The 422,775-nt window shown below is 44.2% G+C and carries 386 protein-coding genes, 3 tRNA genes, 2 rRNA genes, 1 other RNA gene, 21 pseudogenes and 1 riboswitch (2 of these 414 running past the window's edge); of the genes and pseudogenes, 30 read left to right on the top strand and 383 right to left on the bottom strand.

The window, feature by feature from the left end; translation table 11 throughout:
• From VZF35_RS20165 to VZF35_RS20155, 3 genes are all read right to left on the bottom strand, one after another.
• A 23S ribosomal RNA gene (locus tag VZF35_RS20165) occupies positions 1-244 on the bottom strand; it reaches 2,668 nt to the left of the window's first position.
• A gap of 425 nt (positions 245-669) precedes the next feature.
• A 16S ribosomal RNA gene (locus VZF35_RS20160) occupies positions 670-2,235 on the bottom strand.
• Together the 16S and 23S rRNA genes form the textbook arrangement of a ribosomal RNA operon.
• 553 nt (positions 2,236-2,788) lie before the next feature.
• Positions 2,789-4,453 (bottom strand): ribonuclease J, encoded by a 1,665-nt coding sequence (locus VZF35_RS20155; protein ID WP_407307859.1) that lies wholly within the window; start codon positions 4,451-4,453, stop codon positions 2,789-2,791.
• Positions 4,454-4,893: 440 nt separating this feature from the next.
• On the opposite strand from VZF35_RS20155, the gene VZF35_RS20150 reads away from it, so the two are divergent.
• Both VZF35_RS20150 and VZF35_RS20145 read left to right on the top strand, forming a co-directional pair.
• Positions 4,894-5,031, top strand: a complete 138-nt coding sequence (locus VZF35_RS20150; RefSeq protein WP_407307857.1) for a DUF1540 domain-containing protein — start codon at positions 4,894-4,896, stop codon at positions 5,029-5,031.
• 163 nt (positions 5,032-5,194) lie between these two features.
• The gene (locus VZF35_RS20145) at positions 5,195-5,707 is read left to right on the top strand and encodes a DUF6125 family protein (protein WP_407307854.1); all 513 of its coding nucleotides are present in this window, start codon (positions 5,195-5,197) and stop codon (positions 5,705-5,707) included.
• Between the two features lie 138 nt (positions 5,708-5,845).
• On the opposite strand, the gene dapA is transcribed toward VZF35_RS20145, so the two are convergent.
• From dapA to VZF35_RS19910, 47 genes and pseudogenes are all read right to left on the bottom strand, one after another.
• Positions 5,846-6,802, bottom strand: a complete 957-nt coding sequence (gene dapA / locus VZF35_RS20140; protein ID WP_407307852.1) for a 4-hydroxy-tetrahydrodipicolinate synthase — start codon at positions 6,800-6,802, stop codon at positions 5,846-5,848.
• 43 nt (positions 6,803-6,845) lie between these two features.
• Positions 6,846-8,072 carry an aspartate kinase gene (dapG, locus tag VZF35_RS20135; RefSeq protein ID WP_407314748.1) on the bottom strand — a complete coding sequence of 409 codons (1,227 nt, stop codon included), beginning with the start codon at positions 8,070-8,072 and terminating at the stop codon, positions 6,846-6,848.
• A gap of 214 nt (positions 8,073-8,286) precedes the next feature.
• Positions 8,287-9,279, bottom strand: coding sequence for an aspartate-semialdehyde dehydrogenase (locus tag VZF35_RS20130; RefSeq protein ID WP_407307850.1), 993 nt, complete (start codon positions 9,277-9,279; stop codon positions 8,287-8,289).
• An 89-nt stretch (positions 9,280-9,368) separates the two neighbouring features.
• Positions 9,369-9,956 (bottom strand): dipicolinate synthase subunit B, encoded by a 588-nt coding sequence (locus tag VZF35_RS20125; protein ID WP_407307848.1) that lies wholly within the window; start codon positions 9,954-9,956, stop codon positions 9,369-9,371.
• 18 nt (positions 9,957-9,974) lie between these two features.
• Positions 9,975-10,886 carry a dipicolinate synthase subunit DpsA gene (dpsA, locus tag VZF35_RS20120; protein ID WP_407307846.1) on the bottom strand — a complete coding sequence of 304 codons (912 nt, stop codon included), beginning with the start codon at positions 10,884-10,886 and terminating at the stop codon, positions 9,975-9,977.
• A gap of 85 nt (positions 10,887-10,971) precedes the next feature.
• Positions 10,972-11,775 carry a 4-hydroxy-tetrahydrodipicolinate reductase gene (gene dapB / locus VZF35_RS20115; protein WP_407307844.1) on the bottom strand — a complete coding sequence of 268 codons (804 nt, stop codon included), beginning with the start codon at positions 11,773-11,775 and terminating at the stop codon, positions 10,972-10,974.
• A gap of 110 nt (positions 11,776-11,885) precedes the next feature.
• Positions 11,886-12,155 (bottom strand): YlmC/YmxH family sporulation protein, encoded by a 270-nt coding sequence (locus VZF35_RS20110; RefSeq protein WP_407307842.1) that lies wholly within the window; start codon positions 12,153-12,155, stop codon positions 11,886-11,888.
• A gap of 4 nt (positions 12,156-12,159) precedes the next feature.
• The gene (locus VZF35_RS20105; protein WP_407307840.1) at positions 12,160-12,471 is read right to left on the bottom strand and encodes a hypothetical protein; all 312 of its coding nucleotides are present in this window, start codon (positions 12,469-12,471) and stop codon (positions 12,160-12,162) included.
• A 329-nt stretch (positions 12,472-12,800) separates the two neighbouring features.
• A complete protein-coding gene (gene dut, locus VZF35_RS20100) occupies positions 12,801-13,250 on the bottom strand; it encodes a dUTP diphosphatase (RefSeq protein WP_407307838.1) in 450 nt (149 codons plus the stop codon).
• A gap of 44 nt (positions 13,251-13,294) precedes the next feature.
• Positions 13,295-14,566 carry a M16 family metallopeptidase gene (locus tag VZF35_RS20095; RefSeq protein ID WP_407307836.1) on the bottom strand — a complete coding sequence of 424 codons (1,272 nt, stop codon included), beginning with the start codon at positions 14,564-14,566 and terminating at the stop codon, positions 13,295-13,297.
• 13 nt (positions 14,567-14,579) lie between these two features.
• Positions 14,580-15,812, bottom strand: coding sequence for a D-alanyl-D-alanine carboxypeptidase family protein (locus VZF35_RS20090; protein ID WP_407307834.1), 1,233 nt, complete (start codon positions 15,810-15,812; stop codon positions 14,580-14,582).
• 21 nt (positions 15,813-15,833) lie between these two features.
• Entirely contained in the window at positions 15,834-16,592 is a 759-nt protein-coding gene (locus VZF35_RS20085) for a polysaccharide deacetylase family protein (protein ID WP_407307832.1), read from the bottom strand.
• A gap of 89 nt (positions 16,593-16,681) precedes the next feature.
• Positions 16,682-18,814, bottom strand: coding sequence for a polyribonucleotide nucleotidyltransferase (locus VZF35_RS20080; protein ID WP_407307830.1), 2,133 nt, complete (start codon positions 18,812-18,814; stop codon positions 16,682-16,684).
• A gap of 308 nt (positions 18,815-19,122) precedes the next feature.
• Positions 19,123-19,389 (bottom strand): 30S ribosomal protein S15, encoded by a 267-nt coding sequence (rpsO, locus tag VZF35_RS20075; RefSeq protein ID WP_407307828.1) that lies wholly within the window; start codon positions 19,387-19,389, stop codon positions 19,123-19,125.
• Positions 19,390-19,525: 136 nt separating this feature from the next.
• Positions 19,526-20,452, bottom strand: a complete 927-nt coding sequence (locus VZF35_RS20070; protein WP_407307826.1) for a bifunctional riboflavin kinase/FAD synthetase — start codon at positions 20,450-20,452, stop codon at positions 19,526-19,528.
• Positions 20,453-20,469: 17 nt separating this feature from the next.
• Positions 20,470-21,354: a tRNA pseudouridine(55) synthase TruB gene (truB, locus tag VZF35_RS20065; protein WP_407307824.1), complete on the bottom strand. Its 885-nt coding sequence runs from the start codon at positions 21,352-21,354 to the stop codon at positions 20,470-20,472.
• Positions 21,338-22,318, bottom strand: coding sequence for a DHH family phosphoesterase (locus VZF35_RS20060; RefSeq protein ID WP_407307822.1), 981 nt, complete (start codon positions 22,316-22,318; stop codon positions 21,338-21,340). Before VZF35_RS20060 ends, truB begins: the two co-directional genes overlap by 17 nt.
• Positions 22,311-22,685 (bottom strand): 30S ribosome-binding factor RbfA, encoded by a 375-nt coding sequence (gene rbfA / locus VZF35_RS20055; protein ID WP_407307820.1) that lies wholly within the window; start codon positions 22,683-22,685, stop codon positions 22,311-22,313. Before rbfA ends, VZF35_RS20060 begins: the two co-directional genes overlap by 8 nt.
• A 21-nt stretch (positions 22,686-22,706) precedes the next feature.
• Positions 22,707-25,670 (bottom strand): translation initiation factor IF-2, encoded by a 2,964-nt coding sequence (gene infB, locus VZF35_RS20050; RefSeq protein ID WP_407307818.1) that lies wholly within the window; start codon positions 25,668-25,670, stop codon positions 22,707-22,709.
• A 43-nt stretch (positions 25,671-25,713) separates the two neighbouring features.
• The gene (locus VZF35_RS20045) at positions 25,714-26,010 is read right to left on the bottom strand and encodes a L7Ae/L30e/S12e/Gadd45 family ribosomal protein (protein ID WP_407307816.1); all 297 of its coding nucleotides are present in this window, start codon (positions 26,008-26,010) and stop codon (positions 25,714-25,716) included.
• A complete protein-coding gene (gene rnpM / locus VZF35_RS20040; protein WP_407307814.1) occupies positions 26,007-26,270 on the bottom strand; it encodes an RNase P modulator RnpM in 264 nt (87 codons plus the stop codon). Before rnpM ends, VZF35_RS20045 begins: the two co-directional genes overlap by 4 nt.
• A gap of 4 nt (positions 26,271-26,274) precedes the next feature.
• Positions 26,275-27,633 (bottom strand): transcription termination factor NusA, encoded by a 1,359-nt coding sequence (gene nusA / locus VZF35_RS20035; protein WP_407307811.1) that lies wholly within the window; start codon positions 27,631-27,633, stop codon positions 26,275-26,277.
• A gap of 39 nt (positions 27,634-27,672) precedes the next feature.
• Positions 27,673-28,131, bottom strand: a complete 459-nt coding sequence (rimP, locus tag VZF35_RS20030) for a ribosome maturation factor RimP (RefSeq protein ID WP_407307809.1) — start codon at positions 28,129-28,131, stop codon at positions 27,673-27,675.
• Positions 28,132-28,506: 375 nt separating this feature from the next.
• Complete coding sequence (locus VZF35_RS20025; RefSeq protein ID WP_407307807.1) at positions 28,507-29,442, bottom strand: GNAT family N-acetyltransferase; 936 nt, start codon at positions 29,440-29,442, stop codon at positions 28,507-28,509.
• 340 nt (positions 29,443-29,782) lie between these two features.
• Positions 29,783-31,507, bottom strand: a complete 1,725-nt coding sequence (locus VZF35_RS20020) for a proline--tRNA ligase (RefSeq protein ID WP_407307804.1) — start codon at positions 31,505-31,507, stop codon at positions 29,783-29,785.
• Positions 31,508-31,547: 40 nt separating this feature from the next.
• Positions 31,548-32,630: a flavodoxin-dependent (E)-4-hydroxy-3-methylbut-2-enyl-diphosphate synthase gene (gene ispG / locus VZF35_RS20015; RefSeq protein ID WP_407307801.1), complete on the bottom strand. Its 1,083-nt coding sequence runs from the start codon at positions 32,628-32,630 to the stop codon at positions 31,548-31,550.
• 23 nt (positions 32,631-32,653) lie between these two features.
• Positions 32,654-33,724 carry an RIP metalloprotease RseP gene (gene rseP / locus VZF35_RS20010; RefSeq protein WP_407307799.1) on the bottom strand — a complete coding sequence of 357 codons (1,071 nt, stop codon included), beginning with the start codon at positions 33,722-33,724 and terminating at the stop codon, positions 32,654-32,656.
• A gap of 149 nt (positions 33,725-33,873) precedes the next feature.
• Positions 33,874-35,013 (bottom strand): 1-deoxy-D-xylulose-5-phosphate reductoisomerase, encoded by a 1,140-nt coding sequence (locus tag VZF35_RS20005; protein WP_407314746.1) that lies wholly within the window; start codon positions 35,011-35,013, stop codon positions 33,874-33,876.
• A gap of 59 nt (positions 35,014-35,072) precedes the next feature.
• Positions 35,073-36,176: a sporulation integral membrane protein YtvI gene (gene ytvI, locus VZF35_RS20000; RefSeq protein WP_407307797.1), complete on the bottom strand. Its 1,104-nt coding sequence runs from the start codon at positions 36,174-36,176 to the stop codon at positions 35,073-35,075.
• Between the two features lie 11 nt (positions 36,177-36,187).
• Entirely contained in the window at positions 36,188-36,970 is a 783-nt protein-coding gene (locus tag VZF35_RS19995; protein WP_407307795.1) for a phosphatidate cytidylyltransferase, read from the bottom strand.
• A 9-nt stretch (positions 36,971-36,979) separates the two neighbouring features.
• Complete coding sequence (locus VZF35_RS19990; protein ID WP_407307793.1) at positions 36,980-37,744, bottom strand: isoprenyl transferase; 765 nt, start codon at positions 37,742-37,744, stop codon at positions 36,980-36,982.
• 84 nt (positions 37,745-37,828) lie between these two features.
• On the bottom strand, positions 37,829-38,041 hold the full coding sequence (locus VZF35_RS19985; RefSeq protein ID WP_407307790.1) for a hypothetical protein: 213 nt from the start codon (positions 38,039-38,041) through the stop codon (positions 37,829-37,831).
• Positions 38,038-38,595: a ribosome recycling factor gene (gene frr / locus VZF35_RS19980; protein WP_407307788.1), complete on the bottom strand. Its 558-nt coding sequence runs from the start codon at positions 38,593-38,595 to the stop codon at positions 38,038-38,040. The genes VZF35_RS19985 and frr overlap by 4 nt, the downstream gene beginning before the upstream one ends.
• Positions 38,595-39,317: a UMP kinase gene (pyrH, locus tag VZF35_RS19975; protein WP_407307786.1), complete on the bottom strand. Its 723-nt coding sequence runs from the start codon at positions 39,315-39,317 to the stop codon at positions 38,595-38,597. The genes frr and pyrH overlap by 1 nt, the downstream gene beginning before the upstream one ends.
• 93 nt (positions 39,318-39,410) lie before the next feature.
• Positions 39,411-40,064 (bottom strand): translation elongation factor Ts, encoded by a 654-nt coding sequence (gene tsf, locus VZF35_RS19970; RefSeq protein WP_407307783.1) that lies wholly within the window; start codon positions 40,062-40,064, stop codon positions 39,411-39,413.
• A 131-nt stretch (positions 40,065-40,195) separates the two neighbouring features.
• Positions 40,196-40,921 (bottom strand): 30S ribosomal protein S2, encoded by a 726-nt coding sequence (gene rpsB, locus VZF35_RS19965; protein WP_407307781.1) that lies wholly within the window; start codon positions 40,919-40,921, stop codon positions 40,196-40,198.
• A 212-nt stretch (positions 40,922-41,133) separates the two neighbouring features.
• Positions 41,134-41,592, bottom strand: coding sequence for a hypothetical protein (locus tag VZF35_RS19960; protein ID WP_407307779.1), 459 nt, complete (start codon positions 41,590-41,592; stop codon positions 41,134-41,136).
• 37 nt (positions 41,593-41,629) lie between these two features.
• Complete coding sequence (gene codY / locus VZF35_RS19955; protein WP_407307777.1) at positions 41,630-42,421, bottom strand: GTP-sensing pleiotropic transcriptional regulator CodY; 792 nt, start codon at positions 42,419-42,421, stop codon at positions 41,630-41,632.
• 41 nt (positions 42,422-42,462) lie between these two features.
• Positions 42,463-43,845, bottom strand: coding sequence for an ATP-dependent protease ATPase subunit HslU (gene hslU / locus VZF35_RS19950; protein ID WP_407307775.1), 1,383 nt, complete (start codon positions 43,843-43,845; stop codon positions 42,463-42,465).
• Positions 43,846-43,856: 11 nt separating this feature from the next.
• A pseudogene (gene hslV / locus VZF35_RS19945) lies at positions 43,857-44,386 on the bottom strand (ATP-dependent protease subunit HslV).
• A 95-nt stretch (positions 44,387-44,481) separates the two neighbouring features.
• Positions 44,482-45,387, bottom strand: a complete 906-nt coding sequence (gene xerA, locus VZF35_RS19940; protein WP_407307773.1) for a site-specific tyrosine recombinase/integron integrase — start codon at positions 45,385-45,387, stop codon at positions 44,482-44,484.
• 5 nt (positions 45,388-45,392) lie between these two features.
• Positions 45,393-46,709 carry a methylenetetrahydrofolate--tRNA-(uracil(54)-C(5))-methyltransferase (FADH(2)-oxidizing) TrmFO gene (trmFO, locus tag VZF35_RS19935; RefSeq protein WP_407307771.1) on the bottom strand — a complete coding sequence of 439 codons (1,317 nt, stop codon included), beginning with the start codon at positions 46,707-46,709 and terminating at the stop codon, positions 45,393-45,395.
• A gap of 32 nt (positions 46,710-46,741) precedes the next feature.
• Positions 46,742-48,838, bottom strand: a complete 2,097-nt coding sequence (gene topA, locus VZF35_RS19930; RefSeq protein ID WP_407307769.1) for a type I DNA topoisomerase — start codon at positions 48,836-48,838, stop codon at positions 46,742-46,744.
• Between the two features lie 257 nt (positions 48,839-49,095).
• Positions 49,096-50,210: pseudogene (dprA, locus tag VZF35_RS19925) on the bottom strand (DNA-processing protein DprA).
• Positions 50,211-50,480: 270 nt separating this feature from the next.
• A complete protein-coding gene (locus VZF35_RS19920) occupies positions 50,481-51,386 on the bottom strand; it encodes a Ku protein (protein ID WP_407307767.1) in 906 nt (301 codons plus the stop codon).
• A 162-nt stretch (positions 51,387-51,548) separates the two neighbouring features.
• Complete coding sequence (locus VZF35_RS19915) at positions 51,549-52,154, bottom strand: DUF3786 domain-containing protein (protein WP_407307765.1); 606 nt, start codon at positions 52,152-52,154, stop codon at positions 51,549-51,551.
• A gap of 50 nt (positions 52,155-52,204) precedes the next feature.
• Positions 52,205-53,035, bottom strand: coding sequence for a TIM barrel protein (locus VZF35_RS19910; RefSeq protein WP_407307762.1), 831 nt, complete (start codon positions 53,033-53,035; stop codon positions 52,205-52,207).
• 233 nt (positions 53,036-53,268) lie between these two features.
• On the opposite strand from VZF35_RS19910, the gene VZF35_RS19905 reads away from it, so the two are divergent.
• Positions 53,269-53,460, top strand: coding sequence for a protein sspF (locus VZF35_RS19905; protein ID WP_407307760.1), 192 nt, complete (start codon positions 53,269-53,271; stop codon positions 53,458-53,460).
• 270 nt (positions 53,461-53,730) lie between these two features.
• On the opposite strand, the gene VZF35_RS19900 is transcribed toward VZF35_RS19905, so the two are convergent.
• The 8 genes from VZF35_RS19900 to VZF35_RS19865 form a co-directional block, all read right to left on the bottom strand.
• Positions 53,731-55,197, bottom strand: a complete 1,467-nt coding sequence (locus tag VZF35_RS19900; RefSeq protein ID WP_407307758.1) for a hypothetical protein — start codon at positions 55,195-55,197, stop codon at positions 53,731-53,733.
• Entirely contained in the window at positions 55,190-56,584 is a 1,395-nt protein-coding gene (locus VZF35_RS19895) for an ATP-binding protein (RefSeq protein ID WP_407307756.1), read from the bottom strand. Before VZF35_RS19895 ends, VZF35_RS19900 begins: the two co-directional genes overlap by 8 nt.
• A 1-nt stretch (position 56,585) precedes the next feature.
• Positions 56,586-57,284 (bottom strand): winged helix-turn-helix domain-containing protein, encoded by a 699-nt coding sequence (locus VZF35_RS19890; protein ID WP_407307754.1) that lies wholly within the window; start codon positions 57,282-57,284, stop codon positions 56,586-56,588.
• A 391-nt stretch (positions 57,285-57,675) separates the two neighbouring features.
• Positions 57,676-59,442, bottom strand: coding sequence for an adenine deaminase (gene ade, locus VZF35_RS19885; protein WP_407307752.1), 1,767 nt, complete (start codon positions 59,440-59,442; stop codon positions 57,676-57,678).
• Positions 59,443-59,452: 10 nt separating this feature from the next.
• On the bottom strand, positions 59,453-60,385 hold the full coding sequence (locus VZF35_RS19880) for an ABC transporter permease (protein ID WP_407307750.1): 933 nt from the start codon (positions 60,383-60,385) through the stop codon (positions 59,453-59,455).
• Between the two features lie 4 nt (positions 60,386-60,389).
• Positions 60,390-61,463, bottom strand: coding sequence for an ABC transporter permease (locus tag VZF35_RS19875; protein ID WP_407307748.1), 1,074 nt, complete (start codon positions 61,461-61,463; stop codon positions 60,390-60,392).
• Complete coding sequence (locus VZF35_RS19870; RefSeq protein ID WP_407307746.1) at positions 61,453-62,973, bottom strand: ABC transporter ATP-binding protein; 1,521 nt, start codon at positions 62,971-62,973, stop codon at positions 61,453-61,455. The genes VZF35_RS19875 and VZF35_RS19870 overlap by 11 nt, the downstream gene beginning before the upstream one ends.
• Before the next feature lie 82 nt (positions 62,974-63,055).
• Positions 63,056-64,195, bottom strand: coding sequence for a BMP family ABC transporter substrate-binding protein (locus VZF35_RS19865; protein WP_407307744.1), 1,140 nt, complete (start codon positions 64,193-64,195; stop codon positions 63,056-63,058).
• Between the two features lie 674 nt (positions 64,196-64,869).
• On the opposite strand from VZF35_RS19865, the gene mch reads away from it, so the two are divergent.
• From mch to VZF35_RS19840, 5 genes are all read left to right on the top strand, one after another.
• Positions 64,870-65,838 carry a methenyltetrahydromethanopterin cyclohydrolase gene (gene mch, locus VZF35_RS19860; RefSeq protein WP_407307742.1) on the top strand — a complete coding sequence of 323 codons (969 nt, stop codon included), beginning with the start codon at positions 64,870-64,872 and terminating at the stop codon, positions 65,836-65,838.
• Between the two features lie 28 nt (positions 65,839-65,866).
• Positions 65,867-66,778 carry a ribonuclease Z gene (locus VZF35_RS19855; RefSeq protein ID WP_407307739.1) on the top strand — a complete coding sequence of 304 codons (912 nt, stop codon included), beginning with the start codon at positions 65,867-65,869 and terminating at the stop codon, positions 66,776-66,778.
• 348 nt (positions 66,779-67,126) lie between these two features.
• Positions 67,127-68,233, top strand: coding sequence for a DUF362 domain-containing protein (locus VZF35_RS19850; RefSeq protein WP_407307737.1), 1,107 nt, complete (start codon positions 67,127-67,129; stop codon positions 68,231-68,233).
• Positions 68,234-68,251: 18 nt separating this feature from the next.
• On the top strand, positions 68,252-68,638 hold the full coding sequence (locus VZF35_RS19845) for a MerR family transcriptional regulator (RefSeq protein ID WP_407307735.1): 387 nt from the start codon (positions 68,252-68,254) through the stop codon (positions 68,636-68,638).
• Positions 68,639-68,970: 332 nt separating this feature from the next.
• Positions 68,971-70,572 (top strand): methyl-accepting chemotaxis protein, encoded by a 1,602-nt coding sequence (locus VZF35_RS19840; RefSeq protein ID WP_407307733.1) that lies wholly within the window; start codon positions 68,971-68,973, stop codon positions 70,570-70,572.
• Positions 70,573-70,724: 152 nt separating this feature from the next.
• Here VZF35_RS19840 and VZF35_RS19835 read toward each other — a convergent pair whose 3' ends face one another.
• Together VZF35_RS19835 and VZF35_RS19830 are read right to left on the bottom strand one after the other, a co-directional pair.
• Positions 70,725-71,900, bottom strand: a complete 1,176-nt coding sequence (locus VZF35_RS19835; RefSeq protein WP_407307731.1) for a class I SAM-dependent methyltransferase — start codon at positions 71,898-71,900, stop codon at positions 70,725-70,727.
• 66 nt (positions 71,901-71,966) lie between these two features.
• Positions 71,967-72,422, bottom strand: a complete 456-nt coding sequence (locus VZF35_RS19830; protein ID WP_407307729.1) for a CBS domain-containing protein — start codon at positions 72,420-72,422, stop codon at positions 71,967-71,969.
• A gap of 174 nt (positions 72,423-72,596) precedes the next feature.
• Here VZF35_RS19830 and VZF35_RS19825 point away from each other — a divergent pair, with 174 nt between their 5' ends.
• Complete coding sequence (locus VZF35_RS19825; protein WP_407307727.1) at positions 72,597-73,031, top strand: MarR family winged helix-turn-helix transcriptional regulator; 435 nt, start codon at positions 72,597-72,599, stop codon at positions 73,029-73,031.
• 204 nt (positions 73,032-73,235) lie between these two features.
• Here the strand turns inward: VZF35_RS19825 and VZF35_RS19820 are convergent, their stop codons facing one another.
• The 7 genes and pseudogenes from VZF35_RS19820 to VZF35_RS19790 all read right to left on the bottom strand — a co-directional run bounded on the left by VZF35_RS19820 (position 73,236) and on the right by VZF35_RS19790 (position 82,563).
• Entirely contained in the window at positions 73,236-74,069 is an 834-nt protein-coding gene (locus VZF35_RS19820) for a hypothetical protein (RefSeq protein ID WP_407307725.1), read from the bottom strand.
• A gap of 12 nt (positions 74,070-74,081) precedes the next feature.
• On the bottom strand, positions 74,082-75,350 hold the full coding sequence (locus VZF35_RS19815; protein WP_407307723.1) for a multiheme c-type cytochrome: 1,269 nt from the start codon (positions 75,348-75,350) through the stop codon (positions 74,082-74,084).
• Positions 75,351-75,629: 279 nt separating this feature from the next.
• Positions 75,630-76,439, bottom strand: a complete 810-nt coding sequence (locus VZF35_RS19810; protein ID WP_407307721.1) for a CoA-transferase subunit beta — start codon at positions 76,437-76,439, stop codon at positions 75,630-75,632.
• Entirely contained in the window at positions 76,439-77,413 is a 975-nt protein-coding gene (locus VZF35_RS19805; protein ID WP_407307719.1) for a CoA transferase subunit A, read from the bottom strand. Before VZF35_RS19805 ends, VZF35_RS19810 begins: the two co-directional genes overlap by 1 nt.
• Positions 77,414-77,478: 65 nt before the next feature.
• On the bottom strand, positions 77,479-78,627 hold the full coding sequence (locus tag VZF35_RS19800) for an acyl-CoA dehydrogenase family protein (RefSeq protein ID WP_407307717.1): 1,149 nt from the start codon (positions 78,625-78,627) through the stop codon (positions 77,479-77,481).
• 50 nt (positions 78,628-78,677) lie between these two features.
• Positions 78,678-80,035, bottom strand: a pseudogene (locus tag VZF35_RS19795) (thiolase family protein).
• A gap of 437 nt (positions 80,036-80,472) precedes the next feature.
• Positions 80,473-82,563, bottom strand: a complete 2,091-nt coding sequence (locus VZF35_RS19790) for a sigma 54-interacting transcriptional regulator (RefSeq protein WP_407307714.1) — start codon at positions 82,561-82,563, stop codon at positions 80,473-80,475.
• A 1,033-nt stretch (positions 82,564-83,596) separates the two neighbouring features.
• Here VZF35_RS19790 and VZF35_RS19785 point away from each other — a divergent pair.
• Positions 83,597-84,070, top strand: coding sequence for a NapC/NirT family cytochrome c (locus VZF35_RS19785; RefSeq protein ID WP_407307712.1), 474 nt, complete (start codon positions 83,597-83,599; stop codon positions 84,068-84,070).
• A gap of 147 nt (positions 84,071-84,217) precedes the next feature.
• Here VZF35_RS19785 and VZF35_RS19780 read toward each other — a convergent pair whose 3' ends face one another.
• Together VZF35_RS19780 and VZF35_RS19775 are read right to left on the bottom strand one after the other, a co-directional pair.
• Positions 84,218-86,215 (bottom strand): methyl-accepting chemotaxis protein, encoded by a 1,998-nt coding sequence (locus VZF35_RS19780; RefSeq protein WP_407307711.1) that lies wholly within the window; start codon positions 86,213-86,215, stop codon positions 84,218-84,220.
• Between the two features lie 70 nt (positions 86,216-86,285).
• Positions 86,286-87,380, bottom strand: a complete 1,095-nt coding sequence (locus VZF35_RS19775; protein ID WP_407314744.1) for an HD-GYP domain-containing protein — start codon at positions 87,378-87,380, stop codon at positions 86,286-86,288.
• A gap of 410 nt (positions 87,381-87,790) precedes the next feature.
• On the opposite strand from VZF35_RS19775, the gene VZF35_RS19770 reads away from it, so the two are divergent.
• A complete protein-coding gene (locus tag VZF35_RS19770; protein WP_407307709.1) occupies positions 87,791-88,039 on the top strand; it encodes a hypothetical protein in 249 nt (82 codons plus the stop codon).
• Positions 88,040-88,130: 91 nt separating this feature from the next.
• Here VZF35_RS19770 and VZF35_RS19765 read toward each other — a convergent pair whose 3' ends face one another.
• Both VZF35_RS19765 and VZF35_RS19760 read right to left on the bottom strand, forming a co-directional pair.
• Positions 88,131-88,268, bottom strand: coding sequence for a hypothetical protein (locus tag VZF35_RS19765; RefSeq protein WP_407307707.1), 138 nt, complete (start codon positions 88,266-88,268; stop codon positions 88,131-88,133).
• A 954-nt stretch (positions 88,269-89,222) separates the two neighbouring features.
• Complete coding sequence (locus tag VZF35_RS19760; RefSeq protein WP_407307705.1) at positions 89,223-89,465, bottom strand: hypothetical protein; 243 nt, start codon at positions 89,463-89,465, stop codon at positions 89,223-89,225.
• Positions 89,466-89,785: 320 nt separating this feature from the next.
• Between VZF35_RS19760 and VZF35_RS19755 the strand changes: the two are divergent.
• Positions 89,786-90,494 (top strand): annotated as a pseudogene (locus VZF35_RS19755) (NlpC/P60 family protein).
• A gap of 252 nt (positions 90,495-90,746) precedes the next feature.
• Here VZF35_RS19755 and VZF35_RS19750 read toward each other — a convergent pair.
• Complete coding sequence (locus VZF35_RS19750) at positions 90,747-91,187, bottom strand: MFS transporter (protein ID WP_407307703.1); 441 nt, start codon at positions 91,185-91,187, stop codon at positions 90,747-90,749.
• A 179-nt stretch (positions 91,188-91,366) separates the two neighbouring features.
• Between VZF35_RS19750 and VZF35_RS19745 the strand changes: the two genes are divergently transcribed.
• Positions 91,367-92,560, top strand: a complete 1,194-nt coding sequence (locus VZF35_RS19745) for an NlpC/P60 family protein (protein WP_407307701.1) — start codon at positions 91,367-91,369, stop codon at positions 92,558-92,560.
• 20 nt (positions 92,561-92,580) lie between these two features.
• Here VZF35_RS19745 and VZF35_RS19740 read toward each other — a convergent pair whose 3' ends face one another.
• The 11 genes and pseudogenes from VZF35_RS19740 to VZF35_RS19690 form a co-directional block, all read right to left on the bottom strand.
• A complete protein-coding gene (locus VZF35_RS19740; RefSeq protein ID WP_407307699.1) occupies positions 92,581-95,334 on the bottom strand; it encodes a PAS domain S-box protein in 2,754 nt (917 codons plus the stop codon).
• A 609-nt stretch (positions 95,335-95,943) separates the two neighbouring features.
• Positions 95,944-96,395 (bottom strand): annotated as a pseudogene (def, locus tag VZF35_RS19735) (peptide deformylase).
• Positions 96,396-96,632, bottom strand: a complete 237-nt coding sequence (locus VZF35_RS19730) for a helix-turn-helix transcriptional regulator (RefSeq protein WP_407307696.1) — start codon at positions 96,630-96,632, stop codon at positions 96,396-96,398.
• A 231-nt stretch (positions 96,633-96,863) separates the two neighbouring features.
• Complete coding sequence (locus VZF35_RS19725) at positions 96,864-99,824, bottom strand: EAL domain-containing protein (protein ID WP_407307694.1); 2,961 nt, start codon at positions 99,822-99,824, stop codon at positions 96,864-96,866.
• Between the two features lie 184 nt (positions 99,825-100,008).
• Positions 100,009-101,514 carry a methyl-accepting chemotaxis protein gene (locus VZF35_RS19720; protein WP_407307692.1) on the bottom strand — a complete coding sequence of 502 codons (1,506 nt, stop codon included), beginning with the start codon at positions 101,512-101,514 and terminating at the stop codon, positions 100,009-100,011.
• 203 nt (positions 101,515-101,717) lie between these two features.
• Positions 101,718-102,026, bottom strand: coding sequence for a ferritin family protein (locus tag VZF35_RS19715; RefSeq protein WP_407307690.1), 309 nt, complete (start codon positions 102,024-102,026; stop codon positions 101,718-101,720).
• A gap of 249 nt (positions 102,027-102,275) precedes the next feature.
• Positions 102,276-104,009, bottom strand: a complete 1,734-nt coding sequence (locus VZF35_RS19710; protein WP_407307688.1) for a cell wall-binding repeat-containing protein — start codon at positions 104,007-104,009, stop codon at positions 102,276-102,278.
• A gap of 557 nt (positions 104,010-104,566) precedes the next feature.
• Entirely contained in the window at positions 104,567-104,944 is a 378-nt protein-coding gene (locus VZF35_RS19705; protein WP_407307686.1) for a TSUP family transporter, read from the bottom strand.
• A gap of 86 nt (positions 104,945-105,030) precedes the next feature.
• The gene (locus tag VZF35_RS19700) at positions 105,031-105,603 is read right to left on the bottom strand and encodes a GNAT family N-acetyltransferase (RefSeq protein ID WP_407307684.1); all 573 of its coding nucleotides are present in this window, start codon (positions 105,601-105,603) and stop codon (positions 105,031-105,033) included.
• Positions 105,604-105,824: 221 nt separating this feature from the next.
• A pseudogene (locus tag VZF35_RS19695) lies at positions 105,825-107,257 on the bottom strand (amino acid permease).
• Positions 107,258-107,648: 391 nt separating this feature from the next.
• Positions 107,649-107,873 (bottom strand): hypothetical protein, encoded by a 225-nt coding sequence (locus VZF35_RS19690; RefSeq protein WP_407307681.1) that lies wholly within the window; start codon positions 107,871-107,873, stop codon positions 107,649-107,651.
• Between the two features lie 553 nt (positions 107,874-108,426).
• Here VZF35_RS19690 and VZF35_RS19685 point away from each other — a divergent pair.
• Positions 108,427-109,308 carry a hypothetical protein gene (locus VZF35_RS19685; protein WP_407307678.1) on the top strand — a complete coding sequence of 294 codons (882 nt, stop codon included), beginning with the start codon at positions 108,427-108,429 and terminating at the stop codon, positions 109,306-109,308.
• 298 nt (positions 109,309-109,606) lie between these two features.
• Here the strand turns inward: VZF35_RS19685 and VZF35_RS19680 are convergent, their stop codons facing one another.
• The 48 genes and pseudogenes from VZF35_RS19680 to VZF35_RS19445 form a co-directional block, all read right to left on the bottom strand.
• Positions 109,607-111,211, bottom strand: a complete 1,605-nt coding sequence (locus VZF35_RS19680; protein ID WP_407307550.1) for an IS1182 family transposase — start codon at positions 111,209-111,211, stop codon at positions 109,607-109,609.
• Positions 111,212-111,412: 201 nt separating this feature from the next.
• Positions 111,413-112,981 (bottom strand): YifB family Mg chelatase-like AAA ATPase, encoded by a 1,569-nt coding sequence (locus tag VZF35_RS19675; RefSeq protein WP_407307676.1) that lies wholly within the window; start codon positions 112,979-112,981, stop codon positions 111,413-111,415.
• Positions 112,982-113,174: 193 nt separating this feature from the next.
• Entirely contained in the window at positions 113,175-115,013 is a 1,839-nt protein-coding gene (locus VZF35_RS19670; RefSeq protein ID WP_407307674.1) for an ATP-binding protein, read from the bottom strand.
• Positions 115,013-115,702, bottom strand: a complete 690-nt coding sequence (locus VZF35_RS19665; RefSeq protein ID WP_407307672.1) for a response regulator transcription factor — start codon at positions 115,700-115,702, stop codon at positions 115,013-115,015. The genes VZF35_RS19670 and VZF35_RS19665 overlap by 1 nt, the downstream gene beginning before the upstream one ends.
• A 104-nt stretch (positions 115,703-115,806) precedes the next feature.
• Positions 115,807-116,166, bottom strand: a complete 360-nt coding sequence (locus tag VZF35_RS19660) for a YraN family protein (RefSeq protein ID WP_407314742.1) — start codon at positions 116,164-116,166, stop codon at positions 115,807-115,809.
• 222 nt (positions 116,167-116,388) lie between these two features.
• Positions 116,389-117,834: an NADH-quinone oxidoreductase subunit N gene (locus VZF35_RS19655; RefSeq protein ID WP_407307670.1), complete on the bottom strand. Its 1,446-nt coding sequence runs from the start codon at positions 117,832-117,834 to the stop codon at positions 116,389-116,391.
• Positions 117,834-119,375, bottom strand: a complete 1,542-nt coding sequence (locus VZF35_RS19650; protein ID WP_407307668.1) for a NuoM family protein — start codon at positions 119,373-119,375, stop codon at positions 117,834-117,836. Before VZF35_RS19650 ends, VZF35_RS19655 begins: the two co-directional genes overlap by 1 nt.
• Positions 119,375-121,318: an NADH-quinone oxidoreductase subunit L gene (gene nuoL, locus VZF35_RS19645; protein WP_407307666.1), complete on the bottom strand. Its 1,944-nt coding sequence runs from the start codon at positions 121,316-121,318 to the stop codon at positions 119,375-119,377. Before nuoL ends, VZF35_RS19650 begins: the two co-directional genes overlap by 1 nt.
• Positions 121,319-121,339: 21 nt before the next feature.
• A complete protein-coding gene (nuoK, locus tag VZF35_RS19640) occupies positions 121,340-121,675 on the bottom strand; it encodes an NADH-quinone oxidoreductase subunit NuoK (RefSeq protein ID WP_407307664.1) in 336 nt (111 codons plus the stop codon).
• A complete protein-coding gene (locus VZF35_RS19635) occupies positions 121,672-122,175 on the bottom strand; it encodes an NADH-quinone oxidoreductase subunit J (RefSeq protein WP_407307662.1) in 504 nt (167 codons plus the stop codon). The genes nuoK and VZF35_RS19635 overlap by 4 nt, the downstream gene beginning before the upstream one ends.
• A gap of 2 nt (positions 122,176-122,177) precedes the next feature.
• Positions 122,178-122,579 (bottom strand): NuoI/complex I 23 kDa subunit family protein, encoded by a 402-nt coding sequence (locus VZF35_RS19630; protein WP_407307660.1) that lies wholly within the window; start codon positions 122,577-122,579, stop codon positions 122,178-122,180.
• Between the two features lie 4 nt (positions 122,580-122,583).
• Positions 122,584-123,630 (bottom strand): NADH-quinone oxidoreductase subunit NuoH, encoded by a 1,047-nt coding sequence (gene nuoH, locus VZF35_RS19625; RefSeq protein ID WP_407307658.1) that lies wholly within the window; start codon positions 123,628-123,630, stop codon positions 122,584-122,586.
• Positions 123,631-123,654: 24 nt separating this feature from the next.
• On the bottom strand, positions 123,655-124,758 hold the full coding sequence (locus VZF35_RS19620; RefSeq protein ID WP_407307655.1) for an NADH-quinone oxidoreductase subunit D: 1,104 nt from the start codon (positions 124,756-124,758) through the stop codon (positions 123,655-123,657).
• Between the two features lie 11 nt (positions 124,759-124,769).
• Positions 124,770-125,261: an NADH-quinone oxidoreductase subunit C gene (locus VZF35_RS19615; protein ID WP_407307653.1), complete on the bottom strand. Its 492-nt coding sequence runs from the start codon at positions 125,259-125,261 to the stop codon at positions 124,770-124,772.
• Positions 125,251-125,772 (bottom strand): NADH-quinone oxidoreductase subunit B, encoded by a 522-nt coding sequence (locus VZF35_RS19610; protein ID WP_407307651.1) that lies wholly within the window; start codon positions 125,770-125,772, stop codon positions 125,251-125,253. The genes VZF35_RS19615 and VZF35_RS19610 overlap by 11 nt, the downstream gene beginning before the upstream one ends.
• The gene (locus tag VZF35_RS19605) at positions 125,763-126,122 is read right to left on the bottom strand and encodes an NADH-quinone oxidoreductase subunit A (protein ID WP_407307649.1); all 360 of its coding nucleotides are present in this window, start codon (positions 126,120-126,122) and stop codon (positions 125,763-125,765) included. The genes VZF35_RS19610 and VZF35_RS19605 overlap by 10 nt, the downstream gene beginning before the upstream one ends.
• A 113-nt stretch (positions 126,123-126,235) precedes the next feature.
• Positions 126,236-127,000 (bottom strand): ribonuclease HII, encoded by a 765-nt coding sequence (locus VZF35_RS19600; protein WP_407314740.1) that lies wholly within the window; start codon positions 126,998-127,000, stop codon positions 126,236-126,238.
• A gap of 103 nt (positions 127,001-127,103) precedes the next feature.
• A complete protein-coding gene (ylqF, locus tag VZF35_RS19595) occupies positions 127,104-127,934 on the bottom strand; it encodes a ribosome biogenesis GTPase YlqF (RefSeq protein WP_407307646.1) in 831 nt (276 codons plus the stop codon).
• A 42-nt stretch (positions 127,935-127,976) separates the two neighbouring features.
• Positions 127,977-128,489: a signal peptidase I gene (lepB, locus tag VZF35_RS19590; protein WP_407307644.1), complete on the bottom strand. Its 513-nt coding sequence runs from the start codon at positions 128,487-128,489 to the stop codon at positions 127,977-127,979.
• Between the two features lie 163 nt (positions 128,490-128,652).
• Complete coding sequence (gene rplS / locus VZF35_RS19585; RefSeq protein ID WP_407307642.1) at positions 128,653-129,000, bottom strand: 50S ribosomal protein L19; 348 nt, start codon at positions 128,998-129,000, stop codon at positions 128,653-128,655.
• Between the two features lie 149 nt (positions 129,001-129,149).
• Positions 129,150-129,707, bottom strand: coding sequence for an RNA methyltransferase (locus VZF35_RS19580; RefSeq protein ID WP_407307640.1), 558 nt, complete (start codon positions 129,705-129,707; stop codon positions 129,150-129,152).
• Positions 129,708-129,756: 49 nt separating this feature from the next.
• On the bottom strand, positions 129,757-130,563 hold the full coding sequence (gene trmD / locus VZF35_RS19575) for a tRNA (guanosine(37)-N1)-methyltransferase TrmD (RefSeq protein WP_407314738.1): 807 nt from the start codon (positions 130,561-130,563) through the stop codon (positions 129,757-129,759).
• A 9-nt stretch (positions 130,564-130,572) separates the two neighbouring features.
• A complete protein-coding gene (gene rimM / locus VZF35_RS19570; RefSeq protein ID WP_407307637.1) occupies positions 130,573-131,073 on the bottom strand; it encodes a ribosome maturation factor RimM in 501 nt (166 codons plus the stop codon).
• Positions 131,074-131,134: 61 nt separating this feature from the next.
• Positions 131,135-131,365, bottom strand: coding sequence for a KH domain-containing protein (locus VZF35_RS19565; RefSeq protein WP_014828509.1), 231 nt, complete (start codon positions 131,363-131,365; stop codon positions 131,135-131,137).
• Between the two features lie 25 nt (positions 131,366-131,390).
• Positions 131,391-131,657, bottom strand: a complete 267-nt coding sequence (rpsP, locus tag VZF35_RS19560; RefSeq protein ID WP_407307635.1) for a 30S ribosomal protein S16 — start codon at positions 131,655-131,657, stop codon at positions 131,391-131,393.
• 350 nt (positions 131,658-132,007) lie between these two features.
• Positions 132,008-133,366, bottom strand: coding sequence for a signal recognition particle protein (ffh, locus tag VZF35_RS19555; RefSeq protein WP_407307633.1), 1,359 nt, complete (start codon positions 133,364-133,366; stop codon positions 132,008-132,010).
• A gap of 57 nt (positions 133,367-133,423) precedes the next feature.
• The gene (locus VZF35_RS19550; protein WP_407307631.1) at positions 133,424-133,780 is read right to left on the bottom strand and encodes a putative DNA-binding protein; all 357 of its coding nucleotides are present in this window, start codon (positions 133,778-133,780) and stop codon (positions 133,424-133,426) included.
• 84 nt (positions 133,781-133,864) lie between these two features.
• Positions 133,865-135,163 carry an amidohydrolase gene (locus VZF35_RS19545; RefSeq protein ID WP_407307628.1) on the bottom strand — a complete coding sequence of 433 codons (1,299 nt, stop codon included), beginning with the start codon at positions 135,161-135,163 and terminating at the stop codon, positions 133,865-133,867.
• A gap of 33 nt (positions 135,164-135,196) precedes the next feature.
• Positions 135,197-136,234 (bottom strand): S-methyl-5-thioribose-1-phosphate isomerase, encoded by a 1,038-nt coding sequence (gene mtnA / locus VZF35_RS19540; protein WP_407314735.1) that lies wholly within the window; start codon positions 136,232-136,234, stop codon positions 135,197-135,199.
• 15 nt (positions 136,235-136,249) lie between these two features.
• Positions 136,250-137,032, bottom strand: coding sequence for an S-methyl-5'-thioadenosine phosphorylase (gene mtnP / locus VZF35_RS19535; RefSeq protein ID WP_407314733.1), 783 nt, complete (start codon positions 137,030-137,032; stop codon positions 136,250-136,252).
• A pseudogene (gene ftsY, locus VZF35_RS19530) lies at positions 136,998-137,962 on the bottom strand (signal recognition particle-docking protein FtsY). The gene mtnP and the pseudogene ftsY overlap by 35 nt, the downstream one beginning before the upstream one ends.
• 1,423 nt (positions 137,963-139,385) lie before the next feature.
• On the bottom strand, positions 139,386-142,973 hold the full coding sequence (gene smc, locus VZF35_RS19525; RefSeq protein ID WP_407307626.1) for a chromosome segregation protein SMC: 3,588 nt from the start codon (positions 142,971-142,973) through the stop codon (positions 139,386-139,388).
• Positions 142,963-143,751: a ribonuclease III gene (gene rnc, locus VZF35_RS19520; protein ID WP_407307623.1), complete on the bottom strand. Its 789-nt coding sequence runs from the start codon at positions 143,749-143,751 to the stop codon at positions 142,963-142,965. Before rnc ends, smc begins: the two co-directional genes overlap by 11 nt.
• A gap of 25 nt (positions 143,752-143,776) precedes the next feature.
• Positions 143,777-145,014 (bottom strand): annotated as a pseudogene (fabF, locus tag VZF35_RS19515) (beta-ketoacyl-ACP synthase II).
• A 12-nt stretch (positions 145,015-145,026) separates the two neighbouring features.
• Positions 145,027-145,971: an NAD(P)H-dependent flavin oxidoreductase gene (locus tag VZF35_RS19510; RefSeq protein ID WP_407307621.1), complete on the bottom strand. Its 945-nt coding sequence runs from the start codon at positions 145,969-145,971 to the stop codon at positions 145,027-145,029.
• A 140-nt stretch (positions 145,972-146,111) separates the two neighbouring features.
• Positions 146,112-146,339, bottom strand: coding sequence for an acyl carrier protein (gene acpP / locus VZF35_RS19505; protein ID WP_014828523.1), 228 nt, complete (start codon positions 146,337-146,339; stop codon positions 146,112-146,114).
• Positions 146,340-146,377: 38 nt separating this feature from the next.
• Positions 146,378-147,121, bottom strand: coding sequence for a 3-oxoacyl-[acyl-carrier-protein] reductase (fabG, locus tag VZF35_RS19500; RefSeq protein ID WP_407307618.1), 744 nt, complete (start codon positions 147,119-147,121; stop codon positions 146,378-146,380).
• Position 147,122: 1 nt separating this feature from the next.
• Positions 147,123-148,058 carry an ACP S-malonyltransferase gene (gene fabD / locus VZF35_RS19495; RefSeq protein WP_407307616.1) on the bottom strand — a complete coding sequence of 312 codons (936 nt, stop codon included), beginning with the start codon at positions 148,056-148,058 and terminating at the stop codon, positions 147,123-147,125.
• A gap of 7 nt (positions 148,059-148,065) precedes the next feature.
• Positions 148,066-149,017 (bottom strand): annotated as a pseudogene (fabK, locus tag VZF35_RS19490) (enoyl-[acyl-carrier-protein] reductase FabK).
• Complete coding sequence (locus tag VZF35_RS19485) at positions 149,013-150,017, bottom strand: beta-ketoacyl-ACP synthase III (RefSeq protein WP_407307614.1); 1,005 nt, start codon at positions 150,015-150,017, stop codon at positions 149,013-149,015. The pseudogene fabK and the gene VZF35_RS19485 overlap by 5 nt, the downstream one beginning before the upstream one ends.
• A 42-nt stretch (positions 150,018-150,059) precedes the next feature.
• On the bottom strand, positions 150,060-151,043 hold the full coding sequence (plsX, locus tag VZF35_RS19480; protein WP_407307612.1) for a phosphate acyltransferase PlsX: 984 nt from the start codon (positions 151,041-151,043) through the stop codon (positions 150,060-150,062).
• Positions 151,044-151,628, bottom strand: a complete 585-nt coding sequence (gene fapR, locus VZF35_RS19475; protein ID WP_407307610.1) for a transcription factor FapR — start codon at positions 151,626-151,628, stop codon at positions 151,044-151,046. It abuts the gene before it with no gap.
• A 469-nt stretch (positions 151,629-152,097) separates the two neighbouring features.
• The gene (gene ltrA / locus VZF35_RS19470) at positions 152,098-153,507 is read right to left on the bottom strand and encodes a group II intron reverse transcriptase/maturase (RefSeq protein WP_407305724.1); all 1,410 of its coding nucleotides are present in this window, start codon (positions 153,505-153,507) and stop codon (positions 152,098-152,100) included.
• 179 nt (positions 153,508-153,686) lie between these two features.
• The gene (locus VZF35_RS19465; protein WP_407305726.1) at positions 153,687-153,818 is read right to left on the bottom strand and encodes a hypothetical protein; all 132 of its coding nucleotides are present in this window, start codon (positions 153,816-153,818) and stop codon (positions 153,687-153,689) included.
• 139 nt (positions 153,819-153,957) lie between these two features.
• Complete coding sequence (gene rpmF, locus VZF35_RS19460) at positions 153,958-154,137, bottom strand: 50S ribosomal protein L32 (protein ID WP_407307608.1); 180 nt, start codon at positions 154,135-154,137, stop codon at positions 153,958-153,960.
• Positions 154,138-154,169: 32 nt separating this feature from the next.
• A complete protein-coding gene (locus VZF35_RS19455) occupies positions 154,170-154,679 on the bottom strand; it encodes a YceD family protein (RefSeq protein ID WP_407307606.1) in 510 nt (169 codons plus the stop codon).
• Positions 154,680-154,755: 76 nt separating this feature from the next.
• Entirely contained in the window at positions 154,756-155,952 is a 1,197-nt protein-coding gene (locus tag VZF35_RS19450) for an acetate/propionate family kinase (RefSeq protein WP_407307604.1), read from the bottom strand.
• 156 nt (positions 155,953-156,108) lie between these two features.
• Entirely contained in the window at positions 156,109-156,891 is a 783-nt protein-coding gene (locus tag VZF35_RS19445) for a patatin-like phospholipase family protein (protein ID WP_407307602.1), read from the bottom strand.
• A gap of 85 nt (positions 156,892-156,976) precedes the next feature.
• On the opposite strand from VZF35_RS19445, the gene ylbJ reads away from it, so the two are divergent.
• On the top strand, positions 156,977-158,128 hold the full coding sequence (gene ylbJ / locus VZF35_RS19440) for a sporulation integral membrane protein YlbJ (protein WP_407307600.1): 1,152 nt from the start codon (positions 156,977-156,979) through the stop codon (positions 158,126-158,128).
• A 46-nt stretch (positions 158,129-158,174) separates the two neighbouring features.
• Here ylbJ and VZF35_RS19435 read toward each other — a convergent pair whose 3' ends face one another.
• Together VZF35_RS19435 and rsmD are read right to left on the bottom strand one after the other, a co-directional pair.
• Positions 158,175-158,675, bottom strand: a complete 501-nt coding sequence (locus VZF35_RS19435) for an ATPase (RefSeq protein ID WP_407307598.1) — start codon at positions 158,673-158,675, stop codon at positions 158,175-158,177.
• A 17-nt stretch (positions 158,676-158,692) separates the two neighbouring features.
• Positions 158,693-159,244: a 16S rRNA (guanine(966)-N(2))-methyltransferase RsmD gene (gene rsmD / locus VZF35_RS19430; protein WP_407307596.1), complete on the bottom strand. Its 552-nt coding sequence runs from the start codon at positions 159,242-159,244 to the stop codon at positions 158,693-158,695.
• Positions 159,245-159,559: 315 nt separating this feature from the next.
• On the opposite strand from rsmD, the gene gpr reads away from it, so the two are divergent.
• Positions 159,560-160,546: a GPR endopeptidase gene (gpr, locus tag VZF35_RS19425; protein WP_407307594.1), complete on the top strand. Its 987-nt coding sequence runs from the start codon at positions 159,560-159,562 to the stop codon at positions 160,544-160,546.
• Positions 160,547-160,677: 131 nt separating this feature from the next.
• Here gpr and VZF35_RS19420 read toward each other — a convergent pair whose 3' ends face one another.
• The 6 genes from VZF35_RS19420 to VZF35_RS19395 form a co-directional block, all read right to left on the bottom strand.
• Positions 160,678-160,803, bottom strand: a complete 126-nt coding sequence (locus VZF35_RS19420) for a small, acid-soluble spore protein, alpha/beta type (protein ID WP_407307592.1) — start codon at positions 160,801-160,803, stop codon at positions 160,678-160,680.
• A gap of 144 nt (positions 160,804-160,947) precedes the next feature.
• Entirely contained in the window at positions 160,948-163,371 is a 2,424-nt protein-coding gene (gene recG / locus VZF35_RS19415; RefSeq protein WP_407307590.1) for an ATP-dependent DNA helicase RecG, read from the bottom strand.
• Entirely contained in the window at positions 163,368-164,231 is an 864-nt protein-coding gene (gene sdaAA, locus VZF35_RS19410; RefSeq protein WP_407307588.1) for an L-serine ammonia-lyase, iron-sulfur-dependent, subunit alpha, read from the bottom strand. The genes recG and sdaAA overlap by 4 nt, the downstream gene beginning before the upstream one ends.
• Positions 164,232-164,243: 12 nt before the next feature.
• The gene (sdaAB, locus tag VZF35_RS19405) at positions 164,244-164,912 is read right to left on the bottom strand and encodes an L-serine ammonia-lyase, iron-sulfur-dependent subunit beta (RefSeq protein ID WP_407307586.1); all 669 of its coding nucleotides are present in this window, start codon (positions 164,910-164,912) and stop codon (positions 164,244-164,246) included.
• 224 nt (positions 164,913-165,136) lie between these two features.
• The gene (locus tag VZF35_RS19400) at positions 165,137-166,786 is read right to left on the bottom strand and encodes a DAK2 domain-containing protein (RefSeq protein WP_407314731.1); all 1,650 of its coding nucleotides are present in this window, start codon (positions 166,784-166,786) and stop codon (positions 165,137-165,139) included.
• 79 nt (positions 166,787-166,865) lie between these two features.
• On the bottom strand, positions 166,866-167,222 hold the full coding sequence (locus tag VZF35_RS19395) for an Asp23/Gls24 family envelope stress response protein (protein WP_407307584.1): 357 nt from the start codon (positions 167,220-167,222) through the stop codon (positions 166,866-166,868).
• 215 nt (positions 167,223-167,437) lie between these two features.
• Here VZF35_RS19395 and rpmB point away from each other — a divergent pair, with 215 nt between their 5' ends.
• Positions 167,438-167,629 carry a 50S ribosomal protein L28 gene (gene rpmB, locus VZF35_RS19390; protein ID WP_407307582.1) on the top strand — a complete coding sequence of 64 codons (192 nt, stop codon included), beginning with the start codon at positions 167,438-167,440 and terminating at the stop codon, positions 167,627-167,629.
• A gap of 47 nt (positions 167,630-167,676) precedes the next feature.
• Here rpmB and hslO read toward each other — a convergent pair whose 3' ends face one another.
• From hslO to priA, 17 genes and pseudogenes are all read right to left on the bottom strand, one after another.
• Complete coding sequence (gene hslO, locus VZF35_RS19385; RefSeq protein ID WP_407307580.1) at positions 167,677-168,558, bottom strand: Hsp33 family molecular chaperone HslO; 882 nt, start codon at positions 168,556-168,558, stop codon at positions 167,677-167,679.
• Positions 168,559-168,638: 80 nt separating this feature from the next.
• Positions 168,639-168,836, bottom strand: a complete 198-nt coding sequence (locus VZF35_RS19380) for a hypothetical protein (protein ID WP_407307578.1) — start codon at positions 168,834-168,836, stop codon at positions 168,639-168,641.
• A complete protein-coding gene (locus VZF35_RS19375) occupies positions 168,778-169,347 on the bottom strand; it encodes a thiamine diphosphokinase (RefSeq protein WP_407307576.1) in 570 nt (189 codons plus the stop codon). Before VZF35_RS19375 ends, VZF35_RS19380 begins: the two co-directional genes overlap by 59 nt.
• A 1-nt stretch (position 169,348) precedes the next feature.
• A complete protein-coding gene (rpe, locus tag VZF35_RS19370) occupies positions 169,349-170,017 on the bottom strand; it encodes a ribulose-phosphate 3-epimerase (RefSeq protein WP_407307574.1) in 669 nt (222 codons plus the stop codon).
• 1 nt (position 170,018) lies between these two features.
• Positions 170,019-170,912 (bottom strand): ribosome small subunit-dependent GTPase A, encoded by an 894-nt coding sequence (rsgA, locus tag VZF35_RS19365; RefSeq protein ID WP_407307572.1) that lies wholly within the window; start codon positions 170,910-170,912, stop codon positions 170,019-170,021.
• A 42-nt stretch (positions 170,913-170,954) separates the two neighbouring features.
• Positions 170,955-172,727, bottom strand: coding sequence for a Stk1 family PASTA domain-containing Ser/Thr kinase (gene pknB / locus VZF35_RS19360; RefSeq protein WP_407307570.1), 1,773 nt, complete (start codon positions 172,725-172,727; stop codon positions 170,955-170,957).
• 9 nt (positions 172,728-172,736) lie between these two features.
• Positions 172,737-174,139: pseudogene (locus tag VZF35_RS19355) on the bottom strand (peptidoglycan D,D-transpeptidase FtsI family protein).
• Positions 174,139-175,422, bottom strand: coding sequence for an FtsW/RodA/SpoVE family cell cycle protein (locus VZF35_RS19350; protein WP_407307568.1), 1,284 nt, complete (start codon positions 175,420-175,422; stop codon positions 174,139-174,141). The pseudogene VZF35_RS19355 and the gene VZF35_RS19350 overlap by 1 nt, the downstream one beginning before the upstream one ends.
• A gap of 4 nt (positions 175,423-175,426) precedes the next feature.
• Positions 175,427-176,146: a Stp1/IreP family PP2C-type Ser/Thr phosphatase gene (locus VZF35_RS19345; RefSeq protein WP_407307566.1), complete on the bottom strand. Its 720-nt coding sequence runs from the start codon at positions 176,144-176,146 to the stop codon at positions 175,427-175,429.
• Positions 176,127-176,576: an FHA domain-containing protein gene (locus tag VZF35_RS19340; RefSeq protein ID WP_407307564.1), complete on the bottom strand. Its 450-nt coding sequence runs from the start codon at positions 176,574-176,576 to the stop codon at positions 176,127-176,129. The genes VZF35_RS19345 and VZF35_RS19340 overlap by 20 nt, the downstream gene beginning before the upstream one ends.
• 50 nt (positions 176,577-176,626) lie before the next feature.
• A pseudogene (locus tag VZF35_RS19335) lies at positions 176,627-177,426 on the bottom strand (FhaA domain-containing protein).
• Positions 177,404-178,495 carry a 23S rRNA (adenine(2503)-C(2))-methyltransferase RlmN gene (gene rlmN / locus VZF35_RS19330; RefSeq protein WP_407314729.1) on the bottom strand — a complete coding sequence of 364 codons (1,092 nt, stop codon included), beginning with the start codon at positions 178,493-178,495 and terminating at the stop codon, positions 177,404-177,406. The pseudogene VZF35_RS19335 and the gene rlmN overlap by 23 nt, the downstream one beginning before the upstream one ends.
• An 88-nt stretch (positions 178,496-178,583) precedes the next feature.
• A pseudogene (gene rsmB, locus VZF35_RS19325) lies at positions 178,584-179,941 on the bottom strand (16S rRNA (cytosine(967)-C(5))-methyltransferase RsmB).
• Positions 179,934-180,620, bottom strand: a complete 687-nt coding sequence (locus VZF35_RS19320; protein ID WP_407307562.1) for a zinc metallopeptidase — start codon at positions 180,618-180,620, stop codon at positions 179,934-179,936. Before VZF35_RS19320 ends, rsmB begins: the two are co-directional and overlap by 8 nt.
• A 74-nt stretch (positions 180,621-180,694) precedes the next feature.
• Positions 180,695-181,651: a methionyl-tRNA formyltransferase gene (gene fmt, locus VZF35_RS19315; protein ID WP_407307560.1), complete on the bottom strand. Its 957-nt coding sequence runs from the start codon at positions 181,649-181,651 to the stop codon at positions 180,695-180,697.
• 58 nt (positions 181,652-181,709) lie between these two features.
• Positions 181,710-182,162, bottom strand: a complete 453-nt coding sequence (gene def, locus VZF35_RS19310; protein WP_407307558.1) for a peptide deformylase — start codon at positions 182,160-182,162, stop codon at positions 181,710-181,712.
• Positions 182,163-182,236: 74 nt separating this feature from the next.
• Positions 182,237-184,492, bottom strand: a complete 2,256-nt coding sequence (priA, locus tag VZF35_RS19305; protein WP_407307556.1) for a primosomal protein N' — start codon at positions 184,490-184,492, stop codon at positions 182,237-182,239.
• Between the two features lie 361 nt (positions 184,493-184,853).
• Here priA and VZF35_RS19300 point away from each other — a divergent pair, with 361 nt between their 5' ends.
• Complete coding sequence (locus VZF35_RS19300; protein ID WP_407307554.1) at positions 184,854-186,077, top strand: solute carrier family 23 protein; 1,224 nt, start codon at positions 184,854-184,856, stop codon at positions 186,075-186,077.
• A gap of 249 nt (positions 186,078-186,326) precedes the next feature.
• On the opposite strand, the gene VZF35_RS19295 is transcribed toward VZF35_RS19300, so the two are convergent.
• On the bottom strand, positions 186,327-188,273 hold the full coding sequence (locus VZF35_RS19295; RefSeq protein WP_407307552.1) for a cell wall-binding repeat-containing protein: 1,947 nt from the start codon (positions 188,271-188,273) through the stop codon (positions 186,327-186,329).
• A 225-nt stretch (positions 188,274-188,498) separates the two neighbouring features.
• Between VZF35_RS19295 and VZF35_RS19290 the strand changes: the two genes are divergently transcribed.
• Together VZF35_RS19290 and VZF35_RS19285 are read left to right on the top strand one after the other, a co-directional pair.
• Positions 188,499-190,103, top strand: coding sequence for an IS1182 family transposase (locus VZF35_RS19290; RefSeq protein WP_407307550.1), 1,605 nt, complete (start codon positions 188,499-188,501; stop codon positions 190,101-190,103).
• A gap of 181 nt (positions 190,104-190,284) precedes the next feature.
• Positions 190,285-190,391, top strand: a pseudogene (locus VZF35_RS19285) (NimC/NimA family protein); the annotation flags it as partial.
• A gap of 256 nt (positions 190,392-190,647) precedes the next feature.
• Here the strand turns inward: VZF35_RS19285 and VZF35_RS19280 are convergent.
• The 11 genes from VZF35_RS19280 to VZF35_RS19230 form a co-directional block, all read right to left on the bottom strand.
• Positions 190,648-191,049 (bottom strand): ACT domain-containing protein, encoded by a 402-nt coding sequence (locus tag VZF35_RS19280; protein ID WP_407307548.1) that lies wholly within the window; start codon positions 191,047-191,049, stop codon positions 190,648-190,650.
• A 12-nt stretch (positions 191,050-191,061) separates the two neighbouring features.
• On the bottom strand, positions 191,062-192,309 hold the full coding sequence (locus VZF35_RS19275; RefSeq protein WP_407314727.1) for a phenylacetate--CoA ligase family protein: 1,248 nt from the start codon (positions 192,307-192,309) through the stop codon (positions 191,062-191,064).
• A 336-nt stretch (positions 192,310-192,645) separates the two neighbouring features.
• The gene (metK, locus tag VZF35_RS19270; RefSeq protein WP_407307546.1) at positions 192,646-193,836 is read right to left on the bottom strand and encodes a methionine adenosyltransferase; all 1,191 of its coding nucleotides are present in this window, start codon (positions 193,834-193,836) and stop codon (positions 192,646-192,648) included.
• A gap of 7 nt (positions 193,837-193,843) precedes the next feature.
• On the bottom strand, positions 193,844-195,052 hold the full coding sequence (gene coaBC, locus VZF35_RS19265) for a bifunctional phosphopantothenoylcysteine decarboxylase/phosphopantothenate--cysteine ligase CoaBC (RefSeq protein ID WP_407307544.1): 1,209 nt from the start codon (positions 195,050-195,052) through the stop codon (positions 193,844-193,846).
• Positions 195,046-195,258, bottom strand: a complete 213-nt coding sequence (gene rpoZ, locus VZF35_RS19260) for a DNA-directed RNA polymerase subunit omega (RefSeq protein WP_407307542.1) — start codon at positions 195,256-195,258, stop codon at positions 195,046-195,048. Before rpoZ ends, coaBC begins: the two co-directional genes overlap by 7 nt.
• Positions 195,259-195,864 (bottom strand): guanylate kinase, encoded by a 606-nt coding sequence (gene gmk / locus VZF35_RS19255; protein ID WP_407307540.1) that lies wholly within the window; start codon positions 195,862-195,864, stop codon positions 195,259-195,261.
• 9 nt (positions 195,865-195,873) lie between these two features.
• Positions 195,874-196,149 (bottom strand): extracellular matrix/biofilm regulator RemA, encoded by a 276-nt coding sequence (remA, locus tag VZF35_RS19250; protein WP_014828567.1) that lies wholly within the window; start codon positions 196,147-196,149, stop codon positions 195,874-195,876.
• Between the two features lie 13 nt (positions 196,150-196,162).
• Positions 196,163-197,041: a YicC/YloC family endoribonuclease gene (locus VZF35_RS19245; protein ID WP_407307537.1), complete on the bottom strand. Its 879-nt coding sequence runs from the start codon at positions 197,039-197,041 to the stop codon at positions 196,163-196,165.
• A gap of 1,434 nt (positions 197,042-198,475) precedes the next feature.
• The gene (locus tag VZF35_RS19240) at positions 198,476-199,648 is read right to left on the bottom strand and encodes an LL-diaminopimelate aminotransferase (protein ID WP_407307535.1); all 1,173 of its coding nucleotides are present in this window, start codon (positions 199,646-199,648) and stop codon (positions 198,476-198,478) included.
• A gap of 50 nt (positions 199,649-199,698) precedes the next feature.
• Positions 199,699-200,541, bottom strand: a complete 843-nt coding sequence (dapF, locus tag VZF35_RS19235) for a diaminopimelate epimerase (RefSeq protein ID WP_407307533.1) — start codon at positions 200,539-200,541, stop codon at positions 199,699-199,701.
• A 251-nt stretch (positions 200,542-200,792) separates the two neighbouring features.
• Positions 200,793-203,531 carry a calcium-transporting P-type ATPase, PMR1-type gene (locus tag VZF35_RS19230; RefSeq protein WP_407307531.1) on the bottom strand — a complete coding sequence of 913 codons (2,739 nt, stop codon included), beginning with the start codon at positions 203,529-203,531 and terminating at the stop codon, positions 200,793-200,795.
• A gap of 151 nt (positions 203,532-203,682) precedes the next feature.
• Here VZF35_RS19230 and VZF35_RS19225 point away from each other — a divergent pair, with 151 nt between their 5' ends.
• Positions 203,683-205,518, top strand: a complete 1,836-nt coding sequence (locus VZF35_RS19225) for an NFACT family protein (protein ID WP_407307529.1) — start codon at positions 203,683-203,685, stop codon at positions 205,516-205,518.
• Positions 205,519-205,606: 88 nt separating this feature from the next.
• Here VZF35_RS19225 and VZF35_RS19220 read toward each other — a convergent pair.
• The 3 genes and pseudogenes from VZF35_RS19220 to VZF35_RS19210 all read right to left on the bottom strand — a co-directional run bounded on the left by VZF35_RS19220 (position 205,607) and on the right by VZF35_RS19210 (position 208,154).
• Positions 205,607-206,183, bottom strand: a pseudogene (locus VZF35_RS19220) (class I SAM-dependent methyltransferase).
• Position 206,184: 1 nt separating this feature from the next.
• Entirely contained in the window at positions 206,185-207,399 is a 1,215-nt protein-coding gene (locus VZF35_RS19215; RefSeq protein WP_407307527.1) for an MFS transporter, read from the bottom strand.
• Between the two features lie 71 nt (positions 207,400-207,470).
• The gene (locus VZF35_RS19210; RefSeq protein WP_407307525.1) at positions 207,471-208,154 is read right to left on the bottom strand and encodes a DUF2225 domain-containing protein; all 684 of its coding nucleotides are present in this window, start codon (positions 208,152-208,154) and stop codon (positions 207,471-207,473) included.
• 448 nt (positions 208,155-208,602) lie between these two features.
• On the opposite strand from VZF35_RS19210, the gene VZF35_RS19205 reads away from it, so the two are divergent.
• On the top strand, positions 208,603-210,549 hold the full coding sequence (locus VZF35_RS19205; protein ID WP_407314725.1) for a penicillin-binding protein: 1,947 nt from the start codon (positions 208,603-208,605) through the stop codon (positions 210,547-210,549).
• Positions 210,550-210,616: 67 nt separating this feature from the next.
• Here the strand turns inward: VZF35_RS19205 and VZF35_RS19200 are convergent, their stop codons facing one another.
• From VZF35_RS19200 to VZF35_RS19130, 15 genes are all read right to left on the bottom strand, one after another.
• On the bottom strand, positions 210,617-211,066 hold the full coding sequence (locus tag VZF35_RS19200) for a peptidoglycan recognition family protein (RefSeq protein ID WP_407307523.1): 450 nt from the start codon (positions 211,064-211,066) through the stop codon (positions 210,617-210,619).
• Positions 211,067-211,334: 268 nt separating this feature from the next.
• Entirely contained in the window at positions 211,335-212,822 is a 1,488-nt protein-coding gene (locus VZF35_RS19195) for an alkaline phosphatase family protein (protein WP_407307521.1), read from the bottom strand.
• 110 nt (positions 212,823-212,932) lie between these two features.
• On the bottom strand, positions 212,933-213,775 hold the full coding sequence (locus tag VZF35_RS19190; protein ID WP_407307519.1) for a YihY/virulence factor BrkB family protein: 843 nt from the start codon (positions 213,773-213,775) through the stop codon (positions 212,933-212,935).
• Positions 213,776-213,879: 104 nt separating this feature from the next.
• A complete protein-coding gene (pyrE, locus tag VZF35_RS19185) occupies positions 213,880-214,488 on the bottom strand; it encodes an orotate phosphoribosyltransferase (protein WP_407307517.1) in 609 nt (202 codons plus the stop codon).
• Positions 214,489-214,504: 16 nt separating this feature from the next.
• Entirely contained in the window at positions 214,505-215,188 is a 684-nt protein-coding gene (pyrF, locus tag VZF35_RS19180) for an orotidine-5'-phosphate decarboxylase (protein ID WP_407314723.1), read from the bottom strand.
• Between the two features lie 102 nt (positions 215,189-215,290).
• Positions 215,291-216,211: a dihydroorotate dehydrogenase gene (locus tag VZF35_RS19175; protein ID WP_407307515.1), complete on the bottom strand. Its 921-nt coding sequence runs from the start codon at positions 216,209-216,211 to the stop codon at positions 215,291-215,293.
• Complete coding sequence (locus VZF35_RS19170; protein ID WP_407314721.1) at positions 216,198-217,049, bottom strand: dihydroorotate dehydrogenase electron transfer subunit; 852 nt, start codon at positions 217,047-217,049, stop codon at positions 216,198-216,200. The genes VZF35_RS19175 and VZF35_RS19170 overlap by 14 nt, the downstream gene beginning before the upstream one ends.
• A gap of 145 nt (positions 217,050-217,194) precedes the next feature.
• Positions 217,195-220,368, bottom strand: a complete 3,174-nt coding sequence (gene carB / locus VZF35_RS19165) for a carbamoyl-phosphate synthase large subunit (protein WP_407307513.1) — start codon at positions 220,366-220,368, stop codon at positions 217,195-217,197.
• Positions 220,368-221,513 carry a glutamine-hydrolyzing carbamoyl-phosphate synthase small subunit gene (carA, locus tag VZF35_RS19160; protein WP_407307511.1) on the bottom strand — a complete coding sequence of 382 codons (1,146 nt, stop codon included), beginning with the start codon at positions 221,511-221,513 and terminating at the stop codon, positions 220,368-220,370. Before carA ends, carB begins: the two co-directional genes overlap by 1 nt.
• A gap of 55 nt (positions 221,514-221,568) precedes the next feature.
• A complete protein-coding gene (locus tag VZF35_RS19155; protein WP_407307509.1) occupies positions 221,569-222,903 on the bottom strand; it encodes a dihydroorotase in 1,335 nt (444 codons plus the stop codon).
• Positions 222,890-223,825 carry an aspartate carbamoyltransferase catalytic subunit gene (locus tag VZF35_RS19150; protein WP_407307507.1) on the bottom strand — a complete coding sequence of 312 codons (936 nt, stop codon included), beginning with the start codon at positions 223,823-223,825 and terminating at the stop codon, positions 222,890-222,892. The genes VZF35_RS19155 and VZF35_RS19150 overlap by 14 nt, the downstream gene beginning before the upstream one ends.
• Positions 223,826-224,182: 357 nt before the next feature.
• Positions 224,183-224,737 (bottom strand): bifunctional pyr operon transcriptional regulator/uracil phosphoribosyltransferase PyrR, encoded by a 555-nt coding sequence (pyrR, locus tag VZF35_RS19145; protein ID WP_407307505.1) that lies wholly within the window; start codon positions 224,735-224,737, stop codon positions 224,183-224,185.
• A gap of 367 nt (positions 224,738-225,104) precedes the next feature.
• On the bottom strand, positions 225,105-226,037 hold the full coding sequence (locus tag VZF35_RS19140) for an RluA family pseudouridine synthase (RefSeq protein ID WP_407314719.1): 933 nt from the start codon (positions 226,035-226,037) through the stop codon (positions 225,105-225,107).
• A 93-nt stretch (positions 226,038-226,130) separates the two neighbouring features.
• The gene (lspA, locus tag VZF35_RS19135) at positions 226,131-226,616 is read right to left on the bottom strand and encodes a signal peptidase II (RefSeq protein WP_407314717.1); all 486 of its coding nucleotides are present in this window, start codon (positions 226,614-226,616) and stop codon (positions 226,131-226,133) included.
• A gap of 72 nt (positions 226,617-226,688) precedes the next feature.
• Positions 226,689-227,363, bottom strand: coding sequence for a TraR/DksA C4-type zinc finger protein (locus VZF35_RS19130; RefSeq protein WP_407307504.1), 675 nt, complete (start codon positions 227,361-227,363; stop codon positions 226,689-226,691).
• Positions 227,364-228,047: 684 nt separating this feature from the next.
• On the opposite strand from VZF35_RS19130, the gene panB reads away from it, so the two are divergent.
• Positions 228,048-228,884, top strand: a complete 837-nt coding sequence (panB, locus tag VZF35_RS19125) for a 3-methyl-2-oxobutanoate hydroxymethyltransferase (protein WP_407307502.1) — start codon at positions 228,048-228,050, stop codon at positions 228,882-228,884.
• A 237-nt stretch (positions 228,885-229,121) separates the two neighbouring features.
• Here the strand turns inward: panB and VZF35_RS19120 are convergent, their stop codons facing one another.
• From VZF35_RS19120 to VZF35_RS18815, 62 genes and pseudogenes are all read right to left on the bottom strand, one after another.
• Positions 229,122-229,370: a DUF5808 domain-containing protein gene (locus tag VZF35_RS19120; RefSeq protein WP_407307500.1), complete on the bottom strand. Its 249-nt coding sequence runs from the start codon at positions 229,368-229,370 to the stop codon at positions 229,122-229,124.
• Between the two features lie 242 nt (positions 229,371-229,612).
• Positions 229,613-229,924, bottom strand: a complete 312-nt coding sequence (locus tag VZF35_RS19115; protein WP_407307498.1) for a hypothetical protein — start codon at positions 229,922-229,924, stop codon at positions 229,613-229,615.
• Between the two features lie 21 nt (positions 229,925-229,945).
• Positions 229,946-230,524 (bottom strand): phosphate propanoyltransferase, encoded by a 579-nt coding sequence (pduL, locus tag VZF35_RS19110; RefSeq protein WP_407307496.1) that lies wholly within the window; start codon positions 230,522-230,524, stop codon positions 229,946-229,948.
• A 199-nt stretch (positions 230,525-230,723) separates the two neighbouring features.
• Positions 230,724-231,536, bottom strand: coding sequence for a biotin/lipoate A/B protein ligase family protein (locus tag VZF35_RS19105; protein WP_407307494.1), 813 nt, complete (start codon positions 231,534-231,536; stop codon positions 230,724-230,726).
• Between the two features lie 12 nt (positions 231,537-231,548).
• Complete coding sequence (locus VZF35_RS19100) at positions 231,549-232,514, bottom strand: radical SAM protein (protein WP_407307492.1); 966 nt, start codon at positions 232,512-232,514, stop codon at positions 231,549-231,551.
• Positions 232,511-233,392: a radical SAM protein gene (locus tag VZF35_RS19095; RefSeq protein ID WP_407307490.1), complete on the bottom strand. Its 882-nt coding sequence runs from the start codon at positions 233,390-233,392 to the stop codon at positions 232,511-232,513. Before VZF35_RS19095 ends, VZF35_RS19100 begins: the two co-directional genes overlap by 4 nt.
• Positions 233,393-233,481: 89 nt before the next feature.
• Entirely contained in the window at positions 233,482-234,942 is a 1,461-nt protein-coding gene (gene gcvPB, locus VZF35_RS19090; RefSeq protein WP_407307488.1) for an aminomethyl-transferring glycine dehydrogenase subunit GcvPB, read from the bottom strand.
• A complete protein-coding gene (gene gcvPA / locus VZF35_RS19085; protein ID WP_407307486.1) occupies positions 234,939-236,279 on the bottom strand; it encodes an aminomethyl-transferring glycine dehydrogenase subunit GcvPA in 1,341 nt (446 codons plus the stop codon). Before gcvPA ends, gcvPB begins: the two co-directional genes overlap by 4 nt.
• Before the next feature lies 1 nt (position 236,280).
• Entirely contained in the window at positions 236,281-236,667 is a 387-nt protein-coding gene (gcvH, locus tag VZF35_RS19080) for a glycine cleavage system protein GcvH (RefSeq protein ID WP_407307484.1), read from the bottom strand.
• Between the two features lie 62 nt (positions 236,668-236,729).
• Positions 236,730-237,824: a glycine cleavage system aminomethyltransferase GcvT gene (gcvT, locus tag VZF35_RS19075; protein ID WP_407307482.1), complete on the bottom strand. Its 1,095-nt coding sequence runs from the start codon at positions 237,822-237,824 to the stop codon at positions 236,730-236,732.
• Positions 237,825-238,112: 288 nt separating this feature from the next.
• Positions 238,113-238,219, bottom strand: a riboswitch (glycine riboswitch).
• A gap of 142 nt (positions 238,220-238,361) precedes the next feature.
• Positions 238,362-241,136 carry an isoleucine--tRNA ligase gene (gene ileS, locus VZF35_RS19070; protein WP_407307480.1) on the bottom strand — a complete coding sequence of 925 codons (2,775 nt, stop codon included), beginning with the start codon at positions 241,134-241,136 and terminating at the stop codon, positions 238,362-238,364.
• A 314-nt stretch (positions 241,137-241,450) separates the two neighbouring features.
• A complete protein-coding gene (locus VZF35_RS19065) occupies positions 241,451-241,924 on the bottom strand; it encodes a hypothetical protein (RefSeq protein ID WP_407307478.1) in 474 nt (157 codons plus the stop codon).
• Between the two features lie 88 nt (positions 241,925-242,012).
• Positions 242,013-242,474 (bottom strand): DivIVA domain-containing protein, encoded by a 462-nt coding sequence (locus tag VZF35_RS19060; protein WP_407307476.1) that lies wholly within the window; start codon positions 242,472-242,474, stop codon positions 242,013-242,015.
• A gap of 12 nt (positions 242,475-242,486) precedes the next feature.
• Positions 242,487-243,284, bottom strand: a complete 798-nt coding sequence (locus VZF35_RS19055; protein WP_407307474.1) for an RNA-binding protein — start codon at positions 243,282-243,284, stop codon at positions 242,487-242,489.
• Positions 243,285-243,548, bottom strand: coding sequence for a YggT family protein (locus tag VZF35_RS19050; protein WP_407307472.1), 264 nt, complete (start codon positions 243,546-243,548; stop codon positions 243,285-243,287).
• Between the two features lie 13 nt (positions 243,549-243,561).
• Positions 243,562-243,999 (bottom strand): cell division protein SepF, encoded by a 438-nt coding sequence (locus VZF35_RS19045; protein ID WP_407307470.1) that lies wholly within the window; start codon positions 243,997-243,999, stop codon positions 243,562-243,564.
• A 32-nt stretch (positions 244,000-244,031) separates the two neighbouring features.
• A complete protein-coding gene (locus VZF35_RS19040) occupies positions 244,032-244,739 on the bottom strand; it encodes a YggS family pyridoxal phosphate-dependent enzyme (protein ID WP_407314715.1) in 708 nt (235 codons plus the stop codon).
• 77 nt (positions 244,740-244,816) lie between these two features.
• Positions 244,817-245,761: an HlyD family efflux transporter periplasmic adaptor subunit gene (locus VZF35_RS19035; protein ID WP_407307468.1), complete on the bottom strand. Its 945-nt coding sequence runs from the start codon at positions 245,759-245,761 to the stop codon at positions 244,817-244,819.
• 69 nt (positions 245,762-245,830) lie between these two features.
• Positions 245,831-247,201, bottom strand: a complete 1,371-nt coding sequence (locus VZF35_RS19030) for an ATP-binding protein (protein ID WP_407307466.1) — start codon at positions 247,199-247,201, stop codon at positions 245,831-245,833.
• A 4-nt stretch (positions 247,202-247,205) separates the two neighbouring features.
• Complete coding sequence (locus tag VZF35_RS19025; protein ID WP_407307464.1) at positions 247,206-247,892, bottom strand: response regulator; 687 nt, start codon at positions 247,890-247,892, stop codon at positions 247,206-247,208.
• A gap of 117 nt (positions 247,893-248,009) precedes the next feature.
• Positions 248,010-248,825, bottom strand: a complete 816-nt coding sequence (gene pgeF, locus VZF35_RS19020) for a peptidoglycan editing factor PgeF (protein ID WP_407307462.1) — start codon at positions 248,823-248,825, stop codon at positions 248,010-248,012.
• A 150-nt stretch (positions 248,826-248,975) separates the two neighbouring features.
• Complete coding sequence (locus tag VZF35_RS19015) at positions 248,976-249,254, bottom strand: YlmC/YmxH family sporulation protein (protein WP_407307460.1); 279 nt, start codon at positions 249,252-249,254, stop codon at positions 248,976-248,978.
• 245 nt (positions 249,255-249,499) lie between these two features.
• On the bottom strand, positions 249,500-250,273 hold the full coding sequence (gene sigG, locus VZF35_RS19010; protein WP_407307458.1) for an RNA polymerase sporulation sigma factor SigG: 774 nt from the start codon (positions 250,271-250,273) through the stop codon (positions 249,500-249,502).
• A gap of 57 nt (positions 250,274-250,330) precedes the next feature.
• Complete coding sequence (gene sigE / locus VZF35_RS19005; protein ID WP_407307456.1) at positions 250,331-251,056, bottom strand: RNA polymerase sporulation sigma factor SigE; 726 nt, start codon at positions 251,054-251,056, stop codon at positions 250,331-250,333.
• Entirely contained in the window at positions 251,057-251,974 is a 918-nt protein-coding gene (locus VZF35_RS19000) for a sigma-E processing peptidase SpoIIGA (RefSeq protein WP_407307454.1), read from the bottom strand.
• A 203-nt stretch (positions 251,975-252,177) separates the two neighbouring features.
• Positions 252,178-253,557, bottom strand: a complete 1,380-nt coding sequence (locus VZF35_RS18995; RefSeq protein WP_407307452.1) for a methyl-accepting chemotaxis protein — start codon at positions 253,555-253,557, stop codon at positions 252,178-252,180.
• Positions 253,558-253,973: 416 nt separating this feature from the next.
• Positions 253,974-255,035, bottom strand: coding sequence for a cell division protein FtsZ (gene ftsZ / locus VZF35_RS18990; protein WP_407307450.1), 1,062 nt, complete (start codon positions 255,033-255,035; stop codon positions 253,974-253,976).
• A gap of 236 nt (positions 255,036-255,271) precedes the next feature.
• Positions 255,272-255,601 carry a small basic family protein gene (locus tag VZF35_RS18985; protein ID WP_047810778.1) on the bottom strand — a complete coding sequence of 110 codons (330 nt, stop codon included), beginning with the start codon at positions 255,599-255,601 and terminating at the stop codon, positions 255,272-255,274.
• Between the two features lie 20 nt (positions 255,602-255,621).
• Positions 255,622-256,347: a cell division protein FtsQ/DivIB gene (locus VZF35_RS18980; RefSeq protein WP_407307448.1), complete on the bottom strand. Its 726-nt coding sequence runs from the start codon at positions 256,345-256,347 to the stop codon at positions 255,622-255,624.
• 115 nt (positions 256,348-256,462) lie between these two features.
• Positions 256,463-257,728, bottom strand: a complete 1,266-nt coding sequence (murA, locus tag VZF35_RS18975) for a UDP-N-acetylglucosamine 1-carboxyvinyltransferase (protein ID WP_407307446.1) — start codon at positions 257,726-257,728, stop codon at positions 256,463-256,465.
• Between the two features lie 43 nt (positions 257,729-257,771).
• Positions 257,772-258,653: a UDP-N-acetylmuramate dehydrogenase gene (gene murB, locus VZF35_RS18970; RefSeq protein WP_407307445.1), complete on the bottom strand. Its 882-nt coding sequence runs from the start codon at positions 258,651-258,653 to the stop codon at positions 257,772-257,774.
• A complete protein-coding gene (locus VZF35_RS18965) occupies positions 258,568-259,413 on the bottom strand; it encodes a hypothetical protein (RefSeq protein ID WP_407307444.1) in 846 nt (281 codons plus the stop codon). The genes murB and VZF35_RS18965 overlap by 86 nt, the downstream gene beginning before the upstream one ends.
• Before the next feature lie 133 nt (positions 259,414-259,546).
• A complete protein-coding gene (gene murG, locus VZF35_RS18960) occupies positions 259,547-260,656 on the bottom strand; it encodes an undecaprenyldiphospho-muramoylpentapeptide beta-N-acetylglucosaminyltransferase (RefSeq protein ID WP_407307442.1) in 1,110 nt (369 codons plus the stop codon).
• 16 nt (positions 260,657-260,672) lie between these two features.
• A complete protein-coding gene (spoVE, locus tag VZF35_RS18955) occupies positions 260,673-261,767 on the bottom strand; it encodes a stage V sporulation protein E (protein WP_407307440.1) in 1,095 nt (364 codons plus the stop codon).
• A gap of 14 nt (positions 261,768-261,781) precedes the next feature.
• Complete coding sequence (murD, locus tag VZF35_RS18950; protein ID WP_407307438.1) at positions 261,782-263,152, bottom strand: UDP-N-acetylmuramoyl-L-alanine--D-glutamate ligase; 1,371 nt, start codon at positions 263,150-263,152, stop codon at positions 261,782-261,784.
• Positions 263,153-263,213: 61 nt separating this feature from the next.
• A complete protein-coding gene (locus VZF35_RS18945; protein ID WP_407307436.1) occupies positions 263,214-263,561 on the bottom strand; it encodes a PAS domain-containing protein in 348 nt (115 codons plus the stop codon).
• A gap of 27 nt (positions 263,562-263,588) precedes the next feature.
• The gene (mraY, locus tag VZF35_RS18940) at positions 263,589-264,590 is read right to left on the bottom strand and encodes a phospho-N-acetylmuramoyl-pentapeptide-transferase (RefSeq protein WP_407307434.1); all 1,002 of its coding nucleotides are present in this window, start codon (positions 264,588-264,590) and stop codon (positions 263,589-263,591) included.
• A 3-nt stretch (positions 264,591-264,593) separates the two neighbouring features.
• Complete coding sequence (locus tag VZF35_RS18935) at positions 264,594-266,027, bottom strand: UDP-N-acetylmuramoyl-tripeptide--D-alanyl-D-alanine ligase (protein WP_407307432.1); 1,434 nt, start codon at positions 266,025-266,027, stop codon at positions 264,594-264,596.
• Positions 266,020-267,494: pseudogene (locus VZF35_RS18930) on the bottom strand (UDP-N-acetylmuramoyl-L-alanyl-D-glutamate--2,6-diaminopimelate ligase). The gene VZF35_RS18935 and the pseudogene VZF35_RS18930 overlap by 8 nt, the downstream one beginning before the upstream one ends.
• Before the next feature lie 98 nt (positions 267,495-267,592).
• On the bottom strand, positions 267,593-269,647 hold the full coding sequence (locus VZF35_RS18925) for a penicillin-binding transpeptidase domain-containing protein (protein ID WP_407307430.1): 2,055 nt from the start codon (positions 269,645-269,647) through the stop codon (positions 267,593-267,595).
• A 6-nt stretch (positions 269,648-269,653) separates the two neighbouring features.
• Positions 269,654-270,208, bottom strand: a complete 555-nt coding sequence (locus tag VZF35_RS18920) for a septum formation initiator (protein ID WP_407314713.1) — start codon at positions 270,206-270,208, stop codon at positions 269,654-269,656.
• Positions 270,209-270,244: 36 nt separating this feature from the next.
• Complete coding sequence (rsmH, locus tag VZF35_RS18915) at positions 270,245-271,177, bottom strand: 16S rRNA (cytosine(1402)-N(4))-methyltransferase RsmH (protein WP_407307428.1); 933 nt, start codon at positions 271,175-271,177, stop codon at positions 270,245-270,247.
• Positions 271,178-271,193: 16 nt separating this feature from the next.
• The gene (gene mraZ, locus VZF35_RS18910) at positions 271,194-271,625 is read right to left on the bottom strand and encodes a division/cell wall cluster transcriptional repressor MraZ (protein ID WP_308897796.1); all 432 of its coding nucleotides are present in this window, start codon (positions 271,623-271,625) and stop codon (positions 271,194-271,196) included.
• Positions 271,626-271,890: 265 nt separating this feature from the next.
• A complete protein-coding gene (gene lpdA / locus VZF35_RS18905; RefSeq protein WP_407307425.1) occupies positions 271,891-273,273 on the bottom strand; it encodes a dihydrolipoyl dehydrogenase in 1,383 nt (460 codons plus the stop codon).
• Positions 273,274-273,487: 214 nt separating this feature from the next.
• Positions 273,488-273,988, bottom strand: coding sequence for a LysM peptidoglycan-binding domain-containing protein (locus VZF35_RS18900; protein ID WP_407307424.1), 501 nt, complete (start codon positions 273,986-273,988; stop codon positions 273,488-273,490).
• Positions 273,989-274,325: 337 nt separating this feature from the next.
• A complete protein-coding gene (locus tag VZF35_RS18895) occupies positions 274,326-274,520 on the bottom strand; it encodes a DUF1858 domain-containing protein (protein WP_407307422.1) in 195 nt (64 codons plus the stop codon).
• A 78-nt stretch (positions 274,521-274,598) separates the two neighbouring features.
• Positions 274,599-275,669, bottom strand: coding sequence for a methionine synthase (locus tag VZF35_RS18890; RefSeq protein ID WP_407307420.1), 1,071 nt, complete (start codon positions 275,667-275,669; stop codon positions 274,599-274,601).
• A gap of 82 nt (positions 275,670-275,751) precedes the next feature.
• Entirely contained in the window at positions 275,752-277,881 is a 2,130-nt protein-coding gene (locus VZF35_RS18885) for a glycosyl hydrolase (RefSeq protein WP_407307418.1), read from the bottom strand.
• Between the two features lie 191 nt (positions 277,882-278,072).
• Positions 278,073-278,498, bottom strand: coding sequence for a Fur family transcriptional regulator (locus VZF35_RS18880; protein WP_407307416.1), 426 nt, complete (start codon positions 278,496-278,498; stop codon positions 278,073-278,075).
• Between the two features lie 283 nt (positions 278,499-278,781).
• Positions 278,782-278,952, bottom strand: coding sequence for a DUF362 domain-containing protein (locus VZF35_RS18875; RefSeq protein ID WP_407307414.1), 171 nt, complete (start codon positions 278,950-278,952; stop codon positions 278,782-278,784).
• 352 nt (positions 278,953-279,304) lie between these two features.
• On the bottom strand, positions 279,305-279,604 hold the full coding sequence (locus tag VZF35_RS18870; RefSeq protein WP_407307412.1) for a VWA domain-containing protein: 300 nt from the start codon (positions 279,602-279,604) through the stop codon (positions 279,305-279,307).
• The gene (locus VZF35_RS18865; RefSeq protein ID WP_407307410.1) at positions 279,571-280,629 is read right to left on the bottom strand and encodes a VWA domain-containing protein; all 1,059 of its coding nucleotides are present in this window, start codon (positions 280,627-280,629) and stop codon (positions 279,571-279,573) included. Before VZF35_RS18865 ends, VZF35_RS18870 begins: the two co-directional genes overlap by 34 nt.
• 4 nt (positions 280,630-280,633) lie before the next feature.
• Positions 280,634-281,542 carry an AAA family ATPase gene (locus VZF35_RS18860; protein WP_407314711.1) on the bottom strand — a complete coding sequence of 303 codons (909 nt, stop codon included), beginning with the start codon at positions 281,540-281,542 and terminating at the stop codon, positions 280,634-280,636.
• Positions 281,543-281,590: 48 nt separating this feature from the next.
• Positions 281,591-282,757, bottom strand: a complete 1,167-nt coding sequence (bshA, locus tag VZF35_RS18855) for an N-acetyl-alpha-D-glucosaminyl L-malate synthase BshA (RefSeq protein WP_407307408.1) — start codon at positions 282,755-282,757, stop codon at positions 281,591-281,593.
• A 58-nt stretch (positions 282,758-282,815) separates the two neighbouring features.
• Complete coding sequence (locus VZF35_RS18850; RefSeq protein ID WP_407307406.1) at positions 282,816-283,175, bottom strand: YlbF family regulator; 360 nt, start codon at positions 283,173-283,175, stop codon at positions 282,816-282,818.
• An 87-nt stretch (positions 283,176-283,262) separates the two neighbouring features.
• Positions 283,263-283,490 carry a hypothetical protein gene (locus VZF35_RS18845; RefSeq protein WP_407307404.1) on the bottom strand — a complete coding sequence of 76 codons (228 nt, stop codon included), beginning with the start codon at positions 283,488-283,490 and terminating at the stop codon, positions 283,263-283,265.
• 58 nt (positions 283,491-283,548) lie between these two features.
• Positions 283,549-283,956 (bottom strand): hypothetical protein, encoded by a 408-nt coding sequence (locus VZF35_RS18840; protein ID WP_407307402.1) that lies wholly within the window; start codon positions 283,954-283,956, stop codon positions 283,549-283,551.
• 78 nt (positions 283,957-284,034) lie between these two features.
• A complete protein-coding gene (locus VZF35_RS18835) occupies positions 284,035-284,526 on the bottom strand; it encodes a hypothetical protein (RefSeq protein ID WP_407307400.1) in 492 nt (163 codons plus the stop codon).
• A gap of 12 nt (positions 284,527-284,538) precedes the next feature.
• Positions 284,539-285,300 carry a histidinol-phosphatase gene (locus VZF35_RS18830; protein ID WP_407307398.1) on the bottom strand — a complete coding sequence of 254 codons (762 nt, stop codon included), beginning with the start codon at positions 285,298-285,300 and terminating at the stop codon, positions 284,539-284,541.
• A gap of 22 nt (positions 285,301-285,322) precedes the next feature.
• Positions 285,323-286,639, bottom strand: a complete 1,317-nt coding sequence (locus VZF35_RS18825; protein WP_407307397.1) for a metallopeptidase TldD-related protein — start codon at positions 286,637-286,639, stop codon at positions 285,323-285,325.
• Positions 286,636-288,129, bottom strand: a complete 1,494-nt coding sequence (locus tag VZF35_RS18820) for a TldD/PmbA family protein (RefSeq protein WP_407307395.1) — start codon at positions 288,127-288,129, stop codon at positions 286,636-286,638. The genes VZF35_RS18825 and VZF35_RS18820 overlap by 4 nt, the downstream gene beginning before the upstream one ends.
• A 215-nt stretch (positions 288,130-288,344) precedes the next feature.
• Entirely contained in the window at positions 288,345-288,857 is a 513-nt protein-coding gene (locus tag VZF35_RS18815) for a GNAT family N-acetyltransferase (protein WP_407307393.1), read from the bottom strand.
• A 238-nt stretch (positions 288,858-289,095) separates the two neighbouring features.
• On the opposite strand from VZF35_RS18815, the gene VZF35_RS18810 reads away from it, so the two are divergent.
• Entirely contained in the window at positions 289,096-290,010 is a 915-nt protein-coding gene (locus VZF35_RS18810) for a Na/Pi cotransporter family protein (protein ID WP_407307391.1), read from the top strand.
• Positions 290,011-290,015: 5 nt separating this feature from the next.
• Here VZF35_RS18810 and mobB read toward each other — a convergent pair whose 3' ends face one another.
• The 66 genes and pseudogenes from mobB to flgM all read right to left on the bottom strand — a co-directional run bounded on the left by mobB (position 290,016) and on the right by flgM (position 349,335).
• Positions 290,016-290,543 carry a molybdopterin-guanine dinucleotide biosynthesis protein B gene (gene mobB, locus VZF35_RS18805; protein ID WP_407307389.1) on the bottom strand — a complete coding sequence of 176 codons (528 nt, stop codon included), beginning with the start codon at positions 290,541-290,543 and terminating at the stop codon, positions 290,016-290,018.
• 2 nt (positions 290,544-290,545) lie between these two features.
• On the bottom strand, positions 290,546-291,760 hold the full coding sequence (glp, locus tag VZF35_RS18800) for a gephyrin-like molybdotransferase Glp (protein WP_407307387.1): 1,215 nt from the start codon (positions 291,758-291,760) through the stop codon (positions 290,546-290,548).
• A gap of 157 nt (positions 291,761-291,917) precedes the next feature.
• Positions 291,918-293,699: a DUF342 domain-containing protein gene (locus tag VZF35_RS18795; protein WP_407307385.1), complete on the bottom strand. Its 1,782-nt coding sequence runs from the start codon at positions 293,697-293,699 to the stop codon at positions 291,918-291,920.
• 130 nt (positions 293,700-293,829) lie between these two features.
• The gene (locus tag VZF35_RS18790; protein WP_407307384.1) at positions 293,830-294,867 is read right to left on the bottom strand and encodes an LCP family protein; all 1,038 of its coding nucleotides are present in this window, start codon (positions 294,865-294,867) and stop codon (positions 293,830-293,832) included.
• 339 nt (positions 294,868-295,206) lie between these two features.
• A complete protein-coding gene (bshC, locus tag VZF35_RS18785; RefSeq protein ID WP_407307383.1) occupies positions 295,207-296,784 on the bottom strand; it encodes a bacillithiol biosynthesis cysteine-adding enzyme BshC in 1,578 nt (525 codons plus the stop codon).
• Between the two features lie 39 nt (positions 296,785-296,823).
• On the bottom strand, positions 296,824-297,900 hold the full coding sequence (gene selD / locus VZF35_RS18780; RefSeq protein ID WP_407307382.1) for a selenide, water dikinase SelD: 1,077 nt from the start codon (positions 297,898-297,900) through the stop codon (positions 296,824-296,826).
• A gap of 101 nt (positions 297,901-298,001) precedes the next feature.
• Entirely contained in the window at positions 298,002-299,414 is a 1,413-nt protein-coding gene (selA, locus tag VZF35_RS18775) for an L-seryl-tRNA(Sec) selenium transferase (protein WP_407307380.1), read from the bottom strand.
• A 143-nt stretch (positions 299,415-299,557) separates the two neighbouring features.
• Positions 299,558-299,767 (bottom strand): hypothetical protein, encoded by a 210-nt coding sequence (locus tag VZF35_RS18770; RefSeq protein ID WP_407307378.1) that lies wholly within the window; start codon positions 299,765-299,767, stop codon positions 299,558-299,560.
• A 72-nt stretch (positions 299,768-299,839) separates the two neighbouring features.
• The gene (locus VZF35_RS18765) at positions 299,840-300,430 is read right to left on the bottom strand and encodes an adaptor protein MecA (RefSeq protein WP_407307376.1); all 591 of its coding nucleotides are present in this window, start codon (positions 300,428-300,430) and stop codon (positions 299,840-299,842) included.
• A 166-nt stretch (positions 300,431-300,596) separates the two neighbouring features.
• Positions 300,597-301,043, bottom strand: coding sequence for a hypothetical protein (locus VZF35_RS18760; RefSeq protein WP_407307374.1), 447 nt, complete (start codon positions 301,041-301,043; stop codon positions 300,597-300,599).
• A gap of 47 nt (positions 301,044-301,090) precedes the next feature.
• Entirely contained in the window at positions 301,091-301,201 is a 111-nt protein-coding gene (locus VZF35_RS18755; RefSeq protein WP_407307372.1) for an RCKP-type rubredoxin-like domain-containing protein, read from the bottom strand.
• 473 nt (positions 301,202-301,674) lie between these two features.
• Positions 301,675-302,658, bottom strand: a complete 984-nt coding sequence (locus tag VZF35_RS18750) for an Ig-like domain-containing protein (protein ID WP_407307370.1) — start codon at positions 302,656-302,658, stop codon at positions 301,675-301,677.
• Between the two features lie 31 nt (positions 302,659-302,689).
• On the bottom strand, positions 302,690-303,355 hold the full coding sequence (locus tag VZF35_RS18745; RefSeq protein WP_407307368.1) for a lytic transglycosylase domain-containing protein: 666 nt from the start codon (positions 303,353-303,355) through the stop codon (positions 302,690-302,692).
• 48 nt (positions 303,356-303,403) lie between these two features.
• A complete protein-coding gene (locus tag VZF35_RS18740; RefSeq protein WP_407307366.1) occupies positions 303,404-303,850 on the bottom strand; it encodes a chemotaxis protein CheW in 447 nt (148 codons plus the stop codon).
• 8 nt (positions 303,851-303,858) lie between these two features.
• Complete coding sequence (locus VZF35_RS18735) at positions 303,859-304,602, bottom strand: flagellar hook-basal body protein (protein WP_407307364.1); 744 nt, start codon at positions 304,600-304,602, stop codon at positions 303,859-303,861.
• Positions 304,603-304,645: 43 nt separating this feature from the next.
• Positions 304,646-305,062 carry a flagellar basal body rod protein FlgB gene (flgB, locus tag VZF35_RS18730; protein WP_407307362.1) on the bottom strand — a complete coding sequence of 139 codons (417 nt, stop codon included), beginning with the start codon at positions 305,060-305,062 and terminating at the stop codon, positions 304,646-304,648.
• 5 nt (positions 305,063-305,067) lie between these two features.
• Positions 305,068-305,856, bottom strand: a complete 789-nt coding sequence (locus VZF35_RS18725) for a flagellar hook-basal body protein (protein ID WP_407307360.1) — start codon at positions 305,854-305,856, stop codon at positions 305,068-305,070.
• A gap of 48 nt (positions 305,857-305,904) precedes the next feature.
• Complete coding sequence (locus VZF35_RS18720) at positions 305,905-306,813, bottom strand: flagellar hook-basal body complex protein (RefSeq protein WP_407307358.1); 909 nt, start codon at positions 306,811-306,813, stop codon at positions 305,905-305,907.
• A gap of 48 nt (positions 306,814-306,861) precedes the next feature.
• Positions 306,862-307,380, bottom strand: coding sequence for a flagellar hook capping FlgD N-terminal domain-containing protein (locus VZF35_RS18715; RefSeq protein WP_407307356.1), 519 nt, complete (start codon positions 307,378-307,380; stop codon positions 306,862-306,864).
• An 8-nt stretch (positions 307,381-307,388) separates the two neighbouring features.
• On the bottom strand, positions 307,389-309,116 hold the full coding sequence (locus VZF35_RS18710; RefSeq protein ID WP_407307354.1) for a flagellar hook-length control protein FliK: 1,728 nt from the start codon (positions 309,114-309,116) through the stop codon (positions 307,389-307,391).
• Between the two features lie 76 nt (positions 309,117-309,192).
• A pseudogene (locus VZF35_RS18705) lies at positions 309,193-309,947 on the bottom strand (FliA/WhiG family RNA polymerase sigma factor).
• A 133-nt stretch (positions 309,948-310,080) separates the two neighbouring features.
• Entirely contained in the window at positions 310,081-310,470 is a 390-nt protein-coding gene (locus VZF35_RS18700; RefSeq protein ID WP_407307352.1) for a hypothetical protein, read from the bottom strand.
• Positions 310,470-310,952 carry a chemotaxis protein CheD gene (locus VZF35_RS18695; protein WP_407307350.1) on the bottom strand — a complete coding sequence of 161 codons (483 nt, stop codon included), beginning with the start codon at positions 310,950-310,952 and terminating at the stop codon, positions 310,470-310,472. The genes VZF35_RS18700 and VZF35_RS18695 overlap by 1 nt, the downstream gene beginning before the upstream one ends.
• Complete coding sequence (locus tag VZF35_RS18690; protein ID WP_407307348.1) at positions 310,949-311,545, bottom strand: chemotaxis protein CheC; 597 nt, start codon at positions 311,543-311,545, stop codon at positions 310,949-310,951. Before VZF35_RS18690 ends, VZF35_RS18695 begins: the two co-directional genes overlap by 4 nt.
• Positions 311,546-311,548: 3 nt before the next feature.
• Positions 311,549-312,193 (bottom strand): flagellar brake protein, encoded by a 645-nt coding sequence (locus VZF35_RS18685; RefSeq protein ID WP_407307346.1) that lies wholly within the window; start codon positions 312,191-312,193, stop codon positions 311,549-311,551.
• Between the two features lie 97 nt (positions 312,194-312,290).
• On the bottom strand, positions 312,291-313,145 hold the full coding sequence (locus tag VZF35_RS18680) for a MinD/ParA family protein (RefSeq protein WP_407307344.1): 855 nt from the start codon (positions 313,143-313,145) through the stop codon (positions 312,291-312,293).
• On the bottom strand, positions 313,138-314,292 hold the full coding sequence (gene flhF / locus VZF35_RS18675; protein ID WP_407307342.1) for a flagellar biosynthesis protein FlhF: 1,155 nt from the start codon (positions 314,290-314,292) through the stop codon (positions 313,138-313,140). Before flhF ends, VZF35_RS18680 begins: the two co-directional genes overlap by 8 nt.
• Positions 314,282-316,351, bottom strand: a complete 2,070-nt coding sequence (gene flhA, locus VZF35_RS18670) for a flagellar biosynthesis protein FlhA (RefSeq protein ID WP_407307340.1) — start codon at positions 316,349-316,351, stop codon at positions 314,282-314,284. The genes flhF and flhA overlap by 11 nt, the downstream gene beginning before the upstream one ends.
• An 86-nt stretch (positions 316,352-316,437) precedes the next feature.
• Positions 316,438-317,487 carry a flagellar biosynthesis protein FlhB gene (gene flhB, locus VZF35_RS18665; RefSeq protein ID WP_407307338.1) on the bottom strand — a complete coding sequence of 350 codons (1,050 nt, stop codon included), beginning with the start codon at positions 317,485-317,487 and terminating at the stop codon, positions 316,438-316,440.
• Positions 317,484-318,263, bottom strand: coding sequence for a flagellar biosynthetic protein FliR (gene fliR / locus VZF35_RS18660; protein ID WP_407307336.1), 780 nt, complete (start codon positions 318,261-318,263; stop codon positions 317,484-317,486). Before fliR ends, flhB begins: the two co-directional genes overlap by 4 nt.
• Positions 318,264-318,344: 81 nt before the next feature.
• On the bottom strand, positions 318,345-318,617 hold the full coding sequence (gene fliQ / locus VZF35_RS18655) for a flagellar biosynthesis protein FliQ (RefSeq protein ID WP_407307334.1): 273 nt from the start codon (positions 318,615-318,617) through the stop codon (positions 318,345-318,347).
• A gap of 51 nt (positions 318,618-318,668) precedes the next feature.
• Positions 318,669-319,222: pseudogene (gene fliP / locus VZF35_RS18650) on the bottom strand (flagellar type III secretion system pore protein FliP).
• Positions 319,223-319,434: 212 nt separating this feature from the next.
• The gene (locus tag VZF35_RS18645; RefSeq protein ID WP_407307332.1) at positions 319,435-319,905 is read right to left on the bottom strand and encodes a flagellar biosynthetic protein FliO; all 471 of its coding nucleotides are present in this window, start codon (positions 319,903-319,905) and stop codon (positions 319,435-319,437) included.
• Position 319,906: 1 nt separating this feature from the next.
• A complete protein-coding gene (locus tag VZF35_RS18640) occupies positions 319,907-320,254 on the bottom strand; it encodes a response regulator (RefSeq protein WP_407314710.1) in 348 nt (115 codons plus the stop codon).
• 28 nt (positions 320,255-320,282) lie between these two features.
• The gene (fliY, locus tag VZF35_RS18635; protein ID WP_407307330.1) at positions 320,283-321,524 is read right to left on the bottom strand and encodes a flagellar motor switch phosphatase FliY; all 1,242 of its coding nucleotides are present in this window, start codon (positions 321,522-321,524) and stop codon (positions 320,283-320,285) included.
• Entirely contained in the window at positions 321,517-322,512 is a 996-nt protein-coding gene (gene fliM / locus VZF35_RS18630) for a flagellar motor switch protein FliM (RefSeq protein ID WP_407307328.1), read from the bottom strand. Before fliM ends, fliY begins: the two co-directional genes overlap by 8 nt.
• Before the next feature lie 50 nt (positions 322,513-322,562).
• Entirely contained in the window at positions 322,563-322,994 is a 432-nt protein-coding gene (fliL, locus tag VZF35_RS18625) for a flagellar basal body-associated protein FliL (protein ID WP_407307326.1), read from the bottom strand.
• 5 nt (positions 322,995-322,999) lie between these two features.
• A complete protein-coding gene (locus VZF35_RS18620; protein ID WP_407307324.1) occupies positions 323,000-323,203 on the bottom strand; it encodes a flagellar FlbD family protein in 204 nt (67 codons plus the stop codon).
• Between the two features lie 12 nt (positions 323,204-323,215).
• On the bottom strand, positions 323,216-323,662 hold the full coding sequence (locus VZF35_RS18615; RefSeq protein ID WP_407307322.1) for a flagellar export protein FliJ: 447 nt from the start codon (positions 323,660-323,662) through the stop codon (positions 323,216-323,218).
• Between the two features lie 58 nt (positions 323,663-323,720).
• Positions 323,721-325,031 carry a flagellar protein export ATPase FliI gene (gene fliI, locus VZF35_RS18610; protein ID WP_407307320.1) on the bottom strand — a complete coding sequence of 437 codons (1,311 nt, stop codon included), beginning with the start codon at positions 325,029-325,031 and terminating at the stop codon, positions 323,721-323,723.
• Positions 324,988-325,830 carry a FliH/SctL family protein gene (locus tag VZF35_RS18605; protein WP_407307318.1) on the bottom strand — a complete coding sequence of 281 codons (843 nt, stop codon included), beginning with the start codon at positions 325,828-325,830 and terminating at the stop codon, positions 324,988-324,990. Before VZF35_RS18605 ends, fliI begins: the two co-directional genes overlap by 44 nt.
• Positions 325,814-326,818, bottom strand: a complete 1,005-nt coding sequence (gene fliG, locus VZF35_RS18600) for a flagellar motor switch protein FliG (protein WP_407307316.1) — start codon at positions 326,816-326,818, stop codon at positions 325,814-325,816. The genes VZF35_RS18605 and fliG overlap by 17 nt, the downstream gene beginning before the upstream one ends.
• Complete coding sequence (fliF, locus tag VZF35_RS18595) at positions 326,819-328,420, bottom strand: flagellar basal-body MS-ring/collar protein FliF (protein ID WP_407307314.1); 1,602 nt, start codon at positions 328,418-328,420, stop codon at positions 326,819-326,821.
• A 131-nt stretch (positions 328,421-328,551) separates the two neighbouring features.
• Complete coding sequence (fliE, locus tag VZF35_RS18590) at positions 328,552-328,890, bottom strand: flagellar hook-basal body complex protein FliE (protein WP_407307312.1); 339 nt, start codon at positions 328,888-328,890, stop codon at positions 328,552-328,554.
• Between the two features lie 7 nt (positions 328,891-328,897).
• On the bottom strand, positions 328,898-329,386 hold the full coding sequence (gene flgC, locus VZF35_RS18585) for a flagellar basal body rod protein FlgC (protein WP_407307310.1): 489 nt from the start codon (positions 329,384-329,386) through the stop codon (positions 328,898-328,900).
• The gene (locus VZF35_RS18580) at positions 329,383-330,630 is read right to left on the bottom strand and encodes a chemotaxis response regulator protein-glutamate methylesterase (protein ID WP_407307308.1); all 1,248 of its coding nucleotides are present in this window, start codon (positions 330,628-330,630) and stop codon (positions 329,383-329,385) included. The genes flgC and VZF35_RS18580 overlap by 4 nt, the downstream gene beginning before the upstream one ends.
• Positions 330,631-330,633: 3 nt before the next feature.
• The gene (locus VZF35_RS18575) at positions 330,634-331,059 is read right to left on the bottom strand and encodes a chemotaxis protein CheW (RefSeq protein WP_407307306.1); all 426 of its coding nucleotides are present in this window, start codon (positions 331,057-331,059) and stop codon (positions 330,634-330,636) included.
• Positions 331,060-331,185: 126 nt separating this feature from the next.
• The gene (locus VZF35_RS18570) at positions 331,186-333,417 is read right to left on the bottom strand and encodes a chemotaxis protein CheW (protein ID WP_407307304.1); all 2,232 of its coding nucleotides are present in this window, start codon (positions 333,415-333,417) and stop codon (positions 331,186-331,188) included.
• A 358-nt stretch (positions 333,418-333,775) separates the two neighbouring features.
• A complete protein-coding gene (locus VZF35_RS18565; RefSeq protein ID WP_407307302.1) occupies positions 333,776-334,111 on the bottom strand; it encodes a hypothetical protein in 336 nt (111 codons plus the stop codon).
• A complete protein-coding gene (gene fliS / locus VZF35_RS18560) occupies positions 334,111-334,500 on the bottom strand; it encodes a flagellar export chaperone FliS (RefSeq protein WP_407307300.1) in 390 nt (129 codons plus the stop codon). The genes VZF35_RS18565 and fliS overlap by 1 nt, the downstream gene beginning before the upstream one ends.
• A gap of 23 nt (positions 334,501-334,523) precedes the next feature.
• Positions 334,524-335,405, bottom strand: a complete 882-nt coding sequence (fliD, locus tag VZF35_RS18555; protein ID WP_407307298.1) for a flagellar filament capping protein FliD — start codon at positions 335,403-335,405, stop codon at positions 334,524-334,526.
• Positions 335,396-336,178, bottom strand: a complete 783-nt coding sequence (locus VZF35_RS18550; RefSeq protein ID WP_407307296.1) for a flagellar cap protein FliD N-terminal domain-containing protein — start codon at positions 336,176-336,178, stop codon at positions 335,396-335,398. Before VZF35_RS18550 ends, fliD begins: the two co-directional genes overlap by 10 nt.
• Positions 336,179-336,207: 29 nt before the next feature.
• Positions 336,208-336,663, bottom strand: a complete 456-nt coding sequence (locus tag VZF35_RS18545; protein WP_407307294.1) for a flagellar protein FlaG — start codon at positions 336,661-336,663, stop codon at positions 336,208-336,210.
• Positions 336,664-336,763: 100 nt separating this feature from the next.
• On the bottom strand, positions 336,764-337,813 hold the full coding sequence (locus tag VZF35_RS18540) for a glycosyltransferase (protein ID WP_407307292.1): 1,050 nt from the start codon (positions 337,811-337,813) through the stop codon (positions 336,764-336,766).
• Positions 337,814-338,005: 192 nt separating this feature from the next.
• A complete protein-coding gene (locus tag VZF35_RS18535) occupies positions 338,006-338,203 on the bottom strand; it encodes a YjfB family protein (protein ID WP_407307290.1) in 198 nt (65 codons plus the stop codon).
• A gap of 211 nt (positions 338,204-338,414) precedes the next feature.
• Positions 338,415-339,917, bottom strand: a complete 1,503-nt coding sequence (locus VZF35_RS18530; RefSeq protein WP_407307288.1) for a D-alanyl-lipoteichoic acid biosynthesis protein DltD — start codon at positions 339,915-339,917, stop codon at positions 338,415-338,417.
• A 317-nt stretch (positions 339,918-340,234) separates the two neighbouring features.
• Positions 340,235-342,355, bottom strand: coding sequence for a tetratricopeptide repeat protein (locus VZF35_RS18525; RefSeq protein ID WP_407307286.1), 2,121 nt, complete (start codon positions 342,353-342,355; stop codon positions 340,235-340,237).
• An 87-nt stretch (positions 342,356-342,442) separates the two neighbouring features.
• Positions 342,443-344,068, bottom strand: a complete 1,626-nt coding sequence (locus tag VZF35_RS18520) for a flagellin (protein ID WP_407314708.1) — start codon at positions 344,066-344,068, stop codon at positions 342,443-342,445.
• Positions 344,069-344,334: 266 nt separating this feature from the next.
• Positions 344,335-344,568, bottom strand: coding sequence for a carbon storage regulator CsrA (gene csrA / locus VZF35_RS18515; RefSeq protein ID WP_407307284.1), 234 nt, complete (start codon positions 344,566-344,568; stop codon positions 344,335-344,337).
• Between the two features lies 1 nt (position 344,569).
• Positions 344,570-345,025: a flagellar assembly protein FliW gene (gene fliW / locus VZF35_RS18510; protein WP_407307282.1), complete on the bottom strand. Its 456-nt coding sequence runs from the start codon at positions 345,023-345,025 to the stop codon at positions 344,570-344,572.
• 39 nt (positions 345,026-345,064) lie between these two features.
• On the bottom strand, positions 345,065-345,616 hold the full coding sequence (locus tag VZF35_RS18505) for a DUF6470 family protein (RefSeq protein WP_407307280.1): 552 nt from the start codon (positions 345,614-345,616) through the stop codon (positions 345,065-345,067).
• 21 nt (positions 345,617-345,637) lie between these two features.
• Positions 345,638-346,006, bottom strand: a complete 369-nt coding sequence (locus tag VZF35_RS18500) for a flagellar protein FlaG (protein WP_407307278.1) — start codon at positions 346,004-346,006, stop codon at positions 345,638-345,640.
• A gap of 50 nt (positions 346,007-346,056) precedes the next feature.
• Positions 346,057-346,956, bottom strand: coding sequence for a flagellar hook-associated protein FlgL (flgL, locus tag VZF35_RS18495; protein ID WP_407307276.1), 900 nt, complete (start codon positions 346,954-346,956; stop codon positions 346,057-346,059).
• Positions 346,957-346,968: 12 nt separating this feature from the next.
• A complete protein-coding gene (flgK, locus tag VZF35_RS18490) occupies positions 346,969-348,549 on the bottom strand; it encodes a flagellar hook-associated protein FlgK (protein WP_407307274.1) in 1,581 nt (526 codons plus the stop codon).
• A 3-nt stretch (positions 348,550-348,552) separates the two neighbouring features.
• Complete coding sequence (locus VZF35_RS18485; protein WP_407307272.1) at positions 348,553-349,035, bottom strand: flagellar protein FlgN; 483 nt, start codon at positions 349,033-349,035, stop codon at positions 348,553-348,555.
• A 27-nt stretch (positions 349,036-349,062) separates the two neighbouring features.
• Entirely contained in the window at positions 349,063-349,335 is a 273-nt protein-coding gene (flgM, locus tag VZF35_RS18480) for a flagellar biosynthesis anti-sigma factor FlgM (RefSeq protein WP_407307270.1), read from the bottom strand.
• A 415-nt stretch (positions 349,336-349,750) separates the two neighbouring features.
• Between flgM and VZF35_RS18475 the strand changes: the two genes are divergently transcribed.
• Positions 349,751-350,554, top strand: a complete 804-nt coding sequence (locus VZF35_RS18475; protein WP_407314706.1) for a flagellar motor protein — start codon at positions 349,751-349,753, stop codon at positions 350,552-350,554.
• Entirely contained in the window at positions 350,551-351,429 is an 879-nt protein-coding gene (locus tag VZF35_RS18470; RefSeq protein WP_407307268.1) for a flagellar motor protein MotB, read from the top strand. Before VZF35_RS18475 ends, VZF35_RS18470 begins: the two co-directional genes overlap by 4 nt.
• On the opposite strand, the gene VZF35_RS18465 is transcribed toward VZF35_RS18470, so the two are convergent.
• The gene (locus VZF35_RS18465) at positions 351,426-352,460 is read right to left on the bottom strand and encodes a M20/M25/M40 family metallo-hydrolase (RefSeq protein ID WP_407307266.1); all 1,035 of its coding nucleotides are present in this window, start codon (positions 352,458-352,460) and stop codon (positions 351,426-351,428) included. The two genes, VZF35_RS18470 and VZF35_RS18465, sit on opposite strands and share 4 nt — an antisense overlap.
• A gap of 30 nt (positions 352,461-352,490) precedes the next feature.
• Between VZF35_RS18465 and VZF35_RS18460 the strand changes: the two genes are divergently transcribed.
• Both VZF35_RS18460 and VZF35_RS18455 read left to right on the top strand, forming a co-directional pair.
• A complete protein-coding gene (locus tag VZF35_RS18460) occupies positions 352,491-352,928 on the top strand; it encodes a YaaR family protein (protein WP_407307264.1) in 438 nt (145 codons plus the stop codon).
• A 94-nt stretch (positions 352,929-353,022) separates the two neighbouring features.
• Positions 353,023-353,811, top strand: coding sequence for a CheR family methyltransferase (locus VZF35_RS18455; RefSeq protein WP_407307262.1), 789 nt, complete (start codon positions 353,023-353,025; stop codon positions 353,809-353,811).
• Positions 353,812-353,930: 119 nt separating this feature from the next.
• Here the strand turns inward: VZF35_RS18455 and VZF35_RS18450 are convergent, their stop codons facing one another.
• From VZF35_RS18450 to dnaG, 12 genes are all read right to left on the bottom strand, one after another.
• Complete coding sequence (locus VZF35_RS18450; protein ID WP_407307260.1) at positions 353,931-354,119, bottom strand: hypothetical protein; 189 nt, start codon at positions 354,117-354,119, stop codon at positions 353,931-353,933.
• A 134-nt stretch (positions 354,120-354,253) separates the two neighbouring features.
• Positions 354,254-354,637: an EamA family transporter gene (locus tag VZF35_RS18445; protein ID WP_407307258.1), complete on the bottom strand. Its 384-nt coding sequence runs from the start codon at positions 354,635-354,637 to the stop codon at positions 354,254-354,256.
• 202 nt (positions 354,638-354,839) lie between these two features.
• Positions 354,840-355,418: a Uma2 family endonuclease gene (locus VZF35_RS18440; protein WP_407307256.1), complete on the bottom strand. Its 579-nt coding sequence runs from the start codon at positions 355,416-355,418 to the stop codon at positions 354,840-354,842.
• Between the two features lie 250 nt (positions 355,419-355,668).
• Positions 355,669-356,101: RNase P RNA component class A (gene rnpB / locus VZF35_RS18435), an RNA gene on the bottom strand.
• A 23-nt stretch (positions 356,102-356,124) separates the two neighbouring features.
• On the bottom strand, positions 356,125-356,286 hold the full coding sequence (locus VZF35_RS18430) for a hypothetical protein (protein ID WP_407307254.1): 162 nt from the start codon (positions 356,284-356,286) through the stop codon (positions 356,125-356,127).
• Positions 356,287-356,524: 238 nt separating this feature from the next.
• Complete coding sequence (locus VZF35_RS18425; RefSeq protein WP_407307252.1) at positions 356,525-357,394, bottom strand: Nif3-like dinuclear metal center hexameric protein; 870 nt, start codon at positions 357,392-357,394, stop codon at positions 356,525-356,527.
• Positions 357,385-358,179 carry a tRNA (adenine(22)-N(1))-methyltransferase gene (locus tag VZF35_RS18420; RefSeq protein ID WP_407307250.1) on the bottom strand — a complete coding sequence of 265 codons (795 nt, stop codon included), beginning with the start codon at positions 358,177-358,179 and terminating at the stop codon, positions 357,385-357,387. The genes VZF35_RS18425 and VZF35_RS18420 overlap by 10 nt, the downstream gene beginning before the upstream one ends.
• A 128-nt stretch (positions 358,180-358,307) precedes the next feature.
• Positions 358,308-358,382 (bottom strand) — tRNA-Val (locus VZF35_RS18415).
• 110 nt (positions 358,383-358,492) lie between these two features.
• A tRNA-Ile gene (locus VZF35_RS18410) sits at positions 358,493-358,567 on the bottom strand.
• A gap of 18 nt (positions 358,568-358,585) precedes the next feature.
• Positions 358,586-358,660 (bottom strand) — tRNA-Asn (locus VZF35_RS18405).
• Between the two features lie 110 nt (positions 358,661-358,770).
• On the bottom strand, positions 358,771-359,961 hold the full coding sequence (gene rpoD / locus VZF35_RS18400; protein WP_407307248.1) for an RNA polymerase sigma factor RpoD: 1,191 nt from the start codon (positions 359,959-359,961) through the stop codon (positions 358,771-358,773).
• Entirely contained in the window at positions 359,951-361,804 is a 1,854-nt protein-coding gene (dnaG, locus tag VZF35_RS18395) for a DNA primase (protein ID WP_407307246.1), read from the bottom strand. Before dnaG ends, rpoD begins: the two co-directional genes overlap by 11 nt.
• A 391-nt stretch (positions 361,805-362,195) precedes the next feature.
• Here dnaG and VZF35_RS18390 point away from each other — a divergent pair, with 391 nt between their 5' ends.
• A complete protein-coding gene (locus VZF35_RS18390) occupies positions 362,196-362,798 on the top strand; it encodes a GerMN domain-containing protein (protein ID WP_407307244.1) in 603 nt (200 codons plus the stop codon).
• A gap of 298 nt (positions 362,799-363,096) precedes the next feature.
• Here VZF35_RS18390 and VZF35_RS18385 read toward each other — a convergent pair whose 3' ends face one another.
• The 49 genes and pseudogenes from VZF35_RS18385 to VZF35_RS18145 all read right to left on the bottom strand — a co-directional run bounded on the left by VZF35_RS18385 (position 363,097) and on the right by VZF35_RS18145 (position 412,422).
• Positions 363,097-364,119 carry a deoxyguanosinetriphosphate triphosphohydrolase gene (locus VZF35_RS18385; protein WP_407307242.1) on the bottom strand — a complete coding sequence of 341 codons (1,023 nt, stop codon included), beginning with the start codon at positions 364,117-364,119 and terminating at the stop codon, positions 363,097-363,099.
• A 137-nt stretch (positions 364,120-364,256) separates the two neighbouring features.
• Positions 364,257-364,445, bottom strand: a complete 189-nt coding sequence (locus tag VZF35_RS18380) for a hypothetical protein (RefSeq protein ID WP_407307240.1) — start codon at positions 364,443-364,445, stop codon at positions 364,257-364,259.
• Positions 364,442-364,924, bottom strand: coding sequence for a CcdC family protein (locus VZF35_RS18375; protein ID WP_407307238.1), 483 nt, complete (start codon positions 364,922-364,924; stop codon positions 364,442-364,444). Before VZF35_RS18375 ends, VZF35_RS18380 begins: the two co-directional genes overlap by 4 nt.
• Before the next feature lie 1,086 nt (positions 364,925-366,010).
• Positions 366,011-368,658: pseudogene (gene ppdK / locus VZF35_RS18370) on the bottom strand (pyruvate, phosphate dikinase).
• Entirely contained in the window at positions 368,651-369,472 is an 822-nt protein-coding gene (locus VZF35_RS18365) for a pyruvate, water dikinase regulatory protein (RefSeq protein WP_407314704.1), read from the bottom strand. Before VZF35_RS18365 ends, ppdK begins: the two are co-directional and overlap by 8 nt.
• A 172-nt stretch (positions 369,473-369,644) precedes the next feature.
• The gene (locus VZF35_RS18360) at positions 369,645-370,286 is read right to left on the bottom strand and encodes a helix-turn-helix transcriptional regulator (RefSeq protein ID WP_407307236.1); all 642 of its coding nucleotides are present in this window, start codon (positions 370,284-370,286) and stop codon (positions 369,645-369,647) included.
• A gap of 238 nt (positions 370,287-370,524) precedes the next feature.
• A complete protein-coding gene (glyS, locus tag VZF35_RS18355; protein WP_407307234.1) occupies positions 370,525-372,600 on the bottom strand; it encodes a glycine--tRNA ligase subunit beta in 2,076 nt (691 codons plus the stop codon).
• Between the two features lies 1 nt (position 372,601).
• On the bottom strand, positions 372,602-373,492 hold the full coding sequence (gene glyQ, locus VZF35_RS18350) for a glycine--tRNA ligase subunit alpha (RefSeq protein ID WP_407307232.1): 891 nt from the start codon (positions 373,490-373,492) through the stop codon (positions 372,602-372,604).
• Between the two features lie 354 nt (positions 373,493-373,846).
• Entirely contained in the window at positions 373,847-374,299 is a 453-nt protein-coding gene (locus tag VZF35_RS18345; protein WP_407307230.1) for a DUF4342 domain-containing protein, read from the bottom strand.
• Positions 374,292-375,086: a DNA repair protein RecO gene (gene recO, locus VZF35_RS18340; protein WP_407307228.1), complete on the bottom strand. Its 795-nt coding sequence runs from the start codon at positions 375,084-375,086 to the stop codon at positions 374,292-374,294. Before recO ends, VZF35_RS18345 begins: the two co-directional genes overlap by 8 nt.
• Positions 375,087-375,195: 109 nt before the next feature.
• A complete protein-coding gene (gene deoC / locus VZF35_RS18335; RefSeq protein WP_407307226.1) occupies positions 375,196-375,840 on the bottom strand; it encodes a deoxyribose-phosphate aldolase in 645 nt (214 codons plus the stop codon).
• A gap of 1 nt (position 375,841) precedes the next feature.
• On the bottom strand, positions 375,842-376,756 hold the full coding sequence (gene era, locus VZF35_RS18330; RefSeq protein WP_407307224.1) for a GTPase Era: 915 nt from the start codon (positions 376,754-376,756) through the stop codon (positions 375,842-375,844).
• 1,539 nt (positions 376,757-378,295) lie between these two features.
• Positions 378,296-378,478, bottom strand: a complete 183-nt coding sequence (locus VZF35_RS18325; RefSeq protein WP_407307222.1) for a hypothetical protein — start codon at positions 378,476-378,478, stop codon at positions 378,296-378,298.
• Positions 378,479-378,482: 4 nt separating this feature from the next.
• Complete coding sequence (locus tag VZF35_RS18320) at positions 378,483-378,929, bottom strand: cytidine deaminase (RefSeq protein ID WP_407307220.1); 447 nt, start codon at positions 378,927-378,929, stop codon at positions 378,483-378,485.
• A gap of 76 nt (positions 378,930-379,005) precedes the next feature.
• A complete protein-coding gene (locus VZF35_RS18315) occupies positions 379,006-379,437 on the bottom strand; it encodes a diacylglycerol kinase family protein (protein ID WP_407307218.1) in 432 nt (143 codons plus the stop codon).
• Between the two features lie 40 nt (positions 379,438-379,477).
• Complete coding sequence (ybeY, locus tag VZF35_RS18310; protein ID WP_407314702.1) at positions 379,478-379,903, bottom strand: rRNA maturation RNase YbeY; 426 nt, start codon at positions 379,901-379,903, stop codon at positions 379,478-379,480.
• 115 nt (positions 379,904-380,018) lie between these two features.
• Positions 380,019-382,319, bottom strand: a complete 2,301-nt coding sequence (locus VZF35_RS18305; protein ID WP_407307216.1) for an HD family phosphohydrolase — start codon at positions 382,317-382,319, stop codon at positions 380,019-380,021.
• 52 nt (positions 382,320-382,371) lie between these two features.
• A complete protein-coding gene (locus VZF35_RS18300) occupies positions 382,372-383,592 on the bottom strand; it encodes a sporulation protein YqfD (RefSeq protein ID WP_407307214.1) in 1,221 nt (406 codons plus the stop codon).
• Positions 383,585-383,872: a sporulation protein YqfC gene (gene yqfC, locus VZF35_RS18295; RefSeq protein ID WP_407307212.1), complete on the bottom strand. Its 288-nt coding sequence runs from the start codon at positions 383,870-383,872 to the stop codon at positions 383,585-383,587. The genes VZF35_RS18300 and yqfC overlap by 8 nt, the downstream gene beginning before the upstream one ends.
• Before the next feature lie 134 nt (positions 383,873-384,006).
• Positions 384,007-384,459, bottom strand: coding sequence for a GatB/YqeY domain-containing protein (locus tag VZF35_RS18290; protein WP_407307210.1), 453 nt, complete (start codon positions 384,457-384,459; stop codon positions 384,007-384,009).
• A gap of 13 nt (positions 384,460-384,472) precedes the next feature.
• Positions 384,473-384,649 (bottom strand): 30S ribosomal protein S21, encoded by a 177-nt coding sequence (gene rpsU / locus VZF35_RS18285; protein ID WP_407307208.1) that lies wholly within the window; start codon positions 384,647-384,649, stop codon positions 384,473-384,475.
• A 117-nt stretch (positions 384,650-384,766) separates the two neighbouring features.
• On the bottom strand, positions 384,767-385,117 hold the full coding sequence (locus VZF35_RS18280) for a histidine triad nucleotide-binding protein (RefSeq protein WP_407307206.1): 351 nt from the start codon (positions 385,115-385,117) through the stop codon (positions 384,767-384,769).
• Between the two features lie 92 nt (positions 385,118-385,209).
• Entirely contained in the window at positions 385,210-386,574 is a 1,365-nt protein-coding gene (gene mtaB / locus VZF35_RS18275; protein ID WP_407307204.1) for a tRNA (N(6)-L-threonylcarbamoyladenosine(37)-C(2))-methylthiotransferase MtaB, read from the bottom strand.
• Positions 386,575-386,754: 180 nt separating this feature from the next.
• Positions 386,755-386,916 (bottom strand): hypothetical protein, encoded by a 162-nt coding sequence (locus tag VZF35_RS18270; RefSeq protein ID WP_407307202.1) that lies wholly within the window; start codon positions 386,914-386,916, stop codon positions 386,755-386,757.
• 57 nt (positions 386,917-386,973) lie between these two features.
• On the bottom strand, positions 386,974-387,711 hold the full coding sequence (locus tag VZF35_RS18265) for a 16S rRNA (uracil(1498)-N(3))-methyltransferase (RefSeq protein WP_407307200.1): 738 nt from the start codon (positions 387,709-387,711) through the stop codon (positions 386,974-386,976).
• Positions 387,698-388,639, bottom strand: coding sequence for a 50S ribosomal protein L11 methyltransferase (gene prmA, locus VZF35_RS18260; protein ID WP_407307198.1), 942 nt, complete (start codon positions 388,637-388,639; stop codon positions 387,698-387,700). Before prmA ends, VZF35_RS18265 begins: the two co-directional genes overlap by 14 nt.
• Positions 388,640-388,705: 66 nt before the next feature.
• Positions 388,706-389,818 carry a molecular chaperone DnaJ gene (gene dnaJ, locus VZF35_RS18255; RefSeq protein ID WP_407307196.1) on the bottom strand — a complete coding sequence of 371 codons (1,113 nt, stop codon included), beginning with the start codon at positions 389,816-389,818 and terminating at the stop codon, positions 388,706-388,708.
• Positions 389,819-390,181: 363 nt separating this feature from the next.
• Complete coding sequence (gene dnaK, locus VZF35_RS18250; RefSeq protein ID WP_407307194.1) at positions 390,182-392,020, bottom strand: molecular chaperone DnaK; 1,839 nt, start codon at positions 392,018-392,020, stop codon at positions 390,182-390,184.
• Between the two features lie 22 nt (positions 392,021-392,042).
• Complete coding sequence (gene grpE, locus VZF35_RS18245) at positions 392,043-392,645, bottom strand: nucleotide exchange factor GrpE (protein ID WP_407307192.1); 603 nt, start codon at positions 392,643-392,645, stop codon at positions 392,043-392,045.
• A gap of 61 nt (positions 392,646-392,706) precedes the next feature.
• On the bottom strand, positions 392,707-393,747 hold the full coding sequence (gene hrcA / locus VZF35_RS18240; RefSeq protein ID WP_407307190.1) for a heat-inducible transcriptional repressor HrcA: 1,041 nt from the start codon (positions 393,745-393,747) through the stop codon (positions 392,707-392,709).
• 229 nt (positions 393,748-393,976) lie between these two features.
• Complete coding sequence (locus VZF35_RS18235; RefSeq protein ID WP_407307188.1) at positions 393,977-394,192, bottom strand: hypothetical protein; 216 nt, start codon at positions 394,190-394,192, stop codon at positions 393,977-393,979.
• A 107-nt stretch (positions 394,193-394,299) separates the two neighbouring features.
• Positions 394,300-395,498 (bottom strand): annotated as a pseudogene (gene hemW / locus VZF35_RS18230) (radical SAM family heme chaperone HemW).
• Positions 395,499-395,633: 135 nt separating this feature from the next.
• Entirely contained in the window at positions 395,634-397,439 is a 1,806-nt protein-coding gene (gene lepA / locus VZF35_RS18225; protein WP_407307186.1) for a translation elongation factor 4, read from the bottom strand.
• Positions 397,440-397,571: 132 nt separating this feature from the next.
• Positions 397,572-397,982 (bottom strand): GNAT family N-acetyltransferase, encoded by a 411-nt coding sequence (locus VZF35_RS18220; protein ID WP_407314700.1) that lies wholly within the window; start codon positions 397,980-397,982, stop codon positions 397,572-397,574.
• Between the two features lie 141 nt (positions 397,983-398,123).
• Positions 398,124-399,242 carry a citramalate synthase gene (locus VZF35_RS18215; protein WP_407307184.1) on the bottom strand — a complete coding sequence of 373 codons (1,119 nt, stop codon included), beginning with the start codon at positions 399,240-399,242 and terminating at the stop codon, positions 398,124-398,126.
• 21 nt (positions 399,243-399,263) lie between these two features.
• Positions 399,264-400,100, bottom strand: coding sequence for a radical SAM protein (locus tag VZF35_RS18210; RefSeq protein ID WP_407307182.1), 837 nt, complete (start codon positions 400,098-400,100; stop codon positions 399,264-399,266).
• Positions 400,101-400,135: 35 nt separating this feature from the next.
• Positions 400,136-400,405, bottom strand: a complete 270-nt coding sequence (locus tag VZF35_RS18205; RefSeq protein WP_407307180.1) for a 4Fe-4S dicluster domain-containing protein — start codon at positions 400,403-400,405, stop codon at positions 400,136-400,138.
• Positions 400,406-400,438: 33 nt separating this feature from the next.
• Positions 400,439-400,819, bottom strand: coding sequence for a NifB/NifX family molybdenum-iron cluster-binding protein (locus tag VZF35_RS18200; RefSeq protein WP_407307178.1), 381 nt, complete (start codon positions 400,817-400,819; stop codon positions 400,439-400,441).
• 11 nt (positions 400,820-400,830) lie between these two features.
• Entirely contained in the window at positions 400,831-402,156 is a 1,326-nt protein-coding gene (gene nifN / locus VZF35_RS18195) for a nitrogenase iron-molybdenum cofactor biosynthesis protein NifN (protein ID WP_407307176.1), read from the bottom strand.
• Between the two features lie 4 nt (positions 402,157-402,160).
• Positions 402,161-403,515: pseudogene (gene nifE / locus VZF35_RS18190) on the bottom strand (nitrogenase iron-molybdenum cofactor biosynthesis protein NifE).
• Between the two features lie 30 nt (positions 403,516-403,545).
• The gene (gene nifK / locus VZF35_RS18185) at positions 403,546-404,973 is read right to left on the bottom strand and encodes a nitrogenase molybdenum-iron protein subunit beta (RefSeq protein ID WP_407307174.1); all 1,428 of its coding nucleotides are present in this window, start codon (positions 404,971-404,973) and stop codon (positions 403,546-403,548) included.
• Positions 404,974-404,987: 14 nt separating this feature from the next.
• The gene (gene nifD / locus VZF35_RS18180) at positions 404,988-406,424 is read right to left on the bottom strand and encodes a nitrogenase molybdenum-iron protein alpha chain (RefSeq protein ID WP_407307172.1); all 1,437 of its coding nucleotides are present in this window, start codon (positions 406,422-406,424) and stop codon (positions 404,988-404,990) included.
• 36 nt (positions 406,425-406,460) lie between these two features.
• Positions 406,461-407,287, bottom strand: a pseudogene (gene nifH / locus VZF35_RS18175) (nitrogenase iron protein).
• 193 nt (positions 407,288-407,480) lie between these two features.
• Positions 407,481-407,864, bottom strand: coding sequence for a P-II family nitrogen regulator (locus tag VZF35_RS18170; RefSeq protein WP_407307170.1), 384 nt, complete (start codon positions 407,862-407,864; stop codon positions 407,481-407,483).
• A 3-nt stretch (positions 407,865-407,867) separates the two neighbouring features.
• Positions 407,868-408,185 (bottom strand): P-II family nitrogen regulator, encoded by a 318-nt coding sequence (locus VZF35_RS18165; protein WP_407307168.1) that lies wholly within the window; start codon positions 408,183-408,185, stop codon positions 407,868-407,870.
• Positions 408,186-408,530: 345 nt separating this feature from the next.
• Positions 408,531-408,959 carry a HutP family protein gene (locus VZF35_RS18160; protein ID WP_407314698.1) on the bottom strand — a complete coding sequence of 143 codons (429 nt, stop codon included), beginning with the start codon at positions 408,957-408,959 and terminating at the stop codon, positions 408,531-408,533.
• Positions 408,960-409,197: 238 nt separating this feature from the next.
• Complete coding sequence (gene murJ, locus VZF35_RS18155; protein ID WP_407307166.1) at positions 409,198-410,766, bottom strand: murein biosynthesis integral membrane protein MurJ; 1,569 nt, start codon at positions 410,764-410,766, stop codon at positions 409,198-409,200.
• A 133-nt stretch (positions 410,767-410,899) separates the two neighbouring features.
• On the bottom strand, positions 410,900-411,988 hold the full coding sequence (spoIIP, locus tag VZF35_RS18150) for a stage II sporulation protein P (protein WP_407307164.1): 1,089 nt from the start codon (positions 411,986-411,988) through the stop codon (positions 410,900-410,902).
• 104 nt (positions 411,989-412,092) lie between these two features.
• The gene (locus tag VZF35_RS18145; protein WP_407307162.1) at positions 412,093-412,422 is read right to left on the bottom strand and encodes a phage holin family protein; all 330 of its coding nucleotides are present in this window, start codon (positions 412,420-412,422) and stop codon (positions 412,093-412,095) included.
• Between the two features lie 186 nt (positions 412,423-412,608).
• On the opposite strand from VZF35_RS18145, the gene rpsT reads away from it, so the two are divergent.
• The gene (rpsT, locus tag VZF35_RS18140; RefSeq protein ID WP_407307160.1) at positions 412,609-412,881 is read left to right on the top strand and encodes a 30S ribosomal protein S20; all 273 of its coding nucleotides are present in this window, start codon (positions 412,609-412,611) and stop codon (positions 412,879-412,881) included.
• 65 nt (positions 412,882-412,946) lie between these two features.
• Here rpsT and holA read toward each other — a convergent pair whose 3' ends face one another.
• The 7 genes from holA to yqeK all read right to left on the bottom strand — a co-directional run.
• The gene (holA, locus tag VZF35_RS18135; protein ID WP_407307158.1) at positions 412,947-413,951 is read right to left on the bottom strand and encodes a DNA polymerase III subunit delta; all 1,005 of its coding nucleotides are present in this window, start codon (positions 413,949-413,951) and stop codon (positions 412,947-412,949) included.
• Between the two features lie 201 nt (positions 413,952-414,152).
• A complete protein-coding gene (locus VZF35_RS18130; protein WP_407307156.1) occupies positions 414,153-416,684 on the bottom strand; it encodes a ComEC/Rec2 family competence protein in 2,532 nt (843 codons plus the stop codon).
• Complete coding sequence (locus tag VZF35_RS18125) at positions 416,681-417,337, bottom strand: helix-hairpin-helix domain-containing protein (protein ID WP_407307154.1); 657 nt, start codon at positions 417,335-417,337, stop codon at positions 416,681-416,683. Before VZF35_RS18125 ends, VZF35_RS18130 begins: the two co-directional genes overlap by 4 nt.
• Positions 417,338-417,746: 409 nt before the next feature.
• Positions 417,747-419,072 (bottom strand): PhoH family protein, encoded by a 1,326-nt coding sequence (locus tag VZF35_RS18120; protein ID WP_407307152.1) that lies wholly within the window; start codon positions 419,070-419,072, stop codon positions 417,747-417,749.
• Positions 419,073-419,508: 436 nt separating this feature from the next.
• Entirely contained in the window at positions 419,509-422,013 is a 2,505-nt protein-coding gene (gene leuS, locus VZF35_RS18115) for a leucine--tRNA ligase (protein ID WP_407307150.1), read from the bottom strand.
• A gap of 283 nt (positions 422,014-422,296) precedes the next feature.
• Positions 422,297-422,653 (bottom strand): ribosome silencing factor, encoded by a 357-nt coding sequence (gene rsfS / locus VZF35_RS18110; RefSeq protein WP_407307148.1) that lies wholly within the window; start codon positions 422,651-422,653, stop codon positions 422,297-422,299.
• Positions 422,643-422,775 carry the 3' portion of a bis(5'-nucleosyl)-tetraphosphatase (symmetrical) YqeK gene (gene yqeK / locus VZF35_RS18105; protein WP_407307147.1) on the bottom strand. Its footprint extends 449 nt past the window's final position, so the window shows 133 of its 582 coding nt (coding positions 450-582); the start codon falls outside the window, past its right edge; its stop codon occupies positions 422,643-422,645. The genes rsfS and yqeK overlap by 11 nt, the downstream gene beginning before the upstream one ends.

Below are 422,775 nucleotides of genomic sequence, written 5' to 3'. Positions count from 1 at the left end.
ACTCAGGGAATCGATGATTCTTTCTCTTCCTCCGGGTACTTAGATGTTTCAGTTCCCCGGGTTGTCTTCTTTAACCTATGGATTCAGTTAAAGATAACCGGACATAACTCCAGTTGGGTTGCCCCATTCGGGGATCCACGGATCAAAGCCTGCTTACGACTCCCCGTGGCATTTCGCTGTTAACCGCGCCCTTCTTCGACTCTTAGCGCCTAGGCATCCACCGTACGCCCTTAATAGCTTGACCTATGTCTTCGCTATCTCTAGGGTTTTCTCAATCCCTGTTCTCTTTCTCAAAAAAACCTGGCTTGAGGTGATGTTTCCTTTGACTTACTAGATTTTCTTCTCTATGCAGTTTTCAAAGAACAGTGGAAATTATCAAAACTATAAGGATTGGCTCAAGCATGTCTGCCCTTCCTCAATCCTGTGAGTGAGGTCCCTATTGATTTAAATCGATTGAATACTTAAATCCCTTTAAATCGCCTGGTCTCTCAAAACTAAACAACAGCTCTCTCCAATGAGTTGCCGATCCCTCGGCGGAGTCTCTTAGACTCCTGAGTCTTGCGACTCGTTTTGATCTCGTATCAACCTTGATCTTGCAACCTTGCTTGCTACGAGCATCGACCACTAGGATGTTCGTTTAAAGCCTAAGCTCTAAACCGTGCTCCTTAGAAAGGAGGTGATCCAGCCGCACCTTCCGATACGGCTACCTTGTTACGACTTCACCCCAATCATCGGCCCCACCTTCGACGGCTAGCTCCCTTGCGGGTTACCTCACCGGCTTCGGGTGTTGCAGACTTTCGTGGTGTGACGGGCGGTGTGTACAAGGCCCGGGAACGTATTCACCGCAGTATGCTGACCTGCGATTACTAGCGATTCCGACTTCATGCAGGCGAGTTGCAGCCTGCAATCCGAACTGAGACCAGCTTTCTCGGATTGGCTCCACTTCACAGCTTCGCTTCCGTCTGTACTGGCCATTGTAGCACGTGTGTAGCCCAGGACATAAGGGGCATGATGATTTGACGTCATCCCCACCTTCCTCCGGTTTATCACCGGCAGTCTATCTAGAGTGCTCAACCTTACTTGTTAGCAACTAAATACAGGGGTTGCGCTCGTTGCGGGACTTAACCCAACATCTCACGACACGAGCTGACGACAACCATGCACCACCTGTCTCTCTGCTCCCCGAAGGGCACTCCCTTGTTTCCAAGAGATTCAGAGGATGTCAAGCCCTGGTAAGGTTCTTCGCGTTGCGTCGAATTAAACCACATGCTCCACCGCTTGTGCGGGCCCCCGTCAATTCCTTTGAGTTTCAACCTTGCGGCCGTACTCCCCAGGCGGAGTGCTTATTGTGTTAACTCCGGCACAGAAGGGGTCGATACCCTCTACACCTAGCACTCATCGTTTACGGCGTGGACTACCAGGGTATCTAATCCTGTTTGCTCCCCACGCTTTCGCGCCTCAGCGTCAGTTACAGTCCAGAAAGTCGCCTTCGCCACTGGTGTTCCTCCACATATCTACGCATTTCACCGCTACACGTGGAATTCCACTTTCCTCTCCTGTCCTCAAGATACCCAGTTTCCGATGCACTCTCAGGGTTGAGCCCTGATCTTTCACACCGGACTTAAATACCCGCCTACGCGCCCTTTACGCCCAATAATTCCGGACAACGCTCGCCCCCTACGTATTACCGCGGCTGCTGGCACGTAGTTAGCCGGGGCTTCCTCCTTAGGTACCGTCATGTCCCCTCAATATTTTCAAGAAGACCGTTCTTCCCTAAAGACAGTACTTTACAATCCGAAGACCTTCATCATACACGCGGCGTTGCTCCGTCAGACTTTCGTCCATTGCGGAAGATTCCCCACTGCTGCCTCCCGTAGGAGTCTGGGCCGTGTCTCAGTCCCAGTGTGGCCGTTCACCCTCTCAGGCCGGCTACTGATCGTCGCCTTGGTAGGCCTTTACCCCACCAACTAGCTAATCAGACGCGGGTCCATCCATCATCGATAGCATCTTCAGAGGCCATCTTTCCTTACGCTTTGATGCCAAAGCTTAAGCGTATCCGGTATTAGCCCTCGTTTCCAAGGGTTGTCCCGGTTTGTTGGGTAGGTTACCCACGCGTTACTCACCCGTCCGCCACTAAAAATTCTCTAAGCAAGCTTATTGAATTCTCCGTTCGACTTGCATGTGTTAGGCACGCCGCCAGCGTTCGTCCTGAGCCAGGATCAAACTCTCCAAAAAAGTTATCTCTACTTCTTTGTTTGAAGTTGATATCTTGCTCTTGATTTCTTTGTGAAACTCTTGCGAGTTCCTCTCATTGGCTGTCCTTGTTGTTTAGTTTTCAAAGACCATGGATGGTCTGGGTGTCACCGGAGCCACGGATGGCGGGAGGTGACCAAAGACCACGGTTCTTGACCTTTAAGGTCACAAAATTTATTTTAACATCCTCGCTCAATATTGTCAATTATTATTTTAACCACTTAATTGTCAATTTTTAAGAGACTTTGAGGAGCTTTGTCGCCTTTTGTGGCGCTCAGTAATAGTACCATTTCTTTGTAAGTTATGTCAACACTTTTTATGAAATTTTTCCAAACTAATTTCAATCACTTATTCTAATTCATTTCTTTTTTTCATGACAAAGATAGCGCCAAATAAGAACCCATAGAAAACCATTGCAAAAATCCCGTTATTTGGGTATTTCGAGTCTTGGCATCCTATGAGTTCTATAAACAGTTAGATCGCCCCAGTAAGGCTATCAATGATATCGATATTGTTTACTTCTAAGCCGTCTACATTATTCAACTTCTTGAATAATTGGCAGAATCATAGGGCGGCGACGAGTTTTTTCATAGAATTGTTTACTTAGAGCGTCTCTTATCTGACTCTTAAGAACAGCCCATTCTGTGATCCGATTTTCACGACACCGTGCCATTGTCTGTTTTACTTTCAATTTAGCCTCATCCAACATCGACTCGGACTCTCGGACATAAACAAAGCCGCGGGTTACTACATCCGGTCCAGAAACAATCGCTCCAGTTGAACGACTGATGGTCATGACTACGATCAAGATGCCATCTTGAGAGAGCTGCTTCCGATCTCTTAAAACAATGTTACCTACATCCCCGATACCTAATCCATCAATTAAAATCTTTCCTGCCGTTATCTTGCCACCTATTGCGGCTCCATGGCGAGTGAACTCAACAATTCCACCGTTTTCTGAAACAAAGATATCCTCACGTGGTATTCCCAGTTGTTCAGCTAATTGAGCATGTTTAATTAACATCCGATATTCGCCGTGAACCGGCATGAAATATTTAGGTCGTACCATATTTAGCATTAACTTTTGCTCTTCTTGACTAGCATGACCCGAAACATGCATTCCTTCTGCTGATTCATAGATAACATTCGCCCCTAGTTTAAATAACTGGTCAACTGTTTTAGCTACAGACTTTTCATTGCCAGGAATAGGGCTGGCCGAGATAATTACTGTGTCCCCTGGTTGAATAGCAACGTGACGGTGGTCGTGATTGGCCATTCTAGTGAGCGCAGACATCGGTTCCCCTTGGCTTCCCGTTGTTAGGATACAAGCTTGATTCCCCGGTAAACCGATAATTTCATCGATATCTACTAACACACCATCAGGAATATCCAGATACCCAAGCTCAGCCGAAATGCCAACGATATTAAGCATACTTCTTCCCACAACCGCTACTTTACGGTTGGTCTTAACAGCGGAAGTTATTGCCTGCTGCAGACGGTAAACATTAGAGGCGAAACTTGCTAAGATCACTCGCTCCTTTGCATTACGAAATGCTTCATCAATCATCTCTCCAACATTTCTTTCAGAAGGTGTGAACCCGGCTCTTTCCACGTTTGTGCTGTCTGAAAGCAGGCACAAGACGCCTTTATCTCCCAGCTCAGAAAATTTGTGAATGTCAAGGATCTCTCCAGATACGGGTGTATGATCCAGCTTAAAATCTCCAGTATGAACAATAGTCCCTAATGGCGTATGAATAGCAAGTCCAACAGAGTCAGGAATACTATGGTTAACCCTAATAAACTCGATTCGAAATACTCCTAGCTTAATAATATCACGTGGCTGAACAACTGTAGCTTTGATATTATTTAAATTACTCTCTTTCATTTTGGATTGGATAATTCCTAACGTTAAACGCGTTCCGAAAATTGGCACATCAATATCCCTCAAAAGATATGGTAATGCTCCAATATGATCTTCATGACCGTGCGTTAAGAGTATCCCGAGAAGCATGTCCTTGTTTTCGATTAAATAGGAATAATCCGGTATAACGATGTCAATCCCAAGCATTTCTTCTTCGGGGAACGCTAAGCCCGCATCGACAAGAACCATCTGGTTATCATAGCGAATCACGGTCATGTTTTTCCCGATTTCCCCGAGCCCGCCCAAGGGAATAATTTGTAGTTTATGCTCTTTCGGCAATAAAATCTACCTCCTGTATTATTTTATCTCTTGCATTGTGCCTTAAAAGCTAAGGAGATCCCCGTGGTTTCTTTTGACGCCAAAATAAAGACAACAAAAAAAGCGAAATACTCTAAACGAACACAATGACGTCCAGCATTCGTCAGTATTTCGAAGCATCTATGAAACTAGCCGCACAACAAATATAATTCATTATAGCGTGCAAAACGCTGACTGGCAAGTTTCTTCATTCCTTTCACGACAATAGCAAGTTTAAATAACAACTGTTGCTCTTTGATAACACTTTTTAATTCTCAACAAACACTGTACTGTGCATCATGGTAAAGTATTGCCGCCTGCCCAATGGCTCACTTTATAAAAATTTAAATTTGGAATAAAGCGCCCCAATCTGGAGAATATATTTGTAGATTGTCATTGTTTAGAAAGGTGGGTTAAATTTTATGACGAATGTAGTTTGCTCCGCTACTCAATGTAACCATAATGAAGATGGTCATTGTCAGTTAGAGACATTAAGTGTCACCTCTAGCCTTATGGATCGTGAAGCAGAGTGTGCCTTTTATGAGCCAAGCGAAAAATAAAAACCTTATTAATAATTATATTTTCAATGATTTAAATTTATTTAGTCATTGCTCCTCGGAGTAATGACTTTATTTTTTTATAGCAGGAAATAAGAGTATAAAAATAGAATACTCCACAAAAATCAAAATATTCTTTAAATATGAGAATTTAGGAGGGCTAGTTATGTTAAACTCAAAAGACGACCTGACCCGTGAACAGGCTCTGGATCTACTGGAAGATTTCGCAAAACGATGGTTAGCTCATGACGGTCTTTGGTTCCAAGCTATTGAAAAAGTCCGAGGACTTGAGGAAGCAGTCGAACATGACATTGCAGCTTGGCGAAAGTTCACTGTTATCGAAGCCAAACGAATTATGTCTTTTCTCAATCTGCCGACAAACGGAGGACTAGAAGCTCTGGAACGAGCACTTAAATTTCGCCTCTACGCGTTTCTGAATTTGCAGGAGAGCTTCAGACCCGATGATCACACTTTAATATTCAAAATGAAAGATTGCCGTGTCCAATCTGCACGAAAACGCAAAAACCTCCCCGACCATCCCTGTAAACCCGTCGGAGAGGTAGAGTATTCTTTATTCGCCTCTACAATCGATTCCCGAATTAAAACAACTTGCCTAGCCTGTCCGCCCGACCCACATCCTGAGGAATTCTACTGTGGTTGGAAATTTACTCTTGATTGAAAAGGAACGTTAGTCTTAAGAAAAATTAGAGATCAACCTTCAGGTTATTTCTAAATAAAAAACAAATAACTCCGTGCCACCATGCAATGAATGGAACGGGGTTATTTGTCATTTTTTCCGTTGAAAAGGCTTTGGAGGTCAAACTATTGAAGCAACAGGTTTAGCGGAGGCGGCCTTAAGCTCGTGGGAAATCTGAGAGTTACTATATTCTTTAGGTTCTGCCCGCCTGACACTTTCCATGAGGTCCTGCAAAAATTTTATTTCCTCAGGCGTCGCCTCTACTAAGGGAAGACGTACTCCCCCAACCTTATGACCGAACATATTCAAAAGAGCTTTGATAGGGACGGGGTTAGCTGTGATAAAAATACCTTTAAACACTGGAAATAGTTCAAGATGCCATTCTGTCGCTTTAGCGATGTCTCCGGCAAACCATGCATCTACCATTTCTTTCATTTCGTCCCCAATCACATGGGCAGCTACGCTCACAATTCCGCTGCAACCTAAGGCCAACATCGGCAAGGTCATGGAATCGTCTCCACTATAGACCGCAAAGCTTGAAGGCAGCATCCTTTTAAGTTCGCTTACTTGATCTAGAGAACCAGCTGCCTCTTTTAAGGCAACTATATTCGGTAACTCTGATAACCTTTTGACGGTTACAGGCATAAGGTTCGCTGAAGTTCTCCCAGGCACATTGTACAACATTAAAGGCAAAGACGTTGCTTCAGCAATTACCTTAAAGTGCTGGTACATTCCCTCTTGAGAAGGCTTATTATAATAAGGCACTACAGCCATTAGGCCATCTACACCGGTTATAACAGCTTTGCGGGCCAGAGAAATACTCGACTTCGTAGAATTTGAGCCAATCCCAGCGATCACTGTTCCTTTGGTCCCTACAGCCTCTTTCACGATTTTAAAAAGTTCGACTTTTTCGTTCTCGGTAACAGTAGGAGATTCTCCAGTGGTTCCACAAACAACAATTCCATCAGAACCATGGTTGATTAAATACTCAGCCAAGCGTTTAGCTTCTTGATAATCTACCTCCAACGCCTCATTCAAAGGAGTCACCATGGCCGTGAGTATTCTTCCAAAAGACATCTTACTCATCCTTTCCTCGTCACACAAATTCCTCTTCGTTCTTTCAAACACCCAGCTGAAACTTCTGGTGTAGAGCCTGTACCGCAGCGACCATGTCTTCCTTATGAACTAATACCCAAATAGTAGTATGTGAATCAGCTGATTGCAAGATTGTCACACCAGCATCGGAAAGTGCTTCAACCATATCCGCCATTACACCAGGTACCCCTGCAATTCCAGCTCCGACAATCGATACTTTTGCACAGCTCCGAATAACGCCTGGCTCAAAGCCCATATTTTGAAGGATTTTAACAGCTTTAGATGCAACTTCATCAGATACCGTAAAAACCACCGCTTCAGGTTGAACACTGATAAAGTCGACACTAATATCTGCCAAAGCCATTGCTTTGAAGATACGTTTGTCCGTAAGATGTAGATCTGGCGTATCGTCGGTTAATACTCTTAGTTGAGTTACGCTGGGGGTATGGGCAATTCCCGTAATAATGCGGTCATTAGTAATATCCGTTCCAACCCCTCGATCAGGGTGCATGTTTGTAACCAACGTCCCTGGTGCGTCAGAGAAAGTAGATTTTATTCTTAGGGGGATATTGCGCTGCATAGCAATCTCCACTGCTCTAGGGTGAATCACTTTAGCTCCCTGGTACGCTAATTGACAAATTTCATTATAAGTAACTGTGTCAATGATCCGAGCATCTTCAACGATTCGAGGATCAGCTGTCATTATTCCATCGACATCAGTATAAATATCTATAGTTTCTGCTTCGAGCGCAACACCAAGTGCCGAAGCAGTGGTATCGCTTCCTCCACGTCCGAGAGTCGTAATCTGACCATCTTCGGTTATACCCTGGAAACCTGTAACAACAACCACTTTTCCGTTTTCTAGTTGTTCTAAAATAGCTCCTGGCTCCACCCGAACAATCCGCGCATCCCCAAAATCGTTATTTGTGATAATTCCGGCATGAGCTCCTGTAAAAAGGACTGCCTCAAATCCCAAACTGTTCAAGGTGCTGACCAAAACAGTCCCTGAAATCACTTCACCACAGCTCATCAATAAATCTAGTTCCCGTTTCGGCAGGTCCGGATATATTCCTTTAACCATACTCAAGAACGTATCTGTTGCATAGGGATCTCCTGATCGACCAATTGCCGAGACAACGACCACTGGAGAGTATCCTCCATGAACAGCTTCCGAAACTTTAGAAACCACCTGAGCCCTGCGTTCGGGCGTCGCTACAGAGGTTCCTCCGAACTTCTGAACCAATATCCGCAACCTTATCCCCTCTTTCGAGGTTCGATATTCGATATTCGATGTTCGAACCTTACCCTTTACTTCCAGTCTCTTTCTTAATATCGAGGTTCTAGTATTTTTCAATATCATTTAGTATGTCTTGAGCACCGCTCCTGTAAGTTCCATACTTTAACAAAAGCAAAAGCTTCTTTTATCCTCAATAAATCTTAGTTTAATCCATACGCTACAACTCAATTTATTTCAAGAGAAGTTCCGCAATTTGCACAGCGTTAGTTGCTGCACCTTTACGTATTTGATCACCGACCACCCACATATTAATTCCTTGAGCAATGGAAAAATCCTTACGCAGGCGTCCAACGTAAACCTCATCGGTGTCAGCACTGAACCAAGGCATTGGATAGCGATCATTACTAGGATCGTCATCAACGATAACACCCGCAGCTTTACTTAAGGCATTCTTAATTTCAGAGACACTAACTGGTCTCTCGGTCTCAACATTGATAGATTCTGAATGGCTGCGGAAGACCGGCACGCGAACGGTCGTTGCTGTAATTGCCATATTCGGGGCATGGAAAATCTTCTGAGTCTCTTTAACCATCTTCCACTCTTCTTTGGTATAGTCACCTTCTTGAAATACGTCAATTCGAGGAATAAGATTAAAAGCAATTTGGTACGGAAAAACTGCAGGGGTTATATCATCACCTTTAGACCACGCTTTAACCTCGGCTTCCAGTTCTTCGATCCCCTCGCGTCCAGCCCCAGACACAGCCTGGTAAGTAGATACAACGACTCGCCGAATTCCAGCCAAATCAAAAATTGGTTTGAGGGCAACCGCCATAATGATTGTTGAACAGTTTGGGTTCGCAATAATCCCCTTATGTCCTTTGACATCTTCGGGATTCACTTCCGGAACGATTAAAGGCACTTCAGGATCAAGCCTAAAAGCGCTGCTGTTGTCAATAACTACAGCTCCGCTTTCCACAGCAGAACGAGCATATTCTGTACTCGCAGAACCGCCCGCGAAAAGGGCTATGTCGATGCCCTTAAAGCTTTCATGAGTTGTCTCCTGGACTTCTAATTCACGCCCTTGCCAAGTAATTCGTTTTCCTGCGGAACGTTTGGTAGCCAGCAACCTTAGTTCCTCAACAGGAAAATTACGTTCGGCAAGGATTTTTAGAAATTCTTGCCCGACTGCACCCGTGGCACCAACAATTGCTACATTTGACATTCAACTATTCCTCCTTAGTAAGTATGGGGTTCATCAGGGTGGCGCCTTGCTTTTTGGGCAAGGCACCTAATTCCAAATTTAAAGGTTAGTTATCGATAATCCCAAAGTACAGGTTGGATTTGTTTTCCTTCACAAGCCATTAGAATTGTTTCTGGTACTTTATCCATATGGGCAACTAAAGAATTTGCTTTCGTCACAGGATTATCTTGACCAAATGGCACTAGATAAATATTTTTTGTGATGAGCAGTGTACCAATGTTGCGTGCATTCATTCCTAATCCGTCATTTGTTGAAATTGCTAAAACCACTGGACTTTGATTCCGAAGATGGGATTTTGCGGCCATAAGCGCTGGAGAATCTGTAATACCGTTGGCCAACTTGGCTAGGGTATTTCCCGTACATGGCGCAATGACTATACAATCAAACATCTTCTTAGGGCCTATCGGCTCCGCACCAGGTATTGTGTGAATCGGTTCCTTTTGCGTGATTTCTTGGAATTGACGCTTCCAGTCTTCAGCTTTTCCAAAACGAGTGTCCATGGTATCCACGGAATATGAGATAATCGGTGTCACACTTGCACCCTCATCCACTAAACACTTCATAACCTTTACCACTTCGTGTAACATACAGTGTGATCCTGTAAGAGCAAATCCAATTTTTAACCCGTCAAACTGCATCCCTTCGCACCTCCACGTTTAAGACTGAACGTTGGCAATCATGGTGGTCAAGTGACGAAGAATAAGTTGCGGATAAATTTGAGCAAGAATTCTGCCAGCCGATTTAGGAGCTACTATACCAGGGAGACCCGGAGCGAGGATAGCTTTGATGCCCAGTAATTGGGCAAACTCAAAATCTGTTCCTCCCGGGATTGAAGCTAAATCTACGATGACTGTATCCCTTGCCACCTTTTCCAGCATCACTCGATCTAAAATGAGATGAGGAACTGTGTTAAAGATGATTTCTGCACGCCCAATCTCCTCTTCCAGATCTGAAAAATGTACGGCTCTAAGTCCCATTTCAACAGCACGAGCTAAATCTTGAGGCTTACGGGCAACTCCTGTCACATGAGCTCCAATTCCATGCAACATTCTCGCTACCGACCAGCCGGTTCGTCCTAAACCCAGAACGAAACTCTCACTTCCGTGGATAGTGATACTAGTGGCTTCCATAGCCATTTGAATAGCTCCTTCTGCTGAAGGGATAGAATTTAGGATAGCAAGTTCATCCAGGTATATCGTTTCCACCAATTGGATCCCCATTTTTTCTGTAGCTGACTTCAATGCCGGACGCGCAAAACCGATAATTAGAGGAACGCGTGTTGGAATTGCTTGAAGTACCTCTTTGTTCAGCACAATGGGAGAACCCGAGTATTTGGCTTTAACTACCCCACGTTCATCAGTGCCGAACATCGGAAAAAGCAACACGTCTACTTGCCCAACTGCATCGTGAAGCGATGGTACAAGTGTCAATCCCGAAATGGGTGAAGCTTTTTCGAATCCGACCCCGACTATGTAGGCCCCCTGTTTTTGAAGTTCGGGAATTAAATAAAGTTCCCGTTCATCCCCCCCGATCACGGCCACGCGAATTCCTTTCAGACCCGCACTCATCTTTATGCCCCCTTTGAGACAGTGTCCCATTGACTACTATCCATTATATGAGGGAATAAGAGCAGCGGTTACGAGTAATGATTACCTAATCGAGGAAATTCTCCAATCCAACCACAAGGTCTGTTAGGCCAACGGCTTTGCGTATCGCCAGCATAACTCCCGGCATATAGGTTTCTCTTGTATAAGCATCATGCCGAATCGTTAAAGCTTGTCCTAATCCGCCAAATAAAACTTCTTGATGGGCAATTAATCCCGGTAAACGTACAGAATGGATGTGAATCCCCCCAATATCTGCGCCACGAGCTCCAGGGAATTTCTCATATTCATTAGGATGTCCTTGGACCATAGGAGGGCGAACTTCGGAGATTAATTCGGCAGTTTTTAAGGCAGTTCCAGAAGGAGCATCAAGTTTTTGATCATGATGCAATTCAAGGATATCTACATTAGGGAAATATTTAGCAGCCTCCCGAGCAAATCTCATCATTAAAATAGCCCCAAGTGAGAAATTCGGAGCGATAAATGCCCCTACCCGCTCTTTTACAGCCAGAGCTCGAATCTCTTCAAGTTCGGTTTCATCCAATCCAGTCGTACCGACCACAGGAACTACTCCCGCGACAATCGCCGTTTTAGCATTCTTTAATAAAGATTGAGGATTTGTGAAATCCACTAAAACATCTGCCCTTAATGTCTGCAAATTCTCAACTTCAATAGGACCTGAAATATCTACACCCACTCGCGGAAGGCCTACGACAAATCCAACGTCCATCCCCTGATGTCGTGTATCTGAAGCTCCAACTAGAATAAAATCGTCTTCTTTTAAGAGCGATCGTATCACTTCCTGTCCCATTTTTCCACTTGCCCCAGCCACGAAAACTCGGATTTTCTTCAAAGGAAACCCCTCCTGCGATAATAAGGCAAAACCCCGTTGCCAAACGCAATGCGGGGTTAAAGCTTTTCCCTTCATTTTATTGGGTATCCCGTTCTCTGTCAAATTGAATATTATCGATTTTTCTCGGACTTCTCGTGTAAATCGATAATAATTACCTCCGAACCCACTTTTTTAATAGTCTGCCAAGGAATTACCAATAGGTCCCGATCTCGATCTCCTTTCGAGCCCCAAAACCCCGAAAAACCTCCTCGAGAAGCAAGGATAATCGATTCAACCGCTCCATTTAAGGAAATATCAAGATCCGCATCTCCCACTAAGCCCAATTTTGCCCCATCGTGCAAATTGATAATTTCTTTCCCAGCCAGATCACTTAACAGCATTCATTCACCTCCCCGACTTTCGTAATTTGAACCAAACCTTTAAAGCAAAAGGCTGTAAAATAGCTAATAATAATGAAAGAACGGCCAAAGGCTCAACGAAAAAAACCGAATCAGTCCACCAATTCTCCGGGATCTTCAAAAATGAGAATAATAGTTCAAGCGAGAGATAAATTCCCCCTGCGGTACCTACTAATTGACTTAAAGCAGTTGCCAGCTGATTTGATGGCGGATGTGATCGCCACATCAGCATGAACTTTCGCTCACGTACTGAAATTGCAGCGCCTATAACTAAAAGCACGACTCCAAGAGCTTGCATGTTCATCCCTCCTCATGGGGATTGTATGACTAGGCGACGTCCTCTAGAACATCTAGAAGAAAGATTGTTTCATCAATATAAAGGAAATAAAGAAACTTGGCTGACGCCCAAGACACGTCTTCGCAGTTGTTCGCCTTAGCGCTGGCGGCTGCCTAGTTAACCTTTATGCGTAGGCTATGGATGGCCAACTGTCCCAAAAGCCAAGGATGGCGAGAAGGGACCTGTGGAAAGTATTTAACGAAGTTATGGTTTCTGACAGTACAAAAAAGGGGCAGTTACTCTGTTTTCGGAGAATGAAAACAAAGTAACTGTCCCCTTTTTTATCATTTTTAAATTCCGGTAGAACCAAATCCGCCTGCTCCACGAAGCGTTTCCCCTAGTTCTGCAACTTCTTCCAGTAGCGCCCGAAATATTGGCATAAAAACCATTTGGGCAATACGATCTCCAGGGTTTATAGTAACCGGCAGCGATCCGAGGTTTTGAATCAATACTTGGATTTCTCCTCGATAATCAGAATCGATCACACCTACACCATTGGTTAACCCAATGCCGGAACGGCTCGCCAGACCGCTTCTTGCAAAAACTAACCCTACAAGATGTTGACTCGGAAGTTCAATGGCTATGCCCGTCGGAATCTTGAGATAGTCTCCAGGATTCAAGACGAGCTTTTCTTGAATACAAGCACATAAATCTAGGCCGGCAGATGCTGAGGTTGCGTAGGCAGGAAGAGTCGCATGAGACGAAAGCTTTTTAATTTTTACACTGATCGAATCAGTCATCGAAACCCCAACCTAATTTAATAATTAACTGAAATGAGCTCATCTTAATCATCCCAACCCGTCTTCTTCAATAAATCTGCTAACACTACTTCATGACCCGATGGACCTAACGTCATGATACTAATCTTATCTTTCTGCCAAAGGCGGCCAATTACCCGTATAACATCTTCTAAAGTCACCTTTTCAAGTTTTTCTACAACTTCTTCAGGGGAAAGTACCCGGTTATACGTCAATTCCGTCTTTCCTAACCGACTCATTCGACTGCTCACCGATTCCAGTCCAAGATATAACCCACCTTTGATTTGAGCTTTTGTTCTCTCCAGCTCATCTGTAGTGATACCTTCAGTCTGAATACTCTTGATTTCTTTTAAAATGCATTCTATAACTTCTTCGGTATTATTCGGACTTGTTCCTGCATAAACCGCAAACAATCCAGTATCCACATACGTGGAATGATAGGAATAAACAGAGTAAGCCAGTCCACGCTGTTCCCTAATTTCCTGAAATAGGCGAGAACTCAACCCTCCGCCTAAAACATTATTAAAAATATGCATAGCATGAATATCCTCATCATCCTGGCCTAAACCAGGAACACCGATGAGAATATGCATTTGTTCTGTCTCCTTCTTTTGGTAACGCTCTACCTGATAACCAACGGGTGTTTCTTCTAAAATCCGTCGGCCTCCTCTTCTAAACGTCCCAAATTGGGACGAAAGTTTCGCTACGATATCCTCATGTTTCACTTTACCCGCTACAGAAATCACGACATTGTCTGGAGCATAATGTTCTGAAAGAAACGTCATAATCTTTTCGCGATTTAAGGATCGGATGCTTTCCTCTGTACCCAAAATTGGTTTGCCTAGGGGATGATCATTCCAGACAAGTTCGGAAAAAATGTCATGAATCAGTTCATCGGGCGAATCCTCATACATCTTGATTTCTTCAATAACAACATTTTTCTCTTTTTCGATTTCTTTGTCATCAAAAAGCGAACAGAAAAACATGTCGCTTAGGACGTCAATTGCCAAATCCAGGTCTTCATCAAGAATTTTAGCATAGTAGCAGGTATATTCCTTGGTCGTAAAAGCATTAAGCTGTCCTCCGACCGCTTCAAGAGATTCCGCCAGGGCACGGGCGTTTCTATGTTCTGTTCCTTTAAAAAACATGTGCTCCATAAAGTGTGAGATTCCTTCATATCCTTCCCGTTCATCCCGGGATCCAGCTCCCACCCAGATTCCAATTGCCGCCGATCGCACATGCTCAATTTCTTCAGTAATAATCCTAACTCCATTAGGTAACACCATTTTCTGATACAACTAATTCACTCCTTTATTTCCCAAAAGGAAAGAAACTTATCAACGAACGATTCTTTACCACGTCACGTTCACTTAACAGGGGAACACTGTCTAGCTTTTGTTCTCCTAACCAAACTTCCCATCGACCCAACCTCTCTCCTGCTTTTATAGGGAGATCTCCAGTCTTTTCCCATACAATACGGGTTTGGAGTTTCAAATGTTCAGCTTTAGGAATGCTAATTTCTACAGGAGCTTCAATATAAGCAGAGATATGATCTTTAGACCCAGGAAATTCCGCAATGGTCTGTCCGGCATTTCCCAAGTGAACGGTTTCGGTATTTTCAAAGCCCCATTCCAATAATTTCTTAGCGTCTCCAAAACGATCTGGAGCATTTAGTACGACGACTAAAAGTTGACGTCCTTGTTTAGTAGCAGATGCAACAAGACATTTCCCTGCAGCAGTCGTCGTCCCAGTTTTAACACCGTCTGCGTAGGGATAATTCCATAGCAATTTGTTGGTGTTTCGTAAATCCATCAGTGAATCGGGCTCCAGGAAATGAATTTCAGTTTCTTTCTGCCGAGTAATCGAGGCAAATTGAGGGATGGATAATCCATGACGGGCCATAAGCGCGAGATCATAGGCCGTGGAATAATGATCTTTAAGAGGCAACCCATTGGTATTTCCGAAATGAGTGTTTTGGGCACCTAAGGCTAGAGCTTTACTATTCATTAATTGTACAAATTGTTCTTCGCTTCCGGCGATGTGTTCGGCAATCGCTACGCAGGCGTCATTTCCAGATTTAACTAAAGCTCCTGTGATTAGTTCATAAAGATTAATTTTCTCTCCCGGGTCAAGATGCAGAGTTGCTTCCCCAACATTGGCCGCTTTCTGGCTGACTGTAACTACTTCATCCGAGCTGCCGAGTTCTAAACCTAAAATCGCGGTCATTATTTTAGTGGTACTGGCAGGAGGGCGGCGTTTGTCCGCCTGCTTTCCAAAAAGAACATCCCCCGTCTCCACATCCATCAGTACAGCAGCATCTGCGCTAATTCTGTCTGGTCCTTGCTTTATATTTGTCAATTTAGGGTTTTTTTCGGTCTTAGCAGGTTTTACGGGACGCTTTGTTCGAGTGTTTTTAGCTGTTTGAACCGATTGAACTGTTTGACTTGATTTAGAAGCATATACAGGTTTTACTCCGCAAGAAGCGGAACATACGATACAAAGAAAGACGCAGCACCAAGCACGCGTCCACTTTTTACTGATCATCAAACCACCTCAACTTTACGTTTATCGTGAGGTAGTATCTCCGATCTGATCAAATGTTATTAGTGCATCGAGGGTTTGAAAGGCAAATCCCTCTCGTGTCAGTTGATTAAGAATAACTGGTAACGCTTTAACCGTATTTAGTTTAGGATGCATCAAGACAATTGCGCCATTTTTCTTCGGCTTGATGCCAAATCTCATAGCAGGGTTTATAATTCGTTGAGCGATAATCTCAGGAGTACTTTCAGCACGCCAGTCCACCGTATCGAGAGTCCATAAAATTGTTTGATAACCTAAGAGGCCCGCAGCTTTTAAACCGGAAGCCCCTTTTTCACCATAAGGCGGAGCGTAGAAGTGCGTTTTCCGTCCAATAATTCCCTGGATAATACTTTCAGTCTTTTTGATCTCCTCTTGATTGGCACCTACGGATAAATGATCTGGATGGGGATGGGAATAGCCATGATTTTCAATCTCATGACCTCGACTAGCTATTTGTTTCAACAGTTCCGGGTTTTTCTTGGCCCATCGGCCCGTGACAAAAAAAGTTGCCCGCGCCTGACCTTTATCCAAGGCATCTAGAATTGCCGGAATGTATTCTTCTCCCCAATCCACATTAATGGTCAGCGCCATAACTTTTTGATCCGTATTAATCTGTTCCATGGGTTTGGAAACCGTAGAACTTGAACGTACCATCCAGTGCTGAAATAAAAGACCAACAAGTAATAGAAAGAAAATCCCGCCTAACGAGAGTATTCGTCGCGAGATTTTTAAGTTAATGAACATTCGCTTCCCCCTTCCTAACCTTATGCTCAGAGGGGAACTCACAGACTGGTCATTCTAAAATAATTATTAAGTATTTTGGGCCTAACCCATTATTTTTTCCGTGGGCTTGCCATAGCTTCCTTTCGAGAAAGATTTAAACGCCCCTGCTTGTCAATAGCCGTAGCTTTAACCATAATTTCATCTCCAACTTTGACAACATCCTCAACCTTTTCTACTCGTTCCTGAGAAAGTTGAGAAATATGCACCAGTCCTTCTTTTCCACTAAGACCTAGAACTCCTGGAATGACCTCCACAAAGGCTCCGAAATCCATAACCCTGGTTACTTTTCCTTGATAGATTTTACCGATCTCGACCTCTTGAGTTAAAGCCTGAATAATTTTCAAGGCCTGATCTCCGCCTTCTCCATCCATTGAAGAAATAAAGACGCGGCCATCATCTTCGATATCAATTTTAACTCCTGTTTCGTCGATGATCTTTTTAATCGTTTTTCCGCCTGGTCCTATAACATCACGGATTTTATCCGGATGAATCGCTGCCGTAATAATTCTTGGCGCATAAACTGAAAGCTGAGGACGAGGTTTATCAAGAACAGCTAACATCTTCTCTAAGATGAAGAGCCGGCCGGCTTTGGCTTGAGTTAACCCTTGGGATAATACCTCACGTGAAACTCCTTTGATCTTGATATCCATTTGCAAAGCTGTGACTCCTTTGCTGGTACCGGCAACTTTGAAATCCATATCTCCAAAATGATCCTCTAATCCCTGAATATCCGTGAGAATTGCAAAATGGTCCCCTTCTTTAATTAAACCCATGGCGATCCCGGCAACCGGTGCGGTAATTGGAACACCTGCGTCCATAAGAGATAGGGTACTGCCACAAACAGATGCCATAGAACTTGATCCATTGGATTCTAACACTTCTGACACTAGGCGTATCGTGTAAGGAAACTCATTTTCGTCCGGCAGCACTGGAACAAGAGCTCTTTCAGCAAGTGCACCATGTCCGATTTCCCTTCGGCCTGGTCCGCGCATAGGGCGAGTCTCTCCTACGCTATACGGCGGGAAATTATAATGGTGTATGTACCGTTTGGAACGCTCTAGTCCCAACCCATCCAAAATCTGTTCATCACCTGCAGCGCCGAGCGTAGCTACCGTCAGTACTTGTGTCTGTCCCCGTGTAAAAAGACCTGAGCCATGGGTACGCGGCAAAATTCCCACTTCAACGCTGATCGGTCGCACTTCATTAATGGCTCGGCCATCTGGGCGAATATGTTCATCTGTAATCAATCTTCGGACGATCAAATGGACGGTATCCTCTAAAATCGTCTTGACAGCTTTCATATCTTCCGGAAACTCTTCTTCAAAGTATTTTAACGCGTCATCGGTGACTTCATCGATAGCCTTTTCTCGTGCTTTTTTCTCCTCGACACGAACTGCGGCATCTAATTTACTATAGGCATAAGTTCTAACAGCTTCGACGATCGTGTCGGGGATTTTATCAAATTGAACTTCGATTTTGTCTTTTGCCAATTCAAGAGACAAAGCTTCTTCTCGGTAGTCAGCGATAAACTTGGCGATCTTTTTGATTTCGGCGTGCCCAAACATAATAGCTTCTAACATTAATGGCTCAGGCACCTCTTGAGCACTCGCTTCCACCATCATGACAGCTTCTTCTGTCCCTGCCACAGTCAGCAACATCTGACTCTTAGCACTTTGATCAATCGTAGGATTAATAATAAACTCTTCTTCTACAAGTCCTACCGTAACAGCAGCAACAGGCCCCTCAAAAGGAATATTTGAGACCGCTAGAGCGGCTGATGCAGCATTAATGGCCGTGATATCTGTTGCACAGTCTTGATCAACAGACATGACCGTTGCTACCACTTGGACATCATTCCGAAATCCTTCAGGAAACAATGGTCGTATGGGACGATCTATTAGACGAGCTGACAGTGTAGCCTTTTCGCTGGCTCTGCCTTCACGTTTAATAAATCCACCTGGGATTTTGCCGGCTGCATACATACGTTCTTCAAACTCAACCGTTAATGGAAAAAAATCAATGCCTTCCCTAGGTGCTGCACTGCAAGTAGCAAACGCCGATACCACCGTATCTCCATAACGAAGAAAAATCGCTCCACCTGCTTGTTTACCAATTTTCCCAGTTTGGAAAGTCATAGTTCTCCCACCAACTGAGAGTGACTTCTCAAATACTTCCTGTTTCACAATGGAACCTCCTTAAAACTTTCAATCCTTCTTTTTCAACTTGTTTCCTCTTCGACATATTATTATTATTTCCTGCAAATTGCAAAAAAAACTCTCCTGAAGGCGAATATCCTTGATTATTCGTAATTACGATAAAAATCTACTCAAATTAGCTTAAAAAACTTAGCTGGTCACTGATGTCCAAGTGTCCTCGCAGCCAAAGATGACGAGAGGGACCTTCCAGAAAGTGTTCAACTGTAAGTTATACTTCCTTATTAGTGTAAAAAAGAAGTGGATCTGTTGATCCACTTCCACTGTGATTATATCTATTATTTTCTCAGGCCGAGTGCTGAAACAATATTACGATAACGATCAAAGTTAACGTTCTTAAGATAGTTTAATAATGCACGTCTGGAGCCAACCATTTTTAATAGTCCACGACGGGAATGGTGATCTTTTTTATGGGTTTTAAAATGTTCTGTCAGATAGGTAATACGTTCTGTTAGAAGAGCAATCTGCACTTCGGGCGACCCAGTATCACCTTCGTGTTGTGCATACTTAAGAATAATCTCTTGTTTTCTCTCAGGTGTCATCATGTTAGTTTTCCTCCAAAATTAGTATTCCCAACTGCCCAGCTCAACGTTGGAGCTTCGTATCAGCCGAGTCAGCGGGTCCCAGTAGGTTCTAAAATAGTATACATGGTATTAATGTTTTTGTAAAGTTTCCACAGATTTATCTCAGCCGAGTCTTAAGAAGAGTCTCAGCTCTTACTTTATCCGTTTTCAATTGCAGCAAAAGTTCATTAACATCGTTGAATTTACGTTCATCCCGCAAACGCTCTTCCATATGAATTGTTAACTCACGGCCATACAAATCGCCTGTAAACTCAAAAAAATGAACTTCAATACTCGTACCGTACATATCGTGAAATGTCGGTTTCATGCCAATGTTCATCATTCCCAAAACGCACGTATTGTCGATATTAGACCAAACTGCATAGACGCCACGTTTTGGAATGAGTACATCCTCCTGAGGGAGAATATTCGCTGTCGGATAGCCCAACAGCCGTCCTCGTTCTTCCCCATGAACCACAGGTCCGCTTAAACTTGGCGACCGACCAAGTAAAGAGCTTGCCAAAGGAATATCTCCCTGCAGCAGGGCTTTGCGAATACTGCTTGAGGAAATAACTCGCCCTCCGATCATTTGGGCCTGAAGAACGCTGACTCCAAATCCGTGGTGTTTTCCTAAAGACTGAATAAGTTCAGGGTTTCCCTTGCCATGAGCACCAAACGAATAGTTAAAGCCCACAACAACACGGACTACTCCTAGGGGAATAAGAATCTTCTCAACAAACTCTTCTGGAGACGTATTAGCCATCTCGCGTGTAAAGGGGATAAGAAAGACAGTATCCACCCCAATCTCCTCAAAATAACTCAATCGCTCTTGAGTCGTCGAAAGCAGCTCTATACCTCTTTCAGGATACAATAATTTTAACGGGTGTGGTTCAAAGATCAGAACACTTAGACCTACCCCTAAACGTTCGGCTTGTTTCAATCCATGCTCAAGCAAGCGGCGATGTCCAAGGTGTACTCCATCAAAATTTCCTAATGCCAACACGCAAGGTTCTTTATTGGTTGGCAAACTCGTTTTAACTTGCACGGATTTGACCTCCTAAATCATCCAATAACCTTATGCGGATAGAGAGAATCCTCCCGCCAAACCCCAATTCCGATTAACTCTTCGCCTTCAATTACCTGCACGTATGAGGTGAGAGCTTGAGCTGACGTTTTGACAAGTTCTCTCTTAGTAGATAACCCATGTCGAAAAGCTTGTGCCCGGGCGGCAGATAAATAGACCTTAGGAAGATCAATTCCAGCCGTTAACGGCAAAAGAAAGGGAAATGTTGACTTTAGGACCGCTTCCTCCATCTCTTCGAGTGTCCAACTTTCCTGAATCACAAACGGACCAGAACGAACACGCAGCAAATAAGACATAAAAGCTCCGCATCCTAAGGCCTGCCCAAGATCATGGCTCAATGTTCGGATATAAGTTCCTTTAGAACATTCAATATATAAAAGTGCCCTTGGAAACTCTTCCTCATACCAATTTTTTAGTTCAATCTTGTATATGGATATTTCACGTGACGTGCGCTCGATGGCAATTCCTTGCCGAGCATATTCGTATAAGTGTTTGCCATCTTTGCGAACCGCCGAGAACATCGGAGGTATCTGGGACACTCTGCCTTCAAACTTCATTAAGACTCGCTCTACATCTGCTTTACATAGGTTCGGGCGTTTAATTTGGATCGTTTCGCCAAAAGAATCCTGAGTATCCGTCATAATCCCAAAGGTCACTTCAGCAAGATAAGCCTTTCCCTGTTCAGTAATATATTCCGCCAGGCGAGTCCCTTTTCCTACACAAAGAGGCAGTACTCCTACGACTCCGGGATCCAGCGTCCCGGTATGACCAATCTTTTTCGTCTTTAGAGTTTTACGCATCCAAACAACAACATCCGAAGAGGTCATTCCCGGTGGTTTAAGGACGTTAATGATTCCGTCCAATCTCTAACCCCTCCTCAATGGCTCTGATGACACGTTGTTTAGCCTCTGCCAAGGAAACTTTTAGGGTACATCCTGCAGCACGCTTATGCCCTCCGCCACCAAACTGAACAGCAATCTCGTTGACATTCAGCCATAGGTTCGAACGAAGACCGCCCTTTATTTCTCGCGGTCCCACTTCTTTGAGCAGAACAGCCACCTCAACCCCTTCGATGCTCCGAGCGTGATTGACCAATCCTTCACTCAGTTCCTGCCCTGCACCACTTTTTTGAAAGTCTTCTGTCGTTAAGGTCATAATTGCTAACTGCCCCCCGGCACGAAGTTCCAAAGTGTTCAAAGCCGCTTGCAGCAACTTTATCTGAGCAAGAGGTTTTCGATCAAAGATATTATGATGGATAAACGCTAAATCGAGTCCCACCTCAATAAGTTCTGCTGTCAGGCGATGCGTGTTTGCCGTTGTGCTGCCGTATTGAAAACATCCCGAATCTGTCACAATAGCAGTATAGAGATTCGTAGCTATTTCACGATTAATCGTAACCCCCAGCTGTTTTATGAGGCTCAGAGCAACTTCAGCACAAGCACTCGCTTGATCATCAACCCAATTAAAGTGACCAAACAGTTGATTAGAAATATGATGATCTATATTTACAACAGTACTATCCATCAAATAATCTGGCGCTAATGATACCCGCTGCAAGTCCGTACAATCAACAAACACTAACGTTTGGGGTTTGGGATCTGGCAGAGATTGTTTAATTCGATCCGAACCCGGCAGAAAAGCCAATGCTGCAGGTACAAAGTCGGGATTAAAAAACGTCACCGTTTTTCCCATTAATTCCAAAGCCTGTCCAATTGCCAACATAGATCCTAAGCAATCGCCATCCGGTGAGACATGGGAGAAAAGCGCCACCGATGGCGCTTTTCTCAGGACTTCTATGATTTCTTCCGTCAACAAACGTTCATTCATGTGATTCATCCTTGTCTAAGTCATCTGAAACACCAACGTCACGCAACAACTTAGCAATATGTGCACCATGTTGGATCGAAGGATCGTTGACAAAAACAATGGCCGGTGCGTGTCTTAAACGTACGCGTTTTCCGATTTCGCTCCTGATAAAACCTGCAGCTCTATTAAGGGTGTCCAGAGACGCTTTTGCTTCCTCCTCGCTGCCCATGACACTAACATAAACTTTGGCATGGGCTAAATCATTAGCCACATCGACACTGGTCACGGTCACAAAGCCAATGCGAGGATCTTTGAGTTCTACCAAAATTAACTGAGAAATTTCTTCTTTAAGCGTTTCAGCCAAACGGTTAGGACGATGTTTTGACATAGGTATCCCTCCTGGGATTAACTATAATGTTCGTTTTACCTCTTCTAAGGCAAACGCTTCGATAATATCTCCTTCTTTGAGATCATTGTATTTCTCAATGCCAATTCCGCATTCGAAACCTTCAAGTACCTCTTTTACGTCATCTTTGAAGCGTCGCAGAGATTCCATTTCACCTTCATGATTCACGATGCCATCCCTTATAATGCGTACCTTCGCGGAGCGTGGAATTTTGCCTTCTGTAACCATACATCCTGCGACAGTTCCAGCCTTAGGCACTTTAAAGACTTGGCGGACCTCAGCTTTTCCGAGAACGACTTCCTTGAACGTCGGATCCAAGAGGCCAGTCATGGCCGCTTTAACATCTTCAATGGCATCATAGATAACTCGGTAAAACCGTAAGTCGACGCCTTCAAGGTCAGCAGTTGCCTTCATATTCGAATCCGCACGGACATTAAAGCCAATAATGATAGCGTTTGAGGCAGAAGCTAACATAATGTCATTTTCATTGATCGCACCGACACCACCATGAATCGGATTTACGCGAACCTCATCCGTGGAGAGCCGCAATAAGGATTGACGAAGTGCTTCTACTGATCCTTGGACATCTGCCTTAATGATAATATTCAGCTCTTTAATTTCGCCCTCTTTGATCTTGTCAAAAAGATCCTCCAAACTAACCTTACCAACGGTACGCTTTGATTCTTCCACTTTGCGCACTGCAGTTCGCGCTGAGGTGATTTGGCGGGCTAATTTTTCATCTGAAACTACTGAGAATGGCTCTCCTGCTTCAGGGACTTCTGAAAGGCCCTGAATTTCAACAGGCATAGCTGGACCAGCCTTTTTAACACGCCGTCCCTTGTCATCCACCATAGCTCGAATCCGGCCAAAAGCGCAGCCAGCTACAGCAACGTCTCCAACATTGAGTGTTCCTTTGGAAACAAGCACTGTTGCAATAGGTCCTTTTCCTTTATCCAACTCCGCTTCGATGACCGTTCCTGCAGCCGGACGATTAGGATTCGCTTTGAGATCGCGAACCTCAGCCACAAGTAATATCATCTCCAAAAGTTGTTCTATATTTACTTTTGATTTTGCAGACACGGGAACGGCGATGGTATCTCCGCCCCACTCTTCAACGACTAACCCATACTCTGTCAATTCTTGTTTGACTTTTTCGGGGGTAGCATTTTCCTTGTCAATTTTATTGATAGCTACGATAATAGGGACTTCGGCAGCTTTAGCATGATTAATCGCCTCAACGGTTTGAGGCATAATCCCATCATCAGCTGCCACCACAAGTACGGCTATATCTGTGACTTGAGCTCCCCGTGCACGCATGGCAGTAAAGGCCTCGTGTCCAGGTGTATCTAAAAAGGTTATCTTTTGGCCTTTAATTTCCACCTGATAAGCCCCAATATGCTGAGTAATCCCCCCAGCTTCAGAACTAGTAACATTCGTTGTCCGAATAGCATCCAGTAATGAGGTTTTCCCATGGTCAACATGCCCCATCACTGTCACGACAGGCGGACGGAAAGAGAGATCTTTCGGATCATCTTCAATCTCTTCAATGACCGCCAGAGACTTTTCAGCTTTGACCTCAACCGTAACTCCCATTTCATTGGCTAAAATGGTTGCTGTTTCTGAATCAAGCTCCTGATTGATAGTAGCCATAACTCCCAGGTTCATGAGATGCTTTATCAGTTCTCCGGCTTTACGGCTCATTTTAGCCGCTAGATCTTGGACGGAAATTGATTCCTGAATGACAATGTGTTTGGGCGTTGTATCTTTAACTTCTTTTTTAGGCTGCTTTTGGAAACGTTTATGCGGTGAACGAATTGCATTCTCCCGTTCCTTTTCCAGTTCGCGTTTTCGTTCATAAGCCTTATCTTGAGCCTTCTTGCTAGCGGGAGCTTGTCGTTTCACTTGCTCGGCGATCACTGGCGTTGTCGGAGCACTCGCACCGGCTCGCGGCGCCATACCAGAACGGGGACCTTGTGACTGCCCTTGGAAGCCAGATCGGGGAGTCTGGTTCTGTCCTTGATAACCAGGACGTGGACCTTGGGATTGCCCTTGGTAACCGGGACGCGGGCCTTGCGACTGCCCTTGATAGCCCGGACGTGGACCTTGCGGCTGACCTTGATAACCAGGGCGTGGGCCTTGAGATTGCCCTTGATAGCCGGGACGCGGGCCTTGTGACTGCCCTTGATAACCCGGACGTGGACCTTGCGACTGCCCTTGATAGCCCGGACGTGGGCCTTGCGGCTGCCCTTGATAGCCCGGACGCGGACCTTGTGACTGCCCTTGATAACCTGGTCGTGGACCTTGCGGCTGCCCTTGATAACCTGGTCGTGGACCTTGCGGCTGCCCTTGATAGCCCGGACGCGGGCCTTGTGACTGCCCTTGATAACCTGGTCGTGGACCTTGTGACTGCCCTTGATAACCTGGTCGTGGACCTTGCGACTGCCCTTGATAGCCCGGACGCGGGCCTTGTGACTGCCCTTGACTGGGGTATCCTGGACGTTGGCCTTGAAGGCCTGGGCGTGATCCTTGAGATTGTCCTTGAGTATTAGGGCGCGGTCCTTGTGGTTGGCCTTGAGAGGCTGGTCTCGGAGTTTGAGATTGTCCCTGCACACCTGAGCGTGGACCTTGTGGCTGACCTTGAGAAACTGGGCGTGGAGCTGGGGTCCGTCCTCCTGTACCTAAACGAGAGCCCTGGGGGCGTCCTTCTATTTCTTGACGAGGTTCTGAAGTCCGTCCTTCTTGAACTACTCCAGAGGTATTTGGCTTTATTTCTTCAGAATTTTTACGTTCAGTATGATCCAAATTTATCTCCTTTCCTTTCAGTTGATCCCTCAAACGATCTGCATCTTTTAGATCGACGGTACTCAAATGATTTTTAACATCTGTTCCCATAGCTAAGAGTCTTGTAATCACTTCTTTGCTGCTAAAGTTTAATTCCTTTGCCAATTCATGAACACGAATACTCATTTAACCACCCCCACATATTCGGCTCCCCATTACGCTCCAAGCATCAGCTCCTTGCTAGTAAAATAGCTTTTGCGAACCCTTGATCTAATATAAGAACTGCTGAACGCGGCGAAAGTCCTATACAATGTCCTATCTCTTGCTTAGTTCCAGTGATAACCACTGGCAGTTTTAAATCGTTCGCCCAAAGATCGTACTTCTTTTGCGCTCCAGGCGCGTCTTCGGCCAAGATGAGTAAATAACCCATTCTTTTTTTTAACAGTGCTTCAACTTGAGCATCCCCAGAGGCAACTTTGCCTGCTCGACGTGCGATTCCGATTAAAGAATGAATTTTTGAATTCACGGAGAAATCTTCCCTTCTAAATCTGCAAACACCTTAGGATCAACATCCACTTCAAACGCTTTCCTGAATCGGCGCTCTTTGACAGCTGTTTGAAAACAAGCTGGGTCAGAGCAGATGTATGCCCCGCGTCCATTCCTCTTACCGGTTGGATCGAGTTCAACAGTTCCCTCTGGGGTTCTTACGATTCTCAGAAGCTCTTTCTTAGGTTTCATTTGTTGACACCCCAAACACATCCGCATGGGAACTTTCCGTGTTTTCATATCTTCACCCTTTCCCTTTCTTTTTCTTCTCCTTTAGGTTTACTTTTTCGTTCACGTCATCGCTGGCCGCCCAATCTAGAACATCATTCATTTCTTCATCAGGCAGTTGCTCCATAGTTTCATCATCATACTCGTTTAAATCAGAAAATTTACTATCGTCATCTGTATAATCATCTAATGTCTGTCCATCCTCAACATATTCTTGTTCATCATACTCTTGATAATTATCAGTATTGGCAAGTTCATCATATTCCAAATACTCTTCATATTCATCGAAGTCCTCATAATTTTCATATCTTTCTTCAGTGCCTTCCGGGACTAGATTTAAAGCCACTGCTTGAGATTCGCTTTTAATATCGATCTTCCATCCCGTGAGTTTAGCGGCCAAGCGAGCATTTTGTCCTTCTTTGCCGATTGCCAGAGATAATTGATAGTCGGGAACGACAACAACTGCAATCTTCTCGCTGGTTTTCGGATAAACTCCCACTACTTTGGCGGGTGAAAGGGCGTTGGCCACGAATTCATGAGGATCGGTCGAAAAGTTTACAATATCAATTTTTTCCCCTTTTAACTCCGTGACGATGGTTTGAACCCTTGCTCCTTTCGGTCCGACACAAGCACCTACAGGATCTACGTTAGAATCGCGAGAAAAGACCGCAATCTTGGAACGGGCGCCTGCCTCCCGTGAAACTCCTTTAATTTCCACGACCCCATCGTGAATTTCAGGCACTTCAAGTTCGAAGAGGCGTTTAATCAAGCCCGGGTGGGTCCGAGACAACATAATTTGAGGTCCCTTGGTGGTTTTTTTAACTTCTACAACATATGTTTTTATCCGCTCAAAGGATTGGTATACCTCACCAGGAATTTGTTCTTGAGCAGGGAGTACTGCCTCAACCTTACCCAAGTCGACAATGACATTCTTCTGTTCGTATCGTTGAACAACTCCCGTGACGATATCCCCTTCGCGATTGACGTACTCATCGTAAATCATCCCTCGTTCGGCTTCTCTTATACGTTGTACGACAACTTGCTTAGCTGTTTGTGCGGCAATTCTCCCAAAGTCCCGAGGTGTTACTTCATATTCGACAATATCCTCAAGTTGATAGTTTGGATTAAGCTTCAGCGCATCTTCCAAACTAACTTGAGTTCGAGCATCTTCTACGTTCTCGACAATTGTTTTCCGAGCAAATACTTTGAACTCTCCAGTCAATCGATCAATAAGAACTCGAACGTTTTGTAACGATCCAAAGTTCTTCTTGTAGGCAGAAATAAGTGCTGCCTCAATTGCTTCGAACAAAATTTCCGCGGAGATTCCTCGTCCTTTTTCCAATTCGTGAAGAGCCTCGATGAAGTCCATATTCATTTTTCCATGTTCCTCCTTATTCTATTGTCCCAACAACCTCTAAAATTCTAATGCAAGGTGTGTTTTCTTCGCCAAGGCACGCGGAATTGAAACCCGATTATCTTCATGGTCTAAGACAATCTCATTATTTACTAAACCTACGAGTTTTCCAGTAAATTCATTATATCCTTGAAACAGGGTCGTTGTATGCACCGTAACCAACTTCCCTTGAAAACGGATGAAATCCTCGTCCTTCTTAAGGGGGCGTTCTAAACCTGGAGAAGATACCTCCAACATATAAGCCTGTGGAATAGGGTTTTTCTCGTCGAGCATGTCACTCACGGCATGACTCACCTCAGCACAATCATCCATATCCACACCCCCTTCTTTATCAATAAAGAGGCGTAGATACCAATGTGCACCTTCCTTTATGTACTCGACATCCACTAATTCAAGCCCTTTTTCTTTGACGTAAGGCTCGACCTGTGAACTAATTTGTTGTTCTAATCCATTACTCATGACATTCGCCCCTTTTTTATTCAAGAAGTAAAAAAACTTGGCTGGCACCAGAAAGCACTGTCTTCGCACTTGTTAGCCTTAGCGCTGGCGGCTGCCTAGTTACACTTATGCGCCGGTCATGGATGCCCAAGTGTCCCTGAAGCCAAGGATGGCGAGAAGGGAGCTGTTGAAAGTATTCAATGAAGTTATACTTTCTGACAGTATAAAAAATGTTCTCCGTATATTCTAACGAAGATGTTCGCGAGTTATACTTAGCTATGGTTTGAACAAACGAAGGAGCGGGCTAGTACCCACTCCTTTCCAGCAATCACTACAAATTTCCTTATATTAATATAGCATATCCCCAGAACATCTGCAACCGTAGAACTTTTGAAATTATAGCAAATTCAGCTCATACGTCTGCTCAACCAAATCTTTTCCCCAAGTCTGATTTTTATGCTCTGCCACTTTTCTGAAACCTTTTTTCATGTACATTTTAATTGCAGTTCTCTGATCTTCTGTAGTCTCCAGAAATACATTGTGGTATCCCTTTTCCCCGCAGTATTGAATGGCTTCATTCAGCAGCCTATTGCCAAAACTCATTCCTCTGAATTTTGGATGCAGGATGAACCATCTCAATTGAGCCTTTTTGTCCGCATGTCCGACGATGGCGATAGCACCAACGATTTTCCCATTTACTTCTGCAAACCAAAATCGATCCTTTTGTGAATCATAGTTTTGAAAAAAGTCATAGAACGTTTTACAGACATATCCTTCAAACACGTGATTATAACTGCATTCTTCAGCATATATCCAGCCATGCAGATGAATTAGATAGCCAACGTCTCCTGGTCTCAGCTCTGTACGAATGTTAAACTTATCTCCTGAAGCAATAGATTCCCCTGACAGAGCATTTTCGATCCTTTGCATACCCTCTAGAAGCTCATTTTGATTGTCCCCCTGCAATTGAACGATCATCTGATAAATTTGTTGATCCGATGATTCTTCTAATTTGGTAAGGATTTCTCTGCCTTGATCCGTTAAATACAAATGATACAATCGGCCATCCTCCGTGGACTTTATCCTGTAAGTGAGCCCTTGTTTTTCAAAATTTTTTATAATCCTGCTTAGATAGCCAGGGTCAATCTTTAGCTCCTCAATTAGCTTTTTGGAGGTACAATCATCTATTTGTCCAATTTCGTACAGGACACGAGCTTCTGACAGAGAAAAATCGCTGTTCAGCATATGTTTATCTAAAAGTCCTAGCATATTCGTGTAAAATCGGTTGAATCTGCGAATGCCGCGGACCAGAGGAATATGGTTAGTATTCATAGGATGCCTCCATTATTTATCATAATTTGCTTAATTATAATTAAAAACACTTGACAAAATCAAGTGTTTTTAATTGATTCTGTCAAGTATTTTTCCCTAAGACATCGCCTTAATCTTTTCCTCTGCCCAGGGATGCTTGAGTAAAAAGATCACTTAGAAATTGTTTGAGCGCTAAGAGATATAGCCTGTAATGCACTCGAAGAGGATTCCTCAAAATTATATAATGTAAAAAATGGAGGTCTATTCCCTTGTTTGGAAAAGACCTCCACGCGATTTAGCTCTATTTTCGTCGGATCGAGCTGGAAAAGTCCCCTACGATCTGCCGGAAGTTGGTCCGGAGTTAGAATGATAAAGCTTTCTCTATGATCTCTTTAACCTGCCCAGCGATCTCTTCTACAAAGACTAACTGTGTTTCTCCGCCTTTGCGCACTTTTAGCTCAACTTGTCCATTAGCGAGAGTCTTACTCCCAATGGTAATACGCAAAGGGTACCCAACCAAGTCAGCGTCCTTAAATTTCACACCGGCGCGTTCATCCCTGTCGTCCAAAATCACTTCAACTCCCAGGTTTTGAAGTTCCTGATAGAGTCTTTCCGTAGTTTCAACAACTTGGGCATCTTTGGTACTGACCGGAATAAGAATGCAATGATAAGGTGCAATCGGAATAGGCCAGATAATTCCCATCTCATCATAGTTTTGTTCAATTGCCGCTGCGATCGTTCGACTTACACCAACTCCGTAACAACCCATGACGCAGGGCTTTTCCACTCCGTTTTCGTCTGAAAAGGTGGCCCCAAGAGCTTTACTGTACTTTGTACCCAATTTGAAGACTTGACCCACTTCGATGCCCCGGGCTTCCTTGAGGGGAGTGCCGCAATTAGAACATGCTTCCCCTGGAACGATCATCCTTAGATCATAAACATGGTCAATCCGAAACTCTTTTTTCGGCACAATTCCGACAACGTGATAATGCTCTTTGTTAGCACCACACACGGCATTTTCCATTAAGGCAACTTCTTGATCGGCAATGACCATCAACGTTTCAGACACCTCAACAGGACCAACGGAACCCGGTCCACACCCTAACAATTGCTGAATCACCTCAGGAGAAGCAAGCTGCAAAGAAATAAAACCACCTAAGGCATTGTTTAGCTTGATCTCGTTTAACTCCCTGTCTCCTCGAAGGAGCACTAAGAAGATCTTATCATCCCCTTGATAAAGCAATGACTTCACAAAATGAGTCTTTGGCACTTTCAGAAAGTCTGAAGCCTCTTCAATCGTCTTCACATTGGGCGTATGAACCAACTGACGCTGATGTTCGCCACCCAAACTCTCGATAGCTTGAGGCTGGCATTCTGCTTTTTCTGCATTAGCCGCATAGTGACAATTCGGGCAATAAACGACTGAATTTTCGCCTGAATCGGCCAAAACCATAAATTCATGAGTACCACCAGTACCGCCGATGGCTCCCGCATCTGCTTCAACAGGACGATATGTTAAACCGCAACGAGAGAAAATCCGGCAATAGGCATCATACATTTTCCGGTAACTAATATCAAGACCTGCTTCATCTCGGTCGAAGGAATATAAATCTTTCATGACGAATTCCCTTCCGCGCATCAAACCAAAGCGCGGTCGCCGTTCATCACGATATTTATTCGTAATATGATAGAGGAGAAGCGGAAGTTGCTTATACGACCGAACTTCACTCCGTACGAGGTCAGTAATAATTTCTTCATGAGTTGGTCCTAAACAAAATTCTCTCTGATGCCGATCTTTTAAGCGAAACATCTCGTCGCCATAGACATCCCAGCGCCCACTTTCTTGCCATAATTCCGCGGGTTGCATGATTGGCATAAGAACCTCTTGACCGCCTTTATCATCCATCTCGTGACGAACAATCGTTTCAATTTTCTTTAAAACTCTCAATCCTAACGGTAAATAGGTATATATTCCCGCAGCAGTCTTTCGAATCAAGCCTGCTCGAAGCATTAGCTGGTGACTAATTATTTCAGCTTCAGCAGGAACCTCACGTAATGTTGGATTTAATAGTTGACTAACGCGCATTGTGCCCATTCCTTTCCTCTATGTAACAAGAAGTTAATCGTTATTGTTTCTTGTGTGCTAAAACGTATTTCTCGATTTCTTGGAGTAACGCCGGCAACAACTCTTCTTCACTTAAATTGGCGACAATTTCCCCTTTACGAAATAAAAGCCCCATTCCTTTGCCACCCGCAATACCAAAATCAGCTTCACGGGCTTCACCAGGGCCGTTGACGGCACACCCCATAACCGCAACTTTCAAGGGTTTGTCCAAAGGAGGGAGCCGTGAAAGGCGTTCATCCACCTTTTCAGCCAAGGCAGCCAAATCAACCTGAGTGCGCCCACAGGTCGGGCAACTAATTAGGTCGACACTTCGCTGTCTTAAGCCAAGAACACGCAGTATTTCTAAGGCAATGGGGATCTCATGGACGGGGTCACCTGTCAAGGATACCCGAATCGTATCTCCAATTCCTTCAGAAAGTAAAGCTCCAATTCCGATCGCCGATCGGACAACGCCTGAGCGAACCGTTCCCGCTTCAGTGACGCCTAAATGCAATGGATAATCAAAACACTCAGACATTTGGCGATAGGCCTGAAGCATCAAAGGAACAGAAGACGCCTTCAAAGAAACCTTAATTTTATCATAACCTTCGTCTTCCAACAATCGAATATGCCCAAGAGCGCTTTCAACCATTCCGACAGCCGTTGGGCCGCCATATTTATCTAAGAACTCTTTTTCCAAAGATCCTGCATTTACACCGATACGAATGGGGATCTGTTGTTCTTTTACAGCCTTCACAACCTCTTGAACTTTCCAGCGAGCCCCGATGTTTCCCGGGTTTAGACGCAAACCATGAATTCCTTGTTCTACGGCACGAAGTGCAAGGCGATAATCAAAATGAATATCAGCAATTACTGGGAGTGGGCTGGCAATCGCAATCGTTTTTAAGGCATTAGCCGCATCCATATCAAGGACTGCCAGACGCACAACCTCGCATCCGGCTGATGCCAAATTGTTGATCTGGGCCACTGTCTGTTCAACATTGCGAGTATCCGTATTCGTCATTGATTGTACGACGACAGGAGCTCCTCCGCCTATCACCACTGACCCCACTTGAACTGGCTTTGTTTTCTTTCTTTGTAACATCCTAACCTCCAGCGCTCTGCGTCTCAGCCAGCCTTAACAAAAAGGCGGAGGACATCTTTGTATGTAACGGCAATCATTAAGGCCATGAGCAAAACAAAACCCACTAAATGAATCATATTTTCCTTTTCCGGGTTTAATGGTTTTCCCCGTAATCCTTCGATTAACAAGAAAATTAGTCTGCTTCCGTCCAATGCCGGTATAGGGAATAAGTTTATAAGTCCTAACTGGATACTTAAAACCCCTGTTAAACCGAGCAGATTTGACAATCCTTCGTGAGCACCCTCACTGATTGTCTGGGCTATCATCACAGGGCCACCTACTTCGGCTGGTATTTTACCAGTTATCATCTGAATTAACGTCACTACGATGAATTTAGTAAAGTCCAAGGTTCGTTCGAGGCCGAACTGAGCGGACTGAAGTATCGAGGCATGCATATAAATGACTTCCGGGGCAATTCCTATCATCCCATATCCTGTTTGAGCATCTTTCTCTGTTTTTACAGGGATAACATGATGCTGCTTTCCATTGGCCCTTTCTACTGTAAGATTGAGCTGTTGGTTCGGCATGGCGTGAATGACTTCCGTCAGACGATTCCAATCCGGTGTCTGCTCTTGGTTCACTGCAATGATCTTATCCCCAGGCTGTATCCCTGCTGCTGCGGCAGGTTTTCCGCTGACAAGGGAACCGATTAAGTTACTGTTACTCTGTGAAGGCACTCCCAGATAAGCAAAAACACCAATAAATAAGATGATCGCTAAAACAAAATTCATCAATGGACCTGCAGCAATGGCTGCCATACGCTGCCATACAGGCTTGTTCATAAAGCTCTGTTTGTCATCTATGGGAGCAATGATCGTACGGCCATTTTCATCAACCTCTGCATCCATGCCATGGAGTTTGACAAACCCTCCTAAGGGGATGATCCGCCAGGCATAAAGAGTTTCCTTTCCTTGATAACCAAGGATTTTAGGTCCAAAACCAAAGCTAAACTCTATGACCCTAACCCCAATCCATTTGGCGATCATATAATGCCCTAGTTCATGAATCATAACCATACTTCCAAAAACGAAAATGATGGCGAGTACTGTAACCACATTTAACCCTCCTTCTAGTAGAAGTCCGAGGTTCGAGGTTCTAAGTACGAACCTGCTATTCAAACTGTCAAATATTGAACACTTGCTTGAAAATCGTTATTCACAGCCCTAATTTATATATCGAACCACAAACTTTCATGCTCCAATAGTTAAATGAGTTCCAAAGCGCGGTGTCGTGCCCAAGTGTCCGCATCGAGTATGCTTCCCAAATCCAGATGATCTAAAACATCATGTTCTGCACAAACCTCTGCTACAATTTCATGAATCTTTAAGTACGTTACTTTCTTTTGCAGAAATGCAGCAACCACAACTTCATTAGCAGCATTCATAACTGCAGGAAGCGTTCCGCCTCGTCGTCCCACTTGATAGGCTAAAGCCAATGCTGGAAATCCTTCAAAGTCAGGCTCATAAAATGTTAACGTTTTTCCCCGAAGATCAAGCCGTTCAAAGGGGTTTTTCCAGCGAGTAGGATAACTTAAGGCATATTGAATAGGTAAGCGCATATCCGTTTTCCCTAATTGAGCGAGGACCGAGCCATCACGATATTGCACCATCGAATGAACCACACTTTGGGGATGGATGAGAACTTCAATATTAGCATAATCCATTGCAAATAAATGATGAGCCTCTATGACTTCAAGGCCTTTGTTCATCATGGTCGCTGAATCGATCGTGATTTTAGCCCCCATGCTCCAGTTAGGATGACGCAATGCCTTTTCTAGGGTCACATTTGCTAACTCTTCTTTAGTCCAACCAAAAAAAGGGCCTCCAGAGGCAGTTAAGATGATGGTTTCAATAGTTTTAGGGTCTTCTTCAAGGCATTGAAAAATTGCCGAATGTTCGCTATCGACTGGTATAATAGGAGAATTCATAGTTCGAGCCTTTGCCATGACAAGTTCGCCGCCAGCGACCAGCGTTTCTTTGTTAGCTAACGCTATAGCTTTACCGGCGTCCAAGGCAGCAAGAGTCGGTTCTAAACCGATCCGTCCGGAAAGAGCCGTTACCACAGTATCAACATTTTGAGCAACAACAGCAGCGATCATCCCATCCATACCTTGCTCTACCTTAATCGGCAAATCAGTTAACCGCCCTCGAAGTTCTCGAGCTGCGCCTTCATCCATCATAACTACAGACTCTGGGCGTATCATCCTCGCCTGTTCTTCCATTAGCTTAACATTTTTGTCAGCCACTAAAGCATGTATTTTGAGGCGTCCTTCAGAATGCTGAACTACGTCTAACGTCTGACATCCAATTGACCCTGTTGATCCTAAAAGTGTTAGCGTTTTCAACTCAAACATCATCTTCTTCCTCTTATTACCTGTAGCCCGCAGAATACTTAAGATTACCTTTAATCTCTATGACCAAAAATCCCCACTTTTCGTAAAGCTTCGTAACTAATAACAATTCCTGGGCCTACTAAAATACCAACAACCCCTAACAATTCAAGCCCAACATACATGGATATCAGAGTGGGCAGAGGGTGCAGGCCCATCCCTTGAGACATGATCTTCGGCTCCAGAAATTGCCGAATCACTAAAGTAATGACCCACATGATAATTACCTGAAAAGCAGCTCCGAAAGAACCAAAAATCAGCAGCCCAATAATCCAGGGGCCAAATAAAATTCCTGTTCCCACAATGGGGACTGCATCCAGTATACCGGCCAAAACCCCCAGGGTTACTGCATAGCGATTTCCAATAATCAACAGTCCTATAATTGTCGTAAATGCCGTTACTGACATTAAAATAGCTAGGGCCCGTATATAACCAACAACGGCTGCCCCTAAGTCTTGACTGACAGCTTGAGCGCTGACATGCCAGCGGCGCGGAAACAAATTAGCGATAAAGCGCTTGACATTGGGATAACTTGAACTCATCATCAAAGTTGCCACAAGTGAAACAATCATAACAATAAAAACACGGGGCAAGGCGGTAAGAAAACCAAGCAGGAATAAGCTTCCAGATTTTGCCCAGTCTTGAAGCATTCTTGCCAAACTTTCTGTTGAAGAGGTCAAAGTACTTTGAATTTGTGGATTGACTGTAACATATTTTTCGACAGTATCAATTTGTCGCGTCACAAGATCCACGAAATATCCATAATTCGGGAGAGTAACGGCTAATTCAGACAACTCCGTATATAAACGAGCGACAATTAAGAAAACGAAAAGGCTTATTAGGGCAATCGCCAGGAGCAGTGTTAAAACAGACGCGTAAGAACGTCGTATTCGGATCGTTCTCATCAGTCTAACAACAACTGGTTCAAGCAAGAAGGCAAGAATAAGGGCTATCACGAAGGGTAAAAATGCGCTGAAGGCTCTCCCTAAAACATCTCCAAACACAGGCAAGAACACTTGAAAAAAATATGTAAAGATTTTCAAGAAGACAAGTATGCTCGTTGCTACTGCAAGTCTATTAATACTGGCCCATAAAGGATGTCTTTGGTCAATGCTCAAAAGATTTCACCTCATGATAACAAAATTACACCGTAATATACCAAAGGGAGGGCAAAAAGAAGGCTATCGAAACGATCTAAGATCCCCCCGTGTCCCGGGATAAGGTTTCCTGAATCTTTTATCCCTGCGGTCCGCTTTAGGGCTGATTCAAACAAATCACCTATTTGGGCACTAACGCCAATAATGATCCCTAACATAATATACGTAATTAACGATGTATCATGCACTAAGCGCCAAAACAATACAGCAACAATAATGCTTAAAAGTAATCCACCAAGTGAACCTTCCACAGTTTTCTTCGGACTAACCTGAGGGGCTAACAAATGGCGGCCAAATTGTCTCCCAGTAAGATATGCGCCCGTATCCGTGGCCCATACCAAAAAAAATGTCAGAAAGGTCCACTCAACCCCATGAGAAAGCTGACGGAGTAAGTATAAATGTGTTAGCAATACAACCGGATACAACACTGCCAATAAATTAAAACTTGCTTCAGCCAAGGGTGTTTTCGGGTAGGTCAAAGCAAGACGTCCAAGGGCTATAAGTAACCAGAATACAATCGCCGGAGTAATCCATTTGGGGCCGTAAATAAACACAATGATTAGCCAAACAACTGTTGCCACGGTTGTCAGCTTGTTCCAAACATTTAAGCCCATATGTTCGCCGATTTGCAAAAATTCACGCAACGCTAATAAGGCCAAAACAGCCGCTAAGAAAGCAGTATAGGGTCCACCCAAATACGTTAGACCCAAAAGTAGAGGAGCACCAACCAAAGCACTAATGGTTCTTTTAAACATCTCAATTCCTCAATTTGTATGTATTCCCCCAAATCGGCGGTCCCTATTCTGGTACACTTTAATCGCATCTAGCAAAGACTTCTGTCCAAAATCCGGCCAATACTCCTCAACAACGATGATTTCTGTATAAGCTAGCTGCCACAGTAAAAAATTGCTTAATCTCATTTCTCCAGAAGTCCTAATTAACAAATCCGGGTCGGGAAGTCCTCCCGTAAAAAGAAGATCACTAAAACATTTCTCATTGATCTCCTCGACTTGATGTTTACCGTCTAAGACATCTTTACTTATTTTCTTAACGGCATCGATGATCTCAGATCGTCCGCCATAATTTAAGGCGAGATTTAAAACTAATCCTGAATTATTCTTGGTTCGCTCTACAGCTCGTTCCAATTCGCGTTGGGCTTCCACAGGAAGATCTTTAAGGATTCCAATGGCTCGCACAACTACTTTATTTTGATGCAGCTCATCAAGTTCTTTTCTGAGATACTCGGTCAGCAACTTCATGAGTACACCCACTTCATCTTTGGGTCTGCTCCAATTTTCTGTAGAAAAGGCATAAACTGTCAGGACCTGAATTCCCAAATTTGAACAGGTCTTAACTATTTTCCGCAAAGCTTCAACGCCCGCGCGATGCCCCATAGACCGAGGGAGTGCTCTCTTCTGGGCCCATCGCCCATTCCCATCCATAATAATAGCAATATGCCGAGGGAGGCGGTCCACAGCAACCTGGTCTTGTAAATCATCTTTAGTTTGCTTCCAAGGTTTGAACCACATTATTCCACCCCATAGTAATATTTACGACAATAGCCTGCCGGGTTAACTAGAATCACATAGAGAGGTTAAAGACCCCCTTGACAATTAGGGGGTCGATGCTGACACACGTGAGAACTTTTCATGAGCAATAACAACGTCCACACGATCATCAAAGTCTCGGAGACGGACAACTCGATAGTCACCCCACGTTTCCATTCTACCACGTGGGTGAGTAATTTGAAAAGTATACGGTTTATTTAACGCTTCAAGATCCTTTTTTACTTCATCCCATCGCAATCCATACCAAGCAAGTGTCATACTTCGGTGATTTCGCTTTCCTTAACTTCCATCACATGTTCGATTTCCTTGATAATTTTATCCGTAATCTTCTGAACCTCATCTTGGGCCCGCTTAACCTCATCTTCCGATGCTTCATGATCTTTCTCTAATTTTTTTAATTTATCATTGACATCTCGACGCACGTTCCGAACAGCTACCCGGGCATCTTCAGCTTCTTTTTTAACTTTCTTGACCAATTCTGCTCTTCGTTGAGCAGTCAGTTGAGGGATCATCAGGCGAATGACTGTTCCATCGCTCGAGGGATTTAGTCCAAGATCAGATTTTAAAATGGCTTTTTCAATCGTCGGTAAAATTGTTCTGTCCCAAGGCTGAATGACCAGCATTCTTGGTTCTGGAGCCGAGACATTCGCCAACTGGTTAATAGGAGTAGGAGCACCATAGTATTCCACCATGACCTTGTCCAAGACGTTGGGATTTGCTCGGCCTGCACGTATGCTCGAATATTCTTTACGCAAGGCATCGACTCCCTTGTGCATTCGCTCTTCCGCGTCTTTAATCACCTCAGAGATCATTAACTATCCCTCCCAACATATGTTCCAATAGGTTCACCCATTACTACTCGACGAATATTACCTTCTTTAGTCAAATCGAAAACGATGACCGGAATATTATTATCCATACAAAGTGAGGTCGCCGTGGAATCCATAACGCCTAACCCTTTGCTGAGAACATCGAGATAACTTAGCTGATCGAATCTTTTGGCTTGATGGTTCTTAACAGGGTCGGAATCGTAAACTCCATCTACCTTTTTAGCCATTAAGATGACTTGAGCTTCAATCTCTGCTGCCCGCAGTGCGGCGGTTGTGTCGGTAGAGAAATAGGGATTTCCCGTACCCGCAGCAAAAATAACAATACGACCTTTCTCCATATGACGAATCGCTCGGCGGCGAATATAGGGTTCTGCGACTTGCCGCATTTCAATAGCCGACAGTACACGAGTGTCGGATCCTGCCTTCTCCAAAGCATCCTGCAAAGCGAGGGCATTCATAACTGTCGCCAGCATTCCCATGTAATCTGCTGTGGCACGATCCATTCCTTGAGCACTTCCTGCAATTCCGCGCCACAAATTTCCGCCGCCCACGACCAAGCAAACTTCTACTCCCATATCCCGTATTTCCGCTACTTGCTTAGCAACACTAACCAGCATATTATGTTCAAGGCCAAACCCCTGATTTCCTGCTAAAGCTTCTCCGCTGATTTTAAGAACGACTCGATCATATCGTGGTTTTTCCATGGATAACCTCCAACAATCCTATTTCAATACCTTAAAAGACTTACATTCGAAAAAGAGAACACCGGGGTGTTCTCTCGATAGATTTTCTAATAGTTATCGGCTTATTTCTTTCATAACTTCTGAAGCAAAATCATCTTGTCGTTTCTCAATGCCAGCACCTAACTCATAGCGTGTAAAACGACGAATAACAATGCGTTCTCCGATTTTAGCTGTTTTATCAAGAACCAAATCACGAATGCTCTTATCTGGATCTTTAACAAAAGCCTGATCCATTAAACATACTTCTTTATAAAATTTTTCAATTCGACCTTCAACCATTTTCTCAATAATCTTTTCTGGCTTTCCTTCGTTAAGAGCTTGAGCCTTTAGAATATCTCGTTCATGCTGCAGTACATCTGCCGGCACATCTTCTTTGTTGAGATATTGGGGGTTGGCAGCCGCAATATGCATGGCAACATCACGAACCAACAACTTGAATTCTTCTCCACGCGCCACAAAGTCAGTTTCACAGTTAACTTCAAGCAGTACTCCAATACGTCCCCCACCGTGAATGTAGGACTCGACGGTTCCTTCTGCTGCGATTCGTCCTTCCTTCTTGGCTGCAGCAGCTAATCCTTTCTCACGCAAAAAGTCACTTGCTTTAGCCATGTCACCATTGCATTCTGTTAAAGCTTTTTTACAATCCATCATTCCTGCGCCAGTTCGCTCCCGTAACTCTTTTACCAGCGCTGCAGTTATTTCTGCCATAGTCAACCCTCCGAATTCGATGTACAATGTTCAAACACTGTACCCAATATTTTTAATTAGAAGAACTTTGTGTTTACACAAAGTTCGAGGCGCGGTATTCGAACTTCGCGCCTCGAACTTCGAATTCAAATTTAACCTTCTGCTACTTCTCCAGCTTCTTCAACTTCATCTGCATTTCCTTGTTGTCCTTCGATGATAGCATCTGCCATTTTTGCAGTCAGCAACTTGACGGCACGGATAGCATCATCATTCGCTGGAATCACAACATCAATCTCGTCAGGGTCACAGTTTGTATCGACGATAGCGACAATTGGAATATTCAAACGGCGCGCTTCTGCCACCGCAATTCGCTCTTTACGAGGGTCTACAATAAATAGTGCATCCGGCAGTTTCTTCATATTCTTGATACCACCCAAGAAACGTTCCAGTTTCTCCATCTCATGGCGAAGTGCCGAAACTTCTTTCTTCGTGAGTACCTCAAAAACTCCTTCAGCCTCCATCCTTTCCAGAACACGCAAACGGTCTACCCGTTTTTGAATTGTTTGGAAGTTTGTCAGCATCCCTCCGAGCCATCGCTCATTGACAAAGTACATGCCACAACGTTCAGCTTCATCTTTGACAGATTCTTGGGCCTGCTTCTTAGTACCGACGAACAGCATAGTGCCCCCTTCGGTGGCAAGATTGCGAACAAAGTTATAAGCCTCATCTACTTTTTTCACAGTTTTTTGCAGGTCAATAATGTAGATCCCGTTACGCTCTGTGAAAATATAACGGGCCATTTTAGGATTCCAACGACGAGTTTGGTGTCCGAAATGAACACCTGCTTCCAACAATTGTTTCATAGAGATTACTGCCATTTTACCATACCCACTTTCTTTTGTTTTTTTCCTCCGCAGGTTCATCTTTGAATGTGCCTTACCCTAGTAAGGAACCAACGTTCAAATCCCGCTGCGTGTGTTATTAAATCACACTGGGAATAGATTAGCACAATATCAGTCTTTATGCAACGAATAACGTCTAAATTCCAGGATCTATTCCTGATTTCAGGCCTATGCCTTTGGCCAAGAAATCATTCGTTTAAACCTGAATAATTCTGCAGATTGGATCGTAAACTGTGTTGACGTATAAAATTCTCTAAATCACTCATAAGTTCTGGAAAGGGGAAATAAAATTCACTCATGTAATAGTAGATATCTCCTGTGCGAATTTGCGCAATTTCTTGCCCTTTCCCGTCAAAGTAAAAAGCTACTCGGCGTATGTCTTTCGGTTTCAGAACGTGCTCACCCAACAAAGAGCGAAAGATAATTTGTTGATCTTTGAATAAGACACGCTTGCTCTTCCCGATAACCCATAGTGCCAAGATGCCGAGCATAGAAACAATATAAATCCCAGCAAGTACTCTGAGTTCTATACTCGGCAGCTTAGTGAATAGATGGATGCACCCCAAAACAAACGGATATAGAATTAGAAAGAAGAGGCCAGGGATGACAAGCGGTCTCAGTTGGTAAATATATTCATGTTCATCCATGAAACTACCTCCAATCCGACGGCCTATTTTGGGCAGCCTATTTTGTATGTTTAATATGTTTATCTAACTCATCCAGTAAATAATCGTTTAGAACTCGAATATACGTTCCTTTCATACCAAGGGACTTCGATTCAATAACCCCAGCCGATTCAAATTTGCGCAGGGCATTGACAATAACCGAACGTGTAATTCCTACACGATCCGCGATTTTGCTGGCTACCAGCAACCCTTCTCCGCCACCTAATTCAGCAAAGATGTGTTCCACAGCTTCAAGCTCAGAGTATGACAAGGTCCCAACGGCAATTTGTACCGCTGCCTTTTTACGAGCTTCTTCTTCTGCGCGTTCCGCTTTCACCCTTAAAATTTCCATCCCGACAACTGTGGCACCGTATTCAGCAAGTACAAGATCCTCTTCTTTAAATTCTTCATCGTATTTTGCCAAAACGAGTGTCCCGACCCGTTCGCCCCCGCCTAAAATCGGTACGACTGTGGTCAGTTTATTGTTAAAATGGCAGGAAGTATTACAATCGAAGACACAACCGTTAGCAACTTGGGTCGTGTTTGTCTTTGTCTCACTAATCTTCATAAGACCTTCATTGTAACTTTCAGGGAAACGTTCGGAGTGCATGACAATATCGTCCATTGTTCCGCAGACGAAGTGATGCATAAAGCTATAACCTAAGATTTTTCCTCGTCGCCCCACAATATAACAATTGGCAATAATAGCCTGGCGGAGTACTTTAGCCATCTCTTCAAAATCGACCGGATTCCCAGCAGCGCGCTGAATCAACTTATTAATCGCTCTAGTTTTTTCTAATAATGTTTCCATAAGTTTCGGTACCCTCCTTTAACCTTCTTCATGTTGTACATTTACAAAATATAACGTGCCAAATCTTGATTTTGAATTACATTACCCAAACGATGCTGAACATATTCTCGATTAATGGTCACGGTATAGTCTTCGGGGAGTTCTGACGCTTCAAAGGACAATTCCTCCAATACTTTTTCGATAATCGTATGAAGGCGCCGAGCGCCAATATTTTCAGTGGTAGAATTCACTTTGTAGGCCACTTCAGCTAATTCTTCAATAGCATTCTCTGTAAAATCCACCTTTATCCCTTCTGTCCCCAACAAGGCGCTGTACTGCTTAATTAACGACGATTGGGGTTCAGTTAGAATGCGTTTGAAATCTGCAACGCTTAGAGACTCCAATTCTACCCGAATCGGAAATCTTCCCTGCAATTCCGGAATAAGATCGGAAGGCTTGCTGAGATGAAAGGCTCCTGCAGCTATGAAGAGAATGTGATCTGTTTTAACAGGGCCATATTTTGTAACGACAGTCGACCCTTCAACAATAGGGAGAATATCACGCTGCACTCCTCCCCGCGATACGTCAGGACCGCTCGCCCCTTCCCGTCCGGCGATCTTGTCTATCTCATCGAGGAATACAATACCCTCATGCTCTGTTCTGCGAATAGCCTCTTGAACTGCTTCATCATGATCAATCAGGTTTTGTGTTTCTTCGTGAATTACGATCTTGCGTGCTTCTCGGACACTTACTTTCCTCTTCTTATGCCGTTTAGGGAGCATTCCCGAAACCATATCCTGAATATTAAGGCCCATTTCCATCATATTGTTGCCTAACATATCCGTAAGTGAGGCTGACTCTTCAACAGCAATCTCGATCACTTTCTCTTCGAGTTCCCCGCGCCGTAAGCGGTCGGCAACCAGTGAACGCTCTTTCTCAATCTCAGGAGTCACATCAACTTCCTTTTCAGACTCCGAAGACTGTCCGAACAACATTTGAAAGGGATTTGCTGAGGATTTTTCGGAATGTTTTACAGGAACTAAAAGCTCAATTAAGCGCCTCTCAGCATTGATCGCTGCCTGAGCTTGAACGGTATCGGCACGCTCAGCCTTGACCATGCGCAAGGCGATTTCGACTAAGTCTCGGATAATGGCCTCCACGTCCCGGCCTACATACCCGACTTCAGTGAACTTTGTTGCTTCGATCTTAATGAAAGGCGCGCGAACAAGCTTAGCTAACCGCCGAGCAATCTCTGTTTTACCTACACCTGTAGGTCCAATCATTAAGATGTTTTTAGGGATAATATCTTCTTGGAGTTGTTCAGGCAAACAAGAACGTCGATAACGGTTGCGTAAAGCAACAGCAACGGCGCGCTTACCTGCATCCTGTCCCACAATATATGAGTCTAACTCACGGACAATTTCACGAGGAGTCAAGCTTTCCATAGTATCACCTCCTATATCTCTTCAACATTAATTTGATCATTGGTGTAAACACAAATCCCGGCAGCTACAAGCATCGCTTCTCGTACAATTTCAACGGGTGATAGATTTGTATGCTTAACTAAGGCACGAGCGGCAGCTAAAGCATAGTTTCCCCGGACCCAATGGCGGCAACACCGTCGTCAGGCTCAATCACTTCACCTGATCCTGAAACAATCAAGAGATTTTGGGCATCTGCAACCAGAAGCAGCGCTTCAAGATTCCTGAGCATCTTATCAGTTCGCCATTCCTTGGCCAGTTCAACAGCAGCACGTTGCAAATTCCCATGATATTCTTCGAGTTTTTGTTCGAATTTATCAAAAAGTGTAAATGCATCCGCTACAGATCCCGCGAATCCAGTAATTACCTTACCATGAAACAAGCGGCGTACTTTCCGGGCTTTATGTTTCATCACAGTGGCCTGCCCAAAGGTCACTTGTCCATCCCCCGCAATGGCTACGTGTTCCCCTCTCTTCACTGCGACTATCGTCGTTGCATGAAACAATGATAACCCCTCCTTAATGCAGTTTACTAGGGCATTTTCTGCGTGTCAAGCTCAATTGTAGACAATTTATAACTTTTTGTGAAAATTCACTATCCTCAGGGGTTTGCTGCCCTTTTCGCTCTGGGATGCGCCTTCCCGTAAACATTTTTTAAACGTTCCCGAGTTAAGTGAGTGTAAATTTGGGTTGACGACAATTTCTGATGTCCTAGCAGCTCTTGAACACTTCTTAAGTCTGCTCCCCCATCTAATAGATGGGTGGCAAAAGAATGCCGAAGCATGTGTGGATTGACATGCTGTTCCAGAGAGACTCTCGTCACTAGTTTATCCAAAATGCGTCGAACTGATCGATCAGACAAACGAGTTCCTTGATAATTTAATAACAGAGCTTCATTGGCATCGACACGCATCTTGAGGTAGCCTTCAATAGCTCGACGAGCATAATTTGTAATAGGTACTACCCTTTCTTTGCTTCCTTTTCCCAGAACTCTGAGTAATCCACTGTCTAAATCCAGACTCTCTCGGTTTAAGCTGACCAGTTCGCTGACTCTTAGACCTGAGCCGTAAAGAAGTTCCAGGATCACTTGATCTCGAGAACCTAAGAGTTGGGTACAATCCGAGGCCCTCAGCAACCCCTCGACTTGGTCCAGATAGAGAAAATGCGGAAGTTTTCTCCCCACTTTCGGACTAGCAATTCTCTGGATTGGATTGAGAAGGAGGATTTCCTTGCGACATAAGAACTTAAATAAGGACCTAAGTGCAGCAAGCTTACGGGCCATACTTTTGCGCGATAATCCATGGTCCGTCAATATCCCTAGAAAACTTCGAACAATATAAACGTCAATTTGATCGACTTCAAGAGTTTCGGGTTCTTGACCGAGCTCCTGAGCCGCAAAACGAAAAAATTGCCCCAGGTCGGTTTGATAAGCCGCAACGGTATGTTCTGAGCGGTTTTGGGAATATTGATAACCCGCGAATAAACTTAAGGCCTCATCGGCTAGCACTCTGCTTACCTCCCTAAATTCTCTTGTGAACAGAATTCAGTCAAAACCTCTAAGGAACGTTGGGAAATCTTAGCGTTCTTTTCCCGCTTATCTCGTATTCTCTCATTCAACGGCGGCAAAAGGCCAAAGTTAATATTCATCGGCTGAAAACTCTGACTGGGTGAGCCCTCCAAATGCCGGGCTAATCCCCCTAACGTTGTCTCAGTTGGGAACACGAGTGGTTCCATCTGATGAAGGCTCCGCCAAGCGTTAAGGCCCGCTAGAAGACCACTTGCTGCCGATTCTACATACCCTTCCACTCCTGTCATTTGTCCTGCGAAGAAAAGTGATGGTTTTCGGGCAAAACTAAAATCCGCCTTAAGGACTTTAGGAGCATTCAAAAAGGTATTGCGATGCATCACTCCAAAACGGGCAAACTCCGCTCGTTCCAAGCCAGGGATTAAAGAAAACACTCGTTTCTGTTCACCCCATTTTAAATGAGTTTGAAAGCCGACGAGATTAAAAAGGGTTCCTGATTGATTCTCTTTACGAAGTTGAACGACCGCAAAAGGCTTTTTCCCTGTTCGAGGATCCTGTAAGCCCACGGGTTTGAGCGGCCCAAAGGTTAAGGTCTGGATTCCTCGTTTAGCCATCACTTCAATAGGTAGGCATCCCTCAAAAACATCGCCTTGTTCAAAGCCCTGAATTTCAGCTGTTTCAGCATTTGTCAATGCTTGATAAAAAACCTCATACTCTTCCTTGGACAACGGACAGTTCAAATAATCCGCTTCACCCTTATCATACCTCGATGCCCAAAAGGCTTTATCTAAATCGATAGATTCATAGGTTACGATAGGTGCCGCCGCATCATAAAAAGAAAGGGCTTCCTCGCCGGTTATCCGTAAAATATCCTTGGCTAAATCCTCCGAGGTTAATGGTCCGCTGGCTACTATCGTGATTCCATCTTCCGGTAAGAAATGTACCTCTTCTCTATGGATCGTAACATTGGGATGTTCCTCCAACCGTCGCGTGATCTCACCGGAAAATAAGTTACGGTCTACAGCCAAGGCTCCTCCGGCAGGCACCATTGTATGATCCGCCGCCCTCATAATTAAGGAATCTAAGCGCCGCATTTCTTCTTTTAATAAGCCTACGGCATTCTCCAACCCCGCTGCTCGCAGAGAATTGCTGCAAACTAATTCCGCGAACCATTCCGTATGATGGGCAGGGGTGAATTTAGTGGGCCTCATCTCATATAAATCGACGTTCACACCGCGTTTGGCCAGTTGCCAAGCAGCTTCTGCACCTGCAAGACCCGCACCGATAACGGTAACATTCTGCATATATAGTCTCTCCTATTCCGTTAGAAGATAGTTTACCCCAAATCTTCTTCAATTACCTTTGTAAATCGGCACTCTGGGTTTGTACATACATGTTTTTTCTGACGCTTGGAGGATTTTATGACCATCATCTGCTGGCATTCAGGGCAAGGCTCCGGAGCCGGCATTTCCCAAGACACAAAATCACACTCTGGATAGGCACTGCATCCAAAAAATTTGCGGCCCTTCTTAGAGCGGCGAATCACAAGAGGGTTGGCACATTTAGGACAATTAGAACCCACTTGCTCTAAGAGTGGTTTAGTGTTTCTACACTCAGGAAAACCAGGGCAAGCCAAGAATTTACCATAACGCCCCATCTTAATGACCATATTCTGCCCACAATTCTCGCATAGTTCTTCCGAAACCTGATCCTCAATCTTAACTTTGCCGATTCTCTCCTCGGCAAGGGCCAGCGTCTCGGAGAAAGGAAGATAATACTCTTTAATGACAGATTTCCAAGGAACATTGCCTTCCTCGACAAGATCGAGCTTTCCTTCTAAATTCGCCGTAAACTCTAGATTTACAATATCGGGGAAATGTTCTTTAAGCAAGGAAATCACAATGTCCCCTAATTCTGTGGGGATTAATTGCTTCTCTTCTTTTACAACATAACCCCGGGTTTGAATGGTTTCTATAGTTGGAGCGTAGGTGCTGGGCCTTCCAATGCCCTCCTCTTCTAATTTTCGTACCAGAGAAGCCTCAGTATATCGTGGTGGAGGCTCCGTAAAGTGCTGCTTCTCCTGCATTTTAATCAACTGTAACATTTCCCCTTGAGATACTGAAAGTGTCAGTGAGCTTTGCTCATCATCAAGAGGTTCTCCCTCGTCTTTGCCCTCCTCATAAACTGCCAGAAATCCGGCAAAACGGATGGTCGAGGTATTCGCCCGAAATAAAGCATCCCCCACGCCAATGTCAACAGTCAAGGTATCCATAATAGCGACGCTCATTTGACTGGCAATAAAACGTTCCCAAATCAAGCGATATAAACGCAATTGATCACGGGTTAAAATTCCTTTCAATAAATCTGGAGTACGCAAAGCCACAGTAGGACGGATCGCCTCATGAGCTTCTTGTGACCGGCCTTTATTGGCAAACTGACGGGGTTCTGGGGGATAATAGTCATTGCCATAATGCGCTGCAATCCATTCCTTTGCCTCTGCTTGGGCGACATCGGCTACTTTTACTGAATCAGTACGCATATAGGTAATTAGACCAACAGTACCTTCTTTCCCTAAATCAAGTCCCTCATAGAGTTGCTGAGCTAACATCATCGTGCGCTTCGGTGAAAACCCTAATTTACGATGAGCTTCTTGCTGCAAACTGCTGGTTGTGAATGGAGGTGCAGGCTGTTTTTTCTTCTCTCTGGAACGAACATCTGTAACTTGAAAATCTTTCCCCTGAATATCGTTTAAGACCATTTCCATTTCTGCTTTCGAGGAAATGGATACCTTTTGCCCTGTTTTTTTCAGTAGTTTGGCTTCAAATCTGCCGCCTTGAGACTCAAGGTTAGCCGTTAAGCTCCAGTATTCTTCTGATACGAAAGACCGAATCTGCTCTTCACGATCATCAATAAGTCTTACCGCCACGGATTGAACTCTGCCGGCACTCAAACCCTTCTTGATTTTTCTCCAGAGCAACGGACTTAACTGGTAGCCAACTAATCTATCTAAAACTCGACGGGCTTGCTGGGCATCTACGCGATTCATATCAAGTTCACGCGGATGCTTAATTGCCGCCTGAATCGCAGATTTGGTAATCTCATGGAATTCAATTCGATTTTGGTCGCCCTGATCTAGCCCCAGAAGATAGGAAAGATGCCAAGCAATCGCTTCTCCTTCACGGTCGGGGTCAGAAGCCAAGAAGACTTTATCTGCTCCTTTTGCCGCCGTACGCAAATCTTTAATCAAATCTCCTCGTCCCCGGATAGCAATATATTTAGGTTCAAAGTCATGCTCCAGATCCACTCCCAACTGGCTTTTAGGTAAATCGCGCAAATGCCCCATGGAAGCTTTTACGGTGTAACGATTTCCTAAAAATTTGCTGATCGATTTAGCCTTGGCCGGAGATTCTACAATTACAAGCGTTTTCGACATAATTTCACCTCAAAACAAACTTAAAAAATCCTATTCAGATCTCTGTGACCGTTTCGAATTACTAATACTTTGATTATTTCAATTTCTCTTATTCTTTCCATCCGCTTGATTATCGCCGCCAAAACTTTTATATTGTATCTTTGACAGATGAACCCCTCGATAATCAGCGGAACTTATCTCCAAATTGGATTCTTCTAAGCATATCGTTTAATGCGGGTAAAACTAATGCCTATCTTAACGCCTTTTTCCTCGTATGTCTAGCACTCTCTTGCCAATATGTAATGTTGTCCTGGCAATTGTTTGATTTTTCCCCCTAATTGCAATTCCAATAAAGCTAGTGACAAGGCAGCTACGGACAAGGTCGAGTGCACAGCAAGTTGATCAATATGAAGAGGAACATCGCTTAATTGTTGAAGAACTAACGTATGATCATTGTTCTCGAGAAGTTGGGTTCGGGGCGACGGTTGATTGTCAGAAAATAGCCTGTACTTTTGCTTAGAACCAAGCGGTAATTCATTCCAGATGTCTTCAAACCCAGCAGCAATTTTGGCGCCTTGCCGCAACAAGCCGTGGGGACCCCGACTTTGTGGACTAAAGATCGGCCCAGGGACTGCAAAAACTTCCCGCCCTTGCTCTAAGGCAAAGTCTACGGTTATCATTGCTCCACTTTTTTCCGCAGCTTCAACAACGACAACTCCTTGCGAACACCCACTGATCAAACGATTACGCGCCGGAAAGTTCGCAGCCAGAGGCGGAGTGCCTGGGGGAACTCACTAATGACTGCACCTTTTTCAATAATTTGTTCAGCCAGGCGACTATTCTCCCGAGGATAAATCTGATCAAGACCGCATCCCAAAAAGGCCCAGGTAACTCCTCCGCCCTCAAGGGCTCCTTGATGGGCTGCCGTATCAATTCCCCGGGCTAGTCCGCTGGCGACAACCATTCCTTGTAATGCTGCCTCTCGGGCTAACATACGTGCCGAAGCTTTACCATAAGAGGTTGCTTGTCTTGATCCAACAATTGCCAAAACCTCAATACTACCTTTAAGGCTGCCACGATAATAAAGTAGAGGAGGAGCATCTGCCAACTCAATTAACAGAGGGGGATAATTGGGTTCACGGGGAGTGATCAACTTGATTCCCTGATCTTGAAGATCCGCTCCTATCTTATAAGGGTCGATCGTTTTTCTGCTCCTTAGAACTTCACTAATCCATTTTCCCTGAGGCCTTATTGGAGAATAAGCGCTTTGGGCAGCTTCCCAGGCTTGAACTGCACTTCCAAAGAAAGCAATGAGTTGCCGCAAATGCTGACTTCCTACTCCTTTTATCGTATGGAATGCCGCCCGAAACAGTTTCTCCTTGTCATGTTCCATGCCAAGCCCCCCCTTTGCCCACCTTTTCGGGACTTAAGAACATATCTCCTGCATAAAATTATGTTGAATTTAATTGTTTCAGGTAAAATAATGCAGGATTGGCGAGAAATTGTTATTATTATTCATAATTACGCTAAGCTCTCCGACTTTTTTAGTCGATCTTGAAACGAACGCAAATGAAAATCATTAGGATCTACTCCTTGTACAACTTCGTCCCAAAGCAGAGGTGTGGAGATATGGCCCATTTGTGTATTTAAGAGGTACTGTTGGTTATGCTCCCTTCGCGCGTCGGGAGGCTCGTTTCCTTGGAGTTAACGTAGATTTAGGCTTGTCTTCTTGAAGTTGATCGGAATCGGCCTCACTCTCATTCTCATTAAGGTCAAACGTTGATTTCTTAGGTTCTATTTTCCCTTTTTCCTGTTCGGTTATCGCAATACTAGCCCGCAGAGCTTCCATCAAATCAACCACTTGACCGCCTTTTGCAGGAGCTTCCACTTTAAAGCTTTCCCCTGCCACTTTGCTTTCAATCATCTCCGCCATTTGTTCATGTAGCTCATCGCGGTATTTTTCCGGTTCAAAGGGATGCGCCAAATTATCAATTAATTGGCGAGCCATAGTCAATTCAGTTTCCGTTGGCACAATTCGATCCCAGACTAAATCCATATGGCGTATTTCCTTTGGGTAATGCATAGTTTCCAGAACTAGTCCATCCTCAAAGACTCTCAGACACGCTAAATGCTGTTTAGAACGCATCGTGATACGAGCTAAGGCTACCTTTCCGCTTTCCTCCATAGCTTTACTCAGCAGGCGATAGGCCTTTTGGGCAGCCTCTTCAGGGGAGAGATAATACGATTTTTCATAATATATGGGATCAATCTCGTTTAAATTAATAAAATCCAGAATATCAATCGAGCGGCTCATGGGTTGTTCCAGAGAAGCAAGGTCCTCGTCCTCAAGAATTACATAGCGATCCTTTTCGTATTCATATCCTTTCACTAAATCAGCCATATCCACTTCTTGATCACAATGAGGGCATTTTTTAATCGATCGAATCCGCTGTTGACATTCTTTATGCAGATAATTAAATTTAAACTCTTGTGACTCCGTTGCCGCGTGCATTTTCACTGGAACATTTACTAAGCCGAAACTAATGGAACCTTTCCATAATGTATGCATTTTAAACACCTCCTCGACTTAGTGTGAACCGCAAAGGATGGATTAATGCAATCATAATCTTAGAGAACTGAGTATTAAAATAAAAAAACTCTGCTCATTGTATGAACAAAGTTAGATAGTGTTTTTGCTATTTGCAAATAATCATTCGACAAGACACTTTCCTTATAAATCTGAACTGCCAACGCGTTTAAGCGCCCCGACAACGACACTCGCTAAGACAGCATAGTCCTCAGTGGGTAAAATCGAAGAAGCTGAAGAGTCAAACAAGATGTTTCCAGAAGCCGGGAACTCATCATCAGCTCTCCATAATATCAATGTTACCGGAACACGAGGGAAAATCCTAACAGTAACCCCCACATCTCCGAGTCCATTCGACAGTCCCCCCAGACGAGCAGCTGCTTCGAGTAGCCTATTTAAGTCTGAGCCAAAACTCCGCACGAGTGGATCAATCGCCCGATGGGTAAACGGCTGAATGTAGATGCTTCCTCCAGGTAGTTCTTTAAAAGAAATTAGTTGTCCCGTTTCAGCAGTTTCTGTAAGATTTATTAAGTAATGAAGAATTAATATCTGAGTAAAAACGGGCAATTCATCCTTTGATGTTGCTGACCGGAAATTTCCGCCAGGATAATCTACGTAGTAATGTCCACCTAAAAAATTAATAAAAATTGTATTACCCTCAATAGGAAACCCTGAGCAACGAGCCACATCTTCTAAAGAACAGGCTCGAAATTTTTCCAAAGCCACCTGATGCGCCGCAGCATAATTCACCAAACTCTTTCCCCTCTTCCTTACCCCCAAACAGGGGCTCTGATTTCCGTTCAGCCCACCGATTGATAGGTCTGTTGTAAAAGTAAGGCGTCCTCCTCTAAGTTAGGACTTTCACAAATCGCTAACCCTTCTACCCCGAAAGAATGACAAGCTTTCATAAGCTCTTCAAATTTTAGGTCAGATTCTTTAAGAACAAGATGTCGTTTCTCGCCCTTTGCACCATATTCAATGCCCGAAATATGGAAATGCACATTTTTCACCCAACGGTCTCCCAGTCTGTTGGCCGTTACGAAAAGAATTTGGCAAAACTCATCATAAGAATTAAACCGACCATTTGTCCGGGCATGAAGATGACTAAAATCAATGCAAGGCAATACTCCTGGGACTTCCTGAGCAATTCGAATGGTTTGCTCCAAATCTCCAAATTGAGTCCCTTTTCCCGTCGTTTCTGGGCGGAGTATTACATCATTTCCTTCCGCATCGAGAATCTCACGGGTAATCGTAAGTTCCCTAACAACTCTGGCTAAGACTACATCTGAAGAATCCTCATGATTGAAGGCCGGATGAAAAATAACACTCCGGACACCGAGTAGTTTAGAAATGCGCGCAGTATGAATAATTCGATCACGACTTGCAGCAATCTTTTCCGGTTCACGAGAATTGAGATTAATATAATAAGGGCCATGACAGCTTAAAGCTATCCCTTCCTCCTTAGCCACAGCGCCAACTTTTCTTGCTTTCTCTTCTCCCATCCTCACTCCTTGTACAAATTCTAGCTCCATGGCATCGAGCTTTAGCTCATGAATTCGGCGAACTCCGCCTTCACTGGATCGATCGGCTGAAGATAAGGGGACACCAGCCGTTCCAAATAATAATGGCAAAACATTCACTCCAGTTGTTATTTTTTCTCACATTATATCTTTTTTCTACTTAAAAGCCAACGTTCTGTTCAATCAGGACGGTTCAAAAAACTTACTCGAAAATATCTTTTTCCCGATTTTCCCAGAACATTAAAGTTTTAGTTACATAGCTTTTTTTAAAAAACATATACTAAGATTACTTTCATCAAAACAGAATTGTTGAAAGAAACTACCACTCGAAGGGAGGATTCCACATGTCAAGACGACGTAATCGAAATAGCATCATGTCTTATGAACTTAAAGAACAGATCGCTCAAGAATTAGGTTTTGCTGGGACCCTTCATCAGGAAGGTTTTGGAGGGGTTTCTTCAAGAGACTGTGGAAATATGGTGAAGATGGCTATTGAATTAGCTGAACGTAATTTGCCCAAAAATAATATGACTTAATAATCTTTTTCCTTCTTATAATAAGATTAGATATCATATGTCAGCCCCCTATCATTCAACATGATATGTGGGTTGTTTTTTTTATTCCTGAACCCCATTTTTGTTGATTGTCTCCTTTTTATGGGCTGCGGTAATATAGCATAGCCCATACCCTAATATTGAAAATAAAGAAGCTGTTACAAAAAAGTTAAAGCTCATCGGAACACCCTCCCTCTGATTTAATTGTTGAACTATCATTGTCCCATTAATAAGTCATCCTGAAAATGACAATCACGATTTACTGCCGGACATAACTTTGGCACCATAAGCGAGGAACGCTTTCTCCCAGTTATCGACATAAGACCCAGTAGCCCATTCCGCCATAATAGCAGTCTCTCCATCCTTCATTTCAAGTTTAAGCAAAGGCTCGCTATCTAATTGATCAGTACTAATACCATAAACATACAGTCTCGTTTTCGTAATAACCAGAGCGATATCCCGATTCGGTGAAGTAAAAGCATCCAGTGCATCCGGTACTCTGTCAATAATGTTTTGCCAGTTAAGACATAAGGTGTCATAATAAATCAGTTTAGTGGGTGGAATCAAATTGACGTTATAATCCATATAGTTGGCGGTACCTTCGTTTAAATAATTAATTCTTCCCTGAAGATACCAATGCCCATTCTTACGAGTGATTCCAAAATTCTCCTCAAAATTATCTTCATCAATCGGTGTAAATCCTTCATTGCTTAATGCCCGGCGTGCTAAGACCCTAGATTTGTTATAGGCACTAAAACCACTGTCCTCTAACAGGTCCGAGGCCTTGATTCCCGCCTGTGCCGAGATTTTATCTACCGGCAAGACCTGTAGTTGATTAATACCATTGATATCGTTTTCAATAGCTACATAATCATTCCCTACATAATCGATGATTCTCTTATGAGTCCCTGTTTGAGCTTTTAGTTGATTTTCCTCCAAGCCTCTCGATTGAAGTTTTGAAATCTTAGTAGTTACATCGTGAGCAGATAATTCATCATCTTCTTCCGCTCCGCTCAGCAGATTGTGTACCTGTAGCTCCCAAAATCCACTGCTGCGCGGAAAAAAAATATTATTGCATATTAAAACCTGGTGAAGTTGTTTGTTGTCCGCTGCCAACCATAACGTCTGATACGCAACCTTATCTTTTTCCCGCACTTTCAACCCTAACAAGACGCCGGACGTTCCTGCCCTGCCTTGGTTCTTGATATCCAAAACATTAGGGTTTATATCATCTGAAAAATGGTCCGCCTGTTCAGAAACTTTTTGAAGGAGCAGCACATCATTTTGGACAAAAGCTATAATCTTTGAATCGTTGATTTTCATGAATTCTCCCAGGAAGTTTTCTGCTGAAGATACAGTGATAACATCAACGTCTTGATTCGTTGGCACTAAGGTACTTGAGAGCGAAAGGTATTTGGTCAACAAATAATCCGTCGAATTTACTTTTTTAATTTTATATGTTGGACTGTTCCATATATAATCACCAAGGAGGGCAGCTTCCGAGGTAAATTGAGCTGCATCACCGACCCATTGTTGATTTCCCTCTCCGGAATGTCCGCTGGAATGCAGGTCCTGAATCACCGTCCATTTTCCTTCCAAAGGACAAACATTATTAGCTGGCGGAATAATCTTACCAGCTGTCGTCCATGAAAGATTGGCGCAGCCCCCGAGCAAAAGGATTGAAAGTGAGACTAGCATAAGTTTACATAGTTTAGCCATCGAAACTCTCCCCTGTAGGCAGGGTAATAACAACGTTTGTCCCTTGATTAAGTACGCTATTAATCTCCAGCTTACCACCCATTAAGTTTACAATCTCCTCGCAAATGGATAGTCCGATCCCATTTTTTGAATGTGAGCTTTTCCCCTTATAGAATTTTTCTTTGACCATCGGCAGTTCATCGGCTCTTATTCCACATCCGCTATCTGAAATTGTGACAATAAATTCTTCTTTTTCAGTCTCGATACTAATAGCAATCCAGCCGCCGGCAGGCGTAAAATTAAAGGCATTGTCCAAAACATTGATAAACAGCTGCTTAAGCCGGTTGGGATCTGCATTAAAATAAGGAAAAGCATCCGGGTACCTAACGGTGAAATTAATATTCTCCCTTACCGCCCGCGGAGTTAACTGTTTGTGAATATAGTTAATAAGATTCGCTAAATTAATTTCTTCATTCTGAAGGATGATTCTTCCAGAGATAAATTTGGAAAAATCCAGAAGTTCTTCAACCATATGAGTTAAGCGCTCACTCTCTTTGGCGATGATACTAAGGCCGTCTTTAAGCATATCTTTCTGTTGAAATTTTTCGTTTTGTAAAGTAATCGCCCAACCCATTATCGATGTAAGCGGAGTGCGCAGCTCATGTGACACTGATGAAATAAAATCGTTTTTTAACTGGTCTTTTTTCACGATTTCATCGGCCATATAATTTAAGGTGTCCGAAAGCTTTCCGATCTCGTCTTCATGGGTTTTCTTGCTTCTCGATTGGAAATTCCCCGCAGCCATCTCTTCGGCTGTTTTCGTAACTTCTTTTAAAGGTACGATAATCGTATTAGCCAGAAAGACACTTATAAGCCCGACGACTAAAATTACCAGCAAACCAATTGAGATAAAGATATACGCCGTATTTTGAATATCCTGATCAACAAACTTCAAAGAAGTAATGAAGCGTAAAGCCCCTACAATATCATTATTAGATTTTAAAGGATAAGCAACCGCCATGACTTTTTGGTCTTTTAAAATGCCAACCCATTTCCCCATTTTGCCGTTCAAAGCATCCTTGACGTCATTAATGGCTGGATCTTCCATTGGAATCACGCCAAGTGAGTCCATCACAATGTTGCCTTCCTTATCAACGATCTCTACTTCAGCGTTACTTTGATTCCAAAAAGCATCAACATTATAGAGGACGTTTTCCTGCAGGGAGGTGTTCGAGAAATACCGAGCGTACAAATCGGCAGATATCCTAATCTGGTTGGTGAGGCTGCCTTCTAAACTCCCATAGTAATTTTGTTGAACGATATAGATAAGCAATACTTCAAGGATCGTGACGGTGATAATGATCACGATCATAAAATTGACTGTCAGTCTTCCTCTAATCCCTTTCATCTTATGGCTCCTGCTGCCATCGGTATCCTGAACCCCAAACAGTTTTGATATATTTGGGTTGAGATGGGTTATCTTCAATTTTTTCACGCAAGCGCCTAATATGCACGTCCAACGTTTTTGTATCTCCAAAATAATCTTCCCCCCAGACAGCATTTAACATCTCGTTTCGTTTAAGTGCCCTCTCTGGGTTCTCCATAAATACTTTCAACAAAGCAAATTCGGTGGGTGTTAACTCAATCTCAAAGTCGGCTTTAAAAAATTTATTGGAGGTAATATCTAAACTCAGTTCTCTGCAGTTAAGTACTCGTTTTGTTTCCTTGGGTACAACTCTACGCCGAAGCACTGCCTTAATTCGAGCAATTAATTCAAAAGGATTAAATGGCTTAACCATATAATCGTCTGCGCCAAGCTCTAGGCCTAAAATTTTATCGGTGTCCTGACCCCTTGCAGTTAACATAATCACCAATGTTTCCGGCACGGATTCACGCACTTTTTGGCAAACTTCCAAGCCACTAATACCAGGCAACATAAGATCGAGCACAACAACCTCTGGAACAAATGCTTTTAGCATAGAGAGGGCTTCCTCTCCGGTCGCGGCTTCTCCTACCTGATATCCAGCTGCATTTAGATTAAGAGTTATAAAGCGCCTGATCGATTCCTCATCTTCAACGACCAGAATTTTTGGCTTTTTCCCGTTCATTGGATCACTCCATTTATTCGACATTTCAAGACCTACACATATGTCTGCTCTTTTATTGTAATCCATCTGGGCATCTTAACGGTAATTTTCTCAGCGTCCTTAATTGTGCAAAACTTCCTTTTTTTGTCGCATTCTCTCGATATTTTGAAAACCTAAATTATGATACATTTACAATACACTTTTTAGATCGCTGATTTATTACAAAATTCTTAAAAATAATTACAAAATGATTAAAACGCAAAGAAAACTAGGCTGATGCCCGCGACTTGGTGCAGGCGGCTGCCTTAGTTGCCCTTATGCTTCAGAAAGCATACAACAAAGTTATACTTTCTGATTAGTACAAAAAGACTGAGGCAAAGCCTCAGTCTTTCTATTGCTTTTTTTGATGGGATCAGCATAGTTCTACATCAATTAATTTGTGATTCAGTACATCTATTAGCCCTAAGTCAGTCAGTCCCAATTTAGGCACTGTTGGTAAGGAAATAAAACAAAGGCTCATAAACGGGGATGGCAAGCGGCATCCTAGCTGTTGGGCTGCCGCATTGATCTCTTCAAGCTCTTTCAGGACAACTCCGGCTGGTTTCTCGCTCATCAAGCCACCGATAGGCAGTTCCATTTTAGCGAGGACTTGTCCTTCATTAACGACCACCATACCGCCCTGCAGCTCGTAAATCGCCTTTGCTGCCAAAGCCAAATCCTCATCATGAATGCCGACACACACGATATTATGATGATCATGAGACATGGACGTGGCTAAGGCGCCCTTTTTCAGCTGGAATCCCTTAACGAAACCGATTCCAACTCCTCCGGTCTTGCCATAACGCTCAACAATAGCCAGTTTTAAAACATCTTTTTCCAGGTTGCTAACTATTTTTCCGTTAGCTACGGCAAGTTCTTCTTGATCCCATTCATTGATAATTTGGTCATCATAAATGCGAATCACATTAACCCTTGTTGTCGGCCCCTGACCTTTGGCAGGAACAGCAAAGGAAGGGGCAGATATAGGCACTTTTAGTTTAACAGTCTCTTTTATCCATTTAGGATAGTTGCCGCGTCTGCTTTCCGCCACGAGATGACCTTTTTCAGCAACAACCTTCCCTTCATAAATAACCTTGACCGGCTTGATATTGGCTAAGTCTTTAACAAGCAAGATATCGGCCATTCTGCCAGGGGAGATACTCCCTATCTCGTCCTCCAAACGAAAATGCCTCGCTGAATTCAAGGTTGCCATTTGAATAGCTTGCATTGGCGGCATTCCCAGTGAAATTGCCTTATTGACGTTAAAATTAATATGACCTTCATCGCGAATATCAATAACATGCTTGTCATCTGTACAGAATATCAAATGTTCGTTGCTTAAGCCATGTTTAAGAACCCCAGCAATCAGCTCTTCAACATTACGTTCTGTGCTACCTTCCCGAAGCATCACTGTCATTCCTAGCTGCACTCTCTCTAAGAGCTGCTCATAAGAAACGCACTCATGGTCATCGGACATTCCCGCACTGGCATAGACGTTAAGCTCTTGTCCAACACGGCCAATAGCATGGCCATTAACAATTTTGCGGCGCTGCAAAGCTGAAGCAATTTTTTTAAGATATTCCTCTTTAATAAAGAGAACTTTGGATGGATCTAGTTCACCTAGACTAATGCTTTCCGGCCAATTCAGAATTTCTTCTACTTCAGCAAGCCCTAGGATACCACCCGTAGTCTCCAGACCTGGAGCCGTAGGGACTCTGGAAGATACTTGAATAAATGTTCGATAAGGGAGACCGGCGATGGAATTAAGCAGTACTTTTACACCGTCAATTCCCGCCACATTAGCGATTTCCATGAGATCAGCCATAATTGTCGTCGTACCGTGCGGTACGAGGACATCTGCCAAGGCCTCCGGGGAGAGCAGAGTGGTTTCAAAGTGCATATGCCCGTCAATCAAACCAGGAACAGCATACATTCCGCCACAATCAAGAGTTTCTCCAGCACTTAATGTTGCTTTCGGATCAATGGAAACAATTCGTCTCCCTTTAATATAAATATTGGTAGGATATACCTGGGACGAATAAACGTTCACCAGATTTACATTCTCCAGTTTTAGGTCACAATCGATCAAACTTAACCCAGCTTCAAGCACAGTCTTGATTTCTTCATAAGTTCGCAACACTCCACACCCCTTATCGTTCTTCACGTGAATAAGGGATTCCAAGTGCAGCAGGTGTCCCGGAACGCCTGTTTTTTGTTTCCCGAGTCGTGAGAACCAAAACTATAAATGTAAAAATATAAGGCAGCATCTGTAAAAAATAAGACGGAATCATAACTCCAAGAGCCTGGAGATGAAGCCCTAGCGAGGCAATAACGCCGAAGAGCCAGGCGCCCAACAGGGCACGGCCGGGATCCCAGACCGCGAAAATAACCAAGGCAACGGCAATCCAACCACGGCCTGCCGACATATTCTCCACCCAAGAAGGAGAATAAGCCAGTGATAAATAGGCGCCGCCGGCACCGGCAAGCATACCCCCTACAATAACAGCCGCATAGCGGATGAAGAAGATGTTGTGCCCTAATGCATCTACCGCCGAAGGATTTTCCCCCGCCGCTCTGAGAAGAAGGCCAACTTTAGTTTTATAAAAGACAAACCACAGTATGATAACAAGAATCACACTCAGGTAAACCATAAGATCCTGATCAAAAAGGATTTTGCCGATAACTGGAATTTCGGAAAGTATTGGGACAGCAACCGCCTTAAATGTGGACGTGGGCGGAATTCCAACCAAAGTACGCCCTAGATAAGCAGAAAGTCCAGTGCCAAAAATGGTCAGGGCAAGACCACTGGCCACTTGATTGGCTCGAAAAACAATCGCGATCACCGCATGAATTAGTGCCATAAGTCCGCCCGCACCCAAAGCTACTAACAAACCAAGCCATTTGTTTTGGGTAAAGGTCCCTACATAAAAAGCGCTTACAGCTCCTACGAGCATCATGCCTTCAACACCCAGATTTAAAATGCCTGAGCGTTCAGCGATGACTTCGCCAAGAGAAGCATATAAAATCGGAGTGCCTGCAACAACTCCAGCTGCCAGGATGGCGATTAGATAGTCTAAATTCATACCGTCATGCCTTCTTTCTTACCAAACGGTAATTATTAAAGATTTCGCCTGCCAGCACAAAAAATAAAATCGAGCCTTGGAACATCGAGACCATACTCGAAGGAAAACCTGAGGTCTGCAAACTGAAACCGCCTACCAGCAGCCCGCCCATCAAAAAGGATACGAGAAGGATACTCAAGGGATTCAGTCGAGCAAGCAGAGCAATAAGAATAGCGGTATAACCATAGCCGGGAGATATTGTCTGTTGTAAGCGGTGAAGCACTCCTGAAACTTCGGCCATTCCGGCTATGCCTGATAGGGCCCCACTTAAAAACATTACCATTAATACATTTTTAATATAATTCATGCCGGCATAATCGGCTGCTTTACGACTGGAACCACTGACGCGTATCTCATATCCCCATTTAGAATATTTGAGAATAAAAAACAGCACAATGGCAATGATCAGCATCAAAAAAAGTGCGTAACTGATGCGCGTGTTCCCAAAAACAGGGATCGTCGCACTCTGAGAAAACTCTTTGGTGAGAGGAAAATTGTTTCCTTTAGGATCCTTCCAAGGGCCGTAAACAAGGTAAGCAATCCAAAAATAGGCCACATAATTGAGCAAGAGAGAACTGATAGTTTCATTAACATTCCAAAATGCCTTTGGCAGAGCCGGAATCAACCCCCAGAGCCCACCACAGATAAAACCGGCGAGCAACATGAGCGGAAGCATTATTAGTTTTGGCAGATCCGAAAAAAATAAAGCAAAATAGGTTGCACCGAAAGCACCCATATAGAATTGACCTTCTGCTCCTATATTCCATAATTGCATGCGGAAAGCCAAAGAAACCCCGAGCGAGCAAAGTGCTAGTGGAATCATTTCTACGATCGTTTCGCTGAAGCCATAGATTGAGCCTACGGAGGATTGAAGAATCTCACTGTAAAGCTGCAATGGATCTTTTCCGGTGATCAACACAAAAAGACCTGCAAAGATAAGCCCCAGCACAATCGAGGTCACGGAGATAACAACCTTCTTGACTGCAGAGCTTGAATTTGTTTTCTTAATCTCCCAGCTTCCCAACAGTTTACGATTCATGAAGATCTACCTTTCTTTTGCCGGCCATCATCAGACCGATTTCTTCACGTGATGTTTCATTCGGTTTGACAACACCCATGATTTCTCCTCCGTGCATCACCAAGATACGATCTGTCATGGAAAGAATGTCTTCCAAGTCTTCCGAAATAAGGAGCACCGCCTTGCCCTTTTCGCTCTCTCCTATGAGCAATCGTTTTACATAATCCGTCGCGCCGATATCAAGGCCACGCATCGGATAAACAGCGATGATCAATCGTGGGTCGGAATCAATTTCACGCGCAAGTAATAACTTTTGAATGTTACCACCCGACATCATTTTAACTGGATTTGACGTGCTCGCCAGCCGAACATCAAATTTTCGAATCAGCTGTTCAGAGTCGCTTTTAACCTTATCCCAAGAGATAAAGGCACCAGGATACTTTCGATAGTTTTTAAGGGCTACATTTTCATAAGCGTTAAGGTCTGTTACTAGTCCTGTCGTCATACGATCCTCAGGCACATAGCTGATTCCAAGATCGATTCGCTTTTTACGTCCGGATTTTGTGCAATCCTTCCCACAGAAAGAAATGCTTCCTTGTTTAATTGAGCGCATACCTGCTACCGTTTCGGCAAGTTCCTTTTGTCCGTTGCCGTCAACACCGGCAACACCGAGTATTTCTCCTTCATATATATCGATTGAAATATTCTTCAATTTTAATAAACCATTGTCTCCCAAAGCTGATACATCAGCCAAGGTCATGATCTTATCCATTTTCGAAGTAATTTTCTTTTCCGTCTTGGCAGAGATATCTCTGCCAACCATCATTTTGGCTAGCTCTTTTTCATCCGTAGCTTTCGTCTGAACGGTTCCGATAGATTTACCATCTCGAAGAACGGTAATGCAATCCGTATTTTCTAAAACTTCATTCATTTTGTGAGAAATAATAACAATGGATTTACCGCTTTTAGCCATCTTTTGAAGTGTCGAATAGAGAGACCTGGCTTCCTGCGGCGTCAATACAGCGGTCGGCTCATCAAGGATCAGAAACTTGGCACCTAAGAGCAGTAATTTGATGATTTCCACCCTTTGTTGCTCACCAACCGAAAGCTGCCAAATTTTCGCCTTCGGATTAATAGTAAGTCCGAAGGCTTCAGATTGCTTAATGATCTGTTGTTCAATCTCTTTTAAGTTATAGATTTGTTTCAGGCTTTTTATACTGAGCATAACGTTTTCCGCTACTGTAAATGGCTTAACAAGTTTGAAATGCTGATGCACCATACCAATGCCATTGTTGACAGCATCTTTGGGCGATGAAAATTCAACCTTTTTCCCTTCAATATAGACCTCGCCCCCGTCAGGCCGATAAAGACCTGTAAGCACGCTCATTAACGTGCTTTTCCCCGCTCCATTCTCACCAAGCAGAGCATGAATTTCTCCTGGGTTTACGCTAAAAGAAACTTGATCATTGGCCAAGATTCCTGGGAATTCTTTTGTAATTTTGCGCATTTCCACCATGGGTGTATTCCCCATTGATCTCACCCTTTCAATATTACCGCAAACCGGCGAGAATCTCGCCGGTTTGCGGATAACATCATTCTTCTGTTATAGTTGGTTAAGATTTGGGAATTGTTCCCACAACACCTTTGACAAACCAATTGATGGAAAGAAGCATTTCATCAGTAGCCTTATCACCGTCTTTAATCTTCATGCTACCGCTTTGATCATAAACCGGTCCTGAGAAGGGATCAACTTTACCATCGATAATATCTTGTCTCTTTGCAGTAACGGTAGCTTGGAAGTCTTTATCAACTTTAGAACTGAAAGGCGTTATATCGATGACGCCGCCATCTTTAATTCCACCAAAATATTGTGTTGGTTTCCATGTTTTGTTCATAACGTCCTTAACAACTTGAACAAAGTACGGACCCCAATTGGATACATCACCGACGAGGATAGAATTAGGTGCGAATTTGGACATATCTGAGTCGTGTCCAACAGCAAGTACACCCCTGTCTTGGGCTGTCTGAGCGAAGGTCGGAGAGTCAACATGCATCGCGAGTACGTCTGCACCTGCGTCAATCAGACTATTGGCAGCAGTTTTTTCCGTCCCAGGATCGTTCCAAGAATTAGTCCAAACAACCTTAACCTGAACTTTAGGGTTAACCGACTGAGCGCCAAGAGTAAAGGCATCAATATTGCGAATAACTTCAGGCGTACCGAAGGGGGCAAGAAATCCGAGAACATTGCTCTTGGTGTATTTGCCTGCCACCATACCGGTGAGATATCGAGCTTGATAATCACGGTTAAAATATGTGCCCAAATTGTCTGTGGTTTTGTAGCCACTGCAATGTTCAAAGACTACATTGGGGAATTTTTTGGATACATTCACCATGTAATCCATGTAACCATAGCTGGTTCCAATAACAATATTATAGCCCTTTTGAGCAAGATCTGTGAAAACACGTTCACAGTCTGCAGTCTCAGGAACGTTTTCAACATAGGTTGTTTCAACGTTCTTCATATTCGTTTCCAAGTATTTTCTGCCCTGATCTTGAGCGTAGGTATAACCGAAGTCGCCGACTGGTCCAACATAGACAAAAGCGACTTTAATTTTCTGAGCAGTAGACTGGCTGCTTCCTTGGGAATCCGAACTAGCTGCCGGCTTATTGGCTTGGGAGCATCCGCTGAGCAATAATGTCATAATCATGACGAAGATCAGCATCTGAATGCTTATTTTCTTTGTTATTTTCATGCTCTTTCCTCCACCTATTTTTTAGAATAACTCTGCTTGAAAAAAGAAAAAAATCTCTTAATCATCCCTTCTTCCTGACTTGGCAGTCTAAAATTCACAAAAACTTATGCTGCATTGCCGTTTTTGTTTCCCAATCTTGGAAATGAGTCCCGGTAGAAATCACAGTATTGTGGAAATCTCTGATCGCAACTAACCTTGGTACTTTTAAATCGCCTAATCTCGGATCAATATCTTAAAATGCCAATGCCAATGGCAATGCAACCAAAATATGTTCAACTACATCTATTTTATTTATTATGTTAAACACAAAGTCATTCGTAAAATACAATAACATCAAACGTACTAAACTTCCGGCATAAAGTTAAAAAATATGTAATTTATTGACGAAATTTCCTTCTTCTTCCGCATATAAACCAAAAAGAAGTTATATATCCCGATTTGACCGAGAATTATAGCTTCTTTGCTATCTAATCTATTACATCAAGATTAGCTACGAACTAAATTATAATAGTTTTTGGCCGATAGTTCAAGTAGTCAAAGCCTAGGGAGGGCTTAATATCTTCAAGAGTCATAAGTCACCGGTGGTAGAGCTTTAAGGAATTTTATGATTGACATTGGGAATACTTAAGAGGTTTTCTGAAGAAAATCTGCTTTCATTATTGAAAGGTAACGTTATGCAATTACATTTAAACCAACTGCCTGAGCTTAGTCCCAACTGCCAAGCCTTCCCTTTCGTCGAGCAGCTCCTTACTAAAAAAGTACAACTTGGAATTAACGTCATCGAGCAACATGGTATAACAATTCTTGATTGCGGTGTAGAGGTATCGGGTGGCTGGGAAGCAGGGATTTTGTATGCGTCTGTATGCCTAGGAGGTCTAGCTAAGGTTAAACTACATTGGTCCAGCTTCAAGGATTTTTGCTGGCCTTCTGTTGAAGTAATAACGGACCACCCTGTTAGAGCTTGCCTTGCATCTCAGTACGCAGGCTGGCCCATTAAAAATGGTAAGGAGTTAGCCATGGGGTCTGGTCCGGGTCGTTCTATAGTCCATGCAGGTGAAATGTTTGAGAGATTAGGCTACAAAGATAATTCCGATACTGCAATCATTTGTTTGGAAAGTGAGACTCTGCCAACAGACGATGCTTTGAAACACATTCTCAACCTCTGCCAATGCGATCCAAAAAGTCTCTACATATTAGTAGCCCCCACTGCATCTTTGGTCGGCTCCGTTCAGGTAAGCGCAAGAGCATTAGAAACCGGCCTGTCTAAGCTGATGTTATTGGGCTATGATTTAGGAAAGATCATCTCTGGGTGGAGTATTTGTCCTCTTGCTCCGGTAGCAGGTGATACTCTTCGGGCTTTAGGCAGGACGAATGATGCGATCCTCTATGGTTCAACTGTATATTACCACCTCCGAGACGATGATAAGAACTTGAAATTACTAGTAAAGCAGGTTCCTTCGTCTTTTTCACGAGATTACGGACAACCTTTCGAAAAGATATACCAATCTTGCGGAGATTTCTATGATCTTGACCCATTAACTTTTAGTCCTGCGGAAGTATGGCTAAATAATTTAAACAGCGGCAATACTTTTCATGCTGGAACTATAAATATTGATATTTTGCGTCAGTCATTTGAAACGTAATTAATGGTTGTTCTGGTGAGGAGATATTATGCTTGATGTATGTTTGCTGGGAACAGGGGGTATGATGCCATTGCCGGGCAGGTGGCTGACATCCCTTCTTGTAAGGCATAATGGAAGAATGATCTTAATTGAAAGTGGTGAAGGAACTCAAATCCAGCTGAAAATGGCTCAATGGGGATTCAGAGCGATTGATGCTATCCTATTCACACATTATCATGCAGATCACATCGCCGGCTTGCCCGGACTGCTGCTTACGATTGGCAACTCAGGAAAGGAAGAGCCCTTAACCTTAATGGGACCTCCTGGTCTAAAAAGAATCGTTGAGGGATTAACTGTTATCGCACCTGCATTACCCTATGAGTTGAGCTTGCTTGAACTATCAGATACCGAACCCACGGAAACTTGTTTAAGTAATCTGAATATCAAAAGCTTACCGGTTGATCATACCCTTCCTTGCCTATCCTATAGCATCGAACTCAAAAGGCTAGGAAGATTTAACGTTGAGCAAGCGATGAACCTTAGAATTCCTATGAACTATTGGAATAGCCTCCAGCATGGCCTTGCAATAACACTAGAAGAAAAGACTATCAGCCCAGAAATGGTTCTTGGTGAACTAAGGAAAGGAATTAAAATTAGCTATTGTACAGATACAAGGCCAACTGAGGACTTAGTGAGATTTATTCAAAACTCAGATCTCTTCATTTGTGAAGGAATGTATGGCGATGAAGATGACTATGGTAAAGCTGTCAAAAACAAGCATATGATGTTTTCTGAAGCTGGATCACTTGCCAAACGAGGACATGTAACGGAGCTTTGGCTCACGCATTACAGTCCTTCTGTAAGAGATCCGGAAGAATATATCGAGATAGTGAGAACAACCTTTGGAAATTCTAGTGCGGGAAAAGATTTATGCACTAAGTCATTTAAATTCCAAGATTAAACAATAAAGTTAATACGCCGCTCTACTGCATTTCGCCCATAAATTTGTCAAGGGTTGAGGTTAAACCCTTGGATAATATAGAGCGGTTTTTTTGTTTTTGGTCTTTATTTTTTTTAGCATCTAAGGCTAAAATTTTTAATTAATAAATTTTAGTAGTTGCAAAAAAAATCGCTTGACTTAGAGTATACTCTAAGGTTTATGCTATCATAAGAACTGTACGTAATTTAACCTTAAAGGCATCAGGGTGAAGTTTTATTGTTTCATCACCTGCCTTTCTTTTTGGCTTTCAGAAGTAATGAGTACACAGAGCATTGATACTAACTTTTAATATTTGGAGGTTGTTAAGTTATGGAAAAATCGAAGGTGTATTTCACCGACTTGCACGTAACAGTGAAAGAAAATTTGCAGCAAAAATTGAACCGTTTAATCAAAACGGCAGGGATTGGTCAAATCGATTTTGATAAAAAATATGTAGCTATAAAAGTTCATTTTGGAGAACCAGGTAATTTAGCCTATCTACGCCCTAATTTCGCCAAAACAGTGGTGGATATTGTGAAAGGCCTGGGCGGGAACCCGTTTTTAACGGATTGCAATACCTTATATGTTGGTGGCAGAAAGAATGCGCTTGATCATCTGGATTCTGCTTATCTCAATGGTTTTTCACCCTTCTCTACAGGTTGTCATGTGCTGATCGGCGATGGATTAAAAGGTACCGATGAAATTTTAGTTCCTGTTGAAGGCGGCGAATATGTCAAAGAGGCAAAAATTGGCCATGCTATTATGGATGCCGATGTGTTAATTTCCCTGAATCATTTCAAAGGACATGAGCTAACCGGTTTCGGAGGCGCTCTTAAAAATATAGGTATGGGCTGTGGATCCCGAGCCGGAAAGATGGAAATGCACAGCAATGGGAAGCCCCATGTTTCTCATGAACAATGTGTTGGCTGCGCCATGTGTACTAAAATCTGCGCCCATGGTGCTATTACCGTTATGGAGCGCAAGGCATCCATTGATCACAGTAAATGTGTCGGTTGTGGACGCTGTATTGGTATCTGCCCTACAAGCGCGATTATGGCCGCTTGGGATGAGTCTAATGACATTTTGAACAAAAAAATGGCGGAATACACTTGGGCCGTACTGCATGAACGTCCCCATTTTCACGTCAGTTTAGTCATTGATGTTTCTCCTTTCTGCGACTGCCATGCTGAGAACGATATACCGATTGTTCCAAATGTAGGTATGTTTGCCTCTTTTGACCCGATAGCACTCGATGTTGCTTGCGCTGATGCTGTAAACCGTCAGCCTGTTATGGCGGGCAGTCTTCTTGAAAAAAGCCTCCGCAACCATCACGACCATTTTACAGATATCGGCCCAAATACCGACTGGAGAGTAGGAATGGACCACGCGGTAAAACTAGGTCTGGGTAATAAAGACTATGAATTGATTACTATCTAAAATAGAGGAGATTTACCTATGGGGTATACAATTAGCCAAGTCGCTGAAAAATTTGATCTTACTGCACATACCATACGGTATTATGACAAAGAAGGACTGCTCCCGTTTGTAGATCGAAGCAAAGCGGGAAACAGGGAATTTTCAGACAACGACCTTGACTGGCTGAAGCTCATCTGTTGTTTGAAAAACACCGGAATGCCCCTTAAACAAATCAAGCAATATATTGAATGGTGTTTGCTTGGGGATGATACCCTGGAAATTCGCAGACAGATGTTTATAGACCATCGCAAAGAAGTACTCAAACAAATGGATGACTTGAGAGAAAATCTTAAAACCATTGATTATAAGCTGGAATTTTATGATACGGTTTGCAAGGTCAAACCTGACAATAAGCAATGCATTTGAGGGAACACAAACAAATAATTTATTAAAGATGGGCAAAGGAAAAGCTTCTTTACGGTCAATGAAATGTCATGGCCGTAGGGAAGCTTTTTGAAATTCCTTAATTTCTGCGCCTTTAATCCATAGTGAGTATTTAAAGATGAATGTTCCTTCTAGTCCTAAAGTACTATTTTAATTGAAATTCGACAGTATTCGAGTGATTTATATTGTATAAATCACTAGTAAGTGCTAGACTTCAAATGAATACAATTAAGTTTTTTGTTCTAAATGTGAATTATATGCTTTATTTCTATTTCACATAAAGGTGGTAATGAATCATAGCTAGAAATGCAAACGTGAGTATCCTTCAGAAAAAACGTGGTTTAGAAATCATTGAGCGTATTGCCAAAGAGTTAGAGAGCATTTTAGATCAGTATGAAGATTGGGAAGGTGCCCTCGAACCACTAAAAGAAGCGATTGACCGGAACCTCGGTGATAATGAATTTTTATTACTTTGTGATTTAAACGGGTTAGCTCTCGTTCATTCGAATCGTTTAAGAGAAGGTCTTTATTTTAATAATGAGACAGAACTAAAAGGCGCTCAATGTACCCAACCCATTACCCAGATTTATCATCGTAATACGGGAGAAGTATTACTTGACGCTGCCTGCCCAATTTTCGTCAAAGGCAACCATGTCTACGGTGTACGTCTAGGTATTCCTCTTCATAAAGGCCAACTCACAAAACAAGTGTACTTAGGGATGCTTCCTCTATTTTTGCTCGGTGGAACCTGGGTAATTTTAAGTTCTTTTTCATTGATGTCCATTTGCACTACTATCATCGTTTTAGGGATGCAAGCTCTCTATAGTTACTGGCTGAAGAATAAATTAGCAACTGCTTTACAGGAAGCATTCAAGGTTACTAAAGCGATTGCTAAGGGGAATTTGAAAACTAGGGCTAAAGCCCATTCGGAAGATGAATTGGGAAACTTATCGTATGAGGTAAACAAGGTCTCCATTGGAATGACATCCATTATCACGGATCTGGCCTCTATTTCTGAGAAAGCTCAAGATATGAGTCAAACTCAAGCTACTCATGCCCGCACATTAATTGAAAATCAGGAAACCTTTGCCGCTACCTTAGAAGAGTTTAGTGCAGGTGCTACGGAACAAATTCAAGGCATGGAGAAAGCCCAAATCCAAGTGGATGAGATCCAATCCGCTTCTCAGAGTATCTTAGCAAGTACTCATGAGGTTCTTTCTCTAGCAACCTCTGCTAAAGCTACAAGCCAAGACGGAACTCTAGCTGTCAATGAAGCGATTCGTGAGATGGAAGTCATTTATCAAGTCACTGAGCAAGCAAATCATTCGATTTTAAATTTAGCCGAGCAAGCACAAAAGATAGGGGACATCATTTCAGTCATTAATGGAATCTCAGCTCAGACTAATTTATTAGCCCTCAATGCCGCGATTGAAGCAGCCAGAGCTGGGGAACATGGCAGAGGGTTTTCTGTAGTAGCTGAAGAAGTACGAAAACTTGCAGACAGCTCAGCTCATTCCTCCCATCAAATAATGCAGCTTATTTCCAATGTACAAGAAATGGTTGCTGCAACTGTAGAAAATATCAGTCAAGGAATGGGTGTGGTAAACCAGGGCAAAACAGTGATGGAACAAGCCGGAAAAGCAATCACCACTCTTGACGAAGTCATTAACGCGACGTCGTCAAAAGTGGAAGAGAATCTTCAAAATGCCAACCAATTGTTAAATCAGAGTCAACTTTTAGCCGAAGCTCAAAGGATAGCAACGACTATAGCAAGTCAATTTGCAGAAGGAGCAACTCAATCAGCCACCGCAGCAGAACAACAAATGACCTCAACTCAAGAAATCGTTGCCATCTCTTCGGATTTAGCTAAAACTTCTGTGCACTTACACCAAGTCATTCAACGCTTTGAATGGTAAAATAGTCTATCGTATATTCAGACAAGGACTGACATCGCTTAGGTGTCAGTTTTTTAGTTCATACGATTATAAATTAGGGTCTAGTTGTCCATTAACTCCATTAATTGGTCTTCAGCTAATATTTATGTCCAGTATAGGTGATAAAGTTATGCTTATAAATCCATATACGTCCGGGTTAGAGGCAAAGTATTATTGACACCTTTGGTAAATAAGAACTGATGAAGGTCGATATTCCCAGAATGAAAGGAAGCTGCACATGAGTTAAGATAAAGACGCCACATCCGGATGAAAGTTTCATCTTTCATCTTCCTGATTAACGGAAGGGCTTCTTCAAAATTCCGAGCCCAGTGTTCCAGCGTTCGAGTGTAGTGTTCACGCAAACTCTCTAAATCAAGGAAGTAGAATCCGTTAGTGGCTATTAGGGTGGCCAATTCTTGTACAGCCGGAATATAGCCGCCCGGGAAAATGTATTTGTTTATCCAGCTATTTGTCCCGGCTTCTTCGTATCCCGTTATACAATGTAAGAGCGATATACCGCCTTCATTCAGAAGGGATTTTACCGTTGAGAAATAACCATCAAGGTTTTCTTTTCCTACATGTTCAATCATCCCTACGCTCACCACTCGGTCAAACGTCTTGCCCTTTAATTCACGATAGTCTGCAAGCTGAACTTCTACCAAATCTTCTAATTCCTCATCTTTAATTCTTTCCATAGCTCTGGCATATTGTTCCGAACTTAGTGTGACGCCTAGAACTTTGACCTGAAAAGTTTTGGCTGCAGTAATGATAAGCTCTCCCCATCCACACCCGATATCGAGCAAAGTTTGTCCGGGTTGTAAATTCAGTTTGCGCAAAATATAGGCAACTTTATTTTTTTGAGCCTGAAATAAGCTATCTTCGGGAGTCTTAAAATAACCGCAGGAATAGGTCATAGTCTCATCTAACCACAATTTATAAAAATCGTTTCCTATATCATAATGAAATTGTACATCTTCTTTGCTTTTACGAAGGCTGTTTGAAAATACTTTATATAGTTTGTCCAACACAGTTTTTTGATGAAGGAAGCTTGATTGATTCTTATAAAGAGATTCGATGACTTGTTTAATGCTTCCCTCGATATCGATTTTCTTGAACATATATCCCTCACCGAAGGCCAGAGAAGGATCACTAATTATCTCAGATTTAGCAATAGGCTCGTTGAAATCAATCCTGAACTGTGGCGTTCCTTCTCCATACCTAATAACTTCCCCATCCCAGTACTTAACTTCACAGGGATCGGCAAACAAGCTTTTCATAAGGTTCCTGTAAAAAGTTTTATCAATATCCATTTCACACCTCCATACCGTTTCTTAAAGGTTGATGATCAATCATTGTCAGTTACAATCCACAGAAATTTACAGGATTGTTTTAAAAGAATAACGAATGACATCTCCACGGCTAATAATTCCAACCAATGTTCCGTCACGCACTACGGGTACTTTCTTAATGTTCTTTTTTCCCAAGATGGCAGCGATATTTTCTATGTCTTCATCCCAAGCAACGCTGATAACCTTTTTAATAGCGATATCCATAATATTTAAATCCAATAATCGTCGTGCCCTCTCCGCAAACCCCTCGTCATCCCCTTTTATCGCAGTGATAAAGAAAAAAGAATCAAAGACAAAATCATCATGTTTTCCTATATATCGCATAATGTCCCCATCGCTAACATAAGCGACAATTTCGTTTTTTTCATTTACTACAGGCAGGCCGCTAATACGATACTCTAAAAATTTTTCGACTACAGAGCGAACTGTATCGCTCTTTTTAACTTTATATACACGGTTAATCATAATTTCATAAGCCTGCATCAACATCCTCCTTTACTTTGTAACAAATTGTATCACGAAAGTATCTAGTTGTATTCTACAAGTACTTGTTGGTCTTGTCAAATTAACAAGAGTTTATGACATTGTGGCATTTCCAAAACAATCCGCTTTCTGTTAAAATAGGCCTTGGTATGGATAAAAAGCGAGGTAATGTACATGCAACATTCTTTGGATACTATTGAACTTGAATTGGCGATCCTTATTCGACGTGTCTCCTTAATCACAACCTGCTGTAAGTTCGGTAATCTGGATCGATCAGCATATCTCTTAATGCATCAAATAATTTCCCATGGATCTGCAGGAGTTAAAACACTGGCGAATGAATCCCATTTAGATATTTCCACGATAAGCAGGCAAGCAGCAACCCTGGAGCAAAAGGGGTATGTAAACAGGATTCCTGATCCGTTGGATGGAAGAGCATGCTCCTTTCAAATAACGGATTTGGGATTAAAAGAATATAACGCTCATAGACAAGCACGATTAGCAAAAATAGCCGATAATCTTGAAAATTGGTCTGAAGAAGAATGTACGATGTTTGGACAATTACTGCAAAAATACAATCTTTCGATCATTAATAAACGATATGGCTAGCCTAAGATGATGGCGATAATTGTAAACCGGAAATAAAGTTAAGAAAAACGCCAAAACAAATGACTGATATGCTCCCCTTAAAGCACCCTTAAAGCAGACAGATTTTTATTATTTAATCTGTCTGCTTTAAGGGTGCTTTAAGGGGAGCATAGCATATCAAGTTTGTCCTGACGCTTTTTTATTATCTTTCCACGTAAAATGTATTTAAGCAGAGTGAATTGATTCTAGATGATCATTTTCAGATAATCGTTGAGATTCTGGCAGTATGCTTATTCCGCCTAAGAGCGCAAGATTGCAGAAAAGGAGAGGACCCATGATAGGATTTCGGTAAAGAAACCTAGCCCAAACAATCGTCTGAGTTCCTGTAAGATTTCCTAATACATGAAATCCAAATCCTAACATACCTACAATCATATTCAGACCAAGAATAGAAATGAAACTATAGTTTTCTAGATGGGTAGCTTGACTATTGGCCATATAAAAACAGGACAAAGCAGCCAAAGTTCCTGAAAGGATAGGAATAAGTGTATAGATCGGCTTAAAGCCGAGGCGAGCATGGTCGAAATAAGCAGCTAAAACTGCACCTAAAAATGCTAGGCCGACTAGGATAAGCAATTTGGATCGTCGTGAAGATCCACGGTAATGTTCGCTGGCTAAAGCGTAACAAGAAATCCCAGCAAAGGCGATGGGTGCAGCTACGGGAGAACCGGTAATTAGGAGGTTATAATAACTTTCCCGGCTCGAAGTGGCATTTCCGGTCAGATGAAAGAACGTACCCATGACCCCGACAATGACTCCTATCCACATGACAGCTTGAAATACGCGTTTTATAACAGCATTCCTTGAAAAAATAAGCTGGCCAAGAATGGCTAAAACTGCCAGGGGACTGAAAATCAAGGGGATAAGTTCCCAACGGAAAAAACTATTTTGTGAGTGGGCAATCAAGACATCGATACCCGTCAGAAGAAAGTTCAAACCCATCATGCCCAGCAAAAGCGGAGACTTATAAGTAGCTAGTCGATATAGTCGCTCAATCATCTCGGACTCCTCCTAATGCTTCGCTTTCGTCAGCGCTTCGGCCTGAGTTTGTAGTTCCACAAGAGCTTTCTCCTGCTCATAAATACCATTCCAATTCACGTAATCCGCTCCGCCCATGACTGCCCCGAAACGCGCTCTGCGGCCTTCGTGATGCCAGAGTTCAAAGTACAGAAAGTCAATTGGAGTCCCAAAAGGCTTAGTCCCCAGCAACCCTGTATTGCGCAGATCTTGGACGATTGATTTTCCTTTCGCGACGTTTTGGTTCGTCAGAGCAATGTTTTTCTCCGCCTTGCTCGTCACATCATCAATAAACGATTGGACATGGCAATTTAGGCAGACCTTATTCATCGTTTGCTGATGAGCGTCTCCATTGACTCGCACTGAAGCAATCTCAGGTGTCAAGGTCCATTTAAGGCGTTGACCCACATCATGGGTTCCTTGAACACTGCCAAAAGCTGACATATGACAAGTTGCACACGTCGGGACTGGGAAATCTTTAACCGTCAAGGTTCCCGGAGGACCATCCATATTGAACTTCGACTGGTTCGCTTGATAATACGCTCCATGCGCAGACTCGTTATAAATCTCTGCTTGAGGGTGGTCCGGCCCTAAGTGACATTGGGCACATGTTTCCGGTTTACGCGCTTGCGCTACATCAAATGTATGACGCAGGTGACATTTTGTGCAATCCCCAAAACTTCCATCACTGTTCTTTTGACCAATAGCATGACAGACTTCGCAGGATTGTGCACTGGCATCTTGACCAATGAGGTTAAAGACAGGGTTGGGATTACCAGAATTGAGGGGATTTCCATTAGTATCAAGCAAATGATACTTAGCTAGTTCCGCAGATGTGAAATTTTTTGCTCCTTGGACTGCATACCATGATTTTGCAGAATGATTGCTGTCCTCAAACTGCTGAACTTCTTCTGCATGGCACTGGGCACAATTGTTAGGAGTTGGTTTGGCGATAAGGGCCACGTTATAATGTTCTTTAGTCAGGTTTTCTTGACCTTTTGCCGGTTTGTGACAGTCAAGACACTGCACTCCCCGACCAGAATGTTTGCTGTCATGATATTGCTGAATAATCCCCGGGTTTTCTTTTTGGTGGCACTCAACACAAGCCTTGTTTTCTCCTGTAGTCACAGCACTCAAGGTTGGCAAGCTCGTACTTAGTCCCTGGGGCCCAATGATAAACCGATAAACCATAAATAATAAGGCACACACTAGGATTGTCCCGATCCCCAACAGAGCGCTCATGCGCCGAGTTGTCTGTTGCATCTAAGGGAACCTCCTTTTCTAATATTTTGTTCCTAGTTCTTGTCAAGTTGCCCTCAGCTATGTACGATACTAAGAACATTCTTAATTCGATATAATATCATAACCTTCTATTTTGTTATGTGATTTCAATCACTTTATCTCTAAGTGACTCAGTATTATAGCAGCCCAGAAAATGTCGTGATTTGCGTTAAAAAAGGGCCGAATGCACTTAGCATCCGGTCCTTTGCCTGATTTATGCTGTCACATACCTATACCTACTTGGTTCTTACCACAACTACTCTATTTCATAATAATTCCTTCAGGATCAATGATTTTGTAGAGCAGATCTAACTCTTCATAGGTAGGAGTAAGAGTTTCTCCTTTACACCGAGAGATATTAAGATCGAAACTGCAGTTTTCACGGCAATCCTCAGCAGTAAAACCAGGATGAAACGTATCAAGATACATTTCCCCGTTTTCATCAAAACGATAAACGCCCATGTCAGAAATAACGGCAGCGGGTCCGCCATTGAACGCAGGGCCATAGACTTCCTTTTTGGGAACCCATTCTTTATCCGGCCAATGAGGAATCTTCCATCCAGGTGAAGTGATATAGCTGACTCTTTCTACAAAACGACGTTTTTGGCCCAGCTGGGGCATAATCAATACACTTCTCTTAGCTAAGGAATGAATATCGGTATTCCCACCACTGCCGGTAAGCCTTTTACCAGTGGGTCCGCCCATAAAGGTGCAGTTAACGTTCCCATAGAGATCTACTTCAGCTCCGCCTAGATAAGCCAGGTCGACTTTACCGGACTGTAGTTGTCCAAACACATCGGTCAGACCATCAGCAACCGCCGCCTGATAGCTGCAGCGAGCATCTGCAACCGAGGTCGGCAAGTCTATGGGTCTGCCGTCAATAGAACCCGATTCGTAAATACAGACAGCTGTTGGGGCTTGAGTATGCTGAGCCACCATGATAGCCAACATAGGTAAGCCAGTACCCGCAAAAACTATTTCCCCATCCTGAACTTCTCGAGCAGCTGCACATGCCAAAAGGTCAATGGGTTTAAATTCACCCGGTTTAGAATATCCTTTTTTGCCCTCCATTATCTTGACCCCCTTTTCAGAGTCGATGAATAGCCCAGCGAAGGGTTGGCTTTCAGAGCTTCCAAACGGTTAAAGCCTAACTTGTTAAGATATTCTTGGAAGTCTTTAACCCCGAAGATCCATTCATCAGCCCACTTATCAAACCCTTCCTGGGTACGTGTGGATTTAAAGAAGTTGGCAATAAAATCTCCGTCAGGTTCATGTACCCCATACAAACCGGTTGGGTGAGCACCCCAGGGTAATTCAACAATATAATCCACCAGGTAACCGGGTAACATATTGCGGGTCGGTTCTCTCCGCAAGTATTCTTCCGGAACGACCTGTTCTGCGATAATAATATTCTTTCCAGAAGACTTAATAGCTTCTTGATCGCTGAATTTCAAGCCATCGACTCTTACGGTCCCCTCAGTACCCACCATTTGGACATGAGTGATACACCAGTCCGGATTAGCGGCTGGGATCAGAATAATCTCAGAATCTGTGAACGGCTCTCGATAGGTAATGTATTTATGTTTACCAATATGTCGGTTAGATCCATCTCTTAGCCCGGCTTTCCCAAGGTTATCATTCTCAGGGTTCAGAATGTCGCTTCCCATTGCCGAATAAGTGGGCAAAAAAGGTAGGCCTTTGGAGCCGGCGGTCAATCTGTTTAAGGCATGAATATGGGCCCAGTCTTCATACAGAATTTCACCGTTTTCAATTTTACGGGCCAGGTTACTGCCGAACTTTCCATAGAGTTCGTGTCCACACCAGCTCGATTCCCAAATTCCAACGCAACCAGCTCCCACAAGCATGTCATCGTGGGTACCACCATTAACTTCAACCAGATGAAGATTTCGTTTTTTCTGACGAATCAATTCGTAAATAGCGGCCATGGGACGACGCCAAACAGTAAAACCTCCGAATGTTAACATATCCCCATCATGGATCTGTCCGACCGCTTCAGAGAGACTAACAATTTTAGGCCTTGCCATTATGCAACCCCCTTCAAAATATCTTATTTTGAGCTGGATTTTACCCAGTTCGTGGTTCATTTGAACTAAAAACGACCGATGACTTCGCGACCGATAATCATGCGCTGAATCTGATTTGACCCTTCATAAATTTGGGTAATCTTTGCATCTCTCATCATACGTTCAACAGGGAATTCCGAACAGTAACCATATCCGCCCATTAACTGAACGCAGTTAGTGGTGACCTCCATAGCAGTGTCAGTGGCAAAGAACTTAGCCATTGATGCCTCTTTGTTATGCGGTATATGATTGTCTTTGAGCCATGCAGCCTTGTAAATCAGCATCTGAGCAGCCTCTATTTTAGTAGCCATTTCTGCAATCATGAATTGAACTCCTTGATTGGCTGCCAGAGGTTTATCAAATTGTTTTCTTTCCTTAATGTAATTGATCGTATATTCCAAGGCTCCCTCAGCAATCCCCAAACCCTGAGCGCCAATCGTGATACGACCACCGGCTAACAGACCCATAGCGACCGCAAAACCATTGTTGATTTCCCCTAAGACATTTTCTTTAGGAACTTTCACATTTTCAAAGTAAAGTTCACATGTTGGGTCGGCATGCATACCCATTTTCTCAACCGGTTTACTGATAGTAAACCCAGGGGTGTCTTTTTCTATGATTAGGCAGGTAATCCCTTTACCTTTAGGTTGACTTGGGTCCGTCTTCACAAAGGTGCAATAAGTCGTAGCATGTCCACCATTGGTTATGAAAATTTTGCTGCCGTTGACTAGGAAATGATCCCCTTTATCTTCAGCCCTACATTTTAAAGCTGCGGCGTCTGATCCGGCGTTAGGCTCAGTCAGTGCATAGGCACCAATAATCTCACCGATGGCCAGCCTCTTCAGATATTTTTCTTTTAATCTCTGACTACCATAAAGGTAAATACTCATACAGCCCAGACCAGTGTGTACACTGGTAACAACCGCAGTCGAGGCGCAGGCCTTAGCTAACTCTTCAACGATAATAGCAAAGTCCAGATAAGTTCCACCGCCTCCGCCCCATTCTTCTGGAATAGGAAAACCCGTTAAACCCAGTTCTCTCATCTTTCTCCAATTTTCCACAGGAAACTCATGGCTTTTGTCAAGTTTTTCCGCTATAGGTGCAACTTGACTTTTGGCAAATTTCCTCACCATGTCTCTGACCATAAGAGTTTCATCACTTAGTTGGAATTCCATATTACTCCACTCCAATCCGTTTACTATTTATATCAGATTGTCTTCAAAACCTAGTCAGCGTCGACTCGAATAAGCATAGCATCGCCCTGAGCATGACCAGCACAGATTCCACAAACTCCATATCCACCGCCACGACGTTTCAATTCGTAAGCCAAAGTCATCACGATTCTTGCTCCCGTTGCACCGATGGGGTGACCATAAGCAATTGCTCCTCCGTTAACATTGACCTTTTCAAACATTTGCTCTTTAGTCATCCCTAGAATACTTCGGGCACTGACAAGGGCGACCGCTGCGAAGGCTTCGTTAATTTCAATGAGTTTAACATCATCGAGTGTCATATTGTTTTGATCCAATACCTTCTTAATGGAAAGGCCGGGAACTGTAGCAATATCTTTCGTGGGTTGAGATACTTCGGCATAATCTATAATCGTGAACAGTGGTTTTAAGCCCAGTTCATCAGCTTTAGCGCGACTCATGAGCAAACAGACATCTCCGCCATCGTTAGTACCTGGTGCGTTTCCCGCAGTCACACTGCCAAGCTTTCCAGTGACAGCACTTGTGTGATTAAACACCGGGCCAAGTTTGGCCAAACCTTCTAGGGTAGAATTTGCTCGAGGTCCTTCATCCTTTTCCATAATTTCTTTACCCTTTTTAATAGCAATTGGGAAAAGTTCACCGTCAAGTTTTCCGGCTGCCACAGCAGCTGAGGCCGCCAACTGAGAATGTAGTGCCCATTCATCCTGCTCTTCGCGGCTATAACCAAATTCATCGGCCACTTCAGAACCGTGAATGGCCATATGACGGTCGTAGATAGAATCCCAGAGTCCATCTTTTACCATCAGGTCTTCACAGTCCGCATTCAGGAAACCCATCTTTTTCCCCGTCTCATATCGGGAAGTGCAAAAGGAATGTTGCTCATACTCTCCTGTCCACCGGCAATAACAATTTCCGCTCTTCCAAGGGCAATCATTTGTACCCCCAAATCAATGGTTTTAACCCCAGAGGAGCAAACTTTGTTAACCGTGATGGAAGGTACATGTTCAGGAAGTCCTGCCAGTAGAGTAGCCTGACGACTTGGAACTTGACCGCTGCCTGCTTGAACCACATGGCCCATAATGACATAATCAATATCGCTGGGAGCGACTTTACCTTCGGTTCGGCGTATAACTTCTTTAATAGCTAAAGCTCCCAATTGAGCGGCATCAAACTCCACTAAAGCACCAAGTGATTTACCATAAGGAGTTCTGCATGCTTCCACACATACTACTTCACGGTGTTTAGCATAGACATTACTGATTTTCCTGCCCATGGTCGAATAGTCGGGCTTTCTTTCCCCATAAGCGCTTATTTTAGCATTCTTGTAATAACTTTTTCTTGTAATTTCAAGTGTTTGAACTATCTTAGACATATTATTTCCTCCTCAAGTGGTATTCACGATACCAGCGTTTTAAAGCGATAATATCTCCCCCACTTTCAGTTTCTAGAAGACGAAACCAATTTATAGTGCTGGAAATTAAATTGAACGAAGTCTACTCCTTCATCCTCCTTCCTATGTCCAAATGTATTCCTCATAGTTATTTATTCTGAATCCTAGAAATTATTAAGCAATTAACATGCCAATAAGGAGTTTACAACAAAATCAATAATGTTAAGGGAAGCTTAACGGTCCTTGACATACTAGTTTGATTATTCTTACCAATAGATCGGTAACCAAACCAGATGTTCAATATCACAGAAACAAACCTTAATATAAAAAAACGTCCCGAAATCAGACACATTCGTTCATAGTGTGTCCGATTCCAGGACGTTTTTGGGGATCAAATCATTAACATGAGAAAACTAAACTCAATCTTTCAAATCATATTTATTTAGTTTTTCATAAAGTCTTGATCTACTAAGGTTGAGAAGTTTTGCGGCTTTTGTTTTGTTGCCCCCGGTTTTTTCAAGAGCCACCACAATCATGTTCCGTTCTATTCGACCAATTTTGTCTTGGTGACGAATCGTTCCGGTCACTATCTGGCTTCTAGAAGAGTTGTTGCTAAGTATTTGATTCGGCAAGTGAGTTAATTGGATCAAACCACTTCGTGTATAGTTTACAGCCCTCTCGATAACATTCTCCAATTCGCGTATATTTCCTGGCCAAGAGTAGTTAAGCAAAATCCTCATGACGTTATCGGCAATGCCCATGACATTGGCGTTAAGAATATGGTTAAACTTTGTTATAAAAAAATGAGTTAAAGGTTCTATATCCTCAGCACGTTCCCGCAAGGGCGGCAAATGTAAATTAATGACATTTAGGCGATAATAGAGATCAGCTCTGAACTCTCCTTCAGAAATAGCTTTATTAAGGTTTTTATTAGTAGCCGCTAAAATACGAACATTTATCTTAATGCTTTTTGTACCCCCTAATCGTTCGAATTCACGATCTTGCAACACCCTTAATAACTTAGACTGCAAAGCTAGGGGCATGTCTCCGATTTCATCCAAAAAGAGCGTTCCGCCATCGGCCATTTCTATCCGACCCGGTTTACCGGCCTTGGCCGCACCAGTAAACGCGCCTCCGACGTAACCAAACATTTCTGCTTCCATCAAGTTTTCCGGAATGGCGGCACAGTTTACTTTAATAAATGGTCCTTTACATCTGTCACTACAGAGGTGAACAGCATGGGCCACTCCTTCTTTTCCTGTGCCGCTTTCTCCGGTGATTAGCACGGTAGAACTGCTTAAAGCAACAATTGTTATCTCTTCTTTTAGCTTCTTCATTTCAGTACTTTCAGCAACGATACTTTTCAACACATCTTGAGCAGTCTTGCTTTTCTGTAGTTCCTCCTGAAAAAACGTCACTTTATTTTCTAGAAATCGTAATTTTTCAGCCAGCTCCCGGACTTCAGCAAGTTGGGGAAATACTGCTTTTCCAACTGCGCCAACAACATCTCCTTCTCTTATGATGGGCAATCGCGAGACAATTAAGGGCTTGCCCTGTATTGTCAGGACATCGCTCGTTTCTGAAACACCAGTACTAGCCACTATGTGTAACCTGCTCGTCTCCATAACGTCAGTAATATGTTTCCCAATAACTTCTTCGGGACGCAGCGTTAAAAAGTCCGCCATAGCTTGGTTGACCAGAGTGGTCTTCCCTCTTTCATCCACCGCAATGATCCCGTCATGGATAATATTGAGAACTGTATCGAAAGTCTTGTTTAAGGCTTTAACGGTTTCCAATTCTTTAGCGGCTTGCTCTAAATCCGTAAGGTCTTGAAAAATGACAATTCCTCCGGCGATATTCCCTTCGATGATCAAGGGAGTAATATTTACAACCATAGTAATGTGTCTATGTCTGTACTTTAACCCTATTTTAACTTCGCCGTGAATTAATGCTGAGTTTAGGTCCAAATTTGGCAACAGCTCTTTGAAGGGCTGGCCAAGCGAAGTATTAGCTTTTAGGCCAAGTATGCGGCTTGCTCCTATATTAACGTGAGTTACCCGTCCTTGACCATCTACGGCAATTACGCCATTGTGCATAGAATCTAAAATAGCTTTCAACTGCACGTTCAGTAATTCGGAATGCCTAAATAAGGTCATAACCATATTCGCTTTGCATAAAAGACCGAGAACTTTCCCCTCCTTATTTACAACGGGAACTGAGCCGACCGAGCTAACTTTCACAAAATCGGCTAACTGATCGTCTGAGACATCATCGGAAATACTGATCACTTCTTTTATTAGGTAAGGGTCAATGATGTCTTTATTGGTTGCACCGTCTAAAATTGCCCGATAAAGGCTGCTTCTACTAAATACACTCAATAGTCCGCCATTCCTATCTAAGACCGGGATAATGGCAATCTTTAGATCCATGAAAATGTTTACAGCCTTGGCAAGCGTATCTCCAAGATTTAAATATGAAATTCGGGTATTGGTACCTTCTTGAAGAAGCATACTTATTCCCACCTTTAATTTGATTGATTGTGACCACTAATTTTTGATAAGTAATTGATAAGTAATTATAGTTTCAGGAATTTAATTTATATTCAACATTACAGAGATAAATGATGTTTATCTTATTTTCTTACTATTCTGCGTTATTTGTATATTTCCTGCTTAAGCAGCTGTTCCAGTTAAATGTTACACAATATACTAAATTTACATATCATTCCATTTTAGTTCTCGAATTCTTGATCTATTTTGCAATATACTCATCTCAGAATGTTACTAAATTCAATTGAACAAATTGCCTACTAACATGAACAAACACCAGTTGTTATGAACTAGTTCATAATTAACTGGTGTTTTATACTTAAATTATCACATTACTTAAAAAAAGAGACGATTCGTGTATCCGTCATAACCCGCACCAGCGTATCCTGCTGTGCCGGGATTACCTTGGTCAACCACGACGTTGCTTGTTACTGGTTGATAGATATGCTGAGGAACATTGACAATATGTTGGACGATTTACATTAACAACAGGGTGAATAACAGGTACTACCCGTGGAGTGTAATAATCACGTACACAATATTGTGGTGGACAAACGATTGGGCATCCGCATCCATACATTAGAAAATCACCTTCCTATTTTTTGCCATTAAGAAACAATAATCGATTAGAAGATAACGGCCAATGCAATAGTAATATTGCATTTAGCGGCGTTAGACTCCGCCTAAAGGAGAGAGACGGCAGGATGTCCCAATTAATCTACTGTAATCCATCCGTATAATCTCACGTCCCCCTTTATTAAGGGATACTTCAATATATGCTCGAGAAAGAATGCTTGAACCTTTTTCCAATTGTTTATTCATATTTCTAGCAGGACCTATTTAAATACCTTAAGAAGGTTAGAAAGTGGTATGAACAACAAAATGTTCCAGTTTTAATAAAATCGTTTTAGTAAATATTACTTGGGTAAGACCTGATGTTTATTCAAGATCTATTGATCCGAGTTATTTAATTTATTATAAGGAAGTAATGATAATGAAACTTTATCAGAAGGGTCTAATCACTTTCGGACTAATCTTTATAGTTTTATATAGTTCTTTTCGGTTCGCCTATGCCTGGTTTACAGACCCATCAGGGTGCAATAAGTGCCATGAGGCAGAGCCATATGCCGCTGCCTGGAAAAATTCAGCGCATAAAACTATTGATTGCCGGGATTGTCATGAAACAAGGGGCCCGTTTCATAGGCTTGATACAACAATACGTGGTTTACGAGATGTAGGTATTCATATCAAAGGAGATTATACTTTTCTCCTAAAATCTGTGTACTATGACTCTAATTGCATTAATTGTCATTTAGGTGTTTTTAAGCCTGAAACTAAAGCGCCCCTTATGCCTAATAACCATGCCAAAAAAATTATAAACGGTGAAGGGTGTAATGACTGTCACAGAGATACTGGTCATAAAAATGGTCTTGGCGTTGATGCAGAATTTGAAGCTTTATCTTCATAAATAATTAACAGTGCATATCATTTTCATCTTTTTCACACTTTTTATTATGGTCATGATCTTTAGTATGATGGACCACTTAAACTTTGCCATTTTGGAACAAAGCTAATAAGATTGGAATGCCTATTAAAGATATCAGCTTTTATAATGTCATACTTTGAACTTTAAAACCATCTTGATAAGATTATCAGAGCTTTTCTTGGATAAACCCGCCTGCTTCATTACCTCATTCGATTTTTCTACCATCATCATGCTTTTCTGAGCAATGTTCGTTGTGCCTTCAGCGCCTTCAGTTGAAGCAGAAGCAATTTCTTCAATTACTCTCGTTATCTCTTGTATGGAAGCAGTAAGTTCCTCTGCAGTTGCACTGAAATCAGTCACGAGGTGATCTACAAACTCAGCATCCTCATTATATTGTTCACTGGTATTCACCATGGAGTCGTAATCGTTAAGAACTTGTCCATCTATAAACTCTAAAACAATCGAAGAACTCTCGGCAAGATTTTTCACGGATGTAACCACTAGCTTTGTTACTTCTTGTATCTCTTTGATAGTATTTCTAGAGTTTTCAGCTAATTTCCTTATTTCATCAGCTACCACCGCAAAGCCTCTTCCTGCTTCTCCAGCCCTTGCCGCCTCAATAGCTGCGTTTAATGCCAAAAGATTAGTTTGTGAAACAATTTGCAATATCGTATTTGAAAGCACATCGATCTTCTCTACTGCTTTCGATTCTTCGATTGCCTTGATCGTTCTATCCTGAGCAGTTAGGTAGATAGTTCTTGCACTGCTTTTAGAGGAAACAGCCTTTTGCTTAAGTATACTTGCTCTTTTGCTTATTTCTCCTGCAGATGCAGCACCCTGCTGGGCTTCTAAGGCGATTGAAGTAACGGCCCTCTCAATTTCTGTTGCCGTTGCACTCATTTCTTCACTTGATGCAGCAGTTTCTTCCATCCCTGCTGAGAGTTGCTCTGTGGTTGTCGACACCTCTTCAATTTGTTGGGTTAACACTACGATAGCTTGTCCAGTGGCTTCTACCGATTTTTCCACATTTCGAGATTCGTTGATAACTCCAATGACAACTTCTTTAACTGCTTGTTGCATCGTCTCAATAGCCTTGGCAAGTACCCCTATTTCATCGTTCCTCACTATAAGTTCTTTAGGGGAGCTTTGAGTGAAATCCCCTGTTGAAATGAACTTCAGATGTTTAGATGCCAACATAATGGGATTAGAAATTAACCTGGATACAAAATATCCTGCTCCTAAGCTTAATAATAAAATGATTGCTGATAAAATAAGAACTGACTTACCCATGGTTTGTATTCCAGACATAACTTCATCCTTAGGAGCAGCCACTGCCAACGACCAATTTGTTCCTTCCACAGGTGCATATCCAAGATATTTAACTACCCCATTATACTCATACTCACCCACGCCAGTCTTTCCTTCAGTCATCTGTTTTTCCAGGGAAACTAACGGCTCGAGCTTGGAATCGTTCTTAACATTTTCAAAATCATTATCCCTATTAATGACAAGTTCCTGATTACTATGAGCGATCTTCGTACCCTTCTCATCGATCATAAACGCTTTGCCTGACATGCCATAGGTGATATCATTTGTAATTTTGCTTAAATCATCGCCATTCTTCAGCGCTGCCAGAACTCCAACGATTGCACCTCGATAGTTTATTGGTACTGCATAGACAATAACTAAAGATCCGTCATCTTTGCTAATTAGCGGTTCCGATATCGCTCTATTACCTGTAAGGGCCTTTTGAAAATAGTCCCTATCTTTAACATTAATTTCATTTCCTGTAGTCATTCTTGCCGTCCCATCGAGTCCGGCGATCAACATAGAAGAATACCCATTTCGTTTGGCTTCATCTTGGAGAATTATAGTTTTGTCCTCCCAAGAGTTGTTACTATCTTTTATCCGATCTTGATTCGCAATAGTTTCAAGAGTCTCTAATAAAGCGTTCATCCTTTCGGACACGATTTTAGCGCCTTGACCTGCTACTTGTGGAAGTGTCTGATTAGTTTGTGATGTCATAGCCTTGGCTGCAGTTATATAAGACGCTAAGCCCAAGGCGCAACACGCAAAAAACAAAAGAATTCCTATATATACAATCATTTTTATCTTTATGCTTTTCATAACGTACTCCTACCTAAACTAATAAAATAATAGCGAGATCATTTAAATCTTAGCCTAATTTATTCTTGGCCTAACAAGCCTCTTCTTTAAATTCTACACGCTCAATGAACCGGGTTAAATTTTGCAGTAAATCTAGATAGACTTCCTCATTGTAAAATCTACCATCGCTATCAAATAATAAACGGATTAAAGGGCGCGTTGGAAATTGCCTAGTTACAGCAACGACCACCCCTATTTCTCCCGTATTCAGAGTAACCATTGAATTTTCAGGATATAAAATGAGTGATTCCCTAAAGGCCTGAACAACGCGTGGATTAAAGTCCCTTCCTGACCAAGCAAGAATCATTTCTAAAGCTTGATATGGCGGCATCCCTTGTCGATATGGCCTGTCAGCAGTTAAAGCCTCGTAGACATCAGTAACTGCTACAATTTGAGCAGCAAGATGAATGTTGTTTCCTGCTAATCCATGAGGATAACCCTTGATATTCCAACGTTCATGATGTTCTTTGACCGACGCAATAACACTAGGTAATAAACGAATATTATTTAGCATCTCCACTCCTAATTGAGGGTGCTGTTTAATAATGTTGTACTCTTCATTGGTCAAATTATCTGGTTTGTTTAGAATTTCCTTCGGGATCCGTAATTTTCCCAAATCATGCAACAACGCTCCCAGGGTCAAATCTTTTAGTTTCCGATCTTTATATCCAAGATTCATACCCGTCACTGCTGTTAGTAATGCGACATTAATGCTATGTACAAACGTTCCATGATCATAGTGTTTGAACTTGCCAAGATCAAATTCCGTAAATTCAAAATGAATGGTTTGAGATTTAAGTTCTTTTAAAATAGTCTCCACCAACAAAACAGTTTTTTCTAGATGCTCTGGCTGGATCAATCTGGCATCATGGTAAATACTCCATAAGGAGCCCACCAATTTTGTGTAAACATCCTTTGGGAAAGTCTTTCTTTCTTTAGACATACGACTTGTATCCTTTTGGTGATTCCAGATAAAAACCTCACGTTTCTCCAGAAGTTCCCTTATGGCTGCAGTCATCGGTTGCCCTTTACTCAATAATAAGACTCCAAATCTATCAAAAAGATCTGCGCTAGCTGTCATAGTCAGCGTTGTGTTTAATTGGACCTGTTCCAAGAACCATTTCATAGACAACCCAACCCCCTCCTTCTTGGTTCAAAGTTTAATTCAAAAAGCATCTTTCCTTTCCTAAATATTTTTGAAGATTGAGGCTAGAAATCAAGAGTAAATCAGTCAATTATTATTAATCTAATTTTATAATTAATACAATTATAAATCAATAATTATATTTCTCCTTTTTTCGACATATAGTGCTATTTTATTTACTATTAATTTTAATCGGTTCTTTGTACAAATTGCATGCAAGCGAAAAGTCTGGAGATTTCCAGACTTTTTGTATTACTAAACTATGTCTTGGCGTTATTTTATTCACTGTTTATAATTTCCTGGACTATTCAGGAATTAATAAAGTTAGTCCACAATCTTATAATTCTATGCATATGATAGACAAGATAATAATCCTTTAGAGGTGGGGTAATATGTTAGACATTGGCATGCTCATAGTGCTCGTTTATAGTATCATTGAAACGCTCGAAAAATTCGGAATAAACCGGAAATTTGCACATCTACTCGCAATTCCTCTTGGATTAATTTGCAGTTTTATATTTTTGCAAGGTTCCTTGAGGGAACTCATTATTCAAGGATTACTGATAGGGCTTGGCTCTATTGGAACATGTAATACATCTTGCGATATTGTTGATTGGATAAAGACCAAGAAAATAAAATAACAGAATACAAATACGACTCGCTGGGCCGATCTTGTATTTCCTTATTATAAAAATTTCAGAAGCGAATACTCAACTTCTTGAGTATTCGCTTCTAGTATCTTGTTTTTGACATTATCACAGGTTTTAATTTTAACGTTGATTCATGCTCATCCTCTCCTCCAACATGTAAAGACTCCAACCCAACATCAGCCAAAATGGAGTCGATGATACTTTTTTCCTGACCTGTCATAGTTCTTTATGCCTCCTTCTTTGTATCTATTCTTATTGTGTAACATCTCTCGGTTTGAAGATTATAACATTACTATATGGATTCCATTCGTGAAAGATGTTAGGTCAACGTAAATTTTATAAAATAATGTAAAACGATGGGGACAATTTGTTATAAGCTGTCCTGCCTCTAAAAAAACATTTCAACTTTAACATTAAGTCGGATCGTAAAACCTCGCCGGCATACCAAGAAAAATCTCGGCATACATGCCGAGATTTTTAACAACTATGTATCAAAAAACTATAAAATTATTGACTAACGTTCACCTATCTCTGTACCTTACTTACTCGATTTAATAAGGTTCTAATTTAGAATTTATCAAGATATTTATAACGGGCATAGGGAATTCGATATGAACATATACACCTATGAAGGTACGTTTGCGTTAGCTCATGAGGAGGAGTGATTAATGCCTAATCATTGGGGACACCAGTCAGGATTTAGAATGCCGCCGTTACTTATTGTCGTAGTTATTGTAGGCATTATTGGCTTTATACTTTTTCCTAATATGTTTACAAATTTTTACTCTCATGCAAATTCAGCTTCGAGTTTAGCAAATTCAGATAACATTAACCTACCTAATACCTCTGATCCAAATACCACAAATTCATCCGGAGATTCTAACCAAATTCTGCCTAACGTTGATAACAGCTTGACTATAGGTAACGGAAATAATGAAATATCCTCTGGATACTGGATCCTTTTTGTCAATAATAGTACAATTCAACAATTACCCATTAATGCTCAAGATTATGCTTTCGTCCAAGGTTTAGTCAATAGCGATAGAAACGGAACTCCAGCAAACCAAATATTCTTAATTGAGAATGGTCAAATTCAGAAATACCTTATCAGTAATGAAGTAAATTCGGTTATTTCGAACTTGGCGGCGATTTATAAAAGGACCTCAGCAACGAGTCAAACACCTACGCCTACATCTCCTAACACCACAGCTCCTGATAGTACCACTCCTAATTCTACTACTCCTAATTCTACTACTCCTAATTCCACTACTCCTAATTCCACTACTCCTAATTCTACTACTCCTAATTCCACTACTCCTAATTCCACTACTCCTAATTCTACTACTCCTAATTCCACTACTCCTAATTCCAGTACTCCTAATTCCACTACTTCTAATTCCACTACTTCTAATTCCACTACTTCTAATTCTACTACTCCTGCAAGCCCTTAAGCTCTTAACTTATAAACCTAATAGCTCTTAGAATTCTGGCACCCCGAATTACCGACAGTACTAAACGAAAATGATAGAGCTAGTGAACATCCCTCTGAATTGAATTGGAAATTATTGTTAATAAATCTTACTTACAATAATTTTGTGGTAATTTCTTGAAGATCAACCAACAACCTATACTATGACAATAAGTTTTCAGATGTTAAGATTGATGCATGTCTTGTCCAGTTTTATGATAAAACTGAATTCTGAGAAAGTGAAAAACTTTATTAGAAAGGAAAACAAGATGCGAAAAACCATAATTTTGAAAAAGTGGACCGAACTAAAAATACTTTTCTTTGGTACATTAGCTCTCTCAGGCATCATTGCTTTCGCTCCATTAGCTCAGGCTGCACCTACAATGAAGTCGGGCTCCAGCGGCGATGATGTCGTGACGTTACAAAGGGAGTTAGTCAATTTAGGATACTCTTTTGGCCCGATTGACGGAATCTATGGGTCTAAAACAATAGCGGCGGTGGAAGCTTTTCAACAAAATGATCATCTCCAAGTTGACGGAATTGCTGGTCCTTTGACCCAAAGGGCTTTAGAGAAAGGTCAAACTCTTTTGCCAACGAGCACTAACTCCAGTAAGATCAGCGGGATAATGTCTAAAGCTAACAGTCTAATAGGATCACCATATCTTTGGGGCGGACAACCCCGTCTGGTTTCGACTGTTCTGGTTTTACCCAATACGTTTTTGCATCCCAAGGGATTACACTTCCCCGCACCAGCCAAGATCAAGCTAAATCAGGCACTGCGGTGTCCTACAATAACCTGAAGCCGGGTGATTTAGTTTTTTCTCAATCGCCGGAAACGGTACCATCGACCATGTAGGTATTTACCTCGGTAACTCGCAGTTTATCAGTGCCACAACCAGCAAAGGGGTCGCGATTTATTCCTTATCATCTTCCTACTGGTTAAATGCCTACATTAGTGCTCAACGAGTCCTTAATTAAGAACTTGCAGACCAAAGAGTACGATTTTTTTGTGATAAAAGGCAGGCTGCCTATGTCTGAGGGATTTCCTGAAATTGCCTTTAAATTCTAAATAGAAAGAGAGTGAAATCTGCAGAAATATCGCAGATTTCACTCTCTTTCTATTTAGATACAGGAGTTTATTTCAGATAACAAACAGCCACCTCTCGTATGAAATATTTTATTTGGGAAATTTTTATTTTTAAAAGCCTTTGGATATCAAATCCTGACCAGTCAAACTAGTGCAGCGGTTCTATTCTTTTTCCTCGCATATAGGACGCTACTGCAGCAATGATCGATAATATTGCAGAAATGTAGAAAGCAATTCTCAGTCTGGCCATAACAGCGGGAGCAATTAATTCCGGAAAGAATACCTTGCCAAGAATCAGTTGCTGGCTGGCTGTCGGCAACTGATGAAGAACAGTGGCGGGTAACTACAGTATTCATGATAGCGGTCGTATTTGGAGCAGCGAACATTCCCATTCCAACACCCGCAATCAGCAAAATGACTACAAATGGCACATAACTAAAGTCCGCCGGTAAAAGGGTTAATAGCACAAAGGCCAAGGTCGACAACAGCATTCCTACTGTCGCAAATCCGCGGGCGCCGTAACGGTCTGACAAAGAACCACTTATGGGACCCATGACAAAAAAACCTATCATCATTGGAAGCATATAGATTCCTGCCCATAAAGGAGTTTACGTCAACGTTAGCTTTATTGCAAAAAATTTACCCGTTATCTATTTCGTCTTCTGAGCCAGATGGTTAAAACTCAGACTCTGTTATATTTTGCAAATTTGACAGGAATACACTCTTTTTTGTCGAAGAAAGATGTGAAAGGAGTGTGGACAACTTGAATTTACAACGAATTATTATACCCATTCTTGTGATGTCTTTAATTTTACTATCCACAGATTCTGTACATGCCGCGAATCTTCAGGATAATCTCCATAGCTATCAAGATCAAATGAGTACTCTAAAACAACAGGCATCCGTACAAAACCAACAGAAAGCTTTGGCAGTTCAACAAGCTCAATCCTTTCAAACCTCAATAAATCTTTTGCAAAAAGCTGTTGAACAAGACAATAATTTAATCCAGCAACACCAAGAAACACTTTCAGAAATTAAAACTCAAGAAGAAACATTGACTATTAAACGACAACAGGACATTCAAACATTGGGAAACTATTTGTGCGCCCAATATGAGGAAGGCGGGACATCCTATTTAGACCAGATCAGTTGGATCCTTGGTGCCAAAACCTTCGATGACTTATTAACCCGTATGACCTATATGGGAACACTAGTTAATGCTTACAAAAAATTAGAGGATAAAATCAATGCCGATTATAAGGAACTCCAAAGTAACCAACAGTCAGAGCAGGCAGCGACCACGCAATTAACCCAAACAGTTCAATCCAAGCAACAAATGGAGGGCAGTCTTAATTTGGCATTAGGAAAAAAGGAAAACTTAATTTCTACTTTGACTAAAACCGAGCAGCAGATACTAGTAAAACAAAATCAAGTACAAAATGATATTGAGGAAACAAAACGTCTTATTGCGGCGCAAGAGAGAGAAGCGGAGTTGGCATCTCAGGAAAAGTCAAAACAAGACCAGGCGGCACAGGAGAGAGCAGATCAGACTTCTGGCAAACTTACGGCGCCTGTCAAACTGAATGGAACGATCGGACAGCTTTTGACGTTTGCTGAGAGCTTTCTCGGGTCACCCTATGTTTGGGGAGGAACAACACCAAATCCTGGGTTTGATTGCTCTGGGTTAGTACAATATGTTTACGCACACTTTGGTGTTAAACTTAATAGGGTAACATGGGATCAATATCAAGAAGGACAACCTGTTTCCGAAGATAAGTTACAACCAGGGGATTTAGTTTTTTTCTCAACCTATGCATCCGGTGCCTCTCATGTAGGTATTTATGTTGGAAATAGGATCATGATTGATGATTCAGATTATGGTGTGGCCTATGACAATATCGACCATCCATATTGGGCGGCACGATATTTAGGAGCGCGAAGGGTCATCGCCCAATAGCCGATAGATTAAAAATATTGTTAGATAATTTCATTCCTTGAAAGCGAAAGCACACGTTGCAAGGACTGTCCTAATTCTTCTAACAAATAGGGTTTGCGTAAACATCCGCAAAAACCGTAGTCAGCGTACTTCGACATCACCAGGTCATCTGAATAACCACTTGCCACAATCGCTCGAGCATTCACATCAATTGTAAGTAATTCTCTGATAGCGTCCTTACCTCCTAAACCACCTGGTACTGTTAAGTCCATAATTACGGCAATGTAAGGCGTTCCTAAAACAAGAGCATTTTGGTACAGGAACAGCATCTCTTTCCCATCCTGAGCAAAATCACTCCTAAAGCCAAGATGCGCGAGCATAGCCCCAGTGATCTCTCTGACATTTGCTTCATCATCCATCACTAGAATTTTTTCTCCGCTCCCAAATTTAACGTCTTCTTGACTAGTTGATTGGGAGAGACTGGGCGTGCCTGAGTCCACAGCCTGTAAACATATGTTAAAAATTGCACCATTACCAAGGCTCGACTGGACAGTTAAAGTACCATTATGCTTAGCGATGATTGAATAAGCCGTAGTGAGCCCAAGTCCACTGCCTGTATCTTTTGTCGTGAAGTAGGGATCAAAAATCTTCGCTAATATTTCTGTTGGTATCCCTGGACCATTATCAAGAAATGTAAGTCTGACCCATCTTTTTGGGGGCTGAGAATCCGTATCTAAGTAGTTTTCGGCTTTTACGGTAAGAGTACCGCCGCTGAGCATAGCCTCTTTAGCATTAATTACAATGTTATTGATAACTTGATTAAGTTGACTTCCATCCGCTTCGACAAACCAAAGATCGGGAGGAATAGAAAGTTCGCAATTTACGTTTGCTCCACTTAGGGCAAAATGGGTTCCTGCCGCGACTAATTTTCCTAGGTTAAGTACTTGTTTTTGCGGCGCACCCCCTTTCGCAAACGTTAGTAACTGGCTTGTTAAACTCTTAGCGTTCAAAGCAGCTTGTTCTATATCGATTAACATATTGGATATCTTATCATCTGCAAGCTTGAAATGTTTAATTAGAGAGATGTTGCCAACTATGATCGTCAAAATGTTATTAAAGTCGTGGGCTATACCTCCAGCCAGCAATCCTAAAGATTCTAATTTACTCTGACGAATTGCCTGCTCAGCTTGCTTTTTCCGTTCAGTTATGTCTCGTAATACAACTTGAATAACTCTTTGCCCACGGTAGGTCATAGGTACTAAGGTACCTTCTACATCAATAAGTTCACCACGGTCATTCATAATAATTTGTTCCAAAAGCTCGCCGATGGCGCCTTGCTCTATAGCCAGCTTTATTCGTCGGCGCGCTGTCGGCAGAAAGTCTGGGTGAATTAGCGCCTCCACAGGGTATCTCACGATATCCTTATGCCCAAATAGTTTATGGGCAGCAGAATTGGCAAAAATCACCTCATAACCATTATGTACTAAAATAGCGTCAGGTAAATGCTGAACCAGGAGCCGGTAATCTTCTTCGCTGCGCTGAAGGTCTTCGATGGCTCTTTTCTGTTCGGTGATATCTTGTCCGATCCCTATAAAACCTTCAAATTCGCCGTGGGCATCATAGTAAGGGACTCCGGAATTCTGCAGCCAAATATACTGCCCGTCAAAGCGGCGAGCTTGAAATTGCTGTTGACAATAACAACGTGTTTGAAAGGCGGATTTAAACGCTGATAAGACTATTGCTCTTTGATCTGGTCGAACGTAATAAGTCCAATTTATGATATCAAGAGAATGTTCGTCTAATCCGAGGAATCTACGCAAATTGCTGTTAAAATAGTTTACGTTGCCCTGGGCATCAGTTCGCCAAATAAAGCACGGGAAATCATTAAGGATTTGCAGATAAAAGTCATGAGCTTCAGCAATTCTATTAGCTTCGGTCACGTCATTTAATATCACGACAAATCCATTAAATTTCCCGCTAATATCACATAAATGATTTAAACTAACTACGAAAGTCCGTATCCCATAGATCGTTACTAAGTCCTTAATTAGAGTGCTGTTGTTTTCTTTCAGGTTATCTAGTTCATCAACCAGCCAAAGTAGCGTTGTATTTTGGATAGGGGTACCATAATATTGAGTGCCCGGTGAGGGACTGTCTGCAAATAAGGCAGCAGCAGCCAAGTTGAGGTTATCTATTTCTTTATTGGGACCTAGCAAGAGAACAGGGACTGGGATACTTTCGAAAACCGTTAGGTATTTATTTTTCCCATTTGCGAGGAGTCGGTTGCTTTCTTTTAGATTATTAATGAAAGATGGCTCGTCTTCGGTAAGCCACCGACTAGTTATAGCCATCTCAATCCTGTCGAAGGAACAATTCATCAGCCTGCAATATGTAAACCGATTTGGTAATTCAAAGCTAGCCGTAATTAGGTCAAGGTAAGTATACCGACAATATTTGAGCAGCCCAATAAACATCGTTAATGTTACACCATGCTGACGGTAACGCTCTGCTTCGGTTAAGGCGAACTCGATCAATTTGTCAATCGGAATTGAAGCTGACGATGATCCATCAGCCTCCTGATCGACATCAAATTCAAAGTCATTAACTGACACATCACCCATTAAACAAGAGATTATCGAATCAGATAGCCCCGCGATAGTCAGCCGCCAAGCTTCTATTAACGTGGAGGTATATTTGGTATAACCGCGTTTCTTAAGATAAACTGCCAGTTGCTGCACCAACCAACCCTCACTCGTCTGGATCTTTACGATTAACTCTTGCATGATTACTAACATACCCCCTGTAACCGACACCATTTTTACATATTGTATAGATTACTTTCTATGTAGAGAACAAATTTCCTCCCTAGGTTAATAAATTACGACAAAATATTAATCATTCCCCAGATTGGAAAATACTTTTTCAATTTCTTTTAAGAATAATGTCTCATTAATAGGCTTAATAATAAAACCTTTTGCTCCAATCTCATACTTTCTTTGATGTAAGCTTCTTGCCCCATTGCTGAACACATCAATACGTTGGCATCGGGATTAAAATGAAGAATCTCTTTTAATGATTCCAAACCGTTGACCCTTCACTTGATATTAAGGATCAAATAAAAAACACGGTGCTTAATCTTCTATTTAATACAATAATGGTTAAGCATGAGTAACCACACACACATTAACATCGTAAATTCTTTCTGCCACTGATACAATTAGAAATCATGTAGTTTGATAGAACATGAGCACTGCAAAACCTTGCAGTGCTCATGTTTAATTTGGTCGGTTTCATAATTAGTTTTAAATACATCTAAAGTTTTTACGTAGAACATGGTAAACAAACCATAATATTGCAGAAGGTGTTCAAGATGGAGCTGTATTAAGTTAATCAGAGGCAGTTTACTATCTCTTAATATATTCCGTAACAAAATCAGTAAAAAGAATACCCTCTAAATGATCTATTTCATGACAGAAACATTTTGCTAAATCTCCCTTACCTGTCAACGTAATTTCTTCCCCTTTTTCATTTAATGCCTCAACGATGACCTTTGAAGGTCTATTTATCATTCCCAAGACATTGGGAATGCTCAACATCCCTCCGTCACTTGTTGAGTTCCTTCCTGCCCAATTATCTTAGGATTGACCAATTTCATTAGCCCTTGCCCCATATCAATAACAACTAATCGCTTCAATATACCTATTTGCGGGGCTGCTAACCCTGCACCATGGGCTTCATACATCGTATCGGCCATATCATTTAAGGTTTGTCTTATTTTGTCATCAATTACTTCAACTATCTTACTTTTTTTCCTTAACAGTTCATCATCAAATAACAAGATCTGTCGCAGCGCCATTTAAACTACACCTCTGCTTTTCTGTGCTCTTGATTTCCTTTCACTTTCTTCAAAAAGAAAAACCTCCTCGATCCAACAATGGAATATTTTACATATATCATAAGCAAGCCAAATAGATGGTTCAAATTTTTCAGTTTCGATAGCATTAATTGCCTGTCTTGATACACCTACAAGCTCACCTAATTGTTCCTGAGTTAATCCAAAAGACTCTCGTAATTCTCTTAAACGGTTTTTCATGATCCATCTCTCCTGTAATGTTAACCTTACATTATATATATCACTATTTTCTTATCGCTGTCAAGTCAACCTTACATTCGATATAAATTATCTTCTCATTTAAATATTGCAGCAAAAATAAAAGACGGTACTTTTTGCCGTCTTTCATAATATCCTTTGATTCATATCCCTTTATTAACATGTATTATACGTCTAAATTTCCATTTGATGATGACCCACTTGGATCTGATTTTAGATTGTAAAATGTTTTTCCAGCCATTTGGATATATCCTTGGCTGGCATAGGCTGGCTGTAATAGTATCCTTGTATCTCCTCGCAACCCCTTTTTCGGAGAAAATCGAGTTGCTGCTCAGTCTCAACTCCTTCTGCAAGCGTCCGCAAGTTCAGGCTTTTTGCCAAGCTAATAATTGCTTCAATAATGACCTCGTCGCCCATATTCGTTCCAATATTTCGTACGAAGGATTGATCTATTTTCAATTTGTTCACGCGGAACCGTTTTAAATAGGAAAGTGACGAATAGCCTGTACCAAAATCATCAATCGCTATGCGAATTCCATAGTCATGAAGCGAGTCTAACATGGCTACTGCACTCTCTGGTTCCTTCATCGCTACACTCTCAGTCAATTCCAATTCAAGATATTTTGCAGGTAGGCCTGCTTTATTCAAGAGTTGAATCACTAACTGAGGCAGGTTCTTTTGACGAAATTGAACCGCTGAAAGATTTACTGCCATATTTCTGATGGGCAATCCTTGCATCATCCACACTTTCATCTGATTGACGGATGTTTGCAGTACCCATTCGCCAATCGGTAAAATCAGTCCGCTTTCCTCAGCCAGAGGAATAAATTCAAGGGGTGAGACCATACCAAACTTTGGATGTTGCCAACGCAACAACGCCTCTACGCCAATGAACTTTTCTCCCTGCGGAGCAATCTGAGGCTGATAGTACAACTGTAATTCTTGACGTTCTAGGGCTCTGCGGAGAGCGTTTTCCAATTCTAATTGCCGGACAGAATGTTCCTTCATGTCAGGCATAAAAAATCGGTATGAGTTGCGACCCCCTTGCTTAGTAAAATACATAGCAATATCAGCACATTTATAAAGCGTATCGAGATCTTGCCCATCTTTAGGGTAAACGGCAATTCCTATTGAGGGAGTGATTGTCAATTCATGTCCTTCGATATTAAATGGTTTTGTGTATTCATTTAACAATTTTTCAGCGATGTTCGCCGCACCTTCGCTGGCGGTATCTCTTACTAAGATAATGAACTCATCTCCGCCTAAACGAAAAACGGTATCCTGTACACGTAAGGAGCTTTTCAACCGTTCTGCCACGCGAGCCAACAATTTGTCACCCACTCTATGACCGAGTGTATCGTTAACATTTTTAAAATGATCAAGGTCAAGAAAAATAAGAGTTAATGGCTCATTGTTATCACGGGCATGGTTGATGGTTTCATTAGCACTTTCCATGAGCAAGGTGCGATTGGGCAAACCGGTTAAGTCGTCAAAATAGGCTAATCGTTGAATTTGTTCTTCGGCTACTTTCTGTTCAGTTATATCACGTATAGTCTCTATGGCCGCGATAATTTCTCCTTTGGAATCGCGAAAAACGGAGGCATTTGCCCATAGAATCGCTTTACCTGCCGGAAGATAAGGAGCAAAAGATTCTCCGACAAGAATACCCCTATGCCTCCAACTAATTGATTTATAATGTTTAACTCCCTTCGCATCGAAATCTCGTGCTAAATCAATTAAAACAGGCATTCTTCTGTTGTAAAAAGGAAGGGCATATTCATAATTTCCTTTACCTATCATATCCTGAGCTTTAACGCCAGTCATGACCTCAATGGCTTTATTCCACGCTAAAACAACGCCATTACAATCTATAACAAAGGTTGCATCCGGCAAAAAATCAATGACACCTCTCTGAAGTTGTTGAGCTTCCAACTTTGCTTCTTCGGCTTTCTTCTGTTCAGTTATATCCCGCACGGTTGCCTGGATCACCTGCTCTCCGAGGATTTCCATCATGTTCATGAGAACTGTTGCCGGAAATTCTCGCTTATCTAGTCGCATATGTGTCCATTCAAAGAGGTGAGATACCTGATGCGAAGCAATATTAATCATTTCTTTTATCTTAGCTTCAGAGCGTTGCCCATCAAGCTGATACTCTGGAGACACTTGACAAAGCGAAAGTTTGATAAATTCTTCTTGATTGGCAACTCCAAATAACTTGATGGCTGCCGGATTTCCAGAAGAAAAAAATCCTGTAAGCGGGTTAATTGTCATCATGGCGTCCTGTGAACGTTCAAAAAGCGAGCGGAACTTATTCTCTGCTTCTCTTACGGCATCTTGCGCTGATTTCCGTTCTGTAATGTCACCAAAAATGCCAATATAGTTAGTGACCTCTCCACATACATCGACAATGCGACTAACAGAAAGCCACTCAGCATAGACGCTGCCGTCTTTACGACGGTTCCAGATCTCTCCGCGCCAATGGCCGTTTGTAGTTATCTCTTTCCACATTTGGTCGTAGAAATCTTTATCATGACGCCCAGATGAAAGAATCCTCGGATTCTGCCCTATGACCTCATCTTCGCGATAACCTGTTAGCTGAGAAAATGAGTGATTCACTGAGATGATAGCAGCGTCTGCATCAGTAATCGTGATTCCCTCGCGACTATGTTCGAAAACTTTGGCATAAAGCCGAAGTTGGGCTTCTGTTTTGGCTCGATCTGCTGCCAAGTGATTCAAGTTATGCATATGTTGTTCGATTGCTTTTTGTTTAGTAATATCAAAAAAGCTAATCACTGCACCAAGCAGGTCGTCGCCCTGCTTAATTGGAGTCACGGTCAATTTTACAGGAAAGCTCTCACCGCTTTTCCGAATAAATGTTTCCTCTGTCTCTCTGAATACTCCATCTTCTACTGTTTTGAAGATAGGACACTCGGAGTTGGGATAGGCAGATCCGTCAGGTCGATGACAATGAAATAGCTGATGTTGGTCTCTTCCTAACACTTCATTCTTTTCAAATCCCAACATCGACAACGCTGCAGCATTGATGAAAACACAATGCCTCTTCTCATCAATGCTATATACACCAATAGCCAAATTTTTTAGAACCAAAGACCCATACTCAGCCTGAATTTCAGCATTCAATGTTTCTCTTAACTCGCCTTGAGTTGTTTTCATAACGGATCTCCTTCACTCGACGTCTTCTGAATCTGATTGCGGCCAGAAAAGACAAAAACCGCTAATCGCCTTATGCTAATAACTCTATCCATCGTCTTTCTTGTCATAACGGTACAGATCTCTACTTCTGACAGCGAAGGAAATTCTTTCCGACAATTTCGGCAGGCGTTCTAAGCCCTCATTGTCAACATTTCATACATTCCGAACAACTTTCAGGATTCTGCCCACCAAATAAACGAATTCCCTGTTTGTCTAATTCCTCGACTTTATCTGCGATGGAATCCAAATACCCGTAAATCTTATGCGAAAGGGTTTCAGCTTGCTGATAAAATTTGTTGGCGGAAGGTTGTTGTTTCTCTTTCACGACTTGAATCACTTGCTCGCCCAGTCGATGGAACTCATCATGAACGTCAGCAATCTCCTTCCATTCCTCAGCAATCGACGGATGTGTCACATCCATCGAATAATATAAATGACCAAAGGCGCACTTTGCTGAATTAGTTTGCAAGGGATAAATCGTCATTTCATCAACAATTCGTTTTAAATTATCCAGCCATACAGCATGTGCAGTTTTGGCTTTGACGATGTTTTCCAAAAACTCTTGATTAGTGATAGCATTTATACTTCCATGCAGACAATGCATCTGATTTCTGACAATTCCCGAGAGCTGATCGTCAATTTGAGCAATCTGTTTAGCGTATTCGGCGCTGCTAATAGCATCTTGATGAATTATTTGGGTCATACGAGTTAAATTTTCAGCTTCCCGACTGGAAACATCCATTGCCTGATTTATTTCATGTGTCGAAATTCCGATTCCTTCCATGGCTTGATTAATTAAATGTACATCATCAATCGTAGTTTGAAGCATATCTACATTTTGCTCCATGGTACTTGTAATCACTTCAATTTTGTGACTCATTTTTTTGGTGAGAGATATCGTATTATCCATACTTTGTTTGCCTTCCTGGGCAGCTTTTTGGATACTTCCCACAAAAGTCTTCATACCATCCAAGCTCTTCTTGGTATTGTCGGCCAGTTTTCGGATCTCTTCGGCAACCACAGCAAATCCTCTTCCATTTTCGCCCGCTCTGGCCGCTTCAATCGATGCATTTAAGGCCAGCAAATTTGTTTGATCTGCTATTTCTCCCACACCGTGAACAATTTCACTAATTTTATTAGCCATTTCTACTAATTGCTCCACTTTTTGACTCATGATTCCGGCATCAACCATGACATCTTCTTTTAACTGGTTAACTTCTTTAAGTTCAAGAAGGCTGTTTTGATTGCCTTTCACCAAGTTAGCTGAAGCTTCAGAGAGCTGAGACAATGTTTCCGAAGTGTTTTGGACCGTAGTATTTACTTCATTCATTCCGGCATTGGTTTCTTCTACAACCGCTAAATTCGACTCACTCAGAACCGCCATTTCTTTAGCAAAATCAATCAATTTATTCGAGATATGGGCCATATTAACATCAAAGCCGCTCAAAAGTGCCGTAATTGTCAATAATTCTTTCGTAGATGAGGACATTTGTTTTTCATTGGCAAAAAGCCTTTGAAAGTAGTTTAAAAATAAAATATGAATTGGGTACTCAATCTTTGGAGCCTCCGCCTCACAGCCTTGCATCGTTTTTTCCACATAGTTCAGAATATGTTCAGATTCATAACAAGGTTTTTTCGAAAAAAACTCCATAGGAACGTCTCCTTTTTTTATCACATTCTTTTTTTGCTTCCCATTCTCTTTTCGCTGCAACATTTCACGACAGGATAACTCCTCACTAAGAATTAAATAGTATAAACATAGAGGAACATCCTCTTCAAGCTTAAGAAATGAGAAAAGGCAGACGCGCTGCCCTAATTTTTAGGTTTAATCTCAATCAACAATAGATTCTATCCTTATTTATTTTTTAACGCTTCAATCTCTTCTTCCACTTCTTGAGAACCTTCCAAATAAAATTTTTCTTCATCCGGAGCCAGCTCTTTTAAAAGTCTTAAAAATTCACCTGCGTGAACCCGTTCTTCGTCAGCTATATCTTTTAATACTTCTATAGCCAATTTGTTATCGGTTGATTCAGCTAATTGCATATACATTTGAATTGCTTCATATTCTGCAGAAACCATAAATCTAATAGCTCTAATCAATTCCGGTTCCGTCAATCTGCGTTCTTTAGCAAGCCCAGAAAACGGGTTTCCAAAGTCTGGCATACTATTCTCCTCCTACTTGATTTTATTTATAAGAAACATACAGCGCCTCACGTTATATCCAAGCTCGTTCCTGACAATAACCAAAAATCTTCTGTTCCTTATGCCAGTCTTTTTTAATGCATTCTACATATTCTCTTTATTTCCTTCTTGGATAGCAAAATAATCCACAAAACATCTATATCCTGACATTAAATCAACGATTTTCATCTTACAGAGTAATCCCCCAACACTTCTGATACTTAAAATTAATTAATTCTTGGTTTTTCTATAAAGCTGAAAAGTTAAGGTATTTCCTTCAATAAAACTTCGGATTAGGAGATAAGCATCTGAACTATTTCTAAATTTAAAATCGAGAGTAGGAAAAGCTACTGTCGCATCCTGTCCAGAAGGAACATATTCTACGGGGAGAGAATGTGGATGCCTTTCAAGAACTTCTAAATGAGCAAGAACTACGGCATTATAGAGAGTAGAAGAGACCTGACAGATTCCGCCTCCGAGACCTGGGGTAAAGACGTTCCCTTCGATGATCAGAGCCTCTTTATAACCGGCTTCAGCAGTTCGTTCCCCGACACTCTCATTAAAGGAGAAGCGTTCTCCTGGAGTTAATAATTTTCCGTTGAGAGCTTTTACAGCAAGGCGAATGTTCTCTGTTCGATTGACCAGGGTTGCATCAAAGTGAGTTGAGTATTGAGCGATCGGTATTGGTTCCTTGACCGTTAAATTAAGCTTAATCATTTTGTTATATCCGTCCACCGTTCCATTATAAACACTTAAGCCTATGCTACTGGTATCAGCAACCTTGGGATTCCATTGAACAGGCATATCGATCGTTTCACTATTGTAAAGCTTGGCCTGAACCGTTGAGGGTAAAGAATAAGTTTCATTTTGAGTTACTGCAGCAGTAATATCAGCTATTGAATAAATGCTGGTCTCTTTTGCTATTCCTAAAATTAAGTCGCTTGAATTTTTTATTAGTTGATCCGATACAACTCCACCTCCCCCAAAAGCAACTAAATTGGGATATAAATTATTTGCATCTAGTTTCCCAAAGTAGCTGGCTGTAGATTTTGGCAATGTTGTTTCAAAGGGATCTATCAATATAATGGGATCTCCATTTTCGGCTGCCACAACACTACCTGCCAAAGCATCTGCAAAACCGTAGCCCGTTGCTAGATAGACCTTTGATGGATTCGGGGCAAATGTTTCAGCAATAGTAACATTCGTATCGAATCTGGATTGTCCTGCCAAACGTTCAACACTGGCCTGGGGTAACAATCCGCTTATCTCGGATTTTACATTGTCCGAGATTACTCCTGATCCTCCAGCTATATATATTTTCGAAGGCTTTCTTTCCTGTAAAAAGTCTTTCATTTCTTGTGGGAGTGCAGCGTGGGGAGATAGCAGAATGGGCCAGCCTTTATTAGCGGCAAAACTTGAAATACTTAAGGCATCGGGGTATTGTTCCCCTGAGGAGATCACTACAGTGGATACAGTTCTATCATTCAGTGAGTTAGCTAGCATATAAGAGGTATCATACCTATCCCGACCAGCAATTCTAACAATATTTTCAAATCCCAGGTCTTTAAGCTTAGCATCGAATTCCTTGCCTATTATTCCTAATCCGCCAATTATATAAACCGTTCCTGTTGGCTCCAAATGTTGAATAATATAATCAAAGGCATCCTTAGAACCGCCAACAGAGGAATCAACTAATAGGATAGGGGCTCCTTTCTCATGGGCTAGGACACTTGCCGATAAAGCATCTGCAAAATCGTTTCCTGTTGAAAGGATTACACTTTTAACATTTCCATAAGTCTCAGAGATTGCCTTGGCTGTCTCATATTTCGTTTGTCCGGAAAGCCTATTGGTACCAATAATATGGGCTAGATCACTCGCTGAACTTAAATCATTGGCAGCGGCAAAAGATGGTGTTCCCCAAAAAATGCAGCTACATAGAATTAATGTGAATATTCTTTTGCTCATTAGATACTACACTCCTTCAATTTGGCATCTTGATAATTATCTCATGCAGAAGAAGTAAAGTATGTCGAAAGAGTTATCTATTAATCCATTTTTTCATAAGTAATGTGTCTCTTTAAAGCGAATATTATAACCATTATCTGGGAATTAGATTCTGCTTAGAAAAAATTTAAATACACTTTAATAACTTTAATAAGCACTCGAATATAGTTTTATCGTCTGCTTCTTAGGGATGGTAACTTATTTCTCCTGCATTCAAATCTTGATAAATTCTTGATACGATTATGATTAAATATCAAAAACTTTCTTGTATTCTAATAGCAGAGGATTTCCAATGACTATAGATAGAAATAACTTATAGAAAACAACTTACATGAAAAAGACTAAAAGCCGTCCTTGCTGTGGGGCGGCTTTTGGCTAATTTTTGAAGGTATTTGCGGAGGACCTAGGGAATAGAATTATTTCGGCAGTTTGATTTACCTCCTATTTCAGCTCTCGTCAGAAAGATGGGAGCTCTTTTAAAATACCATTCAAGCCAATGGATATTCTGGGAATTTGGCTCAGATAAAAAGCCTTACTGCAGCAACGGCAGTAATAGCTATTACAACATAGCGGAAAAACCTTTCGTTGAGCCTCTTTATAATTACTACTCCCAGCAAAGCGCCTAAGACTATAGCTGGTATCATCACACAGGCAACACTAATGCTTTTTGCGGAAATATTTTGCCATATAAAAATTTGAAGGGGAACTTTAGTTAAATTTATGATAAAAAAAGACCAAGCTGTGGACCCATAACAATGAGCATTGGCAAAATAATGCCTGTTGATTCCTTTCCTCCAAATACATTGGCTAGGATAGGAATGACGAGCAATGTAAATCCACTTACTGCTGTTTTTGAGAATCCTATTAAGAAAGCTCCAATAATAACCCAGATCCATGAATTACCGTCAAATTAAACATGTGTAAGATTTCCAAACTCCGTCCCAACTCCATCAAGATAATAGTTATTCCACATTTGATTACTTTAAATTTTGTTCCATTCATCTCGTATAATCGCGTACATAATGCAGTCATCAAATTCATCATTGTGAATTAAATATTGCTTTAAAGTCCCCTCACATTTCATTCCGGCTTTTCTTAATACTTTTCCTGATGAACCATTTTTACTTCTGTGAAAGGCCTGAACTCTATTTAAACAAAGATTTTTAAACCCATACTCAATAACAGCTTTTAGTGCCTCAGGAGCGTAGCCATTTCTTTGGTACGATTGTCCGATGCAATATTCTACATCGGCCCTATGATTTTTACTGTCCACAAGATAAAAGGCAATTTGACCGATGTTCTCATTTGTTTCTTTGAGGATTATCGCCCATCTATAAAACTCCTTATTATTGTACAAGCATATCCATTTTTCGAGTTTCTGACGTGTATCACTGATCGTATTACAAGTTTCTTCACCATAGTTATTTTGAACTTCCGGATCACTTATCCAGTTGTGAAATGTACTTTGGGTATCTGTAATTTCAAACCTGCGGAGAATTAATCTTTGCGTATTAATACTCTGAGTACCCATCTGGTTTATTGGTACGTCAACCAATAAATATCACCTTCCAGTATTCCTTCACCTCGGTAAGGTGAGGTGAAAATGAACTCCAAAACATTAACTTAGAACCCTTTTTTCTAGATTCTACATTTTTCTTCATTTTCCTGTAAATAAGAATGTCAGTAGAAACAATCCAATAATGTAGAAACAAAAATATATCCAAGTACCTTATCAGCACTTGGATATACAATCTTGATTTGTAGTTAAACTAAATGTTAACTATTTCTATCCCTCTTACTAATTTCCTTCATTAGTTCCTCAGAGAATTCCGTCGAGAATCTTGATTGAGTTCTCTTCAGGACTAAGCCTCTAGCCAACGGAACGTTTCTTGTTGAATTCAAACGAAGCCTCAATCCCACATAAATAAGGGAATAAAGCACAACCATGATGATCCCAGTTACGAGCCCTGCAGTTTGTCCGGGAATGAAAGGCATACTGCCAAAGACAACAATCATGCTTATTAAAGTAATCCAAGTGGTATATGGATAGCCCGGCATTTGGCATTTTCCCTCTGGAGGACATCCCTTCTTTTTGCGGAAGCGGATGTGGCTGGCCATGATAACAGCATAAGTAAAAAGTAGGGCAAAACCACCCGAAGTGATCAAAACCAGGTAGACTCTGGGAAACAAATGACCAAAGCCTAACCCTAAGAGCATAGCAAGACCAGAGAATACTATTCCTCGATGAGGAACATCTTTTTTATCTTTTAGCCATTTTGGCGCATATCCTTCATCTGTTAGCGCTCTAATCATTCGGCCTAGGCCGAAAACTGCTGCTAACATCGCTGAAAGACTTGCAGAGATTAATACCAGATTAATAGCTGTACTCGCCCATCGAATTCCCTGTCGATTAAGAGAGATAACCATAGGGCTTATATTTTCACTTAGATCAGCCGTAGGAATTAGCGGCAAAAGAACCGTTGCATAAAGAATATATAGCCCAACAAGTGATAAGACCGTATAAGCAATGGCCTTAGGGATTGTTTCTCTGGACCTTTCTACGTCTGATGCGGCTAAGCCAATAATCTCAAAGCCGGCATAAGCAAAGATGACAATCAGCATACTTCCCGCGATTCCTTTTATCCCTCCAGGCATCAAAGGCTCGCCAAGTAATTCTCCTGCTCCAATAGGGGGGGCCCGGAAAGACGCCAAAAATAAGTAACATGGCCAAAATTATAAAGAAAACGATCGCAAATATTTTGACAGAAGAAAGGACGCTCTCCAACTTGCTTAGACGATTGGCGCCCAGAAGATTAAGTATTGTAACTAATACAATGATAACAATGCCTAATCCTGCAATGGATATATTGGGAAACCATTCCTCACTAGGATCGGTATTGCAGTCGCTTCACTTGACATTGAGAAAATTGTGCCTGTCCAATATTACCACCCTACCACAAATCCGGCTCCCTCTCCCAATTCTTCAGCCGCAAAAGTGCTGAATGAACCCCCGTAGGGATTTGCTACCGTCATTTCGGACAAAGCGAAGAGGATGAAATAAACTAACACTCCCGCTAAAATAAAGGAAACTACAATAGAAGGTCCTGCGGCATTGATAGCAACTGATGTCCTAAAAAAAACGAACCTCCGATAACACTTCCTAAGGCCATCATAGTAAGATGCCCTGCTGAAAGACCTTTATGTTTCATAACTTTCTCTCTCCTAAATATAAGTTCCAAAAAGAAATCTAAGGATTCTAAAATTTATTAATGACCCTCATTTCTTCTGTATTAAACTGACGGATTGATTATAATCGAAAAACCTTTGTTATTACGGATAAGGCTAATCTAAAGAAAACGGGTCAAAGTGTATTTGTTCCCGGGATTCAGCTTATCATTCCCTAAACTCTGCATAAATTAAGGTCTGTCATTAAGTACTTTTTTATCTAGGAACATAGGGAGATTGCTCCAGACGACCATTTTATGGATACCCCTTTGTATGTACTTGCATATGTTTTACTTTGTGCATCTGGAAACATTGAATTTAACTGTTTGCCTCTGTAATAAAAAAAGTACAGTTATTTTCTAAATGAAACTGTACTTAAAATTTCATATTCATCTTTAATATCTCCCAAACACGTTCCTGGTGATACAGCAGTTCCGGAGATGCCATGCCTTTTGGACAAACATATCCTTTGCTTGTTGGGCTTTTAGGATCTCCTGTGATTCGAACGACTTTGTCACCCTCCATGTGCACGAGAACCCGACACACCCCATGGCACATACGACAAGAAGATCGTACAATCCGCACATCTGAGAACTTCATAACAACCTCCTGCTAACAAAACCGTTTCTACGAGCTCACTTAACGCTCAAAACAGGATATAAAGCTAACCCTTCTCGATGGCTATAAAAAGAGTGCTTATGCGCACCGAGCCTCCCCAGAAGACAGGCTTACTTTGAAAGTGCATGTTCAAAGCTTATCGTAGTTATATATATTATAACTTTAGTCTGCTTATTGCGATAGGCAAAAAGATTGGTACAGAGTCCTAATGATCTATGTCTGTTTTTGAGATTCTGCTGAAGCATCTTGCTGACCAGATCGTCATTTTCAGCATATTTTCAGTTAACATTTAGTGAATTTTAAGCTGGCGCTCAGTTCTATTTAAGTTCGCTCCCCTAGAATTAGATTGTGTTCAGGAGAATTTTATGAAAGGAGTTTTAAAATTTATGTGAATAGATAATTTGATTTGCTCAGGAGCTTCACAACTCAGCGAATACATAAACGGGCTCCTTCATTCTGATTATCCATTGTTAAAATCATCATTGATTGTTTTATCTGAGAAAAATTCTATGAATTTTAAATGGAGGTTTTTAATATGAAGAAAACAAAACCTATTATGTTGTTCGGCGCAGTATCACTTATAACTCTTCTAACTGCATCATCTGCTTTTGCAATGACTCCAATCAAGGAAAATTCAACCCATTCTCAAGTCCACCAAACTATCGGAAGAAAGGATTCTGGTAGATTTACAAGTGTCCTTGATAGTTTAGTAACTTCAGGCACTCTCTCTCAAGATCAGGAGGGTGCTATTCAAAGCGCCCTTGACAATGCCAAACCCACCCTAAGTGGCCCTAGTAATTTCAGCTTCACTTCTATCCTCGACAGTTTGGTTTCCGCAAGTACGATCACTCAGGCCCAAGAAGATGCTATTCAAAATGCTCTCCGACCCGGTGGTCCACAAAATGGAAATAGCGACGGATCTACGAGTCCCTTAGACAATTTGGCAACTCCGGGTCAGAAAGCTGAGATTGGCAGTCATGGCACTGACAACTTCACTTCCGCCCTTGACAGTTTGGTCTCTGACGGTACGATTACTCAACCCCAAGTAGAGGCTGTGCAAAATGCTCTCAAGCCCAGTGACCCCCCAAATGGAAAAAATGATGGTTTTGCTAGTCCCTTAGATAGTTTAGTAACTTCAGGCACTCTTTCACAAGATCAAGAAGATGCCATTGAAGAGGCTCTCTCTGCAGCCATACATCCGGAATCAGGTAACAGCGGCTTAATAACCCTTCTTGATAGCCTAGTAACTGCAGGTACTATTACTCAAGCACAAGAAGATGATATACAAAGTACTCTCTCAACAGCTATGCAGTCAGGAGCAGATAACAGTAGTTTGGAAACCGTACTAGACAGCCTGGTATCCTCCGGTACAATAACACAGACCCAGGAAGAAGCTATTCAACATTCCTTAGACTAAATTTATCGGCTCGCACAATTTAACCCTCCGTTTCAAGTGAACCGGAGGGCTTCTTGCTACATGTAACTCTAATTGGTGTTCAGCGTCTTTTTTGTCAAATTTGGCATTTCAGGATGGAGCTATCATAGAAGGGAGTGTCGCAAAACTACTATTTTGAAGTAGCAAGCGATGCTCCCCATTTCTTTTTACTGTGGAAAATATTAAGTGGTTTGATTGCAATGCTCAATCTCTATTTTCTACTTAAATTTGTGTATAGCAAAATAAGCCTTCTAGATGAGACTGTTTTTTCGACCCCTTTTTAAGCCGTTTTTAATGGATGAAGGGGTTTACCAATTCGTTCATTCTGTATTTTAGCGTGAAGTTTATTCACGTTATACCCAAAACACAGCAGCATAAATTCAGTTTTTACACTGTTTTTACCTCGTGTCAAAAAGCGATTAAAGTTATAGTCATTTTTGAGTACCCCAAAGGCTCCTTCGACCTGTATGGATCGATTTACTCTGAGTAGTCTCCCTTTTTCGGTGGTAATGTTTCCGTACGATACCTGGCGTTTGGCCACAAACGTTTTAGATACTTGCATTCTTCGATTGCCTTTAGCTTTTGTACATTGACTTTTACAAGGACAATCACGGCAGTCTTCACATTCATAGATCGTGATTTCAGATCGGTAGCCCGTTGCCGATGTTCGATGGGTAATTCCCACTAGTTTGAGTTGTTTTCCGTTATGACAGGTGTATTCATCCATTTCTGCATTGTAAACCATGTTTTCTCGCTTGCTGATATCCTTTTTGAAGCGTTTCTTTTTCCATTGTTCATAGGTTTGCGGCTTTATGTAGCAGGTCTGCTTTTTCCCTTCGAGATAAAGATAATTCTCCTCACTCTCATAACCAGAGTCTGCAGTAACATTTTCATAATGGGCCTGTAGTTTAGATTCCAGCGTGTTTAAGAAAGGGATGAGTGTGGCTATGTCGTTACGATCCTGGAAAATCCCAACCCCTGTTACATATTCACTTTCCACGCCAATCTGAACATTGTAAGCCGGCTTTAACTGAGCGTTGCGCATATGGTCATCTTTCATATGCATGAAGGTCGCATCAGGATCGGTTTTGGAGTAGCTATTTCTTCCTTCGAAGAATTGGTGATGTCTGTTGTACTTTTCTTGACGGGTATAGAATTCCTTCAGGTCTTCTGTAAACTTTTGTAGCTTTGATTTCCGTTTTCCAATACCATGGACAAATTCAATCTGCTCTTGCTGACGTTTTTCTTCTAGGTAGGAGAGGGCCGCCTTAAGGTCCTTAAGTAACGTTTCTTTGGTTGCCTTGAAGTCCTTTAGATAGGTCAAATTGATCTCCTCAAGACAGGATTGAATTTTCAAGAACATTTTGGTCTCATTCTTAGTAACGACTTTCTTCCAGACAAACGTATAACGGTTAGCATTGGCTTCAATTTTTGTTCCATCGACAAAAAGGTTCTTAAACTCTACTTCCCCAAGCTTGTGTAAATACGTCACCATTTGGAAAAAGAGGTCTTCTATGGATTCCTTTAAATAGTTCTTCCGAAATCGAGCAAGGGTGCTGTGGTCTGGTGCCTTGCATCCTTCCAACAACCACATGAAGTTAATGTCTCTTTTACAAGCAACTTCAATCTTGCGGCTTGAGTAAATGTTGTTCATATAGGCATAGGCTACTACTTTGAACAGGATTTTGGGTTCGACTACAGGTTTTCTTCCAGTGGAAGAGTAGGCCTGATACAACGCTTCGTAATTCAATCCCTCCAAAATGTGGCTTAGCAGTCGAACTGAGTCATCCTCCGGTATTAACACATCAAAATTAAATGGTAGAACTAATTGATAGTGTCCACTTAATTCAGTATAATTTTTAGAGTGTAATTTGGTTGTTAGCATAACTCAAATTATACGACAACTGCGGGTTCTTTGGGACCTGCAGTTTTGTTTCTAGTAGGAAAAAGGGGCGTTGCTTACGAACTATTTTAGTTCGTTTTGCAACGCCCCCTGTATTTTCCATTTCGATAAAAATTCAATGATCGCCCCTCAATCCGCTCTGCTTCTTCGGCGGCGCCAGTTGCGGCAGGTGCTTGACGCACGTTACATATCTAAACGTTTATCCAAAACTCGAAACTGTATCGCCTCCGCTAAATGCTCAGGAAGGATATCTGGGAACCCTCCGAGATCCGCCACCGTTCGAGCAACTCTTAAGATTCGATCATGCGCACGGGCGCTTAGGTGTTGGCTGTCAAAGATCCTTTGTAAGAGAGCTTCTCCATTTGGAGTTAACCTGCCGAATTCTTTAGTTTCTTTAGCCGTCATCTCAGCATTGGTTTTTGCAGGCCCTAGCCGATCCCATTGTCTTTGACGGGCTGCCATCACTCGTTCTCTTACGGTACTGGACGACTCACTTTCCTTACTAATATTCTTTAACTCCGAGTAATTCAACCTTGGCACCTCGATATGCATGTCAAAGCGATCTAGCAAGGGGCCGGAAATCCTTCCGCGATAATTTTGAATTTGCATAGGTGTACAACGACACATTCTTCCCTGATCGCTGAGGAAACCACAGGGACACGGATTCATACTAGAAATAACGCTGACATGAGCGGGGTAGGTAATGCTGCCCGATTGGCGAGTTATCGTCAATTCCCGGTCTTCCAAGGGTTGCCGGAGACATTCCAAGACTTCACGTGAAAACTCAGGAAGTTCATCCAAAAATAAGACACCATAATTTGCTAAACTTAATTCTCCCGGACGCAAGTCACGCCCACCTCCGATCATCCCCACCTTGGTGATGGTATGGTGTGGGCTGCGAAAAGGACGATGTTGAATCAATCTGCCATTGCAGGCGAGCAACCCGCAGCTACTGTAAAGCTGAGTAACTTCAATGCTCTCGGTCTCGCTTAGTTGAGGGAGTATTCCTGAGTAAGCTTTGGCGAGCAGTGTCTTACCTGATCCCGGTGGTCCTACTAAGATGACGTTATGTCCCCCTGCGGCGGCAATCTCTAAAGCCCGTTTTACATGCTGCTGTCCCTGAATATCTGTCCAGTCGACTTGTCGTTCATTAGATAATTCTTCGACATGAGCAATTTGAGATAGTATTTCATCTTCGAAGTTATAGTTCTCCTCTAATGCTTGAACGACTCGCCTTAACGTTGAGGTGCTATGTGTTTCTAACCCGCCTACAAGACGGGCTTCAGAGAGATTTTCCTGGGGAACTATCAGACATAACTTCTTGACTTTCTTCTCTTCTTCGGATTCGAGTTGTTGATTATTCCGATGGAGAGTCATGGCCATCGTTAGAATACCGGGTACAGGCCGCAGAGATCCTTCTAATGATAGTTCGCCCGAGAAGACATAATGATCAAGGCCGGAGCAAAGGCATTGTTCCGTCGCTGCAAGAATTCCCAGAGCAATCGGCAGATCAAGCCCTGATCCCTGTTTGCGCAAATCTGCGGGAGCCAAATTAACAGTTACCCTCTGCAAAGGAAACTGATAGCCAGAGTTTCGTATCGCTGAGCGAACTCGATCTCTGGCCTCTTTTACAGCTATATTGGCAAGCCCAACGATGTCAAAACTCGGCAGGCCATTAGAAACATCAACTTCTACTCTAATTAAGTGAGCCCGTAATCCGAGAACAGTCATACCATAAACTGAAGCGAACATCAATCGTCCTCCTAAGAAAGAAAACTCGGTAAAGCATTTAACAGTATCTGAAGCGTCCTCAATAAATTGAGGAATCTTTCGATCTGGCTCAAAGAATTCTCGTTACCTCAAAGTTTTAGTTGTTAAGCAATGAGGTATAGAGAAAATGTTCGCCCAAATTTACTATATTCCTTCCTTGATAATCTAAATATTGTTATTTTTCTACAGCTACATTATTAGGTTCTTTCGGCAACACAATCCAGAAGGTTGTCCCTTTCCCCATATCACTTTCCACTTTAATGCATCCTCCATGAGCCTCCACGATTTGACGAACAATCGCCAAACCGAGCCCCATCCCCCCATCTTTACGTGAGCGTGCTTTATTGACTCTAAAGAAGCGGTCGAAGATATAGGGTAAGGCTTCACGCGGAATCCCCTCTCCTTCATCCCGAATAGCAAATCGAACCTGATTTTCTTCTGTCTCCAATAAGACTCGAACCGATTTGCCGCGCGGGGTATGGCGCATCGCATTATCTAGAAGATTAATGAAAACCTGTAATAGACGGTCTGGATCTGCAATGATTTCCCCATATCCCTTAGCGACCTCTAACGTTAAACCTAAATCATGCGCTCTCCCCTGGAAACGTTGGGAAACCTCGCTTAAAAAGCTCTCCAAGTCTAATTTGACAGGTTGTAGGCTCTGACCCCGTTCCAGCCAATTAATGTCTTGTAGATCTGTTACCAGTCGAGCCAAACGTTTGGCCTCATCCAAAACCAGTTCAATATATTCTCCACGTTGATCCTGAGGGACAACATCGTCCTGAATTGCTTCCAGGTACCCTTGTATGAGATGCAAAGGTGTTCTTAATTCATGAGTGACACTGGCTAAAAATTCACGGCGTGACTTTTCTGCCCGTAAAGACGCCGTTATATCCCTAAGCACGGCAACATGCCCTCGAAATCCCTCTGTCTCAGCCATTGGGGCCATCACTACCTGTAATACCTGAATACCCAGTGTAAATGTTGTGTAATTTTCACTGAGGTCCAAGCTTTGACTCATGTTCCGCAGGAAACTTTCGATCTGGTTCTTACGCTCCAAAAGTTCAACGTCATGTTCTTGCCATAATGCTTTAGCGGTATCATTAGCGTAGAGTATACAACCATCGGCACCAAGCATGACCACTGCGTCACTAATACTTTCAACAATTCCCTGAAGTAAATTCTTTTCCTGGGAAAGCCATTCCATATGGTTTTTCAAGCTTTCACCCATAGAATTGAGGACATCAGCTAAATCACCAATTTCATCTCGACTAGTTACTCCTTGAATAGGGAGAAAATCTCCTTTGGCCATTCTCGTGGCACTCCTCTGCATCAATGCAAGAGGTCTTGTGACCTGTCGAGCAAAAATAAGGCTAACTACAGTAGCTAAAAACACGGCGACTAAGGAGGCATAAAAAATTAAGCGCCGAAACGTTGCGATGCTTTCTTGAATTGGTATAGGAGAACTTCCTAATAGAACAACGGCTTGAACAGGTTTTGATCCAACAGGAGTTGCCGCGAGGAGCATTGTCTGACCGCTCCCATTTACAGGCAAAGCTTTAATCGAAATGGTATTGCCCGCAAGTACCTGTGAGAGGTTATCATCCGTAAAAAAGTCTGAAGGGCGAAGCGTTCGCGACCACCCTCCGAGCACTCCGCCACTGATTCCTCCGAGCGGCCCACTAATGCCAATACCTTGAGCTTTTGTCGAAGTTGAGCCTGCGATAACTAAGATATTCCCTTGGGGGTCTAGTAAAACTAACTGCGTCCCAGAGGTTAACTTAAAGTTTTCCAACAAGCTAAGCCGCTCGCTCCAACTGGGGACCATGGCCAATTGCGCCGAAATTTCAGATGCTTCGGTTCGCAATGAATCAAGCTTCTGATGCAAATAAAAATCTCCGAAAAGCCATGTTATTGTGAGGCCTAAGCCTCCCAATACTCCAAGGATCAGAAGCGTCATTGCCAACCATAGTTTTATAGAAATCGTCCACGAACGCCGTTTTCTTTTATCCATCAGGTCACCATATCCGGATCAAATTTGTAACCCACACCCCATACCGTAATCAACATTTTCTTAATGCTCGGGTGTGCTAATTTTTCGCGCAGTTTCTTCACATGAGTGTCAACAGTTCGAGCATCTCCGTAAAAATCATATCCCCAAACGGTTTCCATCAGTTGTTCACGCGAGAAAACCCTCCCTCGGTTTTTAGCTAAAAAATAAAGCAAATCAAACTCTAACGGTGTCAAGTTAATCACGTCATCGCCAATGGTGACCCTATGACGTTCTTTATCAATGCTGAGTAAACCTGCCGTTAATTCTGAGGTTACTGGATGAAGTTGTCCACTTGAACGACGCAGTAAGGCCTTAACTCGAGCAACTAATTCTTTCGTACTAAATGGTTTAACTAAATAATCATCCGCACCTAATTCTAAACCTAAGACACGGTCGAACTCTTCTCCTCGTGCCGTCAACATAATAATTGGAATCGCTGAACTTTCACGAATTTCTCGGCATACCCGCCATCCATCGATCTCAGGCATCATTAGATCTACAATTAATAAAGAAAATTGTCCCGCTTTGAACTTAGCTAAAGCAACGCTGCCATCCTCAGCTTCTTCGACAGCATACCCTTCCCGTTCAAGATATAATCTGACCAGACTTCGGATTCTTTCTTCATCATCAACAATTAAAATTGGATCCACTTCGTTACTCTCCTTTGATAGCCTTTATCCAAGACATTTCTTGGATATTCGCTTCTAGTCTACCACGTAATCATGGTTATTTTGTGATAAATAAATGAAGAATATTATAACGCCGCTTTAATCCACAATATCTCCGGATGCTTCTCCAACCAGCGAATGGCCATCACATCAAATCTCAAATTTGGCCAGGCGGTATACCCGCGTTGCATCACGTAATAGGCCGCAATCGCTTTGAGGCGTTGTGCCTTATGATATGTTATGCTCTCTTCCCCCCACCCCCTAAAAGAAGATCGACGGGTTCTGACTTCCATAAACACTAAGGTTTCATGATCTTGAGCAATGATATCCATTTCACCCTTTGGACAGCGGTAATTTTGGGCTAGGATTTTTAATCCCGCTTCTATCACTGAGCGTGATGCTAGTTCTTCCCCGGATTTCCCCAGCTGATTTTTATTATCACCGATGTTTGCTCACCCCTTCTCTAAGGTTCTACCTTTAAATTCTTCAACTTAACTAAGATATCCTTTTAATATCTACGCTTACTTTTTCAGAAGATCCTTGATAAAGGAAGTCGAAATCTACTTCCTGATTTGCGCAGCAAATAAAAGGAGGCTCTCAGTAAATCTGAGAGCCTCTCATAACCGTACAATTATCTAATTATAGTTAGTCACTCTAATAATGATCCTTTATTGAACTAGGCTTTGTGCAGCCGCAATGGCCATTTGAGCAAGAGGAGTCGGGTATATCCCAATCGCCACGGTGATGATGAGAGAAAATAGCATCGTGAACTTGAGGGCTCCCTGAACCGGAATGTCGGGCAGTCCCTCTCCCTCGCCGAGAAACATCACTTTGACGACTGAGAGATAATAATACACAGACACCATACTCATGACAAAACCGATGTAAGCAATGGCTGTATAGCCTTGACCCATCACTGCGGAGAAGAGATAAAATTTCCCTACAAAACCCGCGAGAGGAGGAATCCCTGCTAAGGACAATAACGATGCAGTCATTACTACCGCTGCCAAGGGGGAGCGTCGAATCAATCCGGCGAAGTCCTTAATCTCGTCACTCCCTTGTTTCTCCGACACATGAGTTGCTACCGCAAAGGCTCCCATGTTAGCAAAGACATAAATCATGGCATAAAAGAGAACCCCTTTAACGCCCGCGAGAGACTCGGCAATGATGCCCACCATGAGATAGCCTGCTTGAGCAATACTCGAATAGGCAAGCAGTCGTTTGATATTCGTTTGCGGAATGGCCACTAAATTACCTAAAATCATTGTAAGGCAAGCCAGGACAACTAACAGGGTTTGCCCTGTTGGTGAAAAGGCTTGACTGTTCATCGTTAAGAGATAGACTCTGATCAGAGCAGCGAAGGCAGCCGCTTTAGAGGCGATCGCCAAAAATGCGGTGACCGGGGTTGGTGCCCCTTCATAGATATCTGGTGCCCAGAGATGAAATGGTACGAGAGAGATCTTAAAGCCTAACCCAGCTAAAATAAATACGGTTGCCAGGAACGAGGTTGGTGTAAGTGTAGCGCCCAGGCCACTGGCAACCTCCGAAAGCTGTGTCGATCCTGTCAGCCCGTAGATAAGGCTGATCCCATAGAGTAAAATGGCAGACGATGTTGCCCCCAGTACAAGATACTTGATCCCTGCTTCTGAGGATCGCGCGTCTTCGGACAAGTAGGCAACGAGGATGTAAAAGGAGATGGTCATCAATTCTAAACCGACATACATCGCGATCAATTCGCCGGCACCAGCCATCAGCATCATACCAAGTGTCGCTGTCAAAATTAAGGAGTAAAATTCACCGCGGTATTTCGGCAATTTCTGCACATACCCGCCTGAAGAGAGTACAACCAGAAGAGCGGCCGACAAGAAGAGAATTTTAAAATAGACAGCAAATTGATCGTGCCAGTACAGGCCGTTCAAAAACGAGGTTTTTGGATGATAGAAAAAATCATAGAGCGTATAGCCGAGGACACCGATCAAGGAGAATGCGGTGAGAGGCATCATGCCTTTGCGCGCGCTTGGCGGAATCAGTAGTCCAATGGCCAAGAGAATCAAGGCCAATGCGGCAAGCGCAACTTCGGGTGTGAGTACTGCAGCGATATTAAACTCTACCATTAGAACAGCCCCCCCATCTTCGCCTGACTCACCGTCTCAAGAACCTTCGCAAGGCCTGAGGAGGTAACACCAGAGTTTACTAGGCCAAATAAAATGTTCGGGAAGATCCCGGCGGCAAAAATAACCAAACCCAGGACGACCAAGGGAACTAATTCCGGACCCCGAATGTCCTTCAGATGATCCCATTCTGAGCGACGCGGTCCGAACATAACATTGGCAATCACCCTCAGGGTGTAAACCGCTGTAAAGATAATCCCCGCGATACCAAGAATCGCTTGTACCGGGAGAACTTTGATGGTACCCATGAAAATGGTAAATTCGGAGATAAAGTTGACCGTACTTGGCAGGCCCAGAGAAGCCATACCTGCAATAATAAAGCCAATGGCCAAACGCGGCATTTGATGGGCTAAGCCTCCTAAATCCGGGATGTTTCGGGTATGAGTTTTTTCGTAGATAAACCCAATCATCGAGAAGAATAAGGCGGACATGACCCCATGGGCGAACATCATAGCCACTGCACCATCGATAGCCGTCGGGTTCAAGGCAGCAATCGCAATGAGTACATAGCCCATATGGCTTACTGAAGAATATCCAATGACATACTTGAGATCTTTTTGTGCCAAGGCGATAAAGGCAGCATAGAGAACGTTGGCTATGGCCAAAGCTGCTATCACGGGGGCCCAGTACTTAGCACCGATGGGCAGAACGAAAACGCCGAGACGGATTAACCCGTATCCTCCGATTTTCTTTAAGACTCCGGCGTGAATCATACTAACAGCAGTCGGAGCTCCTGCGTAACCGTCTGGTGACCATGAGTGAAACGGAAACATCGATATTAGTGAACCAAAGCCAAAGAGCATTAAACCAAAGGCAATCTTTTGGAAAGGTGCACTATACAAATTCTGTCTTGCGGCTAACTGATCAAACATAAAGGTAGGGTTACCCTGTTTACCTGCCGCCAAATAAAGAGCCACCATTCCGACGAGAAGAAACGCCGATCCGATCAGAAGGTAAATGGTCAGCTTCATCCCGGCGTATTCCTTGGTGACTCGCTTGGTACTTCCCCAGATAATCACCATGATGTAGATCGGAATGACGACAATTTCATAGAAGAGGAAGAATATGAACAGATCACGGGCGATAAACGTTCCCATAACCCCAGTAATAAGGATAAGCAGCAAAATAAAGAATTCTTTGGCGCGCTTTTCCATATTCCAGGAAGCGTAAATTGACGAGAAGCCAATGAGGTTCGTGAGCAGAAGCATCGGCAAACTTATTCCATCGACTCCAAAGGCCAGATTAACTCCGAGATCAGGAACCCAAGGAATCGTCAGCGTGAACTGCATTCCGCCTGTCGTGCGATCATAGGCAAAGAAAACATAGAGCGAAAACGCCATGGCGACAAATGTCCCCAGAGCCGCTACAATTTTTATCGTTTTTGTTTCTTCTTTGGGTAAGAAGACAATAATGAACATCGCCAATAACGGCGCTAGTAAGATTAAAGGGAGTAAATAGGAGCCCCCTGTTGGCAGTGCTGACATTATTTCACACCTCCCAGCATCGCTAAGGGGTTAAGGGACGAAAGCTGACCTTCCCCAAAGGCGAAGACCATGAAAATGACCACAACTGCGATAAAGAAGACCATGGCATAGGTTTGAAGCTGCCCTGTACTCGTTCTGCGCAGTGCTTTTGCACTCCCACGTGTCAATAAAGCAATTCCATTGATGATCCCGTCCACGATATAAATGTCGAACCAATAGAGCACTTTAGCTAATCCATCCATGATATGATGAATCACCCAAAGATAAAGCTCATCAATATAGTATTTGTTATTAAGGATTCTGTAGACGACCGGAAAACGGGCGACAATACTCTCGGCTGCAATCGCTTTTTTAATGTAGATATAATAGGCTAAACCTATCCCTAATAACCCGGCGATGACCGAAATTCCAGCCAAACCCCAATTCATACCTTCTCTCTCAAATTCCCCAAAGTGAATAAAGAAGGCAAAGTTTTGCTCTGGTAAGGATACCAGGCCTCCTAAAACACTAAAGAAAGCAAGAATAATTAGGGGTATTGTCATGCTCCAGGGAGATTCATGCGGATGATTTTCGGGTTTTTCCGGTCCGCAAAAAGCGACAAAGAACAGCCGACTCATATAAAACGCGGTTAGGAAGGCCGTAAATAATCCGATGGCATAAATAATCGGATGACCATTTTGCAGGGCACCAGCCAAGATTTCGTCTTTAGACCAAAATCCTGCAAAAGGCGGAACGCCTGAAATCGCTAAAACGCCGATAAAGAACGTTGTACCTGTTATCGGCATCTTCTTCCACAGGCCACCCATGTCCCAGATGTTCTGCTTTTCATGCATTGCATGGATCACGGAACCTGCACCTAAGAACATCAAGGCTTTAAAGAAAGCATGGGTCATAAGGTGGAACATCGATCCCGAATAAGCGCCTACTCCAAGAGCAAAGATCATATAACCTAACTGGCTTAAAGTTGAATAGGCCAGAATCCGCTTAATGTCATCTTGGGCAATGGCAATCGAGGCCGCAAAGATCGCTGTAAAGGCACCAATACCTGCGACAAACTGGAGCGCTGCAGGGGAGGCTGCAAAGAGAAAATACATTTTAGCAACAAGATAAACCCCAGCAACTACCATGGTTGCTGCGTGGATTAGGGCGCTGACAGGTGTCGGACCTTCCATGGCATCGGGTAACCAAACATGGAAAGGGAACTGACCGGATTTGCCCATCGGTCCCATAAAGATCAAGAATGCCATGACGGTAATATACCCCGCAGTGCCAACGACTGCAATGTTTTGCAGATTAGTGCTTAAGGCTGCGGAAAGGGCTGTAAAATCAAGCGTACCAAATTTGTTATACAAGAATAATATTCCGAGTAATAAGCCGAAATCTCCGACGCGTGTCGTGATGAACGCTTTTTTGGCGGCCTCGCGTGCTGATACTTTGAAATACCAAAATCCAATCAGCAAATAAGAACAAAGGCCAACGAGTTCCCAAAAAATGAAGAGCTGCAGCAAGTTAGTCGCCAAAACCATTCCCAGCATAGAGGATGCAAATAACGACTGATAGGCATAGTAGCGTGACCAACCTTTATCACCATGCATATAGCCTAAGGAATAAATTTGCACCATAGAGGCAACCAAAGTAACCACAAACAACATCATACCACTTAAGGGATCTACAACCGTTCCAAAATCGATCTTTAATCCCCCAATATTTAGCCAATTCGCGCTAACGATCGCTGGATGTTCCACTAGTTCAGCTCCGGACTGAATAATGCCTAAGCCTATAGCGATTGCCAAGCCCAACGCGGTTAGAATCGCCAGGATCGACACCGTGGAAGACAGTCCTTTGGATCGTTTCGTGACAAAGGCGATGAGTAGAAACGATAGGAAGGGCAAAGCAGGAATTAACCATGCCCATCGAAAGAGATCATGCATTTCCTTGAACACCTACCTTCTCCATAGTCTCTCTTACCACTTCAACCAATTAAATTCATCCACATTTGTGGAACGACGGTTGCGATAAATTGTAATCACGAGTGCTAGTCCGACAGCGATTTCAGCAGCTGCCACGACAATGACAAAAAGTGCCGCTACGTGTCCCGTAAGAATATAGTGGATATCTACTTTTTGATTCCAGATAAACCGATTAAAGGCTACAAAGTTAATGTTAACCGCATTCAGCATTAACTCTATAGACATCAGTATGGCGATGATGTTTCTCTTTGAAAACACACCATAGAGACCCAGGCAAAAAAGCATCGCTCCCACCAGCAGATAAGTAGAAAGCCCTACACTTAAATTCATCTGCTTTCCTTCACTCCCTTCGCTAAGATCACAGCTCCGGCTAGAGCTACTGTCAGCAAGACTGCTGCTGCTTCAAAGGGAATCATAAATTGAGTAAGTAACAGTAACGACATATCCTCAGCAGAGCCGCCACTTGTCCAAGCTGTGGGTAAAATACGCCAGTCCGCATTGGTCAGGACGACCAAGGCGATAACCACGAACACTAAGACTGAAACAATCGCGCCCCGTCCCCACTTACGATTATCCGGATTACTATCACAGACCTCGCCACGCAAGGTCAGCATCACGGCAAAAACGACCATGATCGAGACTGCACCCGTGTAGACTAACAACTGAACGGCAGCAAGGAAATCTGCATTCATGAGAATGTAGAGCACGGCGACTCCGGAAAAGGAAAGTGCCAAATAAAATGCACTATGCACGATGTTCTTAGAAGTGACTACTCCCCAAGCTGCGGCAATCGCCATAATTGCGAAGATAAAGAAAACGATAGTGCCCACGCTTACCCCTCCTTTCCTTTCCGCTCAGCCCGTGCGATCATATCCCATTTCATGTCATTAGGTTCAAATACCGCATTTTCGTAATCTTGTGTAACGGTCAAAGCTTTAGTTGGGCAGGCCTCTGTGCACATGCCGCAGAACAGACAGCGACCAAGGTCCATCTGATAGGTTTTCAGGACCTTTTTGTTGTTTTCATCCTTTTCGCTGGTTAATTTTATAACCCCGTTCGGACAAGCCATGGCACACATATTACAGGAAATACATTTTTCCCGTTGCAATGCCATAGAACTTCGGACCTTAAGAGGAAGCTCGGGTTTTTGCTCAGGATAAAACTCTGTGATATTGGGACCGACCATGCGTTTGAACGTGATGCCTAACCCTTGAAACAGACCTTTACCAAACACTGCGTCACCCTCCCATCACGAGCCGGTAAATATAAATTCCCAGACCCGTTAAGAAAATGTTCAAAATCGAAAGCGGCAATAATACCTTCCACGCTAAATGCATCAGGTGATCAACCCGAATTCTCGGGAATGTCCAACGCACCCACATCATGAAGAAGATGATAATCCCAACTTTCGTCCAAAACCAAACATAACCTGGCAAGAAACCTGGGCCTTGCCAACCACCCAAAAATACCGTTGCAGCTAGAGCTGACACAGCCGTCATGTTCCCATATTCACCCAGGAAGAACAAGCCCCAGCGAAGCCCGGTATACTCCGTAAACGGTCCGGCAACGACCTCTTGGTCTGCCTCTACTAAGTCAAAAGGAGCACGATTGACCTCAGCAATTCCAGCAATAATGTAAATAACAAAGGCCAATGGTTGAAGAACAATAAACGGCACCGTATGTTGAGCTTCAACTATGACACCTAGATTAAAGGACTGAGTGATCATGATCACTCCTAAGAGTGAGAATAATAACGGAATTTCGTAACTGATCATTTGAGCGACTGCGCGCATGCCACCTAATAACGAGTACTTATTATTGGACCCCCACCCAGCCATTAAAAAAGCGAGGGTTGAAATGGCAGAAACCGCCAGGAAATAGAATATACCCAAATCGAGATCAATGGGCGCCAAGCCATTTCCATAAGGGATCACCGCCAAGGTCATCATTGGCAACGAGAAAACAATCATCGGTGCAACTTTAAAAAGGAACTTGTCAGCACCAGCGGGAGTAACATCTTCTTTTCCCATTAATTTCAAAGCATCTGCAATTGTCTGAAACCATCCGCGCGGACCGAGACGATTGGGCCCTGTCCTTTGTGAAGTCCAGCCTGCAATTTTACGTTCAAGTAAAATTAGAATTAGAGCGGCTAGGACAACAATTACAACCACGATGATAAAATCGATGACATCCATGGTTAAATCAGCCCAAACTGAGTGGGGATCCGCAAAAAGACTACGGATGAAAGCCGCAATAATCAAAAACAGATTATTTAAAGTCTGCATCTTATTCTCCCCTCATTGGATTTTCTACTTGTCCACTTCACCCAGTACTGCATCCAAGGTTGCAAAGATGGCGACAACGTCTTGGATCTTCCACCCTTTAGCTACAATGGGAAGCATTTGTAGGTTAACAAATGTACCTGGACGAATACGAACTCGTGACGGTTTCGTCGATCCATCACTGACGATGTAGAATCCCAATTCTCCTTTTGGGTTCTCCACGCGGTGATAAACTTCGCCAACCGGAGGCTTAATAACTTTAGGCACCTTCGCCATGATCGGCCCTTGCGGGATATCACGTACAGCTTGCTTAATGATCTTGATACTTTCCTTGATCTCATCGAGCCGTATTAAGGTTCGATCATAGCTGTCGCAACCCGTTCGAACAGGGATGTCAAAGTCAAAGCGATCATAGATACTGTACGGTTCTGCTCGGCGCAAATCATATTGAACCCCGGACGCCCGTAAAACCGGACCTGTGATCGAGAGATTTTCCGCCAGCTCCTTCGACAAGATTCCGACGTTTTTCAAACGGCCTTGGGCTATTTCATTTCCAAAAAAGATCCCGTAGTATTCCTCTAACATTTCAGGAGTATCGTCGAGAAATGATTGTAAAGCAGGCCAGAATTCAGCCGGAGGCTCAGAACTCATTCCGCCGATACGCATAATGTTCACCGTCAATCGGCTTCCCGCTGTCATCTCATACATGTCGAGGATACGTTCACGGTCTCGGAAAGCGTAAGACCAAGCAGACCATCCTGCCATATCCAAGGCAGTACTGGCAATCATGACCTGATGACTGGCAATCCGAGCAAGTTCGCCAAAGATTATTCGGAGATACTCTGCTCTTTCAGGAACTTCAACGCCCATCAGCTTCTCAACAGTTTGAACATATCCCCAGTTATTATGCGGAGAGGCTAAATAATCTAACCGATCCGTATAGGGAATAAATTGAGAGTAGGTTCGGCTTTCTGCTAGTTTTTCAATTCCACGATGTAAATATCCAATTTTCGGATCAATGTTTGTGATCGTTTCTCCCTCTAAATGAACCACCATCCGGAATAAGCCGTGCATACTCGGGTGCTGGGGGCCCATGTTCAGGATAAGTTCTTCAGTTTGTTCAATACTCATGGTTTTTCCCCCTATTCCCCTTCTTGGCGCTGACGGACAAGATTGCGAATCTCAACAGGTTCGGTCACATAGTCCTTACGCAATGGATAGCCTTCAAAGTCATCCCACATGTAAATTCGCTTAAGGTTGGGATGCCCTTTAAATTGAATGCCAAACATGTCATAAGCTTCGCGCTCTAAAAAGTCCGCCCCTTGCCAGATTCGTGTTACAGAATCAATCACCGGGTTTTCCCGGTCAACGATAGCCTTTACGCGCAGGCGCTGCGGACCGTTCAAGCTTGTCAGCTGGTAAACAACCTCCAAGTGATCCACAAGGTCTAACCCACATAGATCGTGGAGAAAATCACATGGAACATCGGAGAAGTTTTTAGCTGCAGTGAGAGTTTCTAAAATATAGGGGGTTTGAACTTTAAGAATAAGTGCTCCTAAACTCTCTTCTACCTCTCCGTTAACCCTGTCAGCAAGCTCTTCCAATCGTTGTTTTAATATTTCTTTATTTTCCATGTCGCATTAACCTCACCTTAGCGGGATTTGAAACTTTATATTGAAGTTGCAAAAGCCCATAGATCAAGGATTCCGGCCGTGGAGGACAACCCGGGATGTATACGTCTACGGGAACGATTTTATCGACACCCGCCAACATTGAATAAGAATCTACGAAAGGTCCTCCGGCATTGGCACAGCTCCCCATAGCGATCACCCATTTTGGCTCAGGCATTTGGTCATAGATGCGGCGCAAAAGCGGAGCCATCTTGCGAGTACAAGTTCCCGCCACAATCATAACATCCGCTTGGCGTGGTGATGCCCGGAACACCTCATACCCAAAGCGAGAAATATCATAGCGCGGTCCACCTGTCGCCATCATCTCAATAGCACAGCAAGCCAATCCAAGCGTAACCGGCCAAAATGAATGTCCGCGTGCCCAGTTAAGAAGCTTATCGATATTGGTTACTAAAATGTTCTTTTCCAGCAGCGTTTCATCTTCGCGCAGCCGTTTTTCTAAAGTTACATCCACTCTAAAGCACCTTCTTTCCAAGCATACCAGAAACCAACCAAAAGAATGACGATAAAGATGAACATTTCCACGAAAGCAAATGTTCCCAGCTTTTGGAATGTGAGCGCCCAAGGATATAAGAAGACAGTTTCAACATCAAAGGCAGTAAACACAAGAGCATACATAAAATAATTACTCTTAAATCCGAGCCAGGTCCGTCCAATCGTTTCGTTCCCACACTCATAGGTTGTCAATTTTTCCTTATGTGGCTTATTGGGAGCTAACAGCTTGGGCATGAGCATCATAATGATGGATACGGCGATGGCCCCAACCAGAAACACTCCTACGGCAGCAAAATTGTTGGCTGACATCTTCCTAACCTCCTTCCTGAAAAAATCATGTTATTTATAAGCCGATTTATTGTCTGCCTGCAGGCAGTTCGATAAATCCAGCGTAAAGCGGCGTCATAGACCTCGGCCAATTATTAAAGAGCGGACGACCCTTGTTTTACCGGGGCAAAACTCCTTCGATGAAGAGGACATGGCCCTAAACGCCGCAAAACTTTCATATGTTCACTTGTACCATACCCTTTATTTTTAGAAAAGGTATATTCGGGATAAAGCGTATCGAGCTCAACCATTAATCGATCACGAGTTACCTTTGCTAAGATCGAAGCGGCAGCAATCGAGGCACTTAACCGATCTCCTCCCACAAGGGGAAGCTGTGGTAAATTCACTGCTGGCAAAGTGAGCGCATCAATCAATAAGTAATGGGGACGGACTGTCAAACCCTCGACAGCTCGTTTCATCGCTAATTTCGTTGCCTGTAATATATTCAGAGCATCGATCTCAGCAGGTTCAGCACTTCCAATGGCACAATCTATTGCTTGAGTCTGGATTTGAGAAAATAATTTTTCCCGTTTACTTTCTGTTAACATTTTTGAATCATTAAGACCCGGCAAATTAAATTGTGTCGGCAGGATACAAGCCGCAGCAACGACAGGTCCGGCAAGGGGCCCTCGACCTGCTTCATCAATACCCGCCAACAGCAAATAACCTTTTTGCCATAATTTTTTTTCCTCTAAGAGCAATTCCTGAACGCGAGCATCTTCCAGTGTTTGAGCTTGTTGTTCTTTAATCAGACGCACGGCAAGCCGACGAACTCCTTGACGTGGATCATTCTGGCACGCGACAAGCATTCGTGGAGAAGGGTCCTTATATAAGGCAATTTCAACTTCCCGCACATTCATCTGAGATAACGGTTCCACCCTATTCTCCTCTTTCTCAGTTCGACATCAAAAGTCTATTTCCTTTATTAAGAGCGTCTGAATTCTTTCCAGATCTTGGAGCTTCTTAACCAATATTACAATCCATCGTTATCGGCCCAAGCTGCCCCATTCTGAGTTCACGCAAAAATATCTGTGCCGCTTTTAAAGTATCTATCCGACCGCCATGAATCAAACAACCTCGTTTGCGGCCCAAAGTTTCTAACGTAACATTCTCTTCAGAGTTCTGATAACGGCTTAAAGACTTTGGTGAATTCGTTTTAAGCCAATCAATGATCCAAATTGCTAAGTCTTCTGGATCAAAGACTTCATCTTTAATAGCTCCCAACGCGGCGAGCTTGCGCCCGACTTCCTGGTCTTCAAACTTAGGCCACAACATTCCCGGTGTATCTAAAAGTTCGACCCGTTCATGAATTCGTACCCATTGGTTTCCTCGGGTCACACCAGGTTTATTGCCAACTTTGGCTTGGGAGCCTCCAGTCAGTTGATTAATTAACGAAGATTTACCGATATTGGGAATCCCAACAATCATTACTTTGATCATCTGAGGGCGGATTCCTTTTTCAGCAAGCTTTGCTTGCTTCGACTGCACCATTGATTCCAAGGCCGGTACAATTTGTTTGACTCCAACTCCCGTGGCAGCACTCAGTGCATAAGCCGGGTTCAAGGTTCTCAGTTTTTCCAGCCATTTTGCTGTCCAGACAGGATCCGCTAAATCAGCCTTATTTAACAAGACAAGCCTTGGTTTGCTGCCAAGCATTTGATGCAACATCGGATTACGGCTGCTAACCGGTATTCTGGCATCGGCAAGCTCTATAACAACATCAACCCATTTTAGCTGATCTGTCAGAAGACGTCTGGCTTTGGCCATATGGCCGGGAAACCACTGTATACTCATCAAAATCCATCCTTCTAGCTCGAACCCAAGACCAAATCCACATTAAAAAAACTTTATTCGTTGGAAAGGGTAATAAACCAACCATGCTTTTCCCAAAAGATATGTTTTAGGAAGAAGTCCCCATTCTCGTGAATCTTCACTTTCACGGCGATTATCCCCTAAAACAAACACCTTGTCCGTAGGAACAACTTCCGGACCATAAGGAGGATAAGCTCCGGGTTTAACATATGGCTCTTGAATAACTTTTCCATTGACAAACACTTGATTATCACGCAGCTCGACTTTCTCGCCTTCGACAGCAATCACTCGTTTTACAAAGGTGCGCTTTGTGTCTTTCGGAAAAGCAAAGACAATGATATCGCCGCGAGTAGGAGCCCAAAGCCGATACGCCAACCGATTCACAAGAATACGATCTCCAGGAGCTATACCTGGTTCCATGGATGGCGATGGTATTAAGTAAGGTTGTAATACTCCCCAACGTAAAATTCCGCCGCATAGTAAAATAACGGCAAAAAAAACAATAACCCATTTTTTCTTTGACTTTAATCGTTCCATTGTATAGCTCCCCTCTTGAACTACTCTTAGTATGAACAAGATTCTTCGGAGCATACGTCAAAAATTAATAATTTACGGTATAACTAATTTAAATCTGATAACTCAAAATATTAATATTGGTTGGTAAAAAAAAGAGCCAGATCGCTCCAGCCCATTTTTAACCTTAGATCGAACGACGATCGCGGATCCGCGCCGCCTTTCCTGAAAGAGAACGCAAGTAATAGAGCTTGGCTCGACGCACGACACCCCGGCGAACCACCTCAATCTTATCTAAACGAGGGGAATGCAAGGGAAATGTACGTTCTACCCCTACGCCTGCAAAGACACGTCGAACTGTAAAGGTCTCTCTGATGCCGCCACCTTTCATGGCGATAACAAGGCCTTCAAACATTTGAATACGTTCACGAGTACCCTCGACAATACGCACGTGTACACGTACTGTATCACCAGGACGGAAGTGAGGAAGATCTTTTTTCATTTGCTCTTCTTCAATCATACGAATATAATCCATTATTAAATTACCCCCCTTCCTTGCCTAGATGTTCATACACTGTTTTTCAGCGAGCGGACCATCCCTTATAGGACCAATTTATATTATCATAACCTGGATAGTTATGCAACTTCCATTATAAATTGTAATTATTCGGTCACTTTCTCTATTTAGTGTCCCCTTAAACGATCTAAAATAATTGCTACCGCTGAACGAACGGAGAGATGATTATACTCCGTCGGGCCATAAATAGGTTCTAAAATTTGATCCATAGTTTTCATATCTTCTTTCAGTAATCCCCAGCCCGTACCAAATAACAGCAGAATTGGAGTATCTGAAGTTTCTATGTCTTTCCGAAGCTGTGTATAGGAAACCGTATTGGCATATTTCCGGGCATCAGTAGCCACTTTCAAGGGAGCAATCCCTTGCTCAGCTTTGATCTCAGAATATACTTCCAACAAATTTTCCGCAATTTTCACTCTAGAAAAGGCTTCCTGACGATCCGGATTATATTCCGCTCCGTATCCTTCCTGCCAAAAACCCATAATTCGCTTCGCTAATTGGCGCTGAGCTTCAGCAGGATGTACCACATAGTAACGTTTTATTCCATAAGTTGTTGAACTGCGAGCGATATCATGCAAGTCTAAATTCGTGATTGACGTTGCGACCGTTTCCATATTTTTATTGTAAACTGGTGCATGGATTAAAGCCAGGTATATATCCGCCACGACGATTCCTCCTGATCTCCCTATGTAGTCTATATGTAGTCTAATTGAATTAAGTTTTTCGGGAACTCCTCCGACGACGTTTTGGCGGAGGGCAGAGATGTTCCCATTTTGGGCGCCAGGCAGCAATTTCAGGATGCTCAAGGATAAGTTCTTCTAATATAGGGTAATCATCAGAGTCAAAACGAACCTCTTCGAACAAATCGGGGCGCCGCAAAAAGGTGCGTCGTATGGATTCCTTTCTCCGCCATCGCTTAATCATGGCGTGATGGCCGGAAAGCAGGACTTCAGGAACCTGTTTCCCCTCAAAATCTGCTGGGCGTGTATATTGAGGATACTCCAATAGTATCGCACTATGAGATTCCTCTTCAGTGGAGGCCTCTTCTCCAAGCACGCCGGGGACTAAGCGGGCCACGGCATCCATCATAACCATTGCTGCCAGTTCTCCGCCGGTTAGAACATAATCTCCCAGTGAAACCTCTTCATCAGCCAACTCGCGAATCCGTTCATCAAAACCTTCATAATGCCCACAGAGAAATACTAATTCGTCAAACTCTGACCATCGTTTAGCTGTCTCTTGGCGAAAGACCTGACCTTGAGGAGACATAAGGATTGTCCTCCTTCGACCATTCGCTGGAGGTAAATTCCGCATAGCCGCATAGATTGGTTCCGGCTTGAGCACCATGCCAGCTCCGCCGCCGTAAGGAACATCATCCACATTTTTATGCTTGCTAAGGGCATAATCCCTAAAATCCACGAAGTCGAACTTCAGAAGCCCTGCTTCCTGAGCGCGTTTAAGAATACTTTCGCGGACAGGAGCAAACATCTCAGGAAATAACGTTAATACGGTCATTTTCATAGGCATCAGCTAATCCTCCAACAATCCTGCAGGAAGCAGGACATCCATGCGCTGAGCCTTGACATCTACCTGTTTCACAACACTTTTCAGAGCCGGAATACATAGCTCCCCTTTACTTCCCTTGACAACATAAACATCGTTGGCACCTGTTTCTAATACCTGAGTCAAAATGCCCAGGAAGGTATCCCCTTCATAGACCTTCATCCCTTCAAGTTCGAAATAATACCAGCCTTCTTCAAGAGGCGGAACTTCTGAGCGATCAATCCTAACTTCCCAGCCACGAAACTTTTCTGCTTGTTCAACACTCTCAATTCCCTCAAGAGAGAGTAAGACCTGATCCCTCTGAACCCGGGCAGAGACAACTTTAAAGCATTGATCTATCTTGCCCTTACGCAGGGCAACCTCGCGAAGCTTGGAAAACCGCTCCGGGTCAGTGGTAATCGGGTAGACTTTCAGCTCTCCACCAACCCCGTGAGGACGCAAAACTTCTCCAATCAGCACTTCATTCATTCTCTTTGCCCCTTTCAACAGAAATTAAAATGTTAAGAAGGGCACTAAGCCCTTCTTATCATCATTGATCAATGTCCATATGAACTCGGCGACCATCTTTGACGGCAGCAGCTTTTACCAGCGTACGAATAGCATTGGCGATCTTCCCTTGTTTCCCGATCACCTTACCCATGTCTTCAGGAGCGACAGTTAGCTGCAAATGCACGGTCTTGTCTGTCTCAGACTGGGCAACAAGAACCTGGTCAGAATGATCGACCAACGCTTTCGCGAGGATTTCAACAAGTTCCTTCACAGGAACCACCCCCCACACACTACTCTTAGTTCTTGGACTCGTGGAATTTCGTCAGGATACCTGCTTGACTCAACAAAGACTTAGCAGTGTTTGAAGGCTGTGCTCCTGTTGAAAGCCATTTTAAAGCCTTATCCTCGTCGATGTTTAAAACAACTGGGCTTTTCGTCGGATCGTAATAACCGATTTGTTCAATAAATCGTCCATCACGAGGCGCTTTAGCCTCAGCAATTACCATACGATAGAAAGGATTCTTTTTTGCACCGATACGGCACAAACGAATTTTCGTAGCCATCTTTTCACCTCCTTTACAGAATACCCAAATTTACGGAATAACAGACCCTCAGATTTGGACCTACTTCTTCAAAGCTGGACGGCGCACATGAAATGTGCCGTCCACCCGATCACCGTCTCTCGCTCCCGTCGTTCCCCGTCCCAAGCTCAGGACGCAGTATGACGCAAGCGCGACGTCTTTACGTAAGCAGATTAGCAAACTCCGTGAAAGCGACCCCAGACACGGGGCGGTGAACACGGATGTTCACCGCCGCCATTGCGCCAAGGACGGCGCATATGGCGGGCACCCCGCTCCCCAAAAAAAGAGCTTGAACGGTTAGTTTGCTCTGCGTCGTATGACTGAGCGCTGTGTCATACAAGTCCTCCCCTGAAGCCCGCTTTCTTACCCTTCTTGCCTTTTTTGCCCATCCCGAGCATTCCCATCCCGCCAGAGCTGAACTGCTTCATCATTTTTTGCATTTGTTCAAATTGCTTCAGAAGCCGCCCAACTTCCTGAACGCTCGTTCCGCTCCCTTTTGCGATTCGTTTTTTCCGTGAATCCTTAATAACAGCAGGTTTTCGGCGCTCCTCAAGGGTCATGGACTGAATAATCGCTTCGATATGAGCTGTATCTTTCTCATCAATTTTTACATCTTTTAGTTGCTTCCCAACTCCGGGAATCATCTCCAAGAGAGAGGACAACGGACCCATTTTCTTCATTTGCTGCATCTGATCAAGAAAATCATCAAGAGTGAATTCCTGCTTGCGCAGTTTCATTTCCATCTCTTTTGTTTTTTGCTGATCAAAGGACTCTTGAGCTCTCTCGATCAGGGTAAGGACATCCCCCATCCCCAGAATTCGAGAGGCCATACGATCAGGATGGAAAGGTTCCAAGGCATCCATTTTCTCGCCGGTCCCAGCGAACTTGATAGTGCATCCGGTCACTGCCTTAATCGATAAAGCCGCCCCGCCTCGAGTGTCCCCGTCAAGCTTTGTTAGAATGACTCCATCAAGACCGAGTTCCTTGTGAAACGACTCAGCTACGTTCACCGCGTCCTGACCTGTCATAGCATCCACTACCAAGAGAATCTCGTGGGGTTTAACAGTGGTTTTAATATCCTTCAGTTCATCCATCAATTCTTCATTGATATGCAATCGACCGGCAGTATCTATAATAACAACATCTTGTCCATTTTGATAAGCATGTTTTATACTGGCAACAGCAATATCAGCCGGTCGATCCTGTCCCATAGAAAATACGGGCACTTTGATCTGTTCGCCTAAAACCTCCAATTGCTTGATTGCCGCAGGACGATAAATATCACAAGCTACCATTAGGGGATGTTTTCCTTGCTTTTTCAGCATGTTAGCGAGCTTCGCCGCATGGGTCGTCTTTCCTGCTCCTTGCAGCCCCAATAACAAAATAACAGTGGGTGGTTTTGAGGCGACTAGAATTTTCCCAGTTGCTCCACCCATGAGCTCGATCATTTCCTCATGAACAATTTTAATAACTTGTTGCGCAGGAGAAAGAGATTCCAAAACATCTTGTCCAATGCAACGTTCTTTAACTTTAGCAACAAAGTCTTTAACAACTTTGAAGTTAACATCCGCCTCGAGCAGCGCAACACGCACTTCTCTCATCGCTTCGTTGACATCGGTTTCCTTTAATATACCTTTACCCTTGAGTCTCTTAAATGTTTCTTGGAGTTTGTCACTCAAACCTTGAAACATAGTCTTGGACACCTCCTGTGCCGTCGCCTCGTAGACTTCAGTTCTAGCAACTTATTTTCAAATGTCAAATACATCTTCAATCATGATACCTATTTTACAATGACGCTCCCAAGCTGTCCGGCTAGAAAAATCTTGTTCAGTTAAACTCTGCATCAAGGTTTTTACTTCGGCAAGCTTCTCACGTTCTGTCCAGAATCTTTGAACAAGTCCCAGTTTAAGCTCATATTCTTTAAGTATTCTCTCTGTACGCTTGAGTAAATCGTGAATAGCTTGTCGACTGATATGTTCCAGTTCAGCGATTTCAGCAAGCGAAAGGTCCTGTTGATAGTGTAGATCCCAAACGTTTCGTTGCTTTTCAGTAAGCAGAGGACCGTAGAAATCTGCGAAAAGAGCCATGGTGGCCAGTTTCTCCATATCAATCCCCCTGTAAAGCATTTTTACTTTACAACCGAATATTAGACTAAAACTCTCAGTTTGTCAAGAACCTAGATTATCTATTCAATTCAATTCAGCTGCAATTCGCTTAGCTCGCGTCTCTGCTTCCTGACATACTCTGTGCACATCTAATGTTAGAATTTTTCGTTCTTCCATAAGTATTCTGCCATCCACCATCATCGTTCGTACGTCTCCGGCATGAGCGACATAAGCTAAATGGGCAGGTATAGAAAACCGCGGATAAAAATGGGGTTGATCCAGATCCACTGTGATCAGATCGGCCTTAAAACCGGGAGCCAACATCCCCACATCTTCAAAACCTAAAGTTTGTGCACCGTTGACGGTGGCCATCTCCAACACTTGATAAGCAGGAAGTGCCGTAGAATCAACCTGAAGTTTTTGTTGAAATGCTGCCGAGCGCATCTCGCCAAAAAGATCAAGATTATTATTGCTTGATGCCCCATCTGTTCCCAACCCTACAACGATTCCGCGATGACGCAGTTCGATGATAGGAGCTGTTCCACTGTTCAACTTCATATTGCTTTCAGGATTATGGGCAACACAAACATGTCTGCGAGCCAGAATTTCCATATCATTCGGAGTTAGGTGGACACAGTGAGCTGCTACCACATGTCCTCCAAATAGCCCTAATTCGTCCAACCACTCCACCGGAGTTTTGCCATATTGCTCCTTGAGCATGGCAATCTCATCAAGGGTTTCGGCTACATGAATATGGATCCCCACACCTAATCGGTCTGCTTCAGCTTTAACACGTCTAAGGTACTCACCGGAACAAGTATAAGGAGCATGAGGGCCAAACATGACCTTCAGCCTCCCTCCCCCGGCTCCATGATACTGCTGAACTAAATCGATGCATTCCTGCAAGGCACGTTCACCGTTTGGCGCATTGCCGATAAGCCCCCGGGAAAGCACCGCTCGTGTACCCGCCTGAAGAACCGCTTCAGCGACCTGATCCATGGAAGCATACATATCAAGCATTGTTGTGGTACCAGAATGAATCATCTCGCAAAGCGCGAGGGCTGTACCCCAATAGATATCCTGCTCGGTCATTTTATCTTCAAAAGGCCACACTTTATCATGCAGCCACGGCATGAGAGGAAGATCGTCGGCATAACTTCTAAGCAGCGTCATAGCCGCATGAGTATGAGTATTAATTAAGCCTGGCATCACAACATCGTTAGGTAAGTTGAGTATTCGGTCAGGTACAAAGTTTCCAGGAGCTGAACCCTCCTCTCCTACCGATAGGATACGATCCTCTTCAATACAAATTTCTCCTCGGGAATAAAAGACATCAGGTCCCGTCATAGGCAATACCATAGCCTTAATTAATATCTTTGACAATTCTCTATCACTCCTTACATCTCACCAAGTAACCTACGAACGAACCATTAATTTAAGGAGGTTGACAGAATACGGTGCAGTGACAATCCCTTTCTCGGTGATGATTCCCGCAATATATTTCGCCGGGGTAACATCAAACGCAGGATTATAGACATTAACTTCTTCTGGTGCCATGGGAACCCCGAAACACTCCCTCATTTCTTTAGCAGGTCGTTCTTCAATCGGAATTTCTTGACCCGTTGGTACTTTTAAGTCAATCGTTGACGTTGGGGCTGCTACATAAAATGGAACCTCATGGGCTTGGGCCAAGACAGCCAAGGAGTAAGTCCCGATTTTATTGGCAGTATCACCATTCGCGGCGATGCGGTCCGCTCCGACAATCACCAGGTCAACCTTTCCCTGCTGCATTAAGGAACCTGCCATATTATCGGCAATCAGCGTTACTGGTATCTTGTCATTCATTAGTTCTAAGGCCGTAAGTCTTGCCCCTTGCAATAAAGGCCTAGTTTCATCGGCATAGACATGAATTGCTTTGCCTGATGCGTGGGCCATACGAATCACGCTTAAGGCCGTCCCATACTCCACAGTAGCTAAGGCTCCTGCATTGCAATGGGTTAGAATATTACCTTTTTCCGGCACAATCTCATTTCCCAGTTCTCCGATCAGACGATTCATGCGTCGATCGTCCTCTGCAATACGGTCCGCCTCTTCGATTAAAGCTTTACATACCACGTCCAAGTCCTCAATTTCCCAGCACTCACGCAAACGATCTTCCATACGGCGCAATGCCCAGAACAAATTAACCGCTGTAGGACGTGTCTGTGCTAACCGAGCCTGCACCATATCCATGAAGCTCGCCAAGCCTTCTCTGTTGCCCTTGTATTCAAGTGCTCCGAGCACATATCCGTAAGCCGCTGCTGCCCCTATAGCAGGTGCCCCGCGAACTTCCATGTTTTCAATGGCCTCCGCCACTTCCTCGTAAGACATAGCATCTCGGTAGGCCGTTTCTCTAGGTAGCTTGGTCTGATCTAATATTCTCAAGACGTTTCCCAGCCATTCGATTGATTTCATCATCCCACCGCCTTTCTAAAACTTACCAACTTCCTGATTTGCTGAAGGACACCAACAACTCTGACTTGGGTCTAAAACCTCGAAAGTTGCCTGAAGAAGTCGCGTAACTTTTAAACTTAAATTTTTTAAGCTCTCCGTCACTTCAGCATGGCTTAACAAATGAGCAGCAATTCCAGCTGCCTCATTCGTTACCATACCAATAGAAGCATAACACATCCCAAGCTCCCGAGCCAAAACCACTTCCGGTACACTCGTCATACCGACAAGATCTGCCCCAAGTTTTTGAAACATTCGTATCTCTGCAGGCGTCTCAAACCTAGGCCCTTCTGTACAAACATAACACGCTCCATCCTTAACCACAATCCCAATTTTTTGGGATACATCTAAAATAACCTTTCGTACAGAGGCACAATAAGGTTCAGTCATATCTACATGGAGGACTCCCCGGTCCCCGCCTTCATAAAAGGTCTGAGGACGACTTTTAGTAAAATCCAGAAACTGCTCCAAGAGGACCAGTTCACCTAAATGGTAATTCGGGGAAAGAGAGCCGACCGCAGCCGTCGCCAACACCTTTCGAACTCCTAAGGCGTGCAGCGCCCAAATATTCGCTCTGTAATTTACCAAATGCGGGGGAGTGGCATGGTCACGACCATGCCGACTTAAAAAAACAATTTCACGGCCTGAGAGTTTCCCAACCATCGGCTCAACTTCTCCAAATGGAGTCTCCACCGTAAGCACACGTTGTTCGGTTAAACTAAAGTTTTCAACACCTGTACCGCCAATTAACGCGAACTGAATCAGACTTCTCCCCCTCGGACCCGCCAAAAAGTGCCTCAGCAAAATCTTTAGGAACAAATGGACGCAAATCTTCCATACCTTCACCGATCCCGATCCATTTCACAGGAATCCGTGTCTCTCCCTGAATTCCTAAGACAACGCCCCCTTTAGCTGTTCCATCCAGCTTCGTTAAGACGATCCCTGTAACCCCAGCGACCTCCTGAAACAACTTTGCCTGCTGCAAAGCATTCTGGCCTGTCGTTGCATCTAAGACAAGCAGCACTTCGTGGGGTGCTCCGGGATCTCTCGTTCAATCACGCGTTTAACCTTACGCAATTCCTCCATAAGATTAACTTTATTATGGAGACGGCCTGCAGTATCCACAAGTACAACATCAACATTGCGGGACTTTGCCGCTTGAACTGCATCGTAAGCCACAGCTGCCGGATCAGCACCTTCTCGCTGTTTAATCACTTCAACACCTGATCGTTCTCCCCAAATCTCCAGTTGGTCAATCGCTGCTGCCCGAAATGTATCCCCCGCAGCTAAGATCACACGCTTACCATCGTCTCGAAAACGATGAGCAAGTTTACCAATGGTAGTCGTCTTGCCAACCCCATTAACCCCCACTACCAGGATAATGCTTGGACCCCGTTCCGCGAACAAAATCGCCTCTTCTTCCCCTAATAATTCAGCAATTAACTCCTGCAGAACTTTGGTCAACTCTTGCGGGTCAGAAATCTTGCGCTGTTTAACCTCTTGACGCAAACGCTCAACCAATTCCATGGATGTACTAACTCCAACGTCAGAACGAATTAAAACCTCTTCCAGTTCTTCAAATAAATCGTCATCAATTTTTTTGTAACCAGTAAAGATCTGCTCAACTTTTTCAACAAAGTTTTGACGTGTTTTTGTCAGGCCTGCTTTAAGCTGGGCGAAAAATCCTGCCATACTTTTTTCTATCCTCCCGTAAACGATGTTCGACTCGAAATTCGTGGTTAGAATCCAAGACTAGAATATCACACAACGACCACATGTGTTGCACATTTTTTAAGTAAAACCCAAAGGCAGTATGACACATAAGTTACTTCTTTATGTAAGTAGAACAGCAAACTCTGATAATAACTGGGCCCTTTAGACGCAGAAAGACATTCTTTTAACCATTTCAGATAAAGGACTGTCTCTTCTGCTGAGCTGTCTGCACCTTTTTAAAGGCAAACGACAAACATTTTTATGCCTATACTCAATAATCTTTCCGAATCCAGTCGCCACCTTCCGCTATCTGACCTCAGTCCGCGGCACAATGTGACATTAGTGCGAGATTTTTATATATGTAACAGTTTAGCAAAGCTCTAGGAAAAGCAAGTGACTCTATCCTCAGAAGATCAAATTCATTAATTCATACCTCAAAGAATCCCTTTACATCTCACTCCCGCAGAGCAGACGTCGCACATTTATGTGCCGTCACTTAATCCATCTCCAACTGTCACCCTCCATTCCCCGGCCCAAGCCCGGAACGCAGCATAACACGAGCGCGACGTCTATACGTAAACAGATTAGCAAACTCTGTGAAAGTAGCTGGCCTAATCGGGAAGAAAGCACTTCCTTAATTCATATCTCAAAGAATCCCCCTTACATCGTACTCCTCCAGAGTAGACGACGCACATTTATGTGCCGTCACCCAAACCTCTGTCTCCAACCGTCACTCCCCGTTTCCCCGACCCAAGCTCGGGACGCAGCATGACACGAGCGCGACGTCTATACGTAAGCAGATTAGCAAACTCCGTAAAAGTAGCTCGCCCAATCCAGGAGAAAGTACTTCCTTAATTTGTATTTCAAAGAATCCCTCCTGCATCGCACCCCTCCAGAGCAGACGATGCACATTTATGTGCCGTCACCCAAACCTGTCTCCAATCGTCACCCCACGTTCCCCGACCCAAGCTCGGGACGCAGCATGACACGAGCGCGACGTCTATACGTAAGCAGATTAGCAAACTCCGTAAAAGTAGCTCGCCCAATCCAGGAGAAAGTACTTCCTTAATTTGTATTTCAAAGAATCCCTCCTGCATCGCACCCCTCCAGAGCAGACGATGCACATTTATGTGCCGTCACCCAAACCTGTCTCCAATCGTCACCCCACGTTCCCCGACCCAAGCTCGGGACGCAGCATGACACGAGCGCGACGTCTATACGTAAGCAGATTAGCAAACTCCGTGAAAGCGACTCCAGACACGGGGCGGTGCACAAGGATGTGCACCGCCGCCATTGCGCCAAGGACGGCGCATATGGCGGGAACCCCGCACCCCAGAGAAAGAGCTTGAACGGCTAGTTTGCTCTGCGACGTATGACTGAGCGCTGTGTCATGCAAGTCCCCTCATGCAAGTCCCTCTTCCCGCTCATTCAATCTCACCGAAAGCAACTTAGAAACCCCGCTCTCTTCCATCGTAATCCCATACAAGATATCCGCAGATTCCATGGTTCCTTTACGGTGTGAGATGACCACAAACTGGGTTGAACCTGATAAGCGGTGCAAATATTGTGCAAATCTCTGCACATTGGCATCATCCAAAGAAGCTTCGATCTCATCTAAAATGCAAAAGGGACTCGGTTTAATTCGTAAAAGAGCAAACAAGAGGGCGATTGCCGTCAGAGCCCGTTCTCCTCCTGAGAGAAGGGAAAGGAGCTGAGGTTTTTTACCAGGCGGCTGGGCGACAATTTCTACTCCAGTCTCCAGCAATTGATCTGGATCTACTAAAGAAAGCTCAGCATTACCGCCATTGAAAAGCTCTTTGAAGACCTCCTGAAAAGCCGCATTCACAGCATTAAAGCTTTCCAGAAATCGCTCGCTCATAGTTTTGTCCAGTTCGTCAATTAATTGGCGCAGCGTCTGATCTGCCTCAACTAGATCCCTCTGCTGAGCCAACATAAATTCTTGTCTCTCACGTAATTTAGGATATTCTTCAATAGCCGCTTGATTTATAGGGCCAAAGGCTTCGATCTGGCGTTTTAACTCTTGAACTCTTTTCCCTAGTACGGACCTATCCTCTTGGGTAAGATAAGTTACGGCCTCTTCCCATTTAAGCGCAAACTCCTCATCAAGACGGGTTAATCCTGTTTGAGATTCAGTTTCCCAGCGGACAATCCGCAAGTCATTGGCATGAAGACGTTGCTCAAAGGCATGCACCTTCTGACTTTGGGTATGGATCTCCTGCTCTAACCCCTGAACTTTAGCTGAGAGATCTTCCCGCTCCTGTCTGCGTTTCATTAGAGAGTATTGCAATGACTCCTGGGTCTTAGAATGGTTCTCTAAACTCTGGTTCAATTCTATTTGCTCATCATTAACAACCTGTCGATTATTTTGAAACGTCATTCGGCTTTGTTTTTTCTGTTTGAGACTTGCCTCATAATCTCGGCGAATCTCTGAGTCCTGTGCTATTTGTTCCAAACATTGGGTTAGTTCTTGTTCCCACTTGGCCAAGCTTACTTTTTCTTTCGTCAATTGCTCTCTGCACAGCTCAGCTTCTTCTGCTGTCGTTTTAGCCTCTTGTTCACGCCGATTAAATTCTTCGCGCAACTCGCGAGATGTCCTTTCCGCAGCTTCAAATTGTTCCATGCTGTTCTTTAAGCCAAGAGTAATTTCATCTATTTCCACCACGGTACCTTGTTTTCGTTGTTCCAAGCCTCGCAAATCATTTTCGATACGTCGCATCTGGTTTAACAAGTTGTCATAGGCTGCTTTAAGCACAACCAAACGGTTTTTTTCCTCACGCTGCTTATGACGCATTGTTTCGAGGTCCTCTTGAAGGTCGTGTTCCAGTTTCTCAAACTCCAAGGATTCTTGTTCTTTTTCCTTGAAATCAGTTTCTAGTTGAACAAGCTCGGAGCGTAATGTTTCAATTTCACGCGCCCTTGCCAGTAAATTCCCGCCTTTGCGTTGAATACTCCCTCCACTCAAGGAACCCCCGGGATGAACTTGATCCCCCTCTACGGTGACAATACGCAATCTGTACCCTGCTGAGCGTGCAATCCGCGTCGCGGCCTCCATATCTGTGACAACCACAATCCGGCCCAAAAGGAATTCCATAGCAGATTGGTACTTCGGATCATATTCCACCAAATCGACAGCGTTTCCAAGAAATCCAGGATCGTTCTCTACCGCTTTAGCAATGGTCATCCTGTTCCCTTGAATCACATCCAGGGGAAGAAAGGTAACTCTGCCGAACTGATGGGCTTTTAAATACGAAATCGCAGCTTTGGCCGAATGTTCATTTTCGGCTACGACATTTTGTAATCCAGCTCCTAAAGCAGTTTCTATGGCAATTTCATAGTTTTCAGGTACGGAAATAAGGTCAGCTACTGTTCCACAGAGCCCTAATCCCTCACGAATTCCTTTTTTCTTCGCAAGCATCACCTCGCGAACCCCACGCTGATATCCCTCTAAAGAGTCTTCTAAGGTCTGCAGCGCCTGCAGCCGAGCACGAGTTTGATCCATTCGTCTTCTCTGTTTCTGTAATTCCAGAGATTTTTCCTGACGGACTCCTTTAAGCTTGTCCAGTTCCGACCGGAGCCCGTTTTCCTCACGCAGGGAAACTTGCGCTTGTTCCTGCAACCGGACACAATCCTGTTCTTGCACTTCCTGGGCTTCTCTCATCATTTGAAGCTCGTGTTGTTTTTTTTCTTGCTCATGCTGAATTTGGAGTAACTGTTGTTCTGATGAGGCTAAAGAATGACGCATCCCCGTGAGATCATTCGAACAATTCGCCTGTACCGTCATAGCTTGAAATAGATCTGCCTTTAAACGCTCAATATCCTCAGTCAATTTATTATCTCTTGCGTCCGACAATTTCAATTCTTGCTCTGCAACCTTCTGGCGAGATTCTTCCACGGTTAACGTTAAAATTGCTTGTTTTGCCGACAAGGTTTTCAGCCTTTGCTCCACTTGATTAAGCTTTTCTTCACCCTCATGAATCTCTTGGGAGAGACGCTCAATTTGTTCATTGAAGTGCTTAGAGCGTTCCATACGAAGGCTTTGTTCATGTTTTATGGCATTGCAGGCCTGTTCAGCCTGAAAAGCTTCTCCCTGTTTGGACTGAATTTCTTCCTCTGACATTTTTAGTTCGATTTTAAGTTTTTGATCCTGACTTTCTATTTGGCTTAAAATCGTTTGGGCCTCAATAAGGCCCAATTGCGCGGTTTCAGATTCTTGTGTTACCATTGCCAACTTCTGCTTGACATCCGAAATATCTAAAACGATGGTTTGGATCTCAAGGGATCTTTGCTCAGCTATAAGAGCAAGACTTTGTTCGGCCACTTGGGCTTGGGCAGCCAGAGGAATCAGTTGTCCCTCAATCTCTTGGATGATATCTTCAAGACGTTGGAGATTCGTGATCGTAGCATCAAGACGCTTTAAGGCTTCGCGCTTCCTGTAACGGAATTTCGTAATCCCAGCCGTCTCTTCAATCAACGAGCGACGTTCTTCAGACTTAAGATTTAAGATTTCCTCAACCCGCCCCTGCCCAATGATCGAAAATCCTTCCTTGCCGGCGCCGGTATCCATAAATAATTCCTGAATATCTCTCAGGCGGCAAGAAGCTTTGTTAATTAAATATTGGCCTTCTCCATCGCGATAAACTCGCCGAGTTATCGTTACTTCTCGGAAATCCAAAGGAAAGATACCCGTTTCATTGTCAAAAATCAAAGAAACTTCAGCCATGCCAACCGGGCGGCGCTGAGTACTTCCTGCAAAAATCACGTCTTCCATTTTCGAACCCCGGAGACTTTTAGCGCTCTGTTCTCCCAAGACCCAACGCACAGCATCTGCGACATTACTTTTTCCGCTCCCGTTGGGTCCCACAATGACGCTTAAGCCATGGCCTAATTCCAATTTGACGCGATCCGCAAACGATTTAAATCCTTGAATGTGAATTCCCTTCAAGAACACGGGAAAATTCTCAGGACTCATCGTTCTCTCTCCCCCAGTTCTCCAAGACCTGCTGGGCGGCATGTTGCTCAGCTTCTTTTTTGGTACGGCCTATTCCTTTGCCCATAAGATTCCCCTGGAGAAAAACACCTGCCGTGAAGGATTTGTTATGATCCGGACCTTCTTCGACTAAAATTTGATAACCCACTTCGATTTCCTGACGCTGAGCTTTCTCTTGCAGCATTGTCTTATAATCACCGTAATTTCCTTGCGCAACCTCTTCAATGGATGATTTCAACATTTCCAGAATAACCCGCCGCGCCTCTTGGAATCCATACTGTAGATAAATCGCGCCGATAACGGCCTCCCAAGCATCTGCTAAAATTGAAGGTCTTTCGCGTCCTCCAGAAACCTGTTCTCCTTTTCCTAACAGGAGTTCCTGCCCCAAACTAATGTCATGGGCCTTATGGGCCAATGTTGTTTCATTCACAACAGCGGCCCTCATCTTGGTGAGCTCTCCTTCCGGTCGATCTGGGTAATTAAGATAAAGATACTCTGCAATTACAAAATCCAAGATCGCATCACCTAAGAACTCCAGCCGCTGGTTATTTTCTCGGCCAAACTGAGGGTTCTCAAAGACATACGAAGGGTGAGTCAAGGCAGTAATAAAGAGCCGATTGGGAGGGGTATCCAATCCCAATCGTTTCGCTAAGTTCAGTCCTAATTCTTTTTTACTAGGAGAAAGCCCATATTTTTTTCGTCCCGATTTTCCCTCTGACTTCATAGAGTTATACGTCGAGTTATGGTTCTTTTGCACCATTTATATAGATCTCCTTACCTCTTCATTAGGCAAATTTCTTTAAAACAATGGTAGCGTTGTGCCCCCCGAACCCCAATGAATTGGACAATGACGCCTTCACCTCTTGTTGGCGCGAATTATTGGCGACATAATCCAAATCACACTCTGGGTCCGGCTCTCCATAGTTTGTTGTGGGCGGTATAGCACCATGATTAATCGCCATGGCACAAATGATCGCTTCAATGGCCCCGGCAGCCCCCATTAAATGCCCCGTCATTGACTTTGTCGAACTTATCGCCAGTTTTGAAGCTGCACTTCCAAAGACTGATTTTATGGCCTCTGTTTCAGCCGAATCATTGGGGCCGGTTCCTGTACCATGCGCATTAATATAATCGATCTCATCAGCACTTAATCCGGCATCATCGATTGCCTTTTGCATCGCACGAGCTGCGCCGGTACCACCCGGAACCGGGGAAGTTATATGATAGGCATCCGATGTACTGCCATAACCTGCCAGTTCAGCATACACCCTCGCGCCACGAGCCTCAGCGTGCTCTAAGGACTCCAAAACTAAAACACCCGCGCCTTCGCCCATGACAAAACCGCTGCGTCGCTTATCAAAGGGTCTGCAGGCTTGCTCTGGATTTTCCTTTTCCGTTGACATAGCTTTCATCGAGCAAAAACCGGCAAAGGCTAAGGCCGTGATTGGAGCCTCAGTCCCTCCACATAAGACAACATCAGCCTCTCCGCGCTGAATAAGCCGCAGCGCTTCTCCAATGGCATTTGTTGCTGAGGCACAGGCCGTTACTATGGTCATGCTTGGACCTTGCAGCCCAAACTCAATGGACAAATGACCTGCAGCCATATTGCCAATCAACATGGGAACAAAAAACGGACTGACTCGACCGCTTCCTTTACTCATGAGAATCTCTTTCTGTTCTTCAAAAGTAATAACTCCCCCAATTCCGCATCCCATCACGGCTCCCGCTCGCTCTTTATTCACTTTTTCAAAATCAAGCCTCGAATCTTGGACTGCCAGTTTAGCAGCCGCGATAGCAAATTGGGCAAAACGATCCATATGCCGGCTCTCTTTTTTTCAATCCATTCTGTAGGCTCGAAGTTCTTCACCTCTGCTGCCACTTTTGTGGATAAGTTTGACGTATCAAAACGAGTTAATAAGCCGATTCCTGATTTACCAAGCATTAAATTATTCCAAAATTCTTCAAGACGATTACCCACGGGAGAGATAACACCCATTCCCGTAATAACTGCGCGGTGTTTCATAACTCTTCCTCCTTAAGCCTGCTCTATACCTTCTTTGATATCTTTAAAAATGTCGTGTACTGATCGAACTTCGTTAATTTTATGAATCATAGCACCGGAAAAGATTAACCCCTCTTGTATATCGCCCTCTTGAGCCTTAACTAAGCGATTCATAATACAAAAATTCCCCTCGCAGTGTTTGAGGCAGAGATTGCATACCTTCGGCCTTAGATTCACATTAGCCTCAAGCGCTTGAGTAAAGGGACTTCTGATTCCTCTTCCCGGCAAACCCACTGGACTATGAATAATGACAATATCCTCTTCTTTGGCCTTTAGCATTTCCGCTTTCCATTTTTGGCCGGCACCGCTCTCCTCACTGAGCGCGAAACGGGTTCCCATTTGCACGCCATCTGCGCCGAGTTTCAGCATTTCCGCCACTCCTTGTCCATCAGTAACCCCTCCAGCGCCTATCACTGGAATCGTTACGGCAGAAATAACTTCAGGAAGGATTTCATGAATAGAGCGATCCGTTCCAAGATGGCCGCCAGCTTCTGTCCCTTCCACAATCACGGCAGCCGCCCCAAGTTTTTCGGATAATTTAGCTAATTTGGCGGTGGAGACAATCGGAACCACTGGAATACCCTTTTCCTTTCCCCAAGAAAACATATCCCTTGAGAATCCCGCTCCTGAAACTAAAAGATCAATCTTTTCTTCAAAAGCAGCATGTACCAACTGAGCAAATTCTCGAACTGCAAACATGATGTTGACTCCAATAATTCCCTTGGTTCGTCTTCGAGCTTCACGGATTTCTTCAATTAATTCTTCTACAGACAAGCCACTTCCGGCAATCAGGCCAATTCCGCCCTCTTCCGCCACTGCTGCCGCAAGTGGAGCCATAGATATTCGAATAGCCATCCCTCCCTGAATAATCGGAAATTTGGCTACTAAATCGGCAATACGAAGTTCGGGTATTTTCACAATGTTTCCTCCTGTCAAGATTATACCCCTCTACCTAGCATAAGCATCATCTATTTAAACTCTCTCCAAGTTAAGTCAAACCTTGGAAAAAGTGATTCTTTAATAGAAAGTCCCGCAACTGTGTACGGGACCTTTTGAGATTATTTGTTTTCTTTGATGTAATTTACTGCATCCCCGACTGTCCGGATTTTTTCTGCTTCTTCATCCGGAATATCCATATCGAATGCCTCTTCTAGAGCCATAATCAATTCAACGATATCCAAAGAATCCGCATTCAGCTCTTCAAAGGAGGTCTCCTGGGTAACAGTTGCTTCGTCTACTCCAAGCTGTTCTACGACGATGGCTTTCACTTGCTCGAAAACTCCCATGGTGCTTCTTCACCTCCTCTCACAGATTAACTCACGACTTACATTTCCATACCACCATCAACACATAGGGTTTGCCCTGTTATGTAAGCTGATTCTGGAGATACTAAGAATCGGACAACTTTGGCGACATCCTCCGGTTTGCCTAATCGACCCAAAGGAATCCTTTGGGAAATCTCATTTTGCACCCCTTCAGCTAATGTTTCCGTCATATCCGTACAAATATACCCCGGAGCAACCACATTAACACGAATTCCTCGAGAAGCCAACTCTTTGGCCGTCGATTTAGAGAATCCAATAATTCCGGCTTTAGCTGCCGCATAATTGGCCTGGCCTGCGTTACCAGATAAACCCACGACAGAAGAAATATTGACAATAACCCCTGACCGTTGTTTGAGCATTCCTTTGCTGACCGCTTTGGTGCAGAGAAAAACTCCTTTGAGGTTAGTTGACAACACTGCATCCCAATCCGCTTCTTTCATGCGGAGCAGTAAACCATCTCTTGTTATCCCGGCATTATTGACAAGAATATCAATTTTTCCAAAATGCTCAAGAGCAGTCTGAACTAAACGGTCTACCTCAGCCGCTTGGCTGACATCTGCCTGAACCGCTATGCTTTCTCCTCCTGCATCGCGGATTAAGGATACTGTTTCTTCCGCTTTTTCAGAACGGCCAGCATAATTAACAACGACTTTTACACCCGCAGCGGCTAATTCCAGAGCGATGGCGCGTCCGATTCCTCGCCCCCCACCCGTAACAATAGCCACGCTTTCATTCAGCACCATTTTAACGACTCTCCTTCAAATATGCAAGTGACTTTTCTAAGCTCTCCTTATCCTCGACACGGAGAAGATTCACACCCGGAGCAATTTTCTTCACCAACCCTGTCAAAACCTTACCCGGACCACACTCTATGAACGTGTCAACACCCAAATCTACGAGATGGCGAATAGATTGTTCCCAGCGAACAGGTCCACTAACTTGCTCTACCAAAGATTGCACGATTCGCTCGGAAGATACAACCTCACGGGCATCAACATTGGCAATAATCGGACAGCGAGGAGATTTCCACTGAACGTTCATCAATACCTGAAAAAGTTCTTCCCCCGCCTTCTTCATGAGAGTGGAATGAAACGGACCGCTAACAACGAGCGGCACGGCTCGTTTGGCCCCCAACTCCTTAGCCGCCTCTATCGCTGAAGTCACTGCCGAAATTTCACCTGAAATAACTACTTGACCAGGACAATTGAAATTTGCCGGAGCAACTATGCCGAGTTTCGATGCTTGCTGACAGGCTTCCTCCACCTTTTCTGCAGAAAGCCCCAGAATTGCTGCCATACCGCCTCCAGTCGGGACCGCCTTCTGCATGAGTTCTCCCCGCCGCCTTACAACACGAAGTGCCTCAGCTAGGCTTAAACTACCGGCAGCGACATGGGCAGAATACTCTCCAAGACTATGTCCCGCTACATAGTCAGGCTTAACACCAGCTTCCTGAACCTGCAGCCAAGCCGCGACACTGACAAGCAATATCGCCGGCTGAGTATTCGCCGTCTGTTGAAGTTCTTCTTCAGGTCCATTCTGGAGGAGTTCTAAAAACGGATTTCCCAGAACCTCCCGGGCCAGCTCAAACGCTTCTTTGCCGCTGGGCGTCAGAAATAAATCTTTTCCCATTCCCACATACTGAGAACCCTGTCCAGGGAATATCAGAGCCATTTTACTCACCTTAGGCTCACCTCTTCCCGAATAACGCTGCGAGACGGGTGTATTCCTTTTCTGCTGACTGCATGATATCTTGAACAATCAAAGCTGCAGGTTCAATCTTTTTAACCGCCCCCGCAATTTGACCAGCCATAATTGAGCCATTCTCCAAATCTCCGTCGACCATTGCTAAACGCAGTCTTCCTTGACCAAGTTTTTCCAGATCAGCAGCAGCCATGCCGTCTTTTCTCATATTGCTCAAATTCACGCATAAAATGATTATCGAGGCAGCGAACTGGGTGTCCTGTTGATCGTCCTGTTATGACTGTGGAACGATCTTTCGCTTTAATAATCTTGTCCTTGACTAGAGGGGAAATTGTGCATTCCTCGGCACACATAAAGCGTGTCCCCATTTGTACCCCTTCCGCTCCAAGGGCTAAAGCGGCGACGAGTCCCCGGCCGTCCACGATTCCGCCAGCAGCAATCACTGGAATTTCCACGACATCAACGACTTGAGGGATTAGAGGGAATGTACTTATTTCCCCAACATGTCCCCCGGACTCCATTCCTTCGGCAATGAGCGCATCTACGCCGACCTTCTCGAGACGTTTAGCCAAGGCGACGGAAGCAACCACAGGGATTACTTTCGTGCCAATTTCTTTAAGAGTAGGCACATATTTTCCGGGATTTCCCGCACCAGTCGTAATAACCGGAACCCGCTCATCGAGAATCACCTGCATTACTTCATCGACAAATGGTGACATGAGCATGACATTAACGCCATAAGGCTTATCCGTAATTGCTTTTACTTTGCGAATTTCCTGACGCAACCAATCTGCCGGGGCTTGTCCCGAACCAATAATTCCTAATCCTCCAGCTTCTGAAACTGCAGCCGCTAATTCTCCGGTGGCGACCCAGGCCATTCCACCTTGGAAGATCGGGTATTCGATCCCGAGTAATTCACAAACTCTCGTTTTTTTAATCATGCATTTTTCCCACTTTCGTCCATTTCAAGACACAGGCTCCCCATGTCAATCCTGCCCCAAAACCAACCATAACCATGATATCCCCTTCACGCAGGCGTCCTGCTCTGATCGCTTCGTCTAAAGCTACAGGAATAGAAGCAGCCGACATATTTCCATATCTGTCCAAGTTAACAACTACCTTATCTGGAGAAATCCCCAAGCGTTTAACCGACGCTTCTACAATTCGAATGTTCGCTTGATGAGGAATCAGCAAGTCAACCTTCTCTTTGGATAATCCAGCCTTTTCTAAGACATTTACGGACACGTCGCCCATGATTTTAACGGCAAATTTATAGACTTCTTTACCTTCCATTTGAATGGTGTGCAGATTCTTCTCGACAGTATCCTGACTTGCCGGGTATCTCGATCCTCCTGCCGGTTGAGTTAACAGCTTTCCACCTGAACCGTCAGAACCCAATTCAAAACTCAGGAAACCGTATCCTTCCTCCACAGGCTGCAAAACCGCCGCTCCCGCTCCATCACCGAAAAGAATACAGGTTGAGCGATCCTCCCAGTTAATGATTTTACTTAACGTTTCCCCGCCAATCACGAGGACTGTTTTGTACATGCCGGCCGCAATAAACTGATTTGCGGTTGCCACTCCATAGATAAAGCCTGTACAACCTGCCTGCAAATCAAAAGCAGCAGCATTTTTAGCGCCCAAACGATCCGCTACTATGCAGGACGTTGAAGGAAACGCATGATCTCCCGTGACTGTTGCAACAATCACAAGATCAACCTCTTCCGGCCCGACCTTGGCGTCCTCCAAAGCCTTTAACGCTGCCTGATAACACAATTCCGACACCGGCATATCTGCAGGGGCCATATGCCGTTCCTTGATTCCTGTCCGTGTGATGATCCACTCATCATTCGTGTCCACGAGTTTCTCCAGATCCGCATTGGTTAAAACTTTATCCGGCACATACGAACCAGTCCCTACAATTCCAACATTCCTCATAGCCTCATATCCCCTCTGTCCCTTATTTATTCAAAGTTTTGTTCACTTTGGCAAATTTCCCTGAATTTGCTCAATCAAACGAATTTGCACACATTCCCGGGCTACTCGAATCGCGTTAAAGATCGCTTTATTTTTCGAACTCCCATGACAAATAATACTAATTCCGTCAACCCCCAGCAAAGGTGCGCCACCATATTCGGCATAATCCATCATTTGGGCAATTTCTTTTAAGCCTGGTTTTACGGCTAGAGCCCCGAGCTTTCGAATCGCAGTTGAGGTGATTTTTTCCTTAATTTGGTCAAACAATACCCCGGCCAGTCCTTCTGCCGTTTTGAGCAAAACATTACCTACAAACCCTTCACAAACAACGACATCAGCGCGGCCATAAGGTACATCCCGACCTTCAACATTGCCCAAGAAATTTAGAGGGGCCTTTTTCAATAGGTCATAAGCTTTTTGGGTTAAGTCGTTCCCTTTTCCTTCTTCACTGCCAATATTTAATAGGCCCACCTTTGGATTAGGGATTCCTAAGATTTTTTCTGCATAAACGCTTCCCATCAGTCCGTACTGGCAAAGCTGTTCAGGTGAGGCGTCCAGATTAGCTCCCACATCAAGAATTAGTTTTCCACCCTCTGCCGTTGGCAGGACTGTCGCGATCGCGGGCCGCTCTATTCCTTTTATTCGTCCTAAGCCTAAGAGCGCCGCTGCCATTTGCGCCCCAGTGCTCCCGGCACTTACAACAGCATCCGCTTCTCCCCGCTTAACTAAACGAGTCGCCACCACAATCGACGAATCCTTCTTTTTTCGCACAGCATTGGCAGGATGTTCATCCATTTCAATGACTTCAGAAGCCTCAACCAACGACAGATTTGGGGGCAAGGAATTAGGCAAGAAAGGCTGAATCCGCGCCTTTTGTCCAACGAGCTTAAGCTGGACCTCAGAACTCGCTTCTGCAGCCCTCAGGGCCCCTTTAACGACCTCCTCTGGGGCATAGTCCCCACCCATGGCATCCACAGCAATTCTCATCTACTCCATCTCCGTTTCCCATACATCCTCTCGGTCCTTGGCAAACAGGACCCAACTTCCTCGAAGGACAACTTCAGTATTAACCATTAATACGACATTGACCCAATATTTATCTCCTTTTCGTTTTGCGACTCTGCCTTCGGCAACAACAAGCTCACCTAACTGAACAGGCCGGATAAACTTAAGCTCTACGCTCCCGGTCAAGGCCATTGGAGCATCCACTAAAGCAATTGCCAAGGAATTGGCTTGAGCGAATAAATAATGCCCCCGTGCTACCCGGGCCTTTGTCAAGACCATGCTTTCTTCGACGACCATCGTCGAACAGGCACTTTCCCCAATCACAAGCTCCTGAAGTTCTCCGATCACTTCTTGATCATCTAAGGATTTTAACGTGGAATACGCCTCTTGCGCAAATGCTCTCGTTCGTTCCCTAACTTCGGGAATTCCCAGCACACCGCGATCCAAGCGTATGGTCGAAACACTTACCTTAAACCGCTTGGCAAGCTCTTCATCCGTAAAAAATGGATGCCTCGTTAATTCTTCTCCCAGAATCCTGCGACGCTCGTCTTTATCATATCGAACCATCTATATCACCATATCTACCTCGAATTTATTGTCACCCGGCTGAAATCAGTGGAAGTTCGACTATAGATCCTCGAACATCACACAACGAATTGTGACCTGGTCACAATTATAAACCATCTCTCGCTCCATTACAAGAAATTACCCTGTCGAAATAAGTAGCTTATCCTACAAAGGCCCGGCACCATTATCCGCAAAACCTTTGAAACACGGCTTACTCGCTGATTTAGGACTTCGACACTCAACCCCTTCCTGTCTGATCACAAGCTTCGTTTGATAGCTCTTTATATTGACTTCACACTTGCCAGCCCGCAAGAGATTCCTTAGTTGCACAGGTCTGCGCCGGCAATGGATGGCCGAATGTCCTGCGGCAAAGAGGGAATCGGGTAGGAGGCTGATCATTAATTGATCAGCCGACCTCCCACAGCACCGTACGTACCGTTCGGTATACGGCGCTTCCAAAGTTTATACATTATTTCGCAGAATAACATTCACTAAAACTAAGGTATCCGATTCGTCTGAAACGCTCATTGGATAGAGCTTTTGTCAGAATAGGGCTATGGGCAACGCGCCAATAGCCTTTTCTTGTGTTTGCCCACATCCATGCTTGTTCCTTGGTAATGCCCGCTTTCTTCAGGTTCTCAAACCTTGTTCGGGTTTTCTTCCATCGCTTCCAAGTTGCCATTCGTATGCGACTTCTCGTCCATTCATCCAGGTCCTTGAGTAGGTTCTTTGCATCGGCAGGTTTGAAGTAATTCGTCCAGCCTCGTACTACTTGATTGAGTTTAGTTCTGCGCTCTTCGATTCCCATCCCATTGCTACGCCCAGTAACTCCTCGGATTTTATCCTTAAGCTTCTGGATGCTTTTTGGGTGGATTCTCAGGCGCCCTTCTCCCCTGTAAATGTAAAAGCTATATCCCAAAAACTTGACATAGTTTACATGAGCGACCTTCGTTTTCTCCCTATTTACCTTCAGAAATAGTTTCCCTTCGATATAAGGGAGAATGTGATCAAGTGTTCGTTTTGCCGCCTTTTTACTTTTGCAGAAGATCATCATATCGTCTGCATAACGTACAAAGTGGTGTTTCCGCTTTCCCAGTTCGTGGTCACATTCGTTAAGCATTATGTTGCCAAGTAATGGGCTCAGGGGGCCTCCTTGTGGTACACCTTCTGGACTTTCTTCAAACATTCCATTGGTCATAACTCCTGCTTTCAGGAATTTGTGAATCAGCGATACGACCCGGCCATCTCTTATCGTCTCCGACAAAATTTGGATAAGCTTACTTTGGTTTACCGTATCGAAATATTGGGCCAAATCCATATCAACTACATATTTGTAACCTACTGTTATATAGGTTTGGCATCTTCTTAATGCCCCATGGGCACTACGATTCGGTCGAAATCCAAAACTATTGTCTGAAAACTGTTTCTCAAAGATGGGACTTAGAACTTGAGTTATCGCTTGTTGAATTAACCTGTCTAAGACGGTGGGTATTCCTAGTTTTCTGGTCTTTCCGTTCTCTTTGGGTATTTCTACCCTCCGTACGGGTTTTGGACGGTATTTACCATCCCGGAGAGATTGCAATAGTTCATCCTTGTGTTCTTTCAAGAAGGGTAGAAGTTCATCTACCTGCATACCATCAATTCCACCTGCGCCCTTGTTTCTTTTAACCTGCCTATAGGCCTGGTTTAGATTTTCAGTGCTAAGGATTTGCTCAAGCAACCCATTCGTCTGCTCATTTGTGTTGGTGTTGTCGGTTTCAGTCATCTTAGGTAGCTCGCACACTTCTGCATACTCTTTCTGTTCCGCAGATACCCTTTGCAGATAGTCTTCAATTCGAAGTTGTCTGTGTTTTAAATTACCACTTTCAGTAACTTTCATTGACCCACACCTCCTTTGGTTCAGCCCTTCCGTCGGTGTCTAGATCACCTCTGTACTATGGCTTCTGCTGACTCCTCACGATAAATCTTGTTTCAACCGGGTTTCTTACTCTGTTTCCACCCGTCCGTGAGGCCTCCCACGGTAAGACGATTCACTTTCATTCCATGTACCCGCAACATTTACGCTGGCGTGTCTGTGTAGCTTTTGGGCTTTAACTTGTCGTGCAGTCTTACCCCACGTTTTGCGCCTGATGCTGTTCGTGTTCCTCGGGTCAGAATTTTGCCGCCGGCTTCCTTCAGATTCCACCTCACGATGGACACCCTTGCCTTAAGCTAATGGTTGGTCGCTACATACCCCCATATCGGACTTTCACCGTCTAGTTAATCGTCATGCGTGGCGCACACAAAAAAACAAAGAATTCTAAATAGAATTCTTTGTTCTCTGCTAAATCTAGGCTTCCTTAGAAATAACAACTTTGGAATTATAATATCCACAGTTCGGGCACACATAGTGAGGCATTTTTGGTTTATGGCATTGGGGGCATTCAATGTGGTTTGGTGCAGTGATTTTCCACATAGCCCGACGTTTACGTACTCTTGATTTTGATTGGCGATGTTGCGGAACACCCATAATTACACCCCCTTTAGGTTCTCGAAAATTGATTAGTCATGCGAATGCCATTTGGCCAAGGCAGCAAATCGAAGATCAACAACATCCTCTTTACACGAACACGACGTAAGATTTAGATTTGCGCCACAGGTCAGGCATAGCCCCTGACACTCATCTGAACAAATAAACTTCATCGGCAAAGCTAACACAATTTGCTCAAAAATGCGTTGGCTGATATCAACGTCATCCTTCTCTAAAAGAAGTGCAGATTCTAGTAATTCTTCCGTTGCCTGCGATGGAAAAACCCATTCATCTTGGTAGGGGAGATCAAGAGGATAGTTGAACGGCTCCAAACACCGCCCACACATTACGTTCAGTTCCGTCTCAATAGTTCCACTAACCATCACTGCTTTATTTGTGTTGGTTACCTGAAGTTGCACGTGTACAGGCGCTGAAAATGAGAGTGCTTCTGTTCCTAAGTCAAACGGGGAAAAATCCTCCACTAAATCAAAACGGACACTTTCACCAGATCTATAACGAACCTGGGCGACATTCACTTTCACCTTAAACCACCCCAATACACATACATCATTATAGTTGGCACATTTTTCTTTGTCAAGGAAAACTCTTTACAGACAATTACTTTGCTGTCAGTTCACGTGCCTCTAAGGCAATCATAAGCTCTTCGTTCGTAGGAATAACCAGAACCCGGCAGCGGGCATTGGTTTTAGAGACGTCGACTTCTTCGCCACGGACCTTATTTTTCTCTAAGTCGAGCTCAATTCCGAAATAATCCATGTTAGCGCAAATTGAAGCCCGAGTGCTTGCGGAATTTTCTCCTACCCCGGCTGTAAAGATAATCGCATCGACCCCGCCCAAGACAGCAGCGTAGGCTCCAATATATTCTTTGACGTCATGGGCAAAAATATCCAAAGCTAACTTAGCACGGAAATTTCCTTGTCCAGCTGCAACTTCTATGTCTCTAAAGTCACTGCTCACTCCGGATACTCCTAAGGCACCACACTTAGTATTTAAAAAATCATTCATTTGATCTACAGTAAAGTTCTCTTTACACATGATATAGGTAACAATGGCTGGGTCCAGAGCACCCGAACGAGTTCCCATCAGCAGTCCATCTAACGGGGTGAAACCCATAGAGGTTTCAACAGACTTCCCGCCCTTAATAGCGGCTATCGACGCGCCATTACCTAAGTGACAACTAATCAATTTCAAATCTTTGAGAGGTTTCTTTAAAAGAATAGCAGCCCTCTGGCTAACATACTTATGAGATGTGCCGTGGAAACCATATTTCCGAATACCATATTTTTGATAAAATTCATAAGGCAATCCATAAATATAACTATCCGACTTCATCGATTGATGAAAGGCAGTATCAAAGACTGCTACTTGAGGAACTTCAGGCATTAGTTTCTGGCACGCTTTAATACCTGCGATATTCGGCGGATTATGCAAAGGAGCTAATTCTATACATTCCTTCAGAGCTTCCATTACAGCATCATCAATAACCACCGAATTGGCAAACTTCTCTCCTCCATGGACGACTCTATGACCAACAGCATAGATTTCACTTAAATCTTTAAGAGCACCATATTCTGGTGATATTAAAGATTTAAGGACAAGTTCAATTGCCACTGTATGATTCGGAATGCTCGTTTTTATAATTTCCTTTTTTCCTGAACCCGTACTATGCGTAAGGACTGACCCTTGAAGGCCGATTCGTTCAACAAGCCCTTTCGCTATTGGGTTTTTCGTATTCATATCAATGGCCTGATACTTTAGAGATGAGCTCCCACAGTTTATTACCAGAATTTTCATTTCTTATCCCCTTTGTGTTTTTCCAGTCTCCTTGATTCTCTTTTTCAGATACTCTTAGTCTTCCCGGAAACTTGTATTTTTTCACAAATTTATGATTCCATATCTTTCCACCCAACTAAAAATTCGCTTTTTACTAAGTGAGTGTAGCACAGTTTTTTAGGAGATTTCAACCCCTATCTCCATTATTCTTCTAATTTCAGAAGATTTGGCTAAAGCCTCACTACGACCTAACTGAATCGCTTCTTCTGCTCGATCAAACTGAAAGCTTCCAATATGTCCAATATCTGGTTGAATCAATAAGTCGGAATCCGAGCAATGAACTCGAAATACCTCATCTTCGAGGATCTCCACCGATTGGAGTAATATATCCATGGCACTGGTCAATTTAGAAGCAAATCCTCTTCTTACATCAACCGCCAGAATCTTTTCCGCTCCCATGCCGCGGGCTATATGTACTGGCAAACGGCTCTTCACAGCCCCGTCAACAAGAAGCCGCCCTTGGTAACGATACGGTTTGAAGAAACCCGGGATGGAGATGCTTGCCCGAACTGCTTGAGCAACACTCCCTTCCTTTAAGACAACCAGTTCTCCGGTTTCAATGTCCGTGGCAACAACCGCTAAAGGTATTTTCAGATCTGCAAATTCCATATCCCTGGTTAACAAACGAAGAACCTCTAGTATTTTATCCCCTTTGACCAGCCCTTCTTTCGATACTGTTGGATCTAGAAGCTTTTTAGGAAAGCCGGGATAGGTTAAAAGCCGCTCGATTCGATGAAGATCTAACCCAGCGCACCACAAAGAGCCGAATATCGCGCCTGCGCTACATCCGACGACCATATCAATATCCAATTTAAGGTCTTCAAGGACTTGTAAAAATCCCAAATGCGCAAACCCTCGTGCTCCGCCGGCCCCTAATACCAGCCCTCTTTTAGGACTCATTGACATTTCCTCCTCAATCAGACTTCTAGAGCCTGGCATTCTTCCATATAAATTATGAAAGAAGGTAAAGGAAGGTGATCTTATCATGTCCATCGTAATCCGTGTACTAAGTTTAAGTCTCCTTGCCTTCGGCATGTTTCTCTTTCCTCAAGAAGTGTTGAGTTCAGCCAGCGCAAGCTTAAGTTTATGGTGGCGTTTTGTGCTTCCTGCGTTGCTTCCTTTTTTTATTCTCTCAGAACTCCTGATGGCTTCAGGGTTTGTCAATTTTCTTGGTGTATTTCTGGAATCATTTATGCGGCCTGTTTTTCGTCTTCCAGGTCAAGCAGCCTTTGTCGTCGCCATGGGGTACACCTCAGGATTCCCAATGGGAGCAGTGCTGACCGCACGCCTGCGCAAATCAGGCCAGATAACCCGAATCGAAGGGGAACGGCTTCTAGCTTTTACGAATAACCCCAGCCCAGGTTTTATGTTTGGAGCAGTTGCTTCCGGTATGTTAGGAAAACCGACCCTCGGCATCATTCTCGCCGGCTCGGTTTATCTGGCTAATCTCCTGGTGGGATTTCTCTTTCGTTTTTACCATATCACCGCATCCCCTGCTCAACCGATCAAGTTACCTTCCTTTAAGCGCGCCTGGCAAGAACTAAAAACTGCCCAACTCCAAGACAAACGAGCGATCGGACAAATTTTAAGTGATTCAATCAAGCAAAGCTTCACCACGGTTATAATGGTCGGTGGTTTTATGGCCTTTTTCTCCGTGATCCTGCGACTTTTAAATATTTGGCACCTTACGTTACTTTTAGCAACTCTGAGCCACTTTCTCATAAGATTCATTCCAATAACGATTCAACAAGCGTTTTTCAATGGTCTTCTGGAAATGACCATAGGCTGCCAACAGACGATCCAATCTGTGCCGATTCTCAGCCAACAGATCGCACTGCTTGCCTTACTGATGGGATGGAGTGGCCTATCCGTATTTGCCCAAGTCGTCGGATTTATTAGTGGCACAGATTTACGGGTGGCTCCTTTTGTCTTGGCGAGAACACTCCATGGAATTTTTGCTTTAGGCTTAAGTCAACTCTTTTTAATCTTTGCTAAAATCCCCACAACGACTCTTCCCCTCCAACCTCCAAACCTGTCTGCTCAAGTTCTGAACACTTGGCATCTCAGTTTTCTCATCTTTATTGGGTTCTCCGCTGTCCTGTTCTCCCTTGCCTTAGGTCAACGCCTCCATCGATAAAAAAAATAATGGTGTCTTATAGAAAAGAGAGAAGGATGAGCATCGTTTACTCATCCTTCTCTTTTTCATAGTTGACTGCCTGTTCTCGGTCTTCTTTCGCCAAACTCTTTAACTCTTCACGGTTCTTACGCAATGATTGAAGGGTTTCATACAAACTCTGTTCCACATGTTGAAGCATGTCATCGGCGTACTGGATTGCCCCAACCTTAACATTATTGGCAAATGATTGGGCTTGTCGGACAATATCTTCTCCATAGGTCTGAGCCTGTTTTACGACTTCATTTTCTACAGCCATCTTATCCACATAAGCCTTTCCCCGTTCCATGAGCTTTTGAGCCTCGACTTGTGCTTCATCTAAGATACGTTGACGCTCTTTCAAAACCCACTTGGCATTTGTCAGCTCCTCTGGCAATGCGGCACGTACGCGATCAAGTATTTCAAAAATAACAGCATCATCGACAAGAACTTTTCCGGTCATCGGAATTTTCGGTCCATGATCGACAATCTCTTCCACCTCATTGAGCAAACTCAAGATATCGTTCTCCACGTAAATCCTCCCCCTCGTCATACATCCATTCTCTGTAAATACCATACTTTTGTATCTCCATAGAGACTTGTTTTACGAATTTCAAAAGAAAACATCTCAGCACTGAGCTGATCATCTTTTGCTGTTTCAGCAACAATAACGCCGTTGGGTGCTAAGTACGGACGTTCGCTTAGGATCGATAAAGACTTTGCAACTAATTCTTGATGATAAGGGGGATCTAAGAAAATAAGGTTAAAGACTCCGTCACGGTAACTGTCTAAAAACTTAAAGGCATCCATCAATACTATTTTGGCTTTATACCCTAATCCGAGATGCTCAATATTTTCACGAACCACTTTAAATGCACTGTGGCCTTTCTCCACCAGTACAGCTTCACTAGCTCCGCGGGAAAGGGCCTCAAAAGCTAAATTGCCGGTTCCTGAAAACAAATCTAAAACACGAGCGTCTTTAACTCTATCTCCTAAGACATTAAACATTGCACCCTTGACTTTATCCGAGGTTGGACGTGTCTGTGTACCTTCAACAGCTTTCAGAATTCGTCCGCGCATCTCACCAGCTATGATTCGCATAAACCCTCCGTGTCCATTATAGCAGAGCTTATCAAGCTTTTCAGCCACAATTATTAGATTATTAACTATGTTTTATGTTAAGTATAACACACAAGACAAAAACTCTTTCTTAATTCCCGTATATGATTTTCGTTTTTGCCAATACTATGTTTGGTATTTGATGATTTTACACTATGATCATTGAATACCCTTCCCCCATCCAGCTCTTCCTTTCGTTTTTCCTCTCTGTTCACTGGGAGCTCTCAAAGCCCCAGTGACTTTTTTCAATGTTGCCGATTACATAGGTATGAATGCCAACTAAAGGAGCCAAAGAAAATGAAAAAATCTCAACTTTATCGCCAACTTAACGTTCAGCTTGATTTAGCAGTTGAAGCCCATCAGCTCCTTCGCGGGGAGAGTGGAGAAGAAATCCCCGGCGTGATCATGGATGAGCAAAATCTTGAACATGCTAAAGTAACCATCATCACTGTGGAAACCGACGAAGGAGTCGAAGCTATCGGTAAACCAAAAGGACAATATATCACCATAGATGCTCCGGAAATCAGAAATAATGATTATACGGTTCATGATAGTATTACTCAAATCTTGGCAGATCGCTTAATTGAACTTATGGAGTTAAAGGAAGATGCCAGTATTCTGATTATTGGTTTAGGAAACTGGAATGCCACTCCAGATGCTCTAGGCCCACAAGTGATCAGCAAGACTCTGGTAACCCGTCACCTTTTCCAACTTTCTCCCGAAAATTTACAAGGTAAAATGCGCAAAGTCAGTGCCATTTCACCCGGAGTACTTGGCACAACAGGCATTGAAACGGCTGAAATCATTCGTGGGATTGTGGATCACGTCAAACCTGATTTAGTGATTGCTATCGATGCCTTGGCCGCAGGCTCTTTAGAACGCATTGGCACAAGTATTCAGCTTGCAGATACCGGCATTCATCCAGGTTCCGGAGTTGGAAACCCAAGAGCTGGAATCAATGAAGAAACCGTCGGCTGCAAAGTTATTGCCATTGGCCTCCCGACAGTACTCAATGCCGCCGTCATTGCTCACGATGCCGTTGAAGGCATCTTTAAAGAATTCGTAACCAGCCCTTCCTTGTATAAACTTTATAAAGGCATTAAGCCTGAAACCTTCAGCAATATAATCGATGAAGTTCTCTCTCCTTTCCAAGGGAACCTCATGGTTACGCCCAAAGAAATTGATACTCTAATTCAAACTTCTGCCAAAATTATTGCAGGAGCGTTGGCCATTAGCCTTCATCCGGGAATTGACCGCGAGGACTATGAGAGATATTTGCAATAAACCGATGATCATAGCTGCAAAACCTTGAGGAGCTTCAACGTTAATGAAGTGAGCTTAAGACGGTTGAAGCAAAATACATTAAGAAAAGGGTCAGGTTAGAAAATTAAACCTGACCCTTTTCTATAGAATTATTATTGTGGCGTATTGGGAAAGCTCTTGTGTTTGCGATTTGCAATCCCAATTTCTTGAGCAACCTCATACTTAAATTTCTCTAATTCCGGTGTGAGTTGGACCATAGGTTTTGTTGACTTAGCCAAAGCTTACACCTCCATAGATTTATTCAGTAAGGCAGCAGACCTGCATCGCTGCTGCTTCGCCTCAACTCTTTACGTTTCTTTCTGATTCTATTATTCGTTCGAACAAGGGAATTCATACTCGGCAATTCTTGGCAAAGAAATTAATTAATGTACACCAATCCTTTCTGGTGGAAACAAGCGCTGAACTTCTTGAAAGAGCAATCTGTATTTTTTTTGATCCTTTAAGGCTTTCTGGACTATCTGATAAGCCTTTTCCACCAGCTGACCATCTCGGGAAAGATCCGCGAGGTGCAACTGCCCAAGTCCATGCTGCCGAGTCCCTAAAAGTTCGCCCGTTCCGCGCAGCCGCATGTCTTCTTCAGCGATTTTAAAACCATCTTCTGTCTGGCAAAGAATATCTAGCCGGCGACTATGAGTTTGTCCTGACAATAAAAAACAATAGGATTGTTCACTGCCCCGTCCAACTCGCCCTCTCAACTGATGTAATTGAGCTAAGCCAAATCGTTCCGCAGATTCAATCACCATAACAGTTGCATTGGGAATATTGACCCCAACTTCAACCACCGTTGTAGCGACCAGGATATCGATGTTTCTGGCCTGAAACTCAGACATTATCTCTTCCTTCTCCGAACCTTTCATCTTGCCATGCAACAAAGCCACCCGACATTTGGGATAGCGCTTTCCAAGTTCAGTCGCCCGTTGAGTCGCTGAAATGAGATCAAGGGTTTCTGATTCTTCAACAAGCGGGCATACAACATAAATTTGCCTGCCCAATTCGACTTGTTCTTCAAGAAATTTCTCTAATTTCGAGCGGCTGCGTTCCGTTAATTTTCGAGTAATGATCGGTTTTCTACCTACAGGCATCTCGTCAAGGACGGAAAGTTGTAAATCCCCATAGAGTGTTAACGCCAATGTCCTGGGTATAGGAGTAGCCGTGAGTACCAAGACATGAGGACTCTGCCCTTTGCCCTGAAGCATCGATCTCTGGCGAACTCCGAAGCGATGCTGCTCATCGGTAATGGCTAGCCCCAAGTCCTTGAACACTACGGTATCTTGAATTAAGGCATGGGTTCCCACAACAACCTGAGCCCTGCCATCCTCGATCTTGGCCAGAATCCCTTCCCTCTCCCCTTTACTCTGGCTGCCTAATAAGCAAACAACCGTGATCCCTAAAGGAGTGAACACTTTCTCAAGTGCTTGGAGATGTTGTACCGCCAAAATCTCAGTTGGAGCCATCATAGCCCCTTGATACCCTGAACCAACTGCCTTTAAAAGGGCTGCCATAGCCACCGCTGTTTTACCTGAACCAACATCCCCTTGAACTAAGCGAGCCATTCCTTGAGGCTTAGCCATATCATCAAATATTTCCTGGATCACCCGCTGTTGGGCTTTTGTCAGCTGGAATGGCAGATTCTTGTAAAAGCTTTGAATCTGTTCCTCCCCGCCCAAAAGCGACGGGCTGCCAAGACGTACTAAACCCTGGCGCAAGCTGGCAAACGCCAATTGCAAAAGAAAAACCTCTTCCCAAACCAAGCGATCTCTTGCTCTAGCTAAACTTGCATAGTCACTCGGGGCATGAATCTCTCGATGAGCTTTGGGCCGAGCCATCCAGTCGTTCAGTTCCTCCTCCGGAATTATCTCAGGAAAGTTTAGCTCAACCTCAGGCAACACATTCTGGATGATACTGCGAATGGCTTTTGAAGATAAGCGAGCGGTTTCAGAATACACAGGCAAAATTGTCGGTGAACTGGAAGGTAGAGCAGAAGAAACGTCTGTACCACGTGTTCGGTCCATCACAATATCTGTCACTAAAAGTTCCGGCACCTGCTGCTGCCAGCGAACTTTTCCCGTTACAACGACTTGAGAACCAACGGGGTACTGCTTAAGAATAAACGTTTGGTTAAACCAAGTCGCATGAATTAAACGTCCTTGTTGCTCTATGCTCAACTTAACTACTTTAAGTTTGCCTTTAATCACTTGCCCCGCTACGACTTTCCCTGCTAAGGTAGCTGTTTCTCCGTCCTTTATCTCCGAAATCAGCCTCTTGCGGCGATCTTCATACCTGCGGGGATAGTAAAGAAACAGGTCGATGAGAGTATGAATTCCTAGTTTTTCAAATTGTTTTGCTCTTTCCGGGCCTACCCCTTTGAGGTACTGCAAAGGCTTAGATCCCTCGCCAGATTTGTTCGAGGAATTCGTTTCCTTCTTAGAATTTCCTTGATTATGTACTAGTATCTTAGCATCAGTGCTGGTTTCCCTGAAGACAGGCTTTTCATCACATTGGTTATAGCGGTTTTGTGCTTCCAACAACATTTCATGCATAAAACGCCGTAATTCAGAAAAAGCATCACGACGGCGAATAGGACTCCAAGTCGGATAATTTTGGGATAATGTTCGTAACAGTTCCATATCATATCCAGGGAACAATTGTTCGAGTCTCGGCAAAATCCCCTGTAAAAAAACACTAAATCCTCCTAGAACCCCCGTGTTCATAAAGCCTTGTTTTTCTTCTGCCAAAAGGGCTCTCTGCAAATTGTTTAATACGAGTTGTATCTGATTCAAGTTCATAGAAAATCAGTCCGTATCTTTCGTCCCGTTGGAGTTACCGCCAGACCTCCTTGGGCAGTTTCTTTTAAAGAACAAGACATTTGGCGACCAATATCAGCCATTGCATCGATAACTTCATCAATGGGAATCGCACTTTTCACCCCCGCAAGAGCCATCTCGGCCGCCGTTAAGGCAATCATCGCTCCTGTTGCATTGCGTTTGACACAAGGGACTTCTACCAGCCCGGCAACAGGATCACATACTAAACCCAGCATGGATTTCAAGGCAATCGCAGCCCCATGTGCCGTCTGTCTTGGTGATCCCCCTGCTAATTCCACTGCCGCAGCCGCAGCCATAGCCGCTGCCGATCCGATCTCCGCCTGACATCCACCTTCGGCACCTGAAACATTCGCTCGCTCCGTAATAATAATTCCTAATCCCGCCGCAGTGAAAAGGGCGCCTAACAGTTCCTTTTCGTCAGGATGAAGGACCTCTTCAACGGTCAGAAGAACGGCAGGCAGAACCCCACAAGAGCCAGCCGTGGGGGCCGCGACAATTTTCCCCATGGAGGCATTGACCTCAGCCACGGCTAGAGCCTTGGCCATAGCACCGCTCATTCGTTCCCCGATCAAGGTTACTCCAGTTCTTCGGCGTTCTTCCACTTTTGCGGCATCCCCCCCAACTAAACCAGATGCCGAACGCCGCTTACCACTCAATCCGGCGTTTACAGACTCCCTCATCACCTTGAGATTTTTCGCCATACGTTCCAGAAGAGCCAGCTCAGTTTGTTCTAATTCGTCGATTTGATTTTGAAGAACAACATTGTAGATTTTCAGTCCTTTAGCCTCAGCCTCAACAACCCAATCTTCATAAGCACGCATCTTGATACCCTCCTATTCCAGTGGTTCAATCACCAAAGCTTGCTTAATGCTCGGAAGTCTCCGTGTCAAACCGAGAACAGCTTCATCAATCTTTTGATCCGTCTCCAATACCATAAGTGCCTGTGCCCCCTTTTTCTCCCTAGAAACTCGCATTCGAGCTATATTTATCTGAGCAGTGGCTAAGAGCAAGGTCACTTGGGCTACAACTCCGGGTAAGTCCTGATGTAGAATGACTAGAGTTGGATAATCCCCCCGAATTTCCACCTTGAAATTATTGATTTGTCGGACCAAGATGGTTCCTCCCCCAACGGACGAACCCACCACTTGAATCGTTCCTTCTCGGCCAGATAAATTAAACTTTACTGTGTTGGGATGGACATCCCCAAGGTCAGCTGTTTCAAATCGAACCTTGAAACCACGTTCCTTGGCTATTTCTATCGCCTCAGGAATCCGTTCATCATCTGGAGCCATACCTAAAAGACCAGCGATCAGTGCTAAATTAGTTCCATGTCCCTTTCCTGTTTGAGCAAACGAGCCATGGAGAGTTATAATTCCTTCAAGAGGCTCCTCTCCTAAAATTTTCCTGGCCATCGCACCTAAGCGAACGGCACCGGCCGTGTGGGAACTTGATGGTCCCACCATAATCGGTCCAAGAAGATCAAAGACATTACTTTTACTCACTATTCCATCTCCCCAATACAACTCAACTCTTCATAAATTAAAAATGCAGCTGTTATGATCCGATAAAGAAAACTTGGCTGGCGTCCGAAGACACTGTCATCGCACTTGTTAGCCTCTGGCGAAGGCGGCTGCCTAGTTGCTCTTATGCTTAGAAAGTATATAACGCAAGTTTATACTTTCTGGTTAGTATAAAGAAAAAACCTCCGGAAATTCCGGAGGTTAACCTATTCCACACCAAAGATATAATAGTAGAGTGGTTGTTTACCGGGGTGGGCCTCAACTTCCACATTTGAATTTTCTTCTTGCAGCCAAGTTTTAAGCCGTTCAACCTCTTGAAGTTCTGTCTCTTCTCCATAGAATATAGTAACCAAATCATGGTCTTTCCAATCCATTTTTTCCAAGGTCGCTTTAGCGACTTCCAGGAGAGTTTGACCTGTTTCGACAATCGTATCCTCTACTAATCCTAAAATATCTCCAGCAGCAATGGCTAAATCTCCAAATTGGGAATCCCTGACCGCATACGTCACTTCTCCAGAACGAACCTTCCCTAAAGAGCGTTCCATATTCAGAAGGTTATCACCGGCTTCTCCCTCAGGGTTTAAATTCAGAAGCGCTGAAATTCCTTGAGGTATGGATTTACTTGGAATTACGTGAACGTTCTGATCGGACACCACATCTTTAACTTGACGTGCTGCCAAAATAATATTCCCATTGTTAGGAAGTATAAATACCTGCCGTGCCGGGACTTTACGGACTGCACTCGCTAGATCTTCTGTGCTGGGATTCATGGTTTGTCCGCCGAAGACGACTTCATCAACACCTAAACTAAGAAAAACATCTGCAATTCCTTGGCCCATGGCAACTGCAACCACACCATATTCTTTAATGGGTTGGTCTATTTCGGGAGTTTTCTCGGCGTTAAGTGCCTCCATAGATTCAGCGGATTTCGACTTCAGAGCATGAGCCATAGCCTCATTTTGTTCTAACATGTTGTGAATTTGAACTTCGTGCAGTGAACCCCACTGAATTGCATAATCTAAAATTTTACCGGGGTTTTTTACATGCACATGGATTTTTACCACCTCAGATGTCCCGACCACCAGCAAACAATCTCCACGGTTATATAAATCCTGGCGTATTTGCTCTACATGCAGATCAGTTCCCTTAACCAGAAATTCCGTGCAGTACGGGAATTCCAAATTCTCAACCTGGATAAAGTCCTGTTTTGATTCTTTGGATTCAGAAGATTCTGGAATGACCCTTTGTTCCTGATGGAATCCTTCTACCCTAATGGTTTCTCCGGTCAAAACCCCAATCCATCCTCCAAAGATGATCAGAAATCCCTGCCCACCTGCATCCACCACGCCAGCTTGTCTTAAAGCCGGCAACATCTCAGGAGTTTTGGCGAGACATTCTAGTCCCTTTTTGTGAGCCTCTTGCAGGGTTTCTAAAAGGGATCCGCCCGCCTTCGCTTTATTTAATGCTGCTCGCGCCGTTTCTCGAGAAACCGTAAGGATCGTTCCTTCAACAGGTCTCATAACCGCTTTATAAGCAGTATCTACTCCTGCTTGTAAGGCTTGCGCCAGTTGAAAAGGATTTGCAGAAACAAGTCCTTCCAGTCCCTTGGAGATCCCTCTCAAGAGCTGGGAAAGAATAACGCCGGAATTTCCACGCGCACCCATTAAGGAACCCATTGAAGCAGCGGTAGCGACATCACTAATCGAAGTTCCGATTACCTTATCTGCGTCTTTTGCAGCGGATTGAATTGTCAGGAACATGTTCGTTCCCGTATCTCCGTCAGGTACCGGAAAAACATTCAAGGCATCGACTTCCTGCTTCTTAAGTTCTAGGGCCTGTGCACCCGCCACCATCATTTGTTTCCATTCTTGCGCGCTCAGAACACTCTTTGTATTCGAAACTGGTCTCAAAACAGTATCCCCCTACTCTTTTGCACTACTCTAAAACGCGAACACCTTGTACGTTCACATTCACATGGGACACGTTTAATCCCGTAAGTTTCTCCGTAGTATAACGTACGCGTTCCATAACATTAGCAGCGACTTCGGAAATTCTAACGCCATACCCTACAACAATATGAAGGTCAATCACAACTTCATTGTCTTTTATGGATACTACGACTCCTCTGGCCAAATTCTCACGGCCCAGCAAGTCTACAAATCCATCGGAAATTTTGCGCGAAGCCATACCTACTAAACCATAACATTCGACTGCCGTGGCACCAGCAATTGTAGAGATTACTTCTTCCGAAATCTCGATTTTACCTAAGCTATTTATTATTTCCTTTCCCATAAAGGACCCTCCTCTATCAGCTTAGTCCACATAGATCACATTTTACCAAGTAAATGCAAAATGTTCAAAGAAAAGTTTAGATATTTAGTAAAAAATCAGGAAAAGAGTTTAAGATCCTAGTATTCGGTAAAATTCAGTGGGAAAACCTTGCCAATCTCTCAGACTTTTGATAAAATATATAAGTGTCATTTCGGCTGCAAAGGAGGATTTAGAGCATGGCCAATGTTTGTGCAGTATGCGGCAAAGGGGTTGTCACCGGATTTCAAGTCAGCCACTCTCATATAAGGACAAAACGCACTTGGAAACCTAACCTGCAGAGCGTTCATGCTATTGTGAACGGTACTCCTGCCCGGATTAAAGTTTGCACCAGATGCTTACGTTCCGGCAAAGTCCAACGCGCTAGCTAATGAATCAAAAGCCCGACAAATTGTCGGGCTTTTTTCATTTCCCCACACTAGTTTCCTACGCTCTCCCTTAGAGCTTCTAAATCCTCTTTATCGAAGAGATATCGTTCATTACAGAAATGACAAATCATTTCTGCAGTTCCATCTGTGAGTAGGCTTTCAATTTCCTGTTTGCCCAGAGAGATTAAAGAATCGCTCAATTTAGCTTTAGAACATGTACATGAAAAACCAACAGAACGACGCTCCAATACTTGATAAGAGAGCCTTCCCACTAAATTGGCAATTAATTCGTCCATACCTTGACTTTCAGCCACTAATTCACTAATCCCAACCTTTAACTGTCCAAGCAGCCCTTCTAGAACTTGAATATCCTCTTCAGTGGCTCCTGGCAACGGCTGGAGCAAAAATCCGCCGGCTCCGGCCACATGATAATCTTTTTCTACGAGCACCCCAAGCAGCATAGCCGAAGGAATCTGTTCCGACGTCAACAAATAATGAACAAGATCTTCGGCTATTTCCCCACTCACCAGAGGGACCATGCCCGTATAAACTTCACCATTCTGTAAACTCCGGCTAACAGCCAACTCGCCCGTTCCCACAGCAGCTGCTACATCGAGTTTCCCTGAAGGCTTTAACGGCAAATCCACCCACGGTTCCCGGGTGTACCCCCGGACTTCTCCAAGAGCATTGCCTACGCTCACAACCCCTTGCAGAGGACCATCCCCCAGCAGGCGCAGCGTAATGCTCTCATCCCCTTTCAGTGAGCTCGCTAAAATAAGCGTACCCGTCATCAAACGACCTAAAGCCGCAGCAGCAACTGGCGACAACCCATGACGTTTCCGTGCCTCTTCCACCGTATCCGTTGTCCTTACTGCAACCCAGCGTGCCTTCCCTTCAAGCATCGTACCAATCCAAAGTTCATCATGTTGCATTCGTCTTCGTCCTTTATCCGAAATATTATATTATTTAATTCCCTAAAACGCCCACGGCCCCTCGTTGAGAACGCAGCGTTTCAGCCCTGTTCCCTATGTTCCCCGCTCCAGAACCCATCTCTCCCATTCTTACCCCCATCGACCCTTCTTCCTTTTAGCAAAACTAGTAAAACCCACCCTTCATGCACCTCGATCCCAACATTCTCTCCGAGACAAACATTACTCACCCCACGAGGAATGTCCTGACGCAAAACACCATGATTTAAAGGATAGTACAAACCTTTTGTACTGACAACAGCCCTCTCGGAAAGCGCAATCAAAGATAGTTCCTGTCCCTGAAATGTCCGGATCTCCCTCATTCCCTTGAAAAACCCACATCTCATGCCAGGGATCAACTAAGCGAAGACGATATCCTTGGTGAGCATAGGCTAACATAAGCGATAGGTTGCCCATAAAATGATCAATTCGTTTACCAGTCCCACCGTAGAGCCAAATATCACGCTCACCTACGAGTGAAGCCTTTTTTTTTGCCTCTAAGAGCGCCAACTCCAGATCCGTCTCATCTTTTTCGCGAGGGTATCGTTCAATTAGGCATCCAGACTGTTCGCATTGAGCCAAATACTCCGGTAAAATCGAATCCAAGTCCCCGATAAGCCGAGCTGGCATAAACCCCAAGCTTATGGCATGATTCGCGCCGCCGTCGGCGCAGATCAAATAATCGACCTCTTCCAGGACATGTTTTCCCCATTCTGAATCCCAGGCACCATTCGCTAATACTGCTATGATCATTTTATTCGCTCCGAGTTGCGCTCGCCGCCTGACGGAGCTTTTCAACGGCAAGCTTCGGATCCGTTTGGTCAAACACAGCAGACCCAGCAACCAATATATTCGCTCCCGCCCAAACAACTCGCGCTGCTGTTTCCAGATTAATTCCCCCATCCACCTCAATCTGGCAAGAAGATTGCTTTTGCTCGATGTGGTGATGAAGAACCTGAATTTTAGGAAGAACATTCGTAATAAATTTTTGTCCCCCAAAGCCAGGATTAACGGTCATTAACAAAACCATATCCAGATCTTCCAAGATATATTTAAGTCCGTCTAATTGCGTTGCCGGATTAAGAGCAATCCCCGCCGTGAGACCGAGTTCTTTAATTTGCTGAACCACACGATGAACATGACGTGACGCTTCCAGGTGAAACGTAATATGATCTGCGCCAGCGGCAGCAAAATCAGCAATAAAGTGTTCCGGCTCTTCAACCATCAAGTGAACATCAAAACGCATTTTCGAGTGCGGCCTGAGTGCTTTAACCAGCGCAGGCCCGAAGGTAAGATTCGGGACAAAATGCCCGTCCATAACATCAATATGTAAAACTTCGGCGCCGGCTTCCTCAACCAGGCGCACCTGTTCCCCTAACTGAGAGAAATCGGCAGATAAAATCGAAGGAGCAAGTTGAATCATCTTAATATCTCCTTTCAGCAGCTATTACTTCTTGCAAAAATATTTGATAATGTTCATAACGAGTGCTGGAGATCTCCCCATGTTCTCGAGCAGCTTTAATGGCGCAATTGGGTTCTTTATCATGCAAACAAGTGTTAAAGCGGCATTCCCGACGTCGCTCTGCAAATTCGGGAAAGTAGCCTGCCAAATCCTGTCGCTTCATCTTTGGGAGATAGAGGGAGGAAAAGCCTGGCGTATCTGCTACTAGCCCTCCTGCACAGACCATTAACTCGACATGGCGCGTCGTATGGCGACCTCGCTGAGACTTCTGACTTATCTCACCTGTTTTTAATTGTTTGCCCTGAGATAAGGCGTTAAAGAGACTTGACTTACCCGAGCCGGACGGACCAGCTAGGACACTAATCTTCTCTGTTAAATGGTTTCTGAGTTCCTGTATGCCTTCTTCAGTTTTATTGGATACCTCAAACACAGTGTATCCTATTTGTCGGTAAACATCCGCGATAAAATACTGTCCGCTGGAGTCGGCATCCGAAGCTTCTGAAAGGTATTTGTCCAATTTGGTGAAAACCAGGATAGGTTTTATCTCCGAGTCTGCAACCTGAATTAATAAACGATCTAAAAGATTCAAGTCGGGTTTGGGAGAAGTCATGGCAAAGACAAGCAGTGCCTGATCAACATTGGCAACTGGAGGCCGGCTTAAAGAATTAAGTCTCGGTTCCACACCCTCAATCCTGGCCTTTTGGTCACCTTCAGGTAAGATTCGGACCCGATCCCCCGGCAAAAAATCCTGATCTTTGATGCGAAAACGACCGCGCAGAGAACATTCCCATACTCGGTCTTCCGCATAGACATAATAGAACCCACCGTATCCTTTTAGTAAAACTCCTTCGATCATTCTAGTTTCCTCACTAATCACTTTCAGCGATGGTCATAAAGCTTAGTGTTTGCCATGACCTTTATTGCCTCTGGGTACTATGCCCAAAATTTGAGCAAGAACAGCGGCATTTTTATCAATTTCTTGAGCAACAGATCCTCCAGGACCGCGCGAAACAATCATCGTTACCTGGCTTCCTTGCTGAACCATTTCTCCGGGATTGGGAGTGGTGCTGATGACAATATCCGCAGGAATTGTCATAGAATCCTGAGTTTCTACCAAAGGAACCAAATTATTTTGTTCAAGGATAGCCTTGGCATCTGAGGAAGATTTATTAATCACGTTAGGCATGTTAATCGTCACCACAGAGGGACCATCACTTATCGTCAAATGAATTTGCCCACTTTTACCCCAAGTCGCATCCGGCATAGGGTCTTGCGCCATAACATTGCCTTTAGGAACAGTCGCACTGGGTTTAGTATCAACAGTTATTTTACCCGTGAAACCAGCGTTTTGAATCATGTTTGTAGCATCGGCTTGGGTCATTGTCCCAGCAGTCGTCACATCCGGGAACTTCCCGGTTTCGGGCCCCTGGCTTATTGTAATTTGAATTTCTCTGTTAGCTTTAACTATCGAGCCTGCCACAGGGTCCTGCTCAATAATGAGATCTTTCTCCACCTTATCACTGAAGGCTTTCTTGACATCCGGGCTGAGTTTTAATCCCGCCGATTTAATATAGTCGCCTGCTATCGGCACTGTCTTGCCAACAATATCCGGAACTTTTGTCGTGCCGCCCAGGAAGTAACTCTTAAACCCGATTACGACAAGCAAAAGAAGTACTAAGGCGACCCCTCCCGATATCCATAGCCAACGTTTTTTCTTTTTCGTCTTCACGGGGCCAGAGTCTTTTTCCAGTTCCTGGTCACGCGCAACGATAGGAGCCAAGACTTTGCTCATACCCTGATGCGTCTGAGTTGCTTCCAAGTCATCCGCTGGGAATACCTCCGGACGATTAATCGGACGACCGGCAAGGATATGGTTCAAATCTTCCAAAAGATCTTTAGCTGAAGAATACCGTTGTTCCGGTGACTTAGCGATGGCCCTCATAATTACTCGCTCAAATTCCTTCTCGACACGAGGATTAATCTTGCTGGGCAGCGTTGGCTGTTCCTGAAGGTGTTTAAGGGCAATAGCAATCGGGGTTTCACCGTCATAGGGCACTCTACCCGTTATTAATTCATAGAGAATAATTCCTAAGGAATAAATGTCCGATTGCTCGTTACTTTGCAGCCCTTTAGCTTGTTCGGGCGACAAGTAGTGAACAGAGCCAATAATATCCCCTGTGTGGGTTACAGTCGCCGAGGAAACCGCTCGGGCAATGCCAAAATCCGTAACTTTGGCCCGTCCATCCCCAGTGACTAAAATATTATGAGGTTTTATATCCCTATGAATAATATGGTGCTCGTGGGCGTTTTGAATAGCTCCAGTAATTTGTCGGGCAAGATTAATCGTTTGATCTGTGGACAAGGGAGCATACTCTCGGATAATTTCTTTGAGATTTCGTCCCTCCACATATTCCATGACGATATATTCGGTATCCCCTTCCTTACCGACGTCATAAACAGAGACAATATTGGGATGGGACAAACTTGCAACGGCTTGAGCTTCCCTTCGAAAACGGCGAATAAAGTCTTCATCCGTGGCAAACTGCTCCCGAAGCACCTTGATCGTTACGACACGGTTCAGCAGTTGATCTTTAGCTTTATAAACAATTGCCATTCCGCCAGCACCAATTCGCTCTAAAACCTCATATCGTCCTCCGAAGATTTTACTCACTATATGCACCTACTTTCTGGCTAATGCTTCTTGCATAATTTGTCGCGCAATGGGCGCAGCCGCCCCTCCTCCGGTTCCACCATGTTCTACGAAAACAGCCACAGCAATTCGGGGGGCCTCAGCCGGCGCAAACGCAATGTACCAGGCATGGGTGGGCTGATCCCCTCCCGGTTCTGCCGAACCCGTCTTCGCTGCTACCTGAACATCCGGCAATGCCCCGGGAGAAGCTGTTCCATCAGTTACAGCCGTTACCATCGCACTGGTAATCTTATCTGCTTCTTCTTTAGAAAGTGCAGTTAACCAGGGCTGAGGTTGCTGTTCAAATTGGACAGCTTGAGAAGGATCAAGAACTCTCTCCACAAGGTGTGGAGCCATGATAACCCCATGATTGGCAATGCCTGCCGTAATCATAGCCATTTGAAATGGTGTCACTAAAACCTCTCCCTGCCCAAAAGCACTTGCAGCCAGGAGATTGGTTGACAGAGACTCTGGCACTTTAGTGGAATTCGTTATTTGACTCAAAGGAACATTAAGTTCGAAAGGAATTTTTTGTCCAAAACCGAAGCCTTTGGCAGCAGACAGAAAACTCTTGTCCCCTGCCTGAACTCCAAAGGTCGCAAAGTAAGTGTTACAAGAGTCGGCTAAGGCCATGTTATAGTTAACCCAGCCATGAGCCTTATCATCTTGTTCTGGAATAACTTGGCCGTTAATCACAGTAGACCCTTTACAATCGTAAAGATCTGTAGTATTTATTCCGCTCCTAAATAATGCAGCAGACGTTACTACCTTCATAATTGAACCTGGCGGAAAAAGAGAAAAGGCACGGTTTTCCAGAGGCCTCTCCTGCTTCTGATTGATGATGTCTTTCCAATGACTCTCTAAGTTTGTCGGATCAAACCCCGGTTGGCTCACTAAAGCAAGCACTTCGCCAGTTTGGGGGTCTAGAGCAATAGCTGCCCCCATTTTCCCTTTTAGCGCGTTATAGGCAACACTCTGCAAATGTGAATCCAGCGTGAGTACGACATCATCCCCTTGGCGGGGAAGGAAAAAAGCTGTTGGACCGTTTGGGTAGCCGTCTCGTTTTTAATACCCATAAGCCAATTGGCCAGACTCCCTTCGAGACCTGAGGCGCCAAGCTGAACGGACGAATAACCAAGGGTGGGCTCGTACATTTCACCCTTTGGATAGACACGAACTTTTTTTCCTTTGATCGTCTGAGTTTGTGCTATTATTTCGCCGTTGCGATCAAAAATTCCTCCACGTGTCACTCTGCTTTCCATGAGAATTAGGCGGCGATTAGCAGGGTTTTCCAGTAAGGTGTCCGCTTGGACAACTTGCCAATAAACAAGTCCTAAACTCAAAACAAAGAAACTAAAGGCTATACCAAGTGCTACACGACGTACCCCTCGCATTATGTTGCATACTCCCTTCCTCTAACCTTACTGCGCTGGGATCCCACTGCGGTGGCATTGGAAATATTCAGCAATACCCCAAGAAGGATAAAATGAACAAGTAAGGAACTTCCGCCATAGCTCACCCAGGGCAGTGGTATCCCGGTCAAGGGTAGTAATTTTGTGACACCGGCAAGAATAATTAAGGTCTCTGTTCCGAGAAGAATTCCAATTCCTGCCGCCAAAATCTGTCCAAAGCGGTCTTTGGCCCGTAAACTAATTGAGAAAGCCCTCATAACCACGATCAGAAAAAGAACCAGAACAGCCATGGCCCCGGCAAAACCAAGTTCTTCAGCAATTACGGAAAAGATAAAGTCTGTACTCGCTGCCGGAACCGTCGCAGCCCCTATCCCGTTTCCTAATCCTGTCCCCAAAATCTTTCCCCCGCTGATGGCAAACAGAGATTGGGCAATCTGATATCCCATACCCGTTGGATCTTGCCAAGGGTTCAACCACACCAAGACCCTAACGCGTACGTGCCTGAAGAGCATATACCCGGCGCCTCCGACCAAAAGAAAAATCGGTGCCGAAATTCCCAAGTATAGGGCACGTTCTGTTACAACGTATATCATAAAAACAAAGAGCGCATAAAAAACTAAGGCAGTTCCAAGGCTTTTCTGAGCGCCTAACAGGCCGAGAGAAAAACCGGCCATGACTAGAAAAGGACCTAAGGTTCGCCAATCCGGCAGAGAGAATTTCCCCCATTGAACCGTTCCAACCCGCAATAATTCTTCATTTTGTTCTAAATACGTTGCCATAAATAAGAGTAGTGCGAGTTTCACAAACTCCTCAGGCTCAACCCCAATGCCGGCGATTCTCAGCCAGCTTGTTGCGCCACCCGCCGCGAATCCAAAGATGAGAGTCACCAACAGCAAGGCCACGGCCAGCAATCCCCAGAGGTAACGAAACCTGCCTAACTGTCGATAATCGCGCATAATCCATAATACGGAATAGAAAATTAAGTGTCCGATATTAGCCCACCAAAACTGACGCAACGCGGATTCGGGGCTAATTCGCACTAAAAAAACAAGCCCTAAAGCCATAATAGCTTGAACGACCGGAAGGACATAGGGGTCCCCTTGGTAATTAAGAACCTCTTCCAGCAAGCTTCCTAAAAGGACAATGGCCGTAAACATTATGGTCTGCCAAAGGAGTTGATTTCTTTCTCCTCCCCATTTCAGCAGACTAAATCCCAGCCACATCATTCCAATAATTATAAAGCGCGAAACGAAACGATGAATCATTGGCTTACTCCATAATACAGCACAAGGCTGTGAAATTATCCGGCGCACCTCGCTCTAAGATAAGCTGCCGTAATCTCTCTAAACGTTCTTCCCAAGTGCCCGGTTCCCTAAATTCTTCAAACAATTCCTGATCACTGATCACATTTGAGAACCCATCCGTACATAACAAGAAAACATCCTCCGGCTGAAGGTTAATTCTCTGACAATCCACTTCAATTTCCTGATCCGCCCCTACTGCGCGCATTAAGACGTGGCGTTGAGGATGTTTCTCAGCTTCTTCCAAAGAAATTTGACCTAACCGCACAAGCTCACCGACGAGAGAATGATCTTTCGTTAAGGCTGTTAATTCTTCCTTGCGCCACAGGTAAGCCCGACTGTCTCCAGCATGGGCAATAATAGCCAAAGCGCCTCTTATAAGCAACACTGTAAGCGTCGTACCCATTCCCGCATTTTCAGGCTCTGTCGTCGAGGATTCGTAAACTACCCGATTTGCCTGGGCAAAGGATTCAACGAGCCAACTTTCCAAATCATGATCTGTTTGAGCTTTCAGCTCGGGAGCGAGCTTTTCCAATTCATGCAGAGCCGTCGAAGAAGCAACTTCTCCTGCCCGATGCCCCCCCATTCCATCGGCTACGGCGAAAATCCCGTAATCGAGTAATACTAAAAAGGAATCCTCATTATTTTTGCGAATACATCCTTTTTCACTAAAGCTTAGCACTCTCATTTTGCCACCTCGAGTATTGGAATGTGATACTTCCAATTTTCACATAATCTCCAGCAATCAGTTGAACCGGAGAATGAATTTGCTCGCCGTTTACCCATGTACCATTCGTGCTTCCAAGATCTTCAACAAAGGTTTGTCCTTTTTGGCAGCGAAAAACGGCATGATCGATTGAAGCAAAATGATCTGGTAAAACAATATCATTATGCTTTCCACGCCCTAAGTGCAGTCCTTTTCCATCCACCTTGAAGATTCGCCCTCTAGGAAGAGTCTCAGTACCCGTTAAAACTTCTAACCGTCCAAATTCTTGATTCGAACGTTGAAACATTCCTTTAAGTTGAAGGTCTGCTAAAAGAGCTGTAAAAATTCTAAAAATAAAAAGATAGATTAAGGCGACAAAAACCAGTCGTCCGATCACTGTAATAACTTGCATACAACCCTCCAAATCCACTTATCAGAGAGTACATCTGACAGCTCCAAACATCACGGCAGAGGAGTTTTTTGAATGACAAGAACACTTTGACCGACTTGAATTCGATCTCCTGGAGCTACTGTCTGATGCGTAATCCTTTGGCCATTTACAAAAGAGCCATTTGTACTCCCCAGATCATCGAGCCACCATCCGTTTTCCCCCGAGGCAATCTTTAAGTGCCTTCTTGAAACCTCGGGATCATGGAGAACAAGATCACATTGCCCGTGTCGCCCAATAAAAACCTCAGAATCGGGTAATTTAAACGACTGACCTAGATCCGGCCCTTCTATAATTTCGAGAAAGTAATCTGAAATCCTTCTTAAGCTGTCCTCGACCTTTAAGTTTGTCTTGACACTTTCTCTGAAAATCGTGGTGCTTTCACGCCAATTCGATTCATTCAGGGAGTCATTTCCTTTATCCTCTCCATCTCCCCAATCTACATCGATCGAATCGTCAAAATCGACTTCCACAACCATTTCCCGAGGATTCACAGTATCATCCGAATGTAACTCGATGGCTGGTTTGGATAAGAAGGTGTATCCCTCACGTTGGGCTTCGGCGTACAAATACTTTGACAGTTCAATGAGGAATACCTCGCCAAAACTAGCTAAGGGGCCCCAATCGCTGGAATGAAGATAAACTCGATAAATATTCGGCACATATACTTGAGAAATACTAATCTGCTTATTTCTAAGCATAGCTTTCGCCAACTCTTTGGCTAGTTCGACCGGTTGAAGCCTAGCCCCCCCTTTTTGAAAGCGCTTGTAAAAAGAAATTCAGCCATTCCTTCAAATCGAGTCAATAGGTTCATTGTTTCCCACCCTCCACTGTCGTCGAAGTTGACCGCAGGCTGCATCTATGTCAGTGCCCTTCTCTTCACGCCAAGAAACGGAAATCCCTCCAACTTCTAAAACATGAGCAAATTTCTTTAACTTTTCTAAATCAGGGCGTTCTAAGCCTGTCCCTGCCACTGGATTTACTGGAATCAAATTGACATGTCCCAATTGACCTTTTAATAATCGGACGAAAGCCTCTGCTTGCGTCTGATTGGCATTGTCCGCGGTCAAAGCCACCTCAAAAGTAATTCGTCGGTGTGTGATCCTTGAGTATTCGCGGCATGATTCCATAAGCTGAGCCAAAGGATACTTACGATTCATAGGGACTAACTGGCTTCTTGTAGTATCATCCGCTGCATGAAGTGAAACTGCTAAACCTACCTGAGGATTATCCTTGGCCAGTTGGAGGATTCGAGGAACAACACCGCTCGTCGAGACTGTCATCCGCCGCATACCGATATTTAATCCCCGTTCATGATTCATAAGCATAATCGCTTGAAGTACTTGTTCATAATTCAGCAAAGGCTCACCCATACCCATAAAGACAACGTTCGTCACTTGAAACTCCGGATCCTCCTGACGGACAAAATACGTAATATCCAATACTTGACCCAGAATCTCCCCCATCGTCAGGTTTCTGCGAAACCCCTCCATTCCGGTAGCACAAAACGCGCACCCCACCGCACAACCAACCTGAGTAGAAACACAAACAGTATGTCTATCCCTGGACTGCTCCCGCACATAATCCATCAGAACACATTCAATCATTTCCCCGTCATGAAGACGAAATAAATATTTACGCGTTCCATCAGCCGAGCGCTGTTCTTTGATTCGTTCCAGCGGATGAAGCTGCAAGTGGGCGGATAATACCGAGCGGTCTTCTTTCCCAATGTTGCTTATTTCACTCCAGGAACGCACTGCTTTTTGCTGAACCCATTGAAACAACTGCGCAGCCCGAAAACGCTTTAGCCCTAACTCTTGACAGACTTGTATCAAGGCTTCTTCATTGCAACCTCGTAAATCGTACGTTTCCATACTAATTATTATTCACCCAATTCATTCCAGTTAAACTTCCCGATAAAGAAAACTTATTAAGCGCCCATGGCCAGCGCTGCTCTTAGTGGGTTTCTGCTTACTCACTGGTACGGCGGAATTTCGCCAGAAAGAACCCATCTGTGCCATGGCGATGAGGCAGAAGCTGAAGCATCCCTTCGGTCGCCTGTTGAAGGTCTCTGGCCTCCTCAAGTTCAAAGGGCAAGTCATCCACTAAGTTCACCGGTTCAAATTCCGGATGTGTCGAGCGAAACTTCTTAACGAGTTCAAAGTTCTCTTCCGGTTCGATAGTACAGGTCGAATAGATTAAATCTCCACCCACTTCGACACAAGAGGCGGCCCGCTCCAAAATCGCAGCCTGAAGCAAGGGCAAATCCTGTAAATCTTGTTCTGCCTTTTGCCAACGAAGATCTGCTCTTCTTCGAAGCACTCCTAAACCAGAACAAGGTGCATCCACTAAAACGCGTTGTTGAGAATAAAGCTTTATCCCCGGTAGCTCTCTCGCATCACCTAATTCGGTTTCAATACAGGTTATACCTAATCGCAAGGCTAATTGATCAACCAGCTCCAGCTTGTGGGCATGAACGTCGAACGCAAGAATAACTCCTTCATCCCGCATTATCTGGGCCAAATGAGTCGTCTTACCACCCGGTGCGCTGCAAGCATCCAGAACGCACTGGCCTGGTTTGGGCGCCACAACATGGGCCACTAATTGCGAGCTTTCGTCCTGCACCGTAAAAAAGCCCGCTTTAAAACTCTCTAACCGCTCTATAGCGCCAAAATTTTGGATTCTTAGACTTTCAGGTGCCCTTGTTCCAAACTCAACGCTGACACCTTCTCGGAAAAGTTCTTCTGCTAAATCCTCGCGCGAGATTTTGAGGGTGTTCACTCGAATCCAAGTCTGTGAAGGTTCGTTATTTGCCTGGCATAAAGCTTCAGTTTCGTCCTTTCCCCAACGTTTTAACCAACGCTGAATCATCCATTCAGGGTGGGAATAACGTATGGAAAGATAACGAACCGTTTCCCGCTTGGAATCAGGCCAGGGAATTTCCCAGCCCTTCGTCATCACCTTGCGCAGGACAACGTTAACTAACCCTGTGAATTTAGGAAAGGGTTTAGACATCTCCACACTTTCATTAACGGCTACAGCCGAAGGAACCCTATCGACATAAAGCAGCTGAAAGGCTCCAATCCTTAAAATCGCCCGAACTTCATGGGGAGGGCCGACATCGGCTTGCTCAGATGAAGGCGCAGCGCATAATCCAAGGTTAGCTTATGTTTTAACACGCCATTAACTAATAACGTCGCAAATTGGCGTTCTCGAGGATCTGACAATCTTGCAATTGTTTTCTGTAATAAGAGATTAGCATAGGCCCCTTCCACCTCAACCCTGGTCAAGATATGGACAGCCATCTCTCGTGCATTTTCTCTAGTCATCCCTTCTACCCTGGGCAATCAAGACAAACCGTGCTAACTGGAGCACTGCTGCTAAGGCTGCTGCAACATAGGTTAAAGCAGCCGCGTTTAACACCGAACGGGCACCACGCACTTCCTCGTTCCCCAGCAATCCGCCCTCCTTCAAAAGAACTAACGCTCTGTGACTGGCGTTATACTCGACAGGCAAAGTAATTAATTGGAACAACACCGCTAAAGCAAATGCCAAAATGCCCAGTTGCAGGAGCCAGCCAAAACTGGGCATAAACAATCCGATTAGAATCAACAATGGGCCTGCCCCACTGCCAAAGTTAGCGACCGGAACAAAAGAAGACCTGAGCTGCAAGGGAAAATATCCTGAGGAATGCTGCAGAGCATGACCGGTTTCATGGGCCGCAACCGCTACCGAAGCCAGAGAATTTCCATGATAGACATCGCTGCTCAGGCTGATGACGTGCGAGCGCGGATCATAGTGATCTGAGAGATTCCCTTGGATTGCTTCCACTCGCACATCATATAGACCATTGCTGTTTAAGATTGCTCTGGCAGCCTGAGCTCCGGTAAGGCCTGACTGGGCGCGAACTCTCGAATAATATTTATAGGCAGAGGAAATTTTAAATTGTGCATATAGGGATAATAGAATAGCCGGGATTAAAAGAACCATGGTGGGATCCCAAAACATGAAAATAAACCTCCTTTTCCAAATCCCAAGTTATGGTTTCTAAAGGAAATGCTCCGCAACTTTGCGAAGCTGCTTTAGCTGAATTGTTCACCAACCTGGCCATGCCTGCCATTAAAGAAATCTCGTGCTGACATAGGTCGTTTCCCTGCAGGTTGAACTTCCAAAATCCAAAGGATTCCATCGACCGTTTGGACAAGTAATCCATCCCCCGATACTCCGAGAATTTGCCCTGAATCAAGGGTCTCATGAACAGATTTTTCTATTTCCGGAGTCTTTTCCGGAGAAAATACTGCGCTGCGCCAAACTTTAAGATTTTCTCCTCGAAATACCGTAAAGGCACCTGGCCAAGGATTCAATCCCCGAATCTGATGGTGTAACTCAACAGCTCGGCACGTCCAATTAAGGCGTTCATGTTCACGTTTCAAAAGTGGAGCATAGTTGGATTCCCCGGTTTGCGGCGTAGGTTTTAGTGTCCCTTTTTCCAGCTCACGCAAGGTCTCAATTAATATGTCCCCTCCCAGAACCGCTAATTTATCATGAACCTCTCCCATCGTCTCTTCTTCAGAAACTATGATATCTCGTTTTAGCAGGATATCCCCTGTATCAAGTCCTTCATCCATCTGCATTGTCGTCACCCCGGTGCGCTCTTCCCCATTGATGAGAGCCCAATGAATCGGTGCCGCTCCACGATAGGACGGGAGTAAGGACGCATGGACGTTGATGCACCCTTTCGGCGACAGGTCTAAGATTTCCTTAGAGAGAAGCTGCCCATAGGCAACTACAATAATGCAATCGGGGGATAACTCTCGCAGGCGTTGAATTTCCTCAGCAGTTTTCAGCCTGACAGGCTGAAAAATTGGCAGGCTCAGCTCTTCAGCTGCAGATTTAACAGGGCTCGATTTTAACTTTTTCCCACGTCCTGCCGGTCGGTCTGGCTGAGTAAAAACCCCAACAACTTCATGCCCATGATTTACCAAAGCCCGCAGAGAGGGTACCGCGAAATCAGGCGTACCCATAAAAACTATACGCATACCCATTCTCCTTCTTTCAGAGGTTCGAGACCCGAAGCGCGAGGTCTGAAGCCTCGTATTACTTTCGATACGTCTTCTTGGCAACGTCGACAAACAGGATTCCTTCCAGATGATCAATTTCATGTTGCAAGGCTCTCGCCATTAAACGATCCGCCTGAATATCGAGCATTTTGCCTTCACGATTCAATCCCTGGACATGAACTTTCGCCGCGCGCTCAACATCCCCCGTCATATTTGGAATGCTGAGACAGCCTTCCTCAGCAACGGCCTCACCCTCTTTTTCCAGGATTACCGGATTAACAAGTTCAAGCAGAACATCTCCCACTTTAACGACAATCACCCTCTTAGAGACCCCGATCTGCGGTGCCGCCAAACCCACACCATCCGCTGCTATCATTGTATCCACCATGTTATCCAAAAGCTTAATGATTGAGGGATTTATCTCTTTAACTTCTTTAGCTTTTTCTCGTAAAATATCTGCACCAATTTCCACAATCTGATAGACTGACATGTTAATACCCCTTTCTCTTAATAAATCATTCTCTATTCCTGTTTGTATTCTCCAGTACTAGAAAACTATGATGATTAATTGGCAAGCGGATCTACTTCAATATTTAATATAATACCACTGCTTGCTGAACTTTTAAAAAAATCCCGAAGTCCTTGATGCAAAAACTCTCGCAATTCATCGAGGCGCATCCCTCTGACCGATACTTGCCATCTCCAATGGTTTTTAAGCCTCGATAAAACAGCTTGCGCCGGCCCTAGGATATCTAAGTCAGTATTTCCAAATTTAGGATTTTGCATTCTTTCTCGTAAGCAAGCTCCTAACCAATTTGCCCCCATAATAACTCGTTCTTCATTTTCGTGAAGAAGCAGAACACGAATAATATGAGTAAACGGAGGATATCTGCGAACCTTGCGATAACGAATCTCTTCCCAAAAGAACCCCTCAAAATCATGGCGAGCGGCCTTCTCAATGGCACCGTCTCCCGGAGAATAGGTCTGGATCACCACTTCTCCTGCTTTCTCGCTTCGTCCTGCTCTGCCCGCTACCTGTGTTAGCAGTTGAAATGTTCGCTCCTTGGCCCTAAAATCCGGCATGTTAAGCATTTGATCGGCAGCAATGACCCCCACTAACGTAACGTTGGGGAAATCCAGCCCTTTCGCCATCATTTGTGTACCAACTAGAATAGACGCTTTTTGCTGGCGAAAACTCTCTAAAATGGTTCTATGGGCGTCACTGTTTCGCGTTGTATCAAAATCCAAACGTAAAATTGAGGTCTCAGGCAACAATCCCTGGAGTTCCTCCTCAACCCTTTGCGTTCCTTGCCCGAAAAAGCGAATATACCGGCTCCCACATTTTGGGCAAGTCAACGGCGGCTGCTCTTTATGATCGCAATAATGACAACGCATCGACTGCCCTTGACTATGATACGTTAAGGCCACATCACAGTTAGGACAACTTACAACATAACCACACTCTCGACACACAACAAAGGTGGAATATCCTCGGCGGTTTAAGAAGAGCATCGCTTGCTCTCCCAGTTCTAAGCGCTCACGAAGCTTTTGCTGCAAGAGGTTTGAAAACATGCTCCGGTTGCCCTCCATCAGTTCCTTTCTCATATCTACTACTTCGACAGGAGGAAGCAAGCTTTTTCCAACGCGCTGAGTCATCCTTAATAAATGAATTTTCCCTGATTTTGCCGCGGCATAGGCTTCTAAGGAAGGTGTTGCACTTCCCAGCAAAACGACCCCTCTCGACTGCTCCAGCCTTTTACGGGCTACCTCTCGGGCATGGTATTTAGGATTCTCGTCTTGTTTGAAGGCACCATCATGTTCCTCATCCAAGATAATTAGCCGCAAATTCGCCAGAGGGGCAAAGACCGCCGAGCGCGCACCTATTACAATCCGTTTGTTTCCTCTCAGAATTTCAATCCAGGCCTGCATTTTTTCCTGAACTCGTAAACCAGAATGTAATATTATCACATTCTCCCCGAATTGAGTTTCAAAATAACGGGCAACCTGTGTGGTTAAAGAAATTTCCGGTACTAAAAGAATCGCATCTCCGCCCTGAGAAAGCACATGGGCAATAAGTTCCCGATAAACATCTGTTTTACCGCTTCCAGTCACTCCATGCAATAAAATAGTTTTAGGCGAACCCTCGGCCAAGGCTGTCGTGACGTTTTTCACGGCAGCGACCTGCTCACTAGATAATTCATATGTCCTTTCCTTGGCCTCTTGAGATCTGCTGGGACTAGATTCTTGCTTCCGTCCAGCTCCAGCAGAAATAAAACGAGTTTCCTGGCTCACCCAACCTTTCTGGATTAAAAGTTCGAGTGTCCCTTCCGAAATGTTCGCTCGTTTTAAAAGAACATTTCGGGAAATCTCCTTATTCCGAGTACGGGAAAGGACCTCAACGGCTCGAAAAGCGTCTTCATTGAGCCAACGAAACGTCTGCACATCCGGATCTTCTAAGGAAACGAGAAGAATCACCCATTCTTGCATCTTTCCTTTAAGGAGCGGCCAAACAGTATGTAAGCTTTGAGCTACCGAACAAAGTGTCGTTTTGGCCAACCATTGCGCTAGTTCAATAAGATCAGGCGGTATAAGACTATTTTCATCCATAATCCCCAAGACCGGTTTGAGAGTAATATTCTCCAGTTCCTGAGGAAGATCTGAGGTTAAAGCAACGACAAGCCCCTGAACCTTGCGATTCTGGAGATTAACCATAACCCGCATTCCAATTTTTAACTCAAAGTGTTCTGGAACGAGATAGTGATAACTTTGATCTAAGCGTCGATTAGCTACATCTACCAAGATTTCTGCATAACGGAACATGACGACTCCTCATCCTCAAAAATTCATGGAAACTTTTAAATCTTACTGAGGTTTTAACCAGCAGCTGACATAGAAAAAGCAATACTTTTCTTATTTTATCATATTACTAGCTTCTTATATAATTAAAGATTTCACCCAAATTATCCCAAACACAAGCGTAAACAAAACTCTGCCCAAATTATAAAACTCTTGTCAAACTGGAGCAACTTATGATATGCTTTTCTTAACAAACAAAACCTACCTTTAAATTAGTCCCGTGAGACTAAGAAGGGAACGGCGGACCATGAACTAGACATGGACACCTCTTTCTTGCTTGCGGGCGGGGAAGAGGTTTTTTGATGCAAAAGAGGAGGATGACAACATGAATGAAGTTCAAATTAACGAAAGATTACCACTAACAAGAGCTATACCTCTGGGCGTGCAGCATTTATTTGCAATGACAGGAAGTACAATTCTCGTACCTTTCTTGACCGGCTTATCCCCAGCAACAGCCTTGTTCTGTTCAGGTATTGGGACAATAGTGTTCTTGCTTCTAACACGCAGTAAAGTTCCTGCTTATCTCGGTTCATCTTTCGCCTTTATCGCCAGTTTAACGGCATTTGTCAAAGATCAGCATAATCTAGCTTCAGCAATGACAGGAGTTTTATCGGTAGGTATAGCCTATCTTCTCATTTACTTTATACTTCGTCTATTCGGCACTAAGTGGATCAACAAAATAATTCCTCCTGTTGTCGCAGGAAGTGTTGTAGCAATTATCGGATTAAGTTTAACACCAGTAGCAATATCAATGGCAGGTGCAAATTGGATTGTAGCAATCTTTACATTAGCAGTAGCAATTTTAGTCAGTGTTTATGCTAAAGGGTTTCCTAAAGTCATACCAGTTCTTATAGCGATTGTGGCTGGATATATCCTTGCTGGGTTTATGGGATTAGTTGATACAGCCAAGATTATTGCATCTTTTAAAACTCCATTTGTTTTGCCTTTCAGCAGTTTTGGCACAATCAACTTTAATGTAACCGCTATACTAACGTTCGCTCCATTAGCTCTCATCACACTGATTGAAGATTTAGGTCATATGATGATTCTGGGAAACATTACTCATACTGATATAATTCAAGACCCAGGTTTTGATAGAGTTGTTTTAGGGAATGGTTTAGCAACAGGTATCGCCAGTTTATTTGGCGGAGTTCCACTAACAACGTATGCAGAAAATATCGGTGTATTAGCCATTACGAAGGTATATAGCTCATTCAATCTATGGATTGCAGCTATTAGTGCCATTATTCTAAGTACTTTCAACCCCTTGCAAGCATTGATTATGTCCATTCCAACCCCAGTTATGGGTGGCGTAGTCATCCTGTTATTCGGAATGATTGGTGCAGCCGGACTCCGCACGTTGATCGAAGCTAAAGTCGATTTTTCACAAAACAAAAACCTTATTATCGCAGCGGTGATCTTCGCTGTAGGTATCGGGTTAACTAATCATGGTATCATGTTCGCAACTCTAGCAGGAATTTTCTTAAATCTTGTTCTCAAGGATGAAGCTAAAGAGTCCTTGGATACCGCTAAAGAGGCCGCAAAATAGGTGTGTCAATTTAACTTAAGGGGTTCCATTTTAGAGTTGAAAGACTCAAAATGGAACCCCTTAAAGTTTAACTGAGCCAATTTAATAAAAGGTGGCTCAAAGTACGATAAAAATAGCCCGGCAAGGGATCATACCCTTGCTGGGCTATTCAATCGATGTCCTAACTTTCGCCTTTATGGATGCTGTGTTTTTTCTTATCTCTTCAATATAGGCTTTCGCTGGGTATAATCTCTTTCCTCAATCATTAGACTACTCAATCTTACCGAACATCGGTACTAGCATTAACGTTGCGGTCGTTGTAATCCCGCTATTCGGGTCGATACCATTTATTGTAATTTCGGCAAGCGATGCAGGATCAAGGTTCGAGCGAAATCTCACTTCGAGTAAACCATTTCGCCCTGTAATTGTACCCACATCTGTTGTGAATGTTAGATTATCGGCAAGAGATGAGTTTGTAATATCATTGCCGTATTGATCATTCACAATATATGTTGCATAACCTATCTTATCATTTCCATCAGTATCAGCTAAAGCCAGTTTCGTTGAGGTTATCGTGATTTTGTTGATCTTTTGATCTGAGTATTGACTGGGGCTTGGAATATCAGGCACGGGATTATAAATGGGGTAGGTGTAACTTGAAGAGCCTGTGCTTGAAGCAGAATCAAGACTCACAGTTATGCCGTTTGTTAAGTCAACTAGTGTAATGATAATGGGTTTATTGATATCTGATGAAGAGTTATAGGTTATCGTACCTATACCTTTGATTGGATCTAAGGAAACTGATGATCTTATGGAAGCAACTGCAGATAACTGAGACGCTGGAATTGTTGCAGTAATGTCCTTACCCATCTCATTAAGGATTTGGTATCTGAAAGTAGTAGTGTTTGCACCAGCTTTGATAAAACTGCTTAAATTCATAGTCATATGTTTCCCATTTGGGTTATTCACGGTAACCAGACAATTGGCAGCGTAACTTTCATCGAATGTTTTTGCTGTAATAACTGCTGTACCCTCACTTAGCCCTACAACAGTTCCAAGGTTTACTGTTGCCACTGCCGGATTACTTGACACCCAAGTCACGTTAGTATCGTTTCCGTCTGCAGAACCTTCCGGCATATCAAGTGTAGCTCTTAAAGTTTCAGTTTTTCCTACGCTTAGGGCTAGGCTGCTTTTATTTAGTTTTACGCCTTGGGGTGAAGAGGTATCCCCATTAGCAACATTGGACGGATTTAAATTATTAATCACAGGATCAGAAATGATCCCTGTTCCACCAAATACATAGATATGGCTTGCATTTGTAAATCTTTGCTGATAATAATCTCTCGTATTGGCCGGAGAATCATTATTAATAAGGATAATAGGTTCTGATATTTTAGCACTATAAGCGGCACCTGTTAAAGCATCAGCAAAGCCTTCACCCGTTGCTATACAGATGCTGTCTGAATTGAAATCAGTATTAAATAATTGGTTTACCGCAATATTTCTTGCATATTTATCAGACCCTAAGATCCGTTCTGGATTTGGGAACTGTTGGGCCACTTGATCGCTAATAATATCCGAATACCCTATGACATAGGTTTTACTCACATTAAGTGTTGAAATGTAATTTTTAACGGAATCGGGTACAGAATCATTAGGTACTAGAATAATTGGAATTTGCTTAACAGAAGCAATGGGTGCAATTAGTAACGCATCGGGATAGTCCTCGCCTGTAACAACAAACAATGTGGAAGGACTCGAAGTAACTTGTTGGGCAACCTGAATCGCAGTCGCGTAACGATCACTTCCGTAAATCCGTGTTGTCTCAAGTCCCATTGTTTGAAGTTCAGACTCAACAGATTGAGATATTACACCTGTTCCGCCAATAATAAAAACATTTTTCACTTGCAAATCTAATAAGGTTTGTTTTGTAGTAATTGGTAAACTGCTAGTATTTGTTAATAAGATGGGGGCATTATATTTCTTGGCTAATGGGGCAGCGGATAGCGCATCGGGATAGTCTTCACCGAAGGCCAATATTGCATAATCAGATTGAGACCAGCCCGACTTAGCGATCTGGGACGCTGTTTCGTAACGATCTATACCTGCTAATCGAGTAATTATCGGCGATGTAGTTGCTAATGTTAATACAGGAAAAACTAAAATGATAAGAGTTAAGATTAAACATAGCGTTAAGCTCTTTTTCTTTAGAGACATAATAAAATTTCACTTCTTTCATATTTTTTCTGAAAATAAGTCTATCACATCATTGCGTATTAATTTGTCATAAAATGTAACCTTTTTATTAAACTCCCTACTCCCATATTAATTAAAGGGGGCGTTGCAAAACGAACTAAAATAGTTCGTAAGCAACGCCCCTTTTCCTACTAGAAACAAAACTGCAGGTCCCAAAGAACCCGCAGTTGTCGTATAATTTGAGTTATGCTAACAACCAAATTACACTCTAAAAATTATACTGAATTAAGTGGACACTATCAATTAGTTCTACCATTTAATTTTGATGTGTTAATACCGGAGGATGACTCAGTTCGACTGCTAAGCCACATTTTGGAGGGATTGAATTACGAAGCGTTGTATCAGGCCTACTCTTCCACTGGAAGAAAACCTGTAGTCGAACCCAAAATCCTGTTCAAAGTAGTAGCCTATGCCTATATGAACAACATTTACTCAAGCCGCAAGATTGAAGTTGCTTGTAAAAGAGACATTAACTTCATGTGGTTGTTGGAAGGATGCAAGGCACCAGACCACAGCACCCTTGCTCGATTTCGGAAGAACTATTTAAAGGAATCCATAGAAGACCTCTTTTTCCAAATGGTGACGTATTTACACAAGCTTGGGGAAGTAGAGTTTAAGAACCTTTTTGTCGATGGAACAAAAATTGAAGCCAATGCTAACCGTTATACGTTTGTCTGGAAGAAAGTCGTTACTAAGAATGAGACCAAAATGTTCTTGAAAATTCAATCCTGTCTTGAGGAGATCAATTTGACCTATCTAAAGGACTTCAAGGCAACCAAAGAAACGTTACTTAAGGACCTTAAGGCGGCCCTCTCCTACCTAGAAGAAAAACGTCAGCAAGAGCAGATTGAATTTGTCCATGGTATTGGAAAACGGAAATCAAAGCTACAAAAGTTTACAGAAGACCTGAAGGAATTCTATACCCGTCAAGAAAAGTACAACAGACATCACCAATTCTTCGAAGGAAGAAATAGCTACTCCAAAACCGATCCTGATGCGACCTTCATGCATATGAAAGATGACCATATGCGCAACGCTCAGTTAAAGCCGGCTTACAATGTTCAGATTGGCGTGGAAAGTGAATATGTAACAGGGGTTGGGATTTTCCAGGATCGTAACGACATAGCCACACTCATCCCTTTCTTAAACACGCTGGAATCTAAACTACAGGCCCATTATGAAAATGTTACTGCAGACTCTGGTTATGAGAGTGAGGAGAATTATCTTTATCTCGAAGGGAAAAAGCAGACCTGCTACATAAAGCCGCAAACCTATGAACAATGGAAAAAGAAACGCTTCAAAAAGGATATCAGCAAGCGAGAAAACATGGTTTACAATGCAGAAATGGATGAATACACCTGTCATAACGGAAAACAACTCAAACTAGTGGGAATTACCCATCGAACATCGGCAACGGGCTACCGATCTGAAATCACGATCTATGAATGTGAAGACTGCCGTGATTGTCCTTGTAAAAGTCAATGTACAAAAGCTAAAGGCAATCGAAGAATGCAAGTATCTAAAACGTTTGTGGCCAAACGCCAGGTATCGTACGGAAACATTACCACCGAAAAAGGGAGACTACTCAGAGTAAATCGATCCATACAGGTCGAAGGAGCCTTTGGGGTACTCAAGAATGACTATAACTTTAATCGCTTTTTGACACGAGGTAAAAACAGTGTAAAAACTGAATTTATGCTGCTGTGTTTTGGGTATAACGTGAATAAACTTCACGCTAAAATACAGAATGAACGAATTGGTAAACCCCTTCATCCATTAAAAACGGCTTAAAAAGGGGTCGAAAAAACAGTCTCATCTAGAAGGCTTATTTTGCTATACACAAATTTAAGTAGAAAATAGAGATTGAGCATTGCAATCAAACCACTTAATATTTTCCACAGTAAAAAGAAATGGGGAGCATCGCTTGCTACTTCAAAATAGTAGTTTTGCGACACTCCCTTTAGTGGACATAAAATCTATGTATAACATTGAGATGGAATTTTTGCAGTGTTATACTTTACCAAGGGAACAGCTACTATCTCTTCTTTTACTGCTGAACCCGAAACATTCTCATTATAATATACAAATCAATACGGCCTAAACCGTGTATTGGTTTATAAAAAAGCTATTACAATCTTTACGAGATTGTAATAGCTTTTTATTCTCAATAAACATAGTCTTAACTTCACATTGGTAATATAAAAGCACAAGAATCGCTTTAAACCTCGCGTACTCAAAGGGCAAAAATCAGCCTAGGCATCCGCCTAGTTACATACCGTATACTGTGAAGAATATTTAAAGCAAGCTTATCGGCCAGAACAAATTAAATCCAATCTCACAGCAGCGGAAGGTTGAGCTTTTTCAGCGCATTTTCCATAGTCTCCTGATCCCGGACTCGTACAACAACTTGGGCCTGTTCATTTTCCTTTTCCACAAAAGCATACATGTATTCCACGACAACGTCATGTTGAACAAGTTGATTAAGCACCTCTGCAAGCCCGCCCGTACGGTCGGGAACCTTAAGTGCCCATACTTGGGTAAGAGAGACCACCACTTTGCGTTCGCGCAATTTTTCCGTGGTATGTTCAGGTTCATCCACGATAATTCGCAGGACTCCATAATCTTTGGTGTCCGCTAAGGATAGGGCCCGCAAATTTACCTTAAGTTCCGCGAGAAGACTGATGACCTCAGCTAACCGACCTTTAGAATTCTCCAGAAAAATAGATAATTGTAACATAATTTGCCCTCCCTATTTGCGTTTATCGATAACCCGGACCGCTTTTCCCTCGCTCCGGGGAATACTTTTAGGTTCTACCAAACGGAGACGAATTGAAATTCCCAAAATCTCTTCAATTCTCTGCTGCAAGCGTTCTTGCCGTCCCTCTAATTCACGGACTTCATCAAAAAAGCTGGTTTCGTTGACTTCTACTTGAACTTCTAACTGATCTAAATTTCCCGCACGAGATACGACCAGTAAATAATGGGGTTCAAACCCATCTGTAGAGAGAATCGCCTCTTCCACTTGACTGGGAAAAACATTAACTCCCCGAATAATCAACATATCGTCCACACGAGCTGAAACTCGTTCCATCTTCCAGCCTGTCTGCCCGCAAGAACACCGACCATAATGCAGTGTCGTCAAATCTTTCGTTCGGTAGCGCAAGACCGGAAACCCTTCTTTTTCCATGCTGGTAATGACAAGTTCACCTTGAACACCTTCAGCGACAGGATTTCCTTCACTATCTAATACTTCCGGGTAAAAATGTTCGTCAATATGCAAACCAGCATGAGCGGAACATTCCATAGCTACACCTGGACCCATCGTTTCACTGAGACCATAGATATCATAGGCCTTAATGCCCAGCCGGGCTTCAATCTGTTCTCTCATACCCTCGGTCCACGGCTCAGCACCAAAAACTCCAATTTTAAGCTTCAACTCATCACGGGAAATCCCTGATTCTTCGAGGCTTTCTGCTAAATATAAGGCATAAGAAGGGGTACAAGCCAATACGGTCGTTCCAAAGTCTCGCATCAACATGAGTTGACGAGCCGTATTTCCACCTGAAATGGGTACAACAACTGCGCCGAGCTCTTCACAACCGTAATGCAGCCCCATTCCCCCTGTAAATAACCCATATCCATAGGCGATTTGCACAACATCCTTTTGGGTAACACCCACTCTCCGAAGTTCATTGGCAACAATTTTAGACCAAAGTTTAATATCGTTTCGGGTATACCCCACCACAGTCGGTTTGCCTGTAGTCCCTGAAGAGGCATGAAGCCGAACGATATTCTCCATAGGTTCCGCAAAAAGTCCAAACGGATAATTTTTGCGCAAGTCTTCTTTGGTTGTCAACGGGAGCCGTTGAAAATCATGGAGAGAACGAATGTCTTCAGCTTGATGAATACCTAATTCTCGAAACTGCTCTCGATAATAAGGAATCGGCAACACCCGCTCTACCGTTCTACGCAAACCTTCCAGCCATTGTTTTTCCATCACTACCATCCCTCTTTACCTCTAATTTCTTATAGGGCTGCTAAAATATACTGCTAGTACTGTTTCCGAATTTCTTTTGTACTATAATACAGTTTGAATAATAATACCTAATTCTTTTACTTCCTGTCAAGAAACTTTAACTTCCGACTGACTTCAACAAGGCAAATTTAACCCATTATCTCCGCAACAATAGGAACTCTAATCCTGTTAAGGAAAAATATGAATCCTTTCATTCATAGAAGCAAAAATGCTGAACCCAAATCGCCAAACGCAGCGCAGAAGGTCAAAGGGGCTGTACATTAAAAGATGTACAGCCCCTCTTCAACATTTAACAATTTAAAAGCCTGCAAGCTTTTTTAACGCTTCAGCCTTATCAGTTCTTTCCCAAGGAAGGTCAAGGTCAGTTCTGCCAAAGTGCCCATAAGCCGCTGTCTGCCGATAGATTGGACGACGAAGATCTAAATTCTTAATAATCCCCGCCGGACGGAGGTCAAAGGTCTGCATCACTAATTCAACGATTTTATCATCCGGCAGCTTCCCTGTACCAAAGGTCTCAATCGAAACGGAGACAGGACGGGCAACGCCGATGGCATAGGCAATCTGGATCTCACAGCGATCAGCAAAACCAGCAGCGACAACGTTTTTGGCTACATATCGAGCTGCATAAGCAGCAGAACGGTCAACCTTTGTGGGATCTTTACCTGAGAAGGCACCACCGCCATGGCGAGCCATTCCGCCATAGGTATCGACGATAATTTTTCGTCCTGTTAGACCACAATCCCCCTGAGGGCCGCCAATCACAAATCGGCCGGTAGGATTAATGAAGTATTTTGTCTCTTCATTTAACAATTCTTTCGGGACTGTTGGGTAGACGACATATTGCAGCAAATCCCTGCGGATTTGATCCTGGGTAACATCCGGGTGATGTTGCGTAGAAATAACAATAGTATCGACTCGAATCGGCTTGTTGCCCTCGTATTCCACGGTCACTTGAGTCTTGCCGTCTGGCCGTAAATAACTCAAAAGTTCTGATTTCCGCACCTCGGTCAAACGACGGGCCAAGCGATGAGCCAAATCAACGGGCAGCGGCATATAACTTTCAGTCTCATTTGTCGCATAACCAAACATCATGCCTTGGTCACCGGCGCCTATGGCTTCAATATCGCGATCCGACATTTCCCCAGTTTTTGATTCCAGAGCCTGATCGACACCTAGGGCAATATCCGCCGATTGTTCTCCGATCGAGGTTAACACGGCACAGGTATCTGCATCAAAACCATATTTAGCTCGTGTATAGCCCACTTCCCGAACCGTTTCCCGAACGACATGCGGAATATCGACATAACAAGTTGTTGTGATCTCACCGCTGACGAGCACTAGGCCAGTTGTTACCATCGTTTCACAAGCAACACGAGCGTTGGGATCTTGAGCAAAAATTGCATCGAGAATAGCATCCGATATTTGGTCGCAAATCTTATCGGGATGCCCTTCGGTTACAGACTCTGAGGTAAATAACTTTTTCGCCATTAACAAATCACTCCTTTGTTTCTACCCCGAGGAGGTGAGCAATCTCAGTAACGAGATGCCGAGCAACCTCAAGCTTGCTCATCTGGGGAAAATCTATTTTTCTTCCATCAGGAAAAAGAAAACTTACAATATTTGTAGGGCTGCCAAATCCAGCTCCCTGCTGTGTAACGTCATTAGCTACTAGGAGATTAACATTCTTGCGAAGCATTTTTTCTTGAGCGTTTGCTAAAAGATTTTCCGTTTCAGCAGCAAAGCCAATCAGAACCTGAGACGTTTTTTTTCGTCCAAGTTCAGCTAAAATGTCCGGATTAGGAACTAACTCTATCGTACGGTTTGACCCGTCTTTTTTAATCTTCTGTTCCGCTTGTACAGCCGGACGATAATCTGCAACTGCAGCAGCTTTAACAACAACATCCATTTCTGAGAAACGTGACAGGACTTCATCGCACATTTCCAGGGCAGTATGCACAGATACACGAGTCACTCCCTCAGGAGTTGGTAAATCTGTAGGCGCGCTGACTAAAACAGTCTCAGCTCCAGCTTCTTGCAAAGCCTGAGCGACGGCATAGCCCATTCGTCCAGAGCTTCGATTTCCAAGAAAGCGAACAGGATCTAAAGGTTCTTGGGTTCCGCCCGCAGTCACAAGGGCCTTTTTTCCTTTTAACTGACTTGATCCAACGAAAAAACGAACGAGCGTCTGTAAGATCTCTTCAGGCTGGCTCATGCGCCCATCCCCTTCAGAACCACACGCTTGAAAACCGGAATCAGGTCCAATCAAATGTATCCCGCGCTCCTGCAGGAGTTTAAGATTCCTTTGGGTGGCGGGATGATGATACATCGCATGATTCATAGCTGGTGCCACAAAGATCGGCGCACGCGTCGCTAAAAGAACGGTTGAAAGAAAGTCATCTGCCAGCCCCATAGCCATTTTTGCCAAAAGGTTCGCCGTTGCCGGGGCAACAACCACAACATCAGCCTTCTCTGCTAAAGCAATATGTTCAACGTTCCATAATTTTGGTTCCTCGAACATGTCTACATACACTGGGTTCGCCGACAAACTCCTTAAGGTGAGCGGAGCAATAAACTCTGTCGCAGATTTTGTCATCACGACGTGAACTTCAGTATGCATCTTCCTTAAACGGCTCACGAGGTCAGCAGCTTTATAAGCAGCAATTCCGCCGGAGACTCCAACTAGGATCTTTTTACCTGTTAACATGGTGAAATCTCGTCGGGAATGCATTCATAAGCATTTTTAGATTGAGAAATCTCTTCGAGGGATATACTGACGGACTTGACGCCTTTAGCCAGGTCCTCATGCTTCCCTTCTTCCATAATGGCACGCGCTCGTTTGGCGACCACAATAACCAAGGTGTATTTGCTGTCAACTTTACCCATTAGCTTATCTAGTGACGGTTGTTTCATTTAGGATTCCCCCTTAAAAACGAACGGTTTTCGTTTAACCCGGCATTTTTCAGCGATAAGAATACTCTTTAATTTATCGACAGCCACAGGAACTTCATCATTCACGACAACGTAATCGTATTCACTCACATACTCTAATTCCTGAATGGCGGTAGCAAGTCGCTTTTGAATGACCTCCTCAGTCTCAGTTCCTCGTTTATGTATGCGTTCCGAGAGAGCATCCAGTGAAGGTGGAACGATAAACGTAAAGACTCCCTGGGGAAAACGCTTTTTGACTTGCAAGGCACCTTGAATTTCAATCTCCAAAATGACATCCTGGCCGTCCTTGATGGCTTGTTCCACGGCAAATCTCGGTGTTCCATAGTAATTATCACAAAACACAGCCCACTCCAAAAGTTCATCCCCAGCAATCATAGTTTCAACGTCTTCTCGCGAACGAAAATAATAATGAACTCCATCCACTTCACCAGGACGAGGCAGGCGTGTCGTCATCGAAACAGAATACTTTAAATTAGGAATTTGACGAAGCAATTCTTGACAAAGGGTTCCTTTACCCGCCCCGGAAGGACCCGAAAGGACAATTAATAACCCATGACTCTTTTCCACGCTACACCCCTAATCTGCCGGATCTTCTACATGATTGCTGGATTCTTTGGTGGAAAGTCGATGGGCCACAGTCTCAGGCTGAACTGCAGACAGGATCACATGATGGCTGTCGCAGATAATGACTGCACGTGTACGCCGGCCATAAGTGGCATCAATCAGCATGCCCGCATCTCGCGCCTCTTGAATAATACGCTTGATTGGGGCGGATTCCGGACTCACAATCGAGATAATTCGATTGGCAGATACAATATTGCCAAAGCCAATGTTAATGAGCTTAATGTCCAAAATGAATCCTCCATTACTCTAAATTTTGAATTTGTTCGCGCACTTTTTCCAATTCGCTTTTGACGCTCACAACCTGTTTACCGATACTCAAATCATTAGCTTTCGACCCGATCGTATTAATTTCCCGGTTCATCTCTTGAACCAAAAAATCCAGTTTGCGGCCCACGGAGTTGTTGCTGCGCAAACCCTCTCGGCTCTGAGCCAGATGGCTGTCAAAGCGAACTAGTTCCTCTGTGATTGATGCGCGATCCGCAAAATAAGCTACTTCATTCGCTAATCGAACAGGATCAAGTTCAACTCCGCCCAAAAGCGTTTGAATCCGTTCCTGCAGACGTTCCTGATAGTCTTTTACAACATGCGGTGCGCGCTCAGAAATAACGCGCAAATGTTCAGCCAATAGATCTAATCTTCGTAGGAGATCGATCGTTAACTTTTCTCCTTCAATTCGGCGCATTTGTCCAAAACCATCAGCCGCTTTCAAAAGAGCCTCAGCACACACATTCCACAAAGTATCCAATTCGATTTCTGGTTCCTGAACAGAAATCACCTCAGGCAAGGCCACTAAACGGTAAATATCCGTATCATACGCCGTATGAAGAGCTGAGGCGAGATCCTTCAATGCCTTATCATACGACAGTGCTAATTCTTTGTCAACCTTCGCTAATCTCATTTTTCCTTCAGATTCCACGATGTTGATATGTACTTCTAGGCGTCCGCGTTGAAACTTTTCTTGTAGAATTTTACGGACACGTTCCTCAAATCCAATGAAATTGCGCGGCAGCCGAACGACAACTTCAAAAAAACGATGATTCACCGCTTTCAGCTCTACAGTGAACTGATAACCATAGCCACTCGCTTCACCTCGACCAAATCCCGTCATGCTATTTGCCATATGTATACCCAGTTTAACCACCTACAACCGGGACGTTCACCCCTTTACGGTTTATCGGACGCTTAAGACAGTATAAAATTCTAATGATAGCGTCCCTCTTTCTATATTATAACAGATTGCAAAATCATTTTCGAATTGGCCTCTGACTAAAGATTAAACGAAACAAAAAATCTTTACTCCTTTATCTTTTGATCCGGCACGGTTCCCCTGGCCAGGGACGGCCAGACCACAAAGGCTTTCTTAACGCCTGGAAGGATAAAATTGAGCTGTTTACAAGAATACTTCTTTTATGTTCAAGGCGTGGATTAGAGGCCGACTTTGCCGGTGTGTTACAATCATTCGTCCGGGAAGAGGGATCTGCTTGCTTCCTACTCCCTCTCCCCCCTCACCGGCGACTTAAAATCAACACGCCGTGTCAAGTTTGCTCTGGCCACTCCATAGTCCTACTTAATCCGTTCCTTTCTCACTAAATTTAACTCTGTTCAGCAATCCGTATAATCAAACTACAAGCATTGCATTTAATAACAGTATTGCTGGGCAAGCAGCAGCGGATTATTACCAAATGAATCAATACAAAACGTTGGAACACCTACCACGACCACTGTAATTAGCATAACTGCTGCGAATGGCACCTCAAAATTCTATTCAAGATCCGTAAGGTAGAATTAAGAGAAAGTACCTTATCGAAAATTAATTACCCGTTGTACCAAAAGAAGTTTTTTGCACACAACGGGTTCTTTGTTTTTAGATGAATACTAGTTATAATTAGTTTAAGCCTTCTCACTAGAAAGCTTGAATGAGGGATGAAAGACATGAATAAAAAACTATTTATGAGTCGCATATTCCTTGTGATAAGTATATTTTTGGCAATAGTGTTCTTAGTAGTTAATTTCTATTCCCAAGATATTATGAATTACTTAAATTTTTATCGTTGGATTGGTTGTGGCGCTATCGTGTGTAATACAATTAATCTTCTTTTAAAATATTTAGCCTTCAAAAAAGATGGCATTGAAATTAAAAATTGGTGAATATACGGTCCATACTCACTGGTACCCCAAAACTTATACTTTCTGTTACGTAAAAAAAACCCGGCTTCGCCGAGCATAGCGAAAGCGAATCCGTTGGTTGCACTTATGCGCTGGCCATGGATGGCCGAGTGTCCCTGTAGCCACGGATGGCGGGAAGGGGCCTTGAAGAAAGTATTTAAAAGATGTCTATGCTTACTGACAGTATAAAAAAATCGCATCTTCGAAACGATGCGATTCCCATCTCTTGATAGGTTATATAATTCCTCTAAATAAGTTTGTTTTTTTGCACACTTTTGTCTCAAGAGCGTTTCAAATTCAGGATTCAGAATTCCGAATCCTGAATTCTTACGGCTTGCCGCGGTATGATTTTCTAAACAATCCGTTTCACTAGTTCATACTTAAAAGCTTAGAATTGAAATTTTCCAAGGTTATCCTGTAAACGCCTGAACGCTTCTCTGAGTCTCTCCGTATTAATCGTCAGTGAAATACGGAAGTAACCCTCACCATATTCTCCGTACCCGTTGCCCGGTGTAATGACAACGCCGGCCTTATCTAAAACTAATTCAGAAAAAGAAGTTGAGGTATACCCTTTTGGTACTTTGGCCCAAACATAGATCGTAGCTTTAGGCTTTTCCACTTTCCACCCGAGGGCATTCAATCCTTCGATCACGATATCTTGCCGTTCCTGATAAATCTTACACATCTCTCGAACCAAATCCTGATTCCCTAATAGTCCCTCTATTGAAGCCACTTGAATGGCCTGGAAAACTCCAGAGTCGATGTTCGATTTGATACGACCGAGAGCCTCAATTACCCTGGCATTACCTGCAGCCCAACCAATTCTCCACCCAGTCATATTATAGGTTTTGGACATGGAATGAAATTCAATTCCGACTTCCTTGGCCCCCAGGATCTCAAGAAAGCTTAAAGGCTTATAGCCATTGAAGGCAATTTCTGAATAAGGGCCATCATGGCAAACTAGAATATCGTTCTTCTTGGCAAAGGCAATTACTTTTAAATAGAAGGTTTCATCCGCAACGGCTCCTGTAGGATTATTGGGATAGTTTAAAAACATCAGCTTAGCTTTTCGGGCTATGTCTTCCGGGATCAGGTCTAAGTCGGGTAAAAAACCATTTTCCTCTTTCAAAGGCATCGTATAGGGAACCCCACCGGCTAATAACGTTCCAACTCCGTAAACGGGATAACCGGGATCAGGAATCAAAGCAATATCTCCAGGATTTAGATAACATAACGCAATGTGGGCAATCCCTTCTTTAGATCCAATCAGCGTCACAACTTCTTTTTGGGGATTCAAGACTATATTGGAGCGCCGTTTATACCACTCCGCAACAGCCGAGCGAAATTCCAACATCCCAACATAGGAAGGATAGCGATGATTAGCAGGATTGCAAGCTGCCTTGACCAACTCATCAACGATATGATCCGGTGTCGGGAGATCAGGGTCCCCTATTCCCAGGCTGATAACATCCACACCTTTCACTTTGGCAGCTGCAATTTTTTCATCAATCCGAGCAAATAAATAGGGGGGCAATGCTTGTATTCGTTGAGCTTCTTCCATATAAGTCATCCTCCCTCAACCGTTTCAACAAGGAGCAACTTACGATTTGCCTAGGGTTCTAACCAGACACCCTTAAACACGTAAGCAGCAGGACCTGTCATATAAACATGATTGTCAGATCCCCATTCAATCAATAAATCTCCCCCGGGCAGATGAACCGTCACTGCACGTTCTGTTTTCTCATTAAGTACGGCGGCAACCGCGGAGGCGCATGCGCCCGTACCACAAGCGAGTGTTGGTCCGGCACCCCGTTCCCAAACCTTCATGGTCATCTCACGTGGAGAATCAATTCGGATAAATTCTACATTGGTTTTACGCGGAAACAACGGATGTTTCTCAATTGCCGGGCCTAAACGCTCAAAATCCAACGTGGAAAAATCGTTCACAAAGATAACGCAGTGTGGGTTCCCCATGGAAACTGCTGTGTAATGAAAGGTTTCTCCTAAGACTTGGAGTGTCTGCCCAACCACAGGTTCACCTTGACCCAGGACTGGTATCAGGTCCGCCCTCAAAATGGGCTCACCCATATCCACCCGAACTCCTAGAACCTGACCCTCTTGAATATCAAGCCCTAAGGTCAAAACTCCAGCAAGAGTCTCCACGCGCATAGGGTTATGTTTAACGATCCCCTGATCATATACGTACCGTGCAAAACATCGGATACCATTACCGCACATTTCAGGCTCAGAGCCGTCCGAATTGATGATCCGCATCCGGGCATCAGCAACTTTAGAAGGTAAAATTACTACTAGCCCGTCTCCCCCTACTCCGAATTGACGGTGGCAGAGCTTTCTGGCTAACTCAGGATAATCCACATTTCCGTCCAATGTAACAGAAAAATGGTCCAGGAAAACAAAATCATTCCCCAGACCATGCATTTTAACAAACTCCATCGTGCTTGCTCCTCTCTCCTGATAAGATTAACGAATACGATATGAGATTTAGCACTTGGTCCTAAGCGACTTTCCTCTATCCTACGCATTATCTTTCTAAAAGGATACTACTCCGAGTGGAATGGGTCAACCATCCGAACCAAGTATACACGATGGAAGAACAAGTTATACATTATACGTTCTTTTGCTTACTGAGCAAAAAAACGATCTGATGAACGAACCTACACTCACTGAGAATCAAAGGGCCGAATTCATCCTTTGGCTATCGACGTTTTTCCCTGCCAACTGTTTTTAAGCAGCCGAGCAAATCCTATTAAAACAGAAGGTCCGCCTGCGACGCAGAGGATAAAGATCCATTGCCAACTGTGTAAAGGAGCCGTTTTGAAGATCGCTTGTAACGGAGGAAGATATATGACACTAAGCTGCATAATTGATGAAACCAACACTGCGCCTACCAGATAAGGATTTGTAAACAGACCCACTTCAAAGATGCCCCGTTCTTCAGATCGGCAATCAAAGACATGAAACAACTGTGAAAAGACCAGAGTGGTAAAGGCCATTGTCCGCGCCACTAACATATTGACACCCATAAATAGCCCCGCGACGAAAACTAAGAGCGTTCCAAGCCCGATCATCGTTCCCCTTATCCCAATCTTGCCTGCTAACCCTCGTGCGAAAATACTTTCTCCAGGGGTTCTCGGCGGACGGCTCATAATCTCCGGTTCCGCACCATCCACACCCAAGGCCATAGCAGGAAGACCGTCAGTAACAAGATTAACCCATAAAATCTGAATTGGCAGGAGAGGAAGGGGTAAGCCCACGAGTGTCGCTAAAAACATGGTTAGAACCTCACCCAGATTACAGGAAAGCAAATAGCGAATAAACTTCCGTATGTTGTCATAAATTCCGCGGCCCTCTTCCACAGCAGCTACGATCGTTGCAAAATTATCATCTCCCAAAACCATTGAGGACGCTTCTTTTGTGACATCTGTTCCCGTCACACCCATAGCAACTCCAATGTCCGCCTCTTTAACAGCCGGAGCATCATTAACCCCATCTCCAGTCATGGCCACTACTTGCCCCCGGTTTTTGAAAGCCTTTACAATTCTTAGCTTATCTTTAGGGGTTACACGGGCATAAACGGAAACATCCCTGACCCGTTCGCTTAACTCCTGATCAGACATTCTCTCCAATTCTTCTCCCGAGATGACTCCGCCGCTTGTTCCTCGTATGATTCCCAACTCATGCCCCACAGCTTCCGCAGTCAAACGATGATCTCCGGTAATCATCACAGGCTTAATCCCGGCTTGCCTGCAGACTTTAATTGCTTTGACGGCACTAGGACGCGGAGGATCAATCATTCCCAATAACCCGACGAAGGTTAACTCTTGTTCAACCTGATCACTAAGAGGTTCGGTATCAGATAAAGGTTTTTCCGCAACGGCCAAAATGCGCAGCGCATGCCGAGCCATTTCATCGTTTGCCCGCATGATGTTTTGCCTACGTGCGGGAGATAGCTCCACAACCCCTTCCGACGTCAATTCTTGTCGGCAAAGTTGTAAAACCTTGTCAGGAGCCCCTTTAACGTATGCCCTTCGTCCATGCTTAGTCTGGTAAACCACACTCATTCTTTTACGGTCTGAGTCGAAAGGCAATTCCCCAATCCGCTCTTGTTTCCGTTCCAACACCTCGCGCCAAATTCCCGCCTTTGCAGCAGCTACTAGAATGGCGCCCTCGGTTGGGTCACCCTCGATCCCCCAAGGAGCATTGCTTTCTTTAGAACGAAAAAGCCCCGCTACTTTAACCCCTTTTTTGGTTAGTATTGCATTATTGCAAAGTGCTGCGATGATTAAACCTTCATGAAGAGGGTCTTTTTCTTTCTCTGGATCGGCACCATAGAAATCTCCCTTAGGATCATACCCCTGACCGGAAACCGTAATTTTTCTGCCATCCGAGTAAATTTGGCGCACGGTCATTTCGTTCTGAGTTAACGTACCCGTTTTATCTGAACAGATCACTGTTGCGCAGCCCAAGGTTTCCACAGCCGGAAGCTTTCGAATAATTGCCTGACGCTTAACCATTCGCTGCACGCCCACAGCCAAAGCTACAGTGACAATCGCTGGCAGACCCTCCGGAATTGCTGCTACCGCCAAAGACACACCCGTGAAGAACATTTTATAGAAATCTTCTCCCCGTAAAATCCCGGTTATCACTACCGCTACACAGACAAGCACACTAACTAAGACCAACCATTTTCCCAACTCGGCCAAACGTTTTTGCAAAGGTGTCTCTTCTTCTTCCACGCTTTGGATCATCCCAGCAATGACGCCCATCTCTGTATCCATACCTGTTGCCACGACGACCCCGGCTCCCCGGCCATTGACAATCGAAGTCCCCATATAACCCATATTTCTTCGATCAGCCATAGGCGTAAGCTCATCAACCAATGGTGAAATATTTTTGCCCACAGGATGGGATTCTCCCGTTAGGGCAGACTCTTCCACTTGAATATTGACGGCCTGAATCCAGCGAACATCCGCTGGTATACGGTCCCCTGCTTCCAGAAGCACAATATCTCCAGGCACAACTTCTGCAGCAGGTATCCGCTGCTCGAGACCTTCACGTAGCACACGGGCTTCTGGAGCGGTAAGGGAGCGCAAGGATTCCATGGAACGCTCAGCCCGAAACTCCTGAACAAATCCTAAAATTGCATTGACTATTAAGATTGTTAGAATTGTAATAGCGTCTGCTATTTCGCCTAAAAGCCCAGAGACTACCGTTGCTGCCAATAAAACTAACACCATGAAATCTTTAAACTGTCCCAAGAACAGAAAGACAGGATGAACTCCTTTCTTGGCTGCAAGGACATTTCTACCGACCTCTTGCAACCTCCGATGAACTTCTTTTACACCCAACCCCTTGCCTGGATGCACATCCAACACCTTGGCAACATCAAGCCAAGGTAACACATGCCATGCCTGTTGCCGCATGTATCAATCTCCTCCTTTTGCAATAATGGCTTTGATACTACTTTGTCCTCTTCGTAGTACATGCTTATTCCAAAAGACGTTGAAAAATGCCTCAGCAGTACAAGTGTGTTATACTAAAAAGCGACTCGTATTAATGAAAGGAGTTCTCTCCATGGCTTTAGACGGTGTGACTCTGGCCTATTTAGTAAACGAACTTGCTCCTCAACTTAGAGGGGCACGAATCGATAAAATCTTTCAACCGGAAAAAGAAGAAATCCATATCCAATTGCGCCTCTCTCAAGGTAATAGGCGACTCTTACTGAACGCAAGCGCTACTGCTCCACGATTTCACCTTACCGGAGAAAACAAAAAAAATCCCCCCTCTCCTCCCATGTTTTGTATGATCCTGCGTAAACACCTTGAGGGCGGAAAATTGGTCAGCCTATCTCAAAGAGATTTAGAACGCGTCATAACCTTCGAAATTCAAAACTACAACGACCGCGGAGATCTCGTCACCCTTCATCTTCATTTAGAAATCATGGGTAAACACAGTAATCTTATCTTGGTGGACCCGACCACAAAGACAATTCTCGACGGATTGAAACGGTACTCCCATGCCGTAAGCCGCTATCGTGAAGTCTTACCGGGACGAGCTTACCTCACCCCTCCTTCCCAAGGAAAGCTGCCGCCCACTGAAGATGAAGAAACCTGGCGGCAAGCTTTCTCGACAGATGATCTCGATCGCCAGATGACAAAAATCTTACTCTCCCGTTTTGCAGGGGTCAGTCCAGAATTGGCCTTGGAAATCGTAATTCAAGCGGGGTTAACTGAGGATGTACATCTCCACCAGTGCGGTGATATTGACCTTTCAAGACTTTTCCAAGCATACAGGAGGTTATGTAACCCGGAAGGTACGCGGGAAATCCAACCCTGCATCTATTATCAGCCCATACCCCAGTCTCCTCCAACCACCTTCACGTTTGTCCCCTTTCAACAATACCAAGAATTAAAAATGGAGAAGTTCTCTTCTTTAAATGAGACAATTGAAAGTTTCTTTTATTTAAAATCCATCACCAACATCTTAGAAGCCAAACGCGGTTCTTTGCGCAAAATCGTTCAAGAACAACAAACTCATTTTCAAAAGAAACTTAAAGTCTATGAAGAAGCCATATCCAACGCTGATTCCAGTCTTGCTTATCAGAGATGGGGTGAGCTGCTCACAGCCAATCTTCATCGAATTCCCTTAGGATCGATAGAAGTCATGGTAGAAGATTATTATGATCCCTCTCAATCCTTAGTAACTATCCCTCTAGATCCCCACATCAGTGCCATTGACAACGCTCAGCGCTATTACAAATACTACAACAAAGCCAAGGCCACCTTGTTTAAAACCAAGCAACTCCAAGAAAGTGCTGTCGAAGAGGTGAACTATCTGGATTCTTTAAGGGTTAGTTTAGAGCAGGCCTCCTCACTGACTGAACTCGATGAAATTCATCTTGAACTCGTAGGCCAAGGCTATTTAGCCGGTAAACCTGCAAAAAAGGAACCACGAAAGACTAAAAAAGGACGTTCCTCGGCGAAATCAAACGTTAAATCTCCCAAGGAAAGGATTCAACCTCGGGTCTATCGTTCGAGTCAGGGCAGAATTATCTATGTCGGTAAAAATAACGCTCAAAACGATTGGCTGTCCTTGCGCAAAGGCAAGCCCAACGATTTATGGCTCCACGTCAAGCAAATTCCGGGTTCCCACGTTCTGATACCCCTCGACGAAGGAGAAGAATTTCCTGACGACGCCACCTTAGAAGAAGCCGCAGCCTTAGCCATTTATTACAGCCAAGCACGAGGTTCTTCTCAAGTCGCCGTGGATTATACCCATGTCAAACAGCTCAAAAAACCTAATTCCGCCAAACCTGGCATGGTAATCTATGATCAGAACTGGACTTTATTCCTTACCCCCAAGCCGGAAATCCTCGAACGTCTGCTGGCTAGTGAAGAGCTTCCGGAGTAAAGCGAGAAAATTCAAGCCCTCTCGTGCGTTTTGCCCGAGAGGGCTTTTTGTGCAATATCTTAGCCTTAAGTTGGAGGCTCGGGGTTATTTACTTGGGACAAACTTTTTCAATGCAGATAAGTTCAGGCGGATGATTGATTTGATTTGTAAAACAAATATTAACGACATTATAATCCTTTTGATTTAATTCTGAGGCGAAATCTCTCAAGGCCTCTTTTTCCACTTTGCCATTTTCATGCCCCGGATATATAACAAGCAGAATAATGCCATTGGGTTGGAGTATACTTAAACATTTCTGAACTGCTTCTAGGGTAGTCTCCTTGTTGGTAGTAATCTCATCGATCTCCCTTCGGGAGATATCCTAGATTAAATATTACCAGTTTAACATTTTCTATCTTATAGTTATCGATGTTTTCGTGGCCATCGAGAATTAGTTCAGCTCTTTCAAGGAAATTCAGTTCTTCAAGCTTTTTCTTAGTATTAATAACAGCTTCTTCTTGAATATCAAAAGCATAAACTTTTCCTTTTTCCCCAACCAAATGACCTAAAAAAACAGTATCGTTCCCATTTCCCATGGTACAATCAACCGCTATATCTCCCTCACGTAATTTTGTTAGGCAAATTCTTTTTGATATTTCCACAACATTAACGAAGATATTCTTCATATCAAGACAGCTCCTTCTGATGGCGTCTCCCAGAATAGGCAGCCAGCAATAACATTAGGATTGTAGAAATACAAGATACCACAAAGGTTAAACTCCAGACCGCATTTACACCTTTTAACCCAATGTATACGCCCATAAGCGATGTTCCAAGGGCTCCGCCTATCGCTTTATCTAGGGTGGATAAAGCACTGAATCTCGCTCTATAATTTCGAGGACTATGGTTTGCAATATACACTCCAAAGTTCGTGGCCATTAGTATTTCTCCCAGTGTCCACAATACCGTAGATACTACAAGCAGAGAAAATGTGCGAATACTTCCGATCATGCCAAAACCCAAAGCATATAAAAAGCCAGCGATAGCCATGTTCATTAGAGGCTTAAATCGTTTTGTAAGATTAATAATCCACATGGTCAGAATTATAACAGTTAAAGCATTAACACTCATTAGTAAGCCAAATTTTTCAGGGCCTTGGGCTTGGAATATAGTATCCAGCATGATTGGCAGAGAAAATCTATGCTGAATGTAAACAGCACAATAAATGATATATATTAATAAAAGAATCATAATTTCAGGTCTTCTGATAAGAACCTGCAGAAGGTTCCCGGATTCGTCCTTTTCTTCTTCAGTCACAGCAATTTCCGAGGTTAGCGGATCAATTTCAGTAACTTGGAATATAACGAGGCTCACAGCTATAAAAGACGTTAGAGCATCCCCTATAAACAGCATTGGCAGACAATGGTTGAATAAAAACCCTGCGACGATCGGACCGAGAGCTACACCAACATTAACCCCTAAGTAATTAAGGGAATAACCTAATTGCCTTTTATAAGGCGGCAGTATGTCTGCAATCATAGAATTAATGGCAGGTCTTACGGCTCCATTAAAAAAAGTAGCAGCTAAAATACAAACTACAATAACTGAAGGATTCGTTAGAAAAGCACAGGGGATAAGCAACACACCTGCAATTGTCTGTGCTAAGATGTAAATTTTCTTTCGGCCGAGTTGATCTGCAAGGTTACCTCCTAAAAGAGAACTCGGAATACTTAAGATTGAAGCGACCATAACGATAACACCTGTCGTTTCGAACGATAAATCCAGCTTTTTGGTCAGGTACAAGGTTAAGAACGGAACCACAAAATCTCCAAACCTATTTATTATTTGAACCGCGAAAAAAATATAAATACTTTTAGGTAATCCTCTATAAGCATTGATCATTATTCTGAAACTAACACCTTGCTCTCAAATTAAGGCTATACTAATCCGCAGACTTTCTTTTGCTGCTTTTTTTAATGATGTTCCCTATTTTGTTCCGCAGTAACTCTCCATTGCTTACGAGCCATTTCTAAGATCTTCGTTTCCTCATAACGTCTGGGGTGTTCTGCTATTTTCGAAAAATAGGAGATAGCCTTAGAAAACTGCCCTAACCGTCGGCTTAACTCTCCTAAGATAAATAAAACTCTGATTTCAGATAAGGATGTCCCTTTAAAATCCGAGTGTACATACGACTCTTCATATTCTTGAAGAGCTAACTTCATAAAACGCTCTTCCTCTTCCTGTCTGTTCTCAGTTCTGTATATCCAAGCCAGACGCATACACAAACCACCTAAGACCGAATGTTTTTCCCTCTTTAAGGTAGCTGAATAGATCGCCAATTTAAGAGATTCAATCGCTTTCTCTACATCTCTAACTTGTCCGAATTCCTTTTTCCTCCATTCAGCAGTTATCTTTACTTTGATAAGTTCTTTAGTGCCTAAAGGAAAATTATCTGAGAATTCCTCAGTAAAGGCAAAGCCGCACTCTGGGCATACTTTAGCGTAATAAAAATGAGGATTGCTATCACCCTCTTTGTAATGTGGACAAAAGTCGCTGTCTATTTTATAAGGAATTGAATGCCGATAACGCACTCGAAGGGTTTGAAAATCGTTGCCGCAGTATGGACAATTGACTTTTGTCGCATATAAAGCGTTCATTGCCTACTCTCCTTTTTAGGGTGAAAAGCCAGAAGTAACCTTTTAAGGGTGCTTATGGTCAGCTTGAATTCACATCACATTTAAATACCCGAGTTATCCTGTACTTATTTCGACCCCTTTACGTTAATTCCTTTCAGTTTTCAAAGAAAAAGACTGTCCTATGTATTAAACGAATCGTCTTTATTTCCAATATAAGGTTTAACATTTTCTTAATATGAAGGTTGTCAATGCCGAACGAATCTGAGCTATAATATAGTTAGAGAATATTGTTCATTTCAGACAGTTTTGACCTCTTCTCCCCTGAGTGAGAGGACTTTTTGTCTAGTCCTCGGTTCAATGATTGGTGTAACCAGAAGGGCGGGTTAAGGAAACAACTTTGAGAACAGAAAAAAACCGTACTACATATTTTTCACGCGACCGTTGGGTCCAGCTATTTTTAGCCGCTTTAATGCTTGTGGTGTTTGGCCGGCTTATCGATCTCCAAGTTGTTCAAGCTTCGGCACTCCAGGAGAAGGGAACTGAGCGGCGAACAAACGACCAAAACCTGCACCCCCAAAGAGGGACTATTTTTGATGCCCAGGGGAACGTATTAGCTCAAAGTATTCCCGTTAAAGAAGTCTATGCAGATCCCAAGACATTAAGTGACTTAATTTCCAAAAAGCAAATTAAAAGTACTAAAGAAGATATAGCCAAAGAACTCGGAACTCTTTTAGGAATAGATTCTAAGGATATATTGGCTAGTCTCAATAAAAACTTATCTTGGATTAGCCTTGCTCACCAAGTGGATATCCCAACAGCAGATAAGGTAATGGCTTTAAAAATTCCCGGAGTAGGTTTAGATGATGAAGCAAAGCGTGTCAACCCCATGGGAAGCTTTGCGGCCTCAACCCTAGGAATTGTCACTCAAGACGGTCATGGTGTGGAAGGGATCGAATCTTATTATGATAATGAATTATTTGGGAAACCAGGGTTCATTTCCCAGGAGGAGGATACCCGAGCACGCTCAATCTTAGGCGCACCTTCGCAAAATGAACCGCCCAGCCCAGGTGATAACCTAACTTTAACTCTCGATTCAACCATTCAATATTTAATTGAACAGCAGCTCGACAGTTTACAGCAATCGACTAAAGCTAAAAGCGTGACAATTTTAGCCATGGATCCTATGACCGGACGTGTCTTGGGTATGGGATCTCGTCCGACCTTTGACCCTGCGAATTATCAAAAAGTTACTCCCGATGTTCGCCGTAACCTAGCTATAAGCATGTCCTACGAACCTGGCTCGACCTTTAAGACAATTACAGGATCAGCTGCTCTGGAAGAAGGAGCCATAACCCCAGATGAGACGTTTTATGATCCTGGGTATCTTCAAGTTGGACCCAAGGTGATTACCAACTGGGATTCTGACCAACAAGCACGAGGAAATACTACATTTACCCAAGGAATGCAATCCTCCTCCAACGTAGTCCTCGCTCAGGTCGGAATGAAATTAGGCATGAATAACTTTTATACGTATTTAAAAGCATTTGGGTTTGGCTCTAAAACCGGGATTGATATTTCAGGTGAAGAAAGCGGCATCCTTGTTCCCCAAGACAAGGCCAGGGAACTAGATCTGGCGACGATGTCCTTTGGTCAAGCAAATTCAGTGACCCCTATTCAGCTATTGACTGCTATTTCAGCGATAGCTAATGGAGGGACACTGTATCGACCCTATATTGTGGATAAAATTACAACTCCCGATGGTCAGTTGGTTCAACAACAAAAGCCAACTCCTGTTCGTCAGGTCATCTCGAAAGAGACAGCATCTCAAATGACAAATGTCCTTGAACAAGTTGTTGCCGGCGGCACTGGGTATCTGGCTAAAATCCCCGGCATCAATGTAGCAGGTAAAACAGGAACTGCTCAGAAAATAGACCCCAAAACTGGGGATTATTCAGCCACAGATTACGTAGCTTCATTTGCAGCCTATGCGCCCGCAGAAAAACCCAAAATTGCCTTGCTGATTATTTTAGACACTCCAAACATGGCGGACAGGCAACATGATGGAGGGCCACTGTGTGGCCCTCCGGCTAAAGTTATCCTTGAAGGGGCTCTCCAATATTATGGCATTCCCGTATCGGCAGATACCAAGAGTATCGTTTCGATTTCTCCAAGCGACTCTTCTGTCAGGCCCTCCCCCAAACCTGTGACGCCGGAACGAACCCCCTCTGCTGACGAAGTTGCAGTACCTGATTTGACGGGATTAACCATGCGCCAAGTAGGGATTACTTTGGAAAAATCAGAACTTCACTTTAATTTTACAGGCAGCGGCTTAGCCAATCAGCAATCCCTCCCGGCCGGAAAAGTAGTCACTAAGGGTACAAGCATTGATGTCAAGTTTGCTGACTTGTCCCCGTAAAACGAAATAAGATTTTTTTTGAAGAGTCTCCCATCCTTAAGTTATATCCAGATAGATTACAACAGCTTTAAGTCAATCGTTCTTCTAATTCTTTTTTTAGAACATCCTCCGGAAAATACCGTCCTGGACATTCTGTTGCCGCCCCGGGAACGTCTCGATGCAGCTCAACGGCTTCAGGTCCTAGTTTATAAGCCTCCATGAGTTGCACTATTTTATTGACTAACCCATTTAATTGGATCTCCGGTACTTCGGTCTTGCTAAAATTCCCTACCAGGCAGACTCCTATACCCATAAAATTTCGATTACCTGCTTTGCAGTGCGCCCCCGGTTGGTCTAATGGCCTTCCATCTTCACAGCGGCCATCAGGCATTATCACGAAATTATACCCTATATCGCTCCAACCGTTGGCTTTATGCCACTCTCGAATCATAACAGCATCGACTGGTACAGTCTTCCCTGAACGACGCACCTCTATGGGACTTGCAGTATGGTGAATTACGATTTTTTGCCAGTCCATCCCCATTCCCCCTCCTTCCATTTTTCTATGTTAAGGATAGTTAACTGCCTAGGCAAGTTTCAGTATCTCTTAATCTTTTGCAAAACTCCCCTTCTGTTCCTTTGAGTCTTAATTAATGATTTATGCTGGAAGTTTTATTCTGTGATTGTATCGGAGATTGTCAATCGTTTTTCTAGTTCTTAGCAACAAAAAGCAAGAAGAGCAGATAACCTAAAGTTCTGCTCTTCTTACTCTTATCGTTATTTCTATAATTAGAGGATATATCTTGCTAATGCTTTCCTATCTCAAAATGATCCAAAATCAAGGGATACAAATCCACAATACGCGGATTTTCTAACACAAAGGGTCTGCCGGTTACAATCATTGGTACTGTCGAATCTTCTTCTTCCAGAGAGCCATGGCTTCCTCCGCCAGGGTGAATTGGAGCTCCCTCCGCAAAATACTCGTACCCTGATCCTGCCGAAACGACGACTCGACTTCCTCCTCTCGCCTCTAAAGCCGAGATAAGGCGGCTAAAAGCATCTGGGAATTTTCCAAATTTAATGGTCCGATCTTCCGTTACATGAGCATTTACCACGGATAAATCTCCATCATAAGACCATGATTGACCATAAACATCATGAACGAGACCATCACGGGAAAAGAAAAGTTGCTTCTCAGTACCTCCTTGCATGACACTGTATCTATTCTCTGCGATTTTCCAGGCAATCTGGGCATTTCGAGCATCTTTTCCGAGAATGTCCACGACTCTTGGCAGGATCTCATGGTGCCTTTGCAATATGTAAATAAAAGCCATCCGTTCATTAGGACAAATGGCAATCTCATGCTGATCTTCAATGGCCTCTTCGGTAGATCTTAGCCTCTTGAATGACTTCAGACCACGATCCAGATCAATCAAATAGTCTTTGCCTAAACCGACTGTCGACTGGGCATGATCTCCTGTCACAATCATGACCGTTTCCTCAAGAGCATTCTCCCATGAACTAAACTCGTCAAGGATCGAAGCAATCTGTTGATCTGCCCGTTCTATGGAAGGACCAGTACGCAATGGGCCATAGTGGTGAGAATTTTTATCGTTATCCGGAAAGTAAATAACCGTGAAATCAGGTAAATTCCCCTCCCGAACAAGCTGACGGGCCACTGCCCCAGAGAAAACATCATTAAATCCGAAACGGGAAAAAGCCCCTCTCGGGTAAGCAGATAAACGACCAGAGAAAGGCAAGTGGACGAGTTGTCCTAAGGTCAAATGGGAAGGTCCAAAAATCTCTTTTTCACGGATCTGAAAGCCAGTCGCTAAGGAGATCAAAAACGGAAGTTTCGCTCGAAACGGGTGTGCGGCCCGATGCATAAAAAGATTAACATTCCCAGTACTAAATCCCGCGGCCTCCAACCTCTCATAGAGCGTTGGGGTCTCTAGGGCCAGATGTTCCGTATTAAGCTTTGATAATAGATTCAGAATAACATTCTTAGGGCCTATTTTAAGAACGCTTTGCCAAGTCGCTCCATAATCGACCAGTTTACGGATCTCTTCGTTATACCAGATAAAGCCGGGGACCCCATGGCGGTCAGGCCCTGTACCTGTGATCATTGAGCTCGTCGCCACAGGTGTCATCGTTGGGAAAGTGGACACAACACGTTCGTAATAAGTCCCATGCTTCGCCAGAAAGCAAAGGGCCGGTGCCTTACCTTCGGATATAATTCTTCCCAGAACCACGGGATGTAAAGAGTCTATCACAAATAAGATAACCTTTTTCATGATCGACCCCCTTCAAACTTACTGGTAAAATTTATTATAACAAACTTGTCTCCCTCTTGTCACGAAACAAAAGAGCGACATACTGGTTCAACGCTAGTTTAAAAGCTAAATTATTTCTGCGCTCCTTTTACGGCATTTAATGTCACTGCCACTTCGGCTCCAAGCAAGACTATGATGCAAGAAATATAGACCCAGAAGATAAAGAGCATAATAAACGTCAAACTTCCGTAAATCATCTCATATTTGCCTAAATGCTCAGTGTACCAAACAAATACCACCCGAGAGATGTATATTCCTAACGTCGAAACTAAAGCACCTACGAAGAGATAAGAATTTCGAATTGTCTGGGATGGTAAAAACCGATAACAAAAATGACAGGTCAAAAAAAGTAATAAGGGAAACGCCAAATGAGAGATTCCATGAAAAAGTGCTAACCACAGTGGAATGCTTTGGTTCGTAAAAACATTTTTGACGAGGGCGAGGGAAACAATGGTCGCCAGCGAAGAAATAATCGTGAGACTTACGAGTATTACGAGCATCCCGAACCCCACAAGATACTGCCTGACAAAAGACCTTCTTTTAGACACCTCCCAGATCGTATCAAGGATCCTTTGAAACGATACAAAGCCGCCCGTGGTGGTCCATAGTAAGCCAAGAATCCCAAACAGTCCGACTTTATTGGAACCCAATAAGACTAATCTGGACACGTTCTGAGCGAGATAGAGTTTAGCATCCGGAAGGGTCGGAACGTAGGACTGAAAAACCTCTGAGATAAAATACTGTACCGTTTCCTGGGGAATAAAAATCGAAGCGCCATAGATCAGCAAAAGAAGTAAGGGAATCATCGAAGAAAATCCATAAAAGGCAATCACTGCTGCCAAAGCCCCAATATTGTGTTTCATAATTGACCTTACGAGACTCCGAACAAATAATAAGATCCGTTTTACGATCATCTTATTAACCTCACCTGCCCCTTTGAAACAGCAACTTAAGCTCTAGCTTACCCTGGAATACCATTCCCAACACGAGACAAGGTCTTGAAAAGTTTACCGCTAGATTAGACTTTTCGACTACCCGGCTTAATCGCTGGGATTCCTTGAGCACACAAGGGGCATTCTTCGGCTTCGTAAGCTTGAATCTTAAGCTGGAGAACGGAACTCTGCGGCAAGCCGAACTTCACCGCTCCACCGCTTCGATCAACGAGAACTCCGACCCCCACAGGGACAGCCCCCATCTCTTGGATTACCGCCAAAACCTCGCGCACCGATCCACCCGTCGTAATGACATCTTCTACAACTAAAACTCGCTCCCCCGGAGCCAGCGTAAATCCACGGCGTAAGCGCATAATCCCATTTTCTCGCTCCGTGAATAAGGCCCTCACACCTAAAGCTTTAGCGACTTCATGAGCCACGAGGATACCACCCATAGCAGGTCCTATGACGGTTTGGATCTCCAGATCTCGGAAAGAGGCTGCTAATCCTTCAGCCAAAATCGCTGCCCTGTCAGGGTACTGCAATACTTGAGCACACTGCATATACTGAGCACTATGTTTTCCGGAAGTCAAAAGAAAATGTCCATCAAGAAGGGCCTGGCTTTTTTTAAATAAGTCAAGGTATTCTTCCGTCTTAAGAAGAGTTCTATTATCCGCAGTATTTTTCTCAGTCATTTTATCGTCTCCTTTTCTATCTGACCCAGAGTCTCTCTAAAGCTTCTCTAGGGTCTTCTGCCCGAGTTATCGGCCTGCCTACCACCAGATACGAGCTGCCCGCTGCTAACGCTTCATGCGGGGTCAAAACCCGCATTTGATCATCCGCTTCACTCCAAGCCGGCCGTATCCCCGGGGTCACGATCAAAAATTCGGGAGTAGTATTTTTTCTGATTGCACCAGCCTCTTGGGCCGAAGCTACAACGCCGTCCAGGCTGGCCTTTTCGGCAAGCTTTGCCAATGACACGACATGCTCCTGAAGTTGACGTTCTATCCCCAGCTCTTGTCGAAACTGGTGTTCTGACATACTTGTCAGGACAGTCACTCCAATAACTTTTGGTACTAATCCCAGCTTATTTCCCTCGTCACGTGCAGCAGAGGCCGCACGAACCATCATGTCATACCCTCCGCTGCAATGAACATTAATCATATCTGCTCCGGCCTGTACAAAGCCTCGCATCGCCCGCTCAACAGTGGTTGGAATATCGTGCAATTTTAAATCCAAAAATATCGAAAACCCCAGTGACTTTAACTCACGGACTACTGCTGGACCTGAATAAGCATAGAGTTCCATTCCAACTTTAAGCCAACAGCCGCTTCCCAGAAGGACATTTGCTAAAGTCAAGGCCTCTTCTCGCCCTTTAACATCAAGGGCGACCATAATCCGCTTATTTAAGTTTCTATCCACTCATGAGCCCTCCATTCATTCCAGTTCCTAGGATGTTTTAGGGATTCACTTCCCTCGGGAGAATCGTTGCTAAGCTTAGCTTCGATGAGCTAATCCAACGATTTCACGCACCGCAGAGTACCCTCTTTGCTCACAGTAATGTTTGATACCCTCCAGAATCTCCACAGGAGCTTGGGGATTATAGAAATTCCCGGTACCAATACTGACCGCCGTTGCTCCAGCTAAAAGAAATTCCACCGCATCTTGCCACGAAGTAATTCCACCCATTCCGATAATGGGCAAATCAACGGCTTCGGCCACTTGCCAAACCATCCGCACCGCCACGGGACGAATCGCCGGCCCGGATAATCCGCCAAACGTATTCGCCAAGACAGGACGCTGGGCATCAAGGTCAATACGCATGCCTAAAAGAGTATTAATAAGGGAAAGCGCATCTGCTCCGCCGCGCTGAACAGCTCGGGCCATAGCCACGATATCTGTGACGTTTGGGGAAAGTTTAGCAATGATCGGCAGATCTGTTGCGGCTTTAACGGCTGCGATCACTTCCTGAGCGCTCTCGGGATCTGTGCCAAAATGCATTCCGCCGTGTTTAACATTAGGGCAGGAGATATTGACTTCTAACGCCGCTAAACCAGAACCCTGACGCAGCGCTCGAGCCATAAAGGCGTAATCTTCGAGAGAAAACCCAGAAATATTGGCAATGACAGTTGTAGGCATTTTGCTTAGTTTCGGAAGATAGGACGCCATAAATTCCTCCAGCCCCGGATTTTCCAAACCAACGGCATTTAATAATCCTGCCGGAGTTTCTGCCAGGCGCGGAACGGGGTTTCCTAAGCGAGGCAAAGGAGTGATTCCTTTTAGAGTTATCCCTCCTAAAGCTTCGAGAGGACAATAAGTAGTATACTCCTCGCCAAATCCATAAGTTCCGGAAGAGGTGAGGATAGGATTACGGAGGGTGATTCCGGCAACTCGAGTCGTCAAATCAACAGGTCTCATCCCACACAACCTCCTCTCCACGAAAGACCGGCCCATCGACGCAAACCTTTTTATGAATCGGTCGCCCTGCTTTGTTTAAGAGCGTACAAACGCAGCCTAAACAAGCTCCCACAGCGCAGCCCATGCGTTCCTCAAGAGAAACTTCTACCGGAACTTGAAAACCTCCGCAGAGCTCTGTAACTGCCTTCATCATTCGTTTCGGACCGCAGGCAGCGACATTGATCTTCTTCTTTCTCATATCGTCTTCTAATTGTGACCGATCAAACAACATTAGGAGCTCTTCGCGAACCTGCTCTATCACTAACCCTTTTACGCCTAAACTTCCATCCACCGTACTGAGATACATTGGAAGCTCCATGTTCTGCCACCGGAGCAACCCAGCGCTTTCCAAGAACGACTGGTTTTCTCCTCCCCAGAACAGGCGCACCTTCAACTCCTGAACAAGCGCACTTTGGGCTAGAGCATACAGCGGGAAAATCCCAATTCCCCCGGCGATTAACCACAATTCCCCTTCTTTAGGCAGAGAAAAGCCATTTCCCAACGGACCCATGACACTGAGTTTATCTCCACATCTTGCCTGAGCTAAAATCTCCGTTCCTCTCCCTTTGATTCGGTAGAGGAGCGCAATCTCGTCGCGCTCCGGGGAAATCTCAGCAATACTAATCGGGCGTCTTAATAAAGGATCAAGGGATGCACGAGCAGAGTCCTGAACTTGAATCGCAACAAATTGTCCAGGCCTGGCACTTTGAGCGATTGGTCCTTTTAGAACCAACCGTCTAAGCTTTTGATCTTCATTTCCCATAGGTTCATGTTCAACGACTTGTCCCATCGTGAGCATGGCATCCTCTCCTTTCAATGGTCCATTCATGAAATGTATTTTCCCGCCGTATGAGCGAAACGAATGCCTAGCATGTAGTTTTTGCTTCACATTTCGTGTACTATACCCCTTTTTCATTTTTTGAACTTCAAATTTTGAATTTTGTTTAGAGAGGCAGAAGACCTGGAGAAATACTCTCCAACACATGAAGCAGTGCCGCTGCAGTATCGAGACTGGTGAAACAAGGAATTCCGTACTCAACAGCTGCTCTGCGGATGGCAAAACCGTCACTCTCTTGAACTCGGCCGTGAGTTGTGGAATTAACCACATATTGGATCTTCTGTTTCCGAATTCCGTCAATAATTTCATTGGAGCCATCATGCAGCTTGGCAATCGGTTCCACCCGTATCCCCTCATTTTTTAGATAACGAGCCGTTCCTGCAGTGGCTAAGATTCGGAATCCCAATTCGACAAAACGGCGAACAAGCTCTACTCCTTCTGCTTTGTCTCGATCGGCCAAGGTCACCAGCACAGAACCGTAGGTGGTAAACGTAAGCCCTGCCCCTAAAAGTGCTTTGTAGAGAGCTTTCTCGTAGGTTCTGTCCATCCCCATGACCTCCCCTGTGGACTTCATTTCTGGCCCTAAAGACGGTTCGACCTTCTGAAGCTTAGAGAAGGAAAACACAGGCGCTTTGACAGCGACTCGATTCCCTATCGGCCAGAGACCGTGAGGAATTCCAATATCCTCCCATTTCCTCCCTAAGATTACTTGAGTACCCCAATCTACGATTGGCACTCCAGTGACTTTGCTTAAAAAAGGGACGGTTCTGCTGGATCTTGGGTTGACTTCTAAAACATAAAGTTCCTTTTGATAGATAACATACTGGATATTTAATAACCCGTTTATTTTCAGAGAGCGAGCCAAGGATTCTGTCAAAGCGATAATTCGTTCCTGTATGCTCTGTTCCAAGGACTGGGGAGGATAAACCGCGATAGAATCGCCGGAATGAACTCCGGCCCGTTCCAAGTGCTCCATGATCCCAGGAATGAAGACATTTTCCCCATCGGAAATCGCGTCGACCTCCACTTCCTTGCCGAGCAGGTATTGGTCCATCCAAATCTCTTGATCCGAAGAAGCGCTTAAAGCACGTTTAGCAACCAGGTCTAATTCCTTTTCTTCATAAACGATCTCCATAGCTCGTCCTCCTAAGACATAGGATGGGCGAACAACTAAAGGAAATCCGATAGTCTCAGCCACTTGGCGAACTTGTTCCATCGTTGTCGCCCCGCCGCCCCGCGGTCGTTTAGCACCCAGTTTCTGAAGCACTCGGTCAAAGGTTCCCCTCTCCTCCGCCCGATCGATATTTTCCACCGTAGTACCCAGAATTTTGTAACCACGGCGTTCCAAACTGCTCGCTAAACCGATGGCTGTCTGCCCGCCGAACTGAACAATGACGCCCTCAGGCTGCTCTTTATCCAGAATCGCCGAAACATCCTCCAAGGTTAAAGGTTCAAAATATAAACGATCTGCCGTATCAAAATCTGTTGAAACGGTTTCTGGGTTATTATTGACGATAATACTTTCAAAGCCCGCTCTTCTTAAGGCTAAGACAGCATGCACCGAGCAATAATCGAACTCAATCCCTTGCCCTATTCGAATTGGGCCCGAACCTAAAACGACCACTTTGGGGCATCTGTGAACGTCCCCTTCATCTTCGACATCATAGCTGGAATAAAAGTAAGGAGTTGTTGCTTCAAACTCTCCGGCGCAGGTATCCACCATTTTAAACACCGGCAAAATCTTATGTTCCCGGCGAAACTTGTAGATCTCATCCTCTGTACTGTCCCAGAGTGAGGCAAGCTCCTTGTCGGCAAAACCTAAACGCTTGCCCTTGCGCAGCCCCTCTATATTCCACGGGCTGCTTGCTAATTCAGCTGTGAAATCTACTAATCGTTTGAGAATGATTAGAAAATAGGGGTTCCAGCCTGTCAATTCCGCCAATTTCTCAATGCTCCAGCTCCGCCTTAAGGCCTCAGCCAGAACAAACAATTGTCGATCGTCGGGTTTGCGGCAGGCATTTCCAAGTTCATCATCGGAGACCAGCTCTAGTTCTCTCAGGCTAACTCCAAATAATTTGATGTCAAGAGAGCGGATTGCTTTGAGCAGGGCTGTTTCCAAGTTCCTGCCAATGCCCATGACTTCGCCTGTTGCTTTCATTTGAGTGCCTAACACGCGATCGGCATCCGTAAATTTATCAAAAGGCCAGCGTGGGATTTTCACCACCACATAATCCAAAGCGGGTTCGAAACAGGCTGAAGTTTTACCCGTGACAGCATTTTTGAGTTCAGTAAGGGCATATCCTAAGGCAATCTTGGCAGCAACTTTAGCGATGGGATATCCTGTAGCTTTTGAAGCGAGGGCGCTCGAACGGCTAAGTCGAGGATTCACTTCGATGACAACATATTCCATGCGCTCTGGGTGAAGGGCAAATTGTACATTACACCCTCCCTCAATCCCCAGGCCATTGACAATTCTGCGCGATGCGCTGCGCAGCATCTGGACCTCCCGATCCGTCAAGGTTTGGCAGGGTGCGACGACAATACTATCCCCTGTATGTACACCAACCGGGTCCATATTTTCCATATGACAAATCGTGATACAGTTGCCTATACCGTCACGCAAAACTTCAAACTCAACTTCTTTCCAGCCGGCCACGCTTCGTTCCACTAAAATCTGACCAATGAGACTCGCTTGCAAACCACTTTGGGCAACTTGTTTCAGATCCTCATCACTTTCGACAATTCCGCCCCCGGTTCCTCCTAAAGTGAAAGCCGGACGCACAATTAAAGGGTACCCCGTTTTTTGGGCAAATTCCAAGGCCTCTTCAATCTTAGCCACAATTTTGCTCTCCGGGATCGGCTCACCCAGTTTCTGCATTAAGCTCCGGAAGCTTTCCCGATCTTCCGCCTGATCGATACTCTCTAAGGAAGTGCCCATCAAGACAACGCCACAGCGTTCCAACACCCCGCGCTTAGCCAGCTGATAGGCCAAATTGAGACCCGTTTGTCCGCCCATAGTGGGGACTAATCCGTCCGGCCTCTCCCTTTCAATGATTCGCTCCAGGGCTTCCACAGTTAAAGGTTCAATATAAACTCGATCTGCAGTTTCGCGATCCGTCATAATCGTTGCCGGATTAGAATTAACTAAAATGACTTCAATGCCTTCTTCCCGTATGGCTCGACAGGCTTGTGTCCCAGCGTAATCAAATTCTGCTGCCTGCCCAATCACAATAGGGCCAGAGCCGATCACCAGAACCTTTTTCCATCCCTTCTTGGGCATTACGATCTCCCCTTCCTCGCCAAACTTCCTTCCACCATATCTTTAAAGAGATTAAAAATCTCGGCATTTTCTTCAGGTCCCGGAGCCCCTTCAGGGTGAAATTGAACGGATATTACGGGATAGGTTATATGCTCCATTCCTTCAACGGTTCCATCGTTAAGATTACTCATCGTCACTTCAAAACCGGAGCCTTGCAAGGAAGCGTCATTAACTGCATAGCCGTGGTTCTGGGACGTCATCGTTGCCTTGCCTGTACGAAGATCTATGACAGGATGATTTCCCCCACGATGCCCATAGGGGAGCTTGTAAGTTTCTCCGCCGGCCGCTAAAGCCAACAGTTGATGCCCTAAACAAATCCCTAAAACAGGCAGCTTCGTATAAAGCTGTCGAACTGTGGCAATTCCTTTAGGCAATTCACTGGGATCTCCAGGACCATTGCTCAGGACCAAGCCACTCGGTCGCTGCCATAAAATTTCTTCAGCCGTTGACCCCGCCGGGAACACCATAACCCTAAATCCTCTCTGTTGAAGCGAGCGAAGAATGTTCCGCTTCACTCCAAAATCGAGTACCGCTATAAGCGGGCCTGACCCCGGTATTTCATAAACTTCCTTGACCGTGGAACGATAAACCCAATGGTCCCTCATGTCACCCAGATCATTGGAATCTGAATTACTATCCTCAAAATCAGCTGTAATTTCTCTCTGATTCCGCCAGAATTCCAGCCCGGCTTCCTTCGTTTCCGCCAAAACCCCCGGCAGCGTGCCAAATTCCCGCAGATAGCGCGTCAAGGCCCTTGTATCAACGTCTTTTAACCCTTGAACATCGTGTTGTTGACAATACTCCTCTAAGGATCCCTCAGCGTGCAGACTTCCCTCCCCTTGAGACAGCTCACGAACAATGAGCCCTTGGAGACGGGTTTTATCCGCTTCATTTTCTTCATGGTGCCAGCCATAATTCCCGATTTGGGGTTGAGTAAGGACGAGAATCTGCCCGGCATACGATAAATCCGTGACCATTTCCTGATATCCGCTTTGAGACGTATTGAAAACCACTTCTCGTGCTGTCAGTGCTGCAGAACGTTTCTCCCACTCTCCAAACATCTCTCCCCCAAAGGTCGTACCATCTTTAAAAACGAGATAAGCCACCTTCCGACACTTCCTCTCATCTCTCTTTTTCCCTCATTCATTAAAGAATAGCTATTCAAATATTTTGCAGACTCCTCTGTTGCAGCACCCTACGGTCTTTCTGCACTAGCTTTCCTTCCACCCAGACCATGACCGGGAACCCTTGGAGGGTTTTCCCCAGAAATGGAGTATTTCGAGCTTTGGAAACGAGACTGCCCGGTTCGATGACTTCTTTAAGATCCGGGTCAAAGAGTACAACATCCGCGCATGCGCCTGGCATTAGAGTTCCGCCAGATAACCTAAAACGTTGAGCCGGCAAATAACTCCAAGCCTCGATCACCCGCTCCCAAGTGAGCTTACCGGGCATCACCAGATGCTGATATACCGCACTCAAAGCTGTTTCTAAACTCGCAATTCCGAAAGGAGCCTCGGCAAAGGGACGGGACTTCTCAGCCTGAGTATGAGGTGCATGATCTGTTGCAATCATATCAATTGTCCCGTCGCGAAGCCCATCGATCAGCGCTTCCCGATCTTTTCTGGAGGCCAGAGGGGGGTTGACCTTGAGAACAGTATCTGTTAAATGAATATCTTCATCACACAAGATCAGATGGTGAGGATTAACTTCAGCGCTGACATTAACTCCGCGTGCTTTAGCTCTGCGAATCAGCTCCACACTCTCCGCTGTGGAAATATGGGCTAAATGCAGCTTTCCACCCGTTTCTTCAGCCAATATCAGGTCCCGAGCCACAACCACGCTTTCAGCACTGGCCGGAATTCCCCTTAACCCCATCCGTCCTGAGGCTACACCGCGGCGCATAAGACCGTCTCCTGCTAAATCTTTGTCTTCGCAATGACTGATAATCGCCAATCCAGTCAATTTAGCATACTCTAAAGCCAGCCTCATCACTTCAGCATTTTGAATGTTCTTCCCATCATCAGAAAAGGCAGCGGCTCCGCCTTCTTTCATATCAGCCATTTCTACAAGTTCTTGCCCTTGCATACCCTTGGTGACGGTTCCGATCGGCAAGACATGAGCGTATCCTGCCCGTTCTCCTTGAAGCCGGACAAATTCCACCAGGGCACGCTTATCAATCACAGGTTGAGTGTTGGCCATAGCCAAAATCGTGGTAAATCCACCACGTACAGCAGCCTGGGAACCGCTGAGAATATCCTCTTTGTCTTCTTGACCCGGTTCACGCAAGTGTGTGTGCACATCGATCAGTCCCGGAAAAAGAAACTTTCCTTGCCCATTGATCGTTTCTACGTTCTCCCCCTGTGCTTTGCTCAGAACTTCTTCCTCCGTAATCGAGGAAACGATGTCTAAGATTTTCCCCTCTTTGATGAGAACACTTTGGGGACTCGATAATTTCTGACTCGGGTCAACCACCCATACATCTTTAAGCCACCACATTGCCGGACCCTCCAATCAATAAATATATTAAAGCCATACGAATGGCCACACCGTTCGTGACCTGGCGCTCAATTAAGGCTTGGGCGCCGTCAGCCACATCATCGGAAATCTCTACACCCCGGTTCATCGGCCCCGGATGTAAAACGATGCTTTCCTTCTCAGTTTTCTTCAAGCGCTCTGTTGTTAAGCCATAGAGACGGCTATATTCACGCAAGCTTGGAAAGAGCCCGCTTTTCTGCCGTTCTAACTGCAAGCGCAAGGCCATCACGACATCTGCACCCGGCAAGGCCTTGTCGAGATCATGGGTCAGCTTCACTCCTAGGCCCTCCATCTCAGCTGGCACTAAAGTAGGCGGTCCCACCAAAGTAACATTGACTCCCAGTTTTTGAAGCCCCCAAGCATTGCTTCTAGCCACACGTGAATGCAAGACATCGCCGACAATAACTATGTTTTTCCCGCTTAGGTCTCCAAGTTTCTCTTCCATCGTGAAAATGTCCAGCAAAGCCTGTGTTGGGTGTTCATGCTGGCCATCTCCCGCATTAATGACCCCTGCATCGAGAATGTCTGCCAAAAAACTTGCCGAACCGGAACTGGAATGTCTTATAATCACCAAATCAGCGCGCATCGCCTGAATCGTCTTGGCAGTGTCATACAAACTTTCTCCTTTGCTCACACTGCTCTGAGCGACAGCGATACTTGTCGTGTCGGCGCCTAAAACTTTGGCGGCCATTTCAAACGACGTGCGAGTTCGAGTGCTGGCCTCATAAAAAAGATTGACGACCGATTTCCCTTTAAGGGTAGGCAGCTTTTTAATGGGACGCATTAAAATTCCCTTCATCACTTTCGCCGTGTGCAAGATCTGGCGAATTTCCTCCACGCTCATCTCTTCTAATCCCAAGACATCTTTACGCTGCAATTTCATCGTAACCCTCCTAATATTTCTGATACGAATGGCGGATCTAAACAAAGGACAGTTCTTCTTTTCTTTTTATCCCCTTCTCTGCAACTTATATACAAGCCTAAACGATGGCCCGGCAGTAAAGAAAACTTGGCTGGCGCTAAGCCTTAGCGCAGGCGCCTGCCTAGTTGCGCTTATACTTTCTGGCACTATAAAAAATCCTCTCCCTAAGAAGGGAGAGGATTTAAAAATAGGCATAGCCCAACATCCACTCGCCCCTTGACCATCTCTCAGGATGGCATTTAAAGGGTTAAGTCATCATAATTTTATTTTAACGTTTCATTAAAAAAAAGTTAGCAGTAGAAAGGTTCATACCGCTTACTAATTATGGTCTTCCCGTTCCAATAGCAGGACGTCCTCTTCAGCATCAACTTCAAGCAAACGAACCGCGACAATTTCTCGTCGTGACGTGGGCAAGTTCTTACCGACAAAGTCCGCTCGGATGGGCAGCTCTCGATGTCCCCGATCTACCAAGACGGCGAGCTGGATGCGCTCGGGTCTTCCTAAGTCCATCGTCGCATCTAGCGCTGCTCGGGCTGTCCGGCCAGTGTAAAGGACATCATCGATAAGTATAACGGTTTTTCCTTCGATACTAACCGGAACATCTGTTTCATGAACAACAGGTTGGACATCAATCGTGCTCAGGTCGTCACGATAAAGGGTAATATCTAAAATTCCAAGCGGAAGCTCTACCCCTTCAAATTCTTTAATATATTCTTGAATCCGCTCAGCCAGAGGCACACCTCGCCTCCGAATTCCCACTAAGACCAGCTTATCTGTTCCTTTATTTTTTTCTACAATTTCATGGGCAATTCGAGTTACAGCCCGGCGAATCCCATCTGCATCTAAAATCTTGCTTTTAATCGTTCCCTCCAAAGCAACAATCTCCTTTCCTCTTGGAGTAAGTCAATGGAACCCGGATTAGACCGATAAAGAAAACTTGGCGAAGGCGGCTGCCCAGCTGCACAGGCCATGGATGGCCAAGTGTCCCTGAAGCCAAGGATGGTGAGAAAGGACCTGCAGAAAGTATACAACCGAAGGTTATACTCTCTAACGGTGCAAGAACAAATAAGACCGTCCCAATTGCAGACAGTCCTTCCTAACTTCCGTCTGCCTTTCCAAGCCTCGCAGGACTTCATTTAAAGGCCGTTTAACTGTCATTAAGTTTACTTTAGGTTAGGCCAAATGTCAATGATAAGACGCAAAATGACATTCATTGAACCCTGCAGCTTGGGGCAATTGTCTAAGATCCTTCCTCCCTCAGCTTCGTAATCACGTCGGCAAATTGTTCAGGCAAAGGAACGTCAAACCTCATTAAATCCCTACTGCGTGGATGTTGAAACCCCAAGTGTGCCGCATGAAGCAATTGTCCTCGAATTCCGAATCGATTTTTGGAAGGTCCGTAGACTGGGTCCCCTAAAATCGGATGTTTCAGATAATTCATATGAACGCGAATCTGATGAGTTCTCCCCGTCTCAAGATGCACTTCCAGATAGGTCGCATCCCTAAAACGTTCCAAGACAGTGTAATGAGTCACAGCCGTTTTAGAATGATGCATAACTACGGCCATGCGTTTGCGATCCGCTGGATCTCGTCCAATGGGCGCATCTACAGTACCCGACGGTTCCGCTATCACTCCGTGAACAACCGCTAGATAGTTTCTTTCCATACTATGTGCTTTCAATTGAGCAGCCAGGCTTTGATGGGCATCATCATTTTTGGCCACTACCAGAATCCCTGAAGTATCTTTATCGATACGATGGACGATTCCAGGGCGCAAGACTCCGTTAATACCGGAAAGATTTTGACAATGATACAACAAAGCATTGACAAGAGTTCCTGTCCAGGCACCTGGTGCAGGATGCACTACCATGCCCTGTGCTTTATTAATGACCAAGACATCTTCATCTTCATAAAGGATTTCCAAAGGAATATTTTCCGGTTCAGCCCCAGCTGGGCGCGGAACAGGGATTGTCGCTTTGATCCAATCACCCTCACGAACTTTATAATTTCCTTTTTTAATAAGCCCATTTACTTTAACATGCCCATTGGCAATGAGGTCCTGAACAAAAGACCGGCTTTTTGCCAAAACACTCGTAACTCCAACGTCAAGTCTTAATCCTGCTGAAAGGCCAAATTCCAAAATCTCAAGCTTTTGAGAGCCCGCTGAATCTATGACGTCAAATTCGGGATCTTCCAACTCAGATTCAAATACCTTTTCCACTCTTACACCCTCAACTATTTCTGATTTCTCATGTAGGCATTTATCTTATTCCTGAGTACTTGTTGGCTTTAGCTCATCTTCCTGTTTTTTTCGAGCCTTCTCATCCCAATATAAGCGAAGCATGAGCAGTCCAACTCCGATCACGATCATACTGTCGGCAAAGTTAAAAACATACGGCCAAATCTGGAAGTCGAGATAATCGACAACCCGGCCAATCATCAGACGATCATAGAGATTTCCGAGAGCCCCTCCCCCAATCATCCCAATAGCTAAACGCATCAGAACCTCTTTGTGGGGAATACGGAATTGACCGTAAATTACCCCTCCCACCACCAAAAACGCGGTAACAACAAAAACCCAGGTCTGACCCGCCATCAAGCCGAAGGCCGCTCCTGGGTTAAGAACAAACGTTAAATGAAATACCTTCGGGATGACCTTCAGTGATTCGCCCGGAATAAAATTTGTCTGAATTAATACTTTTAACAAGCGATCGATGACCCATACTCCGATCATTGCCAGCCATACCAACAACCGTTTAACCCCCCTGTTTTTCCTCATCTTAACACAGGGCTTAAACGAGAGCAAATTATTCCTTTTTCCTTTTTAAGTACGACCATGATCCTGACTATAATGGATGGTATTCCCACGGCCTTCCGGTTCTCTCGCTGTCTCAAGGGTTTCAATAAATTGAGCTGCACCAATCACCTCGTCAGAATCCTCATACAGGTCATTGGGATCAGATATATCCCTATTTGTTCCAAGATCCTGCAGGGAATCCGATGTTCCATAGCGGGCCACGGCCTGCCAAGCATCTTCACCATCAAATTCAACTCGGTCCAGTCCATCGTTAAATGTCCGGGAAAACGGACGGTTAAGAAGTTCATCTTCAACAGGTTCCCGGTGTAAAGAATGCTGTTCCTCTCGCTCTTCTTCCTGGCTGCAGCGAGTACAGACCGTAGTGTAGGGCACCAATTCAAGACGTTCATAAGGAATTTCCTGCCCACAGTGCTCGCAAACCCCATAGTCCCCTTTCTCAAAACGCTCTAAGGCAGCGTCAATCGCTTCAATCCTATGCAGCGAACGATCATGATAAGCGATGTCCTGCGAACGTTGATAGACCTCAGTCGCTATATCGGCAGGATGGTTATCCGCCACAGACAGTTCACCTAAAGACTCTCGCATGTCTCCGTTGATGAATTCAGTTGCTGTCTCCATTAGGCTTTGCTTTTCCTCACGCAGAGTTTCAATCAATTTACTATAACGAGACCCTCTAACCATTTCGCCACCCCTTTCAAATTCTTGTTAGACCAAATTGATAATCGGTCTCATATCTAGTACTAGGAATTCTTAAATTAACACAGTCAAAAAACTCAGTTTAATCGCTTAAAGATATCCCAATTCAAAGTTTAATATTAGTGTTCCCATGCGATAACTATTTACGCAAAAAAACTTACCTACATAAATTTCCTGCGCAAAATTGTAAAACTTGTGTAACAGTACGAATCTTAAACAAAAAACTCCTCAGAATATATTTCCATAGAAACTTAAACACGTAATAACCTAGCTTAATCATTTTAAGTCCTCCTTGTTTTACTTTGAGGCTTGATTTTTTGGAGCCTTCAATATTATGATAATCATATAAGTTAAGTGAATTGGGCGACAGCATGCGCCCTATCATTGCCGCTTTGGAAACGTGGGGTTTAGGCTATCTAAAATTAATTAATAAGGTGGAAGAGTCCTAAACTCCAATTTTGTAGCCGAGTTAGATATTATTTGATATACTAAATTTGGGCAGTATCATAAGAACTGCACCTTTTGGTAGAACATAGTTATTTAATACTGCCTGTATCCGTTACGGACCGGGACAGAGGGATAAAACGGTTTATATTAAAAGTTCCTTCTGACTGAAGGAACTTTTTTGCATTGTTTTATCACCTCTCCTGAAAAAAGGAGGAGAAACTTATGAAATCAACAAAAGACTTCTTGGAAATGAAAAAGCAAAGAAAAAAGATTGTCATGGTAACCGCCTACGATTATCCATCCGCCAAGCAAGCCGAGCAAACCAATGTGGACATGATTCTTGTCGGTGATTCTCTGGGAAATGTTGTACTTGGCTATGATTCAACCGTCTATGTGACGATGGAAGATATGATTCATCATGCTAAGGCGGTTAAACGTGGGGCTAGTAACACTTTCATAGTCGTTGATATGCCATTTATGAGCTGTCATTTATCTGTCAGGGATACTCTATTAAACGGAGCAAGGCTCATCCAGGAAACTGGTGCTCATGCTGTAAAAGTGGAAGGGGCTGATGAAGTGCTCTTCCACATCGAGGCACTTGTAAAAGCTGGTATCCCTGTTGTATCCCATCTAGGGCTGACTCCACAATCGGTGGGAGTCCTTGGCGGATTTAAAGTTCAGGGAAAGGATGCCGAAGCTGCTAAGAAAATAGTCGAGGATGCAAAACGATGTCAAGAAGCAGGAGCGTTTGCCATAACGCTTGAATGTGTTCCAAAACAGCTTGCTAAGGAAATTTCATCACTACTGTCGATTCCAACAATAGGGATTGGAGCAGGTGTTCATACTGACGGGCAAGTACTCGTATATCATGATATTCTCACTTACGGAGTAGGACGTGTCCCAAAATTCGTAAAGCCCTATGCAAATGTGAATGAACAAATGATTTATGCCTTACAGGCCTATGCGAACGAAGTGAGAAACGAACTTTTTCCTGATGATCAATACAGTTTCACAATGAAAGAAGAAGAATTAAAAACTCTTTATGGAGGTAGGGAATAACTGGCATTTGCTTAATATATTAAGGACATTAAAAAGAGATAATAGGGTATACTAAGGGGTTCCATTTTGGAGTTGAAAAGTTAAATTAACACGCAAAATAGCCACGACTTGGCAGTTTCCATAAGCCAAATCGTGGCCATTCTATTTTAGTAAGGTCAGGCCCTCTTGGATTTTTCTTGTTCTTAATAATTTCAGATACCAATTTGTTTACTAACAATATTGGTATCTTATCTTAGTTCATTTGTAAACTGCATGTAACACTGCAAGTGCTAAAACCGCAAAAATTATAATACTTGAAGCTGGATGCGCCCAGTTGTTTGTACGTCCTAAGCCACTAGCTTTTGGAACCAGAAAATTAGCATCATCTGGGTTATAGTAGAAAAAATATTGGTTGTGCGTTGTTTGGTACTCTTCAACTTCTTCAAATGAGCATTTCTTTTGCCATACAGTACCTAAGATAAAGGATAACGTTATGCGAATAAACAATTTATTTATTTCCCATAGATTACCTCCTGCGTTATCTACTTTCAGAACGCGAATTGAACAAACGGGACAACTATAATATTAAATTCTGCAAGATATAAATTTGGTCTACCTCACAATCCTTTATTTATGCAAAGAAAAATCCCGCAAAGTCTGCAATTGAGCGCTCAACTCTGCGGGTTTTGAATATATTATACCTTAATGACCGTCCCATCTCTAAAGGTAAACTGGATGTCATCATCAACTTAGACCGTGACTTTATCTATAACCGCAATCCAAAGATCCTCGTCAAACTCCGTCAAAGCGGAATCCTGCCGCAACAAAGTCGTAAGGAAGGTCTCCAGTTGTTCCCGCTTGATCCGGCGGGCTTGCCGCTGTTCTTCGATTTTTTCCAGCCTACCCTTAGCCTTTTCGTACCTTGCCTCAAAGCTTGCGTAGCGTAGTTGGTATTCAGCCTGGTCGAATTTTACACGAGCATTTTCCTCAACATACTGACGGGTCAACTCCGTAACCGGCGAACGAATGGTTGAACAAGTGTCTCGCGACCCTCGTAGCATGCCCGAACGAACCTCGTCCTCCTAATCCAAAAGAACTTCCAACTGCATGCCATTAGCCAAACCAAAAGCATTCCCTTCGTCCGTGTCAATGTGCATATCGAGAGCATAATTTGAGCTGACGCGGATAAGAACGTGCTCCAGAATCCCGCCTCTAACGCCCGGGACAACCACCCGAACATGGTCCCCATCGTTTAAGGAGTGTTTCGAAGCATCTTCAGGCGTCATGTGAATATGACGAGCAGCAATGATAACACCTTCGTCCATATGGACTTTCCCCATCGGACCCTCAACATCAAGTCCAGGTGTTCCCTCGATTTTTCCGGAATCACGAACCGGAGGTTTAATCCCTAATTTAAAAGTATCTGTCGCTGCTAGCTCGACTTGAGAAGCCTTTCTAGCCGGACCCAAGACACGAACCCCCGGCATGGAACCCTTCGACCCAACCAAGGTCACAGTTTCTTCACAAGCAAATTGGCCTGGTTGACTCAAGTCTTTCGTTCTGGTCAACGTATGCCCCGCTCCAAAAAGTTCTTCGATATGTTGTTGGGATAAATGGATGTGTCGATTAGAAATACCCACTGTAACCATAAAACTAGCCATTGAACTTATCACCCTCCATAGTCTATTACTAAACGAAATGAACACTCACGGTGTCACCCAAAAACAGTTCGGGTCTAAAGAAATTCCGTTAAGAAATAGTATACTCCATTTCGTACTAAAACGACATAAATTTCGAGAGATAAATTCTTAAGTTAGAATCTTTGCAATCTTTAAATTTGAGAATCTTCTCTTGAAAAAACTACCGCTTTTTCGTCCAATCTTCAGCTAGGTATTTAGAACGTACCTCTTGCATTAAACGTCTCTCCTCGTCCGTTAACTGGCTGGTAGTCAAGGTAATTCCCATAACCGAGCAGAAACCAAGACAAATTTCCCGTTCTAACTCCTCTCTCTCGATGGGTCGGGTCCAAACCTCATCCAAAGCACAAGCTTTTGCCTTAAAACCTTTTAATAAACGTTCCCGCACTCCTTCAGTGGGGAACTTCAGAAGCCGAAAGAGAAGATCGGCATCAAAGTGGAGAAGTATAGACCCATGCTGCAAAAGCATCCCCTCTTTCCGCATCTGAGCACTCCCCACCAATTTGCGCCCATTCACAACAAGTTCATACCAGGAAGGCGCATCAAAACAGGCAGCGGTGCTGGTTGCTTTCGCTACTCCGCCAAGTGACATCTCTGCCGGAATCCCCAGCGCTTGGAATCCCTTGACCAAAGCCTTGCTGATTTTTAAATACGATTCTGTCACGCTCCCCGAGACGTTAGGATCTTGCTCAGGTGCAATAACACTATAGGTCAGCTCGTATTGATGCAGGACCGCCCTCCCCCCGGTTGGCCGACGAACAATGTCAATTCCTTCTGCCTTACAAGCTCCTTCATTAACTTCTTTATCATAACTTTGAGCATAACCCAGTGATAAGGCTGCCGGTTCCCAGCCGTAAAAGCGAAGAACTGGTTGGGGGTCTGCGGCTTGAGCCATAGTCTTTAGTAACGCCTCATCGACAGCCATATTCTCCGAACCTGTAGACACGGCATAGGGCAAGTAGCGCCAAGTTGTCATAGAATCTTCCTCTCAATCTTTTGTAAGTGCCAACTGTTCACGAACTTGCGCCCAGGCCTTTTTAATCTCTTCCTGAGACAAGGGGGTCGGATAATTGTACAAGTCCTCCCCAGGTGTTTCGTTATAATATGGGCGATTGCAGCCTGTACAGCCCGAAGTTTGAAACGGCACTCCTCCTCTTTGCTGCTCGAGCACGGATGCAGAAATCCCATAGCTTATCAACTGACCATTTTCAAACCTAAAGTCTTCAAACCGTGCCAATCGATTCCTAATTAGGTCATGAGCAACCTGGACGCGGCGGTAATGAGTCATCTCAGGTTGGGCTACCTTTTCCATCCTTGTCCCTTTCACCGGGGTAAAAGCGAACAAAGCCACCGTCACTCCCCGATCATATAAGATTTGAAGACAATGGACCATTTCCTCTTCACTTTCCCCTAAACCCACGATAAGATGAGTCGCCATATGACCGGGAAACATTTCGGCGGACTTACAGAGCAAGTCCATCCGTTCCTTCCATGATCCATCTTTGCTTCGGGCGTAGACCCCAGGGGTAGCTGCATCCAAAGCAATGCTGACATGATCAACTCCAAGTTCCAGAAGCTCCTTAACCTCCTCAAGGGTTCGGGGGCCTGCTGAAACACAGATTGGCAATTGGCTTTCATTCTGTACTGTTTTGACCAAACTCTTTACTTCCTCCAACGCCGCCCTATCTTGAACAACTTGGAAACAGATTCGCTGCAAACCGTTGTATGCTTTTGAAGCAGTCAAGCTTTGAAGAAATTCATCTTTGGAAAAATTAGGCCAGCTAACTCGGGAAAGGAGATCTGCCCGAGCCCCACTCTCACGTGCCTGAGCACAAAACGCGCAGTTAAAACGACAACGTTCTCCGACCATTAAGTAAGCAGTGGTTGGCAAGGCATCAACTTTAACCTTTTTTAAGCCTAAGACTTTAGCCGTACCTAAAGAACATCGAATCATAGCGCACAACACTCCTCTCCACGAACGACCCTAAGCCGTAATTCTTCTGCTCTGCGACGCGCCCCTGGGGTCGGCATGACTAAATGATTCAGGCCCATAGCGACGGCAGCTTCGTCCAAAGTCTGGCGATACCTGCCTTTGGGACGCATACATCCCAAAAATAAAGGTATCTTGGGAAAACGGATTCTTGCTAAGGCTAAAAAACGAATAACCTCCTCAACCGGCAGCGGTTGCCTGTCGGCATATCGCGTTTCGGGGGTCGGGATAAAGACATTGAAAACTAAGCCATCAACCTGCATCTCATCGAGAGCCTCCAAAGCTGCTGCTTCTCCGCTCCACTCGCCCCCTTTCAAGCCCAAGGTCAAATGCGGCATAACCGGCACAACTTCACGAAGGGCCAGAAAAACTCGACGGTAATCTTCAGGACCTTGTTCTAACCCATAAACTTCACGAATCGTTTCAGGGTCCGCCACAAAATCAAAAGAAACTACATCTGCCAAGTTCTTTAAAAAAGGGATCTCCCCATTATCTAATAAGCCTACGTGAAAATTCAAACGGACATTCTGCTTAAGATTATGCAGGAATTCCAAATGGTCTAGAAAGGGAACCTTTCCTTCCGGCGTACATCCTCCACTAATCAGCGCGCTGTGAAATGGGTAGTTATTATTAAGCGCTCCATAGATTTGAATCTCCTCAATACTCCGCATTCCCTTAAGATAATGCCCGCCACAGTGGGCACAATTCAGGGCACACGAGCGGCCTGTAAGGGTGATACTCTCAGTTTGAGTTGGATAATCGAAAAATATCACATTCTCAAAATTCTTCTGACGCACTTCCCAAGCCTGACAAATCAGGCTCGAGACATCATACTGTTCCATCTCTTTTTCCTCACTTACTTGGAAAAAAGCCGCCCGAAACGAGCGGCATTTTACAACGTATTTGATATCTGCGTTCTTAATTGCTTTGACTACTTTTTTCGATAACGCAGATCTGGTTTTCGAACTGCGCCCACTTCATCCAAACGGGTGACTAAGGTTGTATGGGGGGCATTCTTAACCATATCTGCATCTTCATGGGCTTCTCCGGCGATTTTAATGAGAACCTGAGCAAATTCATCGAGAGTCTCCACGCTTTCAGTTTCCGTGGGCTCAATCATCATCGCCTCTTCGACAATCATCGGGAAGTAGATCGTCGGCGGGTGATAGCCATAATCCAATAAGCGCTTAGCAATATCCAACGTATGCACGCCTGTGGACTTTAAAGTCTTCGGCGTAATCACAAATTCATGCTTGCAAACTCGATCGAAGGGGAGGAAATAATGCTCTTTTAGAACATGCATTAAATAATTGGCATTGAGTACAGCATTTTCCGATGCTGTCTTTAACCCTTCTCCGCCTAAGCCGCGGATATAGGCATAAGCTTTAACCAAGACGGAAAAATTGGCATAAAATGAGCGAACCCGGCCAATTGAGTGGGGTAAATTATCCTCTAATTTGAAGGTCCCATCGTCACCTTGAACCACAATCGGTTTAGGCAGGAAGGGAAGGAGGAACTCCTTGACTCCTACAGGACCGGCGCCCGGTCCTCCTCCTCCGTGAGGCGTGGAGAAGGTTTTATGCAAATTAAGGTGAACTACATCAAAACCCATGTCGCCAGGGCGAGCTATGCCCATAATTGCGTTCGTGTTCGCCCCGTCATAGTACAATAATCCACCGACATCATGAACCAACCGTGTGATTTCTAAGATATTTTCATCGAAGAGGCCGACCGTGTTCGGGTTGGTTAACATCAGTGCAGCTACCTCATCGTTGACAACCTTCCTTAAGGCTTCCAAATCCACTCCGCCGCGCTCCGTTGAAGGAACCTGAATAATATCATAACCCACCATGGCTGCAGTCGCTGGGTTTGTTCCATGAGCTGAATCCGGAACGATGACTTTTGTTCGTTTCGTGTCATTGCGGTGCTGATGATACGCTTTAATAATCAGCATCCCCGTCATTTCTCCATGAGCGCCGGCGGCGGGCTGAAGCGTAAATCCATCCATTCCTGCCAGTTCGCAGAGATCTTCCTGAAGCTCGGCCATGAGCTGCAAAGCTCCTTGAGTCAAGGCCTCCGGCTGATAAGGATGGATGGAAGAAAAGCCAGGCAAGCGTGCCAATGTTTCATTAACTTTAGGATTATACTTCATTGTACATGATCCTAAAGGATAAAATCCAGTATCCACTCCATGATTAAAGGTAGAAAGTCGGGTAAAATGGCGAACAACATCGATTTCGGATAATTCCGGGAGCTGAGGTTCTTGCTGGGTAAGCATATGCTCGGGAATCAGCATTTCTACAGGGATTTCTGGAACACCACATTTCGGCAGACTTACCGCATTGCGGCCACTGGCACTGAGTTCAAAAATCAGCGGTTCTAATGATTTCATTGGATTTCCCCCAATCTGGCCACAAGCCGGTCAATCTCTGCTTTACACTTGGTCTCAGTTACACAGAAAAGAAGATGATGGTCTAGTTCAGGGTAGAACCTTGCCAAATCAAGTCCGCCAATGATTCGATCTTTGAGAAGCGACTCATTAATCTTCGCTGGTTCAATGGTTGTCTTAACCACAAACTCATGGAAGAAAGGTTGCTGAAACGCTAAACTCATTCCGGGGACTTTGGCAATCTCCCTGGCTGCATAGTGAGCGTTTTGTAAATTTAGATAGGCTAATTCTGTCAGCCCTGTTTTCCCTAAGGCACTTAAATGCATCGTAAACGCTAAAGCGCAGAGAGCTTCATTCGAACAAATATTGGAAGTGGCTTTTTCCCTTCGAATATGCTGTTCGCGGGCTTGCAGCGTTAAAACATACCCTTTTTTACCGTTTTTATCGGTCGTTGCGCCGACAATCCTTCCCGGCATTCTTCGAACATACTTATCCCGACAAGCCAGGAACCCTAAATACGGGCCTCCGAAATTAAGAGGATTCCCAAAGGCTTGACCTTCACCGACGACTATATCTGCACCACATTCTCCTGGAGTCTTTAACAGCCCTAAAGACACCGGATTAACAGACATCACCATGAGAGCTCCCTTGGCATGGGCAGCCAATGTGATTTCTTCCGCTTCTCCGATATTGCCAAAGAAATTTGGAGTTTGAACAAGTACCCCTGCAATACCCTCTTGGAGCTTAGCCTCTAAAGCCGCCATATCAGTTACTCCGTCCTTAGAGGGGATTTCGATAAGTTCTACCCCTCTGGGAGGCAAATAAGTTTTGAGAACATCACGATATTCCGGATGTACAGTCTGCATCACGAGTACTTTATTCCGACGTGTGGCATCGCAGGCCATGAGGGCCGCCTCTGCTAAAGCAGAAGCCCCATCATACATCGAGGCATTGGCCACATCCATCCCCGTTAATTCACAGACCAGAGTCTGGTATTCGTAGATCGCTTGAAGAGTCCCTTGACTGATTTCAGGCTGATAAGGGGTATACGCTGTATAAAATTCTGAGCGCAGCAACAACTGATCCACGAAACTCGGGATATAATGTTCATAAGCCCCTGCGCCTAAAAAAGAAATGTACTCTTCAACGGTCTTATTCTGATCTGCCAACCTTTTGACATGTTTGACGAGTTCTTGTTCGGACATTCCGCCTCGAATGTCCAGCGGTCGATTTAAGCGGACTTCTTGGGGCACATCTGCAAAAAGATCTTCGACGGACTTAACCCCGATACGGGCTAAGAGGCGCTCTTTTTGGCTGTCCGTATTCGGTACGAAGTTCATTCTAATGTTCCTCCTCTGCCAGAAACTCCTCATATTCGGCAGCTGTCATCAAGGAATCTAGAGGCGACAAATCCTCCGCTTCAACTTTTATTAGCCAACCCTCACCATAAGGATCGCTGTTCAGCAAATCAGGTGAATCCATCAGCGCAGTGTTTACTTCTACGACCTTGCCGCTCACAGAAGCCGTAATATCCGAGACCGCTTTAACAGATTCAACAGTTCCGTAAGATTCTCCCGCAGTAACGGTCGCTCCTTCCTCCGGAAGCTCAACAAAAACAACATCTCCGAGGCTTTCTTGAGCATGATCAGTGATTCCAAAGGTCACTATGTTCCCGTCCACCTTGGTATACTCATGCTCTTTGTTATACTTTAATTCTACTGGATTCATGATATCATCCTCCTCAAATTTTTATTATTTTACCCTACGAGACTATAAGACATCCTGTTGCTTTAGCTCCGCTTATAAAATAGGCTAGGGATGATCTTGGCCTGAACAGCCTTTCCCCGAATCATGACGTCCAGCTCTTGGCCCAAAACCGCGATATCCGCTCGAACAAGGCCAAGGGCAATATTCTTATCCAAGGTTGGTGAGAAAGAACCTGAGGTGACGAACCCAATCTCCTGACCATCTTTTTGCAAAGGATAATGGGAACGAGCAATTCCTCGTCCGATCATCTCTAGACCTACAAGTTTTCTTGGGATACCTTGCTCTTTTTGCTTTAGAAGAGCGTCCTTCCCAATAAAATCCGATTTATCAAGCTTGACAAAAATACCCAACCCAGCTTCCAGCGGAGTAATAGCTGCCCCTAATTCATTGCCATAGAGCGGAAGTCTAGCTTCAAACCTCAACGTATCACGAGCGCCAAGTCCAATGGGCTGAATCCCTTCTGCAGAACCGATCTCCAGAATCTTCCGCCAGAGTTGTCGTCCATACTGGGGTGAAACGTAAATTTCAAAGCCGTCTTCTCCAGTATACCCAGTACGGGAAATGAGACTCTCTACACCATCAATCTCTCCATAAGTAAACGTATAGTATTTTAGACTCTTCAAATCAACCCTTGTCAGCTGCTGCAATATTTTTTCCGCTTGCGGCCCCTGTAAAGCAAGCTGGGCATATTGGTCCGAGATATTCTCTACAGAAACCTCAAAACTTTTAACCTGCTCAAGCATCCAGGCAAAGTCTTTCTCCGTATTTGACGCATTCACGACGAGCAGGAAATGGTCTGGGTCATGCCGATAAACCAGCAGATCGTCGACAATTCCACCATCCGGATAACACATAGGAGAATAGAGGATTTTTCCGTTCTCCAGCTTACTTGCATCGTTTGTAATCAGCATCTGGACAAAGGCTAGGGCATCTTTACCCCGAACATCGATCTCACCCATATGTGACACATCAAAAAGCCCGGCATTTCTTCGCACCGCATGATGTTCTTCGATCACCCCGGTATACTGCACAGGCATTTCCCAGCCGCCAAAATCAATTAATTTAGCCTTAGCTGCTTGATGTTCCTCATAAAGTGGCGTTCGCCTCAGTTCCACCATCTTGGCACCTCCTCAATTCTTTTACATCGATTAGTATTTCCCTAAAACTGAAACAAACCCTCCCATGCAAAGGAAACTTAGCGGCTTCAGGGACACTTGGCCGTCCATGGCCAGCGCCGCCTCAGTGCGCTTATACTGTGGAAAGTATTTTAATGAAGCTACTTTCCGACAATATAAAAAAGGACAGAGAAGATGCACCTTCGCACCTTCTCTGTCCTTGAACCTGAGAGATTCGCCGTTTCCGGCTTCCCCTTTGGTGTTCCCTTTGAGAGAAACTCTCCAGAGTACCGTCTACTAGCCGTACCTTTGCCTGAGAGTTTCCCCCCTTGAGAAGCGACTTCAAAAGGTTTTCTCCTTCGGCGTCTGGAATACCAGATCTCTCCTGCTAGTATCATCCGATAGATATAACTATTGTTGTTTACTATACTATGCCTTTTTCCCCAATTAGTCTATACCCTTTTCAAGTGTTTGACTGATTTTTTTCAATTTTATATTACTTAATTCGACAAGCCATACTAAGTTCATCCAGCTGATCTGCTATTTGGCAAATTGTTCAATAACCGAACTACAACGCGGGCAAATTGTCGGGTGGTTCTCATTTTTTCCGACTTCCTCATGAAACATCCAACATCGTTCGCATTTTTGACCCTTTGCCGGCTGTACCAGGATCCCCAGGCCTTCGTGAACTTCAGCTTCTTGTACACCTTCAGGCCTTTTTTCAAGAGGTTCGTGAACTGTCAGCTCAGAGACAATGAAAATTTCTGCGAGATTCGGAACTTTTTGCAGGAAAGCATACTGCTCTGCCGTGGGATAAAAACTCACATGAGCGGTCAATGTATGATTAATCGTCTTTTCCTGACGTGCTTTTTCCAACACTTTGGAAACGTCTGTCCGCAATTCGAGGATCTGATCCCAAAGATCGGCTAATCTCTCGTCCATCCACTCTGGATTGACCTTAGGCATTTCGCCCATTTGAACATTCTCTTCCGCCTTTTCACCAGGAATGTACGGCCAGATTTCTTCTGTCATGAACGATAAAATTGGCGCTAAGAGACGCACAAGAGCATTCAATACTTCGTACAACACCGTTTGGGCGGAACGGCGAAGCAAGGAGTTTTTCCCTTCCACATAGAGTCTGTCTTTGACGATATCAAGATAAATAGCACTTAACTCGATGGTACAGAAATTATGAATCGTGTGATAGACCCAGTGGAACTCATAGGAATCATAGCCTAATAACACTCTTTCGATGACCTTCGAAAGCTTAAGCAAAGCCCAACGATCAATCTCTTGAAGCTCCTGATAGCTTACCTTGTCTTTCTCTGGGTTAAAATCATTCAAGTTGCTCAACAAGAAACGAAGTGTATTGCGGATTTTGCGATAGGCTTCGGACATTTGCTTCATAATACGCGGAGAAGCCGCCACATCGTTCTTATAATCGACAGAGCTGACCCACAGGCGAAGAATATCCGCTCCTAATTCTTGAACAACTTTAAGTGGGTCCACTCCATTGCCCAAGGATTTGGACATTTTGCGGCCTTGCTCATCAACGACAAACCCATGTGTCAAGACATTCCGATAAGGAGCCTGACCAAAAGCAGCTACTGCCGTGGAAAGAGAGGAGTTAAACCAACCGCGATGTTGGTCTGAGCCTTCTAAATAGAGGTCTGCTGGCCAGGCCAATGCTTCACGTTGTTTCAATACGCCGGCATGACTCGTTCCCGAATCAAACCAAACATCCATAATATCCAGCTCTTTACGGAATTTTGCACCTCCGCAGGAACAGGCAATTCCTTCAGGCAACAATTTTTCCGCATCGTGCGCAAACCAAGAATCTGAACCTTCACGCCGGAATATATCTTGAACTTTAGCAATAGTTTGTTCATTGACCAAGACCTTGCCGCAGTCCTCACAATAGAAAATGGGAATCGGAACGCCCCAAGTTCTTTGCCTCGAAATACACCAGTCCCCTCGATCCGCAATCATGTTGAAAATCCGATCTCTGCCCCAGGAAGGAATCCAGTGTACTTTCTCAATCTCTTCCAAGGCCGCCTGGCGAAATCCATCGATTGAGGCAAACCATTGTTCTGTCGCTCGGAAAATAATCGGACTCTTACATCTCCAGCAATGGGGGTAACTATGTTCTATCGTTTCCTCAAGTACAAGGTCCCTTGTCTTCTTGAGATCTTCCACGATCACAGGATTTGCTTTATCAGTTTTAAGACCTGTATACGCTCCCGCTTCGGCGGTGAATTTTCCTCGATGGTCAACTGGGCATAGTACGTCCAACCCATATTTTTTTCCGACCAAGAAGTCGTCTTCCCCATGCCCAGGTGCCGTGTGGACGCAGCCTGTACCGGCTTCCAAGGTCACATGTTCTCCGCAAATTATCACAGAGTCCCGATCCATGAGGGGATTCCGGCACATTACTCCTTCCAGTTCTCTGCCTGCAAAAGTCTTTTCAACGGGAAGCTCTAGCTTCCACAGGGCACGCAGAGATTCGAGCATCCCCTCTGCCACAACCCAATGTTCCTTCTCCACAGTGACAACAACATAGTTTAATTCCGGATGGACACTGATCGCAAGATTAGCAGGTAGTGTCCATGGGGTTGTGGTCCAAATCACTACATAGGAATTTTCTTCCGTAAGGACATTCAAACCATTCTTAACGGCAAATTTAACGTAAATAGCTGTCGCCGGCTTATTAGCATATTCAATCTCTGCCTCTGCTAAAGCTGTTTCACAAGAAGGGCACCAATAAACAGGCTTCAGGCCTTTATAAATGTAGCCCTTCGTCGTCATTTTTCCAAAAATCCCGATCTGTGCAGCCTCATAGTCTTTTTGCAGGGTTAGATAGGGATGTTCCCAATCTCCGCGGACACCCAATCGTTTGAATTGCTCACGTTGTATGCCAACATATTTCTCTGCGTAAGCCTTACATTGTTGTCGAAATTCGAGCGGTGACACGGCATGACGGTTGACGCCCAGTTTTTTAATCACCTGCTGTTCGATTGGCAGGCCATGGGTATCCCACCCTGGTACATAAGGGGCATCATAGTTCATCATGGTTTTATATTTTACGATAATATCCTTTAGGACTTTGTTTATAGCATGCCCCAGGTGTATATCCCCATTAGCGTAAGGCGGCCCATCATGAAGAATAAATTTAGGGCGTCCGGCACGCGCTTGCTGTACTTTTTCATATAGTTTTTGTTCTTCCCAAGATTTTAGAATTTCCGGTTCTCTTTGGGGAAGGTTTCCCCGCATTGGAAAGTCCGTCTCCGGCAGATTTAAGGTTTCACGATAGTCCATAAATACTTCCTCCTTATTAATCTCAAAGCCAACAGATGTCAAGACTACCCTAAATAACTAAAATCCCGCCCCTCCTATAAAGGGACGAGATCACTCGCATACCACCCTTGTCGCTTTCTACAGCCACTCGGAAGTCTTTTAACGGTGACCAACCGAAAGAAACTTACGAAAAAGTTCAGTTCTCCACTCCAAGGGGATTTTCTTTGTCGTTTCCTCACGGGCTTACACCAGTTCCCGTTCGCTGTTGAGGGAGCTAGACAAAAACAGTCCTTGTCAACGCTTTCATCCATTATTATTTCGTAACACTATATAAATTAGTCCTTTAAAATAACCTTGCGCAAAATCGTTACTAATTTCGCTTTCCCTTCCGACTCTATGGGATCCACCATCCAAAGACACAAAAAAGAGATTTTCTGTCTTCTCCATTCTTGAACCAACGGCTCCATTTGTTCTTTTGAGAGGTATAAATGTGTTGACTCTTGAGCAGGTGTTAAGCTGACCACAACACAACGTTGCTCGATGTCATCCATAACCTGAAACGCACGATCGAGCAAATCATCACTCCCGGTCATCAGAACATCTCCTGGTCGAAAATGATGACTCGCTTCGGCAAGCCCAACACAAAAGATTTTCATATCTTTGGCTTCTAAAGGGAAATCATCGAGGGTTGGTAAAAGCTGAATCTCTTGTCCTCCTACTTTCCCAATAAAAATCTGTTTCTCATCCTCGTGCAAGCCAAATCCTTGAATGAGAAAGTCAGAAGATATTTCGCTAATTAATCTATTCATTGGTGACAATCCTTCTCTTTCAAAGTTCTCTTTAGAACATTTTACCACGAAACCGGAGGCGTTCGCAACAACTGACGACTCCAGACCCCTAGGCTATCCCTTCATTTCGCTCTTGCATTGTTTCCAAATCAAGATGGGAGAGTAAAAAGGATTTTAGTTGCGTTCGAATCAGGTCACGCTTTCTGATTAGATCTTGAATTTCTCCTTGTATTTCTTCCCATTTTTGCTGAGCTTCAGACACTTCTTCTAACTTTTTCTGTTCGGCTTCCCTCAGCAAAAGTTCGGCCTCATGGCGAGCGGTTTGTTTCACTTCTTCTGCCGTTTGCTGCGCTAAAATCAAGGTCTGTTGCAGAGTATTCTCAATTTGACGAAAATGATTGATCTCAGCTTCTAACGCCTTGTTCTTTTCGCGCAGTTCAAAATTCTCTGAATAAGCGGACTCAAATTCTTGACTTACAGTTTCCAAAAACTTCTCCACTTCCCCGCATTGATACCCCCGAATTCCTTTGCTGAATTCCTTATTGCGTATATCAAGAGGAGTCATTTGCATTATAGTTCCCTCCTAACGGCGTTGTGACTTATAAAGTACGATTTGCCAAGCTATTCGTTCCTTGCGGGTCGAAATGCACTCTAAAAGCTTAATCCGTCCATAACCTCGGCAAGAAATTGTTTCCCCAGGCTGTAGTTTGATATCTGCTTTGCTAACTGCAAGGCCCTCACGCCGCACCTTACCTTGTACTATCCATTCCTGAGCCGATGCCCTTGAAACACCAAAAGCATGAGCGAGCAAGGCATCTAAGCGCGATGAGCTTACGGTGACTCTTTTCTGTTCTCCTAAATCTGGCTGGATATCCGGCGTTTCAGGACAAATTGATACTTCGACTTTTTCCTTTCCTGCCAATCTCCATTGATTTATTAAAAACAAAGCAACCTCGGCCGATATCGCAAGATATTGTCCATCCTGGCCAACCCGAATATCCCCCAGCACATCCCGCCTAAAGCCGAGGCCAATAAGAGATCCTAAAATCTGACGGTGTTCCAATTGGGCACGGGGGTCTAACGGTCGAATTCTAAGAATCTCCAGATTTGCATCTTGAGGGCTTAAACTTGCTCCCCTAGGACCTATTATAATCCGAACGCGTTCTGCGTCTGGAAACCCACCTTCGGCTAAAAAGGCCAGTTGCTCCTTACGCAGAATTGCTTCCGCCCAATCTCGCATCGCAAAACTCAAAAAAGAAGTGACCTGTTTAGAGTCTTCCCTGAGCACCGCATCAACTTGGTCTAGAAGATGAGCAGCTTCCAAACGCACTTCTTTCTCGCTCCAATACCCAAGCACACTGCGATCTGCAGAACGTTTCATTTAGTAAAAAAGCCTCACAATCAGCGATTGAATTAAGTTCAGCACAATAATAGCGATCAGAGGAGAAAAATCCAACCCCATGGTCGCACCGCTTATTTGGAAACGTCGAAAGGGCTTTAATAGAGGATCTGTCACATCATAAAGGATAGTAATGAGTTGGTTTGGTTTTAATTGCGGAACAAATGACAGGAAGGTTCGAATAATGATCGCAAAAATAAGGATTGTTATTACCTTATCAATAATTTGAGCGATTAAAGAAATCAAATTGGAATCCCTCCTATTTTGGCCAGAACAGACCTTTAACTTTCAGCTCATCGCGCATCTCCCCAGAAATGTCCACGTTATTAGGCACAAATAGGAAGATCCCATTTCCAACTTTTTGCATGTTCCCATTCAAGGCATAAGTTGTCCCACTGATAAAATCGACAATACGTTTCGCTAGAAGTTTCTCAGCGTTCTCCAGGTTAACAATCACCGGTCGGCGAGATTTTAATTGATCTGCAATGTTTTGGGCTTCTTCAAACGTATTAGGTTCCATCACGACTACTCGCATTTGCTTTTGAGTATGGATACTAACAACGGGTGCATTCTTGCGGCTGGTACGTACCTCTTCTTGAGCAACTTTTTCTTTTTCAGTTTCCTCAAAAATCTCTTCTTCAGGTTCCTCATCAGCAAATCCCATTATACCAATCATCTTGTCAATCAATTTTGCCATGGTTTGTCCCTCCCTTTTTAGGTTAGCCAGTTTCACTTAGAGTTAAAGCCTTTCGCCTCACGTTCACCAAAAATCTGACGTCCCACACGGACAAGAGTTGCTCCTTCTTCAATTGCCGCTTCAAAATCTCGGCTCATACCCATTGAGAGCTCCTGTAAATCTACGCCCGTCCATTTTTGTGATTGCAAAGAATCCCGAAGCTTCCGTAGCTGACGGAAAAACTCCCGCGTTTCTTGCAAACTAGCTTCTAGGGCACCAATGGTCATGAACCCCTGAACACGAACATTCGGATAATCCCCGATAGAGTTCAAAAAATCCGGGACTTCCTCCGGAGCCAACCCTGCTTTAGAGCTATCACCTGCGATATTGACTTGGACTAATGTTGCCCAAGTCAGGCCCCGCCTCTGCCCCTGCTCGTTCAGTGTTTCTAAGAGCGAAAAACGATCCAAAGAATGGATCAAGGCAACCCTTTCATTTAAATATTTGACTTTGTTAGTCTGTAACCTGCCAACAATATGCCATTCACAATCGCTGGGCAGAAGCGGATTTTTCTCCATCCATTCTTGAACTCGGTTTTCAGCGAATGCCCGTTGGCCAGTCAGATAAGCCTCATGCAAATTTAAAACCGGCTGGGTCTTAGAAACTGCCAGTAGCCGAACAGTGTCTTTATCCCTATTACTCCGCTCAACAGCCCGTAGAATTCGCCCACGGACTTCAATTAAACGTTGCTGAATACCCAAATCTGCCATATTCTGAATATCCCCTTCGCAAAGAATTCTACGCCCTTTCCTCCGTTTCCTGCTTCTTAAGCCTTATCCTAGATATTTTTTACCTTGGCGATTAACCCTTCAAGCCCATCTTGGGGATTTGTCACAACAGGAATACCACTAGGCAAATTGTCAACACAAGCTTGTTGGTCATCTTCGTCCAGCACTTTGACCTTTTTAAAATGAACAACACCTTCAGTGGAAACAAAGACCCCCAATTCTTCCCCTTGTGTCCAAAGTGCACTCTTAGGTACGAGAACTCCACTGGTCTGGGGAGAATAGCTCCAGGTCACTTCCTGATGTCTGTTAGACGCCGAACCATCGACATAATGAGGAAATTGAACAACAACTCCCATAGGGTTTTCGGATTTGCGCATAATTTTAGCATTCATAGTCTGATTTCCTACCGTCAACCGCAGTGTTTTTCCGACCGTGAGATCATCAAGGCTCTGTAACTGAAGGAAGGCCATTGTCGGCATAAGATTGTTGACAATTTTCCCCACAACCTCCCCCTCCTGTACTGCTTGTCCGGTATTTTTAACAACGGAAGTCTGAGCAATCAATTTTTGCAGGTCCATAGACATTAAGTTATCACTCGTCATGATCGTCTCCAACCCATCGCTTTGATGAAAGAATAGACCACCCATACCGGCTGTAATGGCCATGTTCGCTGCGGAACCCTGCTTCGTTCCAGGTGCAGCTCCATTTTGTTGCAGTGCAGCGAGAGTTTCTCCCCGTCGAAAACGCTGGCCGTCATTCCCAATAAATTGAATCGTTCCAGAGAAGGGAGCAATAACTGGCAACTCCTGATTGGCATACGTTGCGGGGATCTTTCGTTCATGAGTGATTGTTCCGGTCTGGGCTACTGCAAATTTGATATCTTTAGCCGCAAAGTTCGATCGATAAGACCAAACGACTCCCCCAACCAAGATAAGAAATAACCCCCCCCAAAACCAATATCTCTTTGGTTTTGTTTTTTGTTTCTTTTTCTCCATGTCACCCTCCCTGGTTCACCATTCTCTTTCTCAACCCCTCTATTCCAAAAACTATAGGGCAAATATCCGCTATTTTGCCCTAGGCAAGTTGCATTTAAAAACAGTTCCAATTCCAAGCTGGGATGTTACGTTGATAGTCCCTCCGACTCCTTCTATCATATGCTTAACAATACTTAGCCCCAGCCCTGTCCCTCCCTGTTCCCGTGATCGGGCTTTATCCACGCGGTAAAACCTCTCAAAAATCCTTGGCAGCATTTCTTCAGGGATACCACAACCGGTATCTCCGAATTCTAACTGAAGGTGCTCTTGGAGAATTTGCGCTCTTAACCAAACCCGTCCTTCAGTCGTATATTTTACAGCATTCTCTAAAAGATTTAAGAGGAGTTGACTTAATAAATCTTCACCCATCGATAGCGGTGGCAAATTGTCCGGAAGAGTAACTTCCACTTCAATTCCTTTAATCTGAGCGAAGCTGAGAATTACAGGCTTTATTTTTTCATAGGCTTCCTGAAGATAACTAATTTTACCGGAACCCAATCCCCCCCTGCTCTCTCGTCCCTCGAAATGAGCTAACGTCAATAGATCCTCAATCAGACGTTGCAAACGCAAAGTCTCAGCCTGAATAATCTTTAAGAAACGCTCACGCAGAGAGGGAACATCTGCTGCACCATCAAGAAGTGTCTCCACAAATCCCTTTATAGATGTCAGAGGAGTCCTCAATTCATGAGAAACATTAGCAACAAATTCTGTACGCATTTGTTCCAGACGGCGCAATTCTGTTACATCGTGGATGACAATAACGGCCCCTCGCGGCTGACCGTATTCACTCACGATCGGATTAACTTGGCTTTGAATCGTCTTTTGACCAAAGCGTGTTTCTCGAGTCACCGATGGTTCTCCTGAAAGCACTTTACGAATCAAATGTTCTAATTCGGAGTCACACGTTAGCTCAAGTAAGTATTTCAACTTACGATCCGTCTCATGGCGTTCAAAAATCCTATTAGCTGCAGCATTTACTAAGACAACCCGACCCACTTGATCGACTGCCACAACTCCTTCTTGCATTCCTGCTAAAATTGCCTCCATTTTGTGAGCTTCTTGTGTCCCATTTTGCACGATCATCTCCACATGCCTTAAAAGACCATTGAGTTCGGTCGTAAATTCTCCAATTTCATCGGTTGAATCTGAGAAATCGATTCGTTCATAATCTCCTCTGGCAATGCGTTGAGTGGCCAAATGAAGTTTTTCCAACCGTCTGGACAAATACCCAGAATAGGCATAAACCGCTCCTGCCGGAAGACAGAGGGCGAGAAATACCACTTTAAAGTTTACTTGTTGGGCTGCAGAACCTAACCTCACATTTTCTCCCACCCAAAACAAAAGCAAGGACAGTCCTGCCATAACAATAAAGAGTCCGGTTAAGCGCCATTTTATACTCATACGTTTAACCTTTAAAGCGATAGCCAATTCCGCGTAGGGTTTCAATGTACTCTGGATTCGAGGGATCTTGCTCTATCTTAAGACGCAAATGCCGCACATGCACATCAACTGTACGGGTATCTCCATGATATTCATATCCCCAAATTCGTTCCAGAAGCTCGTCCCTGGAGTAAACTTTCCCCGGATGGGCAGCAAAGATCCGCAAAAGTTCAAATTCTTTGGGCGTTAGCTCCGTTTCCTCCCCCCGAATCAAAACGCGAAAACCATTAATGTCAATACGCAGGTCTCTGCGTACGATCATGGCATCAGAGTCTTCCTGGATGTTTAGACGGCGTAAACGAGCTTTGATTCGTGCCAACAATTCTCGCGGACTGAACGGCTTTGTCATATAATCATCTGCGCCAAGCTCTAAACCTAAAACTTTGTCAATTTCCTCACCTTTCGCAGTTAACATGATAATCGGTATTTGCTGATATTTTGGATTTAAGCGCAGCCTTCGGCAAACTTCTAACCCGTCCATTACCGGCAGCATAACATCGAGAACGAGCAAATCCGGTTGTTCCTTCTCGATACTGGCTAAGGCATCAGGTCCATCTTTCGCCACTCGAACCCGATATCCTTCTTTTTCCAAATTAAATTTTAAAAGTTCTTGAATTGGTTCTTCATCGTCCACTACTAAAATTGTTGCCACCTAATCCACCCCCTAATCGAGGCACAAGGTCCGAATATTTCGTACCTCTCGATAACTTTTAAACTCTTACCCCTACGCATGCGTCATACCTCATTCTTGTTGCGAATGCCTCACATCTTAAGGCCTCGTGCTTCGCATTCTGATCCACCCTGCCATTCGTCCAGTTCGTGCGCCATCACGCCGGTGTGAAAAAAAACTCTCCGGGTTATCCTTTGTACAAACAGCTGCCATAGAAATGTTTTCCCTACGGACCCCTTTTTCTATCAGCACATTTTTATTGGCCTCCCATAAATCCAGTTGATAGTGTCCGTTGGACAGTGAGTGTAAAAATGGGGTCTCACCAAAGTTAGAACGAAACTGGCAAGCCACATGCTCATCGACCGTATAACAACAGGGCCCAATACTTGGTCCAATCGCAACCCAAACATTCTCAGCGCACCCTCCAAGCTCTGCAAAGCGTTCCAAAACTCCTAGTCCTATTTTTTGTACGGTTCCTTTCCACCCTGCATGAGCAATTCCAACTGCCTTAATATCTGGAGCATAGAAAAAGAGGGGAACGCAATCCGCATAAAACATCATTAGGCCAACTGAGCCTTGGGTAACGAAACCATCGACAGCAGGAATAACCGACTCTAATTCACGAACCCCTCGGCCTCTATCCCTTTCATGAATCCAAACGACGTTTGCTCCATGTACTTGTTCTCCAACGACAGCCTCAGGCCACGGAACACCCCAAGCCTCCAGCCAACGCTTCCTGTTTTCCACAACGGCTATCGGATCATCACCAACATGAAGCCCTAAATTAAGTGCTTCGTACGGAGCGTCACTGACACCCCCCTTTCTTGTCGAGAAACCCATGTCAATTCCTTCTTCAAGCCATTTCGAAATCGTCAGATAGCTCAGATCCCCCTTAGCTCGCCAATTCCAGTTCATTCCTCCGACTCCTTTAATTTCTTTTAAATATACCATTTAATAACCCTAAGAACAAACCTGCCATTAGTCCTACTGGGATTAATAAATAAAGCATAAGCTCATGTTCTTCAAGAAGCATGAACTTATGCCTATTGGTAACTTAAGATACACTTACCGACGATCCTCATTTTCAGAATGAAATTCCGGCAAATCGTTGGCGTCTACTAAAATAACATCCACGCCGATTTTCTTCACGCGATCCCAGGGAATGATAAAATCCTCCGGCCTGCCCCCGCCGAAAAGTCCCCAACTGCTTCGTGTCGGCCCCGGCACAACCATACCTTTGACCATACCCTTTTCAAGATCCAAGTCAAGATCTTTTATCGGCCCTAATCGTCGGCCATCTTTTACATTGACAACATCCAATAAGCGTAAATCGGAGATTCGCATAGTCAGACCCCCCTATCGAGGTTCGATGTTCGAAGTTCGGGATACGAGTTTGGATTTAAATTTGGGCTACCCCCGGATCTTCGGTTATGTCATCTATGTCATCATATGAGGGAAGGTCTCAGAATAGCCTATAATTTATAATTTTTGGCATGTATAACGTCGCAAATATCGTACACTTTATTATAATGCCTCTGTATTGAAGCACCTGCTTTCATTATGCATCATAAGTTTCACAATGCTTTCGGCTAGACATACTTGCGCATATGCTGCATGGCAGCCTTCTCCAGGCGAGAAACTTGGGCTTGCGATATACCTATCTCATCGGCAACTTCCATCTGGGTTTTACCATTGAAAAACCTTAAAGACAAAATTAGTTTTTCCCGCTCGCTCAGACGCCGAAGCGCTTCACGAACTGCAAGACCCTCAACCCATCCCGTGTCAGATTGCTTATCATCGCCTATTTGATCCATGACAAAGATTGGGTCCCCTCCATCATGATAAATTGGTTCGAACAAAGAAATAGGTTCTTGTATAGCATCCAAGGCAAAAATAACGTCTTCTCGGGGAAGAGAGAGCTTACCAGCGATCTCTGAGACAGTTGGTTCCCGTGAACATTCACATACTAACTGATCTCTTACCTGTAGGGCCTTATAGGCGATGTCTCTCAGCGAGCGACTCACCCTAATGGGATTATTGTCCCGTAAATAACGGCGGATTTCTCCAATGATCATAGGCACAGCATAGGTTGAAAACTTAACGTTTTGACCAAGATCAAAGTTGTCTATCGCCTTCATCAGCCCAATACACCCGACCTGGAACAGATCATCAACATACTCTCCTCGATTCGTGAACCTCTGAATAACACTGAGAACAAGGCGGAGATTTCCATGAATCAATTTGTCCCTTGCACTGCGGTCTCCAGCTTGATAAATCACAAACAGTTCTTTCATTTTCGCACTGGATAACACAGGTAACTTCGAGGTGTTCACGCCACAGATCTCAACTTTATTTAATGCCAAATTAAGAGCACCTCCCCAGCCAATTCTGTTGAGAAGTATGCCCGCTCAGACTTTTACTTATTCCAAACGACAAAATTCTTTGCGTAATCTGCGAATTATTCTTTTTTCTAGTCGAGAAATGTAGGATTGTGAGATTCCAAGTCGATCCGCGACCTCTTTTTGGGTCTTCTCGACTCCGTTATCTAAACCAAATCTCAACTCCATAATGACCTTTTCTCGATTCGTTAACCTTCCCATAGCCAAATGCAACAATTGACGATCGACTTGTTCTTCAATTGGTTTGGAGATGACATCGTTTTCCGTGCCTAAAACATCCGATAGCAACAACTCATTGCCATCCCAATCAATATTAAGCGGCTCGTCAAAGGATACCTCGGAGCGAGTCTTGTTATTGCGTCTAAGATACATCAAGATCTCATTTTCAATACAGCGGGAAGCATAGGTTGCTAATTTTATCTTTTTTTGAGGATCAAAGGTATTGACTGCCTTGATTAACCCAATCGTTCCAATAGACACAAGATCTTCAATCCCGATCCCCGTATTCTCAAATTTACGGGCAATATAGACTACGAGCCGAAGATTTCGCTCAATTAGGATATCTCTGATCGAAGGATCACCCATTTCCAAACGTTCTAACAGTATCCCTTCTTCATCCGAATTTAGAGGAGGCGGCAAGGCTTCACTGCTTCCGACATAATAAATCCCGCCTACTGAAAGAAATTTCTGACGAAACACAACCCAAAGACGGCTTACCGTATTTTGAACATTACTCCACCACTTCAATTATTCATCTCCACCTTTCTGCACAAGTTCCGGGTGCAGTAACGCTTGATATTCACCCTCTGAACTTAACACTTGCTCGATAAGCGCCACCGTTGCATGGATTTGGCGAGGTCCCTTCTCATCAAAACAGGTGATACGTTCAGGTCTGATTCCTAGAAGCCAGCTCTGACGATCAATGGTTTGAAAAGGGATAAAAACAAGTCTTTTAATTAAACCAGGATTATCTTTCCACAACAATAGTCGAGGATCTTTACTTTCTTTCCAGGGAATATCGTAAAAACACTGCACATCATTAGGTATCGAGGTAGCAGCGGCCTGCTCTTCCACAAGTAAAACAGGGTTGCCGTTTAAGGGATCCCGCAGTTGGTTTCCTGTATCCAACAATGCCTTTAAATTAACGATCCTCTGTCCTTGACCATCAAAATCAATTTCTAAATTGTAAATACTTTGCACTAACTGCGCCCTTCCTGCCTGCCATCTCTGCCAGCGATTTTGTAGAAACCACCATAAAATAACTGATAGCGGCAGAATCCAAAACGTTTCTTTCACCAGAGTAAGCAGAACATAACTTTGTCCCTTATCAAATTGCAGCCATCCCCACAGCGCATAAACAAACCCTCCTAATCCGGCTGAAAGAAGCCAAAATCCTACGAAGACTTTGAGAAAGGTGTTCAAACTTCGAATTGGGAAAGCTGCAATGACCATCAGAAGGGGAATAGCCCATTTGCTCAGAGTCGTCCACGGTGGACCAGAATAACACACTAAGATTACTGGGATTTCTCCAATCAGAGACCCAACAAAAATTCTTCTTGGCTTCACGGGCAAATGGATCAGGTGCCCAATTAGAATAAGCAGCAGGGCATCCATCGCCCCATTCACGAGCATATCCAAATCAAGATAAGTCACAGCTCCGCTCATCGACGCATCCTTTCTATATCTATACTAAAAATTATAGCTTAGCAAAGGCGGAAAAACCTGTCGCTTTCAGTGGCTCAATGTGGGATTTTTTAGGAGAATGAGTACGAGTGGTGTAGTTATTTTGCTCATGGAAAAATAAAGAAACCTGTCAGGATAAGCTAAAGTATCCTGACAGGTTAAAAAATTACGGATCAACCATTGATTTAGCACTCTTGCTGGAGTTCTTGCAGTATAATGACAACCTCCTGGGATGCTTGAGCCATCCGTTCAAGCAGTTCTCCGGCCTTGACTTTATTGCCCTGTTCAATGGCCAAGGCTGCCTCACGCGCGAGGTCATGGACTCGCTTATGGGGAGCTTCCAATTGCCCAAAGACAGACAAGGATCGGCAGTGTTCGGATTTACTGCTTTCGACCCATTGTCCCAGACGACATTCTTTATGGTTGCCAACTTCATCCGCTGTTAAATGTTCAAACCCCAATAATAAGTTATAAATTCGCCAAGTCCACAAGAGGTGGTCTGTTTTATAGAGTTCTAACGCTTGCCGAGTTGACAACTCAGATACTCTGCCGATTTGATCCATACGAATTGCCTGTAAATCCAGGCTGAGATCATAAATTCCCTGCCCTGTTACCTTGGCAATTTCTTCGATCGCCTCAGCGGCCAGTGCCACCGTAGACAAGCTGCTGGCTGCTTCTTGAACCGCAGCACTCTGTTCTTCACTGCTTGCAGCAATACTTTGGATATCTTCAGTAATCGAATTAAAATTTTCAATGATTCCCTCTAACGATGAAGCTGCTTCCTGCATGATGGTTTTGCCGTTGTGCATTGTTTGCGAGAGAGTCACAATCTTCTGGGTGGTTTCCAGGGAATTCTGACTCAAACCAGCAATTTTTTGCCGAATATCTGTTACGGAGGTTTTTGTATGTTCTGCAAGTTTGCGCACTTCATCCGCTACCACTGCAAATCCTCGGCCTTGCTCGCCTGCCCGTGCCGCCTCGATGGCTGCATTCAAAGCCAGCAAATTCGTTTGATCGGCTACACCAGCAATAACGCTCACAATTTTTTCAATGTCACGCATGGAAGTAAGTACATCTTGGACTTGCTGACTTACCGATGTAAACTCGTCAAAAGAACGCTCGACGAAGAGAATCGCCTCATGAATTTTCTCTCCGCCGGACACAGCGGCCGTTGTCGCTTGTTCCACAAAACTGGCAGAATTCGTAGCCGATTGGGCAACTTGGTTGGAGGAAGCCCCCAGTTGTTCCGACTGAGCGGCAAGATTCGTTAGATGATCGGTTTGCTCTGTTATCTTGAGCAGCATTTGGCGTATGGAGGTCATCTCTGTCAACCGCTGTACAGAGCTATTGATATCACCCAGAGAGGATGATGCCGCGGATTGACTCTCCGTAATGACTTGATTGAGTGACTCTAGTATAGGAGCGAGGGGACTTGCCGGAGCAAGCTCTACTTCAAGAGGTCTGGTAAAATCACATTGAGTTAAAGAATGATACATTTTTTCACAATCTGAGCCTAAGGGTAAAGTTTGGGCATTCTCCCGTTTAAATAATCCCATATTGCACATCCTTCTCTAAGATATAAATTAAGTAAGTATGAGAACCCTCCTTAATCTGTATCCGGAAAGTTCTAGGAAATTGAAAATGCCTAAATCCTTAATCCCAATTAAATTCTGCCATGATGTTCTCATCCCACCTGAAAATATTATACACTATTTTCTCAGATTCTTCATGATTCTCTCTTTTCTTAGTAGAATCGTGTTATTTCCTTTAGAAAGTTTATTATTCTTGAATTTAATAATCATTGTACTCTAATAAATACAAATAAATCGACTTTCATGCCAATTCCTTTAGGACTGGAAGAATTCAAATAAAGAATCTATTTTATTAACTAATGCACAATAAAGCACTTCCCTTGTATGAGGAAGTGCTTTATTGTGTATTAGTTTATGTCATTGTCTTAGACATTTTATTTAGATACGGGTTATCGGCGACGCCTTAAGAACTCAGGAATATCAATATCCACTTCTTTCGTTACCGGTTTAATAACAGTTGCCTCCGGAGCCTTTGGGGCACCCGCAAAACCAGCCCACTGCTGATCAAATCCGGTGGCAATCACGGTTACTCTTAATTCTTCCTTAAGATTTTCATCGATAACGGCGCCGAAAATAATATTCGCCTCAGGATCTGCAGCATCAGAGATAATCCCAGCAGCCTCGTTCACTTCAAAGAGAGTTAAGTTGATGCCACCCGTGATGTTTAGCAGTACACCCTTAGCTCCTTCAATCGAAGTCTCAAGTAATGGGCTGGAAATGGCTTTACGAGCTGCATCCACGGCTCGGTTTTCCCCTGTTGCTTGTCCAATTCCCATTAACGCTGAACCAGTGTTCGACATAATCGTTTTAACATCTGCAAAGTCCAGGTTGATCAAACCCGGCACCGCAATCAAATCCGAAATCCCTTGTACACCTTGCCGCAGGACATCATCGGCAATGCGAAACGCTTCATGGATTGTCGTATGCTTGTCCACAACCTGGAGCAAACGGTCATTCGGTATGGTAATCAGCGTATCCACTTTACTTTTAAGCTCAGCAATCCCTTTTTCAGCTTGCATAGCCCTTTTGCGGCCTTCAAACGTAAATGGCCTCGTAACGACACCCACCGTAAGTGCTCCCATTTCCTTAGCTACTTCAGCAACGATGGGGGCTCCACCCGTACCAGTACCGCCACCCATACCGGCCGTCACGAAGACCATATCTGCGCCCTTGAGTGCTTTAGCAAGCTCTTCGCGGCTTTCTTCAGCCGCTTTAGCTCCTATCTCAGGGTTTGCACCTGCCCCAAGGCCTTTGGTCAACTTAATCCCAATCTGCACTTTCTGGTTGGCGCGAGAAAGCTGTAAAGCCTGCGAATCAGTGTTGACAGTCACAAAATTTACCCCTTGTAACCCAGCAGTAATCATCCGATTAACCGCATTGTTTCCTCCTCCACCGACTCCAATTACCCTTATCTCGGCAATTTGGTCTAAGTCAGTCTCAAATTCTAGCATCTAGGCTTAACCCCCTCGCTTCATTCTGCCTGCAACTCTCAGTTCAGGCTCGGTTATGATCTTCTTTTGACAACAATAACGCACGTTTCACTGCCAAAAGTGCAAAAGCTAACATCCTATCGTTGAACATTCTAAAGCATATTTGTTACAAATTCTATATGTTTAAGCATTATCCCTTTTTTTTAAAATAAAAACTTTCAGCAAAGTGAATAACTTCGGTTTTCCTTTAGACTATGCTACTTTTTTAACAGGTGGCGCCGAATGCTTCCTAAGTTATTGAACAAACGCACACCAAAGGCTACGATTGCCGCTAAATAAAGATCGACACCAATACGATCTCCGACATATGCCAGAGCCGCTGCTAAAAGCATGTTACTGAAAAAACCGCTTAAAAATACAGTGCTGTCGAAATGATCTTCTTGAGCCGAGCGAATGCCGCCTAGAACGGAATCTAAAGCTGCTAAGATTCCTACAGAAAAGTATTTTGCGTATTCTATCGGGACAGAAAATGGACTAACATACCCAATGGCCAATCCTAATACTAAGCCTAGTAGCGGTAACCACATTTTTTTAGAATCCTCCCGACTTAGCGGCCGATGACTGGTTTCGCCGCTGTAAAATCAATATAGCGTACCCCTTGTTGGAACGATTTATACTCTTTGTCACTGATCAATTGCAGAAGAGCATTTAATTTTTCTTTCCATTCTTTGGCCTGTCCAAGACGAACTTCTACGCCACTTGTCAAGTATAAGGTCATCTGTTGGATCTCATTGACATGGAGTTCTCCGATCTGTCCTAATAATTCCTTGGGAGCTTGTCCCAGTAAACTAAGCGCCGCTGTTAGAGAAGGATTGCTAAGGTTTTGACCAGGCCCGATCGTATCGGCCAATGTAATTCCCGTAATGACCGGATGATCTGTTTTTGGCCAACTCTCTAACCTCCGTAAAAAAGTTCCCTGGGCATCTACCTCCAATACTCCTTTTGGAACTACAACCAAAGCGACCGGGGTTCGTTCAATAACTTGTATAACTAAGGTATGGGGCAGCATTCGCTTGAACTGCACATCTTGAACGAGTGGATGCAAACAAATTTTATGCTTCAGTTCCTCTTGATCAAAAAGCAAAAGATTCTGCCCCTGAACCCCATTGGCTAATTTCAAAATCTCATTTTCCGGAATAACCGTTAGTCCTTGAACAGTGACGTGTTGAATAATAAAAGCACTGGAGCGAAGGAACAAGGCTAACCCTAGTGCAAGCAAAATGGTCAAGGCTGCCAAATAGAAGAAGGATGTATTCGTATTCTTGGATTGCATTAAGTATTTCCTCCTTGTTTCCAAGTATAACGAATACAAACCTATTCTGTCATGCCTTTTTCAAAATTTTTTCTTGACAAAAATCCCAGTTTTTCTCGAATATTCTTTGATCTTATTATCCTTTACGAGTGACTCGCAATAGTTTTGCTCCCAAATGTCGGTACTTCTCTTCTAAATTTTCATAGCCGCGATCAATATAATCTACTCTTTCCAAGACAGTAGCTTCATCTGCTGCCAATGCGGCTAAAAAGAGCGCTGCCCCAGCCCTAAGATCTGTAGCCTCAACGAAAGCTCCTTCCAACGTTTCTGCGCCTCGTATAATAGCAGTTCTGCCCTCCACCTTGATCTGAGCTCCCATCCGACCTAACTCATCCACATGCTGGAAGCGGTTTTCAAAGATAGTTTCTGTGATAATACTGGTTCCTTCTGCGCAAGCCAGCATCGCCATAAACTGAGGCTGCATATCTGTAGGAAACCCTGGATACGGCATTGTCTTTAGGTCTATGCTGCCAATTTTCCCTTTCTGCTGTACTCGAACAGCATCATCTAAAAGCGTAATCTTGGCTCCGGCTTGACGCAATTTGGCGATGACGGGCTCTAAATGTTCTGGTACGACATTTTCTATCATTACATCGCCTTTGGTCATGACCGCAGCGATCATATGAGTACCGGCTTCGATTCGATCCGGAATAACAGTATGTTCTGCCGGATGGAGAATTTCAACTCCGTCAATTCTTAGAACATCCATTCCTGCCCCACGCACTTTAGCACCCATTTTATTAAGGAAATTTTGCAAGTCGACAATTTCCGGCTCGCGCGCAGCATTTCGGATGACAGTCGTTCCTTTTGCCAGGACAGCTGCCATCATGATGTTTTCAGTAGCCCCTACACTCGGAACATCAAGATAGACTTCGGCCCCTTCCAGCTGGTCTGTCCACGCTTCAATATAACCATGCCTTTCTTTAACTTTTACTCCAAGCTGCTGAAGGCCTTTAATATGTTGATCCATCGGGCGAGAACCAATGGCGCACCCACCCGGTCTGGAAATTTTCACCCTTCCGTACCGAGCTAATAACGGGCCTAAAATCAGATTTGAAGCACGCATTTGGCGCATAAGCCCTTCATCGACATCACAAAATTCTAGAGCTGTGGCATCAATGAGTAATCCTTCGTTCTGACGCACCGCCTTGCAGCCAAGGTGCTCAAGAACCTCAATCATATGAGTAATATCTGCTAAAGCCGGAATTTCCAGCAGAGTAGAAGTCCCTTCGACAAGCAGAGTTGCTGCCAGCAAAGGAAGGGAAGAGTTTTTCGCCCCACTTACTCGAATACTCCCCTCTAACGTTTGTTTTCCCGTAATGACATAACGATCCATAGCCATAATTCTATTCCTCCTCGGTGTCACTACTTAGTGGCATAGCGTTCTATTTCTTTCCCAAATACTCTATTTCTGTCTGTAAGTCAAATCCATACTTTTCTTGAACATCTCTCTGGATTTCTGCGATTAAAGCCAGAACGTCAGTAGCCTTAGCCCCACCTGTATTGACAATGAAGTTGGCGTGTTTGTTAGAAACTTGAGCACCCCCAATGCTTCTTCCCTTCCAACCAGCAGCCTCGATCAAACGTCCTGCAGAATTACCGGGCGGATTTCGAAAAACACTTCCCGCATTAGGTATCTCTAACGGCTGATTCATCGATCTATTTCTTAGATTTTCCCGCATCATTTGCAGAATTTCTGTGCGGTCTCCCCGGGTAAACTTCAACACGGCTTCCGTAATCCAGACCTCACCTCGCAACGAGCAAAAACGATAACCAAACTCTATTTCCGCTCTTTCAAACGTCCGAATAGTCCCATTCACCGTTATGGCCGAGACTCTCTCGATCAATGAGGCTATTTCACCGCCATGAGCACCGGCATTCATGATCACGGCGCCGCCAACAGTACCGGGAATTCCACGGGCAAACTCTAAACCACCCCACCCGCGTTCTCCAACTTCTTGAGCCAGACGAGCCAAAGGATACCCCGCTTCTACCCGGACCGTATAATCTCCCCAGTCGATGGAACGCAATTGCGTGGTCACTAGAGTTATTCCGGGAAGCCCTTCATCCGGCAGTAAAAGATTTGAACCTCTTCCAACGAGCCAAAGGGGAACCTTGGCAGCCATCGCCCGCTGTCGAGCCTCCTTCAAATCTTGAAAGGTCTGGGGCCAATAGGCAAACTCAGCAGGTCCACCAATCTTCCACGTGGTCAACTGCTTCAGAGGGTAATTTTTCTCCACTCGCCCCGGCATTCCATCCAATACCATGATTGTTCCACCTCAAATTATCCGTCATTATGTTGTCAGTCCAAATCGGGGCAAGTGCTAACTTAATGTCCAGCCAAGAAACTCCCAAATTAAGGCATTGTGCTATAGCGTCTGCAGCCAAACATTCTTCTGCCAGATTTGGCCACCTGGGCAAATGACCTATATAGGTCTTCCCGTCTCCTTGATAAAAGTCAATACCCCATTCACGAACTTCCCAACAAGCATCTATGCCGATTTTTGCCGCTCTTCCCATTGTATGTTCTACTCTGAACTCCGCTAACCAAGTCTCTGGCAAAATCCAAATTAAACCGAGCTTTCTTTCACATTTCCACGTACCCTCATTAGTTTGCCAAAGAATAGAAGGTTCAAATCCGGCCTCCTTTAAAATGTGCCCGATCAAAGGATAACCTTCAATGAAAACCGTCTTTTTCGGGAGACGTATAACGATTTCATCTTCCAAAATAGTATGTAAAAACGACGCAACAGTTTGCAGCGGTATCCCTTGTTCCAAGACCTGAGCAGACCAATGGTCTCGATCAACATCAGGCCAAAGGATTCCTTCCGTAACAGGACTTATTTCCTCATGTTCATAACCAAACGGGTTTTCTAGCCAACCTTGTTCAGGCAGAGGGCTAAAATTACTAATCGCTGGATCAACCTCAGAATACTCAAGATTCAGTTCCTTGAAGAGACTTCGAACTCCTTCGATTCCTGGTGCCCCAGAAGCTGCAATGAACAGCACTTTTCGCCTTGGCCACACCTTGCTCACTCCTCTTCTTATTTCTGCCATATGGTATGCATAGAAGCAAGAAGGTGTGAGCGAATTCAATATTCAATATTTTGATTCCTTACCTTAGGAGTCGGTCTTCGAGCCACGAATATCGAGTTCAAAACTAGCGCCAGGCAGTCGCCCAGCAAAGATCTACAATTTTATTTAACGCCTGAGGTTGAGCTAAAGTTCGTGAGGCTATTCCCATCTCTTTTAATATAGAGGGGTTGGAGATTAATTCATCGACTTCTTTCCATAGTCGTTCCCCATTTAATTCTTTGTCGAGAATCATACGCGCTGCACCGGCTTGTACCATCGCTTGAGCATTATGTTCCTGATGATTCTCCGCAGCAAACGGATAAGGAATCAAAAGGCTCGGGACCCCCGCAACTTGTATCTCAGCCAACGATGCAGCCCCCGCCCGACCAATAAAGAGGTCTGAGCAGGCCAAGGCTTCCGGCATATCTTTCAAATACTCGACAACCCGCCAATGAGGATTTTTCCAAGGTATTCCTCTCTCCTCTAATTGCGCGATGGTTTCCTGATAGGTTGTTTTACCTGTAGCCCAAATCACTTGGATATCGGAACGGCGCACAAGATGCTCTAAAACCATAGACATTGCCTGATTCAACGTTCGGGCGCCTCGGCTTCCGCCTGTGACGAGTAACGTCAATCGATCCGGCAGCAAGCCAAAATGTCTTGCCCCATTTCGGCGAGTGACTTGACCAACGTCCGGACGAACCGGCAGACCCACTAATTCCAACTTCTTTTTGACTCCGAAACGGGCTATACTTTCAGGAAATGTGACCATCACTCTCCGTACAATTCGAGCCAAAAGTCGATTTGTTATTCCCGGCAAGGCATTTTGTTCGTGGAGCATTGTCGGAATATTAAATAGGGCAGCTGATAAGACGACAGGCCCTGATACGTATCCCCCAGTTCCCACGACTAAATCCGGATGAAACTTGCGCAACAATTGCTTCGTCTGCCAAAAAGCTTTACAGCTTTCGCCTAGAACTTTAAACGTCTCCAGACTCAATTTACGCGGCAGACCTTTCCCGGAAATCCCAGCAAAATCTACGCCTGCCTCTGGAACTAAACGAGCTTCCATTCCATCATGGATTCCCACATAAAGAATTTTAGTTTCGGGATCTCGAGCTAAAATCCCTTTCGCAATGGCCAAAGCCGGATAAATATGCCCGCCGGTTCCTCCGCCTGTCAGCATCACTCGCACCGTGTTTACCCCTTCCTTACATAATCTCACGAGAAACTCTAAGCAAGACTCCAACACCCAACATTGTAAATACGAGGGATGTACCTCCATAACTAATAAACGGCAAAGTAATCCCAGTTACCGGTAACACCCCGCTCACTACACCCATATTAATCATTGCTTGAATGGATATCATAGCGGTTAACCCGACAGCCAAGAAACCTGAAAAAGGATCCTGTGCTCGCATAGCCACTCGAAATCCCCGCCAGGCGAACAAGAAAAAAAGCAATACAACTAATGTTGCTCCAACAAACCCAAGTTCTTCACCAATCATCGCAAAGATAAAATCCGTATGATTCTCAGGTAAATATAAAAACTTCTGGCGGCTTTGACCAAGGCCCAAGCCAAACAACCCCCCCGGACCTAACGCCAGCAGAGCCTGTATCGTTTGGTAGCCGTTTCCTAAAGGATCTGCCCAAGGATCAAGAAAGGCAAAGATGCGGCGCATGCGGTAAGGGGCTGCAGCAATTGCCGCTACGACTAAGCCCAGCCCAGTCCCACCTAAACCCAAAATATGCGATTTTCTGGCGCCCGCAGCAATCAGCATAAAAAAGGTTGTTGCAGCAATTACTAAAGTTGTTCCGAGGTCAGGTTGGAGCATAATCAGCCCTGCGATTACTCCCAGCAAGCCCAGGATGGGAATAACACCTTTGCGGAAGGATTGAATTTTGTGGGGGTTTAAGGCCAGAATATGTGCCATCACCAAGACCATAGAAAGCTTGATCACTTCAGACGGTTGTATGGACAAAGGTCCAAGCCCGATCCAACGATCGGCACCATTCACCCTCCGTCCCAATCCTGGAACTTTTACCGCCACTAATAAAACAATGGCGACATACAGCGCCGGTTTGGCAAAGCGGCGCAGCATTTGCAAATCAACCCTATAGCTGACCAACATGGCTAAAAGGCCTAAAGATACCCAAATAGTTTCCGCCTTTAGAAAATGATAGGGATCGTCGAACTGAATATACCCTCTAACAGCACTTGAACTGTAGACCATGATAAAACCTATCCCCAGCAAGGCAAGAATCGTACCCAGCAAGACCAAATCCGGTCGGTGATATCTTCGCACATAGAGTTCCCCCTTTATTGTTCAATGGGTTCCCTATAATGCCTACGCACTAACTCCTTAAACAATTCCCCTCTTTCCTCATAACTTTTAAACATATCCCAACTTGTACAAGCAGGGGATAACAGTACAACATCACCCGGTACCGCCTCAGCTATTGCCAGTTCTACTCCATCAGCAAAGCTCGTTGCCCGAATAATCCGCTCAACTCCTTCATCCCTGGCTGCCCGTTCCATCTCATCAGCGGCCATTCCCAATAAAACCAGACTTTTAACCCTATCTTTGACAACTTTCATGAATTCATGAAAATCAAGTCCCTTATTTTTTCCCCCAGCAATTAAAACTAAAGGTTCTTCAAAGGCCAACAAAGCTTTAGTGGCAGCGTCCGTGTTTGTCCCTTTGGAGTCATTGACGAAAAGGACTTCGTCAAAAGTTCCAACAATTTCCTCTCTGTGTTCAACCCCTGGAAACTCAGCAAGCCCCTCAGCGATCTCAGTCCAAGAAAGGCCAAAGGCCTTTGCCGCTGCTGCCGCTGCCATCACATTCTCTAAATTATGCGCTCCGCGCAATTGGAGATCCTTGCGGGGGATAATTGGAATGATCTTCCCATCTTCGGCATAGACGATACTGCCTTGATGTAAGCTAATTCCGGTCGTCAGAAAGGATGTCGGGCTAAAATATAAGACTCTCCCCTTTAATTTCGATCCCAATTCACGCACATAAGGGTCATCCCAATTCAAAATTGCCAGATCCGTAGCCCGTTGATTCTCGAAAATGCGAGCTTTTGCCTGAAGATAGGCTTCAATCGAACCGTGTCGATCCAGATGGTCTGGAGTAAGATTCAGCAAGATTCCTATATGGACACGAAGTTTATGAATGAATTCCAGTTGAAAGCTGGATAGTTCCGCGACGACAATGCTGTTTTCATCCATTCTTTCGACTTGTCCGCTCAAAGCAACGCCAATATTTCCGGCCACAACGGCTGGACGACCTGTTCGCTTCGCCAATTCACCGATCAAAGAGGTCGTTGTCGTTTTTCCATTAGTTCCAGTGACCCCAACGCATAGGGCAGGACAATCGAACATAGCCAGTTCAACCTCGCTCCAAACTTCAACATCTTCGCTAAGAGCCTTTTGAACAAGCGGCAGCTGAGGAGATACCCCAGGCGACAATACTAATAGATCAGGTCTAACCTCTTTATAGTCCGGCACATGACCCACCAGTAAATGCTCCTGATCAAGGCTCAGTCCTTCAACACCTTCTAACTGTTCCAACGGCTTTCTGTCTGTAAGGAAAACCTCAGCACCCAATTGCTGAAGATTTCGCACAGCCGCTTGACCACTTAGGCCTGCTCCGATAACCAAAATACGCTTATTCATCCATTCCACGTTAAGTCTTCCTCCGTCACAAATATTTGTGTTACGAGCAGCCTTGTAACACATTTCTTCCTTATTTCTGTATATTCATTTCAAAACGTTCAAAATAACCAATCATAGCACCAGTCTCGTCTCGAACGGGTACGATGTAAACTCTTTCATTTCTTTCATTGACTTTCAAAAAAACTTCACTGGCATGATTCTTGAGTTTCTCAACGGCCGCTGCAATCATTTCCTTCGATTGGGGATTTTGATGACACTCAAAAAGGGATTTGCCAATTAACTCCCGGTATCCTCGTTCTTGATAATAATGGTATTTTGCCCTTTTATTCATGTATCTAATAATATGGTCGCAGTCCACAAAAACGACGGGGTAGGGATAGGAATCTAAAATAGTGGCCAACATAGTTTCTTTATCCATCACAAGTTCCTCCTATAGGTTCTGGTGTTAACTCAATGTGGGCATATAAGCAACGATTCCCAGAAGTGCGCAGGCCAAAGCCACTGTCCAAAAAACAAGGACCACCTTCCATTCACTCCACCCGCCAAGTTCAAAATGATGATGGAGCGGACTCATGCGAAAAACCCGCTTTCCAGTCGTTTGAAACGACGCAACTTGAATGATAACAGAGAGTGCCTCTACGGCAAACAGCCCCCCGATAATAATGAGAACCAACTCGCTCTTCGTAAGAACTGCCAAACTAGCCAAGGCCCCGCCCAAGGCCAGAGAGCCCGTATCCCCCATAAACACACGTGCGGGGTGAGTATTAAAGCGTAAAAATCCCAAGCATCCACCGGCTAAAGCGGCAGAGAAAACAGCCATATCTGTCTCATGAGCCAGAACCGCTACTCCTTGGATAGCAGCCATTAAGGCGATGACGATATAACCCATTCCGGCAATCATGGTACTTCCCGCGGCTAGTCCGTCAAGGCCATCGGTTAGATTTACAGCATTCGTCATAACCACGATGATTAAAGAAGTAAAAATATAGTAAAACCAGCCCAATTCCAAATGCAGCGAGGTAAAGGGAATTGAAATATCTGTCCCTCTGCCTAACCAACGCACCGATATCCACATGAGCACAAAGGATAATCCGAATTGTCCAATAAGTTTCTGATAAGCACGAAGTCCTAGAGAACGGTGCATAACAACTTTAATAAAATCATCAATAAAGCCAATTAGGCCAAACCCCAAAGTTATCCCAACGAGCGTCACCATTTCGAGAGAGGTAGGTTGCTCAGCAGAAAACAGCGCGCTGACAATAATCCCTACGAGAAAAATTATCCCACCCATGGTCGGGGTTCCGGCCTTTTTTAAATGTCTTTTGGGGCCATCATCCCGGACAGTTTGCCCGAACTTCAGGATCCTTAAGACAGGTATCAAAAAAGGGCCCAAAATTAATGTGATAATTAGGGCTAAGCCCCCAGCCATGACCAAACGCTCTGACATGCGCTAATCCATCCTTTTCTCTGATCTTTCTAATTGTACGGTGATCTCTTCCATCTTCATTCCCCGAGACCCTTTAATTAAAACCCAAGCTCCGGCCCCATCAGCCGCTAGGAGATCCCGGGTTATCCTAACTGCTGCTTCACGGGTCGCTGTCATAAAAATCTGGTTTTCCGGATATCCGGCTAAACGCGCGCCATGTGCGATATCTTTCGCTAGATTTCCCACGGTAATCAAGGCACTGATCCCAAGTCTGGCGAGGGTCTGCCCGACTTCACGATGTCCGGATACTGCAGACGTACCTAATTCGTACATTTCACCTAAAATTGCCAGGGTTTTATTCCCACTCGCCCGTTCTTTAAGAATTCTTAGAGATGCCTGCATGGAGACTGGATTGGCATTATAGACATCATTAATCAGCGTGGTTTCATAAATCCCTGGCCGCAGCTCTAAACGCATTTTAGACATTTCCAGTTCCCTAAGACCTACACACCCATCAGCTAAAGGAATGTTAAACACCGTTCCTACAGCAAGCGCGGCCAGTGCGTCCAAAACGTTGTGCTTTCCAGGCAGCGGGAGATAAGCATCTGCCTTCTGCTCGAGAAAGCTCACGACAAACTCAGTTCCCAACGCCCCTTTGGGAGTAAGTCGAGATCCTTGAATGTCAGGGTGGATTATTCCTTCATCCGCACCGTAGAATAGAGCTCTGTGCGAATCCCTACTTGATTTTTGCACAGACGTCTCATCTTCCGCATTTAAAATGGCAACACCCTCTGCCGGAAGAGCTTCGATAAGTTCCCACTTCGCCTGGGCAATCCGATCTTGAGTTAAAAGAAGTTCCAGATGGGTTGTACCAATATTTGTGATCACTCCGATATCAGGTTTCCCAATCTTACACAAGGCCTTAATTTCACCTAAGCCACGCATCCCCATCTCCAGAACCAAGATTTCCGTTCCCTGAGGTGCGTTCAGAATCGTCAAAGGCAGCCCTAATTCATTGTTATGATTCTCTTTGTTGCGATAGACACTAAAGTTCTGAGAAAGAACCGCTGTAATCATATCTTTTGTCGTTGTCTTCCCATTGCTTCCAGTGACACCTACAACCTTAGCGCCAAGTTCCAAACGCCAAACGCGGGCAAGTTCCTGAAGCGCCTCCAGCCCGGAATCAACCAGCAGAAGCGCCTTGCCTTCGGGAGCATATGGTTTTTGAGTTCGTTGTTGAAAATATCCCTTTTCTCCGATCACTAAGGCTGCCCCATTTTTCCAAGCGGTATCCATAAACTCATGGCCGTCCACTCGTTCCCCGGGCAGGGCAAAGAACATCTCCCCGCCCTGTGCTTGGCGACTATCCAGAATGCATCCACAAACTTCAATTTCTGAGTCACCGTACAATGTCCCCTTCGAGATCTGGGCTACTGTCGCGGCTGTCCATTTAGACATATCCCAACACTCCTAAGGCCTCACGGGCTACTTCTCGATCGTCAAACGGGTGCACCTCGGACCCGAAAATCTGATACGTTTCATGTCCCTTGCCGGCGATTAAAAGGGTGTCTCCCGGTTTAGCCATACGGCAAGCCGTCTCAATCGCTTCCCTTCTGTCCCGCAAAGCAACATAGTCGATTCCCGAAACTCCCGTCAGTACTTCTTTAATAATAAGGTCCGGATCTTCTGTACGAGGATTATCTGATGTCACAATGAGAAAATCACTCCAGCGTGAAGCTGCCTCACCCATCAACGGTCGTTTTCCGCGATCCCGGTCTCCTCCACAGCCGAAAATTGTTATTAACTTTCCTTGAGTGAAATCTCGGGCAGTACGAACAACGTTTTCCAGACCATCCGGCGTGTGCGCATAATCCACGATCACCTGAAACGGTTGTCCGCAGCGAACACTTTCAAATCGTCCCGGAACACCGGGGATTTCCGCTAGGGCTTCCGCCACAACGTTTGGGGCCCCCCCCGTTCTACCGCCCATGCAAAGGCCGCAAGGGCATTATAGACACTGAAAAAGCCTGGTGTAGCATACTGAATATCCTGAATCCCTTCCTTGAAATGTATCTGGAAACGCACTCCCTCAGCAGTAATCTCCACATTCTTAGCCCGATAATCTGCGGCATTGTGTATCCCGTAGCTTACGACTGGCGCGCTTGATACCTGAGAAAGTTTTGGGAATACCGGATCATCCCCATTTAAGATACTTATTTTTGGCTGCTTTTCCCCTCTCAGATCGGTAAACAATCGGGATTTAGCCTTAAGGTATTCCTCCATTGTTTTATGATAATCTAAGTGATCTTGTGTTAAATTCGTAAAAATTCCCACGTCAAACTCACAGCCCGCTACCCTCCCAAGGTCCAAAGCATGTGAGGATACTTCCATCGCGGCAACGTTTACCCCTTCGGAAACCATTTCCCCCAGAAGTCTCTGGATCTCTATCGCTTCCGGTGTCGTTCGTTCGCCGGGAATTTCACGCCCATCGATGCGAGAACCCAAGGTACCGATAATACCAACTTTCTTATTTTGCTTCCTGGCAATCGTCTCAATCAAATACGTTATTGTCGTTTTTCCGTTCGTCCCAGTCACACCGACCAGTTCTAATTGTTGACTGGGATGACCGTAAATCATGGCCGCAATTGACCCCATGACTTGACGCACATTAGCAACTTTCACCTGCGGCACATTCAAAGGCAAAAAACGTTCTACAACTAAAGCAACTGCCCCTGAAGCGATGGCTGCCGAGGCATAATCATGTCCATCAACTTTAAATCCCGGTACACAAGCATAAAGATCCCCCGACTGAACGTGCCGAGAATCCATGGCTATTCCTTTAACCAAAACTTGAGTGTCGCCTGATAAAGCTTGCACCTCAATTTCATCGATTATTTCAGACAGTGATTTCATCACTGTAATCATTCCTAATCATCCTTTCATGATGACTTTTTAATTCGTGGCTTTGCCCTATACCGCTTAAAATTATTATAGACAATTCAGGCAAGCGGTAGACCTCCTCACTATCGACCTAAGGGACTGGCCGAAATTGGGACGCGCCCTGCCAAATCATTGATCGCTTCAACATCCTCATCCTCATCTTCCCACCAATGAGCAAGGGTCGGGGCAGAGGCATCCTTCCCCAGATAAAGGAGCACGTTCGATCCTGATTCAACTTGGGCATCCCCATGAGGAATTTGGTCTAGGACCATTTCACCCTGACCTTCGGTTAAAGCCTTAAAACCAGCCTGATTTAAAGCCTTCTCAGCCTCGGCTAAGGGCAGACCCAAGACAGAAGGAACGGTGGCCGCTTTTTTTATCGGTGGGAATTCCAGGCCAGGCATGGGTTTGCTAGGGGTCAGAGGTGCTTGAGTATCAGGTTTTACGCCGAGATATTTTAAAGAATCGAGCATGACACTCTGAACGACCGGCGCAGCAACCGCTCCTCCATAAAACGGCACTCCGTCGACCACGGCCAAGATCGCCAGACGCGGATTATCTGCCGGAGCAAAGCCCACAAAAGAAGCGACATAGTCCCCTTGAACATACGCTCCATTAACCACCTTTTGAGCAGTCCCTGTCTTTCCGGCTACTCGATAGCCGGGAAGAAATGATCTGCGACCTGTCCCATTCGTTACAACCGATTCAAGAATTTCACGCTCAAGTTTGGAGGTGTCTTCACTGATAACACGGCGGACTTCCTCCTTTTTAAAGGGAGTGATCACCCGTCCGCTTGGTCCGACAATTTCTTTCACCAATTGCGGTTTCATCAGCGTTCCACCATTAGCAACGGCGGAAACAGCTGTTAAGAGTTGAATCGGCGTGACATTATTTGTCTGCCCAATGGACATTGTTGCCAAATCCAACGCTGTCGCCTTTTTCTTATTCGCTAAAATGCCCATGGCCTCCCCGGACATCTCAATTCCCGTCTTCTGCCCAAATCCAAATTCACGCAAGTATTTATAAAAGCTGTCCATTCCCAGACGCTGTCCCATTTCAATAAAACCCGGGTTGCAGGAATTCTCAGCCACTTGCACAAAGGTTTGGTCTCCATGTCCCCCTGATTTCCAACAACGTACATTTTTTCCCAAAACCGTATAAGCACCTTTGTCAAAAAAGTGTTCTGTTGGTTTAATTTTCTTTTCTTCAAGGGCAGCAGCCAAGGTGATAATCTTAAAGGTAGAACCCGGCTCATAGCCATTTTGAACGGCAATATTTCTCCGAGCACTGGGATCCGCATCTTGATAGTGATTCGGATCAAAAGACGGAGCGGAAGCTAAGGCCAGCATCTCTCCTGTGTTCGGATCCATGACTAAAATCGAAGCGGTTTTTGGTACTTGTCCGTTCATATTCGTACCCTGGCCAGACATTAACTTTTGCAGTTCTCTCTCTGCAAAGGCTTGAATGTTTTTATCGATGGTTAAACGCACAGTATTTCCTTGCTTAGGAGCTAAATACTGATGCTCAGCTTCAGGAAGCGGAATTCCATTAGCGCCGAATTCCTGGAGTATACTCCCGGGAATCCCCTTCAGCTCTGAATCTCTGGTTAACTCTATCCCTTCAAGACCCTGATTGTCAATGCCAGCAAATCCGATTATATGACAGGCTAAGGTTCCTGAGGGATAATACCGTTGACTGTCCTCTGTAGTCCCTATTCCAGGAAGCGCTAACGCCCTGATTTGGGCTGCCACTTCCGGTTTAACCTGCTTTTGAATATATTCTAGGGCTGAGCGTTTAGTAATTCGGCTCTCAATTTCCGCCTCAGTCTTTCCCAAGATTTTAGACAAGGTCAGAGCCATTTCCTTCGCTCTGCCCGATTGTCTTACCTCCGCAGGGATAGCATAAACAGTCTCACTGCTAACACTCATGGCTAAGACATTTCCCTGACGATCCTCAATATTTCCGCGTTTAGGGGCCACTGGAACCCCCCGGAAATGGGAATCGTCTGCTTTCTTGCGCAAATCAGCTCCTTGACTTAGCTGCACAAATCCCAAACGAATGATCAGAACGACCAAAAATGCACTAACACACAAAAAAAGAAAAGCGATTCGTTTACGCATGACAACTAAAGGACTCACACGTCCTCACCCCTGCCTTTCTGGGTCTCTGCGTACCCAAAGCGCCCTTCTCTTTTTCCTATCGTTGTGTAGAAGCAAAAAAACTTGTAAATAGCTTCGAAAACTGATGCAATGCTGTAGTGGATTCAGCCTCAGCTGTTTGAGTGGGAGCTTGGGGGGCAGAGTTCCCGTTTGATTTTTTACCGCGGACCCCGTTTGATTCTTGGCCTCAGAAATTGTACCCGCCATATAAACTGTTCCCGCAGGCTTTTCCATGCCCATAGACAGCGCGACACTCTCGATCCGACCAACTGCACGTAATTTATCGGCCTCTAATTGAAGAAGATCTTTCTGTTCCTTAAGCGTAGAAATTTCTTTCTCTAAAGCCCGAACTTGCGCACCCTTAACGACAGTCAGCTGAATCGTTTCCGCTCCGATAGCGCCAGTAAGCCCAACAATAAACGCCAAGAGCATAATACTCTTTCCATAAGAATGTCGTTTCCGCTTTCCCACGATTCGTTGGTTTCTCTCGTTCGACCTAAGGTCAACTGGCTCCTGATACATCATCTTTTCCTGCGCCACTACCAAGGGTATTCCTCCTCCTTTTGCTTTAGACCGTTATATTTTCTCAGCGATCCGCAATTTTGCACTTCTGGCACGCGGATTTTGCTCAACTTCTTCTTCAGTAGGCAGAATCGGTTTTCGGGTCAACACTTTAGCAACAGCTTTAGCATTACACCGACAGATTGGCAATTCCGGAGGACACGTACAGCGTCCTAACCAGGATTTCATTCTCTCCTTAACAATCCGGTCTTCAAGTGAGTGAAACGTGATGACGGCAATTCGGCCTCCTCGGTCGAGACAACGCAAGGCCTGATCTAAGACGCGGTCTAAAACTCCTAACTCATCATTAACGGCTATCCGGAGAGCCTGAAACGTTCGTTTGGCTGGGTGAGGTCCATCGCGGCGAACTGCAGCAGGGACGGCCGCTTTAATCACGCTCACTAAGTCCCCCGTTGTTTCCAGCGGACGCTCTTGGCGTTTCCGGACGATAAATTGCGCGATTCGTTTCGCCCATTTTTCTTCCCCATAGTTCCAGATGACTTCGGCCAATTCTCCTTCAGGCCAATGGTTCACAAGATCTCGCGCGGTCCTGGGGTTTTCCGAATCCATTCGCATATCGAGAGGCGCATCCTGCATGTAACTAAAGCCTCTCTCAGCTTCGTCCAACTGAGGGGAGGAAACACCTAAATCGAACAATATCCCTTTTACAGGCAGGAGGCACTTTTCCTCAAGCGTCTTCTCCAGACTTTCGAAATTCCTCTGAACTAATATAACACGTTCATCCCTGCCGAAAATTTCTCGGGCATGACGAATCGCGTGCTCATCTTGATCGAAACAAATTAGTTTTCCGTTAGTGTCGAGTTTTCCTAAGACCCTCTGACTATGCCCAGCCCCACCTAAGGTGCAATCCACATAAGTACAAGAGGGATCAGTAACCACTCCGTCAACCGTCTCTTTCAACAAAACAGTAACATGATGAAAATCCAAAATTACCCGTTCCTTTCTATATACCTAGCTGTACTAAGGATTCGGCAGCGCTGGCATAAGCATTTTCTGCCTGCCGGCTGTAGTCTGCCCAAAGTGCCTGACTCCAAATCTCCACCCTGCTTGACACTCCTACTAAAACCAAATCCTTTTCCAATTGCGCATAGTCTCGCAAATTAGCCGGCAATAGAATTCTACCCTGCTTGTCCAATTCACATTCCGTTGCTCCTGAAAAAAAGAAACGTACAAAAGCGCGAACATCAGGTTGGGTGAATGGTAAAGCGCGAAGTTTTTGTTCCAAAATGTTCCATTCAGTAATGGGATAGACAAACAGACAATGATCTAAGCCTTTGGTCACAATAAATTGTTCTCCTAAGGCATCGCGGAACTTTACCGGAATGATTAGCCGGCCTTTTCCATCAATTGTATGGATGTACTCCCCCATAAACATCTTGTTCGCCCCACTTTACCCCACTTCATCCCACTATTCTCCATTCAAAAAGATTTTCCTGCAACTCCACCAAGGATTTTTAAAAAAACTCTAAAAAAAGGAAAAGGGTCCTAAGTAAACTGGGACTAGCAAAGGGACGGTTCTCTTATTCTTTCGAGAACCGCCCCTTTTTCTGCGCCAAAGCAACTTATTTCATTTTATAAGCCAGAACACTTAAATAATAGACATAAGAGTTCGCTCCCTTGTCTACTGCATCAAAAAAATCTTAAACTGTGTGAAGTGGTTTTCCGTCTATTCCGTGGGCGGCCTCCATAATGGTCTCCGGGAGTGTTGGATGAGCGTGTACGGTCCGTGCCAGATCCTCTGCGCGAAGCCCTTTTTCCACAGCCACGGTCAACTCCGAAATTAAAGTGCTGGCCTGAGGTCCCATAATACTCCCTCCGACAACGATTCCCTGATCATCCGCTAAAATTTTAACCATTCCGACACTTTCACCGAGGGCTAAAGCCTTGCCATTCGCGGAAAAGGGAAATTTGCTTGCGCGATAGACTGCACCAGAAGCCTTAAGTTCCTGCTCCGAAAATCCAACTGCGGCAATTTCCGGATGCGTGAAAATGGCGCTGGGGATAGCTTTATAGCTCATAGCAACAGAGTGTCCCGCAATATGCTCCACTGCTGTAATTCCTTCTGCAGAAGCCACGTGCGCTAACATGATTCCTCCGACGACATCTCCAATGGCATAGACATGCGGAAGGTTCGTTTGCATTTGCGCATTAACTTTTAGAGCGCCTCTTTCCAGTTCTAACCCAAGCTTAGCCGCATCAATCCCCTTTAAATTTGGTCTGCGCCCTGTCGATAAAAGAACACGGTCGGCAGGAATCTCCTTGATTCCTTTAGCATCTTCAGCTAGAACAACGAGGTTCCCACCTTCCTCGCGTATCTCTTTAACGGCTGTTTTGGTTAAAATGTCCATTCCCTTACGTTTCAGCAAAGGGGTTAAGCGTTTAGGTATCTCCTCGTCAACGGTCGGCAAGAGGGTCGAGAGCATTTCCACAACCGTAACTTTAACTCCGAAGGACTGGAAAACAGAGGCAAATTCCAAACCTATTACCCCTCCGCCTATGACGACCAAACGCTTAGGCAATTCCTGTTCTTGCAACAGTTCATCACTCGTTCCAACGCCCGGAAGATTAGCTCCAGGAATAGGTATGCGTACTGGCACTGACCCTGTGGCTAAAACGACATTATCAACTTGAATTCTTTCAATTCCTGAATCTGTCGTTACATCAATTTGTCCCAGTTCCTTAAATTCGCCCCAACCTTTAAGTACACGAACATTGGCAGCTTTCATCAGCTTTTCTACCCCGCCAACAAGGGCATTAACTACTTGATCCTTGCGAGCTAACACAGCAGCATAATCCAGGTGCTTTTCACCCACGAACAAGCCAAACTCTTGGGCGTTCTCTATCTCACGCCATAGGTCCGCACTTTTAACAAGAGCTTTTGTGGGAATACACCCTTGGTTTAAACAAGTACCCCCTAATCGCTCTCCCTCAATCAAAACAACAGATAAACCTAATTGGGCAGCTCTTAAGGCGCTGACATATCCACCCGGTCCACCGCCAAGAATACCAACCTGATAAGACACTAGACCACGCTCCTTCCACACTCTTTCTCTATTCTTTCGACTTTTGATTACATTTTCCCTGCTTTTACTGAGTAAGAGCGCTAAGTTAAGACTGGATTGTAATCTAAGACTGATCGAACCAGATTTACTATTTACCGAATATATAACATGTATACCGAAACCCTAAGTATGCCCTCAGGGTTTCGGTTCCTGTTCAAGGATTTTATTGAAGGGTTTAACCGTAGTAATTAGAGGATGATGCTCCTGGAATAAATAAGATTTGCCCGGGATAAATCAGGTCAGGGTTACGCAAGTCGTTCCCGAGAATAATGGCTTGCATGGTGGTACCATAACGTTTGGCGATCTTATAGACAGTGTCTCCCTTTTTAACGACATAAACTTCATGAGCTGGCATTGCTTCTTGGACTACAGCATGCTGATGCATCATTGCTTCACCATAAGGCTGCGGGCAAGGTGGCGGGCAAGGCATTGGACAGCAGGGATCTTGCATATTGTACATTCCTTGTTGAACCATTACATCCGATTCGGACATTCCCATCATTCCTTGCATGCCCTGCATACCCTGCATACCCTGCATGCCCTGCATTCCTTGCATTCCTTGCATTCCTTGCATTCCTTGCATTCCTTGGGCATCGGACATCATCCCTGGCATAGTTTGCATTCCACCCATACCTGATGGGAAAGTCGGATTATAAGCAACGGAACGTAATTCCATATTAATTTCCTCCTTTTAACAACTTAAATCATGACTGTTATTTAAGTGATATTGCCTTTGATTAATAACAATATATGGATTATCAGGTATATTGTGTATGTACCATTTTTCTAAATGATTTTTTTTAAGAATTAACCTCAAAATATTTCAGATGTTTAATTTAATTAAGAGTTTGTACCATTTTTTTGCTGTTGTGTGAAAAATGGACAATAATTACATTATTCTTAGTCTCAAAAGAAAAAGAGCCGACATTAGATCAGCTCTTACTTTTATTTTAAGATTAACAAGAATAATTCGGTTTTTATCATCCAGCAAAGTTCCCGCCCGTAACTAAACCTTAAGGCTCGATCGCTTGGTTAAGCTGGGCGACTAACTCATCGGCATTCCGACCGTGAGTTAATGCGGCACCCTCGATACTTTCTGTGGCAGACGAAGGACAGCCCAAGCAATGCATTCCTAACTCCAAAAAAACTTGAATCGTTTGAGGATATAATCTCAGCACCTGACTGACTGTCATCTCTTTTGTCAACATTTCTGTACCCCCTTTAGAAATCTTACCAACAGACTTGAAGCTGCCTAGGGATATCGTCATTAATGTCCTTAGTATTGGCTAGTCATTATAAGCAGAACCGATACCTGACAGTAGTCTATAAATATGTTCCGCTAATTCTTTGCTTAATGTTCCAGTTCCACAACTGGCAGTGAGCATGCTTTGTTGGCGAAGCTGGGATTCATTCACGCCCCGCTTAACAAGTTCGGAAATATTCCCTTCCAAGCGGCGCCTGAGGCTTTCAACACTTTCCTCCCAGGCTTTATTGTTCGTGGGAACAATCCCCCAGGAAAGAATCCCTCCTCGCTCCAGGAATTCACTGACCGACTTAGCCAAAACCATCATACTGGGCATATACTCATAGGCATCAAAATTTACAACTTGAATCTCCGAATCAAAAATCAAGGTCCAATCCATCCCTGCACAGACATGAACCCCAGGAATTCCCTTTTGGTGGAGAATCCCGCCTGCGATACTATTCAGTTCTTCAATCAGTTGCGTCCTATCTAAAGTTACATGGGTCGAAGCTCCAAAGGCGTAAAGGCCAGGATCATCGATGGTCATCAGGACCGGAAGCCCGAAGGATTTTAGTCGTTTGGTCTGCCATTCGGCATGCATCGCTAAATTCTTAACAAGCATATCCCGTAAGGTTTCGTCATAATAACTGGATCTTCTGTTTCTATCTGTAATCTGCATTCCCAGAGTCAGTGAACCACTGAGCTGACCCTTCAAAAGAACAGCATTACGCAAGCCATTAATCTCCAGGTCTTGACAAAACAGTTCAAACCCTTCCCCGCCTTCTGAGCTAAATCCGAATTTATCCAGAGTCTGGCCTCCGTCCTCCAGAGCCTCTAAATATAGAGCATAAAAAGCCGTCATTCGTTCCATCCAGTCATTCGCTTCAACCTGAAACTTCGGAGTATTCACATCTTCAATAACTCCTGTCGCCAGCAAGGCGTTGAGATATTGAGCAACAAACGAACTTTCCGCTCCACGCCCAGGGAGTTGTGGCCAATGAGGGGCTCGAGAAACATTAGACCATATTAAATCTAAAGCCTCACTACCCTTAGTATGAGGCACACTTCCAACCCCCGTGACTAAAAAATTCGGTTTAAAATCAACGTTATTCATTACCCAACCTCTTTCCAGTTTAAATAGCGGTCCATCGAATATTAATATAATAGCAGAAATCGCTATAGGATGATAAATTGCTTTAAGGTCTTAGTATATGCCACAAATAAACCCCATCGGCATAGTGGAGCGACCCCCAAATCAGAAGAATGCCCGCGATAATTCCGGGTACCCATAAAAGTGACAAGTAACGTCCGCCAATCCGATGGATATCGTGAATACGGATCGGGAAGAGCAAGCAACTCAACAAGAGATATCCAAGAAGCGGAATATAGATTGGCATTCCCCAGGGTAATGCAGCCCAACCAAGAGCGATCAATACAGAAAAGTAATAACGTCGTTCCAGCCAATACATGACTCCCATAACATGAGGTGCATCAGGCAAATGTGGAGCGGCTACCCCAATTTGTAATAACCGCAGCAGCATCCCTGACATACTCAACATTCCCCAAATCAACCATGGCGACTGGGCCTGTAATAACTCAATTCCTGGCCATAGATGAACGAACCAGGCACTGAAATGTATAGGAATACGATATAAGCTTGAGGTTATTAAACCGCCAATTAAGCCCTCCCGGGCTAAAACAAACAGTCCATTCCAACGCCATGCTTTGCGCAAGCGTCGTTTTGGTTTAGAAACACCTATCTCTTTATATCGCCAGGTAACCGATCGAATATTCATCCAAGCTAAGAAAATCAGGAGCAAGGCCCAAGATCCCGAGACTATTGGTTCCCTTTTCCAAGCAGCAGCCGAAACCGTCGGTGTTTCTGCCTCAACCTGCCCCCAAGTCCCCTGGATTTTGTTTCCTTGAACCAGCAGAGACTGCTCAGCTGTCAGCCCTGTAATAGAGCTCGGCTTGGTCTTAAAGGCGAAAGCCAAATCCGGTTGGACCTCTGTTGCTGCCTGGCGGAAATAGACTTGCGCCGCAGGATCTGAATCTAACCCCTTTCCTACTGTCCAGGCCCAAAGAGACGGATGCATTATTTTCGCTGAAGAAATTTTTTGTATAGTCCCTGGTTGGGGAAGCCGACTCGAAGGAATAGCCTCAATCGGTAATTCCGCCCAAACACCCATACCTACTCGATCTGCTGCTTGCAGCCATAAGTCGTCGGGAGACTGTCCTATAAAGTAAATAAGATTTATTCCTTTGCTCCGTTCACCCTTGAGCCAAGAATCCAACTGGCCGGTGTGGCGAATTTTATATTCCTCTTCAGGAGTTAAAGCTTCCCCTTTAATAGAGAGCGCCTGGTCGTTTAAAACCCACTTTCCAGAAGAAAAAGTCATTGTCCGTAAGCCAATCGGGAACGCTAGATCATCGATATCACCGTTGCTATTCGTCACAGTGATATGAACCTGATAAAGAAAGGGATCCTGCAGAGTCCAGCGCCGAGCATTCGGTACGGCAAATGTTAAAGCAACCGTTTGATGATCGGCATTCTCCTGAGGCTGTACCACAAGCGTCTGTTCGGCGACACCTGCCGACCCATCTGAGAGCACTCCATAAATAGTCCAAGGGCCTCCTTCCGGAGTAAAACTATGATGCCATAAGTCTGTCTTCACAACAACTTGAGCAGTAGTGGCATTCCAGGAAACACTCGTCTGAGGCGCGGTAAAAGTCGTCTCAGCTACGGCTTCCAGAGCAATATCTCCTGTAATTCGCCCCAATTCCGGCCAGCCTGAGCCAAGAACCATCGTCCGTTGCTCTTGACTGGAAGAAAGGCCAACAATCAAAATATTATCTTCCCCATAGTGAAACGCTTTTGCGGGAATTTCAACAACATCAGACCCGCCGCTTCCCTCAAATTCTCCAATTTTTTCAGGACTTGTTGTCCCATTTAAGTACACAATCACATGCCCCTGCACACCGCTTAACGTAAGCAGCATCGTCCTGGAGCTCCATTCTCCGGGAACTCGAAAACGTTTTGCTCCTATCGAAAACGCCTCACTGGAAGGGATTGTTAGGGGACGCCCTCCAGTCAATAAAGATTGGCCATTTTTTCCTTGAGCGTGTTCAGACTCTGTTGTCCAGGCCTGGCGCAATGTTGAATATCGGTCCCAGCTCCCATTTAATGTTTGTGTATAACGGCCGGAACTAATTCCGTCGTGCCCCGCTTGAAGAGAAACACCCGTTGGATTGTTCCAAAACCACCATAGTGCTCCGATTAATAAAACTAATAAACCTAAAAATATTATGATACGACGATTAAACATAGCCCCTCATGTCCTCAAATTTTATTCGTATTATTATTCGTGCAAAAGTTCAAAAACCCTTGCCCCTGAAAAAATAAAACCCACTCGGTAAGTGGTAAAAATCTTCACCACTTACCTAATGGGTTTAGTTTACTGTCAGAACGTCAGGCACAAGGCAAGTTTTCTGAAATAAGTTTTATACATAGTGCCAATTAGTTCAGTTTCTCTGTATTGCATTCAGGACAAATTCCGTAGAACTCCAAACGGTGTCCGATAATTGAAAAGCCCGATTTTTCCTCAGCTTCTCGATCAACATCCATTAAGGGGCGATGAAAATCCGTCACTTTACCACATTTAGAACAGACAATGTGATAATGATTTTGAGGATTACCATCAAAACGACTGGACATATCTCCGTATGATAACTCCAGAATATGCCCATGTACCTTAAGCATATTGAGTGTATTATAAATTGTCCCTAAACTTACTCCAGGAAATTTCGCTTTTACATGGTGATAAATCTCATCAGCAGTAGGATGGGACTCCGTTCCAAGGAGAAATTCTAAAATCGCCTGTCTTTGGGGAGTGAAGCGGACACCTTTATCCTTTAATTGCTTGAGGATTTCAATTGCGTCCAAAACAAGAACTCCTTTCCTAATTTAAAATTACTGTTAATTAATTTTAAATTAAGATTAGAAATTTGTCAATAAAGAAAACTCGGCTTGTACTCTTGCTAGAGCACAAGCCGTTAGTTGCACTGATATGCGCTGGCCATGGATGGCCGCCAAGTGTCCCTGAAACCAAGGACGGCGAGAAGGGACCTGTAGAAAGTATTTAACGCAGGTTATACTTTCTGACAGCATGGAAAAAGGAGAGTTAAAAACTCCCCTTTTTCAAACCTTGCAATTTCCAAATCGCCAATTAAGCTGGATTTGGTGCTTCAACTGGACAAACACTGGCGCAGGAACCGCAATCAATGCAAAGATCAGCATTGATAACGAATCTATCATCGCCTTCGCTAATGGCAGAAACTGTGCATTCTCCTTCGCAAGCACCGCAGCTAATGCAGTCAGAACTGATGACGTATGCCATGAATAACATCCCCTTTTTCTCCAACTTCAAAGTCAATATACCAAAGCTAAAGAAAAAAGGCAAGCATAAAAGATGATTATTCTGGGCATGATCTATAATTTATGTTACGTCAAATTATAGATCACGTTCAGGTCTGTATGGCACTTGATATAATCGACGCAAACAATGCGAGCAATAAGGTAAAACCCGGTTACTCACATGATTTCTTCGGAATAGAACATGTGCTAAATCTTCATGTTCAAAACCGCACGCTCTACATCTTTCCAACATTTTCTTTCCCTCACTTTGTGTAATTCAGAACAAGTAACTTATATACAGTATGCCCTTTTGTTCCGAAAATAAACACGCAATGCTAGAATTGTTGATTCAGAATCTGGGTTAAATGACTTAGGGTGTAACATTCATACATTTGACAAAAAGGAAGAAATGCTTTGACATATGGAGTTTCTTGCCAACGACGCTTAGGAAGGGTATTCAGCCAAAGCACTTCCCGGACGTGACGATGGATCAAGTCTAATAAAGCAGCTGCTTTTTCTCCCTCTAAAGTCTGAGCGTCGCTAACGATGATTAACAGGGTTTGCTTGGAAAGAGTATCTGGAAAGGTTTGTTTCAGACTCTCTAAGGCCTTGGCAAGATTTGTCCCTCCCCCCATTCTTTCCCTGAGAGGTTCAAAGCTTCCTTAATCATCTCTTCGAAGGTTTGACCTTTTTTCAATTTTCCGGTTAACGGAATCAGGGCTTCTCCAAAGGCAAAGGCCTTGATTCCACTCACAACCTTGGAAAGCCCATAGACAAATTGCCAGATAAACTCAGTATACTTAAGCATGGAACCGGAGATATCACAAAGTAATACAATTCTCGGTCTCCCTCTGCGCCGACTGCGGTAACTCCGTTCAATAAGCACCCCGCCATAGCGCAGGTTTTTACGCAGCGTCGTACGCATTTCTAATCCTCCGCGTCTGCGGTCTGCTCGATAACGTCGAGTAACTTGACTGGCAAGACGCTGACTGAGGCGACGAATTAGGCGTATAACTTCCGGCCATTCTTCCGGGGATATCTTCTTCAAATCTCGACTTAATACTTCTGCTTCCCGCTCACGAAGTGCGCGCTCCACTTCTGAAAATATCCCGTCGCTGGAACCCGGAGAAAGAATCGCTTCATCTTCATTTAATTTTTTGCGCCAATATTCCAAAGACCCGCGCAGAACCCGTTCCACCATTGGTTGATAGGTATGATCCACTGGGATACCGCTGCGGGTACCATTGGATGATTTTTCGAGAAAATCACGCAGACGCTGTTTATCTTTCTCCGGAAGGCTAGCATAAACGGCTCGTTGTTCTTCAGAGATTTCCAATTCATGGCCTTGAAAACGCAAGTCTTGTCGAGCGCTCTCGATTTGTTCATTCCATTGGCTTGCTTTTTCAGTGCTGTCTTTTTGCCAGGCCTCTTTTTGTTCGAGACTGGCAAAATAAGCGCGGAATGCTTCTTTAAAGGCTGGAATTTGACGAACATCTTTGACGAGGGTAGCCTGCAGCACGGCTTCGACGTTGTCTTTTTCCACCATCCCAAGTAAGGTTAACCCTCTTGTAGCATCGTAGATTTCTGATGGGCTTATCTTGAGTCCAACAGATCTCAATAATTGGGCAAATTCCACCAGGTGGCGATCTAATTCACTCACTCTCTCACACTTGGTGTCCATGAACATGCCTTTCTCCTTTGGTGACGTTACTCGACTCGAAAAGAAGGCGATCTGCCCCCATCTCTCGATAGAAGAGCTCGACATCCTCCTGACTCTTCAGTAACAAGGTCAAGGTCGCTTCCACCCAGGCAGGGTCCAGACCGGTTTTCCCCATGACAAGCAGAGCTTTAGCCCAATCCATGGTTTCTGAAACAGAAGGAACCTTATTTAAGGAGAGCTTTTCTCTAAGAATATGTACAGCGCGAGCCACTTCTAAAGCCAGTCGTTCCGGTAAATCCGGTACTTTCTTCCGAAGAATGCGAACTTCTTTATTGACCGATGGAGGCTCTACATTGAGGAAAACACACCGTCGTTTCAGTCCATCGGAAAGCTCTCTCTCACCATTCGATGTCAGGACAACCATTGGCCGCTCTTTAGCCCTTATCGTTCCCATCTCAGGAATCGTTACTTGAAATTCTCCGAGAAGTTCAAATAAAAATGCTTCAAACTCAGAATCCGTCTTGTCAATTTCATCGATTAACAAAACAGCTCGTTCCTGGCTTAGAAGAGCCTGCAGCAATGGCCGAGGCAGTAAGTAGTCTTTAGAGAATAGATCTTCCTCTTGTAATTTTTCCTGGCTCAACTGGATCTTTAGGAGTTGACGTTGATAGTTCCATTCATAGAGTGCTTTTGTCTCGTCCAAACCTTCATAACACTGTAAACGAATCAAAGGCGCATTAAAAACCTGACTAAGAACTTTGGCGATTTCCGTCTTACCAACCCCCGCTGGTCCTGACACCAAAAGTGGTTTGCCCAACTCAGTTGCCAGAAATGCCGTTAGAGCAATCCGATCATCTTGTTCCGTGATATAGCCAATATCTTCTAAAGCTTCTTCAAACTGATCAAGGGTCATCTGACTCATCTAAATCCCCCTCTTCATTTACTAGTGAGAAAGTAACCGTTATCTTCCAGCTTCCGGCCTCCGACTTTGGACTTCTGGCATCATGCATACCTCTCTGTACACTTTCTCATACCCCATAACTGCCCGTTCTACGGGAAATGTTTCTCTAGCCCAATGAATGGCCTGTTCTGAAAAAGCTCTATACAACGCTTCATCAGTAAGTAATCTCAAGACTGCTTCACTCATTCCTTGTACATCCCCTACATCCGCCAGGTAACCGGTCTTTCCATGGCGAATGACCTCCGGCAATCCCCCGACACGACTGGCAACCACAGGAACTCCGCAAGCCATGGCCTCAAGCGCAACTAAACCAAAACTTTCTTGTTCCGAAGGAAGAAGGAACACATCGACCATCTGCAGAATTTCAACGACACTCTCCTGCTTTCCTAAAAATTGAACTTTCCCTTCTAAGCCAAGTTTTAGAACTTCCCGCTCAACTTTGCTCATCTCAGGACCATCTCCGACGAGCAAAAGCCGACAGGGGATCGTCTTTTCGACTCGAGCAAAAATATTAACGACATCGACTACCCGTTTCACTTCTCGGAAATTCGAGATGTGGGCTAGAATCTTTTCCCCTTGGGGAGCAAAATATTTTCGGCACCGCCCTCCCATTAGACCTACCGAAGGAAAATACACCTTCGGATCAATGAAATTTGGGATCACGTCGATCCCTTGATCGGTTCTCCCAAACGTCTCTTCTGTTTCGCGGGCAAGGGCTTGAGAAACAGACGTAATCCGATCACTTACCCTCAAAGCTAATCGTGTCAACTGAAAAAATTCTTCAAAAGCACCTACCAATGTGACATCAGTTCCATGCAGAGTAGTCACTAAAGGCAAAGGCCTCGTCATCATCTGAATAGCCAAATAGGCACTGATACTGTGCGGAATAGCATAATGGGCATGGATCAGATCCAGCCCAACATAATCGGCAACTTCAACGATTTTATTGGCAAGCAGCAACGTATAGGGCGCTGTTTTAAACAGAGGATAGCTTACATCGGTCACCTCATGAAAAAAAAGCTGTTCATGATAGCGATGCAAGCGAAAAGGGCGAGACGAAGAAATAAAATGGACTTCATGTCCTCGCTCACCCAATGCATACCCGAGTTCGGTCGCAACAACCCCGCTTCCTCCATAACTCGGGTAACAAACCATTCCGATTTTCATAGATCAGCACCCTCTTTTATCCAACATAGTCTAATAAACTCCACCTAAAGACTAACGTTCAGGAGCTCATATCTTCAAAACCGATCGGCATGGCGTCTTGGATCGCTTCTCCGATGATTTGCTGAATATCATTAACCATACGTGATACTTCAAACTCTGCTTCTAAATACTCTCTTGCAGCAGGGTTGATACTTAATAAGCTATATAAACGTTCTAACTCTTGTTGTTTCTCCTCGCTGATTTCATTCTCCAACATTTGAGCTTCGCGGATTTCCCACTGTTTTAATTGAAACTCACGAACCATCTTGTGATTATTCGCATCACTCATAACTTTTTCCTTTGATTTATGAAACTGCTTAAATTCGTCCGATTCCTTGAGTGAACGAGCCAATTCGTGAGCTAAATCATGTGCAGCCATTTCAAAACTCCTCCTAGCCCCATATCTATATCTAATGTTGTCCATATTATATAAAATTTTGCCGATTGAAACAAATGACTCTGATCTTTAAAATCTCTTGCTGTTTAAAACCAGCTCCTCCAAGATATCGAAAGCTTGCAAGCGGCTATAAGCTAAGAAATCATCCCATTGATCTCTGCTAATTGCCCACGGGCAATGGACCGCTCTCCAACTGGCAAAACCTAAAGGGTTTCCGCCATACATTTTTCCAGTCGACGCTGCGAAAGACTTATAATTCCCGGGGCATGACTGTTGGTCGCAATCGGTTCGAGACAAAGAATCGGTTCCTCTTCATAGGTCACGAGTAAGCTGAATTTGGCCAGTTGTTGTATGTCTACGTTTTCTCGTCGAATCTCTCCTTCCAGAGGAACAGGATCCGGTTGGATAATCCCCCCATTTTTCGCCAGAAGTTTCGTTCTGCCGAACTATTAATCGAAGCGCAAACTCCTACCGCTCCCATCTGACTGGCGAACCGAACCACAAAGCGGGCAAAATCATAGTCAACTGTGCCCTTTAATTCTAATCCATCAATGAGAACAAGTCTTTCTGAGCTGCGCAAGGTTAACGCTCCTGCTCCTTCTTCTCCCAATTGAACGACATTATATCCCGGCAACATATGAATTTCTGGTTTCAACGAAGTTCCTTTTTCAGTTAGAAAGGCCCCCAGAGCTAAGGCCCAATCTTCAAGACATTCTTCATTCCAATCCGATTGCGGGTTAATTTCAATTTCTATCCAAGGCATTGGCACGTCTCCTTTACAAAGCGGCTACATTTTGTAGTGTTGCACTGTAAAGGCAAGTCTATGCCAACCCATTCTTAATTAGCGCAGCCTTTCAAGCAACGTCCAATCCCGCGCTTGGAAGTCAAAAAATAATAGCCAAATTATCTCAAAATCCGACGGTGGCACAGCAATTTTACAGGCATATGTTTCAAAATCAAGCATGTGAAAAATTGGAGAAACGACTCGAATCAAAAGGGCTAGAGGATCCTGGTGACTATACCCTCTAGCCTTTTCACTCTTTTGCTGCAGTAAAACATTTAATCGCCGGATATATTCCTCAATATATTCGGGAGGATGACTCTGAGCACGAGAACGTCCAAACACGGATCTTGCCTCTTCTGAATCGTAAAAAAGGTGCGTGATTTCTACTCCTAAACGACTGCCATCCTGTTGATTTTCTAAAACAATATCCGGGCGATCCGTATGTTTCAAAATGCTATAGTTTTTATTTTGTTGGTTATTCAATAGTTTCACTAAGGCTTGAGCAGCACCTTCTTCGATGAGCCATTTTTCATCAAGGGAATATGACACAGCACGATCCTCCTATTTCAAGGTGTAGCTAAGTTTATCAAGATTCCTAAAACCTATGACTGAACGTACTCCTATCTGACGCAATAATTCACTCGCTTCATCAATATCTCTGCCGACGGCCCCTGCACAATGGGCATCAGACCCTAAGGTAAAATCTATTCCTCTGCGTTTTATTTCCTCCATCAGGCATTTTTCGGGATAAAATTCTTGAATGGGTTTGTACCTTCCGTTTGTGTTAACCTCCAAAACCAGTCCATGCTCGGCAACTGTGGTTAAGGCCTCATCGGCAAGAGTTGTAACCTCGGATGTTGGCCGAACTCCGAACACTTTAATAAGATCGAAATGACCAATTGTCGTGAACAGCCCACTTTTGGCAGCCTGTGTCACCACACTGAAATACTCCCGATAAAGGTCATCCGCATCTTTCTGATGATGTTTCGGCTCTTCTTCTGGAATATCAAAAACCCAACCAGCAATTTCATGAACGGAACCTATAACGTAATCGAAGGGATACTGGTCCAGGAGGTTTCTAATTCTATCCTCTTCATTAGGTCGATATTCCGCTTCCAAGCCGATTCGAACTGCTAGATTGGGGTATTCCTGGGCCACTTCACAAATCAAAGGAAAATTCATTTGCTCCCAATAATAATCATGATCTGCAAACCCGATTTCCTTTAGTCCTCGTCGGGATGCCTCGTCTAAAAAGGCCCGAATGTTCTCTCGATTAGCTTCCCGGTCGTTATGTCCAAGTAGGTGAATATGTAAGTCTAACATCTCTAACTAGCTCCTCCTGATATTATAACGTTTGTACCCCAGTTTTTACTTGAAGGTAAGGATGTAAGCTCAGCTCTGACCGAGCAATTCTTGTCGTGGGCGCAGCCATATCGCTAAAAAAATTTCCCGTTAATTTTACATCGGTTCGCCCAACAATTTGCCCCTTAATAATTCTCAGACTATGAGGAGCGCTAAGTGAATAGGACCCTGCCACCGCATCCTGAGTATGTAAGCCTAATACCGATAATATCAAGACTCCGTCGTCGATAGTTTCTAGTGCCGTATTCCATGGAATCTCAGCAGTATGTGTAAGATATAGCCCTACGGAACCTTGAGGCAGTGCCGTTGGCTTCCCCCAACGCACAGCATCCTTCACACGGAGAAAAGGGGTCTGGAGCCTGCCATCAGTGACTAAAGCCGTCTGCGTAGCCGGTACCCCCTCAGGAGTTACCAAATATGACCCTAATTCAAGAGGCCGAAGCGGATCGATGATCAACGAAAATTGGGAACAAAAAACCTCTTTGTGATTCTGAAAGTTCTCTTGGGAAAATGCCCCCTGTCCTTCGATAACGCGATCTCCGGAAAAATTAGGCAATATAAACTGTCCCAGCAATTCCTCCGTCATTGAAGGCACAAAAATAACCTGAGTCTCTGATCCAATCGCCGGTGCCTCTTTAGCCATTCCTGCATATTGATTGACCGTCTGTAACCACAATTCTCTCTGTTCTTCCGAGCGGCTGAGACGACGTTTGGCAAATCCGCCTCCAACAAGACTGTCAAAGGAAAACCAGGATGCGAATTGTGATTGTTGATAGGTCACAGCAAGTCCTGTGGAAGTCCGAACATGCCGATACCCCCAAGCAGCTTGGATACTGCCCTGCATCTTAGCATTTTCAGGCTTTTCCTTAAGCCATCCTTTAGCAAGATCAAATAGTACTTCGTCGTTGCCCTCCAGAATGTTCTTGATATCCCGATCTTCCACTGCGACCAAGGGTAGTGGCTCGGGGGCCGGAATATGCGCGGCATCAGGATCTTTGTACGACGCTTGCTTCCACTGTTCCATTTCTTGCTGCCAAAACTCCTGACCATGCTGCGGGTTCAGTTGGACCATAGCCTGACTGCAGGTTCCATCTGCCCAGACCAAAAAGACGTCCCCGCTTTCTCCCTGACGATAACTTGGCGGGGTATACACGCTCCCTGGAGAATTATCCTTGATCCCTAAAGATACAGCCTCTGATTCATGCACCAAAATGCGCCAAGCTGACAACCTGAGATGTTCATGTTTCGGTGCATGTTCAAACTGATAAAAAAGATCCTCTAACTGCGCAACGAGTTTCATCCCTGTGCTCCTCCTAAACTGACTTGTTGATCAGGATCCATCAGAAGATAACGATGACTTCCTCCACTTGAAGGAACAGATTGCCCACCCTTACCACAGGTTCCAATGGCATCAAAACAACCTTCTCCAAGTCCGCCGCGAATCGCTTCTAAGGCCGAGAGGATTTTGCCGCTAAAGATCGAAGGCTGGTAAATTGGCAGATCCGGATCAGCAACATCGACAATTCCATCACATTGGAAAACGAAATCTCCCGTTTTTGGGTTAACTTGCCCGCCTCTATATCCTAATAAAAGGAGGTTTTTCTGTCCCTCAAGCAATTCTCCGCTTTCCAAAAGAATTTTACGAATGGCTCGTACCTCCTCCATCAAGGGCAACGCAGGAGGTAAGGGAAGCAACCGATCAACGAGAAGTCGGATATTACTCATGCGAGGTAATGGAACATTGTTATAGCTTTCTGCCCGCCCAGCGCCAGTAACTGGCATATCTGCTTCCTCAGCGGAGAAGACATCGCCTAATCCAGCTTCTAAAACCCCATCCCGTACAATGGTTACAGTCTGCCTTACAAGTCCATTGGCCGAATAGGGTTGATAGGCCCAATCACCCAACACCGGACCATCGATAATATTGACACCCGGTCTCGCTACGCGCAGACCTTTGCGCAGTTTCCCGTTTTCTCCCAGAACTGACTCACTCATGTGATCAGACTCTACTGCATGCCCAAAAGCTTCATGGGCCAAGCCTTTAGCTAAACCATAATCAATGATTAGAGGATAGTGACCGCTCGACAACTGCGGGGCAAGGCATATGTTGTGGGCAAATTCCGCCCGATCCATAGCCTTCTTTTCCAAAACTTGATCCTTTAGTTCCTCATAAAGTACAGTGGCATCCATTCCACTGCGATGAATAAGAGTACTCTGGGCCTTGCCCTGCGCTCGCACTGTTCCCTGATGCATCAGGACCGCTCTTGGAACTTCAAAGGACACAAGGGTTCCATCCGTTCTCCCGATGCACCAAACCTCTTCTACTTGCCGATAACTTGTCTGCCAGACACCCTGAGGAAAAGCACTCCTTAATCTCGTGTGCAGCGTCATAACCAACTCCTCAAGTTCCGCCAGAGGAATTTCTCCAAAAGCCTTTCGGGAAGGAGTTGCTTCCTCTGCTAAAACCTGCGGGGCTTCCCAAATCTGACAATTGAGTTTCGTTCCAAGAGTTTCATTTCTGGTGGCTAACTGAATCGCCTTTTCGACAAGTTTGCCTCCTGCTCCTTCCTCAAGAACATCAGAGGTGGCAAAGCCTGTCGCCCCACGCTTTGTAAAAGCCTGAACCCCAAAACCGCTGTCCCCACCCGTAGAAACTCGTTCAAACCGACCGTTACTTAAACGCATACTCCATTCTCGGCGAGACTGGGCGCGCACAATGACATACCCCTCAAACTTGGAGGCTTCTGTCAATACCTTGAGAACGAATGCTCTTAGCTCTTTTTGTTCCACAATTGCCCTCCTGTTATCGATCGTGCTTATTGTTGACCTAATAGTTCCCATAATAATATGGATATTATACCACAGACAGAAAAAATATCCCGAGGCCAGTATAAACATGAAGCCCTCGGGACACACTTTTATTAGTCTCACGTTTTTCTTTTTTAATCCCCACTCCTCTCTTTTACTTCACTTGCGACGAAAATCGTCGCAAGCTTTTTTATACTTTACTTTAGGGGTTTGACCATAATCTTACGTTCCTCAGCGAAACCCGCTTTTTCATAAAGGCGGAGTGCTGTTAGATTATGACTGCTGACGGCTAGCCCAAGATAAGAAACCTCATGTTGACGACAATAATCTTCCGCAGCTTTAAGAAGCTCTTTGCCAATTCCTTTACCTCTCCACTCCGGCAGTACCCCAAAGTCCATAACCCATCCCTGTAAAACTCCTGTCAGTTCTTCCCGGGACGAAGGGTGGAGTACTAAATACCCAATCGATTGCTCTTTCCCTGAATCTGTGCTTGCCCCCCCACTCCGCTCTTCTTCAGAGGCCTCGGCAATAAAGACGATTGAACCGGTTTGCTGAATCCAGGTCCAAAATCCTTTGAGAACAGTTTCACGATATTTGAGAGTTTCCTCCATTGGCTGTTCACGCCAGGGGGAAGCACTGTCTGGAATATTAATCTTTCCTAACCTATACATAAAAGGCCAATCACGATGATTCCCTTGACGCACTCGCATAACATCACCTCTTAAGTAAGGTATGCATACGTCAAATCCATGTCACTTTAAAGCAATATTTTTAATGTCGTTTTTTCCGCAGCCGGTCTCCACAACAGCGTGTCAATTTGTCGTTAAGTTAGCGAATAAGTTCTTGACGTAATTTCTCCTCAATATAGTTAATAGTATCCGGCACACACACCCGAAATGTCGAGCACATCACCGCTGCTCCCACTTTCTCCTGAAAGAAGGTGATCTCTTGTATCTGCTCACTCTGGTCTTGGGCCTGGGTCTTCTTCTATGGGGAATGAAAGAATTGCGGCAGGGGCTTCAGTCTTTCGCAGGACTCTATCTCCGCCAACTCCTTCTCTGGATGACCGCAACCCCAATCCGAGGTTTTTGGGCCGGAGGAATATGTACCGCTTTCCTTCAGTCCAGCACCGCCTTAACCGTCATGGCCGTCTCATTTGTCGATGCAGAACTGCTTCCCTTCGAAAATGCTCTAGCCCTGATTTTAGGCAGCAATATCGGTTCTACTCTAACCACACAATTACTCGCCTTACCTTTAGAGCAGATAACCCCCTATCTTTTAGCCCTTGGCGCACTCGGCTATCTATTCATCCCCAAGCGAATTCGCTATCTATTTTTAGCGGTCTTTGGCCTGAGCCTCCTCTTTTTTGCCCTAAGCATGCTGCAATCAGGAATGGCTCCGTTAGCCGACAAACCTTCCATTCAACAATTTCTTCAACAACTAGGTAATAACCATCTTAAAGGAGTTCTTGCCGGAACACTGCTTTCGGCCCTGCTTCATTCCTCCAGCGCTACAACGGGCATCGTTATGCTGCTTACCGAAAACGGCCAAATAACCCTCCCAACAGCGCTGGCCTTTATTTTCGGCGCCAATATCGGCACCTGTTTTACTGCCGTCCTGGCAGCTCTGGTAAGTTCAAGGGCTGCCCAACGAGTGGCTGTTTTTCATGTGTTGCTCAATGTCTTTGGTGTTTTGCTTTTCTTGCCTTTTGTCGGTCCCATGGCCCAAGGACTCAGCCTCATAGGAGGAAGCCTCTCTCGACAGGTTGCTAATGCACATACCCTCTTTAATATACTTTCTTCTCTTTTAGCGTTTCCTCTTTTACCAAAGGCCACTCAATTCTTAAAAAGAATTCTTCACTAAACCGTTTACATCTTCCTGGGCTTAACTCCGTACAAACTCTCGATTAAATCACAAATCCCAGGGGTATCGTCCAAACCGAAAGTAGGAACTTCAAGGTCGAAAGTCATGTCGCTGACAATAGCAATCAGTTCTTCCGGTTGACAGAAAAGCTTTTGGTGTACAGCCGAACGAAAAACTTCGATTTTGGGTTTGTTGCCCGATTTATAACCCTCAGTGAAGATCACATCGACGCCCCGAATTCGAGAGATCACCTCATCGAGTGGTTGATCTTCCGTAACTCTTTCCAAAACGGCAATCCTTTGAGGCGAACTGATTGCCACAATATCCGCACCCGCTTGAGCATGACGCCAAGTGTCCTTGCCCGGCTGATCCATTTCAAAACTGTGAACATCATGTTTCAGGGTTCCTACTCTCCATCCTCGGCGCTTGGACTCGTGAATTATCTTTTCTAAGAGGGTTGTTTTTCCTGAATTTGACCCTCCTCCTACAATTGAAATAACCGGAATTGGAGATTCTCCGTTCTTTATATCCATTATTAGCTCTCCCAATCCGCTATCCAATTTGCCATTAATAATTCTCCCGTCTTAACCGGACCATGATCGGCCGGTACATCCACTAACAGTTGACTGCCAATCATGGAGCGCAGGATTCCTGATCCTTGGGCTGGAGCCAGATCCGCCCATATTTCTCCATCTTGAAAAACAGCTTGGGCGCGCAAGAACCGCCGTTGCTTTCCGGTCTTACCAAAATCGCTTGCCATCCTCACTAAGAACTTTTTCTCTTCGACCATTGAATATCCTGCAAGTTTCGACAAGGCTGGGCGTACCAGAAGTTCAAACGTCACTACCGCAGCAGCAGGATTTCCCGAAAGAGAGAAAAACAGCTGTTTCCCTTTTTGACCTACAGAAGCTGGGGTTCCTGGCTTTAAGTTTAGCTTCCAGAAAAGCATGTCACATCCAAAGCGAGCCAAAGCATGACGCATGATGTCATAATCTCCCACAGATGCTCCTCCGGTTGTAATCACCATATCAGCGTCTGCCACCTCTTCTAAAGCTCTGAGGGTGTCCTCAATTTGATCTGAGACGATGGGGATCACAGTAACTTCGCAGCCAGCTTTTTGCAGCATTGTACGAAGTGTATAACTATTGCTATTATAAATCTTGGCAGGAAGCAGAGGTTCCCCAACATCCATCAGCTCTGCTCCAGTGGCAAGCAAACCAACCCGGGGCCTGCGATAAACCTGGATTTTATCCCAACCAACAGCCGCCATAAGACCTATTGCCGGTGGAGTTAAATAAGACCCACGCTTAAGCAGTACTTCCCCCTTTTTAATCTCCTCTCCTCGCTGGACAATATTGGAGCCCGGCCCAACAGGATTCAGGATTTTCACTTGATCCATGTCGGATTCCGTATCCTCTTGCCGGACGACGCAATTTGCTCCCGGAGGGATCGGAGCGCCTGTAAAGATCTGAGCTGCTTCTCCGGACACGATCTTCCGCTCTAAAAAAGTTCCTGCGGGAATTTCACTGACGATCGTCAGTTGAAGAGGTTTGACATCGGTCTCTTGAGCAAAATAAGCATACCCATCTAAAGGTGAGCGATCAAATGGAGGCATATCAATTTGAGCAGTTACATCCTGAGCTAACACTCTTTGAAAAGCATTAGCTAATGTAACGGCTTCATGTTCAACTGGGTGTATTCGTTCCAGCACCAATTCCTTCGCTTCTTCTAATTCGATCATAACTTTCATACACATACCATCCCTAATTTCCTCTCCGAACGTTTATTTATCATTTTGCCTTTAGTGTAGCGATAATCTCAGGCATTGTCAAAGAGAATACAATGTGAAATGGGGACGGCCCTTTTAACAAATCAGTGTGTTAAAAGGACCGTCCCCATTTCACATCTTAAGAAAGAGGATTAACACGAAGTTTCTCAACCTCGGTCTTACCTCTCTCCCGGTAGATCTCCAGTTTCCGATAGGCTTCCTCAATCCGAATAATTTCTTTTCCCACTGCGATGATCACATTAGGATGACAATAATCCACGAGCAAACGACTTTGAGGACTAATCTGGACAAAGGTTGTGCTGACCTCTGAGCCTCCAAGCTCACGGATGCTGGCCTTTCCGCCGGCAAATAGTTTTCCTCCGCGACATACTCCTTCTATCACTGCATCCCCAGTGACCTGTATCTCTGAATTATAGGTCCCTTTCTGACAAGTGAAGGAGCCGCCGCATTTAATGTTCGCCCCTTGAATATAGTTGACAACTAAACTGAGTTTCTCCGGAACTTCCAGAGTTAAGGTTTCAATAAATCGCTCTAGGGCTTGATCTACCTTTGGTAAGAACGACAAGGATTGAGGTTCTAAGGGGCCTAACCCTGCTAAAAAGCGTTTTGCAGTTCGGATAGCGACAATCAAGCCTTCGGTGATCAATTCATCGTCAGTATGTTCAACAACAAAGTTCTCCATGCGGCCGGTTATTTTGGGGAGTTCAGGAAATTGTTTTTCCAGAACAAGTTTAAGGCATAAACCTGGTTTGACATTGATTGCTCCCGGTGATTTTATCAACTCTACCGTCCGTGTCAAACAGCTATTTAATTGATCTCGTAATTCCGTCACGCTGCGCAGTAGCTCGGAGCGAACGACAAATTTTTCTCCGACCACAACTTTTCCGCCGATTAAGTTCTGCTGAATTTTAGCCCCTTTCTCGGCGCGAATTTCGGCATGGGTTACTGACCCTCTGATCTCTAACGTTCCACCGGCAAAAATTCTCAGACCGTCCTGAACATTTCCTCCGATATAGACATCCCCCGGGAACTCGATGCTTCCGGTAGCTAAATCGACATCGTTATTCAGGACATAAACATTCTCTACCATGTAGGATTTCTCATCGATACGAACCGGACGACCTGCGCAAGTGGCCAGCACTTCAAGGCCATCATCGGAAAGACGGACATTTTTTTTTAAACGAAACTGAAAATCTTTAGCCGTAGCGACAGGGTAAACCTTGCCAAACACATTGATTCCAGGTACCCCAGCTTTTGCGGGAATTTTGCGTGCTAATACTGCTCCTTCTTTCACCAGCTGTACTTTAGAGGCAAAAAAGTCGATTTTCCCTTGTTCCTCTTGAACCTCTAAGTTATCAGCATCCACAAAGTTTTCCAACTGGGCGTTCTCAGAGGGCTCCGGTGCCTTAGCGGCTGCGATCTCAACTTCCTGAACCCCCTTAACAGACATTATCTCAGTCCAGCATTCCGGGCGATATCCATAAACAACCTTCAGAGTCTTCAGATCATCCAGCAGTTTTACTTCATCCCATAGTTCTCCCTGATCTCGGGACTCTTCCCAGACTACAAGTTTTTCTAAACTTATCTCGTCAAGACTAGAGAGGTCTTCAGGAAGAACATAACGGCCTCCTAAATCATGCTTCACCTTTGCTACCACCAGCATCCCATAAAAGCGAGCCTCCAACTCCCAGGTCAAACTCTCTGCCTGAGTAATTGGGTGGAATTCTATGAGATCCCCTGACTTGGCCTTAAACGGCCTGCCTTGAACCGTCCCATTGAGTAAGACCTCTCCGGCCTGTGCGAATGGAACGATTATTTTCGTTCCTTCTCCAGGAACGATAAGGTATTTGTTGTCGGACCAGATAGCTTGGGAATGTCCATGAACAACCTCTTCTGGCATGTCAATTACCCCTCTTTGTCATAAAGCTATTATTGTAATCATACCAGTTATTATTCATTCAACCCATAGGCTTTAAGTCCTATAAGCTGTCCGATTAGAGGAATTATTCCAAGTCTTTTTAACTTTTATTTTAATAGATATTAAAAATCTGATATCCTGAGGACTTGCGGCCATTAGGATCTTCGCTGTTTCCAGGGACTTGAGGCAAAGGCTTATTGGGAGTAGGCACAACAGGTTTTAATAGGTCCACAGTCTCTTGGTCAATCACTTTATCTGTCGTCAACCCTTGGGCTAGGTTTCTGGCCACCTGCTTGACCTCCAGGGGATCAACCTGCCAATAACTCACCCCATCAACTTCCAAAAATGATCCGGGAAGAGTTTGGGAAATCACATTCGAGCTCTTAAACCCTACGGCAACCTTAGCTACAGTAAGAATATCCCTAGCCGATAAATTCGTCTTGACCGCCTGCATTAATTGCGGAACCAGGAAAGGAAGCTTAGGCAATGTGCTCAACTGAAACATTTCCTTAGCTGCAGCTTTTAGAACAACCTGCTGTCTGGCTGTCCTTGAAATATCAGATAAGGCATCATGACGGAAACGGGCGTACTGCAATGCTTTCGATCCATCAAGACGCTGCAGGCCTTTATGCAAATTGATATATCCATCCTCTTGATCCCCCGTCTCATAGTACATATCTTTCTCAACATTGACTGTAATTCCGCCTAATGTATCAATGATCTTCTTGAACCCTTGAAAGTTGGTCTGAATGTACCCAGAAATTTCTTCACCCGTCAAATCCTCAACGCTTTTCTCTAAAGTTTCCATATCTGTTAAGGCTAAGACCGCATTAATTTTTACAAAGCCGTGCCCAGCAAGAGCAATCCGCGTATCACGTGGAATTGACAGCAGACTTATTCTCTGAGTTTGTGGATCGATGCTGGCCAAAATTATAGAGTCCGTGTTAAATTTCGTTTCCTCAGGTCTTTGATCTGCCCCAATCAGTAAGACGCTAACCCGACTATCGAGTTCCCCATTCGACGTTGGAATTAAACTCCCATCCGCTAAGGTTTTTCCGACACCCATCAATCCCTTATACCCATTGAACCCTAAAACTAACATTCCAAAGATTGCAACAGTCGCTGCAACCGAAATCCATTTTCTTCGCACTCATAACAACTCCATCATAAAATAACATCTTTCTACCATTATAACCAACTTTATGATAACGAAGAATCATATTACCTCGATTAATAAAAAAATCTCAGAAAAATTAATTTTCTGAGATAAAGAAAACTTAGCTGGCGCTAAGCCTCTGGCGAAAGCGGTAGGTTAGTTGCACTTATGCTTAGAAAGTATATAACGCAAGTTTATACTTTCTGGTAGTATAAAGAAAACTTGGCTGGCGCTAAGCCTTAGCGAAGCGGCTGCCTAGTTGCACTTATGCTGTAGAAAGTATTCAACGAAGTTATACTTTCTGACAGTATAAAAAGGTTAGAATATAAGGAGTTACGGCAAAATTTCGTGCTCTCTAAAATCACTGGTCAACGGAAGCTTCATGATACGGTCTATGAAACTATCTCCAAAGAGCATAACAAAATATAGGGGATTTAATACCCGTTCTTGTCTCGAGTTGTTGGGAGTAATTCCGTCTTCGAGTATTTGCAGCCTCTGAAGGACCTGAGCGCACCGTTTCCGTTGAGCTTGCCACAACTTTTTCTTTAAGTATTCTAATTGGAAGTCAACCTTTGCCTGGTTCCGAATGAGCCATTCGTGGACATTGACATGAATTTCCTCAAGAGGTTCCAGTTCAGTATAGCCTCTTGCGATCACATTTCTTAATCCCTGTAAGCGATCATCAATATCCAAAGAATCTTGTTCTCGAATACACCGCTCTTTGTGGGCCTCTAATCCTTGATAGACATCATTAAGGGTTAACCCTTCTTTGTTTAAGGTTTTCTTCCAAGATGGTGTAACGATGACACCAGACAACCGGGGGAATAAAATCGGCATGATGAAACCAAAGGTTGTGAAGACTTGCCCTAACTGAGCCCAATAATTCAACTCCCCGGGGCCTGGAACGTAGGCTAATGTAGGAAACAAGAACTCCTGAACAACCGGACGAGTCACAACATTTGGAGAAAACTGTTCCGGAGCTTGAGCTAATAGCATGTTCAGAGCATCCAAATCCCATGTTTCTTCTTGACCTCTTAAATAAAACCCTCGTTCTTGACATAAAATCGCTCGACGCTCAGGATTTGCCAAGAATAGGTTCACTTCTCCGCCTAAAGGCTGGATCTGAGCCTGAAAGCCTAATTCTACCCACGCCTTCGTGAGTCTGGACAGAGCTTCTCGAACATCCTCATGCATTTTTAAGATCTGTTCATACATTGGAGCAGCAAGTTGTTTGAATTCCGGCAGCATAGGGTCGAAAAAGATAAGGCCCCATTTTTTAAGCAGCCATTGTAAGGTCAAAGCAAACCATTGGGTCAAATTTTCAGCTTGATCCAGGAAGCGCCGACAATGTTTAAGTACGTATGCTTTAAATTCACTGTCGGGCAGCTCTAGAAGCTGTTCTTCTATTATTTCCCACGACGGGACTGGTTGTGGACCTACAGATTTACCTCCTCCGTCACCGGGTAAAGCACAAGGAAACGGTTTACCTTCAGAATTCAAAAAATAAGTTTTTTGAATTTCCAACCAATCGTGATCTTCACTAGCAATCCAAAAAATCGGCACCACGGGGCGTCCTAGTTTTTTTCGCTGTTCCTTAGCTAAACAAATCGTAGTTATGGCCTTATATAACGTATACAGCGGACCCGTTAAAATCCCTGCTTGTTGGCCAGTAATAACTACCAATGTTTCTTTAAGTCTCAACTCTTCAATCATTTGAAATGTTTCTTCATTTGCCCCAAGCATCTCGTGATAGGCTTTTAGACCATCGGCTAGCGGTCCTCTTGAGTAATTCCTCGTCTCTAAATACTCAGCACGACGTTGGAAACTCTCCTGTTGCTTAGGATTTCCACTTGGGAAAAAAGAAGCTACTTGCTCAAAACAAGTAGCCATGGTTTGCATTGGATCTCTCATATCTATCCTCCCCGCTACCTTCCAGTACACGGTATTTTATCATGCACGCATAGAAATCGCAATTTTGCCGGCTTGGCCTGCCTTGACCCTTCCGATGACCGCAGCCGCCGGTGTTCGGGAATTCGTCAACAAGCTGATTAACCGTTCCAATCGTTCTTCTGGAACAGCAATAAGGAGCCCTCCCGATGTAATGGCGTCACAAAGTACTAGCCGCAGCTCCTCAGGTACATCTTGCGCAAAATCAACCTTATCTTCCAGATGACGTTGATTCGCGCGTGTTCCACCAGGAATCGCCTTTTGCTGAATGCAATCCCATACACTCTCTAATGCAGGTACAGCCTCAGCATACACATCGGCACATAAGCCGCTTGCCAAAAGCATCTCATGCAAATGCCCTAAAAGTCCAAAACCCGTCACATCCGTAACTGCGTGAACTCCAACTTCTATCGCAGCTTCAGCCGCCGCTTTGTTCAGAGCAGCCATGACCCGAATCGCTTCTTGTTCCGCATCCGCCGAGACAATTCCGCGCTTAATTCCAGTCGTGATAATTCCTATGCCAAGCGGTTTCGTGAGCACTAAGTAATCCCCTGGTTTTGCTTTAGAGTTAGAAAGGATATAATCCGGGTGAACAAGGCCGGTTACGGAAAGTCCATATTTCGGTTCGGAATCGTCGATAGAGTGCCCGCCGACTAAAACTGCTCCGGCCTCTCGAATCTTCTCGCTCCCGCCTTGAAGAATCTTAGCCAGAATTTCCATCTTCAGTTTTCCTACCGGGAACGATACTAAATTCATGGCTGTTAACGGTTTAGCACCCATGGCATAGAGATCACTTAAAGCGTTGGCAGCGGCAATCTGTCCAAACGCATAGGGATCATCTACAACCGGAGTAAAGAAATCGACACTTTGCACGATTGCCTGTTCAGCATTTATGCGGTAAACTCCAGCGTCATCCGAAGTTTCCAATCCTACTAACAAATTAGCATCTTCTTGGTTTGGAGGTAAATGGCACAAAACTTGTGCCAGGTCCGCAGGACCTATCTTACATCCTCAGCCCGCCTTCGTCGACAACTGGGTCAGTCGAACTTTATCTTGAACTGCGCCGAGACCTAGATCCATTCTACACACCTCCAACATAAGTATTTATGAACACAGGACATCACTCTCTGATGATATCTATTGTACAATACATCAACTTGACTTACAAATGCTCTTAAATCCTATTTCCACTCTTTTAAACGCTGTACGATCTCCGCAATATCCCCATCGAGTAGTGTCCGGCCATCGATAAGAATCCTATCCTTCTGAATTCGGGTTAAAATTGCCACAGGACCTAAACGTAAAAACTTTTCTAACTCGACGACACTTCCTTGCTTGGGACGAAGAGCACACACCCAAGTGGGAAGATTAACAGTAGGCCATGCCCCGCCTCCCACTTGAGATACATCTTCTTTTATTTCGGCAGAAACCGCAGTATTGGAACCCAGAGCAGATTTCAGCTCTTCGGCAGCAATTTTCAAACGATCTAAAGAGTAGGAAAGCATCCTCCAGACAGGAATACTTTCCCCATCCCCATTTTGATACATGCGGAGTGTCCCCTCTAAAGCAGCTAACGTCAGCTTATCAATTCTTAATGCTCTTGTCAGTTGATTTGCCCGCAGACGTTCAATAAAGTTCCGTTTCCCAACGATGATCCCCGCCTGTGGACCGCCCAGTAGTTTATCCCCACTGAAACTAACGAGGGCAAGCCCTGCCTTTACTGTCTGCTGAATTGTCGGCTCCAGAGGAAATCCCAGACTTGTCCCATCGAAAAAACTCCCGCTCCCCAGATCTTCCATCACTGGAATTCCATATTTTTCTCCAAGTTCCACTAACTCTGCCCCTGAAACCGCATGGGTGAACCCTTCCACTCTGTAATTACTGGTATGGACTTTTAATAAGAGTGCTGTCTCTGAACTTATCGCAGCTTCATAATCCTTGTACCAAGTCTTGTTCGTACTTCCCACTTCGATGAGTTTTGCCCCGCCGGCTTTTAAAACCTCAGGAATCCGAAAAGAACCTCCAACTTCAACTAATTCGCCGCGGGAAACAACCACGTCTTTGCCCAGAGCAAAGGTGTTCATCATTAAAAGTACAGCCGCTGCATTATTGTTGACCACCATTGCAGCTTCCGCCCCTGTGAGCTCACAAAGAAGCTGCTCAACATGGACATAACGTGAACCCCGTTCCCCTGTCTCAATATTCAGTTCCAGATTACTATACCTTTCCGCTTGCACCGCAACGAAGTGTGCAGCCTCGGGTGCCAGAAGCGCTCTGCCACAATTCGTATGTAATACAACCCCTGTCGCATTAATCACACGGCGCAAACTCGTTTCAGGAAGTATTAAGGCTTGAATAAGTTCGCTCTTTAGCCATGGCCAGAGGGCGAATTCATAGTCTTCAAATGAATTTGATATATTTCGGTTGACATTTTCTCTTGCTTTTTGTAAAACCTGTCGAACGCAATTTGTTAAACGAGGCAAGTCCCTCTTATTCGCCAAGAAGGGACTGAATTCCGCTTCGCCTTCTAGCCGTAGCAACACCTCGTGAACCGCGGGAAGTGCTCTTAAACGCCTTTGTTTTTCTTCTTCCACCGTCTGACACTCCTTACAGGCCGTTTTGCGATCGCTCAATTTACCTTAATCGGCCCGCACACTTTTTAGGATTTCGACATCCAAGTTAGCATATGATATAGGCACAAGCTTATTCGAGGAGGAATTACATGTCTAGCATTAACTCAGCCCCACCACAAAAACAGCCAGCCCAACAAGCTGTTATCATTGCCTTTTCCGAGCTTAAACACAAAAGACATCGTTTCCAGCCTTGCATTTTCTGCGGCGAAACTATTAAAGTTCATAATTTCAAGGGCAAAAACGTTTGCTCCCGTTGTCTTCAGCAGATACCTTCCATGTTCTCCTTTGGTTAAAGTTAAAGAGCCTTCCATCACTTAAGTGTTGTGGAAGGCTCTGTTTTTCAGATAGCTCGCCACTATCTTATGGATATCCTCGACTCTTTCATTCTACGGAAGCTTGTTGAAGGAATCATTAAGTGTTTGCACGGCCTTAACTGGAATAATAACTTTTCCGTGTTCAGTTAAAAAGGCACTCGTCGTAGCCACGATTTCCCCATATTCGTCAAGGATAGCTTCAGCCATAAGTCTCTTCTTACTTGTTCCCATTCGACTAAGGATAAGGTAATACTCGTTTTCAAATAGATAAAGGCTGGAACGCAATTGGCTAAATTCCGGCAATCTTCCTACAGCGGAGACCACATCTTCGAAATCAGCAAAAACATACACTAACTCCGTGACTCGGCCTTTTACGGGTTTGCGAGCGGCCTTTTCCTTGATCAGCCCTTCAAGTTGTTGATCTTCTTGCTTCATAATGGTTATCACAAATTCGTCGTTCGTTGCCACTGTCGCTTGAATCCAAAAAGGTTGATCTAAATTAAATTCGACTTCTTCTCTTGCTTGCGCAATGAGCTCCCAAAACAATTGCTCCGTTTTTGCTGACCGTTGAAATAAATCAGCCATCGTAATATCCCTGTCAGTTAATTCTGTCAAGGAGATAAAGATGCGGATGGTATGCTCGTTAACTTTTTGTACACGCATATCCCCACTCTCCTTTCCGCATCAAGTTCTTACCCTATCTTATTCCCATTATATCATATTACGCCATTACTTTTTCGGTTAAATCCATGGATTTTGACGATCTTTCTCATAGTCTTTCCCGTTTAAGCCATCGGCAATCACCAAAGGGGCCCCTACTACGGAATAATCAAATCGAACTTCCAACACGCTCACAGCGTATAACTTCTTTGCGGACTGGAAGGTACATTAGTTTAACCTGATCATCCAATTTCAATTTTTCATAAACGACCTCATCGACGTACAGCTGCTTTTGTTCTGAGCCAGTACGAACCTCTAAACAATAGGACCGGGATACCGAATCATACGTTTTACCCTGCACCAGGCCTTGCAAATACCCTGGTTGGAGCAGCCAATCCGGCTGAGACAAAAACAAAAGCTGAGTATAAATTCCTAGAATACTGACCAAAATTACTGTCTTTCCAAACAGTACCAGAAAACCCCAGGCATCACGTTCACTGCGAAACGTCTTTTGAACTTTCCACCCAATTCGGAAGAGGACAAAGGCCCATATCAAAATGAGTACGACCATGTTTGGCCAGGTCGTACTCCACAGATAATGATAGTAATCTACCATGGTTAGCCCCTTTAGAAAAGCGGTAGTGTTACCCCTAAATAAACGTCCTATTCCGCTTTAGCGATTTGTTCCTTGCCAGCACCGCAACTCGGACATTGTTTAGGACGGCAGCGACCCTCTGAAGTAGCACTACATTGGGTACATTTCCAAATTGCCATGATGATCTTCCTCCTTGAGTTTAGTTTTACTTTAATCATTCCTAAGTGATTTAGGAATGATTCTTAAGTTAATCAGATTCTATATATTTTCATGGACAATGTCAATATTTTTATGGAATGTTCTTACATAGTAAAATACCCGGATCGTTTCTCAGATACGGGCATAGTTACTTAATCCTATCATTGTAACGGTGAGGACATGTCCAGCGTATATATATTTCCGGCAAAATCAACAACTTTAAGCTAAAGTTTCTTCCCGCTCAGTTTTCTTGGTAATTTTTGCTAAAGTCATTGTCTTTGTTAGGTTTGGCCGTTGCAAGCAAAACCGGTGTCGTTGGAACAGTATCATAGATATAGACCGTAGCATCGCTGTTGGCCGATCCTTCAATGGTGCTCGTATTAGTATCTATTCCATTTAATATCTCTAATGACGTATCCTGAGCAAGAGCAGGCTTAGTAATTCTAAGTCCAAGTTAATTGATTGGTTCTTCCACATTAATCATGTCTAGCGGGCTAGCCATTTGTCCTCCCGTCACAGTCAATTTGTAACTGTGCTTTTTATAAAGCGAATTATCCTTTCCATCAACAGATAAGGTGTAGCTTCCAGTAGGCAGATTAACGGAGAATTTTCCATCGGCATCTGTAGTCGTTGTCCAAGTTGTCGTAGTGTTGGATATCTCTACTGACAAGCCAAACGTTTCCGGCGTCACACTGCCGCCAATAGTACCCGATTTGCTGCTTGCTATTCCCGCTTCTGTTGGAAACGTCAGACTCGTTGTCTTGACTAAGGAGGCCCCAGACGTAGGCAGCGTAATTTTAGGTATTTTAATTGATCGAGTCGTTAGTATCCCATTAGACACACTGTAATAGTTAAGCAAATAATCACCATTGGCATAGATATTAAACGTATACTTTCCATTCATGTAGTCATTCGAAGAGGGACCTTCAGCACTTCCATTAGGATCGATAAGAGTCAGAGACCCAGAAAGATCGCTTGGGGAGCTGGGTTTTATATCATAATTCACTGTAACAACAAGCGTTGAACCAATTAAAGGAGTTACCGTGAAGGGGACTATAATTGTTCCACTAAGTTTTGCCCCGGTCACAGAGGTTACTCCACTTGTAATATATAAATTGTAATCACCAGCGGTATAGACGCTCGACGGCGAAACTCGCACAGAAAGTCCATCATCAGAAAGTTTCGCTGTCGTTGCAAACTTCTTTTGTTTGCTATCAGTGACGTAAATAGTGCTGCTATTGACACTTGAACTCAAGAGCGGATTATCAAATGAAATTGTCCAGACCTTATTTACTTCTGTTGTAGTTTTCGACGGCCAGATAGTAAACCCTGTACTTGTACTCCCTGTGTTCGCAGCGGCCGCAGATACTGGTGATGAGGAGAGAAGTATTCCTAGAATTGTTAAAAGGCAAGCTAGCCACCGGGTTTTCTTAACCACGATACCATCCTTCCTTGAAGGGACACCCAATTTACGCTTCCCAATCGTTTTGATTCAACCCATTCATGATCTTTTGTACATAAGCCTGAGTTTCTTTATAAGGGGGTATCCCCTGATATTTTTCCACAGCGCCAGGCCCCGCATTATAAGCGGCTAAAGTCAGAGGAATATTTCCTTGGTAACGATCCAGTAAATCTTTTAAAAAATGCGTTCCTCCATCCAGGTTTTGCGCCGCATCATAAGCGTTCTGCACACCATAAGAAGCAGCAGTTCCCGGCATCAACTGCATTAGACCCATTGCCCCGGTCGGTGATGTTGCTTGAGAGTTGTATCCAGACTCCGCTTTAACTACCTGTTGAATCAGACTTGGATCAACCCCATATTTTTGGGACATTGAATTAATGGCTTGTGCTATCGATGTCGAACCAACATTTTCACCTTGATCGTTAAGAAAAGAGGACCTTTGATTATTGGTCAGAGTACTGTTACTCAACTGTTTCTCTAAACCGCTAGACTCTTGTGAAGAATTCATATTACTCTCAAGAGCAACTTGAAGTAAGGCAGCAAAAAGTTCTGAATTGGAATTGCTGCTACCACCCGCGCCCATAGTTGACACGGTTTGGTCAGTTTGAGCAGTCTGCCAAGAGGCATTAATCTGCTGATGTTGTAATAACAGAAGCATCTGGGCAATATTCATCCATTAAGCCTCCTTATGCTCATTAAACCCTCAATAAACTTATCTTTTCTAGCGACTGGCAGTAAGTTCACATAGTCCCTGAACCTCATTACTTTCCAAGATCTTTTCCGGTATGAGTTTCAGAATAATTCGATCGGGAAGATTGACGATTCCGCCGATAAATGGAGCGGTAACCAGTGATGGCGGTGGAACAATATTCTCTAAAATCCGAACTTCACGAACCTGGTCCACAGCAAAGCCTACTTGATTGCCATGAACCTCAGTAATCAAAGCAAACGTAGTTTGCTCTGTTTTAGCAACTCCGAAGCGAATGTGTAAATCAATCAACGGGATCGCCATACCCCGCAAATTAATTAGACCCCGAACATAGGAAGGCGCTTTTGGAATCGTACGCACCTCGCTTAACGAGGTAATTTCCCGAACGACTTCGATCGGCATCGCATACTCTTCTTGACCTAAAGTAAAAATGACAACTTGAACCGACGTGTTAACCACACCCTCTGCTATATCTTCCCGACATCATTGACAGCTTTCCCTAACATGTCATCTTGAGTCTGAATTACTTTTTGATTAGCTTCGTAGGCCTTCATGACCGTCATCATTTGGATCATTTGTCCTGAAAGATCGACATTGGAAGCTTCGACCGAACCTTGAAGAACTTTTGGAGCAGCCGACATTTGGACTGGTTGGGACGAGTTATACAAGGATTGTCCCTCACGTACTAGAGCATTTGTCGGAATCACTGCAACACGCAGTTGATCTACCATCTGTCCGTTATCAATAATTGTTCCATCTGCCTTAACGCTGAATTCGGAGCTGAGATGACCAATTGGTCCCTTTCCACCCAACAAAGCGTTGCCATCCGAAGTTACGAGCGTCCCGTTACTGTCGAGGTGGAAGTGTCCGTTACGTGTGTAGCGTACTCCCCCTGCTGTCTGAACTACAAAGTACCCTGGTGATGTTAAAGCCAAATCGGTTTTTATGTCCGTAGATTGTAAGGCGCCCTGAATATTATTTAAACCCGCACGGTCTACCCCGACCCCAGTCCCTAGCATCCCAATTGGCACAACTTCAGAAGCTTGGCTTCCTCCCAAGCGTTCGATCAACATGGAGGGAAAGGAACTATTACTGACAAGTTGTTCTTTGTAACCAGGGGTCTTCGTATTGGCAACATTATCCCCGATAATTTCACTTTGCGTTTCGGCAGCTAACATTCCCGCGGCAGAAGTATATAGTCCTCGAATCACCTTGTACCCCGCCTTTTTACTTATTCAAAATTTCCTAATCTCTTTACTTGATAACCAGCTTCAGCAGATCTAATTGTGACGAGAGCGCGCGGGTGAGAGAATCGTAATAAAGACCATTTTCCGCCACATTAGACATTTCACGATCAATATCCACATTATTTCCATCATTGCGCGTTGATGTCGATTGATCGGTTACAATCATTGGCCCTGAGGATCCTGAGCCCTGGCTGTCAACAACCCCCGGAAGGTGTTTCTGGGTTGTCATCTTCATGGAGAGAGGAGCCCCACTCTTATCCCCTAAGGCCTCTTTCAGCACCGCCTGGAAATCAACATCCGAGCGTTTAAAATTCGGGGTATCAGCATTGGCAACGTTATTAGCTAACACCTGCTGCCTAGTACCCGAAGCATTAAGCTCCTTCTGCAAAACGTTTAAAACTGGCCCATCTAACCACCCGGACATTTACTTTACCTCCTCAACGTATCAGCAATACCCATCATCTGATCTCCGTCCGAAACCAAGCGAGCATTCATTTGATAAGCCCTTTGGGCCTGTACGAGATCTGTCATGGAGGCAACCAGATCAACATTGGATTGCTCCAGAGATTGGTCACGAATTGTCCCTAAGGTCTGATTACCGATTGCACTTCCTGGTTGTCCTACTTGAGGTGCTCCAGAATTTACGGTAGGTACAAAAAGGTTGTTCCCGTCCGTTTGCAAGCCTTCCGGGTTTGAAAATCCGGCAAGCGTAATTTGACCGAATACAGTTTCTGTTCCTGAAACAAGCCCTGTTATCTCACCGTTCCCTTTTACGGACAAGTTTGTCACGCCTAAAGGAATTTGAATTCTCGGTTGTACGATATTTCCCTGAATATCGGTAAGCTGCCCCGACTCATCCACACGAAACTCACCTGCACGAGTGTAGCCTGTATTTCCGTCGGGAGTCTTGACCTCGAAGAACCCCGATCCAGAAATGCTTAAGTCCAGAGGTTGATCCGAGGGGACCAGAGTGCCCTGTTGGAAATTTGTCCCAGTAGCGGCGTATATGACCCCAGACCCTACGCTCAAGGGTGCTGCAACGACATTTCCTCCGTTTTTTTCATTGACTGAATGAACCACTGTCGCCAAAGCCTCTGCAAAATCTACCTGACTCGCTTTAAACCCGGGTGTGTTGACATTTGCCAGATTGTTACCAATCGTATCTATAGTCACCTGCTGCGCACGGATCCCCGACGCAGCAGTTTCGATTAGGCGCATGAAGCAACCCTCCATGTTTTGAGATTCATACCAAGATCAACCTCTCAATTATTGCCGTTTAAGGTCAATCAGTTCTTGCAAGAGGGAATCCGAGACCGTAATGACCCGAGAGTTGGCTTGGAAACCACGTTGAGCCACGATCATACTGGTCATTTCTTGAGAAAGGTCGACGTTGGACATTTCGACACTACCCGTTGTAATTGTGCCTGTTCCATTGGTTCCAGCTGCCCCGACCGTTGCCGTGCCTGAGTTATTTGTTTCGCGATAAAAGCTACCCCCTAGGTTCTCCAGACCGGAAGCATTTGAGAAATTTGCAACAGCAATTTGAGCGATCTTATGGGTCGTTGACACTCCTGTAGTTGAATCTGTGTAAACTCCGGTAATAACTCCACTCTGGTCGATACTGTAACTTGCTAAGGTTCCATCAGAGCCAGTATTGCCATAAGCCGTGTCGCCGATTTTGATAACAACGTTACTGGTGGTTACCGGCGCCGTCCAGCTAGCTGGTGTAGTATCATCTGAAAACGCTTGACCTTGAACAAGTGCGCCAGACGCCGGATCAACTAAATTCCCGTTACCATCAAGAGTAAACGCCCCGGCACGGGAATAAACAGTTTGCCCCGCATTATTCAAGACAAAGAATCCATTATCTCCGTTAATCATCATATCCGTGGGATTCCCTGTAGTCTGAGCACTCCCCGAAGTCATGATTTGGTCAATCGATCCTAGAGTGGCACCCAGGCCCACTTGCATCGGGTTTGTTCCGCCAAAAAGAGCTGGTGAAGCAGTATCTGGTGCTGACGCCCCTTTTAACGATTGGCTCAAGGCCGTAGCAAACGTCACCCGACTCTTTTTAAAACCTGTTGTATTGACATTAGCTATGTTATTTCCTATGACATCCATCATCGTTTGGTGGTTTTTCAATCCTGAAATCGCCGAATAAAGTGAACGCATCATAGCGCAAATTCCTCCTCTTTGTGTACATGGCTTACGAAAAACATTTTCTTATGTTTGGGAAGTTTCAGATGTCGAAGTATTAGTTGCTGAAGTATCGGCAGGCTGCTGATTTTGGATCTGGGTAATCAAGCCAACTTCCATATCCGCAAGAGTTCCGTCGGTCTTGCGAATTTGAAGTTGAGGATCACCGTCTACCCATTTTACCGATTCAACAGTGCCGTCAATTTGGGTCTTGCCGTCCGTATCTATCCCACTCACCCATTTGCCGATTAAGGCAGCCCCTTCAAGGATTGCCGATTGTTGAGAGTAGTAGGTCATGGTTTTACTCAATGCGTCCATAGATGTAGCGATATTGGTCATCTGTTCAAGAGAACTAAACTGAGCCATTTGCGCGATGGACTGGGTATCATCCATGGGATTCATAGGATCTTGATTTTGCATCTGCGCTACCAGCAACTTGAGAAAATCGTCTTTTCCCAGCGTATCATTGGACGTATTCGATGTCCCCTGACTTCCGTTCGACGAACCCGCTGCTGTAGTAGAATTTGTTCCATTAACCGTACTCATGGTTCCTCCTATGCTGTAACATCAATTTGACTATTCCCATCTTGTCCAAGGGATAGTGGGTTGTTGATTGTTGGGAGAGAATTCTCATCCTCGTTAATGGCGGCATTTTGGGGGACCATTTGTTGGAACTCATTTCTTCGCTGATTTTGTTTCTGGTCCCCACCCATTCCCATGTGCAGCATTCCACAGTTCACCCCTTGTTCTGTAAGGGTATTACGCAAATCTAAAAGGTGATTTTGAAGGCCCTGTCTAGTATCTGCTTCTGAGGCCTGAACTTCAAGATGGACCAGACCATTTTCGTATCGTAAATTAATATGAACTTTACCTAAATCAGCTGGATGAAGTTGAATATCCAGCTCTTTTAATTCTTCATGCCGATTTAAGAGCTGTTCATGAAGAACCGTTGAAATCTGATTCCATACAGGAATTGCCACGGTTTTCCCACTCGCTGCATCAGTCACTGAAGTGTTGCCCACAACCCCCAAGGTATTGCTTGGGTTCTGCCCTTGTGCATCAATCTCTATATGCGATTCAGCAGATTGCGGAGCCTGTATCTCCATTGACTCTGGTTTTTGTCGAATAGCTGTGAACAATTTCGTGTCTTTAGCTTGTGTGACGACATGTTCGACACTGTTTTCTTTTAGCTGTTTTAAGGGAGCATCCAAATTTTCTTGAGTCATTGAGGCAATATTGTGACCCTTGACCCGTTGATCTTGAACGTCAGGCAACGCTTTGATTCCCTCCGGGTTAGCAGAAATCTCGCTGTTATCATCCGTGTTACTAGTCGATATCTTTGATATCTCCGGCATCTCTGATGTCTTCCAGGTCTGAATAAGGCTTGCCAAACCTCGACTTAGGCTCTGGACATTTCTATCTGCCGATATTGAATCCCCTTGGGTTGAGATTTCTGTGGCTTCTTTAGCCAGTTGTGCTAATAGTTCTAATGCTTTGTCCCCTTGGGCGCTCTTCGCAACAGTCTGACCAGATTCGCCGGTTCCAATTACTTTACTTAGAGAAGACTCTTGGGAACCGGGATTCATAATCTTATTAGCTAAAGCTCTGAAAGTCGTCAGTGTTTCCTCTCCGCCTGAATCCTTAGAACCGCTCTGATTAAGAACCTGCGTCCCTCCTGCTAGGCTTAATGATTTCCCCTCTGACGAGCTAATCTCTCCCGAAAGCACTTCCAAAAGTTCTGAAATTACCTGTCTATAATTATCCAATTCCGCACCTTGAGATTTTGCCGTCGCCATCCCTGTCGACGCTAAATCCTCGCCCGTAGCCAGAAAAACTTCGCTGGGCATTGTCAAGCTCTGGTTGATGTTCGACGATACGTACAATGAATTCGTTTCTGCAGCATCACCTGACAAAACCTTCTCAGTTCCCTGACCAATACTTCCGGAATTGGCTTCCTTGCCTGCCGGAAAATCACTCTGAAGCAACTGTATGAGAAAGGGAAATGCGGAATTACTGTACCCCAACATAGTTGCCGAATCGTCAGCGTTTTGTTGTGTTGACACAGAATCGCCAAGGCCCTGTTTCTCATGCAAATGTTTACTTGCTTTAGAGTTTTGCCCCTTCGGATCTGTGCTTAGATTCAAAGAACTACCGAGTATCTCTGCAAATACTGTTGCGGCGTCCTTAGGAGAATCGGTGACCTTATTCCCTCGCGTGGTCGTTAGTTTCCCTAGCTTGTCCCCGCTCTTGAGGGAATCCGAAAGGACATGAATACCTGCCATTAATCGTCACCTCCAAACTTAAACGAACTAATTATTCTATCGGCATAATTTATCCAAAACATTAGTGGATTCCACTCTAGAATAAAATACCCTTCTGACGGCTAAGCTTTCCTCGCAAACGGATAATTGCTTGAGAATGCAGTTGCGAAATCCTTGATTCGGAAAGCTTTAATACCGCTGCAATTTCTTTTAAGGTAAGTTCTTCTTGATAGTACAGTGCAACCACTAACTTTTCTTTCTCTGGTAATTTCTCCACTGCGGAAGTCAGGATCTGTTTTATCTCCTCTTTTTCCACATCCTGATAAGCTTCGGTTGCCCCGGATCCACGAGCAAATTAAGAGGAGTACCGCCGCTATTATCTCCTGTCCCATCGACAGGGGGATCGTCAAAAGAGGTTAGGGTTAATATCTGGGCCTGAGCCAGAACCGTTTCAACTTCCTTTACCTCAGTATTAAGTAATTTCGCAACCTCTTCTACCGTAACTGCTCGTCCGAGACGATACTCTAATTCGGCAAAGGCATCTTGGACTCGTTTCACCTTTTGCCTAGCTGAATGAGGAACCCAATCCATAGTTCTGAGCCCATCAATCATAGCCCCCCGAATGCGAATTGAAGCATACGTCTCAAATTTCCACCCCCGAGCGGCTTCAAACCGTTCTATTGCATCGAGTAACCCAAAGACACCATACCCAATAATATCATCCTCGTCGACATGGGGTGGAAGAGACATGGCTAAACGACCCGCAATACGCTTAACCAAAGGCAGGTATTGTTCTATGTGCTCCTGCTTCCAAGATCCTCTCGCAGCGACTTCATAGGCGTTCGGTATCAAGTCTTACTCACCTCCTAATCGATATTCGTGGTTCGCAATGCGTGGTTAGAAAAGCTTTCAACAAGTCACGGATTGCAAATCGTCACAAATCCCTTTGACTCTTCAAACCTCAAATATCGAATATCAACTTCGATTATTCCCATCCCATTCGGCGCACGATATCTGCTTTTCGTTTGCTGTCCTCAAGCCCTATGCTTAAACTCGGATCTACTTGACCTGGAAACAACGATTCATCAGAATCTGTGCTCGGGACCTCATCTCCTACAGAAAAGTCAATCACACCACCACGTTCGGGAGGTGGACTCGTTTGTTCTAATTGTGGCTCAGGCAAGGAAGTTTTTTGATACGCCATTAAAATACTTGAAAATAAAAGATACAAAATCCCAAACGACAATCCTGTCCGAATAACTAAGTCAAAGGATCTCACACCGTTAAACCAGCTCAGCAAAGCGACGATCAAGGCGGTAGCAAGAGAGATGCGCAAGGTCCAAGTTTTAATTAACTCACTTATTTGAGTGGTCATCAAATCACCTTTTCGCCATGATTTATCGTCCGAACTCTCAGCTCTCCAGTCCCTACGTCGAAATGAATCGTCCTGCCGAAACTTCCGCCAACATCAGCACTTAAAAGCGGAATTCCATATTTTTTCAATCCTTGTTGCACTGCTTCGGCGTTCCTGTCTCCAATCTTTAGGACCGGAGGTTTGCCGGGAAAGGAAAACATCTGGGCACCGCCTGCAATTTTCGCTCTTAAACGAGAACTCTTGGCTCCCAAAAGTGAAATCTCTTTAAGTAATAATTCCATCGCTGTATCTGCGTATTTGGCAGGATTTCCTCCGGCACTCCCGTTAGCGGATGGAAGCATGATATGGGCCATCCCCCCTACCTTAAGAAATGGGTCATGAATGCAAATCCCGATGCAAGACCCGAGTCCGGCAGTTAGTAAAATGTCGGGGGATTTTGCCGTTTTGAAATCAGCCATCCCTACACTGATTACTCCATTCATAATCCCATAGCCCCCAACAATTTTTTCAATGATCCATCATCCGGCAAAAAGATAAATTGCCCTTCAATTTTCGGAATTCCCGAGAGTTGAGTATCAATAAACAGCACTGTATCATCCAAGATGCCTTCTTCCAGAAAAATTGCATCTAAGCTTGCCCCAATCATATCCACCGCTATAGCAGGAACGGAAGGCTGAAGAGGAATGCCGGAAAATTGACTTAAAGCTATGAGAAATGAACTCACTAGTATATTACCGACTTCTTTCAGAGCTGATTGTGCCATTTCATCTGTGAACAGGTCCATTGGCTCATTAGTTCCAAACAAAGCCTGGACGACAATCTCAGCACTTTCCACCGGAAAGAAGAAGACAGCTTTACCTGGGGCCGTTCCTTCTACCTTCACATAGATGGTCACCTGAGGAGAATCCAGTTGCCCAATAATTGGAGAAACCCTTTCAAACGGGACCGCCCAAACCTCTGGGACAGACATATCAATTCTACGTTGCAAAAGGGTAGACAAGGCTGTCGCCGCATGTCCTGAGCCAATATTTCCTATTTCACGCAAGGCATCAAGTTGGAACTGTGTGATCTCCATTATTTATACCAACCCTTTCTTACGCATCTCCCTTTGTATATCAAAAACGCATTTAACGATTCGATCCCGATCACGTTCTGGTAGATCGTGAAACTCGACCGAAATAGTATATCGTTTGCTGTCTTCTATCTTTTCTGCTCGGCAGACACGAACAGGGGTTTGAAGTTCTCCGTTTGGAAGGCTTAATTGAGCATAGAGCAACGATCTATTTTCCACATAGTCTTCTGTCGTGAAACGCATCCCTCCGCCGCTTAAATCCAACATTGTGGCTTTTTTCAGATCACTGAGCCCTTCTTTGGTCACTGTGCGAAATACCACGGGAAAGAAGGCAGGAACTCGGACAAAACTGCGGCGTTGTACTTTGGCAACAGAATTGGGCAATTCCAGAACAAACATCGGCACCGGAATCGCGATTCTTTGCATAATCCTCCCCTCAAACGAATAGGCAGCGACCTCATCCCAAAATGTTAGCCTAACCACTACTCCTTCTCGCAAGGGAACGATTTCACCTTTATCGTAAGGGGCACCGACCATCAGAAGTCTTTCCCCAACTTCTTCAATGCGCGTTCGATATTTTCCCTCATACTCCCCTTCATATACAGCCAATTCAACTGTAAGTCCGGGCAAAAGCTTATTCTTATAAGACAAATCATCACCCCCGATTGGATATTCATAATTAGAATACTTGATTAAGTTAACATATTAAATACACTTGGAGTAAGATTCTTAAATGCTGGAATTTACTCTAAAGCGAGCGCAGCAGCTTACCTAAAAAACCCTTGATCCCGCCAGCCTGACGGGGAGGACTTTGATAAATTCCGCTAACCCTGGAAGCAATCCACTGAATACAGCGGTAGGCTGAACTTTCCGGAAAGCTGATACCTAAAGGATCTTGCTGCATTACTGATCGTCCCACAAGGGGATCATCATAAACCCAACCCATGAAATTCAGTGATCCTTGCAAAAACTTTCTTACAGCAGTTTCCAAGCGATTAAAAGTGGCTTGGGCATCAGTTTCTGAACGCACTCGATTGACGACAACATGAATCGGGACTTCACTTGCTTCTTTCCTGAGCGTTTTCAGTAAACCGTAAGCATCTGTCAGCGCTGTAGGTTCTGGAGTCGTTACCATAATGATATCGTCAGAAGCTTGTAAGAAATTTGTAACGGTATAGCCAAGCCCCGCTCCAGTATCAATAATCAAAAGGTCGGCCATTTTTTCCAAGCGTCCTAGATTTGAAATCACATTGGCTAACTTAGCTCGATCTAAATTAGCCAGGTTCTGCACGCCTGAACCACCTGGAATGATCCCTATTCCTCGAGGACCTGTCAGCATGATCTGTTCTATCGTCTTCTCTCCAGATAACAAATGCTCGATCGTATGCCGAGCAGTCAGCCCAAAGGCAACATCCACGTTCGCCAAACCCAAATCTCCGTCGAGAATAACCACCCGTTGTCCATACTCTGCTAAAGCCAAAGCGAGGTTGACGGTGAAGCTTGTTTTACCCACCCCACCCTTGCCGCTGGTAACAGCAATAACACGCATCTTATTCTTTCCTTTTTTGGTCAGAACCCGCAAGACACTCGCCTGATCATGCATGGGGCAATCCCTCCCCCAAAACATAATATGTCATACGTTCTGAAGTCGCGACCTCTATATCATCAGGCACGTTCTGTCCATTTGTTAAATAAGCCGTCGGCAAGGTTGTTTGACCTAACAGATTGATCAAGGAACCGGCACGTGATGTTTCATCCAATTTAGTAAAGATGAAATGGGTCGTGAGACTCTCGAAATGCTTGTATATCTGAAGTTGATCATCAAATTGCGTCGTAGCACTCATAACGAGCATCGTAAAATCTGGTTTTGCCTGATTCAGGAAAGCACACAATTCCGACATATGTAATTCGTGATGTGGGCTTCTTCCCGCTGTATCGATGAAAATAAGCTCTTTGTCCGCATGAAGGTCGAGGGCTTCACGCAGCCCTGCAGGCGTCATGACCACCTCGACAGGTACTCCAATGATGTCCCCAAACGTTTTAAGTTGCTCCACTGCCGCAACCCGATAAGTATCAGCGGTAATTAGAGCGACTTTTCGTTTATCAAAAATACTAAATCCTGCAGCTAACTTACCGATCGTTGTCGTTTTGCCCACTCCTGTGGGGCCAATTAAGGCCACAACCCGAGGCTTGTCAATTCCTGGCTGAATCGGCCCAGTCTGACTGCAGATTTGACGCACATTACCCTCTATTCGTTTGAAAACCTTGGCATTATCCCCCCATTCCTCTTCCGTCAAGTTCTGCTGCACTTGCCGCAGCAAACGATTGATAAACTGGTCGTTAATGCCACGTGCTCGCAAATGGTCTGCCCACTTAGAAAGATTCGGAGGCCAAATACTTTTTTCCTCCTCCAGGCCTTCTATGTGCTTATTCATTTTCTCTAAGGTCAGCCGCATAGACCTAAGTTCTTCTTCAAGAACATCAGAGTGCTCTGATAAGATCGGATCAGGTTCTTTTTTAAGCGGTTTTTTCTCCTCCGGAGATCTCTCATAACGTTTAGTTTCGGCGGCAGTAACAGGAGTTTCCTCGATAGCGGCCGTAATTTCCACCTTAATTTTTCCGAAAAGGCCCAAAAATCCTCCCTCTCGAAATTCGCGAGTTTGAAGAATGACTGCTTCCGAGCCCAATTCCCGCTTAACTTTACCCATAGTTTCAGCCACGTTATCGCCAACAAATCGTCTAACTCGCACGTTCTATCCCCACCATTCCTACAGCTTGAACTTGGACATCCTGAACCAATTCGTTATAAGAAAGCACCAATAGCTGAGGGAGTTGCCGCTCCGTAACTCGTTTTAAATTAATTCGCACCAGCGGAGCGCAGACCAGCACTGGAGTAAATCCTTTGAGCACCACTTTTTCGACCTCTCGGGAAAGAGTTTGCATTAAGACCTGCAATAGTTTAGGATCAAGCGTCAAATACGTACCATAATCAGAAGGCTGAATACTGTCCAAAATTTGCTGTTCCACTTGAGGGTCTAAGGTCATTACCGGCAATGTCTTATCTTTTCCTAACAGAGGTTGTAAAATCTGGCGTGCTAAAGCTTGCCGGACATGTTCGGTCAAGCGATCCGTATCTTTAGTCGTTTGGGCCTGATCGGCCAAAGTTTCCAGAATCGTAACCATATCACGAATCGAAACTCTCTCGCGCAGCAAGTTCGTAAGGACTTTCTGGATTTGCCCAAGACTAAGCAAATCTGGAATCAGTTCCTCAACCACGGCAGGGGCTTGCTCTTTAGCGTGATCAACAAGGGTTTTTACGTCTTGACGATTGAGAATATTCCAAGCCTGGGCCTTAATCACTTCTGTGATATGGGTAGCCAATACCGTCGGCGCATCGACAACCATCCACCCATTAAGCTCAGCCTGTTCTCGATACATGGCATTAATCCATTTGGCATCAAGTCCAAAAGCCGGCTCTTTTGTAGGAGTGCCTGGTAAAGACTCGTCATCAAAACCGTTGCTCATGGCCATATATTGATCAGCCATAATCTCTCCCGTCGCCACTTCTGCTCCGCGAATTTTAATAATGTATTGATTCGGTTGAAGATTCATATTATCTCTCACCCGAATAACTGGAACAATAAACCCGAGTTCGCTGGCAATTTGACGGCGAATAAGCACGATTCTATCGAGCAAATCTCCTCCTTGCTGCACATCTACCAAGGCAATCAAGGCATAGCCGAGTTCGAGTTCCATATGATCGATGTGTAAAAGGTTCAGAACGTTTTCCGGCTTCTTACTCTCTTCAATCTCCGATGTCCGAGCAGCCTCAGTATCCACGACATTGGAAACTCGGGATTTCTTATCAAGCAGCACTCCGGCACCCACCAGCACCGCCGCTACTAAGAACATCGGCAATTTAGGCAGGCCGAGAAAGCCTAGAACGATCAGTACTCCTGCCGTAATATATAAGGCTCTCGGGTTTTGAAACATCTGTTTACCCAGATCTTCCCCTAAGTTGCTGTCTGAAGAGGCTCTGGTCACCACAAGTCCCGTCGCGGTGGAAATCAGAAGCGCCGGGATCTGGGAAACAAGGCCGTCCCCAATGGTCAGCATTGTATACTTTTGGAGGGCTTCAAGCAAGGGCATCCCTTGCATCGCGACCCCTGTAACAAACCCTCCGACAATATTAATAAACAAGATGACAATAGCAGCAATGGCATCTCCCTTGATAAATTTCGTCGAGCCATCCATTGCCCCATAGAAATCCGCTTCATTCTGAATCACTTTGCGCCGCTCCCGGGCCTGTTGTTCATTGATCATACCCGCATTCAGATCCGCATCAATAGCCATCTGCTTTCCCGGCATAGCATCTAATGTAAAACGTGCCGCCACTTCCGAGACCCGTTCCGCACCTTTCGTGATGACAATGAATTGAACAATGACCAAAATCGCAAAAACAATGAAACCAACCACCATATTTCCTCGAATGACAAACTGAGCAAACTGTTGAATAACCTGTCCGGCATAACCATCTAAGAGGACCAGCCGCGTCGTTGAAATGTTCAAAGACAAGCGGAACAGAGTCATAATCAGTAACAAGGAGGGCAGAGCCGAGAACTCCAGCGGCTCTATGGTGAAAACCGCAAGCATCAATGTAAGCACTGACCCCGAAATATTCAAGGTGATTAGGATATCCAGCAAACTTGCAGGCAAGGGTACAACCATCATGACAACAATGCCCACAACTACGATCGCTGTTAAAATATCCCTGTTATTCATTAAGCGGTGTCTAAATGCTGTTGCCATGAGCGTTTCCCCCCTTTCCTTCTTTTTAGCCAACTCGATGAATTAAACCAATCGCCAAGTGAACCGTACAATTAGATTTCGTTCACTTAAGCATGTCTCTTCTTCTTCAACCGATAAACAAATGCCAAAACCTCGGCGACTGCTTTATAGAGATCCGCTGGGATGCCTTGACCAATCTCTACTTGAGCATAGAGGGCCCGGGCGAGCGGCTTATTTTCCATGATCACAAGATCATATTCTTTGGCTAATGCTTTCATTCGCAAAGCGACCTCATCTTGTCCTTTAGCAACGACAAAGGGTGCGCTTTGCACCTTCAGATCGTAGCGCAGGGCAACTGCAAAGTGTGTTGGGTTCGTGATGACGACATCCGCCTTTTTCATATCTTGCATCATACGACGCATAGCTATAGCACGCTGCCGTTTTTTAATTTCACTTTTGAGCTCCGGATTTCCTTCAGTTTGCTTATACTCCTGTTTTAATTCCTCGTGGGACATACGCAAGTTCTTTTCGTATTCCCACCGTTGATAGAGATAATCTAAGGCTGCCAACCCAAAGAACGAAATTGAAATATTCCAAGCTAAGTCCATCAAGGCTTGTCCTAAATAAATGGCCCCTTGTCCCACATCCAGTTGCTGCAATGCGGGATAAACATCAAGGTGGTCACGAATGCTTGCATAAAGAAAATAGCCTATCAAAATTACTTTGAGCAAGGATTTTGCCAGCTCAATCCAAGCTCTGGTCCCAAACATCCGTTTCGCTCCGCTAATCAGGCTTAAGCGAGATAATTGAGGCTTCATGGATTCCCCGCTAAAAAGTACTCCTACTTGAATGTAATTTGCAGCCAGAGCAATCAGAAATCCTGTACCAAAAATCGGCAAAATGATTTGAATTCCCAGCCAAAGGATGTTAACCATCAGACTCGCCACAGAGCGCTCATCCCAGTCATAGGAGAGTCCTAAGACATAAGGAAATAATTGCTCCATGCGCAGTAACATTGTCGGAATCCAATATTTTAGGACAGCGACTAAGCCTAAGAGCATAAATGCCGATATAACTTCCTGACTTTTAAAAATCTGACCTTTTTTACGCGCCTCTTGCCTTCGTCGGGGTGTAGCCGCATGTTTCTTTTCACTCATTGCTTCCACCCCTGATAAAGTTGCAAAATCCAGGACATATCGAGGTTAAAAAGATGCGTTACCGACTCACCAAAAAACGGGATAGAAAGAAATAAAAGAATAAATCCGAAAATTATCTTAACAGGAAAAACAACCGAGAAAATATTTAATTGGGGTACAGTCCTGGACAAAAGCCCCACTCCGACATCAGAAACCATCAGCGCGCCAAAGACTGGAACCGCCAATTGTATACCGAGAGAAAAAACGTGTTCGACCAATTGAATGTAATAAATATAGCTGCCGGGCAAATTTGACGGATTGATGGGGATATAAGCGTAGCTTTTGACCAGGGCTGCTATTAAATAGTGATGGGCATTGGTCGAAAGCAAAAGCATAGTGGCCAAGACCATCTGAAAATTGCCCATCATGGGACTTTGTACGCCATAAACCGGGTCAATCGAAGCCCCCATCGTAAAGCCCATTTGAAAATCGATCAGTTGCCCTGCCCCTTGAAAAATCGCTGTCAGGGAATAGATGACAAATCCGATAACCAATCCCACCAATATTTCTTTGACCACCACAGCAATATAAGGCAGCAGCTCATTAGGAATTGTGGGATGAGTCGCTGAGATCAAAGGATAGATAATCACAGATAAGCTCCCTGCCAAACTCAGCTTCACCATGGACGGCACCCCTCGAGCCCCAAATACTGGGGCTAACATAATCATCCCGGCCCATCGAAATAAAATCAGCAGAAACAAGGAGAGGTTCCATTGGAGCACCTCTGTTATACTCAAATCTCTCCCCCAATTTCGATGTTCGTGGTTCGAAGCTTCGACAGAACAATTGCATCGTACTTCTTCTTGCAAGTCTCAAAATCACATGGCTCCAAAGGTCGCTATTTGGGTTAGTAAATTTGACGTATAAGCTGTCAGGACTGACAACATCCAAGGACCTAGTAAAATCATGATAACAGCAACTGCAATAACCTTAGGAATAAAGGAAAGTGTCTGTTCTTGAATCTGAGTCATCGATTGAAAAATACTGACGAGTAGGCCTACCAATAAACTAACTCCTAGGATTGGCCCTCCGACGAGCAGAACCGCACCTAAAGCCTCCCTTGCCATAAATAGAACTGTATTTTGACTCACAAACATCCCCCCTTATCCGGTATGGCGATAACGACGCTATATCATCTTTAGCTAATGAAAACTCGACACTAGGGATTGGATAACTAAGTGCCAGCCATCCACTAAGACAAAAAGCAACAGCTTAAAGGGCAAAGAAATCATCATCGGCGGGAGCATCATCATCCCGATAGACATCAGCGTACTGGAGACAATCATATCAATAACTATGAAGGGAATAAATATGGCAAAGCCCATTTGGAAGGCTGTTTTTAATTCACTGATCACAAAAGCTGGAATAAGTACATAAGTGGGAACATCTCGATAGGTTTTAGGACGTTCCATTTTCGATAACCCCACAAAAAGCTCTAAATCTTTTTCCCGAGTCTGCTTAAACATAAAATTCCGCAAAGGTTCTTCTGCTTTCGTCAGAGCCTCCGTCTGAGTGATCTGGTTTTTCATGTAAGGCTGGAGTGCATCCGCATTAATCTGATTCCAAGTCGGAGCCATCACAAAAAAAGTTAGAATCATAGCAAGTCCTACAAGTACTTGATTAGGGGAAGCTGCTGCGTTCCCAACGCATTACGGACAAAGGACAAAACGATAATAATACGAGTAAAAGAAGTCATCAACATCAGGATTGCCGGAGCCAAGGACAATACTGTCATTAAAAATAAAAGCTGCAGGGAAGTACTTGTTTGCTGCGCCGTTGAGCTGCCAAGATCTAGGGTTAACCCTGCCGCTAAAACTGTTTGAGGCCGAAAGAAGAGTTCCCAACCCACAATTGTCAAACCGATGATAGCTGCGTTGAAACACTTGATAAAATGCTTGGAAGAAAACTTCATTTTTCCACCTCCTCAAGCAAACGTTCCAATTCTTGAGAAAATGAATCCTTTTTGCGAATACCTCGTCGTCCGAAGGTTTGCAGGCTTTTCAACCACCCGTCCATTCGTTCTGAAGGACGAGTCGCAATTTCTTCCAAAATCTCAGCTGCTATCGTAGGATCATTGATTTCCGAAATTTTAACAAGATTATGGTCGGAGCCCCCCAGAACCTGCAGCTGTCCCGCTACTTCAACCAGGTACAGAACTTGTTGTCCTCCCAAAACCTGTCGGTCAAGTACCCTCGCCCAAGGCGCGTTCATACTTCGCACATTGGCCCGACTAAGCCTTCGTATAACCCAAAGAGACACCAGAAGTATTACAAGGAAAACCAGCAACGTCCCGATAAGCCCCCACCAAGAGAAAACAGACGATGCGGCTGCCGGAGCCGCGCTGCTTGATGGAAATGGCTGGCTTTCTAGGTCTGTCATCTTATTTCAACGCCTTTGTAACAGCCTCGACCACACGTTCCGCCTGAAAGGGCTTGACAACAAAATCCTTCGCCCCAGATTGGATAGCTTCAATAACCATCGTCTGCTGCCCCATCGCGCTACACATAATGATACGGGCCTTGGTATCTCGTTTTCGGATTTCTTTGACTGCCTGCAGTCCATCCATTTCAGGCATAGTGATGTCCATAATGGTTAAGTTCGGCTGCAATTCCATATATTTCTCCACGGCTATGGCCCCGTTTTCTGCTTCCCCGACCACAGTAAAACCATTTTTATTTAGGATATCCTTCAGCATCATACGCATAAATGCGGCATCATCGACAATCATTATAGTAGCGCTCACTCAAATTCCTCCTCTAATTTAACGAATTCATTCGTTCCATAGGATGAACGATATCTGTAATGCGAATTCCGAACGTTTCATTGACAACGACAACTTCGCATTTGGCAATTAACTTGCCGTTTACAATCATATCCACAGGTTCACCAGCCAGGCGATCTAATTCTATAACAGAGCCCGGACCCATTTCCAGGATTTCTTTGATAGTCTTTTTGGCACGCCCCAGCTCTACGCTAATTTGCAAAGGAACATCTAAGATCAAGTTGAGATTATCAGGTTGTGCTATTGGCTGTCCCGGTTGAAGTGGTGCAAACTGAGCTGGCTGAACTGGAGTCTGAAATCCGCTGTGGTTATTCCCCGGCACATTGCCATAAGGCGGATAACCCATCCCTGGTGCGGCATAAGGTGGTGCCTCATAAGCGGGCGAGGGAGATAGCGGTGGGGTTTGATAGGCCGCTGGAGTTGGCGGAGTTTGATAAGCTACTGAAGGTGGGGGAGTCGGAGTTGGGATATGCGGCGTGTCCAACGCCGGAGCAGCCTCTTTAGCAGTTGTCGTTTGAGATGGTCCACTTGACATCACGCCCATTAGCTTGTCGACCATGCGCTTGGCCATATCAATAGGGATCACTTGAATCAAGGTACTGTCAATAACATCCTCCACGACCATCCTGAAGGAGATCCGCACAAGAGGATCCGAAGGGGACAAAAAGTCCTGAATAACATCTCGGCCCTGAGCCAAGTCATTGAGCACTAAACTCGGCGGGGTGATATCCACCATGGAGTTAAACATTGTGGACATTGAGGTGGCTGCTGATCCCATCATCTGATTCATTGCCTCAGACACACCGCTGATTTGTAACTCTGAAAGTTCAAGTGAAGGATTTTTTCCATCTCCCCCCATCATCAAGTCTACGATCACTGAAGCATCTCGTTGAGAAAGTATTAGAAGGTTGGAACCTTCGATCCCTGCTTTATAACGAACATCACATATCACCGAAGGAATTGGATATTCCTCGCGAATCTGTTGAGATGTCGTTACATCAACTTTAGGAGTCGTAATTTCAACTTTCTTACTTAAGAGTAGGGATAGAGTTGTAGCAGCGGTCCCCATGGAAATATTTGCTATTTCTCCTAATGTATCTTTTTCCATCTCTTCTAACTTGTTTTCCGAGGATAATTCCTCTGGCTCCGCGTCAACTTCCAAAGTGCCGCGCAGCAAAGCGTCGATCTCTTCTTGAGAGAGCATGCCGTTACCCATCTGCTTCCCCTCCTTCCTTTATGGTTTCCATAACTTGCACTGCGAGATGTTCTCCGTGAAGCCCGGGTATCGACTTGAATTTCATAAATTCTCCTACATAAATCGGAATTGGATCATTGACTAATTGGTTCAGTGGAATTACATCCCCAGGCGACAACTCCAAGAGCTCCCGTACAAGAATCTCTGAATGGCCTAGCATGGCAACCATATCTACCTTAGCCCACTCGATTTTCTGCCGAATCGCCTTAACCTGTTCCGGAGAGGAAACCTTGGCTTGAGTGGAAAAAAGGAAAAATGTACTTAGTTTATCCAAGATAGGTTCAAGCACCAAGTAGGGCATGCAAATATTAATCATTCCCACTGAATCCCCAACTTTAACCTCTAATGTTATGAGTACAATCATCTCGTTCGGAGCCACAATTTGCGTGAACTGAGGATTTGTCTCCATCGAGACAAACTGTGGTTCAAGCTTATAAACTTCTGCCCAAGCCTCCTCCGAGATGAAAATTATCTGCTTCAATCGATTTTCAATAATAGTCTTCTCAATTTCAGTCAAATCCCGATTTTTTTCTCCGCCCGGGCCCTGACCCCCTAGAAGTCGATCCACGACCGTAAACGCCAAGGCTGGACTCATTTCGATCAAAACAGTTCCTTCTAAAGGATTTAAAGCGTACAACCCTAAAACCGTAGGATTTGGGAGAGAACGAATAAACTCATCATAAGTTATTTGTTCAATCGACAAAACGCTAGATTCAACAACTGAATGCAAGTTCCCAGAAAGATAGGTCGTCAACGAACGGCAATAATTCTCGTAAATATTTTGAAGGGAGTGAATTTGATCCTTGGAAAACTTGTTGGGGCGTTTAAAGTCATAGACTCGAACCCGTTTTTGAGTCTTCGTTGTTTTCATTTCTTCCACATCAACTTGCCCATCGGACAAAGCACTCAGCAAAGCATCAATTTCTGCTTGGGATAAAACGTCTCCCATAGAATCCCCCCTCTCAATTTCGATGTTCGATATTCGCAGTTTGAACTATATTATTGGTAGACTAACGACACAAATAAGACATCGCTGATTTTATTATTAGCCACTTCGTTAAGCTGTTTGATAAGCTCCTCTCTTAATTTCTCACGAGCGGCAGCGGTCTGCACATCGGCCAGAGATTTGTTTGCAAGTACGGTATTTACCCGATCTTTCAAGAAAGCGTCTTCTGTTTGTAATTGAGTTTCCGCTTTGGCATCAGCTACTTCGACCGTAAGTGAGGTCTTGAGAAAGGCACCACCTTGCAAATTCACAGTAAATTCACCCAGCGGCAGAAGAGGTCCAGTCTGTTTTGCAGCAGAGGCTGCTGAAACATTTGAACTTGACGATTTAAAGAATAATTTCTGAACGCCTATAGTTCCGCCTACTCCTATGCCTGTACCTATAATTAATGCCAGAATAATAAAAATGAGTGATTTTTTATTCATAAATTTTATCGCTCCTCCACTTTGCATACCGGGCGACAACGTCGGCGAAACTCTGTGATCCGGTCAATGAGAATATCGATACCCTCCGACACTACATATTTACTTCCATTAGTGAGGGTAATCACAGTATCAGGCGTTTCTTCCATAATCTCGATTAAGTCAGGATTGATGGCAAATCTCTTTTCATTTAAGCGGGTAACATAAATCATGGTTCGCCCTCCTCAAACTTGTCTTTGCTGACGCCAGTAAAGTACTTGCCCGGTTTCATCCAAGATTTTTTGTTCCTTCTGAACCTCAGCGAGACGAAAAGCTTTGAGCCGTTTTTCTTTAAGGCTGCGAAATTTCTCCACCTCTCGGTGAGCCTTTAATAAGTTGTTGCGAGCATTTTCCAAAATAAGTTCTTGCTCGATCTGCTTAGTTTCACATTCTCTTAACCTCTTATGCTGCTCGTAAGCGAAGATCTGACACATTCCAAGATTTTCAGGATGGCATCGGCCTGCATTACGCTGTTCTTCCTGAGCCTGCAACAAAGTCTTTTGTTGAGCTTCGCTGGCCGACTTGCAAACTTGCCAGTGCCTAACCTCTTCGGCTAACTCGCGCTGGGCTGTTTTAAAAGTCTGTTCAGCCAGACGGAGACTTACTTCTAAGCGAAACTTAAATCGTGCCACGCTACCACCCCCTAGAGAGCTTATATTATTTTAGAAGGTTTATCCTGAATCTATGACTCTAGGAGACGTTCTGGATAATTTTCTGTATTTGCCGATACATCTCATTGAAATCAGCCTCTTCGTCTACCCCTTGTCGCGTAAACGCTTGAATTCGGTCCCGATGCGCAATAGCAGCGTCAATTTTGGGATTACTCCCAGCAATATAAGCGCCTATATCAATCAAATCTTTGGCCTCACGATAAATTGCCATATGTTCTCGTATCTTACCAGCCAAGATCTTATGTTCGGAGCTAATAACATCAGCCATGACCCGACTCACCGACTGTAAAATATCAATCGCAGGATACTCATTTTGTGTCGCCAATTCGCGGGTCAAAACGATATGTCCATCAAGGATTCCTCGCACCGAGTCAGCAATCGGTTCATTATGATCATCTCCGTCTACTAAGACTGTATAAATCCCTGTTATGCTTCCGGTCTCAGCCATTCCTGAACGTTCCAAGAGTTTCGGCAATAACGCAAAAACTGAAGGTGGGTAACCACGAGTCGCTGGAGGCTCCCCTACCGTCAGCCCAACCTCCCGCTGCGCCATAGCAAAACGGGTCACTGAATCCATCATTAAAAGAACATTTTTACCCTGATCTCTAAAATACTCGGCGATAGCCGTCGCTGTAAAAGCTGCTTTCAAGCGTACTAAAGCCGGTTGATCCGAAGTTGCTACAACGATCACTGAACGAGCTAATCCCTCAGGGCCGAGATCTTTTTCAATAAAATCACGCAGTTCACGTCCACGTTCTCCAACCAGGCAAATTACATTCACATCGGCAACTGTGTTCCTGGCCATCATACCAAGCAAGGTGCTTTTACCTACTCCTGAACCGGCAAATATCCCCATTCTTTGTCCACGGCCAAGTGTAATCAGCCCATCAATGGATCTCACTCCGACACTCAGCACCTCACGAATCCGAGGGCGTAACAAAGCATTAGGGGGAGATTTTTGCAAAGGGTAAGATACATCCGTTGCCAGCGGACGTCGATCCATCGGCTGACCCAGTCCATCGAGAATTCTCCCTAATAGCCCCGGTCCCACTGAAACCGTCAGTTTCTGGGCCTGAGGAATCACTCGGTCTCCGGGAGCTATCCCTTCAAGTTCTCCTAAGGGCATCAATAACGTGGCTGAGTCTCGAAATCCGACGACTTCGGAGGGAATCTCCCTACCGCTGCGCGTAACGATATGACAATACTCTCCAACACTAGCCCTTGGTCCAGCAGCCTCGATCATTAAGCCTACAATTTTCGAAACACGCCCTTGAGAAGTAATCGGTTCAGTTTGTTCCACTGTCTGAGCCAACAAATTCCATGCTCCCATGTTCGAGCTCCTCTCGTAAGGCATTTTCTAATTTATTTAGCTGAGCTTCCATCCGAGCATCAAAAATACCCTCTTGGCACTCAAGGTAACAATCGCCGGAACCCAGAGATTCATCAATTACCCATGGACAAGGAGTGTGATCCCCTTCCAACAAGTGTGCATCCTCGGAGGCCACATGAAGCCTCCACCCCTGCTGTTCCTGAGGAAGCAAGGTGAGGGACCGAATAATGTTCATTAAACGTTGGGGGGCTACCGCCAGACTCGAGCGCACTAAACGCTCGGCAATCTTAATCGCTAGGTGAAGTAACTCTGTATCGACTTTAGCGTATTCTTCTTGAACTGCTCTCTGAGCCAATTGAAAAAGCTGGTTGGCGTTCTGAGTTAGTCTTTTTCCTTCCGCCTCTCCTGCTTCCAAACCGATTCTATAGCCTTCGGCTTGAGCAGACGGATAGATCTCAGCTTGAGCAGTTCGAGTCACCTCCTCACGGAGGCGATCCATTTCCTCTTGAGCTTCAGCAAGGATCTTGCGCGCATCCGCCTGAGCTTTTTCTCGTATTTCCTGAGCAGTTGCCTGCGCCTCAGCCAAGATCTCCTCGGCCTTTTCTTGAGCTTCACTCATCAAGGAAGATGTCTCAGTCTCAACCCAATCAGGATGCACTGTTGATACATCTTCTCCCACGGTTAGAACAGAGAGATATTCCTCTAAACGTTGAAACCCTTCGTTGCATTCCACAAGACGCGGAGTAGATACCTCTACGTCTTGACATTTAACGACTCTGCCGTTAATAGATAATTTCATCGCTACCCCCCCTGGAAACAACGATCGCTCCGCTCTCTTCCAGTTTGCGAATCACTTTAACAATTCGCTGCTGAGCCTCTTCGACATCACGCAAACGCACAGGACCCATAAATTCCATGTCGTCCTTGAGCATTTGTGAAGCTCGGGAAGACATATTGGCCATAATTTTTTGTGCAACCTCAGGATTACTTCCTTTCAAGGCCAATCCCAGATCCTTAGTTTCCACTTCACGCAAGACCAACTGAATCCCTCGGTCATCCAGCATAATAATATCTTCAAAGACAAACATCTGGCGTTTGATCTGTTCAGCCAGATCCGGATCATCCATTTCCAAAGAATCCATCACCACTTTTACCGTTCCGGGATCTGTGCGATTCAGAACATCCACGATACTTTGAATTCCACCCGAGGATGTATAATCTGTCGGAGCAAGACTTGAGATCTTACGCTCCAAGACTTTTTCAATTTCTTTAAGCACTTCCGGGCTTGTCCGTCCCATGGTAGCGATGCGCTTCGCAACATCCGCCTGGCGATCTTGAGGAAGGCTGGCCAGCAATGTTGCTCCTTTTTCCGGCGGAAGATGTGTCATGATCAGAGCAATCGTCTGAGGGTGTTCTCCCTGGATAAAAGAAAAAAGTTGTTTAGGATCCGTCCTCCGTACAAGATCAAAAGGACGCATTTTCAAAGACGATGATAAGCGACTAATGATTTCAAAAGCTCGAGTCTCTCCTAAAGCTCGCTCCAAGACTTCCCGAGCATATTCAATCCCACCTTGAGAAATATAGTCGTTGGCGATGCACATTTGGTGAAATTCTTCGATCACAAAATCTCGTTGCTCCGGCGATATTTTGCGAACATTGGCCATTTCCAAGGTTAATTGTTCGATTTCCGTATCCCCGAGATGTTTAATCACCTGGGCGGAATTCTCCGGGCCTAAGACTATCATGAGAATAGCCGCCTTTTGGATGCCTGTTAAAGCTTGCGTCATTTAACTCTCCTCCGATAGCCATGTCTTCATGAGGCGAGCAACCTCATCTGGATTATTGCGTGAATAAAGTTCAACTGACTCTTTCGTCTTTTGTTTCTGGATTTCTTCAGCCGATTTTATCTTTTTGTTAGCTAACTTAAGCCTCGCTTCCTCTTCTTCTGCCTCTTGCTGGGCTAGAAGCAGCTCTGCTTCTGCCAGAGGAACCGGTTGAGAACTCTCAAGTCCCAGAAGCTTTTCAGCCCGAGCCTTTTTAGCGCGGTTGCGAAGGAAGATTAAGAAGAACACTAAGCCCAGGAAGGCAGCGGCTCCAATCTCGGCATAGGTCACCAACTGCTGCCGTTTTTGGGCATTGTCCATCGCCAATTTTTCTTGCTCTAACTCAGTTTTATTAAAGGGGATAGCGGCGACTTGAATTTGATCTCCGCGTGTAGAATCGACACCAGCAGCTGAAGCCACAATCGTTTTGATCTGATCAAGCTGGGCTTGGGTGATACTATCCGAATCAGCCATAACAGACACAGAAAGACGTTTGACTGCTCCAGGGCTTACCACTTGTTCCTCTTGAGTTGTGTCCACTTGATAGTTTCTAGTTTCGGTGCTTTTAGTCGACGAAGAATTCCCCCCCGTACTTGCAGCCGCATAGGTAGGCACGGAATTTGCACTAGTACCGGGTATCCCTCCCGGTGAGGTACCGGTGCTGTTAGTATCATTTTCATTAGTACTCTGTTCACTTACAACAGCACCCGGCCCATTGGTCTGTTTCGTGCGTTTGATTTGATCGAAATCCAAAACTGCGCTGATTCGAACTACAGTCTTGCCCGAACCGAGCACTCGATCCAACATACTTTGCACTGATTTACGCGTATCCTCTTCCACAGTCTGCTGCAGCTGATACTGATTACCCGTCATCCGCTGAGAATCCCCGTTTTTCCCTAAAACATCCGAAAGGACATTTCCATTCGTATCTACAATAGTTACATTCTCCGGTTGCAGTCCTTCGACAGAACCCGCTAAAAGATTGGCAACCGCCCGAACTTGGTCATCTTGCAATTTCGTACCGGGAACAAGTTTTAAGGTGACCGCTGCCGTTGCCGCTTTCTGATTATCGACAAAGAGCGAAGGGTCCGGCATAACGATATGAACCCGCGCATCCTGCACTCCATTTAAAGTTTTTAGTGTATTTTCTAACTCGTTCTGCAATCCGAGAACATAACGTAATTTCCGATCCGCATCTGTCTCACCGAGATGCACAGTATTTAAACTATCAAAACTAAATTTACTTTCTTGCGGAAGCCCGGCTGTAGCCAGCTGTAAGCGCAGATCAGCCGCCGACTGCTGTGGTACCATAATCGTTGAACCGTTGTCAGCCAGCTTATAGTCTGCTTTCAAATCTTTGAGTTTTGTCACGATCGCCCCAGCATCGGAATCACTCAATTTTGTGAAGATAGCGACATATTGAGGGGTGCTAGCCCAAGCAATCAGAGAAAATAATACTCCAGCAACAACCAGAGGAGCGACCACGGTAATTATCTTTTGTGGGCTAGAAAGCTTTGACCAAAAATTTCTTACAGAATTTCTAATTCCAGCCCAAGAAAAATCCATTCTTTGCTCCTCCTCTTCATCATCGTCTTAAAATAATCCCTTTTCTTCATTAAATAAGGACTTCTACAAATAAACAGCCTCGATGCCCCCCTAAAACAGCCACAAACTACGTACTGTATATTAGATACGAGCTACAATTGCATGCGCATGATTTGATTGTAAGCATCAATCACTTTATCCCGTACGGAAACCGTCGTGGATAATGACAAATTGGCTTTTTCTAATGCAATCATTACAGACGATAAATCTTGAACCTGGCCGGTTGCTAGCTGAAGACTTGCTGTATCGGCTTTAGATTGCAGATCATTAACCTGACTTAAAGCATCATGGAGGAACTTTGAAAAATCAGCCCCTGCTTGTTGAGCCCCGCCTCCGGTACTTACACTGGGTGTATTTTCGAGATTTGCAGGGGCAAGCGGGCTAAGGACATTTAAAGGTACAATGGGAGCTATCAGTGGTATACTACTCATTTAATCCTTACCCCTTTCCGATCTCAAGTGCTTTTGCCGCCATCGACTTGCTGACATTCAGAGCCGTTACATTAGCCTCGTAGGCTCTCGAGGCCGAAATCATATCGACCATCTCTGTGGCGAGATTGACATTCGGCTGGCGAACATACCCGACAGGTAAGCCCTGTTCGGCAACCTTCGCTGCATCTGGGGAATCCGGATTATAGTCTAACCGAAACGGATTTTGAACATCGTTCTGGATACTGGCTACTTGCACCCCATTACCAGGGCTGCTTTCTCCAACAGCCTGCCCTAAAACACTCGCAAAAGACGGCGTTGAAGGACGCGGCACAAAGACGGCGACTTGGCGGCTGTAGGGAATTTGATTGCCTGCCGGAGTCAATTGCCCGGTTCGTGTTGTGTTGATATTGGCAATGTTATTCGATATAAGATCCATCCGCAGCCTTTGGGCTGTTAGCCCAGAAGCACTGGTATCAATGGCATCAAATAAACTCATAGGCTCCCCCTCCTCATGACACACTCAACAATCGTTTTTCCGATATCCCCCAGAGGCACAACCTTATCAGCCATACCGGCCTCTATGATGGATCTCGGCATTCCATAAACCACGCAAGTCTCTTCCGATTCTGCAATTGCAAAACCATCGACGCCTTTGAGCTCCTTCATACCTTTCGTACCATCACTTCCCATTCCAGTCATTACGACTCCAAGAGTGCCCTTCCCGACTTCCTTGGCTAATGATAGAAACATCACATCTACGGATGGATGATAGAGAGTGGGTATCGGGGCTTCTTCTCCAATAATTAGAGTTAGCTGTCCGGATTTGCGCAGAACTTGGAGTTGCTTGCCTGCAGGAGCGACATACACAGTTCCAGCCTTCAGCACTTCTCCATGAATTCCTTCCCGAACATTTAACGGACACAGCCCATTCAACCGTTGGGCAAGTGGAGCAGTAAAGCCAGGCGGCATATGCTGTGCTACTAACACAGGAACCGGAAAGTTAGCAGGCAGAGCAGGAAGCACCGCTTGAAGCGCCGAAGGTCCGCCCGTTGACGTACCGATGGCTACAATTTGTACCGGATACTTGGGGAAGGCGTTTTTTCCTGCACTTGGAAGGCGCTGAGCCTGTGGCACTGTCGTCGTACCCACAGTAGTGCTGCTTATAGGAGTACTTGCTGGAGTGTTGCCTGCTGAAGAACTTGCCGAACCGTTGCTTGCCAGAGTATTCGAGGCTATTCCTTTTGTTCCACCAGCAGAAGTCCCGCCTCCAAGCGGTGTTGTTGCAACATTGATTCCTTGGCGTCCTCGTCCTAGACGTGCTGGATTCACACCCGCAGCAGCTTTGACCTTTTCTACTAAATCACGAGAAAGTGCCTGCAAATCAGCCCCCGGATTTCCTGAAGGCTTGGCTACAACATCAAACGCGCCTAGATCGAGAGCCTTTAAGGTTGCTTGTGCTCCTTCTGTCGTCACAGCACTCAAAATTATGACTGGCGTCGGCCGCCAGCGCATGATCTCATCCAAGGCTTGGAGTCCATCCATCACAGGCATCTCAACGTCCATAGTCACCACTTGAGGGTGAAGCGCTTGAAGTTTTAGAATCCCTTCCCGCCCATCTCGAGCTGTATCTAACACTTTAATATCCGAATTTTGATTAAGTATTTTTTGGAGAGTCAAACGCATAAAGGGGGAATCGTCGACAATCAAAACTCCTATCGGAGTTTTATTCGCTCCATTCATAGTTTAACTCTCACCCATAATATGTTCTAATTCTAAAAGAATCAGCAGCCTGTCTCCAATTTTTCCTACCCCGCGTATAAACTGAGAATCCATACCCAAAGCCACTGGCGGTGGCGGCTCAATGGACTCACTGTCCAGGCGCAGTACTTCCGTAACACCATCTACCCTGATTCCAAAAACTTTTGAGTCAACTTGCAAGACGATAATCCGACTGAGATCCGTTTCCTCCACTCGATCCATGCCAAATCGATTGCGCAGGCTAACTACCGGGATAACGTTCCCCCGCAAATTGATGACGCCTTCTACATAACTAGGTGCTTTTGGCACTCTGGTTATAGGTGGAATGCGGATAATTTCCTGGACAAGCATAATGTTAACTCCAAACTCTTCAGACCCTAGGCTAAAGGTTACCAATTGTTCTTCCGCCATATTAAATCCTCCCTTTATCAATATTCGAAGTACGATATTGTTGGTCGAACCAGAATATTTCTTGTTTAAAAATAATTTTGACTATAAATTTCATAGTCCAGATTTAAGTCTTTTTGCCATCCAAATCTAGCTCTTACGGATTGCTAAGACATCCTGCATAAGAGAGCCGATATCAAGAATCAAGGTAACTTTCCCGTCACCAAGAATGGTCGCCCCTGCTATTCCTGGAAGATTGCTCAGAAAATCTCCCAAGGATTTAATGACAACTTCCTGTTGACCACGCAATTCGTCCACGATAAGGCCTAGGGCTTTGTCTCCAAAGCCAACGACCACAACAAAAATTTCATCACTCAAGGTTTCAGGCACGGGCAGACCAAACTTCTCTTGCAGTGAAATCAGAGGCAAGGTATTGCCGCGCAGTTGAACCATCGGCAACCCGCCAACCGTTTTTATGTCTGAACGGTCAACAAGCAACGTTTCCAAAACGGAAGAAAGTGGTACAGCATAAATCTCGTCACCGACCTCAACCAGAAGAGCTTGGATAATCGCTAGTGTCAGAGGCAAACGAATCGTAAAGGTTGTACCCTTACCTTGACGGGTCGTGATATCCACCATACCTCCCAGGTTATTAAGAGCTTTCTTGACGACATCCATCCCGACCCCTCGACCTGAAATATCAGTAACCTTGTCTGCAGTACTAAACCCTGGCAAAAAGATAAGGTTAGCGATTTCACGTTCTGAGAGATCCTCCCTTTCCCCAATCAAACCCTTCTCTACTGCAATTTTGCGAATCTTGTCGAGATCAAGGCCTGCGCCATCATCCGTAATTAAAATGGCAATATGGTTTCCTTCGTGATAAGCATCTAAAGTTACTGTGCCCTCTTCCGGTTTGCCCATGGCACGGCGTACTTCCGGCGACTCGATCCCATGGTCTACAGAATTCCGAATTAGGTGCATCAAGGGATCACCGATCACTTCAACGACAGTTTTATCTAATTCTGTGTCTTCGCCCTTAAGGACAAGGGTAATTTCTTTACCGGTTTTCTTGGCTAGATCTCGAACTAGCCTCGGGAAGCGACTAAAGACGGTACCGATGGCTACCATCCGCAGACGCATGACACTCTCTTGTAAATCGTTCATTAAACGACCCAAATAAACATTAGCCTCATTCAGACTGTTTACCATACTGTCCATCTGGTACTGAGCTTTTAAATCTAAACCAATCTGTACCAAACGTGTTCGCGTGATCACCATTTCTCCGACAAGGTTTATCAGATTATCCATACGAGCTGTATCTACTCTAATGGTATGTACTTGAGTATTAACCTCCACGTTAGCGTTCGCGGCTTCGGGGGCGCGAGACGGCGCTTGTGGAGTTGGCAGAGACTCTGCAGCTGCCCCTTTTAGGGCATGTGGTGTTTGGTTAGCTTCAGAATCAGTTTTCTTTTCTTCAATGACATTATGCTGTGTTTCCCGAGCGGGAGAAAACGATTCGGATTCTCTAATGGGCTTTTCCGGGGATGCTGGAGGTTTAGGCAGCTCTTCCTCATCAAATTCTGTCCCTTCAGGATAGGGGTGAAGGACAACATCTTTCAATTCGGAAATCTCCAGTAACTCCCTTCGGATTTCGTTCATTGGCTCATCACAAAGCACAAGAAGAGAAAAACTATCTACCTTACCAGCTTCTAAATCTTCGATACTCGGCAGTAATTTAACTACCGTTCCGATCCCTTCAAAACGCTGAGTCGCCATCACAGCTCGCACTGCTTTCATCAGCGTGTTAGGCTCTAAGGTAATATCAACTTGATAAACACCATGACCTAAACTGTAAGCATCTTTCACCTGGGCCCTTTCCTCTGGATTCAGAGCAAAATCCAAAGGTACAAAGTCATCCTTGATTTCCTCTATTTCGTTAGAAGGTGAAAGATGCTCTTCCACAACCAGAACTTCACCTGTTAGCAATGCTTTCATAGAAGCCACCAGATCCTCTGATCCTACCGTGATTTCCTGACGTTTTTCCACTTGCTCCAGCATCGCTTTAACACGATCAGTGACTGCTAAGAGTACATCGATGACTTCAAGAGATACGTCCATTTTCCCTTGACGCAAGCGGTCCAGCAGATCCTCAGCCGCATGGGTCAAAGCAACAATCGGGGTAAACCCCATCGTCCCAGATGCTCCTTTTAAACTGTGTGCCGAACGGAAGAGATCGTTGATTAGACCGATATTTCCTCCCTCTTTCTCCAGCTGCAGAAGTCCCGCTCCGAGCTTTTCAATCTGTTCCTGAGAATCTAGCAGGTAAAACTCTAAAAACTCCCCTAGATCAACTCCCTGATTTTTGTCATTGTCTTGGCTCATGTAATGCCACCCCTATCTTTAATGATAACCCCACCATTAAAAAAATTCTAGATCTATTCATATTCCATATAAATGTGTTATGTATCAGCAAATTACTTGAGCTCGATATTTAGAATACCTTCGTTAAAAGATACTTTGATTTACTTTTATTCGCCATCTTTTTTAGAATTCCTCCAAAAAAACAAATAAACATCTATAACCTCTTTTTGCCTTCTTTATAGTAGCATCTCGTTGCAAGAGCGTATATAGCTCGCCGGATAAAATGTATAGGACCTTTGGGCAAAAAAGAAACAGGACCCCAAATGGTATCCTGTTTCTTTTCCATGATGACGATTTACATGTAAAAATCAAAAAGTATTCAATTATCGTTCCCAATTCGTCCGGCTAACAGATGTAGAGCTTGCCCCCCATAGGAATCTATTACCTGACGATGTTTCTTAACCCGGTTTCGTCTCAACTGTAGATGCTCAATAATAAATTGGTTATCTTGCTGGATTTCAGCAAGCATACTCCGGCCAGCTGTCGAATCTTTGAACCCATTATCAGTCGTATGCTCAATCTTAGATTGTAGCCGCCCTCGCTGCTCCATCAGATTGTAAAACAGTTCCATATCTTGTTTCGACAAAAACTTAATCATTTCTTTAGTTAGAAATCGATAATCCTGCCATAAAGCTTGTACTATTTTCTCTTCCATTACTTAGCGACCGCCCGCTCCACATGAGTTTGCTTCATAGCTCCTTCCCAGGCATCCCGCAGTTCCTGCAAAACCTGTTTTGCTTGTTGCAATTGTTTAACATCTTTTTTGATATTGCCTTGAATCAGACAATATTCAACGTATTCATAGAGTTGTGCCCAAGGTTTTGATATTTCATAATTCATATCCAAGGTACGAACAAATTCTCGAATAATATCCTGTACTCGCATATTAGCATTATGAGCTTTTTGAATATTTCCTTGCTCTAGCGCCATAATACTTTCATTCAAGAATCGCAGCGCGCCATTATAAAGCAGTAAGGTCAATTGAGCTGGCGAAGCAGTCATTATCTGCTGGTTCTTATAGGCATTCATCTGTGAATTTACCATTTGATAAATCCTCCTTATTTCTATCAACCACTACTAGTACTCGTTCCCAACATTGACGCCAGCCAACTGCTTTGGGAACTAATCTGTTGGATCGCCACCTCCATGGCATTATATTGGGTATAGTATTGACTTTGCATCGTGTTAAATTGGTCTTTTGCATCGCTGATCTGCTTCGTATAATTTGTAATCTCTTGGGCAAGGTTGCTAGAAGAATCGTATGAAGCAGTAGCCGTTGTACCCGCAATTTGCTGTAATTGTTTCATGGTGTTCGTAAGACCATCATACAACCGCCCCGCAACTCCCTGAGTTGAAGTGTTGGTCGTGGTTACACCATTAGTAGTTGTCGTTGTCCCTACAGTACCAAACAACTGATTTAATACATTGGGATTGGCTTGTAACGCTGTCCGCAAGGTGTCGGTATTCAAGTATAGTTTGCCACCCTCTGTATAGTCGCCCGTGGTAATTCCGATTGAAGATAAACTATTATAGGAACCCGTAATGCCAGACACAGGACTAGAAATTGCGCTTCGCATAGTGTTCACAAGGCTCGTTAAAGTTGGATCATTGTAAAGCATCCCGCTCTGAGCCTTCTGATTCCAAAGTGTGATATCCGAACTACTCATGGAAGACTTCTGACTATCCGTGAGAGGCGGGTAATCCTTATAACGAGGTTGAGTTATATCTCCATTTACCTCTGCAAGGATTTTATTATATGCATCAACGAACGACTGGACGTTAGCCACTGCAGTGTCGATGTCGTTAGACACACTTACATTAGTTGCTTGTCCTTGCCCGCTAAATAACTTAGTGGTGTTATCATATGACAGACCTCCTGATGAAAGCCCTGTCAGATTGTATGTAACACCGGAGATACTGAACGTATTATTAGCTTCGGTTAACCCCACCCCGTCCAGTTGAAATGCAGCATCTTGACCAGTAACAGGGACGCTTGTATAGGTGCCAGAACCGGAAGGGTTCTCAGTAGTCCCCCATTAAGTTTTAATGTCCCACCTAAAAAATTCAATCCAGCTTGATCACTACCTACAAAACTAATGCCTGAGGAGGCTCCAGTATTTGTGGTTGTCAAGAAAAATCGATCTAAAGTACTGTCATAACTAGCCTGTACATTAACACCGGCACTGTTGATTTTACTGACAACATCATTAATGGTGTCGGTAGTAGGATTAATGGTTATAGGCTGACTTGTAGAGCTACCATTCTTTATAGTTATATTAAAAGGATCTGTAGACGTCATCCCAAATTGTTGAGCAAGTGTTCCGAGTGTATTTGAAGTTGAAATGGATGCCGTACTTGTAAGGTTAACCCCACTAGCGAGCTGCGCAACTACCAAGGAATGATTCACATCGGCGGCACCTGCATTTGCTGTTGCTGTCGCCACTAAGGTATTACTGGAGGTAACTTTATTAGGACTTAACGTAGCTTGGAGTTTGAAGTTGAAAACGGTACTCGTCTTAAAACTGTTTAGATCATCATAAACCGTATTATAGGCAGACTTTTGCCATTGAAGAATTGTTTGTTTTTGCGTTAGAGAATCTTCTACGGCCTGCTGCCCAGCCATTAACTTCTTGACAATAGAATCAACATCAACACCCGAACCGGATAAGCCATAGGTCCCCCCTATAGAGCTAGTTGTAGTCGTTGATCCAACGGTGGTCATAAGCAAAACCTCCTAACACTAATTATTTGCTATATCTTCTTATCCAGCAGCATTCCTACATAGCTTCGAATTGCCGCAATAGTATCGAGAAATTCATGAGGTGGAAACTCTTTAAGTACTTTGTTATTCGTTTGATCAACAACTTGCACCATTAGTTCATTGGTTTTTTCATGGATCTTGAAGCGAATAGTGGAATTCATGGATTCCATAAATTGATTCATAGCTTCGGTCATTTTTTTGACATTCTGCGGATCGACCTGTTTTTTGGCGTTTTGGTTATTAGCAGAGTCGGTTGTCGGTTTACCGTTATTATCTATATTTGCTAGCGAGTTACTTACGACAGCCTGAGTATCCGGGGGGCTCTGCGTGGTATAGGCTGAGCCAACATTAACTTGGTTGTTAATTGTACTAATATCCAAAGCTAACACCTCTGATTTATTTATATCATCGTAAGAAATCCCACAAACCTTTAGGAATAAATCCAAAAAGATGAAAAAAGACCAGAGACTATTGTCCACTGGCCCTTCCAAGCTCTATATTAAACCTTAATATCAATAGTATTACCAAGGTTCGGTTGATTGCCTATTATTTTAATAATTCTAATCGATTAAGTGCTAAAGGATATTGATGGCACAGCTTGTAGTACATCCTTGCCCTTCCATTGTCACCCAAACATTCAAAAATAACACCCATATTGTAATTAGGCAAGTAAGAATTCACACCCTCAGCTTTGCTTTCTTTTTCACCAATACACCTTGTAAAGCTTTCTACCGCCTCAGTGAACATCCCGTTATTCATGTAAATATGTCCCATCAAAAATAGATAATCCGGTGAATTACTATAGTACTTGACGTACTTGCTTAGACACAGGGCTTCCGAATAGTAGCCACTGTTGATTAAAGCATAACCGTAGGATTCAATCAAGTTTTCTACATATTCAAGGCTAAAGTTCAATGGCAAAACAAGTGTTTTTTTAAAATACCCAACAGCTCTTTGGAAATCTTTAAGCATGTAATAAGATTTACCTAGTTGATAAATAAGATACGGATTGTCCGGGGTTTGACTCAGGGCTAGCTCTAGGAGCTTTATGTTTCTTGTTATTTTATCTGTTCTCTTTAGCACCCCCGCAGTGTAGCCGATATGTTCTACTACAATCTCCAGAGGAACTCTGTCGAACGATGACCCACTTAGGCTTACAATTTGTTCATGAATAATGCCCTCATAATGAAAATTCTTGCGGTTAAACAGACGGCCTACTCTTTCGACATATCGTTTTTCTCCAGTTGAATCCGCAATCATGTTTATTATTTTAATTCGTCCGACAATATCTTCGCTCTGATCAATAGCGTTTTGGAGTTGATCACTATTGAAAAAGGTTACGACTTCGTCCGCATCCAAAACAAGTACCCAGTCCTTAGTTGCTTTCTCAAGAGAGAAATTTCGCGCTGCCGAAAAATCATTGTGCCAGATGAAATCATATACTTTGTCAGTGAATTCACGAGCAACCCCTTTGGTATTGTCTGTTGAACCTGTATCTACGATAATGATTTCAGGAACGAGATCGAGTATGCTTTGCAAACTTCTCTTCAGAACAGCCTCTTCATTTCTTACAATCATGCATACACTAATGTTCACATTTCGTCCCCCTAACACCATACAATATTTTTTCTAGTTGTCGCTACGGCCTATAGTGTTCTTGTTCAGAGGAAGCATATGAATTAATCAAGGAAAAGAAAAAATACAGTCTCAAGCTCCATGACAGAGGTCGAGACTGTGTGTTCATCAACTGAAACCTTCAATGACCCAAGGACTAAATCTTTGGCTTTCTTAAGCTCGTATGTCAAGCATCGCACCCAGGTTTGGTTGGACTGATGATTCCATAGCCTTGGTAGTCTCATTTGCTAAAGACGTTATAAAATCACCTTTAGTCGCTGTAACACCCATAGCCATTTTCATGACAGATAGGCTCGCCTGTTGCTGAACCTTGCTTTGATTCAGCGTCATTGACATTGCTGCTATGTCCATATAATTCCTCCTTTTGATGAACTATCTATGCTTAATATCTTTATCGGAAAAAATTAAGCAAATCTTTAGGAAGTATCCATCAAATGATACCTCCTGACCCTACTGGTGGATCTCTATTCGGCACCTGAAATATTTACAGCGTTCATCTGCCGACATATTTATATTTTATTAAATATACTTCTCAAATGTTTCCATTAGAATCCAGAAGGAATTAAGCCCAATAGATAACCTTGCTTAATATTTTAGTCATTTTATCTGCCCCACGTTGATTTAAATGATCACAATCAGCGAAATCTTCTGGAGCAAATAACTTAGAATAAAAGAAGTCAAAAAATTGGAATTTATATGAGCACCTAAACTCATTTATTATGTTATAAAAATTATTTCGTATATCTTCATTGAAATAGTCGTAATAGTAGCTTGAAGTTGGAAAAATAACAATAATCGGAAGCACATTGTGATGTTTCAATAGATCAAGGTATTTTTTAAAGATATCCTTATATTCATCTATAGTTGCCTTGTAATTAAATTTACTGTGGAATAATGCCCGTTTATAACCTAATTGCTTAATTGGTAGGTTCTCACACGGACTATTCCAACCTTTTTCATCGATAGGAGAATCTATATTAACTCCAAATACATTTTCTAAGCATTTATTCAATAATTCTACGTTAATGATAGGATTGTTAAATGAAACTATCTCCGATATTCTTTCTATTCCAATCGGTGGTTGATAATCATTAGATATTATATATCCATGCGAGTCTTGAATGATTGGATAAAAAGTATTTTCAATGCGAGGAGCGTCTGATGTTTTTGCAACATCAAAACTAAAAGAATAATATGCTAATCCTAAAATACAATATTTGAAGTTATGAGAAGTACTTAATAATTTTTTTGCTAATAAATAATCGTAATATAAATCTTGTGAAGAAGAAGTAAGCTTGACAGACTTCTTGGGAAGCAAATATTCATTTATACCCTTCATAGGATATGATAACCCTGTTATAAATAATTCATAAGAAAAATCGCCATTAGCCTTTCTAATCCCTGAGTTTAGTTGATTGTAGTTATAATTTAGAAAATAAATTTTCATATATACTGATAAATATTCCTCGAGTAGTTTCCACAGATTAATTATTTTATTTTTGTCCACACCTAATATTTCCAATTGATCTTCAGGAACGTTAATACAAATTATGAGATAATCATATAGTTCATGATTTACATTATTAATCTCAAGAACTCTCTTCAAATTAGGAGCAGTATTTTTCTTAGAACATTTTTTATCTGTGTATAAAACAACCCTTGCTTTTTGAGTATCCAAAACTTCTTCAAAATAGTTCGAGAGGTTGCTGAATCCATATATAGCTAGGTTGAATTTATAATCTTCCAGCAACAAAAGCGCAAATCTCTTAAAACTACTTAATAATTTTAGGTAAACATCAAGCAACGGTCGCCTTTCATTAGATGTCTCGATTAAGATTACAAAATCATAGGCTACTTTCTCAGATTCTTCGCGAATATTATCATTCATAGTAATAAGATTAATAATATTCATAAAACCATCAGTTGCTTGGTTTATTAATATTCCTAATTCCACCGCATCTACTTTGCTATTTGAAACTTTTATACGACCCTTTTCAAGTAGATCACTTACATAAGTTAGTAATAAGTGAATATTTTTTTTATCTTCTAAGCAGTTTGCCGGCATTGCAATTCTCTCCTATAGAAACGGTTTTTTCTAGGGATTTCTACTGACCTATGACGGATGGGATGCAAAATTATATTATATTAAATAGTTTGTATTCCATACCATTCAATCCGCATAGGCTTAACAACCCTAAGGCATGAATAAGGTGGCGGGCTTAACCCCAACAAATGAAACCAAACCCTTTTTGAATTTAACCTCTTGGTGATCAAGAATTCCAAGCTAAAGAACTTCGAAGTTACCAAAGAAGTATTTAGGAAGTGTTAGCAGCCGGTTACTAAATAGTTTCTTATATGATATGGATTGATGAATTAATTCAGCTAATCAGTCTTCAAGTCTAGATTCAATTTACCAATCTCAGCTTTTTTGGCTAATAAACGCTGATCACCACCTATGAAATTTTCACACTCTGTGATTATATTAAGTGCTTCGTTATACAAGCCACTAGCAATCAATGTATCAACATTTATGATCAAATCTTCAAGCAAATGCTGCATTTCTGCGCTTGTATCATTGGTCTGAACTGATTGTAACAGGATGTCCACACCCTTATGCATTTCAGGATATTCTCTAAGCGCTTTTTTCAGAAAAAGGATATATTGTTTGGGGTTACTCTTTGCTTTTTTCGCCAACGTAATATAGAACAGGAAATTTTCCTCCACATTTTTTAAGTCATAAACCCAATCTCTTGTAAATATCATTTCGCTATAAAGGCCTTTTAAAAAAGAAGTACCTTTTTCAACGTAATTAGCAAAAACTAGTGGGTATTCCGCATTATCTAATGCTCCAGAAAATAATATATATTTGGCTGCGTTTTTTTGTAACCGCACCATTTCGTAGGAATTAACTGTACTATCTGTGGCAACGCAAATGAAATCTCGGCAAATGGCAACAAATTCCATCTTGCCAACTTCGTCAAGATAACACATATACGACACAATAGTCTTTTCTGACAGGCAAGCGCTAATCTTCCACGCCTCCTGCGGGCAATATTTGATACTATATGCCAATACCGGTGCATAATAATCCGGTAATTTATTCATATCTGTATTGTTTATAGCTGAGATTAGTGACTCCCACTCTATGTCACCAATATCGCCGTTATATAATCGTAAACCATTGAGCTTACCATACAAATTAGGCAAATCTTGAAACCGAAGGTAAAAACGATGCCGCTCTTCACCGTTCAAGTTCTTCAGGAACTTTTCAATTTCAACTTCAATTTCCACCAATTCCTGATCTAATTTTCTTTGTAACAACGAATCATAGATCATTCGGGTATCGTCAAACTTCTTATCAACAAAATCAAGCCCTAGTATAACAGTATGAGCTTGCTTGATAAATAAATCATCCTCAGCAGCAATTGCCAACACCTGCTGTAAGTACTGTCTGGCCTGACCATAATTTCCTTTACGAAAGGAAATAACACCCATATTATAATAATCAGCCGTATGAAGTGATAATGTATAATGCTGTAAAGCCATATTATGGCTAATATTTAACTTTGAAAAATTTGTAATTAGTTTTTCATGTTTAAAATAATGGTCGAATGCATCCTCGAAATTTTCCTGCATTTCATAAAGTTGTGCTAGAAAGAAATACAGATCGACATATTCCGGTTCCAATTCAATACCGCGCAAACCAAACTGAATAATTTCATCATTGGAATGCCCGTTCACAGCACACGCCTGCAGTAAACCTGCTATAACGTATAAATTCCTGCGCCAAAATTCATCATCTTCATCTTTATGATTTTCATAAATTTTTAGTAATTCTTGCAATGCCTCCGGCCAGTCTCCGTGCATGGAGTAGCTGATTGATAACTGATAACGGTAATAAATATTTTCGGGATTCTTTTCCAGTTCTGCCTGCAGTAGTGTACTTGTGCGCTGGAATTTGCCTTCCATTAACTCCTTATCATTTGCAATATAACCATAATGAATAATGCTGCTCTCTAGATGGGCAATACCACCCTGAAAAAACGGCTCATTATGTACCACACCACGGTAATAAAAATGCTTATTGCGGCGAAACAGCCGCGGTGATACCGATGTGGTGTAATACCCGCTAAGACCGTTGGTTATATTCTTTACTAATATTGTTGCACTTCCAATGCGACTGTCGGGACAAGCTTTTATAAAACTAATCAAAGCATCGGCCGTTTCAATTTCTTCGTCAGCATCAATAATCAATACCCATTGGCCAGTAGCATAACTAATGGTAATATTGCGCATCTCGGAAAAGTTATTATTCCACATATGAAACAGCACTTTATCTGTAAATTGGTTAGCAATTTCCACCGTGCGGTCTGACGAGCCGGTATCTACAATAATCAATTCAGAGGAAATAACTTGCATCAGCGGCTGTAAACTTTGTAAACAACGTTCTATATTCTTTTCTTCATTCTTAACCATCATACAGATACTTAGTACAGGTCTCATGCTGGCATCCTCCAAGTTCACTCTGAAATTTGAACAAGAGCCAGAAACTAAATCTTCTGGCTCTTGTCAAGTTAGAAGTTCTGACTATTAACGAAGAAGCTGCAGAACTCCTTGAGGCTGTTGGTTAGCTTGTGCCAGCATTGCTTGCGCAGCCTGTTGGAGAACGTTATTTTTCTGGAAGTTGGTCATTTCTGAAGCCATGTCTACATCTCTGATGTTAGCTTCAGCAGTGGTAATGTTCTGGGAAGAAGTTCCCAGATTGGCGATAGTGTCGTTGAGACGGTTCTGAATAGCACCGAGTTTGCTTCTTTCTGCTGATACTTTTGCCGTAGCCGCATCAATGGCAGTGATAGCGCTGGAAGCGGCCGCTACACTGTCAACGTTAGCACTGGAGAGACCCAGCGCAGCAGATCTCATATCGTCTATACCGAACGTCAAGGTTTGGCCAGCATTTGCACCAATCTGGAAGGTTAAACCACCGTTGCTAGCGGAAGAAGTCTGAGCATTATTAAGTCCCAAGTCAGAAGTAAAAGTTTTTCCTGATGCATCACTGAAGGTAACCGGGCCAGTTTCGCTGACTACTTCCAAACGACCGTCAGTTGTAGCGTTTACTTTCACTTGAGAGATAAAGCCTGCATCACCGATTTTCGCAGCGCCTGCAGAAGCATTTGCAGTAGTAATAGCATTATTAAGGTCTACTTGCAGTTCCTTAGCAATTGTAGTCATCGCAGAACCGTTAGCATAAGAAGTAGCAGCAGCCGATACCTTCAATACCTGGCCGTTAATATTCATACTGAAAACACTAGCTTTAGGAACCGACGTACCATTGTAATTGTCGGTACCAGTTTGGCCAGCAGCAGCGTTCGCTCCCAAAGTTGTATCCAATACTGAGCCAGCACCGCCACCCGTAGTAAGTTTAATATCCGAACCAGTACCACTTGAACCGCTGGTAATAACCAGACTGTGAGCTGCATTGACATAACCTGTAACATGGGCAGCGTTAGTACCGCTAGCATCGATAGCGCTGTTGATTTGACTGACTATCAAGCTGGCTGCAGCCGCCTGCGACGTAGCATTGGAACCCGCACCAAGACCACTATTAATTGTGTTTTGCTGGTCAGTAGTAAGGTTTTGCCAATTAATAGTAATATTACTACCATCAATATTAACCGTCTCTGATTTAAAGTTCGCAGCAGCAATTGCAGCGCCATTAGACAAAGAAGTACTTGCGCCCATAATTGCAGCGGTCAGCTTACCAACCACTGCTCCGGTAGTACCGTTTTGACCATTCGTAATACCCGCCGCGCCAGCCTGGCTGCCATCCAGGAGATTTTTGGTATTGAATTGGGTTTGGTTACCAATGTCATCAAGTGCACTCTTTAATTGGTTAAACTCATCGCTCATCGCGGTATTATCGCTAGTGGTATTTGTACCATTGCTAGCCTGAACAGCCAGTTCACGCATACGTTGAAGAATACTGGTAGACGTGTTTAGAGCACCTTCAGCAGTAGCTGCCAAATTAATCCCAGACTGAGCGTTACTGGAAGCTTGATTTAACCCACTGATCTGGCCGCGCATTTTTTCCGAAATAGATAGACCAGCTGCATCATCAGCTGCGCTGTTAATCCGAAGACCTGAAGATAATTTTGCCAAAGAACTTTGAGTATTCTTTTCATTAATACCCAACTGGCGAATGGTGTTGAGAGCCGCCATATTAGTATTGATAATCATAATTTGTTTCCTCCTTGATTTTTACACCAGGCATCCTTGCCCGATTTATTATCCTCCAGCTTCATCTCTTCCTCCGGCCGGTTGAAAGAAAATCAGCTTTTGGATCTGTCACTATATATATCGTTAAATATGCAGGAGAACTTTAGCGTTCAGGACAAGTTTTTTCTTCTTATCCTACTCCACATTTTGTCTTTTGCATTTATCAATTCGCACTGAATAAATAAAGAAGCAAGCCGAAATTTAACAGCTCACTTCTTTATTTGCATTCCCTTTAGCATTTCCAACTCCAATAAATCCTTTGGAGCAGCAGCTAGTTTATTTTCTGCCGCAATCGCATCGTAAATCTCGCCACGATAGACCTTGATTTCTTTGGGGGCGTCAATCGTCACACGAATGCTGTCACCTTTGATGTTGACCACTGTCACTACGATGTTGTCTCCAATGACAATGCGCTCGCCAACTTTGCGAGTGAGTGCCAACATATTATTTTCCCCCTTTAGTTTCACTCGGCAATCCGTTAGGAAACATTTTTTCAGCAATCGAATATCCTGACCTATGGAGAATAACCTGTCTGCCAATCCGCTGGGTGGGATTTATCACAATTGGAGCCATCAGATTTACGGTCATGTCAGCAAGTTTTTCTTTAACAGTAGCAATCAAAAACACCTGAGGAGGATTTTCCGGGGAAATATTCATTTCCTCAGCAACTTCATCCTCAAGGACAAATTCATAATCTTTAAAAAATGCGAAGGGATCAACCAGCAAAAACATCAGACTCCCTTCCGTAGCCGACTGCACAAACGAGAATGGACTTTCTGCATCATGAAGTATATAAACGAACAATTTTTCGTCAGGAAAACCTGGGATACCATCGGGAAACTTGATAAGGTGATCTTCCGTTACGTCTAATTCCCCGAATTGAGCGGACTTTATTTTCATAGTATTGCCTCCTGTAGGAGATCTTATTGCCTAGTCGTTTTAAACCTTGACATCCACAACTGATATTTCAACACTGGGATATTGACTAACCCGAATATCAACACTCCCAGGTTGGTAGTCACCTTGGACCTTGCCGGGTTCTAAATTGTAGTTAATCTTTCCTTCGATTGGAGTGAATTGAACTGGTTCAGCATGATACGAAATATTTGGTAAGGCGACATAAGCTAAAGTAACTCTTGGAATTTCGGTATGGGCGGAATTTTTAGCAGCTATGTCAGCGATGGCATTGGTTTTATTCTGGATTGCCGCTAATTTGTCGCCATCTTCCACTATCCGAGCAATCGCATTTTTAGCGGTTTGCCTACCGAATTCCGCATTATCTCTTGCGAAGTCGGTATTATTCTTAAAGCCGATGGAATACCGACAGGGTGTTGAGTCAATCGTCAATTCTCCGTAAGGTTGACGCATCTCCAACGTTGAAGGCGTTGTCTCCATCTGCAGGTTAGGTCGAGTGGTTTGCAGGTTCAAGCGAGCATTTTGAATGTTATAGTCTAAACGAGTAGTCTGAGTAGAGATATTAAGTTGAAGCATCGGAAGCGACTCCCTCCAGTCCTAGACCTGCTCATCAAATATTACACTGCTTCTTTGGTTTAACGAATTTAAAATATCTATCATCCGCTCCGGTGTAATTTCCTCCAGAACTTCTCCATTTGTTTCATCAACAATTTTGACCATAAAACCACGAGATTTTTTGCGAACACTGAACTTCAAACGCTTTTTCATAATCCCCATAAGGCGATTCATTTTTTCAGCCGCTTTCTCCACTTCCTCGCGCGGTATTTCTTCTCGAGCGGAAGGAATTTCCTGCTTGCGATCAACCACAGGACGAGGATTTTCCTGTGAACGTTCCAGCTTTTGCCCAGAAAAAGCATCCATGGGTATCATAGTGGTCTGAGTATTAGGTTGAATGGGATTAAACATCGTTAATACCTCCAATCTAACACGGCAGAGCGTGTGTTAGCAAAACATCCCTAATGCATAAAATCCACCAAAGAAGGCTGAATGATCTTAGCTCCAACTGATAAAGCGGCCTGATATACATTTTGCTGACTAGTAAAATCTGTAATCGTCTGCGCCATGTCCGCATCTTGCACACTCGAAAGGTTCGTTTGCAGATTAAGTGACGTCGAATCTAACTGACTCTGAATTGCCGTCACTCGGTTAATTCGAGCCCCTAAATCGGAATTTTGAGCAATAACATTACTGATATTATTGTCAATGGTTCCTAATAAATTACTGACAGTTGTTGAATCATTGTTTTTTAAAGCCTGACTTAACTTATCCAAAGTATCCAATACCCCGCCACTGCCACTGGTACTTGTACCATCTCCAAAAAGCTTTAGGCCATTAACAGAAACAGAGATGTTTAAATTATTTCCTACTTCAAACGTTATATCGTTTCCATTTGCACCAGTCGTGCTAGTTCCATCTGTGGGTATCAGTTTCTGATCTGTTGCAGTGCCGGAAAAAATGTATTTTGAACCCACTTGTGAATTCGCCATCATCTTTATTTGGTCCGTGAGTTGGCCAACTTCATCGGCAACCGCACTTTGATCACTTGCATCCAAAGTACCATTGGCCCCTTCCACCGCTAGATCCCTAACCCGCTGCAGCATCGACGTGATATTTTGCAAAGCGCCTTCCGTAGTATTCATAAACTGCAGCGCTTCACCAGCGTTGCTCGACCATTGTGTAACAGCGGCAATATTACTCTTAAACGTCATCACATTTTGAATTCCAACCGGATCATCCGAGGGTTTGTTGATCCTATGCCCGGAAGAGAGTTGATTCTGTAGATTATTCATTTTCTCTTCAGCCGATTGCAAATTACGTAATAAATCTTGACTCATCATACTACTTGTTATCCGCATTGAATTTCACCTCTATTTCGTCATTCCCATGCTTATGATTGAATCGAACATACTATCCATCATCGTCACCATCCGCGCCGCGGCCGCATAGGATTTTTGGTATTGGACAAGATTGGTCATTTCTTCATCAAGGGATACACCAGATAAAGATTCTCGTTGGTTCGTTACATTCGTGACTAAGACATCTTCTCCTGCCTTCATACGAGTGGCTTGCTGCACATCCACACCTAACTTGGCAACATTGGCCGAATAATAATTTCCTAAAGATGTCCCAGAAACAGGATTTGCCATTAAGCCGTTTAAAGCATTCCAACTCGTCGATAAGGAAGATATTTTTTGGGCAATCGTCCCATCGCCTGCAGTTATAGTCGTTGTATTCAGTACTCCTGTGGCAATTTTATCCGGCTGAGCTGCAATATCCGAATTTAGATTTATCGTCGCAGCTGTGACCACAGGGAGTCCCGTTGTACTATCGACTTTAGAATCTGAGGCTGTGAAAAAATCTATTCCGATTGTATTTCCTGTTACAGTATCTGTTTGTGTCGCTGCGGTCAACCCTTGACCAGTTCGATGAACCACGTTAACAGAACTGGCTATTGCTTGAGCCAAGGTATCGAGTTGCCCTTGAAAGCTTGGGAGATAATTATCCCGTACTTCCAGATCTGCTTGTAATGTTCCCAGATTGGTTCCTAGATCAACACTCGTTCCAGTTGAGTCATCACTCCAAACCACTTTAGAAAACCCAATGGATGAATCTGTCGGGGCATCCGACGACGTGTAGGTTGGTGGCGGATCCTCTAAAAGGCGAACTGTAGAACCATCCACCAGTGTATTATTAGTCGTCGAACTCGGACTATCGTTACCAATAATCACTTTGTAATCATTTACATTTCGATCAGTGAAACTTGCATCCTTAGTTTCCACAACCTTGACATTAACTATTTTTGAGAGGTTATCCACGATAGAATCACGTTGATCTCTTAGATCGTTTGGATTATCCCCGGCAACTTCCGCCTGTTTAATTTGTTGGTTCAATTCACCAATTTGTTGAGCATAGGTGTTTATCTGAGTGATCTGTACATTGACAGAGGAGTTCAAATTGTTCTGTTGATCACTGACCTGCTTGGAAAGATTATGAAAGGTATCCGTCAACTCCTGAGCTCGCTCACTAACAACTGATCGTGCCCCCTCATCCTGAGGATCATTGGAGAGGTCACTCCATGCTGTCCAAAACTGGCTCATGTCATTACTTAAGCTGTTGTCCGAAGGTTCATTCAATATGCTTTCTGCGTTTGTAAGACTGTCTTCTTTTGCTCCCCAGTACTGCTGTTTTGAAGTTTCCGAGCGAAACTGGCTATCCACAAACGCATCCCTGGCCCGGGTAATTGTGTTCAGGTCTGTCCCCGAACCAAGGCTTAGATTTCTCCCCGTACCCGAAATGACATAGGGTGTAGATGCCGCCAGAATAGGGCTCTGTCTTGTATATCCTGCAGTATTGGCATTGGAAATGTTATTTCCAGTAACATCTAATGCGAGTTGTTGCGAATTAAGGGCTCTTTGGGAAAGCTCCAAGCCAAAAAAAGTAGAAGTCATAGTTTAAACCCTCCAATCCAAAAGGTGTACCGCTTTATTTCCATCCTTCTCTTTACGGCCCGGATGTGTGTAAGTATTTTTATCCTGATGAGTCATCATCCCTAAGGTAAAGTCGACAATTTTCATCGCCTGCTGCAGAAGTTGGGTGTTGAGTTCATGAATCTCTTTTAGACTGCCCACAACCTGCTCCAGTTCCAGACGAACTTCCTGAAGAACCGGAAAATGCTCTGCCAGTTCTGCCAACGTGAGGTCTTCAGGTTTTTTGCCCAAAGCCTGTCCGATCTGTTCGGCCCACGAGAGGCGTTCTCTTTCGAGATGGCCTGCTTCAAGCAAAAGTTGTTCTTCCAGTCCTGTCGTCACTTCAATCTCCTGCAGATTATTAGCAAGTAAGGCCTTTTGTTTGCGTTCTTCTATGCTGAGGATCTTTCCATAGAGTAAAACTTGTTTTTTTAAGTTGTCATTTAGATTCTGTAATACTTCAGTCAAGGAAATCTCCTCCCTTTATATGGGGACCTAAAATTTCGGTGAAAGTATATTTTCGGCAATCGTTTGTCCGTTTACTTGAAACTCCCCACGCTCAATTTGTTCAGAAAGCGTCCGAACTTTATCCTCGCGTACAGAAGGAGCATCTTTGGCCTTCTGAAGCAGAGTCTGGAAAGTCTGTCCTTTATCTGAAACCGCTAATTTATCTCCTTCAGAGGAGGTTTTTTTCTTCCCTACCTGATTGATCCGATTTGTTGCTTGGATGCCCTTTATAACAGACAGGGATGTAGGATCTATTTTCATCTCGTTCACTCCACATTTAAAGTCTTACTTAATCTATCGAAAATGCTTAGCAAAAACTAAAGAGAATTTTTCCCTCTATAAAATCTCTTTATGCTGTGGCAAAGTTTGGCGGCACCTGCAGTACCTGTGCGTTAACACTACAAAGCTGTCCCGACAATGAGTCAATAGCCGGTAATAGTTATTGAGCGCAATTTAAATACTGCTAAATCAAATCCAATAATTATAGTCCCCATTCCGCTTTTCCTGTATAATCAAAGTGTAAAATATGGGGCTAAGGAATTGGGTAAAAAATGTCGATATTATTATTGAAAGATACTTATCTAATAACAGTAAGGGAGGTACGTCGCAATTCCAAATTCGAGAGCTGGAATTATAGTCCAAGCTTATAAAGAACTGGAGTGTGGCAAATGAAACCATGGATTTATCAACAGTTATAGGACTTATCGCCGGAATCGGGTCATTGCTCGCCGGGTATCTATTGGAAGGAGGAAGCGTTGGCGCTCTGGGGCAGTTTTCTGCCGCTTGTATTGTTTTCGGCGGAACAGCCGGGGCGGTTATTACCAGTTTTCCCCTTTCTTCTCTTAAGAACCTCCCAAATTGGCTGAAAGTCGCGTTTACGTCTCAGTCCTTTGGGACCGCCGAAGCGTATGAAACTCTCGTGCGCTTTGCGGAAAAAGCGCGACGTGAAGGTTTACTTAGTCTTGAGCAAGAACTGGAAAGCGTGACTGATCGTTTCACCCGTCAAGGAATGCAACTCGTCATAGATGGAACAGACCCTGAAATAACGAAAGAAATTCTGGAATCCAATATTGCGGTCTTGGAGAAACGACACAGAGTTGGAATCAACGTATTTGAAGCTGCCGGCGGTTTTGGGCCAACCCTGGGGATTATCGGAACAGTTATGGGACTGGTCAAAGTATTGGGAAACCTATCAGATCCTAATGAGCTCTCCAAATCCATCGCGGCAGCTTTCATTGCCACCCTTTATGGGGTGGCTTCCGCGAACCTTATCTATCTGCCAATTGCCTCAAAACTTAAAATGAAGGACAAAATAGAAGTTTCGGCTATGGAAATGATTCTCGATGGTATTTTATCGATTCAAGCGGGAGAAAATCCTGCTATTCTTAAGGAAAAATTAAAGACACATATAGGGACGATCTCGGAAAATCAAGAGGGTTCGGGAGCTCCCAGCGGTTCCCCTGCAATGGAACGCTCATGAGTAGAAAACGTGAACATGAAGCAGAAAAGGAAAATGGTGAGCGTTGGCTCCTTACCTATTCAGATTTGATTACTTTACTTATGATTTTCTTTGTCGTACTTTATTCCATGAGTAAGATTGATGCCCAGCGATTCCAGGCCATCGCTGAATCTTTGAACAAAGCCCTTGGCGGGGGCACGCCCTCGAAAATCGAATTATCCAATAGCCCCGTTGGGCCTTCTCTCTTTCAAGCAGGTACTCCTTCGTCAAGAGCCACGGTTCCCGGCAAAGGAACCGATCCGAACAACACAACGTATACGGACCCTGGATCAAGCGCAGAGAATAATAAAGCGGGTCAAGGAAATACCGATGAAGAGAAAATGAGTATTGAAGAGATCAAAGCCAAGCTTGATAAATTTGCCGCAGATAATGGTATTCAGTCGAAATTAATAACCTCAATCGAAGAAAGAGGTCTTGTCGTCAGTCTTCAAGAAACGTTGCTTTTTGAAAGCGGCTCAGCTGATATTACGGCACGCGCCCGAGAGATTCTCGAAAAAGTTACGACAGTCTTAGCCTCATCTCCTAACCAAATCAAGGTCGAAGGACATACTGACAATCTGCCGATTCACACCCCTCAATTCGCCAGCAACTGGGAACTTTCTGTCCTTCGTGCCACTAATGTTGTTGAGATCCTGCAAAAAGACGGCATTACTCCTGATCGCCTTTCTGCGACAGGCTATGGAGAATATCGCCCAATAGCTTCCAATGATACAGATGCTGGGAAGGCCCAGAACCGCCGCATTGACCTCATTATCCTTCGTTCTAAGTACGATGTCACTGAGCCAGCGACCCAAGCCTCTGACTCGATAACTCCTACTACTCCTGTGAAGCCTTAAAAGGCTAAGGTGTGAACCGCCTTGTAGAGAATTTGAGAGGCTAAATGAATCTGGTCCGGCCTCAACAGAGCTGGAGTGTCCTCAGGTGTGTGATTCTTGTTTAACCAGTCTCTCGCCATAATTGTTACCGCCGGAATGTTCGCTGAGCTAAAGCTGACAGAATCGCTATTATGCCCTCCTGTCGGTGTTAGTAAGGCGCTCGCTCCGCAATTTGAGGCAGCTTGGCGCACTGCCTGCACAGCAATATTTTCTCCATCCGACCAGAGCGCAAAATCTCCGATTGTCCCATTTCCTACGGTGTCTGCATTAAGAACTGCTTTAATTTGGTTCAGGGAGAACGACGGAGTTCGAACAAAGGCTAGAGATCCAACATATCCCATCTCTTCGGCACTCCAAAAAGCTATAACTATTGTACGTTTCGGAATTTTCCCTTCTCGTAATATCCGTCTCATTACATCTAAGATGCACCCAACGCCCGAGGCATTGTCGTTTGCTCCAGGATAGACTTGCCCTTCAAAAATCCCTAGATGATCGTAATGAGCGGAGAGAAGGATCACCTCGCTGGCGTTTTCTCCAATTAGCCCTCCTAAGAGATCAGCACTCGGAGTTCTTAAATTGCGATTCTCTCCTGGTCTAAATGTCAGCCGCTCATTGACTTTCGTTTCGATAACCGGCGGAATGGTGAATGCTTTGAAAAATCCTGTTTTCGGGTCGCCCATAGGTTTTAGCCCCAACATACTTAACTGAGATGAAAGATAGTCCGCCGCTTTTGCTTCGCCCACTGAACCTGCTTTCCGGCCTTGCATTTCAGGAGTTGTTAAAGTAAGGATGTCATCCATCGCTGTTCGATTGAGGCTTTCGGAATTCATCACGGTACTTGGTTTAGGTTCGGACGGCAGCAACAACTCAACGGACGGGTGTCCTATTTCTTTCTTGATCCATTCTCCCCACTGGGCAGGAAAGATACTCCAAGGCAAAAAGATCGCTCCCAGGCCAAGTAAGGTTTTTAAAAAAACTCTGCGCGTCTGCATAAATTAATCCTTTCTCAAAGGAGAATGTCCATGTCTATACGTATCGATACACCGCATCAGGCCTCAGCTTCCGCTCTCGATTCCCCAAACTCCTCAGAGCGTACTAATGATTTTAGCGGAGTCTTATCCAAAACCCAAAAAATCCAACGGATTGAACTCCAAACCTTTCTCGACCGGCTTGGAATCCAGGGCAAGAAGTTAGCTCAATCTCTCTCAATTCGTGATTTAAAAGATTTTCGAGATATGGTTAAAACGTTCCTTCGTTCGACCTTCGGTCAGAGCCGAAAGATGCAGGAAGAATCCTCCTGGGATTTTCAAGGGCGTCCAAAAATTATGGCGCGAATCTCTAAAATTGACCACGCCTTAGACGAATTAGGCAAACAACTTCTCGATCAACAAGCGAAACCCCTTGAAGTTTTAACCAAGATTGACGAGATTCGTGGGTTGGTCGTCGACCTCTTTGCCTAGAAAGTATGAGACGATATAATTATTTTGTGGAACTATGGATGTCTTCTAGTATACAATAATAGTCGCAGATTTCTGAGAAAAGAGGTGTCATCCTTTGGCTTTAGCTCCTATTTCCAACACCTATGAAGACTTTATTAAGGCGTTCCATCCTAAGAGCGGACTTGATCTTAAGTTTTACAAACAAAACCAAATGCAGCGGCGTATCCTTAGTTTTATGAACTCCCACGGACACACGACATTTCCTGAGTTTCTTAAAGCTCTGGACACAGATCAAATTTTATATGATGCTTTCTTCAAGCACCTAACGATTAATGTTTCACAGTTTTTTCGAGACGCTAACCAGTGGAAAACTTTGAAGGACTCTATTATCCCCCTGCTCCTGCAGAGCAAAAGCCCTCTGAAATTATGGAGTGCAGGTTGTTCCAGCGGACAAGAGCCTTACTCCTTAGCCATGACCTTGATGGAGTATTTCCCAACTGCTAGATTCACGGTTACTGGATCAGATATCGATGTCAATGTCCTAAAACAGGCTAAAGATGGTCTTTATAAACAAAATGATTTAGCAAGTACTCCCCCTGAGTTCCTGCAAAAGTATTTTACCTTATCTGACAAAGGGTATCAAATCAAAGACTCGGTAAAACGTCTCGTCACTTTCCAGCATCAGAATCTTCTCACCGACCGCTTCCAGCCAGGTTTTGACTTTATTGCCTGCCGCAATGTCGTCATATATTTCACCGACGAAGCGAAGGAACTGCTCTATACAAAGTTCACAGATGCCTTAAGACCGGGAGGAATCCTTTTTACCGGAAGCACGGAGCACCTCTTTGGGATGAAACACCTTGGACTAAAAGCCGTTTCCTCGTTCTTTTATCAAAAACAGTAATTATAAAGAAAAGTATTCAACGAAATTATACTTTCTGACAGTACGATGAAAAGGAGCTCTTCTCGTAAAAAAACGAGTAAGAGCTCCTCTATTATTTACTCTCCTTGGAAGGTTGGCGACTAAGTGATAGGGCAAATCCTTTCATACTGTTGGATAAATTCTTCTAAGGGATAAGTAACTCCTTTACCATGAACTTCAAGTGACACCTGTTGATCCTTTGGATTATAACCGATAAACTTCATTCCCAGTAATTTGGCCATTTTGGATAACTCGATCCGTGCACCCCGCCCGAAATCTTTAAACTGCATCCAACACACGCCCCTTTTTCTTGTCTTATGACTCCAAAAAAGCTATTGGGTTTAGATTATCTTATCCTATTCATGCTACGCTTGCAACTTTCTTTTTCGGGAGAAAATTAAGCTTATCAAGCTTGTACTAAATCTTACGCAGCCCATAATCCAAAAACGCTGATCCCCGCCAAAATGAGGACGCTCCCTAAAATTTTTGGGAAGGTAAGGTGTTCATGAAGGAGACAGGTACCATAAAATATTGCTAAGACATACCCCAATGCTACAAGAGGGTAGGCATAGCTTAACTCCCATCTTGATATAACCACGAGCCAAAGAAATGAACTTAGCCCGAAGCATACAAACCCCGCAAAAATAGCTGGGGTAAAAATGATTGCTCCCAGTTGCCCCCAAATCCCGGTTACAGTGACTTTGCCGTAAGTCAACATGCCTAAGCGAAATAGGAATTGCCCGGTAGCTCCCAGCATGATCGATCCCAAGGCTACAGCCATCGGGGGGACTTCTGAAATAAGATACATAAGAGTACTCCTTGCCAATTATTCTTTGAGCACCAACCGCTGCTTCTAACTATGATGAATGGTCTATGTTCAATGGTTAAACATAAACAACTGTTTTTATTAACATTTTAAGTTTTCGCGAAAGAAGCTGCAATTATTCAAACAAAAACGCAGCACCTGTAACTTCAGTGCTGCGTTTTTGATATTATATCATTTTAAGCCCTTAAATACCTGTAAAAACCAGTTTTAAATTTATTGTGAGATCCGGGATAATATTCAGGGTTATTTGGTCTTCTTCCGAATATACTTCTTGTCTTCCATAACGACCATTCTCTTGGAGTACAAAAACACTTACTATTTTAACTTCAGGTTCAACAATCCAGTATTCTTTAACACCAACTTTTTCGTACATATTAAATTTTATTATCCTATCAGTTTTTATTGATGAAGGGGAAATTATTTCGACTATCATATCGGGTGCCCCATTACAACCCTTTTCATCAACTTTGGATTTGTCGCAGACTATGGTAATGTCTGGCTCAACAACCTTTTTAATATCTTCGTTTGATATTTCATCACCCTTCGTTAGCCTTACACAGAAAGGTGCCGGATAAACTTTACAAGATTTATCCTTTAAATGGTTAGCTATTTGCCTGGATATTTCCATTAGTATTTCCTGATGTACTGTAGATGGTGCCGCTTGCATATATGGTACTCCGTCTATAATTTCCCACCGTTCTTCTTCCGGCCAGGTTAAGTAATCGGCATAAGTATATTTCTCCTTTGATTCCGGTATAGGCATAGAATCACTCCCTGTTAAAAAATACCTTTCCAAAACGATTATGCTGACTTTCAAAAGCACCATAACTTTTCTAAGCTTATCCCGTACATTGTAAAATACCTTATAAGGATACAGTTAAGAACCTGGTAAATCCCAGGTTCTTTCATTTACAAACCAAAACAGACGGTGAAGAACTTTTCTGTTTTGGCTAAATACTAAGCTGAAGGGAAACGGCGATGCACAAGTATGCACACCAGTTTCCCATAAGTAGTAGCGAAGCAAACCTATAAGCCGAGTTCTGTCCCTCCGTACGGAGGTGATGATCATCTATCTCGAACCGCCGTTACCGACGGCCTCTAGCGACCTTACCCGGGAACAAAAACGGGCCGTTCATCGTTCCCCTATTCAGTCTTGCTCCAGGTGGGGTTTACATGGCCAGCCAGTCACCTGGCTGCCGGTGAGCTCTTACCTCGCCTTTCCACCCTTACCTACTCGGAAGTCAGTCGTCGGAAATCGGAAGCCAAATTCTAGCTTGCTAATTCTGACCTCTGACGACCAACCTCCGTTATCGGCGGTATATCTCTGTTGCACTTTCCTTGGGGTCACCCCCACTGGGCGTTACCCAGCACCTTGCCCTATGGAGCTCGGACTTTCCTCAGAGGCGACCTTTCAGTCCCTGCCTCCGCGATCATCAAGTTTACTTCGCTCAGTTATCTTACTAAAAAAATCAGTTTTGGTCAAATGGAGAGTTTTGGTTCTTTTCCATTTCTTCCATCTCGTCATCAATGTCCATTAATGCCGTTAACCATTTTGCACGGTTTACATTATCTTCTTTAAAGTTTGTTAAAGCCTTTTCCCGCTCCATACGGAGGATTTCTGCTCGATTCATAATCCAATCAACACCTTTCAATAAGTTTCTTAAATATCCTACGATCGAAACGATTCATAGCGCGCCAGACATTTCATACAAAACTCTATTTTCTGATTATTCCTTGTATACTAACAATACCTGATTCGACAATCCCTTGTCAAGTATTAATAATCACTTTCACAATCTTTTTTTAAATTTTCTTATGGTTTGGTTAATTTTTCCTTAAACACTATCTCTTTAAAAAGGAACCCCCTAGCTATTGCCAGGGGGAAGAATTAGACCCACTTACTTTGATCTCAATGCCCTGCAGGGATTTCTCGGAAGACAGATACCTGTATAATGCCTGAAGCATAGGCGCTTCAGTTAAAAAGTGCCCGAGATCACCAACGGCCATTCCTCCTTCAAGAGCATCGAGTACAGCATGATGGTCAACGTCTCCGGTAATGAGCAAGTCTGCACCCTTAAACTGTGCTTTCGGTACAAACCGTCCTCCACTTCCGTTGACAATCGCAACTTTGCGCACTTCTTTCTCTAACGACCCTGCCAAACGTACGCCTGTCAAATTATATGGGTGAGCATAAATCTTTGATGTCACTAGTTGGTCTAAAAAGCGCTCCCAAATCGTTCCGAGTCTTTCTTTATACTCCAAATATCCGATGACTCCGTACCCCCGCGCCTCATCAGCAGCATTTGTAGAATTAAGCAGATATTGATGGCTGGAGTTAGTATCATATGTTTGTTCTTCCAACAATTTCATTTCTTTCAATCCCAGAAGTTCTCCTAAGCTTCGACTGGAGGATATACTCGATTGGTCAAGATTTGTGTGGGCTGCGTAATATCCAATCTGATGGTTGAGCAAACTCAGCGGAAGCCTTGCCGCAGGATTATCTGACCTCAGATTTTTAAGTGGACGAAACATAATCGGGTGATGTGCCACAATAAGCTGGGCTCCAAATTCTTTGGCTTCCTCAATGACTTCCAAAGTTCCATCTAAAGCTATCAGAATACGCTCAACGGGAGCAGAGCCGCTCCCCACTAATAATCCAACATTGTCCCACTCCTCAGCCCAAGATTTCGGAGCAAGCTTTTCGATAAGCTGTGCCACTAGACCGATCGTTACTGCCATGTTCGAATTCCCTCCACCAAGATCAATTCCTCAGAAACATCCCTTATTTTCTCCGCAATTTCTAGTTTATTGGATCGTTTCATTTGATCCAGCCTTCTTCTAAGCATCCCGCTGTAATCCTCAAGATACTCTCTCAAGAGATCTGTAGCTTCCTCAAGGATCAAAGGTCCGAAATGCCACACTAATTTCTCCACGATTTCTGGAAACTTCGCAGAAACCTCATCTTTAACAGTTTGAGGAGTTAAACGTTGGTGCCAAATGCACGCCTTAGTCGCTAAATCAGCCATATTCCAGCCATCGTTACGGGAAAAGGCTATAACGGTATAGGTGCGGTCCTCTTCTCTAACCAACTGTTCCGTCTTAAGTCGCCATCCATCGTTCAGCAGAGTCGAGCGTACGGCCCCCTCTCCACCCTGCGGCTGAACAATCAAATCCGTCACTGATTGTAAGACATCCGGTCGAGCTGCTAGAATTTCCAGCATAGTTCTTCCGCCCATCCCGGCTAAGGTCAATACATTAACCTCTCCAGCCTCAAGCGGCATCAATCCATCTCCAAATCTCACATCAATGATTTGCTCTAATTGCCTTCCTTTAACCGCAGCCATGGCAGACTGAAACGGTCCTTCATGGACATCTACAGCCACAGCTTTGAATATCTTACGTGCTTCATAAAGAGCAATAGGCAAATAGGCGTGATCGGTCCCGATGTCGCCGAGCCAAGCACCCGCCGGTACCAGCGAGGCTACCGTCTGCAGACGCGGACCTAGTGTAATTAAGTAGGTCATAGTTCACCTCATAAAGTTTAGGGCCTTTAGCCTCTTATTATGTTCAAAACGCTGTCAACAAAGCAGTCCAATTTTAGCCTAAAACAAAATGGACTCCGGCATTTGCCACAGTCCATTATTTCAGTCCTTGGTGGGCGATATTGGTCTCGAACCAATGGCCTCATCCGTGTGAAGGATGCGCTCTACCGCTGAGCTAATCGCCCAATTTCGATATTCATAGCTCAATGCAACTTGAACTAAAATCCTCACGTCTTAGACTCCGTTTATTTTTTTCTGTTCGAACCTCGAACAGCTGCACATTGTACTTCGATTTTGGTGGGCCCACTAGGATTCGAACCTAGGACCAACCCGTTATGAGCGGGGGGCTCTACCGCTGAGCTATGGGCCCTAAAAGGGAAAAATAAATTGGCTCCCCGAGTAGGACTCGAACCTACAACCTACCGGTTAACAGCCGGTTGCTCCACCATTGAGCTATCGAGGAATGCCCTTTGCACGAATTATTATACGTTAATCTATCCTAAATAGTCAAGCCTTTATCTGAATAAATCTTAATCAATGTTGAATCATTGTTAAAATCATGGCTGAATCGATTTACTCCAGGTAATCCTTTAGCTTTTTGCTTCTGCTGGGATGGCGCAATTTTCTCAAGGCTTTAGCTTCAATCTGCCGAATTCGTTCCCGAGTTACACCGAATTCCTGACCAACTTCCTCTAAAGTTCTGGTTCGGCCATCATCAAGGCCAAAACGGAGTCTAAGCACTTTTTCTTCTCGTGGGGTCAAGGTTTCCAGGACTTCCTCCAGTTGTTCTTTTAAAAGAATGAACGAGGCAGCTTCGGCAGGAGCGGGTGCATCATCATCGGGGATGAAATCTCCCAAATGAGAGTCTTCTTCTTCACCTATAGGAGTCTCAAGAGATACTGGTTCCTGAGCGATCTTCATGATTTCTCGAACCCGCTCGACTGGGATATCCATGACTTTGGCAATTTCCTCCGGAGCAGGTTCTCGTCCAAGCTCCTGCAAAAGTTGTCGTGACACTCGAATAAGTTTGTTAATGGTTTCAACCATGTGCACCGGAATCCGGATCGTACGGGCTTGGTCGGCGATAGCGCGTGTGATGGCTTGACGAATCCACCATGTCGCATAGGTACTGAACTTATAGCCCTTAGTATAATCGAATTTTTCTACAGCCTTAATTAACCCTAAGTTTCCCTCTTGGATTAAATCCAAAAAGAGCATACCTCTGCCGACATAACGTTTAGCAATGCTGACCACCAGCCGAAGATTGGCCTCAGCAAGCCGACGTTTGGCCTCTTCATCCCCGGCCTCCATACCCTTGGCCAATAAAATTTCGTCTTCAGCCGAAAGCAAAGGCACCCGTCCGATTTCTTTCAAATACATCCGTACCGGATCGTCAATGCCCACCCCTTCTGGGACTGAAAGATCTACTTCTGTTTCTTCTTCAATATCCTCGTCTGGATCATCGACGATATCGTCGTCATCATCTACTTTGCCCTTTTTCAGGACTTCCTTTTCAACATCCTCTGGTTCAGGTACAATGTCTATTCCCATTCGAGCAAGTTGTTGGTAAATATCGTCAATTTGATCCGCAGAAAGCTCAATCCCTTGGAGCGCATCCATAATCTCTGCATAGGTTAGGGAACCTTTCTTTTTTCCATTTTGTATCAGAGCCTGAACATTGTCCATTTGCTGCTCTTCGCTCACATGTCCCCCGCCTTCCCTTGGATCTTTCATTTGAGTGCTTTTAACCTTACTATTTGCCACGTTTCAACCGCTCTCCTATCTCTTTCAACAGAGCCATGGCCCCTGCCATGTCACCGGATTTTTCTAAAGCTACCATGCGGGCCTGAAGATCCTCCACATTCTCATCTGCTTTCGCAGCAAGTATACCCTTCGTACAATCTTCAAAAAGCCGCTCGGTTTGGGATTTATCCAACTCTTCCAGGATTAGGCTCGCTAAACGGCTTTGCACCATTTCATTGCTGTGCGTTGGCACACAGCCTTCCTGATCGAGATAATCAAAAATCTGTTGATGTGCTGAAACTCTCCAAAAGGATGTTCCTAACGTTTCCTTGATTCTTTGCAGTAACGAGATATCTTCCACCAACAAACGCAAAAGCATACGCTCTGCTCGGTAGACCCCCAAGTCGACCGCTGGCTGAGGAAGTTCCGGTGCATCTTGACATATAATGGTATTAGTAATATTATCTCTATTTTTCACAGAACTAACCGGATTTTGAGGAGAATATTCCTCAAAGCGTTCTTTTTTAGGTCTTTTCTGTCCTAAGCTTGTGATCTCGCGTTGTACTGCTTCTAACGTAAGCCCCAGTTCCAAACTCAAAAACCTCTCGTATCCTTCCCGCTCAACTGGACTAGTCACCTTTATAATATCAGGCGCGAGTTTATGGACTAATTCCGCCTTTTCCAAGATGCTCTGGGGAAGTTGATGATGGGCTAACGTTCGGTATTTAAACTCAATAAAAGTTACTGCCTGCTGAAGGAGTTTATTAAACTGCTCCCGACCGTGATTTTTCAAGAATTCATCCGGGTCTTTTGCTCCCATCAAAGTAAGGACTTCAACCTGCATCCCAGCGTCGCGCAGAATCTCTCCGCCACGTAATGCCGCATGAATACCAGCATCGTCAGAATCATACAAAAGAATAATACGCTGGGTATACTTGCGTAAGAGGTTTGCCTGATCCCGCGTTAAAGCGGTCCCTAAGGAGGCCACAGCATTCGGATACCCAGCATTCTGCAGTGCAATGACATCCATATAACCCTCAACCAGAAGGGCGTACCCTTCTTCGCGAATTCCTTGATGCGCGCGATGAATTCCGTAGAGGTGATGTCCTTTATTAAAATAGGTTGTCTCCGGGGAATTAAGATACTTTGGAAGCGAATCATCCAGAACTCGTCCACCGAAAGCAATAGGCTGATTACGCCGATCTAAAATACTAAACAGCACACGATTGCGAAAACGATCATAAAACTGACGTCCATCCTTGTCAGACTTTCCTCTTGCTAAAGCCAGTCCCACTTCTGCGACTTCCTGAGGCTGTACCCCACGCGTTTGCAAATACTGGAGCAACCCATCCCAACGATCTGGAGCATACCCTAAGCGGAAACGATTCATCGTCTCGGAATCTACACCACGCTTCTCGAAATAACGACGACCAGATTCCCCTTCAGGTGACTTCAACAGGAGATTATGGTAGTAGTTGGCTGCCCATTCATTAATCTCTTCATAGCGTCGTCGGAGCCGAGTTTCTTCCCGCTCTCGTGCCGACATTTCTTTCTCTGGGAGCACAACACCGCACCTTTGTGCTAACTTCTGGACACTCTCGACAAACGTCCAATTCTCCTTTTTCATGACAAAGGAGAAAACGTTCCCTCCAGTATTACATCCAAAACAATAAAACATTTGTTTTTCAGGGGTCACAGTAAAACTAGGAGTTTTCTCAGCATGAAAAGGGCAAAGGCCCAAAAAGTTTTTACCCTTGCGCTGTAAGCTGACATATTCAGATATAACCTCAACGATTTCAGTACGTAAACGCACTTCTTCGATAATTTCTTCTGGGATTAATTCCTCACGAACTCTATTATCCACGTTTTTCGCCCTTCGATTTGCTGCCACATTTCATATGGTTTGTCAACCCTATCCCTATACAATTCTTCGCCGAAAATTCACGGAATCCTCTTTTTTTAACCCCTGATCACGAATTAGTTTTAAAATGGACACAATTATCCTTTCGAGACCTATTTAATTCTCTCTTTTTGATGATATTTCCTCTTTTCTTCGACAAATATTTACCTAAAAATTTTCTTATATTGTTCTGGATTGCCCTGGCCTAACAGACTGGACTCAAAGAAGAATTATCCAAGCCCTTTTCCATAATCCAAAAGCATGTTAGAATAAGCAATAAACTCCGACTATGTTGGATCATCATGGTTAAGTTCACTATACGTATTAACAGCTAGATTTAAAGGAAGGTGACGTTATGTCCAGACGTATCAATAAGATACATATCTTCTCGATTATTTCCTTGTTACTCATCGTAACTTTTCTCGCAGGATGTAATTCGGTCAAAACGCAGCAAGTTCAACCGTCGGATAACCCACCTGCCAGCTCCGTACCAGCGACAACTCCAACCCCTTCAGAAAGCACCCCCTCGAGCTCCACGCCACAGACAGTAAAGATAACCCTCTATTTTCCTAATTCTGATGCCAGCGGCTTAGTTCCTGTTGTTCGCACAGTTCAAGTTACCGATCAAGAAGTTATTAAAGCAATGTTTAAGGAATTGTCGTCTCCGCCTGCAGGCTTAGAAAATCCGCTCCCTAAAGGAACAACCTTAAGGAATGCATCTGTTAAGGATGGCGTAGCAACCCTTGATCTTTCAAGTGAATTTAAAAAGAACTTTGGTGGCGGATCAGCCGCCGAAGTAATGACTATGTATAGTATCGTGAATACCATAACGACTCTGTCGGATGTTCAGAGTGTACAATTTCTTCTCGAAGGGAAGAAACTCGATGGTATTCTCGGAAGCTTGGATACCAGTGGTCCACTTACCAAGAATGATAGTTTAATTTCCAAAACAAATTAAACCCAGTTCTTGTAAAGATAAGTACAGACTTATGTCTAAACCTTAGTTTACTTCTCTTCTCTAAAACTTATACTTAGTTAACTCATAAATTAGAATTGCCCGCTGTAAGAAACTTATTTCTCAAAACTTTCACTAGGCTAGACTCTTAAGCATTTCTTTTTCCTAGCTACAAGAAAAAGGATGAAAAGTTTGGCCCCCCAAAACTCAACATTACAACAAACACAAGCATCCTCCTTTCACTATTATTAAAGTGGAGTTAGGATGCTTGTTTGTTAACTATTATTCTCCATTGGGGTCTTTACCTTGGAACAAATAACGTTGTAAATAAATCAATCGCATAATTGTCTGTCAGGCCTGAAATATAATCAACGACTGCTTGAGTTTCGTTCCCTTCCGCCCAAATTAAATAATTCTTGGGCAGTTTTTCTATATCCTTACTGTAATATTCAAACAAAGCCTGAACGATGCACTGCCCCTTGCGACGCTCCTCACGCAGGGTAGAGCTGTTATACACCCTAGAAAACATAAATTGTCTAAATTCCTGCATCGCACTACTGACCTCCAGGGACTGTTTGATTTGATTTTGCCCATTTGATGCTTCGATCATATCTACAACCATGGTCGTAATCATCTCGCTTGGTTTTTCACCTAAGGTTCTTTTAACGTTTTCGGGTAGGTCGCCTTGGACAAGCAAACCAGCCCGCAAGGCATCGTCATAATCATGACAAAGGTAGGCAATCCGATCCCCTGTTTTAACAATCTGTCCTTCAAGCGTAAAAGGAACGCCCTCCCCGGTATGATGTAAAATCCCATCGAGGACTGGCTTAGTTAAATTTAAGCCCAACCCGTCACGAGCGAGAACTTTCATAATCCTGATGGACTGTTCATTATGCTCAAAATGACCAATGATCTTCCTCAAGGCTTCTTCCCCGACATGCCCAAAAGGAGTATGCCCTACATCATGTCCTAAGGCGATTGCCTCTATAAGATCTTCATTTAATTGCAACCCCCGTGCTATTGTCCGACATATTTGGGAAACTTCTAAACTATGGGTCATACGAGTTCGGTAATGATCTCCCGTAGGAGCAATATACACCTGTGTCTTGTGCTTAAGGCGCCTAAATGGTTTACTGTGCAAAATCCGATCACGATCCCTCTGGAACTTTGTTCGGATCGGACATTCTTCTTCCTCCCGTTCACGCCCAGCATCCTTACTTTTGGCAGCATACACCGAGAGGCGCTCTTCCTCTCTTTCCGAACGTTCACGGATATGCAAAGTTGAACGGTTCACTGCTGCAATCTCCAGGTTATTTTCACGCATATCACTAACCTCCTTGTTATGTGAAGGATGAGATGGCCTATGATATTGAAAGATTCTTTATTCTCGCCGAAATGTTGCCTTAGAGTAACTCAGAGTTACTCTAAGAAACTCTATTGATCTTAGGAGTTCTCTCTATTCTAACATACTGCTTGAACATATACGTGTAGTATCTTTTTTCTTACACCATCTTTTATCATCAAGGTTAATATTCCCTGCAAACACATTAATTGACCGACCCCCAGCGGAGTCGGTCCTATTTTAATTGCACCATTAGTGACATCTTCATTCAAGCCAAAACCTTGGTCTGGAATGCCGTTAAACTTCAATGGAGTTGTCTTTCTAATCTTCTAAATCCCATATACATACTAATTCGCCAGGGTAGGATCATGCTAAAAGCTAAGATGAAGAAAATGCCGCTCATTTGGGCAGGGTCGATTTGAATGGCCTCAGCAAGGATAATTTTCCCGATCATCCGTAAAGCGACTAGACCTATCAAGGCTACCAAAAACAACTTTGATCTTTGGAGATAGATTTGGTTGTCCCGAACTTCAAATTTAGAAGTTTTTATTAAGATAATCGAGAAAAGCATGCCCATTACAACGGAACTTAAAAATTCGGGTAATGTTGGTCTAAACATTGGTAGGATAAACATACTCGCACCAGTAGCCATGAAAAGCGGCGGCAAAATAATTTTTTTCGCTACTGCCGGTTTCTTTGTGTTTTTCAAACGTACCAAATTAACTATGACGACCATCAACAACGACACGACAATCGATGCAATCACTAAAACTTGTTTTGTTAACATACTTAACCCTTCCACACCCAGTTTTATGTCTTTTAAAATCTATCTTCTTTGCGTTCAATCATTTAAAGCAACCGCAAGATTGCCATCTGCTAGTTTTTGCAATGATTGGTGATATTTATTCAGAACCATGTCATCATAAATCTCTCTTAGGCATTCTTGTGAAGATGAAAGCTGTACTCTTCGATCTTTAGTTATGGGACCTAAGGAAGCTCTAGAAGTGACTTTTAGAGCTATCTAAACCTTAGTTGATATTTACAGGGTTTTAAGGTTATTCCATAAAGCTATAATAGATATTCCAACTATATATTTCACTTATGTGCGAAATGGATTTAAAATAGATACAGAAGCCAAGAGATGATAGATATGGAATCATAAGGGAATTCTTACTATGATTTCAAAAAAACTATTACCAAATATTTAATGTTTGGTATGTGATATTTAGTGTAAATAAAAGGAGGTGTCATGTAATGAAAAAACAACTTTTAATGTATATTATGGGTTGCCCTGTATATGTTAACGTCAAAGAATCTAATGAAAGAAAACATTAACCACTATTGCAGCCGAAATAAAACACAATGAAAACCCATTTAAGTTCTGAGGTGCAATAATGCCAAGTATCTTTCAAAAACACAGGCGGTCTTTAAGCCACACTTAAAGACCGCCTGTGTTTTTGAAAGATAGCCCCAGACGGAAGCCATGTAACCGGCAATGGCCACGCCATCGTTGTCTAAAACTATAGGCTAATAGGCTTCATCCATATCCTGCAAAATAAATCGAACAGGCCGACTCCCGATATGCCGTTGATTCTTTGCTCCAAATCCCGAACCTGTGCATCATGTTTCGCGATTACTTTCTTGATGAGGTCCGGGTCATTTTCCCGGGTGATCTTTATCGACTTTAATTATTCTACTTAGAGCATTATCCAACAAGTTGATATTAGTAAATGATAACACTAAAAAACAAAAATTGGGTACCGTCTCTAAAATTCTTCAAAAGACAGTACCCATACTTCTTTTATAAGAAAACCTCCTAACCCTTGGTGTACAAGGCTTTGAGAGCTATTTTCATACTAATTCTTGATTCAATTTATTGCCCCTTGTTGCTTACAGCGGCCTGAGCTGCAGCTAAACGTGCAATCGGGACGCGGAACGGTGAGCAAGAAACATAATTCAGGCCCACAATATGGCAAAATTCCACAGAGTTTGGTTCTCCGCCATGCTCCCCGCAAATTCCTAAACTAAGATCTGAATTTGAACCTCGGCCAAGCTTTACAGCCATATCTATCAGCCTGCCAACTCCTTCGCGATCGAGGACAACGAAAGGATCTGTTTTCAAAAGATTCTTTTCCAAATAAACAGGCAGGAACTTGCCTTGAGCATCATCTCGAGATAAGCCCATAGTCATCTGGGTCAGGTCGTTCGTTCCAAAAGAGAAGAAGTCAGCGACTTTACCGATCTCATCCGCTAAGAGGGCAGCGCGCGGAACTTCAATCATGGTTCCCACATGATACTCTATTTGGACATTCTGTTCGCTCATCACTGCCTGCGCCGTATCATCCACCAGTTTGCGCATCATGATAAACTCTTCTTTACCCATGGTCAGTGGAATCATGACTTCTGGATGAATGTCACAGCCCTCTTTAATCAAGCGCGCACTGGCTTGGAAAATAGCCCTTGCCTGCATCACGGTGATTTCAGGGAAAGAAACTCCTAAACGGCAGCCACGGTGTCCAAGCATAGGGTTTAGCTCGGAAAGCGCCCGAACTTTGCGCAGTAAACTTTCCTTTTCATTTAAAGCCACCGGATCACTCTTAGACATACGGAGTTTCGTAATCTCAATAATCAACTCTTCAGAGTGCGGAAGAAACTCATGCAAAGGTGGATCTAATAAACGAATCGTTACAGGAAAACCCTGCATCGCTTTCAAAATGCCATAAAAATCTTCTTCTTGCATCGGCAACAGTTTTGCCAGAGCAGCCTCACGTTCTTCCAAAGTTTGGGCAAGGATCATCTCTTGAACGATCGGAATTCGTGCAGGATCCATAAACATATGTTCCGTTCGGGTCAGCCCAATTCCTACCGCCCCGAAATTACGGGCATTGGTCGCTTCCGTCGGAGTATCGGCATTGGCCATGACACGCAGACGGGCAATTTCATCTGCCCAGCCTAAGAACTCTTTAAACCCCTCACTTAATTCTGGGTCAACCATCGTGACTTCACCTTTGATGACACGACCAGTTGCACCATCAATCGAGAAAAGAGTTCCCTGTGGATACTCCACTCCATCGATAGCCACTAGCTTCTGAGCGTAATCTATTTTTAAAGCATCACAGCCGCATACAGCCGGTTTACCCATATGACGAGATACGACTGCTGCATGGCTGGTCATACCTCCACGACTGGTCAAAATCCCTTGAGCCGCTAAAATGCCGCGGATATCATCTGGCGTAGTTTCCGTGCGAACAAGAATGACTTTTTCACCCATTTCCCCTAACCGTTCAGCTTCTTCTGCGCTAAAGACGATCCTTCCTGATGCAGCGCCTGGGGAAGCCGGAAGCCCTTTTGCCAGAACTTGAAGTTTCGCTGCTCCATCCATCCTACGATGCAATAAATGCTCCAATTGTGCCGGTTCAATGCGCATGACTGCTTCTTCTTTAGAAATCATACCTTCATGGTAAAGGTCAACAGCAACCCGAATAGCCGCTGAAGCAGTTCGTTTGCCATTACGAGTCTGCAACATATACAATTTACCTCGTTCAATGGTGAATTCGATATCTTGCATATCCCGATAGTGGAATTCCAAGCGCTGGGAATTCTCCACAAACTGATTGTATATGTCCAAGTTTTCCTGAGCCAAGGTAGCGATCGGCTGAGGAGTTCGTATCCCGGCCACTACGTCTTCCCCTTGAGCATTCATCAGATATTCTCCATAGAGTGCCTTCTCTCCGGTTGATGGATTACGTGTGAAAGCCACCCCTGTCCCGGAGTCCGACCCCATATTGCCAAACACCATGGACTGAACATTAACAGCCGTTCCAATATCGTGAGGAATATTGTTGATGATGCGATAAACATTGGCACGGTCATTATTCCAGCTACGGAAAACTGCCAAAACAGCCAATTGTAACTGTTCTTTGGGGTCCATCGGAAACGGTTTTCCAGTACTGCGTTGAATCCGCTTTTTGTATTCGCTGACCATCCATCTGAGGCTCTCTGGAGAAAGCTCCGAATCAAAGCGAACCCCCTGCTTCTCTTTAGCGCTCTCTAAGATCTGTTCAAATAAGTAGTGTTCAACTTCTAAAACTACATCTCCAAACATTTGAATAAAGCGACGATAGCAGTCCCAAGCAAATCGCTCATTTTGCGTGTTTAAAGCTAACGCTTCCACGGTATCGTCATTTAGCCCCAGGTTAAGTACTGTATCCATCATGCCCGGCATAGAGAACTTGGCTCCGGACCTAACTGAGACGAGCAAGGGATTTTTCTTATCCCCAAAGACTTTGCCTGTGGCAGCCTCAATGTCGGCCAAGGCTGGCCAAACCTGATCCCAAGTCCCTTCAGGAACGTTCTCCCCGTTAGCGTAATACCCATTGCAAGCCTCTGTCGTAATTGTAAATCCCGGGGAACCGGCAATCCAATTTGAGTCATCTCTGCCAAATTTGCCCCTTTTCCTCCCAGCAAATCACGCATGGACGCTTTTCCCTCACGGAATAAGTAAACATACTTCTTAACCATTTCGCTCCCCCTTAAATAATATTTCTAACACGATGCTCGCAGTTTCTTCAACTGCTTTGCCTGTTGCGTCAACGACAGGGCATCCAATACGCTTCATAATTCCACGCGCATATTCCAATTCTTGCATGATCCGCTCTAAATTGGCGTAATCAGCCGATGCACCTAATCCGAGAGTTTTTAAACGCTCGGTTCGTATTTGATTCAAAAGTTCCGGACGCAAGGTTAGACCGATTATCTTTCGCGGAGAGATACCATAAAGTTCGTCCGGTGGATTAACTTCCGGAACCAACGGGATATTCGCTGCTTTAAGGCCTTTATGGGCTAAGTACATGCTAAGAGGAGTTTTCGATGTCCGAGAAACCCCTATTAAAACAACATCAGCATAAAGAACCCCACGGGAATCTTTTCCATCATCATATTTTACAGCGAATTCAATCGCTTCGACTTTTCGAAAATATTGTTCATCTAAGCGATGAATAATGTTAGGTGTATGTGTCGGCTCTAGTCCCGTTTGTTCAGAAAGAGCACCGATCAGCGGCCCTAAAATATCCACCGTTTTAAGCCCTCTCTCCTCGGCCTTTTTCTCTAGATAATCTCTAAGATCTTTTAGTACCAGAGTATAAACCAAGATAGCTTGCTCAGCTGCTGCCTCTTCCAGGATATCCTCTAGATGCGCTTGATCCCGTACGTAAGGGACTCGTCGAATTCTTGTCTTAATGCCTACAAATTGTGCTGCAGCCGCCCGACCTACAAACTCAGCTGTCTCTCCAAGTGCATCTGAAATGACATATATTACAGGCATTGGGCCCGTCACGTCCACCGACCACACCTCCGTATCTATTTAAAATCCAAACTTATTCATTAACCCAAAGTTTCTTCCGCTCTCCAATGTTTAAGTACTATGCCCCCATTGACCTCTTAAGTCCGAGGCCTTGTCCTATGTTCACAAAACATTCTCGTACTCTACTTGGGCTGTGCAATTACGATCATGATCTCGTTTCTGCAATTTCTACGAAGAGCTTAGTGACATTCGTCTTAGTAAAACGCCCAACAACCTCATAACACTCTTCCCCGTTTTCATCAATAAACCCTTCTACAACTGGCAAGCTGTCTACTTGATGCTGAACAAGCTTTTTCGCCGCACTATAGACAGGTTCATCTGGGGTTGTCATGTAGATATTCGGCATTCTCGTCATAATAACACCGACGGGAACTTGTTGAAGATCTCCATTGCCAAGAGATGCTTTCATAATATCCTTGCGGGAAATCATTCCTAAGAGAACCCGCTCTGGCCCAACAACTGCCAGGCTTCCAACATTTTGTGTGAACATCGTCACCGCTGCTTCATAAATACTCGCAGACTCCAATATAGTTACCGGCATAGATTTAAACGAGCAAACTCTCAACTGAAGCATCCGTTCCATAATCGGGGATGGTCCGAAATTATCTCGATACGAATACCCGACACGCGGTCTGGCCACTAAAACCCCGGACATCGTCAGAATCGTTAAATCCGGACGGAGAGTGGCTCGCGTCAAATCCAGCTTTGCCGCAATCTTTTCACCGGTGATGGACCCTGAGGCTTTCACTATCTCTACAATCCGCTGTTGACGTTCCGTCCATTCCAACCCATTTCACCTCTTAATGTTTCTTTCATCTTAAATGTGACATACTAATGAGGCTTACATGCACGATTATATCACATCATATTACTTTTTTACTAGATAGTGAGTATAATTTTCTTGAGTTAAGAACCGGACGGAAGAATTCTTACCTAAAATAGTCCTAGAATAAATCTTAAGGATGGAGCCCTTTAATACTCCATCCTTAAGTCTTAGCCCTTGGGATATTCTACGTAGGCAGTTTCTAAGCCAAAATACTCAACTCACCGATACAACCTAACATTTTTACACACTCTCCTAACAGGGCAAGACGATTATTTTTCAAGTCAACATCCTCCACCATAATCATCACTGCTTGGAAAAGCGCCTCGATAAGAGGAACAAGTTCTCCAGCTAATTTATACGCTTCCTCAAAAGTCCCCTCAGCCTGAGCCTTTTCAAAGCGTTCTTTGCGCAGAGCAATCCCTTTCTCCAGCGCAAGTTCACTCTCATCTGCCAACAAAGAAACTCTTAAGTCTTGTACCGGTTCCTTCTTGGTTAAATTAAAACACCGTGTATAGGCTTGACTATAGGGAATAAACGCCTCTTCTGTACGCTTTTCAGAAAGCGTTCGAGCTTTCTTCACGACACGGTTCAATAAATCTCCGCCTTGAGCTAAAGCGGCATCCACAGTATCATAGCGCAGTCCTTGCTCTAAAAGCACAAACCGCAGCCGTTGCTGGAAGAAGTCCTGTAACAGAAGCAGGATATTATCGATAGGCAACAGAGATGTCCCTTGCTCCTCAAAAACTCGATAAGCTTCTTTTAAAAGTTCTGTCAAGGAGAAATCCCATCCAGAGTCTAGGAGTATAGCCACAATACCCTGAGCTTGCCGTCTAAGCGCATAGGGATCCTGAGAGCCCGTTGGTTGAATCCCAATACCAAACGCTCCAACGATGGCATCCAGTTTATCCGCAATACTAACTACACGTCCAGCCTCAGAGACCGGCAAACCATCTCCAGCAAAGCGAGGCTGATAATGTTCGTAGATTCCCTGACAAACCTCAGGTTTCTCTCCACTAGCTCTCGCATAGTCCGCACCCATAATTCCTTGCAGTTCTGGAAAATCGCTGACCATCAAGGTAACAAGATCTGCCTTCGCTAAAAAAGCCGTTCGATCAATCTCTTCCTTGCGAAGCCCTTCAAAACCCAGCATTTCTGCAATAAAGCGAGATACCTTGCGTAAACGATCGACTCGTTGCTCTACTGTGCCCAATTTCTCATGGTAAACAACTTTCCCAAGCTTGGCAACCAACTCACTTAAGGGGATTTTCTGATCCTCACGATAATAGAAAGCTGCATCTTCCAAGCGAGCCTTTAATACTTTTTCGTTGCCGGCTTTGACAATATCTAAAGCAAAGGCATCACCATTACGCACCGTGATAAAATAGGGCAAAAGTTTTCCATCGTTTGAGCGGACAGGAAAATAACGTTGATGCTCTCTCATAGGAGTCGTTATCACAGCTTCAGGCAAATGCATATATTTAGCTGCCACTTCTCCCAACAAAGCGGTTGGATATTCAACGATATGGATAACCTCTTCAAGAAGTTCTTCATCATCGGGTACTTCTCCACCGACGTTCTCGGCTAGAGCCTTAATTTGAGTTTGGATCGCTTCTTTTCGTTCCTTAGGATCGACAATCACATAAGCCTTGCGCAGCGTCTCGGGATAATCGGAAGCTTTCCCAATCACCACCTCATCCCCTGCCAAAGTGCGGTGTCCACGTGAACTTCGGCCGGACTTTAGCCCAACAAGTTCAAAATTGACCACATCTGTTCCGAACAGAGCTGCGATCCAGCGAATTGGTCTTGCAAAACGAAAATCCAAGTCTCCCCAGCGCATTGGTTTAGGAAAATGAAGAGCCTGAATTAAATCCTGGGCAAACTGAGGCAAGAGTGCAGGAGTCCCAACTCCCATTTCCGACTTGCGTGCAAAGACATACGGTACAGCGTTGACTTCTTGAACAAATAAATCCTCGACCGCTACCCCTTGGCCCTTAGCAAAGCCTTGGGCAGCCTTTGTTGGAGAACCATTCGTATCATAAGCTGCTTTTACAGCAGGACCTTTAACTTCCGTCAAGAGGTCTTCTTGTTTTTCCTGAAGCTCTCTAACTAAGAGCGCAAGACGTCGCGGTGTAACATAAACCTGTAGTTCTTTATAATTTAAACGCAGTTCCGCCAAACGCTTGCTCGCCTGTTCCTCTATTTGCTTCATAGCTCCTGGGGAGAATTTAGCTGGGATTTCCTCAGTCCCAATTTCCAGCAAAAAGTCGTTAGCCACCTTATTTCACCTCTTTCACGGAATTTTTCTTCAGCAAGGGGAAACCTAATTTCTCTCGCTGCTCGACATAAGCCTGGGCACAAAGACGAGCAAGAGCCCGCACTCTGGAGATATAGCTCGTACGTTCCGTAACACTTATAGCCCCACGAGCGTCCAGGAGATTAAAAGTATGAGAGCACTTTAAGACATAATCGTAGGCAGGTAGCACCAAACCCTTTTCGACAACTCTTTTTGCCTCACGTTCATACATATCAAACCAGGTCTGCAGCGCTTCAATGTCTGCCACCTCAAAATTGTAATGGGAGTAATCTATTTCATTTTGCAGATAAATATCCCCGTAGGTTACGTCTCCAACCCATTCAATATCGTATACGCTGTCTTTATCTTGAATGTACGTGGTCAGCCGCTCTAAGCCATAGGTAATTTCGGCGCAAACCGGTTTACAGTCGATTCCTCCACACTGTTGGAAATACGTAAATTGAGTTACCTCCATGCCATCGAGCCAAACTTCCCATCCCAATCCCCAAGAGCCAAGGGTTGGAGCCTCCCAGTTATCTTCTACGAAACGAATGTCGTGCTCTTTAGGATTAACACCTATGCGTTCTAAACTTTTCAGATATAGTTCTTGAACGTTGTCCGGAGATGGTTTTAGAATAACTTGGTACTGAAAATAGTGCTGTAAACGATTAGGATTTTCGCCATACCGACCATCTGTCGGGCGACGTGACGGCTCGACATAAGCCACATTCCATGGTTCGGGCCCAAGAGCACGTAAAAACGTGGAAGGATTCATCGTCCCAGCCCCTTTTTCCACATCATAAGGTTGGGCAATGATGCACCCTTGCTCTCCCCAGAATTGATTCAAGGTCAGGATTAAATCTTGAAATTTCATAGTCCAGCCTCCTAGGTTAGAATTATTTTGCCAACAAAATACCTCTTGGGAATTTCGCCACGGTGAGGACGAGTTTTGGCAAATAAAAAAGCACTCACTCCCGTAGCCTTACAGCTACAGGGACGAGAGCTTGTTCCCGCGGTTCCACCCTGTTTGACCCAGTTGGGTCCTCTTCGTTTATAAACACTCCGGGCTGCCCCATTTGCTTATCTCATCCGGCTTCCACCCTTACCGGACTCTCTGGAGAAACATTATGCAAACTTTAGGCCCATCATCGTATTCCAAGGTTCACTTAAAGATAATTATATGCTGCAAATAAAATTGTGTCAAACGTTAAAACCATTTTTTCCCTAATTATTTCTCTTCTGAAACAAAATTAAATGCTTCATCATTATATGTTGTTTTATTCAGCGAATCAAGTTCAACATGAAAATGATTAAGAGCGGCTCCCACAGCCCCTACAAGCGCTATCATTCTTAGGCTCGGTTTCCTCCAGACCGAGTACGCTAAAGCTAAGCCCAACGGAGCCGAAAGACTTACAAGGGTCGTGTCATTCTTCTTGAGATTGATCTTGGTGTTTCGAAAGTCCTGCAATTTGCCTTTCAAGCTGTCCCAGATCTCCTGTCCCCGATCTGAAGCGTCGCAATCCCTTTTTACCCCATCGCGCTCCTTTTCCAGAGAGTCTAAAGCCTTGACAACATCCCCTTGAGCTAAATTCAAGGCTGCACGCGCTTCTTCGTACCCAATGCCCATACGTTCACGCAGAATATCCATCTTTTCTAATTCCGACCATAACGCTTCACTCAAATTCTTTTCCTTCCTTTCCACTGCAAGGTCGAATATGTCGTCCTGAGCCATCGCTGATAAGGTTTCCCATTCTCCAAGATTTAAGAGGTCTCTCAAATTTATACTCCAGATAATGCCGAAGTGTATCAAGAACCTCCTCCCTCATCCAAGCTGACCACCGTAAACGGTCAAGCTTCATAAGATCCGCCTGAATCAGCTGACGCATAAAGGCGATGCTCCCTGCTCGAACCATGCGGCCTGAATAGCTCGCTCTGCAACGTTCGCAAAGCGTACCTCCTGCTTCGGAACTAAACAACAATCTCTCTCCGATCAATGTCTCCCCACACTCTACGCAATCCCCCAAATGCGGGCGATATCCTAACAACACCATCAATCTCAAAGCATAAGCGCAGAGCAAAAGAGTTGTATCATACTGTTCAAGAAGGAATAAACAAGTTAACGTGAGAGTAAATAGCTTAATATTAGGCTGCCCCAAAACAGTCGAAATATCTAAAAGCTCTGCCATGTTCGTCGCTGCCAGCGAACGGTCCAAATCTGACCACAGGTACGAGAAACTTTCCTTGGGACTGCACTGACTCACGGTATCTAATGTTTTCCCCCGATGGATTAGAAAATCTCCATAGGTAAACATCTGAGCCCCAGCCCGTTGTCGGCTTTTAGGTTTTCGTACTCCTTTAGCCACAGCCTGAAGCTTCCCCATTTCTCGAGAAAAAAGCGTGAGCACCCGATCCGATTCCCCATATTCCCGGCTGCGAATCACCAACGCGTCCGCATGATAAACGGCCACGCTCTCAACCCTTTCTATTCTTTGTTATCTATAACCTAACTATGCATGCCTACTGGCAGAAGCTAGGCAGATAGAGGAAAGTTCCAGGACTAAGTCTGACACAAGTCCCTCACGCGAGCACTGCACTTGTCCCCAATCTCTCTGCCCCTGCCTCCACTAACTGAAGGGCAAATTCTTTAGTTCTTATACCTCCTGAGGCCTTCACTTTAACATTTTCTCCGACCCACTCTTTTAGGTTTCGAACATCTTCAATAGTTGCTCCACCCCCAGCAAAGCCAGTTGAAGTTTTTATATAATCTGCCCCAGAACGTTTAACAATCTCAGCCACGGTTTTTTTCTCGCTTTCTGTAAGCAAACAAGTTTCGATAATCACTTTAATCAACAATCCACAGGCATGAGCAGCTTCAACCACCCGAACAATATCCCGTTCGACAGCTTCCCAATTACCCGACTTTGCCCATCCAACATTCATCACCATGTCCACTTCTTTGCCCCCATGGGCCTTAACCATGAAAACTTCCGATACCTTAACTTCTGTGAAAGTAGCCCCTAGGGGAAAGCCTACAACGGCCGCTACTCCAATTCCTGTGCCAAACAAAAGCTTTGCTGCCGTCTGAACATACGACGGATTCACACAAACCGTCGCAAACTTATGCTCTTGAGCCTCATGGCATAATGTGACGATGTCCTTTTCCGAAGCTTGTGGCTTTAAAAGCGTATGATCTGTCATTCTTGCTAAGTTAATTTCACCCATCTTATTCGTCACGATCCTTTCCATATCCGTAATTGCGCAGGCTATCAGCCCGATTGCGCCAATCCTTTTTCACTTTAACCCAAAGTTCCAAAAACACAGGGCTTCCCAGCAAAGCCTCTATATCCTGACGAGCTAAACTCCCAATCTCTTTCAATTGCTTGCCCTTTGCCCCAATAATAATACCTTTCTGAGAGTCACGTTCCACAATGATCAAGGCCCGAATTTTAACCAAAGTCTTTTTCTCTTCGACTTCTTCAATCACCACAGCGATCGAATGCGGGACCTCATCGCGCGTCAACTGCAAAACTTTTTCTCTAACTAATTCTGCCATAATAAAGCGTTCCGGCTGGTCCGTAACTTCATCCTCCGGATAATACATAGGCCCCTTTGAAAGTTGATTAAAAATAACATTCAGCAATTCAGGGGTATTCTCTCCGGTTTTAGCCGAGATTGGAACAATCGCTTTAAAATCGGCCAAAGCAGAAAACTGCTGGATTTTATGCATCAATTGTTCCTTCCCGAGAAGATCAACCTTATTTAAAACAAGCACAATCGGCGTCTTAGTATGCTTAAGCATCTCAATAATATACTCTTCTCCGGGACCATAGTCGGAGGCAAGATCCACCATATATAAAATAACATCCACTTCGCGCATTGATTCCTTAGCTGCGCCAACCATATATTCCCCTAGTTTGTGCTTAGGTTTATGTATACCCGGGGTATCCAGAAAGACAATTTGCCCCCGTTCTTCCGTCAATATACACTGAATGCGATTTCGAGTCGTCTGGGGCTTATCGGACATAATCAGAACCTTTTGACCCAATAAATGATTAAGCAAAGTAGACTTTCCAGCATTCGGCCTACCAATTACCGAGACGAAACCAGAACGAAATTCTTTTGATGATGTTGAAACCAACAGCGAAGCACTTCCCTATCTTAATACTTTTATTTTTTCTTTATTACCATAACCTTTAGTTACAGCATCTATTCAGCTCTAGTTCTACTGGAGCATAACGTGATCATAGGCATAGAGTCGATTTAAGAGTTTCCTCAATGAAGGGTGTGCAGGAACCGTACCTAAACCCAAGACGCAGTTATGACACAAGCACGTCGTAAGCAGCCCAGCAAACTCCGTAAGAGCAACTGACTAACCAAAGATAACTCTCCATATAGACGGTGCACATGAAATGTGCCGTCACTCCAACGTCCTCCGTCTCCCTTCGGCCCAAGCTCAGGACGCAATGTGACACGAGCGCGACGTCTTTACGTAAGCAGCCCAGCAAGCTCCGTGAGAGACCGTCCGACTTACCAAAGACACTCTCGATATAGACGGTGCACATGAAATGTGCCGTCACTCCAACGTCCTCCTTCGACCCAAGCCCAGGACGCAGTGTGACGCGAGCGCGACGTCTTTACGTAAGCAGCCCAGCAAGCTCCGTGAGAGACCGTCCGACTTACCAAAGACACTCTCGATATAGACGGTGCACATGAAATGTGCCGTCACCCTAACGTCCCCCTTCGACCCAAGCCCAGGACGCAGTGTGACACGAGCGCGACGTCTTTACGTAAGCAGCCCAGCAAGCTCCGTGAGAGACCGTCCGACTTACCAAAGACACTCTCGATATAGACGGTGCACATGAAATGTGCCGTCACCCTAACGTCCCCCTTCGACCCAAGCCCAGGACGCAGTGTGACACGAGCGCGACGTCTTTACGTAAGCAGCCCAGCAAACTCCGTGAGAGACCGTCCGACTTACCAAAGACACTCTCGATATAGACGGTGCACATGAAATGTGCCGTCACCCTAACGTCCCCCTTCGACCCAAGCCCAGGACGCAGTGTGACACGAGCGCGACGTCTTTACGTAAGCAGCCCAGCAAACTCCGTGAGAGACCGTCCGACTTACCAAAGACACTCTCGATATAGACGGTGCACATGAAATGTGCCGTCACCCTAACGTCCCCCTTCGACCCAAGCCCAGGACGCAGTGTGACACGAGCGCGACGTCTTTACGTAAGCAGCCCAGCAAACTCCGTGAGAGACCGTCCGACTTACCAAAGACACTCTCGATATAGACGGTGCACATGAAATGTGCCGTCACCCTAACGTCCCCCTTCGACCCAAGCCCAGGACGCAGTGTGACACGAGCGCGACGTCTTTACGTAAGCAGCCCAGCAAACTCCGTGAGAGACCGTCCGACTTACCAAAGACACTCTCGATATAGACGGTGCACATGAAATGTGCCGTCACCCTAACGTCCCCCTTCGACCCAAGCCCAGGACGCAGTGTGACACGAGCGCGACGTCTTTACGTAAGCAGCCCAGCAAACTCCGTGAGAGACCGTCCGACTTACCAAAGACACTCTCGATATAGACGGTGCACATGAAATGTGCCGTCACCCTAACGTCCCCCTTCGACCCAAGCCCAGGACGCAGTGTGACACGAGCGCGACGTCTTTACGTAAGCAGCCCAGCAAACTCCGTGAGAGCGACCGACCCCAGATCGGGGCGGTGAACAAGGATGTTCACCGCCGCCATAGCGCCATGGACGGCGCTTATGGCGGGAACCCCGCTCCACATAGCAGTTGCTTGAACGGCTAGTTTGCTCTGCGTCGTACGACTGAGCGCTGGGTCACACAAGTCCTCACCCCAAGAACTCCGGACCAAACGACTCCGGCAACAACCTCTTCAGCGTTGTCCATCGAATCTCCCTGCGACCATTAACCAAGATCACCAAGCAATCCGCGGCAAATTCTCGAATCACCTGCCGACAGGCGCCACAGGGAGATGGAAACTCATCCGTCGGTACAGCAACTACAATCACTTCAAGGGAACGCTCTCCAAAACTAACCGCTTGAAAAATCGCATTTCTCTCTGCACAAATTGTCAAACCATAACTGGCATTTTCAACATTGCATCCACTATACATCTTTCCGGAAGAGAAAAGTGCGGCCGCACCGACGGGATAATGAGAATACGGTACATAGGCCTGCTGGTATGCAGCAACAGCCCTACTAATTAGTTCTTCTCTGACTTCTATCTCAAACGAAGATTCCGTAATTTCTGACGGATGAGATTTAAGTTGGCTCAAACTAAACAACTCCTTCGAAAGGCAGCCTTCTTAATTCTTAAGCAATGGATAAATAAGAAATTACCCTGCTGCTTCTTTAATGCCCGCCCAACATTAAAAAACCAATGCCCAGCCCATGAAAACTTTCAAAAATGTAATTTAACAAACGAAGAAACCGTGGAAAAAAAACGATCAACCCAATTACAACAGCTTGGATTGCAGTCACTAAAACTGCACCCGCTGCCACATCCTTGGCCATTCCGGCTAGTGGATCGAAATTAGGTTGAACCATATCTACAACAATTTCAAGCGCAGAATTCATAACTTCTGCGCAAAGGACACTGCCAATTGCGATAATAAGAATCAGCCACTCAAAGTGCGAGACCTCACTCCACCAGGCCAAACACAAGACGGAAATCCCGGCCGCAATATGAAACTGCATATGTCCCTGCGTCCTGCAAGTGTAACAGATCCCTCGCCAAGCTTGATTTAAACTGCGCCAAAACCCAGGCTTTTGATATCTCCCCATGTTCCCCTCCGTCTGATAATCAAGCGCTTTTTCAAAAAGCTTATCTCTCTAATCCTAATACACTCATGACCTCTTCTTCTTTCGCACGCATTTCTTGCTTGTCCTCATCGTCCTCATGATCATACCCTAATAAATGGAGAGTACCATGAACAGCTAAATATACGATCTCCCGTTCAAAAGAATGACCATATTCTACAGCTTGTTCTCTGGCCCTCGGAACGGAGATGACGATATCCCCGAGCATATCATCCTCAAACTCCACATCAGGTTCCTCTTCAGTTTCCTCCTGCAAGGCAAAGGAGAGAACATCCGTCGGACGATCAACGCCTCGGTATTCCCTATTTAATTCATGGATACGCTGGTCATCAACCAAGGTTAAGCTAACCTCTGCTTCATCTGACCCACCAGATAGACGTATCCCCTTATGAATTGCCCTGTTCAACATTGCAGCCAATTCCTCACGCAACTCAAGACTAACAGAATCTTCTTCCCAAGAAATATCTAAAATCACAATTTACGGGTTCCTTAGTACTCAATCAGCTAAGGGGCACCCTACCTCCCTCCATTGATAAAAACCTCGGCTACGAATCTTTCCCGGGATGTTCTGTCACCGGCATATCTTTGTCGTCAATTTCCTCTGAACTCTCATGTTTCTCACCATGAGCCTCCTCGGCACTCCCTTTGACAGCTGTTTTGCCGGTATCACCAGCAAGTTTCTTCTGAGCATGCTCCTTCGCCGAGGGCAGCTCCGGATATTCAACTCGAGAATGGAATATTCCGCTTAAGACCCTCACAAAAGCCATGGCGATTCGGTCCAAATCTTGAAAGGTTAAATCACATTGATCGAGTTGTCCATCATTTAGCTTGTCCTTAATTATTTTCCGAACAAACCCCTCTACCCGTCCAGGTGTAGGGTGTTTCATCGAGCGTACAGCGGCTTCCACAGTATCAGCCAAACAAACGAGGGCCGCTTCTTTGGTTTGAGGTTTGGGACCTTCATAATGAAACGCTTCCTCAGGCACATCATCTTTTTCCTCAAGGGCCTTATGATAAAAATAGCTCACTAGCCCGTCTCCATGATGCTGAGCAATGATGTCCTGAATCGGCTGCGGGAGCTTATTCTCTTTCGCTAATTCCAAACCATCTTTAATATGGGAAATAATAATCAGAGCGCTCAATGTCGGGGCGATCTTATCATGAGGATTATCTTGGGTAAACTGATTCTCAATAAAAAAATATGGGCGCTTTAATTTACCAATATCGTGATACATGGCGCCTACCCGAACCAAAGTGGCATCGGCCCGGACTGCCTCGGCTGCAGCCTCAGCCAAATTTCCAACTAAAATGCTATGATGATAAGTTCCTGGAGCCTCCATTAATAACCGTTTCAGCAGCGGTCGATTAGGATTGGATAATTCCAAAAGCCGAACTGACGAAGTAATACGGAATCCAGACTCAAACCAATGCAAAGCACCCACCGTTAAGAAAGAAGATGCTACTCCGTTGACAATTCCGAGAATTAGGCCTACGATCCAAACTACCAAACTCATTCCCGTAGTCAAAGCGATCGAACTAACCATAAAAGCATTGGCCGCAGACACAAAAAGTCCGGCACGTGCTAAATCAGAGCGCTGGCTTAAATGGGACACACTGTACACCCCGACAACCCCGCCAAAAAGTGCCACTAAACCTGATTGTAGACCATTAGCCGTGGAAAGAGTTGGGTCTACTAAGACAGCAACAAAAATCGCCAAGACTACAGAAACCAGCAACGCTGCATCCGCATCAACTAAAATTGCCACCGACATCGTCGCCCATGCCACAGGAATCAGCATTCCAGACATTGAATTAAAATCATTTCCGCCCAGATTGATGGAAATGACTCCCCTCCCGATGGTCAGAACTAAAATCATGGTCAACCCAATTAAAACCATACGGTTGGTCAAGCGTAAAACATCTCGCTTGTATTGATATAAATACCCTAAAATCGTCCCCATTCCGAGAATAACCAATAAAGCTATCCCAGAAGCAGACTTCCAAGTATTGCGGCTATTGATCAGTCCATAGTCAACCAACACCTGATAAATCTTCTTATCCACAATCTCTCCGGGACCCACGATCTTTTGATTGGCCTTATACTGCGTAATGTCCCGTTTAACGGAAGCACGAGCGGCACTGCGCAATTTTTCTGTGGTTTGTACATCCACAACCAAGGTCGGACGAGTCAATTCTTGATCAACAAACGCTTTAAAAAAAGCTTTGGCATCATCATGCAAGGCCGATTGATCAATATCTGTTTTTGTACGTTCACGCAGCGGCGCAACATCCACGTCCGTACGGGCCCCTGATACAACATTCCGAGCTCTAGTTAAGATAATATCTCCGCCAACTTGTTCCGTCGCATCCAGAACATCTGCGGATGTCTTCAGCAAAGACAGCAGGACTCCCTGCGGCAAGGTTGTGAAGGGCTGAGTTTGCTTCAACTTGGAAACACGTGCGCTATCATCTCCGCTGGCAGCAGCAGCGTTGTGCAAAGCCGTAAAATCATTCCCTAAATCTCTGGTCAGATCATTAAAGAACTCTTCATCCGGCTTATACACTGGCTGAACAGCATTAGCTGCCGCTTCTTGGTCTTGAGCATATTTTTCAGTGTCCTCAATATCCTTGGTCCACGGAGCAGTAATAAGCTGGGGACTAGGTTCACCGACTTCCAAATGAAGCTTAGAAACAAACAAGTTGGAAGACAATACAACTGTAAACAACAGAAAATACATCACCCCGATAATGGCACGCAGCCAGAAAGTGTGATGTCTAAACCAATCCAGACGGTTGGGCAAATCCCCCCAAGTCCTTTTAAGCTTTTTGATCTTCAAAACCATCATCCTTACTTTTTAGCCCAGAAACTTATGCATCATAAAATCAATAGACCAACTTTCAAGGATTAGCATAAACCGCAAGATCCTCGTAAGTTTCCACTTCTACCCTAACCTTTTCAGCACCAGAATTATTCGGCAGAACTTTTACAGTTTCTTCAACAATCTGTGCTCCAGGAGAAATTTTTTTCATGACATCAATCCGAGCGGACTCTTCTGCAAGTTGACGCGCTTCCGCGACTGAACGCTGGATATGAACCTTGTGTAGTTCTTTATACTTCACCTGTATAACTTCGACAGGGAAACGCCAATTCCTCCACAATTGAAAAGAATGACTCAGGACTTCTTGATCCGCTTGTTCGAACGGAGAATTCTGCATTGTTACCATTATGGCGCGAGAACCAAATTTTATACCCCATCCTTCAGCAACTCTTCCACTTTCCTCTACTTTATCTTCAATGAGGGGAGTTTGCTGCTCAGCACTGTACCATACCCGACCGCGTACAAACCCTTTCGCCGCGGATGTCGGGGGAGTCGGGACAGAGCTCTTTACAGGGTTAGCTTTCGGACTCGCAGTGCTTGGTTTGTTCGGTAAAGTGGGGTTAGGGGTCTTGGTAATCAAAACTTGTCCTGCTCGTACGGTTTCTCCTTCATGAACCTGAGGGATTCCCTGAATCACCATGATTTCTTTGACAAGCCCAGCATGGCTTGCTACCAAATTACCTGCTTCTTTAGGTATTGACGGACGCTTTTTTTCTGAAACATTAATGATGATCTCAGTTCCATTCCGTTCTACGCCAATCCAAGCAGCATCCGGTAATTCCTCCTGCAGAGTTTTGGCGATCAGATTCAAATCTAATCCTTTTGAATATGTCCAAGTCTTCAATCCAAGTTTCTCAGCTCTTGTCAAAATTTCCGAAGTCTGTATGTTTCGATTCCCGTCAACAGAAATTAAAAGAACCAGTTGTGATAAAATCGTTAAGCCCGCTGCAATGACTACAATTCCCGCAATTAGTCCTTTTCTTCTCCACCAGCGTGCCGCAACAAATGGCCAGCCATATTTAGCAACAATATGCACCCGGGTATGTGTCAAACGTGCCGCCCTACGCAAACGCCGGAAATCATCGAGTTTGAGTTGGGCTCGCATTCCCCGCTCAGACTTTTGCGTATGATAAAGAATCACACCCTCTTGCAGGACAGAGTTAAGAAAACGCGGCAACTGATCTCCTCGCGCCAGGAAAAATACTCTCCCCTGCCAAAATGCCCGAAAACGGTCAAACATTTTTTTTCGCCCCTCTCTCAAACGTCAAAGAAGTAAGTTCTCCTTCTATCCGCAGTTCAGTGGACAAAATAGTTTTTAGGACAAGCTCCTTGCCAGTAAAAAAGACCTCTCCCTCAGCCGTTTCTAAGCGGATTTCTTCCTCAGAAAAATTGATAATGCTCCGATAATTCTCGACCAAAATTTCTTGTCTACCCGTTATCGTAATCTTCGGACCCTCTCCAGCAACATCTGGTGGAAAATCCAAAATGTCTCCGACACTCGTTTGAATTTTTTTAAACATAAAAGCTCCTCCCTTCTGTAAAAATCTATGAAGGGAAGAGCCAGAATAGTCCAAGCCCATAATCTAATTGTTGTTAACAAGTTGCAAAAAGACCCAGCAGCTTACGCTACTGGATCTTTTCTCAATCATTAATATTATGCCCCGAGCATTTCACGCACGACCAGATTGACAAATTTGCCATCTGTCCGTCCTTTCGTCTTAGGTGACAAGGCACCCATAACTTTCCCGAGGTCTTTGGGGCCCTGTGCCCCAAGCGCGATGATGGTCTCTTGTACGAGTTGGCGAATTTCCCCTTCGGAAAGCTGTTGAGGAAGGTATTCCTTAAGGACGGCAATTTCCTCTTTCAAAGCATTTACCTTTTCAGGGCGATCCGCTTTATCAAATACTTCTAGCGCATCTCGACGCAATTTCAATTCTCGTGCCAAAACTTCAACAACCTGATCATCATTGAATTCAACGTGCTTCTCGATTTCAGCGTTCTTTATAGCAGCCCTAACCATTCGAATGACGGAAAGTCTTACCTTCCCCTCCTCTTTGGCCTTCATGGCAACCTTCATATCCTCAACGAGGCGATCTTTCAGGGACAATTCAAGACACTCCTTACTTGAACTTGCGTTTACGTGCAGCTTCAGACTTTTTCTTTCTTCTCACACTCGGTTTTTCATACGCCTCATGTTTACGAGCCTCTGCACTGACCCCTGCCTTTTGACAAGTACGCTTGAACCTGCGGAGTGCGGCATCAAGGGATTCGTTTTTACCAACTTTGACTTCACTCATTGTCTTATCCCTCCCTCCACTGGATCGTCACAAATATACTTTATAATTATACTAAAAGAAGTGGAGCGCGTCAAGTTCACTTAATTTACTCCTGGAAATGGGACTCGTGTATTCTTATTATCCGATCCTAGCTTCGAGAGCCTGTCCTCCGAGCAAATGAAAATGAAGATGCCCGACCACTTGACCCCCATCAGCTCCAGTATTGGTAACGACCCTATAGCCTGTCTCTGATACCCCGAACTCTTGAGCCAATCGTCGAATTACTCCGAAAAGATGCCCTATGAGTCCCTCATATTCAGGCATAACGTCATTAAGACTGCCTAAATGCCTCTTTGGTATGACGAGCAAATGCACCGGAGCCAAAGGCCGGATATCCTTGAAAACAACGAGTTCATCATCTTCATAAATGATCTCACTAGGTATTTTTCGCTGGGCGATTTGGCAAAAAATACAATCCTCATTATACATGATCCATACCTCCCTATCATAATTCAAACTATCCTCTAAAATGCACCCACAGAACACCAAGTTCTGAAAATTTTCCAATCTAAATAGTTGAGTTATTTGTTTATGTAATCCTCTTTAAGAACAACCTCAACAAATTGACGAGAACTCCAAACTTTCTCCTTCCGGCTCGGTAAGTGTACCTCAATATAATGAAGCGTATGTCCAACAGCGTCGCCTGCCGGATCAACTTTCTCAACTAACACTTCCACAGGTCTTCCGATAAATCTATGAATATAGGCTTCCTGACTGGCATGAGCAACAGCCATTAACTCCTTTACCCGCTGATCTTTCAGCTTTTTGGGAACTTGATCCGGATAATCTGCGGCAGGAGTGCCTTGCCGTTTTGAGTAGGGGAATACATGAACCCCCGCGAATCCACATTCTTTTACAAATTCTAACGTTGACACATGATCCGCTTCTGTTTCCCCAGGAAAACCAACTATGATGTCCGTTGTAACAGCAAGGTCTGGAATCCTCTGTCTTAGTCTAACCAATAACTCCCGATAATCTTGTAGGGAATAAGGGCGGTGCATACGAGATAATATCTCATCACTGCCGCTTTGCAAGGGCATATGCACATGAGGACAAACAACGTCGGATGTAGCGATGCAATCAATCAGCTCCGGAGAGTATTCCATCGGTTCAATCGAGCTTAAACGCAAACGCCTCAATCCCGGAATTTTAACCAGCTCTTGAACCAAACAAGCTAAATTCCACCCCATATTCAAATCCTGACCGTAAAATCCCGTATGAATCCCCGTAAGTACAATCTCCGGATATCCTTGTTCCACCAACCTCCGGGCTTCCGCTATAGCCTTCTCCGGCTGTCGACTCCGCAACGGACCCCGGGCATAAGGAATAATACAATACGTACAGAATTGATTGCATCCTTCCTGAATCTTGAGAAACGCCCTCGTCCGATTTTCCTCATTTAACTGAGGAAGTTCTTCAAATTCCCCAGCTTCCTCAATCTCACGCACAGCATTTTGAGGCCGACGTTCCTGTCTAACCCGTTCTAGCCACTCCAGGATTTTACTTCGATCCTGAGTACCAAGAACTAGGTCTACCCCTTCAATATCGAGAACTTCCCCCGGTGCCGTCTGTGCGTAACAACCCGTTACCACCACAATACTCCTGGGGTGAGCCTTGATCATCCTGCGAATTGCCTGACGTGACTTGCTGCCACCGGTATTCGTCACAGTACAAGTGTTGACAACCACCACGTCAGCATCTTCCAAAGCACTCACCACATCATAGTTCGCCTCTCTAAAAAGCTGTGCCAATGCCTCACTTTCCGCCTGGTTCACTTTACAGCCAAGCGTCATAAAACAAACCGTCATTGCTCGTGGTTCGAGATTTTTGGTTTGTAGTTCAGATTTGGCCGAGTTCGTTTTAACTTGTCCAATTTCTATAGACATTAATACTCCACCTTTTACGAGGTTCAAGATTCGTGGTTCATCGTTTAAATTTGCAAATTACCAATGTTCAGGTTCTAAGATGCAGTGTATCAGAACTAACCCCTCTAGACTAGTGAAAATGACCAAAATCGCAATTCATGCGTTACTCCTAAAAACAGACGGCGCACATGAAATGTGCCGTCACCCAAAACCCTCGTCACCAAACGAAAACTCTACTATCTTCAAAGCAAAACTAAACGTTTCTCTTCCCAAGCCCAGGACGTAGGGTGACACGGGCAGCGAACAAGGATGTTCACTGCCGCCATAGCGCCAAGGACGGCGCTTATGACGGGAACCCCGCACCCCATAGTAGTCGCTTGATCGGTTAGTTTGCTCTGCGTCGTATGACCGAGCGCTGGGTCATCCTATGTCCCCGAAATACCCCAAAACCAACGTCAGCGCCGCTAGGGCAGCCGTTTCCGTACGCAAAATCCGTGGTCCCAACGACACACTCTGGGCGCCGAGCTGCTCACGAGCCCTGACAACCTCAGCTGCATCAAACCCGCCCTCCGGTCCGATCAAAATAGCAATAGGGAGCTCAGGATCAAATGTATTAAGTACAGAAGTTAAACGCTGAGTCGTCTCTTCTTCATAAGGAATCAGCCATTGAGTGCCCATAGGCAGCTTCTCCTGCAAATCTTCCCAATCACAAACCTCTCCAATTCGAGGTTCTTTTACTCGATGAGACTGCTTGGATGCTTCTGCAGCAATCTTTTGCCAACGCGCTACCCTGTCTTGAGCCTTATTTCCCTCAAGCTGCATGACCGAACGTTTAGTCCGCAGAGGCAGAAGCCCTTCCATGCCCAGCTCCGTACCTTTCTGAATAACCCACTCCATTTTCTCTCCTTTGGAAAGTCCAGCCACAATAAAAACCGACGTATGTGCCTCGACATCTGGGTGATCACTGCTGATAATGCGACAGGTCACGCTTTTGTCTTCGACTTTGAGAATCACGCCCGTATATTCCATACCACTATTATCATAACCCAAAACTTTATCCCCAGGAGTCAGACGGAGCACACGAACAAGATGATCCCGTTCCGTTCCTCGTAACCAGAAAGCGTTTTTTCCAAGTTCTGTGATTTTAAACCGATTCATGCTTAGCCCACCTTGCTCGCAATAAAATCCAACCAGAATCCTCGACTCGCTCCAGGATCTCCAGGCCGGCTTTTTTCATTCCCTCCTCTACATCACACGCCCGGTGCTCAATAATTCCAGAGGCCAGAAATTCTCCATCTGGGCTCAAAATGCGTTTTAAATCTGATAGGAGCAATAATATAATATCGGCAATGATATTGGCAATCACGACATCCGCCTGTCCGTGAAGAACTGTCCCTAAATCTCCACGCGACACTCGAACCCGATCACTCACCTGGTTTAAGTTTACATTTTCCTGCGCTACCCTCACCGCCACAGAATCGAGATCCACAGCTTCAACCATCGCCCCAAGCTTCGCCGCTGCGATTGCCAAAATTCCAGAGCCTGTCCCTAAGTCAAATATCCTTTGACCCGGTTTCACAATGGTCTCTAAAGTTTTTAGACAAAGCGTTGTTGTAGGATGAGTTCCCGTTCCAAAAGCCATACCAGGATCAAGTTCGAGCACAATATCTCCGGGCAAAGGATCCACCTGCTCCCAAGTCGGCTTGATCAGAAAGTTGCTTCCGATTCGAGTCGGCTTAAAATAGGCCTTCCAGGCAGTTGCCCAATCTTCCTCCTTCAAAGAAATTCCTTTGGCTTGGACGACCCAACCCGGGGAGCGTTCCAAGAGTTCCCTAAGCCCCAGATCCAGCTTCTCCAGCTTCTCAGGAAGTTCATCGTCCTCTGGAAAATACCCTTTAACCACAGCAGTTCCGGTAAGTTCTACCTCCCCAAAATCATGGTAATCCCATGCTCCCGATTCGACATACCCCCGTAAAAGTTCTGGGTCATCGACACTCACTCCTGGGCAGCCTAATTGATAAAAAAGATCGGCAACAATTTCTTCTCCTTCTGCCGAAACTGTCACCGCAACTTCACGCCAGTCCATGGTCATGCTCCTTTAATGCTTCTATTAAGCTAAGTTCTAACACAATTAAAAATGATAACCTACATTCTACCCCATGGCATCCCGAAGGTTTTCCTTAAACTTTTCGAACAAGGACTTCTTACCCATTTGTTGATGATCTGGAGTAGCCTCACCAAATTCGCGCAGAAGTTGTTTTTGTTTGTCATTGAGCTTCGTCGGTGTCGTCAAAATAACCCGCACATGCTGATCTCCACGGCCGCTCCCGCGACGATAGGGAATTCCATGCCCTTTAAGGCGAAAAATCGTAGAAGTCTGGGTTCCCTCAGGAACCTTCATTTTAACGACTCCATCAAGAGTTGGAACATCAATTTCTGCCCCCAGAGCCGCCTGAATGAACGTAATTGGGATCTCGCAATAAACATCATTACCTTCACGATCAAAAAACTTGTGTGGTTTCACTTGTAGAACGATATAAAGGTCTCCAGGCGGTCCGCCTTTGGCTCCGGCTTCACCATCTCCACTAAGCCTTAAATTCAGACCATCCTCCGAACCTTCAGGTATATTAACTTTAATCGTTTTAACCTTGCGAACTTTCCCTTTTCCATGACAGGTCGTACAAGGGCTGCCAATCGTACGGCCTTCCCCTTGACAAGTTGGACATGTCCGAGCCGTTTGAATTTGACCAAAAGGTGTGCGTTGAGTTGCCTTGACTTGCCCACTGCCATGACACTGTGAACACGTCGTAGGATGAGTACCAGGAGCCGCTCCTGAACCCTGACAATCCGTGCAAGTTTCGTCTCTCGGAATCTGAATTTCTTTCTCGACCCCAAACACCGCCTCTTCAAACGTCAGAGACATGGCATAACGCAAGTCAGCACCTCGTTGGGGACCATTACGACGTTGACCGCCGCCTCCGAAAAACATATCAAAAATATCTCCGAAGCCGCCCATATCCCCAAAGCCGCCGCCTTGGTTAGGGTCCATTCCGGCATGCCCAAATTGATCATACCTTGCCTTTTTCTCCGGATCATTTAAAACATCGTAAGCCTCAGCGACTTCCTTGAACTTTTCCTCGGCACTTTTATCACCTGGGTTCACATCTGGGTGTAGCTGACGGGCTAGTTTTCGGTAGGCCTTTTTAATTTCTTGCTCACCAGCTGACCGTTCAACCCCAAGTACCTCATAATAATCACGTTTCATGGTTTCCTCCATCACTCCTATAGCCATTCGCGCTTGCCATTTTTGACATTCCAACTCATTCTAAGCTTTCTTCCATTACGATGTTTCTTTCTGTTTCTAAAAAGATCAAACCGTACTTACATAATTTATGGATTTATTTAAAGTCCTATAGTATTATATGTTCCTTCGTGTTTGAGCACAAGGAAATATCGTTTTATAAGGATTCTAAATATATCCAATTACAAACAAATGCGGGCACAAAAGGTCAAAAGACCCTTGCACCCAAATTGAACTATTGATAATGCCGGTTAGACACCTTTAGGCATTCTTTTAACAATTAGCGTGAAGCGAGCTCCAATAACCCGCTCCATCGCTTGGATCGTTTTATTTATCCTTGTCAACCTCTGTGAACTCCGCATCCACAACATCGTCATCTTTCTTAGAAGCTCCTTGTGCACCAGGCTGCTCTCCAGCGCTCTGAGCATCAGCAGCTTGTTGTTGATACATCTTCTCAATATACGGATGAAGCACTTTCGTTAAAGCCTCAGATTTGGCATTGATTTCTTCAACGTTGTCCGATGCAGCAGCGGTCTTAAGAGCTTCGAGGGCTTTCTTAATGGTTTCCAGCTCACCCGCGTCGCCTTTACCTTCAAAATCCTTCAAAGTCTTCTCGGTTTGATAAGCCAAGGAATCCGCTTGGTTTTTAGCATCGATCAATTCTTTATGCTTTTTATCTTCTTCAGCATGGAGTTCGGCATCTTGTTTCATTTTCTCGATATCATCTTTAGAAAGCCCTGTTGAAGAGGTGATCGTCACTTTTTGTTCGTTGCCGGTCGCCATATCTTTAGCAGAAACGTGTACGATACCATTTGCGTCAATATCGAATTTCACTTCAATTTGTGGAATACCGCGGGGTGCGGGAGGAATCCCTGAGAGTTGGAAGCGACCGAGAGTTTTGTTATAACTGGCCATTTCGCGCTCTCCTTGTAATACATGAATGTCAACGGAAGTTTGGTTGTCAGCAGCTGTGGAGAAGGTTTGCGATTTTGTGGTTGGAATCGTAGAGTTACGATCAATAATTCTGGTGAACACTCCACCCAAGGTTTCAATTCCTAAAGACAGCGGAGTAACATCCAACAAGATCATGTCCTTAACTTCACCACTGAGTACCCCACCTTGAATTGCCGCACCCATAGCAACCACTTCGTCCGGATTTACACCTTTGTGAGGTTCTTTTCCGCTCAATTTGCGAATGGCATCTTGCACAGAAGGAACGCGCGTTGAACCACCTACAAGAATAATTTGATCAATCTCTTTCCAACTAAGTTTGGCATCTTCTATTGCTTGACGTGTGGGTCCGAGAGTCGCTTCCACGAGATCAGAAATAATCTCTTCAAATTTGGCCCGCGAGATGTTCATATCTAAGTGTTGAGGTCCTTGCTCTGTCATTGTGATAAAGGGCAGGTTTACATTAGACGTTGTGACACCGGAAAGTTCAATCTTCGCTTTTTCAGCAGCTTCTTTCAGACGCTGCAAAGCAACACGGTCTTTGGAAAGATCAACACCATTGCTCTTTTTATATTCCGCTACCATGTAATCAATCAAACGTTGGTCAAAGTCATCGCCGCCTAAATGGTTATTACCACTTGTAGCTTTTACTTCTACCATGCCTTGGCTTAATTCAAGGACGGATACGTCGAAGGTTCCGCCTCCAAGGTCATACACCAAGACAGTTTGGTCATGCTCCTTATCCAGGCCATAAGCCAAAGCAGCAGCCGTCGGCTCGTTAATAATCCGTAAAACTTCAAGTCCTGCAATGGCCCCGGCATCTTTAGTAGCCTGACGCTGGGCATCCGTGAAGTAAGCAGGTACCGTAATGACCGCTTTGCTGACACCTTGACCAAGATAAGCTTCAGCGTCGGTTTTCAGCTTTTGCAGAACCATCGCTGAAATTTCTTGTGGGCTGTAAGATTTATCATCAATTTTCACTTTATAGTCAGAACCCATATGACGCTTAATCGAACTTACTGTCTTATCCGGATTAGAAACAGATTGACGCTTGGCCACTTGACCCACTAAACGTTCGCCTGTTTTCGAAAAACCAACAACGGATGGAGTTGTGCGATTGCCTTCCGCATTTGGGATAACAACCGCTTCCCCGCCTTCCATAACGGATACGCAAGAGTTTGTAGTTCCTAAGTCAATACCAATAATTTTACTCATGTTAAATTCCTCCTTCAATTTGCTAATTTGACACTTTGACCATGCAAGGACGTAAAACTTTTTCCTTAAGGTAGTACCCTTTTTGCAATTCTTCTACGACGGTATTTTCTTCGTGTTCATCAGATTCAACCCTTAGCACAGCCTCATGGAGATTCGGGTCAAAAGGTTGCCCCACAGCTTCCATGGCCTTTAACCCTTCCTTACTCAAAGCTGTTTGCAGCTGGCGAAGAATCATTTCTACACCTTGTGAAAACGCTGAAAAATCGGGGTTATTTTGAGCCGAACTAACTGCCCGTTCAAAATTGTCCAGGACAGGCAGCATCTCACTTACAAGATGTTCGGACGCATATTTAATAAGTTCAGTCTTTTCTTTAAGGGTCCGTTTTCTAAAGTTATCAAAGTCTGCCTGCAAGCGCAACAATTGATCATAAGTTTCATCGGACTTTTCCTTAGCCTGTTTAAGCTCAGCTTCTAAAGCCAGAACCTTCTCGACAGGGTTCATATCCTTACTATCCAAGTTATCTTCTTGGATAAATTCCTCTGAGCCGCTCAGATTATCCTCCTTGAATTCCTCGTCTATCTCAGACTTTTGATCCTTGAGAGTTTCTTCTCTCTTTCGTTCCATTCACAATCACCTCTCGTACACTAGAATTTATATGGAATGAACCAAAAGGTTCAAACACCACTTAATAACCCCGTGGTTTACCCCGCACTAACACTTCTGTTAAACTTCGCGTCATAAAATCCACAATTGCAATCACTTTAGCATAATTCATTCGCGTTGGTCCCAAAACCCCTACGGCACCGATGGTCTTTCCATTGACCTTATAAGTTGCCGAAATCACACTGCAATCCTGGAATTCCTTCAGAGTATTTTCTCCACCGATCGTTACATTTAGTCCTTCTTGGTGAGGAAGCAAAAGTTTCTTTAGAGGTTCATTTTCTTCAAACACTCTAAATAGGGTTTTGACTTTATTTAAATCCCGAAATTCGGGCTGATTAAGCATATTGAGAGTTCCACCCAGATAAATTCTTTCTTCTTCCTCATCATCATCTAAGATCGCATCAAGCATTTCCAAGGCATTATCAATCAAATGTCGCTGCCGAGATAATTCACTATAGATTTCATGCAGCAGACTTCGTTTCACTTGGTTTAAAGAGTACCCTCTCATTTTCTGGTTGAACACCCCAGCCACACGCTGAAGATCCTCCGCCGTTAGATTTTCTCCCACATCAACAATATGATTCTCTACAACACCATTTTCTTTGACAATGACCATGATAACTTGACCAGGTTGATAGGGAAGAAAATGCATCTTACCAAACGCGCTTTTCTCTTTATGCGGGCCAAGGACTATGCTAGTCAAGTTCGTCAACTCTGACAGTAACTTGCTTGCATGTGAAACAACCTCTTGAATTTCATGAATCTTTTTTGTACCTTCTCGTTCAATGATCTCCTTGTCCTCATCGGTAAGAGTTTGAGCATCCATCAAACAATCCACAAAATATCGATACCCTGCATCTGAAGGGATTCGTCCCGCAGAAGTGTAAGGCTGCTCGATAAAGCCCAATTCCTCCAAATCCGCCATCTCATTACGAATCGTGGCAGGAGAAACACCCAGATCAAATTTTCGAGCAATTGTTCGCGAACCAATCGGTTCAGCGGTAGCAATATAATCAAGAACAATCGCTCGAAGAATCTTTTGTTTACGTTCGTCCATTTGCATTTCATGCTTCCCGCCTTTCCAGTTAGCTGAGCGTTGTTAGCACTCTCCTCTAATGAGTGCTAACATTTTATGTCTTCACATTACCACTCTCTTTTATCTTTGTCAAGAATCATTTTGCATCGAATAAGGCATACAATCAGGGACTTTTAATATAACCGGAAACTATATTTGGCTCTCAACCATACCACTACAGACGCTGCACATAACATGTGCCGTCACCCCAAACCTCTTAGTCATTCACTTCATTCTGACCGTCCCCCCTCACCCCCAAACCAGGACGCAGTGTGACACAAGCGCGAACGTCTTTACGTAAGCAGCTTAGCAAACTTCCGTTTAAGCGACCGACCCCAGACACGGGGCAGTGAACAAGGATGTTCACTGCCGCCATAGCGCCATGGACGACGGCACAGGACGTGCCTAGTGCAGGGTACGCCAAGGATGGCATAGTACCCTGCCGGCGCTTATGGCGGGAACCCCGCTCCCCAGCCCAGTCGCTTGAACGGTTAGTTTGCTCTGCGTCGTATGACTGAACGCTGGGTCACACTGCGTCCCCTATACAAACTCCTGTAAAATCATATTAGCCACAAACGCATACTTAGAATTCAAACATAAATTATCACCTTTTATTTCAAAGATATCCCTATTACAGTAGCGTTCCAATACATCTCCATAAATATCCCTAAGGTCAACACCAAAATCCTGACGAAACCTGGTGAAATTCACCCCTTCTCGAAGTCTTAACCCCAAAATCATGCGTTCCGCCATACAGTCTTTAAGTGATAAGATTTCCTGGCCCTCTTCATCGAGTGGTTCTTTTCCTTTTAGAAGACTGCTTTGATAAATTAGAACATCTTCCACATTTTTTTGCCGTACTCCGTGCAAACAAGATACCCCCCAGGCCCTAACCCCAAATAGTCTTCCCCACGCCAATAACCTAAATTATGCCGACACTCAAACCCCGGAAGAGCAAAATTGGACGTCTCATACTGAATATAGCCTGCTTTTTCCAAATGTCTCACAGCCCATTCCTGCATCTTAGCTTGAAGCTCGTCATCGGGCAGTTCCCCGTAATTCTCAATTTCAGTTGATACTTTGGGAACTACAGTGTTTTCTGAGATTGTGCTCTTGGAGTCTCCCATGAAACGAGCATACAAAGAAGTTCCTTCCTCCAACATCAACCCATAGAGAGAAAGGTGTTCAGGTTTAAAGGATAACGCTTCTTCAAGCGACATTTGCCAAGACGCCATATCTTGTTTCGGAAGTCCGAACATCAAATCTAAATTCAAGTTTCTAAATCCTACGTCTCTTAAAAGCTCAATGGCCTCTCGGGCATGCTGAGCAGTATGCACTCGGCCAACAGTTTTTAAGAGCTTATCATCAAACGCTTGAACCCCCAGAGAAAAACGATTTATTCCGCATTGCCGCAGAAGGACTAACTTCTCTCGTGTAAGAGTACCCGGGTTTCCTTCAACCGTCTTCTCCGAACCTTCATAAAAGGAAAAATGATGGGTTATCAGTCCCATTAGTCGTCCTAAATTCTCAGGGCTTAGTGCCGTTGGCGTCCCTCCCCCTATAAAAAGAGAAGATACCCCTTGCGGAGCATCTTTTTGTCGATGAGCCATTTCAACATCTAAACCCTCTAAATACAAGGATACAAGCTCCCGGGAAGAATCCTTCAACGCATGAGAATAAAACGCGCAGTAATCACACTTCTGAAGACAAAAGGGAACATGGACATACAGAGAAGGCATAAGGAGCACACTCTCTTCCTACTAATTTAGACTCGAACACGTTAGAAACTTACTGCTTAGTCTGGAAACGCTGCGAAATATAGAAATTTCAGTATCTGTTAGAGTAGTTCTAGCCCTTAGTGTACATTTTCAACCCTAATCTTCAATCTTTAAGACAGCCATAAACGCGTCCTGAGGAATTTCTACGTTTCCAACTTGTTTCATACGTTTTTTCCCTGCTTTTTGCTTCTCCAAAAGTTTGCGTTTACGGGAAATGTCTCCGCCATAACATTTGGACAAGACATCTTTCCGCATGGCCCGCACCGTCTCCCGAGCTATAACCCTATTTCCTATTACTGACTGAATCGGAATCTCAAACATCTGCCTCGGAATAATCCCTTGGAGCTTCTCAACGAGTTTTCTTCCCCGATTATAGGATTTCGTCCGATGAACAATGAATGACAGCGCATCCACCATTTCGCCGTTCAAAAGAACGTCAATTTTGACTAAATCTGACTCCTTATAACCCGACAACTCATAATCAAGCGAAGCATATCCTTTAGTCCTCGATTTAAGCTCATCAAAATAATCGAAGACGATCTCACTTAGGGGAAGTTCGTACAATAATTTCACTCTGCTCTTTGATACATAATCCATGGCCAAATACGATCCGCGCTTCTCTTGATTGAGCTCCATAATTGCCCCGACGAACTCGGAAGGAACTAAAATCGTCGCTTTAACTACAGGCTCTGCGATACTCACGATTTGATCCACAGACGGGAGATTTGAAGGGTTGTCAATGTCCAGCACTTCTCCAGGGATAGTATTCACTTTATAGATAACGCTCGGCGCCGTGGTAATAAGGTTTAAATCGTATTCCCGCTCCAAACGTTCCTGAATAATCTCCATGTGGAGCAAGCCTAAAAAGCCACAGCGAAAACCAAACCCCAAGGCAGCTGAGGTTTCCGGTTCAAACACTAAGCTTGCATCATTCAAATGAAGTTTCTCTAAAGAATCGCGCAAGCGATTGTAATCGTTTGTTTCAACAGGGTAAAGTCCGCAGAACACCATTGGGGTCGACTTTCGATAACCAGGTAAGGGCTCAGCGGCAGGACGCTCCGCGTCCGTAATTGTGTCGCCCACCTGGGTGTCTTTAACATTCTTGATACTTGCAGCGATAAAGCCTACTTGTCCGGCTTTCAGTTCTTCGACAATTTTCATAGCAGGCGTAAAAACGCCCACTTCTGTCACTTCAAAGACTTTCCCAGTAGACATCATCTTCATCGTCGTCCCTTTAGCGACCCGTCCTTCAACCACTCGGACATAAGAAATCGCGCCCTTATAGGCATCAAACTTCGAGTCGAAAATCAAAGCCTTTAATGGAGCTTGATCGTCTCCTTCAGGAGCAGGAACCATTGTCACAATTCGTTCTAAGATCTCCTCGACTCCTATTCCAACCTTTGCGGAAGCTAAAATAGCGTCACTGGCATCCAAACCAATCACATCTTCAATCTCCTGCTGAACCCGCTCAGGCTCAGCGCTGGGAAGATCGATCTTATTAATCACCGGAATAATTTCCAGGTTATTCTCTAAAGCCAAATAAACATTAGCCAATGTTTGGGCCTCGATCCCCTGAACCGCATCCACTACCAGCAAGGCCCCTTCACAGGCCGCCAAACTCCTGGATACCTCATACGTAAAATCGACATGACCCGGCGTGTCAATGAGATTCAGCTCATAAACCTCGCCATCGTTAGCCTTATAACTCAGACGTACTGCCTGTAGTTTAATCGTAATCCCACGCTCACGCTCTAAATCCATGGAATCAAGGACCTGTTCTTCCATTTCTCGTTTGCTTAAAGCTCCAGTATATTCAATCAGTCGATCCGCTAATGTCGATTTGCCATGATCAATATGCGCAATAATAGAAAAGTTACGAATACGTTGTGAAGCCTGTGCCAAGGTCTTCCCCCTCATTTCTTAATCCAGACGTAATGTTTTGAATTCAGGCGATGTCATCCTAAACATAAAGTATATCAGATATAGAGGGAATTCCGCAAGAATCGTGAAATTATCTTCTTGACAGGGGCTTTGTCACACGAGCCTCCCTTTGCGCAAACACACCAATTCAGTACATTTCCAATTCATTTTTTGGTAAAAACCTAAGGCCGAAGTGTTGTTCCGGTCTGCCAATAACTGAATACGACTCACACCCCGTGCACTGGCCCAAGCTTCAACAGATTCAAGCAGCCCCTTTCCTATACCTCGTCCTCTCCAATCCTCTTCAACAACTAAATCTTCAATTAAGGCCACAATCCCGCCCTCGGCAGTAGAGACTAAAGTCTGTACCGAACACATACCCACGACTTGTTGTTCTGCTTCCGCTACCATAATACAGCGTTCACTGTTCTCACTCAGCATCATTTCCAAACCACGCTTCTGAGTCAACTTATCGATGATAAAATCAGCTTCTATAGAAAACAAAACCCCGAGCAGCCTAGTCATACTGCTGATATCGGTCTGCTTTGCTTTTCTAAACCTATAATCCGCGATCCGATCACTCACAGCTTACCCTCCTAAACTCAGCAAAGGCCTTCTTTCGATGCAGCTATGCTCAAAGAAGGCCTTTGCTGTATGGATTTTGATCTAGCATGTACTCACGACGATTTCCATAATGTCATCTTCTCTCAAGATTCTTTTAATTTCATGAGATCGCTGTAAGATTTTAGTCAGAAGATCATCGATAGTTTCCTGGTCAAGTTCTATCCCTTTTTCTTTCAGGAGCCGTAAGATACTTTTCCGGCCAGAGTACTTGCCGAAAGACGTCGAGTGTTTTCGTCCGACGCTTTCGGGTGGATAGGTTTGATAGTTGGCAAAATCTTTTTTTATCCCGTCAATGTGAATTGACGAAGTATGAGTAAAGACATCCTCCCCAATAATAGGTTTTGCCCTAGGAATTTGGCGTTCTGTCGCCAAGCTTACCAATAAACCAATGGAATTCAGACGTTTCAAGTCAATTCGCACCTCCTCATAGAGAGCATATTTGAGCGCCACCGCCACTTCTTCAAGGGCTGCATTGCCTGCCCGCTCTCCCAACCCTCCAACCGTTACACTTAGAGCTCTAAAACCTGCTTGAACTGCCGCTAGGGAATTAGCCGTGGCCATACCTAAATCGTTGTGGGCATGAAATTCCATAGGAACACAAGACATCCTTGTTAGATCCTGCAGCGTAAAAAACAATTTCAGGGGTTCAAGAATTCCCACCGTATCAGCAAAACGTATCCTATCCACCCCTAACTTTTCAGCTTCCGCTAATAGTTCCGCCAGAAAGATGAAATCCGCCCGGCTGGCATCTTCCAGGCCTAAAACAACATAATCCACTTCTTTTCGGGCATTAACAATGCATTTCCCCATCTGTTCAAGGACCCACCCTCGATCTTTTCTCAGCTTGTTCCGGATTTGCTGGTCCGAAGAGGGAATGGAAACCGCAACTCCCTCAACCCCAGTCCTATAACTTGCTTGGAGATCGGAAAGAACAGCCCGGTTCCAAGTTATAAGGCGAGCCGGCAAGTGAAGGGCTGCTAACTGGGAAATTGTTTTAGTTTCCGAATCCCCCATTGCCGGAACACCCACTTCCAGCTCGTCAATCCCGGCATCTGCCAAAGCCCTGGCAATCATCTCCTTTTCCCGGAACCCAAACGCTACACCCGGCGCTTGTTCCCCATCCCTTAAAGTAGTGTCACATAACATAATTCGTTCAACCATGCCTGATACCCCTTTTCTGTTTTAAAGCAAACCAATCGCATCAGCTCGACATTGTTGGCAATGCTGCATCTGAGGCAGAATTTGAACCATACTGTTCCTGCAGCTCGCTAATAATTCTTTAGAAGGGGCCTTAAGATGAGCAAACTTTGCCTGAGGAATTAAAGGGACGATGTTGTGAATATTGGCACCTCTTTTTTTGATTTCCAAACCCAAACTATAAAGAAGCTTATCATTGACTCCCGGAATGAGCACCGTGTTAACTTTCAAGGTCATCCCCGCCTCTGCGGCCATCTCCATTCCAAGCAATTGATTGTTAATCAGTATCCTTGCTGCGCTAGGGCCAATCAAAGTTTTTCCTTGCCAACGAACATAACCATAAATTTCAGCGCCAACCTTCTCATCCAAAGTATTAATCGTAATCGTGAGGTGAGACACTCCGATCTCAGCCAGTTCCTTAATTTTTTCCGGCAACAGCAGCCCATTGGTGCTTAAGCAAAGAATCATGTCAGGGAAATCTCTTTTTACTCCTCTGAGAGTATCAAAGGTTGCACTGTTGGCTAAAGGGTCTCCTGGGCCGGCAATTCCGACAACCTTCAGCTTTGCTCCGATATCAGAAGCCTTAGCCACTTTGACGGTTTGCAGCGCTTCTTCGACGGTTTGCACCCTGCTTGTTACTCCCGGGCGGGATTCATTAGCACAATCGAATTTGCGTACACAATAATTACAAGAAATGTTGCATCCAGGCGCCACAGCCAAATGTATCCGCCCGGTTTTGCCATGTCCATGGGTGGCAAAGCACGGATGCCCAAGATTCAAGTGGGGTCCGTTTCTATTTCCTCGTTGACATTCAATCTGCATCTCAATCCCTCCAATCACATTTGTTTTATAAAAAATCAAGCTGATTTTGCTTTAAACGAATGAGCCTTCCGCACACAAATACTGCCACAGGATTGACACCCAATGCATTGGTCTTTATTAGAGATTATGGCGACATGACGTTCAGTCCCCTCATCATCCTCAAAGCTCTCCAAACCAAGACATTTTTGAACACATAATTTGACACATCTTCCACAACCAAAGCATTTGTCCTTATCGATCTCTTCGACATATAAAGGGGTCCAAGGCAATCCCCCAAATGTTTTATAATCCTGTAATTCACTCAATCTTTGTCCCCCCTTTAAAATCACCTATTTAAATTAAGCCATTTTCTTTTTTAACCAAGGCGGCAATTTCCCGGAATTGAACAATTGAATCAATTTGCCTAACTCATCATAAATCTTCGTTCCTTCCGGTACTTTCAAAGGATGAATCCCGCTCTGAACGAGACGTGCTGCCGCAGGGCCTCCGATCTGTGTACAATAGACTATGGCACATTCTTTTAACTTGCTGATCCTGGCATCAACTTTATCCTCCGAGTCCTCCATATTCTCCATACTTTCAGAGGTGTGGGCAAGAATTTGGGTTCTATGAGTAAAACCTTGCTTATTTCCTCCAAACTCATAGAGCTCAAAGGAAGGCGCGGAAGCAAAATGTGAGTCAATGGATTCTCCATTGCTGCTGGCAAAGGCTATAAACATACCTATACCTCCTAACTTTGTGAGTTTAACGTATCAAAAAGAAACTGTTGGGTGCCTTCATAACCAATCCATCGCTTTTGTGGATAACCAACACGATCAAAGACTGGCATCCCCGCTCTTAAATGGGGAATCTTGAGCAATGTTGCAGCTTGGCGTCCATTAGAATTCGCAATGATTAAACTGCTGCGTTTCCCTCGTTCTTCGAGATCCTCCAGATCTCCCACTTCAATGGGAATCGGCAAGGATAGTCTGTGTATCCCTCCCTGGGATGCCGCCAACGCTGCAGAAATTTCGGAACCAACCTCAACCAGACAAGAGGCCAAACTATACAGGAGATCCGCCTCAAGGGCAACAGCGACTTTAAGCCCCCCCAATTGATCATGAAAGTCAACCATAGTATCCAGTAAACGATCTCTTTGGCGGAGCAGTTTCTCAGGTATTGGCTTACCCGCTGCCTTAGCCAAGGTCAAGACAAAGGAGTCAGTTGCTGCAAGACCGGTCAATGATGGGAAGTTGACATGAGGAATAGCATACGTTCGCTTGAGAAACTCTCCTGCTTTCTCCATACTCAGTCCAAAGGAAAAACAAGCGCTGCCTTTGGCTAAGCGTCGAAAATCTCCGAGCAGCGTTCCACCTTGAACCACCGGGGCTGCTTCCAGTTCAGCATGACCATCCAGAGAAATCGAGAGGTCGGGAACAGTAAGGGGTTGGAAGCCGAATAAGACAACAATCTCTTTAAGTTCATCCACATCGCCTGGGGTCAAATGACATCCAGGCAATAACACGACTGTAGGTACGTCTTCAGGCGCAGCAATTATTGTTGCGTCTAAATCCTCCTTGTTTCCGTCAGTAGGGTCTTCCGCAATTTCTGTATGAACTGCTAACGTCGTCAGCAAAGATTCTACTGTTCTCTGATACCCTTCCTGCATAGAACCGATATAATCGGGTGTACTTGCCAGCACAACCGGTAAACCAAGTAAATCCGTTCGTTCAGAGCGAAGACTTGAAAGAGCACTCACCATGTCGTCTCCAAAGGTTTCTGTAAGACCTGTACTCATCACGCCGATAATTTGGGGACGATATTTATCCGCTGCCACAGCAATCCCTTTCTTAAGATGTTCCCAGCCGCCAAAAATAGCGGAATCTTCTAAAAGAGCAGTGGAATTCAAGGGAATCGGTTCCTTAAAGTGCCTGGAAAGCTGTAAGCGAATGAAGGAAGAACACCCCTGAGAACCGTGCAGTAAGGCCAGAAGCCCATTCACCCCCAGAAAGGCCAGAGTCGCTCCCAAGGCAGGGCTGTTTTTTTGGGGATTACCCTGATATGATTTTATATTCATAATGTTACCCTCCCACAGGGGGAAATTCTTCTCTTAAATACCCCCATACCGGACTAAGCACAGTGCGCGTTAAAGACTCCGCGAAAGTAACCATTCCTTGATAACCAGCATAAGGAAGTTTTCGTCCGTGGTTAATATCCAGGAAAGGAGTTCTCGTCTTATGCGCTAAATACTTTGTCTTTCCACCGGCAACAATCAGGTCCGGTTTTTTCTCAGCTATAATCTTTAAAAAACCCGCTGAACTGGTGTCTTCAATAATTTGAGCGGAAGGGTCCATAAGTTCTTTCATGCGTTGAAAATCCTCCGGGTGGAATTCTGGGTTCCTCCAGCTAAAATATTGATCCCTAATTCAGCCAAGGTAGAAACCATAGACCAGGTTTTAACTCCCCCGGTGAACAAAATGGCTTGTTTATTCTCCAATAGCTTTCTGTGTTCAGCGATAATCTCTCGTGTTTCGAGCTCCCGCTTTTGAACATAGGCCTGTGTTCTTGTCAACAAATCAGGGTCTTGAAGTGCTTTGGCAATGTTGAGCAAAGTTTCGGAAGTATCGTGAATGCCGTAAAACGATCCCTCAATAAAAGGTATCCCATACCGGATTTCCATCTTCCGCGCTAAATTAGTTAAGCTTTTAGAACAAATCAAGACGTTAAGGCAGGCTCGATGGGCTGAACGTATATCATCGAATTTTGCATCCCCGGTAATAGCCGTTTGCAAGGTGATTCCTAAGTTTTTTAAGTCCGGTAAGATCCCCCAGAGATCGCCGGCAATGTTATACTCCCCAATCAGATTAATAGAAAGAGGGATTTTCTCCTCTGGACCTCCGCCTGTGCCTATAACCCGTTCAAACAAAACTTCTCCCGCAATACGATTTCCAATATTTTTATCTCCTAAAAAGCCGGGAGCGTTCACGGGAATCACTGGAATCGTCAGCTCTGCTTCTGCTTGCTCACAAATCTTGCTCACATCGTCTCCGATAAGAGCAGACACACAGGTCGCATAGACAAAAATCGCTTTAGGCTGATGTTGGAAGGCAATTTCTAAGATACTCTCTTTGAGCTTCTGCTCTCCGCCGTAAACGACATCATTTTCCATAAGATCTGTCGTCAAACCTCGCCGATAAAGTTGGGAACCAGAGGAGCGAGCTCCTCGGTTATCCCATGAGTTCCCTGCACAAGCAATCGGTCCATGAACAAGATGAGCGACATCCGTAATGGGCATAAGCACAACCCTTGCCCCATCGTAAGCGCAGCTTCGCTCTGCCCCTTCACCGGGCAGGGCCTTCATGCATAATTTAGGCGAACCGGCTTCCGCCAGGGAATGTTTATCTTTAAGATCCAATTTTGTAAGATTGGTAAACATGAACGACCCCTCCGTTCTAAAACGCGTTTCTTAGCGCATTAATTCAAAATAGGTATCCGTTGAATTCCGGTCCTTTTCCTCCAAAAACGTATTGGCAATCATGGTTATCAGGTTTATAACTCCGGAATATCCAACAATCGGATAGCGATGGAGATTCACCCGATCGTAAATTGGTATGCCTATTCTGACTAACGGGATATTGGCATCACGAGCAGCATACTTGCCATGGCCGTCACCAATCAGCATATCGACCGGCTCAGTAACCAGCAGAGAACGCAAGTGCCAAAGGTCTTTGCCCGGATAGAGAGTAGCACCTTGACCATAAGGGCTTGAAGAGAGTAATTTCTCCATAGCTTTTTTAAAAGGCACTGTGGAGTTCGTGCATACGATATGAACGGGTTCTCCTCCCATTTCCAAGAGGAACGAGACAAGGCCGATCAGAATATCCGGATCACCAAACAGGGCAAACTTCTTGCCATGAATATATTGATGAGCATCTGTCATGGCATCGACAGCCCGTCCTCGTTCAATGGTAATTTCCTCGGGAACTTCTTTGCCCGTGAATTTGGCAACCGCCTCAATAAATTTGTCCGTTCCCCCAACCCCGATGGGCATAGGAATGGTTTCCACAGGGACTCCTTTGCCAGTAAGATATTTACCCGTAGTCGGTGTAGTATAAGATTGTAAGCATAAATAACTCTTGGCATTTAACGCCTCGTTCATTTCTGTAATGGGTGTTCCGCCGGGGAACAGTTCGTAGCTGCCTAAATTCGGGGAATCCAAGACATCACTATAGTCGGGTAACAGGGTATACGGCGCACCCATAACTTTGAGATAACGCTTATATTCACGAAGATTCGACGGATAGGTATCAAATCCAGGGACGACATAGAGTCTGTCGTTGATTTTTTCTTCCTGTCTGGGCTCGGCTAAACATTCGATGAGGCCTTTAAGCATCGAGTCATACCCTGTGATATGAGATCCCTTAAAACTCGGAGTATTAGCCAGAGCAACCGGAAAATCTTTAGGTATCGACTCTTGTTCTTTGGCATTCCCTAAATAAGCCTTGATATCGTCTCCAATGACTTCAGCCATACAGCTTGTAAATACCGCCATCACTTTGGGACTGTAAACCGTATAAGCGTTTTTCAAACCTTCATGAAAGTTTGACTGTCCCCCAAAAACCGCCGAGTCCTCAGTCATGGAATCGGATACAGCCGCAACAGGTTCCCGGAAATGCCGGGATAACGTACTGCGGAAATAAGCGGCACATCCTTGAGAACCATGAACAAACGGCAAACATCCCTCGATCCCCAGAGAACAAAGCAGGGCGCCAAGGGGTTGACAGGCTTTGGCCGGATTGATGACCAACTTTTCACGGGCAAAATTCTTTTCTCGGTATTCCATACTATTAAGCCAACTTTTTGTTGCCTTTGTACAACTTTCCATGTGTGTCATCCTTTCTGCCCAGCTTATTTGGTCCAGGGAGCTTTGATAGACTTCCAGGTAGGGCTGTTAATGGCCATGTCCATATCTCGGGCAAAGATCGGAAATCCTTGGTAGCCATGATAAGGCCCTGAATAATCCCAGGAATGCATTTGTCGGAAGGGCAGACCCATTTTCTCAAAGACGTACTTTTCTTTAATCCCCGATCCAACTAAGTCAGGCTTCAGCTTATTGACAAACTCTTCAAGCTCATAGGCTGTGACATCATCGTAAATGATCGTTCCGTCTTTAATATTGGCCATGGTCTTGTCATAATCTTCGCTATGGGCAAATTCGTAGCCTGTTCCGATAACCTCCATACCTAAATCCTCATAAGCTCCCACTACGTGTCGAGGGCGGAGACCTCCCACATAAAGCATGACCTTTTTGCCTTCCAGGCGTGGACGATAGGTATCGATGACCTTTTGCATCTCAGTTTCATATTTTTTGAGAACGGCTTGAGCTTTTTCCATAATGCTGTCATCAAAATGCGCAGCAATTTTGAGAATGGATTCTCTGATCTTAGTCGGTCCAAAGAAGTTGAACTCCAGCCAGGGAGTTCCGTAGGTTTCCTCCATGTGTCGGGCAATGTAATTCATACTGCGGTAACAGTGGATCAGATTCAGCTTGACGCGATGTCCGTTCTGAAGCATTTCCAAAGTGGAATCTCCTGTCCAGATATTGACAACGTTTAAACCGATTTCTTCCAGAATTTTTTTACTGGCCCAAGCATCTCCGCCAATATTGTAATCGCCGATAATCCCGATATCGTAGGGTCCAACTTCTCTTTCCGGACCTTTGCCTAAGAGATGATCCCTAATTGCATCATTCGCGATATGATGACCTAAGGATTGACTTATTCCTCGAAATCCTTCACAACGAACCGGAATAACTGGAAGCTTCAATTCCTCACTCATGCGCCGCGCGACACTCTCGATATCATCTCCAATCAATCCGACAGGACATTCCGAGAGAACAGAAACCCCTTTGGTATTCGGAAATAGTTCCACAATCTCGTGAATAATCTTCTCCAGCTTTTTGTCTCCTCCGTAGATGATGTCGCTTTCCTGAAAGTCGGAAGTGAATAAGAAGGGGACAAAGTTATCAATGCCAACTTCACCTTCTGCTAAGTTCCTGCGGTTCGCCCAAGAGTAATAGCCACACCCGACAGGTCCATGAGAAATATGTGTAACGTCCTTCACCGGCCCCCAGACAACCCCTTTAGCCCCTGCATAAGCACATCCCCGTGCTGTCATAAGACCCGGAACTGTTTTGGCATTGGATTTAACGGCACAACTGGCGCACTCATTATTTTCTTTGACCGTAATATGTTGTCTCCGATTCTTTTGGGCCTTTTGCGGATAAATCTCCAGTACTTCTTCGACAACCTTTTTCCTAAAGTCTGTTGTCTCCATTATGCTCATAAGAATGTCCTCCCTCATTTCCATCGCTGACCGATACTACATCTCCATAATGCCAAATTCCATCATCAAGGCCTCTAATTCATCCATACTGAGCGGGGTCGGAATGGTTAGGTTGGTGTTATTCTCAATCTTTCTGGCCAACTCTCGATATTGATCTGCCTGAGCATGGGTAGGATTATATTGAATCACCGTTTGTTTGCGCACTTCGGCACGTTGTACCTCATTATCTCTGGGCATAAAGTGAATCATTTGGGTATTTAGAGCTTTAGCCAAGGCTTCAATGAGTTCCTGTTCCTTATCAACAACACGACTGTTGCAGATCAGGCCGCCCAAGCGCACGGTTCCAGTCAAGGCGTACTTTAAGATCCCTTTAGAAATGTTATTAGCTGCATACATAGCCATCATTTCACCGGAGGTTACAATATAGATTTCCTTCGCCTTATTCTCCCGGATCGGCATGGCAAATCCGCCACAAACAACATCCCCTAAAACATCGTAAAAAACATAATCGGTATCCGACGTATAAGCCCCGTTTTCTTCCAAGAAGTTAATGGCAGTGATAACCCCTCGTCCTGCACAGCCTACCCCTGGTTCCGGCCCCCCGATTCAGAACAACGTATGCCTAAAAAGCCTTCTACTAAAACATCTTCTAATTCTAGATCTTCGACAGTCCCTCGTTCCCGGGCCAGATCCATGACCGTTGTCTGAGCCTTACTATTCAGAATCAAGCGCGTGGAATCTGCTTTAGGATCACAACCCACAATCGTAACTTTCCTTCCCATTTCAGCCAGAGCGACGACCGTGTTTTGAGTTGTCGTTGATTTACCGATACCGCCTTTGCCATAGATTGCGATTTGCCTCATGAAAATACATCTCCTTTTATCTCAAACCTTTCAACAGGAATATTTATTTAGCGATCCTTTAAATCTTCATTGCCTAACCTCAAACCAAACCTTTAATTCTTAAGCCATAACTCTTTTCTTTTAAACCCTTGCTCTTAAACCTTTGTTCTTAAACTAATACCCTTAATGTCTAAGACGAACATAACTCTCTTAATTAAACTACCGCCTCGCCTCCGGTTTCCCCGGTGCGTACCCGAACTACCTCTTTCAGCGGACAAACAAAGATTTTCCCATCCCCCATATGTCCCGTCTGATTTGCCTTGATGATTAAATCCACAACCTTTTTTACCTGATCATCCTGCACCACAATCGTTAACAAACGTTTAGGAATCCAATGAAATTGGGGTTCATCGGCGTGTACTTGGTTTATCACAAAATTCAATTCCGGATCAACTTCCGCCGCCCACCCTCCGATTCCCCCTTGTTTCCCGCGCCCCTCCACGCTTTGAATCGTCAAAGCCGGAAAACCAGCATCCTCAAAAATCTTTTTGGTGGCAGGAACCTGATGGCGTCGAACAAATGCCATAATTTCTTTCATTAATTACAACCCCTTTGTCCCTTTACTCACGGTATAAGCTTCATCAACTTCGGTCACAAAAATTTTTCCATCTCCCATCGTTCCGGTTTTAGCATTCTTCAAGATAACCGAAATCGCCTCATCCAGTTTTTCATCCTCAATGACCAGGAGAAGCATGGTTTTCGGAAATTCGTCATAAACCACATCTCCGATTCGAATCCCTTTGGTCCTGCCTCGGCCGAAAACGTGCATTTTTGTCAATGACGGCATACCTGCTTGGGCTAATGCTTCAGCTACCTCCTCCGTTTTATCGGGTCTAACAATTGCTCTAATCATCTTCATAATCATCATCCTCCCTCAAATTTTGGTCTACGAGATCCTTTTGCTTCAGTTCACTTGAACTAAGGTAAAATACCATCGCCTCACCTCCCTTAGTCTGCAAGCAACAACCTGACTCAACAGCGCTTTTCGAAATACCGGCTGCCATGATAACTATCAAGAAAAAGACAAAGAGGGCCCCTATTTTCCAATTTAGGGCCCTCTAAAACACTTTTCCGCTCCAAACCTTCACTTGGTTTGGTGCCCGGATATGAAATTTATCCTAAGTCCTCACGTTTGGTACTACAACACTCAATCGCTAACACTTGATCACTCTGGAGCTGATATTGACACACTTAACTACTTTAATCAAAGATGCATAAACCCTAATCCCACTCGAGCATGCTCTAAAAGAGGGTGCAAGGACGAACGGCCAAAAATGGCTACAGCAATCCATTGCGTATCGGTAGTCAAACCAATTTTTAAGGCGAAGCTGGCATTGCTGTTCGTATGAATAAAGATGCTGTTGCTCGCTTCCAAGGTTGCATGGATTAAAGCGTGAATTTTTCGGTCTTCTTTAGGTATCACGCCCGTGTTAAAAGCAGCCGACATCACTGAACTCGTCAGTTTCCCCGTATGCTGCAGAGTTGAGACCGTTCCTCCAAGTTCCGTTACGCCACAACGAAAATTTGCAGACTCCTGAAGAGATTTCTTAAGTCTTTCTTCCTCCTCTCGTGTCTCAGTCATAGCTAAAAGGATAGCGGAACGCTCTAAGGAAGGCTTTGCTCTATCTGACATAGAACCTTTCACAACATGCCCTCCTTTCAACAGAAACAAAAAAAGCCGTCAGATATCTTAACAACATCTTGACGGCTTCATTGCCGATTTATTAACACTAATAATAGTTAATATAGTAACTGACAATCAGGAATTTGTCACAGTCTATAATCCATTGTATCCTCTTAAATATGCCCATAATTATTATTCTTCTCTAAGATACCATCGGAATACGCTTATTTTCTAGATATTCCGAATATCAACGTCTCCCTATCTTTCGTTGCACTAGACCCATCGTCTGTTCAAATTCTTCCATTCTTAGCAGCCAAGCCATCCCTGCAAAGACAATAACCCCGATAGCTGTTCCTGAGATCAGAACAGTAATTGAAGAGATTGTACGCACACCGATTAAACGAGTCAGCCACTCGTTCCATCCCCAGATCACAAGCGCCATAAGGAGAGACGCTGTCACAGTCTTGACACTGGTCCAGAACAAACTCCTGCCATTTATTTGCCTTAATCGCTTACGCAATACGTAAAAAAGAAGCAGCATATTGACAAATGCCGAAATGGTGTCCGCAAAAGCCAGCCCTCCAACCGCTAGTGGGCGTATCAATAAAAACATGCACAAAATATCAATGGCCATAGATACAATTCCCAGTATCACTGGTGTCCACGTATCCTGCAGAGCATAAAACGCCCTTGGCAGAATTTGAATCACAGACTGTGAAGAAATTCCCAGGGCAAAATACAGCAAAGGAATTGCCGTTCTCAAGGTGTCATCCGCGGTAAAATGCCCATGCTGAAAAAGTACTCGAATCAAAGGATAGCGCAAAACGATCATTCCAACCGAAATCGGCATTGTGATAAAAATCACCATACGAATCGTTCTGGATATGGTTTGGCGCAGTTTATCCCATTGGTTTAATGCCGCCTGCTCAGTCATCGTCGGAAAAGCGGCGACAGCAATAGCTAAAGCAAAGATACCCACTGGCACTTGGAACAGACGGGAAGAATACCAAATTGCCGAAATACTTCCCGGAAAAAGCATGGAGCCAAAATTGTTGTTCACAGCAATTTGAATTTGATTTAAAGAATAACTCATAATTATGGGAACGGCAAGGGCAGCAATCCGCCGAACACCGGGATGATGCCAATCAATGATCGGATAATAACGCACCTTTACTTTCCGCAAAGCCGGAATCTGAACAGCAAAGTTTACGATAGCCCCCACTACAACCCCCACAGCAAATCCGGAAATACTTTCAGGTTTCGCCGGATTGGCCAAAATCGTTCCAAAAAAGATGACGCACCCATTGTAAAGCACTGTCCCTAAAGCTGACGGCCAGAAAATCTTATAGGAGTTTAAAACTCCCATCGTCAGACCGCTGAAAGCCATAAAAAGAGGCTGCAATAAAAGAATACGAGTCAAATGGGTTGTAAGCGCAATATCTTGGACTTTAAACCCGGGAACCATCAGCCGAATAAACTGCGGTGTGAAAAAAAGGCCAAGCAGAACAAACACACCAAGTGTCAGGAAAATCAAGTTCACAACTGAACTGGCAACCCGCCAACCCTCGTCTTCATTCTCTTTAGCGATATATTCCGAGAAGACAGGAATAAAAGCTGCACTCAATACACCGCCCACAAGCAGCCAATATAATAGATCAGGAAGAATAAACGCTGTGTTATAAGCGTCGGTGACTCTGCTTTGCCCGAAAAAGCCTGCAATTAAAGTCTCGCGCAAAAAGCCCAAAATTCTCGAAGCCATTTGAGCAGCCATTAAAAATCCGGCAGCCTTTAAAAGTGTGCGGTTGGTTGATGACATATTGAGCTAACCTCTTCTCCCCGTCGTCCTAATCTACCCCCCGCATTATAGCATTTTTCCATCCGGGATAAAAGCGAGAACAAAGGAAATCAGCGAATAGAATCAACGTGTAACGATCCCGCCGGAACAGCTCCTACTGCGACTTTAGCCAATCTGCCAAAATCTCAGCGACCGCCTCTGCCGCTCCATTTGCTTCCTCCAACGTATTGAGTTGACTTCCAAATTCTAACAATAGCCCACCATCAGACAAGTGTTGATTATAGCGGGCATCGGCAGCGTAACTAATATTCTGATCAAAAAGCCCGGGGTATTTTTCATTGCCTAGTGCAATCAGCTCTTTAGCCAAGGCCTCATTTTTTTGCCAATGGGGATTTTTCTTCCCAATAATCACTAATACGTTGCTTACCTGCTTTCCCTTGACCATAACGGTTGATTTCGGAACACCGGGAGGGAACCCATCTCTGTGGATATCAAGTAAAACCTTAATGGATGGATTATCTTCCAGCATCTTGGTGGCCGTATTGACTGATCTGGAATAAGCAGTCATAAATTGCTCGGCATCGTGGATCTGGAGGGAGTGAACGGCCCCGATGCCCTGTTGGCCAAGAGCATTTTTTAAGGTTTCAGCAACTGTTACGACATCTCCGTTTTCTCCCGTTCTGCGTTCAGGACCTCCGTCCCCTGTATAACATTCGCTATTATGAGTATTATAAATTCCCACCAAGATCTCTTTGGATCCCGGGACCGGAGCCGCAGGAGGAGCGACTGCCGTATTGCCTCCTGATTTTGGCGCAGTTTCTATAGGTTCAAGAATTGGACCTTCAAACTCCGGATCGTTCGGATTATAAGCCCACCCCAACCAAACCGGTCCTTCAGGCGGAGGAGAGAAATAACTGAGAAAAAACGTCCGAGGATCTGCCACGTTCACACCCGTTAACAAAAACATGCCAACTGCTACGCCTTGACTCCGTACCTGATCCAAACGTGCCCGTTCAGGCTGAGAGTATCCCGGAATCCCCTCCATTAGAACTGCTTCAAAGGGAAAAGATTGCTGGGTTAAAAAACGTACCAACTGTGCAGAAGTTTCGCTCTTTACGGCGTATATGAAACTTAGGAGAACAAGACAACTCACAAGCACTAAGAAAAATCCCCTTGCCCATTCTTTAAATCTCCATATTCGGATTTTTTTGCGGTGATAGCGATAAAAATCTTCTTCTAACAAAAAACTTGTCCCCCTTTCTCCTATTGAAGGAGTATGAGAGACAAGCTCAACCTAGAACTAAAAATTAATGTTTCCTAACTTCTAAGCTCATATTAGGCACGTACTTAACGGAGTGTTGTAGGCACAAAACTATCCACAATACCAATGACTAGAGATGCCAGTAAAGCCCCGATAATAGAAACCGAAATAGAACCTGGTACAATAAACTGACTTAAATAAATTACCACAGCCGCAGTAACAAACCCGATAGAACCACGCCCCATACGGGATATCTTGTTTCCAAAGGCCAATTCAACAAGATACCCCAAAACAGCAATGACTACGGCGGCAATAAGGGCACCTGTGAAACCAGCCACTCGGAGACCCGGAACAATATAGCTCACTAACAACAAAACCACAGCAGATACGATAAATCGAACGATCGCTCCTAACATTGAAAGACCTCCTATTCTCACACTTTTTTTGAAAACAGTCCTAAAGTACGAGCTTAGTTTTAACGAAAAACCCGAAATTTATTTATATCAATAAAAACCTTATTTTCCTTGATAATTATAAGTCATAATGTTAAAATGTAGTTTGTGTACAACTGAGGATATCGAAACCAAAGGGGGTGACTATTAGTGCCAAACATTAAATCTGCCATCAAAAGAGTTGAGTTGGGAAAAGCTCGCATGATTAAGAATGCTGCTGCGAAATCTACCTTACGGACGACCATTCGCCGTTTTGAAGAGTCAATCAGCACAGATTCAGAGACTGCAGCACTCGCTTTGAAAAAGGCTACTCGTGCTTTGGATAAAGCCTCCTCCAAGGGTTTGATTCATAAGAACCTAGCAGCTCGCAAGAAATCCCGTCTTACTAAGAGATTTAGTAAGCAGTTTTCGCAAGTGGGTTAAGCTATAGCTGCCAAAAAAGAGAGCGACGATTACGTTGCTCTCTTTTTTGTATGCTCAGAACTAAATTACCCTTGACTGCAAAATTTAGCAATCATAATTTCCAGTAATAGCCCGGGATCTCCGCCGCTTGTCTTTAAGGCCAGATCTGTCTTTAAGCATTCATGTAACGCTTGAGACAATTGTTCAGTCGATAAACGAAGGGATTGCTGCCAAACTTTCTGGGCTTCATAGGGTGAAATACCCAAGGAAGAGGGAACCTCGGCAAGGCTTCCGCCTCGCTCCCGCAAAGCATTACAGCCTAGCAGCAGGCGAACTTGACGAACCAGCAAGGTTAAAACCTTCAAAGGGTGCTCTTTACGCAACACCTCATGCAAAGCCTTAATCGCTTGCTTAGCGGATCGACTCGCTACAGCATCCAAAAGTTGAAAAACACTTGCCTCAATTGTGCGGGGAGTAACCGTTTGGAAATCTTCCTCAGTAATCGTCTTGCGCTCTCCCATAAACGTATCAAGTTTTTTCAACTCTTGGTTTAGAACACCCGCCTGATGTCCTGCCCATTCAATAAATTGAGCCGCGACCTGATGACTGATTAGTTTCCCGTGAGTTTTCGCCTCTGCTTGAACCCACTCGATCCATTCCTGCTGTCGTTTCGGAGATCGGAATTCCAGAATTTCCCCTGCTTGATCAAGAGCCTTGTAGAACTTTCGTCCTTTATGCACACTTTCAGCGATAAATAGAAGACAAGTTGAAGGATTGGGATTTTTCAGATATTCCAGGAAAGGTTCGAGATCAACCGTTTGACCATCTTGGAAATAGGTCACATCTTCAACAACCACCAGACGGTTGGCAAAGAAAGACATCGAATTAGCTAAATCACAGATCTCAACCGGAGAGAAATCTTTAGGAGAAACGCGCTCAATCCCGCTTCCAGAGGGATCTGTCCGATCATAAAAGGATTTAAGGACATGATAAGCCTCTTGGATTAGGAAACGATCCTCTCCATACCATAAATAAACGGGTGGGATTTTACCCTCCGCTACATCCTTCTTAATTTGTTCGATTTCACGCATTAAATCCACCCCCCGTTGCTATTTTAATAGAGGCCTCTAAAAAAAGCCAGATTATACGTCGCAAAATCATTGTAAAATAAAAAGCCCTCCACGATCGTCGGACCGTGAAGGGGCAAAGAAAGAGGAGGAGAAAAGAGATGTTCCTTGTTATTGTTACCCAATATTTCCTTTTTATACATAGGTAATCACAAATGGGAAAAACTATCTATTTTTTATTGAAGCATTTGATCTGCCAGGTATGATTTCTATACCTCCCTCTCTCAATAATACCCTTATGGTCCCCTGTTCATCCGTGCGATAGACTGGAATGTGACGATCTCCCCAATACTGCAAAACCTCAGGAGCAGGGTGACCAAATGTATTCTTTCCCACAGAAATTAGGACAGCGCGAGGATGTATTCCATCAAGCCAAGGCTTATCAAGCGAAAACCGACTCCCGTGGTGAGGCTCCTTGAAAACGTCCGTTTCCAAATCCACTCCCGTGGCAGCAATCTCCTCCATTTCCTCCTGTTCCATATCCGCCGTAAGGAATACATTTTGCCCTAAATAATTTAATTTCATGACCAAAGAATTGTTGTTCGGGTCCGAATGAGTGTCATGAAGTACTTGCTGGGGACCTAATACATCGAGCCATGCCCCAGAATCCAGCTCGATTCGATCTCCGGTTTGCAAAGTTTTCATCTCTTGAGAATTACTCGTCAGACCCAAAGGAAGCCCAGCTCTCCACTCTTCACTCTCTAAACGTTCACCTACATTAGGCACCCCAATCCAATCTGTGGGAATATTCTCGACCACTGCCCGAATTCCCCCAATGTGATCCTGATGTTCGTGGGTAATCAGGGCAGCATCCAAATGGTGTATTCCTATTTGCAGTAAATAAGGCAGGACAATACGCTCCCCAGCATCGAATTGATCGTTCCGAGGTCCAGCATCAAGCAATACAGCGTGTTTTTCAGGCGTACGAATTAAAATTCCATCCCCTTGTCCCACATCAATGATATCCACTTCCAAATCGTTTGGAGTATTCCATGGATTCCAAAGTAAAAAAATGATGAATATCACACATCCTAAGCGCAAAAACAAACGATTTGAATGAAATAAACCGTCCTGAGACATCTCTGCATTGAAGCCCAGCAGCCTATTACCGATGCGCGATGCTATCCTTGGAGCAATGAATTCTAAGCGTCTCTTCAAGTAGAGAAACTTTACTTTAATGAGGAAAAACACGCGTTCTTTTCCCCATACAGCAATACCAATACCTCCATACCAGATTATCCAAAAAAGCGGGCCTGGATTAATAATCCAAACATCTGCATATGGGCAGCCAGCCAGCAGCTTTAAGCCTTCGTTCGTCACTGCTAAAAGCCATAAACTGACCTGGAAAAAAGGAGCACACAGCCACCATGAAAAGGATACGATCACTCCTATTAGACCTACTTCAAGTACACTTCCCAAAACGAAAAGAATGAACACATTCGCCACCAACCCGATGAGAGACAATCGGTGAAAGGCGGCTATTAAAAGAGGCAAAGTGGCCACTTGAGCGGCAATCGTGCTCGCCAGAGGATATCGCAAGAGCGTCGGCACTCGTTCCAACGACGCTTTCCTCAAAATCCTAGGGGCTAGCACAACCATCCCCCAAGCCGCGGTAAAGGAAAGCTGAAACCCAAGATCACGAATGATCAGGGGATTCAGGATAAAAAGTCCCGCCCCAGCTAAGAACAACCAGCGCAGCGCAGCCACTCGCCCTCGGCCAAAGCGGCCTAAAAGAAGAGCAACTCCTAACACTGTGGCCCGAACAATTGGGGCATTTCCCCCACATAGGGCTGCGTAGAGGAGCAAAGCCAAAATGGAACCGATTATCCGTATCTGCTTCGGCATAAAACATAAAACCATCCACACCAAGCCCAGAACAAAAGCAACATTTGACCCAGAAGCTGCAAAAACGTGCAGTACACCCGTCACCTTGTAGCGTTCTTGAATCTCATCCGGAATACGACTTGAATCCCCAAAGAAAATCCCTTCCAGAACCCCGGTTTCTTCTGGATCCCAGGCCTCCAAGCGAGATCGCACGTTCTGGTGGATTTTCCACGTCAAGCTTGGAGTTCCAACTGAAAGAAACTTAACATCTCCTTTTGCAGTCAAGCTTCCACTAAGTCCCCTCACGCTATTGTATAAACGCAAGTCAAAAGCACCTGGAGTGCCCACCGACTTAGGCCTTTCCAAACGCCCTTGGAATTGAATATGATCCCCCGGCTGAACATCTTTCCACTCACCGGGAACCTGTCCCAATTTATTGGCATAAACGGTCAGACGGTACGTCTGGCCCGCCAATTCATGCTCTAGATCCTTAGGATTATAACCGGTCTTACTTACCTCACCGACACTCGTATCAGCATCCTCAACCAACAAAGTTCCTAAACTCTTATCAACTCCTAAGTTCCAATCCTTTAACACACCTGCGATCTCGACATTATCTAAGGTAACCGGTTCCGGCAACGTGCGCTCCGCTAAAGCTCCATACATAAATCCCAGCAAAAAACTTGCACACAGCAGAAGTATTTCAGGTCGATACACCTTGCCAAAAAAGTCACGAGGCCGCCAAAAGAGCAGACGTATCCCCAATAAAACAAGAACGCCCAATCCCCATATCCACAGCTGTTCCGCCAAAAAAGCTCCACAAAGACCTCCACTCAGAAGGGCTGCTGAACGCCCAATCCATGGATCTTTCATGGGCTTACCGTCACTTGCGAAGCCATTTTCTCATACGTCTTAGCTCCAATACCCACGACATTTTGCAGATCTTCTGCTTGAGCAAACGGTCCATGCTCTGTCCGATATTGAATAATCCGTCCTGCTAATGACGGTCCAACACCCGGGAGCTTGTCCAAATCAGCTAACCCGGCAGTATTAATATTAATCTTTCCATCAGTTGATACAGCACTAAGGCTTCCAGAGCTCATCGTTCCAACGCTAACAGTCCCAGAACCCGCTCCATTCGTTGAACCAGAATTATTTTCCGGAGCACCGCTGGCACCAGCTGACTGGTTTCCCGCAACCGGAGCCCCAGTGGAAGCGGGAAGGTTCTTATAAGGTACTGTAACCTTTTGTCCATCCTTAAGTTTTTCCGCAGGATTCATACTGTCTATATTTGCCTCCGGCAAAAGGCGAACCTGCTTTAAAGCATCATCCAAGCGAGCATCCAGTGGTAAATGGACAAGCCCGGGTGACTCGACTGCTCCCGCAACGTAAACCACAATCTCACGACTTGCAGAAGTTTTCTGAAGATATGCATTAGAACCATGTGGTAAAAAGAGCTTCCAAATGGCCAAAGCCACAAGCCCAACCAAGACAAACCACCATACGTAACGCAGCTTACGGTCCATGTACAGATACCTCCATAATTCTTCAGTAGTTCCTGGTTCTTTAGCTCTATGTTTCTTCCTCAATCTCAATATCTGACAATAAGTCGTCAGATTATCCCCCAGATGTCATACCCTCGCTAGCCAGAAAGCAATGTTATCTTGATTCGTTTCATTCCTTTTTTCTCCTGCCGCGAAGTATCGTTTATCCTGTCGGATAAGATGATTTCAAGGAACGTCAAACAAAAGCACCCCATTTAGGTCAAAAACCCACTGACGAATTGCTCAGGAAAACCCCCTTATTTAGCAACTCAAAATCGAGACGGCGTAAATGAACTATGCCGTCTCTCATAATTACGCCTAAGCAAAGCAACCATCCCAATCCCTTCGCCTCGACTAAAGCCCAGGGACGCAGGGTCATGCAGTGACGTCTCTACAGCAAACTCGCCGCCCGAGTCGCGAGATCGCTCCGTTCTCCATGAATCAAATGAACTTGACCATAAAAAGATTGTCCCTTTAGCCGGGAGGCAATATACGCTAAACCATTACTTTCTTTGTCCAGGTATGGGTGATCGATTTGATCCGTATCTCCGCAAAGAACGATTTTAGTTCCTTCCCCAGCACGAGTTATTATCGTCTTAACCTCATGAGCCGTAAGATTCTGTGCTTCATCGATAATCAGAAATTGATGAGGAATACTACGGCCCCGTATATACGTCAGAACCTCTATTTCTAATTGCTTCTTCTTAACGAGCAGGTCAATAGCGCTCTCCACGATAGACTCGCCACTTCTCTCACGATCCTTCTCTTTTCTAGATCTTAACAAATACTCGAGATTATCATAAATAGGCTGCATATATGGGCGAACTTTTTGTTCCTTTTCCCCAGGAAGGAACCCTATATCCTTACCAAAAGGAATAATAGGCCTGGCGCAAAGCATTCTCAAATATATTTCTTCATGAACTGTCTGTTCTAAACCGCTTGCTAACGCTAGAAGGGTTTTCCCTGTACCTGCCGGCCCCATCAGATTAACCAGCTTAATCTCTGGATTGTGAAGCATTTCCAAAGCCCATGATTGTTCAATATTTTTAGGCCGAATATCCCAAGAAGCTCGGCCTTGCCCCATGCAATTAATTAATTTATGCCCGTCCGGCGATGAAACAAGCGGAAGGACACAATGATCACTCAAAACAGTTTTAAAACAACCATTAGGAGTCAACGTTTCTTTCCATGGAATCACGTTATTCTGGTAAAGCTCGGCTACCTCATCGTCTTTAAGCATCAAAGTCAAGACTTCATCTTTGATCCGTGGCAGAGTAACCTTGTCGTTGTAATAATCCTCCGTCAAAATCCCTAAGGCATCTGCTTTGACACGCATTGCAATATCTTTAGTGACCAATATTACCGTACGTTCTTCTTCACGTGCAAGACTCAAAGAAACCGCCAAAATTCGATTGTCTGCCATACTCATGTCCGAATTGACAGGCAAAATTTCCTTTGAATAATGATTAAGCTCAATCCGAATTTTACCTCCATCGGGTAAATTAACCCCTTGAGAAAGCTGCCCGTTATTTCGCATTCGGTCAAGGTTTCGAATAGCCTCCCTCGCCGCTTGGCCAACATTGTCTTGAAGGCGTTTTTTACTTTCTATTTCCTCTAAAACCACAAAGGGAATAGTGACATCATTATCTTGGAACTGAAAGATTGCTTTGGGATCATGCAATAACACGCTGGAATCGAGCACATAGACTTTTTGCAAAAATAACACTTCCTTTTGCTGCTCTTTTAATATCATATTCCATAATATTCTAAATATCTTCAATGTAACATACCAAGCGCTAAACCAGTCTCACTTAAACTATATTCCATAATGAACTAACCATGACAACCTACAGATACGCAATAAAGAAAACTCGGCTTGTGCCGAGCTTGAGAAGACAGAAGCCGTTAGTTGAACTTATGCTTCCAGACGAAGACACTGTCTTCGCACGAATTAGCCTTCTTGCAGTATTCAACCGAAGGCTATACTTTCTGACTAGTATAAAAAATGCCATGCCTTTAAAAGCATGACAAAAAACGAAGAGGAAGCAGAAAAACTGCTTCCCCATCCCCAAACAAGACGGTGCACATAAAATGCGCCGTCTTCCACGCATCTTAAAAATTACCACTTAATCCTATCCTCAACCCAGGACCTCTTACTTCACTACCAAATTCACCAATTTTCCTGGGACCGTAATTACCTTGATAATTGTCTTTCCCTGCGTCCATTCAAGAACTTTTGGTTGGGAAACAACAATCTTTTCTAATTCGGCTGCGGACATTTCAGCTGCGACTTGAATCCGGTCCCGGACCTTTCCGTTCACTTGGAGAACTACCGTCACTTCATCTTGAACGAGAGCTGTTTCATCCACTTTCGGCCAGGACTGTTCATGGATACTGTCTGTATGCCCGATTTCCTGCCAAAGCTCCTCCGTAATATGCGGTGCGAAAGGTGCCAGGAGTATTAGAATGCCCTCGACAGCCTCTCTGCCAACCAAAGGATTAGCAGTCGGCTGCTCTTTATAAAGATACAGCGCGTTTACCCACTCCATGATCGTACTGATAGCAGTGTTGAAATTATAACGCGTCCCAACGTCCATTGTTACCCTCTGAATAGCCATATGGGTTTGACGTCGCATTTCCTTTCCTGCAGAGTCAAGGTTCTCCCATAACCCACCTTGTTCAGATCCAGTCGGAATGTGCTTTCTCGTTCCCTTGATAAGAAGCTCATATTGGGCAACTAAACGCCATACTCGATTAAGGAAACGGTAACAACCTTCAACCCCCTGATCACTCCACTCCAGGTCTCTTTCTGGCGGGGCTGCAAAGAGAATAAATAACCTTGCAGTGTCAGCACCATATTTTCCGATAATTACCTCGGGACTGACGATATTCCCTTTAGATTTGGACATTTTAGAGCCATCCATACAAACCATACCCTGAGTCAATAAATTTTGAAATGGTTCACTCGCTCTCAAATATCCAAAATCCCGCAAGGCTTTTGTAAAAAACCGCGCATACAAGAGGTGGAGAATCGCGTGTTCAACTCCGCCCACATATTGATCAACATTCATCCACTGATCCACAGCAGATTTGGTAAAAGGTTCTTCCGTATTGCGGGGATCTGTGTATCTCAGGAAATACCATGAAGAACATGCAAACGTATCCATAGTATCGGTTTCTCGGCGAGCAGCTCCACCGCACTTCGGACAAGTTGTTTCAGTAAACGATCGGGAGGTCGCTAAAGGATTTTCTCCAGATTTAAACACGACATCCGGAGGAAGCATAACAGGCAATTGATCTTCTGGGACGGGCACCGTACCACAAGCTTCACAATAAACCATAGGAATTGGCGCTCCCCAATAACGTTGACGAGAAATAAGCCAGTCGCGCAAACGGAAATTGACCTGGCGTTGCCCTACACCGCAACGCTCTACTTCATCCGCAATTCTTTCCCAGGCCTCATCACTGTCCAGACCATCAAATGAACCTGAATCGACCAAAATCCCTGCACTAGTATAAGCTGCTTTGAGCGGCTTGTCTTTCTCCTCGGGTAAACTCTCGAGAGGCATAATAACAGTTTTAATCTCTAAATTGTACTTCGTCGCAAATTCGAAGTCCCGCTCATCATGTGCAGGAACTCCCATAACTGCACCAGTACCATATTCAAATAGAACATAATTGGCAATCCAGATTGGCAGTCTCTTCCCGCTTAGAGGATTAAGACAGTAAGATCCAATGAACAATCCTTCTTTTTCAGCTTCTGTCGAAGTACGAGCAATTTCATTAAGTCCATTCATCTTCTGAATGAAAGCCAGTACATCTGCCTCATACTCTGTCCCGCGCACCAACTCGAGAACCAGGGGATGTTCTGGGGCTAAAACTACATAGCTTACTCCAAAAAGCGTATCCACCCGAGTAGTGTACACTGAAATTTTTTCCGGACGCTCCTCCAAAGCGAATTTAACTTCGACCCCTTCTGAACGGCCAATCCAATTACGCTGCATGGTTTTTACCTTTTCAGGCCAACCCGGTAACTCATCCAGATCTTTTAACAGAGTCTCTGCGTAATCTGTAATTTTGAAAAACCATTGTTCTAAGTTTTTCTTGGTCACAAGAGTGTCACACCGTTCACATGCTCCATCCACAACTTGTTCATTTGCTAAAACGGTACTGCAGGACGGGCACCAGTTAACTGCTGCCTTCTTCTTATAAACCAATCCATGTTTGAAGAACTCTAAAAACATCCACTGTGTCCACTTGTAATAACCTGGATGGCAAGTCGCTACTTCCCGATCCCAATCATAGGAAATTCCCATTCCCTTAAGTTGACGCTGCATATTCGCAATATTTTTCCAGGTCCAATCTGCCGGTGGCGTCTGATGCTTAATTGCCGCGTTTTCTGCAGGCAGACCGAAAGAATCCCAGCCGATTGGGTGGAGAACATTAAAGCCCTGCATCCGTTTGAAACGAGCAATAACATCTGCGATGGAATAGTTTCGCACATGTCCCATATGTAAATCCCCTGATGGATAAGGAAACATAGCCAAAGCATAGTATTTTGGCTTACTGGAATTTTCCTCAGTTTTATAGGATTTTTCCTCTATCCATTTTTTTTGCCATTTAGGTTCGATCTCTGTAAACGAATACTTCTCTTGCACTGACCTTTCCCCCTTATAATCAAGAAAAAACTCAACCTTACCTGTCTTCTCCCTATAAACTTCTATTCTCTAGACATGTATAATACTTTCTGATTAGTACCAAAAATCCCCCCGTCCCAAGGGACGAGAGGCTTGCACCAACCGCCGACTTTCTAAAGCAGGTTCCTTAGTACCGCTCCCTATCATTACCTTACTATATAGCAGCTTCAATATTTGTAGTTCACTCATTTGTTGTTTGCAAAATTTCCCCTATCGAAAAGAGATAATGACGAAATAAAATCCGTTAGCTTAAGCCGGCGAATGAAATAACCTGTGCGTCCTTCCAGAGGCGCTCCAGTTGATAGAATTCGCGCTGGTCCGAAGTCATTACATGAATCACTAAATCTCCACTGCAATCCATCAGTACCCATTTGGCGTCCGGCAATCCTTCAGTATGTAGAACCGGAATCCCGAGTTCAGGCAATTTCTCCTCCAAATGATTCGTGATAGCTTTCACCTGAGTCGTCGAATTTCCAGTCACGATTAAACAGTAGTCCGTGACCACAGAGATACTCTTCAAATTTAGTAGAGTGATGTCGCCACCTTTTTTATCTTCGACGATATTAATAACTTCTGTAAGCATTTTTTGATCAATTTCCAACAGTTAGCCTCCTTTTTAAATCATCATAAGTTAATTGTGTTAAGGGATGAATCGGATGGTTGCTCTCCTTTAAATATATCAAAGTGCCTTCAACACAGTCTAACGTGCCCCTATCTAAATCA

Source organism: Desulfosporosinus paludis (assembly GCF_045689965.1).
GTDB lineage: Bacteria > Bacillota > Desulfitobacteriia > Desulfitobacteriales > Desulfitobacteriaceae > Desulfosporosinus > Desulfosporosinus paludis.
Note: the sequence above shows the minus strand (reverse complement) of the source record. Positions and strands in the feature narration are given on the sequence as shown.

Excerpts from the sequence above, each read along its gene's own strand:
- VZF35_RS20150 (WP_407307857.1), top strand. The coding sequence starts at position 4,894 with ATGACGAATGTAGTTTGCTCCGCTACTCAATGTAACCATAATGAAGAT.
- VZF35_RS20145 (WP_407307854.1), top strand. The coding sequence starts at position 5,195 with ATGTTAAACTCAAAAGACGACCTGACCCGTGAACAGGCTCTGGATCTA.
- dapA (WP_407307852.1), bottom strand. The coding sequence starts at position 6,802 with ATGTCTTTTGGAAGAATACTCACGGCCATGGTGACTCCTTTGAATGAG.
- VZF35_RS20130 (WP_407307850.1), bottom strand. The coding sequence starts at position 9,279 with ATGTCAAATGTAGCAATTGTTGGTGCCACGGGTGCAGTCGGGCAAGAA.
- VZF35_RS20125 (WP_407307848.1), bottom strand. The coding sequence starts at position 9,956 with ATGCAGTTTGACGGGTTAAAAATTGGATTTGCTCTTACAGGATCACAC.
- dpsA (WP_407307846.1), bottom strand. The coding sequence starts at position 10,886 with ATGAGTGCGGGTCTGAAAGGAATTCGCGTGGCCGTGATCGGGGGGGAT.
- VZF35_RS20110 (WP_407307842.1), bottom strand. The coding sequence starts at position 12,155 with ATGCTGTTAAGTGATCTGGCTGGGAAAGAAATTATCAATTTGCACGAT.
- VZF35_RS20105 (WP_407307840.1), bottom strand. The coding sequence starts at position 12,471 with ATGCAAGCTCTTGGAGTCGTGCTTTTAGTTATAGGCGCTGCAATTTCA.
- dut (WP_407307838.1), bottom strand. The coding sequence starts at position 13,250 with ATGACTGATTCGATCAGTGTAAAAATTAAAAAGCTTTCGTCTCATGCG.
- VZF35_RS20090 (WP_407307834.1), bottom strand. The coding sequence starts at position 15,812 with ATGATCAGTAAAAAGTGGACGCGTGCTTGGTGCTGCGTCTTTCTTTGT.
- VZF35_RS20085 (WP_407307832.1), bottom strand. The coding sequence starts at position 16,592 with ATGTTCATTAACTTAAAAATCTCGCGACGAATACTCTCGTTAGGCGGG.
- rpsO (WP_407307828.1), bottom strand. The coding sequence starts at position 19,389 with ATGATGACACCTGAGAGAAAACAAGAGATTATTCTTAAGTATGCACAA.
- VZF35_RS20060 (WP_407307822.1), bottom strand. The coding sequence starts at position 22,318 with ATGAATGAACGTTTGTTGACGGAAGAAATCATAGAAGTCCTGAGAAAA.
- rbfA (WP_407307820.1), bottom strand. The coding sequence starts at position 22,685 with ATGTCAAAACATCGTCCTAACCGTTTGGCTGAAACGCTTAAAGAAGAA.
- infB (WP_407307818.1), bottom strand. The coding sequence starts at position 25,670 with ATGAGTATTCGTGTTCATGAATTGGCAAAGGAATTAAACTTTAGCAGC.
- rnpM (WP_407307814.1), bottom strand. The coding sequence starts at position 26,270 with ATGAAAACACGGAAAGTTCCCATGCGGATGTGTTTGGGGTGTCAACAA.
- nusA (WP_407307811.1), bottom strand. The coding sequence starts at position 27,633 with ATGAATATGGACTTCATCGAGGCTCTTCACGAATTGGAAAAAGGACGA.
- rimP (WP_407307809.1), bottom strand. The coding sequence starts at position 28,131 with ATGAGTAATGGATTAGAACAACAAATTAGTTCACAGGTCGAGCCTTAC.
- VZF35_RS20025 (WP_407307807.1), bottom strand. The coding sequence starts at position 29,442 with ATGAATACTAACCATATTCCTCTGGTCCGCGGCATTCGCAGATTCAAC.
- VZF35_RS20020 (WP_407307804.1), bottom strand. The coding sequence starts at position 31,507 with ATGCGCGTTAGTCAACTATTAAATCCAACATTACGTGAGGTTCCTGCT.
- ispG (WP_407307801.1), bottom strand. The coding sequence starts at position 32,630 with ATGTTACAAAGAAAGAAAACAAAGCCAGTTCAAGTGGGGTCAGTGGTG.
- VZF35_RS19995 (WP_407307795.1), bottom strand. The coding sequence starts at position 36,970 with ATGTTTAAAAGAACCATTAGTGCTTTGGTTGGTGCTCCTCTACTTTTG.
- VZF35_RS19990 (WP_407307793.1), bottom strand. The coding sequence starts at position 37,744 with ATGTGGTTCAAACCTTGGAAGCAAACTAAAGATGATTTACAAGACCAG.
- VZF35_RS19985 (WP_407307790.1), bottom strand. The coding sequence starts at position 38,041 with ATGACACTTGCTTGGTATGGATTGCGATGGGATGAAGTAAAAAAGGAT.
- frr (WP_407307788.1), bottom strand. The coding sequence starts at position 38,595 with ATGATCTCTGAGGTGATTAAAGACGCGGAAGAGCGAATGCACAAGGGA.
- pyrH (WP_407307786.1), bottom strand. The coding sequence starts at position 39,317 with ATGGAAAAACCACGATATGATCGAGTCGTTCTTAAAATCAGCGGAGAA.
- tsf (WP_407307783.1), bottom strand. The coding sequence starts at position 40,064 with ATGGCAGAAATAACTGCAGCGCTGGTAAAAGAGTTACGGGAGCGAACT.
- rpsB (WP_407307781.1), bottom strand. The coding sequence starts at position 40,921 with ATGGCAGTAATCTCTATGAAACAATTGTTGGAAGCAGGTGTTCATTTC.
- VZF35_RS19960 (WP_407307779.1), bottom strand. The coding sequence starts at position 41,592 with ATGGATGAACATGAATATATTTACCAACTGAGACCGCTTGTCATCCCT.
- codY (WP_407307777.1), bottom strand. The coding sequence starts at position 42,421 with ATGGAAACATTATTAGAAAAAACTAGAGCGATTAATAAGTTGATTCAG.
- hslU (WP_407307775.1), bottom strand. The coding sequence starts at position 43,845 with ATGGAAAGCTTGACTCCTCGTGAAATTGTCCGTGAGTTAGACTCATAT.
- trmFO (WP_407307771.1), bottom strand. The coding sequence starts at position 46,709 with ATGCAGAATGTTACCGTTATCGGTGCGGGTCTTGCAGGTGCAGAAGCT.
- topA (WP_407307769.1), bottom strand. The coding sequence starts at position 48,838 with ATGTCGAAAACGCTTGTAATTGTAGAATCTCCGGCCAAGGCTAAATCG.
- VZF35_RS19920 (WP_407307767.1), bottom strand. The coding sequence starts at position 51,386 with ATGCATACATTATGGAAAGGTTCCATTAGTTTCGGCTTAGTAAATGTT.
- VZF35_RS19905 (WP_407307760.1), top strand. The coding sequence starts at position 53,269 with ATGTCAAGACGACGTAATCGAAATAGCATCATGTCTTATGAACTTAAA.
- VZF35_RS19900 (WP_407307758.1), bottom strand. The coding sequence starts at position 55,197 with ATGGCTAAACTATGTAAACTTATGCTAGTCTCACTTTCAATCCTTTTG.
- VZF35_RS19895 (WP_407307756.1), bottom strand. The coding sequence starts at position 56,584 with ATGAAAGGGATTAGAGGAAGACTGACAGTCAATTTTATGATCGTGATC.
- VZF35_RS19890 (WP_407307754.1), bottom strand. The coding sequence starts at position 57,284 with ATGAACGGGAAAAAGCCAAAAATTCTGGTCGTTGAAGATGAGGAATCG.
- VZF35_RS19880 (WP_407307750.1), bottom strand. The coding sequence starts at position 60,385 with ATGAATTTAGACTATCTAATCGCCATCCTGGCAGCTGGAGTTGTTGCA.
- VZF35_RS19875 (WP_407307748.1), bottom strand. The coding sequence starts at position 61,463 with ATGAATCGTAAACTGTTGGGAAGCTGGGAGATTAAGAAAACAAATTCA.
- VZF35_RS19870 (WP_407307746.1), bottom strand. The coding sequence starts at position 62,973 with ATGGGGAATACACCCATGGTGGAAATGCGCAAAATTACAAAAGAATTC.
- VZF35_RS19865 (WP_407307744.1), bottom strand. The coding sequence starts at position 64,195 with ATGAAAATAACAAAGAAAATAAGCATTCAGATGCTGATCTTCGTCATG.
- mch (WP_407307742.1), top strand. The coding sequence starts at position 64,870 with ATGCAATTACATTTAAACCAACTGCCTGAGCTTAGTCCCAACTGCCAA.
- VZF35_RS19855 (WP_407307739.1), top strand. The coding sequence starts at position 65,867 with ATGCTTGATGTATGTTTGCTGGGAACAGGGGGTATGATGCCATTGCCG.
- VZF35_RS19850 (WP_407307737.1), top strand. The coding sequence starts at position 67,127 with ATGGAAAAATCGAAGGTGTATTTCACCGACTTGCACGTAACAGTGAAA.
- VZF35_RS19845 (WP_407307735.1), top strand. The coding sequence starts at position 68,252 with ATGGGGTATACAATTAGCCAAGTCGCTGAAAAATTTGATCTTACTGCA.
- VZF35_RS19835 (WP_407307731.1), bottom strand. The coding sequence starts at position 71,900 with ATGGATATTGATAAAACTTTTTACAGGAACCTTATGAAAAGCTTGTTT.
- VZF35_RS19830 (WP_407307729.1), bottom strand. The coding sequence starts at position 72,422 with ATGCAGGCTTATGAAATTATGATTAACCGTGTATATAAAGTTAAAAAG.
- VZF35_RS19825 (WP_407307727.1), top strand. The coding sequence starts at position 72,597 with ATGCAACATTCTTTGGATACTATTGAACTTGAATTGGCGATCCTTATT.
- VZF35_RS19820 (WP_407307725.1), bottom strand. The coding sequence starts at position 74,069 with ATGATTGAGCGACTATATCGACTAGCTACTTATAAGTCTCCGCTTTTG.
- VZF35_RS19815 (WP_407307723.1), bottom strand. The coding sequence starts at position 75,350 with ATGCAACAGACAACTCGGCGCATGAGCGCTCTGTTGGGGATCGGGACA.
- VZF35_RS19810 (WP_407307721.1), bottom strand. The coding sequence starts at position 76,439 with ATGGAGGGCAAAAAAGGATATTCTAAACCGGGTGAATTTAAACCCATT.
- VZF35_RS19805 (WP_407307719.1), bottom strand. The coding sequence starts at position 77,413 with ATGGCAAGGCCTAAAATTGTTAGTCTCTCTGAAGCGGTCGGACAGATC.
- VZF35_RS19800 (WP_407307717.1), bottom strand. The coding sequence starts at position 78,627 with ATGGAATTCCAACTAAGTGATGAAACTCTTATGGTCAGAGACATGGTG.
- VZF35_RS19790 (WP_407307714.1), bottom strand. The coding sequence starts at position 82,563 with ATGCTTCTTCAAGAAGGTACCAATACCCGAATTTCATATTTAAATCTT.
- VZF35_RS19785 (WP_407307712.1), top strand. The coding sequence starts at position 83,597 with ATGAAACTTTATCAGAAGGGTCTAATCACTTTCGGACTAATCTTTATA.
- VZF35_RS19780 (WP_407307711.1), bottom strand. The coding sequence starts at position 86,215 with ATGAAAAGCATAAAGATAAAAATGATTGTATATATAGGAATTCTTTTG.
- VZF35_RS19775 (WP_407314744.1), bottom strand. The coding sequence starts at position 87,380 with ATGAAATGGTTCTTGGAACAGGTCCAATTAAACACAACGCTGACTATG.
- VZF35_RS19770 (WP_407307709.1), top strand. The coding sequence starts at position 87,791 with ATGTTAGACATTGGCATGCTCATAGTGCTCGTTTATAGTATCATTGAA.
- VZF35_RS19765 (WP_407307707.1), bottom strand. The coding sequence starts at position 88,268 with ATGACAGGTCAGGAAAAAAGTATCATCGACTCCATTTTGGCTGATGTT.
- VZF35_RS19750 (WP_407307703.1), bottom strand. The coding sequence starts at position 91,187 with ATGCTTCCAATGATGATAGGTTTTTTTGTCATGGGTCCCATAAGTGGT.
- VZF35_RS19740 (WP_407307699.1), bottom strand. The coding sequence starts at position 95,334 with ATGTTAGTAATCATGCAAGAGTTAATCGTAAAGATCCAGACGAGTGAG.
- VZF35_RS19730 (WP_407307696.1), bottom strand. The coding sequence starts at position 96,632 with ATGAAAAACCGTTTAAGAGAATTACGAGAGTCTTTTGGATTAACTCAG.
- VZF35_RS19725 (WP_407307694.1), bottom strand. The coding sequence starts at position 99,824 with ATGAAAACAACTCAAGGCGAGTTAAGAGAAACATTGAATGCTGAAATT.
- VZF35_RS19720 (WP_407307692.1), bottom strand. The coding sequence starts at position 101,514 with ATGGAGTTTTTTTCGAAAAAACCTTGTTATGAATCTGAACATATTCTG.
- VZF35_RS19715 (WP_407307690.1), bottom strand. The coding sequence starts at position 102,026 with ATGCCAGACTTTGGAAACCCGTTTTCTGGGCTTGCTAAAGAACGCAGA.
- VZF35_RS19710 (WP_407307688.1), bottom strand. The coding sequence starts at position 104,009 with ATGAGCAAAAGAATATTCACATTAATTCTATGTAGCTGCATTTTTTGG.
- VZF35_RS19705 (WP_407307686.1), bottom strand. The coding sequence starts at position 104,944 with ATGGATCTGGGTTATTATTGGAGCTTTCTTAATAGGATTCTCAAAAAC.
- VZF35_RS19690 (WP_407307681.1), bottom strand. The coding sequence starts at position 107,873 with ATGAAGTTCTCAGATGTGCGGATTGTACGATCTTCTTGTCGTATGTGC.
- VZF35_RS19685 (WP_407307678.1), top strand. The coding sequence starts at position 108,427 with ATGAAGAAAACAAAACCTATTATGTTGTTCGGCGCAGTATCACTTATA.
- VZF35_RS19680 (WP_407307550.1), bottom strand. The coding sequence starts at position 111,211 with ATGCTAACAACCAAATTACACTCTAAAAATTATACTGAATTAAGTGGA.
- VZF35_RS19675 (WP_407307676.1), bottom strand. The coding sequence starts at position 112,981 with ATGTTCGCTTCAGTTTATGGTATGACTGTTCTCGGATTACGGGCTCAC.
- VZF35_RS19670 (WP_407307674.1), bottom strand. The coding sequence starts at position 115,013 with ATGGATAAAAGAAAACGGCGTTCGTGGACGATTTCTATAAAACTATGG.
- VZF35_RS19655 (WP_407307670.1), bottom strand. The coding sequence starts at position 117,834 with ATGGTAGAGTTTAATATCGCTGCAGTACTCACACCCGAAGTTGCGCTT.
- VZF35_RS19650 (WP_407307668.1), bottom strand. The coding sequence starts at position 119,375 with ATGTCAGCACTGCCAACAGGGGGCTCCTATTTACTCCCTTTAATCTTA.
- nuoK (WP_407307664.1), bottom strand. The coding sequence starts at position 121,675 with ATGAATTTAAGTGTAGGGCTTTCTACTTATCTGCTGGTGGGAGCGATG.
- nuoH (WP_407307658.1), bottom strand. The coding sequence starts at position 123,630 with ATGCAGACTTTAAATAATCTGTTTTTGATTATTGCGGCTTTCATCCGT.
- VZF35_RS19620 (WP_407307655.1), bottom strand. The coding sequence starts at position 124,758 with ATGAGTATTGAACAAACTGAAGAACTTATCCTGAACATGGGCCCCCAG.
- VZF35_RS19615 (WP_407307653.1), bottom strand. The coding sequence starts at position 125,261 with ATGGAAAATAAAGAAATATTAAAACAACGATTGGAAGAGCTTGCTGAC.
- VZF35_RS19605 (WP_407307649.1), bottom strand. The coding sequence starts at position 126,122 with ATGTCAGCCAACAATTTTGCTGCCGTAGGAGTGTTTCTGGTTGGGGCC.
- VZF35_RS19600 (WP_407314740.1), bottom strand. The coding sequence starts at position 127,000 with ATGAATGTGCGGGAAGTTGAAATTGCCTTATATAAGGACCCTTCTCCA.
- ylqF (WP_407307646.1), bottom strand. The coding sequence starts at position 127,934 with ATGAGTATACAGTGGTTTCCCGGCCATATGGCCAAAGCCAGACGTCTT.
- lepB (WP_407307644.1), bottom strand. The coding sequence starts at position 128,489 with ATGGAACGATTAAAGTCAAAGAAAAAATGGGTTATTGTTTTTTTTGCC.
- rplS (WP_407307642.1), bottom strand. The coding sequence starts at position 129,000 with ATGGATTATATTCGTATGATTGAAGAAGAGCAAATGAAAAAAGATCTT.
- trmD (WP_407314738.1), bottom strand. The coding sequence starts at position 130,563 with ATGAAAATGACCGTATTAACGTTATTTCCTGAGATGTTTGCTCCTGTC.
- rimM (WP_407307637.1), bottom strand. The coding sequence starts at position 131,073 with ATGAATGAAGTGCTGATTGGAGAAGTTTTGCGTCCTCACGGGGTTGGT.
- rpsP (WP_407307635.1), bottom strand. The coding sequence starts at position 131,657 with ATGGCTACGAAAATTCGTTTGTGCCGTATCGGTGCAAAAAAGAATCCT.
- ffh (WP_407307633.1), bottom strand. The coding sequence starts at position 133,366 with ATGTTTCAAGGTTTGAGTGACAAACTCCAAGAAACATTTAAGAGACTC.
- VZF35_RS19550 (WP_407307631.1), bottom strand. The coding sequence starts at position 133,780 with ATGGAGAAACTGGCCACCATGGCTCTTTTCGCAGATTTCTACGGTCCT.
- mtnA (WP_407314735.1), bottom strand. The coding sequence starts at position 136,234 with ATGAAATCAATCGAATGGCTGGGAAACGTCTTGAGAATATTAGATCAG.
- smc (WP_407307626.1), bottom strand. The coding sequence starts at position 142,973 with ATGAGTCCTGAGAATTTTCCCGTGTTCTTGAAGGGAATTCACATTCAA.
- rnc (WP_407307623.1), bottom strand. The coding sequence starts at position 143,751 with ATGGTGCAAAAGAACCATAACTCGACGTATAACTCTATGAAGTCAGAG.
- acpP (WP_014828523.1), bottom strand. The coding sequence starts at position 146,339 with ATGGGAGTTTTCGAGCAAGTGAAAGCCATCGTCGTAGAACAGCTTGGA.
- fabG (WP_407307618.1), bottom strand. The coding sequence starts at position 147,121 with ATGGTGCTGAATGAAAGCGTGGCTATTGTTACGGGTGGGGGGCGAGGA.
- VZF35_RS19485 (WP_407307614.1), bottom strand. The coding sequence starts at position 150,017 with ATGAGGAATGTTGGAATTGTAGGGACTGGTTCGTATGTGCCGGATAAA.
- plsX (WP_407307612.1), bottom strand. The coding sequence starts at position 151,043 with ATGAGAATTGCTGTGGATGCCATGGGTGGGGACTATGCCCCAGAGGAG.
- fapR (WP_407307610.1), bottom strand. The coding sequence starts at position 151,628 with ATGGTTCGATATGATAAAGACGAGCGTCGCAGGATTCTGGGAGAAGAA.
- ltrA (WP_407305724.1), bottom strand. The coding sequence starts at position 153,507 with ATGAAAGTTACTGAAAGTGGTAATTTAAAACACAGACAACTTCGAATT.
- rpmF (WP_407307608.1), bottom strand. The coding sequence starts at position 154,137 with ATGGGTGTTCCGCAACATCGCCAATCAAAATCAAGAGTACGTAAACGT.
- VZF35_RS19450 (WP_407307604.1), bottom strand. The coding sequence starts at position 155,952 with ATGAAAATTCTGGTAATAAACTGTGGGAGCTCATCTCTAAAGTATCAG.
- VZF35_RS19445 (WP_407307602.1), bottom strand. The coding sequence starts at position 156,891 with ATGAGTCCTAAAAGAGGGCTGGTATTAGGGGCCGGCGGAGCACGAGGG.
- ylbJ (WP_407307600.1), top strand. The coding sequence starts at position 156,977 with ATGTCCATCGTAATCCGTGTACTAAGTTTAAGTCTCCTTGCCTTCGGC.
- rsmD (WP_407307596.1), bottom strand. The coding sequence starts at position 159,244 with ATGCGAATCATAGCTGGTGAGATGCGCGGACGAATTCTGAAAGCTGTT.
- gpr (WP_407307594.1), top strand. The coding sequence starts at position 159,560 with ATGAAAAAATCTCAACTTTATCGCCAACTTAACGTTCAGCTTGATTTA.
- recG (WP_407307590.1), bottom strand. The coding sequence starts at position 163,371 with ATGAACTTGAATCAGATACAACTCGTATTAAACAATTTGCAGAGAGCC.
- sdaAA (WP_407307588.1), bottom strand. The coding sequence starts at position 164,231 with ATGCGTGCTTATGAAGATTGGGTTGTTGAGGCTGAGGCTAAAGGACTG.
- VZF35_RS19400 (WP_407314731.1), bottom strand. The coding sequence starts at position 166,786 with ATGATGGTGGCGGGTGCACAGGCCCTAGAACTTAAGAAGCAGGAAGTC.
- VZF35_RS19395 (WP_407307584.1), bottom strand. The coding sequence starts at position 167,222 with ATGGGAAAGGAAATAATAAATAGCTTAGGTAAAATCGAGATTTCGGAA.
- rpmB (WP_407307582.1), top strand. The coding sequence starts at position 167,438 with ATGGCCAATGTTTGTGCAGTATGCGGCAAAGGGGTTGTCACCGGATTT.
- hslO (WP_407307580.1), bottom strand. The coding sequence starts at position 168,558 with ATGCAACATGATGAACTTTGGATTGGTACGATGCTTGAAGGGAAGGCA.
- VZF35_RS19375 (WP_407307576.1), bottom strand. The coding sequence starts at position 169,347 with ATGATCATAGCAGTATTAGCGAATGGTGCCTGGGATTCAGAATGGGGA.
- rpe (WP_407307574.1), bottom strand. The coding sequence starts at position 170,017 with ATGATTCAACTTGCTCCTTCGATTTTATCTGCCGATTTCTCTCAGTTA.
- rsgA (WP_407307572.1), bottom strand. The coding sequence starts at position 170,912 with ATGATCGAAGGAGTTTTACTAAAAGGATACGGTGGGTTCTATTATGTC.
- VZF35_RS19350 (WP_407307568.1), bottom strand. The coding sequence starts at position 175,422 with ATGATTCATCGTTTCGTTTCGCGCTTTATAATTATTGGAATGATGTGG.
- VZF35_RS19345 (WP_407307566.1), bottom strand. The coding sequence starts at position 176,146 with ATGAGAGTGCTAAGCTTTAGTGAAAAAGGATGTATTCGCAAAAATAAT.
- VZF35_RS19340 (WP_407307564.1), bottom strand. The coding sequence starts at position 176,576 with ATGCAAGTTATTACAGTGATCGGACGACTGGTTTTTGTCGCCTTAATC.
- VZF35_RS19320 (WP_407307562.1), bottom strand. The coding sequence starts at position 180,620 with ATGTTTTGGGATCCCACCATGGTTCTTTTAATCCCGGCTATTCTATTA.
- fmt (WP_407307560.1), bottom strand. The coding sequence starts at position 181,651 with ATGCGTATAGTTTTTATGGGTACGCCTGATTTCGCGGTACCCTCTCTG.
- def (WP_407307558.1), bottom strand. The coding sequence starts at position 182,162 with ATGTCAGTCTATCAGATTGTGGAAATTGGTGCAGATATTTTACGAGAA.
- priA (WP_407307556.1), bottom strand. The coding sequence starts at position 184,492 with ATGTTCCGTTATGCAGAAATCTTGGTAGATGTAGCTAATCGACGCTTA.
- VZF35_RS19300 (WP_407307554.1), top strand. The coding sequence starts at position 184,854 with ATGAATGAAGTTCAAATTAACGAAAGATTACCACTAACAAGAGCTATA.
- VZF35_RS19295 (WP_407307552.1), bottom strand. The coding sequence starts at position 188,273 with ATGTCTCTAAAGAAAAAGAGCTTAACGCTATGTTTAATCTTAACTCTT.
- VZF35_RS19290 (WP_407307550.1), top strand. The coding sequence starts at position 188,499 with ATGCTAACAACCAAATTACACTCTAAAAATTATACTGAATTAAGTGGA.
- VZF35_RS19280 (WP_407307548.1), bottom strand. The coding sequence starts at position 191,049 with ATGTTACAATTATCTATTTTTCTGGAGAATTCTAAAGGTCGGTTAGCT.
- VZF35_RS19275 (WP_407314727.1), bottom strand. The coding sequence starts at position 192,309 with ATGGAAAAACAATGGCTGGAAGGTTTGCGTAGAACGGTAGAGCGGGTG.
- metK (WP_407307546.1), bottom strand. The coding sequence starts at position 193,836 with ATGGCGAAAAAGTTATTTACCTCAGAGTCTGTAACCGAAGGGCATCCC.
- coaBC (WP_407307544.1), bottom strand. The coding sequence starts at position 195,052 with ATGTTAACAGGTAAAAAGATCCTAGTTGGAGTCTCCGGCGGAATTGCT.
- rpoZ (WP_407307542.1), bottom strand. The coding sequence starts at position 195,258 with ATGAAACAACCGTCACTAGATAAGCTAATGGGTAAAGTTGACAGCAAA.
- VZF35_RS19245 (WP_407307537.1), bottom strand. The coding sequence starts at position 197,041 with ATGGCAAATAGCATGACGGGATTTGGTCGAGGTGAAGCGAGTGGCTAT.
- VZF35_RS19240 (WP_407307535.1), bottom strand. The coding sequence starts at position 199,648 with ATGGAAGAAGCTCAACGAATACAAGCATTGCCCCCCTATTTATTTGCT.
- dapF (WP_407307533.1), bottom strand. The coding sequence starts at position 200,541 with ATGGAGTTTGTTAAAATGCATGGTCTGGGGAATGATTTTGTTTTCCTG.
- VZF35_RS19230 (WP_407307531.1), bottom strand. The coding sequence starts at position 203,531 with ATGCGGCAACAGGCATGGCATGTGTTACCTTGGCTTGATGTTGCCAAG.
- VZF35_RS19225 (WP_407307529.1), top strand. The coding sequence starts at position 203,683 with ATGGCTTTAGACGGTGTGACTCTGGCCTATTTAGTAAACGAACTTGCT.
- VZF35_RS19215 (WP_407307527.1), bottom strand. The coding sequence starts at position 207,399 with ATGATCAATGCTTATAGAGGATTACCTAAAAGTATTTATATTTTTTTC.
- VZF35_RS19210 (WP_407307525.1), bottom strand. The coding sequence starts at position 208,154 with ATGAACGCTTTATATGCGACAAAAGTCAATTGTCCATACTGCGGCAAC.
- VZF35_RS19205 (WP_407314725.1), top strand. The coding sequence starts at position 208,603 with ATGCTTGTGGTGTTTGGCCGGCTTATCGATCTCCAAGTTGTTCAAGCT.
- VZF35_RS19200 (WP_407307523.1), bottom strand. The coding sequence starts at position 211,066 with ATGGACTGGCAAAAAATCGTAATTCACCATACTGCAAGTCCCATAGAG.
- VZF35_RS19195 (WP_407307521.1), bottom strand. The coding sequence starts at position 212,822 with ATGAAAAAGGTTATCTTATTTGTGATAGACTCTTTACATCCCGTGGTT.
- VZF35_RS19190 (WP_407307519.1), bottom strand. The coding sequence starts at position 213,775 with ATGATCGTAAAACGGATCTTATTATTTGTTCGGAGTCTCGTAAGGTCA.
- pyrE (WP_407307517.1), bottom strand. The coding sequence starts at position 214,488 with ATGACTGAGAAAAATACTGCGGATAATAGAACTCTTCTTAAGACGGAA.
- pyrF (WP_407314723.1), bottom strand. The coding sequence starts at position 215,188 with ATGGTCGCCCTTGATGTTAAAGGGCGAGAAGAGGCCTTGACTTTAGCA.
- VZF35_RS19175 (WP_407307515.1), bottom strand. The coding sequence starts at position 216,211 with ATGAGACCTGTTGATTTGACGACTCGAGTTGCCGGAATCACCCTCCGT.
- VZF35_RS19170 (WP_407314721.1), bottom strand. The coding sequence starts at position 217,049 with ATGCTCACGATGGGACAAGTCGTTGAACATGAACCTATGGGAAATGAA.
- carB (WP_407307513.1), bottom strand. The coding sequence starts at position 220,368 with ATGCCCAAGAAGGGATGGAAAAAGGTTCTGGTGATCGGCTCTGGCCCT.
- VZF35_RS19155 (WP_407307509.1), bottom strand. The coding sequence starts at position 222,903 with ATGTGGTGGCTTAAAGATGTATGGGTGGTTGACCCGAGTCAGAAATTA.
- VZF35_RS19150 (WP_407307507.1), bottom strand. The coding sequence starts at position 223,825 with ATGAAATTGCAGCGTAAAGATGTCTTGGGATTAGAAGAGATGAGCGTG.
- VZF35_RS19130 (WP_407307504.1), bottom strand. The coding sequence starts at position 227,363 with ATGGTTAGAGGGTCTCGTTATAGTAAATTGATTGAAACTCTGCGTGAG.
- panB (WP_407307502.1), top strand. The coding sequence starts at position 228,048 with ATGAAATCAACAAAAGACTTCTTGGAAATGAAAAAGCAAAGAAAAAAG.
- VZF35_RS19115 (WP_407307498.1), bottom strand. The coding sequence starts at position 229,924 with ATGCTACGAGGGTCGCGAGACACTTGTTCAACCATTCGTTCGCCGGTT.
- pduL (WP_407307496.1), bottom strand. The coding sequence starts at position 230,524 with ATGGCTAGTTTTATGGTTACAGTGGGTATTTCTAATCGACACATCCAT.
- VZF35_RS19105 (WP_407307494.1), bottom strand. The coding sequence starts at position 231,536 with ATGACAACTTGGCGCTACTTGCCCTATGCCGTGTCTACAGGTTCGGAG.
- VZF35_RS19100 (WP_407307492.1), bottom strand. The coding sequence starts at position 232,514 with ATGATTCGATGTTCTTTAGGTACGGCTAAAGTCTTAGGCTTAAAAAAG.
- VZF35_RS19095 (WP_407307490.1), bottom strand. The coding sequence starts at position 233,392 with ATGGAACAGTATGATGTCTCGAGCCTGATTTGTCAGGCTTGGGAAGTG.
- gcvPB (WP_407307488.1), bottom strand. The coding sequence starts at position 234,942 with ATGAAATCATTAGAACCGCTGATTTTTGAACTCAGTGCCAGTGGCCGC.
- gcvPA (WP_407307486.1), bottom strand. The coding sequence starts at position 236,279 with ATGAACTTCGTACCGAATACGGACAGCCAAAAAGAGCGCCTCTTAGCC.
- gcvH (WP_407307484.1), bottom strand. The coding sequence starts at position 236,667 with ATGAATCCAGTAGAATTAAAGTATAACAAAGAGCATGAGTATACCAAG.
- gcvT (WP_407307482.1), bottom strand. The coding sequence starts at position 237,824 with ATGGTGGAACTGAGGCGAACGCCACTTTATGAGGAACATCAAGCAGCT.
- ileS (WP_407307480.1), bottom strand. The coding sequence starts at position 241,136 with ATGGACTATCGTGAAACCTTAAATCTGCCGGAGACGGACTTTCCAATG.
- VZF35_RS19065 (WP_407307478.1), bottom strand. The coding sequence starts at position 241,924 with ATGAATAGATTAATTAGCGAAATATCTTCTGACTTTCTCATTCAAGGA.
- VZF35_RS19060 (WP_407307476.1), bottom strand. The coding sequence starts at position 242,474 with ATGCAAATGACTCCTCTTGATATACGCAATAAGGAATTCAGCAAAGGA.
- VZF35_RS19055 (WP_407307474.1), bottom strand. The coding sequence starts at position 243,284 with ATGAAACGTTCTGCAGATCGCAGTGTGCTTGGGTATTGGAGCGAGAAA.
- VZF35_RS19045 (WP_407307470.1), bottom strand. The coding sequence starts at position 243,999 with ATGGCAAAATTGATTGACAAGATGATTGGTATAATGGGATTTGCTGAT.
- VZF35_RS19035 (WP_407307468.1), bottom strand. The coding sequence starts at position 245,761 with ATGGAGAAAAAGAAACAAAAAACAAAACCAAAGAGATATTGGTTTTGG.
- VZF35_RS19030 (WP_407307466.1), bottom strand. The coding sequence starts at position 247,201 with ATGAGTATAAAATGGCGCTTAACCGGACTCTTTATTGTTATGGCAGGA.
- pgeF (WP_407307462.1), bottom strand. The coding sequence starts at position 248,825 with ATGAACTGGAATTGGCGAGCTAAGGGGGATCTGAGCTATCTGACGATT.
- VZF35_RS19015 (WP_407307460.1), bottom strand. The coding sequence starts at position 249,254 with ATGCGAATCTCCGATTTACGCTTATTGGATGTTGTCAATGTAAAAGAT.
- VZF35_RS19000 (WP_407307454.1), bottom strand. The coding sequence starts at position 251,974 with ATGAGCGGAGCTGTGACTTATCTTGATTTGGATATGCTCGTGAATGGG.
- VZF35_RS18995 (WP_407307452.1), bottom strand. The coding sequence starts at position 253,557 with ATGTGCAATATGGGATTATTTAAACGGGAGAATGCCCAAACTTTACCC.
- ftsZ (WP_407307450.1), bottom strand. The coding sequence starts at position 255,035 with ATGCTAGAATTTGAGACTGACTTAGACCAAATTGCCGAGATAAGGGTA.
- VZF35_RS18985 (WP_047810778.1), bottom strand. The coding sequence starts at position 255,601 with ATGTGGTTACCGCTACTAGGCTTAGTATTAGGATTGGCCATTGGGTAT.
- VZF35_RS18980 (WP_407307448.1), bottom strand. The coding sequence starts at position 256,347 with ATGCAATCCAAGAATACGAATACATCCTTCTTCTATTTGGCAGCCTTG.
- murA (WP_407307446.1), bottom strand. The coding sequence starts at position 257,728 with ATGGCTATGGATCGTTATGTCATTACGGGAAAACAAACGTTAGAGGGG.
- murB (WP_407307445.1), bottom strand. The coding sequence starts at position 258,653 with ATGGTATTGGATGGAATGCCGGGGCGAGTGGAGAAAAATTACCCTCTG.
- VZF35_RS18945 (WP_407307436.1), bottom strand. The coding sequence starts at position 263,561 with ATGGATAAAGAAACTATGTTGGCCACTATTTTAGATTCCTATCCCTAC.
- mraY (WP_407307434.1), bottom strand. The coding sequence starts at position 264,590 with ATGTCAGAGCGTTTGGTCATGGCTGGGGGCTTAGCCCTAATTATCACA.
- VZF35_RS18935 (WP_407307432.1), bottom strand. The coding sequence starts at position 266,027 with ATGTCTAAATGGACAGCCGCGACAGTAGCCCAGATCTCGAAGGGGACA.
- mraZ (WP_308897796.1), bottom strand. The coding sequence starts at position 271,625 with ATGTTTATGGGGGAGTACATCCATACAATTGATGGAAAAGGCCGGCTA.
- VZF35_RS18900 (WP_407307424.1), bottom strand. The coding sequence starts at position 273,988 with ATGGAATTACGTTCCGTTGCTTATAATCCGACTTTCCCATCAGGTATG.
- VZF35_RS18895 (WP_407307422.1), bottom strand. The coding sequence starts at position 274,520 with ATGTTGACAAAAGAGATGACAGTCAGTCAGGTGCTGAGATTATATCCT.
- VZF35_RS18890 (WP_407307420.1), bottom strand. The coding sequence starts at position 275,669 with ATGAATAACGTTGATTTTAAACCGAATTTTTTAGTCACGGGGGTTGGA.
- VZF35_RS18885 (WP_407307418.1), bottom strand. The coding sequence starts at position 277,881 with ATGTTTAATCGTCGTATCATAATATTTTTAGGTTTATTAGTTTTATTA.
- VZF35_RS18875 (WP_407307414.1), bottom strand. The coding sequence starts at position 278,952 with ATGGCATACGTCATCAGTTCTGACTGCATTAGCTGCGGTGCTTGCGAA.
- VZF35_RS18870 (WP_407307412.1), bottom strand. The coding sequence starts at position 279,604 with ATGGGGGGAGGGACAAATCTTGCCAAGGCCTTAGAGAGTCTGAAACAA.
- VZF35_RS18860 (WP_407314711.1), bottom strand. The coding sequence starts at position 281,542 with ATGACCCTTGATCAGTTTGAAGAAGCTTTAGAAGATATTGGCTATATC.
- bshA (WP_407307408.1), bottom strand. The coding sequence starts at position 282,757 with ATGAAAATCGGAATGGTTTGTTACCCGAGTTATGGAGGAAGCGGGGTT.
- VZF35_RS18850 (WP_407307406.1), bottom strand. The coding sequence starts at position 283,175 with ATGGCTGCACATGATTTAGCTCACGAATTGGCTCGTTCACTCAAGGAA.
- VZF35_RS18840 (WP_407307402.1), bottom strand. The coding sequence starts at position 283,956 with ATGCCTTGGATAGAAATTGAAATTAACCCGCAATCGGATTGGAATGAA.
- VZF35_RS18830 (WP_407307398.1), bottom strand. The coding sequence starts at position 285,300 with ATGTTAGACTTACATATTCACCTACTTGGACATAACGACCGGGAAGCT.
- VZF35_RS18825 (WP_407307397.1), bottom strand. The coding sequence starts at position 286,639 with ATGAAACTCGTTGCGCAGTTAGAGGATCTTTTTTATCAGTTTGAACAT.
- VZF35_RS18815 (WP_407307393.1), bottom strand. The coding sequence starts at position 288,857 with ATGCGAGTGCGTCAAGGGAATCATCGTGATTGGCCTTTTATGTATAGG.
- mobB (WP_407307389.1), bottom strand. The coding sequence starts at position 290,543 with ATGGATATAAAGAACGGAGAATCTCCAATTCCGGTTATTTCAATTGTA.
- glp (WP_407307387.1), bottom strand. The coding sequence starts at position 291,760 with ATGAAAGTTATGATCGAATTAGAAGAAGCGAAGGAATTGGTGCTGGAA.
- VZF35_RS18795 (WP_407307385.1), bottom strand. The coding sequence starts at position 293,699 with ATGCCAGAAGAGGTTGTTCATGGACATTCCCAAGCTATCTGGTCCGAC.
- bshC (WP_407307383.1), bottom strand. The coding sequence starts at position 296,784 with ATGAGAGATCCAATGCAAACCATGGCTACTTGTTTTGAGCAAGTAGCT.
- VZF35_RS18765 (WP_407307376.1), bottom strand. The coding sequence starts at position 300,430 with ATGCGTGTACAAAAAGTTAACGAGCATACCATCCGCATCTTTATCTCC.
- VZF35_RS18760 (WP_407307374.1), bottom strand. The coding sequence starts at position 301,043 with ATGGTAGATTACTATCATTATCTGTGGAGTACGACCTGGCCAAACATG.
- VZF35_RS18755 (WP_407307372.1), bottom strand. The coding sequence starts at position 301,201 with ATGGCAATTTGGAAATGTACCCAATGTAGTGCTACTTCAGAGGGTCGC.
- VZF35_RS18745 (WP_407307368.1), bottom strand. The coding sequence starts at position 303,355 with ATGAATATTGCCCAGATGCTTCTGTTATTACAACATCAGCAGATTAAT.
- flgB (WP_407307362.1), bottom strand. The coding sequence starts at position 305,062 with ATGTCCGGGTGGTTAGATGGGCCAGTTTTAAACGTTTTGCAGAAGGAG.
- VZF35_RS18725 (WP_407307360.1), bottom strand. The coding sequence starts at position 305,856 with ATGCGCCTAATCGAAACTGCTGCGTCGGGGATCCGTGCGCAGCAGGTG.
- VZF35_RS18720 (WP_407307358.1), bottom strand. The coding sequence starts at position 306,813 with ATGATGCGTTCACTTTATTCGGCGATTTCAGGATTGAAAAACCACCAA.
- VZF35_RS18715 (WP_407307356.1), bottom strand. The coding sequence starts at position 307,380 with ATGAGTACGGTTAATGGAACAAATTCTACTACAGCAGCGGGTTCGTCG.
- VZF35_RS18710 (WP_407307354.1), bottom strand. The coding sequence starts at position 309,116 with ATGGCAGGTATTCATGTCCTTTCGGATTCCCTCAAGAGCGGGGACAAG.
- VZF35_RS18700 (WP_407307352.1), bottom strand. The coding sequence starts at position 310,470 with ATGACCACTCAAATAAGTGAGTTAATTAAAACTTGGACCTTGCGCATC.
- VZF35_RS18695 (WP_407307350.1), bottom strand. The coding sequence starts at position 310,952 with ATGAATGGAGTAATCAGTGTAGGGATGGCTGATTTCAAAACGGCAAAA.
- VZF35_RS18690 (WP_407307348.1), bottom strand. The coding sequence starts at position 311,545 with ATGGAGATCACACAGTTCCAACTTGATGCCTTGCGTGAAATAGGAAAT.
- VZF35_RS18680 (WP_407307344.1), bottom strand. The coding sequence starts at position 313,145 with ATGCATGATCAGGCGAGTGTCTTGCGGGTTCTGACCAAAAAAGGAAAG.
- flhA (WP_407307340.1), bottom strand. The coding sequence starts at position 316,351 with ATGGCAACAGCATTTAGACACCGCTTAATGAATAACAGGGATATTTTA.
- flhB (WP_407307338.1), bottom strand. The coding sequence starts at position 317,487 with ATGAGTGAAAAGAAACATGCGGCTACACCCCGACGAAGGCAAGAGGCG.
- VZF35_RS18645 (WP_407307332.1), bottom strand. The coding sequence starts at position 319,905 with ATGACAGACCTAGAAAGCCAGCCATTTCCATCAAGCAGCGCGGCTCCG.
- VZF35_RS18640 (WP_407314710.1), bottom strand. The coding sequence starts at position 320,254 with ATGATTGTCGATGATGCCGCATTTATGCGTATGATGCTGAAGGATATC.
- fliY (WP_407307330.1), bottom strand. The coding sequence starts at position 321,524 with ATGGGTAACGGCATGCTCTCTCAAGAAGAGATCGACGCTTTGCTGCGC.
- fliM (WP_407307328.1), bottom strand. The coding sequence starts at position 322,512 with ATGGGAGACGTTTTATCCCAAGCAGAAATTGATGCTTTGCTGAGTGCT.
- fliL (WP_407307326.1), bottom strand. The coding sequence starts at position 322,994 with ATGAATAAAAAATCACTCATTTTTATTATTCTGGCATTAATTATAGGT.
- VZF35_RS18620 (WP_407307324.1), bottom strand. The coding sequence starts at position 323,203 with ATGATTTATGTTACCCGCTTAAATGAAAAGAGATTTGCCATCAATCCT.
- fliI (WP_407307320.1), bottom strand. The coding sequence starts at position 325,031 with ATGGGAGCATGGAATTTGTTGGCTCAGACAGTGGAACAAACTGAACCG.
- VZF35_RS18605 (WP_407307318.1), bottom strand. The coding sequence starts at position 325,830 with ATGAAATTATCTATTAACGGCAGAGTCGTTAAATGTCAAGACGTAGAG.
- fliG (WP_407307316.1), bottom strand. The coding sequence starts at position 326,818 with ATGACGCAAGCTTTAACAGGCATCCAAAAGGCGGCTATTCTCATGATA.
- fliF (WP_407307314.1), bottom strand. The coding sequence starts at position 328,420 with ATGGATTTTTCTTGGGCTGGAATTAGAAATTCTGTAAGAAATTTTTGG.
- fliE (WP_407307312.1), bottom strand. The coding sequence starts at position 328,890 with ATGAGTAGTATACCACTGATAGCTCCCATTGTACCTTTAAATGTCCTT.
- flgC (WP_407307310.1), bottom strand. The coding sequence starts at position 329,386 with ATGAGTTTATTTGATGCCATTGATACCAGTGCTTCTGGGCTAACAGCC.
- VZF35_RS18580 (WP_407307308.1), bottom strand. The coding sequence starts at position 330,630 with ATGAATGGAGCGAATAAAACTCCGATAGGAGTTTTGATTGTCGACGAT.
- VZF35_RS18575 (WP_407307306.1), bottom strand. The coding sequence starts at position 331,059 with ATGGCGGAAGAACAATTGGTAACCTTTAGCCTAGGGTCTGAAGAGTTT.
- VZF35_RS18570 (WP_407307304.1), bottom strand. The coding sequence starts at position 333,417 with ATGAGCCAAGACAATGACAAAAATCAGGGAGTTGATCTAGGGGAGTTT.
- VZF35_RS18565 (WP_407307302.1), bottom strand. The coding sequence starts at position 334,111 with ATGGAAGAGAAAATAGTACAAGCTTTATGGCAGGATTATCGATTTCTA.
- fliS (WP_407307300.1), bottom strand. The coding sequence starts at position 334,500 with ATGGTAAATTCACAGATGAATGCCTATAAGAACCAGCAGATAATGACT.
- VZF35_RS18550 (WP_407307296.1), bottom strand. The coding sequence starts at position 336,178 with ATGACCACCGTTGGATCAACGACTACAACTAGCTCTATAGGGGGGACC.
- VZF35_RS18535 (WP_407307290.1), bottom strand. The coding sequence starts at position 338,203 with ATGGACATAGCAGCAATGTCAATGACGCTGAATCAAAGCAAGGTTCAG.
- VZF35_RS18530 (WP_407307288.1), bottom strand. The coding sequence starts at position 339,917 with ATGCCGGCAAACTGCTTAGAAGATAAAAAAAATATTCACTTATTACTA.
- VZF35_RS18525 (WP_407307286.1), bottom strand. The coding sequence starts at position 342,355 with ATGAGACCTGTACTAAGTATCTGTATGATGGTTAAGAATGAAGAAAAG.
- VZF35_RS18520 (WP_407314708.1), bottom strand. The coding sequence starts at position 344,068 with ATGGCGGCTCTCAACACCATTCGCCAGTTGGGTATTAATGAAAAGAAT.
- csrA (WP_407307284.1), bottom strand. The coding sequence starts at position 344,568 with ATGTTGGCACTCACTCGCAAAGTTGGCGAGCGCATTGTCATTGGAGAC.
- fliW (WP_407307282.1), bottom strand. The coding sequence starts at position 345,025 with ATGAAAATAAAGTCCGCTCAATTCGGGGAATTAGACGTAACGGAAGAT.
- VZF35_RS18505 (WP_407307280.1), bottom strand. The coding sequence starts at position 345,616 with ATGCTTCAACTTAATATCTCTACTCAGACTACTCGTTTAGACTATAAC.
- VZF35_RS18500 (WP_407307278.1), bottom strand. The coding sequence starts at position 346,006 with ATGTTTAATCCCATTCAACCTAATACTCAGACCACTATGATACCCATG.
- flgL (WP_407307276.1), bottom strand. The coding sequence starts at position 346,956 with ATGCGGATAACAAGTAGTATGATGAGTCAAGATTTATTACGTAATTTG.
- flgK (WP_407307274.1), bottom strand. The coding sequence starts at position 348,549 with ATGACTTCTACTTTTTTTGGCTTGGAGCTTTCCCAAAGAGCCCTTAAT.
- flgM (WP_407307270.1), bottom strand. The coding sequence starts at position 349,335 with ATGAAAATAGATCCTACATCCCTGTCTGTTATAAAGGGCATCCAAGCA.
- VZF35_RS18475 (WP_407314706.1), top strand. The coding sequence starts at position 349,751 with ATGGATTTATCAACAGTTATAGGACTTATCGCCGGAATCGGGTCATTG.
- VZF35_RS18470 (WP_407307268.1), top strand. The coding sequence starts at position 350,551 with ATGAGTAGAAAACGTGAACATGAAGCAGAAAAGGAAAATGGTGAGCGT.
- VZF35_RS18465 (WP_407307266.1), bottom strand. The coding sequence starts at position 352,460 with ATGCAGACGCGCAGAGTTTTTTTAAAAACCTTACTTGGCCTGGGAGCG.
- VZF35_RS18460 (WP_407307264.1), top strand. The coding sequence starts at position 352,491 with ATGTCTATACGTATCGATACACCGCATCAGGCCTCAGCTTCCGCTCTC.
- VZF35_RS18450 (WP_407307260.1), bottom strand. The coding sequence starts at position 354,119 with ATGCAGTTTAAAGATTTCGGGCGGGGTGCACGGATCGAGTTATCCAAA.
- VZF35_RS18445 (WP_407307258.1), bottom strand. The coding sequence starts at position 354,637 with ATGTATCTTATTTCAGAAGTCCCCCCGATGGCTGTAGCCTTGGGATCG.
- VZF35_RS18440 (WP_407307256.1), bottom strand. The coding sequence starts at position 355,418 with ATGCCTATACCGGAATCAAAGGAGAAATATACTTATGCCGATTACTTA.
- VZF35_RS18430 (WP_407307254.1), bottom strand. The coding sequence starts at position 356,286 with ATGAATCGAGCAGAAATCCTCCGTATGGAGCGGGAAAAGGCTTTAACA.
- VZF35_RS18425 (WP_407307252.1), bottom strand. The coding sequence starts at position 357,394 with ATGGCAGTAACGATCGGTCTAGTGGCACAGCTTATCGAAAAGCTTGCT.
- VZF35_RS18420 (WP_407307250.1), bottom strand. The coding sequence starts at position 358,179 with ATGACCTACTTAATTACACTAGGTCCGCGTCTGCAGACGGTAGCCTCG.
- VZF35_RS18390 (WP_407307244.1), top strand. The coding sequence starts at position 362,196 with ATGTCCAGACGTATCAATAAGATACATATCTTCTCGATTATTTCCTTG.
- VZF35_RS18385 (WP_407307242.1), bottom strand. The coding sequence starts at position 364,119 with ATGCGTGAAAATAACCTGGAGATTGCAGCAGTGAACCGTTCAACTTTG.
- VZF35_RS18375 (WP_407307238.1), bottom strand. The coding sequence starts at position 364,924 with ATGTTAACAAAACAAGTTTTAGTGATTGCATCGATTGTCGTGTCGTTG.
- glyQ (WP_407307232.1), bottom strand. The coding sequence starts at position 373,492 with ATGAAATTTCAAGATTTAATCCTGACCTTGAATCAATTCTGGGGAGAG.
- deoC (WP_407307226.1), bottom strand. The coding sequence starts at position 375,840 with ATGGGTGAAATTAACTTAGCAAGAATGACAGATCATACGCTTTTAAAG.
- VZF35_RS18315 (WP_407307218.1), bottom strand. The coding sequence starts at position 379,437 with ATGGGGAGATATCAAAAGCCTGGGTTTTGGCGCAGTTTAAATCAAGCT.
- VZF35_RS18305 (WP_407307216.1), bottom strand. The coding sequence starts at position 382,319 with ATGATGGTTTTGAAGATCAAAAAGCTTAAAAGGACTTGGGGGGATTTG.
- VZF35_RS18300 (WP_407307214.1), bottom strand. The coding sequence starts at position 383,592 with ATGTTTGACCGTTTTCGGGCATTTTGGCAGGGGAGAGTATTTTTCCTG.
- yqfC (WP_407307212.1), bottom strand. The coding sequence starts at position 383,872 with ATGTTTAAAAAAATTCAAACGAGTGTCGGAGACATTTTGGATTTTCCA.
- rpsU (WP_407307208.1), bottom strand. The coding sequence starts at position 384,649 with ATGAGTGAAGTCAAAGTTGGTAAAAACGAATCCCTTGATGCCGCACTC.
- VZF35_RS18280 (WP_407307206.1), bottom strand. The coding sequence starts at position 385,117 with ATGTATAATGAGGATTGTATTTTTTGCCAAATCGCCCAGCGAAAAATA.
- mtaB (WP_407307204.1), bottom strand. The coding sequence starts at position 386,574 with ATGTCTATAGAAATTGGACAAGTTAAAACGAACTCGGCCAAATCTGAA.
- VZF35_RS18265 (WP_407307200.1), bottom strand. The coding sequence starts at position 387,711 with ATGAATCGGTTTAAAATCACAGAACTTGGAAAAAACGCTTTCTGGTTA.
- prmA (WP_407307198.1), bottom strand. The coding sequence starts at position 388,639 with ATGGACTGGCGTGAAGTTGCGGTGACAGTTTCGGCAGAAGGAGAAGAA.
- dnaJ (WP_407307196.1), bottom strand. The coding sequence starts at position 389,818 with ATGAAACGTGATTATTATGAGGTACTTGGGGTTGAACGGTCAGCTGGT.
- dnaK (WP_407307194.1), bottom strand. The coding sequence starts at position 392,020 with ATGAGTAAAATTATTGGTATTGACTTAGGAACTACAAACTCTTGCGTA.
- grpE (WP_407307192.1), bottom strand. The coding sequence starts at position 392,645 with ATGGAACGAAAGAGAGAAGAAACTCTCAAGGATCAAAAGTCTGAGATA.
- hrcA (WP_407307190.1), bottom strand. The coding sequence starts at position 393,747 with ATGCAAATGGACGAACGTAAACAAAAGATTCTTCGAGCGATTGTTCTT.
- VZF35_RS18235 (WP_407307188.1), bottom strand. The coding sequence starts at position 394,192 with ATGCCATCCTTGGCGTACCCTGCACTAGGCACGTCCTGTGCCGTCGTC.
- VZF35_RS18220 (WP_407314700.1), bottom strand. The coding sequence starts at position 397,982 with ATGACTAGGCTGCTCGGGGTTTTGTTTTCTATAGAAGCTGATTTTATC.
- VZF35_RS18215 (WP_407307184.1), bottom strand. The coding sequence starts at position 399,242 with ATGGTTGAACGAATTATGTTATGTGACACTACTTTAAGGGATGGGGAA.
- VZF35_RS18210 (WP_407307182.1), bottom strand. The coding sequence starts at position 400,100 with ATGCAGATTGAATGTCAACGAGGAAATAGAAACGGACCCCACTTGAAT.
- VZF35_RS18200 (WP_407307178.1), bottom strand. The coding sequence starts at position 400,819 with ATGTTTATAGCCTTTGCCAGCAGCAATGGAGAATCCATTGACTCACAT.
- nifN (WP_407307176.1), bottom strand. The coding sequence starts at position 402,156 with ATGAATATAAAATCATATCAGGGTAATCCCCAAAAAAACAGCCCTGCC.
- nifK (WP_407307174.1), bottom strand. The coding sequence starts at position 404,973 with ATGACACACATGGAAAGTTGTACAAAGGCAACAAAAAGTTGGCTTAAT.
- nifD (WP_407307172.1), bottom strand. The coding sequence starts at position 406,424 with ATGAGCATAATGGAGACAACAGACTTTAGGAAAAAGGTTGTCGAAGAA.
- VZF35_RS18170 (WP_407307170.1), bottom strand. The coding sequence starts at position 407,864 with ATGAAAGAAATTATGGCATTTGTTCGACGCCATCAGGTTCCTGCCACC.
- VZF35_RS18165 (WP_407307168.1), bottom strand. The coding sequence starts at position 408,185 with ATGAAGATGATTAGAGCAATTGTTAGACCCGATAAAACGGAGGAGGTA.
- VZF35_RS18160 (WP_407314698.1), bottom strand. The coding sequence starts at position 408,959 with ATGTCAGATAGAGCAAAGCCTTCCTTAGAGCGTTCCGCTATCCTTTTA.
- murJ (WP_407307166.1), bottom strand. The coding sequence starts at position 410,766 with ATGTCATCAACCAACCGCACACTTTTAAAGGCTGCCGGATTTTTAATG.
- VZF35_RS18145 (WP_407307162.1), bottom strand. The coding sequence starts at position 412,422 with ATGTTAGGAGCGATCGTTCGATTTATCGTATCTGCTGTGGTTTTGTTG.
- holA (WP_407307158.1), bottom strand. The coding sequence starts at position 413,951 with ATGCGTGAAATCGAACAAATTAAGAAGGATGTAGCGGAGGGTAAAATC.
- VZF35_RS18130 (WP_407307156.1), bottom strand. The coding sequence starts at position 416,684 with ATGAAAGATCCATGGATTGGGCGTTCAGCAGCCCTTCTGAGTGGAGGT.
- VZF35_RS18125 (WP_407307154.1), bottom strand. The coding sequence starts at position 417,337 with ATGGACCGTAAGCTGCGTTACGTATGGTGGTTTGTCTTGGTTGGGCTT.